The sequence below is a fragment of the Tetzosporium hominis genome (assembly GCF_002265435.1).
Lineage (GTDB): Bacteria > Bacillota > Bacilli > Bacillales_A > Planococcaceae > Chryseomicrobium > Chryseomicrobium hominis.
The window spans coordinates 1-325,073 of record NZ_NOKQ01000220.1; the positions used below are offsets into that span (position 1 = coordinate 1).

The 325,073-nt window shown below is 45.0% G+C and carries 309 protein-coding genes, 1 tRNA gene, 1 pseudogene and 4 riboswitches; of the genes and pseudogenes, 224 read left to right on the plus strand and 87 right to left on the minus strand.

All coding sequences use genetic code 11. The annotated features are described in order from the left end of the window. The 3 genes from CF394_RS09630 to CF394_RS09640 all read left to right on the plus strand — a co-directional run. A partial coding sequence (locus tag CF394_RS09630) for a transposase (protein ID WP_165767526.1) occupies nt 1-350 on the plus strand: 350 nt, incomplete at its 5' end. 107 nt (nt 351-457) lie between these two features. Continuing rightward, nucleotides 458-2,890, plus strand: coding sequence for a transcriptional repressor LexA (lexA, locus tag CF394_RS09635; protein WP_094943280.1), 2,433 nt, complete (start codon nt 458-460; stop codon nt 2,888-2,890). A 72-nt stretch (nt 2,891-2,962) separates the two neighbouring features. Continuing rightward, a complete protein-coding gene (locus tag CF394_RS09640) occupies nt 2,963-3,202 on the plus strand; it encodes a hypothetical protein (RefSeq protein ID WP_094943281.1) in 240 nt (79 codons plus the stop codon). A gap of 34 nt (nt 3,203-3,236) precedes the next feature. Here CF394_RS09640 and CF394_RS09645 read toward each other — a convergent pair whose 3' ends face one another. Then, entirely contained in the window at nt 3,237-3,428 is a 192-nt protein-coding gene (locus CF394_RS09645) for a hypothetical protein (RefSeq protein ID WP_094943283.1), read from the minus strand. Between the two features lie 239 nt (nt 3,429-3,667). Between CF394_RS09645 and CF394_RS09650 the strand changes: the two genes are divergently transcribed. From CF394_RS09650 to CF394_RS09685, 8 genes are all read left to right on the plus strand, one after another. Then, on the plus strand, nt 3,668-4,228 hold the full coding sequence (locus CF394_RS09650; protein ID WP_094943284.1) for a DNA-3-methyladenine glycosylase I: 561 nt from the start codon (nt 3,668-3,670) through the stop codon (nt 4,226-4,228). A 9-nt stretch (nt 4,229-4,237) separates the two neighbouring features. Continuing rightward, nucleotides 4,238-4,696 (plus strand): SRPBCC family protein, encoded by a 459-nt coding sequence (locus CF394_RS09655; protein WP_094943286.1) that lies wholly within the window; start codon nt 4,238-4,240, stop codon nt 4,694-4,696. Nucleotides 4,697-4,783: 87 nt separating this feature from the next. Further along, nucleotides 4,784-5,890 (plus strand): DUF3221 domain-containing protein, encoded by a 1,107-nt coding sequence (locus CF394_RS09660; protein ID WP_094943288.1) that lies wholly within the window; start codon nt 4,784-4,786, stop codon nt 5,888-5,890. A gap of 354 nt (nt 5,891-6,244) precedes the next feature. Then, nucleotides 6,245-6,577: an SAM-dependent methyltransferase gene (locus CF394_RS09665; protein ID WP_094943289.1), complete on the plus strand. Its 333-nt coding sequence runs from the start codon at nt 6,245-6,247 to the stop codon at nt 6,575-6,577. A 106-nt stretch (nt 6,578-6,683) separates the two neighbouring features. After that, on the plus strand, nt 6,684-7,049 hold the full coding sequence (locus CF394_RS09670) for a hypothetical protein (RefSeq protein ID WP_094943291.1): 366 nt from the start codon (nt 6,684-6,686) through the stop codon (nt 7,047-7,049). Nucleotides 7,050-7,228: 179 nt separating this feature from the next. Next, entirely contained in the window at nt 7,229-8,281 is a 1,053-nt protein-coding gene (locus CF394_RS09675) for an NHL repeat-containing protein (protein ID WP_094943292.1), read from the plus strand. Nucleotides 8,282-8,598: 317 nt separating this feature from the next. After that, nucleotides 8,599-8,853: an AbrB/MazE/SpoVT family DNA-binding domain-containing protein gene (locus tag CF394_RS09680; RefSeq protein WP_094943294.1), complete on the plus strand. Its 255-nt coding sequence runs from the start codon at nt 8,599-8,601 to the stop codon at nt 8,851-8,853. Next, entirely contained in the window at nt 8,850-9,239 is a 390-nt protein-coding gene (locus CF394_RS09685; protein WP_094943295.1) for a type II toxin-antitoxin system death-on-curing family toxin, read from the plus strand. The genes CF394_RS09680 and CF394_RS09685 overlap by 4 nt, the downstream gene beginning before the upstream one ends. Before the next feature lie 45 nt (nt 9,240-9,284). Here the strand turns inward: CF394_RS09685 and CF394_RS09690 are convergent, their stop codons facing one another. Genes CF394_RS09690 through CF394_RS09700 form a run of 3 tightly spaced genes read right to left on the minus strand, consistent with a single transcriptional unit; the run spans nt 9,285 to nt 11,526 of the window. After that, nucleotides 9,285-10,109: a MetQ/NlpA family ABC transporter substrate-binding protein gene (locus tag CF394_RS09690; RefSeq protein WP_094943297.1), complete on the minus strand. Its 825-nt coding sequence runs from the start codon at nt 10,107-10,109 to the stop codon at nt 9,285-9,287. An 18-nt stretch (nt 10,110-10,127) separates the two neighbouring features. Beyond that, the gene (locus CF394_RS09695) at nt 10,128-10,790 is read right to left on the minus strand and encodes a methionine ABC transporter permease (protein ID WP_094943298.1); all 663 of its coding nucleotides are present in this window, start codon (nt 10,788-10,790) and stop codon (nt 10,128-10,130) included. After that, nucleotides 10,783-11,526, minus strand: coding sequence for a methionine ABC transporter ATP-binding protein (locus CF394_RS09700; RefSeq protein WP_094943300.1), 744 nt, complete (start codon nt 11,524-11,526; stop codon nt 10,783-10,785). The genes CF394_RS09695 and CF394_RS09700 overlap by 8 nt, the downstream gene beginning before the upstream one ends. A 181-nt stretch (nt 11,527-11,707) precedes the next feature. Here CF394_RS09700 and CF394_RS09705 point away from each other — a divergent pair, with 181 nt between their 5' ends. The 4 genes from CF394_RS09705 (at nt 11,708) to CF394_RS15795 (ending at nt 15,890) form a co-directional block, all read left to right on the plus strand. Beyond that, entirely contained in the window at nt 11,708-12,493 is a 786-nt protein-coding gene (locus CF394_RS09705) for an SDR family NAD(P)-dependent oxidoreductase (RefSeq protein ID WP_094943301.1), read from the plus strand. Next, the gene (locus tag CF394_RS09710; protein ID WP_094943303.1) at nt 12,490-14,013 is read left to right on the plus strand and encodes a class I adenylate-forming enzyme family protein; all 1,524 of its coding nucleotides are present in this window, start codon (nt 12,490-12,492) and stop codon (nt 14,011-14,013) included. Before CF394_RS09705 ends, CF394_RS09710 begins: the two co-directional genes overlap by 4 nt. 66 nt (nt 14,014-14,079) lie before the next feature. Next, nucleotides 14,080-15,699, plus strand: coding sequence for an FAD-dependent monooxygenase (locus CF394_RS09715; RefSeq protein ID WP_094943304.1), 1,620 nt, complete (start codon nt 14,080-14,082; stop codon nt 15,697-15,699). A gap of 14 nt (nt 15,700-15,713) precedes the next feature. Continuing rightward, a complete protein-coding gene (locus CF394_RS15795; RefSeq protein ID WP_165767527.1) occupies nt 15,714-15,890 on the plus strand; it encodes a hypothetical protein in 177 nt (58 codons plus the stop codon). A 35-nt stretch (nt 15,891-15,925) separates the two neighbouring features. On the opposite strand, the gene CF394_RS15800 is transcribed toward CF394_RS15795, so the two are convergent. After that, on the minus strand, nt 15,926-16,093 hold the full coding sequence (locus CF394_RS15800; protein WP_165767528.1) for a hypothetical protein: 168 nt from the start codon (nt 16,091-16,093) through the stop codon (nt 15,926-15,928). A 215-nt stretch (nt 16,094-16,308) separates the two neighbouring features. Here CF394_RS15800 and CF394_RS09720 point away from each other — a divergent pair, with 215 nt between their 5' ends. Together CF394_RS09720 and CF394_RS09725 are read left to right on the plus strand one after the other, a co-directional pair. Then, entirely contained in the window at nt 16,309-18,129 is a 1,821-nt protein-coding gene (locus tag CF394_RS09720) for a SpoIIE family protein phosphatase (protein ID WP_094943306.1), read from the plus strand. Nucleotides 18,130-18,137: 8 nt separating this feature from the next. Next, complete coding sequence (locus CF394_RS09725) at nt 18,138-19,391, plus strand: ATP-binding protein (RefSeq protein WP_094943307.1); 1,254 nt, start codon at nt 18,138-18,140, stop codon at nt 19,389-19,391. Between the two features lie 47 nt (nt 19,392-19,438). On the opposite strand, the gene katG is transcribed toward CF394_RS09725, so the two are convergent. Next, nucleotides 19,439-21,667: a catalase/peroxidase HPI gene (katG, locus tag CF394_RS09730; RefSeq protein WP_094943309.1), complete on the minus strand. Its 2,229-nt coding sequence runs from the start codon at nt 21,665-21,667 to the stop codon at nt 19,439-19,441. 214 nt (nt 21,668-21,881) lie between these two features. Here katG and CF394_RS09735 point away from each other — a divergent pair, with 214 nt between their 5' ends. Continuing rightward, complete coding sequence (locus CF394_RS09735) at nt 21,882-22,370, plus strand: GNAT family N-acetyltransferase (RefSeq protein WP_094943310.1); 489 nt, start codon at nt 21,882-21,884, stop codon at nt 22,368-22,370. A gap of 77 nt (nt 22,371-22,447) precedes the next feature. Here the strand turns inward: CF394_RS09735 and CF394_RS09740 are convergent, their stop codons facing one another. The 5 genes from CF394_RS09740 to CF394_RS15635 all read right to left on the minus strand — a co-directional run bounded on the left by CF394_RS09740 (nt 22,448) and on the right by CF394_RS15635 (nt 28,108). After that, on the minus strand, nt 22,448-24,559 hold the full coding sequence (locus CF394_RS09740; RefSeq protein ID WP_094943311.1) for a heavy metal translocating P-type ATPase: 2,112 nt from the start codon (nt 24,557-24,559) through the stop codon (nt 22,448-22,450). A 133-nt stretch (nt 24,560-24,692) separates the two neighbouring features. Continuing rightward, the gene (locus tag CF394_RS09745; RefSeq protein ID WP_094943313.1) at nt 24,693-25,058 is read right to left on the minus strand and encodes an ArsR/SmtB family transcription factor; all 366 of its coding nucleotides are present in this window, start codon (nt 25,056-25,058) and stop codon (nt 24,693-24,695) included. An 88-nt stretch (nt 25,059-25,146) separates the two neighbouring features. Then, nucleotides 25,147-26,475, minus strand: coding sequence for a hemolysin family protein (locus tag CF394_RS09750; RefSeq protein WP_243370781.1), 1,329 nt, complete (start codon nt 26,473-26,475; stop codon nt 25,147-25,149). 42 nt (nt 26,476-26,517) lie between these two features. Then, complete coding sequence (locus tag CF394_RS09755) at nt 26,518-27,831, minus strand: hemolysin family protein (protein WP_439332868.1); 1,314 nt, start codon at nt 27,829-27,831, stop codon at nt 26,518-26,520. 82 nt (nt 27,832-27,913) lie between these two features. After that, on the minus strand, nt 27,914-28,108 hold the full coding sequence (locus tag CF394_RS15635; protein ID WP_133079822.1) for a hypothetical protein: 195 nt from the start codon (nt 28,106-28,108) through the stop codon (nt 27,914-27,916). Nucleotides 28,109-28,186: 78 nt separating this feature from the next. Between CF394_RS15635 and CF394_RS09760 the strand changes: the two genes are divergently transcribed. The 3 genes from CF394_RS09760 (at nt 28,187) to CF394_RS09770 (ending at nt 29,780) form a co-directional block, all read left to right on the plus strand. Next, the gene (locus CF394_RS09760; protein WP_094943317.1) at nt 28,187-28,477 is read left to right on the plus strand and encodes a hypothetical protein; all 291 of its coding nucleotides are present in this window, start codon (nt 28,187-28,189) and stop codon (nt 28,475-28,477) included. Nucleotides 28,478-28,600: 123 nt separating this feature from the next. Further along, a complete protein-coding gene (gene mscL, locus CF394_RS09765; RefSeq protein WP_094943319.1) occupies nt 28,601-28,987 on the plus strand; it encodes a large conductance mechanosensitive channel protein MscL in 387 nt (128 codons plus the stop codon). An 85-nt stretch (nt 28,988-29,072) separates the two neighbouring features. Further along, nucleotides 29,073-29,780, plus strand: a complete 708-nt coding sequence (locus CF394_RS09770) for a DUF1287 domain-containing protein (RefSeq protein WP_094943320.1) — start codon at nt 29,073-29,075, stop codon at nt 29,778-29,780. On the opposite strand, the gene CF394_RS09775 is transcribed toward CF394_RS09770, so the two are convergent. After that, nucleotides 29,770-30,171, minus strand: a complete 402-nt coding sequence (locus CF394_RS09775; protein WP_094943322.1) for a hypothetical protein — start codon at nt 30,169-30,171, stop codon at nt 29,770-29,772. The genes CF394_RS09770 and CF394_RS09775 overlap by 11 nt on opposite strands. Before the next feature lie 84 nt (nt 30,172-30,255). Continuing rightward, nucleotides 30,256-31,710, minus strand: a complete 1,455-nt coding sequence (locus CF394_RS09780; RefSeq protein ID WP_207761706.1) for an MFS transporter — start codon at nt 31,708-31,710, stop codon at nt 30,256-30,258. Nucleotides 31,711-31,881: 171 nt separating this feature from the next. On the opposite strand from CF394_RS09780, the gene CF394_RS09785 reads away from it, so the two are divergent. The 8 genes from CF394_RS09785 (at nt 31,882) to CF394_RS09820 (ending at nt 38,435) form a co-directional block, all read left to right on the plus strand. Next, entirely contained in the window at nt 31,882-32,484 is a 603-nt protein-coding gene (locus CF394_RS09785; RefSeq protein WP_094943325.1) for a trimeric intracellular cation channel family protein, read from the plus strand. A 90-nt stretch (nt 32,485-32,574) separates the two neighbouring features. Further along, nucleotides 32,575-33,048 (plus strand): effector binding domain-containing protein, encoded by a 474-nt coding sequence (locus tag CF394_RS09790; RefSeq protein ID WP_094943326.1) that lies wholly within the window; start codon nt 32,575-32,577, stop codon nt 33,046-33,048. A gap of 110 nt (nt 33,049-33,158) precedes the next feature. Then, nucleotides 33,159-33,815: a potassium channel family protein gene (locus CF394_RS09795; protein WP_094943328.1), complete on the plus strand. Its 657-nt coding sequence runs from the start codon at nt 33,159-33,161 to the stop codon at nt 33,813-33,815. Between the two features lie 23 nt (nt 33,816-33,838). Further along, nucleotides 33,839-35,173 (plus strand): TrkH family potassium uptake protein, encoded by a 1,335-nt coding sequence (locus CF394_RS09800; protein ID WP_094943329.1) that lies wholly within the window; start codon nt 33,839-33,841, stop codon nt 35,171-35,173. 258 nt (nt 35,174-35,431) lie between these two features. Next, complete coding sequence (locus CF394_RS09805) at nt 35,432-36,583, plus strand: GGDEF domain-containing protein (RefSeq protein ID WP_094943331.1); 1,152 nt, start codon at nt 35,432-35,434, stop codon at nt 36,581-36,583. Between the two features lie 114 nt (nt 36,584-36,697). Continuing rightward, a complete protein-coding gene (locus tag CF394_RS09810; protein ID WP_094943332.1) occupies nt 36,698-37,036 on the plus strand; it encodes a PadR family transcriptional regulator in 339 nt (112 codons plus the stop codon). Further along, nucleotides 37,033-38,022: an HAAS signaling domain-containing protein gene (locus CF394_RS09815; protein ID WP_094943334.1), complete on the plus strand. Its 990-nt coding sequence runs from the start codon at nt 37,033-37,035 to the stop codon at nt 38,020-38,022. Before CF394_RS09810 ends, CF394_RS09815 begins: the two co-directional genes overlap by 4 nt. 62 nt (nt 38,023-38,084) lie before the next feature. Further along, nucleotides 38,085-38,435, plus strand: coding sequence for a YolD-like family protein (locus CF394_RS09820; RefSeq protein ID WP_165767529.1), 351 nt, complete (start codon nt 38,085-38,087; stop codon nt 38,433-38,435). Between the two features lie 379 nt (nt 38,436-38,814). On the opposite strand, the gene CF394_RS09830 is transcribed toward CF394_RS09820, so the two are convergent. Further along, nucleotides 38,815-39,366, minus strand: coding sequence for a GNAT family N-acetyltransferase (locus CF394_RS09830; RefSeq protein WP_243370783.1), 552 nt, complete (start codon nt 39,364-39,366; stop codon nt 38,815-38,817). 686 nt (nt 39,367-40,052) lie between these two features. Here CF394_RS09830 and CF394_RS09835 point away from each other — a divergent pair. Both CF394_RS09835 and CF394_RS09840 read left to right on the plus strand, forming a co-directional pair. After that, a complete protein-coding gene (locus CF394_RS09835) occupies nt 40,053-41,252 on the plus strand; it encodes an iron-containing alcohol dehydrogenase (RefSeq protein ID WP_094943338.1) in 1,200 nt (399 codons plus the stop codon). An 89-nt stretch (nt 41,253-41,341) separates the two neighbouring features. After that, nucleotides 41,342-41,854 (plus strand): SRPBCC family protein, encoded by a 513-nt coding sequence (locus CF394_RS09840; RefSeq protein WP_094943340.1) that lies wholly within the window; start codon nt 41,342-41,344, stop codon nt 41,852-41,854. Nucleotides 41,855-41,898: 44 nt separating this feature from the next. On the opposite strand, the gene CF394_RS09845 is transcribed toward CF394_RS09840, so the two are convergent. Then, complete coding sequence (locus CF394_RS09845) at nt 41,899-42,081, minus strand: hypothetical protein (RefSeq protein ID WP_094943341.1); 183 nt, start codon at nt 42,079-42,081, stop codon at nt 41,899-41,901. An 80-nt stretch (nt 42,082-42,161) separates the two neighbouring features. On the opposite strand from CF394_RS09845, the gene CF394_RS09850 reads away from it, so the two are divergent. Beyond that, nucleotides 42,162-43,010, plus strand: a complete 849-nt coding sequence (locus CF394_RS09850; RefSeq protein ID WP_133079823.1) for a hypothetical protein — start codon at nt 42,162-42,164, stop codon at nt 43,008-43,010. Nucleotides 43,011-43,115: 105 nt separating this feature from the next. Then, entirely contained in the window at nt 43,116-44,177 is a 1,062-nt protein-coding gene (locus CF394_RS09855; protein ID WP_094943344.1) for an LLM class flavin-dependent oxidoreductase, read from the plus strand. A gap of 36 nt (nt 44,178-44,213) precedes the next feature. Here CF394_RS09855 and CF394_RS09860 read toward each other — a convergent pair whose 3' ends face one another. The 3 genes from CF394_RS09860 to CF394_RS09870 all read right to left on the minus strand — a co-directional run bounded on the left by CF394_RS09860 (nt 44,214) and on the right by CF394_RS09870 (nt 47,098). Beyond that, nucleotides 44,214-45,407, minus strand: a complete 1,194-nt coding sequence (locus CF394_RS09860) for an acyl-CoA dehydrogenase family protein (RefSeq protein WP_094943346.1) — start codon at nt 45,405-45,407, stop codon at nt 44,214-44,216. Beyond that, nucleotides 45,404-46,543 carry a CaiB/BaiF CoA transferase family protein gene (locus tag CF394_RS09865; RefSeq protein ID WP_094943348.1) on the minus strand — a complete coding sequence of 380 codons (1,140 nt, stop codon included), beginning with the start codon at nt 46,541-46,543 and terminating at the stop codon, nt 45,404-45,406. Before CF394_RS09865 ends, CF394_RS09860 begins: the two co-directional genes overlap by 4 nt. A 234-nt stretch (nt 46,544-46,777) precedes the next feature. Next, the gene (locus CF394_RS09870; RefSeq protein WP_094943349.1) at nt 46,778-47,098 is read right to left on the minus strand and encodes a DUF3870 domain-containing protein; all 321 of its coding nucleotides are present in this window, start codon (nt 47,096-47,098) and stop codon (nt 46,778-46,780) included. Between the two features lie 133 nt (nt 47,099-47,231). On the opposite strand from CF394_RS09870, the gene CF394_RS09875 reads away from it, so the two are divergent. The 7 genes from CF394_RS09875 to CF394_RS09905 all read left to right on the plus strand — a co-directional run bounded on the left by CF394_RS09875 (nt 47,232) and on the right by CF394_RS09905 (nt 53,578). Then, on the plus strand, nt 47,232-47,870 hold the full coding sequence (locus CF394_RS09875) for an FMN-dependent NADH-azoreductase (RefSeq protein WP_094943351.1): 639 nt from the start codon (nt 47,232-47,234) through the stop codon (nt 47,868-47,870). Nucleotides 47,871-48,015: 145 nt separating this feature from the next. Continuing rightward, on the plus strand, nt 48,016-48,828 hold the full coding sequence (speD, locus tag CF394_RS09880; protein WP_094943352.1) for an adenosylmethionine decarboxylase: 813 nt from the start codon (nt 48,016-48,018) through the stop codon (nt 48,826-48,828). A 182-nt stretch (nt 48,829-49,010) separates the two neighbouring features. Beyond that, complete coding sequence (locus tag CF394_RS09885; protein ID WP_094943354.1) at nt 49,011-49,967, plus strand: 2-hydroxyacid dehydrogenase; 957 nt, start codon at nt 49,011-49,013, stop codon at nt 49,965-49,967. A gap of 128 nt (nt 49,968-50,095) precedes the next feature. Beyond that, nucleotides 50,096-51,256, plus strand: coding sequence for a M20 family metallopeptidase (locus tag CF394_RS09890; RefSeq protein WP_094943355.1), 1,161 nt, complete (start codon nt 50,096-50,098; stop codon nt 51,254-51,256). Between the two features lie 160 nt (nt 51,257-51,416). Further along, on the plus strand, nt 51,417-52,190 hold the full coding sequence (locus CF394_RS09895; protein WP_094943357.1) for a basic amino acid ABC transporter substrate-binding protein: 774 nt from the start codon (nt 51,417-51,419) through the stop codon (nt 52,188-52,190). Nucleotides 52,191-52,206: 16 nt separating this feature from the next. After that, on the plus strand, nt 52,207-52,866 hold the full coding sequence (locus CF394_RS09900; protein ID WP_094943358.1) for an amino acid ABC transporter permease: 660 nt from the start codon (nt 52,207-52,209) through the stop codon (nt 52,864-52,866). Then, the gene (locus CF394_RS09905; protein WP_094943360.1) at nt 52,859-53,578 is read left to right on the plus strand and encodes an amino acid ABC transporter ATP-binding protein; all 720 of its coding nucleotides are present in this window, start codon (nt 52,859-52,861) and stop codon (nt 53,576-53,578) included. Before CF394_RS09900 ends, CF394_RS09905 begins: the two co-directional genes overlap by 8 nt. A 74-nt stretch (nt 53,579-53,652) precedes the next feature. On the opposite strand, the gene CF394_RS09910 is transcribed toward CF394_RS09905, so the two are convergent. Next, nucleotides 53,653-54,588: a carbohydrate kinase family protein gene (locus CF394_RS09910; protein WP_094943361.1), complete on the minus strand. Its 936-nt coding sequence runs from the start codon at nt 54,586-54,588 to the stop codon at nt 53,653-53,655. A gap of 206 nt (nt 54,589-54,794) precedes the next feature. Between CF394_RS09910 and CF394_RS09915 the strand changes: the two genes are divergently transcribed. Next, the gene (locus tag CF394_RS09915; RefSeq protein ID WP_094943363.1) at nt 54,795-56,258 is read left to right on the plus strand and encodes a carbon starvation CstA family protein; all 1,464 of its coding nucleotides are present in this window, start codon (nt 54,795-54,797) and stop codon (nt 56,256-56,258) included. 48 nt (nt 56,259-56,306) lie between these two features. Here the strand turns inward: CF394_RS09915 and CF394_RS09920 are convergent, their stop codons facing one another. Continuing rightward, nucleotides 56,307-57,068 carry an NRDE family protein gene (locus tag CF394_RS09920; RefSeq protein WP_094943364.1) on the minus strand — a complete coding sequence of 254 codons (762 nt, stop codon included), beginning with the start codon at nt 57,066-57,068 and terminating at the stop codon, nt 56,307-56,309. A 156-nt stretch (nt 57,069-57,224) separates the two neighbouring features. Here CF394_RS09920 and CF394_RS09925 point away from each other — a divergent pair, with 156 nt between their 5' ends. Beyond that, complete coding sequence (locus CF394_RS09925) at nt 57,225-57,356, plus strand: ATP-binding cassette domain-containing protein (protein ID WP_243370819.1); 132 nt, start codon at nt 57,225-57,227, stop codon at nt 57,354-57,356. A 112-nt stretch (nt 57,357-57,468) separates the two neighbouring features. Further along, nucleotides 57,469-58,329, plus strand: a complete 861-nt coding sequence (locus CF394_RS09935) for a methyltransferase domain-containing protein (RefSeq protein WP_094943368.1) — start codon at nt 57,469-57,471, stop codon at nt 58,327-58,329. A 99-nt stretch (nt 58,330-58,428) separates the two neighbouring features. On the opposite strand, the gene CF394_RS09940 is transcribed toward CF394_RS09935, so the two are convergent. After that, nucleotides 58,429-59,115, minus strand: coding sequence for a DUF1129 family protein (locus CF394_RS09940; RefSeq protein WP_094943369.1), 687 nt, complete (start codon nt 59,113-59,115; stop codon nt 58,429-58,431). Then, entirely contained in the window at nt 59,112-59,441 is a 330-nt protein-coding gene (locus CF394_RS09945; protein ID WP_094943371.1) for a PadR family transcriptional regulator, read from the minus strand. Before CF394_RS09945 ends, CF394_RS09940 begins: the two co-directional genes overlap by 4 nt. 201 nt (nt 59,442-59,642) lie before the next feature. Continuing rightward, nucleotides 59,643-59,748, plus strand: a riboswitch (SAM riboswitch). 80 nt (nt 59,749-59,828) lie between these two features. Between CF394_RS09945 and CF394_RS09950 the strand changes: the two genes are divergently transcribed. Genes CF394_RS09950 through metH form a run of 3 tightly spaced genes read left to right on the plus strand, consistent with a single transcriptional unit; the run spans nt 59,829 to nt 66,200 of the window. Continuing rightward, on the plus strand, nt 59,829-60,941 hold the full coding sequence (locus CF394_RS09950; RefSeq protein WP_094943372.1) for a methionine biosynthesis PLP-dependent protein: 1,113 nt from the start codon (nt 59,829-59,831) through the stop codon (nt 60,939-60,941). Next, nucleotides 60,938-62,782 (plus strand): bifunctional homocysteine S-methyltransferase/methylenetetrahydrofolate reductase, encoded by a 1,845-nt coding sequence (locus tag CF394_RS09955; RefSeq protein WP_094943374.1) that lies wholly within the window; start codon nt 60,938-60,940, stop codon nt 62,780-62,782. Before CF394_RS09950 ends, CF394_RS09955 begins: the two co-directional genes overlap by 4 nt. After that, complete coding sequence (metH, locus tag CF394_RS09960) at nt 62,763-66,200, plus strand: methionine synthase (RefSeq protein ID WP_094943375.1); 3,438 nt, start codon at nt 62,763-62,765, stop codon at nt 66,198-66,200. Before CF394_RS09955 ends, metH begins: the two co-directional genes overlap by 20 nt. Nucleotides 66,201-66,213: 13 nt before the next feature. Here metH and CF394_RS09965 read toward each other — a convergent pair whose 3' ends face one another. Continuing rightward, nucleotides 66,214-66,594: a DUF2500 domain-containing protein gene (locus CF394_RS09965; protein WP_243370787.1), complete on the minus strand. Its 381-nt coding sequence runs from the start codon at nt 66,592-66,594 to the stop codon at nt 66,214-66,216. Nucleotides 66,595-66,735: 141 nt separating this feature from the next. Between CF394_RS09965 and CF394_RS09970 the strand changes: the two genes are divergently transcribed. Next, nucleotides 66,736-68,214: a glycine betaine uptake BCCT transporter gene (locus CF394_RS09970; protein WP_094943377.1), complete on the plus strand. Its 1,479-nt coding sequence runs from the start codon at nt 66,736-66,738 to the stop codon at nt 68,212-68,214. A gap of 49 nt (nt 68,215-68,263) precedes the next feature. On the opposite strand, the gene CF394_RS09975 is transcribed toward CF394_RS09970, so the two are convergent. Continuing rightward, nucleotides 68,264-68,707, minus strand: coding sequence for a GNAT family N-acetyltransferase (locus CF394_RS09975; RefSeq protein ID WP_094943378.1), 444 nt, complete (start codon nt 68,705-68,707; stop codon nt 68,264-68,266). A 196-nt stretch (nt 68,708-68,903) separates the two neighbouring features. On the opposite strand from CF394_RS09975, the gene CF394_RS09980 reads away from it, so the two are divergent. Together CF394_RS09980 and CF394_RS09985 are read left to right on the plus strand one after the other, a co-directional pair. Further along, complete coding sequence (locus tag CF394_RS09980) at nt 68,904-69,551, plus strand: EAL and HDOD domain-containing protein (RefSeq protein ID WP_094943380.1); 648 nt, start codon at nt 68,904-68,906, stop codon at nt 69,549-69,551. 88 nt (nt 69,552-69,639) lie between these two features. Continuing rightward, the gene (locus CF394_RS09985; protein ID WP_094943381.1) at nt 69,640-70,113 is read left to right on the plus strand and encodes a DinB family protein; all 474 of its coding nucleotides are present in this window, start codon (nt 69,640-69,642) and stop codon (nt 70,111-70,113) included. Between the two features lie 160 nt (nt 70,114-70,273). Here CF394_RS09985 and CF394_RS09990 read toward each other — a convergent pair whose 3' ends face one another. Next, nucleotides 70,274-70,936, minus strand: coding sequence for a type 1 glutamine amidotransferase domain-containing protein (locus tag CF394_RS09990; protein ID WP_094943383.1), 663 nt, complete (start codon nt 70,934-70,936; stop codon nt 70,274-70,276). A gap of 54 nt (nt 70,937-70,990) precedes the next feature. After that, nucleotides 70,991-71,908: a cysteine synthase A gene (gene cysK / locus CF394_RS09995; protein WP_094943384.1), complete on the minus strand. Its 918-nt coding sequence runs from the start codon at nt 71,906-71,908 to the stop codon at nt 70,991-70,993. Nucleotides 71,909-72,079: 171 nt separating this feature from the next. Here cysK and CF394_RS10000 point away from each other — a divergent pair, with 171 nt between their 5' ends. Continuing rightward, entirely contained in the window at nt 72,080-72,952 is an 873-nt protein-coding gene (locus CF394_RS10000; protein ID WP_279327654.1) for a patatin-like phospholipase family protein, read from the plus strand. Nucleotides 72,953-73,125: 173 nt separating this feature from the next. On the opposite strand, the gene CF394_RS10005 is transcribed toward CF394_RS10000, so the two are convergent. Then, nucleotides 73,126-73,671 carry an NADPH-dependent FMN reductase gene (locus tag CF394_RS10005; RefSeq protein ID WP_094943386.1) on the minus strand — a complete coding sequence of 182 codons (546 nt, stop codon included), beginning with the start codon at nt 73,669-73,671 and terminating at the stop codon, nt 73,126-73,128. A 12-nt stretch (nt 73,672-73,683) separates the two neighbouring features. Continuing rightward, nucleotides 73,684-74,052, minus strand: coding sequence for a DUF2188 domain-containing protein (locus CF394_RS10010; protein WP_094943387.1), 369 nt, complete (start codon nt 74,050-74,052; stop codon nt 73,684-73,686). A gap of 164 nt (nt 74,053-74,216) precedes the next feature. Between CF394_RS10010 and CF394_RS10015 the strand changes: the two genes are divergently transcribed. From CF394_RS10015 to CF394_RS10030, 4 genes are all read left to right on the plus strand, one after another. Continuing rightward, entirely contained in the window at nt 74,217-74,594 is a 378-nt protein-coding gene (locus CF394_RS10015) for a general stress protein (protein ID WP_165767530.1), read from the plus strand. A gap of 70 nt (nt 74,595-74,664) precedes the next feature. Then, entirely contained in the window at nt 74,665-74,850 is a 186-nt protein-coding gene (locus tag CF394_RS10020; RefSeq protein ID WP_094943391.1) for a hypothetical protein, read from the plus strand. A gap of 56 nt (nt 74,851-74,906) precedes the next feature. Then, nucleotides 74,907-75,008: riboswitch (SAM riboswitch) on the plus strand. A gap of 80 nt (nt 75,009-75,088) precedes the next feature. Further along, nucleotides 75,089-75,370: a hypothetical protein gene (locus CF394_RS10025; protein ID WP_094943392.1), complete on the plus strand. Its 282-nt coding sequence runs from the start codon at nt 75,089-75,091 to the stop codon at nt 75,368-75,370. Between the two features lie 12 nt (nt 75,371-75,382). Beyond that, on the plus strand, nt 75,383-76,519 hold the full coding sequence (locus tag CF394_RS10030; protein WP_094943394.1) for a glycerate kinase: 1,137 nt from the start codon (nt 75,383-75,385) through the stop codon (nt 76,517-76,519). Nucleotides 76,520-76,827: 308 nt separating this feature from the next. On the opposite strand, the gene CF394_RS10035 is transcribed toward CF394_RS10030, so the two are convergent. After that, nucleotides 76,828-77,886 (minus strand): CdaR family transcriptional regulator, encoded by a 1,059-nt coding sequence (locus CF394_RS10035; RefSeq protein ID WP_094943395.1) that lies wholly within the window; start codon nt 77,884-77,886, stop codon nt 76,828-76,830. Between the two features lie 117 nt (nt 77,887-78,003). Here CF394_RS10035 and CF394_RS10040 point away from each other — a divergent pair, with 117 nt between their 5' ends. Then, entirely contained in the window at nt 78,004-79,125 is a 1,122-nt protein-coding gene (locus tag CF394_RS10040; protein ID WP_165767531.1) for a glycerate kinase, read from the plus strand. A gap of 18 nt (nt 79,126-79,143) precedes the next feature. After that, nucleotides 79,144-80,484, plus strand: a complete 1,341-nt coding sequence (locus tag CF394_RS10045) for a GntP family permease (protein ID WP_094943398.1) — start codon at nt 79,144-79,146, stop codon at nt 80,482-80,484. A 40-nt stretch (nt 80,485-80,524) separates the two neighbouring features. On the opposite strand, the gene CF394_RS10050 is transcribed toward CF394_RS10045, so the two are convergent. Beyond that, the gene (locus tag CF394_RS10050) at nt 80,525-81,754 is read right to left on the minus strand and encodes an MFS transporter (RefSeq protein WP_243370791.1); all 1,230 of its coding nucleotides are present in this window, start codon (nt 81,752-81,754) and stop codon (nt 80,525-80,527) included. A gap of 234 nt (nt 81,755-81,988) precedes the next feature. After that, complete coding sequence (locus CF394_RS10055; RefSeq protein ID WP_243370794.1) at nt 81,989-83,155, minus strand: YbfB/YjiJ family MFS transporter; 1,167 nt, start codon at nt 83,153-83,155, stop codon at nt 81,989-81,991. 88 nt (nt 83,156-83,243) lie between these two features. Here CF394_RS10055 and CF394_RS10060 point away from each other — a divergent pair, with 88 nt between their 5' ends. The 4 genes from CF394_RS10060 to CF394_RS10075 are packed head-to-tail and all read left to right on the plus strand — an operon-like array spanning nt 83,244 to nt 85,012. Beyond that, on the plus strand, nt 83,244-83,666 hold the full coding sequence (locus tag CF394_RS10060; protein WP_094943399.1) for a DUF1801 domain-containing protein: 423 nt from the start codon (nt 83,244-83,246) through the stop codon (nt 83,664-83,666). Beyond that, nucleotides 83,663-84,133 carry an SRPBCC family protein gene (locus CF394_RS10065; RefSeq protein WP_094943401.1) on the plus strand — a complete coding sequence of 157 codons (471 nt, stop codon included), beginning with the start codon at nt 83,663-83,665 and terminating at the stop codon, nt 84,131-84,133. The genes CF394_RS10060 and CF394_RS10065 overlap by 4 nt, the downstream gene beginning before the upstream one ends. Then, nucleotides 84,134-84,328 carry a hypothetical protein gene (locus CF394_RS10070; protein ID WP_094943402.1) on the plus strand — a complete coding sequence of 65 codons (195 nt, stop codon included), beginning with the start codon at nt 84,134-84,136 and terminating at the stop codon, nt 84,326-84,328. 24 nt (nt 84,329-84,352) lie between these two features. After that, nucleotides 84,353-85,012: an RNase H family protein gene (locus CF394_RS10075; RefSeq protein WP_094943404.1), complete on the plus strand. Its 660-nt coding sequence runs from the start codon at nt 84,353-84,355 to the stop codon at nt 85,010-85,012. 39 nt (nt 85,013-85,051) lie between these two features. Here the strand turns inward: CF394_RS10075 and CF394_RS10080 are convergent, their stop codons facing one another. From CF394_RS10080 to CF394_RS16220, 6 genes are read right to left on the minus strand one after another with little or no spacing between them, the layout of a single operon-like run. After that, the gene (locus CF394_RS10080) at nt 85,052-85,315 is read right to left on the minus strand and encodes a hypothetical protein (protein ID WP_094943405.1); all 264 of its coding nucleotides are present in this window, start codon (nt 85,313-85,315) and stop codon (nt 85,052-85,054) included. Nucleotides 85,316-85,366: 51 nt separating this feature from the next. Beyond that, nucleotides 85,367-85,768: a hypothetical protein gene (locus tag CF394_RS10085; protein WP_094943407.1), complete on the minus strand. Its 402-nt coding sequence runs from the start codon at nt 85,766-85,768 to the stop codon at nt 85,367-85,369. 14 nt (nt 85,769-85,782) lie between these two features. Next, nucleotides 85,783-87,159: a sensor histidine kinase gene (locus CF394_RS10090; RefSeq protein WP_094943408.1), complete on the minus strand. Its 1,377-nt coding sequence runs from the start codon at nt 87,157-87,159 to the stop codon at nt 85,783-85,785. Beyond that, nucleotides 87,156-87,827, minus strand: a complete 672-nt coding sequence (locus CF394_RS10095) for a response regulator transcription factor (RefSeq protein WP_094943410.1) — start codon at nt 87,825-87,827, stop codon at nt 87,156-87,158. Before CF394_RS10095 ends, CF394_RS10090 begins: the two co-directional genes overlap by 4 nt. Nucleotides 87,828-87,841: 14 nt before the next feature. After that, on the minus strand, nt 87,842-89,620 hold the full coding sequence (locus tag CF394_RS10100; RefSeq protein ID WP_341476735.1) for an MMPL family transporter: 1,779 nt from the start codon (nt 89,618-89,620) through the stop codon (nt 87,842-87,844). Nucleotides 89,621-89,658: 38 nt separating this feature from the next. Then, nucleotides 89,659-89,937: a hypothetical protein gene (locus tag CF394_RS16220; RefSeq protein ID WP_341476736.1), complete on the minus strand. Its 279-nt coding sequence runs from the start codon at nt 89,935-89,937 to the stop codon at nt 89,659-89,661. A gap of 121 nt (nt 89,938-90,058) precedes the next feature. On the opposite strand from CF394_RS16220, the gene CF394_RS10105 reads away from it, so the two are divergent. From CF394_RS10105 to CF394_RS10120, 4 genes are all read left to right on the plus strand, one after another. Next, complete coding sequence (locus CF394_RS10105; RefSeq protein ID WP_094943411.1) at nt 90,059-92,071, plus strand: penicillin-binding transpeptidase domain-containing protein; 2,013 nt, start codon at nt 90,059-90,061, stop codon at nt 92,069-92,071. Nucleotides 92,072-92,127: 56 nt separating this feature from the next. Beyond that, entirely contained in the window at nt 92,128-93,039 is a 912-nt protein-coding gene (locus tag CF394_RS10110) for a 1,4-dihydroxy-2-naphthoate polyprenyltransferase (RefSeq protein WP_439332870.1), read from the plus strand. Nucleotides 93,040-93,140: 101 nt separating this feature from the next. Continuing rightward, a complete protein-coding gene (locus CF394_RS10115) occupies nt 93,141-93,362 on the plus strand; it encodes a hypothetical protein (RefSeq protein ID WP_094943413.1) in 222 nt (73 codons plus the stop codon). 93 nt (nt 93,363-93,455) lie between these two features. Next, the gene (locus tag CF394_RS10120) at nt 93,456-94,181 is read left to right on the plus strand and encodes a ZIP family transporter (RefSeq protein ID WP_094943415.1); all 726 of its coding nucleotides are present in this window, start codon (nt 93,456-93,458) and stop codon (nt 94,179-94,181) included. A gap of 94 nt (nt 94,182-94,275) precedes the next feature. Here CF394_RS10120 and CF394_RS10125 read toward each other — a convergent pair. Next, a tRNA-Val gene (locus tag CF394_RS10125) sits at nt 94,276-94,348 on the minus strand. Between the two features lie 75 nt (nt 94,349-94,423). On the opposite strand from CF394_RS10125, the gene CF394_RS10130 reads away from it, so the two are divergent. Both CF394_RS10130 and glsA read left to right on the plus strand, forming a co-directional pair. Further along, a complete protein-coding gene (locus CF394_RS10130) occupies nt 94,424-94,633 on the plus strand; it encodes a helix-hairpin-helix domain-containing protein (RefSeq protein ID WP_094943416.1) in 210 nt (69 codons plus the stop codon). A gap of 56 nt (nt 94,634-94,689) precedes the next feature. Further along, a complete protein-coding gene (gene glsA / locus CF394_RS10135; RefSeq protein ID WP_094943418.1) occupies nt 94,690-95,622 on the plus strand; it encodes a glutaminase A in 933 nt (310 codons plus the stop codon). Here the strand turns inward: glsA and CF394_RS10140 are convergent. Beyond that, the gene (locus CF394_RS10140; protein WP_094943419.1) at nt 95,619-96,407 is read right to left on the minus strand and encodes an alpha/beta fold hydrolase; all 789 of its coding nucleotides are present in this window, start codon (nt 96,405-96,407) and stop codon (nt 95,619-95,621) included. The two genes, glsA and CF394_RS10140, sit on opposite strands and share 4 nt — an antisense overlap. Before the next feature lie 114 nt (nt 96,408-96,521). On the opposite strand from CF394_RS10140, the gene CF394_RS10145 reads away from it, so the two are divergent. The 5 genes from CF394_RS10145 to CF394_RS10165 all read left to right on the plus strand — a co-directional run bounded on the left by CF394_RS10145 (nt 96,522) and on the right by CF394_RS10165 (nt 101,283). After that, nucleotides 96,522-97,388: an SDR family oxidoreductase gene (locus CF394_RS10145; protein WP_094943421.1), complete on the plus strand. Its 867-nt coding sequence runs from the start codon at nt 96,522-96,524 to the stop codon at nt 97,386-97,388. Between the two features lie 87 nt (nt 97,389-97,475). After that, nucleotides 97,476-98,588: a radical SAM/CxCxxxxC motif protein YfkAB gene (gene yfkAB, locus CF394_RS10150; protein ID WP_094943422.1), complete on the plus strand. Its 1,113-nt coding sequence runs from the start codon at nt 97,476-97,478 to the stop codon at nt 98,586-98,588. A 362-nt stretch (nt 98,589-98,950) separates the two neighbouring features. Next, entirely contained in the window at nt 98,951-99,751 is an 801-nt protein-coding gene (locus CF394_RS10155) for a DUF4397 domain-containing protein (RefSeq protein ID WP_094943424.1), read from the plus strand. Between the two features lie 58 nt (nt 99,752-99,809). After that, nucleotides 99,810-100,364 (plus strand): class F sortase, encoded by a 555-nt coding sequence (locus tag CF394_RS10160; RefSeq protein WP_243370797.1) that lies wholly within the window; start codon nt 99,810-99,812, stop codon nt 100,362-100,364. A gap of 109 nt (nt 100,365-100,473) precedes the next feature. Then, nucleotides 100,474-101,283 (plus strand): DUF368 domain-containing protein, encoded by an 810-nt coding sequence (locus CF394_RS10165; protein ID WP_094943426.1) that lies wholly within the window; start codon nt 100,474-100,476, stop codon nt 101,281-101,283. 26 nt (nt 101,284-101,309) lie between these two features. Here CF394_RS10165 and CF394_RS10170 read toward each other — a convergent pair whose 3' ends face one another. Genes CF394_RS10170 through CF394_RS10180 form a run of 3 tightly spaced genes read right to left on the minus strand, consistent with a single transcriptional unit; the run spans nt 101,310 to nt 104,764 of the window. After that, on the minus strand, nt 101,310-101,783 hold the full coding sequence (locus CF394_RS10170) for a DinB family protein (protein WP_094943428.1): 474 nt from the start codon (nt 101,781-101,783) through the stop codon (nt 101,310-101,312). Between the two features lie 43 nt (nt 101,784-101,826). Continuing rightward, nucleotides 101,827-103,578 (minus strand): helix-turn-helix domain-containing protein, encoded by a 1,752-nt coding sequence (locus tag CF394_RS10175; protein ID WP_094943429.1) that lies wholly within the window; start codon nt 103,576-103,578, stop codon nt 101,827-101,829. A gap of 4 nt (nt 103,579-103,582) precedes the next feature. Further along, nucleotides 103,583-104,764, minus strand: coding sequence for a M20 family metallopeptidase (locus CF394_RS10180; protein WP_094943431.1), 1,182 nt, complete (start codon nt 104,762-104,764; stop codon nt 103,583-103,585). Between the two features lie 204 nt (nt 104,765-104,968). Here CF394_RS10180 and CF394_RS10185 point away from each other — a divergent pair, with 204 nt between their 5' ends. Next, nucleotides 104,969-106,492: an AbgT family transporter gene (locus CF394_RS10185; RefSeq protein WP_094943432.1), complete on the plus strand. Its 1,524-nt coding sequence runs from the start codon at nt 104,969-104,971 to the stop codon at nt 106,490-106,492. A gap of 2 nt (nt 106,493-106,494) precedes the next feature. Continuing rightward, nucleotides 106,495-107,778 carry a Zn-dependent hydrolase gene (locus CF394_RS10190; RefSeq protein ID WP_094943434.1) on the plus strand — a complete coding sequence of 428 codons (1,284 nt, stop codon included), beginning with the start codon at nt 106,495-106,497 and terminating at the stop codon, nt 107,776-107,778. A gap of 46 nt (nt 107,779-107,824) precedes the next feature. Here CF394_RS10190 and CF394_RS10195 read toward each other — a convergent pair whose 3' ends face one another. Continuing rightward, the gene (locus CF394_RS10195; RefSeq protein WP_094943435.1) at nt 107,825-108,997 is read right to left on the minus strand and encodes an MFS transporter; all 1,173 of its coding nucleotides are present in this window, start codon (nt 108,995-108,997) and stop codon (nt 107,825-107,827) included. Between the two features lie 146 nt (nt 108,998-109,143). Here CF394_RS10195 and CF394_RS10200 point away from each other — a divergent pair, with 146 nt between their 5' ends. The 9 genes from CF394_RS10200 to CF394_RS10240 all read left to right on the plus strand — a co-directional run bounded on the left by CF394_RS10200 (nt 109,144) and on the right by CF394_RS10240 (nt 116,995). Next, the gene (locus CF394_RS10200; RefSeq protein ID WP_094943437.1) at nt 109,144-110,073 is read left to right on the plus strand and encodes an AEC family transporter; all 930 of its coding nucleotides are present in this window, start codon (nt 109,144-109,146) and stop codon (nt 110,071-110,073) included. 13 nt (nt 110,074-110,086) lie between these two features. After that, complete coding sequence (locus CF394_RS10205; RefSeq protein ID WP_243370799.1) at nt 110,087-110,983, plus strand: DMT family transporter; 897 nt, start codon at nt 110,087-110,089, stop codon at nt 110,981-110,983. A gap of 52 nt (nt 110,984-111,035) precedes the next feature. Further along, the gene (locus CF394_RS10210) at nt 111,036-112,028 is read left to right on the plus strand and encodes a LacI family DNA-binding transcriptional regulator (protein WP_094943438.1); all 993 of its coding nucleotides are present in this window, start codon (nt 111,036-111,038) and stop codon (nt 112,026-112,028) included. A gap of 134 nt (nt 112,029-112,162) precedes the next feature. Further along, a complete protein-coding gene (gene ahlS, locus CF394_RS10215) occupies nt 112,163-113,011 on the plus strand; it encodes an AhlS family quorum-quenching N-acyl homoserine lactonase (RefSeq protein WP_094943440.1) in 849 nt (282 codons plus the stop codon). Between the two features lie 11 nt (nt 113,012-113,022). After that, nucleotides 113,023-114,204, plus strand: coding sequence for an iron-containing alcohol dehydrogenase (locus CF394_RS10220; RefSeq protein WP_094943441.1), 1,182 nt, complete (start codon nt 113,023-113,025; stop codon nt 114,202-114,204). Between the two features lie 16 nt (nt 114,205-114,220). Further along, nucleotides 114,221-115,642 (plus strand): NAD-dependent succinate-semialdehyde dehydrogenase, encoded by a 1,422-nt coding sequence (locus CF394_RS10225; protein WP_094943443.1) that lies wholly within the window; start codon nt 114,221-114,223, stop codon nt 115,640-115,642. 61 nt (nt 115,643-115,703) lie between these two features. After that, nucleotides 115,704-115,883, plus strand: coding sequence for a hypothetical protein (locus CF394_RS10230; RefSeq protein WP_094943444.1), 180 nt, complete (start codon nt 115,704-115,706; stop codon nt 115,881-115,883). A gap of 95 nt (nt 115,884-115,978) precedes the next feature. Continuing rightward, entirely contained in the window at nt 115,979-116,425 is a 447-nt protein-coding gene (locus CF394_RS10235) for a DUF4385 domain-containing protein (protein WP_094943446.1), read from the plus strand. A 12-nt stretch (nt 116,426-116,437) separates the two neighbouring features. Continuing rightward, nucleotides 116,438-116,995, plus strand: coding sequence for a DUF4126 domain-containing protein (locus CF394_RS10240; RefSeq protein ID WP_094943447.1), 558 nt, complete (start codon nt 116,438-116,440; stop codon nt 116,993-116,995). Here the strand turns inward: CF394_RS10240 and CF394_RS10245 are convergent, their stop codons facing one another. Then, nucleotides 116,996-118,036, minus strand: coding sequence for an NAD(P)/FAD-dependent oxidoreductase (locus CF394_RS10245; protein WP_094943449.1), 1,041 nt, complete (start codon nt 118,034-118,036; stop codon nt 116,996-116,998). Between the two features lie 118 nt (nt 118,037-118,154). Here CF394_RS10245 and CF394_RS10250 point away from each other — a divergent pair, with 118 nt between their 5' ends. The 5 genes from CF394_RS10250 (at nt 118,155) to CF394_RS10270 (ending at nt 123,295) form a co-directional block, all read left to right on the plus strand. Further along, a complete protein-coding gene (locus tag CF394_RS10250) occupies nt 118,155-118,949 on the plus strand; it encodes an ABC transporter ATP-binding protein (protein ID WP_094943450.1) in 795 nt (264 codons plus the stop codon). Nucleotide 118,950: 1 nt separating this feature from the next. After that, nucleotides 118,951-119,880, plus strand: a complete 930-nt coding sequence (locus tag CF394_RS10255; RefSeq protein WP_094943452.1) for an iron-hydroxamate ABC transporter substrate-binding protein — start codon at nt 118,951-118,953, stop codon at nt 119,878-119,880. Between the two features lies 1 nt (nt 119,881). Continuing rightward, on the plus strand, nt 119,882-120,892 hold the full coding sequence (locus CF394_RS10260; RefSeq protein WP_094943453.1) for a FecCD family ABC transporter permease: 1,011 nt from the start codon (nt 119,882-119,884) through the stop codon (nt 120,890-120,892). Continuing rightward, the gene (locus tag CF394_RS10265; RefSeq protein ID WP_094943455.1) at nt 120,889-121,899 is read left to right on the plus strand and encodes a FecCD family ABC transporter permease; all 1,011 of its coding nucleotides are present in this window, start codon (nt 120,889-120,891) and stop codon (nt 121,897-121,899) included. Before CF394_RS10260 ends, CF394_RS10265 begins: the two co-directional genes overlap by 4 nt. 181 nt (nt 121,900-122,080) lie before the next feature. After that, nucleotides 122,081-123,295, plus strand: a complete 1,215-nt coding sequence (locus CF394_RS10270; protein WP_094943723.1) for a NupC/NupG family nucleoside CNT transporter — start codon at nt 122,081-122,083, stop codon at nt 123,293-123,295. Between the two features lie 320 nt (nt 123,296-123,615). On the opposite strand, the gene CF394_RS10275 is transcribed toward CF394_RS10270, so the two are convergent. The 3 genes from CF394_RS10275 to CF394_RS10285 are packed head-to-tail and all read right to left on the minus strand — an operon-like array spanning nt 123,616 to nt 126,168. Next, nucleotides 123,616-124,539 carry a glycine betaine ABC transporter substrate-binding protein gene (locus tag CF394_RS10275; RefSeq protein WP_243370802.1) on the minus strand — a complete coding sequence of 308 codons (924 nt, stop codon included), beginning with the start codon at nt 124,537-124,539 and terminating at the stop codon, nt 123,616-123,618. A gap of 16 nt (nt 124,540-124,555) precedes the next feature. Beyond that, nucleotides 124,556-125,191, minus strand: coding sequence for an ABC transporter permease (locus CF394_RS10280; protein ID WP_094943726.1), 636 nt, complete (start codon nt 125,189-125,191; stop codon nt 124,556-124,558). Between the two features lie 8 nt (nt 125,192-125,199). Further along, on the minus strand, nt 125,200-126,168 hold the full coding sequence (locus CF394_RS10285; protein ID WP_094943456.1) for an ABC transporter ATP-binding protein: 969 nt from the start codon (nt 126,166-126,168) through the stop codon (nt 125,200-125,202). An 87-nt stretch (nt 126,169-126,255) separates the two neighbouring features. Here CF394_RS10285 and CF394_RS10290 point away from each other — a divergent pair, with 87 nt between their 5' ends. After that, nucleotides 126,256-126,819, plus strand: a complete 564-nt coding sequence (locus tag CF394_RS10290) for a hypothetical protein (protein WP_094943458.1) — start codon at nt 126,256-126,258, stop codon at nt 126,817-126,819. 21 nt (nt 126,820-126,840) lie between these two features. Continuing rightward, nucleotides 126,841-127,740, plus strand: a complete 900-nt coding sequence (locus CF394_RS10295; protein WP_094943460.1) for an acetamidase/formamidase family protein — start codon at nt 126,841-126,843, stop codon at nt 127,738-127,740. 36 nt (nt 127,741-127,776) lie between these two features. Here the strand turns inward: CF394_RS10295 and CF394_RS10300 are convergent, their stop codons facing one another. Together CF394_RS10300 and pepF are read right to left on the minus strand one after the other, a co-directional pair. Next, the gene (locus tag CF394_RS10300; RefSeq protein WP_094943461.1) at nt 127,777-128,751 is read right to left on the minus strand and encodes a class I SAM-dependent methyltransferase; all 975 of its coding nucleotides are present in this window, start codon (nt 128,749-128,751) and stop codon (nt 127,777-127,779) included. 75 nt (nt 128,752-128,826) lie between these two features. Then, complete coding sequence (pepF, locus tag CF394_RS10305; RefSeq protein ID WP_207761707.1) at nt 128,827-130,635, minus strand: oligoendopeptidase F; 1,809 nt, start codon at nt 130,633-130,635, stop codon at nt 128,827-128,829. 136 nt (nt 130,636-130,771) lie between these two features. Here pepF and CF394_RS10310 point away from each other — a divergent pair, with 136 nt between their 5' ends. Further along, complete coding sequence (locus CF394_RS10310; protein WP_243370807.1) at nt 130,772-132,253, plus strand: phytoene desaturase family protein; 1,482 nt, start codon at nt 130,772-130,774, stop codon at nt 132,251-132,253. 17 nt (nt 132,254-132,270) lie between these two features. Here the strand turns inward: CF394_RS10310 and CF394_RS10315 are convergent, their stop codons facing one another. Both CF394_RS10315 and CF394_RS10320 read right to left on the minus strand, forming a co-directional pair. Next, on the minus strand, nt 132,271-133,080 hold the full coding sequence (locus CF394_RS10315) for an amidase (protein ID WP_133079824.1): 810 nt from the start codon (nt 133,078-133,080) through the stop codon (nt 132,271-132,273). A gap of 106 nt (nt 133,081-133,186) precedes the next feature. Next, a riboswitch (cyclic di-GMP riboswitch) is annotated at nt 133,187-133,276 on the minus strand. 161 nt (nt 133,277-133,437) lie between these two features. Then, nucleotides 133,438-133,659: a hypothetical protein gene (locus CF394_RS10320; RefSeq protein WP_094943468.1), complete on the minus strand. Its 222-nt coding sequence runs from the start codon at nt 133,657-133,659 to the stop codon at nt 133,438-133,440. A 225-nt stretch (nt 133,660-133,884) separates the two neighbouring features. On the opposite strand from CF394_RS10320, the gene CF394_RS10325 reads away from it, so the two are divergent. Then, nucleotides 133,885-135,075: a CynX/NimT family MFS transporter gene (locus tag CF394_RS10325; protein WP_094943469.1), complete on the plus strand. Its 1,191-nt coding sequence runs from the start codon at nt 133,885-133,887 to the stop codon at nt 135,073-135,075. A 52-nt stretch (nt 135,076-135,127) separates the two neighbouring features. On the opposite strand, the gene CF394_RS10330 is transcribed toward CF394_RS10325, so the two are convergent. Beyond that, on the minus strand, nt 135,128-136,735 hold the full coding sequence (locus tag CF394_RS10330; protein WP_094943471.1) for an ABC1 kinase family protein: 1,608 nt from the start codon (nt 136,733-136,735) through the stop codon (nt 135,128-135,130). Nucleotides 136,736-136,850: 115 nt separating this feature from the next. Further along, on the minus strand, nt 136,851-138,572 hold the full coding sequence (locus tag CF394_RS10335) for a mechanosensitive ion channel (protein WP_094943472.1): 1,722 nt from the start codon (nt 138,570-138,572) through the stop codon (nt 136,851-136,853). Nucleotides 138,573-138,776: 204 nt separating this feature from the next. On the opposite strand from CF394_RS10335, the gene CF394_RS10340 reads away from it, so the two are divergent. Further along, nucleotides 138,777-139,082, plus strand: a complete 306-nt coding sequence (locus CF394_RS10340) for a DUF3243 domain-containing protein (RefSeq protein ID WP_094943727.1) — start codon at nt 138,777-138,779, stop codon at nt 139,080-139,082. Nucleotides 139,083-139,096: 14 nt separating this feature from the next. Further along, nucleotides 139,097-139,330, plus strand: a complete 234-nt coding sequence (locus CF394_RS10345) for a YczO family protein (protein WP_094943474.1) — start codon at nt 139,097-139,099, stop codon at nt 139,328-139,330. Between the two features lie 45 nt (nt 139,331-139,375). Here the strand turns inward: CF394_RS10345 and CF394_RS10350 are convergent, their stop codons facing one another. Continuing rightward, nucleotides 139,376-140,200 (minus strand): STAS domain-containing protein, encoded by an 825-nt coding sequence (locus tag CF394_RS10350; RefSeq protein ID WP_094943475.1) that lies wholly within the window; start codon nt 140,198-140,200, stop codon nt 139,376-139,378. Between the two features lie 13 nt (nt 140,201-140,213). Next, nucleotides 140,214-140,543, minus strand: a complete 330-nt coding sequence (gene ytxJ / locus CF394_RS10355; RefSeq protein ID WP_243370822.1) for a bacillithiol system redox-active protein YtxJ — start codon at nt 140,541-140,543, stop codon at nt 140,214-140,216. A 107-nt stretch (nt 140,544-140,650) separates the two neighbouring features. On the opposite strand from ytxJ, the gene CF394_RS10360 reads away from it, so the two are divergent. Beyond that, nucleotides 140,651-141,115 (plus strand): YusW family protein, encoded by a 465-nt coding sequence (locus CF394_RS10360; protein ID WP_094943478.1) that lies wholly within the window; start codon nt 140,651-140,653, stop codon nt 141,113-141,115. Nucleotides 141,116-141,148: 33 nt separating this feature from the next. Here the strand turns inward: CF394_RS10360 and CF394_RS10365 are convergent, their stop codons facing one another. Next, nucleotides 141,149-141,382, minus strand: a complete 234-nt coding sequence (locus tag CF394_RS10365; protein WP_094943480.1) for a hypothetical protein — start codon at nt 141,380-141,382, stop codon at nt 141,149-141,151. A gap of 185 nt (nt 141,383-141,567) precedes the next feature. Between CF394_RS10365 and CF394_RS10370 the strand changes: the two genes are divergently transcribed. From CF394_RS10370 to CF394_RS10395, 6 genes are all read left to right on the plus strand, one after another. Further along, complete coding sequence (locus CF394_RS10370; RefSeq protein WP_094943481.1) at nt 141,568-142,524, plus strand: YflT domain-containing protein; 957 nt, start codon at nt 141,568-141,570, stop codon at nt 142,522-142,524. A 256-nt stretch (nt 142,525-142,780) separates the two neighbouring features. Beyond that, nucleotides 142,781-143,611 carry a response regulator gene (locus CF394_RS10375; protein WP_094943483.1) on the plus strand — a complete coding sequence of 277 codons (831 nt, stop codon included), beginning with the start codon at nt 142,781-142,783 and terminating at the stop codon, nt 143,609-143,611. Next, a complete protein-coding gene (locus CF394_RS10380; protein WP_094943484.1) occupies nt 143,608-144,663 on the plus strand; it encodes a HEAT repeat domain-containing protein in 1,056 nt (351 codons plus the stop codon). The genes CF394_RS10375 and CF394_RS10380 overlap by 4 nt, the downstream gene beginning before the upstream one ends. Continuing rightward, entirely contained in the window at nt 144,660-146,081 is a 1,422-nt protein-coding gene (locus CF394_RS10385; protein WP_094943485.1) for a glycosyltransferase family 2 protein, read from the plus strand. The genes CF394_RS10380 and CF394_RS10385 overlap by 4 nt, the downstream gene beginning before the upstream one ends. Then, a complete protein-coding gene (locus CF394_RS10390) occupies nt 146,078-148,978 on the plus strand; it encodes a glycoside hydrolase family 113 protein (protein WP_094943486.1) in 2,901 nt (966 codons plus the stop codon). Before CF394_RS10385 ends, CF394_RS10390 begins: the two co-directional genes overlap by 4 nt. A 92-nt stretch (nt 148,979-149,070) precedes the next feature. Further along, the gene (locus tag CF394_RS10395; RefSeq protein WP_207761708.1) at nt 149,071-149,439 is read left to right on the plus strand and encodes a rhodanese-like domain-containing protein; all 369 of its coding nucleotides are present in this window, start codon (nt 149,071-149,073) and stop codon (nt 149,437-149,439) included. Nucleotides 149,440-149,457: 18 nt separating this feature from the next. Here the strand turns inward: CF394_RS10395 and CF394_RS10400 are convergent, their stop codons facing one another. Together CF394_RS10400 and CF394_RS10405 are read right to left on the minus strand one after the other, a co-directional pair. Continuing rightward, nucleotides 149,458-151,554 (minus strand): type IA DNA topoisomerase, encoded by a 2,097-nt coding sequence (locus CF394_RS10400; RefSeq protein WP_094943487.1) that lies wholly within the window; start codon nt 151,552-151,554, stop codon nt 149,458-149,460. Between the two features lie 140 nt (nt 151,555-151,694). Beyond that, entirely contained in the window at nt 151,695-152,015 is a 321-nt protein-coding gene (locus CF394_RS10405; RefSeq protein ID WP_094943488.1) for a YflT domain-containing protein, read from the minus strand. A gap of 135 nt (nt 152,016-152,150) precedes the next feature. Here CF394_RS10405 and CF394_RS10410 point away from each other — a divergent pair, with 135 nt between their 5' ends. From CF394_RS10410 to CF394_RS10455, 10 genes are all read left to right on the plus strand, one after another. Continuing rightward, complete coding sequence (locus CF394_RS10410; protein WP_094943489.1) at nt 152,151-153,017, plus strand: DUF1028 domain-containing protein; 867 nt, start codon at nt 152,151-152,153, stop codon at nt 153,015-153,017. A gap of 37 nt (nt 153,018-153,054) precedes the next feature. Beyond that, on the plus strand, nt 153,055-153,804 hold the full coding sequence (locus CF394_RS10415; protein WP_094943490.1) for a gamma-glutamyl-gamma-aminobutyrate hydrolase family protein: 750 nt from the start codon (nt 153,055-153,057) through the stop codon (nt 153,802-153,804). 220 nt (nt 153,805-154,024) lie between these two features. Continuing rightward, nucleotides 154,025-156,190 (plus strand): NAD-dependent epimerase/dehydratase family protein, encoded by a 2,166-nt coding sequence (locus CF394_RS10420; protein WP_094943491.1) that lies wholly within the window; start codon nt 154,025-154,027, stop codon nt 156,188-156,190. A gap of 4 nt (nt 156,191-156,194) precedes the next feature. Beyond that, the gene (locus CF394_RS10425) at nt 156,195-157,061 is read left to right on the plus strand and encodes a hypothetical protein (RefSeq protein WP_094943492.1); all 867 of its coding nucleotides are present in this window, start codon (nt 156,195-156,197) and stop codon (nt 157,059-157,061) included. Nucleotides 157,062-157,076: 15 nt separating this feature from the next. After that, nucleotides 157,077-158,594, plus strand: coding sequence for a DUF2194 domain-containing protein (locus CF394_RS10430; protein WP_094943493.1), 1,518 nt, complete (start codon nt 157,077-157,079; stop codon nt 158,592-158,594). Between the two features lie 5 nt (nt 158,595-158,599). Next, nucleotides 158,600-160,045, plus strand: coding sequence for a GT4 family glycosyltransferase PelF (pelF, locus tag CF394_RS10435; RefSeq protein ID WP_094943494.1), 1,446 nt, complete (start codon nt 158,600-158,602; stop codon nt 160,043-160,045). Then, a complete protein-coding gene (pelG, locus tag CF394_RS10440) occupies nt 160,008-161,435 on the plus strand; it encodes an exopolysaccharide Pel transporter PelG (protein WP_094943495.1) in 1,428 nt (475 codons plus the stop codon). The genes pelF and pelG overlap by 38 nt, the downstream gene beginning before the upstream one ends. Before the next feature lie 20 nt (nt 161,436-161,455). Then, entirely contained in the window at nt 161,456-163,174 is a 1,719-nt protein-coding gene (locus CF394_RS10445; RefSeq protein ID WP_094943496.1) for a CotH kinase family protein, read from the plus strand. A 14-nt stretch (nt 163,175-163,188) separates the two neighbouring features. After that, the gene (locus CF394_RS10450) at nt 163,189-163,887 is read left to right on the plus strand and encodes a polyphosphate polymerase domain-containing protein (protein ID WP_094943497.1); all 699 of its coding nucleotides are present in this window, start codon (nt 163,189-163,191) and stop codon (nt 163,885-163,887) included. Nucleotides 163,888-163,898: 11 nt separating this feature from the next. Then, on the plus strand, nt 163,899-164,603 hold the full coding sequence (locus CF394_RS10455; RefSeq protein ID WP_094943498.1) for a DUF4956 domain-containing protein: 705 nt from the start codon (nt 163,899-163,901) through the stop codon (nt 164,601-164,603). 480 nt (nt 164,604-165,083) lie between these two features. Here the strand turns inward: CF394_RS10455 and CF394_RS10465 are convergent, their stop codons facing one another. Continuing rightward, the gene (locus tag CF394_RS10465; RefSeq protein WP_094943501.1) at nt 165,084-165,878 is read right to left on the minus strand and encodes an endo alpha-1,4 polygalactosaminidase; all 795 of its coding nucleotides are present in this window, start codon (nt 165,876-165,878) and stop codon (nt 165,084-165,086) included. Nucleotides 165,879-165,984: 106 nt separating this feature from the next. On the opposite strand from CF394_RS10465, the gene CF394_RS10470 reads away from it, so the two are divergent. Then, entirely contained in the window at nt 165,985-166,476 is a 492-nt protein-coding gene (locus tag CF394_RS10470) for a flavin reductase family protein (protein WP_094943503.1), read from the plus strand. Nucleotides 166,477-166,509: 33 nt separating this feature from the next. On the opposite strand, the gene CF394_RS10475 is transcribed toward CF394_RS10470, so the two are convergent. Continuing rightward, nucleotides 166,510-167,163 carry a TVP38/TMEM64 family protein gene (locus tag CF394_RS10475; protein WP_094943504.1) on the minus strand — a complete coding sequence of 218 codons (654 nt, stop codon included), beginning with the start codon at nt 167,161-167,163 and terminating at the stop codon, nt 166,510-166,512. 173 nt (nt 167,164-167,336) lie between these two features. Between CF394_RS10475 and CF394_RS10480 the strand changes: the two genes are divergently transcribed. The 5 genes from CF394_RS10480 (at nt 167,337) to CF394_RS10500 (ending at nt 173,692) form a co-directional block, all read left to right on the plus strand. Further along, nucleotides 167,337-168,809 carry an aldehyde dehydrogenase family protein gene (locus CF394_RS10480; RefSeq protein WP_094943506.1) on the plus strand — a complete coding sequence of 491 codons (1,473 nt, stop codon included), beginning with the start codon at nt 167,337-167,339 and terminating at the stop codon, nt 168,807-168,809. A 321-nt stretch (nt 168,810-169,130) separates the two neighbouring features. Further along, complete coding sequence (locus tag CF394_RS10485) at nt 169,131-170,291, plus strand: saccharopine dehydrogenase family protein (RefSeq protein WP_094943507.1); 1,161 nt, start codon at nt 169,131-169,133, stop codon at nt 170,289-170,291. A 147-nt stretch (nt 170,292-170,438) separates the two neighbouring features. Next, the gene (locus tag CF394_RS10490; protein ID WP_094943509.1) at nt 170,439-172,343 is read left to right on the plus strand and encodes a beta-propeller domain-containing protein; all 1,905 of its coding nucleotides are present in this window, start codon (nt 170,439-170,441) and stop codon (nt 172,341-172,343) included. A gap of 107 nt (nt 172,344-172,450) precedes the next feature. Continuing rightward, nucleotides 172,451-173,191, plus strand: coding sequence for a threonine/serine exporter family protein (locus tag CF394_RS10495; RefSeq protein WP_094943511.1), 741 nt, complete (start codon nt 172,451-172,453; stop codon nt 173,189-173,191). A 9-nt stretch (nt 173,192-173,200) separates the two neighbouring features. Continuing rightward, on the plus strand, nt 173,201-173,692 hold the full coding sequence (locus CF394_RS10500) for a threonine/serine exporter family protein (protein WP_094943512.1): 492 nt from the start codon (nt 173,201-173,203) through the stop codon (nt 173,690-173,692). Between the two features lie 40 nt (nt 173,693-173,732). On the opposite strand, the gene CF394_RS10505 is transcribed toward CF394_RS10500, so the two are convergent. Beyond that, the gene (locus CF394_RS10505; protein ID WP_165767534.1) at nt 173,733-175,430 is read right to left on the minus strand and encodes an EAL domain-containing protein; all 1,698 of its coding nucleotides are present in this window, start codon (nt 175,428-175,430) and stop codon (nt 173,733-173,735) included. A 138-nt stretch (nt 175,431-175,568) separates the two neighbouring features. Between CF394_RS10505 and CF394_RS10510 the strand changes: the two genes are divergently transcribed. From CF394_RS10510 to CF394_RS10530, 5 genes are all read left to right on the plus strand, one after another. Then, on the plus strand, nt 175,569-176,477 hold the full coding sequence (locus CF394_RS10510; RefSeq protein WP_094943515.1) for a DMT family transporter: 909 nt from the start codon (nt 175,569-175,571) through the stop codon (nt 176,475-176,477). A 76-nt stretch (nt 176,478-176,553) separates the two neighbouring features. Continuing rightward, nucleotides 176,554-178,290 carry an ABC transporter ATP-binding protein gene (locus CF394_RS10515; RefSeq protein ID WP_094943517.1) on the plus strand — a complete coding sequence of 579 codons (1,737 nt, stop codon included), beginning with the start codon at nt 176,554-176,556 and terminating at the stop codon, nt 178,288-178,290. Continuing rightward, the gene (locus CF394_RS10520; RefSeq protein ID WP_094943518.1) at nt 178,274-180,103 is read left to right on the plus strand and encodes an ABC transporter ATP-binding protein; all 1,830 of its coding nucleotides are present in this window, start codon (nt 178,274-178,276) and stop codon (nt 180,101-180,103) included. The genes CF394_RS10515 and CF394_RS10520 overlap by 17 nt, the downstream gene beginning before the upstream one ends. Continuing rightward, entirely contained in the window at nt 180,100-180,969 is an 870-nt protein-coding gene (locus CF394_RS10525; protein ID WP_094943520.1) for a GNAT family N-acetyltransferase, read from the plus strand. The genes CF394_RS10520 and CF394_RS10525 overlap by 4 nt, the downstream gene beginning before the upstream one ends. A 160-nt stretch (nt 180,970-181,129) precedes the next feature. After that, entirely contained in the window at nt 181,130-181,840 is a 711-nt protein-coding gene (locus tag CF394_RS10530; RefSeq protein WP_094943521.1) for a glycerophosphodiester phosphodiesterase, read from the plus strand. 612 nt (nt 181,841-182,452) lie between these two features. Here CF394_RS10530 and CF394_RS10540 read toward each other — a convergent pair. The 3 genes from CF394_RS10540 to CF394_RS10550 form a co-directional block, all read right to left on the minus strand. After that, nucleotides 182,453-183,484: a DUF2804 domain-containing protein gene (locus CF394_RS10540; RefSeq protein ID WP_094943524.1), complete on the minus strand. Its 1,032-nt coding sequence runs from the start codon at nt 183,482-183,484 to the stop codon at nt 182,453-182,455. 70 nt (nt 183,485-183,554) lie between these two features. Continuing rightward, nucleotides 183,555-184,400, minus strand: coding sequence for a DegV family protein (locus CF394_RS10545; protein WP_094943526.1), 846 nt, complete (start codon nt 184,398-184,400; stop codon nt 183,555-183,557). Nucleotides 184,401-184,482: 82 nt separating this feature from the next. Further along, nucleotides 184,483-185,058: a glycerol-3-phosphate acyltransferase gene (locus CF394_RS10550; protein WP_094943527.1), complete on the minus strand. Its 576-nt coding sequence runs from the start codon at nt 185,056-185,058 to the stop codon at nt 184,483-184,485. A 95-nt stretch (nt 185,059-185,153) separates the two neighbouring features. Here CF394_RS10550 and CF394_RS10555 point away from each other — a divergent pair, with 95 nt between their 5' ends. Then, a complete protein-coding gene (locus CF394_RS10555) occupies nt 185,154-185,708 on the plus strand; it encodes a nitroreductase family protein (protein WP_094943529.1) in 555 nt (184 codons plus the stop codon). Nucleotides 185,709-186,140: 432 nt separating this feature from the next. Here the strand turns inward: CF394_RS10555 and CF394_RS10560 are convergent, their stop codons facing one another. Next, on the minus strand, nt 186,141-187,535 hold the full coding sequence (locus CF394_RS10560) for a dipeptidase (protein ID WP_094943530.1): 1,395 nt from the start codon (nt 187,533-187,535) through the stop codon (nt 186,141-186,143). Between the two features lie 149 nt (nt 187,536-187,684). Between CF394_RS10560 and CF394_RS10565 the strand changes: the two genes are divergently transcribed. Together CF394_RS10565 and CF394_RS10570 are read left to right on the plus strand one after the other, a co-directional pair. Beyond that, on the plus strand, nt 187,685-188,953 hold the full coding sequence (locus CF394_RS10565) for a hemolysin family protein (protein WP_094943532.1): 1,269 nt from the start codon (nt 187,685-187,687) through the stop codon (nt 188,951-188,953). A gap of 266 nt (nt 188,954-189,219) precedes the next feature. Next, on the plus strand, nt 189,220-189,762 hold the full coding sequence (locus CF394_RS10570) for an RNA polymerase sigma factor (RefSeq protein WP_094943533.1): 543 nt from the start codon (nt 189,220-189,222) through the stop codon (nt 189,760-189,762). A gap of 43 nt (nt 189,763-189,805) precedes the next feature. Here CF394_RS10570 and abc-f read toward each other — a convergent pair whose 3' ends face one another. The 3 genes from abc-f to CF394_RS10585 form a co-directional block, all read right to left on the minus strand. Then, nucleotides 189,806-191,386: a ribosomal protection-like ABC-F family protein gene (abc-f, locus tag CF394_RS10575; RefSeq protein ID WP_094943535.1), complete on the minus strand. Its 1,581-nt coding sequence runs from the start codon at nt 191,384-191,386 to the stop codon at nt 189,806-189,808. A 356-nt stretch (nt 191,387-191,742) separates the two neighbouring features. Next, entirely contained in the window at nt 191,743-191,925 is a 183-nt protein-coding gene (locus CF394_RS10580) for an SE1832 family protein (protein WP_094943536.1), read from the minus strand. 167 nt (nt 191,926-192,092) lie between these two features. Further along, nucleotides 192,093-192,398, minus strand: coding sequence for a hypothetical protein (locus CF394_RS10585; protein ID WP_094943538.1), 306 nt, complete (start codon nt 192,396-192,398; stop codon nt 192,093-192,095). 114 nt (nt 192,399-192,512) lie between these two features. Between CF394_RS10585 and CF394_RS10590 the strand changes: the two genes are divergently transcribed. Then, entirely contained in the window at nt 192,513-194,348 is a 1,836-nt protein-coding gene (locus CF394_RS10590) for a cation:proton antiporter (protein WP_341476737.1), read from the plus strand. Nucleotides 194,349-194,395: 47 nt separating this feature from the next. On the opposite strand, the gene CF394_RS10595 is transcribed toward CF394_RS10590, so the two are convergent. Then, entirely contained in the window at nt 194,396-196,573 is a 2,178-nt protein-coding gene (locus CF394_RS10595) for a DNA topoisomerase III (RefSeq protein WP_094943541.1), read from the minus strand. A gap of 96 nt (nt 196,574-196,669) precedes the next feature. On the opposite strand from CF394_RS10595, the gene CF394_RS10600 reads away from it, so the two are divergent. From CF394_RS10600 to CF394_RS10610, 3 genes are all read left to right on the plus strand, one after another. Beyond that, nucleotides 196,670-197,314, plus strand: coding sequence for a YczE/YyaS/YitT family protein (locus CF394_RS10600; RefSeq protein ID WP_094943542.1), 645 nt, complete (start codon nt 196,670-196,672; stop codon nt 197,312-197,314). Nucleotides 197,315-197,361: 47 nt separating this feature from the next. Then, nucleotides 197,362-198,552 carry a glycine C-acetyltransferase gene (locus tag CF394_RS10605; RefSeq protein ID WP_094943544.1) on the plus strand — a complete coding sequence of 397 codons (1,191 nt, stop codon included), beginning with the start codon at nt 197,362-197,364 and terminating at the stop codon, nt 198,550-198,552. 570 nt (nt 198,553-199,122) lie between these two features. Then, nucleotides 199,123-200,076, plus strand: a complete 954-nt coding sequence (locus CF394_RS10610; protein WP_094943545.1) for an L-threonine 3-dehydrogenase — start codon at nt 199,123-199,125, stop codon at nt 200,074-200,076. Nucleotides 200,077-200,117: 41 nt separating this feature from the next. Here the strand turns inward: CF394_RS10610 and CF394_RS10615 are convergent, their stop codons facing one another. The 5 genes from CF394_RS10615 to CF394_RS10635 form a co-directional block, all read right to left on the minus strand. Beyond that, complete coding sequence (locus tag CF394_RS10615; RefSeq protein ID WP_094943547.1) at nt 200,118-201,464, minus strand: YjiH family protein; 1,347 nt, start codon at nt 201,462-201,464, stop codon at nt 200,118-200,120. 329 nt (nt 201,465-201,793) lie between these two features. Then, entirely contained in the window at nt 201,794-202,483 is a 690-nt protein-coding gene (bshB2, locus tag CF394_RS10620; protein ID WP_094943548.1) for a bacillithiol biosynthesis deacetylase BshB2, read from the minus strand. Between the two features lie 13 nt (nt 202,484-202,496). Next, on the minus strand, nt 202,497-202,847 hold the full coding sequence (locus CF394_RS10625; protein WP_094943550.1) for a YojF family protein: 351 nt from the start codon (nt 202,845-202,847) through the stop codon (nt 202,497-202,499). A gap of 57 nt (nt 202,848-202,904) precedes the next feature. Beyond that, nucleotides 202,905-203,738: a bifunctional hydroxymethylpyrimidine kinase/phosphomethylpyrimidine kinase gene (gene thiD / locus CF394_RS10630; protein WP_094943551.1), complete on the minus strand. Its 834-nt coding sequence runs from the start codon at nt 203,736-203,738 to the stop codon at nt 202,905-202,907. Nucleotides 203,739-203,801: 63 nt separating this feature from the next. Next, a complete protein-coding gene (locus CF394_RS10635; RefSeq protein ID WP_094943553.1) occupies nt 203,802-204,062 on the minus strand; it encodes a hypothetical protein in 261 nt (86 codons plus the stop codon). A 97-nt stretch (nt 204,063-204,159) separates the two neighbouring features. Here CF394_RS10635 and CF394_RS10640 point away from each other — a divergent pair, with 97 nt between their 5' ends. From CF394_RS10640 to CF394_RS10655, 4 genes are read left to right on the plus strand one after another with little or no spacing between them, the layout of a single operon-like run. Continuing rightward, entirely contained in the window at nt 204,160-204,876 is a 717-nt protein-coding gene (locus CF394_RS10640) for a DUF4230 domain-containing protein (protein WP_094943554.1), read from the plus strand. A 4-nt stretch (nt 204,877-204,880) separates the two neighbouring features. Further along, entirely contained in the window at nt 204,881-205,531 is a 651-nt protein-coding gene (locus tag CF394_RS10645; RefSeq protein ID WP_094943556.1) for a uracil-DNA glycosylase, read from the plus strand. Nucleotides 205,532-205,569: 38 nt separating this feature from the next. Next, entirely contained in the window at nt 205,570-205,851 is a 282-nt protein-coding gene (locus CF394_RS10650; RefSeq protein ID WP_094943557.1) for a YwdI family protein, read from the plus strand. 18 nt (nt 205,852-205,869) lie between these two features. Further along, nucleotides 205,870-206,250 (plus strand): DUF423 domain-containing protein, encoded by a 381-nt coding sequence (locus CF394_RS10655; protein ID WP_094943559.1) that lies wholly within the window; start codon nt 205,870-205,872, stop codon nt 206,248-206,250. Nucleotides 206,251-206,466: 216 nt separating this feature from the next. On the opposite strand, the gene hemQ is transcribed toward CF394_RS10655, so the two are convergent. Then, nucleotides 206,467-207,216: a hydrogen peroxide-dependent heme synthase gene (gene hemQ / locus CF394_RS10660; protein ID WP_094943560.1), complete on the minus strand. Its 750-nt coding sequence runs from the start codon at nt 207,214-207,216 to the stop codon at nt 206,467-206,469. A gap of 142 nt (nt 207,217-207,358) precedes the next feature. Between hemQ and pta the strand changes: the two genes are divergently transcribed. After that, nucleotides 207,359-208,306, plus strand: coding sequence for a phosphate acetyltransferase (pta, locus tag CF394_RS10665; protein WP_094943562.1), 948 nt, complete (start codon nt 207,359-207,361; stop codon nt 208,304-208,306). A gap of 29 nt (nt 208,307-208,335) precedes the next feature. Beyond that, a complete protein-coding gene (lipL, locus tag CF394_RS10670) occupies nt 208,336-209,169 on the plus strand; it encodes an octanoyl-[GcvH]:protein N-octanoyltransferase (protein WP_094943563.1) in 834 nt (277 codons plus the stop codon). A 7-nt stretch (nt 209,170-209,176) separates the two neighbouring features. On the opposite strand, the pseudogene CF394_RS10675 reads toward lipL, so the two are convergent. Beyond that, nucleotides 209,177-209,416: pseudogene (locus tag CF394_RS10675) on the minus strand (RsfA family transcriptional regulator); the annotation flags it as partial. A gap of 146 nt (nt 209,417-209,562) precedes the next feature. On the opposite strand from CF394_RS10675, the gene CF394_RS10680 reads away from it, so the two are divergent. The 3 genes from CF394_RS10680 to CF394_RS10690 all read left to right on the plus strand — a co-directional run bounded on the left by CF394_RS10680 (nt 209,563) and on the right by CF394_RS10690 (nt 211,780). After that, entirely contained in the window at nt 209,563-209,811 is a 249-nt protein-coding gene (locus CF394_RS10680; RefSeq protein ID WP_094943566.1) for a YuzB family protein, read from the plus strand. 161 nt (nt 209,812-209,972) lie between these two features. Continuing rightward, a complete protein-coding gene (locus CF394_RS10685) occupies nt 209,973-211,274 on the plus strand; it encodes an HD domain-containing protein (RefSeq protein WP_094943568.1) in 1,302 nt (433 codons plus the stop codon). A 2-nt stretch (nt 211,275-211,276) separates the two neighbouring features. Continuing rightward, a complete protein-coding gene (locus tag CF394_RS10690) occupies nt 211,277-211,780 on the plus strand; it encodes a YwgA family protein (RefSeq protein WP_094943569.1) in 504 nt (167 codons plus the stop codon). Between the two features lie 61 nt (nt 211,781-211,841). Here CF394_RS10690 and thmT read toward each other — a convergent pair whose 3' ends face one another. Then, nucleotides 211,842-212,027 (minus strand): 2-hydroxymuconate tautomerase, encoded by a 186-nt coding sequence (gene thmT, locus CF394_RS10695; protein WP_094943571.1) that lies wholly within the window; start codon nt 212,025-212,027, stop codon nt 211,842-211,844. Between the two features lie 72 nt (nt 212,028-212,099). Here thmT and CF394_RS10700 point away from each other — a divergent pair, with 72 nt between their 5' ends. From CF394_RS10700 to pyrG, 19 genes are all read left to right on the plus strand, one after another. Further along, on the plus strand, nt 212,100-212,621 hold the full coding sequence (locus CF394_RS10700; protein ID WP_094943572.1) for a YwhD family protein: 522 nt from the start codon (nt 212,100-212,102) through the stop codon (nt 212,619-212,621). A gap of 397 nt (nt 212,622-213,018) precedes the next feature. Continuing rightward, entirely contained in the window at nt 213,019-213,852 is an 834-nt protein-coding gene (speE, locus tag CF394_RS10705) for a polyamine aminopropyltransferase (protein ID WP_094943574.1), read from the plus strand. Between the two features lies 1 nt (nt 213,853). Then, nucleotides 213,854-214,726 (plus strand): agmatinase, encoded by an 873-nt coding sequence (gene speB, locus CF394_RS10710; protein ID WP_094943575.1) that lies wholly within the window; start codon nt 213,854-213,856, stop codon nt 214,724-214,726. A 260-nt stretch (nt 214,727-214,986) separates the two neighbouring features. Further along, entirely contained in the window at nt 214,987-215,403 is a 417-nt protein-coding gene (locus CF394_RS10715; protein ID WP_094943577.1) for a YwiB family protein, read from the plus strand. Next, nucleotides 215,404-217,068, plus strand: a complete 1,665-nt coding sequence (gene argS, locus CF394_RS10720) for an arginine--tRNA ligase (protein ID WP_094943578.1) — start codon at nt 215,404-215,406, stop codon at nt 217,066-217,068. 4 nt (nt 217,069-217,072) lie between these two features. After that, a riboswitch (cobalamin riboswitch) is annotated at nt 217,073-217,210 on the plus strand. A 128-nt stretch (nt 217,211-217,338) separates the two neighbouring features. Beyond that, nucleotides 217,339-218,292: an ABC transporter substrate-binding protein gene (locus CF394_RS10725; RefSeq protein WP_094943580.1), complete on the plus strand. Its 954-nt coding sequence runs from the start codon at nt 217,339-217,341 to the stop codon at nt 218,290-218,292. Beyond that, nucleotides 218,285-219,280 carry a FecCD family ABC transporter permease gene (locus tag CF394_RS10730; protein ID WP_094943581.1) on the plus strand — a complete coding sequence of 332 codons (996 nt, stop codon included), beginning with the start codon at nt 218,285-218,287 and terminating at the stop codon, nt 219,278-219,280. The genes CF394_RS10725 and CF394_RS10730 overlap by 8 nt, the downstream gene beginning before the upstream one ends. Beyond that, nucleotides 219,281-220,744 (plus strand): adenosylcobinamide amidohydrolase, encoded by a 1,464-nt coding sequence (locus CF394_RS10735; protein ID WP_094943583.1) that lies wholly within the window; start codon nt 219,281-219,283, stop codon nt 220,742-220,744. It abuts the gene before it with no gap. A 3-nt stretch (nt 220,745-220,747) separates the two neighbouring features. Further along, nucleotides 220,748-221,320, plus strand: coding sequence for a cob(I)yrinic acid a,c-diamide adenosyltransferase (locus tag CF394_RS10740; protein WP_094943584.1), 573 nt, complete (start codon nt 220,748-220,750; stop codon nt 221,318-221,320). Between the two features lie 333 nt (nt 221,321-221,653). Continuing rightward, complete coding sequence (locus tag CF394_RS10745) at nt 221,654-223,813, plus strand: (Fe-S)-binding protein (RefSeq protein WP_094943586.1); 2,160 nt, start codon at nt 221,654-221,656, stop codon at nt 223,811-223,813. A gap of 169 nt (nt 223,814-223,982) precedes the next feature. Further along, complete coding sequence (locus tag CF394_RS10750) at nt 223,983-225,176, plus strand: acetyl-CoA C-acetyltransferase (RefSeq protein ID WP_094943587.1); 1,194 nt, start codon at nt 223,983-223,985, stop codon at nt 225,174-225,176. 37 nt (nt 225,177-225,213) lie between these two features. Continuing rightward, nucleotides 225,214-226,065 (plus strand): 3-hydroxybutyryl-CoA dehydrogenase, encoded by an 852-nt coding sequence (locus CF394_RS10755; protein WP_094943589.1) that lies wholly within the window; start codon nt 225,214-225,216, stop codon nt 226,063-226,065. A 12-nt stretch (nt 226,066-226,077) separates the two neighbouring features. After that, nucleotides 226,078-227,214 (plus strand): acyl-CoA dehydrogenase, encoded by a 1,137-nt coding sequence (locus CF394_RS10760; RefSeq protein ID WP_094943591.1) that lies wholly within the window; start codon nt 226,078-226,080, stop codon nt 227,212-227,214. 20 nt (nt 227,215-227,234) lie between these two features. Then, nucleotides 227,235-228,374: an acyl-CoA dehydrogenase gene (locus CF394_RS10765; protein ID WP_094943592.1), complete on the plus strand. Its 1,140-nt coding sequence runs from the start codon at nt 227,235-227,237 to the stop codon at nt 228,372-228,374. After that, entirely contained in the window at nt 228,375-229,016 is a 642-nt protein-coding gene (locus CF394_RS10770; protein WP_094943594.1) for a TetR/AcrR family transcriptional regulator, read from the plus strand. After that, on the plus strand, nt 229,017-232,283 hold the full coding sequence (icmF, locus tag CF394_RS10775; RefSeq protein ID WP_094943595.1) for a fused isobutyryl-CoA mutase/GTPase IcmF: 3,267 nt from the start codon (nt 229,017-229,019) through the stop codon (nt 232,281-232,283). 650 nt (nt 232,284-232,933) lie between these two features. Beyond that, the gene (locus CF394_RS15810; RefSeq protein WP_165767535.1) at nt 232,934-233,095 is read left to right on the plus strand and encodes a hypothetical protein; all 162 of its coding nucleotides are present in this window, start codon (nt 232,934-232,936) and stop codon (nt 233,093-233,095) included. A gap of 68 nt (nt 233,096-233,163) precedes the next feature. After that, complete coding sequence (gene rpoE, locus CF394_RS10785; protein WP_094943598.1) at nt 233,164-233,712, plus strand: DNA-directed RNA polymerase subunit delta; 549 nt, start codon at nt 233,164-233,166, stop codon at nt 233,710-233,712. A 171-nt stretch (nt 233,713-233,883) separates the two neighbouring features. Then, on the plus strand, nt 233,884-235,491 hold the full coding sequence (gene pyrG, locus CF394_RS10790; protein WP_094943599.1) for a CTP synthase: 1,608 nt from the start codon (nt 233,884-233,886) through the stop codon (nt 235,489-235,491). Between the two features lie 42 nt (nt 235,492-235,533). On the opposite strand, the gene CF394_RS10795 is transcribed toward pyrG, so the two are convergent. Next, on the minus strand, nt 235,534-236,052 hold the full coding sequence (locus tag CF394_RS10795) for a DUF2529 family protein (protein ID WP_094943600.1): 519 nt from the start codon (nt 236,050-236,052) through the stop codon (nt 235,534-235,536). A gap of 158 nt (nt 236,053-236,210) precedes the next feature. Here CF394_RS10795 and CF394_RS10800 point away from each other — a divergent pair, with 158 nt between their 5' ends. The 37 genes from CF394_RS10800 to fabZ all read left to right on the plus strand — a co-directional run bounded on the left by CF394_RS10800 (nt 236,211) and on the right by fabZ (nt 268,307). Beyond that, nucleotides 236,211-236,573 carry a response regulator gene (locus tag CF394_RS10800; RefSeq protein WP_439332869.1) on the plus strand — a complete coding sequence of 121 codons (363 nt, stop codon included), beginning with the start codon at nt 236,211-236,213 and terminating at the stop codon, nt 236,571-236,573. Between the two features lie 111 nt (nt 236,574-236,684). After that, complete coding sequence (locus CF394_RS10805; protein ID WP_094943602.1) at nt 236,685-237,542, plus strand: class II fructose-bisphosphate aldolase; 858 nt, start codon at nt 236,685-236,687, stop codon at nt 237,540-237,542. Between the two features lie 63 nt (nt 237,543-237,605). Further along, entirely contained in the window at nt 237,606-238,253 is a 648-nt protein-coding gene (gene fsa, locus CF394_RS10810) for a fructose-6-phosphate aldolase (protein ID WP_094943603.1), read from the plus strand. A gap of 8 nt (nt 238,254-238,261) precedes the next feature. After that, nucleotides 238,262-239,551, plus strand: a complete 1,290-nt coding sequence (gene murA, locus CF394_RS10815; protein ID WP_094943605.1) for a UDP-N-acetylglucosamine 1-carboxyvinyltransferase — start codon at nt 238,262-238,264, stop codon at nt 239,549-239,551. 47 nt (nt 239,552-239,598) lie between these two features. After that, nucleotides 239,599-240,561, plus strand: a complete 963-nt coding sequence (gene glpX / locus CF394_RS10820; protein ID WP_094943606.1) for a class II fructose-bisphosphatase — start codon at nt 239,599-239,601, stop codon at nt 240,559-240,561. A 157-nt stretch (nt 240,562-240,718) separates the two neighbouring features. After that, nucleotides 240,719-242,002, plus strand: coding sequence for a transcription termination factor Rho (gene rho, locus CF394_RS10825; protein ID WP_094943607.1), 1,284 nt, complete (start codon nt 240,719-240,721; stop codon nt 242,000-242,002). Nucleotides 242,003-242,177: 175 nt separating this feature from the next. Further along, the gene (rpmE, locus tag CF394_RS10830) at nt 242,178-242,393 is read left to right on the plus strand and encodes a 50S ribosomal protein L31 (protein WP_094943609.1); all 216 of its coding nucleotides are present in this window, start codon (nt 242,178-242,180) and stop codon (nt 242,391-242,393) included. Nucleotides 242,394-242,638: 245 nt separating this feature from the next. Further along, nucleotides 242,639-243,211 carry a thymidine kinase gene (locus tag CF394_RS10835; RefSeq protein WP_094943610.1) on the plus strand — a complete coding sequence of 191 codons (573 nt, stop codon included), beginning with the start codon at nt 242,639-242,641 and terminating at the stop codon, nt 243,209-243,211. A gap of 291 nt (nt 243,212-243,502) precedes the next feature. After that, nucleotides 243,503-244,582: a peptide chain release factor 1 gene (gene prfA, locus CF394_RS10840; RefSeq protein ID WP_094943612.1), complete on the plus strand. Its 1,080-nt coding sequence runs from the start codon at nt 243,503-243,505 to the stop codon at nt 244,580-244,582. Then, on the plus strand, nt 244,566-245,423 hold the full coding sequence (gene prmC, locus CF394_RS10845; RefSeq protein ID WP_094943613.1) for a peptide chain release factor N(5)-glutamine methyltransferase: 858 nt from the start codon (nt 244,566-244,568) through the stop codon (nt 245,421-245,423). The genes prfA and prmC overlap by 17 nt, the downstream gene beginning before the upstream one ends. 49 nt (nt 245,424-245,472) lie before the next feature. Then, nucleotides 245,473-245,949, plus strand: a complete 477-nt coding sequence (locus CF394_RS10850; protein WP_165767536.1) for a stage II sporulation protein R — start codon at nt 245,473-245,475, stop codon at nt 245,947-245,949. A gap of 6 nt (nt 245,950-245,955) precedes the next feature. Continuing rightward, nucleotides 245,956-246,975 carry an L-threonylcarbamoyladenylate synthase gene (locus tag CF394_RS10855; protein ID WP_094943616.1) on the plus strand — a complete coding sequence of 340 codons (1,020 nt, stop codon included), beginning with the start codon at nt 245,956-245,958 and terminating at the stop codon, nt 246,973-246,975. Between the two features lie 766 nt (nt 246,976-247,741). After that, the gene (locus CF394_RS10860; protein ID WP_094943618.1) at nt 247,742-248,173 is read left to right on the plus strand and encodes a low molecular weight protein arginine phosphatase; all 432 of its coding nucleotides are present in this window, start codon (nt 247,742-247,744) and stop codon (nt 248,171-248,173) included. A gap of 43 nt (nt 248,174-248,216) precedes the next feature. Next, a complete protein-coding gene (rpiB, locus tag CF394_RS10865) occupies nt 248,217-248,660 on the plus strand; it encodes a ribose 5-phosphate isomerase B (RefSeq protein WP_094943619.1) in 444 nt (147 codons plus the stop codon). Between the two features lie 31 nt (nt 248,661-248,691). Continuing rightward, on the plus strand, nt 248,692-249,240 hold the full coding sequence (locus tag CF394_RS10870) for a TIGR01440 family protein (RefSeq protein ID WP_094943621.1): 549 nt from the start codon (nt 248,692-248,694) through the stop codon (nt 249,238-249,240). 12 nt (nt 249,241-249,252) lie between these two features. Continuing rightward, entirely contained in the window at nt 249,253-250,488 is a 1,236-nt protein-coding gene (gene glyA, locus CF394_RS10875; RefSeq protein WP_094943622.1) for a serine hydroxymethyltransferase, read from the plus strand. A 115-nt stretch (nt 250,489-250,603) separates the two neighbouring features. Continuing rightward, nucleotides 250,604-252,793 (plus strand): bifunctional diguanylate cyclase/phosphodiesterase, encoded by a 2,190-nt coding sequence (locus CF394_RS10880; protein ID WP_094943624.1) that lies wholly within the window; start codon nt 250,604-250,606, stop codon nt 252,791-252,793. A gap of 59 nt (nt 252,794-252,852) precedes the next feature. After that, the gene (upp, locus tag CF394_RS10885; RefSeq protein WP_094943626.1) at nt 252,853-253,482 is read left to right on the plus strand and encodes a uracil phosphoribosyltransferase; all 630 of its coding nucleotides are present in this window, start codon (nt 252,853-252,855) and stop codon (nt 253,480-253,482) included. Nucleotides 253,483-253,867: 385 nt separating this feature from the next. Next, nucleotides 253,868-254,977, plus strand: coding sequence for a non-hydrolyzing UDP-N-acetylglucosamine 2-epimerase (wecB, locus tag CF394_RS10890; RefSeq protein ID WP_094943627.1), 1,110 nt, complete (start codon nt 253,868-253,870; stop codon nt 254,975-254,977). Between the two features lie 392 nt (nt 254,978-255,369). Then, nucleotides 255,370-255,762 (plus strand): ATP synthase subunit I, encoded by a 393-nt coding sequence (locus CF394_RS10895; RefSeq protein ID WP_094943629.1) that lies wholly within the window; start codon nt 255,370-255,372, stop codon nt 255,760-255,762. Next, entirely contained in the window at nt 255,746-256,480 is a 735-nt protein-coding gene (gene atpB / locus CF394_RS10900) for a F0F1 ATP synthase subunit A (protein WP_207761709.1), read from the plus strand. The genes CF394_RS10895 and atpB overlap by 17 nt, the downstream gene beginning before the upstream one ends. A 63-nt stretch (nt 256,481-256,543) precedes the next feature. Further along, complete coding sequence (gene atpE / locus CF394_RS10905; protein ID WP_094943632.1) at nt 256,544-256,768, plus strand: F0F1 ATP synthase subunit C; 225 nt, start codon at nt 256,544-256,546, stop codon at nt 256,766-256,768. A 150-nt stretch (nt 256,769-256,918) separates the two neighbouring features. Beyond that, nucleotides 256,919-257,440: a F0F1 ATP synthase subunit B gene (atpF, locus tag CF394_RS10910; RefSeq protein WP_094943633.1), complete on the plus strand. Its 522-nt coding sequence runs from the start codon at nt 256,919-256,921 to the stop codon at nt 257,438-257,440. Next, nucleotides 257,437-257,973: a F0F1 ATP synthase subunit delta gene (locus tag CF394_RS10915; RefSeq protein ID WP_094943635.1), complete on the plus strand. Its 537-nt coding sequence runs from the start codon at nt 257,437-257,439 to the stop codon at nt 257,971-257,973. The genes atpF and CF394_RS10915 overlap by 4 nt, the downstream gene beginning before the upstream one ends. Nucleotides 257,974-258,001: 28 nt before the next feature. After that, the gene (gene atpA, locus CF394_RS10920; RefSeq protein WP_094943636.1) at nt 258,002-259,510 is read left to right on the plus strand and encodes a F0F1 ATP synthase subunit alpha; all 1,509 of its coding nucleotides are present in this window, start codon (nt 258,002-258,004) and stop codon (nt 259,508-259,510) included. 36 nt (nt 259,511-259,546) lie between these two features. Further along, nucleotides 259,547-260,404 (plus strand): ATP synthase F1 subunit gamma, encoded by an 858-nt coding sequence (atpG, locus tag CF394_RS10925; RefSeq protein WP_094943638.1) that lies wholly within the window; start codon nt 259,547-259,549, stop codon nt 260,402-260,404. Nucleotides 260,405-260,426: 22 nt separating this feature from the next. Continuing rightward, nucleotides 260,427-261,842, plus strand: coding sequence for a F0F1 ATP synthase subunit beta (gene atpD / locus CF394_RS10930; RefSeq protein WP_094943640.1), 1,416 nt, complete (start codon nt 260,427-260,429; stop codon nt 261,840-261,842). Nucleotides 261,843-261,866: 24 nt separating this feature from the next. Then, nucleotides 261,867-262,271 carry a F0F1 ATP synthase subunit epsilon gene (locus CF394_RS10935; protein WP_094943641.1) on the plus strand — a complete coding sequence of 135 codons (405 nt, stop codon included), beginning with the start codon at nt 261,867-261,869 and terminating at the stop codon, nt 262,269-262,271. Nucleotides 262,272-262,693: 422 nt separating this feature from the next. Continuing rightward, complete coding sequence (locus tag CF394_RS10940; RefSeq protein WP_094943643.1) at nt 262,694-263,671, plus strand: nuclease-related domain-containing protein; 978 nt, start codon at nt 262,694-262,696, stop codon at nt 263,669-263,671. 166 nt (nt 263,672-263,837) lie between these two features. Beyond that, nucleotides 263,838-264,074: a DUF1146 family protein gene (locus CF394_RS10945; RefSeq protein WP_094943644.1), complete on the plus strand. Its 237-nt coding sequence runs from the start codon at nt 263,838-263,840 to the stop codon at nt 264,072-264,074. A 289-nt stretch (nt 264,075-264,363) separates the two neighbouring features. Then, nucleotides 264,364-265,659, plus strand: a complete 1,296-nt coding sequence (gene murA / locus CF394_RS10950) for a UDP-N-acetylglucosamine 1-carboxyvinyltransferase (RefSeq protein WP_094943646.1) — start codon at nt 264,364-264,366, stop codon at nt 265,657-265,659. Between the two features lie 76 nt (nt 265,660-265,735). Then, nucleotides 265,736-265,990: a hypothetical protein gene (locus CF394_RS10955; protein ID WP_094943647.1), complete on the plus strand. Its 255-nt coding sequence runs from the start codon at nt 265,736-265,738 to the stop codon at nt 265,988-265,990. A gap of 16 nt (nt 265,991-266,006) precedes the next feature. Further along, nucleotides 266,007-266,141: a hypothetical protein gene (locus tag CF394_RS16175; RefSeq protein WP_279327658.1), complete on the plus strand. Its 135-nt coding sequence runs from the start codon at nt 266,007-266,009 to the stop codon at nt 266,139-266,141. Next, complete coding sequence (locus tag CF394_RS10960) at nt 266,138-266,395, plus strand: M23 family metallopeptidase (protein ID WP_207761710.1); 258 nt, start codon at nt 266,138-266,140, stop codon at nt 266,393-266,395. Before CF394_RS16175 ends, CF394_RS10960 begins: the two co-directional genes overlap by 4 nt. Nucleotides 266,396-266,538: 143 nt before the next feature. Beyond that, the gene (locus tag CF394_RS10965) at nt 266,539-267,531 is read left to right on the plus strand and encodes a rod shape-determining protein (RefSeq protein ID WP_094943650.1); all 993 of its coding nucleotides are present in this window, start codon (nt 266,539-266,541) and stop codon (nt 267,529-267,531) included. Nucleotides 267,532-267,554: 23 nt separating this feature from the next. Next, a complete protein-coding gene (locus CF394_RS10970) occupies nt 267,555-267,848 on the plus strand; it encodes a DNA-directed RNA polymerase subunit beta (protein ID WP_094943652.1) in 294 nt (97 codons plus the stop codon). 12 nt (nt 267,849-267,860) lie between these two features. Next, the gene (gene fabZ, locus CF394_RS10975) at nt 267,861-268,307 is read left to right on the plus strand and encodes a 3-hydroxyacyl-ACP dehydratase FabZ (RefSeq protein ID WP_094943653.1); all 447 of its coding nucleotides are present in this window, start codon (nt 267,861-267,863) and stop codon (nt 268,305-268,307) included. 483 nt (nt 268,308-268,790) lie between these two features. On the opposite strand, the gene CF394_RS10985 is transcribed toward fabZ, so the two are convergent. After that, nucleotides 268,791-269,228 (minus strand): YwpF family protein, encoded by a 438-nt coding sequence (locus CF394_RS10985; protein ID WP_094943656.1) that lies wholly within the window; start codon nt 269,226-269,228, stop codon nt 268,791-268,793. A 208-nt stretch (nt 269,229-269,436) separates the two neighbouring features. Here CF394_RS10985 and CF394_RS10990 point away from each other — a divergent pair, with 208 nt between their 5' ends. Continuing rightward, nucleotides 269,437-269,829, plus strand: coding sequence for a single-stranded DNA-binding protein (locus tag CF394_RS10990; RefSeq protein WP_094943658.1), 393 nt, complete (start codon nt 269,437-269,439; stop codon nt 269,827-269,829). An 81-nt stretch (nt 269,830-269,910) separates the two neighbouring features. Here the strand turns inward: CF394_RS10990 and CF394_RS10995 are convergent, their stop codons facing one another. The 3 genes from CF394_RS10995 to CF394_RS11005 form a co-directional block, all read right to left on the minus strand. Continuing rightward, nucleotides 269,911-272,565, minus strand: coding sequence for a DEAD/DEAH box helicase (locus CF394_RS10995; RefSeq protein WP_094943730.1), 2,655 nt, complete (start codon nt 272,563-272,565; stop codon nt 269,911-269,913). 11 nt (nt 272,566-272,576) lie between these two features. Then, nucleotides 272,577-274,145, minus strand: a complete 1,569-nt coding sequence (locus tag CF394_RS11000; RefSeq protein WP_094943659.1) for a hypothetical protein — start codon at nt 274,143-274,145, stop codon at nt 272,577-272,579. A gap of 93 nt (nt 274,146-274,238) precedes the next feature. Beyond that, entirely contained in the window at nt 274,239-274,649 is a 411-nt protein-coding gene (locus tag CF394_RS11005; protein ID WP_165767537.1) for a helix-turn-helix domain-containing protein, read from the minus strand. Nucleotides 274,650-275,402: 753 nt separating this feature from the next. Here CF394_RS11005 and CF394_RS11010 point away from each other — a divergent pair. The 15 genes from CF394_RS11010 (at nt 275,403) to CF394_RS11085 (ending at nt 291,253) form a co-directional block, all read left to right on the plus strand. Beyond that, nucleotides 275,403-275,846, plus strand: coding sequence for a transcriptional regulator (locus CF394_RS11010; RefSeq protein ID WP_094943662.1), 444 nt, complete (start codon nt 275,403-275,405; stop codon nt 275,844-275,846). Between the two features lie 306 nt (nt 275,847-276,152). Beyond that, the gene (locus tag CF394_RS11015; RefSeq protein WP_094943664.1) at nt 276,153-276,833 is read left to right on the plus strand and encodes a hypothetical protein; all 681 of its coding nucleotides are present in this window, start codon (nt 276,153-276,155) and stop codon (nt 276,831-276,833) included. Beyond that, entirely contained in the window at nt 276,830-278,143 is a 1,314-nt protein-coding gene (locus CF394_RS11020; protein WP_094943665.1) for an efflux RND transporter periplasmic adaptor subunit, read from the plus strand. The genes CF394_RS11015 and CF394_RS11020 overlap by 4 nt, the downstream gene beginning before the upstream one ends. A gap of 116 nt (nt 278,144-278,259) precedes the next feature. Then, nucleotides 278,260-278,523, plus strand: coding sequence for a YhdT family protein (locus CF394_RS11025; RefSeq protein WP_094943667.1), 264 nt, complete (start codon nt 278,260-278,262; stop codon nt 278,521-278,523). Further along, nucleotides 278,520-279,962, plus strand: coding sequence for a sodium/pantothenate symporter (gene panF / locus CF394_RS11030; protein ID WP_094943668.1), 1,443 nt, complete (start codon nt 278,520-278,522; stop codon nt 279,960-279,962). The genes CF394_RS11025 and panF overlap by 4 nt, the downstream gene beginning before the upstream one ends. A 16-nt stretch (nt 279,963-279,978) precedes the next feature. Continuing rightward, on the plus strand, nt 279,979-280,899 hold the full coding sequence (locus CF394_RS11035) for a DMT family transporter (RefSeq protein ID WP_094943670.1): 921 nt from the start codon (nt 279,979-279,981) through the stop codon (nt 280,897-280,899). Nucleotides 280,900-281,240: 341 nt separating this feature from the next. Then, a complete protein-coding gene (locus CF394_RS15960; RefSeq protein WP_207761711.1) occupies nt 281,241-282,245 on the plus strand; it encodes a hypothetical protein in 1,005 nt (334 codons plus the stop codon). A gap of 267 nt (nt 282,246-282,512) precedes the next feature. Then, complete coding sequence (sigI, locus tag CF394_RS11045) at nt 282,513-283,223, plus strand: RNA polymerase sigma-I factor (protein ID WP_094943671.1); 711 nt, start codon at nt 282,513-282,515, stop codon at nt 283,221-283,223. Then, the gene (locus CF394_RS11050) at nt 283,220-284,143 is read left to right on the plus strand and encodes an anti-sigma factor domain-containing protein (protein WP_094943673.1); all 924 of its coding nucleotides are present in this window, start codon (nt 283,220-283,222) and stop codon (nt 284,141-284,143) included. The genes sigI and CF394_RS11050 overlap by 4 nt, the downstream gene beginning before the upstream one ends. Before the next feature lie 399 nt (nt 284,144-284,542). Continuing rightward, nucleotides 284,543-285,577, plus strand: coding sequence for an N-acetyl-gamma-glutamyl-phosphate reductase (gene argC / locus CF394_RS11055; protein ID WP_094943674.1), 1,035 nt, complete (start codon nt 284,543-284,545; stop codon nt 285,575-285,577). A gap of 27 nt (nt 285,578-285,604) precedes the next feature. Then, on the plus strand, nt 285,605-286,828 hold the full coding sequence (gene argJ, locus CF394_RS11060; RefSeq protein WP_094943732.1) for a bifunctional glutamate N-acetyltransferase/amino-acid acetyltransferase ArgJ: 1,224 nt from the start codon (nt 285,605-285,607) through the stop codon (nt 286,826-286,828). Continuing rightward, nucleotides 286,791-287,600 carry an acetylglutamate kinase gene (gene argB, locus CF394_RS11065; protein ID WP_094943676.1) on the plus strand — a complete coding sequence of 270 codons (810 nt, stop codon included), beginning with the start codon at nt 286,791-286,793 and terminating at the stop codon, nt 287,598-287,600. The genes argJ and argB overlap by 38 nt, the downstream gene beginning before the upstream one ends. Further along, nucleotides 287,593-288,717, plus strand: coding sequence for an acetylornithine transaminase (gene argD, locus CF394_RS11070; RefSeq protein WP_094943677.1), 1,125 nt, complete (start codon nt 287,593-287,595; stop codon nt 288,715-288,717). Before argB ends, argD begins: the two co-directional genes overlap by 8 nt. A 166-nt stretch (nt 288,718-288,883) precedes the next feature. Further along, nucleotides 288,884-290,008: an NADH-dependent flavin oxidoreductase gene (locus CF394_RS11075; protein WP_094943679.1), complete on the plus strand. Its 1,125-nt coding sequence runs from the start codon at nt 288,884-288,886 to the stop codon at nt 290,006-290,008. 486 nt (nt 290,009-290,494) lie between these two features. Beyond that, nucleotides 290,495-291,253, plus strand: a complete 759-nt coding sequence (locus tag CF394_RS11085; RefSeq protein ID WP_094943682.1) for a LysM peptidoglycan-binding and 3D domain-containing protein — start codon at nt 290,495-290,497, stop codon at nt 291,251-291,253. A gap of 398 nt (nt 291,254-291,651) precedes the next feature. Here CF394_RS11085 and CF394_RS11090 read toward each other — a convergent pair whose 3' ends face one another. Further along, nucleotides 291,652-292,209 (minus strand): helix-turn-helix domain-containing protein, encoded by a 558-nt coding sequence (locus CF394_RS11090; protein ID WP_094943683.1) that lies wholly within the window; start codon nt 292,207-292,209, stop codon nt 291,652-291,654. A 315-nt stretch (nt 292,210-292,524) separates the two neighbouring features. On the opposite strand from CF394_RS11090, the gene CF394_RS11095 reads away from it, so the two are divergent. Further along, entirely contained in the window at nt 292,525-293,580 is a 1,056-nt protein-coding gene (locus CF394_RS11095; RefSeq protein ID WP_243370813.1) for a C40 family peptidase, read from the plus strand. Nucleotides 293,581-293,648: 68 nt separating this feature from the next. Here CF394_RS11095 and CF394_RS11100 read toward each other — a convergent pair whose 3' ends face one another. Continuing rightward, nucleotides 293,649-295,319: a S8 family peptidase gene (locus CF394_RS11100; RefSeq protein WP_165767538.1), complete on the minus strand. Its 1,671-nt coding sequence runs from the start codon at nt 295,317-295,319 to the stop codon at nt 293,649-293,651. Between the two features lie 125 nt (nt 295,320-295,444). Then, the gene (locus CF394_RS11105) at nt 295,445-296,836 is read right to left on the minus strand and encodes an N-acetylmuramoyl-L-alanine amidase (RefSeq protein ID WP_165767539.1); all 1,392 of its coding nucleotides are present in this window, start codon (nt 296,834-296,836) and stop codon (nt 295,445-295,447) included. A 307-nt stretch (nt 296,837-297,143) separates the two neighbouring features. Here CF394_RS11105 and CF394_RS11110 point away from each other — a divergent pair, with 307 nt between their 5' ends. The 5 genes from CF394_RS11110 (at nt 297,144) to csaB (ending at nt 304,688) form a co-directional block, all read left to right on the plus strand. Continuing rightward, nucleotides 297,144-299,108 (plus strand): S-layer homology domain-containing protein, encoded by a 1,965-nt coding sequence (locus CF394_RS11110; protein ID WP_243370816.1) that lies wholly within the window; start codon nt 297,144-297,146, stop codon nt 299,106-299,108. 297 nt (nt 299,109-299,405) lie between these two features. Then, nucleotides 299,406-300,143 (plus strand): WecB/TagA/CpsF family glycosyltransferase, encoded by a 738-nt coding sequence (locus CF394_RS11115; RefSeq protein WP_094943688.1) that lies wholly within the window; start codon nt 299,406-299,408, stop codon nt 300,141-300,143. Beyond that, nucleotides 300,140-301,702 carry a putative polysaccharide biosynthesis protein gene (locus CF394_RS11120; RefSeq protein WP_094943689.1) on the plus strand — a complete coding sequence of 521 codons (1,563 nt, stop codon included), beginning with the start codon at nt 300,140-300,142 and terminating at the stop codon, nt 301,700-301,702. The genes CF394_RS11115 and CF394_RS11120 overlap by 4 nt, the downstream gene beginning before the upstream one ends. A 14-nt stretch (nt 301,703-301,716) precedes the next feature. After that, nucleotides 301,717-303,612, plus strand: a complete 1,896-nt coding sequence (locus CF394_RS11125) for a DUF5693 family protein (protein ID WP_094943691.1) — start codon at nt 301,717-301,719, stop codon at nt 303,610-303,612. A 5-nt stretch (nt 303,613-303,617) separates the two neighbouring features. Next, entirely contained in the window at nt 303,618-304,688 is a 1,071-nt protein-coding gene (gene csaB, locus CF394_RS11130) for a polysaccharide pyruvyl transferase CsaB (RefSeq protein ID WP_243370828.1), read from the plus strand. 428 nt (nt 304,689-305,116) lie between these two features. Here the strand turns inward: csaB and CF394_RS11135 are convergent, their stop codons facing one another. Further along, nucleotides 305,117-306,253, minus strand: coding sequence for an acyltransferase (locus tag CF394_RS11135; RefSeq protein WP_094943694.1), 1,137 nt, complete (start codon nt 306,251-306,253; stop codon nt 305,117-305,119). Between the two features lie 263 nt (nt 306,254-306,516). Between CF394_RS11135 and CF394_RS11140 the strand changes: the two genes are divergently transcribed. The 9 genes from CF394_RS11140 (at nt 306,517) to CF394_RS11180 (ending at nt 324,464) form a co-directional block, all read left to right on the plus strand. Beyond that, nucleotides 306,517-308,724 (plus strand): 5'-nucleotidase C-terminal domain-containing protein, encoded by a 2,208-nt coding sequence (locus CF394_RS11140; RefSeq protein WP_094943695.1) that lies wholly within the window; start codon nt 306,517-306,519, stop codon nt 308,722-308,724. A 343-nt stretch (nt 308,725-309,067) separates the two neighbouring features. Next, entirely contained in the window at nt 309,068-310,375 is a 1,308-nt protein-coding gene (locus tag CF394_RS11145) for a S1C family serine protease (protein ID WP_165767540.1), read from the plus strand. Between the two features lie 694 nt (nt 310,376-311,069). After that, on the plus strand, nt 311,070-312,362 hold the full coding sequence (locus CF394_RS11150; RefSeq protein WP_094943698.1) for a C40 family peptidase: 1,293 nt from the start codon (nt 311,070-311,072) through the stop codon (nt 312,360-312,362). A 156-nt stretch (nt 312,363-312,518) separates the two neighbouring features. Further along, the gene (locus CF394_RS11155; RefSeq protein WP_094943700.1) at nt 312,519-313,520 is read left to right on the plus strand and encodes an S-layer homology domain-containing protein; all 1,002 of its coding nucleotides are present in this window, start codon (nt 312,519-312,521) and stop codon (nt 313,518-313,520) included. Nucleotides 313,521-313,699: 179 nt separating this feature from the next. Then, on the plus strand, nt 313,700-314,719 hold the full coding sequence (locus CF394_RS11160) for an S-layer homology domain-containing protein (protein ID WP_094943701.1): 1,020 nt from the start codon (nt 313,700-313,702) through the stop codon (nt 314,717-314,719). A gap of 696 nt (nt 314,720-315,415) precedes the next feature. After that, nucleotides 315,416-316,426: an S-layer homology domain-containing protein gene (locus CF394_RS11165; RefSeq protein ID WP_094943703.1), complete on the plus strand. Its 1,011-nt coding sequence runs from the start codon at nt 315,416-315,418 to the stop codon at nt 316,424-316,426. A gap of 270 nt (nt 316,427-316,696) precedes the next feature. Next, nucleotides 316,697-317,704, plus strand: a complete 1,008-nt coding sequence (locus tag CF394_RS11170; protein WP_094943705.1) for an S-layer homology domain-containing protein — start codon at nt 316,697-316,699, stop codon at nt 317,702-317,704. Between the two features lie 150 nt (nt 317,705-317,854). Then, the gene (locus tag CF394_RS15965; RefSeq protein WP_106408207.1) at nt 317,855-318,712 is read left to right on the plus strand and encodes a hypothetical protein; all 858 of its coding nucleotides are present in this window, start codon (nt 317,855-317,857) and stop codon (nt 318,710-318,712) included. A 922-nt stretch (nt 318,713-319,634) separates the two neighbouring features. After that, nucleotides 319,635-324,464, plus strand: coding sequence for a S8 family serine peptidase (locus CF394_RS11180; protein WP_094943706.1), 4,830 nt, complete (start codon nt 319,635-319,637; stop codon nt 324,462-324,464). A 398-nt stretch (nt 324,465-324,862) separates the two neighbouring features. Here CF394_RS11180 and CF394_RS15970 read toward each other — a convergent pair. Beyond that, nucleotides 324,863-325,073 (minus strand): hypothetical protein (locus CF394_RS15970; RefSeq protein WP_207761713.1); only part of this gene is annotated, 211 nt, incomplete at its 5' end.

Genomic DNA, 325,073 nt, shown 5'->3' on the forward strand with positions numbered 1-325,073 from the left:
AGGTCGCACGGGCATGCCTCCGTGAAGACGAGTTCATAAAGGACATCTATTACGGATTACAACATATGCGATTTGTACTGAAGTCGACTACATCTGGACAAGCCTCTCGTCGTCTGAAAGAGTGGATCGACCGTTTCATGTTTCATCCCTGTGGGCCGCTGGCCAAGATTGCAAAAGCTGTGATAGTGCGTCAACGTGAGATGGAAAACACAATACTCTCGCCTCTCTCTAACGGGAAAATAGAAGGTACAAACAATAAGATCAAACTGATCAAACGAAGAGCTTTCGGGTATCGTAATCTGAATAACTTCTTCACGAGGTTAAAACTTGAACTAGGAAGCTCAAAATAGCAACCACGAGTTATGGTGATGAACCATGTATTTCCTACATTCCCTTGCTAATCCTGTCAAATATTCATAAAATTAAGGAAAATGCAGGAACGATCGGGGATGAAGGAATGAAGTTAAATGTAGAACAAAGGAGAATCGTGGAACTGGAGCCGTCCGGGCAAATGCTCGTGAAGGGTGTGGCGGGATCAGGAAAGACGACGGTTGCGATTCGCCGTATCAATTTTCTGAAGACGCATTACTGTCATGAAGCAGATGATCAGATTCTGCTCGTCACTTACAACAAAACGCTCTTAAACTATATCAAGTTTCAATATGAACGACTGGCGGATTCGCTAGATGAAGACTTCCAAGAGTTTTTCGCGAACAATGCCAATGTGGTTATTTCAACAATCGACGGTCTGATGTACAAGGCTTTCCGTGATTATACGAAACGAAAACGTTTGAATCTCGAGCTCGCTACTAAGCCACTAGAGCACCAAACGATTCTAGAAGCGATTCATGAAGTGGCAAAATCGTATCCGAACGTAAAGCTGTTGTCGCCAAAGAATAGTAGCTTTCTGCTTGATGAAGTCGAGTGGATGGCGTCATGTCTAGTAGAAGATGTAGAAGCTTACCAGCAACTAGACCGGATCGGACGAGCTTCTGGGGACAGTGGCACGCCTCAAAAACTGTTGAAAAACTCAGAGTTGCGGGAAGCTATCTATGAAGTGTCTCTCGTGTTCGGGCGAAAGATGGCAGAGAAGGGTTTTGTTACGTTCAAGCAGATGAATGTGCTGGCGCTCCGTCAAGTGCATGAAGTGAACTCGCATAAGTTCACGCATGTCATCATCGATGAAAGCCAGGACCTGACTCGAGTGCAGTTGGAGTTTTTAAAAGCGCTCTATAAAGAGAAGCCGCATTCTTCGCTTCTGTTTGTAGCAGATAACACGCAGAGTATCTATACGCACTCGTGGCTCGGGAAAGGGCGTCCTTATACGACTATTGGTTATGACATGAGCGGGAAGGCACGCGCACTGAGTAAGAACTACCGTACAACAACCGAGATTTCGACGGCAGCCTTCGACTTGATTGAAGCAGACGAGACGATTCGCTCGAATGTGGATTTTGTGAAGCCGGCACTGATTGACCGGCACGGGCATCCACCGATCTACCGGTTCTTCACGAATCCAGTGAAGCAGCTCGAGTTCTTGGTGAATGAAATCAGTGAATTGCAGAACGACTATGATCTACGCGAAATCTGCCTCGTGGCACGTAACAATCAGATACTTCAGGGACTATCAGTAGCGCTTGAACAAGCTGGTATTCCAACAGAGGTATTACAGGGGCAAGAACCAAACTTTGAATCGGACCGTGTGAAACTAGTGACGATGCATTCGATCAAAGGCTTAGAGTTCAAAGTAATCTTCCTCGTGGATTTGAATCAAGGCGTCATCCCGAATGACCGGTACACAGATTTAGAAGATCAGAAAGCACTGGACTCTGACGAACGAAAACTGCTGTATGTCGGTATGACGCGAGCGAATGAACTGCTCTACATGTCTTCTGTAAAGAAACCGTCCAAGTTCATCAAGGAGATCCAGCGCACCCATCTTCGCATGAAAAAAGACTGTTCTTTGCATCCGTTTGAGTCGATGAGCATGACAGAGTACCAGTTTACAGATCAACTGAGTGATCTCCATTCGCGTGAAGAAGTGGTTCGTCAGTGGTTGCTGCGAGAATTGCATGACACATACCAGTATCCCTATGACCTGATGGAGCTCGAGTTCCCGGTGCAGAAGTTTTCACAGAAGGGCTACTGTGATATCGCAGTGATGGTCTATTCGCAAGGAGAGGCACGTCCAATGATCTTTGCGGAAGTGAAGCAGTTTGGAAGCGGGATTGAAGAAGGTTTGAAGCAGTTGAAGAGTTATTTAGAGGCGGACCCACGAGTTCATTACGGGATTGTGACGGATGGTTTAGAAGTAAAGATTATCGACCGGAATGGTGAGGAAGTGCAGGACCTGCCGAAGTGCCGTCCGCAGTTCTTACCTGAGACAAAGAACTCAAAACGTTATATGAACCTGAAGAGTGGCAAGACGTATAGTTATGCGACTTCTTTAGATGATGAAGAAGAGATTGAAGTACGTGACGAGGAGATGGATGTCTATGTGCAGATCCATGAGAAGCACGCCGTCCCTCTCATCGGGAACGTGGCAGCAGGTCTTCCAACACTAGCGACAGAAGAATATGAGGCGAAGCTCGTGCTCCCGAAAGACTGGGTCTATTCAGTGAAAGATACATTCGCTTTAACAGTAACAGGGGACAGTATGATCAACGCTGGTATCGATAAGGGAGACGTGGTCATCGTCCACCAACAGAACAGCGCGCAAGCCAATGACATCGTGATTGCTGTGATTGATGACGAGGCGACGATGAAGAAATATGTGCCAATGGGCAACAATGTCTTGCTGATGCCTGAGAACAACGACTACGAACCAATCATGATGCGAAGCGAGGATGTGCGCATTAATGGGAAAGTGATTGGTGTCATGAAGAAATAGGAGCGAATGGTTTCCTCAGTGAAACCTTTTCCTCCCACCACCGTAGAACTTACTACAAGGGAGTGACGCGTAATGAACAAAAAACTACTACAGATTCTGCTACCTGGAATCGTGGCGATCGGCGTATCGATCGCTCTATACAATATAGGGAATGCTTATGAAATCTCGTGGATGCGTTTCTATTATGAACAAGAGGTTTCGACTGGAAATGGATTTGAACTAGAGACAGGCGGCTCGATGATTCCGCTCTTGATTGGGATTGCAGCGGGGTTTGTGACGGAGCGGATTTTGAAAAAAAGAGTGGCTGCATAAAACAATGACCATGGGATGGCCCCATGGTCACTTTTTATAATTTAAAGATTTGTGCCATTGTATCGTCGCTTCCAGGTAAGAACATATATAAAGAAAACCCAATTAGAATGGTACCGATCATCAGAACCGACAGCTTCCGAAATGGTGTTTTATAAGAGGATTGCATGATGCCGTAAAGTAAAAGGCCGATTCCGATAAAGAGGCCTAGAAAGTACCAAAATCCCATAATCATTCACTCCTTCTCTAGACATAACGCCCAAGAATTGAAGGAGGTTGCATGGATCAATCAAAAATGATACGGATGAGTTGAGCGATGGCACGAGGTAGGGCAAGTACAATATCTACAAGGTTTACCCAAAGAGATTTCTTATCCTCTTTACGAATTGGTGAGTGTGACACAGTAGCACCTCCCATTTTCTTTCATTTTACCAAATACTGTACATAAAATCGACTGGAGGACAACTCATGCCACAATGCACATGGCCAGGAACAAGCGAAATGATGCAGGTCTATCACGACGAAGAATGGGGCAAGGTCTCAAAAGGAGACGACCGCTATCTGTTTGAGATGTTGTCGCTAGAGGGAGCACAAGCGGGGCTTTCTTGGCACACTATATTATCTAAAAGAGCCGCATACAAAGAAGCTTTTCGAGACTTTGATATTTCGACGTGTGCTCGCCTAACAGATGAGGAGCTAGAAGCGATTCGCACCGACTATGCTATCGTACGCAACAAGGCGAAAATCAAATCCGTGCGCACCAATGCGCAAGCGGTTGAGAAGATCCAAGAGGAGTTTGGCTCGTTCTCGGCTTTCATCTGGTCGTATGTGGACGACACACCTATCGTTCATATGCCGGAGCAGAACTCGGACATCCCGACTGAAAACGACTTATCTCGTCAGATGAGCAAAGACTTGAAGAAACGGGGCTTCACATTCGTGGGACCGGTCATTCTGTACACCTATATGCAGGCGATTGGGATGGTGGATGATCATCTGGTGGGATGTAAGGCGAAGACGAACGGATAGGAGACTAAAATGCCAATCATCGTATACGAAATTTATATCGAATCACCCATCGAAGTCTGTTTTGATCTTGCAAGAGATATTGGCGTTCATATGAAAACTACTAGTAAGACAAAGGAGCGAGCTATTGCGGGAAGAACTACAGGGCTTATAGAAAAAGGGGAGTTTGTGACCTGGGAAGCTGTGCATCTTGGAGTAAAGCAGAGATTGACCGCAAAAATAACCGAGATGGAGAGACCTTACTCCTTCACAGATAAAATGGTAAAAGGCGCGTTTCACTCATTTACACATACACACGAATTTCGTACAAGTGGCACGGGCACGTTGATGAAAGACACCTTTTCTTACAAATCTCCTTTGGGTATTCTCGGAGTAGTGGCGGACAAACTGTTTTTAGAAAGCTACATGTGGAATTTTATTGTGAATCGCGCTAACGAGTTGAAAAACATAGCGGAGTCTCAGAGGATGTAAACACCTAAACGTAAAACCAATCCTCCTGAAACACTTGTAACTTTTTTACATGAAAAGTCGACTACTAGAGTAGACGGGGGTGTCCGAATGAAAAAGATAGTTGTAGCACTGGTAAGCCTCTTACTTTTAGTAGGTTGTGGCACGGGAGATCAAACCGCATCTCAAAATCCACCAAAAGTGCAGGTGACGGAAGTGGAGTTTCCACAACTAGAACAGACCGTAAGTGAAGATTTGCGCAATGAGCGCGTGAATCTCATAGAGGAAATGCCAGATGCCTCATTAGAGATCCAAGAAATCCAAGCTCACGAAATTATGATTGTGCAGGAAACGATGGTTGAAGTGTGGGGAAGCTATGAAGAGATAGAGAAAGATTCCATCGTCTATTTCCAAAGCAATCCAGAAGAAGAAAAGCCGCTCGGATTTTACATTGGTCTGAAAGAACAGAATGAAAAATTCGAGGAGCTATTTGCGACTCTTCAGAAAAAGGTAGATGACGGAGAGATTTTAGCGAAGTATATTCATTTCTATCCCATCACTTATTCGCAATCAGAATTGAATGCATTTCAAGAAAAGATCTATACCGAATTGGAGCAGTCGGGCATTGGACGACAAAGAGGTACTTTTAGTTTAAGTATTAACCCGATTACTTCAACTGTTCATATTGACCACAATATGTTCACTGAAGAAGACCAGGAAAAAATCAAAGAGCTTTATCAAAAATGGCCAATAGAATTCATATTGACGGGACCTCTAGTTCCGGGTCCTGGTGAACCTGTTGTCATCTTACCTGATGAAGAGTTTACTACTGAACCACGGACGGAAGGTGAAATATTGATGTTTGTGGGTGACGAGCAGATCCATACTCAAAACACGCATTATTACTTTACAGAAGCATCGAAACTGAAAGCAGGGATGCGTGTTCATATCGAAGTCAACGGTCCAGTTCTCGAATCCTTCCCAGCTCAGGGTGAAGCAGCGTTTGTAAACGTATATCCAAACTACAAGCCTGAAGGCGCGACATTGTCAGAGTTCGAAGTGAATGCAAAAGCTATCGAGCAATTGACGGAAGAGCAGAAACAGATGAATCCACTTCTGATTTCAACGGTTTACAGCGAAACGACCAATCAGTGGACGGTAGAGATGGAAGTAGGGGATGAGGGAGAACCTTTAGTGTTTGAAATCGAAGATAACTAAAATGCAGGGATCCGATAACGGATTCCTGCATTTTTGACTTTCAATCCATAAAGTAATGGCGATATGAGAAAAAACACGTGCCGATTAAGAGTTCCGCTGCTAGTTGGTCTGTACATTGTGAGTTCATGTGGCGCCTCCTAGCTATATAACGATTGAGACATGTTTAGGTAAACAGGTGCTTTTGAAATTTTTATTTTCGTTCTAACAATGCTAGGTGGCAGCATTCGACCTCTCTAAGTTTAAAAGAATCTACCGACTATGGATAGACTTGTAAAATTAACTGGCTGTGGGTATGGGGGCATAGTAAACTTTAGGGACTAAGTGATTTAGGGGACAAGGGGATGGGGTAAACACATGCAGGCAAAAGTAGAAGCATTTTGTGAGAAGTATCGGTTATTTAACGAGGATGAGATTCAAAAAGTACAATTAAGGCATCGCTTTCAGTTGGCGCAGTCTTTTGGTATTGAAGAAGGCATGACTGTACTCGAGATTGGCTGCGGGCAGGGAGATATGACGGTTGTTTTAGCGGATAAAGTAGGAGCTTCTGGACACGTCACGGCAATTGATATTGCTAGTGAGGATTACGGAGCACCGCTGACGCTTGGTCAGTCTCATCAGAAGATCAAGCAGACAGTACTTGGAGAGCGGATCTCGTTTCATTTGGACACAGACTTTCTGAGCTTTTGAGGACCAGCCGCACTACGATTGTATCGTCTTCGCACATTCTAGCTGGTATTTTCATTCACCCGAAAGGTTAGCCGAGTATCTAAAAAAGATTCGAACAAAAACGTCTATGTTGTTCTTTGCCGAGTGGGATCTGGCTTTCACCGAGGTTTCCCAACGAGGGCATTTCTGTGCGGCTACGCTGCTCGCGCTACATTCAACAATTACTGAGAACGATGGCAACATCCAGCACTTGTTTAGTCGAGACACGATTCACCAGATGCTGGAAGATGCCGGATTCTCCATTGTGAGAGAAGAGACCGTACATTCTAGATACCTCCAAGACGGCCAGTGGGAGATTGGCTATGCGAAAAGCTTGCAAGACGCATTTTTAGAATCTTCAACACAATTTCAGATATTGGCAACTTCGCTGATCGATACAATGAAGCGGTCAGGCACAGATTCATTGGATACTTTTGTGTTGGTTGGAAAGTAAGGTTTTTATATAAACGAATTTACTAACGTCACTGTACCTTCTTCAAGATTAAATGATTCAAGTCTTCCTATTGGTCGCCTTCTTTAAATCACTAGCGCAAACAGATAGGGACGAGTATAGTGAAACTGAAATATACATAAATAATTGTTTGTATTAAACAATAAATGAGGAGATAGTTCATGTCTAAATTACTAATAAATTTTCCGGAAAATGTAATGATTTTAGATTCCACGGAGTTTGACGTAGTGAATGAGTTCTCAATGCCTTTTAGCTATGTAACGAAACTGCCAAAAGAGGGTCTTCTTTTTAATGAACGAGACCAAGGTATTATTCATCAATTAATGCTAAATAGAGAATCTCTGGAGATCGAGACGCATAGTGAAGGAAGTCATCTTCCGTCTCATGTGATAGCAAACGCTGGACGGCTTGCCGTTTTTAACGATGGTGACGGACGAATCACCGTTTTTACTTCTCCTAAAGCCAATCAACCGACAAAGTTACTTTTTCAAGTTCAAGTTCCGGCGCATCATGGAGTAGCGATTCCTCTACAAGATGGAACTATTCTCGTATCAACAAAAGAAGCGGGCTCAGAAGCTGCCCTTGGGGATCGATTCGTTCGTCTAGATGAAGTGGGCCAAGTGGTGAAGAAGTATGAAGCAGCACCGGCTATCCATGGTGAGACAGTTGTAGAATACAATGGCAATCTATTTGCAGTCATGGGAGCAGAAGCCGCTTTAAATGTGTATGAAGAAGCTACGGATACAGTGAAGGTTTGTGCATTACCAGATGACACTACTCGCTCTGGCATGCTAGTTAGTGAAAATGGAAATCCATGGGTAATGGCTAATTATTCGACCATAGCTGATCCGATGAGCAATATTGGTTTAATTCTATACAACATTGAAAATCATACTGTTTATTTCGTTGAAGTGCCATCCGACTATTATTTCTCATACCTTGTCCACCAATCCAAAGGGTACCTAATTGGCAAAGACGGGTATTTATACGAAGTGGATTTAGAGACTCAACAAGTTGGGCGTTCGCAACAGTTATGGGATTCTTCTTCTCATGATGCGGATAATGAACCTCGAATAGCCATTGATGTATCAAACCAGCGATTGTTTATTACCAATCCATTTGCGAATGAGGTACTGATGGTGTTACTAAAAGAATGGAGCGTATCAAAGGTCCTCAAATTAGAAGATTGCCCTAATGAAATCTATTATTTTTAACTTAAAACTAAAAAAAAAGCACCCAATCCAAAACCGGATCTGGGTGCTTTGTCATTCTATTCAAATGCAGGGATGACCGTCTAGTTGTAGAAATGCTCCTAAGGAAGATTTCGATAAAGAGTGTGCTTTGATAATGGAACAATCCCTGGGGTTATATTATAAATAAGTTACCTTTTTTTATGAAATCTTTCCTGGGAACTCTATTACAAAGTAGCTTTAAAAAATTTTGAGTACATCTGAAACATCTTTGAAAAAAGACATAAACTATAAAAAACGATATAATGTATATACAGTTATAACGAAAGGAGGAGTTGTAAATGACTTCAATTGAAAGGCGTATTACGCAGTTTGGTAATTCCTTGGGAGTTACACTTCCCTACAAAATGCTAGAAGATCTTGGAGTATCAAAGGGTGATGATGTACAGATTGTCAAAGAAGGAAATCAATTGATTGTTAAAAAAGCTCCTAAGCGAGTAGATTTGCCTGAAGGTATTACAGAAGATTTCTTCCAATTTTTAGATGAGGAAATGACTGCTCATGAAAAAGCTTTAAAAGGTTTAGTGAATCGATGACAACAAAATTGACTATTCAAATGGCTATTTTATTAAATAAAAGGTTAATTGACGAACATTCACCTGGCGAATTGATTGGTATTAAAGAGCATCAATTACTTGACTCTGCTTTGAATAGACCTTATCAAAGTGCATTTGGAGAAGATGCATACCCATCTATACATGAAAAAGCAGCTGCACTTTTGGAATCACTCGCTCAAAATCACTGCTTTCATAACGCAAATAAAAGAACGGCTATTTTAGCGACAGCTGTATTTTATCGATTAAATGGGTATCAACTTCGATTTCCTGACCCCCAATTTGAGGAAGATTTTGTGGTCGATGTCGTATTACACAAATATGAATTTCAACAAATCGTTCAAACACTAGAACAACATACAAATTAAAAGCACCCAATCCATTTAACTGGATCTGGGTGCTTCGTCATTCTATTAAAATGCAGGGATAGCCGTCTCGTCGTAGTTCTCTTCTAAGAACTCACGAACCGCATCGCTTGTCATGACTTCCGCAAGCTTCTGGATCGCTGCGTCGTCTTTGTTGTCTTCGCGAGCTACAAGAGTGATAGCAAAGTCGTTTTCTGTACCTTCTGTAAGAAGGGCATCTGATTTTGGAGTCAATCCTAGTGGAGCTGCGTAAGCAGGAGTCATCACTACTGCATCTGCATCGTCATACGTACGAGCTAGCATCAATAGGTCGACTTCTTCGAACACCAAGTTTTTCGGGTTTTCTGTGATGTCAGCTTGTGTGTAGTAGTTGTCTTGCTTTTCGCCAAGTGTGATCACACCGTGTTGTGCCAGTAGAGACAATGAACGGTCGATGTTCGAGATGTCGTTTGCGATGGTGGCTGTAGCGCCGTCCGGAAGTTCATCGATTGAACCGAACTCTTTTGAATAGACACCGTAGTTTGCGAAATAGATTGGTGTGATAGGAACCAAGTTCGCATCATTAGAGCGGTTAAACTCTTCCATGTACGGCACGTGTTGGAAGAAGTTGGCGTCCACTTCTTCAGCAGCAAGAGCAGCATTCGGTTGAACGTTGTCGCCAAGGACCACGACTTCCAGTTCGATTCCTTCTTCCGCAAGTGTTGGTTTCACAAGTTCTAAGATTTCCGTCATTGGTGGGATTAAAGAAGCGACTTTTAGTGTCGTCGTTTCGTTCGCTTCTGGCGTTTCTTCAGTTGTAGCTGCGTCTTCTGAGTTGCCGCAAGCAGCAAGCATCAGGACAAGAGCAACGAGAATAGCAAGTAGTTTCTTCATAGTGGTTCCTCCTAATAATTAGCGTTTGTCGAGCCATCTGGCGAGTGACATTCCAAAGAACTGGATGCTCTGCACCAAGATGACCATGATAATGATCATGTAAGTCATGAGGTCGGTCTTGAACTGTTGGTAGCCGTAGCGAATCGCAAAGTCACCGATACCGCCGCCTCCGACGACTCCCATAATCGTAGAATACGAGATGAAGCTGATGATTGAAGTCGTCAAACCCATGATGAGGCTCGAGCGCGCTTCGACATATAAAAACTTTGTGATGATTTCACGGACGGATGCTCCCATAGAAACAGCAGCTTCCAAAACGCCGCGTGGGACATCAAGTAAAGACTGCTCCACAAGACGCGAGTAGTGAGCGATAGCGATGATAGCAAGCGGCACTGTGGCGGCTGTTGTCCCGATCGCCGTACCAATAATCAGTCGTGTGAACGGAATTAAAAAAACAACTAGTAACAAAAACGGGAACGAACGCGTCACATTCACTAAGAGGTTCAAAGTCGAGAAGACGAGCTGGTTTTCCAGGAGTTGTCCTTTCCGGCACAAGAACAGGAAAGTGCCCACGGGTAAGCCGATCAATACAGCAAACAGGATGGAGACGCCAACCATATAAAAGGTCTCACCGATCGACTGAATGATTTCTCCTTGATACTGAACGAGAACATTAGGCATCGGCAGTTCCCTCCTTCAACTGTTCAACGAAATAAGCAGAAGAGGTACCAGGTGACTGGATGCCTTGCGGTGTATGCGTAAGGGTATCATAGACACGACCTTGTTCAAGAACGGTGACGTGCGTACAGATACTTTTGATGACCGCCATCTCGTGACTCACAATGACAATCGTGATGCCGAACCGCTCGTTGATATCTTGTAAGACGTGAAGTACTTCAGACGTCGTCTGCGGATCTAGAGAAGAGGTTGGTTCGTCGCATAGCAAGACACTTGGATTTGTCGCTAAAGCACGAGCAATCGCTACGCGTTGCTTCTGACCGCCACTGAGTTCGGCCGGGTACTTGAGAGCCATGTCTTCGAGGCCAACAAATCGTAAGCATTCTTCGACACGTTCAAATTGCTGTGCTTTTGGATAGCTTGCAAGTTCAAGTGCCACTCGCACATTGTCCCGTACCGTCTTATTCGCAACGAGATGAAAATGCTGAAAGATCATCCCTATGGATTTACGCGCTTTTCTCAAGTCGCGACCAGATAACTTAGTCAGGTCTCTATCGGCAATAAGGACAGTACCGCTATCTGGTCGCTCAAGCAGGTTCATCATACGAAGCAGAGTTGATTTTCCAGCACCGCTTGCTCCGATGATACCGTAGATAGCACCAGAAGGAATGGATAGGGATACGTCATCTATTGCTATAAAGGCACCGTAGCGCTTATGTAAGTGGTGAACATCAATCATCTCACTAGCTCCTATTCATCCGTAGTTCAAGTGTACACAACGCCCCTAATTATAGACTACGGCTTAATCCGTGTAAAACAGTTGGATTATTGTCTGTCTATTTAGTGAATTCGCAACAAAGACTGGTCGAGAGCGACAAAATAGCGTATCATGGGAATAATAACCAGAAAAGGGCGATGCTATGAATGGTTTACATCTTTTAGAGCGTCTGCTCTATCCTAACCGTATGAGTGACAGCAATAAAGTCTTAAAAGCTACACGGGAACGTGTCATCGTCATTACCGGGGCAACTTCTGGTATTGGAAATCAACTTGCCTTTGAACTCTCTGACTATCCTGTGACCTTGATTCTGACAGGGCGCAATGCAGAGGAACTTCTTTCGTTTAAAGCGAAAAATGAGTGCGAAGATACAAGGATACATATACATGTTGCCGATCTACGTGATCCGGAGCAGCTCGAAGGATTTATAAGATTTCTCTCTGAGTTCACAGACGGCATCGATTATTTCATAAACAATGCCGGTCTTTCGATACATCGTCCTGTCTTAAGCTCATTAGACCGGGCCCACGACTTTGAACGGACTATGGCTATCAATTACTTTGCTCCAGTTAAGATTTTATTGCGAATCATACCGCTACTCATCAAACGGCAGGGGCATATCATCAATGTGTCGACAATCAATGTCTTATTGTCACCTATGAAACACTGGGCAGCGTACCAAGCCTCAAAAGCCGCATTTGACACATGGCTGCGTTCTGCGACTCCAGAATTGAAAGAGCAAGGAGTTAGCGTTTCAACCATTTACTTATCGCTGGTCCGGACACCTATGATCAAGCCGACAAAGGCGTATGCGAAGATGCCTGCTATGTCCACTGAGCAAGCAGCACGAGAAATTTTACGGTTGATGTATACACGTAAACGACTGGTCACTCCGTGGTGGTTGTTTTGGAAAGGAGGAATTCGATGACAGGTTGGACATTACTCCGCGTATTGAAGTCTTTAAAGTTGTTTAGTCCTGTACATCTGTTCCATTTGTTTTGTTCTTGGGTTCAACACGGCTCAAATTTGATGATGTTGCTGTCTTTTACGGCGTCTAGAAACCCGGAATCGAAGATGCTAGAAGTGGACGGAGAAGTGCGCACGTATCAGCAGATGTCGAGAGAAGTAATGACCTTGGCCAAACAGCTATCGGAACACTATCAAATCTCAAATCAGTCACGCGTTGCACTTGTTAGTGCGACAGATATCCGAGGAATTCAGTCTTTGTTTGCTCTATCACGACTCGGAGCCACGGTTCATTTGATCAATCCGGAACTTAGTATCTCACAATTAGAAGAGGCGCTTCAAAACGGTTCATTTGATCTGGTGATTTGGGGACGGGAGCATGATCTGCCTCAAGGTGTCGCGTGTTTAGAACTAGACGATATCTATGAACTGATTCAAGAAACCGAGCAGTTACCAGATATGTCGCTTCGCCGGATGAGTTCCGGGCCGTTTGTTCTTGCTACAGGAGGGACAACAGGACCTTCAAAACTTGCTCCTCATCAACCAGCTGTTGGCCCCTATTTAAAGCCTTTACAGACAGTCATTACTTCTTTTCAGTTGCTTGATAAACGAGTGGCATTTATCGCTACACCTCTCTATCATGGATACGGATTGTCCTTGTTATTTGCCTTTCTAGCTATAGGGACACCAATGATCTTTACGAAAAAGTTCGAAGTGAAAAAAGCTGCGAAACTTATCGAAGAGCATCAAGTCGATTTTATGAATGCAGTACCTCTTATGGTCGACCGTTTAGTGAAGAACCATCCTGAGAAATTGAAATCATTGAAATGCATCGCATGCGGTGGTGCCGAGCTGCCTGCCCCTCTCATTCGACAGGTACAGAAAAAGCTTGGTTTACTGTTATACAACTTATACGGTACGACGGAAACTGGTCTGAATGCTATTGCCACGCCCGAACAACTCGCGTGTCATCCTGCAACCATTGGAACTCCACTCGACGGCATGGTGTTAAAGGTACTCGATGATTCTGGTAAAGAAGTGAAGAGCGGGGAGCTAGGAGAGTTTCATATAAGTGCGCAATGGTCGATGCAACAGAATGAAGCAGGGCTCATTCCAACGGGAGATGTCGGTTATCAAGATGACAAAGGCCTGTTCTACTTAACGGGTCGCGTCGATGACCGTATCGTTTCTGGTGGGGAAAACGTGTATCCCAATGATTTGGAGCGCTTGTTGATGGACCATTCTGAAGTAGAAGATGTCCTTGTTGTTCCTGTAGATGATTCTGAATTTGGCAAACGGCTCAACGTGTATGTGGAAACAGGAAATACAGAAATTCGACCGCAAGATTTGTCCGACTGGTTAGCCGCTCGCGCAGCTCGCTTTCAAATGCCAAAGGAGATTCATTTTGTAGACACCATTCCTTATACAATGCTCGGTAAAAAAGACCGCAAGCAATTTCTCTCTACTCAAAGCACTACCTGAGTTAACCCTGCAACTTTCGGGTACAATAAAGGTAATGAAAGTGATTGTGAGAGAGGAGCGGCGCACATGACGGAAGTGATAAAAACAGACGTGCTCATCATTGGAGCGGGGCCGGCTGGACTAATGGCAGCGAACGAGTTCCAAAAGAGAGGCGTCAATTATATCTGCTTAGAGAAACGTCCGGGTCCTACTCCACTTGCCAAAGCGCTCGGTATTCAAGCACGATCTGTCGAGCTATTGGAGTTTCTAGGGATCCATGAATTGTTTTTAAAGCGAGGCTATCCAGGGCCAGGAATGAAGATGCACCTGGCAGGAAGAGAGCCTTCCTATGTTGAGTTGCACCATATTAAAAGTAGGTATCCATACTTGTTTATCTTGCCTCAAAACGAGATCGAAGAACTGTTCATCGCAAACTTGGCGGCTCAAGATGCGGAAGTGTATATGGAGCATGAAGTGGTCGACGTCAAACAGACAGACAACGGTGTACTCGTGACGGCATTGCATCACGGAGTCGAGAAGCATTACTCAGCTAAGTATGCACTTGCTTGTGACGGAGCAAAGAGTCGCGTCCGGCAATTTTTAGATGTTCCGTTCGTCGGAGAAGATGAGGGCTACACGTTTTTCACGGCTGATGTGAAGATTCCGGGACTTAATGAAATCTTCATCAACATGCATTTGAACGACCGCGGAGCTGTCGCACTGTTTCCATATAAAGACGGAACATATCGAGTGGTCGGCATGGACCGAGCACGGCAAGGAAAAGACGCGCCGAAAGAAATGCCGCTAGAAGCGCTTCAAGAGAGCCTCGACCGCATTTTAGAAGTACCGTACCGCGTCGAGTTGCCGAAATGGATCAAGACATTCCAGACCGAACATCGCCAAGTGCCAGATTACCGAGTAGGAAATGTGTTCTTCTTAGGGGATGCAGCCCATGTCAACAATCCACTCGGCGGGCAAGGGATGAACTTGGGTCTGGAAGATGCATCGAACCTTTGTTGGAAAATAGATTTGGTATTAAAAGGCTATGCAAAAGATTCTTTCCTCGCAAGTTATCATGAAGAACGGTATCCGATCGCACAAGAGGTCATCCGAGATACCACTTTAGAGCTGAAAGGGATTGAACAGACCGGATTTGTCGGGAAGTTACGAAACTGGTCAGGGAAAGCAGTGCTCAGTCAAGGTTGGGTCCAACCATTTGTGGCGAACTACTATTCGCATATCCACCATGAATACCATAAAGTAAAACGCAACAAAGCGTTTAAAGATAAACGTCTGTATCGGAAGGCCATTCAGTCTGGTCAACGTGTGCCGGATCAGAAGCTGTTCTTTGAAGGAAAGTCGACGGCACGTCTCTATCCATTCGTCCAGAAGCACGAATTTGTCTGCTTGATCTATATTGATTGTTACGAACGAGAACTTATCGACTATGCGCATACTTTTAATAAGTTAGTAGAAGATGTCTACCCAGGTATGATGAAAGTATTTGTCGTGGCACGTGGCGGAACACTTGATTTAGAAGAAGAGGCGTTGCCGATCATCTATGACGTGCATCGTCACTTAGATATTGGTATCGGAATGGAAAAGGGAAGTACATTGATCCTTCGTCCAGACGGGCATGTGTTGTTCCATGATCTATCGATGGATGCCCAAACGATGATTGATAAGATTGGTGCTTATTTTCAGTGAGTGAGGGATTTTGAATGAAGGATAAACAAGAGAAGCCGTTCAACGATGCAATGGAACATTTAAATAAAATGGAAGGATACCCAGTAAGCCGTGGCGGAAAGCTTCCGCTGCCAAACAAGGTGATTGGGTACTTCCTGCTTGCAGGAGTTCTTTTTCTAGTAGCAGCAATGCTCTTCAATCTAATCAACTAAATGTAAAAAGGGAAGCTCACTGGAGCCTCCCTTTTTTAATACCCTCGTTTTTCTAAGAAGTTGAATGACAGCATCGCAATAACCAAGACAATCGGAACTCCGACGAAAAAGTAGAGCCAAAAATTTTCTTTGAGTGGATCTGAATAATACGAAAATGCAATCATTAATACGAACAATACGACATATTTTATCGATTTTTTCATTAGGAATCTCCAAAAAAGTATGATATTTAGTGTATCAAAATTATCTGATAAAAGGAAGTTTAGATTGTAGTTGTACAATCTTTGTCAAATCTGTGATAATAGAATTAGACAATTCTTGGATTTTGGAGGGATGACCTATTCGATCTACGATTCGACATATAAGAGGGGCCTTCCTTTTTGGAGTTTTATTTATACTAATAGTAATTGGAAAGAGTTTGCTAGGCTATGAAGAAACCGATAGCCCGGCCTATATGCTTATTTATATGCTGATGACGATACTTAGTTCGTTCCTGGCATTGATGATTGCCGTACAGGCCTGGTTATATACAAGGATTGGAGACGCCTACAACAATTTGATTTTGGCTGGAATCTTCCTGGCTATCGGTGTGTTTGATGTCCTTCATTTGATGACGATGCCGGGAATGCCTGCCTCTGCCTTTACATCTCTCGACATGTCACGAGAATACTGGTTCATTGCGCGTTTAACAGAACTACTCATGTTAGTGGTCTTGATCTTGCAAAAACGACAAACTATTCAACTCAGTCACTTTAAAGGGGCCAGTATTACCCTATCTATTTTTTATATCATTTCTATAGTGATGCTAACCATCGTTCTAAATGAAGTTCGTCCCGAAGGCTTAAATATTCAAGCGATTATCAGGTCTGGAGTGGTAGTTTTGGCTCTATGTCATATTGGATTAGTTGCTTGGTTAAAGTTTGGCAAGAAGGGGCTACGTCTTTCCAACTTTGAGAATTCGTTCATCTTACCAATCGCTCTTTACTACATGTTCTTTTACTTGATTCTTCTAGCAGGGGAGCCGGGTCATATCACTTATATCACCGCCCATCTCATCAAGTTTGGAGCGCTTGGTTATTTGTTCGTCTTACTCTATATCCAGTTTGGGGAGAAACCGTACCGAGAAATTGAAAGACTTTCTGCTACATATGAACGCTTCTTAAATACCGTGGGCGAAGGGATTTTCGGAGTAGATCTACAAGGGAGATTGACATTCATCAATGACGCCGCTTCAAAGATGCTTGGATTCCGCAGAGATGAGTTAGTAGGGCGTCTTCTTCATCCAATCATTCATCACACGAAACGAAACGGCAAACCCCATTATATAGAAGACAGTCCCATTTATTTATCACTTGAAACGGCAGAGTTCTCATTCATCGCTGAAGATCAGTTTTGGCGTAAAGATGGCACTGCTTTTCCTATCGAGTATTTTGTTCAGCCGGTTCTTGAGCAAGGGAAGATTCAAGGGGTCTTGGTGACGTTCAAAGACATCACAGAGCCTCTGAAACTGAAAGAGCTGGAGCAGGTGCACCAAGCGGTCCAAGTAGAGATTGGACTGGCTGCGAAAGTTCAACAAGATCTTTTTGATGCAATGGAGCGTACGAACTTGCCGCTCGATATGGGAGTCGTCAGTCAGGCATACAAAGAGCTGAACGGAGACTTCTACACCGTTATTCCACACGAAGGTGAACTCATTTTCAGTGTTGCAGACGTCTCCGGTAAAGGGCTTCCGGCGGCCATCCAAATGACAATGATGCAATTTGCAATGGAACTACGTGAGTCCCCGGCAGCCGTGTTGGGTCAAATCAATACATTTTCTTATACGTATATGGAGTCGAGTCGCTTTATTACGATGTTTAACGGGCGGTACAACCAGCAAACACGAACCCTTTGCTATTCATCTGCAGGACATGAACCAGGTATTTTATACAATCGTTTGACAGGTAAGTTCAAAGAGCTGATGCCGACAGGTCCTATTCTGGGTATTATCGAGCAAGCGAGTTTTGCAGAACAGCACATACAATTAGAAGAGGGAGACATTCTTGTCCTCTTCACCGATGGATTGACAGAACGCAAAAAAAATAAAACAGATGATGGAGAAATCCTGCGTCAAGCTCTTGAACAAGTGGACAAGTCCCTACCAGCTGCTGAGCTCGCTCAAACACTGTTTGACCGAATCAATGCACTCGAGCCACTTCCTGTAGAAGATGACCAGACTCTCCTGATCTTGAAAGCATAGGAGGGCATATGGATTTTCTGGTTGCTGATTTACTATTAAACTTTCTGTTGATTTTGACCCCTCTCTATTTCTTCCAATTTATTATATCGAATTATAATTCTATTGGAGCCCGTGTGTTTCTCGGACTGTTGCTGGGGCTAGCTGCTATTTTGTGTATGCTGTTTCCTATGGTTTCAGGAGAAGGTTTTCTGTGGGATTTACGATGGGTGGCGCTCTCGATTTCCATTGTGTACGGGGGAATGCTGAGTGGTGGTATCACAGCTACAATGATTATCTTGTTCCGCTTTTCACTTGGAGGTTTTCAAGGAGCGCTAATTGTCGTTGCAGTAGCAATTGCTTTGATTTTGATCTTTACATTTATACGAAGAGGCTTTTTAAAGCTTCCATTCAAGCGTCGTATTTTGGCAAGTAGCGGTCTTGGAGTGATTGCGTGGGGACTTGCGATAGTGGGAATCACCGTTCACTTTGTACTGAATGGACAGCTCGCGGACTTAGAGGAAATTGCGTTTCCTGTTTTCTTTAGTATGCTCTTCCTATATGTTATTGCCAGTATGACGTTTATCTACTTTTCAGAGAATATGCGCCATTACACAACACTTAAAAATGAAGCATTGACTACGGAAAAGGTGAATTACATCACAGAGGTGGGCGAGTTGCTCGGCACACAGCTGACCACTCATATTGATCAAGCGGAATTCCACCTTCGAGATTTGAAGCAGCAAGCCCGTTCGAGTGATTTGGCTGCAATCGAAGCGATAGAGTTAGAGCTCGAACAATTGACTAAATCACTAAGCAAATATACAACGGAACAAGATGCTTTCTTGACAGCAGATGAAAGTTCGTTCGTTCAAATCGCTCAAGAAGTAACAGAAAGCCTGCGCCTCTATAGCGATCAAAAAGGGGTACGAGTAACACTGGATTTTGAAGTGCCTGAATCTATAGAGCTGCAGTACTTCCCGATGAAGCAGATCTTAATTAATTTGGTGAAAAATGCGCTTGATGCCACGCCTATGGGTGGGCAAGTGACTTTATCTGCATTAATTAAACGAAACTGGCTCTATGTCTACGTGGATGATAACGGGATTGGGATTGCACCAGAACAATTGGTGGGTCTGATGGAGTTGACTTACGGGTCAGGAAGTTCCATTGCGGGGCAAGGGCTACGTGTGACTCAAAAATTGGTACGTGAAATGGAAGGGACGTTCTCGATAACGAGTGAGATCCAAAAAGGAACGACAGTTACACTCAAATTTCCAATTTAAAAAGCACGTGCACTCTCGAACTGAGAGGCACGTGCTTTTCGTTTACATTAGTTTTTCAAATCGAAGCGGTCTGCATCCATTACTTTAACCCATGCTTTAGCGAAGTCGTTAACAAATTTCTCTTTGTTGTCGTCTTGCGCATATACTTCTGCAAGTGCACGTAGGATCGAGTTCGAACCGAATACTAGGTCGAAGCGAGTGGCTGTGCGTTTCACTTCACCTGACTTGCGGTCGCGGCCTTCGTATTGGTTGAATCCAGCTGGTTTCCACTCGATGTTCATATCTAACAAGTTCACGAAGAAATCGTTCGTCAATTTGCCAGTTTCTTCACCGAATACACCGTGCTTAGAATCTCCGTGGTTGGCACCTAGGGCACGCAATCCACCAAGAAGAACCGTCATTTCTGGAGCTGTCAGACCAAGTAGGTGTGCTTTGTCGACAAGCATTTCTTCTGGGCTTGTCTCGTATTCAGCCTTCTGATAGTTACGGAAACCATCAGAGATTGGCTCAAGTACTTCAAAGCTTTCTGCATCTGTTTGCTCTTCTGTAGCATCTCCGCGTCCTGGAGAGAATGGCACGACGATGTTAAAGCCAGCATCACGTGCTGCTTTTTCAACTGCCGCTGTACCACCAAGAACGATAAGGTCTGCTAGGCTCACTTTCTTTTCAAGACCCGCTTGAAGCTCTTCATAGATTTTTAGAGCTTTTTCAAGAAGTTGTGGCTCATTAGCTTCCCAGCTGCGTTGTGGAGCAAAACGGATACGTGCACCGTTCGCGCCTCCGCGCATGTCTGTGTGACGGAATGTGCTTGCAGAAGCCCATGCCACTTTGACAAGCTCGCTCACAGTTAGGTCAGTAGCCAAGATTTTTTCTTTCAAGTCTGCGATTTCATCGTTTGATAATGTATAGTCCACTTTTGGAATTGGATCTTGCCAGATCAACTCTTCTTGCGGCACTTCAGGACCCCAATAGCGGTCTTTTGGACCCATATCGCGGTGAAGCAATTTGAACCAAGCGCGAGCGAATGCATCTTCGAATGCTGCATGGTCTTCATAGAAGCGACGAGAGATTTTCTCGTAATCTGGATCCATCTTAAGCGCCATATCGGCAGTAGACATCATCGTTGGTACTTTGATGCTTGCGTCTTCAGCGTCTGGAGCCATATCTTCTTCTTTCAAATCTTTTGCGATCCACTGATACGCACCAGCTGGGCTCTTCGTTAATTCCCAATCGTATTCAAACAACTGTACCCAAAAACCGTTGTCCCACTGCGTTGGGTTCGCTGTCCAAGCACCTTCAAGGCCAGAAGAGATCGTGTCGCGCCCTTTTCCAGACTTGTGGCTGCTCAACCAACCAAGGCCTTGAGTCTCGATATCTGCAGCTTCTGGATCGTCTCCAACTTGTGAGGGATCTCCAGCACCGTGCGTTTTACCGAATGTGTGTCCACCGGCGATAAGTGCAACAGTTTCTTCGTCGTTCATTCCCATACGAGCGAATGTATCGCGAATATCTTTTGCAGAAGCAAGTGGATCTGGCTTGCCGTTTGGTCCTTCTGGGTTCACATAGATTAGACCCATTTGAACTGCAGCAAGTGGATTTTCTAGTTCACGGTCGCCTGAGTAACGGTTGTCCGCTAACCACTCTTTTTCATTTCCCCAGTAGACGTCTTCTTCTGGGTGCCACACGTCTTCGCGTCCTGCTGCGAATCCGAATGTTTTGAAGCCCATAGACTCAAGAGCTACGTTTCCTGTTAACACAAGAAGGTCAGCCCAAGAAATCTTGTTTCCGTACTTTTGCTTGATCGGCCAAAGTAGACGACGTGCTTTGTCTAAGTTGACGTTATCCGGCCAGCTGTTTAGTGGAGCGAAACGCTGGTTTCCAGTGTTCCCGCCGCCGCGGCCGTCGAAGGTACGGTATGTACCTGCTGCGTGCCATGACATACGGATGAAAAGACCGCCGTAATGACCATAATCTGCTGGCCACCAGTCTTGACTGTCTGTCATGAGTTTGCGAAGGTCTTCTTTCAAAGCATCATAATCAAGCTTTGAAAACTCTTCTTTATAGTCAAAGTCTGTTCCAAACGGGTTGGCTTTTGTATCATGCTGGCGCAAGATGTTCAAGTTGAGCATATTTGGCCACCAGTCTTTATTGCTTGTACCTCCAGGCTTCTTAGAAGTCGTGATGGCGCTGTCTTTATGACCTGCACCAAGACCTGTTACTGGGCATTGACCGTCCCCAGCTGCTGTGTGTCCTGGATTTTGATTGTTGTGTTCCATTCTCAATTCTCCTCCTTTTATTCAGATCGTGAAAAGTGGGTGCATTCGAATGACCCTGAGAGAATCATTCTCACTTTATAATTATACTAAATAAGCACTTGGAAATGAAGCGAGAAGGTCGGAATTCGAGAGTTTATTTTCGAGTTTAGCTAGGGTTCTAGAAATGGTATAATTAAACAACTATAAGCTACCACAAGCGGGAAGGCAGATGCACATGACTATCCACATCCGGCACATGAAAGAAGACGACATCGGAGCTGTCCAAGAAGTTGCGAAGACTTCATGGAACAGTACCTATGAGGACATCATTCCCTTAGACGTCCAAGCGAACTTTTTGAAGATGGCCTACAATCCGGAGCAGTTGAAGCGCCGACTGGATCACTCGTTATTTCTTGTGGCAGAAGCAGAGGGACGGATTGTTGGATTTGCTAACTACTCGAACTTGAAAGAAGATGGGTCTGCAGAACTTGCAGCCATTTACCTGCATCCCCAATACCAAGGAAAAGGGATCGGTTCTGCACTGTTACGTCGGGGAATCGAAGAGTTGCAGGGGATTCAATCCGTGTTTATCAATGTCGAGAAAGAGAACTGGTCTGGGTTGTCGTTCTATGCGGCGAAGGGATTTGGAGTCGTCGAAGAGTTTGAAGAAGATTTTGACGGGCACCCACTGAAGACCGTACGGATGGAATTGAAGGTAAGCTAAAAGAAGAGCCGACCCCTGGGGTTGGCTCTTCTCTAGTTAACTTGGGTTATGAAAAGTTCCCTGGGAGCAAAATCCTACTATTCTTTCACACGCAACAACCGCATCGAGTTCAAAACGACGAGAACAGTCGAGCCAACATCAGCTAGCACGGCCATCCATAGCGTCAGCCAACCGGGAACAATCAGCAATAACGCGATGAGTTTAATAGCAAAGGCGAATCCGATGTTCTGTTTGATGATTTGAAGCGTTTTGCTGCTCAGTTCCATAGTATAAGGAAGCTTCGACAAATCATCAGCAAGTAACGCGACGTCTGCCGTTTCGAGAGCCGTGTCCGTTCCCGCGCCTCCCATCGCAATGCCTACTGTAGCGCTAGCTAAAGCAGGGGCATCGTTGACACCGTCTCCAACCATGGCGACAGAACCAACTTGCTGCTGAAGGGAGCGGATTTTCTCCAGTTTATGCTCAGGTAACAAATTCGCTTCGACTGTATCAAGGCCCAGCTTGCGGTTCAAAGCATTAGCAGTAATCGCGTTGTCTCCAGTGAGCATGACCAGTTTCGAGATGCCGATCTCTTTCAAACGTGCAATCGTCGACACGCTGGCTTCACGAATCGGGTCCGCTACGGCAAATAAGGCTACGATCAATGTATCGGTTCCAAGAGCCATGACGGTCTTACCGTCCTGTTGCAAAGCTTCGACTTTAGTGACGAGTTCTTCGTTCCAGTCTGGGTGGTCGTAGAATAGTGCAGGACTTCCAATGGTGTAGCGCTCGTCACCGACTTTTGCATAAGCACCTTTTCCGGTAACCGAACGGAAATCAGTGGCTTCTAATGTCGGTGCATGCTGCTCTTTCGCTTGACGTAAGATAGCAGAAGCGAGTGGATGCTGCGAGAATTGCTCGATAGCAGCGGCTTTAGCCAAAGCGTCTGAAGGTGACTCGTCATGAAAGGCTACTACATCGGTCACCACAGGACGCCCTTCCGAAAGAGTTCCGGTCTTATCAAATGCAATGGCTCGAATGCGACCGAGCTCCTCTAAATAGACGCCACCCTTGATTAACACGCCATTCTTCGCAGCGTTTCCGATAGCCGTGACAATGGCTACCGGGGTCGAGACGACTAAAGCACATGGACAGCCGACTACAAGTACAGCAAGACCACGGTAGATCCATTCCGACCAGTCTCCTGAGAAGGCGAGAGGCGGAAGGACAGCAATCAGCAAAGCAATCACTAAAATGGCAGGTGTGTAATATGCTGCGAAGCGGTCGACGAACTGTTGAGATGGTGCCTTTTCAGCCTGTGCTTCTTCCACTAAATGAATGATTTTGGCAATCGTCGTGTCTTCTACACGTTTTGTCACGGTCACTTCTAAGTAGCCTTCTTCGTTCAAAGATCCTGCATAGACTTCATCCCCAACTTGTTTGTGTTTGGGCATCGATTCACCTGTGATTGCAGCTTCATTAATGGAAGACTCCCCAAGTAAGACGGTTCCGTCCATAGCAATCTTTTGGCCGGGTTTGACTAGCATTACATCCCCAATTTGAATGTCGTTTACGTCTAAAGTGATTAGTTCATTATGACGTCGAATGACGGCTTCATTCGGTGCGATGTCCATCAGACTGCGGATGGAGTGGCGGGCTCGGTCCATCGAATAAGACTCGAGCGCTTCACTGAGCGCGAACAATAAGACGACAACGGCGCCTTCCTGCCACTCTCCGATGATAGCCGCTCCGATGATCGCAATTGTCATCAACGTCTTCATATCAAACTCAAAGCGTAAGAGGTTCGCAAAACCTTCTTTGAAGAGTGTCCACCCGCCCACTACAATGGCAGCGAGGTACAGGCCAATGACAACTGGCTCAGGAGCGGAAAATCCGTACTCTGCAACGAGTGCAAACAGAAGAAGTGCAAACGAAGCCACCGTGCTGCGGTTCTCGCGTGACTCCCAGAACGAGCGTTTTTCTCGATGATTCGGTCGGTACGATTCTTCATAGACTCGGATGCCATCGAAAGCTCCAGCTTGTTCTAGCTGTTCGATCGTGACGTCTCCTGTAACGGTCAGTTTGGAGGCGCCAAAATTCAGTTGGAGCTCTTTTACCGTCTCAATCTGTTGAATGTTCTTTTCGAATTTAGCAGCGCAGTTGGTACATGACAATCCTTCTAGTCGGTATACATGGGGTTCGGTTTTCATGTTGTACACGTCCTTTATGTTCAAATGAATGTTTGATTGTCTTTAGTATATGCTCGTCCGTCACTTATGTCAATGTCATTCAAATGACCGTTTGAATGAAAAACCCTTCATCCGCAAGGGGTGAAGGGTAGGATCATTCGTTATGATGTTCAATAGCGATTTTGACAAGGTCCGTGATGTGGTGATCCTTGACGGAGTAATACACCAGCTTCCCTTGCTTGCGGTTTTTTGCGATTCCCATAGTGCGCAAGAGGCGTAAATGATGAGAAGCAGTGGCTGTTGAAATTCCAATGATGGCAGCGACGTCACAGACGCACAGTTCATCTTCTTGGGTCAGCGCATAGATAATTTTCATACGAGTGGCATCAGATAGGGCTTTGAAAATTGTCTCGACACCTTCTACTTGTGAGATGAGCGGAGTGACGCGTTCCACGACTTCCGGATGGGTACATTCCACTTCGCAGCTATCTGCTGAGACTTTATTTACTTGTGATGGCATACGGTATCGCATCCTTTGATTGATAGTAGGTTCAGTATACCCTATTATTCAAAAAGCCAGCAAACCAGTTTGGCTTGCTGACTTCTCATTATTCTTCTTCTTCAAGAGGAAGCTGTGGTTTTTCTTTTAATGTGAGTAAGACACGCTCGATGTGGTTCTGTTCGAATTCAATGACTCGAAGCTCAAAACCATCTTCTTCAAACACATCGTCATGCTTTACTTCTAATGAGCGCGCTTGAATCCAACCAGCTAAAGTCTCGATGTCTTCGGAGTCCTCGAAATGTAGTGAGAAGCGTTCCTCTAAATCAAGCAGTAAAACACGTCCATCCACTTCGTACTGAGAAGGTCCGACTTCTTGAATATCATCTACTTCATCGGCATCAAATTCATCGCGGATTTCTCCGACGATTTCTTCAAGGACGTCTTCAAGTGTCAACATTCCCGCAGTGCCGCCATACTCATCGACGACCAGTACCATATGTGCACGGTTTGCTTTCATTGTAGCGAACGTCTTATCAAGCGGTGTATTTTCTGATACAACCGGAAGCGGCTTCACATAAGATGCAAAGTCTTGAAGCGTCCCGGCGGCAATCTCAAGCAAGATCTCTTTCGCATTGACATATCCGATAATTTTGTCTTTATCGTAGTCTTCTGTGATCGCGTACCGAGTGAACTGGTGTTCTTCAAACACGTTCAGCATCTCTTGATGTGTCGTCGTGATATCGATGGTTTCCATTTTCGTGCGAGGAACCATCAAGTCACGGGCGATATGCTCATCAAATGCAAAGATGTTCTGCATGAACGCAAGCTCTGTCTGATTGAGTTCACCGCTCTTGAAGCTCTGCGCCATCAGGATCTTTAACTCTTCTTCTGAGTGGGCAACGTCATGACCCGCTTGCTTCACACCGAACAAGCTGAGAAGAAGACGACCGGATCCATTCAACAACCAAATGAGAGGGAACATCACCTTACCAAACCAGTAGAGTGGACGAGATAACAGAAGCGTCATGCGCTCGGCAAACTGGATAGCGAGTGTCTTTGGCGCAAGTTCCCCAACAACTACGTGCAAAAACGTGACTAAGGAGAAGGCCAACACAAACGAGAAGATCGAAATAAACGATTGTGGCAAATCGAATTCTTGAAGTACCGGGTACAACAAAAGCTCCACTGTCGGTTTTCCTAAAAATCCAAGACCTAAGGCTGTAACTGTTATTCCTAATTGACAGGCAGATAAATAATAATCTAAGTCTGAAGTTACTTTTTTAGCAAGAACTGCACTTTTGTTGCCTTCTGCAATCAATTGATCAAGTCGAGAAGATCGAACTTTTACTACGGCGAACTCCGACCCTACAAAAAAGGCGGTGGCTGCAATCAAAAATGCAATCATAAATAAATTAAACGCTATTTCTATGTCCAAATGGTCCCCTTTCGGGTGACACCTCCATTAAATTGGTATCTATTACAAGTCTTCCGTTATCAAATCGCTCATCGGATGGATCTCAAGTTTCACAGATTCTACGTGATGTTGCTCGGCTTCGAGCACTTCCAGAGTGAAGTCCTCTCGAGTCACAATATCACCAGGCTCTAAATCTAGCTTTTGCGCCTGCATCCATCCAGCGAGTGTATCGATGTTTTCAGAATCATCGAAGTGTAATTGGAAACGCTCATTCAACTCAGCTAGCAAGACACGTCCTTGAACGATATAGTGGTTTTCCCCAACTTCTTGAATGTCGTCGATTTCATCTTCGTCAAATTCATCACGAATTTCCCCGACGATTTCTTCAAGTAAATCTTCCAATGTCACGATACCGGCAGTCCCACCAAATTCGTCTACAACTAAAGCAATGTGAGACTGTTTTGTCTTCATTAAGTTGAAGATCTCGACCAGTGGCGTCGTTTCCACGATAATTGGGATTTCTTTTAAGAAATTTTGGATCTTGCCTTCTTTTTTCGTGGCGAGGGCAGTCAGCATCTCTTTGACGTTGATGTAGCCAACAATATGGTCTTTATCATGGTTTTCTGTAACCGGATAACGAGTAAACTGATGTTCACCGAAAAACTCAATGAGCTCCTGTCGAGTCGACTCTAAGGATACAGTCTCCACTTTAGTACGAGGAATCATCAAATCTTTTGCGACGCGGTTATCAAATGAAAAGACATTTTGCATGAACGCTAGCTCGGTTTGATTGATTTCCCCGCTTTGGTAGCTGTGAGTCATGATGATTTTTAATTCTTCTTGCGAGTGCGCAGCTTCTTCCGGAGCTGGTTTGATTCCAAAGATACGTAATAAAATCCGAGCAGAACCGTTTAATGTCCAAATGAACGGGAACATGATTTTCCCGAATAAGTAAAGCGGTTGGGCAAATAATAAAGTCATACGCTCGGCGAATTGAATCGCGAGTGTTTTTGGTGCAAGTTCTCCAATGACAACGTGTAAAAAAGTCACGGAAGCGAAAGCGATTCCGAAAGATAGTACGGAAATTAGGGGTTCACCTAGACCCAAACTTTCAAATAGAGGATGAAGTAGCTTCTCTACAGTTGGCTCTCCTAGCCAACCTAAACCTAAGGCGGTAACTGTTATTCCTAACTGACAAGCTGATAAGTAGTAGTCAAGATTGTTTGTAATCCGCTTAGCTAGAACCGCTGTTTGATTCCCTTCTGCAATCAGTTGATCAAGTCGAGACATCCGAACTTTGACCACAGCAAATTCTGAACCGACGAAAAATGCAGTTAATGCAATAAGTAAAGCAACTAACCCTAAATTAAGTATCAATATACTGTCCAATGAGTCCCCGAAATGGGTGACACCTCCAAAAAAATTGTAATTTCATAAAATTGTTCTTCTCTTGCTAAAACTATTTAGTAGTTCGATTCGTTTGAGGCCCGACAAGTAGAAGAGACGCTGCTGTATTCATATGAAGTGTATAGCTATAGAAGTTATTTAATTTCTCCACTTCACCAATACGGAGTAAATCCTTCCCAATGTCGTTCCTCCTCTCTAAGTTCAATACTCCCATGATAGCATATTTTTTAATTGAGCGTAAATTCATAGGGCACTTTGACGGGAAGTGAAACCTTTTTGCGATAGAGACGTACAATCTAGTATAATTCTAATTGAGGTGAATGAAATGGTAACTCTAATCCATGTTGCCAGTGTCCTTTCTGTAGTCACGCTTTCTATAATTAAAGGTGTTACAGATAAAGACGTTCAAAAAAATATCCAAGCTTTACGTCAAAAGATTTGGTTCCAGATGTATTGGAATGACGAGAGCTACCGAGCGTTGATCGAGTCCGATGAGCAGCTTCAGAAAATGATTGGCTGTATCAACCGGGACAAGTTGAAAAAAGCGCGCTATGAAGCATGGCAACGTAAAAAGCTTGTTACATTGTTAGAAAAGAAGATGGCGGAAGCCTGTTAAATAGGAAGTTTTCCGGGGAGTGCATCCAGTTCAACGGGTTGCGCTCTTTTTATTTCTCGACCCTATTAAAAATGGATACCTTAACGTATAATTAAAAGAAACGATATAAAGGGAGGGCGTTATATGTGGCAAGACTTTAAAGCTTTTGCGTTTAAAGGGAATGTACTGGAACTCGCAATTGCAGTTGTTATTGGAGCGGCTTTTGGAAAAATTGTTGCATCTTTAGTAGAAAACATCATCACACCATTGATTGGTCTTGTGATGGGTGGAGTCGATTTCTCAGGCCTAGCTGTGACTGTAGGAGAAGCAAATGTGAAATATGGTGCTTTCATTCAATCGATTATTGATTTCTTGATCATTGCGTTTGTCATCTTCTTATTTATCCGTCTGCTAGGCAAGTTGAAACGAAAAGAAGACATCAAGCCAGAAGAAGGCCCGACAATCGATTCGAAAGAAGAGTTGTTGATTGAGATTCGGGATCTGTTAAAACAACAAAATACACTCCGTTAAGACCGGCCGCCTGGAACTTTGTTTCTAGGCGGTTTTTGCTATCCTTGAGGCCTGTCACGCGTTCTAATACTTAAGAGGTGAACCGATGAAGAAACGTATTCTTGTTGGAGTGATGACACTAGTCGTAATGGGGTTTGTTTTGTTTTTTAGAGAAGGGCTTCTTCTGCAGATGATTGGGGTGTCCTGGGAAGTTCCGTGGACGGAACGAGTAGAAGTAGAAGACAAGACGGAGTTTGTAGATACTAACGGCAATGGCATTACCGACCAGTTAGATATCGTAGCAGCTGCTAGGGAAGAGGTAGAGAATCGCACGACCTATCAGAGCGCTTATTATGCAGGTGGCTACCCACCTGAAGATGAAGGGGTCTGCACGGACGTAATTTGGCGTGGTCTAATGGGAGCGGACATTGATTTGAAGACCGCAATGGATACAGATATTGCAGCAAATGTGGACGCCTATCCTAGAACCGCTGGAAAACCAGATCCCAATATTGATTTTCGACGTGTTCCGAATCAATTCGCTTTTTTAGAAAGACATGCAGAATCGCTAACGACCGAATTGAGACCAGGTGACCCTGACAATCTAGCGGAGTGGCAGCCAGGCGATATCGTTATTTTCCTTGAAGGTACGGATCACGCAGGAATCATCTCTGATAGAAGAGCTAAAGATGGAACACCCTACATGATTCACAATACACCACCTTTTGCAGTGGAAACCAAATTGACGTCCACTCGACAACAGATTGCAGGTCATTACCGCTGGAATTATGAAGGAAAAGGGGTCACCCCCTGATAAGCATGTGCAGTCCCTCGAGTTTTAATTGAGGACGATCCACTAGAAACAAGCGGTTTGAATAGGCCAGACGAGATGGAACGTGGCGTTCTTCAGGAGCAGACCAATATTCGACAGATTGACCGGCTTGTAAGCAAAATGTCGTATCTTCGATATAGAGGAGCCCATCCGAGCGACGTATCACTTCACCCGCATAGAGGACAGGGTCGGTTCCATAGCGAATCAATGTAGAAAGTTCTCTCGTCTTTTCACTAAGTAGTTGATGGAATTCAGAAGATGTAAAGTGCGCTTCTTCGTAGGCGTAGCCTTCAAATAGATTTGCGAGCTGATGCAGTTCTTGGGCGATGGGTTTTAAAGCGGGATGGTGGTGGCGTTCATTTGAATACAACATGCACATCACTCCTAATAAGAACATTTGTTCTATTTTATCATGCAATATCCTATTCAACAAGAGTCAAAATGAAAAGGGCTTTCTCTATTTTAGAGAAACCCCTTTTTTGCCGCATAGAAAGCTGGCGAAAGCGCCTGCAATCAGTACAAAACATGTCACCATGAATAAAACAGATACATCTGGATGAATAAAGGCTAGTCCTGAAGATCCTAACACGACACCGAGTGAGAAGAACGCATAAAAGTACCCGTAGGCTTTTCCTCTATTTTGCTTGGTCGTCCCTCTATAAAGAAAAACGTTGATACTCGGAAACGTAAAAGCAAATCCAATTCCATAGAAAAACAGAATGATATAAAACACTACAATCGAATCGCTGATTCCTAGACTGAACTGAGCAAGAGCAATCACCAAAACACCAATTTGGAAGTTGAGAAGTGGCGACCACCGATCAAATAAACGACGAATAGGAGAGACGAAGACTAGCACCGCGGTTAAACCGAATACGCTAAGGAGCGTCCCACTTACACGTGAACTAAAGCCTAGCTCTTCCACACGAAGTGGCAATAAATAAGCGAGCGCACCTTGAGAGAACATCATCAAAAAAGCGCCCATAAACGAAATCAGTAATGCGGGATTTCTAGTCAGCGCTTCAGGTCGTTCTGTCGTTCGCTTAAACAGCTGCCCTCTTAGTAAAAGAAAGGCACCAATCAGTAAAAGCACTCCGAATAGACCGACGATTCGTAATACAAAAGGCGCTGAAGTCTGCGCAGCCAAGATGCCACTGAATGCGGGGCCGATAATAGCAGCAGCTCCCACAAAAGCACCCGTGAGTGCATTCTCACTCCCTGCTGAGTTCTCTTTACTTTGATTCGCTACAAAAGTGAAGGCGGCGGGAACGATAAAGCCACCGATGAAGCCATGGAAGAAACGAACTACTAGGAGAGCTTCAGGTGACTCGACAGCCGAATACAGAAAGAGCATTGCGGCTGTTCCCGCCAAACCAATCACTAGCAGTCGGTAAGGACCGAAGCGGTCAGTCAACAAACCCGCCAGTAAGTTTCCACCGGTGTTGGATAGGGAGTACATCCCCACCGCGATCCCTGCGATGAACGTCGTAGCTCCTAAACTGGTGGCAAAGGTGCTGATGATAGGTAGCTGTGCAAATAAGTCCATAAATGAAAAGAAAATGATGGCATAGACAAGCCAGACTATCGGAAAGGCCCTGGTCTGAAACTCAGACTCGCGCTTTTTAACAGCACGATCTAAAACAAAGTTCGCAAACGGGATGAAAGCTGCTCCTATAGCTAACAAGCTCCAATACAGCTTCCAACCCACTGTTAACTGAACGATGACGATGCTGACTACATATCCAATGAAGATGGCGCCGTGGATAGATCCTGCATAGGTCACGGCCACAGGTAAATCAGCGAGATATTTTAAAGGTACAGCAATTCCAAGCAAGACTAAGAGAGAAATGCCATCTGCAATTCCAAAGAATCGAAACAATCGTATAGGTAGATACCGTCTTTCTGTGTGCACCAAAAACCCTTCTTTCTTCAACTCTCTTCAGTATTTCATAGAAAAAATAAACGGGCAAGTAGGGCACTGGAAACTTCCTTATTTTCGGAATATCAACAGTGTGATATGATAGCAAAAGTGAATTTTAAGGTCTGACCTTTTCACAAGTGACACATAGAGGAGTTATGCCCCGTGGTTTGGGATGTATTGAATGTAATCGGCACACTAGCGTTTTGTATCAGTGGAGCCCTTGTCGCCATGGAAGTCAAATATGACATTATGGGAATTTATATATTAGGTTTGATTACGGCTTTTGGGGGAGGAGCAGTCCGCAACCTGATGATCGGATTGCCGATTGTGGAAGTCTGGCAGCAGACGACGTTGTTTGTCATTGCACTCATCGCGATGACGTTATTCATCTTGTTGCCGAAAAGTTTTATTTTTCATCTAAAGGAATGGTCCGTGTTTGATGCTATCGGATTGTCTGCATTTGCCGTTCAAGGGGCCATGTATGCGCAATCTATGGACATGCCTTTGCTTGCGGTCATGTTTTCGGCTTCCATCACCGGAGCGGGTGGGGGAATTATTCGAGACGTACTCGCTCAGAAACGGCCAAGCGTCTTCACCAGAGAAGTCTATTTGCTCTGGGCTATCATGGCAGGCTTTATCATCGGAATGGATTGGATCACAACAGATGTTCAACATTATGCCTTGTTTGGAATCATCCTGTTACTTCGTCTTGTATCTCAGCGCTATAACTGGGATTTGCCAATTCGTACGTTTACTGAAGAATGACGAAGCAGTCACTTTACTGAAAAAAAACGACTTTCCTATGGTACACTTGTAGAGAACATTGTCGAAAGATGGTGTCGAAGGAGTGATACGATGCAAGCCCGTTTAGTAAAGCGCGAACGCAGCTATATGGTGGGAATAGCAGTATCGATTCCTTCCGACCAACAACAGAATATTAAATTAAATAAGACGGTAATGAAACGATTGGTCTCGTTGCAACGCTATTTGACGTTGCAGGGAACAGAAGAGATCATCGCCATCCGTTCTTCTAAACAACATACAGAAGGTCATTTTGATTGGGTCATTGGTTACGATGTGCCGAGGCGTTTTCTTGTCCACCGAGATTTTACTCTATGTGAAGTACCTAGTGGAACGTACTTTGTCGGTACAAAGGGAGCCCGGGTAGAGTCTGTTTATAATTCCATGAAAAGTCATTGGGTCATGGCAGAAATGTATGATGAGAATAAAACTTTATTTGAGCGGTACACCATTTCGGGTGAAGACAAACGTGTAGAAGTCTTCAGCCGTGTGAAAGCAAAAGTAAACCCATTACAGAACTATGCCTAAACGAGCATCTTTCCTTTCTAGGAGGGATGCTTTTTTGTGTTGACAACTAGATGCCGGAGGAGTACTGTATCTCTATTCAATGCGCATGCGCAGAGGAAGGACGAAACAACATGGATCAAACGTTTGCAGTATTCGGGCTCGGCCGATTTGGAGGAAGCCTTGTCAAAGAGCTGTCCCAAATGAATCAAGAAATTTTAGCAGTCGACCTGGATCCAGAACGCGTCGATTATTACACACAATTTGCTACTCACGCTGTAGTCGCTAGTGGGTATGATGAAAAAGCACTTCGCGCACTAGGAGTTCGCAACATTGACCACGCCTTCGTATCGTTTGGAGAAAACATTCAGGCTAGTGTTTTAACGACGATGGTATTGAAAGAGCTCGGGATTCCCAAAGTGTGGGCAAAAGCACATGACGAGAACCACGGGAAAATTTTAGAGAAAATCGGGGCAGACCGCGTCATACACCCAGAACGGGATATGGCCAAACGAATCACGCACAATCTGCATTCTTCTAAAATTATTGACTTCATCGAGTTGTCCGATACGTATAGTATTGCTGAAATTAAAGTGACAGAGCGATTAATCGGAAAACGATTAGCAGACCTTGATCTTCAGAGGAATTATAATGTGAATTTTGTAGCGTTGCAGCGAGGAAATCGAACGATTCTTAGTTTCTCGGACGAGGAGCAAGTGCAGGCTGGCGACTTGATCATCATTATTGGAAACAATGAAGATATCGAAAAGTTTGATACTCAAGGTTCTTAACTTATTAAAAAGAAGGCGAAACTATGAATCAGATCTGGCGCTATTTTCGAGTAACCGACTATTCACCGGCAGCAGTCATTGCTCTTAGTTTTTTACTCACTATTTTTATTGGGACTATTTTATTGAGCTTACCAATTGCACATGTGGGGGACTTAAGATTTATAGATGCCTTGTTTTTTGCGACTTCTGCGACTACAGTAACAGGTTTGGGAGTGGCAGATACGGCTTCTACGTTCACCCTCTTTGGGGAGATTGTCTTAATGTTCCTCATGCAGTTTGGCGGCATTGGGTTGATGACGTTCTCAGTGGCTATCTTAGTCATCTTGAAAAAGAAAATTTCGTTGAAGCAGCGTTTGTTTATCAGAGATTCGTATAATCAACCAGCTGTTGGTGGTATGGTGCGGTTGACTAGAAGTATTCTAATCTTTGTTTTTACAGTGCAGGCTATTGCATTTGTGCTGTTAACCTTTCATTGGAGTCAACGTTTTTCTTTAGGGGAAGCGAGCTATTTAGCCGCGTTTCACGTGATCTCCGCTTTCAACAATGCGGGCTTCTCCTTGTTCCCAGATAATTTAATTGGCTTTCAACAAGACCCATTTACCTTACTGTTGATTAGTAGCTTGTTTATCATTGGGGGAATCGGCTTTATTGTCGTACTTGAAGTGTTTCAGAAGAAGCGGTTCCGTGACTGGAGCTTGCATACCAAGTTGATGATTTATGGTACGTTGATTTTAAATGGTGTCGCGATGATTCTGTTCTTCTTATTAGAGTTCCGCAATCCGCAGACACTTGCGTCATTATCTGCTGTTGACCAATGGGCTAATGCCTATTTTGCAGCGGTAACACCACGTACTGCAGGTTTTAACACACTAGATTATTCCCAGATCACAGATTCTTCTTTGATGCTGACCTTGCTTCTCATGTTTATCGGAGGAGGAACGGCTTCAACAGCTTCTGGTATTAAACTGACTACGTTTATCGTGCTATTTCTAGCGACTCTTGCGTTCTTCCGAAACGATGAAGAACCTTTTATCTTCGGACGAACTATAAAAAAAGAAGTGGTCATGCGGTCTTTTGCTATTACCGTAATCAGTATGTTTACGATAGGTCTGTTGTTTTTCTTTGTCACCATCTCCGAGAAATTGGATTTCGACCCGTTGTTATTTGAAGTGGTTTCTGCATTTGGCACGGTTGGCCTTTCTATGGGAGTTACCGCTGGCCTTTCTGATGCGGGTAAATTGCTTATATGTATCGGTATGTTTATTGGGCGAATCGGACCTTTAACTTTATTCTTCTTATTGGCGCGACCTAAGGATCGACATTTCCGATATGCATATGATCAAGTTTATACAGGGTAGCTGGGACTTAATAACCAATTATTTTTAAATTTAATATGACAAAATTCTTCATTTAGATAAAATGCTCTAGCAACTCTTTATTTTTCTAACTTTTCAGTTAATTTCACTTCTTTAGGACGACTTTTCTCTTTTTTCATGTAATGAAGTTAGTTCTAATAAGGACTTTGCAAAAGAAAGGAAGTTAGACGACTGTCGTCTTTTGTCGTCTTACAGTACGATGTAAAGTAGAAGGACTAATTTCTGAATGGAGAGATTCGTATGAGAGGGAAGCTATCCAGACTTCAAATTTATCTTCTTGTAGCCTTGTGTGCTTTACTCTTTACGAGTGTTTGGAGTTATCTGTCCTTTGTCAGTATTGAACAACAAACGACAAAGGTGGCAGAACAAGATATTCCACTCTCCAATACAGCCAGTCAGCTCTACCCACTGATGTTAGATCAAGAACTGTCTATTCGAAATTATGTCTACCTCCAAGACAAATTGTCTTTACAGCAATTTGAGATTGCCAATGCGCGTATGCACGATGTCCTCCGAGATATTGAAGAGCTGGATCAAGCTCATCCGATAATGAACCAGTTGATTAATGAAGAAGCGGTCCCTGTTATTGTGGAAATGGAAGCTTTTCACTTTGATCAAATCAAACGTATTCAAGACGGTGACATCGAGTTAGCCAATGAACTAAGAAACTTGCAACGGTCCAATTTAAATGTTTTACGTTTTGTCGATTCGAAGATTCAAGAAGACAGTGATGCTATTATCGCACGAGCCTTTGAGGAAAGTAGAGAAGCTTCCAACTCGGCTCGCTGGATGATCTTATTCGTGTCAGCGTTAACTTTCTTGATCTTTGTAGCATTTGTTCACAGTTTCCGTGTGGAACAAAGTCAAAAAGCGCTGGTTTATAAATCTCTTCATGATGCACTCACGGGAATTCCAAATCGACGCTCTTTTGATGAACGCTTAGAAGAAGCATGGCGCGATGCACGGCAGCTAAATAAACCCTTGTCACTGATTCTGATTGATATTGATGCTTTTAAACTTTACAACGACACGTACGGTCACTTGGAAGGAGATGCTTGCCTCCGAAAAGTGGCACAAGTATTACGTCGAGTCGTGAAGGACCCTGCAACACCTGCAAGGTATGGTGGCGAAGAGTTTGCTGTAATCCTACCTGTAGAAACAGCCTCGGAGGCACGTGAACTTGCTGAGACGATTCGCCAAGAGATTCTCGACTTGAATGTGGCTCATACAGGCTATCATCCTCTTTGCAAACTAACCGTTAGCTTAGGAGTAAGCACAATGGTGCCAGGCCTCTATGAAAGTGAGAAAGAATTAATTGCTCGAGCCGATGCAGCCCTGTATCAATCAAAAGATAAAGGACGCAATCGCGTAACCGTGAATAATATTAAATAGCATGAACTTTCCAGCCTGATTACCGGGCTGGTTTTTTGTTTGACTATTTATTGACAAATGATGTATATCAAACTATAGTGTATGATATACAGTATAAATAAAGGAGGTAGAAATATGACGGATCGAGTCAGTCCACTGCTTACGGAACTTCGTCGTGGAACGCTCACCTTAGCTGTTCTCAGCCAACTGAAACAACCGCAATATGGCTATTCGCTCGTGCAAGCACTCGAACAATCCGCCGTCTCTATTGATCAAAGTACATTGTATCCGCTTTTGCGACGCCTTGAAAAACAGCAATTAGTTAGTAGTACATGGGATACTACCGAAAGTCGGCCTCGGAAGTATTATGTTCTGACAGATGAAGGGCAACTAGTGCTAGATGAATTGTATGGTGAGTGGAAGCAATTGTCTGTGAATCTTCAAAATTTACTTGAAGGAGGAACAAGCCAATGATGTACCGAGATGCGTATATTGCGGAAGTGACAAAACGTTTGCCTCAGAACATGCGAGAAGATGTTGCACTTGAACTTGAATCGACGATAGCAGATATGACTTCAGATAACCCGTCTCAGGAAGAGTTGTTCGGAGCTTTGCGCCAGTTAGGGGATCCTGTAATTCTGGCTTCACGTTATTTGGAGCGCCCGCTACATGTGATCGGACCTGCGCTCTATCCAACGTTTATCTCTATACTTAAAATTGTGTTGCCCATAGCGCTCGCTGTTAGTGGAATTACGGCCGCGCTAGGCGTTATTGTGGGCTATTCGGATGAAGCCTCATGGGGCCAGGCGATCATTCAAGGAATCATCCAAATAGTTGGGGCGATGGTTCAAGTAGGGATCCAATCCGTATTCTGGGTAGGGCTGGTCTTTGCTCTAATCGAACGGTACAGCTCTTCTCGTGATACGATGCCACTTACGAAGTGGGATCCGACACAATTGAAACCAGTGACGATGCCTAAGAGACAGATTTCTCGTGCTTCGGTCATCGGTGGATTTATCTGGACAGCGATTTGGATTGGGATCTACTTGAATGCCTCCAATCTGATTCGGCTTTACTGGGAAGATCAATCGATGCCTCTGTTGAATGAGGAAGCTCTTCGATTTTTCTTGCCTGCCGTCGTTGCACTCGCTGCTTTAGAGGTCGGATTCGGCATCTACAAGTGGGTAAAAGGTTTTTGGACGATTCCTATGGCCATCTGGAATTTGGTGTTCAATCTCTTCTGGATCATCGGGACTTTGTTGTTCTTGACGCATCCAGAGCTGTTCTCAGCCGAAGCTTTGATACAGTTTGGAGACCTACTTGGACTGTCAGGGGAAGAGACGGAAAATATGAAGAACTGGGCCGTGTGGTCCTTGTTTGTCCTCTTCCTAGTGATAGCGGTCATCGACACAGTAGATGGCTTCCTTCGAACACGGACGAGCGGAAACAGGAAAAAATAAACATTGCATAAAATCGAACATTTGTTCTATACTGATGGTGAATGATGGAGGAGGTGACGAGGATGGAAAAACCCGACCCTTCCCGGATTCGCGATCGGGGAAAGATCAAGTGGACGGCCATGATGTTGCCGGAGCATGTGGCCATCATCCGAGAGTACATTTCCAATGACGGGAAAGTGAAACGCCCTGTACTGGATGAATGGGACTTGCGTCAACTAGAAGAGTCCATCGGTCTGGCCATGGCTCAAAATGCCGAAATCAAGTTGAAGTATTGGAAGGACGGAGAATTTCATGTGCGCGGAGGCAAGATTCAACGTGTAGACATCGCACGCCGCCTCTTATACGTACAAGACCCTTTTGATACCACGGCCTATGCTCTTCAGGATGTGGTAGATGTGACGCTCCTTGATTGATTGCGCCGCCCGAAAAGCCCTTTTCCATATGGTGAAGGGCTTTTTTGTATGGGGATTGGTGAGTGCGCGGCGCCGATTCGCATATGAACGAACCGGGTCTCGACGAAAAAACAGCAACTGCCGCCGTAAAAGTGTCATCTGCCAACGTAAATCATGCAACTGCCGACGATACTCAAATGGTAAGGATTAGTTACGACGATTCGGGGCAATCTGCCGCTGTAAAAGTGCCAACTGCCGCCGTAAATCACCCATCTGCCGACGATACTCGCAAAAACCAAAATTGCAAGCCTCATTTTTCCAATCTTAAAAGCTGGAAACGCTGCTCATCAAGCACCATTTCCAGCTATAGTTTGTTAATATGTCTTATTTAGTAAGTGAATTACACTTTTCTAACCATGTAGGAGTAATTTGCCCCTGAGAGGGTGCGGATGGAGTGTTCTTGGAAGCCGAGACGCTCGTAAAGACGGCGAGCCGCAGTATTGGAAAGCTCGACGTTGAGAGTGAGGGCTTCTACTTGAAGATCTTCCGCTAGCTGCATCGCATGCTGTAGAAGAGTGGTTCCAATCCCTCGGCCCCCGTACTCCTTGCGAACTGAAACGGTATCTATGTAAAGGACATTGCCTTCTGTTTCGGAATCAAAGTCGGCAAACGGATTGAGTTTCCGGACAGCTTCTTTTAGTGGGGCATCCAACTCTTCTGCTTTCAGACCTGTATAGACAATGATGAGTCCGGCGATTTGTCCGTCTTGCTCGTCTACCCAAATGGTCTCGTAACTCAACCGGTTGGCTGGCTGACTTGCCCAGTAAGTTAATTTTTCAAGGACTTCGTCGTGAGTGGTCGCTCCAGTAAGGGTGTACGCGATTTCGTGAATGGCATCGTACATAAGAGGGGCGAGGTGAGGGGCATCTTTTGAGGTTGCTTTTCGAATCATAGGGATCTTCCTTTCTGGTTTTCTGGTCGAGCCGGTTTTCACAAGATTTCTAGAGTGGCGTTCTTCACATTTCATGGTGTCCAGTTGCGAACGCCAGAAATCCCCGCAAAAACCGGTCGCATCCATAGAGGCAAAGAGCGCCTCTACGGACACGCCCAGTTTTTACAAGATTTCTAGAGTGGCGTTCTTCACATTTCATGGTGTCCAGTTGCGAACGCCAGAAATCCCCGCAAAAACCGGTCGCATCCATAGAGGCAAAGAGAGCCTCTAGGACACGCCCGGTTTTTACAAGATTTCTAGAGTGGCGTTCTTCACATTTCATGGTGTCCAGTTGCACCGGCTAGAAACCCACTCCAAAATCAGCCATACCCGATGAGGCAAAGAGCGCCTCACCGGGCACGTCTGATTCCGGAGGAGTTTCTGGGCAAGCCGGTTCCACTTTTCTAAATAAAAAACCCCTTTCCAAAAGGAAAGGGGCGGACTAGCCTCATGCTAGTCTCTCATCTGCGGCGATCCAGACCACGCTCCACAACGTGTTCCCGAAGGAATGTCTGTCCGACTTACGCAGAGCAGCTCATCGCAAGATTCATCATACGCTATTTTGTCTGGGAAGTCAAAAGCAGGAGTTTGTTGGCTGGGGCTCGAACTAGTAAACTAGAGACATCAGATGAAGAGAGGTTTTCTAAATGAATTCACTTTATGCACGTACGTATCAGGCTGCTTATCGTGGCATTTCCAAATTCTTGCCTTGGCGTACGCCACTTCTTGTAGCAGGAGAAGGCAGTGTCATTGAGAGCGTGAATGAGTTGAAGCACCGCCAAGTGACGCGCTTCTTACTCGTGACAGACCAAGCGATGACAGACCTTGGCTTGTACCAGCCGTTCGTGGAACGCGCAGCGGAAGTACATATTGAAGCGGTACCTTATGATCAAACGGTCCCTAACCCGACCATTACCAATATTGAACAAGCCTACGCTCTATATAAGGAGCAGAACTGCCAAGCGATTGTAGCGTTTGGTGGAGGTTCGGTTATTGACTGTGCGAAAGGGGTGGCGGCTAGAGTAGCTCAGCCGAACAAGTTGATCCCGGATATGAAAGGGCAGTTGAAAGTTCGGAAAGCGACGCCATTTTTGATGGCGATTCCGACTACTGCTGGAACAGGAAGTGAAGGAACGGTGGCTGCAGTCATTTCGAATCCGGAATCGAAAGAAAAGTATGCGGTCAATGATACGGTGCTAATTCCAGATGTGGCTGTGTTAGATCCAGAGCTGACAGTCGGATTACCCGCTGCGTTGACGGCAACTACAGGAATGGATGCTTTGACTCATGCCGTCGAAGCCTTTATCGGCCATAGCAATACACCAGAAACGGAAGCATACAGTAAAGAAGCGGTCGAACTGATCTTTAAGTGGTTGCCGGTCGCATATCAAGACGGAACGAACATTGAAGCGCGCCGTGCGATGCAAAAAGCGTCGTACTTAGCAGGGCTTGCTTTTACACGTGCTTATGTAGGAAATGTGCATGCCGTAGCGCACACACTGGGAGGTTACTACAATGTACCTCACGGCCTGGCGAATGCAGTGTTACTCCCAGTCCTGCTTCGTTTTTACGGTGAGGCGGTCACTCCTCGACTTGCAAAACTTGCTGAGTATGCAGGGGTTTCAGAGACTGGAAAACCGGCTCTAGAAAATGCAGAGGCATTTATTAGGAAGATTGAAGAAATGAACAAAGAAATGAACATCCCTACGAAGATTGAAGGAATCGAAGAAAAAGATATAAAAGAGATGGCGAAAAAGGCTTATAAAGAGGCGAATCCTTTGTATCCCGTTCCTGTCATCATGAGCAAAAAAGACTTTGAATCGATCTATCATAGGGTCCGTAGTTAAATTTAGACAAACTCCCTCATTTTTCCTGTTGTGGAAGATTGATATATTGGTATATACTAGGAAATAACCAATTGTGAGGAGGGAGAGTCATGACACGTATTGTACATCATCAACTAAGTATATCTGCGCCACTAGCAGAAGTGTGGACGTTGTGGACAGATGCCAAAGAAGTCATAAAATGGTTTGCACCTGTCGCAAACGTGGAACCAGTGATAGGTGGCAAATATGAATTGTTCTTCATGCCAAGTAATTTGCCAAACAAGAATACGTCGGGCTGTCATATCGTGCACATGATTCCTGAGCAAGAGTTGACGTTTACTTGGAAAGGCCCGAACCAATTCACAGAGTTGATGAATACGCCAACGCCTCAGACCCTTGTCACAGTTCGCTTTAAACAGAATCCAAATGGGTCTACTTGTGTCAAACTGTTCCATAGAGGGTTCCAAGAAGATAACTCTTGGGACTACGCTTACGACTGGCACGAGCTGGTGTGGGCAGGCGTTCTAAACCAACTAAAGACACATGTGGAGAAATCCACTGACTATTTACTGGGCTACACACCAAATGCCGAGACAAAACTAACTGTTTCCTGCGCAGGATGACCTGCGAGGAAGCAGTTTTTATTTTTGTGATGACGAATAAGGTTTTATGCACCGGGCAAGCGTTTGAAGAACTGTTGGATGCCATAAACTAGAAAAATGAGTGCAGGAATTCCGATGACAAAATAGAGAACAGACCAGACGGGACCTTCACGGGGCATAATCTGAGCGTATACATATAAAAACAAAGTGCCGGCAACGAACATAGCCAGGTACTGAAAAAGTTTCATGGGTAAGCCTCCTTTTCCGTTTTAGTGTAGCAGATAAGGGAACAAGGAGAGAAGTGAAACTCGTTAAAGGGAGTGATAGGTTGGTTACATATAAAGAACCTAAAACAGATTGGTTTTGGAGAGGGGCCTTGTATTTTTCACTTCTTTTCTTTTTGGTACTCGGTTCTTCAATGATTGTCTTTTCACTTTGGTTATGGAAGGAAGTTACTACGGGATGGGCGCTGGGTCTTAGTTGGCTCGTTCCATTAGGAATTTTCGTTTTATGGACTGGGTGGAAAATATGGCGGCAGTTTGAATGGAAAGAGAAGCATCTCTCTTTTTATGAAATGAATGACCAAGTCGTCCGAGGAGTGACGCGTCGACCTGAGTGGGATTATGGTGTAACACAAGAATTCGCATTAAAGGATATTGTGGAAGTCACCATTGCTCCCTATTACATACGTAGGATGGTAAACGCTATGGGGCCAGAATCTATAAGACGCCATGGAGTTATCATTGAAGAACTTGGCCCGATGCTGATCTTCCGTACGGAAAAAGAACGGATGGAAATCTTATTTGATTCACTGACGAATCCAAAAGTAGACGAGTGGCTGCGGTTTGTACAAGAACAGGGGCTTCCTCTGACATATACACCTTACAGGATGTACTGGCTCGGGAATAAAGCGATTTCGCCGGAGGACCGAGACGACTATTTTAAGCAGCCATCGGATCGAATTCCCTATGAAGTGAAAGGTGGATGGTTGAAAGACGAGCCGGCACTCTACGACGAATGGAGCCGAGTCAATGCTGGGGGACTCCGTACATCGATGTCACTTAAAGAATTTGAAGTGGAGGAAAAGAAAAAGCGCAAATGGGGTCGATGGATTGTGATTCCCCTCGGTGTGATTTTCTTTATTCTCTTAGGATTATATATGTTAGGCTCCGTCTAGTTCGGCCAAAAGACTGAAAATCTCGAATTCGAAGGGTTTCTTCTTTCTGCTGACTGGCAAACTCCGTATACTGAAAGCAGAAAAGGAAGAGAAGGAGACAACTTCATGGAAAACTATCGGATTAATAAAGCAAACGGTCTAGAATTCGGACTGTACACATTAGGCGACCACATGCCGAATCCTCATACAGGAGACCGCATTTCAGCGAAGCAACGGATTGATGAAATCATTCGACTGGCACAGCTTGCTGAGCAGGCGGGCCTTGATTTCTTCAGTGTGGGGGAAAGTCATCAAGAGTATTTTGCGACACAGGCCCATGCCGTCGTACTCGCAGCGATTGCGCAGGCAACAGAGCGTATCAAGATCGGCAGTTCCTCTACTATTGTCAGTACCTCGGACCCAGTTCGTGTCTATGAGAACTTTGCGACTATCGATTTAATCTCAGGGGGACGAGCGGAGATTGTAGCAGGTCGTGCTTCTAGAATCGGCTTGTTTGAACTGCTTGGGTACGACATTCGTTATTACGAAGAGTTATATGAAGAGAAGTTTGATTTGTTGCTGCAGATCAATGAGCAGGAAAAGGTAACGTGGGAAGGGCGATTTAGAGCGCCACTGCGAGATGCTGAGGTGTTGCCGCGTCCAGTTGAAGGGAAACTCCCGATTTGGAGAGCCGTAGGAGGCCCACCTGCTAGTGCTATCAAAGCAGGAGCTGCTGGGGTCCCGATGATGCTTGCTATGTTAGGTGGGCAAGCAGAAAACTTCCAGTACTCAGTGGAGGCGTACCGAGAGTCGGCTCGTCAGGCAGGGCATGATCCTAGGGAACTGCCAATTGCTACAGCAGGTATGTTCTTTGCTGCTGAGACTTCTCAAGAAGCTATCGACACGTACCATACGTATGTGGATAAAGGAATGATGAAGAGCAACGGACGTGGCTATCCAAAGTTTGCATTTGAACAAAGTGCGCGAGATCCCCGTGATGTGCTGAATGTCGGCAGCCCGCAACAAATCATCGAGAAGATCCTGTATCAACACGAATTGTTTGGCCATCAACGCTACATTGCCCAGATGGACTTTGGTGGCGTGCCGTTCGAAGCACTCGAACGTAATATCGAACTGATCGGGTCGGAGATTCTGCCGGCAATCCGTAAATATACGAGACAAGATTAAATGGCCCGCCTTCCCTATGGGAAGGCGGGTTTTTGGTCATTCGCTTTCCCAAGCAGGAAGCATTTGGGATAATGTTTTGTCTTCACGGTAGCCAAGCACATAATCTGCTTGCATCAGTGTGTGGATCTCGCGTGTACCTTCGTAGATAACAGGAGCTTTTGAGTTCCGCAGGAAACGCTCGACTGGATACTCGTCGGAATAGCCATTCGCTCCAAAGATTTGAACCGCGTCATCCGCTGCTTTATTAGCGAAATCACAGGCTTGCCACTTCGCTAGAGAGGTCTCGCGCGTGTTGCGCTTGCCTTCGTTTTTCAACTGGCCTGCACGGTATACTAGTAAACGACTTATCTGATAGCCGGCTTCCATATTCGCAAGCATTTGCTGAACAAGTTGGTGACGCCCAATCGGTTTTCCGAACGTTTCGCGCGTATGACAGTAGTCGACGCTTGCTTCAAGACATGCTTGGATCAGTCCAACGGCACCTGCAGCTACTGTGAAACGGCCGTTATCGAGAGCAGCCATGGCAATCTTAAATCCTTCGCCTTCTTTCCCTAACAAGTTCTCTTTCGGTACTTTTACGTCTTCGAAGAACAGTTCTCCAGTATTCCCCGCACGAATTCCCAGTTTACCTTTCACGGCTTGGGAGGAGAAGCCTTCCCACGTACGCTCGACTATGAACGCAGAAATCGCCTTGTGCTTGTCTTCCTTATTCCCAGTATAAGCGAAGATTAGGAAATGGTCGGCGATGTCACAAAGGGAAATCCATGCTTTTTGACCGTTCAGGATGTAATGGTCGCCATCTAATTTGGCAGTTGTCTGGAGAGCAGCTACGTCAGAACCAGCAGCCGGCTCTGTGAGTCCGAATGCGCCGATCTTCTCGCCTTTTGCTTGAGGAACCAGGTATTTCTCTTTCTGTTCTTCAGAACCCCATTGCAACAAAGTCATGCTGTTTAGACCTGTGTGCACAGAAACCGCCGTACGAAATGCTGTGTCTCCGCGCTCCAGTTCCTCACAGATGATCGCTAAAGAATTGTAATCCATGCCGCTGCCGCCGTATTTCTCTGGAATACAGACGCCCATCAAGCCAAGCTCAGCGAGACGTTTGTAGATATTTTGGTCAAATTTCCCTTGGCGGTCCCAGTCGCGGATATGTGGAATAATCTCTTTGTCGACAAAGTCCCGTACGGTCTTGCGAAGCATCTTTTGTTCTTCTGAGAAATGAAAGTTCATGAATGTTCTCTCCTTTTAATCCATTTGGTTTGGTGTTGTCCCGGTTCTGGTGGTGCTAGACGGTATGTCACTGGGGTCCTCGACAAGTGTAAGGGACTACCGATAAGACGAATAGATCCGGCGACCGGGTGGCTTTGAGTCACCCACATGTTGCGGTGGACGAGTTGTGGATCGTTTGTCAGCTGCTCAAACGTCTGGACTGGGCCACAGGGTATACCGACTGCTCGCATCTGTTCGACCCACGTTGAGACGGTCTGTTCCTGCAAATAAAGTTGAAGTATAGATGTTAACGTCTCTCTATTTTCGACACGTCCGGCATTTGTAGAAAAGCACTCGGGAGGCTTCCAGCCAACAAGGTCGCAGAGTGCTTGGAACTGCGTATTCGTTCCAACTGCTACAATCAGCAGTCCATCCTTGGCATTGAATGTCTGGTACGGCGCAATCTGGGCATGCGTGTTCCCTCTTCGTAGCGGTTCTTTGCCTGTCATCAGGTAGTTGCTTCCGATATTGACCAGGCTGCTGACGGCACAGTCGTAAAGCGACAGATCGATTTTTTGACCTTTACCAGACATGTTTCGTTCAAGAAGTGCTGCTTGAATGCCGATGCAGGCGTAAAGACCGGTCAGAATATCGACGATGGCGACGCCCATCTTTTGGGGACCCGACTCGGGAGTCCCAGTGATCTGCATCAGCCCGCTCATCCCTTGTAAGATGAAGTCGTAACCAGGGAGATCTTTAAGAGGTCCTGTCTCGCCGAAACCTGTGATGCTGCAGAATACGAGCTTTGGGTTTAGTTCGGCAAGTGATTCATAGCCGAGTCCGAACTTTTCCATCGTTCCGGTCTTGAAGTTATGCAACACGACATCGCTCGTCTTGACGAGTTCTCTGAACTGCTCTTGCCCTTCTAAAGTACGCAAATCGAGGGTAATACTTTCCTTGTTGCGATTCGCGCTTAAATAATAGGCGCTCACTCCTTCTTGGAAAGGGGGTCCCCAGTGACGTGTCTCATCCGAACCTCCAGGTGCTTCAACTTTAATAACTTCTGCGCCTAAATCTCCGAAAATCATCGAACAGTAAGGGCCGGCAAGCACACGGCTGAGGTCTAAAATTCGAAATCCTGCCAAGGCACCTGTCATACGCGCTCCTTTCTTGCCATGAAAAAAGCCAATCCAAACAGCCTTATATAAAAGGTCGTTTTGGACTGGCGGTATGTCTGAGAAAGCATTCGGTGAAGAATGGTCGTCAGATTCGGCAGTTTTTATAAGTAAAGTAGATTGCGGGTAGAGGCGTGGATGGACACGGCAGGTGTCTTGGCGCTTCTTACTTCTACTGTATCGAATTTTAAGTGAAATGTAAATCGAATTTACATATTAGTCAGATAATTTGTCGAGTTGCAGTTCGTATTGCTTATAAAGGTCACGAAGAGCGGATTGCAGCGCATTTCCCGCTTTACCGAGATAATGCGTTTGAATCGCTGTAAGGGGCTGATCAATCCCGTCTCGCAAGCTATGTCCACGGAGTAAATGATGGACGAAATCCTGCCCATGTTGGGTGGCGAGTGTACAAGATGCTGTTAAAATGACGTGGTACTTGCGGTCGATCTCGGCTGTGATTGTGAGCGTCTCATACAGATTTTGAGCGGCCATTCCAGCAGGTAACCGTGCATGCCCCGCGATAAATGCAGTGTTCATAAGTCCTCTCCTTGTACCGTTTTTTTCAGTATAGCAGATAGCCTTTCGGGGTGAGCACATGTCTTGAATTCGAATTAATAGCGTGGTAGGATAGCCTTTGTGATTACTTTTTGTAACCTAGGAGGAACGCAACATGACAAACGTATTAGTAGTAAAAGCAAACAATCGCCCGGATGGGATTTCAACTAAAATGTACGACACATTTATGGAGACAGTAAAAGACAGCAACGACTTGAACGTTCGCGTCTATGATGTATTTAAAGAAGATATGCCGTACTTCGGACAAGATCTGTTCAACGCATTTGGTAAAATGCAGAACGAAGAAGAACTGACAGACGTAGAAAAACGCATCTTGGCAGCGAAACAAAATGCTATGGACGCTGTATCTGAAGCAGACGTGCTCGTATTCGCTTTCCCACTTTGGAACCTAACAATTCCAGCAGCGCTTCAAACATTCATTGACTACGTATACTCAGCTGGTTTCACTTTCAAATACGATGCTGAAGGAAATCTCGTTCAGTTGATGCCAGAGAAGAAAGTGATTCTTCTAAATGCGCGTGGAGGCTTGTACTCTGCACCTGAAATGGCACCAATGGAGATGTCTTATAACTACATGCAGAATGTATTCGGTGGCGTGTTCGGCATGGAAATCATCGAAAACGTGATCATCGAAGGTCACAATGCCAACCCACAACAAGCAGAAGCGATTGTGGCAGCTGGTATGGAACGTGTTCGTGAAGTTGCACAAAAACTTGTAGCTCAATACGCGTAAGATGAATCGTTTAGGAGAGAGGACGTGTTCCTCTCTTTTTTTTTGTGAGAAAAGGCCTGTCCATTCTTCGTTTGCTTGTCAAATATAAGGGGTAAAGGTATAGTTGAAACCGAAGTTTATTTTTTACGCGAAGGGATGAGGAAACGTGTCGTTAACTCCCGAGCAGCGCATTGAGCTGCATGAATTCAACAACTTAACAAAATCACTAAGTTTTAATATGTACGATATCTGTTATACGGGCACAAAGGAAGAACGTGAACGCTACATTCAGTATATCGATGAACAATACAATGCAGACCGCCTAACGGCTATTTTGACTAAGGTAACGGAAATAATCGGTGCCCACGTCTTAAATGTAGCGAAGCAAGATTACATTCCACAAGGTGCCAGTGTGACCATGCTTGTATCAGAAGGCCCTGTAGAATCCGCTCCAAAAGAGCAGTTCGAAGAATCACCAGGTCCAATACCGGAAACTGTTGTCATGCACTTGGACAAATCCCACGTGACAGTTCATACGTATCCGGAATACCATCCGAACGAAGGAATTAGTACGTTCCGCGCAGACATCGATGTGTCAACATGTGGAGAAATCTCTCCATTAAAAGCGCTGAACTATTTGATTCACTCGTTCGATACAGACATCATGACGATCGACTACCGTGTTCGCGGGTTCACTCGTGACAAGACGGGACACAAACTGTTCATCGATCACGACATCAACTCGATCCAGAATTATATTCCAGATGACGTGCAAGAACAGTTCAACATGATTGACGTCAACATCTTCCAAGAAAACATCTTCCATACAAAAGCGAAGCTAAAAGATTTCGACTTGAACAACTACTTGTTCGGGACGAAAAAAGAAGATCTGACTGCTGAAGAGCAGCAAAAGATCGAAGCTCAGCTGAAGATGGAGATGGATGAAATCTTCTACGGAAAAAACATCGTTAAGAAATAATCAGATGGCCGGCACTCTTTGGAGTGCCGGTTTTTTCTGTTTTGGAGAGGTCTAGGGAGGAATCGTGCCACGAAGAAGCCGAATTGTGCCAACTAACCTCTAACGAAATAGGGTTTCGTTATCTCTAGTTCAAGAAGTTTGGTATGCTAAATATATAGACTGACGAGAAAGGATGGAGAAAGATGAACGTATTCGCAACACGAAAACTACCTGAAGAAGTGGTCGACAAACTTAAGCAACAAGTAACCTATAGTGAATGGCATTCCGCAGAACAGCCGATGACGAAAGCAGAATTGCTTGAAGCAGTAAAAGATGCAGACGGGATAATCAGCGTGCTTTCTGATCCGCTAGATGCCGAAGTGCTAGCGGCGGCACCAAACTTAAAAGTCATCAGCCAACTCGCAGTAGGCTTTAACAATATCGATGTAGGAGAAGCGATAAAACGAGGAATCCGTGTGACGAACACACCGGACGTCTTGACCAACGCAACTGCCGATCTGACATTTGCCCTACTTCTTGCGGCTGCTCGGAAACTTAGCGCTGCGAGTGCAGAAGTCCGAGAAGGGAAATGGCAGTCTTGGTCCTTGCTGCAGCTTGCTGGAAAGGAACTGAGTGGTGCCACAATCGGTATTTTAGGATTTGGCCGTATCGGACAAGCGGTAGCACGTCGTGCGAAAGGGTTCGATATGAATGTGATTTACTGGAATCGCTCGAAGAAACCTGAAGCGGAACAAGCAATCGGAGCCACCTATCATGAACTGGAAGATGTATTAAAACAGGCAGATTTCTTAGTCATTATGCTTCCATTTGCACCAGAATTAAAGTATTTAATTGGAGCAGAAGAGCTAGCTTTAATGAAATCAGATGCGATTTTGGTGAATACAGCGCGAGGCGGTTTAGTGGATGAGCAAGCTCTTTATGAAGCTCTAAAAAATGGAAGATTAGGAGCGGCTGGACTCGATGTGTTTGAGCAAGAACCGGTTCCTACTGACCATCCTCTACTGACTTTGCCGAACGTAGAAGTAGCTCCACACATCGGCAGTTCGACCGTGGCAACTCGCATGGAGATGGCTGACCTGACCGTTCGCAACCTATTAGCCGTCCTACAAAATAAAGAGCCTGAGACCCCTGTGAATTAAGGGGCTTCAGGTTTTTCTGATTTTCGCAATCCTCATTTACCTTGACTGCACTCGAAATAGCCATTGCGATTTATTTCGAATTCCGTTATAGTAGGCGGCAAGAACCAATCAAAGAGAGGGCGTTTTTAATGAAGGAACAGTTGCAACGACATCTAGAAGAAATTCAACAAGAGTTATGGTCGATGAGTGATCATCTTTATCACAATCCGGAACTCGGAGATCAAGAATTTGAATCGATGGCACTTCTGACGGAGTACTTGGCTCGTCACGATTTTCAGGTAGAGAAAGGAATTGTTGACCGAGCAACGGCTTTCCGAGCTACTTATGATAGCGGCTTGCCAGGACCAACAATTGCATTTTTAGCAGAGTATGATGCCTTACCGGGAGTCGGACACGGATGCGGTCACAATATGATCGGGACGATGGGGATTGGAGCAGGGATCCTGTTATCAAAAGTTGTTGGAGATACAGGTGGAAAAGTTGTGGTTCTCGGAACGCCGGCTGAAGAAACGAACGGTGCGAAAGTGCCAATGGCCGAACAAGGCATCTTCGAAGGAATCGATGCTGCTCTAATGTTACACCCAGCTGACGAGTCGTATGAAAGTGGGGACTCCTTGGCAATGGACGCAATCCAATTTGATTACACAGGACGCCCTAGTCACGCAGCTGCTTCGCCTGAGAAAGGAATCAATGCTCTAGATGGAGTGTTGCAACTGTTCAACGGAATCAATGCTCTTCGACAACATGTTCGCTCTGACGTCCGCATTCACGGTATCATCACAGAAGGTGGAAAGGCAGCAAACGTAGTGCCGGACTTTGCTTCTGCCCAGTTCTATGTACGTGCAGCAGACCGAACGTATTTGAACGAAGTCGTCGAGAAGGTCAAAGCGATTGCGCATGGTGCCGCGCAGATGACTGGTGCAACACTAAGTATGCATAATTATGAATTAAGCTACGATGATATGCAGACCAATCAGACGCTTTCGAAGCGCTTCACAGACAATTTGCTTGCGACTGGTGTTGAAAAAGTACATCCTGCTAAAAAATCTTATGGCTCACTTGATATGGGGAATGTCAGTCAAGTCTGTCCTTCTATCCACCCGTACATTGGTTTAGATTCACCTGGTCTTGTGTTCCATACAAAAGAACTTGCCGACCTCACGATTACAGACAACTCGCACCAAGTCTTGAGCCGTGGCGCTCTAGCAATGGCCCTGACAGGATTTGATTTGCTTGCAGATCAAGAATTGATGCAGCAAGTGAAAGAAGAATTCCAACAAATGAAGTAATGAGATTTCCCCTAAAGTGAACTTGACTTTAGGGGTTTTAAAATGGTTAAATAGTCTGAATAATAAAACTTTAGTGTGACTGTATACAAATGCATAATACCGTGTTATTATTCATTTACTTAAAACTTATATAGTCCATAAGATGAAGGAGAGAATTGACATGAAAAAAGGGTTATTAGCATTACTGGCATTACTCGTACTATTAGTGTTAGCAGCATGTGGATCAAGCGAAGAAGGCGGCTCGTCTTCAGAAGGTGGAGAAGACTCAAAGAAATTAGTGATGGGAACATCAGCAGACTTCCCACCATTTGAATCTGTAGATTCTTCAGGAGAAATCGTTGGATTTGATATCGACCTTGCAAAAGCAATTGGGGAAGAGTTAGGTTATGAAATCGAAGTCCGTGATATGAAGTTTGATGGATTGATCGGTGCACTACAATCTGACCGTATCGACTTCGTCATGTCAGGAATGTCAGCAACAGACGAGCGTAAAGAGAACGTGGACTTCTCAACGGAATACCACCGTTCAGGCGAAATGTTCTTATCTTTGAAAGATGCAGGAATCTCAAGCATTGAAGACCTAGATGGCAAAACACTTGGCGTGCAGCTTGGAACAATCCAAGAGCAAGGGGCACGCAAGATTCAAGAAGAATACGGCTTTGAAATCAAGCCGATCGACAGTTCTTCAATCATGGTGCAAGAGCTTCTTTCAAATCGTGTAGATGCGATCTACATCGATAAAGCAGTTGGCCTTGGCTATCAAGCAGAGCAAGACTTAGCTGGATTCGACGATCCAACTTCTGCTTCTCCAGGTATGGCAGCAGCGTTCCCGAAAGGTAGCGAGCTAGTTGAGGAAGTCAACAAAGCACTTGCAGCACTTGAAGAGAGCGGGAAAATCCAAGAATTAAAAGACAAGTGGTTGTCAGAAGAATAGAAAGGAGTGGTAAGGCATGAATTTGGACTTTAGCCAAATCGTGCCTTATATTCCTTTTATGCTAAAAGGGATATGGGTCACGCTGCAACTCGTTTTCGTTGCACTTATTTTAGGATTTGTTTTAGGAACACTTATTGCTATCGTAAAAATCATGAACAACAAGGTTCTGCGCTTTTTGGCAGATGCTTATACATCGGTTTTCCGTGGAACTCCGTTGATTCTCCAATTGATGATCATCTACTTTGCCGTTCCGCAGCTTACAGGCTATGATATTCCGACGTTCCTAGCAGGGGTTCTAGCATTTGGACTGAACTCGGCCGCCTATATCTCGGAAATCATACGAGCAGGAATTCAAGCAGTAGACAAAGGGCAGATGGAAGCCGCGATGGCTCTAGGTATCCCTTATAAGCCAGCGATGAAAGATTTGATCTTGCCGCAAGCGATGAAAAATATCTTACCTGCACTTATGAATGAATTTATTACTCTTACAAAAGAATCGGCCATCGTATCGACCATCAGTTATATGGACTTGATGCGTCGAGCACAAGTAGTAGGGTCAGATATCTACCGAAACTTTGAGCCGCTCTTATTCGTGGGTCTGATTTATTACCTACTCGTTATGGGACTCACTGTAATTGGTAGAAAGATAGAAAAGAGGTTGAGACAAGGTGATTAATATTCAATCCGTTTCCAAGACGTTTGGAACCAACCAAGTATTGACGAATATTTCTACGACCATCCAGCCGGGAGAGGTAGTTGCGGTCATCGGGCCTTCAGGGTCGGGAAAGTCGACACTACTGCGCTGCATCAATCTACTCGAGACACCTACTGAAGGGGAAATCACCTACAAAGGGGAGTCTCTTGCGAAGACCAAGAACTTGTCAGCTGTCCGTGCGAAGATCGGAATGGTGTTCCAGCATTTTCACTTGTTCCCTCACATGACGGTTCTCGAGAACTTGACCTATGCACCGATTCAAGTGAAAAAGATGTCAAAAGCAGCTGCTGAAGAAAAAGGCCGCGCACTTCTGGCACAGGTCGGCCTCAGCGAAAAAGAGAAAGAATACCCGTCTAAATTATCGGGTGGTCAAAAGCAACGTGTGGCGATTGCACGTGCACTTGCCATGGAACCGGAAGTGATGCTCTTTGACGAACCGACGTCTGCATTAGACCCAGAGATGGTAAAAGAAGTACTGATGGTTATGAAAGATTTGGCGCATACAGGGATGACGATGGTCATTGTAACCCACGAGATGGGCTTTGCTCGTGAAGTAGCAGATCGCATCATTTTCCTTGACCACGGTCAGCTTGTAGAAGAAGGCGCGCCAAGTGAATTCTTCTCCGCACCGAAATCTTCGCGTGCCCGTGATTTCCTAGAGAAAGTGTTGTAATAAAATTTTGACCCCAGGGGTTGTTTCATCAACTAAGTGTACTTAGTGGAGAGCCAACCCCTGGGGTCTTTTCATTACAACTCTTCGATTTCCTCAAGGCGAGGCATTGCTGTTAAAGCCCCTTGCTTCGTGGCACATAAAGCCCCTAGTTTATTTCCAAACGAAGCACATTCTAATACATCTGCATGCGTTTCAGGAAAGCCATTATGGAACACATGATACAACACACCAGCTATGAACGCATCACCTGCACCCGTGGTATCGACAGGAACGACAGGTGTTACTGGTGCATGGATCTGTTGTCCATCCACTAAACAGATTGTTCCGTTTTCACCATCTGTTAAGAAAACAAGAGGGATATCAAATTGCTGAAGGCGTTCGATTCCTAACTCGAACTCTTCCGTCTCCATCAAAAAGTACATCTCTTCTCGAGTCATTTTCACCATGTGGGAAAGGCTCATGAATTCTAGGATAGTCTCTCGGCATCGATCTTCTGTTTCCCAACGAAGGGGACGGACGTTGACGTCAAATGACAACAAGGCACCTTTTTCTCGAGCTAACTGAACAGCACGTCGAGTCGTTTCGAGAGCCGTTGGATGAAACATCGTCCCAGAACAAAAGTGAAACGTTACGGCTTGTTCAAAGGCCTCTACTTCTAGTTCTTCTGGAAGCACTTGAATTTCAGGTGTTGGATCGATGTAGTTGGCGAAGATGCGGTCCGATTCTTCTGTTAAGTGAACGTATACAGATGTGCAGCGCTTATTTGGGGAAAATACAGCGTGTTGCAAATCGACACCTTCTTCGGCCATTTGGGCACGAACAAAATCAGAGGCCTCGTCATCGCCTGTAATCGTAATAAATCGAGAAGGAAGTCCTAGACGACTTGCTCCTGCAGCTACATTGACAGTGGCTCCACCTAAGTACAAATCAAACTCTTTATTTTCATGGGTTCTGGCGATGTAATCTACAAAGGCATCGCCATAGCTCAAAACATAACGGGAAGTTGACAAACTTTAACGCTCCTTGAAAAATCATTTTCCAATTAGTATAGCAGAAAACTGTCGATTTTTCTGAGATTCCGTTTCTTCTGACTGTTCCGACACCAGAACTTACTAAGTCTTAGTGAATAAAGAGGAATTTGTAAACGTGTCTTGAGTTACTAGGAGACGAGTGGTAAAATTCTAATTGTTCAAACAATTTAATGAGGAGGCAGTCCATGATTACGTTTTTTGTTTCGATTCTTCTTTTAATTGTGGGGTATTTTACATACGGAAAGTATGTCGAAAAGGTTTTTGGTGAGAAAGAAGAACGCCCAACCCCAGCTTATGTCAATGCAGATGGGGTCGATTATGTGCCGATGTCCACACCACGAAACTCATTGATTCAATTATTAAATATTGCGGGTGTAGGTCCTGTATTTGGACCGATTGCAGGCGCGCTTTATGGGCCGGTAGCCTTCATCTGGATTGTAGTGGGCTGTATTTTTGCAGGGGCTGTACACGACTATCTAACAGGCATGATCAGCATCCGAAACCGTGGAGCTCATTTACCGGAGCTGGCAAGCCGTTTCTTAGGAAAACATATGCGTCATATTGTGAATGTCTTTGCTTTGTTACTTCTTGTTCTAGTGGGAACAGTTTTTGTAACTTCCCCGGCGATGCTTCTTTATAACTTAATGGATGCAAAGTTCAGTATTGCTATCATCACATTCATTATCTTTGCTTACTACATACTAGCTACATTGTTGCCGGTCGATAAAATCATTGGTCGTTTTTATCCGTTCTTCGGAGCTTTACTTGTTATCTCGGCATTAGGTGTAGGTGTTGGTATGGTCGTTACAGGTGCATCAATTCCGGAACTCACGCTTCAGAACATGCACCCAGGCAACTTACCAATCTTCCCACTACTGTTCTTCACGATCACATGTGGGGCATTGTCTGGCTTCCACGCAACCCAATCACCGATCATTTCTCGTACAACACAAAATGAGAAGCAGGGACGTAAGATTTTTTACGGCATGATGATTGCTGAAGGAATCATTGCGATGATTTGGGCAGCGGCAGCTATGGCCTTGTTCGATGGTTATGGTGGACTTTCTCAGATGCTTGCTGAAGGGGGACCTGCTGGAGTCGTAAGTAGTGTTTCTTTAATGATGATGGGCTCTATTGGTGGAACACTAGCTATACTAGGCGTGATCATCTTACCAATTACGTCTGGTGACACAGCGTTCCGTGCAGCTCGTATGATTATTGCAGATTACTTTAAAATTGCACAAGCTAAAATTTCTAAACGTCTATGGATTGCTATTCCACTATTTGTGATTTCATATGCATTGACTCAAATTGACTTTAACTTGTTATGGCGTTATTTCTCTTGGGCGAACCAAGTGACGGCTGTGATTGCATTGTGGGTAGGGGCGATGTACTTGTTCCTACAGTTTAAAAACCACTGGATTGCGACAATACCGGCTATCTTTATGACAGCGATGGTATTTGTTTATATCGTCTATGAGCCAACGATGGGTCTCGGCCAGTCCTTGACGGTGTCATACATCGTAGGTGCGATTGCTGCGATTCTCATCACACTCGCGTTCTTTTATTACGGGAATAAGAAACGAGGTACCGAATTTATATTAGAAGAAGATGTATCAGGCTTTAAGCAGCCTCTTCCGCAGAATTAAAATAAGCCGTCCTACTGGAGTGTGACTCTCTAGTTAGGACGGCTTTTTCTATAGCTGGAAGTGAAATTCAGATCTTCCTATCTGCTGCCGTTCATGATAGGTCCGTTCATGAAATTCTACAACACCACTGTGAGTCACTGTGATGATCGTCGTGCAGCGAGTTCCGTAATTGGGCATATCGATGAACATGGAAGACAGCTTACGCTCAAGGTCTGGGCCGACACCTGTATCCGGCAGCAGGTGGGGAGCGGCTTGGTCAGTCCGTTGCATCATAGTGAACAAAACATCGTGAGATACTTGTTCTGATGTTGCCACATAGTCACTCAACAGCTCTCGGGCTTGTTCTACTTTTGGCCAAGGAGTATTTAGAAACTTGTTGCTAAGAGCATGGGTCCCTTCTTGAATGGGATGACCGGAAGTCGTCATATTACTGTAGTAATGAAGGTCTGAGAATGTTCCTACTAGGAGATTGAATCCGTTGTAGCAAGTCTTTTGTTGTTCAAGTTTAGAAATGAACTCTGTTGCTGAAGTATCTGTCGTTAAAAATTCTTTAACAATCTCCCCACGAGAAATCAGATCCTGTTGGACGCTAAGTGGGTCGCGATAGTTGGTCAGTGCTGCAATACGGCCAGACTTTGTCACGCCTAACCAAGTCCCACCGGCATGCAGGTCTTTGCCAGCGAGCAATTCGGGATGCTCCGGCCAAAAATGGGCGGGTTCGGTAGGACGGTCATAGAACTCGTCACGATTGGCAGCCATGATGAAGGCATACTTGGGATGCTGCTGAAGATGAAAGGCAATCAAACACATCCGAAATCCCCCTTAGAAAGTCTAATTTTTTCTTACTATACCATGAAGGGTTCCCACAGTAGCATAATTTCGTCTGAAGCTCTAGACTAATGCTATATGAATCAAAAGGAAGGGATGACTATGCAAGAAGCGGCGATTAGTTTTCAAGATGTCTCCATGAAACGAGGAGAACAACAAGTGCTACAACGAATTTCTGGGCAGATACCGAAAGGGAAAATCACGACTCTTGTAGGACCTTCTGGTGCTGGAAAGTCGACACTTCTCAAGCTGTGCAGTTTCAATTGTTGATTGTGTTCTTAATTTTGACTACGGCAGCAGTGACGAGTATCGCTCTTGGCTTCTTGTCCTATCCAACACTTTTTAATAAACAGTATCAGTTAGTTCAGGAAGGGCGAGACGCATGATTACGAAAAAACAACGTGCAATGGAGCGGTTAAGTCACCAAATTGATGCTCTTCAATGTCCTATCTGTAAGCAAGAGCTACAATTGACCGAGTCAGGCGTTACCTGCACAAACCGTCATACAGTAGATGTTGCCAAGCAAGGCTATCTGCATTTGGCAGGAACTGTAGCGAAAAGTCGCTACACAAAAGAGTTGTTTACGGCACGCCAGACATTGCTACAGGAAACAGCTTTTTTTGAACCATTGATTGAAGAAATTGGTGAATGGATTGCGAAAGAAGCGAAAGATTCGCCTCGAATCGTAGACATGGGGTGCGGGGAAGGGACGCATCTTGCAGGTATTGTGAATCGGTTATCAGGAAGCCAAGGGATTGGAATCGATTTATCGAAAGAGGGCATTCAACTGGCAACGAATCATGCAGCAGAAGTCGTTTGGTTAGTAGCGGATCTTGCGAAATCGCCTCTTCAGGAAGCCTCAGTTGATGTGGTCCTTAATATTTTGTCACCAGCGAACCATCAAGAGTTTAGACGTATACTGAAACCAGGTGGTTTCGTTGTAAAAGTAATTCCAAATGCTGCTTACCTACACGAACTGCGTAGCTTCTTTTATGCGGGGACAGATAAAGAGACGTTTGAAAATGAAGAAGCTCAGAATCGGTTTACCAATGAACTCGAGTTCGTCGGAAGTTCTTCAGTGAGCTACCAAAAAGAATTGGATGACAAGCAGTGGCGTGACTTAATTGGTATGACACCGTTGACTTGGAATGCAGAGGAAATGAAAGTTGAAAAGTTTCTAGCCCAAGAAGTAACCGCGGTCACCGTGGATCTGTCAATTTTAGTTGGACGGCTAAAAGAATAAAATGAGACAGGGTTCGCTCGAGGAGCGAACCCTGTTTTTGCTGTTAAAGTAGTAAGTGGATTCCATAGAAACACCGTCGGATCTACAAATGCGTTCGCCTTACGAACTCCACTCTGTCCGTTTTAACACCCATGAAACTAAAAGCAAGACAGCACCAATCCCAATAGAGGAAGCTGGTGGGAAGTCCATTGAGGGACCAAAGTACGGTAGGACCCAATTGACAACTGCGATGATGGCAAATCCAAGTCCACCTACGGCACCAGCACCAGCAAACTCTTTCCAACGGCTTGTTTTCGTTTCTTCGTTGAAAGCCGACTTATTCAACTGGCGCATTAGCAAACGAACAGCTACCCATACGACACCAATCATAACAGCCAATTGGATGAGCGACGGAAGTAAATAGATCTGGGTATCTGGAGACTCACTAAAATAATCAAGCGCAAATAAAATAACGCCACGTGCAATGAAATAGTAGGCAATCAACTGAAACGCCATGCGTCCCCAGAACTTAACCATATCTCGCTTTTCTTCATCTGGAATTTGTTCAATGACGTCATCTGCATACGCTTTTGGATCGTCGCCAAACACATCCGTTGCAGACTTCCCGTCAGCTTGCGCTTCAAGCAAGTGATCGAGCATATCCATCAACACTTCTTCTGTCTTCTGCTCCGACAAAGATAGCTTTGTTCGGATGTAAACTAGCAGCTGTTCATAGTACACTTTGTTCGGGACATGCAGTAGTTCGCGTTTTTCATTGTTTTCTTTAATCAAGTCTTGTACGTTCATGAGGGTTCCTCCTTTAGTAATCGTTCCAGTGGGACGGATAACAATGCCCACTCGTTTCGAATCAGCGCCAGTGCCTGCCCGCCCTGTGGAGTGATTGAGTAATATTTTCGATTGGGTCCTGATTCGGAAGGACGCATCTCACTGACGATCCAGCCTTGCTTTTGAAGCCGTAGCAGGACGGGATAGATGGTACCTTCCGGAACGTCAGGTAATCCCGACTCTTGGAGTTTCCGAGATAATTCGTACCCATAAACAGTCTGCTTCTCGATAACGGCAAGCACACAGCCATCCAAAAACCCTTTTAATAATTGACTGCGAACGGTCATAGCTGATCCTCCTTGCTAGTTTGTATTGCAAGATAGTGAGTTGAAAAAATAGCTACTTGGTAATACAAAGTAGTTAATCCCAGTTTACGTAAACAACACAAACTTGTCAACGCTTTCGTCAGAAAATTGTGTTGACAGTCCTTCCTTCAGTGAGTTAAAGTGGTAAAAAGCTTTGACGAGCGAATTAATTTCATATGCAACATCTTATCGCGAGAGATAGAGGGACTGGCCCGATGACATCTCAGCAACCAGCTGCATGACAGTATGGTGCTAATTCCAGCAGAGTTTAGACTCTGACAGATAAGAGGGATAGATCCAACACACGCCTTCTTATTTTTATATAAGAGGGCGTTTTTCTATACCCTCCACTACAAGGAGGAACTACCTATGACCTATCAATTGGAAACGCAACTAGCGCAAGCAGGAAACCGAAGTGACGCCGCAACAGGAGCAGTCAGTCTGCCTATCCATCTATCGACAGCTTATATTCACCCTGGGATCGGGCAATCCACAGGATATGACTATTCGAGAACGGCCAATCCGACTCGAACAGCACTTGAACAGGCACTAGCAACACTGGAACACGGAGACCACGGGTTTGCGTTCAGTTCAGGTATGGCTGCCGTTCATGCCGTGTTGCAATTGTTCCGAACAGGAGACGAGCTGATCGTCTCAGAGGATTTGTACGGAGGGAGTTACCGGTTGTTCCATCAGCTTGAGGAGCGGACAGGCCTTCGCTTTCGATACGTAGACACCACCGAGCTCTCCGCTATCTCAGACGCTGTGACAGATGCGACAAAAGCCATCTTCATCGAATCGCCCACAAATCCACTCATGAAAGAGACGGACATCCAAGCCGTTTCGGAAATTGCGAAGAAAAGAGACTTGTTGTTGATTGTCGACAATACGTTCTATACGCCAATCCTTCAGCAGCCCATCACATTAGGTGCCGACATCGTGCTGCACAGTGCAACGAAATATTTGGGAGGGCATAATGATGTCTTGGCGGGTGCAGTTATCACAAAAGGCGAGAAGCTTGGTGAACAGCTCCTGGTCATCCAAAACTCAATCGGAGCCGTACCAAGTCCATTAGACTGTTGGCTCTTGGTTCGCAGTTTAAAGACACTGGCTCTTCGAGTGGAGAAGCAGCAAGAGAATGCCCGCTTGCTTGTGGCATTTTTGACAGAACATCCAGCCATCGATTCGGTATTGTATCCAGGTAAAGGTGGAATGCTGTCGTTTCGCTTGAAAGAATCGGAGTGGGTTCCTGCATTTTTAGAGCGCTTGACGCTGATTGCTTTTGCCGAAAGTCTAGGGGGAGTAGAAAGTTTTATCACGTACCCGACAACACAGACTCACGCGGATATTCCGAAAGCGGAGCGCGAGCGCGTCGGAATCTGTTCTCGACTCCTGCGTTTCTCTGTAGGGATTGAACATAGCGACGACTTGAAGCACGAACTGAAAACGATTTTAGATGCGTGGGTAGGTGTTCCACGATGAAGCGCCCCTTCCTTGAACAACTTAGAGAACGCGTGTTAGTTGCAGACGGTGCCATGGGAACGCTGTTATATTCCTACGGAGTCGATCATTGTAATGAAGAGCTAAACCTTTCGCACCCTGAGGATGTCCTGCGTGTCCACGAGCAGTACATTGAAGCAGGAGCAGAAGTTATCCAGACGAACACGTATGCGGCCAATTATGTAAAGCTCGCGCGCTACGGTCTACAGGAACAGGTAAAGGCTATCAATACGGCAGCGGTCCGTCTAGCTAAACAAGCGGCGGGAGAAGACGTCTATGTCTTGGGAACTATCGGTGGTCTGCGTGGAATTAAACAAGACATCCCACTCGATGAGATCAAACGTAGCTTTCGAGAACAGCTTTACATCTTCTTAATGGAAGGGGTAGATGCCCTGTTACTTGAAACGTATTACGACTTTGAGGAGCTCGAGACCGTCGTTCAGATTGCGAAGCAGGAATGCGAGTTGCCGATCATTGCGGAACTATCGATGCATGAGGTAGGGGTCCTTCAAAATGGCTGGTCACTTGCGGAGGGACTCGCAAGACTTGAAGAACTCGGTGCAGATGTAGTCGGAATCAATTGTCGTATGGGTCCTTTCCATATGCTCACGGCTCTCCAACAGGTTCCTATCCCGCAGAAGGCTCTGCTTTCTGTCTATCCGAACGCCAGTCTCCCGCAGTTAGAAGAAGGACGTTATACGTATGCGGAAGAGTTTGCCTACTTTGGCGATATCGCGCAAGAGCTAAGACAGCAAGGTGTCCACTTGATTGGAGGCTGTTGTGGAACGACTCCTGGACATATTCAAGCTGTGGCCAAGAGGTTGACGGACCGGACGCCGATTACTGAGAAACAGGCGATTCCACATAAAGCAGTTCGAAAAGTTATGGAACCATCTGGAGAATCACCTCTCCTTCAAAAAGTCCGTAATGAGACGACAATTCTAGTAGAGCTAGATCCACCGAAGCATTTAAACACGGATCGATTTTATGAAGGAATCGAAGCCCTCCATAAAGCGGGAGCTGACGCTCTGACGCTAGCAGATAATCCACTTGCTTCTCCACGCGTCGGAAACGATGCGGTGGCTGCCATCATCAAACAGCGTTACGGGGCAAACCCGCTTGTTCATTTGACCTGTCGAGATCGCAATCTTATTGGGTTACAGTCTCATTTGATGGGACTACATGAACTAGGTGTTCAAGACCTGCTCGCCATCACAGGGGATCCTGCTAAAATTGGCGATTTTCCAGGTGCGGCATCGGTTTATGACTTATCAAGTTTAGAACTAATCGAACTGATTAAACAAAACAACAAAGGTTTCTCATTCTCTGGGAAATCACTAGAGCGTCCTACTCGATTCTCCGTTGGGGCTGCATTCAATCCGAACTACCGCCATATGGACGCCTCTATTAAGAGACTGGAGAAAAAGGTTGCAGCGGGAGCCGACTACTTCATAACGCAGCCAGTCTTTGGAATCGAACAGCTTCATGCATTAGCAGAAGCGTCCAAACAAGTGGACCGTCCCTTCTTTGTGGGGATTATGCCACTCCTCAGTTCTCGCAATGCGGAATTTTTGCATCATGAAGTCCCAGGCATTCGGTTACCTGATGACACGAGAGAACGGATGCGTCAAGCGGGCGAAGATCCGAAACGCGCACTTGAAGAAGGAATGGCTATCACGAAAGAACTGGTGGCGGAGGCCGTCAAACTATTCAATGGTATCTACCTCATCACACCATTTTTACGTTATGAATTGTCACTTGAACTGATTCATTACATCACGTCACGGAAGCAGGAGGAATCACATGACCAGCTCTACATTTGAAACACAACTTCAGAAGAAAATCCTCGTTCTTGACGGAGCGATGGGGACGATGATTCAGCAGGCTGACCTCACAGCAGAAGATTTTGGAGGAGAAGAATACGAAGGATGTAACGAGTACTTGGTTCAGACCCGTCCAGAGCTGATTGAATCGATTCATGCGGCCTATTACGAAGCAGGGGCAGATGTCGTTGAGACGAATACCTTTGGTGCTACGCCAGTGGTACTGGATGAGTACGGACTTGGGCACCTCGCTTACGAGCTCAACAAGCAAGCGGCAGAACTCGCTCGCCGTGCAGCTAAAGACTATTCAACACCCGACCATCCACGCTTTGTAGCTGGTGCGATGGGTCCGACTACCAAAACACTCTCAGTAACAGGCGGCATTAGCTTTGACCAGCTTGCTGAGGATTACCAAGTCCAAGCAGAAGGTCTACTAGATGGTGGAGTGGATGTGTTGCTCGTCGAGACGAGTCAGGATGCATTAAACGTCAAAGCCGCAAACTTAGGTATTAAACGCGCGTTTACTGCTAAACAAAAAGAAGTACCTATTTTAGTTTCGGGGACGATCGAACCGATGGGTACGACGCTTGCTGGCCAATCAATTGAAGCATTTTATATTTCGCTGGAACATATGAACCCACTCGCAGTAGGTCTCAACTGTGCAACGGGACCAGAATTCATGCGTGATCACGTGCGCTCTTTGTCTGCTCTAGCTTCGAATTATGTCAGCTGTTACCCGAACGCAGGTCTTCCAGACGAAGAAGGGAACTACAATGAGACGCCGGAATCGCTAGCAGCGAAGATGGAAGGCTTTTTAGAAAAAGGCTGGCTTAACATAGTGGGAGGCTGTTGTGGAACAACTCCAGCCCATATCCGAGCACTGGCTAACGTGGCAAAAGCTTACTCGCCTCGACCTCTCACAGCACATGAAGAACACAAAGTGTCGGGTATCGAGCCTTTTATTTATGACGACCCAACAACTCGCCCTATATTAGTCGGAGAGCGCACGAACGTGATTGGATCTAGGAAATTTAAACGGCTTATCCAGGAAGACAAGCTAGAAGAAGCATCGGAGATTGCCCGTTCTCAGGTGAAGAACGGTGCGCAGATCATCGATATTTGTCTCGCAGACCCAGACCGCGAAGAAGTGGAAGACATGGACCGTTTCATCCAACAAGTCGTAAAAAAAGTGAAAGTGCCTCTGATGATTGACTCCACCGACGAGAAGGTACTCGAAGTAGCCCTTCGGTACTCTCAAGGGAAAGTCATCATCAACTCCATCAATCTAGAGGACGGGGAAGAGCGGTTTGAAGCGATTGCACCTCTGTTGCATCAGTTTGGGGGTGCCGTAGTGGTGGGGACGATTGATGAAAAAGGAATGGGAGTCTCTGCCGAACGAAAAGTCGAGATTGCTACACGATCCTATCAGTTACTTACAGAAAAATACGGAATCGCACCGTCTGACATCATTTTTGATGCACTAGTGTTCCCAGTGGGTACCGGAGATGAACAATACATCGGATCAGCAAAAGCTACTGTTGACGGTATCCGTGCTATTAAAGAGAAGTTTCCACTATGCCCGCAGATTTTAGGGGTTAGCAATGTATCCTTTGGGTTGCCTCCAGTTGGTCGTGAAGTCTTAAATGCAGTGTTCTTGTATCACTGTGTACAGGCAGGACTAGATTACGCCATCGTCAATACAGAGAAACTAGAGCGCTTCGCTTCTATTCCCGAAGAAGAAGTGCGTCTGGCGGAAGAATTGTTGTTTGATACGACAGACGAGACGCTCGCTCGCTTTACAGAGTTTTACCGAGGTATGAAAAAAGAAGAAAAGGTGCAGGAGCTTCCTGAAACCGTTGAAGAGCGATTAGCTTATTACATTGTCGAAGGAACGAAAGAAGGACTCATTTCGGATTTGGATGCAGCACTTGAGAGCTATGAGGCACCACTTGATATTATCAACGGTCCTTTAATGGCAGGAATGGCAGAGGTCGGGCGCCTGTTCAACGACAATCAGTTGATAGTCGCAGAAGTTCTACAAAGTGCCGAGGTGATGAAGGCAGCTGTAGCTTATTTAGAACCTCACATGGAGCAGTCCGATGTATCTTCTACAAAAGGGAAAGTCATCCTAGCCACTGTTAAAGGAGACGTTCATGACATCGGAAAAAATCTAGTGGACATCATCTTGAGCAACAATGGCTATGACGTGACGGATCTTGGTATCAAAGTGACTCCTCAAGAGTTGATTGAACAGGTGCGTGTCCATAAACCGGACATTATCGGACTATCTGGTTTACTTGTAAAGTCAGCACAGCAAATGGTGGTCACTGCACAAGATTTAAAGGCTGTGGGAATCGATACTCCAGTAGTCGTCGGCGGTGCTGCATTGACTCGTAAGTTTACAGCCAATAAGATTGCGAAGGAATATGATGGGGTCGTTCTCTATGCAAAAGATGCGATGGATGGACTGCAACTGTTCAATGATTTACAGCATCCTGAGCGACGTCTGGAAATTGAACAACACCATGAAGAAGACCAAAAAAAGCGAACAGAAACACCAGAACCTGAGATTCCTAGAAAACCTCAGACCACAGGGGAGTCAACAGTTAGCAAAGATGTTCAGGTCTATACACCAACAGATTTGGATGTTCATATTTTGCGAGAGTTCTCCCTCCAGCAAGTCTATCCCTATATCAATCAGCAGATGCTGTTAGGGCATCATTTAGGAATCAAAGGGAAGATTTCTCGTCTTCTTGCTGAAAAAGATGAACGGACAGTGAATTTAAAAGAACTGACAGACAGTTTGTTTGAACAAGCAGTGGCTTCTGGGATTTTACAAGCTTCTGCCATCTATCAGTTCTTTCCGGCCCAGTCAGATGGAGACGATGTCGTCATCTACGATTCAAAAGACACCACCCGAGAAATCGAACGATTCCATTTCCCGAGACAGCAAAAAGCAGATCATCTGTGTTTAGCAGACTATTTGAAGCCAGTCGGTGGGGAGATGGATTATGTCGGATTTTTCACAGTGACAGCTGGTAAAGATATTCGTGCTTGGTCCCAGCAATTGAAAGAACAAGGTAAGTTTTTGGAGAGTCATGCGATTCAGGCACTGGCACTGGAAACGGCAGAAGGGTTAGCGGAACGCGTCCATGAGATGATGCGGACACGTTGGGGATTCCCAGACCCTGTGGAGTTGAGTATCCAAGACTTGTTCCGTACGAAGTATCAAGGACAGCGTTTTTCATTCGGATATCCGGCTTGTCCAGAACTTGAAGATCAGAAGAAGTTATGGAAACTCCTGCAGCCAGAGCGTATTGGAGTGGAGCTCACAGATGGTTGTATGATGGAACCGGAAGCTTCCGTATCAGCCATGGTATTTGCGCATCCAGAAGCTCGTTATTTTAATGTGTACTAGTAAACCACGCACCTTATGTGCGTGGTTCTATTTTTCTTTCGAAGTTGATAAATCGAGTTCCTTGGAATGTGAGAAGACCTAAATCACCTTCTGCGAGTTGCCCGAATTCATGTCCTCGGACGGGAAGTTCCATCCGGTCTCCGCTTTGAACTTCAAAGGTCACATAATACCATGTGCTTGCTGCTGAATCACCATGGCCGCCACTAGTTTCTGTACGTTTAGTTTTAACCGTAGCGGGTATGGTAAGTTGAGGCGAATTGTTATTTTTTGACCACGTTTTAATGAAACCCCCAATTCCGAAAATGAATACCGAAATAACTGCTACAAATACTACTACAATAAACACCGTTCCAAACGTATCCATAAAGCCAAACATAGGATCTGAAAAACCCATAAATTCTCCCCCTTTTTATACGTAGTTTACGGATAAAGAGGAGGAGAAGTTTCATGTGGGCAAAATGTACATGGCTTGACCCTTACAAAAAATTAAGGTAGGGTAGGGAATTGTGTAAAGTAAACGAAAGAAGGGAAGAAAATGAAAAACGTTACTAAAGTGTTTTGGATTACGCTTGCACTTGTACTAGTTACAGTTGCCTTTGGCGCAATAGTACCGGAGAGCTTTGAAACGATTACAGCAAATATGCAAGCTTTCATTACCTCCACTTTTGGTTGGTACTACTTAATTATCGTAAGTCTGATGGTTGTTTTTACTTTGTTTTTAATTGTCAGTCCATACGGCAAAATTCGATTAGGAAAAGATTCAGATCGTCCTGCTTATTCCAAAACCACATGGTTTGCGATGCTCTTTTCAGCTGGAATGGGAATCGGACTTGTATTTTGGGGAGCTGCAGAACCACTTTCTCACTTTGCTGTTTCGTCACCAACTGGAGAGACAGGAACTGATCAAGCATTCAGAGATTCTATGCGCTATACCTTTTTCCACTGGGGCTTACATGCCTGGGCCATTTATGCGATTGTTGCCTTAGCACTCGCTTACTTCCAGTTCCGCAAAGGCGAACCTGGATTAATTTCAGCAACACTTAAGCCAATCTTCGGAGATAAAATGTTAGGACCTTGGGGTGTCGTCGTCGACGTATTTGCCGTCTTTGCAACGGCGATCGGGGTAGCTACAACTCTTGGCTTCGGTGCTGTTCAAATTAGTGGCGGCTTGAGTTACTTGTTTGGAATTGAAGCATCTTACGGATTGCAAGTCATTATTATTGCTGTAGTTACAGTGTTGTTCCTTGCTTCTGCTTGGTCAGGACTCAGCAAAGGAATCAAATATTTATCGAACACCAATATGGTTCTTGCTATATTACTTTTAGTAGGTGTCGTCATTATCGGGCCTACACTATTGATTTTCAACATGTTTACAGAAACACTTGGCTCGTATCTACAAAACATCGTCCGCATGAGTTTCCGTGCAGCCCCTCTCGATGGGACTTCACGTGACTGGATCAATGGCTGGACAATCTTCTACTGGGCTTGGTGGATCTCTTGGGCACCATTTGTCGGAATCTTTATTGCACGAGTTTCTAAAGGCCGAACAATTCGTGAATTTGTAGCAGGAGTCCTGTTACTTCCATCACTTGTCAGCTTTTTCTGGTTCTCTGCATTTGGTTCAACAGCAATTGAAATTCAGGATAAAGTGACAGACATTTCAGGACTAGCAACAGAAGAAGTCTTGTTTGCTACTTTCAATGAGCTACCGTTTGCAACAATCCTTTCCATCATTGCGATTGTTCTAATTGGGACTTTCTTTATTACAAGTGCCGATTCAGCAACCTTCGTATTAGGGATGCAAACAACTGGAGGTTCGTTGAATCCTGACAACTCTGTAAAAATCGTTTGGGGACTTGCACAGTCTTCGATCGCAGTCATCTTATTATCTGCAAATGGATTGACGGCTCTTCAAAATGCATTGATTATAGCCGCATTGCCGTTCTCCTTTATTATGATTTTGATGATGATTTCTACATTGAAAGCCTTACAGCTTGAAAGAAAACGTTTATAAAATACAAAAGACCTTTCTGAGGATAAATCGGAAAGGTCTTTTTCGTTTTTTAAAAAGTGATACGGTGAGTGGTGTCTGGTGAATGGTGGACAGCCACAAACCCATTTTGACGGTAGAAAGCATCGGCCTTTGCAGAGTCTGTTCTGCATGTAACGCTCTTAAAAGATTCTTTGGCTTTGTTTAAACAAGCCTCAAGTAACAGTGTACCCACTCCATGACGACGTTCTTCAGCTAGTACATAAAATCTGCGAAGACGACCTGATGAAGGGTCATCTGAATAAGAATTTTGGAGGATGCCTCCTATGCCCACAAGTTCATCTTCCTTCCAAACTCCAAATAATGCTTCACCAGGCTTTTGGAAAAGCTCTGATCCATCAGCGTATTGCTTCACAAGTCGAGTCAAAAATCGATAGCCTTCCTGTTCACTTTCTTCTACTAAATGAGTAACAGATACAGCATTCAAATCTGTAATTTCTTTAATTTCGTACGTCATGATGTAGCCTCCCCTTTTCTTGTCTATTCGACATAACCTAATTTTATTCCTCTCTACCATTGGTCTGAATTAAAATAATTTAAAACCGAGACTATTTTACTTTTGAATTGGAAGCAATAAGGTATTAATGTTTGATTATTCTGTAAATAAATGGTAGAATACGACTAACAACTTTAAATGGACGGAGGTGAATAAAATGAACCACTATCTTGCCAGGCAACCTATAGTGGACCGTCAAGGCAATGTCGTTGCTTATGAATTATTGTACCGAAATAGTGAGGAAAACGTCTACACTGCACAAGACCCAAATGAAGCTACTAGGCAAGTGTTAGATACGGCCTATCACGTCATGGGATTGGATATTGTGAGTCAAAATCTTCCGGTGTTTGTAAACTTTACTCGAGATCTGTTAACGCAACCGCATCAATGGAATGTGGCTCCGGGAAATCTTATTATCGAAGTCCTAGAGACCATTGAATTTGATGAAGAGCTTTTAAAGTCTTTGCGACAGTTAAAAAAAGCAGGTTATCAGATTGCACTCGACGATTTTAACTGCAATGCCTCTATTCATGGGATACCAGAAATAGTTCGAGTGGCCGATTATATCAAGATTGATTTTCAAGCCCCTATGAACCGGCAGCAGTGCACAGAAAAATTGGCAACACGTTCTGGAAAAAAACGTATTGCTGAGAAAATTGAAACGTTAGAAGAATACAGGCGAGCCTTAGATTCTGGTTACACGTACTTTCAAGGGTACTTTTTTGGAAAGCCAGAAATTCTTTACAAGAAATCAACACCTCTAGTTATTGACGGTCAAATCGTTGTTCATGTTCCCCACGCCTAATTTTGTTTCGCTTGCACAGGCTAGTGCGGGCGTTTTTTTTCGTTCACAGGGTATACTGAGGATAGACTGACTGAAGGGGGATTACGAAGTGAACAAGGCTGAGATTTTAGCGCATTTTCGCGCATCAATGGATTGGATTGAAGGGATGAAGGAATGGGAAGAGGCCAACTGGCGCTCTCCGATTGCGGAAGGGAAATGGACGGTTGCTGAAGTGGTAGGGCACTTGGGTCCATGGGATCGTTTCTTCCTGACAGATCGCCTGCATCCAATTTTAAATGGGGAAGCTTTGCAGCCCTATCCAGGATTTGAGCAATTCAATGCACAATCTGCAGAACTAGCGCGAAATCAGATAAAAGACCAAACGATTCAAGAGTTTTTATTGACTCGAAAAAAATTAGTGGATGAGTTGTCTGCAGTTCCAGAAGCTAAGTGGACAGAACCTTTTACAATTGGGTCGAACACAACCACACTGGAGTCTTATTTTACAGGCTTGGTAGAGCACGATGAACATCATTTTGAACAGATCCGCCGAGCACTTGATTTAGAAGGTCGCTGGACGTAACCAGGTTGTGGCAGTAAAAGTTATAAAGATGGATACTTTTAAAAAGAGTGCAGGGGTGACTCCAGCGGGATCTAAGCGGAAGCTGAGACCTTGGCTCAGACCGCGCCCGCGGAACGCTTCCCCTGCACGCGACATAGAGCTAAAAAGAGTAGGCGGCTGCCTACTCTTTTAATGTATCTATAAACGCATGTGCTACTGCTTCTGTAGATTGTGGATTCTGACCAGTGATTAATAGGCCATCGCGGACCACTTTTTCACTCCAATTTGCAGCAGCTTCATGATGAGCACCTAATTCTTCGAGCTTAGAAGCTAGAAGGAACGGCATGTCATCTTGTAAGCCGGTGTCTTGTTCTTCTGCGTCTGTAAATGCACTTACTTTTTTGCCTTTTACAAGAGGGTCTCCGTTTGAAAGCTTGACTCCCACAAGTCCAGCAGGTCCGTGACATACGGCTGCGACTGGTTTGTCTGCTTCGTAGATAGAGCGAATCAGTTCTTGTAACTTCGTGTTATCCGGTAAGTCAAACATCGTCCCGTGACCACCTGGTAAGAAAATGCCATCAAAATCTTCGGGATTTTGATCATTAATATGTTCTGTGTTTTGAAGGTGTTCTTTTGTAGCCAACATCTCTTCAGGCACGTCGCCTTCTAGACTCGTTGGGTCAATTGGGATTTCGCCACCTTGAGGACTAGCTACTGTCACGTCATAACCTTCTTTTTGGAAAGCAAGGAATGCTTCGCCGAACTCAGAAAGCCAGACTCCTGTTTTTTTGCCGTTTGGTAGTTCGGAATGATTGGTTAGCACCATTAAAATGCGTTTTGACATGGTTGTTGTCTCCTTTCAAAATGAACGTACCGTATTTTATACCCGGATTGTACCTTATTCAATCAAGCCCATGCTCAAGTAGCGTTCGCCCGTATCAGGAGCAATACAAAGAACTTTTTTGCCAGTACCTAAGCGTTTCGCGATTTCAATAGCTGCGTACACGGCGGCACCGGCAGAAGGACCAACAAAAATACCTTCTTCTCGAGCAAGTCGACGGAACAGGTCCACAGCTTGATCATCTTCAATCTGGAAAATCTCGTCATAAATCTTTGTGTTGAGAATCGGAGGAATAAACCCTGGGCTAGTTCCGACTAGTTTATGACGTCCTGGTTTTCCACCTGAGAGAACAGGAGAACCTTTTGGTTCTACTACGCCGATATAAAGGTCAGGAAGATGCTGTTTCAACGTTTCCCCTGTACCGGTAATCGTTCCACCTGTTCCAGCTGTTGCGACGAAAGCATCCAACTTGCCATCCATCTGCTCTAAGATTTCAAGTGCCGTTGTACCTCGGTGTGCATCCGCATTTGCTGTGTTTTCAAATTGTTGCGGAATAAAGGCATTAGGAATGGATTCTTTCAGTTCTAGTGCCTTTTTAATTGCCCCTGGCATTTTTTCATCTTGCGGTGTGAGGACCACTTCGGCGCCAAATGCTTTTAATAAATTGATCCGTTCTTGCGTACTGTTATCAGGGAGCACCAAAATAGCGCGGTATCCGCGTGCTGCCGCAACCATTGCAAGACCAATTCCAGTATTTCCACTAGTCGGCTCGATGATAGTATCTCCCGGTCGGATATGACCTTGTTCTTCGGCCATTTTGATCATATTATTAGCTGCTCGGTCTTTGACGCTTTTAGTGGGGTTGTACATCTCGAGTTTCACGTAGACATCCGCAGCGCCTTCCGGTACAACGCGATTCAATTTGACGGCAGGTGTGTTGCCTATCAACTCAGTTATACTTTGATATATCGTCATAGCTGTCCCTACTTTCTTAATACTAGTAGTGTAAGTATACCAAGTCAGGTATTTAAATTCCAATTCAAAGTGTTTTAATAGGAATTAAATGATTATTAGATTCCATTTGCTTCCTAGTTGCTTTTGCGGAATACTAATAAGTAGAAAAACTACTGAGAAGGAGTGGTCAATTTGACAGCAGCAGGCTTGATATTAGAAGGGGGCGGCATGCGCGGTGTGTTCACGGGTGGTGTACTGGAGGCGTTCATGGAGCAAGACTACTATTTCCCGTATGTCATCGGTGTCTCCGCTGGAGCATGTCATGGATCTTCTTACGCAGCTAGACAGCGAGATAGGAACCGTAAAGTTTCTATTGATTATGTGACGCATCCAGACTACATCTCTCTCAAGAACTTAGTAACGAAACGAGAGTTATTCGGGATGGATCTGCTATTTGATAAATTGCCTAATGAACTTGTCCCTTTTGATTATGAAACCTTCTCCGCAGCACCAGAGCGCTTTATTATTGGAACAACAGATTGTTATAGTGGGAAACCAATTTATTTTGAAAAGGGAGCTCCTAAAGACGAGATTTTAAAAGTGATCCGAGCTTCCAGTTCCTTGCCTTTCATGGCGGCTCCAGTAGACTATCAAGGGAAGACTTTGATGGACGGAGGAATAGCGGATCCGATTCCGCTTAAGAAAGCATTGGAGGATGGCATTGAGAAGCCTGTGGTGATCTTGACACGTCCGAAAGGATACCGAAAAGCACCTTCTCGTTTTACTGGGATTAGTAAGTTTATGTATAAACAATATCCCGGTCTTGTTCATCAGATGGAGACAAGATGGAAGCATTACAACGACACGTTGGAATGGGTAGAAGCTTTGGAAGATCAAGGTAAGGCCTTCGTGATACGACCAGAGGATTCTTTTAAAATCAGTCGTGCGGAGAGAAACCCAGAACGTTTGACATCGCTTTATGAATTTGGGGTAGAGACTGGAAGGTCACAATTTGAAGAAATGATGAAATTTTTAGGGGAACCTACTAAGGTCATGACAAAATAAGGAAAGTCAATTCTTGGTTAGTGAAATATGGCGTGTAGGGGAAGCGTTCCACGGGCGCGGGCTGAGCCTCGGTCTCAGCTTCCGCTTTTAATCCCGCTGGAGTCACCCCTACACACTCTAAAAACGTAAATTTTTACAATGAATGTTCAATTAAAATTAGCATGCCCACTGTTTTACTTTGTACGTAGTGGTTTCAGTGCACCGCCCCATGCAATCACTTGATCCAACATATCTTTTATATTTTTATCATGAAGGTCACGAGGTTTGAAGGTTTCCCCTTTTTCGAAATCTAAAAACAACGATAAGACGGGATGAACACGAACATCTGCTATCAGTAATTCTGCACAGACTTGTCGAACATGTTCTGCAGCTCTTGTACCACCAGCTGAACCGTAGCTTACGATACCAGCGGACTTGTTGTGCCAAGGTTCTCTAGCGCTATCCAATGCATTTTTAAGAGCGCCCGTCATACTATGGTTGTATTCCGCTACAACAAACACAAAAGCATCTAGTGAGTCGAGTTTGTCATTCCATCGTTTAACCCCTTCAGATTCTTCGGTTCCTAGGAAGGGAAGGTCGAAGTCCTTGATGTCGACCAGTTCATAATGGGCATCTTGCCGTTCGTTTGCTTTTTCTAAGAGCCATTTTCCAACCTGCGGGCTAACTCGACCTTCACGAGTGCTTCCTAAAATGATGCCTACTTTTAATTTTTCCGTCATTTGATCCGCTCCTTAGTCATATAAAGTATCCGCTACACTTCCGTCTTCCTTATACACCGTCAAAATCCCATCCTGTTCATTTACATATGGTTTTGCCTCTTCAAGCAGCGCCTCTTTTGTAGAAGCTTTCTTAATGGCGCGTTCTCCTGCTTTTTTCATCAATACCCATTCGTCTTCTTTCCACTTCACTATATAGTGAGGTCTGGATGAATCATCTGTCCCGTTTACATAGTCTCGCGCTCTTGCTGTAGCAATTGAGATAGCTCGACCTTCTTCCATGCCATCCTCAATCATAGCGTTCGCCATCTCAATGGCTTTATTCCGTATTTCAGCGTCTAAGTTTTTCATGGAATCGGGATAATCCGTTTTTGTCCATGGCATTTCCTATCGCCTCCTTGATTTCTACTTTCCCTGTAGTTCTAAATTTAAACGAAGCTCATGTCGGTCTTAATTCCTATTTTTGTAAGATTGAGTTTGTCGCGACTTGAATGAGGGAAACTTTAAAGAACAAAATCGCTGTTCACTTAAAGAGGAGTAGATGCATCATGGTATCAAAAACTGCAACCTATTGGATTGAAACTACTGCGGAGTCGCTAAAACAACGACTGATTTGGTTACAAGAAGACTATTTTGAACAAGATGAGATCATTATCCTTGCTAGAAATGATCGTCAGGTCGAGTGGCTCAAAGAACATACATCTTTGCAAATTCAAACCGATCCGTCGAGCTTTTTAGATGCTGCAGCTGCGTTTTTTAAGGGTGAAGATACAACACAAGATGTCTTATTGCGATTAGGTTTTGAAAAGCATGAGAGTGACCAAGTAGTAGAGGAAATCGGGAAGGGTCATTATTTTGTTTACGCAGATCGCGTCCACGGAGCAAATATTGGAGCAACAGACGATGCCAAACGCCACATTCGGTAAGTAGTCGTTTTTAAAATTTTGAATCAGGGAATACTAAATAAAAACTACAATCTTTCAGGAGGCGTTTTCTATGTTCAAAGAGGAAAAAGAAAATAGCGGAAAAATTCCTATGCCAAGCGATGAAAAGTCATTAACAGAAGAAGAAAAAATTGATAGTGACCCTTTCTTCTATCGCGAAGATCCAGCGGATAAAGATGGTGACAACGAACTGTACAATCATAAAAATGCAGATGAAGATGACATTCGCTCGAAATGATACTGGGAAATCTCCCCTTTTTCTGCTATACTAGAATCAACTGAACAGTAACTCTTTTCTTATCAAGAGAGACGGAGGGAATTGGCCCTACGAAGTCTCAGCAACCTGCCTATCAGGTAAGGTGCTCCATCCAACAGGTCTAACCTGAACGATGAGGAGAAATTGTGCGTATGCAACTCTTCTCTCTCGTAGGGAAGAGTTTTTTGTTTGGCACAATTTACAGGAGAGGATGTTTGCAATGGGAAGAGAAACGCTTGAAAGACAACTGACAGAATTAAAACAAAAAGAAGTGAAAAGCTACGCCGGAGCGATGCAGCGTCATCAACAAGTGAAAGCGTTAGAGGCAAAGCTTCATTACTTGGAGCTCGGAGAAGAGATTTCTCGGGAACGGGTGGATAAGGCAATTGAAGAAATTACAGCACTCGAGCAGGAGATTGCAAGGTTGTCACGAAGTATAGAAGAAAAGAAGCAAGATTTGCATTTTTATCTATTCGGTCCATCTGTAAAACGACTATTCTAGGGGGAACCAACTATGAAATTCATCGTCAGCTCAGATGCTTGGAAGACCACGCTCACATCTCAAGAAGCTACGCGCGCTATTGCGCAAGGCCTGCAATCTGTCGACCCAAAATTAGAAGTCATTGAATTCCCGATAGCAGATGGTGGGGAAGGGACATTGGATGCTCTAATGAGCGCTACAAAAGGGACATATAAGACCGCTACGGTTCACGATCCACTTGGTCGTAAGGTTGAAGCGAAATACGGCGTGACCGGCCTGTCTCGTCATACCTGTGTAATTGAGATGGCACAAGCTTCTGGATTCTCTTATGTGAAAAAACATGAACAAAATCCTCGACTTGCCTCGACATACGGAACAGGAGAATTGATTCGAGCGGCTTTAGACGAAGGGCATAGAAACTTCATTCTTGCGATTGGGAGCAGTGCCACAAACGATGGTGGTGCAGGTATGCTACGAGCGCTCGGCTTAAAATTTTTAGACAGTGATGGAAACGAAATGTCTGGAGACTTGTTGCAATTGCAGCAACTCGAAAGCCTTGATGACCAAGAATTTGATTCGCGTCTTCAAGAATGTACCTTTGCAGTAGTTAGCGACGTGCAGATCCCGTATATCGGGCCTCAAGGGGCTACTCACCTTTACGGCGAGACAAAAGGCGTCAGGCAAGAAGACACGACAGTAGTGGAAGCAGCATTAAGCCGTCTAGCCGACGTCATCGAAAAACATACGGGTGTCCGACTTCACGAAAGAGCAGGAGCGGGTTCTGGAGGAGGACTTGGAGGTGCCGTTCAGGCTTTCTTCCCGACAAAATGGTACCACGGTATTGATTTTGTGTTGAAACGCTCTGGCTGGGAAAACGCGCTGTCTGGTGTCACTCATGTCATTACAGGAGAAGGACGCCTCGATCAGCACACGTTCTTAGAGGGCAAAGGGCCGCACGGAGTCTCGAAGTTTGCGGCGGAAAGAGGCTTACCGGTTACGTTGTTTGCGGGCAGTGCGGCGCATGATGCTGTGGAAGACGCAACGGATCTGTTCCAAGAGGTCGTCCTCCTTGCTCAGACTGAAAGCGAAATTAATCATGCCCTTGACCATCCGGAAGAGGCACTTAAGCAAGCTGCGGCTCGTTGGTATTCGGAGAAGTTTGGAGAATGACTTACTAGATGTGAAGAACGCCGTTCTAGAAATTTCATCAAAACCAGGCGCACCAATTGAGGCGCTCTTTGCCTCGGTTGGGGTGAATGGTTTTGATGGGGATTTCTGGCGTTCGCAACTCGATTTCGATTAGATGTGAAGAACGCCGAACCCCAAACCGAAAAGGTTTGGGGTTCTTTGTTAGAAAGAAAGGTGAGCGATTGTTCAACGACAAATTTGAAGTTCTTTTCCACAAATCTTAGGTTCTTTTCTGCAAATTTGAAGTTCCATTCCGCAAATCTGAAATTCTTTTAAACAAATCCGAGAATTCATACATCCCGCCACTTGAGAGCCAGCCATAAGCTCGCGGCATCTTCAAATCGCAGCGGGTGCAATCCTGTGAGCTCCTCGATTTGTTGAATCCGGTAGCTTAACGTGTGGCGATGAACCCCAAGTCTTTCAGCTGCACCACGAATGGACAAGTCAGAAGCAAACAAGGCTCCGAGCGTCTCAAGAGCTTTGGCATCAAGAGACGCAAGTAAAGTTCTACTGTATTGCGATCGGCCTAATTCCGGTACTTGATGCAGCAAATAAGTGAGTTCGAACTCAGAAAAGCTAGCAAGGGGAGTCGTTTGATTGGCTTGAGTAACCTGAGATGCATGCAGGCTTTCTCCGAGAACCTCTAAAGAATCTACACACTTCCCAACAGAAATTTGCAGAGTGGGAAGAAGTCCTAAGAGTCGCTTAAACTTCTCTTTCAACCGTTCCTCGCTTAAACCACTCGTCAAAACGACTACTTCGCCGTTAACACCTACTCCTATTACTTTGTCTGGCCAATCGAAAAAGTCTTCTAATTTTCTTCGAAGTGTATTCGTATTTCCTAAAGTATCGCGGAATAGACTGCAACATAAAGGACCTGCAACCGAAATATGAGATAACGCAATACGCTCCCTAGTCGCATGAGATAGCTCGCCAGTAATCCATAGCTCTGTAATCGCGTCGTCTTTCCATTTGCGGTTCCACTCAGATTCGGCAGTCACGATCGATTGGTGTAACATCAGTTCACATGTTAACTGAACAAGAGGGGCGACAGACTCAAGGTCTCCAGGGTTCCCTGTAATGCCAATGACAGCAACCAACTTATCTTTATAAAATAGCGGTAAATTGATTCCAGCTTTACTTCCTGGCCAGTCACCAGCTACCTCTTCCGAGATGACCAGTGTCTCCCCGGTACGTCCTACGTACGCAGCTCCCTCGTGGAGTTGTTGAAGACGTATTGGTTCCCCAGAAGCCACAATTAGACCAGTTGGATCCATCACATTGATATTCCGACTCAGTCGAATCATGGTCTGTTCGACCATCTGATTCGCTACTTCTTTCGTTAACATCGACAACACTCCTAAAAAATCATCTGAAATTCTATTCTTATTTGTACATTTAGTATAATGCACTATCAGAAAATACACACTACACTAATTTGTAAGCGTTTACTTGAGGGGGAGCCTATGCACATTATCATCAGTCCAGATTCATTCAAAGGAACATTGACAGCTAAAGAAGCGGCACAAACGATGAAAGACGGACTCTTGAGAGTGTTCCCACGTGCGCAGTATACACTGATTCCAATCGCAGATGGAGGGGAAGGGACGCTTGAGGTTCTCGTGGAGCTAACGGAGGGTCAGATGCAACAAGTAGTCGTAGAAGATCCACTGGGAAGGCCGGTTGATGCACGGTTCGGTATCTTAGGCGATGGCAAGACGGCCGTGATTGAGATGGCGGAAGCGTCAGGGATCATGCGCGTTACGAAGTCGGAGCGTAATCCTTTTCGTGCTAGTACTTACGGGACAGGAGAACTTATTCGTCATGCACTCGATGCAGGATGTCGGCACTTCATCTTAGCGATTGGAGGAAGTGCTACAAATGACGGAGGCATTGGTGCCATGCGCGCACTTGGGGCACGATTTTTAGATGGGTCAGGCAAGGTTTTGGAGACGGATTTGCCTTCTTATCAAGAACTCGCAACGATTGATCTGGCAGGACTTGATTCCCGACTTCCGAAATGCCGCTTCGACATTGCTTGTGATGTGGACAATCCACTCCTAGGAGAACGCGGTGCCACAGCGATTTTCGGCCCTCAAAAAGGAGTCGATAGACGCCATCACGATGTACTGGAAAGTATTCTCGCACGCTATGCACAGGTCGTGGAAGAAACTACAGGGAAGTCCGTGCACGAGTTGCCCGGTGCTGGTGCAGCTGGAGGACTTGGAACAGCGTTTCTTGCATTCCTGCCATCTACTTTGCGTCCTGGAATTGAAATCATCTTAGATGAGATCGATTTTGATTCGAAGTTAGACGGAGCAAGTTGGGTCGTTACGGGCGAAGGGAAATCGGATGTGCAAACGTTGTCTGGAAAAGCCCCGCTTGGAATTGCGTTTCGCGCAAAGAAGGCAGGGGTGCCTGTAGCTTTACTGTCGGGAATGGTACGAGAAGAGGACCGTGTTCTATTGGCGCCGCATTTTGATCTGATCGAAAGTATCGTGTCACCTTCTTGTCACCTAGAAGAAGCATTATCACAGCCGGTACCTGCTTTACTAGCAGCTGCTGAACGTTTGGGGAAATCATTTTAAATTTAAGGGGGAGTTTGTATGTTATTTGCGATTATTTTGCTAGGGGTCGTGTTGATTGTCTTTGCGACAGCTGTATTAAAAGTACATCCGTTTATTTCATTGATCGTCGCAGCATTTTTTGTTGGAATCGCAGCGGGTCTACCGCTTGTAGACGTCGTTCGTTTTGTGAATGAAGGATTTGGTGGCTTGATGACGAGTATCGGTCTGGTAATCGTGGCCGGAACTATCATTGGTGTCATTCTAGAGAAATCTGGAGCAGCGTACCGAATGGCAGAAGTCGTGCTTCGTGTCATCGGAGAAAAACGTCCGCAGCTCGCGATGTCTGTGATTGGGTACATTGTTTCGATTCCAGTATTTTGTGATTCTGGGTACGTCATCTTATCGAGTTTAAAAAAGGCGCTAGCTAAGCGAGCACAAGTAGCTGTAGCTTCTATGGCCGTTGCGCTTGCGACTGGATTGTTTGCAACACACACACTAGTACCACCGACACCAGGACCGATTGCGGCCGCTGGAAACATCGGTGCATCTGACTACTTAGGAACTATCATTCTGGTCGGTCTGATCATTGCGATTCCAGCAGTTCTGGTCGGGTATATCTGGGCAGTGAAAGTCGGTTCGAAGATTCATGTAGAAGAAGATGCAGAAGCGCTTGACTACGACGAAATCATTGCTTCATTTGGCAAGATGCCATCGGCTTTCAAATCGTTCTTACCCCTTGTAGTGCCGATTGCTTTAATTGCTATGGGGTCGATTGCGACGGCTCTTGGCGGAGAAGGTGGCGTTACGTCCTTCTTCCAATTCCTTGGTTCGCCGACAGTAGCTTTGTTCTTAGGTGTATTCGCGGCGTTACCGCTACTACCTGCTTACGATGAGAAGACATTGACCGGATGGGTTGGCGAAGGATTGAAAGAAGCAGCACCGATCTTGTTGATTACAGGTGCCGGTGGTGCATTTGGGACAGTGATTCGAAATACAGGTGTAGCAGACCAACTGCAAGCCATGGATCTTTCCGCGTTTGGAACGGGGGCGTTGTTCTTGATTGTGCCGTTCTTAATTGCAGCGGCGCTCAAAACTGCACAAGGTTCCTCAACGACAGCTCTGGTTATTACATCGACTTTAGTGGCACCATTAGTAGTGGAGCTTGGAATTACTGGTGGCGTGGCTCTTGCTTTAGTAGTTATGGCAATTGGTGCCGGTGCTATGACGGTGAGCCACGTAAACGACAGTTTCTTCTGGGTTGTAACGGAGTTCAGTGGAATGAAAGTAACAGATGCCTATAAAGCGATGACGATGTCGACGTTACTGATGGGACTTACGACGATTGTAGTCACTATGGTGGCATGGATGATTTTTGTATAGATGAAAGAAAGAGGCTTCCTTTGCGGAAAGCCTCTTTTTATTATGCCGCAGCCGCTTCCGGTCGCTTTTTATGTCGCGAATAGAACCAAAACATCGCGAAGAATACTAGACTGCTAGACAAACGTAGAGCTGCGTTGATATGCATCGCTTCGACAATGCCGAACAGTTCCAAGAAGATGATTCCGATCTGTGGTGCGATGAACGCCATCAAGGACAGTAATACATTGTAAGTTGTGATGCAGTACGTCCGCTTTTCAGTAGGACTGTGCTCAAGGAGCATATTGAATAGCACCAAGATGACTCCGGACAGGAAGAAACCTGAGGTCGTCTGCACTAAGAACAGCAGGAAGAAGTTTGTCGTTAGCACAGTGAAGAACGGAGCAGATGCCATTCCGATTGCTAGGACAATGAATACGAGTGTATTGGAATACTTCTCCGACCATTTTTTCCACAACGGATAAGTAAAGAACTGCATCAACATGTTTCCTGCAGAGAACATACTGAACCAAAAGATGGTCGCTTCTGCAATGCGCACGTGATAGATGTTGAACAAACCCCACGCCATCTGCCAGGTGAAGTTGAAGAACAGGGCAGCGACTAAGAACCAGCGGTAGCCGCGGTCTTTGAAAATCGACCAGTCCATTAGTTTCGGTTTGGTTTCCGAGACGACTGGATCGTTTTCTTTATGACGCATGATCAAAAACCCTTCGAGCAAACCGAAGCACAGTGCGACGGCGAACAAGACTTGGTACGACATCACACTTTCCGTCGCATCACGAAGTACGATTCCAACAAATAAAGTCGTGAACAAACCGACAATGGTCAGCATCCGGTTGCGGTCACTGAAAAATTGCGCTCTACGGTTTTCATCAACCAAGCCACTGATCAACGTCTGCCAACCGATTGTCGCCAAGGCTGTCGGCACATGCATCATACCGATGATGACTAGGAAAGCCCACGCTCGCCATTCCGGAGGTAGGTAGACCACAAAGACGATGGCAAGAAAAAACAGCCGAGCGGTGATGATGGCTGTACCGACGATTCGTTTATGAGTGACGCTTTTATTGAGTAAAATAGCTGCCGGGATCGTCATAAGTAAAGCGATGAGAGGCGGCAGAGAGCTAAGTAGCCCAACTTGGTAGTTGGTTGCTCCCAAGATGGTGATCATAAAGAGCGGGAAAAAGGTGTTGGTAATATTCATGGCCATAGTAGATGCCATACCATTATAGATACTGATTCGTTCATTATAGGGGCGGTCCATTTTTAACATACATGTTCTCCATCCATCATTCGTTACCTGAATTATACTCCGGAAACCGAAATTTACAAGAGACTAATGAAATGTTTTTCGATTGACGAAGAAAAAGATAGGTTCGCTAGGACCTACCTTTTAGTTTGTCTATGAAATGTCATGATGAAATTACGGATGTCGAATGAAATCCGATAGAGACCTAATCAAACAAAATAGTGTATCAATCATTCAAATTACTGTCCTAATGAAAAATCAAGAAACAGTCTTGTTCTTTTCAATCCATAAAATCGGGAGGGTACAGATGGCGCCGAGTGCAATCACAACAGAAGCTCCAATCAGAGCAGAACCGAACGATCCGGTCTGAGAAGCGAGCCAAGAAGCGATGATAGGACCGATCATTTGGCCGAGCGCATAGGTTACAGTGAGTACAGATAAAATACGCGCGCTTGCATGTGGGAATTTTTCACGAGCGTAAGAGGCGACCAGCACCGTCACACCCATAAACGTTGCACCGAAAAGTACAGCACTTGCGTAGAAGCTCGTTGGACTTTCTGAGAAAGCGGGAAGCGCAACTCCTATAGCTTGGATAACAAGTAAAGCTGTAAACGACTTCATCCATCCGAAGCGACTACCGACAAATGCCCAAATCATCGTTGAAGGGACCGCGGCAAGTCCAACGATTGCCCAGACCTGTGTCCCGCTACCCATAAAGACGTCAGAAGTTTCCGCGATAGCTACGATGAACGTACCTGTAATGATGTAACCAAGGCCCTCAAGACCATAAGCGATGAGAAGCCAGACGAGCCAAGGCTCGAACCGTTTCTTTGCAGTGGCAACAGGAGCTGCTTGAGTACTTTCAGTTTTTGGTTCTTTAACGACCGTAATGACGTATAGCGCTAGAAGCAGTGCGATGACTCCTAGACCAATCCAAGCTCCATCACTTGTGTAGCGTGTGATTAAAGGCTGAACGACAAGTCCCGAGACAAAGATGCCGAGACCAACGCCTGCATACATCACGCCGGATAATCCGATGCGTCCAATAGAAGCCAGACGGTCCAGAATGATGCTACTCGTCAAGACGAATACAAAAGCGCTCGTCACACCTGAAATGAAGCGGAAGACGATCCACAACACGTGTGAGTCCACGAGGCCCATGGCGAAGGTCAGCGTAATACTAGTCGCAAGACTGGCGTATAACAATTTCGATCTGTAACGGCCGATTGGGAAGATGCTCCCAGCCAAAGCGCCTACTAAATAACCGGCATAGTTGGCCGATGCAAGTGTGCCGGCAAAAACTGTAGAAAATCCCTTTTCTAGCTGCATAAATGGTAAAATGGGTGTATAGGCAAAGCGGCCGATGCTCATCGCTATGAAGAGCGCAAAGACGCCGCCGAGTACTAAATAGAGTGGATGCTTCATGATGGTCACCTCAACTAGTTCAATTCGTTACATCTAAGTATACGTGAACCATTCGCTTTGCGAAATAGTAGTAGAAAGGATGATGGATATGGCCTACGAGTTAAAAACCAAGCCGACGGATCAGAGCGTCATTGAATTCATTGAAGCAATCGATAAACCAGCTAAAAAAGAAGATGCATACCGCTTACTCGATATTTTTCATGAAGAAACAGGTTTAGAGCCTGTTTTGTGGGGACCGAGCATTATTGGCTACGGTTCGTACCACTACAAATACGATTCCGGTCATGAAGGAGATGCCGCCCTTACAGGATTTTCGCCGCGCAAAGCAGCACATTCCTTGTATTTAGACCCAGGTGATTCGGAACGTGAAGTATTATTAGCACGTCTAGGGAAGCACAAGTCCGGGAAGAGCTGTGTCTATATCAACAAATTAGCCGATATCGACGAATTGGTTCTTCGGAACATGATTCGCCGGACGGTGACACAGGTTAAAGCGAGGTATCCACAATGAAGTGGGAAAAAGAAATTGAAATCGACGCACCGATTGAGACGGTGTGGGGTTTATTTGATGAAGCGCACCCGCAGCGCATCATGCCGAAAGTGGAATCCAACGAATGGATCGTTCAGAATGAGCCGCTCACGGGTTCTTCTTATAAACAGACGTACCGAGAAGGCACTCGAACAGAAAGTTATTTAGTGACCATCACTGAGTTTAAAGATGAACCAGATGAGAAAGTCAAAGCCATTCAGTTCGTCTTGGCCAATCTGTTCGAGACCACGTTAACATTTGATCTTCAAAAGCTCTCCGAAAACACAACGCGCTTCCGCTACTTGGGATCCAACGTCGGCATCAATTTAGTTGGCAAAACGATGTTAAAGCTTGGAAAGAAGCAGGAGAACGGAGGACCGGTTGTCGAAGAGTTCATACAACGGGTGAAACGAGAAGCAGAGAAAGATGCAAGAGAGGAGAGAGAATAGATGAAATACTTACAAGCACAGATGAGTCAGCTCGTAAAATCAGACCGCGACTTGCAAAAGAAGCTAAAAGAGCTGATGAAAGAACATGATTTAGGAAAAGCGCATGCATTAAAAGCTCTGTATCACGCAGAAGTAGCCGATAGCGGCAAATACATGAATGCGTATAAAGAGTTAGACGGGCACCACTCGAACTAATCCTAGCCATGGGGGGTCTTCACTATGAACGTTTCGATTCGCTGGCTTTATAAAACACCTAGAAACCAAGAAACACGTTTTGAATCAGGGGAGATGCCACTTGAACGAGCTTTACTGTTTATTGAAGACATGGAGCGTACGGGTCGCGTCAAACAAGTAGACATCATTGACGCCCGCGGTACGTTCTGGACAGTGAAAGAAGCTAAGCGTTACTTGAAGGAAGTTGAAGTAGAACCGCACAACATTCGTGTCTATTTTGACGGTGGCTATAAGCGCGAGACCGCAGAAGCTGGGCTTGGTTGCGTCATTTATTATGAGCAGAACGGCAAATCTTATCGGCTACGTCAAAATGCCTTTGTAGAAGGGTTTACTTCAAACAATGAAGCCGAGTTTGCGGCGCTGCACCTGGCTTTACAAGAACTTGAATTTCTAGGAGCGAAAGGTGTACCTGTCGAGATTCGAGGCGATTCACAAGTCGTGCTGCAACATATGATTGAAGACTGGGAGATCATGGACCCGACGCTCGCGTCATGGGGAAGACGGGTCGATCAAAAAATCGATAAGATAAAACTGCAACCGGAATATCATCAGATTCCAAGGCACAAGAACAATGAAGCCAATCGATTGGCGACACAGGCTTTAAAGGGCATTCCTGTTGCCGCTGAGATTGAATTGGTGCAATAAGAATAAAAAAAGGCGTGGAGCAAAACTGCTCCGCGCCTTTTATTCTTCATATCGGTCTACTGCCTGTTTGGCTTCAAGTAGCGTCCAGCCGTGTTCTTCTCGAACGCGCTTGACGGCTTGTACTTTTTTCCCTTGTCTTACTAATGCAGCTAGCTCTTGATCCAATTCCGGACTGAATTCTTGTGGAGAAGGATGATTCGTCTTCTCCAGTCGACGCAAGCGCATCCGAAGGTCACGAACTTCTGCGTACAAATAAAACGTGAACCCAATAACCGAGATAAGTAGCCAAGTCTGCCATTCCATAGTGATCAGCTCCTCTACCTGCTTTATACGATTGGAGAGGAAAAAAGTTCCTTACTTTCTATCTTTGGCTGGCACGGTAAAGAATGTGATGACCGCAAACAAGAAGAACGCAATCAATAAAATCGTTCCACCGACAATAAAGAACACCAAGATAAACGTATCATTCAAGTTGAACGGATTCAGATTGTACATCCACATGCCGACCGTCAATCCGATGGCTCCGATAATGGCTGTAACCCCATGAACAGCTACTAACTTTTTGTATTTGATTTCAAAGATCTGATAGAAGATCCCCCAAGCAAACACAGACAACCAGCCGACTAGCAAGATATGCGCGTGAATCGGACGTAGTGCATAATCCATAGCACCCGCCATATGTGACCCTAAATACGTTCCAATAAATCCAAAAATCGCGGCTACTTGAATGAGCCGAATACTCCATTTCTTTTCCATGAGTTCAATTCCTCCTATAAAATGGGCAGCGTCACTTCGACGCATGTCCCTTGTTCTAAAGTACTTTCTATTTGTAGTGTGCCTTTGTGCAACGTGACAATTTCACTCACAATAGCTAGTCCAAGGCCCGTTCCTTCGGTATGACGAGACAGGTCTGCTCGGTAAAAGCGTTCCGTGACATGGGGAAGGTCCTGCTCAGCAATGCCTTCTCCAGAATCTTCAACACGAATCGTCACAACCGAAGCGTCCGCTTTCATTATAACGGCTATACGGCCGCCTTCTTGTGTATATTTCGTGGCGTTTGACAGCAAATTGTCCCAGACAACTTCTAAAAGCTCGGCATCGGCTTGAATTGTCACCGGTTCTAGCTTCAACGTCACTTCCAATTGTTTCTCTTCAAAACGATAGCGATAACTAGAAACAATCTGTTTCAATTGTTTGTCCACTTCAACTAGGCCTTGGGTCAACTGATACGTTGGCTGATCCAAGGTACTTAAAAGAAGCAACTGCTTCGCGAGGCCGGAAAGTCGAGTGGCTTCTTGCTGGATGACTTTTGCGTGTTGATGAGAAGGAGCATCCACATCCGCTTCGTTCTCAATCAGTTCCGCGTAGCCCCGGATGTTGACAAGTGGAGATTGTAAGTCGTGAGAGACATTTGTGATGAACGTTTTCCGAGCGGCATCATTCTCTCGAAGTCGTTCTATCATCTTGTTGAAACTGTCTGCAAGCTCTCCTATCTCATCTTGTCGTTCAATGCCTAACGAATGGCTGTAATTGTCGTTGGCTACTTCTTGAGTGGCTTGGCGGAGCAGGCCAATCGGTTTCGTCAATTGTTTGGCCATCCACAGCATCCCGAGCAAGTTTACAAGAGCAATAGATAGTAGGAACGCGAGAAGCAATGTATGGATATCTGAAGACAACAGGCTTAGGTCTGGTCGTAAGAAAAGTCCATAAGCCTCGCCGTCTACTTCAAAAGGAACCCCGACAGTGTTGGTGATACGGTTCGCAAAGTGACTCGTCATAAAGAAGCTGAGTGCTCCGTCTTCACCTGTATAGGTGGTACCGTCCGACACAACGCGCTGTGCTTCTTGGGATAAGGCGATTTCTTCAAACGGTTTTCCGAATGATTGAAGTGAGCCTTCTGAGTCCGTTAACACAATCTGATAACCGAGATTCGCCACAGAATCGAGAAACGGAGTTAGCGCTTCTGCATCGCCGTGCATCGTTTCTAAAATAGACGTCACTTCTTGAGCTCGCGTCAAGTTTTGCTCGATCGTCTGTTGCTTTGTGAACGCGAGATAAAAGACATTTGTGATCATCAGGCCGATAATCACGCTCAAAATTAAAAACCAGCCACTGGTCTGTACAAATTGTCGGTACAAACTTTTCACCGGAGCACCTCCAAGCGGTAACCTACGCCTCGAATGGTTTGGATTTCAACGGTCGCGCCGTGCTTTTTCAAACGGTCTCGCAGCCGGTTCATGTGAGTGTTGAGAGACAACTCATGTTTTTCGTCGTCTTCTCCCCACACTTCTTCGAGCATCCGAATACGAGAAATGGTCTGTCCAGGAGTCGCGCCAAGGAGTGCCAGCAGTTCAAACTCTTTAAGAGGGATGATCAACGTTTCGTCTCCAATGACGACATCGTAAGAAGAGCGGTCTAGTTGCATATTGCCGACAGAGAGATGATGACGCGTTGCTTTTCCATAACGTCTCAATATCGCCTGCAAGCGAAATAGCAGTTCCTGCGGTTCGAACGGTTTTACTAAATAGTCTTCCGAGCCGGACTCAAATCCCTTGGCTTTGTCTGCGAGTTGTCCTTTCGCAGTGACCAAGATTACTGGAATATCCAAATCGTCGGTCAAGGTCTGGGTCAGCTCATAGCCGTCCATCCCTGGCATCATCACATCGACAATGGCAGCTGCCACGTCTTCTGTCTCAAGCAAAGTGAGAGCTTGCTGCGCATCTTGTGCGAGTAATGCTTCGTAACCACCTTGTTGAAGTTGTAGAGCAATTAATTGACGGATATGCACATCGTCATCAACGACAAGAATACGCATAGCAAACCTCCTTTTTACGCCTTCTTCGGCGTGTCTTTTTCGAATACTAGAATAAGGGCTGGAATCAAGATCCCTCGAACGATGAACGTATCAATCAAGATTCCGATTGCCACGATGAATCCAAATACGAACAAGTCAGCAATCGGCATGGTCATCAGTGCAGCAAACGTAGCGGCCAAGATGACTCCTGCAGAAGAAATGACGCCTCCTGTGACCGTGATGGATCTCTGTAGGGCCTCTTTCACAGAATGGTGGTCTCTTTCTTCCATGTAGCGAGAGACCAAAATAATCGTATAGTCAATTCCTAGTGCTACTAGGAAGATGAAAGCATAGAGTGGGACACGTGTACTGATGGCTTCATAACCAAAAAGCCAGTCCACTGCGAATATACCAATTCCAAGCGCTGCGGTAAAGGAAAGTAATAATGTGGCCATCATATTGAGAGCCATTTTCCACGAACGCGTCATGACAAGGAGCAGAGCTGTGATGAGTAACGTCTCCAAGACGATAACGATTAAGATATCACGGTTGTTGACCTGCTGTTCATCCACGAGTTTTGGTGTGATCCCGGACCAGTAGACTTCTGTCGCGTCGTCTAGAGACTCTGTCGTCTGACGCAAGTCATCTACTACGTCCATAGCTTCTGTGGAATACGGGTTCAAGTCGAGTGCTACAGAGTAGCGAGTCGCGGTTGCATCGTCAGTTGTTTCCACTTCTCGAATAGAGGCAATACCATTTGCGTCTTCGACTGTCTGTAAGAAGGCTTCTTTTGTTGAGTCATCCAACGGGTCATCCGATTTCAAAAGCACGGTCATCGGAGCTAGTTGACCTTTATCGTAGTTGGCTTCTACAATTTCATATCCCACTCTAGACGGTAGGTTCTCAGGAAACGACTTTACCATATCGAATTCGAATTTGAGATTGAACAGGTTCAATGAAGCAAGGATCAGAACGATTAGGACGAGTCCACCAGACACAAGAGGTTTCTTCGTCACGATTTTCGCCATACGTCCCCATAGTCCCGCAGAACGTTCGGGTTGCTGACCATATTTTGGTGACCGTGGCCAAAATGCTTTGCGTCCGAACAGCGTGAACAGTGCAGGTACAAGAGTGATGGACGCTAGAATGATCACAACGAACGCAGTGCTGAAAACCGGTGCGAAGTTTTGATAATCTCGGAAGTCTGCAAAGAACAACACGAGCATGGCAGCAAGTACAGTAGCTCCTGCAAATACGACGGGAGTGGCTGTTGACCGCATGGCAACCTTCATCGCTGTAAATTTGTCTTCATATACATACAGCTCTTCTTTGAAACGCGAAAATACGAATAGAGAATAATCTGTTACAGCTGCAAACAGCAAAATGCTCATGATAGAAGTGGTCGCATTGTTGATTTCTAAACCTCCTGCTCCGAGTAACCCAATCAGCTGGTTTGTCACTTGGTAGACAAGAGCTGTAGCAAGAAGCGGGATGATCGCTAGAAGTGGCGAACGGTAAATGACGATCAACAATACTAAAATAATTCCAATTGTGGCAAGCAACAAGACAAAGTCCGCTTCTTCAAACAATTTCAACGTATCGCCTGCAATTCCTACGGGACCCGTTACATAAAAATCAAACGTTCCAAATTCTTCTCCTCGCTGTTCGCCGATAGTGAGCAGTTCATCAGTAATCTCTTTGTAGCGGTCACTGCCGATACCTGATTCGAGTTCCAGAGGGAAGATGAACGTCTTTTGGTCTTCTGAATAGAAGCCTTCTAAAGCTTGAGGAGGGAGTGCGGCAAGGTCCATCATCGGCTTGATAGCGTCGATGTCTGCTTCCTTAATATCTTCTAAGACAGTAAAATTTCAGTCGTCTCAAGTGGCGCATCACCAGAGAATACTAGAATTCCCGGAGTTGCTTGTGCATCCGGAAACGCTGCTTTCAATTCTTTTTCAGCTTGGATGCTTGGGGCATCGTCTGGGAGCGATTGAAAATTTGCGCTCCGATAATCTGCCGCTTTGGGGCCGGCACTCAATAATACGGCGAGCAGCACCCAGATGGTCAATGTGATCCACATACCTTTTTTAGTGGTCACAAAATCCGTTATACGGTGAATCGCTTTTTTCACAAGTTGTCACTTCCTTTTGTAGTTTCTCCCATAGTGTAAACCGCGTATATAAACCGAATATCAACTGAGGGCGTCTTTGGAAAAAATATGGTACGCTAAACGAAAGATAGGGGTGGACGACATGAAGAAATGGGGATGGGGAGTCCTAGCTGTGCCACTATTGGTTCTAGCAGGATGTAACGATGAGGTAACACCACAGGAGCGACAAGAAGCCTACGTGGCCGCATGGAATGAAGGAGATTATGAAACACTCTATAACGAGTTTGTATCCGACGAGACGAAGGAACAAGTGGATGAGGCTGCGTTTGTGGAACGCCAAGTGGCCCTCGATGAGGCATTGGGTGTGACAGAGCGGGAAGTCACGTTTACAAAAGCTCCGGAAGACGCGCAATGGGAAGCGGCTGAACCCGCTACATTTCCTGTTCAGATAAAAGTAGAGACGGTCGCTGGTCCAGTCGAGTGGGAGAAAGAGATGACATGGCAATCTGTCGAGACAGACGAGGAACTAACGTGGATGGCCGATTGGGATACTGGATTTATCTTGCCAGACTTAGCAGAAGGTGATGAAGTGCGCGTCTCGACACTACCATTTGCACGTGGAGAAATTTACGACCGCAACGGCAATGCACTCGCTATTAACGGGACCGGGTTTGAAGTAGGAATCGTTCCTGGGAAGTTTACGGATGACGCTCAGAAGCCAAGGCTTGCCGAGCTGTTGGGAACGACTGTTGAGTATATCGATAAGCAACTTGCCCAGAGCTGGGTAAAAGACGACCAATTCGTACCGATCGATAAGATCGCACAGACTGATGATGTCAGAGCTGCGCTCCTTGAGATTCCGGGAGTCCTCCTTCAAGAGACGGCTATGCGAGAATATCCGTACGGAGAAGCGGCAGCGCATCTGGTCGGTTACATCGGACCGATAACAGCGGAGCAGTTGGCTGAGCGTGAAGACGAAGGCTATACCGAGTTTGACCAAATAGGCCGTCAAGGACTTGAGAGCTTCTTGGAAGAGCGACTCCGAGGACAAGATGGCAAGCGTGTGTTCATTGATAAGGCAGAAGAAGGCTTGGAAAATGTCATGCTTGCTGAGAAAGAGCCTGTGGCAGGAGAACGCATTGACCTGACGATTGACGCCGAGCTCCAAAGAATCACGTTTGCATCAATGGACGGGGAGCCGGGAGCAGCCGCAGTCGTAGATCCAAAGACGGGAGAAGTGTTGACGCTTCTCAGTTCGCCAAGCTTTGACCCATCTGCATTTATGCTCGGGATGACACAAGCACAGTATGATGAGCTTGCCAACGATCCACTCAACCCGTTACTCAACCGTTTTGCAGCTTCCTACGCACCAGGATCGACGTTAAAGCCGATCACAGCAGCGATTGGAATGGAAGCAGGGACGCTTGATCCAACTGAGGGAATTGTAATTGAAGGGGCTACTTGGCAAAAGGACGATTCTTGGGGCGACTACCGTGTTACGCGTTTGCATCCAGAAGCGCCGAATCCGATCGATTTAGAAAAATCACTTGTCTATTCCGATAACATCTACTATGCGCAACAAGCATTGAAGATGGGCAGAGAGACGTTCGTAGAAGGGCTAGAGTCCTTTGGCTTTGGTGAAGACATTCCGTTCTTTTTAAACCTGCAGGCTTCACAAGTCTCGAATGATGGCGGTATAGGCTCAGAAGGACAACTCGCTGATACGTCGTTCGGTCAAGGACAGATGCTCGCAAATATTTTACATTTAGCCAGTTCCTATCAGCCTTTCCTGACAAACGGAACGATGTGGCAACCGACTCTTCTACTTGAAGAAGACGACCAGGTCGTATGGAAAGAGGGGCTCGTAAGCGAGCAGAATGCAGCCATCTTGCAAGAAGGGATGCGCAGTATGGTAGTGGACGGTTTTGCACAAGCAGCCAACATTCCAAATATTCCTCTTGCCGGTAAGACAGGGACCGCTGAACTGAAAGCGACAATTGATGCGGAGGGACAAGAGAACGGCTTCTTCGTCAGCTATCCAGTGGATACAGAAGAGATGATTATGGCCATGATGATTGAAGATGTAGGTGACAATAACGGAAGCGGCTACGTAGCAGAGAAGGCAGCGGCTATCTACAAACTTTTGTATGAATGATGCTATAATAAAGTGCTATGTAGTTTAGATAAGAAGGGGTTTTCACCATGAAAGCAATTGATTCTACCCTGCCGATTTCCCGAGGCAAATTGATGTGGCAGATGACGCGTCCTCATACGCTGACAGCGACATTCGTGCCTGTCGTCTTGGGAACTGTAATGGCATTGTTTGATACCTCGATTCACTGGGGACTTTTCATTGCCATGATGGCAGCAGGTCTGTGTCTACAGATCGCAACGAATTTATTTAATGAGTACTATGATTTTAAAAAAGGACTAGATACCGCGGATTCAGTGGGAATCGGTGGTGGTATCGTTCGTCACGGTCTGAAGCCGGGTATGGTACTCGCTGTGGCTTTGATCCTTTATCTGTTAGCCGGCTTTATTGGACTTTATATCGCAGCTTCTACAAGTTACTGGTTGATTGCTATAGGTGTCGTGGGGATGGCAGTAGGTTATCTGTATACGGGAGGCCCACTTCCAATCGCCTACACGCCGTTTGGTGAAGTGTTCGCTGGCGTATTCATGGGTATCGGGTTCATCTTGATCGCGTACTATCTTCAAACGCTTGAAGTGACGACTTGGGCACTGTTGTTGTCGATTCCTTTTGGGATTTTAGTCGGTGCTATCAACATGTCAAACAACATTCGAGATATAAAAGAAGATACTATTGGTGGACGCAAGACGCTGCCTATCTTACTTGGGCGCGAGAAAGCCATCACGGGACTTGCTGTGGCATTCGTCATTTCTTACGCATGGATTGTCGGTCTGGTCGTCTTGCAAATCGTGACACCATGGGCACTTTTAGTGTTGCTTGCTGTGCCGAAATCCATCACGGCTATCAAAAGTTTCCGTCTTGGCAAGACGATGCCTCAAATGATGGGACCAGCGATGAAATCGACAGCTTTGACGAATACATTCGTTGGGGTGCTTTTAACAATTGGCCTCTTCATTGAGTGGCTGTTATAAGAAATTAGAGAGAGAATCCAGCCTTTATGAGGCTGGTTCTTTTTAGTTGTAAAAAGAACGTGTGTTCGATATAATGAGAACATAAAAGGAGGTCGGTATTGATGAAAGAACAGCTCACTAAAGCCATGAAACTCAATTATCTTTTAGAAGTCGTGTATATGGATCAGTCAGGGAAACTCACAAAACGTCGAATCAAAGTTTTGAAGATGCACGGCGAAAAAATCTGGGTATGGGACACAGGGAAACGTGCAAAGCGGACATTCCTGATTGATCGTGTTCTAGCATGTCAACCGGTCCTCCGCAAAGAACGGGAAATTATTTAGTGGTTGAAAGAACGATTTCAATTATAAGTAGGTCTGTTTAATTCAACAAGAGCTGGGTAACGTGAGAGTATGGTCTATGGAAGGGGCGATACAATGAGCACGGAACTCAGCTTTCTTTTTGTGGTGGGATTTATGGCGATTCACTTATTTTCTCGTCATGTACATAGTTTGCGTAGGAATCCCCGTAGCCAATTTCTATCCATTGCAGGTGGAATCTCTGTTGCTTATGTGTTTCTCCACTTGTTACCAGAACTCGGGGACTTTCAACGAGAGCTTGAAGGAGAAGGGGTCCTTTCTTATTTGGAACACCATATCTATCTGATTGCATTGATAGGTCTCGTACTTTTTTATGGTCTAGAGCAGTTCGTGAAGAAATCTCATAAACATCGTGAACATCAGTCATCGATTTCGCATCATGCAGGTGTCTTTTGGGTTCATATCGGCACATTCGCTTTATATAATTTTAGTATTGGATATCTTTTAGTTCGTGAAGAGTTCACAGACTCTCTTGGACCTTGGGCATTCTTTATCGCCTTAGGTGTCCATTTTATAACCAATGACATCAGTCTGGATGAACAACATGATCGTGATTATGCCAAATACGGAAGATGGCTACTAACAGCCTCTATTTTTATCGGATGGATTACGGGAGTTCTGACAGAGCTGCATCCCTTCATTGTTTCCTATTTGGTTGCTTTGCTCGCAGGAGGAATTATATTGAATGTGATGAAAGAAGAACTACCTGAGGAACGAGAGAGCAGCTTTCCTGCGTTTTTAGGTGGCGTAGTTGCCTACACCGTCATCCTGCTGCTGATTTAAGACATAAAAAAAGAGCCCCTAGACATACGGTCTACTAGGACTCTTTCGTGTGAAAGCCGTGTTCCGACAGCTTCCACAAGGGTTTGGCACCCAATGATCCCGACTGGGTTCGAACCAGCGACCTCCACCCTGTCAAGGTGGCGCTCTCCCGACTGAGCTACAGGATCTAAATTTTACTGACAAAGATTATTATACCCCTTTTGACCAGGAGTGCAAGAAAAACTTTAAGGAGTGTGAGAGCGATGAAAGATAATCATACAAGCACGCCACTTCCTCCAGGAGTTAGTAAACCTGCAGTGCGAGCGTTACATCATCATGGCATTTTCACGTTAGAAGAGCTAGCAACAAAATCGTTTAAAGAAGTACAAGCTTACCACGGAATAGGACCAAAAGTACTTCGCATCCTTGAAGAGGCCCTCAAAGTAAACGGGCTGTCGTTTTTAACCGATTAACCTGAAGGGATTCGGGTAAACAAATACCAGAAACTTTTAGGAAATGAGGGAATGACATGTCGCTTAAAGAATATGAAAAACAATTAGAGGAACTTTTCATAGACTGCGAAAAGAACTGTGAGCAGAACGGCAAAGTGGCTTCTTATATACCAGCACTTGAACGAGTAGATCCGGATTTATTTGCAGTTAGTATCATGGATACACAGGGGCGTTCGATCTCTACTGGAGACGTCGATGTCAAATTCACGATGCAAAGTATTTCAAAAGTCGTCATCTTTTTATATGCACTTGAAAACTTTGGAGAGGAAGCTGTATTTGAGCGGATTACTTTAGATCCTACAGGAGATCCCTTTAATACCATCATGGGGATTCAGAGCACCACGGAAGGGAACGTCCACAATCCGATGATCAACTCAGGAGCTATTGTCCTCAGTTCAATGATTGCAGAAAAAGATGGTCCGGAAGCTCTTCAAAACATGTTAGAGTTTACACGGACTTTGACAGGTGACGACGGCATCTATGTCGACGTGGAAGTATTCGATTCTGAAAAATCTACAGCTCTTCGTAACAAAGCGATTGCGTATTTCCTTCAGGCTTCGGGATCTATCCACGATACGGAGGATTCGTTAGACTTGTATTTCCAGATGTGTTCGATTGCCATCACGGTTGAAGACATTGCGAGGATGGGAGCCCTACTTGCAAACAAAGGTGTCGATCCTTTTTCAGGGGAACGAATCTTGCAAGACTCCAATGTGAAAACAGCGAATGCCTACATGCTGCTAAGTGGCATGTACGACGCTTCGTCACGCTTTACGATTAAAGTGGGTTTCCCTGCGAAGAGTGGAGTTTCCGGAAGTATCTTAGCAGTAGTCAGTGACCGCATGGGAATCGGAATTTTATCGCCACCCCTCGACTCTAGAGGAAATAGTGTAAAGGGAATCCAGTTGTTGAAAAAGCTATCGGAGCGATGGGACCTCTCTGTATTTTAAAGGGTCCGTTCAACACCTAAAAACTCAAGAACAAAATCAAGATAGAGAAGTCGTTGTTCTACATTCGGTGCATGACCCGACTGATTAAACTCAGCAAAGGTTGCGTGTGGGATGAGGCGTGCTGTTTCTCTTGCCTTCTCTGGTGGGTTTAATTGATCGTGATCGCCGCTAATGACAAGTGTCTTAGCGGTGATTTTAGACAACTCCCCAGTGAAATCGAATCCCGTCAGAGCCTGATTGGCTGCTTCAATTTGTTCGGCAGTCATCGGCTCTGCTTTTTTTGCAGCTTCTTTACTCCATTGACCTACAGCTTGCAAGTCATGATACATGTATTTAGAAGCTTTCAAAATCTTCGCATTGTGAGTTAATCCTTCTAACTCCTCTTTATGTTCTTCAAATAAGGCCTGCATGGCTGATGTCTTGCCTGTAGATTTTGTGGCTACCAAGACCAAACGCTTCACGCGCTCTCCTAAACGAATGGCCACCCCTTGCGCCACATAGCTTCCCATAGATACGCCAATGATATGTAATGAAGGAAGTCCCAATTCTTCTACTAACGCAACCATATCGTCAATTAAGTCCTCAAGAGTATACGTTTCGGGACGCTCTGAATCTCCGTGACCGCGGAAGTCGGGTGTAATCACACGCAAATACTTCTGCAATACGCGGGTCTCCTCGTCAAACATATGTCGGTTCCCCGTGAGCCCGTGTAAAAGCAGGACTGCAGGTCCGGTGCCTTTCTCAGAAAATGCTAGTTGAATGCCGTTGACTGATGTTATCAGCATAATGATGCCTCCTCGCTCTTTATTTTCTTATGCCCATTTTCTCTACTATTAAACGTTTTAATTAAGAAATGGAGGGAAAACAAATAACGATGAAAAATGTGAGGAGGAAATTCAATGAATATTCATGAACGTCAACAAGATGGTCAGCCACCTCAGACACAAAAACACCAACCTGGAGTAGAATCCAAGATGGAACCTGCACCGGTGCATCCGACAGAATATAAAGGTGCGGACAAATTAAAAGATAAAGTCGCTTTGATTACAGGTGGAGACAGCGGAATCGGAAAAGCGGTTGCTATTGCATTCGCTGCGGAAGGCGCCTCTGTCGTCATCAATTATTTAGATGAAGACGAAGACGCAAAAGAGACAAAACGACTCATTGAAGACCGAGGTGGAAAAGTCAAGCTTGTTAAAGGGAATATTACAAGTGAAGACTTTTGTGGAAAGTTGATTGATCAAACGGTCGAAGCGTTTGGTGGACTCGATATTCTGGTAAACAATGCAGCCAAACAATTCCCTCAAACATCTATTGAAGATATTACATCTGAGCAATGGGATTTGACATACAAGACAAACATTTATCCAATATTCTACCTGTCTAAGTTAGCTATGCCACATTTAGGGCAGGGGAGTGCCATTATCAATACTACTTCCGTTACTACTTATATGGGCAATGAAGAACTGATTGATTATGCCTCAACAAAAGGAGCCATTGTCGGCTTCACTCGAAGTCTCGCTCAAAACGTAGCTAAAAAAGGAATTCGTGTGAACATGGTGGCTCCCGGACCGATTTGGACTCCACTGATTCCATCGACATTTGATAAAGAACATGTAGAGGAGTTTGGAGTTGACACGCCACTTGGTCGTCCAGGACAGCCTCGTGATTTAGTTGGAGCTTATGTCCTGCTAGCTTCTGAAGACGGAGCTTATATGACAGGGCAATGCATCCATGTAAATGGCGGCATGTTGATGTCCTCTTAAAGAGTAGCTGCGGCTGCTCTTTTTTCTTTTGCCATGAACGTGTACAATAGAGCATGGAAATTCAACAGAGAGAAGGCTTTACAACTCATGGTAACTATTCAACCGCAACGCCAAACGCCGACCCAGGATGACTGGGAAGCGTATTTAGATATTCACAAGCACGGCCGTTTGACGCTTTCTAGTGTCGAACTCACGACCACTTATTTATGCAATATGCGCTGCGAGCATTGTGCTGTCGGCGATATTTTAGCTCTGAAAGATCCGGAACCGATTGCAATGGAGCGCATTTTAGCGCGTTTAGATGAAATTCCTCATCTGCGTACATTGAGTCTGACAGGTGGAGAGCCTTTGTTCTCGAAGAAGTCATTAGAGAATGTGATCTTACCACTGCTAAAATATGCGAAATCACGTGGCGTGAAGACGCAGATCAATTCCAATTTGACGATGCCTTTCGAGCGCTATGAGGCAATTGCTCCATTTTTAGATGTCTTACATATCTCTCACAACTGGGGAACTCCTGAAGACTTCATTGAAGGTGGGTTTGCCAATATGCCGACACCTCCACCAATTGCTGTTCGCCGAAAACAATACGATGTGATGATTGAAAACAGTCGGCGTCTAGCTGAAATGGGTGTATTCATTTCTGCCGAGACGATGTTAAACAAACGGACGCTACCTTATATAGAAGAAATCCATCGCCAAGTCGTGGAAGAGATGAAGTGCAGCCGTCATGAAGTCCATCCGATGTACCCGGTCAGCTTTGCCTCGAACTTAGACGTGCTCACTTTAGAAGAGACACGTCAAGCTATCTCTCGACTTCTGGAGGTCCGTGACCCGGATGTATGGATGTTGTTTGGGACACTTCCGTTCTATGCATGTAGTGATGCTAGCGAGGATCTGCAACTGCTTCAGAAATTGAGAGGGCAGAAAAATGTCACTATGCGAAATGATCCGGACGGGCGCTCGCGTCTGAACATCAATATCTTCACAGGTGAAGTGGCAGTGACGGACTTTGGAGAAGCTGCCAAGGTCGGGAATCTACTGGAAACGTCCCTTCCTGAGATTTACGAGAGCTGGTTAGATACCACTACTGCAAAGTCGATGAACTGTCATTGTCCAGCGGTATCATGTCTCGGACCAAACTTGCTTGTCAAAGATGCGTACTACCCAGACATTGATTTTACAAAACGAAAAGCATAAGAATATACCTGTCTCGACTGAGACAGGTCTTATTTTTTAGAATATGTAGCGGGCCACTTGCTCATCGCTGATCAATAGACCATCCACTTCTACAAATCCTACTCTTTCATAGAACTTTTTAGCGCCTAGGTTTGCTGGTTCAAAAGAAGCTTTGACAAAGAAAAGTTGTCAATAGTTTGTAGAAGTTGTATTATTGAATAATAAAAAAATGATTATTTACATAAATAAATAGTCGAATTAACTCATTTTCGATAGATTCAGTCTATTTCTCCTTGTTATCGCTTGTATAATCTTTGTCCATAGGTTATAACTAAATTATACAAAGGATGTACAAACATTAAACAAGCAGAGGAGAGAAGAAGATGAAGAAAATCTTGGTAACACTTGCTGTCGTTTTGTCCATGGTATTCTCACTAGGAGCAACAGCCTTAGCCGATGATCATGCAGGCGCAAAAGTACGAGTGGTTCACGCATCCCCGGATGCTCCAGCTGTTGATGTTTATGTAAACGGTGAATTGACATTAGAAGATGTGCCATTTAAAGCGGACTCTGGGTATCTAGATGTTCCTGCTGGTACTCACAATGTCGAAGTATTCGCTGCTGGTAGCGAGTACATGGAAGGCGAAGCGGTTCTACAAGCAGATCTAACTGTTGAAGCTGGTAAAGCTTATACAGTAGCAGCTGCTAACCTTTTAGAGTCAATTGAGTTTGTTGTAGCTGAAGATTCAATGGAAGTAACAGAAGGCAAAACAAAAATTCGCGTAGGTCACTTATCACCAGATGCGCCAACAGTTGATGTTGGATTAATCGGTGGAGATGCAGTATTCTCTGGCGCTACATTCCCTGGAATCACAGATTACATGGAATTAGATGCTGGGACATATGACCTTGAAATTCGTACACCGGATGGTACTCAAGTTCTTCCTCTAGAAGGAACTGAGCTTGCTGCCAACACAGTATACAGTGTATTTGCGATCAATACTGCAGATTCATTAGAAGTTCTTGCTCTAGTGGATTACCAAGGTGCTGGTGCACCTGGTGAAATGCCATCAACTGGTCTAGGTACTCCTGAACAAAACACAATGATGTACCTATTAGTTGCTGGTGGACTGGTACTAGTAATGGGTGGAGCGTTTGCGTTCCGTCGTCGTTTTCAAAACTAGTGTCTTCCTTCTCTCACTGCTCCTCTTTGCAGGCTGCGCGCCTGTAGATGAGGTAGCAGTGAAAACAGAGAATGTGGGATTTGAAGTGGATGTTCCTAAAGAACGTGTGGAGCCTGTCGTCAAGGCGGCTACTCAACCTACTGAAAACCCAATAAATGCTGTACTTCAAAAAGGAACTGTCCCATTAACTCTTCGCATTCCCTCCATTGATGTGGAAGCACCCGTCCAGCATCTTGGAGTGACTGAAGAAGGCGAGATGGCCGTACCTGATGAAATTAATGAAGTCAGTTGGTTTAAACCTGGCTATAAGCCGGGACAAAATGGCCGTGCTGTTATTGCGGGTCACGTTGATGGTCTGGATGGTCCAGCTATCTTCTGGGACCTTGCAAAAGTACAGGCCGGTGACACCATCGAAGTGGTAGGAGAGAACGAGACTCTTACATTTGAGATTTATAAGCTAGAGTCCATACCCCTTGCCCTAGCAGATGTCTCAGAAGTATTTGGGTATACGTCTTCTCCTGAACTCGTGCTGATCACTTGCTCCGGAACCTACAACCGTGAGTGGGGAACACGCGAGGAACGATTGGTAGTCTACGCAAAATTAGTCAATTAGTCTAGAAGGAAGCAGTGTCCATGCGGATGCTGCTTTTTTCATTGTGCAAGGAACTAGTTTTTCCGCTATACTAGAACAATGTGAATTGGGATAAAGGAGCGTTTTTAGTATGGAATGGAAAAATATTTTACGTGGTTTTGCCATGGGTGTTGCCGACTTGATCCCGGGAGTAAGTGGTGGGACGATTGCCGTAATTTTAGGGATTTATGACCGCTTAATCGCCGCTATCAGTGGATTTTTTAGTCGTGAATGGAAGAGACATGCGCTTTTCTTAATTCCGCTTGGTGTCGGAATGGTAGCGACGATTTTGTCTCTGAGTCGAGTGATTGACTTTTTATTGGAGAATTATTATGCACCTACACAGTTTTTCTTCTTAGGTCTGATCATAGGGATTATTCCGATGTTGTTTGGTGAATTGCATGCACGTGCTGGCTTCAAATCTTCGTATTGGATAGCTATAGCGATAGGGACAGTGTTAGTTGCCAGTATGGCATTTATTCGTCCTGCAGAAGCGGATATTATTACGAATCTGTCGCCAGCGACAACTGCCTTATTGTTCTTCTCAGGTTGGTTGGCGAGTATGGCCATGTTGTTACCTGGAATCAGTGGTTCGTTCATCTTGCTTTTAATTGGGGTATACCCAACAGCTATCAAAGCATTATCTGATTTAAACATTCCGTTGATTTTAATCATCGGAGCAGGTGTAGGAGTTGGCTTTATTGTCAGCAGTAAGGTCATTCGCTACTTACTTAGCCATAAACCGGGTATCACATTCGCTGTAATCATTGGCTTGGTTTTAGGCTCTTTAGCGGTTGTCTTCCCAGGACTACCTGAAAACGGCATGCAGTGGGGACTTAGTGTGTTAACATTTGCTGCAGGTTGGATTATCGTACATTTATTAAATAAAGTATCCGCATAAAAAAGCATGGGCCGCGGCCCATGCTTTTACTTTTGTTTCAGTTGGCGCAAATAGTGGCGAATGGTATTCAAGTGAAGTGCTTCATGGAAGAAACTGAACAGCAAGCAACCTCCGACCGTATCAAATGTGATTCCAGATTTATTTGTGAACGGATGTGGTAGAGATACGTTCAAGTCTCCTTGATGACTTTCTTTGATGCGAGCGGTCTGAGCCACTAACTGTGCACGAATTTCTGCTAGAGTCGGTGGTTCTTCTTGCCAGTCGGCTGGCTTAGTTCCTGCAGCGAACAGACGTGCATAAACCTCTGGCAAATGAATTGGTTTTCCTGCGACTTCGTAAGCTAAGCGCTCTTGAATGTAGACGATGTGTCCAAGGTTCCAGCGGATTGAGTTCGAGTATCCTTGTGGAATAACATCCAATAAATCCTCAGGTGTTGCGTCTAAGACCTTCAGTGTTAGTGCACGAGTAGTATCCAAATGGGATGCCAAATACGGTTCCATCAAAACAACTCCTTTTTGTTTCCTCTAAGCATAACAAAATCACTTACATTTCGTCTTGAAGGAAGTGCAAAGCGGTGTGCAAGGAGAGTAAATCGTCTAAGTTTGTCAGCGTTTTTCCTGTGATTTCTTCTATGCGCCTTAACCTATAAATTAATGTGTTTGCATGAATATGAAGAGCTTCGGCAGTGGGCTTCATCTGTTGTTGATGTGAAAAGTATGTGCGCAATGTGAGAATCAAATCACTATTTTTCTCTTGATCGTAATGTAGTAAGGTCCCCATCGTTTCTTGAATATAGTTTTGAATATCTTCTTTCGGGGATTGTAAGAGCAATCGATGAAGACCTAATTCATCAAAACTCAGAACGGCTTGGGTAGAATGCATTTTTTCGAGATGACGAAGCGTCTGATAGGCTTCTTGTGATGAGTAATAGGCGCGGCGAAGGTGGGAGTGCTTCTTCCCGATCCCCACAGTAGCTTTGCAATGAGTCAGCGCTTCTAACTCAGTAATCCAGCCCTTCCAAATAGCTGTTACTTGATGAACTTCTTTATTTGGAGGTAAATGGACTATAACTTTTAGTTCACGTGAATCTAATGAAGCAAAATGAACAAATTGCTGAAAATGTTTTGTTGCTTGTTGTACAACGCGCGGATACATAACGACTTTCTCGATTGGCGCATCAAACCGAGCGATGGCTACCACAAAGTCTCCATCAACAGGGAGGTGGAGACGCTTTGCTAAAAGCGGTAAATCTTCTTTTAATACTCCAGAGAAAAGCTGTTCTGCAAATTCTCCTCGCATCTGGAGTTGCGCGTCTTCTATTGCCCTAGTTTTGATAAGTTCCATAGCTAGGATACTGCTAGCATGTTCAAGTGTATTGGTATCAATTGCATCGAAAGGCTCTGTTTTAGAACAAAGTAACCAACCGATCGGTTCTTGCCTAGATCCTAATCGAAAAGCTACAAAATGTAGGTGCCGATCTTTAAGTTCCAGCACTTCCGTTTGTAAGGGAAAGTTAGAAGTAGAAGGGTAATGTGTCTCTATAAGTTCCTCAAGTTGAGGGGAAGAGGCGGAGACCGAAAAGTCTCTCTCTTCGTTTAGTACCGCATAGTCTACTTGTAATCGATTTCCGATGTAAGAGGTGATCTCATTCAAAGATTTACCGTTTAACACGAGTTCGGTTAACTCACGGTGAATCGTAGAAGAACGTTGAAGAGCATAGTTGACTCGCTTTACATCGTTCATGGCACGCTCTTGAGTTTGATAAAGTCGTGCGTTTTCTAATGTGACGGCTGCTTGTTGAGAAATCGCTTTGACTAGTTTTAAGTCCTCATCTGAAATCTCCACAGGTTTAAATGCATCTAAAGTGATGACACCTAGACATTGCCCCTTTATTAGTAAAGGGGCGCAAATTGTGGAGTAGGGCATAGTTGGCACAGAAAGATGTAGGTACCGTTTATTTTCTGGAGACAAGGTGTCTGTGAGTGAGGTCACGGATTCTCTCCCTTGAAACAGAACAATCTCTTTTCGGATAAAGCATTGTCCTGTCATAGATTCTCCTGGTTTTAAAGCGACTTTATCGATAATGGTCTTATCGAGGACAGTTGTCTTTTTTGCAATCAGCCGTTGTCTCTCTTCATCGAACAGAAATAAAACTCCTCCGTCAATTGCCTGGACTTGTGAAACACACACTTGCAAAAGAGACTCGATGATTGTTTCAAAGTCAAGAGAGCTATTCATGACATTGGTAGCATACAGTAAAGATTCTAATTGACGCTTTGATAAAGATTCGTTCATAGGCTTATGCTTCCAAATAATCGAGTGTCACTTGAATCAACACTTTGGCAGCATCCTTCATAGCACGTTCATCAAAATCAAATTTAGGATGATGATGTGGATACTCGGCACCCACTTCTGGGTTTCCTGCTCCTGTAAAGAAGAAAGCGCCTGGCCGCTCTAATAAGAAGTACGAAAAATCTTCTCCTCCCATAATAGGGGGCATTTGAACGACTTGTTCGTTACCGACTACTTTTCTTGCTGCTGCAGCAACTAAGTGGGCATCTTTTTCATGATTGATGACAGCAGGGTAGCCTTTAAAGAAGTCGAATTCATAAGTAGCACCACTACCTTCGCAAACTCCTTTTATAATTCGGTCCATTTCTTCAATGATTTGATCTTGTACGCCGGTATCGAAAGTACGGACAGTTCCGCCGATTTCTGCACTATCTGGGATGACGTTGAAAGCTGAGCCGGATTTAAATGTGGCTACAGTCAAAACTGCAGGCTGAAGTGGATCGATACGACGACTCACAATTGATTGAAATTGACTTACTACCTGTGTAGCTAAATATAAGCTATCGATCGTTTCATGAGGAGACGCACCATGACCACCACGGCCATTAATTTTAATCGCAAATCGGTCAGCTGCAGCCATAGAAGGACCAGGTGCCCAGCCGATAGTGCCATAAGGGGTCATAGACCATAGGTGTGTTCCGAATACAGCGTCTACGCCTTCTAGGCATCCTGCTTCAATCATCGGTTTGGCGCCACCTGGTGCAAGTTCTTCAGCGAATTGATGGATCAATACGACATTTCCTTTTAAGTCAGCACGATGTTCTTGTAGAACTTTTGCAACAGCCAGGAGAGTTGCTGTGTGTCCGTCATGTCCACAAGCATGCATTTTTCCAGCTGCCTTCGAACGATACGGCACATCTTTTTCATCTTGAATAGCCAGAGCATCAAAATCTGCGCGCAAAGCTACGGTTTTACCTGGATGACCACCATAAATCCGGCCGATTACACCTCGACCTCCTACTCCTGTCTCAACCTCGATACCTAGTTCCGTTAAATAATTTGCTATGAATTTTGGAGTTTCGACTTCTTCAAATGAGAGTTCAGGATTTTCGTGAAAATGGCGGCGGATGGTGACCATCTCTTCGTATAAGCTATCGATTTGATTAAATAATGTTTCAGTAGTAGACATCATAGAACCTCCAGTGAATTGTAATACTATTCATTATACACTGATAAAATGCTATATCTATGGATAGTTACACAAAGTAAGTGTTTATTAGTTGTGTAGATACACAAAAAAGAATTCTATGATTTGGTTAAACGTACATAGCTTTATTTGGATAAAGCGTTATAATGAAAACTATTAATTTTCAGAAAAGTTAGGGGAGATTTGATGGAAGCTGTGAAAAAGAGAGGTTTATTTTCAAGGTTTTTAGATGTTGTGGAAAAGGTAGGGAACAAATTACCGGATCCCGTGACGCTCTTCATTTTATTTGCTTTAGCTATTTTAGTAGTCTCCCATTTTGCTGCGATGGCGGGCCTATCCGTAATAAATCCTGGAACGAATGAAGAAGTAAAGGCTATCAGTTTGTTAACAAAGACCGGTTTTCAAGAAATCATGACCAAGATGGTGACGAACTTTGCGAACTTCCCACCATTAGGACTCGTACTTGTGACGATGATCGGGGTTGGGCTTGCAGAGGGAGTAGGATTGATTTCCGCTCTACTTCGTAAAGTCGTTCAGGCGGCTCCGAAGAAAATGATTACTTTTGCTATTGTATTTGCTGGTGTGTTAGCGAACATGGCAGGGGATGCAGGTTTTATCGTCCTTCCTCCAATTGCGGCTCTTGTTTTCATGAGTGTTGGTCGCCATCCGATCGCAGGTATGGCTGCTGCTTATGCTGCAGTAGCAGGCGGATTTAGTGCAAACTTGATTGTTAACATGCTAGATGCACTTTTAGCAGGTTTTACACAGACCGCAGCTGAAATCGTAAATCCAGATATCGTTGTGAATCCAGCTATGAACTTCTATTTCTTGTTAGGTTCTTGTTTCATCATTGTACCTCTTGCTATTTGGGTGACAGAAAAAATTGTTGAACCACGATTACCCGAGTACACAGGTCCTACATTTTCTATGGAACCTCTTAAATCAGAAGAACTCAAAGGCTTGAAACTTGCTGGTTTAGCGGCAGTCCTTTTCTTAGCTCTTGTTGCAGTGACAATCGTACCTGAGAGCGGCTGGTTACGTGGAGAAGATGGTGGCATTGTCATTTCTCCGTTCATGAGTTCTCTTGTGCCTGTAATTATGGGGTTGTTCCTATTCCCAGCACTCGCTTACGGATTTACGACTAAGTCGCTACGCAATGACAAAGATGTGGCGAATGAAATGGGGAAAGCGATGAGCTCAATGGGGCTCTATATCATTATTGCTTTCTTTGCCGCTCAGTTTATTGCTTATTTCAACTGGAGCAATCTAGGAATCATCATGGCAGTGAATGGTGCTGAACTTTTACAAGGGATTGGATTCAAAGGGCTTCCACTGTTAATTGGTTTTATCCTGTTCTCAGCCTTCTTAAATTTATTTATAGCTTCGGCTTCTGCAAAGTGGGCAATTGTAGGACCGGTCTTTGTACCAATGTTCATGTTACTCGGGTACAGTCCAGCATTTACCCAGCTTGCATACCGAATTGGGGATTCGATCACAAACCCGATAACTCCGATGTTTGCTTACTTCGCTATCTTACTGGCACTTGCAAAACGTTACGATAAGAATCTGGGACTCGGTTCTCTAATTTCTATTATGCTTCCTTATACTATTGTGTTTGGAATTGCATGGATCGCATTCTTTGCGATTTGGTACTTCTTAGGACTACCATTAGGACCAGGAGCTGTTATTGAATATCCACTAGGAGGCTAAAAATGTTTACATATGAACGATTAACTCAGGCTATAGACCAGGTTCCTGCGTATCCGGGAATTGACCCTCAAGAAGTCGCTGATAAGTTAAATGAATTGATGCAGATCGGTTTGACTTCAGAAGGTGGAATGCACCGCTTTCCGTACACGACGACAGAAAAACAAGCAAAAGACGTGTTTGTTCGCTGGATGGAAGAAGCAGGTCTTGCGGTAAGCGAAGATGCTATTGGGAACCTCTATGGTCGCCTAGAAGGTGAAGATCCCTCCTTGCCAGTTGTAATGACGGGATCTCACCTAGACAGCGTTCCGAATGGCGGCGCATTTGATGGACCTCTTGGCTGTATCAGCAGCTTGCTCGCAGTTAAGGCTATCAAAGCTAGAGGCATTCAGCCAAAACGTGGGATTGAAGTTGTGGTGTTTGTTGATGAGGAAGGAGCGCGTTTTCGAAATGGGATTTTCGGAAGCCGTGTCTTGATGGGAGAAGTCAGCTACGAGGATCTTCTGCGCTTTCAGGATGATGCGGGGATTGGGCTTGTAGATGCCATGCGCGAAATGGGCTTCACTCCTGAAGATGTACAAGTGCATACTCGTCAAGCGGATGAGATTCATGCATTTTTAGAGCTTCACATCGAACAAGGCGTGAAACTAGAAGAGACGGGAACGAACATCGGAGTAGTCGAAGGAATTGCAGGTCCAGCGTGGTTGACGGCTACCTATAAAGGAAACACAGACCATGCAGGGAATACGCCGATGGACGCCAGAAAAGATACAGTTCCTGCTGCGGCAGAACTAATTTTAGAAGTTGAGAAATTGCCGCGACAGATCAATGGAACAGCAGTCGCAACTGTAGGGAAATTACACGTCTTTCCGAATGGTTCCAATGTGATTGCGGGAGAAACGCAAGTGACTGTGGATGTGCGAGATATTTACGAAGACACACGGGCGGATTTACTTGAACGAATCTATGACGCTGCCGAACGAATTGCAAAGGCAAGAGGTCTAGAAGTGACGATTGAGCAAGACGTCCAGATACCGCCTGTCTTGGTTCCAGAAGAGATTCAACAAATCATCCGAGATGCAGCTGGGGCTTGTGGCTTGTCGACAATGCCACTTGTTAGCGGAGCAGGTCATGACGCTATGATCATGGGCAAATATGTTCCATCAGGAATGGTTTTTGTACCTAGCCATAACGGCAAAAGCCATTCTCCAGATGAATGGACGGGGCTTGCGGACTGCGTAAACGGCGTAGCCGTCATGACAGAAGCGCTTGTTGCTCTTTCAAAATAAATCAAAAAACATCCTCTCAGCTAATTGCCGAGAGGATGTTTTCAGTTTACATAGTAGCTTTTGCTTTTAGTCTCCAGTTAATTGAAAGGAAAAGCGTAGCAATCAGGACAACTAGGCCAAGCATGAACGGATACTTCATATCGACATCATAAATCGCACCAGCCAGCAAAGGCCCTAAGATATTCCCGATACTCATGTAAGAGTTGTTAAGTCCCATCGCAAGCCCTTGTTCTTTGCCAGCCATTTTCGAAATCATGGTCGTCAGTACAGGACGAAGCAGGGAAGTCGCTAAGAATACTAATAGTGTGATGCCGAAGAACATCGCGTAACTAGTCGCAATTAGCGATAAGAAGAAGCCGAGTGCTGCCACACCTAAGAACACAATCAAGAGGGCAGGTTCTCCGAAGCGGCGAACCAAGTAATCTACTACGAATAACTGAATGACGACACTGACAGTTCCAGTTGCTGTAATCATCCAAGCAATCTCTTGTGCTGTCGCACCAAAAGCAGCATCGACATAAAGGCCAAGCACGGTTTCATATGCAATCAATCCAAAGCTCATGACCATGATGATGATCAAGGGAATGAAGTACGGTTTTTTCGGGGACTGCATGACATCATCAAGGAGTGAAGACTGAGGACGCGTCATGACATCTCCTTCAGGTTGACTCTCTTGCAATGTGAAATAGGAAATGACTACAGCTAGTAATCCGACGATAGCCGAAACAAGTAGCGGGGTCTTCGTTCCGTATTCTGCTAAGAATCCTCCGATTCCAGGTCCTACGACAATACCTAGTGACATAGAAGCAGAGATGAAACTGTTCCCTTTCGCACGTTGATCCATCGTTGTGATATCGGCAACATACGCAAAGATGGCCGGGATACAGAATGCGGCACCGACGCCTCCGATGAAGCGCGAGATGTACACGAAGAAGATGTTAGGTGCCAGGTAAAACAGTAACATAGAAAATCCGAGGCCAAAGAGTCCGAGGATGATCATCTTGCGGCGGCCGTATTGGTCTGTCCAGCGTCCACCAATAGGAGAGAAGATGAGTTGTGCTCCAGCAAATAAGGCGATGATCATCCCGGCTGCTGTCCCGCCTTGTCCGAGTTCTCGTAGATATTCAGGTAAAATCGGAAGGATCAAACCGAAGCTTCCGACAGCAATGAACATGTTCAACATTAAGATAGCTAATTTTTTTCGTTGGTCTTTTGTCATTTGGGGTCTCACTTTCTATTTCAGTACTAAACTATTATATGGACAGATAGAAGAAATAGCGACCTCTAACACTTCGTTTCACGAAAAAAGAATGTTGGCAGAATTCAAAAAGAGGTCTAGACTAAAGGCGAGGGGGGATGCGGTTCGTGACTTATTTTTCGTTGTTATTCTTTCAAATTATCGTTCCAATACTAGTCTTACTAGGACTTGGAGCCGTTCTTCAAAAGAAATTCGCATTTCGGGTCAAAGCTCTATCCCAGCTCGTCACCTTTTGTTTTATGCCGGCGGCGGTCTTTATCAATCTTTATGAAACTGTGATTTCCTTACCTGTATTGACCCAAGTCATGGGGTTTATTGTTCTATTTATTCTATCGCAAATGTTACTTGGCACACTCGGTGCGAAATGGTTAGGCCTGCCTCGAGCAGAAGCGGCGGTGTTTAAAAACAGTATCGTGTTGATCAACTCAGGAAACTACGGCTTACCGGTTGCGCAACTATTGTATGCAGCCAATCCGATAGGGGTCGCTATTCAAGTCATCATGGTCATCTTTCAAAATATCACGACGTATACATATGGTTTGTTCAATTTAATTTCTACTACAAAATCCGGTTGGGCTATCGTCAAAGAAGTTATTCGTATGCCTATCGTCGTCGCGCTTGTTTTAGGTGCACTGCTCAATCTGTTGCATGTTCCGATACCAGCTCCGATTCGCATTCCAATTGACTATGTGGCGGATGGATTTGTCGCGGTGGCATTAATTACGTTAGGAGCACAGCTTTCTACCATCAAAGTCAAGTCGGTGCTCAATAAAACGGTGTTCCTCAGCAGTTTTTTTCGTTTAGTAATGGGACCTGCTGTAGCGTTTGGCTTGATCTTGCTACTAGGGTTAGAGGGCATCATCGCCCAGTCACTACTTATTGCTAGTGCGTTTCCAACATCTCGCAACAGTGCAAGTCTCGCGCTTGAATACGATGTGGATGCGGATACAGCAGCTCAGACAGTGTTATTTTCAACCGTAGTCAGTGCCTTGACGGTTACGTGTGTTATCTATATCTCAACTATTTTATTCAGTTAGGACGTGTCTTACAGTGGCTCAAGAATCCTCACCTAAGATTATTTTCCCTTTATTTATTTCCATCGTGGCCATCTCGTTTGCAGCGATTTTTGTGAAGTGGTCGGATGCTCCGGCTACGGTACTTAGTATGTACCGGATGTTGCTAGCGACTTTATTTTTATTGCCGATTGTTTGGGTGCGTCGAGAAGAGTTCAAACATGTCACTTCGCGTGAGTGGCGACTTCTTGCTTTCTCCGGTGTCTTTTTAGCACTTCACTTTGCTCTGTGGTTTGGTTCTTTGAAACTAACGACTGTGGCTAGTTCTACTATTATCTTGGCGCTTCAACCGATTGTTTCGCTCATCGGAGGCTTCCTTGTCTTTCGCGAACGAACGACGCGTGCAGCTCTTGTCACCATGGGAGTGGCGGTCTTAGGTGCTGTCATGATCGGATGGGGTGATTTTGGTCTGAGCGCAGCAGCCATCTTAGGAGACGTCTTGTCTTTCTTAAGTGTTATTGCCGTAGTTGGATACTTGCTGATTGGACAGAGCGCGGTGAAAAAGGTCTCACACTGGATTTATAGCTTTTCTGTATTTGGCTTTGCTGGAATCGCACTAGTTCTCTATAACTTGATTGCTGGCGTTTCGTTTACTGGGTATAGTGGACAAGATTGGGGAATCTTCGTTCTTCTCGCGGTGGTCCCAACGATTTCGCACATGATCAACAACTGGTTATTGAAGTATGTCAATGCAACGACCATCTCTATGAGTATTCTTGGTGAACCGGTCGGGGCGACACTCCTTGCCGTATGGCTACTAGGCGAGCGCTTGACTGGGTGGCAGTTAGTCGGGGGCGTCCTCGTCTTAGCTGGCGTATTCTTATTCTTGTTGCAACAAATGAGACGGAAACCTAAAGTGTCAGACTATTCTTGACATTTAGTCTTTCTATCATTTATGATGACAGTACTTACTGGAGGAGAAACTCATGGTCTCATCAAAAGACGTAGCAAAATTTGCAGGTGTCTCTCAAACTACCGTGTCTCGAGTGTTAAATGCGCCGGAGACTGTAAAAGAGAAGACGCGTCAACGTGTGTTGGACGCCATCGAGACCTTGAATTATCATCCAAATGCAATTGCTCGGTCATTAGTCAGCAACTCTACTCGGTCTATCGCTCTAGTGTCCGGACCTTTACATAATCCATTTTTTGCGGACTCTGTCACAGCTATCATTCAATTTGCGCGGTTGCAAGGCTATCAAGTCACCGTACATTTTGAAGATTTAGGTAGCAATGAAAGTGTTTTTGAAAGTTTAGCTAAGTCTAAAGTAGATGGCATGATTTTATCCTCTATTTATTTGGAGGACCCCATCTTTTCAAAGTTGTCTCGATTCGGAATACCATTTGTTTTCTTTAACCGGAAACCTGTGGAGCCGAGCCATTTCGTTGAAATTGATAATCTACAGGCAGGAAGACTTGGAGCTCGGCATTTACTAGATCTTGGTCACCGCCATATTGCTTGGGTCGGAGGGCCTCAAACAATGAGTACATTTGCTGGCCGGTATGCCGGGTTTCGAGAAGTAATGAATGAAAATGGATACGTAACCAAACCATCTTGGACCGTCGTGACAGATACAAGTCCACAACATATTCACAAACAGATGATTCGATTGCTCAAAGAGAAGGAAAAACCTACAGCTATTTTTGCTGCAACCGATTCCATTGCTATTTATGTGTTAGATGTCCTGAAATCTATGGGATACCGAGTACCTGAAGATATCAGTGTATTAGGGATTGATAATGTCACATGGAGTAGCCATTCTTCATTTAATTTAACGACGATTGGCGCTACCTACCCAAAAAATTTAGGGCAAATTGGGGTGGAGACGTTATTTTCTATCATGGAATCTCCAAGTGAAAAGTGGATTCAAAAAACACTACCCGTTCACTTGATTCCAAGAGGTACGACTGCCTCGATCTAGTTTGGCGATGGCTGAAAATGAAATCGCTTTCGAAAAAATGAATACGTAACCATTCAAAGGGGGTGAGGCTTTAGGCAAAAACGATTAAGGAGACGGCGTTGCTTCTTTCACGGGATAAAAAGGAGGAAATTAGAGTGACTCATATTATTCAACCGCAGAAAAAGTTGTATGTAATGGATAACGGACGGATGCGTATGGACAAGAACTGGATGATTGCCATGCACAATCCGGCTACACTAACCAATCCAAATGCTCCAACAGAATTTGTTGAATTTCCTGTTTACACGGTACTAATTGATCACCCAGAAGGAAAAATCCTTTTTGATACAGCGTGCAATCCCAATTCAATGGGTCCAGAAGGCCGTTGGGGTCAAGCAACGCAACAAATGTTTCCGATTGATATGCCTGAAGCCTGTTACTTACACAACCGCCTGGGAGAACTCGGCGTCCATCCGAAAGATATCAAGTATGTTGTCGCTTCCCACTTGCATCTTGACCATGCGGGATGTCTTGAACTCTTCACAAATGCACAAATCATTGTTCACGAAGACGAATTTAATGGCACACTTCAAACTTACGCTCGCAATCAAAAAGAAGGCGCTTATGTGTGGGGCGATATTGATGCTTGGATCAAGAATAATTTGCAATGGAATACGATTAAACGGAATGAAGACCGATTACAGCTGCTCCCTGGCGTAGAAGTTCTGAATTTTGGTAGTGGACATGCTTGGGGAATGCTCGGTCTACGAATTGATATGCCGGAGACAGGTGGTATCATCTTGGCATCTGACGCCATTTATACAGCAGAGAGTTTTGGTCCCCCGGTAAAACCACCTGGAATTCTATATGACTCAGTAGGATATAACGCTACCGTTGAACGTATCCGAAAACTGGCAAAAGAAACAAATTCTCAAGTCTGGTTTGGACATGATGCCAATCAGTTTGCTAATTTTAGAAAATCGACAGAAGGCTACTATGAGTAAGGAGAGATAGGATGAGTTATTCTCAATTGGTATTTGCTCCTCTCAGTTTCACAGGATGGGGAGCTCTGAAAGAGTTAATTCCACAAGTTGAAACGTTTTCGCCAAAAAAGATTTTAGTTCTTACAGACCCCATGTTGGACAAACTGGGATTAACGAAGCAGGTCACGGACCCACTTCATGAGAACGGGTTTGAAGTCGTTGTCTCGACCGATGTAGAGCCAGAACCGCCTCTAGAATTGGGAGAGCGATTGGTAGCCTTTACACGTGAAGGAGATTTTGATTTAGTGATCGGGTTTGGAGGGGGAAGTGCTTTAGACCTTGCGAAGTTAGCCGCGGTTCTAGCTAAGAATGAAGGAAACGTGTCAGAGTATATGAACTTAACGGCAACACGGACAATTCAACAGAAGGGCCTTCCTAAAATCCTAATTCCTACTACTGCAGGAACAGGTTCTGAAGTAACCAATATTTCTGTATTGTCTTTAGAATCTTCAAAAGATGTAGTGGCGCATCCCGCGCTAATTGCAGATGTGGCCATAGTAGATCCCGCTCTAACCGTGACGGTGCCACCTCGAGTAACAGCAGCAACAGGAGTAGATGCCTTGACGCATGCAATCGAAGCCTACGTTTCAGTCAATGCCTCTCCGACTTCGGATGCATTAGCTCTTCATGCCATCCGCATGATGAGTCGTGCGATTCGGACAGCAGTTCATGACGGGGAAGACCGAGAAGCTAGAACTGCAATGAGCCATGGCAGTTACATCGCTGGACTGGCGTTCTTTAATGCGGGAGTAGCTGGCGTTCATGCGCTCGCCTATCCACTCGGCGGACAGTTTCATATCCCGCATGGAGAATCGAATGCGGTGCTTCTTCCTTATGTGATGAACTATATTCGCAAATCTACCGTGACACGTATGAGAGATATATACGAAGCGCTTGGTGGCAATGCATCCCTAATGAGTGATGAGGAAGCCTCTTATGCCTGTGTAGACGAACTTGTTCGACTGGTTAAAGATGTAGGAATTCCTCATACATTGAAAGAGTTTGATATTCCAGAGTCTGCAATTGAATCTTTGACGCAAGACGGTGTGAAACAGAAGCGTATTTTGGCTCGCAGCCCTCTTCCACTCCTTGAAGAGGACATCCGAAAAGTTTATACAGCTGCTTACAGTGGTAAACTTACAGAACCAGCATAAATGAAGGAGTGGAAACATGAACTATTCATTGATCATAAACGGACAAGAAACAGGAAAAGATTTGGAGCAAACAGAGGTAACGAATCCTGCAACAGGTGAAGTTGTAGGGACGGTTCCTAAAGGCGGCCAAAAAGAAGCTCGTCTGGCAACGGATGCCGCTTTTGAAGCGTTTAAAACTTGGTCTAAACTATCTGCATATGAGCGCACAGAAAAGCTTGCTACTTGGGCTAAATTAATGGATGAGCATACAGACGAAATTGCTGAATTGATGACTCGAGAACAAGGAAAACCGTTTGAAGAAGCAAAAGGTGAAGTCAAGTACGCAAACGGCTTCTTTAAGTGGTACGCAGAGGAAGGAAAGCGTGTTTACGGAGAGACGATTCCTGCAACGACAGCAAACAAACGAATCTTTGTACACAAACAACCAGTTGGTGTAGTAGCAGTCATCACTCCTTGGAACTTCCCAGCAGCAATGATTACTCGCAAAGTAGGTCCAGCTATCGCTAGTGGTTGTACAGTAGTCATCAAGCCTGCGAACTTAACACCACTCACAGCAATTCGCATGGTCCAACTTGCTAAAGAAGCAGGTATTCCAGACGGAGTCGTCAACATTGTAACAGGGGACTCGAAAGCGATTGGGCAAGAGTGGATGCAAGATATGCGCGTCCGCAAATTGACGTTCACGGGCTCTACAGAAGTCGGGAAAGAACTGATGAAAGGGTCCGCGGACACAGTGAAGAAGATCTCTCTAGAGCTTGGTGGGCATGCACCGTCAATCGTAATGGATGACGCCAACTTCGATAAAGCTGTAGAACACGTGATGAGCGCTAAATACCGAAATGCCGGTCAAACGTGCGTCTGTATCAACCGTGTCTATGTTCATGAGAAGATTGCGGACAAGTTTGCGGAAGCTCTTGCTGAAAAGTCGAAACAGCTGAAGGTCGGGAACGGTCTTGAGAAAGATGTAAACATCGGGCCACTGATCAATGAAGACGCTGTAGAAAAAGTAGAAAAACACGTCCAAGATGCAAAGGATAAAGGTGCGAAAGTACTTACAGGTGGCGAGAAGAAAGAAGGTCTCTTCTACGAGCCAACTGTCTTATCTGGAGCGACGGATGACATGTTGTGTATGAACGAAGAGACATTCGGTCCGCTTTTACCTATCACAACATTTAAAACTGTGGATGAAGCCATTGAACGTGCGAACGACACAGACTTCGGTTTAGCTGCTTATGTTTATACATCTTCGATTAACACGGGGATCTATATCGCTGAGAACTTGGAGTACGGGATTGTCGGTTTGAACGATGGTCTTCCATCATCACCACAAGCGCCATTCGGAGGTTTCAAACAAAGTGGGATCGGCCGAGAAGGTGGCCACCACGGGATGGATGAGTTCTTAGAAATCAAATATATTTCTTTAGATCTTGCGGAATAACTTTGACAGAGACCGTCGCCCGTGATACGTTCAGACTACAGGAACGGAAGGGGATGACACAATGTCAGAACAACCAAAGAAAATGTCACTAAAAGAAGCTGTCGCTGCACAGCTTGAAGCAAAGAAAAACAAACAACAGCAAGGTCAAGCGAGTCATGCTGGAGATGCGGGCGGTAAGAAGCTTCAGTCTCAGCAGTCTGGTAAGAAAGTGAATACGACTCGTCGCAAGATGGGGAGCTAATTGTTTGGAGCCACAACCTGGTAGCAGGTTGTGGTTTTTTTGTGGATACATTTAGGGTAGATAACAAGAAAGATGCTTTGTGAGGAGTGAGATAAATGCCCTTTGATTACGACTTGGATTTTGAGAAAATCGACTTTCGAAAGCAGCCTGAGCTTTACCGCGTCGGTAGAGGGGAGCAAGGCGTATTACTAGTAGAACCTTATAAATCCGAAATCTTGCCATACTGGCGTTTTAAGACACCAGATATCGCAAAAGAATCGGCTGAAAAGATCATGGAGCTATTTGAAGAGTACCGGGAAAAGGATGACTTTGTTGGGATGGATATGGCGAGGAAATTCATACAGATGGGATACACTCGTGCGCGCCGCTACGCAAACTATAAAGGCGGGCGTAAATACAACGAAGACGGTTCTATCAAAGAGCGTCAAATCAATGACGAGAAAGCAGAATCTGCAGCTATTTTTAAAGAATACTGGGATCAGCTCCGGGCGGATAAAGATTATATTAAGCGAAAAAAACAATTTCAAAAAGAGTATGGATGAGGAGGTAGGATTATGGAATGGTTCATGGCTGGATTGATTGGAATAGGACTTAGTGCAGCGGCGGGATTTCGTGTTTTCACACCACTCTTCATAGCAAGTCTCGCGTCGTATCTCGATTGGGTCGAGCTGTCATCGACCTTTGACTGGATGGGCACAGTGCCTGCGCTCATTGCATTTGGAGTCGCTACACTAGTCGAGGTAGGGGCGTACTACCTTCCAGTCATAGATAACTTCTTATCTGTGCTGGCAGCGCCTGCCGCCGCGATTGCAGGAGTACTACTTACAGCTTCATTTTTAACGGATGGAAGTCCTCTTCTAACTTGGGCAATCGCCATTATCGCAGGGGGCGGAGCGGCCACCCTGACGAATGCGGCCAGTGGGACTGCACGTGTTGCAAGTACGGCGACGACCGCTGGAATCGCAAATCCTGCGCTATCAGTTGCAGAAGATGTGACGGCAGTCACCGTATCGGTTCTTTCTATATTTGTTCCGATACTAGCTCTGATTCTCGTGATCGTTGTGGTCTTTTTCATTTGGCGTATTCGCAGAAAAAGACGCGTCGCCGTTTGATTAGAGCGAATGCTGGAGTTCTTTGTTGCGTTCTTTAAAGACGTCATTATGTGAAGAGACCATAGCCACTTTTTCAGCAGTCGGTTCGATGTAAAGCTTTGCACGGTTCACGGCGTTGGCGGCATCATGGAAGCAGCCTGCAATTAGATTCACTTTGCTGCTGTGGATAAGGATGTCGCCTGCTGCATAAATTCCCGGCACCGATGTTTCGCTTGAATCCGAACCAATCACACGTGAATACTCATCCAGTTCAAAGTCAAACGAGCTATTCTGCAGGAGTTCTGCATCAATCTCGTAGCCGTGATTGATGATGACTTCATCGACGTTCAGTTCGGACACAGTCCCTGTTACTTCATCTTTAACTTCCACGCGATCAATGGCTTCACCATTCTCATCTGCAAGCAGCTTACAAATCGTCGTATTAAACAAACAACTTGCACCACTTGTCATCAACTGTTCGATTTGAGCTTCATGTGCACCAGTGAACGCTTCTTTACGGTAGACCACCGTAACCGATGCGGCTAATGGTGCCAGTTCGTTGGCCCAGTCGATGGCGGCATTTCCTCCACCTGAAATTACCACATGGCGGTCTTTGAATTGTCTTAAGGATTTCACCACATAATGCAGATTGGATACTTCAAAGCGGTCCGCTCCTTCAATAGCTAGCTTCTGCGGCTTCAAAATTCCACTTCCTAAAGCAAGAATCACCGTTTTTGAGTAATGAATCTCACCACTATCCGTATGAATCGCAAACGAATTATCTTCCAGTCGCTCAAGTCGGGTCACTTTAGTGCCAAGACAGATCGTTGGATCAAACGTCTTTGCTTGCGTGATCAATTGCTCAATCAGCTTGGCAGCTGGAAGAGGCGGTTGTCCTCCAACATCCCATACCATCTTCTCCATATACACATTCAGTTTGCCTCCTAGTACATCTTGGGCATCTAGTAATTTCGTTTTCATTCCCCGCAAACCGCTATAGAACGCAGAATAAAGGCCTGCAGGTCCTGCTCCAATGATTGTTATATCAAATACATCTCTCATAGCATTCGCTCCATTCAAATGAGAAAAGTTATCATTTATTAGTTGACATGTCGATTGTAGCGTATTAAAGTAAGTTTGTAAATGAAATTGAGAATCTTTATCATCAGGAGTGTGAATCGTGGTCCGACTGCATGCACAAGATCTTCAAATTAAATATGGAGACCGTACCATCGTAGACAAATTATCGGTGGAGATTCCGGATGAGAAAGTGACTGTTATCATTGGCTCGAACGGATGTGGGAAGTCTACGCTACTAAAAGCGATGACACGCATTATTCCTCATCAGCAAGGAAGTGTCGTTTTAGATGGTGAATTGATTGCGAAGGAAGACACGAAGTCACTCGCACGCAAAATTGCTGTGTTGCCTCAGACACCAGACAGTGCCGGCGCATTGACAGTGAAAGAATTAGTCTCTTACGGCAGGTTCCCTCACCAGTCTCGATTCGGCAAACTATCAAAGCGTGACTTCGAAATCATCGATTGGGCACTGGAAGTAACGGGAACCAAGTTCTTTGAATCCCATCCGGTGGACTCCTTATCAGGTGGGCAACGCCAACGCGTCTGGATTGCTATGGCACTTGCTCAAGAGACCGATATGATTTTTCTCGATGAGCCGACGACATACCTCGATATGGCGCACCAGCTCGAGATTTTGGAGCTCTTGCAAAAACTCAATGAAGAAGAAAAACGCACCATTGTCATGGTGCTTCATGATTTGAATCATGCCGCCCGGTTTGCAGATTACATCATCGGCATGAAGTTTGGTCAAATCAAAACGGCAGGAACAGCAGAAGAAGTCATTCAGAAGCCGGTCCTCCGAGAACTGTTCAACATCGATGCGGAGATAGGGACCGATCCTCGTACTCAAAAACCAATTTGCATCACCTACAACTTGATCAGAGGAGACAACTAACATGAAAAAGATTTATGCATTTTTACTTGTACTAGCTACAGTTCTATTTTTAGCGGCTTGTGGTTCAGATAACGAAGCAGCGGAAGGTTCTGGAGAAGAAGCAGATACAGAAGAATCAGGAACGATTACATACGAATCGGAAAACGGTCCAATTGAAGTGCCTGCTAATCCTGAGCGTGTAGTCGTGCTAGCTACATTTGCAGGAAATGTACTATCCTTAGACGTTCCACTAGTCGGAGTTGACGCTTGGGCGAAAGACAACCCGAACTTCCAAGAAGAGCTTGCTGATGTGGAAGTCGTAACAGACGAAGATCTTGAGAAAATCATTGAATTAGATCCAGACTTGATTATTGGTCTGTCGGACATGAAGAACGTAGACAAGTTAAGTGAAATCGCTCCTGTTGTCACATATACGTATGGGAAAGTGGACTACTTAACGCAACACATTGAAATTGGTAAGCTTTTAAACAAAGAAGAAGAAGCGCAAGCTTGGGTCGATGACTTCAATGCACGTGCCGAACAAATTGGACAAGATATCAAAGCGGAGCACGGAGAAGATGTAACCGTTTCTGTAATTGAAAGCTTTGACAAACAATTGTATGTCTTTGGCGACAACTGGGGACGTGGAACAGAAATCTTGTATCAAGCAATGGGTATAGGCATGACAGACAAAGTAAAAGAAATGGCTTTGAAAGATGGGTACTATGCCTTGTCTTCAGAAGTACTGCCTGAATATGCAGCAGACTTCATCGTTTGGAGCCGTCACGGGGATGCAGACAATTCATTCGCAGAAACAGAAACATTTAAAAACATTCCAGCTGTAAAAGACGGGAAATTGCTAACAGTAGATGCAGCAGCTTTCTACTTCAATGACCCAATTACATTAGATTTCCAATTAGATACATTTAAAGACGGATTTTTAGGAGAGTAATATGTGGAAGTGGAAGCTACAAAACTACCCGTTTCGATATAAATTGATAATCAGCTTAGTGGCCCTTATGGGAGCGTTTTTGCTGGCAGTCGTGGTAGGGGCAGCGAACACTTCAATCCAAGACGTATTGGCGGCGTTTGGCATCGGGGAAGCAACTAGTGCCTCCGTCATCTTACAAGAAATTCGAATACCACGTGAAGTAGCCGCTGCCCTTGTTGGCGCGGCTCTTGGTGTTTCTGGCGCTATCATTCAAGGGATGACCAGAAATCCTCTCGCAGATCCTGGTCTTCTCGGATTGACCGCCGGAGCCAATGCAGCGCTAGCTATTGGTCTGGCTGCATTTCCATCGCTTCCGTACATTGGCGTGATGGTGGCTTGCTTTATCGGAGCTGCTGTAGGTGCTGCTCTCGTCTTTGGATTGAGTTCGTTTCACCCAGAAGGATTCTCTACCATTCGAATCGTGCTTGCAGGTGCAGCGATTTCAGCTTTTTTATACGCGATAGCTGAAGGTGTCGGCATTTATTTCAAGTTGTCGCAACAGGTGTCTATGTGGACAGCAGGAGGAATGATTGGAACGACTTGGACTCAGGTCGGAATCATGGTTCCGTTTGTTGTCGTTGGAGGGATAGTGGCTATCCTGTACGCGCGTCATTTAACGATTTTAAGTCTTAGTGAAGAAGTAGCCGTAGGACTCGGTCAGAAGACGCTACAAGTGAAGATCATCATGTTCGTATTGGTTGTCATGCTGACAGGTGCCTCTGTGGCTTTAGTCGGAAACTTGGCATTCTTTGGATTGATGGTTCCACATTTAGTGCGTCCTCTTGTGGGGACCGATTACCGTTTCGTACTGCCGATGTCTTTAATAGTGGGTGCCATGTTTATGCTGTTCGCCGACACGGTAGCGCGTACAATCAATGCTCCTTATGAGACACCCGTAGCCTCTGTTGTAGCAATACTAGGACTTCCATTCTTCTTGTTCTTAGTTCGAAGAAGCGGAGGTGCTTTTAGATGATGGATAGTAAAGCACGCAAGCGTCAGAAATGGTTGCTTGCAGGATTTTCACTAGCGATTTTGACTACTATTTTTGTGAGTCTCGGTCTTGGGGATGCAGCAGTTTCTTATAACCGAATCGGAGCTGTTCTATTGAGAGACGGAACTTTCAAAGAGCAGTTTGTATTCTTCGATATTCGTCTACCTCGTATTTTAGTCACTTTGCTAGCAGGGATGGCTTTAGCATTGTCTGGAGCTTTGTTACAAGGAATTACGCGTAACGATTTAGCGGACCCAGGGATAATTGGGATCAACTCAGGAGCAGGAGTAGCAGTTGCTATTTACTTCTTGTACATGCCACTTGAAGCTGGTGCGTTTGTTTACGCTTTACCTGTGATTGCGTTCTTAGGAGCATTTTTGACGGCCGCTGCGATCTACTTTTTCTCATATGATCGCATTTTAGGTGTACAACCCGTTCGCCTCGTACTTGTCGGTGTAGGATTTTCGATGGCTCTCTCGGGCCTGATGGTGTTGTTGATCTCGTCAGCTGATCGTGAGAAGGTCGACTTCATTGCTCGGTGGTTGGCAGGGGACATCTGGGGGACGGACTGGCCATTTATTTTAGCTCTATTACCTTGGATAGTATTATTGGTACCGATTGCTCTCATGAAAGCATACCGATTGAACATACTAGGACTGGGCGAACAAGTGGCAATCGGTCTTGGATTACCAATTGAGCGTGAGCGGATGACATTGAGTGTCATAGCAGTTGCTTTAGCGGCTTCAGCCGTTTCTGTGACTGGCGGTATCTCATTTGTAGGTCTGATGGCGCCTCATATTGCACGACAACTTGTAGGTCCACGTCATCAGTTGTTCTTACCAATCAGCCTATTGATTGGAGGACTCTTTTTACTAATTGCCGATACGATCGGTCGAACAGTACTGGATAGTGGAAATGTTCCGGCAGGTGTAATCGTTGCCCTCATTGGAGCGCCATACTTCGTGTACTTATTAATGGCAAAAAGATAGGGAACATGTGAAAATAAGACAATAGATAGAATTCGGTTATTGAGAGCGTTTTTCATTTACTTTTGATGAAAAATTTGATAAGATGCCGATAGTTGTCTGTCGTCAGACATCTTCAAGGGGTGAATCATGTAAGAAAGCGTTTTCGCGATCTTGCACACTAAACGAAAAGAAGGTGCACATGTTGAATATTCTCTGGGGTCTTGCAGGTATCGTTGTCGTCCTTGGAATTGCATTTTTACTGTCTTCGGCAAAGAAATCTATTAAACCACGAACCATTCTGGGTGGTTTAGCTATTCAAGTTCTTTTTGCTTTTATCGTTTTAAAATGGGAAGTGGGGCGTGAAGCTCTATTAGGATTAACCAATTTGGTTCAAAGTATGATCAGCTATGCAAATGAAGGGATTGCCTTTGTCTTCGGTCCTCTTGGAGATGCGGAAAATGGAGTCGGGTTTGTCTTCGCATTCCAAGTACTTGTGATCATTATTTTCTTCTCTTCTCTAATCTCTGTTCTTTACTACCTTGGCATCATGCAAATCATCATTAAATTTATTGGTGGTGGGCTATCTAAGTTACTAGGTACAAGTAAAGCGGAATCTGTTTCAGCTGCAGCGAACATCTTCGTAGGACAAACGGAAGCGCCTCTGGTGGTTCGTCCCTTCATCTCTAAAATGACGCAGTCAGAATTGTTTGCGGTCATGACAGGAGGACTTGCTTCTGTAGCAGGTTCTGTTCTAGTCGGATATGCGCTACTCGGTGTACCACTTGAGTATTTGTTGGCTGCAAGTTTCATGGCAGCACCAGCGGGTCTGATTATGGCAAAAATGATGATGCCCGAAACAGAAGAAGTGGATGATACGAACTTTGAGATGGAAAAAGATACAAATTCGGTCAACGTGATTGATGCAGCAGCAAACGGTGCAAGTGACGGTCTTCGTCTCGCGTTGAACGTGGGTGCGATGTTGATTGCATTTATTGCCTTGATTGCTTTGATCAACGGTATTCTAGGATTCTTCGGAGGCCTTGTAGGGGCACCGAACCTCTCTCTTGAATTGATTCTTGGATACATCTTCTCACCTCTTGCTTTTGCGATTGGTGTCCCATGGGTAGAAGCAGTTCAAGCAGGATCATTCATTGGGCAAAAGCTTGTATTAAATGAGTTTGTAGCGTACTCTTCATTCGCACCAGAAATTGCAAACTTGTCTCCTAAAACAGTAATTGTTGTCAGCTTTGCACTTTGTGGATTTGCAAACTTGAGCTCGATGGCAATCTTACTTGGTGGTCTTGGAGCACTTGCACCAAACCGTCGTCCGGACATCGCACGTTTAGGTATTCGTGCAGTAGCAGCAGGTACACTAGCTTCGCTACTAAGTGCAGCTATTGCGGGGATGTTCTTTTAACTCTTAGATGTGGAACAGGCTTGCCCAGAAGCTCCTCGGGAATCGGGCGTGCCCTGTGAGGCGTTTTGTGCCTCATAGGGTGCGTTCGATTTTTGAGTGTGCTTCTAGCCTGTGCAACTCGATTTCACCTAGATGTGGAAGGCGTTCGCTCAGAAATGCTTCGGAAACCAGGCGCACCAATTGAGGCGCTCTTTGCCTCGGTTGGGGTGAATGGTTTTTGAATGTATTTCTAACGCCTGCAACTCGATTACGCTTAGATGTGTAGAACGCCGCTCTAAAATACAAAAAACTCGATTCCATCGCTGGAATCGAGTTTTTTTCTACTCTTCGATTAATCCTTTTTCAATCAAGAAGTCACGCGCTACATCTTCAGCTTTGTCTCCGTCGATGTCCACACGAGCATTCATCGCAATCATTTCTTCTTCAGAAATCATTCCTGCTAAACCGTTGATTAGTTCTTCTAAATCCGGGAACTGCTCAAGTGTTTCCATACGAACGATTGGGGCTGCGTCGTATTTCGGGAAGAAGCCTTTGTCGTCTTCTGTCATCTGCAAGTTGAAGCGTTCAATACGACCATCTGTTGTGAAGGCCGGAATCACGTCTACATCGCCATTTTTCAGTGCTTCGTACATGATGTTAGGATCTAAGCTCTCTGTAGACGAGAATTCAAAACCATACGTTTCGCTTAAATCATCATAGCCATCACCTTGACGCTCGTAGAACGAGTGAGGAGCACCGAAAATCATATCTTGTGATTTTGATAGTTCTGCTAAGTCGCTATACGTTTCTGCAGAGATTCCGCTGTCTTCTGTATAAGCAAGTGTATAGGTGTTCTCAAAACCAAGTGGTTCTAACCAAGTCACTTCGAATTCCTCTTCATAACCTTCTTTTACTCGATTGAAGACGTCTTCTGAACTTTCTCCCACTTCAGACTCAAGTTTCAACACGTCTTTCAGTCCGGTACCAGTGTACTCGACATAGATGTCAATATCGCCCTTTTCAATTGCTGGAGTTAAAATCGCCACTTCGCCAAGTCCTTCTTGGTACTTGATGTCGTAATCCGAATTGGCTTCTAAATATTGCCCGATGATCTGTGGCAGAATAAATTGCTCTGTCCAAGGCTTTCCTCCGATGACGATTTCGTTGTCGCCACCTTCGCCTCCAGTTGAATCATTTCCACACGCTGCGAGAATTAGTGCAGAGGCACTCATCGTCACAAACATTCCCTTTTTCCATGTCTTCATTGTCATTTCCTCCTTGTTATCGGTTCATCCCTTTTGGGGTACTTCGCTTTTCGACCCACTTGAGTGTGAAATCAAAGAATAATGCTATAAATGCAACAGGAAGAGCTCCTGCCAGTACCAATGAGTTGTTGTAAGATTGAAGACCTCGGTAAATCACGTCTCCAAGACCACCTGCTCCTACGAATGTTCCTAACGTAGCAATACCAACCGTTAATACAGTAGCCGTACGAATACCTGCCATGATGAATGGCAGAGCGAGTGGCATTTGTATGCGCCACAGAATATCTCCTTTGGTCATTCCCATACCGGTCCCGGCTTCAATAATGGAAGAATCGATTCCCGTGATTCCGGTGTATGTATTGCGTACTATCGGTAGTAGGGCATAGATCGTTAAAGCGATTAAAGCCGTTGTAGAACCAATCCCGATAAGAGGGACGAGGAATCCAAATAGAGCCAGACTCGGTATCGTTTGAAAGACTGCAGTTACCCCGATGACAGGTTCCGCAAATCGTTGGTAACGAGCCACAAGAATACCTAGAGGTAATGCAATCAGTAAGCCTATAAATAACGCTACAAAAGACAGGTACATGTGTTGAACAAATGACTCCCAAATCAAGTCACTTCGAGACTGTACGGTATCCCAAAACTCCATCCATGCACTCATGCGCCCACCTCCTGATTTGTTGCGCTTTGTAACAGTGTAAAGTGATCGATGAAACCGACCAATTCATTTCCGTTTGCGACCATCAAATGACTCACTTGATGTTTCTCAAATTGTTGAATCGCTTCTCGAACAGTTGCCGTATTGCTGATCCGGAAAGAACGAATTGCAGGGTCAAGCTCTTTTTTGTAATCGAGTGGTAGGGTATGCAAAGGTTGGTCCAGCCAAGAACGATTTTTTTGAAGTCTTTCGGCACCAATGAACTGCGTCACGAATTCGTTGGCGGGTTTTTGAATGATTTCATCAGGCGTGCCCATCTGTTCAATTTTCCCATTGCGCATCAAGATGATGCAATCTGCAACTTTCAGTGCTTCATCCATATCGTGCGTAACGAACACGATTGTTTTTTTGATTTTCTGTTGCAAGGAAATCAATTCATCTTGGAGTTGTTCACGACTGATTGGGTCCAGTGCGCTGAATGGTTCATCCATCAATAGAATAGAGGGATCGGCTGCAAGAGCTCGAACAAATCCGATCCGCTGTTGCTGGCCGCCAGACAGTTCAAGAGGGTAACGCTTTAGATACGTATCGGGGTTCAGGCCAACTAAGGACATAAGTTCTCTGACACGGGCATGTGTCTTTTCTTTTGGCCACTTTTTAAGCTGAGGAACGAGACTAGCATTTTTTTCAATTGTCATGTGTGGGAACAAGCCGATGCGCTGGATTACATATCCGATATCGCGCCTGAGCTCAACCTCGGGTATACTAGAAATAGGTTTGTTATGTATAGAAATGGTACCAGATGTTGGTTTTTCCAATTGATTGATGCACTTCATTAGTGTCGTCTTCCCGCAGCCGCTGGGTCCGATGACAACCGTTAAACTGCCTTCCGGAATCGTCACGTTGATGGAATCTAAAGCTTTCGTGCCGTCCGGAAAAATTTTCGTGACATCTTGTAGCTCAATCATATGCAGTCTCCTTTCAAAACAAAGTTGGAAATAGTACTTTTTATACCCATCTATGCAGCCGAGTAAACGACAACAGGAGAGATTTTCATGAGAAATTATGGTCCACGACATGTCTTTATGGCAATTGCTATCTGCTTGCTGTTATTTTCACCTATTATTTGGTTATTGGCTCCCGTTATTGTTACAGAGACCGCTTATTATGTTCGAGACGGTTTATTTACATATGTCTACCCGAAAAGCTATTGGATCTATGGAATCGCAGTTGGAGCACTGGTGGCTGCACCTTTATTATTATGGATTTTAAATGTGAAGAAATGGACGGTTGGTGTTTCTTTAGTATTGCTTGGAGTAGCGGGCGTTTGTTTTTATGGTGCTGCTTTAGGGTATTTTCAAATCACAGAGGAGAGCATTGTATACCGCTATCCTTTTGAGACGGAAACACGACAGTACGAGTGGAACGATGTAGAAGAAGTCATTTACCACGTTCGTCCTCCGGAAGCGGAAGACCCTTCGTGGTACACATTCCGATTTAAAGATGGAGACTCGACTGAAGTCAATGAGACTCGTTTTGTCACTCAAGCGCAAGGGAAATTGAACTCTTTGATACGAGGACAAAAAATTCCTTTGACGTATGATGAGCTTGAAAATTAGTGCTGGAGGCGATGGATTGTTATGAAAGTCATAGAAAAGACTGAAGGGAAAATTTATTCATTTTCACCAAATCACGAGCCGATCTATCGTGCGAAGTCTGGTGAAAGTCTAGTTATTCAGACATATGATTGCTTTACGGATCAAATTAAATCAGAGAAACAACCACTTAGTGAGCTCGATTGGGATCAGATCAATCCAGCCACTGGTCCCATTTATGTAGAAGGTGCAGAGCCTGGCGATGCACTTAAAGTCACCATCTTGGCTATTGAGACTGATGTTAAGGGTGTCATGATGGTGGGGCCTGGACTGGGAACATTGGGAGACCAAGTGGAAGAGATGAAAGTGAAAGTGATGCATGTTCGCTACGGTCGTGTGTTATTTAATCAGCTGAGTTTACCAGTTAGAAAAATGATTGGCGTTATCGGTGTCGCTCCAAAAGAAGGAGAGATTAACTGCGGAACTCCAGGTGCGCACGGTGGCAATATGGATAACCGAATGGTGACAGAAGGCGCAACCCTGTATTTCCCAGTCAACGTGTCAGGGGCGTTATTCGCGCTAGGAGATCTTCATGCAGCGATGGGAGACGGTGAAGTTTCAGTTTCTGGTGTGGAAGTAGCAGGGACAGTGACCGTGAAGCTGGAAGTGGTCAAAGGCTTGAAAGTGGAACATCCTATCCTTGAGAATGCGAGAAACTTTACACAGATTGCTTCAGCAGAGACGTTAGATGAGGCATCTAAGCTCGCGACAGACCTTCTAGTGAAGCGCCTTGTTGCGTATACGAATTTATCGTTTGAAGACGCGTTAATGTTGATGAGTGCTGTCGGTCATGTGGAAATTTGCCAGATTGTAGACCCACTCATGACGGTCCGGGCCGTCTTCCCGAAATCTATATTGGATCAATTAGAAATTACACTACTATAAAAAAACGAGCCAATCCGTTATGGATGGCTCGTTTTTTCACTTAATGACTATAGAATACCAGCCGCCCTCTTTGACGATTGGCTTCAGGCTCGTCACCTTACGACCAATTGCAGCCGCTAATACTTCTACGTCTTCCGCAGTCGGGAGACGGTGAAGGTTCTCGTGGACAGATAGGAAGTTATTGAAGGCTGCTGAAAACTCTTGACCGTGCTCAGACAAGTAAAGAGGAGTAATCAATGAGATGCCCCCGTCTTTGTCGAGCAGACCTTCAATGTTTTTCATTAGTTCCATGCGCTCTACAGGTGAGAAGTAATGAAGAAGGTTGTGCATCATAATACATTTGAAGGTCTTGCCTTCATTGTCCCATTCTCTTAAGTCCTGCTGCTCAATACGAACGTTGCTCAAGTCTTTCGTATTCCGTTTTGCATCTTCAACGACTGCCTTATTGAGGTCGATTCCCACGAACTCTTTATGAGGAAACTCTTCTGCTAGTCGGCGGATGTAGCCCGCATTCCCGCAACCAATATCAAGGATGGTCTCACAACCGATTTCTGAAACGACTTTTTTTACGGCACGGTAGCTGATCTGTTCGATGAAAGAAGAAGTAGTGGCGACAGCCGTTCCGTGTTCATCTCCATCAAATGTTCTGCGAGGCGTCTCGCCTTTTAGGACAGGTGCATAGTCCATCAGCGACGGAATATGTAGTTCCATAAGTTCAACAAGCAAGTCACCGATGGCAACGTCACTAGATTTTGAAAAATACTGTTTCATTTGGGAGCTTGGATAGACTTTATCGCCCTTTTTCTTAAGGTGTCCGAGAATTAGACCGGTTTGTACCCAGTTCTCCAAAAGCTCACGGTCTTTCACATGGGCGCCAACCGTCCCGTTCTGTTGCAGTTCATCAAAGAAGTTCAAACGGTATCCAAGATAAGCATGCCATGTCGGTAAAAACCCTTCATTTTGTTTCATCCATTTTCTTGCTTCCCAAACGCGTTTCCATTGTCTAACCATACCGTCCACTCCTCACTTTATTAGAAAACGACCTAGAATCTAGGTCGTTTCAGAAAGACAGAAGCGGACAGAGGATTAGTTCTGAGCTTCTATCTCGTTTGTTAATTTTTCAAGTTCATCAATCAGTTCACCAATGTAAGAGATGGTATCGCGTAATGGCTTTTCAGTCGTGATATCCACGCCTGCCATCTTCGCAAGCTCTGCAGGTTTTTTCGTGCCACCTGCTTGTAGAACTTGTAACCATTCATCTACAGCTGGTTGACCTTCTTCTAGAATACGCTTAGATACTTGAGTTGAAATTGTCAGACCAGCACTATACGTGTATGGGTAAAGGCCCATGTAATAGTGAGGTTGACGCATCCAAGTCAGTTCAGCGCCTTCTGTAATTTCTACAGTATCGCCCCAGAACTGCTCAAGAGTTTCACGTTTTAGTTTGTTTAATGTTCCTGCATTTACATTGTTCCCTGAATCAACTAGTTCATAAACCTTTCTTTGGTAATCTGCTTCTAATAAATGTGTGACAAAGTTGTGATAATATGTGCGCGCCACAATCGATGAGATCACCCAGCGTTTGAATTGAGGATCATTTGACGTGCTCAATAAGTGATTCGCCATCAACATTTCATTCATAGTAGACGGAGCTTCGATGAAATAAAGCGATGGACGTGAGTTAAAGATATTTTGGTGTTTGTGAGCATTGTAGAAGTGACCTGCATGCCCTAGTTCGTGAGCAAGTACAAATACTTCATTCATCTTGCTAGACCAAGAGATCAAGATATACGGATGGTGACCGTAAGGACTTGAACAGAAGGCGCCTGTAGATTTTCCTTTGTTGTTTGCAAAGTCTGTCCAGCGCTCATCAAAGGAACGATTGACCATATCGATATAGTCTTCGCCCATGATGCCTAGTGCGTCTTGCATATATTTACGAGATTCTTCAATCGTTACTTCTGGCTCGTAGCTTGGGTCTAAAGAAATTTTAAGGTCCGCAAACGTCATCTTCTCTAAACCGTGAACACGCTGGAGAAGCTTCGCGTACTTGCGCATATGTGGTGCTAGTTCGTTCATGATCAAATCGATTTGACGGTCGTATAAGGAACGGTCTACTTCTTGGTTGAACAACAAGTAGTCAAAGACACTCTTATAACCGCGAAGGTCTGCCACTGTCTTTTCACGCTGAATGTGCATGTCGTAAGTTTTAGCCGTTGTATGTTGGTATTGACGCAATTTCTCAGAGAATGCATCGAATGCGGCACGGCGAACTTCTGCATCATTCTCCGTCTCTAATTCGTTTTCAAACGCTACATAGCTGAGACCGTGTTTTGTTCCATTCACTTCGAAATCTGGGAAGTTCATGTCGACCATTTTCGTTGTATTGTACAGCTCGTAAGGGCCGTCAAATACAGTAGAAAGAGCAGCTAGTGTCTTTTCTACTTCAGGGTGCAGCTGATAAGGTTTTGCACGAAGCAATTCCTCTAAATAATGGCTATAGTCATCCGATTGATTTTTAGCTTCTGTTAACACGTCTTCTGAAAGGTTTAGCAGGTCACTCTCTAAGAAAGCCATCTGGCTCCCTAGTTGAGCCGAGACAGAACCAAATTTGCTTGCACGCATCTGTGCTTCTTCGTTCGTCTGATCGACGCTAAGTGCAAGGCTTGCATATGTGCCGATAGGAATGATTTGTTTGTAGATGTCTTCGTAGGCTGCTACAGCTTTCACTACATCCTCAGCAGTTGTAATGTTTCCTTGGTACGTCTTTTCAAACGAATCCACGCTTTCTTTCACTTTGGCGATGGCAGCGTTGTAATCTTCTTCTGTTGCAAATAGGTGTGTTAAATCCCAAGTTTCTTGTGTTGGGATCTCGTTACGATTTGGTAAACTCATGATTTCTCTCCTAACTATTACGGTTTTCGAATCAATAGTAAGTATACCGATTAATCAGAAAAATAGAAAGTGTCAGGCAAGGAAATTGCGTTTTATGCACGAGTTTTTTACTGTAAGAAGAAAAGGGGGAAGTGTGATGAAGCGAGTCGTTGTAGTAGGTTCCGGAATCGGCGGATTGACAGCTGCCGCTCTAGTGGCGAAAGAAGGATACGAAGTTACAGTTCTTGAAGCTATGACAGAGCTTGCAGGGTGTGCAGGAAAGTACCAGCGCCACCCATATGTCTTTGCTGCTGGAGCGACGCTAGGGATGGCTTTAGAACCAGGAGGTATCCACAATCGAGTGTTTCGCAAGTTAGGCATCGAGACGGAAGCGGACCGGTTGGATCCGGTTATGGAGCTCCATCATCCTGAAGTCTCTATTCCATATTACGCAGACCGGGAGAAGCACGTAGAGACATTATGTACGGCATTTCCGAATCATGCTTCATCTATCGGAACATTTTATAAAGAAGTGTTTCAACTCGCTACTACAATTCGAACTTTAATGGATCCGCTACCTGTCATGCCTCCTAAGCGGCTGGAAGATCTAACACAGGTTGTCAAATCCCTGAGACCTGTACATATGCGTCTTGTACCTATCTTACTTCAACCACTTGAGGCACTTCTAAGGAAACACGGACTGGATCAGGCCGAATCGTTTCGTCATGTACTCGATGGAATTTTGATTGATAGCATGCAAACGACTTCTCGGGAAGCATCTGCTTTGTTCTCGTGTATAGCTCTAGATATTTACCATGAAGGAGCCTACTATGTGCCAGGAGGTCTCTACAAGTTTGGAGAGTGGTTGGCAGCTTCAGTGAAGCAGTCAGGAGGGACCATCAAGAAACCACGTCGTGTGAGGAAGCTGACTCGAAACGGAGGGGGCTGGGTAGTAGAAGATCACCGTGGTAAAACTTATGAGACGGATTACGTCGTATTCAATGGAGATCCTCGGCAACTGGAGGTCCTTTTAGAATCTCATCAATGGGAGCAGTTAGCTAAACCGTTGCAAGCGATGCCTGACAAAACTACTTGGGGAACTTATTCGTTATACATCGCGATTGACTGTACTAAGCTACAAAAGCCTTTGCGACCGTTTCAGCAAATTTCCCATGGCGCGAACGGTGAGATGGATGAAGGATGGCATTTCTTTGTTTCAGCATCCAAACCAGAAGATGTTTTGCGCGCTCCAGAAGGGTATCAGACAGTCACTATTTCAACGCATACCGATTTACAGAAATGGAAGACGAAAGAACAGTATGACAGCTACCGAGAGCTTATGAAAAATCGGATTTTAGAAGCAGTAGAGCTTTATTATCCAGGCTTTCGTGACGCGATTGATGTGTTAGAAGATGGGGCACCGAGAGGCTGGGAAAACTATACGCTACGGACTGAGGGGTACGTAGGAGGGTTCGCGCAGACGCCTTGGCATGCATTGTTCGGCGCTGCATCACACAGATCAGGCTTGCCGGGACTCTATCTGTGCGGAGACCACATTTTTCCCGGAGGCGGAACGATAGGAGTAACCACAAGTGGCTTGCATGTGGCACGTTCTATCACAAAAAAGAGGCTGATATGAGTCAGCCTCTTTGCTAGTTAAGGTTGTAAAGTCATCCAGCTACCAACATGGTGAACAGAAATCCCTGCAAATGAAGAGTACCCCCAAAACGCAGTTTGTACATCTACAAGTGCGCGCTCCATTGCCGCTTCTCCTTCTTCATGGAAGCTGATGAATGGATAGTCTACCGATTGCATCGTCTCTACCCCTACTCGAACTTTCTTTCCGTACTGTTGTCCCCAAGCCATTTCTTTAGTAGAAATTTCGATAATCGCTTGAGCCGTATCGCGATAGGACATTAGGGCGACCCCATCAGTAGATTTGATGGACCATTCTGCTAAATTTCCTTTCCCATAAGCTGCGTTATTGTAGAGAATCTCATCAAACCAAAATGGGATGTCTGCTTCAAAACGAAGATTTTTTGATTTAGAAAAATTGGCCAATTCAACAATGACATCTTGGAAGCTGCGTACCGTAGCGCCTCGTTTGGTTTCCCATTCTGCCAACGCATAAGGCTCAATATCTACATGAATTCCATCAAATTTAGCTGTAGCTGGAGCATATGTCTGGTAGTTGCTAAGCCAGTTCTTGAAATTATTTTTAGCTTTAGCACCCGTCTTATTGATCCAATTTGGAGCCCCATCTAAAGCCAAGACTTTCATATTCAACTTGTGTGCCCCTTGAATAAAAGCATGGTACTTCGCTTTTGGAATGTCGCGATCAATTTGTACAAAGACGGTATTGATATCTTTTGCAGCTAAAAAATCTAAAGTCGTTTGAGGTTGCTCATAAAACATCCACGGATTCCATAACCAAGTTGCGCGATCTGGAGTTTGTGCTTGAGCCATAGTAGGTGTGCCTCCAAGGAGAAAAATAAAAAGGAAGAAGAGTGTAGTAAATTTTTTCATAAAGAATCCCTCCGAGTGATTAAATGCACCAGTCATCCTGAGGGATGGTGGCAACCTGACGACCGTACATTGTTTCCAATGGGTAGGCTCATGGCTTTGCGTCCTTGTCTTTCGAGCAAGTTTGCCTTTTTCATTATCTTTATGAATAGTATAGAACGGAAATTCAACTTTTCTAGATGCTAAACTTCATAATTGCGATGAAAATTTCCACAAATTTTATGAGAAACTAGGAGCATAGAAATACCCAGTAAAAAAACCCACAACAGAAACGTGTGGGCTTTAGTAAAAAAGGTAAGATTACTCTGAATCCTCTTCATCATTCATATCATCTTCTGCTTCATCGACTTCTTGTTCAACTTCTTCTCCAGCGTCATTCACATCTTCTTCAACTTCTTGCTCTGTTCCATCATCGACATTGTCTTGATCGACGCCGTCGCCACAACCTGCTAATAGTCCAAGAGATAAGAATGCGGCCGCGCCGACTTTCCACCATTTTTGACCTGCTGCTAATTTTTCCATTGTAATTCCTCCTAAAGGGTAGTTTGAATTCGTTTGTATTTCCTGTGATGTAAGTGCTTGATTAGAAAATACCCAGGTCACGAAATAGACAAACCTTTGTGCATGAAAATAGGGCGAATCACATAGAAAAAATCAGAGGTCTGACATCTGGAGATGAAATAGTGTATACTAAATAAGGTTTGAAAAAAATTATTAGTATTAGCGTATATAGAAAGTAGGATAGCTATGACAAAATCAACGAAGCAACAGGGTCTCTTGTTGTTTATTCTCGGTATTATCTTTTTGTCACTGACACTTCGGTCGCCATTAACAGCAGTGGGACCAGTAACAGAATTTATTCAAAATGGATTGTCGATGTCTACGACATTGGTGGGCCTTCTAACAACAATCCCGCTCTTGGCATTTGCAGTTGTTTCTCCTTTTGCTCCTAAAGTGGCGAAGCAAATCGGCACAGAAGCCACTCTTTTATGGTCAATCGTCTTATTGATTGCAGGTATTGCTTTGCGCTCGGGTGGATCGGTCACTTTATTGATTTTTGGTACGGCAATTATCGGTGTTGCGATTGCATTTGGGAATGTCTTGCTTCCATCGATCATTAAAGACCGTTTCCCGCTTCACGTTGGACTATTAACTGCAGTGTTTTCTGTAGTAATGAACTTGTCTGCAGCGCTTGGAGCAGGTATTGCCTATCCAGTTGCCGCAGATACATCATTCGGCTGGCAAGGAGCTCTAGGTGTATGGGCGTTACTAGGTATCGTAGCAGTGGTTGTATGGTTGCCTCAGTTGAAGCATCGCAAGTCAGAGCCTGTTGATGCAGCAGCAGAAGTAGTGGAGAATCCGTCGATTCTAAAATCTTCTGTAACCTGGGCGGTTACTTTAATGATGGCGCTTCAATCTTTGATTTTCTATACAACAGCAGCTTGGTTACCGGCTATGTTGATTGAAAAAGGCATGAATCCAGACTCAGCCGGTTACATGTTGTCGTTCATGCAGTTCGCACAGCTTCCGATGACGTTCATTGCTCCAATTTTGGCATCTAAAATGGCAAATCAGCGACCACTAGTTTGGTTCTTCAGTGTTCTGTACATTGTCGGATTTACTGGATTATTACTTGATCCGAACGGTACATTAACGATTTTATGGATGATTTTGATTGGATTTGCTGGAGGAACGTCGTTTGCACTTACGATGATGATGTTCTCGTTGCGTACAAAAACAGCTATGGATGCTGCCGAACTATCTGGAGTGGCGCAGTCCATCGGATATCTTCTTGCGGCAGCTGGACCTGTGTTGTTTGCGTTTGTGAATGAAACAACAGGTAGTTGGTATGTGCCGACGATCTTATTCATTGTGACTTGTGTGCTTTTATTAGTAGTAGCACTTCATGCAGCAGGCAATCGATTTGTAAGAGAATAGAAAAAACAAAACTCGCTTCATCCACCTTTTAAATGTGGAAAAGCGAGTTTTTTTATCTCTTCTTGTAAAAACTTCGCAAAAAGACGATTCCAAAAACAGCTGAAGTGGTTGCGAGCCACACATGTTGGAAGAAGATGCCGGCAAAAAAAGCGATTAAAGAGATTGCTCCCATCACGGCATGTACCGCTCGATCCAAGAAGACATGCTGTACGCGTACTTTTTCTATAGTTGTCGCCTCAATTAATTTTCTAAGCCTCGCAGGTTCATCTAATAAAGAGTAAGCTTTTTGAAGTGGAATCGCTCCTTTTTGAAGCCAAGAAAAGAATCGCTCTTGTGAATCTGTTGAGTCCTGTCCAGTGGCTCGTTCTCGTGCCCAAGCTAGAATACGAGGCTTTCCTAATTCTAGTAGGTCTACATTAGGATCTAATGCGTGTAAAACACCGACGAAAGTTGTCAGAGCTCGACCGAAAAAGGCAAATTCAGCAGGTAGCTGAACAGGCTGGGTTCTGACAATGTAGCGGATATCTGTTAAAAGACGCTCCACTACATAACTATCCATCTTAGAAAGTTCGTTTGTTTCATAAGCATGAATCATTCGTCGAATGGTATCAGCAAGAAGCGGGCGATCCGCATTTGGTAATAAAAAGTTCAACTCTTCAAGCGCATCTAAAATCTGATCATCATTGTCTAGCAAAATCCCTTGGATGGCCTTAATAATGGAACGAGTTTGTGCGGGAGTGATAGAGCCGACCATGCCAAAATCTAAAAGTACAATCGTGCCGTCTGGTTGAATCATCATGTTACCGGCATGTGGATCTGCATGAAACTCTCCGCTACGTAGGACTTGTTCCATAAAGAGTAGAAACAATCTTTCAGTAACCTCTGTTGGATCGATTCCGTGTTGTTCCATAAATGAAATATTAGTAATCCGCGTTCCTTCAATCCATTCCATCACCAGCACACGACGTGTGGAGTATTCTTCAAAATAGATAGGGAAGCAAATTCCTTCTAAATCATTGAAGCGTTGATGGAATGACCGGCCGTGCTGCAACTCTTGAAGGAAGTCGAGTTCAGGTAGAAGAGTACTTTCCATTTCTCGATACAGCAAGTCAAAGTCAATCTGTTTAGTAAAGGTCGTGAAGCGTTTTGCTAACCAAATGACAACACGCATAGCCTTAAAATCATAACGAATGATGCGTTCAATACCGGGACGTTGGATTTTAATAGCGACATCTCTACCATCTAGTAATGTAGCTTTATACACTTCACCAATAGATGCTGAAGCGATAGACTCGTCAGAAATCTTAGTTACATATTTGGAGACGGGCCCGCCCCATTCCTCTTCGATGACTTTCATAGCGAGGTCACGCTCTACGGGAGGGACACGGTCCGTTAAACCTTCTAGTTCCTCAATAAATGCTTGTGGAAGAACATCGGCTCGTGCGGATAAAAACTGGCCGACCTTAATCATCAATCCACCTAAGTACAGGGCAGTTTCTTTGTATTCCGTTGCTTGTCTGACAATGAGACGCTCCCATTTCGCTTGGACGACAGGCGTAAAACGTCCTCGATACTTTCTTTGAAAGAAATAGACTTGTAGAAAAAATTTGATAGACATCCAGACTATACGATACATACGGTACCAGGCTACATTTTTCACTAGACATCGCTCCTTGTAGCTCTCATTATAGAGTGCTTGCCGCGAAGAGTCCAAGAACTCACTTAGCAAAAAAAAGACGAGCTGACTAGCAGCCCGTCTTTAAAACTCTTAATTGTTATTCGTTGCGATTTTCATCACGACGGTGATCTTCTGGTGAATCGTGATACGGATGAAGATCATTCGTTTCTGGTAAATTAAAGCCGGTATCTTGAGGTACATCTTGAGCTAAAGTGTCATCCGCATGAGCAGAAGTCCCGTGCATGAAACGCTCTTCTTCTTGAGCAGATTTCATATCGTCTTTAGCGTTTTCTTTCAATTCTTCTTTTTTTTGTTCGTAGTTTTCTTTGTCAACTTCTGCTTCATCAATTGATTTTTCCATACGATCCAAATAACGAGAAGCATGTTCGCGACCACCAAGACCGAAGGCTAAACCGAAGGCAAGAGCAACGCCGCCTAAGATTAAAATAAACGCAGACTGGATGATTCCAGGTGCAATTCCTAATTGACTAAGAGCCATGAAGAATGCAAATCCTAGAATCGCATATTTTGCTACTAATCGTAAGAAGTGTGGAGATCCTGAAGCATCTTTCATCAAGCTTCCTACAAGTTTTTCTGCAAGGTTTGCTAACCAGAAGCCGACTGCCAAGATCACTAGAGCTGCTACGACCATTGGAAGGTAAGCAAATACTGCACTACCTAGAGAGACCATAAATTCTAGGTTTACTAATTGAAGAGCTTCCATAACAAACAGTAAAACGATTAATACTTGAACAATTGTTCCGATGATAGAAGCTAAATCAAAGTTCTTAGCATTGCTAGAGTTTAGTCCCATCTTCGTTGCTAGATTGTTAATGCCAAAACCATTCAATAGATTTACTACGAAATCTTTCACGAATTTAGCTACATAAACACCTACGATGACTAAGATGATAGCCACAATAATTTGTGGAATCATAGACATGATATCGTTCAGCATTTCAATAGCTGGACCAGAGATTCCGTCTAAATCAAGGATTTCAAGTGCAGTGATTGTAATTGGAATCAAGATTAATACAAATGCAATCAAACCTGCGATTTTAGAAAGACTTGTATTTGAAGTTGTTGAATCATTTTTTAAATTCATCTTCTCTGTAAAGCGATCAATGCCTACAGAGTGTAAGAATTTCTCAACAAGATTACGAACAAGCTTCGCGATGAAATAGCCAATTGCGAATACGATAGCTGCCGAAACCAATTTAGGAATGAAGTTGATGAAGCTAGACAGCATATCCTCAAATGGACCACTCAATCCATCGATTCCTAAGGCATTAAGAATGGCTGGTAAGAACAATAAGAAAATCAGATAGTACGCTACATTAGCGACTGTGTCTGTCCACTTTGTTTTTTGTTCACCAGTTGTAGTCATCCCAGTCTTTTCACCAAGCTTATTGAAATCGACTTTGTTGCCAAGCATCTGGATACCTTTTTTAACTAAAGTAGCCAGTGCCCATGCGACTAGTAAGATTAAACCAGCTTTTAGAATATTTAAGAATGCACCAGTTAATGTATCATACATGTTCGCAAATGGAGCGGCGAATGTATGTAGGTTCAAAATATTGAAGAATAGAACAAATGCAAGTAGTAATAAGATAAAGAATACTACTTTACTAATAATCTTCTCGACTGACCATTTTGATTTTGTGTTACCTAGGCGTTCATTGAGATTCAGTTTACGCAACCCTTTGTAAACAAGCTTTTCAACAAATTTTGCTACAAAGTAACCAATTAGTAGTACGAGTAACGCTAGAAGTAAATCAGGTAAAAATGAAAGCATGTCACGAATGTAAAACTCATTCATCAATAAAATCTCCTCCTTTAATTCTTATGATTGTGGCTTTGCCAAGCTAGTAAACTATACCCAATATGATTTGACATAAACCCACTAACACGAAGGAATCAAATTTATGGAAATAGGTTTAAAGGAGAGAGTTATAGGAAAAACTGAAGATGTAAACCAGAAACACACTACTACATTAAAAACGAAGGGAGCTGGAACTTTATGATGGACAACATTCAAAACAAAGTACAAAACGAAATGGAAAACGTATCACCAGAAAAAAAGGAGCGTATCCTTCAAGATTTTGAACAGTTCAAATCGTATTTAGGGGATAAAGTGGCATTAGGCGAAAAAATGGGCCTAGGTGAAGAACAACTTGCTAAAACTGCTGAAGTGGTAGCTGGTTATTTATCTAAAAAAGAAGAACCACGTAATGCTGAAGAGAACCTTCTTCAAGAATTATGGCGTTCTGGAGACAAAGAACAGCAACACGCATTGGCACACATGCTAGTGAACATGGTACGTAAATAAGGAGGGAATCCTCAATGAAACACGAACCAAAAAAAGATCAAACTCAAGAAAAGCAAGACATCAAGGGCAGAATCATGGATAATCCTGAGGTCATGGAAACGGATCAGGAAAGTATTTATGATATGCACGATGACATGAAAACAGTGGATGCTATTCCAGTAGAGGAATTGAATCAAAAAGTGAAAGATGAAGAAAATCATCGTCACACTAAAGATTCGTCTTCTAGCGAAGAACGCTATCCAGAATAACTAAAAGAGTCTCCAGCCATTAGTGACTGGAGACTCTATTTATGTTTACTTTTTCTTTTCAATAGCTGCGAGAGCTTGTAAAACGGACCCAAATGTATGGAAATCTGAGAAATCAATGTTTCCTTGAACGATTGCCATAGTGATATTTGGTCGCATCCCTGTAAAATACAAATCAATACCGAGTAATTGCAAAACATTGTGCAATGTGAAGATATGCTGTGCGATCTCAGTATCAATGGTAAGGATACCAGAGAAATCGATGATTAAGTGATCAATCTCCATCTTCGGAATTTTAGGAATGACATAGTTTAAGATATAAGTCATTCGGTCGTAATCCACAATACCAATCAGTGGGAGTATGGCTACGCCTTCTTGTACAGGAACGATAGGAGCAGACAATTCATTGATTAACTTCTGACGCTCTTTTAGTTTTTCATTTTGATGTTTTTCGAAAGACTTGATAGACTGAACCATTGCAACATCTAATAAGTAGTTGAACCGGTTCATAATACGAACAATCTGAACGGGCCCTACTTCTAAATCAAGAGCCACTTGAGCAATATGTTTAGAATAGACAAGGCGATTTTGAGCAAAAGGCTCAATCGATTTCGAGAACTCCTCCATGTTTTGAGAGTTTGACTCACCTTGTTGTTCTGCCCATTTCAAAAGCTCATCTCCGGCTTCTTCATCCGTAGCAGGGAAAGAGCGAGCCATCATACGAAGGAACTCAGCGTTTTGTTGCCGTGCTATCTCAAATTGCTCTGGAGAAATTTCGAAAGTTACATTTTTTAATGCATCTTCAACAATTTTATCGACAAGTGACTCGGCGTTTTCTTGTAAGTAGTCACTAACGCGAACAATTTGATCCATAAGTGCCTCCTGATTAAACGAGAAAATCGACAGCGGATGCTAACGTTTCTTGTGTAATATCATAATGTGATTGGTCCCACTTTGCTAAACGGTGCATAACTAAGATAGCTTGGGGAGACTGGTGTTGAACATTTAAATCATCAGCCATTTCTAATGAAATGGGTCTGTTCTCAATGACCTTCACATAATAAACAGGCAAATCAGTTTCGAAATTTGAAACTTGTTTGTGAGCAAAGGCTGAAATCGGGCAAGTCGTACTGTGTTTAAAAATGAAGAATGGTTGATCTTCTGATTGTTCAAGAAGTTCTTTCCATTGTTCATGAGAAGTGATTTCTTGTAACATAGCCACTTTCTTCATTCCTTTCTGTATACATGTCTGACTTCAGTTTAACATAAAAAGATTAAGGGCAAACTATATTTAATCTGGACTATAGAAGGGATGATTGACACATGACAAAAAATTTTAAATGGATAACAGTAGTTACTAGCGTAAGCCTTCTTTTGTTAACAGCTTGTGGAGAAGCAACGGACAATACAGTAGAGACAGATCCAGCTGATTCTTCTCCAGTTGAATCAAATGAATCGGTAACACCAACGAATTATGGTTTTACAAGCTTTGACTTATCTATAGATACTCCGGATGACAATGATGCCATTGATGTGGATTATGAGACTGGGAGATCCGGAACTGAAATTGATTACCAAAATAAGTTGGAAGATACTAGCTTAGGTGGAGATGAAGCAGGCACAGCTCTAGATCCCATTTTCTCAAACCTAGAGATGACACCTGAGATGTCACAGGAGGAGATTATCTCAAAAATAACGGAAGCCTTTGGAGTGACAGACTATCAAGATTTTGAATTAGAAGTGGAGTTTGAGGATGGAACAGAAGTAAAGTGGGAAGATACTAAGTAAATATCAAAATAAAAAAAGGCCCAGGGCCTTTTTTTATTTTCCGAACAAGTCATCTAGAATGCCTTTCCCAGGCTGACCTTGGTGGCGCATCGATTCTGGAGTTTCCTGACCTACAGTGTCAGCGTCATTTTTTTGGCCTCTCATCGGCGTATTCGAGAAACTCTCAAATTGTTTAGCTAGCTTATCTCGAGACTGTTTGTTTCTCATTAAATATGCTGCTCCAAGTCCTAGTGCTGCTAATAATGCTTTATTGTTACGAGTTGCCATAAAAAATCTCTCCTTTTAACTTCAATAGTATTTGTTAGTTGTATTTTTCCCTCATCGACAACTAGTAAACATCACAGTTACATGACAAACATGACATTTTCTAGGAAAGGTTTAACAGAATGAAAAGTAAGGAATAGCATTCATAACACAAAAAAATTACCAAACATTACGAGGAGGAAAACGAAATGGACAATCAGCGTCACGTAGAAGTAGCTTGGTCACAGGAAGAACTAAATCAAAAAATCGAAACTTTAAAAGCCCAGGGATATAATGAATCAGATATTCACGTGGTCACGAAAGACCCAGACCGTTTCCAGGTACATACAACTGAAACTCATGTAGACACGCATGAAGCTGGTTCGTTTTGGGACCGTTTTAAATCGTTCTTTACTGGTGAAGATGCAACTTCAGAAAGTTTACATCGTTTGAACTTGGAACAAACGGAAAGAGATCATTATGCAACAGATTTGGCGAATGGAGGCGCCATTCTCTATGTAGATCATGCACTCCGTTCAGATGACTACAATACATTTGGTGAAACTGGCAATTCTTATGAGTCTTATCATGGAGATACCACAGGCACAGTGGGAACTGAATTCGTCAACAATCGCTTCACGGATAATGAACCCGCTTTAGGCGAGCACACTCCTGAGGAAAACCGTCAGTTATTTAAAAATGAAGGGCAAGCTTACTCAGGTGAAGGTCATGTTGAAAACGATGCATACAACATCGAGCCTCGAATGACAGAAGAACAGAAAACGGAACATGCAACATTTGAGCAAGCGCAACCGCGTTTTGAAACAACAGAATCAACGTTTGAAACAACAGAATCATCAACTTTTGAAACACCGAATCCTACATTTGAAACGACTGAATCCACTTTCGACAACAAAGAAGTAACGTTTGAGTCTACCGAACCTAGTGCCTATGATCAGTCGCGTGCTTATGGTGCTGAATCGCCAGGCGCAGATCCGAATTTAGGACCAGCTGCGTTTGGTGATTTAGAACCTGCGATGGAAGATGAAGGGCGCGAACCTGCAGCTATTGAAGACAGCTTGGGGAATCACGAGCATGAGGAACGTGTTGAGGAGATTGAAAATCGTCGTTCTGAAAACAATATGCAAGACCGTAGTAACTACTAATTCTATTCAAGAAAGCCATAATCGAAAGTGCGCTTATGGCTTTTTTTACTTTTAAACAACTAGGAAGACTCCTAATTTTTATTGAGTATATAAAATTATATTACATAAGAAGAAAAGACAAATTACCTATTTACAGTAGAGTGGTTTTAAAATGCATATTAAATGATTTGAGAATAGAGGTAAAAGGACTATCTAATAGATGGATATAGTGCTAATGTGAGAGTATAAAATTCTCCTAAAAGAAGGCGATTGCAATATGACTAATAAAATTTTTTGGATTGATGAAGCGGAATCTATTTTTTATATTCTTCAAGGTGCTTTAGCTAGAACTAAGGCTCCCATCTCAATTGTACACATAGTTCCAAAAACTAAGGAAGCGCAATTCTCAGACGAGCAAGTGCTCGGATTTATAAGAAAGGCTGACGTTGTATTCCATGATACGGATCAAGCTGGATGGTGGGGGATTCTTCCCAACAGTGGCAAAAAAGAAGTGGCAGCTTTCTTAAAACGTATGAAACACCACTTTGGTATTGAAGGCCCATCTCCTTATCATGTTTTTTTTACAGAGGTGCGTGACCCTCAGACGTCTTTAATTGAAATAGTAAAAATGATTAAAACGATGCCGAAAACAGAAGAGACATCTACTGTAAATTATGTAGATGGGCCTTGGGATAAGGGGGAGAAGAGCACTATTAAAGTTAGTCTAGTTGTGGGTGAACCAATCATTCGGGATGTCTTAAAACGGTCGATTTCTACCATGCGATTGGATCATTTTGATATTGAATTGCAACAATTTGAAGATGGACTCGCTTTTGAATCCTCGGAGTGGCATAAAAGTGCACATACCCACATTGTTGTTCTTGATGATGTTTTACCTAAAAAGAATGGTATGGAAGTTGTTCATTTTTTAAGAAACCAAGCAAGCAATCAGAAGTTTCATATCTTTATGTTAACAGACCGTGTTTCTGAAGAAAATTTGATTACTGCCTATCAGATGGGTATTGATGAGATGATTCATAAACCATTTAATTTAAGATTGTTTGAATCACTTCTAAGAAGGTCTATAGATAGGTTGTGGTTTGAATGAGGATCTCAACTACGGTATTGTTGTGGATCATACTGATTCTCCTTACCTTGCTAGTGATTTTTAGTATCTATTTGACCATTTTGAGATTGCTAGAAAAACGCCGTTTGCGTCACGAGGAAAATTATGTAGAACGTTCAAAAGCATATTGGATGAATTACTTATTCTATAATCAAGAGTGGAATGAAGAAATGGTTCCTAAGACGCTTGATGAAAAGCGAGCGGCAGAACGCTTACTTGTGAAATTTCTAAACAGCGTCTATGTAGAAGGGACTCGTGAAAAGATCTATTTGTTCGCAGAAAGATACATGACCTCTTATTACAGCAAGATGCTAGCGAGTACTGAGTGGAGTCATCGTATGAATGGGCTTTATCGAGTGATTGATTTTCGTCTCGTGGAACTTGCAGAGAAGCATCTAGATAAGTGGAGTAACCGAAAAGTCCGAAATGCAGAAGAAAAGTATTATTTGTCTTTACTAAAGATTACTGTAGGAAGAACTACCGCAATTGATCTTATAAAACAAGACGAAGTTGAGTTTTCAGAGCATCAAAATCGTGCCCTTCTGTTAAAGTTGAAGCAAATAGATTTGGATGCATTGATTTCTAATTACGACTACTTGCCACACAATTCCAAATTAGCTTTGATTGATGTGGTAGGAGAGAAAAACTATATTCACTACCAAGAATTTTTTGTTGAACAGCTCGAGAAAGAAGAGCTTTCCGAAGTACGAATTCGTATATTAAAGTCACTAGAACTAATGGGCTTTATCCGCGACTTTCAGCCGTTCATTCCGTTTCTATCCTCGTCATTTTGGCAAGAGCGGATGTTGGCATCAAGGATTGTCGGCATGTTTCCTTTAAGTGAAAGTCAGCACTATCTGCTGCCTCTGTTAGAAGACGAGAGCTGGTGGGTGCGCTCCACAGCTGCTAAAGCCATTGCCAAGCAAAAAGGTGGTATTTCGATTCTGACAAATTATCAATTGCTTACTGAAGATCGCTTTGCTAAAGAAATCATAGACGAGCAATTGTTGAAAGAGGAGACGGTCACATTATGAGTATATGGGAAGCTATCCTAGTATTCTTCGGAAGATTTTTAATTCTTTATATGATCGGTGTCATCATCATTTATACTTTGATGTTAATCATGTCCTTGCTCAAATTGCGAAAAGAATACCAGCTAGATAAAGAAGAACTGGATGATGATTTCTTAACAAGTTATTATTCGAAGCCTGTTTCCATACTAGTCCCGGCATTTAACGAAGAAAAAGGTGTAGTGGATAGTGTTCGCTCTCTGCTCAGCCTTCGATATCCTCAGTTTGAAATTATTGTGATTAACGATGGATCAACAGACGCCACAAAAGACATTATGGTCCAGTACTTTGCAATGAAAAAAATCAACCGAGTCATTCGGAGACAATTAGACACAGAAGAAATCCAAGAAATCTACCAGTCTAGTATCCATCCAAACCTAGTCCTAGTGAATAAACTGAATGGTGGAAAAGCAGATGCTCTGAATGCAGGAATCAATGTTTCTAGATTCCCTTACGTCTGTTCGATTGATGGAGATTCCATTCTAGAAGAACGTTCGCTTCTTCGTATTATGAAGCCAATTGTTGCCTCTAATGGAGAAGTGATTGCAGCTGGAGGAAATGTCCGAATTGCAAATGGGTTGTATGTAGAGCATGGAGCGATTTCAAGTCCGGCACTTCCAAACAATCTTATTGTAGTGATGCAGGCAGTAGAATATTTACGTGCCTTTTTAATGGGACGTATTGCACTTAGCCGATTCAACTTAGTATTGATTATCTCAGGAGCGTTTTCTGTGTTCTCGAAGTCATGGGTCGTGCAAGCTGGCGGATATGACAAGAATACAATAGGTGAGGATATGGAATTAGTCGTACGGTTGCATAGGGTTTTAGCAGAAAGTAAGGAGAAGAAACGAATTGAATTTGTTCCAGATCCAGTTTGCTGGACGGAAGTGCCCTCTAAACTCTCTGTGTTGAGAAGACAGCGGAGACGTTGGCATCAAGGATTGACAGAGAGCTTGTGGCGTCACAAGAGAATGACCTTAAACCCGCGCTATGGTGCCGTTGGGATGATTTCCATGCCTTACTTCTGGTTGATTGAATTTTTAGGACCTATTATTGAAATTGGAGGCTACATCTATTTGGTCTTCGCTCTTTTTGCAGGAGATGTATACATTGAAATAGCTATTCTACTGGCGCTGTTGTTAATTTTGTACGGAAGCGTATTCTCGATGGGCTCCGTTCTTATGGAAGCGTGGAGTGTGAATCGTTATCCGCGCATTCGTGATATTTACCGCTTGCTGATTATGGCATTAACTGAAATCTTTTGGTACCGCCCGTTAACATTATTATGGCGACTAGAAGGACTGATTCGAACTATTTTCCGTCGTAAAGAATGGGGGAAAATGGAGCGTACCGGTTTTCAGAAGAAGGAGAGTATATCATGAACCGATTTGTACTTCTAATTCTACTAGTGGCAGGCATCTTTGGCCTGCCCTATTTGTTTTGGTTGTTCCAAGGGAACTCAGGTGTCTCGGCGTCTGAACAGACTCGAGAAGACTTGCAGCAGTACCAAGGAATGGACTGGTATTTCAAGCATGTGAAGTGGGAAGGTGATTCTGCACCTCTTGAACTTTCGATACTTCCTGAAGACGTGACTCAAGAAAAGTGGGATGCGGCTATTGATGCTGAACAGAAACAGAAACTTGTTCTGTTGCAGCCTATCAATTGGTTAGGAGTACAAGATGAGCTTCTAAAAAGAGAAATCGAAGACTTTACAGGCGCTCGTTCAACAGGCTGGGTTTTCCGTTATTTCGATGATCTATCGAGCTCGAATTCGGATATTCCTGAATCCACTTTGGCACTTCAGGAGAATTGGGATTATAGTGGAGCTGGTTACATATTTACAAATGACCGATTAGAGCAAGTGGTTGTTGTGCCGAGTGATGAGCCTCTAGAGCAAGGGACCGAGGAGCAGTGGGTGACAAGTGACTTCCAAGGATGGATTGAAGTGATGGATGCATCGATTGATGAAGAGGTTTCGTTTTGGTTCCGTCTACCCGATGAAGTTACGAATCAACTTGAAGGCATAGTGGATGGGCAGCAGGTTCCGGGAATCATTGAGCGTTCGCATCCGAAAGTACACACAGCTTATATGGCTGGGAACTTTCAAGAATTAGAATCACCGCCAGGACTTTATCAGATCTATGCGTTATCTGATGTCTATGGATTTTTCTATAAAAACAGAAGTGATGGATTTTATTGGTCTACATTCACGGATGAATTAGATCGAATAATAGCAAATGCAAAAGAACTGCCAGGTGATGTTGAAAAAAGAAATGAAGAACTTACTTACCATTCCCGTATAGGGCAAGATGAATTTGAAGTCAAAGTAGATGGTGAGTGGCAATCGTTTACAGCCAAAGGAGTCAATATTGGTATGGGAGCACCAGGCTATTTCCCAGGTGAAGCTGGCATTTCTGAAGAACAATACTACCGGTGGTTCCAACAGATTGGTGAAATGAATGCCAATTCGATCCGTGTTTACACTGTACATCCGCCAGGATTTTATCGAGCACTAAAACGATACAACGAAGAACATGACACGCCACTCTACGTCTTCCACGGAGTGTGGGCAGAGGAAGAGTTGTTAGAGGAAACGAAAAATGCATTTAATGAGGAGACGCAGAAACGATTCCAAAAAGAGTACCAGGACATCGTAAATATTCTTCACGGAAATGCACGTGTGTTACCTCAAGTCGGGCATGCATCTGGTACCTATGATGCTGACATCTCAGATTACGTGATTGGTTGGATCATTGGGATTGAGTGGTACCCTGAAATGGTCATCGGAACCAATGAAGCGAATAAAGATATTGGCGACTATGAAGGCGAGTACGTCTATACAGAAGGGGCATCACCTTTTGAACATTGGCTCGCAGAACATATGGATGATATCATCAAATACGAGATGGATACTTACAATGAAATTCGTCCAATTAGTTTTACGAACTGGGTAACAACGGACTTATTAGATCATCCATCCGAACCACTTGAAAACGAAGACATGGTTAGTGTGAATCCAAATGTGGTTTCTGTAAAAGGAGAGCTTGAAAAGGTCGGACAGTTTGCCTCGTACCACATCTATCCGTATTATCCAGACTTCCTGAATGTGGATAAAACTTACAGGGAGTACGTGGATCAAGATGGCATGAAAAATAGTTATGCAGGCTATCTGAACGATTTGAAAAAAGCTCATAAGATGCCAGTCTTAGTAGCGGAATTTGGAATTCCCGCTTCTCGTGGTGGAACCCATGTTAACCCATACGGGTGGAATCAAGGGAATGTGACAGAGGAGCAGCAAGGGGAAATCGTTGCGAAACTTTACCGAACCATTTTAGCGGAAGACTATTTAGGAGGACTTGTATTCAGTTGGCAGGATGAGTGGTTCAAGAGAACTTGGAATACGATGGACTATGACAATCCGGAAAGACGTCCTTACTGGTCGAACCAGCAGACAAATGAACAGCATTTTGGATTACTCAGTTTTGATTCGATGAAGGTGAAAGTAGATGGAGACTTTGAAGATTGGGCAGAGGAAGAGGCACATACAAAAAAATCTTCTGTTGAGTTGAAGGTCAGTCATGATGAAACCTATCTTTATTTAAATCTACTTGGAATCAAAGAAACGGACCTGGCTCAGATCCTGCTGGATACCATTCCGGATCAAGGAAATAAAACCGTGCGTGATGTGAAGTTCCAGGAAGGAATAGACTTCCAAGTATCGCTTGACGGAGATGAGTCTCGACTACTGATTGACTCCTATTATGACTTCTACCATTACTTGTATGGCAACGATCAAAAAATGATTGAACCAGTGTCGACGGGACGTAAGAATTCTGGAAAGTTTACACCGATTTATTACGTGTTAAATAAGCAATTGTACTATCCGGAGTTAAAGAAAGTAGAACCGTTTCAATTTTATGAGACAGGTAAGCTGACTCGAGGAAATGGAAATCCGTCTTCTCCAGACTATAATTCTTTAGCAGATTACGAGTTTGGTGAGGAAGGAGTGGAAATTCGAATTCCTTGGTTGCTGCTTCAGTTCCGTGATCCAAGTCGTCTAGAAGTCATCGGTGATGTCTTCCAAGATGGGGTCGAAGCGAGTGAAGTGATTGAATCTATCGGAATTGGAGCTATTGTCGAAACGGAAGATGGCGAAGTAGTTGTCTTGCCTGGAGAAAGCCAGGAACTGCCTCGCTACACTTGGGAGACATGGAATATTCCTACGTTCCAAGAGAGGTTGAAACCTTCCTATTATATTTTGCAAGATGCCTTTAAATAACGAAAAACTCTGACTCCTACACAGTGAGGAGCAGAGTTTTTTACTAGACAACATTATACCTTATTGGGTATTTTAAAATAGAGGTGAATGAAGTGAAAAAACTATTAGTAGTGGTGACCATTCTAATGATGTTGTTAGTCGCATGTTCTAATGATGAATCATCCTATGAAACGATTGCACTGAATGACGTGGTTAGTCAACAAGAACAAGGAGCACTAGTCGTCGATGTGCGAGAAGCGGATGAATATGCAGCAGGTCATATTCCAGGTGCAATGAACAAGCCTTTATCTGAAATTAGTGCTGGTAACTACGAAGGATTAGATCCTGAACAAAGTTATGTCATTGTTTGTCAATCGGGGAATCGATCTAAGCAAGCAAGTGATATCTTAGCTGAAGAGGGCTACCAAGTAACGAATGTAGAGCAAGGTATGTCAAGCTGGACAGGCGCAGTAGAGAAGTAACTCTACTACGCCTGTTTTTTAAAAATCAAATGTGATCTTTCCATCTGTAAGCTTTAAATGTGCAGAAAACGATTTCCCTTGCTTAGAAGTGAAGCCTTTCAACTTCCCGGTACGTCCTTTCGTACACAATATCTCAATCACAGCGGGAGATAATTTCTTGCTGGCTACACGTAATGGGAATGTCTGAGTACAGCCCTCTTTATAACGAGAACAGCCATAAAAGCTCTTCTTCAAAACGATTTTCCCTTCTTTGCAGGCAGGACAGACGATGGCTTGACTTGCTGCTTCTTCTTCTTCTTCTGGGAGGGCGGCGAACTGTTTCGTCTCTAAATGACTTGGGACAGTTTCAAGTGTCTGTTTTATAAACGCCTCTATTTGTGACAAGAATTGTGTCTCGCTTCCTTCTCCACGACCAATCTTTTGTAAGTAACTTTCCCACTTTGCGGTCATGGTAGGACTCGCTAAAAGTGTGCCTTCTAAAGACTGACAAAGGATCCGTCCTTTTTCAGTGATCTGTACTTCATTTTTCGTGACTTCAATATAGGCCTGCTTTTTTAAAGTTTCAATTATCCCGCTTCGAGTAGCCTCAGTTCCTAATCCTTCAACTTCTTTTAAAAGAGCAGCTGCTTCTTCGTCTTCCACAAACTTTCCACAAGTTTTCATAACTTGAATGAGCTGCCCCTCCGTATAAGGTTTCGGAGGTTTTGTTACGCCTTCTGTTATAGCCACTGACCCTTCTACAGATTGCTCTTTTTGAACAGCAGGCAGCCAGTCTTCTTTCTCTTTCTGCGGAAAGAGCTGTTTCCACCCGAGGTCTAAGGGGACCGTTCCTTTTGTATAGAACAATAAGTCGTTTACGCTAGTTGTGACGGTAGTTTCTTTATAAATATAAGACGAATGAAACATGCCTAGAGTCGTTCGGACGACTTCCTCATAAATATTTTTTTCTAATCCGCTTAGATTTGTATTTTTAGGGATTTTTCGTGTTGGCACAATCGCATAGTGTTCTTGAACTTTGCTGGCATCTACAAACCGTTTGGACGGAAAAGTATTCAGTGGAAATGAACAGCCGGTAAAGGTTTGTAGGTCTGGCGCTATCTCTTTTAAATACTGAAACTCAGACGGTGTGATATGTCGCGTGTCTGTCCGTGGATAGGTGATTAGCTTTTTCTCATATAAATTTTGTGCAGCTTTTAATACAGCGGAAGGGCTCGCTTTCCATTTCTTATTAGCAGCAAGTTGCAAGCTCGATAAAGAATGGAGTTGCGGAGGTGCTAGTCGCTTTTCTTTCTCTTGAACATCCAGTACTTGCGCGGGCACCTTCGTGTGTTCGGATATCCCGTGCTCGGATAAAATGGCTGCAGCAAGGTGATGTTCTTTTTCTTTAACTTTTGCTTTCCCTTTGTATGTCTCTGTTCCTGTATCAAATAAGCCTTCTATTTCGAAGAAAGGCTCCGGCTTGAAGTTCTCAATTTCTAGAGCACGCTGATAAATTAAAAATAGAGTAGGGGATTGGACACGACCAATCGAAAAGACAGTTGCTACTCCTTTTTTCTTTAGAAGTATAGTATAGATCCGAGAGGCATTCATCCCTACTAACCAGTCACTTTTTTGGCGAGTTCGTGCTTCCGCGTAGAGATGTAAATCTCTCTCGTTGGAGTGAAGACTTGCGAATCCTTTTCGCACTTCCGTCGTTTCCAACGAATTGATCCATAACCGTTTAACCGGTTTGTTCCGAACACCACTTAGAGTAAGGATGGAATAAAAAATATTGGATCCTTCCCGGTCAATATCACAGGCATTGATTAACAAAGAAGCTTCTTTCATAAGCTTCCGAACGATACTATACTGTTCATACTTTCCTCTTGCTACTTTATATTCAAAGGCATCTGGCAAGATAGGAAGAGAACCTAATGTCCAGCGTGTCCATTTTGAGTCATACTCTTTTGGTTCGCGAAGCTCCACTAAATGGCCGATTGCCCAGGTTAAATAGGCGCCTTGAGGGAATAAAGGATCTGGCAAGATCTCATAATAACCTTTTTGTTTCTTTGTTTTAAATGCATCCGCATAAGCTTTTGCTTGGCTGGGTTTTTCTGCAACGATTACTGGTTTCATTAGGAGGTTTCCTTTCAGAAGATAAGAGTTAGGGGGACTTTAGGGGAACGTATGTTCATAAGTATACGTGTTCAAATCGAAATTAGCAAAAGAAAACTGCCCGCAGTTGCAGGCAGTTTAGATGGTGGGCAGATGCCCCTCTATTTATTTACGATGAGAACAAGCTTCCCTTCATCTAGCTCTCGCTCTGCGGCTTCCGCTTCTGCCTCTGTCAATCCGGCAGCGTGCATATCGCTACGAAGCTGATCTCCTCGTTTACTGAACGCATTTTTCATGGATTTAAAGAATCCTTGCTCGCTAACTCCAACTTTTTCTGTATCCAGAACGTCTGAGATATGACCTTCTCGATCTTTTGAATGTGCGAACAAGTAAATATCGTCTCGTGAATAACCTTGTGCTTCTAGTTCTTCAACCTTCTGCTTTGCTTGTACTGAATTTTCTACTGTGTACTTCATAGCCATTAGTGAATCCCTCCAAAGTTAATCTGTCATCTACTCTATTTTTACCCGATTACAAAACGGATAAACCATTTAACTTTTAAAAACAGAGTGTTCAGATTACACTGAAAAAAAGAAGATGGGAGAGTGTTTATACATATGACGTTTTCAATTGTAGGATTTGATGAAGAAACTAAAGAACTTGGAATAGCAGTAGCATCCAAGTTTTTAGGAGTGGGAGCCGTTGTTCCTTTTGCTAAAGCAGGAGTGGGTGCAGTGGCTACGCAATCTCTTGCCAATCTTTCTTACGGTGTAGAAGGATTAGAGCTTCTAGAAAAGGGTCATTCTCCGCGCGAAGTGGTGGAAGAACTCACAAAGAAAGATGACAATGCCGTTTGGAGGCAGGTTGGAATCGTAGACGCGACGGGTCAAAGTGCTACATTTACCGGAGAAGACTGTTATGACTGGGCTGGAGGTAAAGCCGGAAAGAACTTTGCGATTCAAGGGAATATATTAGTGAGCCAGCAAGTAGTTGAGCAAATGGAAGCAACATTTGAGCAGACTGAAGGACCTTTGCCTGAGCGGTTACTTGCAGCACTTTTAGCTGGAGATGCAGCTGGTGGAGATAGCAGGGGGCGCCAATCGGCTGCTTTGTTGGTGGTCAAAGAAAATGGCAGTTACGGTGGCTATACAGATCGCTATATTGATTTACGTGTGGATGATCACCCAGACCCAGTGCAAGAATTATCGCGCTTATTGAAGTTACGTCATCTGTATTTTGAGAAGACTCGAGAAGAGGATGTAGTGGAACTGACTGATGCGCAATATGAGAGTCTGACAAAGGATTTAGAGAAACTTTCCTATATACAAGCTGGTCAGTCGTCAAAAGAAGAAGTCGATCGAGCTTTAGACCGATACCATCATACAGAAAACTTCGAAGAGCGCCAACAAGAGACTGGTAAAATCGACCGGCGAGTACTCGACTACCTTGAAAGTCAGGCGGCAGGTTTCACATCGAACAAATAGCGGGTATACAGACAGTGCTAAGAAAGGATGAATTTATATGAAACCTTTAATCGGAATTTCAGCTGAGATGTCGAAAGATCAAGATCATTTCTGGCTGCCGTTTGTATACGTCGAAACTGTTTTAAAGTATGGAGGTCTTCCACTCATGATTCCGGTCATGGGAGATGAAAACCTAGATGAGTTATCATTACGTCTTGATGGTTTATTTATTACTGGTGGGGAAGACATTGATCCATCCTACTATGGAGAAAATCCCCATTTGAAACTAGGCAAAATTGCTCCTGAAATCGATCAAATGGAGTCGGAGCTAGGAAAACGCATGCTTGAATTAGATAAACCTTACATCGGTGTTTGTCGTGGACTCCATATGCTTAACATTGTCCAAGGTGGAAGCATGTATCAAGATATGCATGATCAAAGAGAAGAGTATTCTTATTTACATCTACAAAAAGGACCGAGAACCTATCGCTCCCATGAAGTAGAGCTGGACCTCGATTCAAAAATCGGGAAAATTCTTGGAGAAGAGAAGTTCCGAGTCAATTCGTTCCATCATCAGTCTTGTAAAGATGTGGGGCGAGATTTGAAAGTAGTAGCACGTGCAACAGATGGCAACATTGAAGCAATGGAAAGTAAAACGCACTCGTTTGCTTTTGGTTTCCAGTGGCACCCTGAAGAATTTGCTATGGCGGGTGATGAGACTTCAGGAAAGATTTTTGAAGCCTTTATTAAACAAGCTGTAAAAAGACGTAAAGAAATTGATGATTCCAAAAAGAGAGATAGACAGTAATTGAAAACCACTTTATCCGTTTTTTGGGATAAAGTGGTTTTTTGTAAATATGATAGTTAAAAATACATATATATTTTTTAAAAAAATTCATGAAATTCAACAAAATAAGATAAAATAATTCCATTTTCCTATTTTAATGTATAGTAAAAATGACAGAAAAGTGCTACTATTCCATTAACAATATAGTAATCGTTCTAAGAAGAAGAGAGGAGCAAAAGAAATGAAAATTTTAGTAACAGGAGGGTATGGATTCATCGGGTCACACTTGGCGGAAAGGTTCTATAAAGAAGGTCATTCTGTGGTTATTTTAGATAACCTTTCGAATGGTGACAAAGAACGCGTAACGTTCAAGCATAAGTCGATCTTGGCCGATTGTTCGGATGAAGCATGTGATGCTTACTATAAGTCCCATAGGTTTGACATGGTCATTCATTGTGCAGCTCAGACTAGTGTTCCCGTATCCATTCAATCGCCCACTAAAGACACGGAATCGAATGTAGTTGGCCTAGTGAATATGTTAGAGCTTAGCCGAAAATACCGAGTCAAAAAATTTGTCTTCTTTTCATCAGCCGCCGTTTATGGTGAACCTACCTCATTGCCTATTAAAGAAACTGCTCCACTTAATCCTTCGACTCCCTATGGTATCAACAAAATGCTAGGAGAAACTTATTGCGAAAAATGGAACCAGCTGCATGGTCTCGATGCGTTAGTGTTCCGTCTCTCCAATGTCTATGGCCCTCATCAAGAATCATCAAATGAAAGTGGAGTAATTTCAAGATTTGTGACATCTAGCTTAACTAATGAGCCTATCACCATATATGGTGATGGGGAGCAGACACGGGATTTTATCTATGTTGGAGATGTCGTTGAAGCTGTTTATCGATCTGTAATCAGCAATCTTTCTGGAACTTACAACATTTCTACGAATCATCAAACTAGCGTACGAACTGTAATGGAGCATGTATCAGCCATTCAACCTTTTGTTTCTTTAAACACAGCACCGGCAGTCAAAGGGGATATTCGCGACTCTTTGCTCGACAATACAAAATTGAAAAAAGAAATCGACTGGGCACCGAAATATTCCTTGAAAGAAGGCTTGGACTTAACTTGGCATAAGGAATATGAAAGTCGTAGTGAAGAAAAGAAACAATCGACTAAAACGTCTGAAGTTGTTGCGAAAATTGGAAAATCGAATCGATTTAGTATGCGTTTGATTGAGAACGGTGTCCTTTTTGCAATCTTTTTAGCATTAGCTGTACTAGTTCCAACAAATCTCGTGCCAGTAGATATGTGGCTCGTATATATCCTGTTCGCAGGGCTGCTATTCGGGAAGTATCAAGCAATGATTGCCTCTGTACTAGCAGTCTCTGTCATTGCATTTACACAAGTGCAAAATGGTAGAGGGTTCACGTCGTTGATTGCAGATAACTCTTTACTCGTCACTTTCTCCCTTTATTTAATCATCGGGTTTATGGTCGGCTATATCGTAGACCGACGGAAGATTGAACTAGCATATGCTGAAGAAGAGAAAGTGATTGCTGAAGGAAAACTAGATTTCATGACAGGCATTTACGAAGATACTCGGGAGATTAAAGATGAACTGCAAACTCAAATCCTCTACGCGGAGGATAGCATCGGAAAAGTCTACCAAGCTGTAAAAGATCTGGATTATTTAGAGCCGGAAGATGTTTTCTCGAATGCGATTGATACTTTGGAGAAACTACTTCATCACAACCGATTTGCTATTTATCAAGTAAGTCAAGACGGGATGTACCTGCGTCTTATGGCAAGATCTACAAGCAATGTGTTTACTTTACCCCATAATTTGCAGACCGTGAATACACTTTTTGGAAAAGTGATTCGTGATCAAACTGTTACGTTCAACAAGGACTTGCAATCAGACACACCTACCTTTGCAGCACCGATTGAAGTGGGGGGCAAAGTGATAGGAGTTGTTGCGGCGTACGATATTCCTTTTGAGCGTCTTTCACTCTACTATAAGAATACAATTGAGATTACGCTACGTTTAATCAGCTCTGCTCTGATTCGTGCGTACCAACACATCGAAGAAGTTCAGGCGGAGCGCTATGTAGAAGATACGCACGTGTTGAAGCCGTTCTATTATGAAAAAATTATAGGCACAAAAGAAAAGGCGAGACAGTCTCACCAGTTGCCTTACGTTCGGTTAGAACTGCCTGACACGGTATCTACTGCTCAATTGAAATTGATTGAGCCTCTATTACGCTCTAACGACTATCTTGGTCAAAGGGACAATGGGCGCTACGAATGTCTGTTATCCAATACGACTGTAGATCAGGCTGAAATTGTACAAAAAAGACTGCGTCATTTTAATATCGACTCGTCGCCAGTCCTAGTAGGAGGCTGATCGTATGATATGGTTTGTTGTTTACTATATAGCGGTAATCATCTATACCATTGTTTTGATTGTTTTAAAAAGGCCCTCTGCCTTCTTGCAATTCCTAATTTTGGTGAGCGTTCCTTTCGCAGGGATTTTACTTGTAGCTGCATTAGTTTGGAAAGGAAGAGATGCTACAGCACTTCCGGAATGGTTGATTCGAAGAGAACAAGTTCCAGAAACAGATTGGCTTGTTCCTGATAAAGAGAAAGAAAAGAATATTGTTCCGTTTACGGATGCCCTTTATTTGAACTCTAGTGTTCTGCGGAGACAATTATTGATTGATATGTTAAAAAAGCAGCAACACGTCCGACAAGATGTGCTCAAGCAAGCATTGCAAAATGATGATTCTGAAACTGCTCACTATGCCGCAGTAGCAATTCAAAAAAGTAAAAGTGATACGATGCGAGCAATCCAAAAACTTGAGGAGCAAGTAAAACAAACTCCAGAGGATATCGTTCTGTTATACGAACTGAAAAATGAGTTGATGTCTGCGATTGAACTAGAATTTATTGACGAAGTGACACAGCATCAACTTCGTCAGCGGTATTTACAAGTTCTGTGGGAAATTGTCACACTAGCCCCTACAAGAGACTTTAAGATTTATCAGGAAATTGTAGTTCAAAAAGAACTTCTCGGTGAAGTGGATGAGGAATTAGATCAGCTTAGTGAAGATGTGCACACGTATTTTCCTGGTACAGAAGAAGCTTATCTGTTGTCAATGAAAATTGCGTACCTCCGGAAAAATCAAATGATGTTACAAAGCGTGTTATCAAATTTACGAGCCTCTTCCATTCAACTGTCGCCTGCCGGTCTAGAGAAGCTGAGGTTCTGGATGTAAGGATGATGAGAGACTATGAAACCAACGTTTGACCTGGGTAAAGGCCTCTATGTAATCAGCGCCGTTTTAATCTTAATTGCCACATTCTTAATCTTTTTAAAGTCGCCGTTGTTTTTTCAGGTGGCTGGTTTTCAACAAACAGAGTCGCCTGTTGAAGAATTTGAGTTGGAAAAGCAACAATTTATCGACACGTTAGTGTTGTATGACTCTCAAGATGACATGGAAGTGGATTTGTATATAGAGAGCAGACTTAAGGAAATGGCAGTCGGTTATCATCTACAGGACTATCAGAACCTATTAAATCTAGAAGGTATTACAACAGTGATTGTCGCAACGGAGGACTGGACTGGACTAGATACTACAGGACTCATAGAATTTGTAGAAACGGGGGGAGACCTGGTCATCGCTGTAAGACCAGCACCACAGTCTACCTTCCAACGCGTCTACCAGCAACTTGGAATAATTGAGTATGGAGGATTCATAGAAACTTCAGATGTAACACTCAATCCCCCTTTCTTTTCCTTGGAGGAAAAGTTAGAACTCTCGGGAGACGCTTTTAAACAATCCTTACTGTCTGCAAGACTTCACTCAGATGCAACTGTAGTTGCTGAAACTCGTTCCGGACATCCTGTACTTTGGACGTACCGTCTTGGTGAAGGAGAAGTCTACTTCTTTAATGGTGTCGTTTTAGAAGACAGCTATTACGCCCCTCTAATCACTTGGGCTTTGGCAGAAACAGCAGCGCCTATTTATCCGATTGTATATGCAGGCGCTGCCTTACTTGACGGGTTTCCTTTTCCTACTCAAACAACGCGTTTAGTTGATGGGAAATCTGAAAAAAATTATTATCGCCAAGACTGGTGGCTCCAAATGCAGAGCCTTGAAGCAAAGTTTGACTTGAATTACACAGCAGCAGCTATCTATCCAGCAGATCTTGGGGAAGTGAACAGCTATGATCAAGAGCTCGAGTTGTATACTCGAGAGCTCGTGCTACTTGGAGGGGAATTGGGAGCTAGGGAATATGAGGATTTAAGTGTTGAGTTGCCGAGGCTGAAACAGGCAGTGGGAAATTACCCTATTGTCAGCGTTCTTGATGAAGAGGAAATAAGAACTGCGCTACCTGTGTCACCGACTAATCAAACACTTTGGGAATCACTGAGTGAAGCTTTTCTATATGGGACTCAAGTCACCTCATTTTCTCCCTACGCCATTTATGGAGATGAGCGAGATGTCCAAATGTGGAGGGACGTGACAGACTTTCTCGATTCTATACAAGAGACCTATGATGTCCCGTATGTGCCGTATAGTGAGATGTCAAAAAGGAAGCAGCAATGGGAGCAGAATGAGTACGTTATTGACAAGCAAGGGAATGAGCTGAACGTTACTCTACGGTATTTCACAGATCATACCTATTTCCACTTTGTAACTGCAGATAAAATCACTGCAACTAGTAATTGTGAAATTACAAAGATAGGTGAACAGTTTTATCTAGTGCGTGCCTTGGGTCCCCAGTTTTCAATTGAAACGGAGTGATGACCATGAGAATCTGTGTATTTGTTGAAGGAGCCTACCCTCGAACAACTGGAGGGGTCTCGAGTTGGCTACAGTATATGATGGAACAGATGCCACACCATCAATTCATCGTCTATTCGATTGCACCAAAACAGCGAGAAGAGTTAACCGTGAAGTATCCGCCTCCGCCGAACCTAGTAGAGCTAAGAGAGATCTATCTAGAAGGTTATTTAGACACGGAGCCTACCCATAACAAACGCTACAAATTAACACATGACGAAAAGCAGGCTATTTATCAACTGATTGCAGGAGAGCCGACAGATTGGACGGCGTTGTTTGATCTTTTCAGAAAAGACCGAATCGATTCGATTCCAGATTTTCTTGTCAGTAAGGATTTTTACGATATTGTTTATGAACTTTGCTCAGAACGTTTTCCTTATGTTCCATTCACGGATATGTTTTGGTCTTTGCGGTCTATGTTGCTCCCGTTGTTCGTGGCGTTAGATCAAGATATCCCAGAAGCCGATATCTACCATGCTGTATCTACTGGGTATGCAGGTGTCTTAGGAAGTGCTGCCAAGCACCGTTATCAAAAACCTTTGATTTTGACAGAACACGGCATCTATACACGAGAACGTGAGGAAGAAATCATCAAAGCGCGATGGATTCAAGGGTACTTTAAAGATATTTGGATTCACTATTTTTACAATTTATCTTCTTGCACGTATACGTATGCCGATACCGTGACTTCTCTATTTGAGAAGAATCGAAGAATACAAATGGATCTAGGTTGTCCTCCAGAAAAAACGAAGGTCATTGAAAATGGGGTGGACATTGCTAGATACGGTAGTGTCACACGAAAACGAAAACCAGGATTCCATGTAGGTGCAGTGGTACGAATTGTTCCAATCAAGGACATTAAAACCATGTTACAAAGTTTTGCTCGAGTACAACAGATGCTTCCAGAAAGTCATTTTTACTTGATTGGCCCTAATGATGAGGATAAAGAGTACTACGAAGAGTGTTTGCTGTTAGGGGAAGCGCTCTCCATTAAAAACCTTCACTACACAGGTAATGCTGATGTGCGCACCTATTTTGAGTTTATAGATGTGCTCGTTCTCTCAAGTATTAGCGAAGGGCAGCCATTAGTTATTTTAGAGGCGTTTGCTGCAGGAATTCCAGTTGTAGCAACAGATGTAGGAGCTTGCAGAGAGTTGATCGAGGGAGCTCACGACGAGTTTGGTCATGCTGGGGCTGTTGTGCCTTTAATGCATTATCAACAGATGGCACATCAAATCACACGAATCCTACAATCTTCAGAGCTTCAAATCACCTATGGATTGGCAGGGAAAGAACGAGTGCGTGCACGTTATCGTATCGATCAAATGATTGAAAACTATGACAAGCTGTATTTGTCACAGGAGGTGAAGACGGATGGCCGGAATAGGATTTCAGCTGAAGGAGCTCTATGACCAATCGAACTTTTTAGGTCAGATTCGCGCCATGAGCTTTTCAGCAATTGTCGCAACGGGACCTATGTTTTTGACGATTCTCCTAATCACTGTTGTTCGTGAATGGCTTTTAGCTTTAGGCACTCCACAAGGTGAAGTCTTGTTATTTATGTCCACAACTCAATATGCTTTCATTTTTTCTCAGCTCTTAACTGGTGGTTTTTTATTTATCATTTCTAGATATGTAGCCGATCAGACGTTTTTAGAGCAAGAAACTAAGGTGCTGTCTTCTTTATATGGCCTATTAGCCGTTACCTTTGCTATAGGCTTTGTGGTGACGCTGCTATTTTACTGGAACTCGCCTCTGCCTTTTGCGTTTAAGTTCGTGTCTTACTTGTTCTTTGTTGAACTGATTGGGATTTGGATTTTATCTATGTATGTATCCGCTCTGAAAGATTACAAGAGGATCATCATCAGTTACGCAACAGGAATTGTAACGAGCTTTGTACTAAGTTGGATTTTCATACAACTGTTTTCCTGGAATACGGCTTTTGTGATGCTCGTGTCTTTGGCAGTTGGTTTCGGGATTGTCTATCTGATGCTGTTCCGTTATGTAAAACAGTACTTTATGGTGGATGACAAAAATTACTTTGATTTTTTACGCTACTTGGAAAAGTATCCTTTACTTTTTGGTATCGGCTTCTTCTATTATCTAGGGCTTTATGGACATAGCTTTATTTTGTGGATGAGTGACTACCAATTAGTTATCGCCGAAACTTTCGCGATTGCACCGTTTTATGATGTTCCTATTTTCTACGCCTACTTAAGCATTTTGCCGGCGCTTGTGTTATTTATGGTCACCATAGAAACAAAGTTTTATGTCACCTATAAAAAATACTACAGCCGAATTTTGAACGGATCTTCGCTCTCTGAAATTGAAAATGCAAAGCGTGAAATGTTCCGTGTATTGCGTCTAGAGTTATTGTTCTTAGCACAAATTCAGTTACTTGTAGTCCTAGTCGCGATTTTCTTGGGCTTAACCCTGCTGCCATCTATTGGACTCACTCAAGGCCAACTGGACATTTTTGTCTATGCAGTGATAGGAAGTTGGTTTATCGGACTGCTGATTAACTTGTTTATGCTCATGCTGTATTTCGATGAACGTCAAAGCGCCTTCATAGCAATGCTGACATTTAGCGGGGTAACTATTGCAATGACCATCATTTCTATCTATACATGGTTACCACTTGGCACTAACTTGTTCATTGGAGGAGCAGTTGCTCTATTAGCGGCATTAGTAATTATGACCAAGAATTTAAACAATATTGACTATGCAACATTCTGTACGCAACCCATTGTTACAAAGCCGAAACATACGAGGATTGAAAAATATGTAGTTCGTCATGACTGAATAAGAGGGAGGCAGCGACGATGAGATGGATTCGAGTAGTGATGGGGGTTGTAACATTTTTATTTGTAGTAATTGGTTTAGTAGTTGCGCAAAGTTATGTAACGATGCAGCAGCTTCCTGTTCAAGAAATCCCTTCTGACGTCCTGCCGGCCTCCGCAGAAACAGAGGAAAATACACGACTTGTAGAAAATAAGTCGTTATACAAACAACTTCAAGTAGATCGCGTCGAGCATGTATACATTACCATTTACAATCAACAAGAAGTCGCACAGAATGATTTGACGTTCCAAGAGCTAGACGAATCGTACAAAGAGTACACAAATCTAGAAGGAGGTCCTGATCTTGAAATTCTATTTCAAACGGGCACACCTGAAGGTCCGGTAGATAACGGATTCTCTAAAGGTATTGATAAAACCAATGCCAGTATTGAGCTAAGAGGGCGCTCAAGTCGGTTAGAATCTCAAAAGTCTTACAAGATTCGTCTTAAAGATACTGCAGGTCTTTGGTATGGACAGAGTGTTCTCAACTTGAACAAACATAAAGATGACCGGACCCGTGTTCGTAACAAACTGGCATTTGATTACTTTACCAAGCTTTCGGATATCATCAGTCTCCGGACGACATTCGTTGAACTACACGTTAAGGATCAGACAGAAGATCCACAGAATGATAGCTATGAAAGCTACGGTTTGTATACTCACGTGGAGCAATTGAATGAAGAAGCTCTTGCTGCGAGGGGATTGAATACAGGCGGGCAACTCTATAAAGTAGAAAACTTTGAGTTTCTTCGGTACCCAGATGCGTTGAAACTAGCAGATGATCCAACGTATGACAAAGACGCATTTGAACGAATTTTGCGGATCAACGGTAGTGAAGATCACACACCGTTACTTGAAATGCTAGATGCTGTGAATGATCCGAATGCGAATTTTGATGAAGTGTTTGAGACCTATTTTGACCGTGATAACTATCTAACATTTTTAGCAATCAACTTGTTATTTGGGAATTATGACACGATGTCAACGAATTATTATCTGTATCACCCACTAAATCAAACCAAGTGGTTTTTGATTCCTTGGGACTTTGATAAAGCGCTTGGTCGAGATTTAGAACGAGTGGACAAGATGCCGATGTGGCAAGAAGGAATTGCACGCTATTGGGGGACCTCTCTACATCGGCGTTTCTTAAGAAATGAACAGAATGTCAACGATTTGCGTGCCAAAATGGAAGAACTCGAGAAAATCATCACGACAGAACAAACAGCAACATTACTCGATGCCTACTATCCGATTGCCAAGAAATATGTAGAACAACGTCCTGATGTTCGTCATTTGGATATGGAGGTCGAACAGTTCGATGATTACTATCAGAATCTTTATAGCGTGATTGATATCTATAAAGAGCGCTCCATTAAATCGTTCGACTACCCAATGCCAGTCTTTTTACATTATGAAAGAGAAGGTAAAGAAGAGGTCTTCAAATGGGACGCCTCTTTTGATCTCCAGAACGAGCAATTGACGTATCGGGTGCAACTAAGCAAGACTCCAAATATGACGGAGCTACTTCATGATGAGGTGAATAATGAATTTGAACTCCGACTTCCACAACTAGAAGGGGGACGTTATTATCTACGAGTCTTGATTGAAGATGAAAGTGGCCATCAGCAAATTCCGTTTGATTACACGGTTGATCAACAAGGGATACGTCATTGGGGAGTTAAAGAAGTCATTGTGCAGTGAATGGGGGGACGTGTATGAAAACCTTTCGACATGAAAACAAATATTATATTCACAGTCGAGAGTATGATGTATTGCGTCATCGTTTACAAACAGTTCTGCCAAGCGACGAGCACAGTATCAATGACGAGGGGTACTTAATCCGGAGTCTATACTTTGATAATTTGTTTGACGCTGATCTTTTTCAAAAGCACTACGGCATTTTTAGACGGAAAAAATTTAGAATTCGAATTTATAATCACTCGGATGCGGTTATCAAGCTCGAGCGGAAGAGTCGACAAGGTGAGTACATTTTGAAGACTTCCATTCCAATCACACGATCTGAATATGAGATGATCTTGAATCAAGACTATGACTTTCTGAAAGAGCGAGAAGACGAGCTGGCTCGAGAGTTTTATGTGTTCTTACAGGGAGAGTTCATGAGGCCTCGAGTCATCGTGGATTACATCCGAGAGGCCTACAAATCCAACATCAGTAATGTGCGCATTACATTTGATAAGGAACTGAGCTTCGTGACGAACACTATGGATATCTTCGATGCAAACGCCATTACAGAAGAAGTCATTTCCTATCCGAAAATGGTGTTGGAAGTAAAGTACGACCATTTCTTACCGGATCATATTCGGCAGATGATTCAAGTAGATGCCCATCAACGGTCCGCCATTTCTAAATATGTATTATGTAGAATGGCCTCGATCCAATATCATGGGTTTTAGGGGGAATCTTTATGTATGCAGTGGCGGCAACCGGAACAGACCAACAAACCAACTTTACAGATATTCTGAGAAATAGTTTTATTGAAGATTTTGCTATGGATTCGTTATCTATCATCGATATCATTTTGAGTTTGACGATGGCTTTTGGAGTTGGATTGTTTATTTATTTTGTCTATCGCATTACTTATCGAGGTGTTTTATACAGTCCGACGTTCAATGGTACGTTATTGATGATGACCATGATAACCTGTTTGATCATTATGACCATCAGTACCAATATTGTTCTCTCACTTGGGATGGTTGGAGCCCTGAGTATTGTCCGTTTCCGGACAGCTATCAAAGATCCGCTTGATATTGTTTTTATGTTTTGGGCAATTGCCTCCGGAATTTCAAGTGGAGCGGGATTATACTTACTTACGATTATTGGAGCAGTTGTCATTGGAGCCATCATTTTTGTTTTATCTCGTAAAAAGCATACGGATACGATGTATTTATTGGTGATTCACTACACCGAAGAAGCAAATGATGAAGTGAAGCGAGCGCTGCAGAAACTCAATTATGAGTTAAAGTCGAAGATTGTTAGAAAAGGCGCTGTCGAACTGACAGCTGAGATTCGGCTGAAAATTGACAATACCAGCTTTTTGAACGAACTGGTGGAGACAGAAGGCGTTCGTGACGCCTCTTTAGTTAAATACAATGGCGATTATGCTGTATAAAAAAGACAGTAGGACAGAATCCAGAGCAAAGGCAGTTTCTCAAAAGAGAAACTGCCTTTAGTATTTTGTATAGAGTGCAGGAGAAATGTTCCATATCTAGAGTAATCGAGCTCCAAACTTCATCTGAGAAGCCTTTTTGCTGAGAGCGCTTGGAAAAGACACGCTTATCTGTGGGAGCGGCCATCAGAATCCTCGCGGCATACCAAAGCTTGCGCTTTGGCCTCCGCTGCGGGTTCTTCAAACCACTCTGATACCACGGAACGCGTATCTTTTCCTTCACCCTCTCGCATATTGACAGCTGCAAAGAATGTTGCGAAAAAGCGTGCTGTAGATCTTGGGGCTGTTTCCTGAAGGATCAGGTCGATGCCGGATATCACCCGTGTCGCTTCCTTGTGAAGCGATTGGGAAGATTCGGCGCGGCCCTTTTGGAAACAGCCCCAAGTCAGGCACGATTTTAGCATTAAAGCAGCATTTCCAAATCTAATACTTTCTAAAGGTAGGGAAGCCTAGGTTTCGACTAAGTGCTTCCGACTCGTCCGTTCGTACTTCCGCTAACAGTCTAACAGTCTTCTGATGATGAGCTTTTAAAAGTGTATAAAACCAGTTTTGAGCCCATTTGCTCTCTGCAAGTGTCTGGTCATCGAAATTCTCCCACAGAATGGCATCGATATATGGCTTGCCCCGTGCTTCATAGGATTCAAAGCCTCTGTTTTGGACAATACCGAGCTGTAGTTCGTCTACTTGTTTTAAGATAGATTCATAGGCCTGTAAGAAGCTGTCATGATCAGGAGTATCGGAGAAGTAGTGGAAAAGGTCATCTGCTGTATCGAAAAACACACCGTCGATTCCTTTTGATTGCTGCTCGTCTTTTATTTTCGTGAGAAGAATTTGTTGATAATGTGCTTCCCGAACATCCATGACATAAGTATCCCATTCTTCTACATAGATTTTTTGTTCATTTTGCGTGGCATAATCACTATCTTGAACTTTGGTTGTGATGGCAGTGTTCCAGTTTTCAAGCTGCATCAGACTGGTATATCCGTAGACTAGAGTGCCGCTCGCTTGAATTTCTTGTATCTGGTCTTTGGAAAATGCATGAACCGCTACTATGGCTAGATCTACAGATTTCAACTCGTTCATGACAGAATCATTAGGGTGGTCATAATAAAACATGAAGCTACGTACTGGTGTCAAAGGGCTTTTAAACGAAGGGAGCAGCCAAGACATCAACCAACCCGTCAAGATGAGAAAAAGGATAGGTAGCGTTCGTTTCATGCGTTCACCTCACAAATTCAGTCTTTTGGATGAGAGTATATGGAAAGCAATTCACTTCTCAATCTAGTATGATAATAGTGACACTAGAAAGAAGGAAGTGATCCTCATGGACGCTGTATCACAATTTAAACAAGCGATGGGCAACTATCCGACAGGAGTGACGGTTGTAACAGCACAGGATGCAGACGGCAATCCAATCGGTATGACCGTGAACTCGTTTGCTTCGGTATCCATCGACCCATTATTGATTTTATGGTCTATCGATAAAAAGGCATTCCATTATGACGCTTTTACAAAAGCGACGACATTTAATGTCAATATCTTAGCTGCAGACCAAGGCGAGCTATGTATGTTGTTTGCAAGTCGTGTGGATGATCGCTTCTCAAAATGCGAGTGGCAACCAGGCAGTAATGGAGTGGCTGTGTTGAAAGATGTAGCTTCTCAGCTTGAGTGCACATTACACAACTCTGTTGATGCTGGCGATCATGTGATATTGATTGGAGAAGTAACAGAAATTCGCAATGAAGAAAAAGGACCGTTGTTGTATCATAAGCGCTTGTTTGGGAAGATTCCTGAAGCGTTTTATCAACAAGGATGAGTACCACCTGTCACGTTTTCGTGGCAGGTTTTTCTATACCTTCAACTTGTTTTTCTTCCAGCGGCGCTTCCGCCACATAACCACAAAGTAGATGAGAAGTGCGGCAATGGCGATTCCAAATAGAGAGAATTGCTCCGTAGTCGCCTCTAAAATTCCTTCAGAGACAAGTGCCAGCAAAAAGAAAAATATCATATTGCCGAGTGTTGTAGCGAGAATGAAGGGAAGAAAGCGAATATGGCTGATTCCTGCTGCTAAATTCACTAAGCTAGTTGGGATGAAAGGAATAATTCGTGCTTGGAATACATACAGAAAACTGTTGGCCTCGATAGATTCCATGATGTGCTTAGGAATTTTTCGAGCAATTAAATCGTCTATGGTGTAACGGACGGCATAAAACACTATGGCTGAAGATAGGATGCTAGCTACCCAGCTCCACAGGAATCCTAGCGGAAGTCCGTAAATCAAAACGTTCATCGAGATGACGAGTAGAAGAGGGAAGATGGTAAAGGAATGTTGGATCAACATAATGAGAAAAGTGAGAAATAAGGTAGTCACCCAGTTACGTTCTAGATAAGCTTGTGCACTGTCTATATCGCCAACGTATAAATGGCGGAATAAATCAAAATGTATGTAAATTAGGACAGCAAAGAGCAGTCCAATCGGTATACCCACCATCCATTTTTTCATAAGATTCTCACCTCTCTAGTCCCTTTATCATAGCATTATCTCCAGTAATTGAACATTTTAGAAACAGCAATTTGAAAATAATAGAAGGAATGCAACTAGTTTTGTCGAATACAACATGTAAGCGCTTTCAAATAAGGGCTTGGGAGATATGACAACTAGAAAAGAGGGATGAAATGAAGTTAACACATTTCGTGAACGGAGAGTGGCTTGAAGATGGCTCACACCAAGATGTACTGAATCCGGCAACAGGTGAGGTTCTTGCCGAAGTACCTATGGGTGACGCAGATCTTGTAGCTAAAGCAGTAGAAGGTGCCAAAGTTGCACAAAAACAATGGGCAAAAGTGCCTGCACCAAAGCGTGCACAGTATCTCTATGCTATTGGACGTGTAATGGAAGAGCGTAAAGAGCATTTGGCACAAGTGCTGACAAAAGAGATGGGAAAAGTCATTGAAGAAGGACGTGGCGAAGTCCAAGAAGGCATCGACATGGCCTATTATATGGCAGGTGAAGGAAGACGTTTGTTTGGGGAAACAACACCTTCAGAGCTTGCTGATAAATTTGCAATGAGTGTTCGGGCGCCAATTGGTGTCGTTGGTCTGATCACACCTTGGAACTTCCCGGTCGCTATTGCGACGTGGAAATCGTTCCCGGCCATCGTAGCAGGGAATACATTCCTATGGAAACCAGCAACTGAAACTCCGATGATGGCTTATGAAATGGCGAAAATCTTTGAAGAAGTCGGCTTACCTAAAGGTGTGGCGAACATCGTCTTCGGCTCTGGTGGTACAGTAGGGACCGCTATGATTGAACATCCAGACGTCAAAGTCATCTCATTCACAGGCTCTACCGATACAGGAAGCAAGGTAGCAGAGCTTGGTGGCAAACATCTGAAAAAAGTATCGCTTGAGATGGGTGGGAAAAATGCAGTAATCGTCATGGACGATGCGAACCTAGACCTAGCTGTAGATGGTATTCTCTGGAGTGCTTTCGGAACTGCTGGACAGCGTTGTACAGCATGTAGCCGTGTCATTGTTCATAAAGATGTAAAGAAAGAACTGGAGCAAAAGCTTCTTGAGAAGATGAAGCATTTAACAATTGGCGATGGAACAGACGAATCAGTGAAAATTGGTCCTGTCATCAATGCGGCTGCTCTTAAAAAGATTCATGGCTATGTGGAGATTGGGAAAGAAGACGGGGCGACGTTACTCGAAGGTGGTCATGTTCTTGACGAAGGAGACCTTTCAAAAGGTCATTTCTATGCACCAACGCTGTTTACAGACGTGCCATGGGATTCTCGCATCGCACAAGAAGAAATCTTTGGACCTGTTGTTTCTATCATTCAAGTGTCTTCATTAGATGAGGCTATCGAAGTGAACAACAGCGTGAAGTTTGGCTTGTCGAGCTCGATCTTCTCACAAGATGTCAACACAATCTTTAAAGCGCAACGTGATTTAGATACAGGGATCGTCTATGTAAATGCAGGGACAACAGGTGCTGAGATCCACTTACCATTTGGGGGGACAAAAGGGACTGGAAATGGACATCGTGACTCAGGAGTGGCTGCACTAGACGTCTATACAGAATGGAAGAGCGTCTATGTAGATTTCAGTGGGAAATTGCAGAGAGCTCAAATCGATACTAACTAGATGTGAAGAACGCCGCTCTAGAAATTTCATCAAAACCAGGCGCCCCAATTGAGGCGCACTTTGCCTCTGTTGGGGTGAATGGTTTTGATGTGGATTTCTGGCGTTCGCAACTCGATATCAACTAGATGTGGAAGGCGTTTGGGCAGAAATGCTTCGGAAATTGGGCGTGCCCGTAGAGGCGCTCTCTGCCTCTATGGGGGCGAACGATTTTTGAATGTATTTCTAACGCCTGCAACTCGATACTAACTAGATGTGGAAGGCGTTTGCAACTCGATACAGAGTAAGTTTCAAAGGGGAATACAAACAAAGGGGGAACTAGAAATGATCGTAGGTGTATTAGGTGCTGGTTTGATGGGGAAAGAAGCAGCAACAGACTTAGTGAAGAGTCCACAAGTAGAGAAAGTGATCATTGGGGACTTAGATGTCGGCCAAACAGAGATGTTTGCACAAAAGCTGCAAAATCCAAAGCTTGAGGTCCGTCATCTTGATGCAAATGACGATGAGTCGATTCGTTCTTTAATAAAAGAGTGTGATGTAGTCGTCAATGCTCTATTCTATACATTCAACCAACGAGTTGCTGAGCTTGCCATTGAACTTGGCGTCAATGCAGTAGATTTAGGAGGCCACATCGGTGGTGCGACAGATTACATCTTAAATCTTGATGAAAAAGCAAAAGCTGCTGGTGTTACGCTCATTCCTGATTTAGGCGTTGCTCCAGGGATGATCAACATCTTAGCTGGGCATGGTGCTAAGAAGCTCGATAAAGTATCGAGCATCAAGTTGTATGTAGGTGGGATTCCGGTAGAGCCAGAAGGAATTTTCAAATACAACCTCGTATTCTCGTTAGACGGAGTGTTTGATCATTACACAGATAAGTCTCATGTCATTCGAAATGGTGAAATGCACGAAGTGGACTCGTTGTCAGAGATTGAACCGATTCACTTTGATGGATTTGATGAGTTAGAGGCGTTCCATACGGCTGGAGGGACATCGACTTTGGGTCATACATTTGCAGGCATTGATACTTTAGAATACAAAACGATTCGTTATAAAGGCCATGCAGAGAAGTTCAAATTGCTTGTCGACCTCGGTCTGACAAACAAAGAGACCATGGTGAATGCAGGCGGAAACGTTGTATCAGCTCGTGAGGTGCTGCGAGAAGTATTAACGCCTCAGCTTCGATTGGGTGACAAGAAAGATGCTGTCTTGCTTCGCGTTATCGTAGAAGGGTTCGAAGGGGAGACAGAAAAGAGCTACATGTATGAGCTAGTGACAACAAAAGACGAGCTATCAGGAACTACTGCAATGGCACGCGCTACAGCGAATACAATTTCTGTGGTTGCTCAAATGGTGGGCAATGGTACGATCACGTCTCACGGCGTCTATCCTCCAGAATTGGTTGTGCCAGGCGACCTGTATATGAGAGAAATGGCGAATCGTGGAGTAGAAATCAAAGAATACGTAAAGTCAGAACAAATGTAATAGGTAAGAGACCTGTAATCGACAACGGTTGCAGGTCTTGTTTATTTCCCGGGAAATATGTCGAAAAGAAATTTAGAACGTACTGTAACTTTCTTCCTCTACCTAAGTCTAATGGTATAGAAACCTACAAGGAATGAGGGGAAGGCAATGAAAAAGTGGATGATGCCAGTGATTGCAACGGTGTTTGTAGGCCTATTGATAGGTGGATTTTATGGTGTTGCTTCTTTAAGTGGTGCCACTGTAAAAGGGTATCCAGAAATGGTGGTCACAACTAAGCAGGAACAGCTCCGTGATTATTTCGAGCGAGTGAAAAAAGCGAACGGTGTTCAGTATGGAATGATGGCGGAAGGTGAGGCAGAGGAGAGCAGCGACATGGCAGGTGCGGCAGAGGGATCGTCTGCTAAAAGTTCCGATGTCTCGACAACCAACAACCAAGTCGAAGGAGTCGACGAAGCGGATACAGTGAAACTAAACGAAGACTATATTTATATGGTATCGGAGCAGACGGTCAGTATCTTTGATATCCGCGACCCAGACAATATGGTTCAAGCTGGTAGCATCACATTCGGTGGAGAGCGCTATCCTATGCAACTGTTCTTAACTGAAGACTACCTAGTAGTATTGAATCAAAACTACTCGCATCAAGCACAACCTGTACTACGAAGTGACGAAGGATACAAATGGGCGCCTTATGATGGCCTTTCTGTTGCTAGTATTTATTCACTGGAAGATCCAACAAATCCTATACTTGTTCGAGAAGTTGGGGCGGAAGGTCACTTAGCGCAAGCTCGTCTGACAGATAACACCATCTACTTCATTTCGAGTCTTTACAGCAGAATGTGGGCTTTTGAAGAAAATGAGGAAGTAGAGCTTCGTCCATTCAATTACGATTCAGAAAAAGGGGACGATCCAGAAGCTATTGATTACGATAAAATCACAATCCTTCCAGACACATTAGCTGGTGGCTATACATTGATCTCTGCTATTTCATTAGACGATTTGAATGAATCGCAGCTTTCTACTGAAGGCTATCTGGGAAGCAGCGAGCAATTCTACATGTCTACTGAATCGCTTTATTTAACGACAACGGTGTATTCTCAAGAAGATACTGATTCCAATGGGGCGACTGACAGTATGTTCTGGAATCCAGGAATTCGAGATACGGATGTCTATAAATTTGATTTTGAAGGAACGGATGTAGAACTAGTTGGCTCGCATCGTCTTGAAGGGCATTTGTTGAATCAGTTCTCGATGGATGAATACGATAACCACTTCCGAGTTGTAACAACAGAAGGCGATTCGTGGGATGAATCTAAACCATCAGAAAATCACTTATTTATCTTAGATGATGACATGAAACGGGTAGGAGAGCTTAAAGGGTTGGCAAAGACAGAGCGCATCTATTCTGCTCGTTTTATGGGAGACAAAGCGTACATGGTAACGTTCAAAGAAACGGATCCATTGTTCGTATTTGATCTATCAGACCCAACAAATCCTGCAGTTCTTGGAGAACTCAAAATCCCAGGATTCAGTAACTACTTGCATCCGATTGATGAGACACATCTATTAGGTATTGGATACGAAACAGAAATGGTGACGTTCCCAGGGTCCAAAGAGCCAAGTCTCGTTACAGGTGCTATGAAAATGTCGCTGTTTGATGTCAGTGATCTCTCTAATCCTAAAGAGCAAGATGTTGAGATTATTGGAGGGTACGGAAGTTATTCTCCTGCTCAATACGATCACAAGGCGCTAATGATTCATGAAGAAAAAGGCTATTACGGACTCCCTGTAACGCTCTATTCAGGAAAACCAGGTAGTGAAGTGAAGTTTGAAGGCGATGGTGCCAACGTCTACCGAGTCACTCCTGAAGAAGGCATCACACAAGTGGCGTCTTTGATGAATGACAAAGTAGAAGGACAACAGTACGAAGAGTGGAACCATACGATTCAGCGTCTAGTTTATGTGGATGACACCTTATTCACACTAGCCAATCGCCGAATCTCAAGCTATGACTTCAACACATTCGAGCGCAAGCAAGTCTTGGATTACTGATACAAAAAACCAGCTTCGGCTGGTTTTTTGCTGTCTAGGCACAATAAGCATTGTCAGAATCCATCCCAGTTCGTTAGACTGAAGAGAGAACCGAAAGGAGGCAGGACATGTCCAACTACGAAATAACAGTCGAGTGCTGTCTACTTGCGGGCCGCCTCATGATCGAAGGAGGCGCCGAGACTTACCGTGCGGAAGATACGATGGAGCGCATGGCCAAATCCCAACACCTCATCGGCTCTCAAAGCTTTGTCATGCCGACTGGAATTATGTTCAGTGGCAACAACAATGCTCCCACCCGTCTGATGCGAGTCAATTCGCGTGTGACCGACCTTGAGAAAGTGGCTATGGTCAACTCGATCTCGCGGCGCTTGGTCAATCAAGAGCTCACTATAGAAGCAGCTTACGAAGAATTGAGGAAAATTGAGACAGAACACAAAACGTTTCCGTTCTGGCTCCAAATTATTGCGGCAGGAATTACTTCAGGCGCATTTTTGTTGCTCCTCGGTCATGACCTGTGGAACGTGCCGGCTGCAATGGTCATTGGCGCACTGGGGTACGTGATTGCGACTATGCTTGAGTTAAAAACACGCGTGAAATTTTTTGCTGAATTCTTCGCGGCTTTGGTCATTGGGATTGCCGCTTATTCTGCTGTATATATTGGGTTTGGAAACAATTTAGACAGTCTGATCATTGGATCCGTCATCCCGCTCGTACCGGGGCTTCTCATCACTAACGCGGTGCGAGATTTGATGGCAGGTCACTTTGTATCTGGATTATCAAAAGGAGCCGAGGCGTTTCTCACGGCCTTTGCCATTGGAGCAGGCGTGGCACTCGTCTTGTCATTCTAAGGAGGAGCTATGGATTATTTACTACAAGCAGGACTCAGCTTTTTAGCAGCCGTAGCGTTCGGTATTCTATTCAATGCCCCTCGTCGCATGCTCATCCACTGCGGTCTGGTAGGAACGGTTGGATGGCTTGTCTTTTCTATCACTCAGACACTGGCCGATGATCAAGTAGTGGCTACATTTCTCGGTGCTTTCACCATTGCGTTGATGTCCCATATCTTTGCAAGAAGACGAAAAATGCCCATGATTTTATTCAGTGTCTCGGGAATCATTGTTTTAGTTCCGGGAGCTACTGCTTACAATGCGATGCGAAATGTGGTGGAACAGGATTACTTGATGGCGATTGAGTTAGCTACTCGGGCTCTTCTTATTTCAGGAGCTATAGCTATGGGGCTCGTATTTGCAGAAATCATTATGCAGATCTATTCACGCCTCTATAGACGTGTTGTGAAAAAGGAAAAGACAGATGCGCTAGTAGATATCGAAGAGACGCGTCAATTATAAAAAACCAAGTGCCACAGCGGGCACTTGGTTTTCTGTAGAATTAGGACTGGAAATACGTTTCGAGTTCCGTGCTCTTTAATGGTTTGGAGAAATAGAAGCCTTGAAGGCCGTCACATCCCATAGACTGTAGCTGCTTGGCTTGCTGCTCGGTCTCGATACCTTCTGCAAGCACTCGGATTTGAAGCGAATGACCAAGAGATACCATCCCTTTAATCAAACGCATCACTTTATCATTTTGAGTCATCGACTGGATGAAGGTGCGGTCAATCTTCAAACTCTCAATCGGCAAGATCTGCAAATAACGAAGAGACGCGTACCCTGTTCCAAAATCATCTAGGACGAATCGGATACCCTCTCGGTTCAAAGCGTGCATCTGCTCGATGATTGCCTTCTCAGATTCTGCTTCGAGCGCAAACTTTTCTGTAATCTCGATTTGCAGACGATTGGCAGGACAGCCAGTTTGTTGAAGAATCTGTGTAATAATTCTTGGCATGTTCTTGTCGTGGAACTCACGAACGGATAGGTTGACATTTACTTTGATGTCATAGCCTTTTTGATGCCATTCAGCAGCTTGCTTACAACTTTTTTCTAAGACGAAAGTTCCTAAGTCATTAATCAGACCTGTTTGCTCTGCGATCGGAATCAGCTCTTCTGGTGGAACTTGGCCTAAGACATCACTTTCCCATCGAACTAGCGCTTCGAAGCTCGTGACCTTCTTGCTTGCTGTATCTAGGATAGGCAAGTAGACGACCTCGAGGTTCTGTTGATCAAGCGCTACTAACAATTCTTTTTCAATCTCAACGCGACGAGACAGCTTAGAATGCGCATCTTTTGGTAGTGTTGTGATTAAGTTTCCACCTTGTTGTTTCACACGTTGTAAAGAGTTGTGCGCTGCCTCGACGATATGATGCAACGTCTTTTGGTCATCCGGGTAACGAGTCATGCTTCCACTCACTGTAAGGGCTACCGCTTTGCCATCAATATAAACAGGGTTGGATTTTAAGAAATCACCAAATCCTTGGATGTACCAGTCGCTTAGCGGGGTAATCAAGGCAAACTCATTGCGCCCCATGCGGCCGATTTCGGAATCTGGGAAGTACTTTTTCAAAAGCTGCGTAAATTCATGAAGAAGAGCTTCTTCATGCTGTTCATTCATCAGTTCTTTTAATGTATAGAACTTATCAATCGACAGTAATACATAGGTAAACTCCATTTTTTTAGCAAGCTGCTCTTTCATGATTTCTTCCATTTTGTAACGACTGAGTAAGCCTGTCTCTAAGTCCACATAGGCAGCTTCTTCAAGTTTTGTTTGCATCGTTTTCTTATCGGTTATTTCCTCTTCAATAATATAGCTGTGTTGGACGACGTCATCTTCATCCATCACGGGAATGGCTAACATTTGTACCCAATACGGTTGACCGGATTTTGTACATTTTTCAACAGATCCTTGCCAGACAGAGCCGCGCTCTAGTTGCTGCAAGATTTGATGTGCTTTATGGCGAGACGATTCTTCGTCAGGGAGCAATTGCCAAATCGATTTTCCAATCACGCGTTTCGGCGTCCATTCACTGCGTTCAAGAAAATGGGCGTTTGTAGAGAGGATAATACCACTAGCATCAACAACATAGAACATAAAGCCTTGTTTTAAACCAGCTTTTACCTGTTCCCATTCGGTTGGGATTGATTTCATCTCAAAGGGCTGGTGTAAATTATCAAGTGTATAGTTAGTTTGAGCCATATACAGTACTCCTTTACAATCCGTTTTCATCAGTATAATTCATTATTACCAATACGTCATTACAATTTTCCTCTGACTATTCCAAAAGTTCTAGGAATTGTAAAGTGACGATATGGAGAAAAGGCAGGGGGATTCACCATGAACTCACAGCGATATAAAGGCATTGGACTCATTCTTGCTGGAGCAATGCTCTGGGGAGCAAGCGGTCCGATGATGGAGTGGCTACTGGAGCACTATGCCATCAGCGTTCCGTTCTTTTTGACCATTCGATTGATTGTGGCGGGACTGCTCGTGTTGGTGGTAGTGCGTCTACAAAAGGTCCAAGTACTAGCGATTTGGAGAGAAGCTGCGTGGCGTATGAGATTAGTGATATTTGGAATCTTCGGAATGCTCGCTGTGCAGTTCACATTTGTTGCGGCCATCGATGCCAGTAATGCGACTGTTGCGACACTGCTTCAATTTATAGGGCCAGTCTATATCATTTTGTTCGTTTCATGGAGATTGAAAAAGCGACCACCTGCTTATCAAGTGATTGGTATGGTGGGAACGCTAGGTGGTCTCGTCTTGCTTTTAACAAACGGAAACTTTGCCCAGCTGGCGATTTCAGGAGAGGCGCTGTTCTGGGGAATCGCAGTAGGGATTGCTTTTGCTTTTTATACGGTGTATCCAGCGCGTTTGATGCAGGAATGGGGAGTATTGATTGTCGTCGGTTGGGGAATGGTGATCGGCGGAGTGGTCCTTGGACTTGTATCTCGTGTGTGGGCGAGTGACGAATGGAGTCAACTAGTGCAACCTGTCGTGATCGGAATGACTGCAGCCATTATTGTAGTAGGAACGGTAGCCTTCATCTTGTTCTTGTCGAGTATGAAGTACATTACGGCTGTCGAGACAAGTATTTTATCCAGCATGGAGCCTCTAACAGCTATGGTCATCTCTTTCTTTTGGTTCAGCCAGTTATTTGGCCCATTACAATATGTAGGTATGGCCATCATGCTCGTTTTCATCACGTGGTTAACGATTGCCGGGGAAAAACAATCAGAACATTGAGACTTGTTTTTCACCTCTCCTGTGTCATAATAAGAGAAGTGATTAATTCGTATTACGAAGAATTTTGAGGTGTGTAATGAAAACAGTCTTTTCCTATTTAAAACCGTATCAAGGACTCGTCATTTTGGCCTTGTTCTTGATGTTCCTTGAGCTTGCCGTAGAGCTTATTCAACCTTTGCTCATTGCGAAGATCATTGATGACGGGATCTTAGCCAACAATCCACAAGTGATTCTGGAACTCGGAATCTTCATGGTTGTGATTTCATTTGTGGCATTTTTTGGAGCCATCACCAACACAGTCATTGCATCGCACATCGTCCAAAGTTATGGCTACGATATCCGAATGGCCTTGTTCCGAAAAGTGCAAGACTTTACGATGACAGCGTTCTTGCGTTTTCCAAATGCTAGTCTGATCACGCGTCTGACAACGGATGTTGTGATGACACAGAACGTAATCTTCATGGGACTTCGTATCATGTTACGTGCTCCTTTGGTCGTCATCGGGAGTATCATCATGGCATTCTTCGTGAATCCTTCACTTGCCGTGTACTTAGTTATCGGATTCCCGTTCTTACTCGTCTTCATGTACTGGATGAGTCGCAAAGGGATGCATATGTTTACACGAGTCCAAAAAGCACTCGATCGGTTAAACCGACAGATCCAAGAAAATTTACAAGCAGTGCGTCTCATCAAAGCGTACTTGCGTGGCCGCTATGAAGCGGAGCGGTTTAACGGAGTAGCAGATGAGCTGCGCTCAGTCAATGTCACCGCTTTCCGCATCATGGAGTTTATTCTTCCGGTGCTCCTTCTTGTAATGAACATCAGTTTGCTTGCGGTCCTTTGGTTCGGAGCAGACCTGGTGAACACAGGGGAAGCGCCGCTTGGAGACTTAGTCGCCATCGTCAACTACGTGATGCGTATGACAGGGGCATTCTCGATGTTTGCCTTCATCATTATCTTCTTCTCTCGTGCGAAGGCTTCGAGTGAGCGTATGGAGGAAGTGCTCCTTGTCGATGAAGAACTTGAAAAGGGTCTAGATAGCGGCAAGTCACCTCGCCGTTCTTATGGCGAGATTGAATTTGATCACGTTTCATTCCGTTATCCAAATGCGAAGGAATGGGTGTTAGAAGACGTCTCCTTCCGCTTGCAGTCTGGTCAAAAGCTTGCCGTGATGGGAGCGACCGGTGCTGGAAAGTCCACATTATTCAATTTGATTCCGCGTTTCTTTGAAGTGACACGCGGGACGATTCGCATTGATGGGCTTGCTATCGAGCAATGGCCGCTTCGTGAGTTGCGTGAAACGATTGGTTATGTGCCGCAACAATCGATCCTGTTCACAGGTAGTATTGAAGAGAACTTAGGCTGGGGAGACACGGAAGCGGAGCAAGAGTGGCTAGTAAATGCTGCTCGCAAAGCGCAGATCCACTCTTCTATTGAAGAGTTCCCGAATCAGTATCAAACGCGAGTGGGGCAAAAAGGAGTTAACTTGTCCGGTGGTCAGAAGCAGCGCTTGTCTATTGCACGCGCCATTGTGCGACGCCCTGAAATCTTGTTATTAGATGACAGTACGAGTGCGCTTGACGTCAACACGGAAAACGCTCTATGGGAAGCGCTTGATGAAGAATCCGCAACGATGCTTGTCATCACTCAAAAGATTCGTACAGCAAAAGGGGCAGACGCAATTCTTCTACTGAACGAAGGTCGTGTAGCTGCTTTTGGTTCTCATGATGAACTGATGAAGTCATCTGATTTGTACCGCGCAATTGCGCAGTCGCAACAAGAAGGAGGCGGTGAACATGAGCTTCTTTCGTAAGCCGTTTGGGTATGAACCGATTTTAACTAAAGAAGATATCAATGGAACATCTGAGAAAAAAGTCGATAAAGCATCTGACTGGAAGTCTGTGTTGTACCGCATCTGGCAATTTGTCGATGAACAACGCGCTTTATTGATCGTCGTGCTGGCACTTGTTTTGGTGTCATCTGTTCTCGCACTAGCAGGTCCTTACCTAGTTGGGCGAATCATTGATGACTACATCACAAACCGGGATCTATCCGGACTTTCCACAATTATTATCTGGCTCGCTGTCATTTACGTTGGTTGGTCCGTTAGTCTATACCTACAGAACTACTGGATGATCGGTATCGCACAACAGACCATTTACCGTTTGCGTACGACACTGATCAGCCACTTGCAACGCCTGTCTGTATCGTTCTTTGATCGTCGTCAACATGGGGAATTGATGTCTCGTGTGACGAATGACATTGAAAACGTCAGTCAGACTTTGAATACATCCTTCATCCAAGTGTTCTCGAGTATTTTGACTCTAATCGGAACGACGGTCGTCATGCTACTTTTAAGCCCACTGATGACCGTGATTACACTCACCATTGTGCCCGTGATGTTTGTGGCCATTCGCTGGATCACAAAACGTACATCCAAGCTCTTCAAAGAACAGCAAAAAGCTGTTGGAGAACTGAACGGGATGATTGAAGAGACCATTTCTGGGCAACGAATTGTTAAGGCTTTCTCTCAAGAAGAGCGCATGATGCAAGAGTTCTCAGCAAAGAGTACTCGTCTCCGTACGGCGGGCTTCTGGGCACTGACGTACTCAGGGTTCATCCCAAAAGTAATGAACTTACTGAACAACTTGAGCTTTACGATGGTAGCAGCTATTGGCGGAGTGCTTGCGTTCTATGATCAGATTTCCATCGGGGAAATCGTTATCTTTACCGAGTATGCACGTCAGTTTACGCGACCACTAAATGATCTTTCGAACCAGTTCAACACGGTCCTGTCTGCGATTGCAGGGGCGGAGCGTGTGTTTAAAATTATCGACGAAGAGCCGGAAGCAGATACCGGTCTCGCTGAAAATGATGTCACACTAAAAGGCCACGTCGAATTCAAAGACGTCGTATTCCGCTACAACAAAGAAGAGTCCCAGCCGATTATCGACCATGTATCGTTTGAAGTACGCCCAGGGCAGACGGCCGCTCTAGTAGGTGCTACAGGTGCCGGGAAGACGACGATTATGCAACTGCTCGCTCGTTTCTATGAGACGGACGAAGGGGCGATTCGCATTGACGGGATCGACATTAAGGATATTCCGCGTAAGACACTACGCAGCCAGATGGCATTTGTACTTCAAGATTCCTTCTTGTTCGAGATGACGGTCATGGAGAACATTCGCTACGGCAAGCTCGATGCAACGGACGAGGAAGTTATGGAAGCGGCAAAACAGGCCAATGCGCATGACTTCATCATGAAGTTGCCGAATGGCTACCAGACCGTGCTGAATGCAGACGGAGGCGAGATTTCGCAAGGACAGAAGCAACTCTTATCTATTGCGCGTGCTTTAGTTGCGGATCCAGCTGTATTGTTACTGGATGAGGCGACGTCGAGTATCGATACCGTGACCGAAATGAAAATTCAAGAAGCGTTGGAGCGTTTGATGGAAGGGCGGACAAGCTTTGTCATTGCCCACCGATTGAATACCGTGCGCCAAGCTGATATGATTTTCGTAATGGAGCATGGACGTCTCGTCGAGGGAGGTCCGCAACAGCAGCTGCTTGAACAGAAGGGGCGCTATTACCAAATGCTCATGTCTGGAAAGGAAGAAAACGAATGACAGAAGATTTAGTAGTCGTGTCGACACCTGTTGACCAGGAAACATGGCAAGAAATCAGTGAACTCGTTACCGCCGCATCATCCAAGGACAGTATCAGCTACGCACCGATTTTCGGTGTGGAAAATTTAAAAGATCCTCACTTCTATGGCTTTTGTTTGCTAGCTTATAGCCAGGAGACAGATGAGTTACTCGGGTTTGCTTCGGCAATCGATCCGATCAATACACGCGATTACGAATGGAGCATCATGGTGCATCCGGAACGCCGCAGTAAAGAGCTTGGCGTTCGGATTTACAAACGATTGGTTGAAGAGTTTGAAAAACGCGATTTCAACTCGCAGACTGCGATGAACCCATCCAATAGCCCGCACTCTGCTGCATTTTTAAAGAAACTTGGCTATCAATACGCTTATTCAGAACGGACGATGAAAGCACTGGCCAAACCTGTAGAGCTTGATGCCGATTTGACGGTACGTCCTTTTGACCAAGAGAGCGATCTTGAGAGCCTAAAGGGAATCATCGAAAATGCATTTGGCGACTCTTCAGAAGAAGTGGATGCGTTGATTGAATTTACGACTCACGCGCCGAACCGTCAATTCTTTTTAGCACATGCAGACGGTGAAGCCATCGGTGCGATGACTATCATTCGCGAGAGCGAGCGCATTTGGGTAACAGCACTAGCTGTACATTCTATGGCGCGCGGCCAAGGAGTAGCGAGCAGTCTGCTCCGTTACGCGCAACAATATGCCTACAACGAAGGCTTGAAAGTAGTCTATCTAGACGTAGAGACAGACAATGAGACGGCGTTGTCGATTTACGAGCGCGTCGGATTTCAGACTGTGAATCATACGAAGTACTGGCGGAATTAGTTTAAGATGTGGAGAACGCTGCTCGCTGAGGCGTTGAGCGGGCGTTCTTCTGCATCAGAGTTTTTCATTAACCAAAGCAGCTCCCAGGGAAGATTCTATAAAGCAAGTACACTCGCTTTAGAAATCTTCCCTGGGAGCTTTTTAAAAAGGAGCGAATACAGTGAAGATTTTTGCACATAGAGGGTGCTCAGGCACTTACCCGGAGAACACTTTGGCGGCTTTCCGCGCAGCACGCGATCTTGAGATTGAAGGCATTGAGCTTGATGTTCACTTATCAAAAGACGGGGAACTGGTCGTCATCCATGATGAACTCGTGGACCGAACGACGGATGGAAAAGGCTTTGTGAAAGATATGACGATTGATCAGTTACGGACTTTAGATGCAGGAAGTTGGATGGGTGAGGAGTTTGCAGGGGAGCGAATTCCGTTTCTCTCTGAAGTGCTCGAGCTGTTTGTAGGCACGCATCACGTACTCAACATTGAATTGAAATCCGACATCTTTCCGTACCCTGGGATGGCGGATCAAGTGATGACATTAATCCGCTTTATGGGTCTTGAAGACCGTGTCATCCTGTCTTCGTTTGATCATGAAGTGCTGCGCTATGTGGCTGTAGAGTATCCAGATATCGAAACGGCGTGTTTGACGATGGAGGTCATGATTGATTTCCCGAACTACTTAAAACAAATTCCGTCGCCTGCCGCTCACGTATTCTTCCCAACAGCGCTTCGTCAGATGGGGCATGAGTTGAAAGCAGCAGGCATTCCGGTTCGGGCGTTTACGGTCAATGATGAAACCTATGCCCGGATGCTTGAAGAGGTCGGAGTAGATGCCATCTTTACTGACTTTCCTGAAAAATTTTTAGATGTGTAAAACGCCATTCTAAGACTTAAATCGTGCCTGACTTGGGGCTGTTTCCAAAAGGGCCGTGCCGAATCTTCCCAATCGCTTCACAAGGAAGCGACACGGGTGATATCCGGCATCGACCTGATTCTTCAGGAAACAGCCCCAAGATCTACGGCACACTTTATTACAACATTTTTTGCAGTTACCAATATGGGAGAGGGTGAAGGAAATGATACGCGTTCCGTGGTATCAGAGTGGTTTGAAGAACCCGCAGTCGGAGGCCAAAGCGCTATGAAAAGTGGAACCGGCTTGGTCAGAAACTTCTCGGGAATCGGACGGACCCGGTGAGGCGTTCTTTGCCTCATTGGGTGTGGCCGATTTTCGAGTGGGTTTCTAGCCGGTGTAACTAGATCAGCTTTGGTATGCCGCGAGGATTCTGATGGCCGCTCCCACAGATAAGCGTGTCTTTTCCAAGCGCTCTCAGAAAAAAGGATTTTCAGATGAAATTCGCAACTCGATTTCTAGAGAGATGCAAATAAGTGCACACATAAAGGGAGTTTCTGATAAATAGAAACTCCCTTTGCTGGGTTTTGTCCCAGCCGCTTTTGTCGTTCTGTACGGGCCTATTTTCGAGTTTGCTCACCATTTCGCAACATGCTCTTCCACACAACCGAGCATATGCGAAATCACGACTTTGCCATGACCTTCTAAATGAATCGTACCTTTGAAGTAACCAAACATTTGATGCACCTCTGAGTAAACGAGTTTTACATCCGTCCTAGCTACACGTTCATAGAACGGAATGAAAGTCAGAGAAACATCAGATGAAAATTTCGTCTTAAGAGTCCAAGGTTTCATAAAGTCATCTGAATCGTAAGTAAACAAAACATCTTCACTGATTTTATACAGTTTGCCATCGATGAGGATCGCATTTTCCGTCATACCGGTACCATCTGTCCATTTGCCGCCAAAATTCAGGCCAATTTTTCGGTTGCCGATGCGCTGGGAGGCAAAGCCCCAGTTCCAAGTGGCAGAACGAGGCCAAATACCTCTTCCGTAATCAAGGACAGCAAAACTTTCGTCTGTCTCGAACGTGTAGACATGATCTCCGTGCGAGACAGTGCCTTCAGCAGGAAGTGTATGATGCTTCGCAGTAAACTGAAAGTGGTTGCGGTCCCAAGGAATGACGACGTTCAAAGATTCTTGACCCGGAGGATGCTCGATCAGCAGTTGGGCACTCAACGGCTCCCCATCAAAATCTTCCATTGTCACGTCCAGAAGCGTCTTGTCTCCATCCTTTGGAAGGAACCGGAGCTGCATCTCGTTGGAAGAAGCTGTTGCCGGACCTAAGACATGAGGAGACATGGAGACGCCACGTCCTAAAGGAATCGTGACGGTCTTTTCAATCATGCGCTGAGATTCGTAATGGAACAAGTAGATAAAGCAGACTGCTGCATAGTCCATGTGACTGATCGTTGCAGAGAATAAAATCTCTTCACCGAAGACGCACCAGTAGTTCCACTTTTTCTTGCGCATGTAATGACCACTCAAATTGCTCTCGATGAGAGGTGTTTTCGCATAGCCGATTGCTAGCGGATTGAGCTGTCCTTTTGCGTCACAAAGTGATACAGGTTGCTCCAAGAGAGATTCTTTATGTTGTTTGGTTACCATGGCCGTCACCTCGAATCGTTTCTACGATTACTGTAACATAGTTCCATCTTTCCCATGTGTGTTGAAATGATTAATTGTTGTACCAAAGCGTAGCAAGGGTACCTTGTCCTGCATGTACAGCAAGAACTGTACTGATATCCCCGATGATAATTTCGCTGTCAGGAGCCACTTCTTGCAGGGAACTTGCAAAATCACTTGCCTCATCTTCACAATTCCCGTGCATCAAGTAAATCTTGCGAATCGGTTGCTTCTTGTAAGAGGCAGCTACTTTATCAAGTAGAGCTTGCTTAGCTTTTTTCATCGAACGAACTTTTTCGCCTTCGTTCAATTTTCCATTCGGTGCTATGTGGATAATCGGTTTGATTTTGAGAAGGTTACCTAAATGAAATTGCGCACTGCTTAGACGACCGCCGCGGTACAACTGGTCTAGACTTCCGATTAAAATATAGTTTTCGAAATCTTTGACGCGGTTGCGAAGTGTTTCAGCGATTTCTTCTGGTGGTTGACCTTGAGATTGAAGTTCTAATCCAAACTCGATCAGGTCCGTGATTCCAGCTGAAAGGGAGTGAGAGTCTACTAAATGGATATCCACCTCAGCAATCTCAGCACCACTTTTCGAAGAAGCAATCGTGCCGCTCAACTCGTTCGAAAGATGAACCGCGATGATAGCGTCATAGCTCTCTTTTAACTCTTCATAAAGCTTGGCGAATTCGCCTGCAGGAGGCTGGGACGTTTTTGCTTTTTCTTTGTCATTAGCTAAGCGGTCATAGACTTCGGTCTTTGTGATAGAGACCTCATCAAGATAGGTCTCGTTATCAAAGTGAATAGCTAGAGGTACGATATGAACATCTGGATGCTGTTTCAATTTCTCTGAAGGATAGACACTGCTATCCGTGACCCATGCAATTTTCGTCATCGTGTATGTACACTTCCTTTAATAGTATTCTTTGAATAATAAGTATAGCAAGATATAGAGTTAAATTAAGTAAAAATTGAAATTATTGAGAGCGCCACCAACGTGCGTCCCAGGACTCTTTCGTGTCGAATCGATGCCTCCATAAAATCAAGACGACAAGGATCAAAAATAGATAGCTGAAAATATCATTTTTCAAGAAAAATAATGCAAGTGCGTATGCGGGATAGGCACCATTCATAGCCAAAGTCGCACTTCTCAAAATGGCGAATAGTACAAGGAAGACGACAACTACTGCGAGAAAAGCCAGTGGGTGAAAGGCTAGTGTCACGCCAATGAATGTCGCAATACCTTTGCCACCGCGGCCCTTCAACCAGATCGGGAACAGGTGCCCGATGACAGCCAGGATTCCGCCAATTGCAATTTCTATGAGCGAAAGGTTCAGCCAATGGCCGAGTCCGATGATGAGTGCCCCTTTACCAGCATCTCCAAGGAACGTGACCAGAAAGGCATCCTTACCGAGTACCGTTCCTGCATTCCTTGCGCCGAGATTGCCACTTTCATGCTGTCTCAGATCCACGCCTTTCCACTTTCCAACAAACCAAGCAGTCAAAATAGTTCCAACCAAATAACTGACCACCCAGTACCCCAACTGAATCATACACACTGCTCCCTTAGCCCGTTTTTATTCAGTGTACCATGTGGCGAAAGCGCTTTGGTATTTGATAGAATAGGAAAGAGAAGGAGAGATGCAAGATGAATGTACGAGAAGCCATTGAGACAAGACGTTCGATTAAAAAGTTTAACGGGAAACCTGTTAGTAAAGAGCAATTGAACCAAATCGTGGAGGCAGGAACTTGGGCTCCAAACCACGGTACACGTGAACCTTGGCGTTTAGTAGGAGCTGTTGGGGAAGCGATGGACCGCATGGTAGACGCTATTAAAGAAGTGGCTGTTCCAAAGTGGCGCGATATGTCAGAAGAAGAACTGCAAGCGGCGTTAGCTAAGTTTATGCAACCGGGTGCTGTTTTATTTGTGATCGTTCCTGAAGATGCGCGTCAAAAAGAGCGCCTAGAAGATTTCAGCGCTGTCAGTGCCATGATCCAAAATATGCAGCTTGCTGCTTGGGAGATGGAGATCGGTTCTTGCTGGAAGACACCTCCGTTTATCGACCATCCAAAATTCCGTCAGACTTTAGGCGTCAAACCAGGCGAACGCATCATCAGCATGCTACAGTTCGGCCACTTTGATGATATGCCGAAAGCGAAGCCACGGAAACCAGTGGCAGATATTCTTGAATACTTTGAGTGAGTGGGAAACCGGCCTTCAATAGGGTCGGTTTTTTTGTTTGGGGGAGACCTTGCTAGGAAGGGGTTGGGTAGCTTGGGTGTGTGGTGGTGGCGGATTAGTTTCCATAAAACGAGGAATGTAAGAGTGGGAGTCGCTAATGTAAGAGTGGAGCGAGTTACTGTCATAATAAAGTCCGCTACTGTCATAATGAGAGAACTTAATGTAATAATCACCTAACTAAAGTATTTCCACACGGGTTTTGATGAGATTTCCAGAGTGGAGTTCTCCACATCTAGAAGTAATCGAGTTGCGCCTCCTAGAAACACACACCAAATGACATCGCAACCGATGAGGCAGAGAGCGCCTCCCCGGTCACGCTGACATTTAGCGGAGTTTCTGGACAGTCGGCTCCACATCTTAATATAAAAATCCGGCCACAAGGGCCGGACCACTTTATTTCTTAAGTTGTTCAGGAGTATACTGCGCCATCTGTTCATAGTAATTACCGATAACACGTAATCCTTTATCAAAGTTCTCCAAATGGAAGTGCTCATTTGGTGCGTGGAAGTTTTCCGTCGCTAAACCAAAGCCCATCAATACGACAGGAAGTCCTAGGATCTCGTCGAATGACGCCACGATTGGAATCGACCCTCCGCCACGAACGTAAGCAGTTGGGACATTATATACTGCTTCGTAACTCGCTCCTGCAGTTTGGATGGCAGGGTGGTCATAAGGAGTGATGAACGGCTTTCCTTTATCGAATTCAGAGACCGTCACTTCCACACCTTCAGGCTTGTTCGCTTCAACGTGTGCTTTAAGTTTCGCCACGATTTCATCTGGATCTTGGTCTGGTACAAGGCGGCAAGTGATCTTCGCACCAGCTTCGTTTGGAAGCACGGTCTTGATTCCTTCGCCTGAGAAACCACCGAAGACGCCGTTAATTTCAAGAGTTGGACGAGCCCACACACGTTCTAAGTGTGTATAACCAGGTTCGCCGAATAGAGCAGGAACTTCAAGTTCATTCTTCAGCGCCTCTTCATCAAAGTTGAGTGCAGCATAAGCTTCGCGCTCCTCATCAGCAAGAGGACGGACGTTGTCGTAGAACCCGTCGACTTGAATCGTGCCTTCTTTGTCTCGGAACGATGCGAGCAGCTCTACAATTGCGTGTAGCGCATTTTGGACGCCGCCTCCGTAAAGACCTGAGTGCAAGTCGCCTTTTGCACCTTTTACATCGATTTGAATGCCGGCAAGACCACGAAGGCCGTAACACACTGCTGGCTGTCCAGGACCTTGCATACCTGTATCGGAGATGACGATGACATCAGCTGCAAGAGCTTCTTTATTTTCTTCAACATAAGCATCTAAGTTCGGGCTTCCGATTTCTTCTTCGCCTTCGATTAAGAACTTGATGTTGACCGGAAGTTCGCCTGTTTCTTTAAGTAACGCTTCTACTGCTTTGACGTGCATGAACACTTGACCTTTGTCGTCACTTGCGCCTCGTGCAAAGATCTTTTCATCTCGAATTGTGGCTTCAAACGGAGCTGTTTCCCATAGGTGAAGCGGATCTACTGGTTGCACATCGTAATGGCCGTACATTAAAATAGTTGGTTTTCCTGGAGCGTGTAACCAGTCCGCATAGACAACTGGATGACCTGCAGTTGGATCAATCTTAACGTTTTCAAGACCGGCTTTTTTCAAAGCCTCTGCCAACCAGTCGGCTCCTTTTTTCATATCTTCTTTGTGTTCAGATAACGAAGAAATACTTGGAATCGCTAAAAATTCTTTGAGCTCCGCTAAGTGTGCCTCGCGGTGGTCTGCGAAATAACGATCTAGCTGTGGTGAATGCATCGAATCCCTCTTTCTTGTAGTTAGAATCTCTGTTTAAGTATAGCAAACTTTCAGAATAGCAGAGCTTCAAATGCAAGTTTGCGGGGAAATATGATATAGTAGTTCTATTATAATTTTGAGCGTTAGTACATAGGGGGAATAACAAACCAATGGAATTTGTCTATTTAGGCATCTGTTTAGCACTGTCGTTTTTCTTTTCAGGCAGTGAAACTGCATTAACTGCAGTCAATAGGATGAAGGTCCAGCTTAGAGCGGAGCAAGGAGACCGTGCGTCTCAGAAACTACTTGTGCTTCTTTCTAAGCCGGACCGAATGATTACAACAATCTTGATCGGGAACAACATCGTAAATATCGCGATGCCGACCTTGTTGACAATCATCGCGTTACAATATGGCTGGGATATTGCTGTTGCAACGGCTGTCTTGACCATCTTAATTATTATCTTTGGTGAAGTGTTGCCAAAAACGATTTCTGTAACCTTCTCAGATCGTATTGCGTATCTAGTGGCTCCCGTCATTGGGCTGCTGGTTCAAATTTTACGTCCCATCACGTTCATACTTGCCCAGATGACGAACATCTTCATTCGGATCTTGTCAAAAGGGGCAGTGAAAGAAGCGACACTGACAAAAGAAGAGCTTCGTTCTATGGTAGATATTGCGTCTACAGAGGGGACGTTTGAAGAAGACGAATCAGAGCGTTTGAAAGGAGTTCTCGATTTCCCACATAAAGACGTGGAAGATGTACTCGAGACACACCGTACAGAGATTGTTGGGATTCCGACGACGGCAACGTTTGAAGAGGTCCGCAGCATTATCTTAGAAAATAAATACACGCGTTTTCCTGTCTATGAAGACAGCATGGACCAAATCATTGGCATGTTCTACATCAAGCGTTTTATCGAGTGGACGATGAACCCGGAGCGTCAGCTAGAAGAGTTCGTCGATTTGGAGCCGTTATTCGTTGTCAAATCCTTGAGCGTCGAGAAAGTCTACAAACAGATGCTTGCAAAGAAAAAGCACATGGCTATTGTTTTGGATGAGTACGGTGGAACACTTGGAATTGTGACGCACGAAGACATCATCGAAGAGATGATCGGACAAGAAATTGAAGACGAGACGGATGAAGACGACGAGCCGCTGGTGTATGAACATACAGCAGACCGCTTGATCTGTGCTGCTCGTTTTGAAATCGAAGACTTCAATCATTTGATGGAGATGGAGATCCAGACGGAGAATGAAACCATCGGTGGCTTCATCATGGAGCTTCTTGGTCATGTTCCGGACGAAGGCGAAAAGGTCAAATTCGAGAACTTAGAATTTGAAGTCAATGAGATGGACCGCAACCGCATCGTCAAGCTTACAGTCACGAAACTTCACGATACAACAGAACAAGATGAAAACGAACTAGCTCGTGCATAGAAATGTGGAACCGGCTTGGTCAGAAACTTCTCGGGAATCAGACGGACCTAGTGAGGCGTACTTTGCCTCATTAGGTCCGTTTGATTTTTGAGTGGGTTTCTAGCCGGTGTAACTGGACACTGTGAGATATGGAAAAGGCTTATCAGGTGAAAGTCATATTTCATAGATTACACAAGTGTAATGAACATGAAAGAACACTCGATGGTTCGTAAGGTAACTATTTGAGAAGATAGCCTTACAAAGAAATGAACCGGAGGGGAACAATCATGTCTAAGATTGAAACCGTATATGAACAACACAATCGCTCGATCTACTACTTATGTCTAAAACTTACGAAAAACCAAGCAGAAGCGGAAGACCTCATGCAAGACGTCTGGATGAAAGTCGTTCGTTATGAATCCTATCTAGAAAACGTAGACCACGAGAAGGCATGGTTGACGACCATCACGATGAATACGTTCCGCGATAAATACCGCAAAGACGTTCGTCGCAGCAAACACATGGTCGTGCAGCCAGATCAATTAGATGTATCCATCCTGGATTTAATTGCAGCTGACACATTGCCAATCGAAGATCAGCTAGCGAAAGCGGATGTCAGTGAGTTGATACAAAAGAAACTTGGTGAACTGGATTCTATCTACAGCAAAACAGTCTTTTACTTCTATGTAAAACAATTGTCTTTAGTCGAAATCGCTGAAATGATGAAAGTTTCGATTGGAACTGTAAAGTCTCGTCTGTTCCGTGCGAAGCAGCGATTACGGGAGCTTATCTTAAATGACGCAGAAACAGCAGAAATGTTGCTGGTTTAATAAAAATAATCCCAAGACCACATCGTCTTGGGATTTTTTATGCTTATTTTTCTGTGCGTTCTTCAACAAATTCTTCGCCTGTCGAGAACCATTCCTCTACATTCCACACCTTCGTAACAAGGCCTTCGTAAAAATCAGGTTCGTGAGAGACAAGTACAATCGTGCCTTTGTATTCTTGCATCGCACGTTTGAGTTCTGCTTTTGCTTGAACGTCCAAGTGATTCGTCGGCTCATCGAATAGCATCCAGTTACTTTCATCCAGCATCAACTTACACAGACGAACTTTTGCTTGTTCTCCTCCACTTAAACTTGAAAGAGGGCGTGAGATATGGTCGTTTTTCAAACCTGTACGAGCTAGAGCTGCACGCACTTGGTGTTGATCCATGCTTGGGAATGTTCCCCAGACGTCGTCGATTGGAGTAACATTTCCGGCTTTCACTTCTTGTTCAAAGTAAGCAGGAACTAAGAAGTCTCCGCGAGCGACTTTCCCGTCAAGGGCAGGAATCTTACCGAGCATTGTCTTCAGAAGCGTCGATTTCCCGACACCGTTCATTCCAACTAAGGCAATCTTCTCGCCGCGTTCAACTGTGAAAGTTAGTGGAGGAAGAAGAGGCTTGTCATATCCGATGACCAAGTGATCTGCTTCTACTACATAACGGCTAGAACCGCGAGCTTCTTTGAAGCTGAATTGCGCGTCTTGTGCCGTCTCTGGACGGTCGATTCGTTCCATACGGTCGAGTTGTTTCTGACGAGATTTTGCACGACCTGTCGTCGAGTAACGCGCTTTATTCTTCGCGATGAACTGCTCTTGCTTCTTGATGAAATCTTGTTGTTTCTCATAAGCATCGATGTGCTGGCGTTTGTGAAGCTCCGCAAGCTCGATGAATTTTTCATAAGTCGCTGTGTAGCGTGTCAACTTCGAGAATTCCAGGTGGAAGATGACGTCCGTCACGCTGTTCATGAACTCGGTATCGTGGGAGATCAGCATGAACGCATGCGGATAGTTCTTTAAATAGTTCGCAAGCCAGTTGATGTGCTCTTCGTCTAAATAGTTGGTAGGTTCATCGAGCAAGAGAACTTTTGGTTTTTCTAAAAGCAATTTAGCGAGCAATACTTTTGTGCGTTGTCCACCTGACAAGGCATCTACTCGTTTATCAAGACCAATTGCATCTAGACCTAGACCTCGTGCAACCTCTTCGATTTTCATATCAAGTGTGTAGAAGTCTCCAGCGTCTAGAGCATCTTGAATCTCTGCCATTTCATCGAGCAACTGCTCCAGCTCTTCTGGCGAAGCTTCCGCCATCTGCATCCCGATGTCATTCATCTTCGCTTCTTTTTCATAAAGTGGCAAATACGCATCACGCAATGTGTCCATCATCGAACGGCCTGGTTGCAAGCGCGTATGCTGATCTAAGTAGCCGTAATGCGTACCTGGCAGCCATTCTACGCGTCCTGTATCGTGGACGAGCTCTCCTGTAATGATTGACATCATCGTGGATTTTCCGACGCCGTTTGCGCCGACTAAACCGACATGTTCGCCTTCGACCAAACGAAATGATACATCTTTAAATAGGGTACGGTCTCCAAAGGAGTGTCCTAAATTATCTACTGTTAATAAACTCATGGTTGGTTCCTCGATCCTTACAATATAGTTTCCATGACTTGCTGTACAAGTGTAGCGTGATTTCTAGAGCGGCGTTCTCCACATCTAACGATATCGAGTTGCAGGCGTTAGAAATACATTCAAAAATCGTTCGCACCTATAGAGGCAAAAAGCACCTCAACGGGCACGCCTGATTTCCGAAGCATTTCTGACCAAACGCCTTACACATCTAAAACGATATCGAGTTGCGAACGCCAGAAATCCCCGCAAAAATCAGTCGCACCAACCGAGGCAAAAAGCACCTCAACGGGCACGCCTGATTTTTACAAAATTTCTAGAGCGGCGTTCTCCACATCTAAAATAAAAAAACTCGCTAATTAGATCTTAGCGAGCGCTTCGTTCAATTCCTGTAACTGGGCTTCCATTGCGGCGAGTCGTTGCTCCGCTTTTTCGAGCATCGCGGGATGACCCGTCGATTCAAGCTTTTCCATGTCCCCTTGGAGGCGCACATAGTCCATCTTCAGTTCAGCGATTTGTTGTTCAAGCTCATGCTTCGTCATCTAATTACTTCCTTTTCGTGACAATCTACCCTCTAGTTTACCACACTACCCACTAGGATGTGAATTCCCGAAGTTCGGCAAGTGTCTGGAATTCAAGGAGAAGGTCTTCAGGACGTAAGGTGCCGGCAAACTTTTCGAGTTGCTCTTTTTTGCGACTGAGCAGCGCATCATATAGGACGACTTCCATCAATGTAGAGGGTCTGCAACTGAAGGTCGGCATACATGGCGCCGTCACCAGAGTCATCTATAACAGCTACCCGGCTACCAAGCAATTGGAGAAATTGAATCTCTTCACGAGTGGAACGTCCCGCATCTCGAGTGACCAGTGTGGGTTCGTAATCGGATAGGAGGCGGTGAAGCTCAGGCTGCGTCGAGTACGTAGTGAAAGCAGCATGGAAGGCAAGTGGTGCTTTAACAAAAAATGGATGGCTTGAGTAAAGTGGCGCTGGAAAATTCCGCACGCTGGATTGCATAGCCAGTCATTTCTATGGCCAGATCGAAAAGATAGGCAATTTTTATAGCATTCATCCTCCTTTTTCCTCTATAATTCACTCTATGAACGAATTAAGAAACTATGCGAAAGGAGAGTGGAAATTCTGGATTCATTATTAGTTGTGTTAATGGTCATTATTTTTCTGGGAATCTTTTCTCAGTGGCTCGCTTGGAGATTTCGTATGCCTGCCATCGTCATCATGTCGATTGTCGGCTTGCTCGTCGGACCGGTATTTGGTCTGATTAACCCAGAAGCAAGTCTCGGAGAGCTGTTCAATCCATTAATTTCCCTCGCTGTCGCCATCATTTTGTTTGAAGGCAGTTTGAATTTGGATTTTCGAGAAGTGAAGACGTTTAGTAAGCCGCTGACGCGTGTCGTGACACTCGGAGCGTTTATTGCGTGGATAGGAGGTTCCCTTGCGGCACATTTCTTGGCTGGCTTGTCATTAGAAGTGGCTTTCATTATTGGGGGCTTGTTCATCGTGACGGGACCAACAGTAATTTTGCCGCTTCTTAGACAGGCAAAGCTCAAGGCACGTCCTGCCGCAATTCTAAAGTGGGAAGGAATTGTTGTAGACCCATTTGGTGCCTTACTAGCCGTCTTTGCTTACGAGTTTATTAAATTTGCTGGCGGTACCATTACTCTTGAAGAATTTCTACTGTTCTTTGGAGCGTCTATTTTTGCGACACTACTTGGTATTGGAGTCGGCTGGGGACAAGGGAAGATGCTGGAGCGCGGGATGATTCCGGAGTATTTGAAAGCCCCTGTCCTATTTGCTGTAGTGCTGCTTGTCTTCGTCGTTTCAGATTTGGTGATGCATGAGACTGGCTTACTAGCCGTCACAGCTATGGGGATTATGATGGCAAACATGCATATCGCATCCATCAACGATATTCGCCACTTTAAAGAAAATATCTCCGTATTATTGATTTCCTCGATTTTTGTTATGCTGACGGCGTCGTTGCAAGCGGAGACGTTACTAGCCATCTTTGACTGGGGTATCATCGTATTTGTTGCAGCGATGTTGTTCGTCGTGCGGCCCTTATCGATTTGGGTCGCTACTATTGGAACGGACCTTCACTGGAAGGAAAAGGCGCTACTTGGTTGGATTGCCCCTCGTGGAATTGTGGCGCTAACTGTATCTGGGTACTTTGCAGGCGTGTTAACGGAGAATGGCTATCAAGATGCAGATATTTTGACGGCTCTCACATTTGCGCTTGTATTCTCTACTGTTGTGTTCCATGGATTTTCAATTGGTTGGCTCGCAAAGAAGCTCGATCTTGCTGCTTCCGATCGACCTGGAGTTCTGATTGTGGGGGGGACCGAATTTTCAGCGAAGCTTGGGGAATCTTTGAAAAAAGATGGAGTCGAGACATTGATCGTCGACAGTTCATGGGAACACCTGCGATTTGCTAGAAAGTTAGGAATTCCTACGTACCGTGGCGATATCCTTTCGGAACAAACAGAGTACACTCTGGATTTTGCACCGTATCCAATAATGATAGCGGCGACGGAGACGGACGCTTACAACGCCTTGATTTCATCAAACTTTATCCCTGAAATCGGTCGGGAGATGTTGTTCCAAACGGCGCCCTATCGAGCGGATAAAGAAGAGTACCATCCGTCGCTAGGTGGCATTGTCCTGTTTGACGAGCAAGCAGACATTTATACGCTGAATTCACGAATTGTCCGCGGACATGTGATCCGGAAGACAACATTGACGGACAAATTCACAGAAGATGATTATTTCAAGACGCGTCCACAGGACAGCTTGTTACTATACATTAAGCGTGAAGACGGGACGGTCAAGTTCTGGGCAACGAAACGAAAGTTGACATTGAAAGCGGGAGACACACTCGTGTCGCTGGCGCCTCCAGTGAAAGAGATGGAGAAAGCGCAGGAACGGATCTCCTCCATGAAGAATCAATAATACGAAAAAGCCAGGAGGCCGATTGCTCTCCTGGCTTTTCTATATCATTAATCAAACTTCAAGCCCTTCAATGCCTCTGCAAGCGCATTGTTCACCGGCTCGTCTTTTTGCTGTTCTTTCATGTACTTCTGCACACTTCGTTTATCCGCTTTTCCGGTACCTTGCTGCTTGCGGCGTGCTTCAAACGCGGATAACTTCTCACGGTGACCACACTTACATACGAAGATCTGGCCATCGCCTTCACCACGTAATTCAAGTTTCTTTTTACATTGAGGGCAGCGAGCGTTCGTGACGCGCGATACATTCTTGCGGTGGCCACATTCGCGGTCCTGACAGACAAGCATTTTGCCTTTTTTGCCGTTCACTTCAAGCATTGGCTTGCCGCAGTCTGGACACGATTTGGACGAGATATTATCGTGCTTGAACTTTGCGTCGCTCGATTTGATCTCTTGTACGATTTTCTGAGTGTACTGCTTCATCTCTTGGATGAATGCCTCTTTTTTCTTCTTCCCAGTAGCGATGGCCTCAAGTTGCATTTCCCACTCTGCTGTCATCTCAGGAGAACGCAAATCTTGCGGGACAAGGTCGAGAAGCTGCTTTCCTTTAGACGTCACATGCAAATCTTTTCCTCGTTTTTCAATCAAGAACGAATTGAACAGTTTCTCGATAATATCGGCGCGTGTCGCCACGGTTCCGAGACCGCCAGTCTTTTTGAGTGTATCGGCGAGCTGCTTGTTCGAGTCTTCTAAATAACCACTTGGGTTTTCCATCGCAGACAGAAGTGTCGCTTCCGTAAAACGAGCAGGGGGCTTAGTTTGCCCAGATGTCTCACGTACATAATCGATAGTGAGCTTCTGCCCTTTTTCGAGCTTCGGCAAAGTCTGTTCTGCAACTTCATCTTCTTCGTCTTCGTGATTATTCATTACTTCATGCCAGCCTTGTTGAAGAACCGTTTTTCCTTTCGCTACAAATTCTTCTTTGCCAACTTGAGTCACGACCGTAAGCTGTTCGAATTCGTGAGCAGGCATGAGGATGGCTAGGAACCGCTTGACTACGAGGTCATAGATCTTGCGTTCCTTGTCATTCATCGCACTTAAGTTCACAGGCTCTTCCGTTGGGATGATGGCGTGGTGATCGGATACTTTAGCATCGTTTACAAACGAACTAGATGCTTTAATCGGTTTCGTCAAAATCTTGTTCGCAATCGAACGGTAATCGCTGACTGCACAAGCCTTCAAACGTTCCGCAAGTGTCGGCACGATATCGCTTGATAGGTAACGTGAATCTGTCCGCGGATACGTCAGCACTTTATGTTGTTCATAGAGCTTCTGCATCGTGCTGAGCGTCTCTTTAGCAGAGAAGCCGAATCGTTTGTTGGCGTCGCGCTGCAGTTCTGTCAGGTCATAGAGAGCAGGAGAGTAGGTCTTTTTCTTTTTCACATCGAGCGCTGTAATGACGGCTTGTTGGTTATCGACCGCTGCCACTAACTCTTTAATTTTCGCTGCATCAAAGGAACGGCTCGCACCAGACTTCGCGTCGCGCCACGTCAGCGTCAACCCTTCTTTCGTGATGGCTTGAATACCGTAATACGTCTTCGGAGTGAAATTTTTGATTTCTTCTTCACGAGCAGCAATGATGGCGACTGTTGGTGTCTGTACGCGTCCAGCTGAGAGCTGTGCGTTAAAGCGAGTCGTAAGTGCACGTGTCGCATTAAGTCCGACATACCAGTCCGCTTCTGAGCGAGCTACTGCTGCGTGATAGAGGTTCTCGTATTTTTGACCCGGTTGCAGTTTCGCGAAGCCGTCTTTGATGGCTTTGTCTGTAACAGACGAGATCCAAAGTCGCTGAATCGGTTTCTTGGCTTTCACTTTTGCAAAGATCCAACGAGCGACCAGTTCGCCTTCACGGCCAGCATCTGTTGCTATGATCCAACCGTCCACGTCATTTCGCTCGAGCTGGGCTTTCACAGCATGGAACTGCTTGCTCGACTGGCGAATGACCGTCAGTTTGAGTTTATCCGGCATCATAGGTAAGTCTTCTAAATTCCACGACTTGTATTTGTTGTCGTATGTTTCAGGGTCTGCAAGGGTCACTAGGTGGCCGAGTGCCCACGTTACAATATACTTGTCGCCTTCTAAAAAGCCGTTCCCTTTTTTCGTGCATTTCAGGACACGGGCGATGTCGCGGGCGACAGATGGTTTTTCTGCTAAAACTACTTTTTTCATACTAGTATCTCTCCTTCATGTGTCCCTATCTTACCATATCCGGGGCTTGACCTCATGTCGTATACTTAGAGGAGTGTGTGAGAAAGAAGGGTTACTGTGAGAAAGAATTACATCGTGCGCTGGAGTGTCTATTTGATTGGACTTCTGTTGATGGCGCTCGGCATAACGTTGACGATTAAAGGAGACTATTTAGGAATTGGGCCATGGGACGTCCTCCATGTGGCACTGTTTCAGCTATTTGGCTTAACGATTGGAACGTGGTCTATCTTAATGGGCTTCGCACTAATTGCAATTGTGGTAGTGTTTGAAAAACGCATCCCGCTCCTTGGGACTTGGCTCAATATTTTACTGATTGGTGCGTTCATCGATTTTTATAACTGGGTGCTACCCGACCCAGAGACGGTCGTTGCGAAGACTGTGCTCTTCGTGTTAGGCGTCATCGTCATGGGAATTGGTGCAGGAACCTACGTAGCAGCTCGCGTAGGTGCGGGACCTCGAGATTCAATCATGATTCTCCTTGTGGAAAAGACAGGGGCGAAGGTCAAGACGATTCGGACGTCGATGGAGATGGGCGTCGCTTTGATTGGGTGGCTGCTCGGTGGACCTCTTGGTGTCGGAACCTTCCTGATTGCGTTTGGACTCGGTCAATTGGTGCACTACACGCTACCAGCTGTTGAGAAGCTGATTGAAAAGCTTTCACAAGAACCGTTTGATGTGAAGGCAAAACCGGGCCATAAATGATACACTACTACTGAACGTTTTATTCCAGCTAGGAAAGGAAGAAGAACATGTCTAAATCACTTGATTCATTTTTAGAACTAAACTTAAACGAATTGAAGGACCAAGGTCTCTACAACGAAATCGATCCGGTAGAAGGTCCAAATGGTCCAATCATCAAGGTCGGCGGTAAAGACCTGATCAACTTATCTTCAAACAACTACTTAGGCCTTGCGACAAACGACGAGTTGAAGCGCATCGCTAAAGAAGCAACAGACAAATACGGAGTCGGTGCTGGTGCTGTGCGTACAATCAACGGAACGCTTGACCTTCACGTAAAGCTTGAAGAAAAACTTGCTGAGTTCAAAGGAACAGAAGCCGCGATTTCGTATCAGTCTGGTTTCAATTGCAACATGGCCGCTATTTCTGCAGTTATGGACAAGAACGATGCAATCTTATCAGATCAGTTGAACCATGCGTCGATCATCGATGGCTGCCGCTTGTCTCGTGCGAAAATCATCGCATACAAGCATAACGACATGGATGACCTTCGCGCGAAAGCAAAAGAAGCGAAAGAATCTGGCCAATACAACAAGATCATGGTCATCACGGATGGCGTGTTCTCTATGGACGGCGATCTTGCAAAGCTTCCTGAAATCGTGGAGATTGCTCGCGAGTTCGACTTGATCACTTACGTCGATGACGCGCACGGTTCTGGCGTTATGGGTAAAGGGAAAGGGACTGTAAAACACTTCGGTCTCGAAAAAGAAATCGACTTCCAAATCGGTACGCTTTCAAAAGCTATTGGAGTTGTCGGCGGATATGTAGCAGGTTCGAAACAACTGATTGACTGGTTGAAAGTTCGCTCACGTCCATTCTTGTTCTCGACGGCTCTTCCACCAGGCGACGTAGCTGCTATCACAGCAGCTGTACAGATGCTTCTGGATTCTACAGAGCTTCACGACAAGCTTTGGGACAACGGCAACTACTTCAAAGCCGGTCTTGAGAAATTGGGCTTTGACATCGGGCACTCGGAGACACCGATCACACCAACCATCATTGGTGATGAGAAGCTGACGCAACAGTTCTCGAAACGTTTAGCAGAAGAAGGCGTCTACGCAAAATCGATCGTCTTCCCAACTGTCCCTAAAGGAACAGGTCGTGTGCGCAACATGCCAACAGCTGCCCACACGAAAGAAATGCTTGACGACGCACTTGCGATTTACGAGAAAGTCGGAAAAGAGCTTGGCGTTATTAGCTAAATAGATTTGAACCCCTGCGACTGGAGAGGAATCTCCCGGCGCGGGGGTTTTTTGTTTGGGGTTGGGGGGAGGTGAGCGCTCGTTCTTCGACAAATTGTGGGTTCTTTTCGACAAATTTGGAATTCTATTCGGCAAATTCAAAAGTCTTTTACGCAAATTTGAGGTTCCTTTCGACTGATGCGATTTTCGTTTAAAGGATTCAGCTCCTTGCAGAAGAAATCCTGCTTCTTGTAGAAGAAGAAATCCTTCATGCAGAAGAAAGCCTCTCTAATGCTCCAGAACGACCGCTCAACCCATCAAAAGGAGAGGCGTTTTCCACATCTTATCGAATCGAGCTGCAAACGCCAGAAATCCCCGCAAAAATCGGTCGCATCCATAGAGGCAAAGAGCGCCTCTACAGACACGCCCGATTTTTACAAGATTTCTAGAACGGCGTTTTCCACATCTTAGTGTTGTTTCTGTGGAAAGAACATACTATAATACGTTATGTAAAAACATACTCATATCAATGTTCTATACTACTATAATGTCCTGTCCAAAAATACAACTGTAAATAAGGAGCGAAATGAAATGAAGAAAATCATGATCACCGGCGCCCTTGGCCAAATCGGTTCAGAGCTCATCACAAAGCTTCGCAAAGAATATGGCAACGACAATGTACTAGCTACAGACATTCGCCGCACGGACAGCCCGATTGTTGAGCAAGGTCCTTTCGAAATCCTCGATGTGACGAATGCAGAAGAAATGCACCGCATCGCCAAAGACTTCGGGGCAGACACGATGATGCACATGGCAGCACTACTTTCCGCAACTGCAGAAGCAAAGCCATTACTTGCATGGAACATCAACATGGGCGGTCTTGTGAACGCGCTAGAAGTGGCTCGTGAAGAGAACATGCAGTTCTTCACACCGAGCTCGATTGGGGCATTCGGTCCTTCGACTCCAAAAGTGAACACACCACAAGACACTTTACAGCGTCCTACGACGATGTACGGAGTCAACAAAGTATCTGGTGAACTGCTATGTGACTACTACTACCAAAAGTTCGGCGTTGATACTCGCGGTGTTCGTTTTCCAGGCCTGATCTCATATGAGACATTGCCAGGTGGCGGAACGACGGACTATGCAGTCGACATTTATTACAAAGCGCTAGAAGACGGAGCTTACACATCTTACATCGACAAAGGCACATTCATGGACATGATGTACATGTCAGATGCGCTGCAAGCAATCGTTGACTTGATGGAAGCGGATCCTACGAAACTAATCCACCGCAACGCATTCAACGTGACAGCAATGAGCTTTGACCCGGAAATGCTTGCGGCTTCGATTCGCAAAGAGATTCCAGAATTCAAGCTTTCTTATGACGTGGATCCTGTGCGCCAAGCGATTGCCAACAGCTGGCCAGATTCAATTGACGCAACGGCAGCTCGTGATGAATGGGGCTTCCAAGCGAAGTATGACTTAGATGCGATGACTCGCGATATGTTCAAGCAACTACGTGCGAAACAACAGTTAGTGTAATAAAAATGAGGCCCCGACGAGGGCCTCATTTTTGTTAGCTATTAAAATAAAATGTGCGCAACAACCGCAATGATTGGGAACGCGATGATTGTACGAAGTAAGAAGATGATCAGTAAGTCTTTGAAATTTACAGGAATCTTCGAACCAAGTAACAAGCCACCGACTTCTGACATGTAGATCAACTGAGTGACAGACATTGTCGCGATGAAGAAACGAGTCATTTCCGATTCGATACCTGCACCTAAAATCGCTGGTAAGAACATATCTGCGAAACCGACGACCATCGTCGCTGCTGCTTCAGATGCTTCAGGCATACCTGTTAGCATAAGAAGTGGCTCAAACGGTTTTCCTAAAATCGTAAAAAATGGTGTAAACTCAGCTAGCATCAATGCCGTCGTACCGAAGGCAAGGACGACAGGTGCCACACCAATGTACATATCAATGACCGTACGAATTCCGTCTTTAAAGAATTTAGAGATAGAACGGTTGGCATCTGCTTTCTTTAAAGCATTTTCAAGACCATAAGAAACTACAGAGTGATGGTCTGGTAATTCTTCACGGCTTAAATCAAGTGGTTGCCCATCTACATATTCTTCTGGTTTTCCACGAAGAGGGTAGATACGAGGCATGATCAAAGCAAGAACGACTCCAGCGAAGATTACAGTCGCATAGAATGGCAAGAAGTAGCTGCCAAGACCGATTTCTTCGATGACGACGATACTAAATGTAATAGACACGACAGAAAACGTAGTTCCGATGATAGCGGCTTCTTTCTTCGTATAGAAACCTTCTTCGTATTGACGAGCTGTTAATAATACTCCGATTGTGCCGTCACCGACCCAAGAAGTCACGGCATCAACTGCTGAGCGACCAGGTAAGCGGAACAATGGACGCATAACGTTTACAAGCAGCGCACCGAAGAATTCAAGTAAACCGAAGTTTAAAAGCAATGGTAAGAAAAGACCTGCGAACAAGAAAATCGTGAACAAGAAGGATACAAGACCTTCAGTTGGCTCAAGTAAGAAACCACCCGTGATATCGCTCCAAACCACTTCTGGTCCCACTTGGAAGATAATCATAATAGCGTAAACAAGAGCTACTAAGCGGACTACAAGCCAAAATGGTGTCACTTTAAATAGACTTGCACCAAAAGAATCGTCTTTTGGTCGCGCGATGTAAAGCAACGAACCGATTGCTGCGATGGCAACGGTGATCAAAGCAATCCACTGAATGACAGGCGCCAAGAAACCAGCCAGGATGTTAGCAAGTGACGCGATCGGCACGCGCATGACGTCTCCGTCAGGAAGGGGAATCATAAATAGTACTACACCCACGATGGAAGGGATTAAAAATAACAACCATGTGGAAAGAGAAAATTTCTTTTTCATGGGAAGTCTCCTTTATGTACAAAAATACGGCGAAACCGTGAACTTATCATACGAAAAGCGCTTACAAATGTCTATGTAAGATACTGGAACGAAGCCGGAAAACTACTGATTTTATAGGAAAAATGGCGAAAAATTTACTTTATGTTAGTAAAATAGAACTATTTTGTCTATTCGAACTATTCAATTTATATACATACTTTATAGCGCTAAAGTGCATAATATTGAATGAATATACAGAATTTTTGAATATAGTTCAGACGCCGAATGAAATCGAAAAAAATCTCAAAAAAATAAAAGATGCCTGCCAGTGGCAAGCATCTGATCAGGTCTTACTGATACTTACTAGTTTCAACATCGTAAATGTAAAAACGCTCGAAGTGGAGCCAATTCTCTGCTTCTGGTTCCCCGTCAGCCAAGCGCTTTTCCATTTCTTCTAACATCCAAGCCGTTTGTGAGATGTGCGCACGCATAGCGCCCATCTTTTGTTCGCGAGCTTCTGTGATGTCGTGGATGACGTGTGGCTCGCCCAAATCGTCTTTCGTTGCGTTTGAAAATGCTACTGCGTAGATTTTCGGACGCTGTTCTTGTGGCATGCGGTACACAGCACGTGACACGGCACGAGCTGTCGCTTCGTGGTCCGGGTGAACCGAATAGTCCGGATAGAACGTGATGATCAAAGAAGGCTTCACATCGTCAATCAAATCTTGAACGAGCTGTACCATCTTATTGTCATCTTCGAATTCAATCGTCTTGTCGCGCAGACCCATCATACGAAGGTCTTTCAAGCCCATAGCGTCTGCTGAAGCTTGAAGTTCCTTTTTGCGAATCTGAGGCAAGGACTCACGAGTTGCAAAAGGGGGATTCCCCAGATTGCGGCCCATCTCGCCTAGAGTCAAGCAAGCGTAAGTTACGGGTGTACCTTGTTTAATATACGTTGAAATGGTGCCTGAGACACCAAATGCTTCGTCATCTGGGTGTGGGAAGATGACGAGGACAGCTTCTTCGTGTGGAATAGTCATTTCATCTTCCTCCTTAATAAGCGAATGGCGTGCGGCTGATCTGCAATGCGACCGCAAGCTTTCCACTAAAATCATGACCTGCCATTAACAGACGGTCATGTTCATCGATTTCAAAATGGGTGATTCCTTGTGCGTAGACCCAGCCGTTTGGCAGCTTGAGGCCGACACGGTGAGGAGAGTCGCCCACCACTTTCGCTAGTTCGTAGCGGAGCTGGACGTTCCGAATAAAGGCGCCGGCATTGAAGACTTCTTCGTTAAAATGGTTCGCATAAGCGCCATTTGTTGTTTCTAGATGGATAAAGACATCTTCTCCGGCAAAGCGGTCGAGATGCTGTTGTAAGATTGTGGGTTGTACAGTTTCCATGGGAGACCTCCTTATGCATTCGATAGAAAAAGCCTGCTGCTGCAGGCTCTAGTGTAATTAAACTTGAGTTGTTGTTACTTCTGGTGCACCGTGAATGCTTTTCGCACCGTGAAGAACTGGCCCTACGTACTCGTTCAGTTTCCAACCATTTTTAATAGCAGCTGAGACGAACTCTTTTGCTTCAAATACGGCATCTTCTACAGACATGCCATTTGCCAAGTTCGCTGTAATAGAAGCAGCGAATGTACATCCAGCACCGTGGTTGTAAGTCGTTGGTGTTTTTTCTGTTTCAAGAAGAGTGAAAGTCTCGCCGTTAAAGAACAAGTCAACAGCCTTCTCGTGTTTCAACTGTTTACCGCCTTTAATGATGACGTTCTTCGCGCCTAACTCATGAATCTTTTGAGCAGCAGCTTTCATGTCTTCGATTGTCTTCAAAGCGCCAAGGCCAGAAAGTTGACCAGCTTCGAACAAGTTCGGTGTCACGACTTTAGCGTGTGGTAACAAGTACTCGATCATCGCGCCGACAGTACCTGGGTTCAATACTTCGTCTTCACCTTTACATACCATTACCGGGTCGATGACGACGTTCTCAACGCCAGCTTGTTGAATCGCATTCCCTGCGATTTCAATGATTTCTTCTGTGCTCAACATTCCCGTCTTGATCGCGTCTACTCCTGTAGAAAGAGCCGTCTTGATCTGAGACTTCAACACATCAGTTGGAAGTGAGTATACGCCGTGGCTCCAGCCGTTGTCTGGGTCCATTGTAACGACTACAGTAAGAGCCGTCATACCGTACGTGCCATGTTCTTGGAATGCTTTCAAGTCCGCTTGGATTCCTGCACCACCTGAAGTATCGGATCCTGCAATTGTAAGAGTTTTCTTGATAGCCATGCTAGTTCCCCCAATTTCCTAAATTTCTATGTTTCATTGTATCAGACTCTCACCGAATTTCCATTAAGGAAGCTTCGGCGCCCGGTAGACATTCCAGACGATAAAAGCTAGCCCTATACCGATAACGGTGAGGAAGATAGCCGTTCCGTAACTAGAACCGATGGCGGCAAGTACAGCAAGCGTTAGCAACCCTACAATCAATAGAAGGGCAAATGCGAAGACTATTAAAACGCCAACTCGCTTGGCTTTCTCAGGCACTTGATCACTAGTAGTCGCAGCCTTTTCTACTTGACGAAGTTTCTCTCGAAATCGTAAATCTGACATAATTTCACCTCTCTTGCCATCCTATCACGCCAATAATAGATGTACCAGTTAGGAAAATTTGTTAAAGTAAAAGAAAAATGTGGAAAGAGATGAGATTATGTCGAAAGAGAAAGAAAACTCTAAAGGACGCTTAACTAGAAGTAAAAAAGATGAGACTGCCGCTACATATGCAGAACCAACTCGTCACAGGAGTTTTACACTCCCAGGGAATGCTTTGAAATGGCTTGCTTTTGCTCTAGTTTTGGTATCAATTGCTTTTATTTTAAGTAAGACTAACGAGCTGATGAACTTTTCATTAGGAAGCAAAAGCTTTGAACAAAAGGCTGCTTTCGTGGAACGCCTACAGGAAAAAGAAGATTTGGTCACTGCTGAGGCTTATTTAAAGTCTGTTATTGAAAAAGAAGATTATAAAACTTTATTTTCAGATATAAAGATACCAGGTACAAGTCGTCAAATTCTCATCATTTTCCCTGGAAAAGTACAAGCTGGTATTGATTTCTCGGATATCTCAGAAAATGATATAGAAATAAATGAAGAAGAGAAAACTGCCAATCTTAAGGTTCCTAAACCAAAAGTTTTGGGAGAACCAACTTTGTTTATGGAACAAGTTCAAGCCTTATCCTATGAAGGGCTATTAAGTGACAAACTTGATTTATCCGAAGCGTATGATTTAGCTGCTGAAGCGCAAGAGTTAATGTTAGAGGAAGCTAAAACTCAAGGATTACTTGAATTAGCCGAAACCAACGCCGAGAAAGTCTTGCAAGATATGTTCCAACTAGTAGAGTACGAGGTCACAATCGAATTCGAGGAGTGAGTGGATGCCGAAATGGAAAGAAGTACTCGCAGATGAATGGGAAGCTCCGTATTTTCTGTTCTTAAAAGAGCGATTAGAGGAAGAATATAAACAGAAGACCATTTTTCCGAAGTGGGATGATGTATTAAATGCCTTGAAATACACTCCATTCGATGATGTTCGCGTAGTTATTCTCGGGCAAGATCCGTATCACGGTCCCGGTCAAGCACACGGTCTGAGCTTTTCCGTTCAACCCGGTACGCCGCTGCCACCATCCCTTCGCAACATGTATAAGGAGTTACAAGCGGATCTTGGTTGCAAACGAAATACAGGAGATCTTCGCAGTTGGGCGGCTCAAGGTGTGTTACTTCTCAACACGGTACTGACGGTCGAACAGGGCAATGCCCATTCGCATAAAGGCTGGGGCTGGGAAGAGTTCACGGACGCCGTAATACGTGCCGTCTCCGATAAAGACGAACCTGTCATCTTCGTGTTATGGGGACGACCTGCCCAAACAAAGAAGGCGCTAATTGACACCGACAAGCACGTGATTATCGAATCGGTGCACCCAAGTCCATTGAGTGCTTCTCGAGGCTTCTTTGGAAGCAAACCGTATTCGAAAATCAATCAGCAACTAGAAGGATGGGGACAGTCCCCAATTGATTTTTGCCGGTAACTGCGCTAGCATGAAACGGTGAAAAGGAGTCGACAGACATGATCAGTTATCAACAAGTAGCAGCACAAATTCAAACGTATACACAGCGACTCCAAGTGGCGACAAGTGACGCAGAGCGACGCGAGTGTTTTGCGGCTATTAAAGCGCTTTGTGATGTAGGATTGGCGACTGGGCCGACACCTTCGCAGAGTGTAGCGACGTCACAACCTGTCCAAGCAGTTCCTGCGCAAGTGAACGCACCAGTCACACCAAGTGTCCCGTTAAGCGGCAAACGCTTTGAAGAAGACGACGCCAACGGAGATTCGTTGTTTGATTTTTAATAGAAAGAAGGAATTGTAGTGAAGTTGTTTTTAATCGCAGGAGCCATTAATGGCTTTTTATCAGTAGCATTAGGAGCCTTTGGGGCGCATGCACTGAAAGAACGTCTATCCGAGAAGTATCTCGCTATTTGGGAAACGGCGGTTCAGTATCAGATGTTCCACGCGGTCGCATTGATTGCGATTGCTATCTTGATGCACCCGAACTTGCTGGGAACAAGCGGTGCCTTATCGACGGCAGGCTATGCCATTTTAGTTGGAATTATTATTTTCTCAGGCAGTCTTTTCGCGCTCGCGCTTAGCGGCGTTGGGATCTTGGGTGCCATCACACCAATCGGTGGCGTAGCGTTTTTAGTAGGCTGGGTAATGCTAATCGTAGCAGTTGCCAAATCTTCTTTATAAAACCATGAGAAGTTGGGTAGTAATTGAATTTAGGAACAAAAAGTAGTTGGATCAACATAATTAAAAAAAGTGTAGGGGTGACTCCAGCGGGATTAAAAGCGGAAGCTGAGACCGAGGCTCAGCCCGCGCCCGCGGAACGCTTCCCCTACACTTCATAGAACATAAAGATAGGGAGTTCCTCAATTAGTATGAGAAACTCCCTTTTAGTATATCTAATTAAACTTGAAAGAATTCTTTGCGTTTGTCGCTGTCTAGGTATGTTCCTACGAAGAACGAACCGAACTCGCCATAACGTGCACTTACTTCATCAAAACGCATTTCATATACTAGCTTCTTGAACTGAAGGACGTCGTCCGAGAACAATGTTACACCCCACTCGAAATCGTCAAAACCGATTGAGCCAGAGATGATTTGTTTCACCTTACCAGCATAACCGCGGCCGATCATTCCGTGGCTGCGCATCATTGTTTTGCGATCGTCCATAGAAAGCATGTACCAGTTGTCGTCTCCTTGACGGCGCTTGTCCATCGGGTAGAAGCAGACATACTGCGTGCGTGGTAACTCTGGGTATAGACGTGCACGAACATGTGGGTTTTGGTATGGATCTTCGTTTGATTCGCCTGCTAGGTAGTTCGATAATTCTACTACAGAAACGTACGAATAAGCAGGAATCGTGAATTCTGCAATCGTCAATTTGTTGAAGCGGTTTTCGATTGCGTTCAACTCATCCATAGTAGGACGTAGCGTCATAAGCATGAAGTCTGCTTTTTGACCCACAACTGTATAGAAAGCATGTGCGCCTTCTTTTGCATCGTCCACTTGTTGCATCTCGTCTAAGAACGCTAAAAACTCTTCTGTAGCCGCTTGGCGCTCTTCAGCCGGTAGTTGTTTCCATGAGGACCAGTCCATTGTGCGGAAATCATGCAATACGTACCAGCCATCTAATGTAATTGCTGCTTCGTTCATATCTAAACACTCCTTTAGTACTTCTCAACATTCTCAGTTTACCATATGTCTTGCCGCCCTTTCTATCCTAGCGATGACAAGGCATGACAAACTGTGGCAAAATCATGTATTCTTGCAGTAGTAGAGCGGAGGAGGAAACCCTATGACGCATTTTATTGATCAAATTAAAGACACCTTAAAATCATATAATCAGACCATCGTACTACCTGAAGGTGACGACCCTCGTATTCAAGAAGCAGCCATTCGTCTTCACGAAGAAGGCATCATCACGCCAATAGTCATTGGCGATGCACCAGAACTTGCTGCACGTGGAATTCAAGTCATCCATCCAGAAACGTACGAACAGTTAGATGAACTGGTCGAAGCGTTCGTGGAACGTCGAAAAGGGAAGACGACAGAAGAGCAGGCCCGCGAGTTATTGAAGCAAGTCAATTACTTTGGTACGCTACTTGTCTATACAGGAAAAGCACATGGCCTTGTAAGTGGTGCCGCCCACACGACAGCAGATACCGTTCGTCCAGCTTTACAGATCATCAAGACGAAGCCAGGCATCAATAAGACAAGCGGAGCGTTCATCATGGTAAAAGATGACGTGCGTTACGTGTTCGCAGATTGTGCTATCACGATTGCACCGACAAGCGAAGATTTAGCAGAGATTGCAGTCGAAGGAGCTAAGACGGCGAAGGCTTTTGGAATCGATCCGAAAGTTGCGTTGTTGTCGTTCTCCACAAAAGGTTCTGCGGTATCCCCAGAAACAGAGAAAGTATCAGCAGCCTTAGCTTTAGTGAAAGAAAAAGCACCTGACTTGTCAGTAGACGGCGAGCTCCAGTTCGATGCGAGTCTTGTTCCTGCGATTGCGGCCAAGAAAGCACCAGGTTCGGAAGTTGCCGGTCAAGCGAACGTCTTCGTGTTCCCTTCACTTGAAGCAGGAAACATCGGCTACAAGATTGCCGAGCGCCTTGGTGGATTCGAAGCCATCGGGCCAATCCTACAAGGGTTGAACCAACCGGTGAACGACCTGTCCCGCGGCTGTTCTGCAGAAGACGTCTATAAATTAAGTTATTTAACCGCTGCACAAAGTCTGCAGTAGAATCGATATGGAAAGAAAGTAGTTGCCCCATGAAACTTTTACAACGCCCATTGTGGCGCTTTTGGGACGAGTCGCTCAGTGCGCAGTCCCGTTCAGCTTTAGAATCGTTTGCCGCTGATGATACGTTGTGTCACGCCGTTGGCCAGCAGTTGTCCCCGCCGACGCTTCGGACATGGGTACATCGCCAGACCGTTGTGCTCGGTATTCAAGACCACCGTCTCCCGTACTTAGAAGACGGTATGGAGTATTTGCGAACACAAGGCTTCACACCCATCGTGCGAAACTCAGGAGGCCTTGCGGTTGTGCTTGATGATGGCGTGCTGAATCTGTCACTCGTTTTTTCAGAGAATGAAGAGTCTATTGATATTCCAGCCGGCTACGAAGCGATGGTCGATTTTGTACGTTTGATTTTACCAGAAGTTGCGGATCAAATCGAAGCCTATGAAATTGTCGGTTCGTATTGTCCAGGAGATTACGACCTCAGTATCGACGGCAAAAAGTTCGCTGGCATCTCGCAGCGTCGCATCCGTCAAGGAATCGCCGTCCAGATCTATTTGTGCGTCGAAGGGAGCGGTCCAGCGAGAGCAGAACTTGTGCGCGAGTTCTACGAGCGAGGCTTGCAGGGCGAGCCAACGAAGTTCACCTATCCGGCCATACGTCCGGAAGTGATGGCGTCTTTAGTTGAGCTGACCGGCTTACCACTTACCGTCCAAGACCTCGTTGTGCGAAGCTATCAAGCCATTCAAGCGCTCGCTGACGATGTTCGGATCCAATCTCTTGCGCAAGATGAGATGGAGCTGTATACGTCGTATCTGACGCGAGTACTCGAGCGCAATCAGAAAATGCTATCTAAACCGCAATAGAGACTTTGCCGAGCAGTTTCAGTTTTTCTTTCCGGGCTTCTTTCGCTTCAGCGACTTGCTCATCGAACTCATGACGGACGACCGCGTTCCAGCGGAAACCGCAAGCAGCTGCCGTGCGCTTCATTTTGTTACCGGCTTCTTCGAAAGCGTTCAATTGGGTGCTGCCTTCTCGGATGTGGCGGAGTACGATGTCGGCAAGTAACAGGTCCGCTTCTTGTTGCCAAGCATCTTGACGTGGTTTACTCATTCAAATCCCTCTTTTCTCTTGTGTTCTAGTATCTAGCATAGGCAGATTTGAAGACTTTTATTCACAGAAATTTCGCTTGCTAGAAAACAAGGGCGTGCGCTACAATGACAACGAGTTCCACACTATCAAAGAAGGTTGTGAAGAGTATGGCAAACCATTTCCGCGTTTGTACTGAATGCGATGCCGTCCATCTCAAAACATTGCTTCCTAAATTAAAAGCCCTCGATCCGGAGGCTGAAATAGAAGTAAAAGAATGCCAATCCTACTGCGGACCTGGTCGGAAGAAGACGTTCACATTCGTCAACAATCGTCCCGTAGCCGCTTTGTCGGAAGAAGAACTGATGGAAAAAATCGTGGCCAAGCTAGAGTCCCAAGGGATGCTGCCGAACACTTAACAGTCTGACGGAGATTTTTTGTCAGGCTGTTTCTATTTTTTAAAGGGAAATGAGGCCTTGTTCACGAACAAATAGGGTATAGAAGAGCAGTGCGGAAGACCCTTTTTTTCAAAAAGAAACTTCCTTATACTGAGAGAACAGCATAGAAAGACGGTGAAAGCATGCTTCCGTATGCACAGCAAAAACTAGCAGAAGAAAAAGTGTTCAAAGATCCCGTACACCGTTACATACATATTCGTGACCAAGTCATCTGGGACGTTATTGGAGCGAAGGAATTTCAGCGTCTTCGTCGGATTCGTCAGCTCGGGACGACGTATCTCGTGTTCCACGGAGCCGAACATAGTCGCTTCAGCCACTCACTTGGAGTCTATGAAATCGTTCGCCGCATTATCGACAACAGCTTTGAAGGACGTCCGGAATGGGACCAATCGGAGCGTCTTGTCGTATTGTGTGCCGCGCTTCTTCATGACCTCGGGCACGGACCGTTCTCGCATGCATTTGAAAACGTCTTTCAGCTAGATCACGAGAATTTCACGCAAGCGATCTTGCTTGGTAATACCGAAGTACACGAGATTTTGAGCCGTGTCAGTGAGGACTTCCCTCAAAAAGTTGCAGACGTCATCGCCAAGACCTACCCAAACAAACAAGTCGTCAGCTTGATTTCAAGCCAGATCGATGCAGACCGCATGGATTATCTCCAGCGAGATGCTTATTTCACAGGGGTGAGCTATGGTCACTTCGACATGGAGCGGATCCTGCGCGTCATGCGACCACGAGAAGACCAAGTCGTCATCAAGTCAAGCGGGATGCACGCTGTAGAAGACTACATCATGAGTCGCTACCAGATGTACTGGCAAGTCTATTTTCACCCCGTCTCTCGCAGTGCAGAAGTAATTTTGACGAAAGCCCTGCACCGTGCGAAAAAGCTGAGTGAAGAAGGCTACGAGTTCGCACATGAACCGACGCATTTTAAGAGCTTTTTCGATGGCACGTTCACGCTCGAAGATTATGTATCGCTAGATGAAAGTGTCTTGCTCACGTATTTCCAGCTATGGACAAAAGAAGAGGATACGATTTTAGCAGACCTCTGTTCTCGGTTCATGTACCGCAAGTTGTTCCAGTACATTGAATTCGATCCAGCGAAAGATTTCATGAAGATGCGCGAACTGGAGCAGCTGTTCCGTGAAGCGGGAATCGACCCAGACTACTATCTCGTCTTCGATTCGTCGTCTGACTTACCCTATGACTTTTACCGTCCAGGAGAAGAAGGCGAACGGATTCCAATCCATTTGTTGATGCCTTCAGGCGAAATCAAAGAACTGTCACGCCAATCTGAAATCGTCGAAGCTGTCTCAGGTAAACGACGATCTGACCATAAGCTGTATTTTCCGGAAGAGCGCCTGCGCGGGAACACACCTGCTGAGCGCCGCATCCGAGACGTATTAGGACTGAAGGAGGTGTAACCATGCTACGTGACCATGCAAGTATCGTGCGCTTTGTCGCACAGGCACAAGGCATCACTGGACGTAAAAAACTTCAGAAGATGATGTACATCGCCAAAAAACTGGGCTATCCGGTTCATGAAAAATATGAGTTCCATATGTACGGCCCGTATTCCGAGGAACTGACGGCTCGCATTGAAGAACTGTGTACCATGGGCTTTTTATCAGAGCAAAAAGAAGATAAAGGGGCATACACACAGTACACCTATCAGACGACGCCTGAAAGCAGCGCCTTCATGGAGCTCGTTCCGCCACTTACTGACTCATTTTCCACATGCATTGAAGAGATGAAGCATAAATCATCTCGATTCTTAGAATTAGTGGCGACACTGTTTTACTTTGATGATTTGGAGCGAGACGCTCAGATTGACAAGGTACATATCGTGAAAGGGAAATTGAATTTCACGGACGAGGAATTTGAGGAAGCATTCGGTTTTATTGAAAGTCTTAAACAGAATAATTGCTAAAAAAACGTACCGGGTTCGGCCACAAGATGTGACGGAGCTCGGTACGTTTTGTGTTTAAAGATTATTGATCTGAAAGACGCTTTCCAGCTACCGCGTAGTGGTTTTTCGGCATCTCTTCGATGAACACGACCACTTTCTCAGCAGGGGCATCGACTGTTTCTGTAACGGCAGCTGTCACACGCTCAACAAGCGCGCGTTTCTGTTCGTCTGTGCGACCTTCTAACATTTTCACTGTCACGTATGGCATTTTTCTTCCTCCTTCCATCAGATGTTCGGTATACTAATAGCTATCGTACCATAGAGGAAGGAGCGAGGCGATATGTCAGAAGAACAGAAACCAAAACAAAAAATCGGCTTTACCATCATAAAAAATGATCCGACAGACGGCCACAAAGGCTACGGCATCGGATCGCTCTCATTAGAAAATGTTTCTCCCGTCATCATCGATGTGGAAGAAGGGGTAGCTCGCATCGAAGTCGGAGCTATGCACGCGCGAAGCGACACGGAGCGTGGGATCAAATTCACGACCAATCGTGAGGATTCGGAAGGTGGCAAACCCTACTGGCTAGTTTGGGTGACCATCGATCAGATGCCACAAGGCCCGTATTATGCAGGAATGGCTTCGTGCGAAATGGTCATTAACCGTGAAAAGCGCCGTGGCTACAAACTGTTAGCCGACCACGTCAACCGTATGGACAAGTCCATGAAGCGGAAATTCTTACTCGAAAACTTAGACGAGCGCTCGAAAACGATTTTGCGCGACTTCTTGATTTCTCATGACGAAGCGATGTGGGAAAGAAGTCCAGAAGAACTCAAACAAGCACTCACAAGTTCTGACTAAACTGTGACAATTTCAAATCCGGTTGAATTTCGGGCTTAAAGAAAGTAAAATGAAATTAAAGCTTACGTAACTGTAATGCTAGGACACGACGCTCTTTTACTAGTTTGCATACCCGTACACGCTCGTAAAAGCAGGCGTCACGACCCCAAATGGCCGGAAACCATTTGGGGTTTTTTATATTTTAGATGCGAAACAGGCTCGCTAGAACCAGTCTGCGAAACCGGGACTTTTGTTTCTTTCTACGGCGAAACTGCTCACGATTCATAGACGATTCCCTCCCTTTCCTCTAGTATGGAAAGGGAACAGGCAGATTAAACGAAAAACAGTTGCACTTTTTGAAAAAACCTGTATAGTTTGTCTGTATTTTAATTTTTTGAGGTTGAAAGGAGATAGATAAATGAGCGGAAACTGGTATACAGAAAAGCAAACCGAAAACTTCGGCATTACGATGAAGATAAATAAAACATTACACGTTGAACAGACAGAGTGGCAGTTCTTAGAGATGGCGGAAACAGCTGAGTGGGGCAACATGTTGTTCCTTGATGGCATGGTCATGACGTCTCAAAAAGACGAGTTTGTCTATCACGAGATGGTGGCGCACGTGCCATTATTCACACACCCGAACCCAGAAAACGTATTAGTCGTTGGTGGAGGAGACGGTGGGGTTATTCGTGAAGTGATGAAGCACCCAAAAGTCAAAAAAGCGACGTTAGTTGATATAGATGGAAAAGTAATCGAATACTCGAAAAAATACCTTCCTGAGATTGCTGGGGAACTCGACAACCCACGTGTAGAAGTCATCGTTGGTGACGGCTTCATGCACATCGCAAAATCAGAAAACGAATACGACGTCATCATGGTCGATTCTACAGAACCAATGGGCCCAGCTGTTGACCTGTTCACAAAAGGTTTCTATGCAGGGATCCACAAAGCACTTAAAGAAGACGGCTTGTTCGTAGCACAATCTGACAACCCGTGGTTCAAAGCGGACTTGATCAAGCAAGTACAGAGCGACGTGAAGGAAATCTTCCCGATCACAAAGCTATACACAGCGAACATCCCAACATATCCATCAGGTCTATGGTGCTTCACAATCGGTTCGAAGAAACACGATCCGCTTGCTGTGCCAGAAGAGCAGTTCCATGAAGTCGATACGAAGTACTACACGAAAGAGCTTCACAAAGCAGCTTTTGTACTACCGAAATTCGTGAAAGATCTTGCAGGTGAGTAACATGAGATTTGATGAAGCTTACAGCGGCAACGTCTTTATTAAAAGCAAACAAGATTACGAAAATGCACAAGCTGTGATCTACGGCATGCCGATGGACTGGACAGTAAGTTACCGTCCGGGTTCTCGTTTTGGCCCGCAGCGTATTCGCGAAGTGTCGATCGGTCTTGAAGAGTACAGCCCGTACCTGGACCGTGAGCTAGACGACGTGAACTACTTTGATGCAGGGGATATCCCACTTCCTTTTGGGAATGCGGAGAAGAGCCTGGAACTCATCGGTGGGTTCATCCGTCAACTGCTTCAAGACGGCAAAGTACCTGTCGGCATGGGCGGCGAGCATTTAGTATCTTGGCCGGTTATGAAAGAAGTAGCAGCGGTTCATAAGGACCTTGCTATCATTCACATGGATGCGCACACGGATCTTCGCGTGGAGTACGAAGGAGAGCCGTTATCTCACTCGACACCAATCCGAAAGATTGCCGAGCACATCGGACCGCACAACGTCTACTCATTCGGAATTCGTTCTGGAATGAAAGAAGAGTTCGAGTGGGCGAAAGAAAACGGCATGGAAATCGCGAAATTCGAAGTGTTGGAGCCACTGAAAAAGGTGCTACCGAAACTCGAAGGCCGTCCGGTTTACGTGACAATTGACATCGACGTTTTAGACCCAGCGCACGCGCCTGGAACAGGAACAGTAGACTGCGGCGGTATCACAAGCCGTGAGCTACTTGCTTCCATCCATGCGATTGCGAACTCTGGCGTCAACGTTGTCGGCTTCGACTTAGTGGAAGTCGCACCAATTTACGATTCATCAGAACAAACTGCCAACACCGCATCGAAACTAATTCGTGAGATGTTGTTGGGTTGGGTTAAGTAGTTTTAGATGTGAAAGACGTTCGCTCAGAAATGCTTCAAAAACCAGGCGCACCAATTGAGGCGTACTTTGCCTCGGTTGGGGTGAATGGTTTTTGAATGTATTTCTAACGCCTGCAACTCGATATAGTTTTAGATATGAGAGGAGCCCGTCCATGCGACAGGCTCTTTTTTCACAAACCACTATATCTTCACATTCCACACAATTTCTCGTATACTAAAAAGGTTATAGAAAAATTCAACCAAACGAAATGAGGGCTTGAGATGACCGAACAGGCAGGGATTCCGATTCAGCTGAAGATTGTGTCAACCTTCAAGCATCCCGGCACGAAAATGACGCAGGAATACCACCGTGCAACCGGCACGATGCACTATAGAGATGAAAAACGCTATCTTCGCTTTGAAGAAGTGACGGAAGAAGTCACGCAGACACTAGTGAAATTTGAGGGTTCGGGTGGGTTCATCCGGCGGCGCGGCGTCGCCGACATGCGCCTTGAATTTGAACTAGGAAAGCAAACCAAGGGACATTACAAAATGCATGGCCACACGATGCCACTAGAGGTTTACACGAACCGAATCATTCATTCGGTAGGCCATGACCGCATCGAATATGCCTTGTTTCAAGACAAACAAAAAATGGGCGATTATACCATCGACTATTACTATACGGAGGGCAACTAAATGAACGCTGTAGAACAACTGCAACAATCAATTAAAGACGCGCTGCAACAAGCGGTAGACGCAACAGGTCTTGCGGGAGATCAGACGGTCTCGATCCACCTTGAAGCACCACGTGACAAAGCGAACGGGGACTATGCAACAAACGTAGCGATGCAGCTAACAAAGATTGCGAAGCAGAACCCAAGAATGATCGCAGAAAAGATTCTTGAAAACTTGAAAACGGAAGGCACGCCAATCGAGTCGATTGAAATCGCGGGTCCTGGTTTCTTGAACATTCGCACGAGAAAAGATTACCTGCAACAAGTCGTCAACATGGCATTCACAGCGGGCTCTGCTTATGGACGTTCTGATGCGGGCGAAGGAGAAAAAGTTCAAGTCGAGTTCGTATCAGCCAACCCAACTGGAGACTTGCACCTAGGTCACGCACGTGGAGCCTCTGTAGGAGATTCTCTTTGCAACGTCCTTGATTTTGCAGGCTACGACGTGAGCCGTGAGTACTACATCAACGATGCAGGAAATCAGATCCACAACTTGGCCCTGTCACTCGAAGCGCGCTATTTCCAAGCACTAGGTCAAGAGCGCGACATGCCAGAAGACGGCTATCATGGTCAAGACATCAAAGACATCGCAGGTGAGCTTGCAGCAAACGATGGCGACAAATATGCATTGCTTTCAGACGAAGAGCGCTATGAATTCTTCCGCAGCTATGGCCTTCAAAAAGAACTAGAAAAACTACAGAACGACTTAGCAGACTTCCGAGTGAACTTTGACGTATGGTTCTCAGAGTCTTCGCTTTATAAGAACGGTAAGATTGATGTGGCACTCGACAAACTTCGTGCAAACGGCCATATTTACGAAGAAGAAGGCGCGACATGGTTCCGTTCGACAACATTTGGAGACGACAAAGACCGCGTCCTAATCAAACAAGATGGCAGCTACACGTACTTGACTCCAGACCTTGCGTACCACGAAGACAAGATAAACCGTGGCTTTGAAAAGCTGATTAATATCTGGGGAGCCGACCACCACGGGTATATCCCGCGTATGAAAGCAGCGATTCAAGCACTTGGCTATGACCGTGACACATTAGAAGTCAGCATCATTCAAATGGTTCAGCTATACAAAGACGGCGAAAAGATGAAGATGAGCAAACGTACGGGTAAAGCTGTGACGATGCGTGAGCTAGTAGAAGAAGTGGGGCTTGATGCTGTTCGTTACTTCTTCGGAATGCGTTCAGGCGATTCACATATGGACTTTGACCTAGACCTTGCCGTCTCGCAGTCAAACGAGAACCCAGTCTATTACGCACAATATGCACACGCACGTATTTGTTCAATCTTACGCGCTGCAGAAGAGCAGTCACTAGCTGCGTCTGTTGAGAACTTGCAGCTGTTGAACGATGAAAAAGAAGAAGACTTGATGAAAAAAATCGGAGACTTCCCACAAGTTGTGGCGGATGCAGCGAAGCTTCGCGCACCACACCGCGTGGCGACGTATATTCAAGAGCTTGCAGCGAACTTCCACAGCTTCTATAACGCTAACAAAGTGTTAGATCCAGAAGCACCGGAACTTTCAAGCGCTCGTCTTGCCCTCATTTCAGCAACGCGTCAGACGATTGAGAACGCACTGAAATTATTAGGGGTTTCCGCTCCAGAAAAAATGTAGTACGCTATACCTAATACAACAAGGTGCTCAAGTAACGGATTGCTTGAGGTAAAAGGGAAGCTGGTGAAAGTCCAGCGCGGTCCCGCCACTGTAAGCGACAACTGTCGTAAGCCAGGAAACCTGCCTTGTTGAATGCGCCGTGAACCTACGAGGATGGGGTGGTGTAAGTCGACTCTTTGTGTACGTTAGCCGATTTATACCTATTTCTACCCGTCTTTCCGTAGTGGAGAGGCGGGTTTTTTACATACACAGAAAAGAGGGACGGACACCATGAAAAAATGGCTAGGCAGTTTATTGATTGCACTACTCGTGCTTGCAGGTTGTAACGAACAAGAGGCAACACCTTCTGAGGAATCATCCCCTGAGACAGAACAAGGAACAGAATCTGGATTCCCCCTAACGGTTACGGACGCTGTCGGGAACGAAGTGACGATCGAAAAAGCACCGGATGCCATCGTTTCGATGATTCCAAGCAATACAGAAATCCTTTTCGCATTAGGTCTTGATGAAGAAGTGGTAGGAGTCAGCGATTACGACAATTACCCAGAAGCCGCTGCAACAAAAGAAAAAATTGGCGGGTTTGAATTTAACGTCGAAACGATTACAGCACTTCAACCGGATTTGATTTTGGCGCATGAATCTGCTTGGTCAACGGCAGAAGCAGGGCTTCAGCCATTAAAAGACGCTGGAGTTCCCATCTTTGTAGTAGACAATGCCATGAGTTTTGATGAGACATACGAAACGATTGAAGCCATCGGCGAAGTGACAGGTAAAGCTGAAGAAGCCGAAACACTTGTTGCAGATATGCAAAAACAAGTAGAAGAGATCGAAGCAAAATTAGCAGAGGTTGAAGACAAAAAGACGGTATTTATCGAGTCTTCAGGTGACCCAGAAATCTATACAGCTGGTCAAGGCACTTTGATGCAAGAGTTCTTAGACCGTATCAATGCTGAAAATGCAGTTGCCGACCAAGAGGGATGGTTGATGATGAACTCGGAAGAAATCGTCTCGCGCAATCCAGACGTCATCGTGTTGACATATAACTATATCGAAAATGCTGTAGACGCAGTGAAGGCTCGTCCAGGCTTTGATCAAGTGACAGCGGTTCAGCAAGACGCTGTCGTGCAAGTGAACGAAGACATCGTGACACGTCCAGGTCCACGCTTACCGCTTGCTCTTGAAGAGCTCGCAAAGGCAGTATATCCGGACTTGATGAATGATTAAACGGAAAGTGGGCTGGGTTGCATCGATTTTGCTGCTGCTCGCCTCTATCTGGCTCGGCATCTCTGTAGGTGCCGTCCAGATCCCGCTCAGTACGATATGGGGAGGGAGTGAGGATGCAACCGCCACGACGATTGTTTGGAACATTCGGATGCCGCGCGTGTTCCTCGCTGCCCTTGTCGGAGCCGCCCTCGCTGTTGCAGGAGCGGCTTTTCAAGCCCTACTGAAAAATCCGTTGGCAGACCCGTATACACTTGGAGTCTCTTCAGGAGCTTCAGTCGGTGCAGTCGCCACAATATTCTTTGGTATCTCATTACCAGTCATCGGTATGTACACATTGCCTCTACTGAGCATGATTGGTGCGATTGCAACACTGTTAATTGTTGTGTCTTTTGCACGAATGATCGATCGCTCACTTCGCATGGAAACAATCATTTTAACGGGAATCATCACGAGCTCCTTTTTCGGAGCGATGATTTCCTTGATGATTGCTTTAACTGGAGAGGAACTGCGTCAAATCATCGGTTGGTTACTAGGAAGCGTGGCGCTCCGAACATGGACACACGTCCAGATGATTGCCCCGTTTGTGGTGATTGCAGGGGCTTGGCTACTCGTTCGCGTTCGAGACTTGAATGCCCTGCAACTCGGTGAAGACCGCGCGCATCATTTAGGTGTAAACGTGTCTCGCGTGAAGAACGAAGTGCTTATTGCAGGCTCGATGTTGACGGGAGCAGCTGTTGCAGTCTCCGGAACGATCGGGTTTGTCGGTCTTGTCGTGCCGCATATGGTACGTCAATTGTTCGGTGCAGACAACCGGCACGTGCTGCCACTCAGTATGATCAACGGAGCTTCGCTACTCATTCTATGTGACCTTGTCGCGCGAACCATTATTGAACCGACCGAATTGCCTATCGGTGTCATGACGGCATTCATTGGGGCACCAGTATTTGCTTGGATTTTCTTCCGTCAACGCAGAAAGGGTGTGAAGTAGATGCTGAAAGTGAAAAACCTCACAGGAGGCTATCAGCACCCGGTTGTAAAAGACGTGTCGTTCGAAGTGAAGCCGGGTCAGATACTTGGCATCCTTGGGCCGAACGGAAGCGGAAAGTCGACGCTGCTCAAGATGGTCAGCGGGTTGCTTTCTTCGAGTCAAGGAACAGTCGAAATCGATGGCAAATCCATCACCGACTACCGACCAAAAGAGCTCGCTCGCAAGATGGCGGTGTTGCCACAGTTGCCTCCGCAAAGCTTTGGGATGACCGTAAAAGAAGCTGTGTCACTCGGTCGCTACCCGCACCAACAAGGGTTGTTCTCGAGCTGGAAGACAGCGGATGAAGAAGCGGTTATGGAAGCGATGCAGATCACGCAGGTCGTTCCGTATGCATTTCAAGAAATTACCACGCTTTCAGGTGGGGAACAACAGCGTGTGTTTGTCGCGCAGGCCCTCGCGCAACAAGCAGAACTGCTACTTCTCGACGAACCGACGAACCACTTAGATATTGCGCACCAGAAACAATTGTTAGACACCTTAAAGAATCATGTCCAGAAGCACCAGACCGCTGTGGTCACCGTGTTCCATGACATCAACTTGGCGTCGCTCTATTGTGACCACTTGTTGCTGCTGGAAAAAGGCCGAGTGTCCGCTTACGGAGAACCACATCAAGTGGTGGATAAAGCGATACTTGAAGATGTCTATGCGACGCGTCTAGATGTAGCGCCACACCCGGTGGAGCCGAAGCCTCAGATGACGCTGTTACCAGAAGATAGTGAAGAGGATGGGACCATCGTGCGAGCTACAGATATCCAAGTACTCGATGACGTCGTCTTGCTTCATACAGAACGCCCGATGCGAGTCGTATCATCAGCTGTGTTAAATCCAGGTTTTGGCTGGTATAGAACTCTCGTCAATCGCCAAGTCGAACCAACGTATAACGTCAACGATGTCACAACTGAAGTGAAACAATTTGCAGTGTCACGCGGCTGGATTCCTACAGAGACGGTCATGCAACTCACAGCCGTTGCTACAAAAGGAGCCGTCATCCGCGAATACGACGCACCTTTTGGATCGGTCGTCATCTTGGTCACTGCGGGAGTCGGGAATGCTCTAGACGTGTCCCGCGCACATGAAGTGCAGTCTTTGCCAGCGATTGGTACAATCAACACATGGATCCTCGTCAACGGTCACATGTCAGATGAGGCGTTCATCGAAGCCATGATGACCGCGACTGAAGCGAAGACGAAAGCACTGGCTGAAGAGCAGGTACTTGACCGCCGGACGCAGACTCTTGCAACAGGAACACCAACTGACAGTTTGGTTGTTGCTGCGACTCAGTCAGGAGAAGCGTTACCCTATGGGGGACCAATCACAGAGCTCGGAAAGGTTATCGGCAAAGGTGTTGTCGACTGTACACGCCAAGCCATTCGCCATTACCGCGATGCACAAAGGGAGGAATAACACATGAAAATCTACACGAAAACAGGGGATAAAGGACAGACCAGCTTGATCGGAGCTCGTGCGGATAAAGACGATCTACGAATCGAGACGTACGGTACGATCGACGAAGCGAACTCGTTCATTGGGAAGGCGGTCACGGAGCTAGACGCTGCAACGTTTGCAGACATCTTAGATGATTTGGAAGCGATTCAACACGAACTGTTTGATTGCGGAGGCGACTTAGCTGTTGTCACTAAAACACGTCACTACAAGATGACGGATGAGCCGATCGCCGTTCTTGAGAAACGCATCGATGAACTAATGGAAGAAGGTCCAGCTCTTGAGCGCTTTATCTTGCCAGGGGGCACACCTGCAGCTGCGACGCTTCACATCGCGCGCACTGTCGCACGCCGTGCGGAACGCCAAATGGTGAGCTTGATGAAAGAGCAGGAAGATGTTCCGGTTATCGTACAAAAATATTTGAATCGTTTATCGGATTACTTGTTCGCAGCAGCTCGCGTGGTCAATGCTCGTGCTGGCGTTCGTGATGTAGAGTATATTCGCGGTGCGAAAGTGTTCCATACGGATAAAGAATAGAAGTGTCGAGTCCCCTGATCAGCTGGTGCTGGTTGGGGGATTTTTTTGTTGGATTGGTTTCCATAAAACGAGTTGTGCCTTAACCGGCAGACACAATTACCAAACAGAATCAAATAGGGCTCGAACCTTCCAAAACAAGTACTGAATCGCCCGACACAATCACCGAATATACCCCACCAATCACCAATCTTCCACACGCACCAAACCTTTTTATTTTTCAGACTTGACTGAATGCTCATTCATTTTTATACTAAAACTAATACTTTCTTTCTTCGAAGTGCGTTGTTATGCTTACAAGTAAGATCGAATTTCATCCTAGAGGGGGAGAAGAAATTGAGTCCGTTACTAATTGCTAACTGGGTCTTATTCATTGCTGTAACTGGCTATGCCATTTACTTATTCGCATACTTGCTCAAAACGCGTTACCAGTTCATCAAGCTTGGTAAAAAAGTAGAGTTTGAAGACAACGTGAAAGAGCGTCTGCGCAAAATTGGGGTTTATGTATTTGGACAGAAAAAACTATTGAAGGATAAGAAAAGTGGAGCCATCCACGTCATGTTCTTCTACGGCTTTTTACTTGTTCAACTAGGGGCGATTGATTTCATTTGGAAAGGTTTGAAACCGGATTCACACTTGCCACTTGGGCCTTTGTATCCTGCGTTCACTTTCTTCACAGAAATCGTTACACTCGTTATTTTAATCGCTGTTGTATGGGCGTTCTATCGCCGATACGTTGAAAAATTAACTCGTTTGAAACGCGGATGGAAAAGTGGACTTGTTCTGATCTTCATCGGCGGACTCATGGTTTCTGTATTAATCGGAAACGGAATGAATATGATCTGGCACGACCATGCGGGAACGTGGACAGAGCCAGTCGCATCGTCAATCGCAACAGTATTCGGATTTATCGGACCAACAGCTGCAGCGGTCATTTTCTTCATCATGTGGTGGGCACACTTACTGTTCTTACTCACATTCTTAGTGTACGTACCACAATCGAAGCACTTCCACTTGATCACAGGACCAGCAAACGTCTATTTCCATCGCTTAGATAATGTCGGTCGCCTTCGTCCAATCAACTTCGACATCGAAGAAGACGAAGACAATCCGGAAGCAGAAGAAGAGATGCCATCCTTTGGGGTCGGTCGCATTGAAGACTTCACGCAAGCACAGATGATCGATTTCTACGCTTGTGTAGAATGTGGCCGCTGTACAAATATGTGTCCAGCTTCTGGTACTGGGAAGATGCTGTCTCCGATGGACTTGATCACGAAGCTTCGTGATCACCTGACGTTTACAGGAGCAGTCGAGACGAAACAAAAACCTTGGGTGCCTGCACTGGCATTCAGCGGCACAAAAGGAAACCAGTTAGCTATGGCTGCTGGAGCTGAAGGTGCTGTCATCGAAGATATCTACAGCCCGTCTCTAATTGGAGACGTCATCACAGAAGAAGAAATCTGGGCGTGTACAACATGCCGTAACTGTGAAGACCAATGTCCGGTTATGAACGAACACGTTGATAAAATCATCGACCTTCGTCGTTACTTAGTTATGACAGAAGGCCGCATGGACAAAGATGCTCAACGCGCGATGACGAACATCGAAAAGCAAGGGAATCCATGGGGACTTAACCGTAAAGAGAAAGAAAACTGGCGTGACGCACGTCCAGAGATCTCGATTCCAACTGTTAAAGAAGCAGAAAAATCAGGCGAAGGATTCGAGTATTTATTCTGGGTCGGTGCAATGGGTTCATTTGATAGCCGTTCGCAAAAAATCGCTCTAGCTTTCGCTCACTTGATGAACGAAGCAGGCGTCAAGTTCGCTATCTTAGGAAACAAAGAGAAAAACTCTGGAGACACACCACGTCGTCTCGGAAATGAGTTCTTGTTCCAAGAGCTTGCGCAAGCGAACATCAAAGAATTCGAAAAAGCAGGCGTTACGAAAATCGTTACGATTGATCCGCACGCTTATAACATCTTTAAAAATGAATACAGCGACTTCGGTTGGTCAGGTGAAGTTCTTCACCATACAGAAATGCTGTATGACTTAGTGAACCAAGGACGCTTAAAACCGCAACATGCGGTCAATGAGACGATCACGTTCCATGATTCTTGTTATTTAGGTCGTTACAACGATGTCTATGATCCACCACGCGAAATCTTAAAAGCCATCCCAGGCGTCAAGCTTGTTGAGATGGAGCGTAACCGTGAAACAGGAATGTGCTGTGGAGCCGGTGGAGGTATGATGTGGATGGAAGAGCACGTAGGAAACCGTGTCAACGTGGCTCGTACAGAGCAGGCGCTAGCTGTGAATCCATCTGTGATCTCTTCTGGTTGTCCGTACTGCTTGACGATGCTGTCTGACGGCACGAAAGCGAAAGAAGTAGAAGATACAGTCGGTACGTACGATGTGGCAGAACTTCTGGAGCTTGCGGTGTTTGGTGAAATGCAGCCTCCTACAACTGAAGAAGAAGTAGAGCCAGTCCTGCAGTAACTATTGCAATTTTATAGACAATTCGGTAAACTGGACGTAAGTGAAGGGAGTGTTTTGTGCACTCCCTTTCTTTACGGAACTAAACTGAGCGAGCGCTCGATAGCCTATATTTTTTTACGCATCATGAAAGCGATTACAACAAAACTTTTCTATAAAGGAGCTACCACTTATGACGAAAACAGCGATTCTTTCCGGCGCACGTACAGCCTTTGGAAAATTCAGCGGTGCACTTAGCCCACTTTCTGCATCAGATCTTGGAGGTCACGCGATTAAAGCGGCATTAGAACGCGCAGGTGTTCAACCAGATCAAGTCGACGAAGTCATCATGGGTACGGTGCTACAAGCAGGACAAGGTCAAATTCCGTCTCGCCAAGCAGCTCACAAAGCAGGAATCCCTTGGAACGTCAAAACAGAGACGATCAACAAAGTGTGTGCATCAGGTATGCGCAGTATCTCACTAGGTGACCAAATCATTCGCCTTGGAGAAGAGCACATCATCGTAGCGGGCGGAATGGAATCGATGTCCAATGCGCCTTACTATTTGCCAAAAGCTCGTGAAGGCTTCCGCATGGGGAATTCGCAAGTCATCGACGGCATGGTATACGATGGTCTTTCTTGTTCGTTTCATCCGAAGAACGTTCACATGGGAACGTACGGAAATTCTACAGCGGATGCATTCGAAATCTCGCGCGAAGAACAAGACAAATGGGCAGCTCGTTCGCATGAACGTGCACTTGTGGCAATTGAATCAGGCCGTTTTGAAGAAGAAATCACACCGATCGAAATTCCTCAGCGTAAAGGAGATCCAGTCGTCGTCAAAACAGACGAAGCTCCACGTCAAGGAACGACTACAGAGGTCTTGGCAAACTTGAAGCCTGTATTCGGTAAAGAAGGAACGATTACTGCTGGAAATGCACCTGGGGTCAACGACGGAGCGTGTGCGGTAGTCCTTGCTTCTGAACAAAAAGCACAAGAGCTTGGTGTGACACCACTAGGCTACATCGTTGGTCACGCAGAAGTAGGAGTAGCACCAGAAGAATTCCCACAAACACCGGGCCTTGTTATCAACATACTACTTGAAAAATACAACAAAACTATCGAAGACATCGATTTAATTGAAATCAACGAAGCTTTTGCAGCGGTCGCTCTAGTGAGCAATCAAATTGCAGGTCTAGATGCTGAAAAAGTAAACGTCAACGGCGGTGCAGTAGCACTAGGTCACCCAATCGGAGCGTCTGGCGCTCGTATCGTTTATACACTAGCAATCGAACTACAGAAGCGCGGAGGCGGACTTGGAATTGCAGCTATCTGTTCAGGTGGCGGCCAAGGAGATGCGGTATTAGTTGAAGTACCAAAACACTAATCTACAACGAATTTGAAAGAAAAGAGGGAAATCATTCATGGCTATTCAAAAAGTTCTCGTTATCGGGGCAGGGCAAATGGGTTCAGGAATCGCGCAGGTGTGCGCACAAGCAGGATTTGATGTAAAGCTTAACGACCGAGCAGAAGAGTTCTACGCACGTGGTCTTGCAACGATCACTAAAAACTTGTCTCGTGATGTCGAAAAAGGACGCAAGACAGAAGACGAGAAAAACGAGATTCTTGGACGCATCACAAAGTCACTAGATTTAAGTGATGCAAGTGACGTGGACATCGTCATCGAAGCGGCTGTTGAAAACATGGAAATCAAACAGCAGATCTTCAAGCAGCTGGATGAGATCACACCAAAACATGCAATCTTAGCTACAAACACATCGTCACTTCCAATCACAGAAATCGCAGCGGTCACAAACCGCCCTGAGCAAGTCATCGGGATGCACTTCATGAACCCTGTACCGGTCATGAAACTTGTCGAAATCATTCGCGGTCTAGCGACTTCAGACGAGGTCTACACAGAAATCGAAGAGATGACGAAGAAGCTCAGCAAAGTACCTGTAGAAGTGAACGACTTCCCGGGATTCGTCTCGAACCGCATTTTAATGCCGATGATCAACGAAGCGATCTATACGCTTTATGAAGGCGTGGCGACAAAAGAAGCGATTGACGACGTTATGAAGCTTGGAATGAACCATCCGATGGGACCACTTCAACTGGCAGACTTCATTGGTCTCGATACGTGTCTCTACATCATGGAAATCTTGCACGACGGCTTCGGTGACAGCAAATACCGTCCATGCCCACTGCTTCGTAAATACGTGAAGGCTGGCTGGCTCGGGAAGAAATCTGGTCGCGGATTCTACGTCTACGAATAAGGAGCGGTCCACATGGAATTACGATTTACTGAAGAACAAAATATGATGCGCAACATGGTGCGTGAATTCGCCAAAGAAAAGATCGCTCCGTTCATCGAACACATGGAAGCAGGAGAGTTTCCTCGCGAGATTATTAAAGAGATGGGCGAGCTTGGCTTGATGGGAATCACGATTCCTGAACAGTACGGCGGCGCAGAGATGGACTTCATGAGTTACATTATCGCTATCCACGAGCTGTCTAAAGTCTCCGCAACAGTGGGGGTTATTCTCTCTGTGCATACATCGGTCGGAACAAATCCGATCCTGTATTTCGGGACAGAAGAACAGAAGCAAAAATACGTACCGAAGCTTGCGAGTGGCGAGTATCTTGGTGCGTTCTGCTTAACAGAACCTTCAGCGGGTAGTGACGCAGGTTCTTTGAAGACACGCGCTGTGAAAGACGGGGACCACTACAAGTTGAACGGCTCGAAAGTGTTCATCACAAATGGGGGAGAAGCGGACGTCTACATCGTCTTCGCCAATACAGATCCTGAAAAAGGTTCACGTGGAATCTCCGCATTCATCGTAGAAAAAGACACGCCAGGCTTTATCGTCGGAAAAGACGAGCACAAAATGGGCTTGCACGGCTCTCGCACAGTGGAATTGACGTTTGAAGACATGCGTGTTCCGGCAGAGAACTTACTTGGCCAAGAAGGCGAAGGGTTCAAGATCGCGATGGCGAACTTAGATGTCGGCCGTATCGGAATCGCAGCTCAGGCCCTAGGTATCGCGGAAGCGGCTCTAGACGAAGCGGTTGCATACTCGAAAGAGCGCAAGCAGTTTGGCAAGCCAATCTCCTTCAACCAAGGAATCGGGTTCAAATTAGCGGACATGGCAACAGCAGTCGAAGCATCTCGTTTACTTGTATATAATGCAGCAAACTTGCGTCAACTAGGAAAACCATGTGGACAAGAAGCGTCTATGGCGAAACTGTTCGCATCGAAAACCGCAGTGGACGTGGCAATTGAGGCGGTCCAAGTATTCGGCGGTTACGGCTATACAGAAGAATATCCAGTGGAGCGCTTGTTCCGCGATGCAAAAATTACAGAAATTTACGAAGGTACGTCTGAAATTCAGCGCCTCGTAATCGGCAAACATCTAACTAACTAAACCAAAAGGCGGGAAATGAAATGAACTTTCAATTATCAGAAGAACATGAAATGATTCGTAAAATGGTACGCGACTTCGCAGAAAAAGAAGTGGCTCCAACAGCTGCAGAACGTGACGAAAATGAAAGCTTTGACCGTAAAATCTTTGACCAAATGGCGGAACTGGGTCTTGCAGGTATTCCTTGGCCGGAAGAGTACGGCGGAGCAGGAATGGACTACTTGGCATACGTAATCGCAGTAGAAGAATTATCACGCGTCTGTGCATCTACGGGAGTAACGCTTTCAGCGCACACATCTCTAGCGGGTTGGCCGGTATTCAAGTTCGGTACAGAAGAGCAAAAACAACAGTTCCTTCGCCCAATGGCAGAAGGCTCGAAAATCGGCGCTTACTGCTTAACGGAGCCAAACTCAGGATCTGATGCTGGTGGTATGAAAACGACTGCGAAGCTAGATGGCGACGACTACGTGATCAATGGTTCTAAGATCTTCATCACAAATGGTGGGATTGCGGACATCTATATCGTATTCGCAGTAACAGATCCAGAATCGAAGCACAAAGGAACGTCTGCATTCATTGTAGAAGCAAGCACACCAGGATTCTCAGTAGGGAAAAAAGAGAAGAAGCTCGGCATTCGTTCATCACCAACGACAGAAGTTATCTTTGACAACTGCCGCGTGCCAAAAGAGAACTTGCTTGGCGAAGAAGGCCAAGGCTTCATCATCGCGATGAAAACTTTGGACGGCGGTCGTAACGGAATCGCTGCACAAGCGGTCGGTATCGCGCAAGGCGCACTTGACGCTGCTGTCGGTTATGCAAAAGAGCGCGTTCAGTTTGGCAAGCCAATCACAGCGAACCAAGGGATCTCCTTCAAACTTGCAGACATGGCAACAGCAACAGAAGCATCTCGTCTGTTGACGTATCAAGCAGCATGGCTTGAGTCAAACAACTTACCATATGGTCAAGCATCTGCAATGGCGAAACTCATGGCAGGAGACACAGCAATGAAAGTCTCTACAGAAGCAGTTCAAGTCTTCGGTGGTTACGGCTACACGAAAGACTATCCGGTAGAACGCTTCATGCGCGATGCGAAAATTACACAAATCTATGAAGGTACGCAAGAGATCCAACGTCTCGTGATCTCGCGTAATCTGACAAAATAAATGACTGAGGGCAAGCACCTTGTCAAAACGTCCGTCAAAGACGAACAGCTGATTGCCAAGCGCCGTCAGCAAATGATCGGAGCGGGGGTCAGGCTCTTCAAAGAGAAGGGCTTCCACCGCACCACTACTCGGGAGATTGCCAAGCAAGCCGGATTCAGCATAGGCACGCTCTATGAATACATCCGTACGAAGGAAGACGTGCTCTACCTCGTCTGTGACAGCATCTATGATGAAGTATTTGAACGCATCGAATCTGTCGGTGCGAAAAACGGCACACTCGAAGAACTAGTATCCGCGATCCGCTATTACTATAGCGTCATCAACGATATGCAAGACGAGTTCGTCGTAATGTATCAAGAAACCAAGTCGCTTCCGAAAGAGGCGTTGTCTTACGTTCTTCAAAAAGAACAAGAGATGACGGAAATCTTCCGGGATATTCTATACAGCTGTGTCCAATCTGGGGCGCTCTCTTTGAGCGAACGAGAGATTGACCTTTATGCGCACTCAATATTTACACAGGGGCAGATGTGGGCGTATCGTCGCTGGGCACTTCATAAAAACTATTCAATCGATGAATTTACGGACCTGCAGGTGGCATTCATCTTGCGCGGTCTAGGGGCAACAACAAAGGGGGAACTGTAAGTGGTACAAGCGACACAAGTAGAAGTTTACCGTCCGACGAACCCGGTGCGTTTTGTGACAGCATCGAGTCTTTTTGACGGCCACGACGCATCAATCAACATCATGCGCCGAATACTACAAGCAAGCGGAGTCGAGGTTATTCACCTCGGTCACAACCGCTCGGTCGAAGAAGTCGTCAATGCGGCCATCCAAGAGGATGCGCAAGGTATTGCCATTTCGTCTTACCAGGGAGGACACGTTGAATACTTTAAATACATGAAAGATCTACTTGAAGAAAAAGGCGCTCCTCATATTCGCATCTACGGCGGGGGTGGAGGAGTTATCCTACCTAAAGAAATTAAAGACCTGCATGCATATGGAATCAGTGGCATCTTTTCTCCGGAAGACGGGCGTAAGCTCGGGCTTCAAGGCATGATCAACCGCATGATCGAAGAATGTGACGTGCCGACTCCTACAGAAGGAGCTCTTGCAAAGCTAGAGACAACTTCTGTAGAAACTCCTGAAACACTTGCTCGCCTGATCACAGTGGCGGAAGAAGCGACGCTGACAGGTTCTGAAGAAGCGAAGCAGCTAATCGAAGCGGCAAAAGGCAAATCAAAAGGCACGCCAGTCCTTGGTATCACAGGTACAGGGGGAGCTGGGAAAAGCTCGCTAACAGACGAATTGATTCGTCGTTTCTTGTCTGAATTTCCGGACAAGCGCGTGGCAATCTTATCAATCGATCCGACGAAACAAAAGACAGGCGGGGCACTTCTAGGTGACCGCATCCGCATGAACGCCATTTTCAACAAGCGTGTCTTCATGCGCTCTTTGGCTACACGTGGGTCTCGCACGGAACTTTCTGGCGCAATCAAAGACGTCCTTGATGTCGTGAAAGCGGCTGGGTACGACTTGATCATCGTCGAGACGAGCGGAATCGGACAAGGGGATGCGGAAATCACAACGATTTCAGACCTTTCGATGTATGTCATGACAAGTGAGTTCGGAGCACCTTCTCAGCTTGAGAAAATTGACATGATTGACTTCGCAGATTTGATCGTCATCAATAAGTTTGAGCGCAAAGGCTCTGAAGACGCCCTTCGCCAAGTGCAGAAGCAGTACCAGCGCAGCCGTGAGCTGTGGAACGACGATCTAGACAAAATGCCAGTGTACGGAACGATTGCAAGCCAGTTCAACGACAAAGGGACGAATTCTTTGTTCGCGGCACTCATTGCGAAAATCAATGAAGTGACAGGTTCTGAGTGGCTGACATCATACGAAGAATTCGCAAAAACGCAAAAACAGAACGTGATTATCCCGAATGACCGCCGTTACTATCTGCGTGAGTTGACGGACACAGTTCGTGGCTACCACGCGAAGACGGAGCAACAAGTGAACTTTGCCCGTCGCTTGTTCCAATTAGAAGGCGCACTTGCAGCTGTGAAAGAAGCAGGCAGCGAAGAAGCGCTAGTAAACTCGTTAGAGTCTCTAATTGAGGGCGTAAAAAATGAATTGAATGCCGAATCAAAACGTATTTTAGAGAACTGGGAAGCGTTGAAAGAAGCGTATTCTGGTGACGAGTTCGTTACAAAAGTTCGCGACAAAGAGATCCGCACGATTCTGCGTACGGAAAGCTTGTCAGGACTTAAGATTCCTAAAGTCGCATTACCAAAATTTAAAGACTACGGCGAGATCCTTCGCTGGGCTTATAAAGAAAACGTACCGGGCTCGTTCCCTTACACAGCTGGGGTATTCCCTTTCAAACGCGAAGGGGAAGATCCGAAGCGTCAATTCGCTGGAGAAGGAACACCGGAACGCACAAACCGTCGTTTCCACTACTTGTCAAAAGACGATACGGCAAAACGCCTATCGACTGCTTTTGACTCGGTAACACTTTATGGAGAAGATCCAGACCACCGTCCGGATATCTATGGGAAAGTAGGAGAGTCAGGTGTTAGCATCTGTACTCTAGAAGACATGAAGAAGCTGTATGACGGCTTTGACTTATGTGCACCATCGACTTCAGTCTCGATGACAATCAACGGTCCGGCACCGATTATTTTGGCGATGTTCATGAACACGGCAATCGACCAGCAAGTGAAGAAGCGCGAAGAAGAGCTTGGCCGCACATTGACGGTAGAAGAGTTCACTGAAGTACGCGAAGCAACTCTACAAGTGGTTCGTGGAACGGTACAGGCAGATATTTTGAAAGAAGACCAAGGTCAAAACACGTGTATTTTCTCAACAGAGTTTGCACTTCGTATGATGGGCGATATTCAGCAGTACTTCATCGACCACAAAGTGCGCAACTACTACTCGGTATCGATTTCTGGTTACCATATCGCAGAAGCGGGAGCGAACCCGATTTCTCAGCTCGCGTTCACGTTATCGAACGGTTTCACATATGTCGAGTACTACTTGAGCCGCGGCATGAACATCGACGACTTCGCACCGAACTTGTCGTTCTTCTTCTCGAACGGTCTGGATCCAGAATACACGGTCATCGGCCGCGTAGCACGTCGCATCTGGGCAGTTGCAATGCGCGAGAAATACGGCGCAAACGAGCGTTCACAGAAGCTGAAGTACCACGTTCAGACATCTGGTCGCAGCCTGCATGCTCAGGAAATCGACTTCAACGATATCCGCACGACGCTACAAGCCTTGATGGCACTGCAAGACAACTGTAACTCGCTTCACACGAATGCCTATGACGAAGCAATCACGACACCGACAGAAGAATCCGTTCGTCGCGCGATGGCGATTCAAATGATCATCACGAAAGAGCACGGCCTGTCAAAAAACGAGAACCCGCTTCAAGGAGCGTTCATCGTGGAAGAGTTGACAGACCTAGTCGAAGAAATGGTGCTTCAAGAGTTCGACCGCATGAACGATCGCGGCGGCGTCCTAGGTGCAATGGAAACTCAGTACCAACGCGGTAAGATTCAAGAAGAATCCATGCACTACGAAATGAAGAAACACACTGGCGAACTTCCGATCATTGGTGTGAACACGTATTTGAACCCGAACCCGGCTTCAGAAGAAGACATTGACAACATGGAAATCGCACGTGCTTCAAAAGAAGAAAAAGAAACACAGATTACCAACCTACGCAGCTTCCAACAGTCGCATGCAGACGCTTCTGAAGCGGCACTTGCTCGCTTGAAAGACGTCGCAAAAACTGGTGGCAACATTTTCGAAGAGTTAATGGAAACGGTTAAAGTCGCAAGTCTTGGCCAAATAACGAACGCTCTTTATGAAGTGGGCGGGCAGTATCGTAGAAACATGTAATCTTTAGATGTGGAGAACGCTGTTCTATAAATGCTAAAATCGTGCCTGACTTGGAGCTGTTTCCAAAAGGGCCGCGCCGAATCTTCCCAATCGCTTCACGGGTGAAGCGACACGGGTGATATCCGGCATCAACCTGATCCTTCAGGAAACAGCCCCAAGATCTACGGCACGCTTTTTCGCAACATGCTTTGCAGCTATTAGTATGGAGAGGGTGAAGGAAAAGATACGCGTTCCGTGGCTTCAGAGTGGTTTGAAGAACCCACAGCGGAGGCCAAAGCGCAAGCTTTGGTATGCCGCGAGGATTCTGATGGCCACTCCCACAGATAAGCGTGTCTTTTCCGAGCGCTCTCAGCAGAAATTCATGTGGATTTCTGGCGTTCGCAACTCGATAGTTATTAGATGTGGGGCGCCTGGTGACAGGCGCCTTTTCTCTTTGCCAGTTTCTGAGCAAGGCTGCTCACTTTTCTGATTGTCCAGTTGCAGGCGTTAGAAATACACGCAAAAACCATTCACCCCAACCGAGGCAAAGAGCGCCTCAATTGGCGCGCCTGATTTTTACGAGATTTCTGAGCGAACGCCTTCCACTTTTCTGATTGCACTCCCGTTATCAAAATAGTACGATAACTTTAATAGCCAAAGGAGGCCCACCCATGAAACAATTCATCGTCTGGCTTATCGTACTAATTCTTCTCTTCATCACAGCGTTCGTTTATAACGATCAAATCGGAGCGATTCCGCTGCTGATTTTGGCTTTCTTTTTATTCGCCGTGTGGTTCTACATTATCAAATCCAAAAAAAGAACGAAGAGATAGTGGAAATATTTTTGTAGAATGGGTACAATGAAAGGTATGCAAACGGACATAGAAAGGACGTTGACCGAATGAATTTTCGTGATATGACGAAAGAACAGCTGCAAGAAGAATCCTTAATCAACTTAGCATTCGCTATTTTAACAGACCGCCGCGAGGCTTTGGAGCTCCAAGATCTATTCCAAGCCATCCAAGACGTATCGGGCTATACAGATGAAGAAATGGAAAAAAAGAAATTACAATTCTACACAGACATGAACATCGATGGGCGCTTCTTGGCTACTTCAGAATACCAATGGGGTCTACGCGAGTGGTACCCAGTAGACACAATTGAAGAAGAGTCTGCACCAACGGTCAAAGTCCGTAAAAAGAAAGCCAAAGTTGTCGACGAAGATGAAGAGATCCTAGAAGACGAAGATGAGCTTCTTTATGATGAAGATGAAGAGCTTGAAGAATTGATCGAAGATGACGACGACGATGAGGACGAAGATGAAGTGCTTCTTCCTGTGGACGAAGACCTAATCGAAGACGAAGACGACGAAGAATTTGACCTGGTTGACGCTGAAGTGGAAGACGACGAAGACGAAGAAGATTTAGAGGACGAAGAAGAAGACCGCTAATTTCATTCTTGACTTCCCTGGCGAATCGCTATAAGATTTAACTGGGCTCTCAAAAAAGAGACGACATCCAATGTGCATAATGCGCTCCCCTGCACCGCAGCAGGAGGGCGCTTTTTTGTTTTTTTATTTTCAGCCACGGTACGGGCAATTTATAAATCAGGAGGACTTCACATGACAAAATATATTTTCGTAACAGGTGGCGTAGTTTCATCACTTGGTAAAGGGATCACGGCAGCATCACTGGGCCGTCTACTTAAAAACCGCGGACTCAACATCACGATCCAAAAGTTTGACCCATACATCAACATCGATCCAGGGACAATGAGCCCTTACCAGCACGGGGAAGTATTCGTTACAGATGACGGCGCAGAGACAGATCTAGATCTTGGTCACTACGAGCGTTTCATCGATATCAACTTAAACAAATACTCAAACATTACTACAGGGAAAGTCTACTCTTCGGTTCTTCGCAAAGAACGTCGCGGCGACTACAACGGCGGTACTGTACAAGTCATCCCGCACATTACAAACGAAATCAAAGAGCGCTTGTACCTCGCGGCTCGTGAAACACACGCAGATATCGTCATTACAGAAATCGGGGGAACAGTAGGGGATATCGAATCTCTTCCATTCCTAGAATCCATTCGTCAAATGAAGCGTGACGTTGGTAGCGAAAACGTGATGTATATCCACGTAACATTGCTACCATTCATCAGTGCTGCAGGCGAAATGAAAACAAAACCGACGCAACACTCTGTAAAAGAATTACGCTCACTTGGTATTCAACCAAACGTTATCGTGGTGCGTTCAGAAGCGCCAGTTCCACAAGACATGAAAGACAAGATTGCATTGTTCTGTGACATCAAACCTGAAGAAGTCATCGAAGCTTTAGATGCAGAATCTCTATACGAAATTCCACTTCACCTTCAAGAACAGCATCTAGATCAGATCGTTCTAGACCACTTCAAACTAGAAAACAAAGAAGCGGACATGAGCGACTGGAAAGAGCTTGTCTCTCTTGTAAAAGGCTTGTCTGGCAAAGTGAAAATTGGTCTAGTTGGTAAATATGTAGAGCTACCTGATGCATACATCTCAGTTGTAGAAGCATTGAAACACGCTGGCTACACATTCGATTCAGATATCGAAATCAAATGGATCAATGCAGAGCACCTCAATGACAGCAACGTACACGAATTGCTTTCTGACGTCGATGGAATCTTAGTTCCTGGTGGATTCGGAGACCGTGGAGTCGAAGGGAAAATCTTGGCTACTCAGTTCGCTCGTGAAAACCAAGTACCATTCTTAGGTATTTGTCTAGGGATGCAGCTTGCAACAGTCGAGTTCGCTCGTTCTATCCTGAAATTAGAAGGCGCGCACTCTACTGAGTTGAACCCGGAAACAAATCACGCGATCATCGATTTGTTACCAGAACAAAAAGACGTGGAGGACCTTGGTGGTACATTACGCCTTGGATTGTATCCATGTAAGTTGAAGCCAGGTACTAAAGCTCGTGAAGCTTATGGCGAAGATTTAGTATACGAGCGTCACCGTCACCGTTACGAGTTCAATAACGAGTTCCGTGAAGATTTCGAGAACCAAGGATTTGTGTTCTCTGGAACAAGCCCAGATGGTCGTCTAGTAGAGATCATCGAGCTTCCGGATCACCCGTTCTTCTTAGCTTCTCAGTTCCACCCAGAGTTTGTTTCACGTCCAACGCGTCCACAGCCGTTGTTCCGTGAATTCATTAAAGCTTCGGTGGAAGCACGCGACGCGAAGTAATACAAAAAAGGTCGGCGAGTTCACTACTCGTCGACCTTTTCTTTATTCTTCGTCCTCGTCCGTCATCTCACGAACGGCCATAAGGATGGCTTCATATACAAAGAGAGCAGCGAGAGCGTAAGGTAAGACGATCCGTTCGCCCGTATCTGTTGGAAGCAGCCCTTTATTGAAACCTAGCGCCACATACGTATACGCAAGCTCTGCAAGTGCATTGTCTTCCGTGTGTTTCTCTGGTGCTACAGCACTGAACGGGATGAAGGCGTCGCTTAGTTCTTTCGCAAGTTGGAGAGCCTCTTCATTAGCAGCAGATGGAGTGAGAATCAACACGCGGTCTGCAGAAGTTACCTCCGTTTCTTTCGTCCAGCGAGCCAGTCGTGGGAACAGTCCGGATGCTTCTGCGTTCGCATAAACGGCTTCCATTTCGCCAAAAGCAGCAAAATAGATCTTACCTTCGCCTACAGCAGCTTGAGCGACTAAACGTGCCGTTTCTTCAATGGCCTCTTCTTGAGAAGTCGCAATTCGTTGCAAGAGACCCACTAATTGAGTCGTTAACATTTTCATATGGTCGTTCACCTCAAGACACAGTATACAAACAGTCGTTTGGTCACGCAACTTTGTCGAAATGTTTTATAGGAAAAAGATTGAAATAAACTACCAAGAGATGGATAATGAGGAAATGAGAGATTCGAATATTTCGGGAACAAGAGGAGATGGGACGGGTGACGCATTTACTGATCGTCGATGATCAAATGGGGATTCGCATGTTGTTGCAGGAAGTTTTCGAGCAATCAGGATATACGGTTTCTATTGCTGCAAATGGGGAAGAGGCGCTCGAGATGTTTCGTGCGCAGAAGGTAGATGGGGTCCTATTGGACATGAAGATTCCTGGCATGAATGGCATCGAGATTTTGAAACATATGAAACGCGAGCAACCCGAGGTTCCCATCATGATGATGACAGCTTATGGCGAACTCAATCTGATTGAGGAGGCAAAGGGACTTGGGGCGTCTCTTTATTTCACAAAGCCATTCGATATTTTTGAGGTCCGTAGTGCGGTCATCGAACAGCTTCAAGCATCTTAAGATTTGAGAGAAAGGGCGGGTGTGGAAAACCCCGTCCTTTTTTGGTACACTGAAGGATAGATAGCAGGTCACCCTAAATTACAGCTATCACCATTTAGAGGAGGTCCATTCATGGCATTAGAATCAATGAAAGATATGCTTGAAAAAGGCAAACGTGAGGGCTATGCAGTTGGGCAATTTAACATTAACAACCTTGAATATACACAAGCAATCCTGCAAGCTGCTGAAGAAGAAAAATCACCAGTCATCCTAGGTGTATCTGAAGGTGCAGCACGCTATATGGGCGGCTTTAACACTGTGGTACATATGGTGAAAGGATTAATGATGGACTTCGGTACAACAGTACCAGTCGCAATTCACCTAGACCATGGATCAAGCTTTGACAAATGTAAAGAAGCGATTGACGCTGGTTTTACATCAGTTATGATCGATGCGTCTCACCATCCATTTGAAGAAAACGTAGAAACAACAAAACAAGTCGTTGACTATGCACATTCTAAAGGTGTTTCAGTTGAAGCGGAGCTTGGCACAGTTGGCGGTCAAGAAGACGACGTAGTAGCTGACGGCGTCATCTACGCAGACCCTAAAGAGTGTGAAGAGCTTGTGAAGCGCACAAACATTGACTTCCTAGCACCTGCACTTGGTTCTGTTCACGGTCCGTATAAAGGCGAACCAAACCTTGGCTTCGCAGAGATGGAAGAAATCTCAAAACTTGCGGACCTTCCACTAGTACTTCACGGCGGTACAGGGATTCCAACAAAAGATATCAAACGTGCGATTTCATTAGGTACTTCGAAAATCAACGTTAACACTGAAAACCAAATTGCCGGGACAAAAGCAGTTCGCGACTTCTTAAACAAAGACGCAGAAGAGTATGACCCACGTAAATACTTGACGCCAATGCGCGATGCGATCCGTGAAACGGTGAAAGCAAAAATGCGTGAATTCGGCAGCTCAGGCCAAGCGTAATAAACTATCTACGGGAGAAGCCTTTAGTGCTTCTCCCATTTCACTAATTGGAGGAACTTTATCATGAAATTTTTTATCGACACAGCAAACTTTGAAGAAATCAAAGAAACCCACTCTTGGGGCATCATTGACGGCGTTACAACAAACCCGTCTTTAGTAGCAAAAGAAAACATCTCGTTCCATGATCGCCTGCGTGAAATCACAGCGCTTGTTGACGGTTCAGTTTCTGCAGAAGTTATTTCATTAGATGCAGAAGGCATGATCAAAGAAGGTCGCGAACTAGCAGCTATCGCACCAAATATCACTGTAAAACTTCCAATGACTCCGGAAGGCTTAAAAGCATGTTCTGTTTTCCGTGCAGAAGGCATCAAAACGAACGTGACATTGATCTTCAGTGCGAACCAAGCACTACTAGCAGCTCGTGCAGGTGCTACATATGTATCGCCATTCTTAGGTCGTCTTGACGATATCGGTCATGACGGAATGGAATTGATTGCGAAGATTGCAGACATTTTCACAATCCATGACATCGATACAGAAATCATCGCAGCGTCAATCCGTCATCCACAACACATCACGGATGCGGCATTAAACGGTGCGCACATTTCAACAACACCATTTAAAGTGTTGCAACAGCTCTTCAACCACCCACTGACTGACAAAGGGATTGAAGCATTCTTGAGCGACTGGAACAATCGCCAAGCGAAGTAGGTGCCCCTATGGATGTATATAAAATCAAAGGCGGCAATCGGTTAAAAGGGACCATCAAAGTCAGTGGTGCAAAGAACAGCGCGGTAGCACTTATCCCCGCAACCCTTTTAGCAGATTCACCTGTTACTATCGAAGGTCTCCCGGAAATTGCAGACGTGTATATCTTAAAAGAAATTTTGGAAGAAGTCGGAGCTAAAGTGACATTTGAAAATGGCACGATGACAGTTGATCCGACACACGTCGAAGACATGGCATTACCAAACGGTAACATTAAAAAACTACGTGCTTCGTACTACTTGATGGGCGCTATGCTCGGAAAGTTTGGTCACGCGGCTATCGGTCTCCCAGGAGGCTGTCATTTAGGTCCCCGTCCAATCGATCAGCATATCAAAGGCTTCGAAGCTTTAGGTGCTAAAGTATCGAATGAACACGGAGCCATCTATTTGCGCGCTGAACAGCTCGAAGGAACGAAAGTTTACTTAGACGTCGTCAGCGTTGGTGCAACAATCAATATCATGCTAGCAGCCGTACGTGCCAAAGGCCGTACGATTATTGAGAATGCAGCAAAAGAACCAGAAATCATTGATGTGGCTACACTCCTTTCGAACATGGGAGCTAACATCAAAGGTGCTGGTACCAATATTATTCGTATTGAAGGTGTCGATGCTTTGCACGGGACCAACCATACGATCATCCCCGACCGCATTGAAGCCGGTACATTCATGATCATGGCTGCTTTAATCGGAGACGGTGTTCAAATCGATAATGTTATCCCACTTCACTTAGAAGCGCTTATTGCGAAGCTTCAAGAAATGGGCGTTGTCATAGAAGAACGTGAAGATTCACTGTTCATTCCACGTGTTGAGCATCTGAAAAGTGTCGATGTGAAGACCCTCGTGTATCCAGGATTCGCAACGGATCTTCAACAGCCGTTCACGGTCCTTATGACGCAAGCTGATGGTACATCGGTCATTACGGACACGATCTATTCGGCTCGCTTCAAACAGATCGACGAGCTTCGTCGTATGAATGGGGACGGTCGCGTAGAAGGTAGCACAGCTATCATCAAAGGGCCGACTCCACTAGAAGCAGCCAGTGTGCGTGCTAGTGACTTGCGTGCAGGGGCAGCATTAGTACTTGCGGGACTGATTGCAGACGGTGAAACTGAAATTCATGATATTTACCATATCGAACGTGGCTATGGAAAGTTGATCAAAAAACTCACAGCCCTGGGCGCGGATATTCGACGTGTGACTCTAGAACCTGTCGAAATTTCCAATGCAGACAACGCTCTGTAATGGTACAATAAGACAGGTTTAGAAATCGCGTGGCAGGAGGAGAAACGATGGAACGAAGTTTATCAATGGAATTAGTACGTGTAACAGAGGCGGCAGCAATTGCATCTGCACGCTGGATGGGACGCGGCTTGAAAATCGAGGCAGACGATGCCGCAACGACGGCAATGCGCTCCGTGTTCGATACAATTCCTATGGAAGGTGTCGTCGTTATCGGTGAAGGTGAGATGGACGAAGCACCGATGCTGTATATCGGTGAAAAATTGGGCCTCGGTATCGGGGGACCACAAGTAGATGTGGCCGTTGATCCACTAGAAGGAACGAACATCGTCGCTTCAGGTGGTTGGAACGCGTTAGCGGTTCTTGCAATCGCAGACCGTGGCAACTTACTTCATGCACCGGACATGTACATGGACAAACTAGCAGTAGGTCCAGAAGCTGTCGGAATGGTCGATATTGATGCACCCGTCATCGATAACCTTAAGGCCGTTGCTCGTGCCAAAAACAAAGATATTCAAGACGTAGTGGCAACAATCTTGAATCGCCCTCGTCACCAACAGATCATTGACGAGATCCGTGCTTCAGGTGCTCGCATCAAGTTAATCAACGACGGAGACGTAGCTGGTGCCATCAATACGGCATTTGACGAAACCGGTGTCGATATCCTCTTCGGAATGGGCGGCGCACCAGAAGGTGTTATCGCTGCTGTCGGTCTGAAGTGTCTTGGCGGAGAAATCCAAGGACGCTTAGTGCCACACGAAGAAGGCGAGCTTGAGCGCTGCATCAAAATGGGCCTCGATGTCAATAAAGTCTTGCGTATGGAAGACCTTGTTCGTGGAGATGACGCTATCTTCACAGCAACAGGTGTTACAGACGGAGAATTGATGCGCGGCGTCCAGTTCAAAGCAGGTTATGCAGAGACGCATTCAATTGTTATGCGTGCAAAATCAGGGACGGTACGCTTCATTGAAGGCCGTCACAGCTTGAAGAAAAAGCCGAATCTTGTATTATAATTTGTAGACTTCTTACATGAAAAACGGGCTTAGCCCGTTTTTCGCTAAGAAGGTTCAGACTCCTAGTAGACACACTACCAAGACCTCTTCTCAACCTACCAACTTCCAAAACAAACGCAATCCCAATACTAAAAATAAATAAGAGTGTGGTGCCCAAATGACCCAGCATACAATGAACGAACTGGAAAATATGACATTAAAAGAACTCTATGAGCTCGCTAAAAAATACAAAATTTCTTCGTACAGCAAACTGACGAAAAAAGAACTCATCATCTCTATCTTGAAATCCCGTGCGGAACAAGAAGGTTTCTTCTTCATGGAAGGTGTTCTGGAAATCATCTCGTCTGAAGGCTTCGGTTTCTTACGTCCGATCAACTATTCGCCGAGCTCAGAAGATATCTACATTTCGGCGTCTCAAATCCGTCGGTTCGACCTTCGTAACGGAGACAAAGTAACAGGGAAAGTTCGTCCTCCTAAAGAAAGCGAACGCTACTACGGTCTCCTCCACGTAGAACTAGTGAACGGAGAAGATCCAGAGACAGCTAAAGAACGTGTCCACTTCCCAGCGTTGACACCACTATATCCGGATCGTCAGTTAAAGCTGGAGACGACACCTGAGCGTTTATCGACACGCATCATGGACCTTGTCGCACCAGTCGGTTTCGGTCAGCGTGGTTTAATCGTGGCTCCTCCAAAAGCCGGGAAGACGATGCTTTTAAAAGAAGTGGCAAATGCGATCACAACGAATCACCCTGACGCAGAGCTAATTGTTCTATTGATCGACGAGCGTCCAGAGGAAGTAACGGACATCGAGCGCTCTGTAAAAGCAGATGTGGTCAGCTCGACGTTCGATGAAGTCCCTGAAAACCACGTGAAAGTGACGGAGCTTGTTCTGGAACGTGCGATGCGTCTAGTTGAACACAAGCGCGACGTGATTATCTTAATGGACTCGATCTCACGTCTTGCACGTGCTTACAACTTGGTTATTCCACCAAGCGGCCGTACGTTATCTGGTGGTATCGACCCAGCAGCGTTCCACCGTCCAAAGCGTTTCTTCGGAGCTGCTCGGAACATCGAAGAAGGCGGTAGCTTGACGATTCTAGCTACTGCTTTAGTCGAAACGGGTTCTCGTATGGATGAAGTCATCTATGAGGAATTCAAAGGAACAGGAAACTTAGAGCTTCACTTGGATCGTCAGCTGGCAGAGCGTCGTATCTTCCCAGCACTCGATATCCGCCGTTCAGGGACTCGAAAAGAAGAGCTTCTTATTCCGAAAGAGCAACTCGACAAGTTATGGGCGATTCGCAAGACATTCTCGGATTCTCCAGACTTCACAGAGCGTTTCATGCGCAAGCTGAAACAGACGAAAGACAACGATGCATTCTTCCAGCAATTAGCGGAAGAAATGAAGGCACACAAGTCCAAAAAAGCATCGTTGTAAGCTGATTTTTTTCAAACGAACTACTTGAATTTAGGTCCAATACATGGTATTCTATACGTTGTAAGTTTTACTATTTCTGTTACATATGTGGCTGACACAACCGGGCCATGTAAGGTATCAGTTTTTCATAACCAACTCTGTTCCAGATGGTTCAGGGCGAGAGGAGAGAAATTAGATGAAATCAGGAATTCATCCAGACTACAAAGAAGCAACAGTAACTTGTTCATGTGGAAACTCATTCAAAACGGGTTCTGTAAAAGAAAACATCAACGTCGAGTTCTGCAGCGAGTGTCACCCATTCTACACAGGACGTCAGAAATTCGCAGCAGCGGATGGTCGTGTTGATCGCTTCAACAAAAAATACGGTCTTAAAGAAGAGCAACAAAACTAAGAACCTAAATACCTGTGGGGCACTTGCCTTACAGGTGTTTTTTTTAGACCTTAGATGCGGAGAACGCCGCTCTAGAAATCTTGTAAAAATCAGGCGTGACCATAGAGGCTCTTTTCGCCTCTATGGTTGCGACTGATTTTTGCGGGGATTTCTGGCGTTCGTAGCTCGATTCCACCTAGATGCAAAACACACTCACCTAAAACTCACTAATTCGATATATGACACTATGTAAAAGGGGTAACTACATGGCACAGCTATTTTTCAAACACGGTGCAATGAACAGCGGGAAGTCTATAGAAATCCTTAAAGTTGCACACAACTATGAAGAACAAAACAAACCGGTCATCATCTTCACACCAGCTATCGACACACGTGACGAAGTTGGAACGGTCGCAAGCCGTATTGGACTCAAACGCCAAGCGATTCCGGTGTATGACGATACCAATCTGTTCGATTATGTCAAAAATCAAAACGAGCGGATCTACTGTGTGTTGATCGACGAAGTGCAGTTCATCAGCAAAGAACACGTGCTTCAATTGACGCAAATCGTCGATGAGCTTAACATTCCGGTCATGGGCTTTGGGCTGAAGAATGACTTCATGAACGAGCTGTTTGAAGGAAGCCGCTACATGTTGACCTACGCCGATAAAATAGAAGAAATGAAGACTATCTGCTGGTTCTGTCACCGCAAAGCGACGATGAACCTTCGTGTAGATGAAAATAAGAAACCCGTTCGCACGGGTGCTCAAATTGTCATCGGTGGCAACGACAGCTACTACCCAGTCTGCCGCAAATGTCACGCTAATCCGCCACTTTAGTTTTAGATGTGGAGAACGCCGCTCAAGAAATTTCATAAAAATCAGGCGCCCCAATTGAGGCGCTCTTTGCCTCGGTTGGGGTGAATGATTTTTGTGGGGATTTCTGGCGTTCGCAACTCGATTACTCTAGATGTGAAGCCGACTGTTTAGAAATTCCGCTAAATGTCAGCGTGACCGGGGAGGCGCCCTTTGCCTCATCGGTTGCGATGTCATTTGGTGTGTATTTCTAGGAGGCGCAACTCGATTACTTTTATAACTATTACTATAAAATCACACCCAGGAGGTGCCCCTATGTTTGATCGCTTACAAGCCGTTGAAGACCGCTACGACAAGCTGAATGAAATGCTGTCTGATCCGGATATCGTCAACGATACTAACAAACTTCGCCAGTACTCAAAAGAACAGTCCGACCTGCAAGAAACGGTCGATGCTTACCGTGAGTACAAAGCAGCGAAAGAACAACTTGCAGAAGCTAAAGAAATGCTAGAAGACAAGTTGGACGCAGAAATGAAAGAAATGGTCAAAGAAGAAGTCAATGACCTAGAAAAACAAATCGAAGCGTTAGAAGAACGTCTACACATCTTACTGATTCCGAAAGATCCGAACGATGACAAAAACGTCATCATGGAGATCCGAGGAGCAGCAGGTGGAGACGAGGCTGCACTATTTGCGGGCAGTCTATTCCGTATGTACAGCCGCTATGCAGAGACAAATGGCTGGAAAATCGACGTCATGGACTCGTCACCAACAGGTCTTGGCGGCTACAAAGAAGTCGTCTTCATGATTGCAGGGAACGGTGCTTATTCGAAGTTGAAATATGAAAACGGTGCACACCGCGTGCAACGTGTCCCTGAGACAGAGTCTGGTGGACGTATTCATACGTCTACGGCAACAGTCGCGTGTCTTCCTGAAGTTGAAGAAGTCGACGTCGAAATTCATGACAAAGACATTCGCTTTGATGCATATGCTTCTTCAGGTGCCGGCGGACAGTCCGTTAACACGACGATGTCAGCAGTTCGTTTGACACACATTCCTACAAACACTGTAGTTACGTGTCAAGATGAGAAATCCCAGATCAAGAACAAAGAAAAAGCGATGAAAGTTCTTCGCGCGCGTGTTGCAGACAAATACCGCCAAGAAGCGCAAGCGGAGTATGATGCCGTTCGTAAATCAGCTGTTGGGACAGGAGACCGTTCGGAGCGAATCCGTACGTACAACTTCCCGCAGAACCGCGTGACGGACCACCGCATCGGGTTGACGATCCAAAAGCTCGACCAGATCATGGAAGGCAAGTTGGATGAAGTCATCGAAGCGCTTATTATCGAAGACCAAGCAGAAAAGATGGACAAGATGAATGAAAGCACAATTTAAGCACGTACAAGAGGCCCTTTCATGGGCTTCTTCGTATTTACAGGATAATGCGCGAGAACCGATGGCTGCGAAATTTTATCTGCAGGACCTTCTCGGTTGGTCGTCTTCAGACTTGATGATGAAGCAGTTCGACCCGCTTACTGAAGAATTCATGGAACGCTTTGTCGCGGGGGTTCACAAAATCGCAGAGGGGACACCGTATCAATACGTCAGTGGGTTCGCTGAATTTTACGGACGCCCGTTCCAAGTGACTCCTGATGTGTTGATTCCAAGACCAGAGACAGAGGAACTAATTGAACAGATCCTTCGCCGGAAAGAAGAGATATTTGGCGCTAAGTCAGTTCGAATCGTTGATATAGGAACAGGCTCAGGCTGCATCGCGATTACACTGAAATGTGAGCTTCCGGAAGCAGACGTCACGACAGTGGATATCTCGCGGGAAGCAATTCAAGTGGCCAAGCAAAACGCTACGAATCTTCAAGCAGACGTTACGTTTTTAGAAGGTGATATGACGGCTCCTATCAAAGGAAAGAAATGGGACATTTTTGTCTCGAATCCTCCGTATATTGCCGACGTGGAAAAGCAACAAATGAACGACGTCGTGCTCGATCACGAGCCGCATCTTGCGTTATTTGCTGAAGAGGACGGTCTGTATTTCTATAAAAAGATGATAGAGAAGTTACCAGAGCTTCTTGCTGAACGTGCTCTTGTCGCATTTGAGATTGGCTATTTGCAAGGCCCAGCAGTCAAAGGTTTTCTGGAGGCAGCGTTACCAAAGGCAACGGTCGAAGTGGTACAAGACTTAAATGGACGCGACCGAATGGTTTTTGCAACTTTATGAATAGAGTACTAGAGAATGGGTCATGCTGATTTCGAAGGGAGGAATCGGGATGACTCATTTTCAAAAACGTTTAAAACAATTGGATGCAGTGGAGCAACTACTGTGGCTCGTATTAGCTTTAATGGTGGTAATGTTAGTAGCAGGTGGCGAGCACGAAGGCGAAGAACGCATGCGAGTGAAGGCGGCCAACAATTCAGAACAGGCGCAGCTTGAAAAAATGCAGTTCACACAACAACTGCAGGTACAGGAAATTACGCTGAATCAGACAGAAGATGCGTTGTATCCTCCGAAACGAATCGGGTTTTCTGTAGCTCCACAAGGAATGTATCCAAGTAAAGACTGGCAACTTGAAGATGGACGAGGAGATAACTTTTGGTGTATTCTCGTGAAAAATAGCTGTTACAAAGAGCAAGATGTCGAACAGCCGAAATCATTTTTTGTCATGTTGTGGAACAAGTGGTTTTCCACAGACGATGACGACACTCATCCACAGGATGGAGATAAATTGACTTTACAAGAAGGATGACGCGAAATGACGAACTGTGTGCATGTGGATAGAAATGGGGATAACACGAAAAGTTATCAACAAATTGTGGATAATTGGCTTCAGGGCGAAGTAGCTGCCTTTCCTACGGAGACTGTTTATGGCCTTGGAGCAGATGCTCGAAACGCACAAGCTATTGCGAAAATCTACGAAGCTAAGGGACGCCCTTCAGACAATCCATTAATCGTCCACATTGGACAAATCGAGCAATTACAAGGGTTTATAGACCATGTTCCTGAAAAAGCGAAGCTTGCGATTGAAGCATTTTGGCCAGGACCTCTCACGGCGATTCTGCCACTCAAATCAGGAGCACTTGCAGAAAATGTTTCCGCTGGGTTATCCACAGTCGGAGTTCGCATGCCATCGCATCCGGTAGCAAGAGAACTGTTAACGCTAGCCAACATGCCGATTGCGGCACCGAGTGCGAACCGTAGCGGAAAACCGAGTCCGACGGCTGCTTCGCACGTATTAGAAGATTTAGAGGGACGAATCCCTTACATAGTGGATGGGGGCCCAGCAACAGCAGGGCTAGAATCGACGATTGTTGACTTCACCGTGGAACCACCGGCTCTACTAAGACCGGGTTCCATTACTGAAGAGATGTTGATCTCGGTTATAGGAGAACTACAAGGGGCAGGGCGACTACGTGATCAAGATGCCCCGAAAGCACCTGGAATGAAATATACTCACTACGCACCGGAAGCCCCGGTGCTACTCGCGTTTCTAGATGACGAAGACGTAACTGATAAAATCGAGCAACTGCGAAGCCAGGGCAAACGCGTCGCACTCGTTGCAACGGATAGCTACCGCGGGTTACCACATGACGCCTTTGTATCACTTGGTGAATCGAATGAAATCGAAGCGGTGAGTAGCCGCTTGTTTGCCGCTCTTCGGGAGTGCAACCAACTGCCGATTGACGTCATCGTAGCCGCAGCTTACCCAGCAGAAGGCATCGGAAAAGCACTAATGAACCGTCTAGAAAAGGCTGCAGGTGGAAATTGGCTATAACTTCTAGATGTGTAGAACGCCGCTCAAGAAATCTTGTGAAAATTGGGCGTGTCCGTAGAGGCTCTTTTTGCCTCTATGGATGCGAACGATTTTTACGGGGATTTCTGGCGTTCGCAACTCGATTACTTTAAATGTGAAGAGCGTTGCTCTAATGCTCAAATCGTGCCTGACTTTTGTGTAATGCTGATTTCACCTGAGAAACCTTTTTCCAAGGGGAGAACCTCGAAGTCTCCTCGCTGCACCTCGGTGAAAGTGAGTTGAAATCCATACGAGCTTTTTGAAAGTCACCATATGGATTACGGGCGACTGCGGGGTCTCCGAGAACCTCTTGATACCCTGGGAAAAAGGCATCTCAGGTTCAAATAACTAAAATTTTTTATACTAGAAATACTAATGCCACGGAACGCGCATCTTTTCCTTCACCCTCTTTCATAATAATAACTGCAAAGAATGTTGCGGAAAGCGTGCCGTAGATCTTGGGGCTGTTTCCTGAAGGATCAGGTTGATGCCGGATATCACCCGTGTCGCTTCACCGGTGAAGCGATTGGGAAGATTCGGCGCGGCCCTTTTGGAAACAGCCTCAAGTCAGGCACGATTAAAGCGGAACGCTTTCCCTAAACAAAAAAGGGCTTCTCAGGTGAAACCTAGCTACACAATGAGAAATCTTGATAGACTCTCTCATAGATAAGCGTTTCTTTCCAAGCGTTCTCAGAGAAAAGGTTTCTCAGATGAAGTTCGCATCTAGATAAAGAAAGGAGCATGCCGAATGAAAATCCTATTTGTATGTACAGGCAACACATGTCGCAGTCCTATGGCCGCAGCCATTTGGAAGCAGGTCGAAGGAGTCGAGATTCAATCAGCTGGAGTCTACGCAAGCTTCGGTTCTGAAATGTCGCTTCACGCGCAGCGAGCACTCTCGGAAAAAGGCATCGATGCCGATCACGTCTCGCAACCGGTCACTAGAGAATTACTAGAGTGGGCAGACCTAGTTTTGACAATGACGACGAGCCACAAACAGGCGCTGCTTCAGGCGTTTCCCGACCACGCAACTAAGGTCTACACTTACGCGGAATATGCACAACCGGAGCAGCCGTTTGAGATTGCAGACCCGTTTGGTGGCACATTACAAGACTATCAATTTACTCTTTATCAACTAGAACAACTGAAGGACAATCTACTCAATCGACTCAACAAATGATATGATAAAGAAGAATACAAGATATAGAAATGAGGGAATACACGTGAACATAGCCATTTCATCTGACCATGGCGGCAACACCTTACGAAAAGAGATCGGTTCACTTCTTGAAGAACTTGGCCATCAAGTGACGGACTTCGGACCACAGACAAAAGACTCTGTTGACTACCCAGACTACGCAAAACCGGTCTGTGAAGGAGTCGCAGGTGGAGAATTTGAAGCGGGTATCTTGATTTGTGGAACAGGGATCGGCATGTCGATTGCTGCCAACAAATACAAAGGCATTCGTTGTGCGCTAGTGCATGACGTATTCTCTGCAAAAATGACAAAATGCCACAACAACTCGAACATTATCGCGATGGGCGAACGTGTCATCGGAGCGGGCCTTGCTCGTGAAATTGTGACTACGTGGTTAGCAAGCGAGTTCGAAGGCGGCCGTCATGAGAACCGTATCAAAAAAATCGCTGAAATCGAAGCTTCAAACTAAACAAGACTTCACACTCTGAGGAGGCGTTTTGATGGAACCAACGAAACAGTGGCAAGCCGAATTAGAACAGCTGCTAAGTGAGCTGGAACAAGTCATCGAGATCAAACCCGCTACACTCTTTGTTGTCGGGTGCTCTACCTCCGAAGTCATAGGGAAGAAAATTGGAACAGCCGGGGCACGAGAAGTGGCAGAGGCCCTTTTTGAGCCCCTCGAAGAGTTCGCAAGACGAAAAGGTGTTTATCTTGCATTTCAAGGCTGTGAACATATCAATCGCGCACTCACCATGTGTCGCGAGACTGCTGAAAAATTTCAGCTCGAAGAAGTCTCTGTCATACCAGTCCCATCTGCAGGTGGTTCTATGTCAGCCTACGCATACGAAAAGTTTCATGAACCCGTCGTTGTAGAGCACATCCGAGCTCATGCCGGAATCGACATTGGCCAAACGCTGATCGGGATGCATTTGAAAGAAGTCGCTGTACCTGTTCGAACATCCGTGAAGATGATTGGGGACGCCATCGTCACCACGGCAACCACACGTCCAAAGCTCATTGGTGGCAGACGTGCATTTTATGGAAATTAGGAGGAACGTGTAGTGAAAAACATTCAAGCGCAAGATCAGGCAGTATTTGAAGCAATGGAAAACGAGAAAAAACGTCAGCAGGCAAACATCGAGTTGATTGCCTCAGAAAACTTCGTATCACAAGCCGTAATGGAAGCTCAAGGGTCCGTTCTGACAAACAAATATGCAGAAGGGTATCCAGCAAAACGCTACTACGGTGGTTGTGAGCACGTGGACGTTGTGGAAAATATCGCACGCGATCGCTTGAAAGAGCTATTCGGTGCAGAGCACGCCAATGTACAGCCTCACTCAGGTTCACAGGCCAACATGGCAGTCTATATGACAGCTCTTGAGCAAGGAGACACAATTCTTGGGATGAACTTGTCTCATGGGGGACATTTAACACACGGTTCCCCTGTTAACTTCAGTGGAATTCAATACAATTTCGTCGAATACGGCGTAGATAAAGAAAATGAACTTATCGATTACGAAGATGTTCGTCAGAAAGCTCTTGAGCACAAACCGAAGATGATCGTGGCAGGTGCGAGCGCGTACTCTCGTACAATCGATTTCGCGAAATTCCGTGAGATCGCGGACGAAGTTGGCGCGTACTTGATGGTCGATATGGCTCACATCGCAGGCCTTGTAGCAGCTGGCTTGCATCCGAACCCAGTGCCACACGCACACTTCGTTACATCGACTACTCACAAGACTCTTCGTGGTCCACGTGGCGGTCTGATTTTGACGACTGAAGACTGGGCGAAGAAAATCGACAAGACGATCTTCCCTGGAATTCAAGGAGGTCCTTTGATGCACGTCATCGCTGCAAAAGCAGTGGCATTCGGCGAAGCATTACAAGACGATTTCAAGACGTATCAACAACAAGTTATCGATAACGCACAAGCTCTTGCTGCAACACTTTCGGAAGAAGGCGTTCGTATCGTATCAGGCGGTACAGACAACCACGTCTTCTTGATTGATGTAAAAGGTCTTGGCTTGACGGGTAAAGTGGCAGAACACGTTCTTGATGAAGTCGGAATCACGGTCAACAAAAACACGATTCCATACGACCAGGAAAGTCCATTCGTCACTTCTGGTATTCGTATCGGGACGCCAGCTGTCACGTCTCGTGGATTCAAAGAACAAGAGATGAAAGAAATCGGCAAGATTATCGCAGACCTTCTGAAGAACCATGAAGATGAAGCGACTCTTACTTCGGCTAAAGAGCGCGTAAAGGCGCTGACTGACAACTATCCTTTATACGCATAATTTTATAGGAACAACGAGCCACTTCTGTTAAATAGAAGTGGCTTTTTGTCGCAATTTTCCGTAAACTAAGACTAACTATACATAAACTGTTCAGATTTAACAGAGGAGGGCGGGTATGAGCCAACAAACAGAATCTAAGTTGCGTAGTGAGTTATTGCACTGGATCAAAAAGATTGGTAGTCATTTTGACACTAGCTATATTGTTCGTGACCCTAACCTCCCAGGTAAGCCCATCGTCTATGTTAATGATGCGTTCACCAGGAAGACAGGTTTCAGTTTGCAAGATGTGGTAGGGGAAAGTGTGACCATTTTACATGGCAACCAACAGTTCATTGAAAAAGAAGTGCTAATCGACTCGGATCTGAATCAAATTGGCTCAGTGAGACGAGAAGTTCTGAACTTCTGTAAAGACGGAACTCCGATTTGGTTTGATATTATCGGGCAAACTTTCAGGGATCCACTGGGCAATCCATTATTCGAAGTAGCGTTTCAATCGGACATCACGGTACAGAAACAACAAGAAGCGATTATCGAGATGCAGGCTGAGATCTATGAAGGAATCGAGAAAGGGTATGCCATCAGTGCGCTCCTTCAAGAAATCTGCTATAAAGTGGAACAGTTTTTCAGAGAAGGCTCCATGTGCAGCATCATGCATGCCAGAGATGGACAACTCTACGCGCTTGCTTCGAATTCGTTGCCTAAAGAATATGTCCACTTGATGGAAGGTCTTGAGATTGGTCCGAACGTGGGATCATGTGGAGCGGCGGCCTATCACCAACAAGTCATCATTACTGAAGATGTGGAGACGTCTCCAAACTGGATACCGTATATAGGAGAAGGGACCAATCCATATGGTTTCAAAGCTTGCTGGAGTTTCCCCATCGTCAATCACCAAAGAGAGACGATTGCTACTTTTGGTGTGTACTTTAAAGAAAATACTAGTCCAACGAAACTTGAGATGGCGTTCATTCAAAAGATTGTGCCTCTTGTTTTGCTTGCGTTTCGGAATGCAGCAGACCAAGAAAAGATTCTCCATCTAGCCTATCAAGACCAGGAGACAGGTTTGTCGAATATGAACTATTTTTTGACGGAAGTCAAAGAGCTGGATGAAGATGCAGAAAATGGCTTTGTTGCGGTCATCTCGCCGTTTAACTACTCTGAAATTGTCGATATGTTCGGCAGGGAGATTGCTTCTCTCGTATTAAAAGAGCTAGGACGCCGCTTAGATGGAATATTAGATGACTATTCGTATGTATTAAGCCGCTTCACAAGCACCACCCTCATTCTTGCAGGGAATACCAAGCGAGAAGATTTCCGTGATATTTTAGAAATTCTGCTTCGTGCGGGGCATTCGCAAATCAAGATTGATCAAATGGAAATCTTTATCCCTCTTCAGATTGGAGTCGTTCCTTATGAAAAAGGAGATGAGATCCATCAGCTGATTCGTCGTGCAGACCTTGCTCTTTCAGAAGCACGGAAGCGGACCGGAGAGCAAGTTTGCTACTACTCGCCGGAAATGGATGAATCGATCAAGAGCAATATGGAGCTCCAGAGTGCCATTGAAATCGGCTTACGAGAAGAAGAATTTGACGTCTACTTGCAACCAAAAGTCGATATGGAAAGTGGCCGTATCATCAGCTTTGAAGCACTGGCTCGCTGGAATTCAAGTAAGCTCGGTTGGGTACCGCCGATTGATTTCATTGATGCAACAGAAAAGGTAGGGAAGATTGATCTTTTGGAGACTTTGATTATTCACAAAGTGCTCAGTTGGCAAGCGAGTTATCAAAAAGCAGGAAACAAGCCGTACCAAGTGGCAGTTAATATTTCGCCAAACCATTTCTATAAGTCGAATTTTGTAGAATCTATTTTAGCTTTGCTGCATCACTATGAGTTGCCTGCAGAATCTATCATGATTGAGTTGACTGAGAGTATCAGCTTGGAGGATTTAGAGAAAGCTAAAGAGATTTTGAAAAACCTTGCCGATGCTGGAATCATGTGTTCGATTGATGATTTTGGAATTGGGTATTCGTCGCTTAGCTATCTTCACGAACTACCCATATCGGAGATCAAGCTCGACCGGAGCTTCATTTCACAAATCCATAAGAGTGGCACGAGAGCAGTAGTCCAGACGATTATTGATCTGGCAGATAAGCTCGACATTCGAGCGGTGGCAGAAGGTATTGAGACCTATGAACAGATGATTTTACTGCGAGGAATGAGCTGTTCTGTCGGTCAAGGGTACTACTTTAACCGACCGTTGCCCCTAGAAGAAATAGACGAAATAATCAAAACAGAGGAGACCTAGAAAGTCTTCTCTTTTTTTTGCTATAATAGGTCAGAATGAAACGAAGAGGAGTGAAGAGGATGTCAAAAGTATTCGTATTTGATCACCCACTGATTCAACATAAATTAACGTATATCCGTAGCGTAGAGACGGGAACAAAAGAATTTCGCGAGCTAGTCGATGAGGTGGCTACGCTGATGGCGTTTGAAATCACGCGCGACATGCCACTAGTAGAAACAGAAGTAGAAACACCGGTAACGAAAACAAAATCAAAAATACTTGCAGGGAAAAAGATGGGCATCGTGCCGATATTACGTGCAGGTATCGGCATGGTAGACGGCATCTTGAAGCTGATCCCAGCTGCTAAAGTAGGGCATATCGGTCTTTACCGTGACCCTCAAACATTGCAACCAGTCGAATACTACGTAAAATTGCCAGCAGACGTGGAAGAGCGTGACTTCATCGTCGTTGATCCGATGCTAGCTACTGGTGGTTCTGCAATCGAAGCTATCAACTCTTTGAAAAAGCGTGGAGCTACAAGCATCAAGTTTATGTGTTTGATTGCCGCTCCAGAGGGCGTCGAGCTGTTGCAACAAGCGCACCCAGATGTAGATGTCTACATTGCTGCGCTTGATGAGAAGTTGAACGACCACGGCTACATCGTGCCAGGACTTGGCGATGCTGGCGACCGACTTTTCGGAACAAAGTAATCTTTAGATGTGGAAGGCGTTCGATCAGAAATCTCGTAAAAACCAGGCGCACCAAGTGAGGCGCTCTTTGTCTCGGTTGGGGTGAATGGTTTTTGCGTGTATTTCTAACGCCTGCAACTCGATTACTCTTAGATGTGGAGCCGACTCGCCTCTCTAGTAAGATTTTAAGACTGTAAGGGGTTTTTCAATGGTGAGCGGTCGTTCTTCGACAAATTCGAAGTTCTTTAAGACAAAATTGAAGTTCCTTTAAACAAATTCGAAGTTCTATTAGACAAATTGCACTTTCTAATCGACCGAAGCTGTTTTAGTGAAACTCAGCACCACCAATCCAATCAATCACAAGAGGCCTGGTAAAACAGGTCTCTTTCTTAAAAAGGAGAAACACATGAAAAAGTGGAAAGTTATGACCATCTTCGGTACACGTCCGGAAGCCATCAAAATGGCCCCGCTCGTACTGGAGCTTCAAAAACAAGATGACATGGAATCCATCGTCGCGGTCTCTGCTCAACACCGACAGATGCTCGATCAGGTGTTGACGACGTTCGGCATTACGCCAGACTATGACCTCAACGTCATGAAGGACCGCCAGACATTGTTTGATATCACTACGAACGTTTTGCACGGACTGAACGACGTCATGCAAGACGCGAAGCCGGATATCGTGCTCGTTCACGGAGATACATCGACGACATTCGTTGGAAGCCTTGCTGCGTTCTATAACCAGATCGCTATCGGACACGTCGAAGCCGGCCTTCGTACAGGCAACAAATATTCTCCGTACCCTGAAGAGATGAACCGTCAGTTGACAGGCGTCCTTGCTGACATCCATTTCGCACCGACCGAAAAATCCGCAGCGAACCTGCGCGCAGAAAACAAGCCAGAAGAGTGGATCGTCATCACAGGCAACACGGCAATCGATGCTCTGAAGACGACAGTACGCGACGAGTACACGCATCCGATTCTTGATACGATTGGTGATGACCGAATGATTTTGCTGACAGCACACCGTCGTGAGAACCTAGGGGAGCCGATGCGCAACTTCTTCCGCGCCATCAACCGCTTGCTTGAAGCACACGCGGATGTCCAAGTCGTCTACCCAGTGCATATGAACCCAGTGGTCCGTGAGATTGCAAACGAGGTCCTTGGAAACAACCCACGAGTGCACTTGATCGAACCACTCGAGGTCATTGACTTCCATAACCTTGCGGCTCGCTCGCACATCATTCTGACCGATTCAGGTGGCGTGCAAGAAGAGGCACCTTCGCTTGGGAAGCCAGTCATCGTACTTCGCGATACGACGGAGCGCCCGGAAGGGATTGATGCGGGAACGTTGAAGCTTGCGGGACTTGATGAAGACCGTATCTTCGAACTAACGAACGAACTGCTGACAGATCCAGCAGCCTACGAGGCGATGTCAAAAGCGTCAAACCCATATGGTGACGGAACAGCTTCTGCTCAAATCGTTGAAGCCCTACGCCGTTTCCTAAATAAATAATAGTAGAAACTCCAGCAACGCTATCATTGCTGGGGTTTTTGTTATGAGGTCCGCGGATCGCTTCCCCGAAACGGAACATCACTTTTATTCAGAAAAACGAGTAAACTCTCTGATTCTACCCGAGAAATTACTGGTTTTTATAACCCCCAAACATAACAAAAAAATTATGTCCGTAATTTGTCGAACCCCTTCGTCTTGTGATGTTTTTCACAGGATGGAATTGACATGAAATAGGCGCTATTGTATGCTTACAAAGGATAATCATGATAGGGGTTTCATAATGAAATTCGACTGTCTATTCCACTTTCTGCAAGCTAGCGTCTTCATTTGAGAAGCACCCCAGAACCAGCGAAAATTCGCTTCCATTCGAATCTAAATTCAGGAGAATTCCAATGCTCAATTTGTTTCATATCTACAAGCGGCAGAAAAAGTACATACTCTTTTTGCTCGCAGCCTGTGTCCTCGGAGCAGCGTTCACGCCGTATCCGACCATTTTTGCGGGCATCGGACTCGGAGCAGTATTTGGACTCTACAATTTCTGGATTTTGCAGCGTCGGATGCTGAAGTTTGACCGTGCTTTTGATCAAGGAAAAAAGCGCGTCAGTCTCGGTACTGGATTACGCTTTGCTTCAGGAATTGCGGCAGTGGCGATTGCCCTATCGCTACCTGAATATTTCCATTTGATCAGTACGGTAATTGGCTTAATGATACCGTATGTTCTACTGGTCATAGAACAGCTAGTATTTGCGATACGCAAACAAAATGAAGATGCGAAAGAGAGGTGAACTACTAGTGGAACATTTAAGTCCTGAATATCACTTGTTCGGTCTGACTGGAAACTTATCAACCTTGATGATGCTTGCCGTCACGACATTGATCGTTTTCTTGATTGCGTTCTTCTCGACACGTAATTTAAAACTCAAACCAACAGGTATGCAAAACTTTATGGAGTGGATCATGGACTTCGTAAAAGGCATCATCAAGAGCAACATGGACTGGAAAACAGGAGGAAGCTTCCACATTCTTGGAATTACGCTTCTACTCTTTATTTTCGTAGCCAACGTACTCGGGTTGCCATTTGCAATCATTTACAACGACTACTTATGGTGGAAATCACCAACAGCTGACCCTACTGTAACAATGACACTGGCTGCGATGATTATCATAATGACAAACTATTATGGAATCAAAGCGAAAGGGTTCAAAGGGTACATCAGTGATTTTGCAAAGCCGCTTCCATTCTTAGCGCCGCTGAAAGTCATTGAAGAATTCGCAAATACGTTGACACTCGGTCTTCGTCTTTACGGAAACATCTATGCAGGTGAGGTACTACTTGCATTGATCGCAGGTTTAGCAACATCAAGCATTTTCGGATTCGTGGGAGCCATCATCCCAGCACTTGCATGGCAAGGGTTCTCGATCTTCATCGGGGGTATCCAATCGTTCATTTTCGTTATGTTAACGATGGTGTATATGGCACACAAAGTGTCGGATGACCATTAATATAAACTGAAGGGGACTTCAGTATAAAAAACTAAAACCAACATATTAGGAGGAAAATACACAATGGTAGGTTCAGTAGGTTTATTAGCAGCAGCTATCGCAATCGGTTTAGGAGCACTTGGTGCAGGTATCGGTAACGGTCTTATCGTTTCAAAAACAGTTGAAGGGATCGCTCGCCAGCCAGAAGCTCGTGGCGCACTTCAAACAGTTATGTTCATCGGGGTTGCATTAGTTGAGGCCCTTCCAATCATCGCAGCAGTTATCGCGTTCATCGTTTTAAACCGATAATCGATAATCGTTCATTTGACTTTAACGCAAATGGCGGAGTGAATCCGCCATTTCCTTTATGAAACACAACCACAGAAAACAACAAAGTTTTTGTTTACTCGATAGAAGCAAGAAAACGACGGAATAGCGTTTGAAAGGAGTGAAACAATCGTGTCTTTTGATTACCTTGCACTTGGGGCTGGTGGCTCTGGGTTTAACACACTGGATATCTTCGCGACATTATTCTTCTTCATCGTATTGATGGTATTACTGAAGAAATTCGCATGGGGTCCACTTATGGGTATCATGAACGAACGTGAGCAGTTAGTAGCGAGCGAGATCGAAGCAGCTGAAAACAGCCGTTTAGAATCTCAGAAACTACTTGACGAGCAGCGTGAATTATTGAAACAAGCACGCACGGAAGCATTGGCAATCGTGGAAAACGCGAAGAAGCAAGGCGATGTTTCTCGTGAAGAGATTATGACGACTGCACGTGAAGAAGCAACTCGCTTAAAAGAGTCTGCTATCCGTGAAATCGAAACTGAAAAAGCACGCGCGATTGCTGCAGTACGTGAGGAAGTTGTTTCCTTGTCAGTACTTGCTGCATCTAAGGTGCTTGAGAAAGAAGTTACGGAAGAAGATAATCGTGCATTGATCGAGGCTACGATTGCGAAGGCAGGCGAAGCGAAGTGAGCAAATCTGCAGTAGCAAAGCGTTACGCCATCGCTTTATTCGAACTAGCACGAGAAAACGATACATTGACGACAACGCGCGATGACCTAACGGAAATCAAAGCAGCTTGGAAACAAGATGCAGACGTTCAAGCCTTGTTCGCTTCTCCTAAACTTTCTCTTGATAAAAAGAAAGAATTGATTCGTACAGTATTCGGTTCTGCAAGCCCAGCAGTCGTTAACACGATTCAGCTACTTGTAGAAAAGAAACGTCTACACGAATTACCTGCCATTGTGGATGAGTTCAGTGCTTTGTCTAACAACGCACAAGGAATTGCAGAAGCAACGGTTTACTCAACACGCGCATTGACAGACGAAGAGCGTGCACACATCTCTTCTGCATTCGCACAAGAAGTGGGCAAAGGCTCTCTTAACATTCACAACGAAGTAGATCCATCTCTTATCGGTGGACTACGCATTCAAATCGGAAACCGCATTTACGACAACACATTGAGTTCTAAACTTGATCGCTTGAAGCGTAACTTGATCGGTTAATACTACAGAAATATGAGAGGTGACATACATGAGCATCAAAGCTGAAGAAATCAGTGTCTTGATTAAGCAGCAGATTCAAAACTACGAATCTGAAATGAAAGTAAGCGATGTGGGTACAGTTATCCAAGTCGGTGACGGTATCGCTCGTGCTCATGGTCTCGACAACGTCATGGCTGGAGAGCTTCTTGAGTTCTCAACAGGTGTACTTGGTATGGCGCAAAACCTTGAGGAAAACAACGTAGGTATCGTTATCCTTGGACCATACACAGACATCAAAGAAGGCGATGAAGTACGTCGTACAGGCCGTATTATGGAAGTACCAGTAGGAGACGCTCTAATTGGACGCGTTGTAAACCCACTTGGTATGCCACTTGATGGGCAAGGTCCTATCGAAACAACAAAAACTCGTCCGATTGAAAGCCCAGCACAAGGTGTTATGGCTCGTAAATCGGTTCACGAACCACTACAAACAGGAATCAAAGCAATCGATGCTCTAGTGCCAATCGGCCGTGGACAGCGTGAGCTTATCATCGGTGACCGTCAGACTGGTAAAACATCTGTAGCAATCGATACGATTCTTAACCAAGCTGACCAAAACATGATCTGTATCTATGTAGCTATTGGACAAAAAGAATCTACTGTACGTAACGTAGTAGAAACTTTACGTAAAAAAGGCGCATTAGACTACACAATCGTTGTTACAGCTTCTGCATCTCAACCATCTCCATTATTATTCCTAGCTCCTTATGCGGGTGTAACAATGGCGGAAGAATTCATGTTCCAAGGCAAGCACGTTCTTGTCGTGTATGATGATCTTTCTAAACAAGCTGCGGCTTACCGTGAGCTTTCACTTCTATTAAAACGTCCTCCAGGTCGTGAAGCATATCCAGGGGATGTATTCTACTTGCACAGCCGTCTTCTTGAGCGCGCTGCAAAGTTGAATGAAACTCTAGGTGCAGGTTCAATCACTGCATTACCGTTCGTTGAAACACAAGCAGGGGATATCTCAGCTTACATTCCAACAAACGTAATCTCAATCACAGATGGTCAGATCTTCTTACAATCTGATCTATTCTTCTCTGGCGTACGTCCAGCAATCAACGCGGGTCTTTCTGTATCACGTGTTGGTGGATCTGCACAGATTAAAGCAATGAAAAAGGTAGCAGGTACACTTCGTCTTGACTTAGCGGCTTTCCGTGAACTTGAAGCTTTCGCTCAGTTCGGTTCTGACCTAGATGCTTCTACACAAGCTAAACTAAACCGTGGTCAACGTACGGTTGAAGTATTGAAGCAAGACTTGAACTCTCCACTAAAAGTAGAGAAGCAAGTTGTAATTCTTTACGCTCTAACACGTGGACTTCTAGACGATGTAGCATTAACAGATGTTCGTCGTTTCGAAAGCGAACTTCTTAGCTGGTTAGATTCAAACCACACAAACGTTTTAGATCACATTCGCACTACTAAAGACCTTCCTGCAGACGAAGATATGACGAACGCAATCAACGAGTTCAAAAAGACATTTGCAGCAAGCGTTTAAGTTCGAATAAAAAAACGATAAGGTGGTGAAATACCAGTGGCATCATTACGCGATGTAAAAAATCGAATTACGTCAACAAAGAAAACAAGTCAGATCACACGAGCTATGCAAATGGTTTCGGCTTCTAAATTGAACCGTGCAGAAATGAACGCGAAAGCGTACGTTCCTTACATGGGCAAAATTCAAGAAGTTGTAGCAGCTATCGCATCCGGTTCAGCTGACGCTTCTCACCCAATGCTAACGTCTCGTCCTGTTCAAAAAACTGCTTACCTAGTCATCACATCTGACCGTGGACTAGCAGGTGCTTACAATGCGAACGTTCTACGTGCGGTAACTACTGCAATCAATACTCGTCATGCTTCAGCAGATGAGTACGTCATCTTTGCAATCGGACGTATGGGTCGTGATTTCTTTGCAAAACGCGGAGCGAACGTGATTGAGTCGGAAGTTGGACTTCCTGACCAACCGTCCTTCTCAGACATTAAAGAGATTGCACGCAAAGCTGTTGGTATGTTCACAGACGGTACGTATGATGAACTTTATATGTACTACAACCACTTTGTCAGTGCCATTTCTCAAGAAGTAACAGAGAAAAAGGTACTGCCATTAACGGATATCACACCGGAAGCAGGAACGGCATCGTATGAATTCGAGCCGTCTCCTGAAGCCATCTTAGAAGTATTGCTTCCGCAATACGCTGAGAGCTTAATCTTCGGTGCGTTACTCGACGGAAAAGCAAGTGAACATGCTGCACGTATGACAGCAATGAAGAGTGCAACAGACAATGCATCCGATTTAATCAATAGTTTGACATTAGTATATAACCGTGCGCGTCAAGCTGCGATCACTCAAGAAATTACAGAGATCGTCGGCGGAGCGGCAGCATTAGAATAGAGTAAGACAGGAGGGAACAGTAGTGAACAAAGGACATGTTCTACAGGTAATGGGACCGGTTGTTGACGTAAAGTTCAGCAACGGCCAACTACCAGAAATCTACAATGCATTAACTGTAGCGATCGAACGTCCGAATGAAGCGCCTACTACTCTAACTTTAGAAGTAGCGTTACATTTAGGTGACGATTCAGTTCGTACAATCGCAATGGCTTCTACCGATGGTTTGAAGCGTGGCGAGGAAGTAACAGACTTGGGTGCAGCTATCTCTGTTCCAGTTGGAAACGCAACTTTAGGTCGCGTATTCAACGTATTAGGAGAAGTAATTGACTTAGGTGAAGAAATCCCGACTTCAGAACGTCGTGACCCGATCCACCGTCTAGCACCAACTTTCGAGAACCTTTCAACTGAAGTTGAAATCCTTGAAACAGGTATCAAAGTAGTTGACCTTTTAGCTCCTTACATTAAAGGTGGTAAAATCGGTCTCTTCGGTGGTGCCGGTGTAGGTAAAACGGTTCTTATCCAAGAACTTATCAACAACATCGCTCAAGAGCACGCGGGTATTTCTGTATTCGCAGGTGTTGGTGAGCGTACGCGTGAAGGAAATGACTTATTCCACGAGATGAGCGATTCTGGCGTAATTAAACAAACAGCTATGGTATTCGGTCAAATGAACGAGCCACCTGGAGCACGTATGCGCGTAGCTCTATCTGGTTTGACAATGGCTGAGTATTTCCGTGATGAGCAGGGTGCAGACGTACTTCTATTCATCGACAACATCTTCCGTTTCACACAAGCAGGTTCTGAGGTATCGGCACTTCTAGGTCGTATGCCATCTGCCGTTGGTTACCAGCCAACACTTGCTACTGAAATGGGTCAATTGCAAGAGCGTATCACGTCTACGTCTACAGGTTCTGTAACATCGATCCAAGCGATCTATGTACCAGCCGATGACTATACGGATCCAGCTCCAGCAACAACTTTCGCTCACTTAGATGCAACAACAAACTTAGAGCGTAAACTTTCTGAAATGGGTATCTACCCTGCGGTAGATCCACTTGCGTCTACATCACGCGCCCTTTCTCCTGAAATCGTTGGAGAAGAGCACTACTCTGTAGCTCGTCAAGTTCAGTCTACATTACAGCGTTACCGTGAGTTACAAGATATCATCGCCATCCTTGGTATGGACGAGTTATCTGATGACGATAAATTAACGGTTAACCGTGCTCGTCGTATCCAGTTCTACCTGTCTCAGAACTTCCACGTAGCGGAGCAGTTCACAGGGCAACAAGGATCTTACGTACCGGTTAAAGAAACTGTTCAAGGATTCAAACAAATCCTTGAAGGTAAATACGACCACCTTCCTGAAGATGCATTCCGTCTAGTTGGACGCATTGAAGAAGTAGTGGAAAAAGCAAAAGCTATGGGTGTAGAAGCCTAATACGAGGGACCAGGAGGAAAACAAATGCCGACATTAACAGTCAATATTGTCACTCCAGACGGCCCAGTATACGATGCTCAAGTAGATATGGTTATCGCAAAAACGGTAACTGGTGAAGTCGGAATCCTGCCAGGACACATTCCGATGGTAGCTCCTCTTGAAATTGGTGCAGTAAAGCTTAAACGTGATGGCAAAGTCGAGTACGTTGCAATCACTGGCGGCTTTGTTGAAGTGCGCCCTCAGCAGGTTTCAATTTTGACACCTTCTGCAGAGCTAGCTGAATCTATTGACACTGCTCGTGCTAAAGAAGCACTTCGTCGTGCCGAAGAGCGCTTGCAGTCTAAACAAGATAACGTCGATTTCAAGCGTGCGGAACTTGCGTTACAGCGTGCCATGAATCGTATCAACGTTAAAGAGGGTAATATGTAAGTCGAAGTTGGAAACCCCGGTCACCGTCTGGTGACCGGGGTTTTTTGTATCTCTAGATGTGTAAGGGCTTGGAATGGTAAAGGTCTTACTAGGAAGGTCTTAGGAATTTGAGTGATCAATATTTGGTGAACTGCAGCAGCAAAAAAGCAAACTGCGGCAGATACTCAAACAACTGCGGCAGATATTGCTCTAAGTGATCAATATTTAGCGAACTGCAGCAGAAAAAAAGCAAACTGCGGCAGATATGCAAACAACTGCGGCAGATACCTCTTTAATACAGGCTAATCGATAAATTGTAGTGACTACAATATGTGCTACTAATCATCAATTTCAAATAGAAGCCCGATAACGAAGTGGAGTATGAAAATTTTCTATCTAAAAACAATAGCCTAATGTAAACTAATGTAAAAAGGAGGAATGGTATGTCACTTTATCAAAAAACAAAAACGATTAAAAGAAACAAATTAAACGAACTTCTCGCATTGAGAGAATTAGCTATTAGAACTCCCGTATCCAATGAAAAGCAAAAACAGTTTTTTAATAAACAGTTTGCAATGGCGAAAGCCGGTCATGATGGAGAAGTGAAAGTAGATCGGGTATTGGAAAGAATTCCTTTTCCCATGCTTCATACAATCATCCCAGATTTTCATACACAATCGAAGTTTGGCACATTCTTTCAAATGGATACTCTAATCATCACCAATCGTTATATTCTACTTCTAGAAATAAAAAATATTAGGGGTCAGATTGAATTCTATGAAAATCCTGCTCAAATCATACGCACTTATGAAGGAGTTACAGAAAAATTAGATTGTCCCATTCATCAACTTAATAGAAATATAAAGGCTCTCGAAAAAATAGTATTTACTGTTTCTCAAAAACTCCCCATTTATTCTGCAATTGTATTTTGTCATTCATCAGCGCATATCTCCAATTATCCTAAGACAACAAAGATATTGTACAAAAACCAAGTAGACTTCTATATTGAACAACTAAACTCTTTGCCCGAAAAGTGCAATAAAGATGAATACCTTCATTTAGTAAAAACGGTCAATACTATTAATAGAAATTTTAAAAGGATTCCCTTGGCAGTGAGATATTCGATTGATGTTTTAACGCTTCGACAAGGTATTTTCTGTCATAGCTGTGAGCAGATAATGGTTCCAGCAGAAAAATCAACAGCGTATCATTGTAAGAGTTGTGATCATATAGATAAAGAGGTACTATCTAAAACTATTACTAGTCTATTCTATATTCTCCATAATGATTTAAAGAGATCGGATATTGAACGCTATTTAGATATACGAACAAAACATAGAGTCACCAAAGCCCTCGCCCAGCTCCGCTGTTCCAAAAAAGGAAAAGCAAGAGCAACTCGTTATTCCCTCCCCAAAACCTAACCGCATCTCACTTAATTTCCATTCAACCCCCTCAAAACAACCGACCCAAGCGAATCACACCACATACCGACAGATTGTGATGAAAATTCACAAGTTAGTCAATAGCGCTCATCCATTTCTCTAGTTCAGCCGATATAATAGTAAGTATGTGAAAGGAGAGAGCGCGATGTTTTTAGCAGACTTGGCCATCCAATCGGTTATTGCGATTGCAGTCCATCTATTCTTTATTGCCATTGCCTTTTACGCATTGCAGAGTGTGAGATTAGAAGTTGTGTTCAAAAAAGGGCATGTCTTTCAAATACAAGTCATGATGATTTTACTTAGTCTTGTACTAGGATCCATTGCTGGCAGCTTCTTTGTGGAGCTGATGAATTGGTCTTCGCAGCTGCAGTATTTATTCTAGGTAAACCAATAGTTCGACACGATACGGAAATAAGTATTTCCCGGGAAATATCTTGTCAAACAATGTTTATTTCAAACGTGCTAGGGTATCTAGAAAATAGCTGAACATTAGAGAGAGAAAACACATACTATAGTTGCAATTAGACTTGTGAAATTAGGGGATTAAGTTACTTGTCAGACTTCTCGTTTCATTGTATGATGTAAATTGTGTTTTAATACCCTAATTTCAACAATTACCAGAATGTGAACCTATATATGAATGCCATGTCAATTTTTCGGAGGTAGCTAAAGTGGATAAAATTATCGTCAAGGGCGGACGCGCTTTAACAGGAAACGTACGAGTAGAAGGTGCTAAAAATGCAGTGCTACCAGTACTTGCAGCAGCGCTTCTAGCTTCAAAAGGAATCAATACAATCAATGAAGTACCATCTCTAGCAGATGTTAAAACTATTAATGAGGTTCTTCGTAGTCTGAATACAAAAATCGACTACAAACCTGAAAATAAGCAAGTCATCATCGATTCGACAGCAACACTTAACAGTGAAGCGCAGTTCGAGTATGTTCGCAAAATGCGTGCATCGATTCTCGTCATGGGGCCTATCTTAGCTCGTAACGGATTTGCACGAGTAGCATTGCCAGGTGGATGTGCAATTGGAAGTCGTCCGATTGATCAACACTTAAAAGGGTTCGAAGCGATGGGAGCAACTATCACTTTCGGACAAGGTTTTGTAGAAGCTCGCACAGAAGGTCGTCTACAAGGGGCTAAAATTTACCTCGACTTCCCAAGTGTTGGTGCTACAGAAAACATCATGACTGCCGCTGCATTAGCAGAAGGAACGACAGTCATTGAGAACGCAGCAAAAGAGCCAGAGATCGTGGATCTTGCAAACTTTATCAACAACATGGGCGGTAAAGTAAAAGGTGCCGGTACAGACGTTATCAAAATCGAAGGGGTTGTGGAACTGACAGGTGCTGAGCACTCAATCATTCCTGACCGTATCGAAGCTGGTACATTCATGGTAGCTGCAGCGATCACTCGTGGTGATGTAACTATCGAGAACGCAGTACCTGAGCATATGACAGCACTTATCTCTAAAATGCAGGAAATGGGCGTTGACATCTCGGAAACAGAACAAGGTCTTCGCATCAAAGCAGAAGGCGAACTGAAATCCGTAGATATTAAGACAATGCCACACCCAGGGTTCCCTACAGACATGCAGTCACAAATGATGTCACTCATGATGACAGCACACGGTACAGGAATCATCACAGAAACTGTATTTGAAAACCGCTTTATGCATGTCGAAGAATTCCGCCGCATGAACGGTAACTTGAAAATCGAAGGTCGCTCTGTAATCATGGAGAACCCATCAGATCTTCAAGGTGCTGAAGTTGCAGCAACCGACTTACGTGCAGCTGCTGCATTGATCCTTGCAGGACTTGTAGCTGATGGCGTAACGCGTGTTACAGAATTAAAACACTTAGATCGTGGATATGTGAATTTTGACAAGAAGTTAGCAGCTTTAGGTGCAGACATTGAACGAGTTGGTACAGAGACAGTAGAACGCGAAGTACAACCGGTCTAATTCCATTCCTAACATTATAACTATTCAAGCAGTTGTCCTGATGCTTAGGGCAGCTGCTTTTTTCATACACTGAACTATGAAAACACGACAAAAAATCCTCACACAGATAGAGTTCGCTGTGACACTCGGTGTCCCGAAAGATCTCGTGACAGCAGGCTACGGTCATGGAGTAGGGATGAGCCAGTACGGAGCAAAAGGGATGGCAGAACAAGGTGCTACAGGAGAAGACATCATTGCGCATTACTACCCCGGAACCATACTCGAGCCACTAGCTGGCTGTGAAAAAATAATGGAGTCTTGGTTTAAAACGATGGGGGACGGTTCACACTGACAATGAGGTGATGAACATGAAGCCATCAATGAAAAATTCTTCCTTCATTGAAGCAACGAAAAAGAAATGGTTTTACCCGGTCCTCTACGGAGCGCAGCCATTATCACATTATCCAAAAACAACGAGCCGTTTGAAGTACGCGCTGCTATGAGCGGGACGGTCACGAATATCATTGAAGACGAATTCATTGGCGACGCTGTCGTGTTGTCGCATGAAAATGGAATGGAGACCTATTACCGATCTGTTACGAAAATCAAAGTAGCTATCGGGGACGAAGTGGCTCAAGGAGACGCGATGGCGACTTCAAGCACGAACCACTGGAACACGACAGCCGGCAATCACTTACTATTCGAAGTGAAAGAAAACGGTCAGTACATCAATCCAGCCAAATACATCGCATTTTAAAAGAGAGCGGCCATTCGGTCGCTCTTTTTGCGTGTCCTTTATCAAAATAATTTGTACGTTTCGACAAAAACTGTGATAAAATTAAAAGTTGAGAAACCCAAAATAGACCAGAGAGAAAGTTTGGGAAGGGAGAACCTACGAGAATGTTTTCAAAAGATATAGGCATTGATTTGGGTACAGCCAATGTGCTGATCCACGTCAAAGGAAAAGGAATCGTATTAAACGAACCATCCGTGGTGGCACTTGACCGCCAAACGCGCCGAGTCCTGGCTGTGGGGACTGAAGCGCGCCAAATGCTAGGGCGTACTCCTGGAAATATTGTGGCGATCCGTCCACTAAAAGACGGCGTCATTGCTGATTTTGATGTAACAGAAGCAATGCTCAAGCATTTCATCAATAAACTGAACGTCAAAGGCATGTTCAGCAAGCCTCGTATATTAATTTGTTGCCCGACAAATATTACTAGTGTCGAACAAAAAGCGATTCGTGAAGCAGCCGAAAAAGCTGGAGGCAAAAAAGTCTTCTTAGAGGAAGAACCAAAAGTCGCAGCAATCGGTGCTGGAATGGATATCTTCCAACCTAGTGGGAACATGGTCGTCGATATCGGTGGCGGTACAACAGATGTAGCCGTCTTATCGATGGGAGATATCGTTACTTCCGAATCAATCAAAGTCGCAGGAGACGTGTTCGACCAAGACATCCTGCAGTATATCAAGCGTGAATACAAATTGCTGATCGGAGAACGAACAGCTGAAAATATCAAATTTGAAATTGGTACGGTCTATCCAGAAGGCCGCAGCGAGTCGATGGATATACGTGGACGTGACATGGTGACTGGCCTTCCACGAGTGGTAACGATTACTTCGCAAGAAATTGAGCAAGCTCTTTGTGAGTCCGTTTCCGTCATCGTTCAAGCTTGTAAAAACGTATTAGAAAAAACACCACCGGAACTATCAGCAGACATCATCGACCGCGGTGTAATCATCACAGGCGGCGGAGCACTTCTTCACGGTATGGATCATCTATTAACGGAAGAACTGAAAGTGCCTGTATTCTTAGCAGAAAGCCCAATGGACTGTGTGGCTGTCGGTACTGGTATAATGTTAGACAATATGCCAAAATCGTATAAACGGTAAGGTTCAATAAAGGAGTTCACAGAATGACAGAAGAAAAAGTAGTAACCCGCAAACAGGTGAAAGCCGTGCGTGCGAAAAATGATGAGGGACAAGAGAATACGGAGACTGCCAAACCGCAAAAACCAACACGCTGGGTCCAAATTCGCTTACTCCCAATTTGGCTTCGTGTACTTCTCGTTCTTCTGCTAGTCGCAGGTGCGGTTGCAGGTGGCTTAACAGTCGGCTATGCGATTTTAGGTGGCGGCGATGCATCAGACGCACTTAAATGGGAAACCTATCAACATATTTTAGATATCATGAACGGCACGAGCAAATAGGGGGAAATTGATATGTTAACAACAGAACAGATTCAAGCTATTTTGCCACACCGCTATCCATTCTTACTTGTGGATCGCATTTTAGAAATCGAAGAAGGCAAGCGTGCAGTCGGCTTAAAAAATGTTTCAATCAATGAAGAGTATTTCAATGGCCATTTTCCTGGTTATCCAGTAATGCCTGGTGTCTTAATTGTAGAAGCGTTGGCACAAGTCGGAGCAACTGCAGTTCTTCAAATGCCAGAATACAAAGGACGTCTTGCGTTCTTCACAGGCATCGACAACTGCCGCTTCAAGCGCCAAGTAAAACCAGGTGACCAACTTCGACTTGAAGTGGAACTAACGCGTCTACGCGGCCAAATTGGCAAAGGTCATGCGATTGCGACGGTTGATGGGGAAATTGCTTGTGAAGCAGATATCCTTTTTGCAATTGGGCCAAAAGTCGAGGATTCGACAAACTAATTTTGTAAACGAATAATGCCTCCTTTCCGTAACAGACTATCAGCAGTCACTTGTGTAGTGATCAGTCTATGACAGAAAGGAGGTTTTTTAATGCGCAAGCCACTAGTTGCAGCGATTGCCAGCTCCGTCATTGTTCTTGGTGCCAGACGTCACGCCTCCAGAAACGAATGGAGATCGGATGAACGGGAATGACGGATACAATAACGGCAATGATGGGAACGGCAACGACACTGACATGATGCCTGACAATCGCAACGATGTCTCCCCGACCGATCGCGACAACCAAGACGAGTAGAATGAAAAACAGGACCGGCGTATGTGCCGGTCCTGTTTTTTAGCTTGTGATTGGTTTCCATAAAATAACTTGGGGTGCTAACGGGAGTTTCAGAGTCGTTAAACAAAGTACTCAAGGCGTTAATCGGTGCGTTAAGGTACTCAATTGAGCAGTCGAGGTCGCTAAATCTCGCCCAAACAATAGAATTCCTATTCCTCGCCCTCACTCTTCTTCAGCGTCGGACGCTCTTTCATCGCTTTCTCGAAACGAACAAGCAGGTCGTCTCCTTCAAAACCGTCCTCAATCAATTCAGCAAGCAAGCCTTCCGCGTATTTACGACGTGCACGCTTCAATGTACCACGGAGCAGAACTGAGATGGAATCACCCACAGCTTTCACCGAGTAGGCCATCATCTCGAATGGAGCAGGTTCATTCTCTGGGTAGGAAATGACGACGCGTGCTTCCACTAGTTCTTGAGAAGCGACCAGATCATCAAAGTACTCTTTCAACTCTTTCGTCGTGAACAACTCGATAGCCCATGAGCGAGCCTCGTTTTCTTGGTTGATAATGATGCCATCTTCAAGTGGAATCAGCTTGGATTCATGCTCACTCAAGATGGACGCTTCGATTACTTTGAATGTTTTCATAGACTGTCCCAACCTTTCTAGAAAAAAGTTTCAAAAAACGGTCAATCAGGTCATCTTTAAATTGTGTGGGCGGTTTTGGCTTCAAAATGAAATTTTCACGCCCATTTGACAAATTATCTTAGCGAAACACGTCAGATAATTTCATTTTACCGATTTGCCACACAGAATCCACTTGCCGTATGCTGTGTGCAGAAGGGAGGTGAGACATGTGAACAAAGTTGCATTAATCGGCCGACTGACGAAGGATCCCGTACTCCGTACCTTATCGGAAGGGAAAAGCGTGACATCGTTCAGCATGGCAGTTCCCAATGGCTACAAAAAAGATGAAGCCGATTTCATCAATTGTACCATTTACGGGAAGCTGGCAGAGCTGACTGTCAAATATTGCGGGAAAGGCTCCTTAGTCGGTGTGACCGGGCGGCTACATACGCGCTTCTATGAAAAAGAAGGCACGCGCATCTACGTCACCGAAGTCATTGTAGAAGAAATACGATTCTTAGCAACGAAACGCAAGGAAGAACAGCCCGCTGACCGAGTCGAAGTAGCTGAAGACCGTTTTGAGATTCCTGCTGATTTTATACCAAATACAACTCCAGTTTGATGAAAAAATACGTCGCCATGTGTTGCTCATCTCGTATGTGACGCGGCTTGGTATGGGGATAACAAGTCGCGCCATTTTTTATCAAGAAAGTGTCAACAGGTCTGTCAGTTCATCGTCACTCAGTTTCGTGATCCACTGACTTGAATGGATCAATTCATCCGATAACGATTGTTTCTGTTCAAGGAGCGTGTCAATTTTTTCTTCAATTGTTCCAATCGTCAAGAACTTGTGCACATGCACAAATTGCTGTTGGCCGATGCGATACGCACGGTCCGTCGCTTGATTCTCGACTGCTGGGTTCCACCAACGGTCAGCATGAAGCACATGAGTTGCAGCCGTCAGATTGAGTCCCGTTCCGCCAGCCTTGAGCGATAATAAGAAAATCGGAAACTCTCCCGCTTGGAACGATGCGACCAAATGATCGCGCTGTCCTTTTGGCATACTGCCCGTAAGAAACGGGCTATCAATGTCATAGAGTTCACTAAAACAGTGTTGCAGTAGATGTCCCATGCCGATGTACTGCGTAAAGATTAGACACTGTTCGCCTCTTGCAGCGATTTCACCCGCAAGCGTCACAATGCCCGCAAGCTTCGCGGATCGCTCTAGCATGGTCTCCGCATCATCAAATGGTTCTTTCAAGTAAAGCGCTGGGTGGTTACATAACTGCTTCAACTTGCTCAGCATCTTGAGGACCAACCCCTTCCGCTGAAACCCGCTCAGATTGCCGAGCTGGCTTACGGACTCTTGGATCAATGATTCATAGAGTGCCGCCTGCTCGGTTGTCAGAGCGCAATACTCTTTCTGTTCAAGCTTCTCAGGCAAGTTGAGCTGCAGGTCTGGATCTCGTTTCGTTCGGCGCAACAAGAACGGCTGGATCTTCATCCGCAAGCGGTGCTTCGCCTGCTCGTCCTCATCTCGTTCAATCGGGGCCATATACGTCTCTTGGAACGACTTATACGAACCCAGATATCCTTTATGAATGAAATCAAAGATCGCCCATAGCTCAGACAAGCGGTTCTCGACCGGTGTACCCGTCAAAGCGATATGGTGCACGCCGCGCAACTTACGAATAGCGCGCGACTGTTTCGTCTGCATATTTTTAATATTTTGCGCTTCATCAAGCGTCACTGAGCTCCAAGCAATCTGCTGGAGCGTTTCGGCGTCTTGAGTGGTAATCCCGTAAGTCGTCAATACGACGTCAGCGTCTGTCGTGATGTCACCGCGGTTGGACCCGTAATGAGTCGAGACGCGAAGAGAAGGCGCAAACTTTTGAAGTTCTTTCTGCCAGTTTCCGAGTACCGACGTCGGACAGATGATGAGCGAAGGCTTGCCACCAGGTTGTTGTTCATGGACATGTAATAAGTAAGCAATCAACTGAACCGTCTTCCCAAGTCCCATGTCATCCGCTAAGATAGCACCGAACGATTCGCTTCGCATGAAAGCGAGCCAGTTCAGACCGAGTTGTTGATACGGACGAAGCTCTGTCAACAGACGAGGAGAAGGGGCGACTTCCGGGAATGCCTTCTTCTCTTGGAGCTGCGACAAGTAGCTCTCTAATGACTGATGCAACTGGAACTGAATGAGGGGATCATCTTCATCCTCATCATCAGCAGGTAGGGTCAGTTCTTCCGGTAGCTCTTGGAACAACAGGTCCCGAACCGTCCATTCTTCTTCTTCGGACCGGTCGAGTAACTTGCGGATTTCTTGAATCCACTGCGCATCAATTTGGAACCACTGATCGCCCGAGCGAATGAACGAACGGTTCTCTTCGACCATTTGACGGAACTGTTCTTCGCTAATTTCCTGATCACCAAGGGAGAAGTTCCAGTTGAACTGGATGATCTGCTCGAGGCCCGCTGCTGATTTATAGCGACCAGTGCTTGCTGAAGCACGAACCTGCATCTTCGTCTCTTTGATTTCTTTGAGCCACGCAGGTAGTACGATGTCGTAACCAAATGCTTGAAGCTTCGCTAAGTCATGTCGCAAGAAGTCTCGCACTTGCTGGTCATCAAGAGGAACGTAATAAAATGATTCCGTTTCTTCATCGACAACCGAAACGAATGGAATGACGCCACGCTGGAAGTTCCGGATGACGTCACCGAGTTCTGCCCACTTCGGTGGTAAGGCTTCTTCAATAGAGAGGAAGCGCTTTTTCGTAGCAGGTGTCCAGTAACTAGAACTTCGTACACCACGTACGACAGTTTCGAGAATCCAGTCGTCTGAAGGGTCTTCAGGTTCCATGAGGCGAAGAGCGACATGGATGTCAGGATGCTGTTTCACTTTATGGATCGGCCAGCCGCCATTTTTGAAATAGTCCTGTAAGCTCACCAAGTCATCGTAGGAGAACGCAGCTTGGCGGGCCTTCTGTAATAGGGCGGTCTCGACGATTGAAGTCACGGCTTCATCTTTACTTGCTGTGACAAACAGGCTGTTTACATCAAACTCGACGTGTTCCCATAGGTCTGTCCGGTTCCAAATGGAAGCCGCTTCCGTGATGGCCGCTAGCTGCTCAGAAGATGCGGCATCATGACCATAAAATTCAAAGACATCGGAAGGGTTCGGTAACAAGTCGATAGCATCGAGGCACGACAGGACAAACTTCCCTTTTTGATCTTCTACAGGGAGGCCAAAATAGCTGTCGCGGTGTTTTCCATATAATAAGGTTTTCAAGCGGTCAGGTCGTTCAGGGCTCGACACAGCGAAGCCCCCATCTAATTTTTCCACATAGAGTGGCATCGAAAAAAGTTTCACAGTGCCAGATTTCCTTTCTCCATTTCTTGCTGGAAGGCCCGCAAGCGACGGAATTTTTCACGGATCTCTTGTACGTACTGATTCCAGTAGACAGTCTCGTTCGCAGCTTTCGCAAGCTGTTTCATCTTCTTCAGATGGCGCACGGCCTGCTTGTAACTATCGCGTTTCTTTTCATTGATCTCTCGAACTACGTTTAGATGGTAAAGAGGCATGACAACAAAAGGGGCGTGTTCTTTCACAAGGTCAAGGCCGCATGTCTCTGCATAAGTGATCCCGCTTTGGCAGTACAGATGCAGGTCGGCCCATTCTTCATAGCGCTCGTTGTCGATCAGATAGCCTGAATACGGCTCGAGAGTGAACGGAATCAACATGCGATAAAACTGAAGCTTCGCCTCGTCTGAAAGGTCGAGCTGTCGTTCAATCGTCCGCAACGTGTAAATCAATCGAGATGCCCGAACTTCCGTATCTAAGAAGGTTTCAATAGCAGGGAGCAACCGCTCAAATAACTGCGTGGCCATCTGGATCTCATACTGTTCAATAGCGAATTGAATGAGAGACAAGTAACTGCTGACTTCTTCAGCGGGAACATCTTTCATCGTTGCAAGTAAACGCTCCGTTTGGCCGAGTTGGAAATAAAACAACTGACGAAGTTGCAAGAGCGAGTGGCCATCTTTTGTCTCGCTATGTTTCTCTAAGAAGTCGAGCTCTTTAACGCGAGCTTGTTTTTGGGTACCGAGCTCTGTCCAGTAATGTGTATACAGCTCACTGCGCTGTGCGAAATAGCCTTCTGCATCCGTCAGCAAATACTTTACGTAGCGTACGATGCGCTCATAAAATGGGTCAGCTGCAAAGAAGCGAGGCTGTCCGTGCAGTTGCTTGAACTGGTGTTTCAAGTCTTGGATGGTCTCATCTAAATAATAGCGAACACGTCCTCGCTCGTTTTCGCGGCTAAAGCTATTAAACGTCGGCCACAATTTAATCAAAGTCATGAGTGTCACGCTCGTATCAAAAAGCACATGCCACTCACGTTCTAATGGGCGGATGCGTTGCATCTGACGTTTGTAATCGCCGAGCGCAAACTCCATCAAGAAAAAGCTTGATGCATGGTCTTGAATGACGAGCTGGTTGAGAAGGGTATTTGCATACTGTTCCCAAGCAAGTGGGGTCCGGTTGTTTTGAATCTCACTGATGGACTGACGGTCTGCTTTAGAGCGCCAAGCTTTCACCCATTCACTGAGAGAATCGATATGTTGATACAAATAGAAAAGTACAGCAGCTTGGTGGCGGCACATCTTTCGCCCGCTACAAGAGCAGGAAAGATGTTCATAGAACGATATATGGACGTATGCATCCTGCACATCTCGCACGACAAAGTCTGCTTCATGACGAACTGGTGCATAATCTACCAATTGGACGGCACCATTGCGTACAAAAGATTGGGCGCTTCTCACGAGAGAATCGTCTTGAGCTACACCCGCAAGCAAGTCCTGATCCAGTTGCTTCATAAAATCTTGAACAGGTTCTTCATAGAACGTCAAAAGACGCTGAACTGTCATCCCTTTCACAGGGGTTCACCACACATTTCTAAAAGACTATCCTTCCATTATAACGTCTTTTAGGCAAAGAAAAAACATGGATGTGTAATTTCACATCCATGTTTACGTTTCTTCTATTTGTTCAATCAACTGAGCCAGAAGCTCTTTGCGTTCTTTTTCTGAAAGGTCTCGCAAATAGAGAAGCAGCAAGCGGAAGCTCTTTTCATCCATAAGTTCAGTAAGCAATTCGGAAAATTGACCGTAATATCGGTTCTGAGTCTCATGTGCTTGTTCAAGAAAGGTCTCCATAGGTCTTCTCACGGTCGTGTCTTCTGTAAGCAGATCTAGGAACTGCTCGTCCGTCATCTTGTATTTAGTTCGAATACGGTGCAGGAACTCTAAACTAGGCTGCCGTTCAGCCGTCTCGTATCGAGAGAGATTGACGTTAGAGACTTCTAGGAGAAGCGCCGCTTCTTTTTGAGAAATATTCAGCTGTTCATCGCGAAACGCACGTAACTTGTCATGAAACTTCATTAACATCACCCCTACTCTACTATGGGTAGAATAGCGAGTGGCATCTTGTGAAAGTTGTTAATTACCAAAATGGTAAAAAGTAAAATCATCCATTTTAGATAGTATATAACCAAATTGCAGGAAAAAATTTCTAAGAAGTGAGAGATTCTATATGACACGGTATTCTACTTTTTTCAAACTACATCCCATCCACCACGAACACACCAACGTACAAATTCTTATTGAACGCTGCAACAAGGCGGAGGCACAGGAGTGTCTTTATAAAAGTGATCTTCAGTTCACACTGGAAACACCAACGTTCATCCTCGAAACGAGCCGACTATTATCGAAAGAAGAAATCGACAACCTTCCTTATAAAAAAGTATCGATTCGACATGACAAGGGAATCGGGTTCTTTTCAACTCGACCCCAAAGAGCAAAGCCTAGTAAATAAATAAGTAGTTGGGACATAACTCATTTAATTCCACAAATGAAGTTAAAGATAACAAAATGAAAAGTGTGTAGGGGTGACTCCAGCGGGATTACAAGCGGAAGCTGAGACCTTGGCTCAGCCCGCGCCCGCGGAACGCTTCCCCTACACACAATAGAACCTACAAAAGGGAGTTTCTCATGACGAGAAACTCCCTTAGCTGGGTTTTGTCCCAGCCTCGTTTTATTATAATTTTGTGAACAAAGATGTTTTTATGCACAAAAATAAGGGAATATGATACACTAATAAAAACAGAATATTCTAAATAAAAGGAGGGGGAGAACATGCTACATGTTGAGATGATGAAACCGTTCCACACAGAAGTCAAGGACAACAAGATTCGACTCGTATTTGCCTATCAGTACTTCTCACTGCGCAAAGACGATGAAGTATTCAGCTTCATTCCAGTCGAAGGTAAAGAGATCGTCCTAAATCGTGACACGCTTCAAGTGGAAAACTTGTCAGAAGTGTTTGTGTTCCAAAAAGGCAACCGCTTCATTCGTTTGCCGCTCTATCAACTTCTCTTAGTCTCGGACGTGCACGATCATCTAAAGACATTGATTGAACCAGTAGCAGAACAAGAAAACAGTGAAGAAGTCATGGAATTGATCCATGCACTCGAACGTGAGAACTTCGAACGTTTAATGGACGACGCCTTGTCACACCGAGACCTCGACTTGTTCTACCAATTATTAGCCACACAACATCACGGAGGTAGCTATGTGTAATTTAACTCAATAAAAAGCATCTATCTGGACGAACCGCCGCTAGATAGATGCTTTTACTGTTTTATGAGAACAACTGATAGAGAATCACCGAAACCGTGGAGCCCACCACTCCAAATACGATATCCCCCCAACTGAACGACAAGTCGAGCCATTGCCGCATAGTAATCCGCCCCTTTCTGTTATTAAAGTAGTCGTCCCGCTCTGAAAAAAGTTTCACGAAAATTAATTTCATTTTTGAACCCTTTTACATACGTCCCTTGAATCAAAAATATGCTAGAATTATCCTTATGGATGAGGAGGTCTATCATGTTTTTAGAATTTCATTTTTGGCGGTATTTTTTCACCAGAGGCTACTTGTTAGAGAACCTCGCTGAAACTGAAACCATTCGAGGATTTAGAAAACGCGTGGGCGTTGTGCTGGTGTGTACTATATTGTTATACATACTCATGGACGTGTGGGGGATGACAACCACATCACTTACATCCATTTACGTGCTTGGTTTCTTAGATACATACGCGATTGCGCGCTGGGTCTCGCTGTTTGCGATCGTCCTTTGGGCACTCGTCTATTTCAGTTTTCATTTCTTTGGAGTCAGTTATTTGTTGCATCTTCTCACGAAAATTCCAGTTCGGATCGCAGCCGTCATGCAGCTATACGTGATTGCCACTCTATTAATCGAGAAGACCTTGCTGTTTTTCGTGTTCGCTTTGGTCGGATACACGACACATCTCTCGTTCTTATCCTTTGGCCCATTAGCTGCCCAATTTTTAGATCATAGTTATTTTCACTATTTCTTTAATCAATTCTCAGTATTTACTGGCGTTGTTATCGCCATCCAATTACAATTTTTACGCCGTTTCACAACGGTCTCAACTAAAGTCTTGTTAGTCATTCTAATCGGAATGACCATCCTGTTCGCAGCAGTCGTCGCACTCATCAGTGTGCTGCCGATTGACCGCTTGCTGCCGGGAGGTGCGCTAGGATGAAGACACGATTGTACATTATAGGTCTTTCCATTGCCATCACGGCTTTTGTCGCAGCGAATGCGATTCTTGTGTTTAAAGAAGATAGTATCGTGGCCCGCAACTACTACATAGAAGATCATGTACGAGTAGCAGAAGGGGACTACAAACGCGAACTTGAGAAAGAAGCGGTAGCCGTACCGACGACTTCATTTTCGCTGGCTGTCAATCGAGAAGATTTAAAAGACGTCCTCGTGGAACAAGGTGACGCTGTCACAAACGGACAACCTATCGCTACTCTAGATACAACGGATATCGATCAGCAACGTGCTGAGTGGGATGCTCGCTCGGGAGCTTATGAGACTGAGCTTCGTGAATTGAATTCCGTTCTTTCCACACTTCGAACTGCTAAAAGCCGTTCGAATTCAACAACTTCAGCTCGTGGGACTTCGACAGGCCGTGGAAGTTCTACTGATGAAGTAGTAGATGTAACGGTTACTTCCAATGTAGACGTCGAGATTTCTGAAGATGCTACTTACGACAGTGCAATGGCGGCAATCGAAGAAAAAATTGCAGAAGTCGAGCGTGAACTGGCTGTCGTGGATGCCCAACTCACAAGCACATCGGAAGCTCCAGAATTCGTCAGCCCGATTGACGGTGTCGTCGAAAAGATTGAAGAGTACGAAACGCAAGTCATCGTTCACGTAACTCCAAACGAAGCGACACTCGTGACATTCGTCGAAGAGAAGAACTGGCATGAGATTGAACCCACTCAACCGGTTCAAGCCTATTCTACCCATCTGGCAAAATTCTATTCAGCTGAAACGTCTGGTAAAGGAACCGTTCCGGTCACAGATAACCGCTGGAAAGAAATCCACGGTCAATTTGAAGAACAACCGGATTTGCCACTTTACGAAGTGCAGATTACTCCTAGTGAAACCATCACGGAGTTGCCATTCGGTGCGAATGTAAACGTGACAATCACAATCGATGAGGCAACTGGTGCTATGCGCCTTCGAGACGACTGGACGATTGTGCGCGATCTCGAGTACGCAGAAATTTATTCAATCTCGCAACAAGGCACGATCGGTCGCATCCCAGTGACGATTGCGTTCGATATGCCAGAGACTCAATCGATCATTGTGAGCGGCGGTTTGGTGAACGGACAACTTGTGCTCGACGACAAATTCCGTCGCAACAATGCACCTGCTTTCTTGCCACACCCATTCGAGCTACCAAGCTGGGATAGCGTGAAAGCCCTGGGCTGGCGTGACTACTTGGCATTCCTGCTTCACCAATACAAAGATGCTCCGGTTGAAGAACCGGTTGAATAAATGGATGGCCACCTTCTCTGAAGGTGGTTTTTGTTGAAATAGAACTAAGGGTATTCTTTTCGAAGTAAGCATGACACTAGTACATACAAATTTAGACAAACGAAAGAAGGGACGTCATGGATCCGCGTTTCAAAATTGCGCACCGGGAAGCAAAGATCGGTGTCGGTATCGCCATCGCTCACTTCTTGTGGTGGTTCGGTTTCGCATATGGTCTCGGAAGCCGACCGGTCGAAGAGTACAACTACATCTGGGGCTTTCCAGATTGGTTCTTCTATAGCGCCATCGTAGGATTTATTTTAATTTCTATCACGATTGTTTTCGTCACGAAGTTTGTGCTGAAAGAAGTGTCGTTTGAAGAAGACGGGGAGGCAGATCGATGAATTGGCAAGTGATTGCACCACTCGTTTTCTTTTTAGTGGCTATCTTTGCGACAGGCTGGATTGCCAGCCGGCAACGTGACAAGTCATCAGGTTTTTTAAATGATTATTTCCTTGGGGGGCGTGAACTTGGTGGCTTCGTCCTGGCGATGACCATGGTCGCTACATATGGTAGTGCTTCGAGTTTCTTAGGAGGACCTGGAACGGCTTACACGATGGGCTTTGGTTGGGTACTGCTTGCGATGACGCAAGTGGTCACCGGGTATTTCGTTCTGCTGATTTTAGGGAAAAAGTTCGCCATTCTAGCGAGACGATACCAAGCCTTGACGCTCATTGATTTCTTGAAAGCTCGCTACAACAGTCCAGTCGTGGCCATTCTTTCCGCATTCGCCATCGTGATTTTCTTGTTCTCCGCTATGACAGCGCAATGGGTCGGAGGAGCACGTCTGATTGAGACAGTCACTGGACTGAGCTATACATCGGCCTTATTTATTTTTGTCATTTCTGTTCTTGTGTATGTGACGACAGGTGGTTTCCGAGCTGTCGCGCTAACGGATGCCGTGCAAGGAACCATTATGGTCATCGGGACTACGATTTTGCTCATTGCGGTCATCATCGCAGGGGGCGGAGTACCGAACATCATGCAAGACTTGCTGACTGAAAATCCAAATCTCGTCACGCCATATGGAAGCAACGGCAACTTATCAGCTGCTTATGTATCCTCTTTTTGGATCTTAGTTGGTGTCGGGGTAGTCGGACTACCGCAAATTGCGGTTCGAGCGATGTCGTATAAGACTTCTCGCGGAATGCACCGAGCGCTTGTCATCGGAACCATCGTGACCGGTTTCATCATGCTGAACATGCACTTGATCGGTGTGTTCGCACGTGCCGTGAAGCCAGGAATTGAAGTCGCAGATACGGTTATTCCAGTCATCGCACTTGACATCCTACCACCGTGGCTTGCTGGGATTGTGCTTGCCGCACCACTTGCTGCAATTATGTCTACAGTCGATTCGCTCCTGCTTCTAGTCAGTTCGTCCGTAGTGAAAGACGTCTATCTTGGCTACATTCAACCGAACGCTTCGATGAAGACGGTGAAGCGCATGAGTTTTGGAGTTACTGCAGTGCTTGGAACGATTGTCTTCCTGCTAGCTGTGAACCCTCCAGAGCTACTCATCTTCTTGAACCTGTTCGCATTCGGAGGTCTAGAAGCAGCGTTCATATGGCCAATCGTTCTTGGTCTCTACTGGAAATACGGCAACAAGTACGGAGCTATCGCTTCAATGGTTACCGGTATTGGAACCTATATCGCACTGCACTTTTACAATACAGCGAACGGGAATTTGCTCGACATTCACACTGTGGTCATTCCGGTCGTGCTGTCGCTCATTGCTTACATCGTGTTCAGTCTAGCGATTAAGCGCGAAGTCTATCGCTACTAAAGAAAGGAGGCGGACCATGAGCAGAGCGAAAATTTACTGGATGCTCGTCGGTGTCATGTTCGCTTGGGGCGCAAATGTCCCGATGCTAAAGTTCATCGGAACCCATGTGCCGCCAGTCACCGTAACAGGAATTCGAATCTTGATGGCGAGCCTAGCCGTGTTCTTGATTCTCAAATTCTTAAAAATATTACGCCTTCCTACGAAGCGCGAATGGAAATACATCTTGGTGGGCTCATTGACGAACGTCTTGCTGCACCACCTGTTCTTAAACCTGGGGTTAGCAGTGACCTCTGCAACTTCTGGAGGGTTGATCCTTGGAATGGGCCCGATTTTAACAGCGATCTCGGCAGCCATCTTTTTAAAATACTTCCCATCGAAGCTGCAGTGGCTCGGCTTGCTGCTAGGGATTTCAGGAGTCACGATTGCGGTTCTAGTCGGATCGACAGGGCTAGATACCAATATCGGGGACCTCTACATTTTCATCTCGATTTTGTCGCAAGTACTGAGCTACATGGTCGTCGTGAAAGCCGCACGAACTCTTGACCCACGCGTGATGACAGCCTACATGATGGGAGTCGGATCGATTGGGCTCATCATTACGAGTCTGATTCTGGAACCAGGCGGTATGGTCGAATTTCTCGATGCACCACCTATGTTCTGGCTTATATTCTTAGCGTCCGGTTTGATTTCCACAGCGCTCGGTCACATGATCTACAACTATGCGATCGGTCAGGCGGGAGCTACCCAGTCTGCCATCTTCATGAACTTGAATCCGTTGTTTGCGATGATTCTTTCTAGTATTTTCCTAGGCGAAATCTTGACGATTCGTCACATAGTAGGCTTCTTGTTCATCGTAGCGGGCGTCATGCTCGGCTCCGGAGCTGCCGAAGACCTCTACAAAAAGCACAAAGCGAAACGAACCACTTCTGTCGTCTGACGGGGGTGGTTATTTAGTTTTAGATGTGGAAGGCGTTCGTAACTCGATTACTCTAGATGTGGAGACTCAACTAGACATGAAATGATGTCTCAAGGTCTTACTAGTAAGATCTTTAAGACTTAAAGGACTTTCTAGAAAGTGCTTAAAAGATTAAAGAGATTTTTTTCCACAAAACGGTAAATTAAACCCATTATCATAGGTCGCTACCCGTAGATCATACAAACCGGATGAGTCGAATTACCTGAAAATTCAATATTACCCCCAAAAACTTTCTAGGTCCTCACGAATAGATACGCGTACACCGTTCAAGCGGTGAAATTCTCTCTATGAGGTGATGAAAGATGAAAAATCGTAAGTGGAAACGCATGACAGCTGCAGCTATGATCGCGACTATGACAGTAACGGGCGCATCTTATGCATGGGCAGACGAATTTAAATCTGTATCAATGACTGACGTAGAAGACGTAACAGAGGCTCCAGTTGTGGATCCAACAGACGTTGAAAACGACAACCTATACGAAGAGACAGCGCCAACTTCTGAAGAACTCATCGCAGTTTACGAAGAGCGCATCGCCAAATTGAACGAATTGATTGCGATGATCGATGACGAAGAAATTGCTGCGTTGTTAACACAAGCCGTTGAACGTTTCGAAACGAAGATTGAAGAGCTTGGAACAGATGAAGACGAAACAGAAGAAGAGCCAACTGAAGGCGACGACGATACTGAAGTCGAAGAGCCAGGTGACGACGAAGAAACTCCAGTCGAAGAACCAATCGAAGAAGAGCCTGTTGACGAAGATACAGAGCTTGAAATGAAGAAAGAACAACTGGCATTCAAGATTGCCATCATGACAAAAGTATATGATCAAGTAGGAAGCGACCAAGCACGTGCCGCTATCCAGAAAAACATCGACAAATTCCAAGCGCAATTGGATGCATTAAACGAAGAAGCTCCAGTTGAAGAAGAACCAGTCGTTGAAGAACCTGTAATCGAAGAGCCTGTAGTGGAAGAGCCAGTTGCTGAAGAATCAACTGAAGAAGCTACACCAGTAGTTGCTCCAAAAGCTGAAAAAGGCAAAGCGAAAGCTGAAGAAAAAGCAGCAAAAGCTCAAGCAAAAGCAGAAGAAAAAGTAGCGAAAGCTCAAGCTAAGGCAGAAGAAGCAAAAGCAAAAGCTGAAGAAAAAGCAGTAGAAGCTCAAGCAAAAGCAGAAGAAAAGAAAGCTGCAGCACAAGCTAAAGCTGATGAAGCAAAAGCTAAAGCTGAAGAAAAAGTAGCGGAAGCTCAAGCGAAAGCTGAAGAAAAGAAAGCTAAAGCAGAAGAGAAAAAAGGTAAAGGCAACAACTAAATTTCGCTACTCACTCCTACTCCAAGAGGCGCCTCGGCGCCTCTTTTTCGTTTGTTAGGAACAAAAAAATTCCACTTTTCTTTCTAACGACCCCCAAAAATCCTACAACCTAATCGAATAGTACTATGTAGATCCATTCAAATATCATATTGAAGGTGCGGTCTATCCAATGACTCAATTTGGCAACCAACACAGTTCTGTTCTTTTCACTACAAGCTTCTATGCTAAAATAGAAGAGACGTGATTTAAACAGAACGGAGGGGTGCTATGCGTTTCGCCTTGTTTCCTAACCATGAAAAACACGAGCTGCACCTCGTGCAACAAGCAAAAGCAGGGGACGAGCAGGCTCTGCACGACTTGCTCGTTGCCCACACCCCTTTTATTAAAAAGACCGCTTCGTTCGTATGCAAACGAACCATCGATGAGCAAGACGAAGAATTCAGCATCGCTTTCCTAGCTTTCCATGAGGCCGTCGAAAAGTACGAGCCGGGAGCTTCAGCGAAACTGACGACGTTTGCCCATCTGATTATCAAGCGGCGCATCATTGATTTCATTCGCAAAGAAGTACGCGTGGCCCAAGCTGTATCGGGAGAAGCTGCGGATATCGAGCTCACCCACAAGGCAATGGACGCCTACAGCGAACATCAACTGAAAACGCAACGACAAGAAGATATCGCAAGCTACCAGCTGGCGCTCTTCCCATATAACTTAACCTTTGAAGAGCTTACCCGCATCGCACCGAAGCATGAGGACTCCAGGAGGACGATGATTGCCGTAGCGCGAATCATCGCAGATACTCCGGAATTCGTCGAGCATTTAGAGGCGAAGCGGACGTTGCCTTTAAAAGAAATCGAGCAGCTAGTCGATGTCTCTAGAAAGACACTCGAACGCCATAGAAAATATATTATCGCACTGGTCGTCCTATTGACAGGCGACTTTACAACGATTCAGCATATCGTGAAAGGAGGGACAGAATGATGACGCACTATGGAATTGTAATGGACGTGAAGGAAGACTATGCAATTTTCTTAACAGAAGACGGTGAATTCATGAAAGGTATTCCGGCTTCAGACGCTGAAGTGGGAGAATACGCGCATTTCACAGAATACAAACCGCCTTTCAAATTGACAAAATCTCCTGCGCTTGCTCCAATTCTAGCGATTGCGGCTACCATGGTTCTCATTTTTGGTGCATCATTCAGTAACGTTCCGGAAGCGTATGCCTTTGTAGAACTCGAGAACGGTGAACGCATCGAGCTCGGAATCGATGAAGAAGGCACGGTCATCTACGTCGAAGGAGTGGAAGATCATTTTTGGGAAGATAAAGCCCTTTCAAAAGTTCTAGTTGAAATCGTCGAAGAAAAGCCTCAAGCTAAGATCACTTACGACAAACCACGTGATGGTGCCATCGAACGCCGTATCACTACAGCCATCGAAGAAGCAGAAGAAGCTGTCGTGACGAACGAAGAACCTGTTGATGAAATCGAACCGGTCACTTCAGAACCTGTAGAGCTAGAAGAGCCAGTCGAATCAGACGAAGATCAAACAACCGAGCCTGAGGACGAAGACAAACCGGGCAACTCCGAAAAAGCGCCTGGCCAAACTGGCGAGACCCCAGGACAATCGGGGACAGCACCTGGTAAATCTGGACAGACTCCAGCTAATGGCGCGCAGCCTCCAGGAAAATCTGGTGAAGCTCCAGGAAAATCTGGCAACACACCAGGCAAGTCTGGTGACAACCCGGGACAATCGAAAGACAAGCCTGGAAAGTCCCAAGATAAAGCCTCAAAGAACGATGACAAGTCTCATAAAAAAGATGACAAGTCTAACAAGAAAGACGACAAACCAGGAAAGTCCGAATCGGCTCCAGGGCAACAAAAGAAAAACGATCACAAGTAAGAAGCGCCTCGGCGCTTCTTTTTTTTGTACAATCTACTTTTGATGGTGCCTGTCCCAAGTACAATTCAGATATTCACGACTATTTGCAGTATATACAATTTGGACCCGCATTCTTATGTCGCTCGTTAAATAAATATGAATTGTGTCTGTATAGTTTGGGGGACAGGCACCATTTGGAAACGCCTTCCACATCTAGAGTAATCGAGTTGCGCCTCCTAGAAATCCCCGTAAAATACCAACGCGTCTCATGAAGCCAAGAGCGCTTCACAAGCCACGTCGGCATTTTACAAAATTTCTGGACAGTCGGCTCTACATCTAAGGATTAAAATACAATTGACTTTATAATTATGCAGTCGTATACTAGAAAATAACTTGTTTGACAACGGAGCTGATCTCGCTATGAAAATTGGAATTATAGGGGCTACAGGATACGGAGGGCTAGAGCTTATTCGCCTTCTCACTAACCATCCTCGTGTCGATGAAATCCACGTGTTTTCCTCCTCGGAAGAAAATATACAAATTTCGCATAAATATGCACACTTAACGAATATTCTCGAACAACCACTTCAAGCAATCGAAACCGGAGCACTCAGCAATCTGGATGTTGTCTTCACGGGCACCCCAGCTGGAGTCGCTTCGACCATTCTCCCGCAACTTCTCGGAACAGGACCCAAACTGATTGATCTCTCCGGAGATTTCCGGATTCAAGATCCGACCATTTATGAACACTGGTACGGTAAACCGGCAGCACCAAAAGAAGCCGTAAAGCAAGCAATCTACGGACTTCCCGAGTGGAACCGGCGAGAAATCGCAAATTCTGAACTCATCGCAAATCCCGGGTGCTATCCGACGGCTACGCTTCTCAGTCTATTGCCGCTAATCAAAGAAAATTTGATTGATGCCTCGCAACTTTACACCGACGCAAAAAGTGGCGTATCCGGAGCGGGCAACAAGCCGTCCCAGCTGACCCATTACAGTGAACTTAACGAGAACTTTTCGATCTATAAAATCAACCAGCACCAGCACATCCCGGAAATCGAGCAGACCATTCGCACGATTGCAGGAAGCGAACCGCTCCTCACGTTCAACACTCATCTCGTCCCGATGACACGGGGGATCATGGCGACTAGTTACGCACCCCTCACGGATGGAACGACAGAGAAGCATCTGAAGGAAGCCTTGCATGAAGCTTACGACAGCGAACCTTTCGTCCGGGTATTCGAAGACAAACCGGTCTTCAATACGAAGCAAGTGTACGGCTCAAACTATTGTGACATTCAAATCGCCGTCGACCCGAGGACGAACCGGGCAACAATCATTGGTGTCATTGATAACTTGATGAAAGGCGCGGCCGGACAAGCCGTTCAAAATATGAATCTCATGTGTGGACTAGACGAGAAGGCAGGACTTACTGTCGTGCCGCTCATGATCTAGCTACAAAAAGGAGCACTTACTATGGAATTGACGATCACCCCAACACTCAAAAAAATCGAACGCAAATCGCTTGTTTCGCCGAAAGGCTTCACGGCAACGGGCATACACTGTGGTATCAAGCATAAGAAAAAGGATTTAGCCGTCGTCATCAGTGACGTCCCAGCATCGGTAGCAGGGGTTTTCACTACGAACGCCATCCAAGCAGCGCCACTAAAAGTTACAAAAGATGTTGTCTACAACACGAAAAAGATGCAAGCCATCCTCGTCAACTCTGGAAACGCTAACGCATGTACAGGAAAACAAGGTCACCTAGATGCACTAGCCATGCAGCAACTCGCTGCAGACCAGTTCGACATCCCAGCAAACCTAATCGGAGTCGCGTCTACTGGAGTTATCGGCGAACCGCTTCCAATGGCACCGATCATCCACGGCGTTTCGAAGTTGAAAGCAAACGATGAACTGACAGGAGCGCTTGATTTCGCGCAAGCCATCATGACGACGGACACGGTCATGAAGAGTACGTCTTATGCAACAACTATAGACGGTAAAGAAATCGTCATCGCAGGTGTCGCGAAAGGCTCCGGTATGATCGAGCCAAACATGGCGACGATGCTCGGCTTCATCACAACAGACGCTGCAATCGAATCGGAAGATCTGCAAGCGGCGCTATCTAGCGTTACAGAAAAAACATTCAACTCCATCACAGTTGACGGGGATACTTCGACGAACGACATGGTCCTGGTACTCGCGAACGGTTTAGCTGGGAACGACACACTCACACCAGCTCACCCAGAGTGGTCAACTTTTGTAGATGCGCTTGAAATGGTATCGCAAGACCTCGCCAAACTCATTGCGAAAGACGGGGAAGGCGCGACGAAACTTATTGAAGTGAACGTGACAGGAGCGGTTTCAGACGAAGAAGCACGCAAGATTGCGAAGACAGTCGTAGGCTCGCCACTCGTGAAGACTGCGGTCTTTGGTTGCGACGCAAACTGGGGCCGCATCATCGCTGCAGTCGGGTATAGTGGCACGCAGATCAATCCGGATACGATAACAATCAAACTCGGAGATATCTTGGTCGTCGAAGACAGCGAACCAGTGAAATTCTCAGAAGACCAAGCGATGAACTACTTGAAGCAGCACGAGATCTCGATTTCCGTCGACTTGCATCATGGGTCAGGTGAAGGACGCGCATGGGGGTGTGATTTAACGTATGACTACGTCCAAATCAACGCAAGCTATCGTTCCTAATTGCCACGTCATCAAAATTGGCGGCAGCACGCTCGCTAATTTGTCGCAAGCCTTTATCAAAAGCTTGAAACGCCGCGTGGAAGCCGGACAAAACCTCATCATCGTTCACGGGGGCGGTCCGGATATCAATAACGCGCTTGCTGAGCAAGGCATTGTTTCGGAAACGGTGAACGGGATTCGCGTGACGACTCCGGAGATGATTCACACCATTCGCAACATCTTGATTGGGGACGTCAATGCACGTCTAGTCGGTAAGATGAATGCTTCAGGAATTTCGTCGGCGGGTCTAAGTGGTTTCGATGGGGTGTTTGCTTCGAACTACCTCGACCAAGAGACATATGGCGAAGTAGGTGTCGTCACAGAAGTCAATGCGAAGAAGTTTCAGTTACTGTTGAAAGCAGGCATCATTCCGGTCGTTGCGTGTGTGGGTACTACAATAGAAGGAACTCCACTCAACATTAACGCAGATACTCTGGCATCGGGCATCGCAGCAGGTGTTCAGGCCGAGTCGTTATTACTCGTAACAGACACGCCAGGAATCAAAAAAGACGGGGAAACTGTTCGCTCTGTGAGTGAGCAGGATATTCGAAAGTGGATAGCGAATGGTATTATTTATGGGGGGATGATCCCGAAAGTGCAAGCTGCACTCGATTGCCTAGAAGCAGGAGTTCGTGCGGTGCAGATCACCGACGACACGCTCATGGGCACCACTGTCAAGGCCGTCAACCCACTACTCACGCGACCTATCAAGGAGGTTCACACGAATGCCTGAAACGACAACAACCAAAAGCCGCCTGTTCCAAAACTACTCGCGCCGTCCGATTGAATTAGTCAAAGGACAGGGCACGAAAGTCTGGGATGCAGATGGCAACGAATACTTAGATTTTATCGCCGGAATCGCCGTGCTCGCACTGGGTCACGCGAATCCAAAGATCAACGCCACACTTCGCGAACAGTCTGAAAAGCTCTGGCACGTCTCGAACCTGTTCGAAAGCAGTGGGCAAGAACGACTAGCCGAGCTTCTAACAGAAGGGACGCACTTCGAACACGCCTTCTTCTGTAACAGTGGAGCGGAAGCGAACGAAGCAGCGATCAAACTGGCACGCCGCCATACGGGCAAGCACCACATCATCACATTCAACAACTCGTTCCACGGCCGCACATTCGGTGCAATGTCCGCAACTGGGCAAGATAAAATTCAAAATGGCTTCGGACCGCTTGTTTCGAAGTTCACGCATGTGCCTTTCAACGACTCAGAAGCATTGAAATCAGCAGTCACAGAAGATACAGCAGCCATCATGCTTGAAATCGTTCAAGGTGAAGGGGGCGTCAACCCGGCGACTCCAGAATTCGCAGCTACCATCCAACAACTCTGTGACGACAACGGCATCTTGCTCATCATCGATGAAGTGCAGACAGGAATCGGCCGCACAGGCACGCGTTACGCTTACGAGCAAACCGTGTTGAAACCGGACATTGTGTCCCTTGCGAAAGGTCTAGGTGGCGGCTTCCCAATCGGAGGCATTCTGGGGACAGCTGAAGTCGGCGTCTCTTTGACACCTGGTTCCCATGGAACGACCTACGGAGGGAACGCATTGGGAGTGGCTGTCTCGCACACGGTCGTGTCCACAGTGTTTGAACCAGCATTCTTGCAAGAAGTGAAAGAAAAAGCAGCATACTTGGCAGAGAAACTTTCGGTGAAATACGAAGTGCGTGGTATGGGCCTTCTCATGGGACTCGTCGTGGGCGACAGCGCAGCGTTCGCAGCTGATATGCAGACGAAGGGATTGCTAGTCGTGCCAGCAGGGCCATCTGTAGTTCGCTTATTGCCGCCACTGAACGTTTCGTACGAAGAGTTAGATCAAGCAGCAGCTATTTTGTTAGCTTAATCATATTTGGATTAAAGCGCTCTGTGAACCGCTATCCACCTTGAGGTGCCTTTGGGGCACCTTTTTCAATTCCTTCGAAAGTCGAATAATTCGAGTCGCCTCACTTGAACTCCGTCCCTCACTTCAGTACGCTAAACTCAATGACAACCATGAAGGAGAGACGCACATGACAACCAACTGGCAACAACCACTCACATTACCAAACGGAGCAACCCTGAAGAACCGCATCATGATGGCTCCGATGACGACCTATTCTTCTGAAACCAACGGAGACGTCTCTGATCAAGAACTAGCTTATTATGCTCGCCGTGCGAAAAGTGGCATCGGCGCTGTGATCACAGCATGTGCATATGTGCAGCCACAAGGAGCGGGCTTCATCTATTCAATCGGTGCAGAATCCGACGACCGTCTTCCGAGCTTGAAGCGACTCGCTTCTGCCATCAAAGACAACGGAAGCACAGCTATCCTGCAGATCTTCCATGCAGGTCGCCAGTCAAACAGCAAAGTTTTAAACGGTGGCACTCCTGTATCAGCAAGTGCGGTCGCATATCCTCGGGATGGGGCAGAAACACCACGCGAACTAACAGCAGACGAAGTCGAAGAAACGATTCGTGCGTTTGGTAAAGCCACTCGGCGTGCAATCGAAGCGGGATTTGATGGAGTCGAAATTCATGGTGCCAACACCTACTTGATCCATCAGTTCTTCTCGCCTCATTCGAACCGTCGCAATGACAAATGGGGAGAGGACCGTTCTGCATTCCCACTAGCGGTCGTTGCAGAAGTGAAACGTGTTGCAAAAGAGTTCGCACCAAGTAACTTCATTATTGGTTATCGCTTCTCGCCAGAAGAGAACACAGACCCGGGCTTTACAATAGAAGAAAAGCTCTCGCTGATCGACAAATTAGCTGACCAAAACTTAGATTATCTTCATATTTCGCTTGGAGAGTTTTTCGATCAATCCTATACGGACGAAACGGGCACACCTCGCATCGCACGATTTGCTGAAGTGATTGATGGACGAACTCCACTAGTAGGCGTCGGTTCTCTCAATACGAATAGCGATATCGATCGAGCAGCTGCTTCCGGATACGCAGACCTGTTCGCCATCGGACGTCCTATCGTGACGGATCCAGAATGGTATCCAAAACTAGTCGAAGGCAAAGAAGACTTGCTATTGACAGAAATCGACCCGACAAACCAAGATGCACTCGATATTCCGGATGCTTTATGGGAGAAAATCTTAAACGTAACAGGCTGGTTCCCAGTCAAACAACCAACTGAAAAGCACTAATTGGAGGAGACAAGCCTACGCGCTTGTCTTTTTTCTATGAATCTAGTTGTCGCAGTACGTAAAATCATGTTCTTCGAACGTTGTCTCGTTGTCCTCGGACTCCAAGAGTTTGCAGACCACAGAGAGCGCTCCGCGGACCTCACGGAATATTACAAGGACATAAAACCTAATTCCAAAGACTTCAGCCTCAATCAACTACTATTTCAAACACGACACAACCAAACCACATCAACTTCTCAAACTAGCAAACCAAACATCCTATCCCGCTCAAAAGAATTCCTTTACCCCACTTTTGTATTACAAAACATTAAATGGAGTCTATTAAACTCGTTTTCTGTAACACTCTTGTAACATTAGTTAACTGTGTGACCTATTTCACATAAAATAGCATGAGAATTGAAAGTTTACTGCAATGATTCTGTTATTCTCCTGAAATAGTAACGTGGTACGATAGTACTCGTTAGTGAAAAGGAGGAAATTCATACTATGAAAAAACAAATCGTTGCACTAACCGCTTTCGCAGGTTTACTATTTGGAGCCGCGACATCAGCATCAGCAGCAGAAGAAACATACACAATCAAAAGCGGAGACACATTATGGTCTATTTCTCAAAAATACAATGTAACAGTTCAAAACTTACAAGACTGGAACAACCTTTCGTCTGATCTAATCTTTCCTAACCAAAAGTTAGCGATTGAAGCATCAGCAGCGAAAGCTCCAGCGCAACCAGCTCAGAAGCCATCAAAATCAGATGCTTCTTCGTACACAGTGAAAAGTGGAGATACGCTATACCGCATATCTGTTAACCACGGTGTATCAGTAGCTGACTTAAAAGGATGGAACGGTCTGTCATCAGACTTGATCTTCCCTGGACAAGTATTAGCAGTTCAAGGTGGTAGCTACACGAAACCTGTCAGCAACCCGACACCACCAAAACAAACGTCTCCTGAAGCAGTGAAAGAATTCAAAGTGGAAGCAACAGCTTACACGGCGTATTGCTCAGGTTGTTCAGGTGTAACAGCTACAGGAATTGATTTACGTGCCAATCCACATCTAAAAGTCATCGCAGTAGATCCAAAAGTGATCCCGCTAGGTTCACGTGTATGGGTTGAAGGTTATGGCGAAGCGATCGCTGGAGACACTGGCGGCGCTATTAAAGGTAACAAAATCGATGTCTTTATCCCGAACCAACAAGATGCTCTAAACTGGGGTCGTAAGACAGTAACAGTTAAAATCTTAAAATAAATGAGTGCTCCCACAGCCAATAAAGGGCTATGGGAGCATTTTTGTATATTTTTTTATTGGTGCCTGTCCCCCAAAATATACAGACACAATTTATCTTTACTCACCGAATAGCACAGAAATGCACCTTCAATTTGCATATCTATTGAATAGTCACGAATGTTCGAATAGTTTTTGGGACAGGCACCAAATGGAACACGCTTCCAATTAAGTAGCTCCACAGCCAGGCCTGATTTTCACAAGATTTCTAGAGTGGCGTTCTCTACATTTCTCTATGTCCAGTTGCATCGGCGAGAAACCCATTCAAAAACCGGACACACTCTATGAGGCACAGTACGCCTCACAGAGTATGCCCGGTTCCCGAGAAGTTTCTGAGCCCGCCGATTCCACATTTCTATGTACTACCGCCAATTAGCCGTCATAGCCCAAATCGCAATGGCGGGTTTGGTGCCAGGATTGAAGAAGCGGTGAGGGAGCTCGCTGTCGAAGAAGATAGCATCGCCTTCAACCAGCTCAAAACGATCACTGCCGACCTCCACAATCAGAGTACCTTCTAAAACATAGCCACACTCCTCGCCTTTGTGCTGGATGACTTGGTCTTCGACCGTATCACCTGGATCGACTACGAGTTTGAAGAAGCCGATGTCTTTTCCTATGCTAGGAGAAAGCAAGTGGTATTCGCTATTCGGTCGAATCCGTTTGACGACAAGTTCATCATCTTTCTTATAGACATTGACACGCTCGCCGTCTGTCTGATCGAAGAAGGCGAAAATCTGGACGTTCAAACTGTTGGCCAGATTCCATAATGTTTCAAGGGAGGGGGAGACAAGACCTCTCTCAATCTGAGAGACCATACTTTGACTGACGCCTGCACGCTTGGCAAGTTCTTCTGATGTGATACCCAGTTCGCGGCGCATCATACGAATGCGGCGACCGATTTCGACCTTTGGAAATTCCAACTACTTCACCTCTCGAATTAAATCGTTCTCCTTCTATTGTCTTATAAAGTCTAAAAATATACAATATTCAAATTTAATAAATAGTTACAATTTAAAAGTTGTCCTAATAAAGAATGAAAGCTACTATATTTAACCGATTTTTATAGAACTAAACATGAATTCGGCATTTGTAACGTAACTGTAATATAACTGTAACTATAAAAATGTACTGTATCTGCTAATATTGAGCTTGTAGAAAAAATTCAAAAAACAACTTTTCGATTCAATGCCTGATCAGCATCTAGAATCCACAAAAACTTATGAGGTGACAACGACTTGAAGAAGCGAATTGTATGGATGATTATTGCTGTACTACTTTTTACAGCTACACCATTTATGTCTAACGAAGCACAAGCCAGTGGAACAGCAACTCAAGATGAGATTGTAAACTATGCGAAACAATTTATCGGAGTACCTTATAAGTGGGGCGGCACATCGCCTTCTGGATTCGATTGCTCAGGATACACTACATATGTATTCAACCAAAAATTCGGATTTAACTTACCACGTACATCAGGTTCACAAGCTGGGGTCGGATCAGCGGTCTCAAAATCAAACCTTCAAAAAGGTGACTTAGTATTTTTCAGCTTCACAGCTGGTAGCTCTAGCGTAGGTCACGTTGGGATTTACATCGGAAACGGTGATTTCATCTCTGCGACTAGCTCAAAAGGAATCGCAATTGAAGACTTAAACACAAACTCTTACTGGGCACCACGTTATATTACTGCACGTCGTGTACCGGGCGTAACTTCTGGTACAACTCAAGTTTCGAACCCAGCTCCAGCTCCTAAGCCAGCACCACGTCCTGACCTACCAAAAGGTGAGTACTATGACGTGTCTGACAAGCACTGGGCTAATAAAGCCATCACAGAATTAAGCTTAGATAACATCATCTCTGGTTACGATGGTTCTGAATTCCTTCCACAGAAAGATGTTTCTCGTGCAGAAGCAGCAGTTATGATTGCTAAAGCTCTAGGATTAAAACCAGTTTCAGGTTCACAGTTCAAAGATGTTCCAACATCTCACTGGGCTTCAGGTTACATCAATGCTCTAGCACAAAAAGGAATCGTTAGCGGACGTCCTGAAGGTTTCGTACCAAAAGGTGACATCTCTCGCGGCGAGATCACAGTGATCTTGACTCGTGCGTTCACAATGTCAGCAACGACTTCAAACGTAAGCTTCTCAGATGTTAACAACCACTGGGCTAAATCAAGTATCTTGAAAGTAGCTTCTGCTGAAGTAGCAAGTGGATACGAAGATGGCACATTCAAGCCAAACGCAAGCGCAACACGTGCTGAATTTGCTCAATTCGTTTACAACTCAATCAAATAAGACAATTCAAAAGGACTGGCAGATGCCAGTCCTTTTTTTGTACCTATATAATAGGAAGAAACTCCAAATTAATCTGCTTGTACCGAATAAAATGCGTTGTACAGCATCAAAGCAAATTCTGCTCTTGTAACAGCTTGCTCCGGTCGAAACGTCTGATCTTCTGGATACCCCACCATGATTCCGTACTCGGCGATCGAGTCAATCGCTAGGCTGTAATACTTCTCGGGGGACACATCTGGAAACATCGATTGGGTCGTCGCTGGAGGAAGCTCTAGTGTGTTCGAAAGAATCAATGCTAAATCGCCACGCTTGATACCCGATTGAGGGGCAAAACGTGTCGCACTCACTCCTTTTACGATCTGCTGCTCAAAAGCATAAGAGATAGGAGAAAAGGCGAAAGAACCTCTCGAGACATCTTGAAAATACGATTGTGTAGTAGCTGGCCAGTTTAAGGCTCGTCCTAATATCGAGACAGCTTGTGCTCGAGTCAAAGGATCGTTCGGTCGAAACAGTCCATCTGGAAAGCCGGCGATGATGCCTTCATCGTACACTTTTTGCAGCGCTTGTGAATACCAAGCGGAAGCTTTGGTGTCAGGAAACAAGCCGGGAGGTTCTTTTACAGATTGGATCAAGCCAAATCCGTAAGTCGAATCACGACCTCGTGGACCATAATCTTTTGCGTTCTGTTGCATCAGTTTTCGAATCTGATCATTTGTCAGCGTCGGGTACTCTTGCATATACTGAGCCGCTATCCCCGCCACAAAAGGCGCTGCCATGGAAGTGCCGGTCTTTAGGGCATAGTCTTCCTGAGTCGTAGTACCTGTCAAGACGGCGGTTGAATAGATGTCTTCTCCAGGCGCTACGAATTCTTGGGAAGGGCCTCGGAAAGATGAGTAATAAATGGAATTGTCTTTGGCAAGCGAACCGACTGCGATGACACTCGGGTATTGCGCAGGAAATTGGACATCATAGTTTCGAATATTCCAGCCATTCCCCGAAGCCGCTACTAACAGAATCCCTTCATCATAAGCCTTTTTCATCATGTCACGAACCCCTAAACCATCTGGACCAGCTAAGCTCATATTAAGAATATCCATATCATTATTTATGGCCCATTGAATGGCTTTTAACAAGTTTTCACTTGGACTAGAAGTACCTTCCCCAAATATCCGAATCGAATACAAGTCTACTTTCGGGGCGACACCTCGAACGCCGATTGAATTCGCTTGTGCGGCTAAGATACCTGCTACGTGGGTGCCATGTCCTGTGGAGTCTCGTAGATGAGAGCCTGTTACAAAACTGACCCCACCGACTACGCGAAGGTCCGGATGCTGCGCATTGATTCCGGAATCGATGACGCCTACTTTAATTCCGTCTCCCCGGTATCCTAGAGCGTACGCTTTGTCGGCTAAGACAGGCTTGTAGCCCCAATTGGTCGTTTCAGCTGTCTGGTAGAACAGATCATCTTCAGGGTAAGGCGTGATGGCGATGTCTTCCTCGGCAAGTTGGAAAGTAGCGTAGGAATCAGTGGGAGGGAGAGTTGCAACGACGGACGAGATAGCAGGGAGGTCGGCAGTGATCGTCGCTCCAATGGCTTTCAAGTAGTCATAATCAATCGCTTCGTCAAACTGAATAAATACTTTTTCTGGGTCGGAAGTTTCGGCAGGGGAGGCATAAGCGGTCGCGGAAAGACCTGTAAGGGTGACGAGTAGGGTGAGAGTGAGAGTGGTACGTTTCATAGGCGCTGACCTCCTGCATGCAGTTTCTTTCATTATATAGCAATACCCTAAGAAATAGCTGTGGTAACACGAAAAAAGAAATAATTTGTCGCAAAAAAACACCCCCGTCTCCGGAGGTGTAAAAGTTACTGTTTGTCGCGCCAATTGTAGTAATCTACGATACCATCAGCAATGGCTTGAGCCGCTGCGTCTTGATAAGTAGCGTTTCCTAACTTATAAGCATCTGACGAATTCGTCAAGAAGCCAAGTTCGACTAGAGCTGCTGATAGTGGGTTCTTGTCGATGACACGGTAGTCCGCATCTTTCACTCCACGGTTATTGTGTTCCATCGCTTTATACAAACGGTTTTGAATGAATGTAGCCAATTGCTTGCTGTGTTCAGCGCGTGGATCAAGTGCTGAGGAATAGAACGTTTCAGAACCACTTACGCTTGAATTGTTAATGGCATTCGCATGGATTGACACGAAAGCGTCTGCACCATTTTGAGCGCCGTATGCTGCACGGTAGTCTAAGCTGTGAAACACATCTGTGCGACGAGTCATCAATACAGTGATGCCGCGAGCTTTCAACTTCGATTCAACGCGAAGGCCGACGTTCAAGTTGACGTTCTTCTCTTGAAGACCGTTGTACACAGAACCAGGATCCGAACCGCCGTGACCTGGGTCAATTACCATGATTCTTGTATCGCTTGCAGCAGGTACTTTAGATAAGTAAGACGTGCTTACATAACCAGTTACAGAGCCGAATGCTCCGTGTGCCCAGCCGTTTGCGATCCCATAAACTTTGAACTGATCACCTTTGTTCATCTTGCCGACAATCGTGTAGCTCGTTCCAGGACCTTTGCGAATATTTAGAGCATCCACAGTAGATTGATACGTATCGATGACAGGCATTTCGAAAGAGACTTTAAATTCTGGATTGATGGCACGAGCAATGAACATCGCGAACTGACGGCGGTTTAGTTCCGCGTTCGGGCTGAAGTAGCCGTTTCCAGTTCCTGCAGCCACACCATTTGTAGCGATCTTATTAACTGCTAGGTAAAGGCTGTTTGTGTCTGTGCTATAAGGAACATCTTTGAATGAAATCGCTGATGTTGCTGAATATTTAAATGCGCGGCTCAGCATGTGAGCCATTTCGCCACGTGTCATAATTTCTTTTGGCTTAAATGTGCCGTCTGGATAACCTGAGATGAACCCAGCTTTGTAGGCACTGTCGATATAACCTGATGCATAACTGCTTTTTGTAACGTCCGGGAATGAAGTGTTGCGTTGAGTTCCGTCTAATTTCAAAGCACGACCGATCATAGTGGCCGCTTGTTCTCGTGATACGGCCATGTCAGGGCTATATGTAGTAGAAGAAGTTCCCGCAATATAACCGCGTTCGTATAAATAGATAATTTCATGATCCGTCGAATTGATATCACGGAAAGGAGTTGCTGCCGAGGCAGGAGAAGTAGTTGATAAAAAGGCCGTGAATGCAAGGAGCAGTGACATCATTAGTAGTACAAATTTCTTCATAGTAAGCATTCTTTTAAAAGAAGCTCCTTTCATTTGGTATAAACACTACCATGATAGTAACATGAAATTCAGATAATTGAGCAGATTACTTGCAAAATAAGAAAATTGTAGGTGTTTAATATAAATATCTTTCGAAAATGTAAGAAACGCAGGTGTACTTTGACCCATCTTCAAGACTATACTAGAAGAGAGATAAATATAATATAAATTTGATACCATCGCATTATAGAAATAGATACATAATTAGGATAAAGTAATAGGTAAGAAAGAGGATTGTAAACCAATCGTAAGAGAGGATGGCTTAAAAATGTTTAGAAAGAGTGCTATGTTCCTAATTCTTATCGTCCTATCGCTCCTTGTCGGAACTTTCAATGTTTCAGCTGCAGACGATCTGACTGGGTACAAATACGAGCATCAGATGAGGGAATTGATTGATTTAGGTATTATGGCGGGGTATCCGGACGGCACTTACAAGCCGGAACGGACAGTAACACGAGCTGAATTTGCGAAATTTGTGGTTGCTTCTTTCGAGCTGCAAAGCGAACATGAAGTGCCTACTATGCAAACAGCTGCAGCTCAGGAGTTGACGTTTAAAGACGTGCCACAGGATAAATGGTACGCTGCGTGGATCGCAGATGCGGTCAACGCTGGAGTGGTTGCCGGCTACACAGATGGAACTTTCAAACCGGATGCTTTAATTACACGCGAGCAGATGGCAGCAATGGTCGCACGTGCCTTACACGCAAAAGGAGTTTTATCTGAAGGCTTTGATATCCCTGAGCTAGAATTTAAAGATGCAGACAAAATCCATCCTTCTTATATAGAAGACGTTAAATTTGTATCCTTCCACGGAGTTATCAATGGAGACGGACTTGGCTACTTTAACCCGAAAGATTCTTCAACTCGTTGGATGGTGGCTCTTGTTATGTTGAATGGACGTGAAATTGTGTTCCCTACAGAACCGAAAGCTTACCAAGTAGCAGCGATTCGTAATGGAGTGCCTGAAGTCGTGCGCCAATTTGATACGTTCACACAAGCAAAAGACTACGCAAAAGCAGGAACAGCGCTTGTAGTTCAGCGAGAAGGCATCATTGCCTGGATCAAGAACGGAATTGCAGTTTCCAACAAATTCGTCAACTTGTTCCCAGGAACAAACTTGGCATGGAAATCAGGTACGCAACGCGAGCGCCAATTCCGTCCTTATGTGACGCAACATACGGAACTACAGTACCGGGATGCAACAGAAGACTATGTAAAAGTGGAACTGGCAGACCGAGTAGGCTATGCGGATCCAGGAAGCATCAACTTGATTCCTACAGAAATGATGACGGTACAGTCTTACTTCACTCGTTCAGGGACTAACATGCTTCATTATATTTATAACTACGGTCTCGGCCGTTATGAAATTGCTGGTATTATTGGAGTGGCTCCGGCAGCTTTCGTCGAAGGTCAGAAATACTATAGCTGGGATGGCTTCACATTTACAGACGCTAACGGAAAGTTTGTAACGGAAGCGCACCAGTACTTCAATAAACTCAACCTTCGTTCGAAGTCGAACTATACAGCAGCGGAACTCGATAAGTTCTTACTCGACAAGTTCCCTCATTATAATAAGACGGTCGCTGGAAAGCTTTGGACGACTAGCCCGCTTGTCGGAATCGGCCAAGCATTAAAAGAACTGGAAGCACAGTACAATTTGAATGCCCTCTATTTGATGGCACACGCAATCCACGAGAGCGGTTGGGGAACTAGTAAAATCGCACAAGATAAGAAGAACCTCTTCGGTTACGGGGCAGTCGACTCGGACCCTTACAACGGAGCTTATACTTATGCGACATTCAAAGATTCCATCGAAGATGCAGCAAAACGCGTCACTGCGAACTACCAGACAGTGAACGGCAGTTTCTATAACGGTTCTTTCCTTGGCAATAAAGGGCAGGGCATGAACGTCCGTTATGCTTCAGACCCTTACTGGGGCGAGAAGATTGCTGGTCACATGTACCGAGCAGACATTCACTTGGGCAAAAAAGATATCTTTAAAGAAACACTCTACATGACGAATGCCGGCAGCCCGGTCAACTTCCGTCGTGATGCTTCAACCAATTACGCAGCACTATACGCACTTCCAGAGAACGGGTTAACGGTCAGCGTCAAAGAAACGATCGACATTCCGAACGCTATCGACTGGTTCCGTGTGGTTCCAGAAGAACGTGCTTATACAAATGCATACGTGCGCTCAGACTTACTGAAGCTGATCCCATTAGCTAAATAACTCAACTACTAGCCTGTCTTCGGACGGGCTTTTTATTTGTTTAAAGTCTTACTGATAAGGGACTCCAGGTTTCTAGGACTTTAATGGGTTTTGCGCGGACTTCAAAATGACTTCATCGGACTTCACGATGGGTTCTTCGGACTTTACAACAAATTTCTCGGACTTCAAAACAACATCCTCGGACTTCAAAACAACATCCCCGGACAACGCAATAGCCCTAATGACCTCAACACAACCCCCTAATTTTATGGTATAGTAGATTAGAATTTTTCAGCACCAAAAAGGAGAAAACCCCATATGAATCACAACATCGTGCGCATCCTCGATGTGCCTTTTATAAATACAACGCACCGCGCCTTCATCGACACACTCGTTGATCGAGCGCTTACCAATCAAAAGACATTCGTCGTCACAGCGAATCCAGAAATCGTCATGCACGCTCAGGAAGATAAGAACTACAAAGACCTTCTTGAGCGAGTCGACTTCATCACAGCTGACGGGATTGGAATCGTCAAAGCGGCGCAACTGATTGGCCAACCGCTTCCAGAACGTGTTAGTGGTTACGACATCATGATGGATCTACTTAAAGAAGCAGATGCTCGCAACCTCAAAGTATTCTTGCTTGGAGCTTCTGAAACAACAAACGAACAAGCAGCAGACCGCGTCCGCAAAGACTTCCCAGGTATCGACTTGGTTGGCAACCAACACGGGTTCTTCGACTGGAACGACCCTTCACTTGCAGAGCGCATCAAAGAAGCGCAACCGGATTTCGTCTTCGTTGCACTAGGTTTCCCAAGACAAGAACTGTGGATCGACCAACATTTCAACCAGTTCAATAAAGGCATCTTCATCGGAGTCGGAGGCAGCTTAGATGTGCTATCTGGTAACGTCCAACGCGCACCGGAAATCTGGCAGAAGATGAACCTCGAGTGGTTCTACCGTCTCGTGAAGCAGCCGTCACGCTGGAAACGGATGCTCGTCTTGCCACAATTTGCGCTCGTCATGCTCCAGAAACGGGGCCAGCATAAAAAATGAAAAGTACCTTATTCAAGAGTGCCGTCATTCTTTCGGTGGCCGCACTCGTTTCGAAAATACTCGGCAGTCTGTTCCGCGTCCCGCTGCAAAACATAGCGGGAGATGAAGTCCTCGGGATTTTCACGCTCGTCTATCCGGTCTACATGGTGGCTCTGATTTTATCTGTTGCCGGTATTCCAATCGCTATCTCGAAACTCATCGCAGAAGCGAGAGCGCAACAAGACACAGCCGCTGTGCGTCACATTTATAGCACCGCGCGAATCTTAGGAATCGTCTTCGGAATCATCAGTTTCAGCCTGATCTGGCTGTTCTCGACGCCACTTGCTGAACAGCTTGGTGGACAGGAAACACGTCTGGCACTTGTCACGGTTGCTACAACCCTATTAGTAGCTCCGTATATGGCCGTCTACCGAGGTTATTTCCAAGGGCATCAATCGATGAATCCAACGGCCATCTCGCAAGTCATCGAGCAGTTCGTTCGAGTCGGCTTAATCCTAGCCATCGCCGTGTACCTCGTGAATGCCAACTACTCCGCAGAAAACATCGCAGGAGGCATCATGATCGGTTCGGTGTTCGGAGCCATCGCATCGCTCATCTATTTACTGAGCTTGTATGCGAAATCCGATGCTCGAGTCAAAACTGAAACGCGCCTAACATCGAAAGAGTTCAAAACTCGTGCGAAGCAGATCTTAACATTGTCACTACCCATCGCGTTTGGAGCCATCACTATGGCGCTTCTGAACATGGTGGATTCATTCACGATACCGAATGCACTCGGAAACTATCTCGGCTCAACAGAAGACATCACGTATCAATACGGTATTTACGGACGAGGCCTGACAATAGTACAAATCGTGACGGTTTTTGCGAGTTCGGTCATCTTGCCGCTCATCCCGACGATCTCTGCAAAGCTCGTCAAAGGTGAGAAGGCAGAAGCAACAAAACTCGTGAACCAAACGTTTTTCTTAACCTTATTACTCTCAGTTCCAGCAGCAGTGGGGTTAGTCGTTCTCACGACACCAATCAACCTCGGCTTGTTCACTGATACAGCAGGCAACTCGGTCCTGGCCATCATCTCGTTCAGTTCCTTGTTCACGTCACTGACGATACTCGGAACGGGCGTCTTACAAGGTATGGATAAAGCGAAGCTAGCTGCATGGATCATCGTCGCAGGTGTGATCATTAAAGTCATCTTGAACATCGTCCTTGTGAATGTATACGGTCTTGATGGAGCAGCGTACTCGACACTCGCAATTTACGTCTTACTATTTGTTGCGAACGGAATCGCTATTCGCAAAGTAGTTGCCATTCCATGGTTCACACGACCTGATGTCATGGTCCTGATCGCATCACTTGTCATGGGAGCCATCATCTACGCACCCATGCTTGTCGTCGACATCGAAGCAGCAGGCCGTATAGCAGCACTAGGTTATGTAGCACTAGCAGCAGCCATTGGAGGCGCAATCTACTTCGCATTATTACTCGTCACCAAAGCCTTAAGTCCAGAACTACTACAGTCCTTGCCGGTAATCGGCAAACGATTTACTAAAACGAAATAGGGGTGTTTTCCCACGTGAAGAAGATATTACTCGGAATTTGTATCGCGGCCATGTTGCTCACGATTCCTTCTATTTATAGCCGTGTTATGACGGAAGAACCGAATAAGACGGTGGAGACGGTTATGCCTTATGTTCAAGTATTAGACTGGCTCATTGACCATCCTGAATTAACAACTGATGAAGTACACACTCGCTTAAAAGAGAATGGAATTGATACGTTAGCTGTTGAAGCTGACACGTTAAGTACCTTACAAAAACGTGGAATCCTCACAGTGATCAGCGTTTCTCGAATGAAAGAATTGTTGATTTTCAATCAATTACCAGAGCTCGAGCACCCTTATGATAAAGATGGAATCTTTATTTATTTAGGACCGAACTCTTCATTTAATGACCTAACTCGAAATGTATTTAGTGAAGCCACTCCAATAGAAGTGAACGGGAATTTTTATACATTCGTTCCTGGTGAACCAAATGAATTGTTGTCAATGCCATTAGGTTATGACCAACAAATGATAGACGATATTTTAGCAGCTGGCTTTAATGTGATTCCACGCATCGGAGATTATCCAAAACCTGAGATAACAGACCGCATGGTCGAAGAGTTGATGGCGATTAAACAAGACGGAATCGATACCGTCATTTTCAATGGTTCTTCAGTTCCTTATAGTACAAAGCCAATAGAGCGAAAAGCGTTTGGAAAACAGCTCCAAGAAGCAGGCTATACGATGGGGTGGATTGAGTTCCTTCAAAAACCGCAAACTGGCTTTAATTCACTTGCTTATTCTAATGATATGAATGTGGTGCGTTTGCATAGCCGACAAGTTACAGCACCTTCACTTGTAGATGATGTAGAGATTTATATTCGCGCTTTCAAAGAACGCAATATTCGAATCGCATTTGTAAACTTAACGGAACAAGATTATGAACAGGCGATGACGACTTTAGAGAGATTCAACAATCGATTGGAAGCAAAACTTCCTGATTTCTTTACTCGTGGTCAAGCTGAGACCTTTGAAAAAGCAGAACAACCGCTTTGGCAGAAGCTTGTAGGACTCATTGGTATGATTGCGTTCTTAGGTTTTGCCGCTGAAGTCGTATTTAAGCGTCGTATGCTGACATATATCGGTATAGCAGGAATTAGTTTAATTGTAATTGCTCATTTAATAACTCTTGGGCTATATCCAGATATTGCTGCTATATTGCTCAAAGCTCTCGTACTCGGTCTGGCAGTGACAGCTCCAGTTGTCGCGGTTCTGCTACCGAGAGACCCGATGAAAAAAGGCTACTTGATCCGTTCTTATCTAGCTACAATCGGAATGATCATGTTGGGTGTCTGGTTTGTAGTTGTTCTATTGTTCGGTAACGATTTCTTCTTAGGTATGAACCAGTTTAAAGGTGTCAATTTAGTTTATGTGCTACCAATCGCATTCTTAGTGCTGTATACTCTATGGGAGAATATGGCGAAAATCTTGAAAGCTGCGATTACTTATTGGCATGTAGTAGTTTTAGGAATTCTTGCATTGGTAGGATTGTTCTATCTTGGACGTGGAGGAAACGAAGGTATGGTCATTCCGTTTGAACTTCAGTTCCGTATGTGGTTAGAGCAAGTCCTCTACATCCGTCCACGAACTAAAGAATTCTTAATTGGCTTGCCACTTCTCGTACTTGCCTTACATGTCGGCAAGACGCACGTGAAGACAAGTTATTATCTATTAATCCCAGCTGTAATCGGCGTTCTATCAATCATGAACACATTCACACATTTCCATATTCCGTTGTCGGTGTCGCTGCTACGCACAAGCTACAGTGTCGTCCTCGGCTTCTTGATTGGTCTTGTGTTCATCGCTATTTATGAGTATTTGAAAAAAATCATTCTTCGCGAATGGGATCGAAAGAGGTGGGTACGTTGAAACTAGTGTTATCCGGATATTACGGATTCGATAACGTCGGCGATGAGGCTATCCTTTACGCCATCATTCACGCACTGCGAAAAGAGCAGCCGGATGTCGACATCACCGTGCTCTCCAACCAACCAGCAAAGACGGCAAAGACCTATAAAGTCAACGCCGTCAACCGCTGGAAGCTACAAGAAGTACATGAAGTGATTAAAAATGCTGATGGGTTGATTAGTGGTGGGGGAAGCCTGCTTCAGGATCAAACTGGTTGGAAGACGATTCCGTATTACTTGGCCGTGATGGGAATGGCGAAGGCTTCAGGCACTCCATTCTTCGTTTACGCACAAGGAATGGGGCCGGTCAGACAGATTCAGAACAAGCTGATGATGAAGTTTGTTCTAAAGCATGCATCTGTGTTATCTGTTCGTGACCAAGATTCTAAGAACTTGCTGACGAAACTTGGCATCAAAAAAGACATCTCGATCGTTCCAGACCCAGTGCTTGGAATCGACCCATCTGGCTTCACGAATCTTTTCAAAGTGAAGAAAGTGAAAAAGGTAGTCGCAGTTTCCGTCCGTGACTGGGCGAACAGCAAAGCCTTCATGCCGAAGCTTGCTGAAGCTCTCGACCGTTTGGCTGCTGAGAACAACACGATAGTGTTGGTTCCGATGCATGGCAAGCATGACGACGAGACGTCCCAAGAGCTTCGTAGCATGATGAAGAACCAAAACTTTGTACACATTTCGCCTTATGATGCGACCATCGAAAACAAGATGGCCGTCATCCGTGACGCAGATTTACTGATCGGTATGCGTCTGCATGCACTGATTTTCGCAGCAGCTGGCAATACACCGTTCATCGCACTTTCGTACGATCCGAAAATCGATGCGTTCGCACACCTTGCGGACCAGCCAGTCATCGGTCACGTCGAACAGAACGATTGGACAGCGGACGACCTATACCGCGAAGCGAACGAGCAGCTTGAGTCTATCAAAGACCGAACTGCTCATCTACAAACGACTGTGGCACCGCATGTCGAGCGTGCGAACGATACAGCCCGCCAAGTCATCGACTATATCAAGAAACACTAAAAGCAAGTGCCGCGGCCCTTGCTTTTGTTTTGTGGAAAAAACACGTCTCGACGCAAATGAGGCATCTGCCGACGTAAAACGGACAACTGCCTCCGTAAATGAAGCATCTGCCGATGATACTAAAAGATGGCATAAACGTCTCGACGCAAATCAAGCATCTGCCGACGTAAAACGGGCAACTGCCCCCGTAAAAGAAGCATCTGCCGACGTTTCACCACTATGAAGCTATCAATGCCCGCGATTTTTCTAATCTTCAAACTCTATCTCTACCCAAACTAACTGAATGCCTCAAAACCGCCCTTTCTAGCAAAGCCCTTGAGACACTAAAGCTCTTTCTAGTAAGCCCCTAACACACCAAAGTCCTTAAGACACAAAAAACCGATCCGCCCCAAGGCGAATCGGCCATCATTTCTCTTCAATTAACTAACTCAGGCCTTCTTCACACGGCCCTTCCAGCCCCACACTTTGTTCCCCTTACCAAAGATGATCCAACTCGCCGGCACAAAATCATACACGAGACGAACAATCAGCCAGCTACCGAAGAACACGACGAAGAACGTCAGCACTTGCCAGCCATGGAACACAAGTGGCGCTCCACCTGGCAACCATTCGCGCATCCAGTACAGCAAGTAAGGGTGAATCAAGTAGATTCCGAATGACACGGCACCGATTTCTACAAGAGTCGCTTTAAATCGAGGCACATTAAAGCGCTTGATCGCATGCGCCACAATAAAGATCAAGAATCCAGCAGTCAAAGCCATCGTACTCCACGTCAGCTCATGGACCCACGAAGGATAAAACTTCATGCCTGTCCGCGCCATCACCGTCACATAATAGTAGGAGACCGTCATCACGAGATACAAAGCCACAACGCTGATCAACACACCACGGCTGCGTCGCGCATCTTTCAACCAAGCCACAAACGACTCATAATACACTCCGAGGAACGCCCCCATAAAGTAGAACATGAAGTACGAAAGAGACACCGAGCCCTTCTCATCCACCTGGAAATAATGAGTGTTTGCCAGTACCCACACCCACTGAATCACAATCCCAAGAGGCAGCGCCCACTTGCGAAGCCATTCAAATCGTTTGAACAGATACAAGAAAATCGGGAACATCAGATAGAACTGCACACTGACATATACAAAATACAAATGCGTGTAAGCATTCCCCGACAACAACTCATCAGTGAACTTCGCAATGATTTCCGGCCATGTTAGTTGAAATCCATTGATGTCATAGCGAAGTGCAAAGTAGAAAATAGAGAACACAATGTACGGAACTAAGATGTACAACAAGCGGTTCTTATAAAAGCTTGTGAACAGCTTCGTCGTAAACTCCCGAGGATAGTACGTATAGAATAAGATGAAACTGCTCAGAAAGATGAACGTTGACGTCCCAATCTTTCCAGCTATATTTAAAATACTATAACCTGTATAAGGAAGCGAGAAGGGAGCGGAAGCACCCATACCTGTAGACGTCGAATGCACAAACAACACAGCAAACAGTGCGAGTGCTCGAGCCCACTGGACCTCGCTTAAAAAAGGTCGTTTCAATTGCATACCAAGTCACCAGTCTTTCTTAGAATAGCTCTAGTTTAGCAGATTCCACGCACCCTTCGCAAAGACCGCCAAAATCCCTAGAAAAGTGTAAAGCTCTCATAAATTTTATAAAGGATTTGTTAAGTTGGTAATTTTCTGAATAGAATGTTGTCGACAGATTAAAAGATTGCTATACTTATTTGTGCATGATTGCGCTTACATCCCAGTTCTTTTCTCATACATAATTCAAGCGCAGTCAAAAAAACTCACAAGGATGGTGTCGAATGAAAAGCTACAAAATGATCAAGGCAAGTGTTGCCACAGCATTAGCTGTTGGTGTCATCGGTGTCAACGCTCCATTTGCAACTGAAGCAGCTGTCGGCGATTTCTCACTGACAATTCTTCACACGAACGACACGCACGCAGCTCTTAAAGATGCACCAAAACGTGCTACTCTCGTTCAAGAATTACGTGCTGAAGCAGGGAACGAAAACAGCCTACTTCTAGATGCTGGAGACGTGTTCTCAGGATCCCTTTACTTCAACGAGTTCGGTGGTCAAGCGGACTTAGAGCTTATGAACTACATGGGCTACGATGCAATGACTTTCGGGAACCACGAATTTGATCTAGGTTTATCTGAAGACGGGCACCAAGCACTTGCTGATTTCGTGGCAGGCGCTGACTTCCCATTCGTTTCTGCGAACGTAGACTTCTCTGGAGATGCGAAGTTTGACGGTCTTCAAAACGACACATACACAGATATGGCAGAAGACGGCCAGATCTACAACGGGATGATCAAAGAAATCAACGGCGAAAAAGTCGGGATCTTCGGTCTAACAACTGAAGAGACAATCAACATCTCAAGCACAGAAGCTGTTGACATCACAGATTACATCGCAGCTGCAGAAGAAGCAGTAGCAGCGTTTGAAACTGCTGGCGTTAACAAAATCGTTGCCGTAACACACCTTGGTTACAATGACTCTGCTGTTTGGGACAACGATATCTTACTTGCTCAGTCTGTAGCGGGAATTGACGTAGTCGTTGGCGGTCACAGTCACACAGCTTTAATGCCACCAACTATGCTGACAAATGAAGAATCTGGTGACCCAGTAGTCATCGTTCAAGCAGGTTCGAACGGTTCATTACTTGGTGAATTAGACGTAACATTTGATGACATGGGTGTCATCACATCTCATGTTGGCGAACACCACAAAGTTGCAGATGCAGTAGCAGACCCAGCAGCTGTTGAAATCCTTGCTCCTTACAAAGAAATCGTTGATGCTAAAGGTGCTGAGTCAATCGGTGCTTACGCAGAAGTCTTCTTAAACGGTACTCGTGATATGGGTGGCGTACGTACATCTGAAACAAACCTTGGTAACTTAATTGTTGACGGAATGCTTTCAAAAGCTCAAGAAATCGATCCAGAAACAGTGATCGCTGTACAAAACGGCGGAGGTATCCGTAGCTCTATCGACGTTGGCGACATCACTTATGGTGAAGTTCTTTCTGTAATGCCTTTCGGAAACTCATTAGCAATCATGGACTTAACGGGTGCTGAACTACTTGCAGCTCTTGAAGTGTCTGTAAGCAGCTACCCATCTGAATTAGGTTCATTCCTACATGTATCAGGTCTTGAGTTCGTATTCGATCCTTCAAAACCAGTAGGCGAGCGCGTTGTCGATGCGAACGTTGTAACTGAAGACGGACGTCTACCAATCTCTGAAGACGAAAACTACAAAGTAGCAACGAACACATACATCGCAACTGGTAAAGATGGATTCACATCTTTCGGTGAGGCGTATGCAGATGGTCGCGTTTCTGAGCCAGGATTCGTAGATTACGAAATGTTCATTGACTATGTAACATCACTTGATATGGTTTGGCCATTAATGGAAGGCCGCATCACAACTGTTCTTCCATACGGTGACGTGAACCTTCTTGACTGGGAATACCCATACGTGAACGACTTGTTCTCACGTAACGTCATGACAGGTACGACTACAAACACATTCTCACCAGACAACACATTGCCACGTTGGCAGTTAGCGTCTATGATGGTTCGTCTACTTGACCTTCCAACAGAAGAAATCGCTGAAGAAGATAAAGCACCATTCACAGATATCGCAGACCTTCCAGTAGCTCGTCAAAACGAGATCCATGCACTATATGCAGCTGGTCTGATCAACGGTACTACTGAAACAACGTTCAGCCCACGTGCATTCATCAAGCGTTCTCACTTCGCATTGATGGTGAACAACGTATTTACAACGGGTTACTTTGCTCCTGCGGATGACCATGTTGAGTATCCATTCTCTGACGTGAGCCACTTACCAGAAGTAGAGCTTGACGCTATCTGGAACATGTATGAAAACGGAATCATCTCTGGATATCCGAACGGTACATTCAAACCAGGTGCTACAACAACTCGTGCGGAAGCAGCTCGCATCATCTCGATGTTTGCTCCTTACGTAAAATACTACGAAGCAAAATAATCTCTGATTCGTGAGAAGAACCCCTTTGCCCACCTGCGGCGAAGGGGTTTTCTGTTGGAGGTGGAGTAAGGGCGAGCGGGCGTTCATGTGCAAGGTGAGGGTGTTTGTTCTGCAAGGAAGGACTTTTCTTGTGCATCAAACTCTGTTTCATCTGCATTAGGCTCGTTTTCTTCTCCATCACCCCAGAAAAATCCTACTACCAACTATAGACTCACCCAACAATTGCCTCCCTTCGCGCCTCATAAATTAGGGTCTCCTATGCTATAATGAGTGTCATACTGAAACATTTTACGTCCACGTGACGTCCAATAAACTAATGACACCAGATAAAGGAGACCGTCCCATGACCCGACGCCGCACCCAGCGAAAGAAACGCTTCGCAAAACGTTTCATTCCGTTACTGATCTTGCCACTCGTCCTCGTCATCGGCTACTTACTCGTGCAGTCGTTCTTGCTGCCCGACCAACAAGTCGAAAACGAAATCGTCGCCCCGACACCTGAACAACCAATTGAAGAAACCGACGATACCGAAGTCGAGGAGCCTGAGCAGACCGAGGAAGAATCCTCGGAACCTGTAGCGCAGGAGCCTGCGGAGGAAGAAGAGACGGAGTATGAGTCGGTCACAGAAGTAGAAGTCGTCGTCGACACCGAAAAAGCAAACGAGACAGAAAAAGAGAACGAAGCCTCTCTAGTTCTTGCAAATGCAACAGCCGCTGTCTACACGCTCTACTCAGCAGAAGCCCAAGGGTCTGCTTTCCTGTACAACACAAAAGGTGACCTTGTGACGAATGCACACGTCGTCCAAGACTCCAAAGAAATCAGCGTCGTCAACTCAAACGGACAAACCTTCACAGGCTACGTCATCGGCAAATCGCAATCCGTCGACTTCGCCGTAGTTCGAGTCCCGCAACTAGCTGGAAAAGAACCACTCAAAATGGCATCTGCCATGGCTGCTGTAGGAGACGCTGTCACAGCTATCGGAAGTCCCCGCAACAAGCCGAACGTCGCAACGACCGGTGAAATCACAGCGACCAACGTCACCATCGACAACGGCTATCTGTACGACCAGCTCTACGAAATGAACGCTCAAATCGAACCGGGCTCAAGTGGAGGCCCGCTGTTTTCTAATAAGACAGGAGCCGTCATTGGCATCAACTCGATTGTGCAAACAGAGAACCCAGCCATCGGCTATGCAATGCCGATCCATCTCGTAATGGGTCTGGCTGCACAGTATATCTCAGAAGCAGACGCTAAAGGCGAGGATGCCTTCAAGCCAGAAGAGCCAGTCGTCGAACCGATTCCGTTCACTGAAGAGTACTTGACGCAGTATGTCTACGATTTCAACCAATCGTTGTTTTACTATTTAACAGACGAAACGTTGACGTATTACAACTACTTCTTCCAGTCACAAGAAGTAGCGGACTCGATCGTCCCAGCATACCGTGCGGACATCATGAGCAAAGTGACTACACTCGACTACCGCTCACCAGTCATTCAGTCGATCGATATCGGAGACACGAGCAGCACAGTGGTCTTTGACATCATCGTAGCGGACACATCCACAGAAGAACCAACACTTTATCAGCGGACATTCACGATGGAAGTCGTCATCGACGAGTTCGGCGATTACCGTATCAGCACACTACAATAATCTCAACATTTTGGAGCCCGCACCTGCGGGTTCTTTTTCTTTGCTCTTTTATGAGTTCCTAGGGACTCAAGCTAACCCTGGTACCTTACATTTGAATCCTGCCTGACTTGGTGCTGTTTCCAGAAGGGCCGTGCCGAATCTTCCCAATCGCTTCACGGGTGAAGCGACACGGGTGATATCCGGCATCGACCTGATCCTTCGGGAAACAGCACCAAGATCTACGGCACGCTTCTTCGTAATCTAGTAAGGTGAAATCTTAAATTTTCAGTAGATTATGAAGCCAATAGCTAAGTGATTTTAAAAGGCCAAATCTATTCTTCTCTCATTTGTAAACGTAATTGAATTTATTAGAACGAAAGAGGGTGAAGGAAAAGATACGCGTTCCGTGGTATCAGAGTGGTTTGAAGAACCCGCAGCGGAGGCCAAAGCGCAAGCTTTGGTATGCCGCGAGGATTCTGATGGCCGCTCCCACAGATAAGCGTGTCTTTTCCAAGCGCTCTCAGAATGCCATTTCCAAGAGGGCATATAATTAAGTCAGGCACGATTCAAGCATTGAAGATGCTAAGAAATACAGTAAATTCGACACCAAATCCCAAGAAAATACATAACTGGTTGGCGCCAAAAAATCTTATTGCGTCTCCATTGTCAGAAATCTATAATGAAACCATCGATGTTACGAAAGTGAGGGAATTGAGTGAGAAAAAGCAGGTACGCAGTCCTGGGCAGCGCAGCCCTAGCCATGATGCTCTACGCACAAGAAGCAGAAGCTAGCACCTACCAGGTCCAACCCGGTGACTCACTGTGGAAAGTAGCCAATGCCCACAAAGTCACAGTCGATCAAATCGTTCAGTGGAACAACTTAACGAGCACTGTGATCTATCCGCAGCAAACGCTAAAAGTCGCAAACACGACTACAACAACGCCAAAACCAGCAACTAAACCTTCGACACCGGCACCGATCACGTCAGCAACGACTTACACAGTCCAGTCAGGTGACTCCCTTTCTAAAATTGGAGCAAAGCATAAAGTATCTGTGGCCGATTTGAAAAAGTGGAACAACTTAAAATCGGATTTGATCTTTGTTGGACAAAAACTGACCATCAACGGAACTGCTGCAACACCTGCACAACCGACGCAACCGGCTCAGCCAACACAACCAACACAGCCAGCTCCAGCGACAACAACAACATATACAGTAGTGTCAGGAGACTCGCTCTCAAAGATTGGTAGTAAGTTCAAAGTGTCTGTGGCGGACATCAAAAAGTGGAACAACTTGAAGTCTGACTTGATTTTTGTCGGTCAAAAGCTTAAGATCAACGGGACACAAGCGACACCAAGCCAGCCATCGCAACCAACACAACCGACGCAACCAACCCAGCCAGCTCCCGCAACAACGACTACATATACAGTAGTTTCCGGAGACTCGCTGTCGAAGATTGCCGTGAAGTTCAAGACCACTGTTGCGAAAATCAAAGAGTGGAACAAGCTCACTTCTGACGTCATCTTTATCGGACAGAAACTTACAATAGGTGGTGCATCGGCAGCACCAACTCAACCAGTCGCAAACCCGTCACCGACAAAACCACCAGAGCCAGCCAAACCACCAGTGGACGCAGCACAAGCTGAAAAAGTAGTGGCCATCGCAACATCTATGCTTGGTGTTCCTTATCTTTGGGGCGGTTCGACGCCTGCAGGATTTGATTGTTCAGGATTTATCTATTATGTGTATCAGCAGGCAGGCATTCCAATCCTTCGGACCAATTCGAAAGGGATGGATGCACGGTCATATTATTTGGACGCACCACAAGTCGGAGATCTCGTGTTCTTTGCGAATACATACACTTCAGGCATCTCACATTTGGGGATCTATATTGGTAACAACCAGTTCATCCACGCGGGAAGCAAAGGCATCACGATCACTAGTTTGAATGACTCGTACTGGAAAAAACATTTTGACAGCTACAAGCGTTTCTACGCAGCAGATTAATACACTCACTCAAGCATCGGCTCATCAGCCGATGCTTTCTTTCATATCCTGGAACTTCTTCTAAAAACCATTCGTCAAATAGACGATTGGTAGCTATGTAAAAAAATAGTAAGATGATATGCTCAACTAAATACGATTTATAAAGGGGACGCACACATGAAAAAACTACTCACAGCAACAATAGCAACAGCTTTGATTGCAAGCTCATTCGGCGGAACGGCATTGGCAGACATCAGAAACTTCCCAGATGTACCGGAGACAAACGTCCATTATGACAACATCTACAACCTAGCGGAGCGCTCCATTCTTACTGGCTATCCAGATGGTAGTTTTAAACCGTCTCGTTATGTAACACGTGCGGAAGCAGCAAGCATTTTATACAATGCGCTCGGCCTCCAGAACTGGGAACCGCAAGATCAAGGCTTCTCAGATGTGAAGCCGGGGGATTGGTTCTATGAAGAAGTCAATGTATTGATAGAGAACAATGTCATCAGCGGGCACGAAGGTCTTTATTTTGGACCACACGAAAAATTGACACGTGCACAATTGGCAAAGCTATTAGCTGCTGCTTATGGTCTCTATACATTTGATGAAAAACCGTCTCCATTCGTGGATCTTGTGGATGGTGCTTGGTACAAAGAATATGTAGAATCGCTTTACTTCTTCGGAGTGACTTCAGGTGTCTCCGCAACTAAGTTTGCGCCTAAGCAGTATGTCACTCGTGATACGATGGCGTCTTTCATCGTCAACTCAGAGAAAGTATCTCAAGAAAAGAAAGAGGAAGAGTGGATTCCTTACCATGTAGAAGGGTTTAATCAAAAAGAGTTCAATCCGATGCAGGCCACTGTGAACTTAGAAACGAATGTGGTCACGGTCATGGTTGGACAGACGGATGATACGATGCGCAGCAATTTAGCACGGTACTTGTTCCATATGATTTTACCTATTTACGATGTCGAAGAGGCCTACATCAAGGGCTATGACGTGCCTCTCGGTGGATTAGAATCAGAAAAATTTGAGGCCATGATGCTTGAAACACTTGGTGCCACATATGATACGGATCTAAATGAGTTGAATGGAAAGAGCATTACATTCGTATTCGAAGGACTCTACGGCGAGGTATTTAAGTATACTGTAGAGTTCAAAAGTAAGAAATAAGTCATTAATGTAACAATTATTACAAATATTACAGTTTTCAGTTTACACGCACAATTCTGTATGCTAAGATTCAGAAGTAAGGAAATTATGGTCCATTTTCCATAATGAGTAATTAAGAGTAAGCGGTAACATCGGGGAGAAAAGCATCACCAAATAAACAGTAAGGGGAATCAGTTTACATGAAAGTTTCAATGAAGAAAGCAACAAAGGTAGCTTTAGCTACAGCACTACTATCAAGTGCATTCGCTACAACAGCATCAGCTCAAGGTGTCGTATTTACAGACGTTCCAGAAACGAACGTTCACTACGACAACATCTACAACCTCGTAAATCGTGAAGTTGTTTCTGGATATCCAGATGGTACCTACCAACCAGCGCGCCACTTAACTCGTGCGGAAGCAGCAGTCATCTTAACTAACGCACTAGGCTTAGACACAACAGAAGTAACAGATCCAGGATTCCCTGACGTGAAAAAGGGTGCTTATTATTTCGATGAAGTCGCTGCATTAGTAGATTACGGTGTAATCAGCGGATACGATAACGGCAGCTTCGGTCCAAACGATAAATTAACACGTGCGCAGATGGCTGTTTTGCTTTCAATGGCATATGACCTGTACACATTAGAAGAAAAAGTAACGCCATTTAAAGATGTAAAACCAGGTGCTTGGTATGATGCATATGTACAGAACCTGTATTTCTTCGAAGTCACTGCTGGAATCTCAGCAACGAAATACGGTCCAAATGATTTCGTTCGTCGTGATGCGATGGCTTCATTTGTCGTTAATGCAGAAGAAGTATCTGATGAAGCGAAATACGAAGAATGGATGCCTCTTTATTTAGAAGTGTTCAATAACCATGATGATAGCCCACTTCAAGCTGGATGGGACAAGGACACGAACACGATCATGGTAGGCATTGCGCCAACATCACTCACTGCAGATTATCTGAACGGAGCTGAAACATTCTTTAGCTTGATCCCGTTTTACGATTTCTACTCTGCTACAGTGAAAGGTTCAGATTTAGATTTGACAACAAGCGATCGTGAACTGGCGAAGGAAGAGATCTTCAACGCTCTAGGTGTCGATAAAACGGCTGACCTAAATGAAGTCGAAGGCAAACAAGTTACTTTCGTACTTGAAGGCTATAACGGCGAAACGTTCGAATACACGATCACATTCAGCAACCAAGCTCCTCGATAACAACTACCAGCACCGGCCGAGGCCGGTGTTTTCTTTTTGGATGTGAAGGCCGCCGATTTAATGCTTGAATCGTGTCTGATTTGATTGACTGTTAGTTTTTGCTGAGAGCGCTTGGAAAAGAAACGCTTATCTGTGGGAGCGGCCATCAGAATCCTCGCGGCATACCAAAGCTTGCGCTTTGGCCTCCGCTGCGGGTTCTTCAAACCACTCTGATACCACGGAACGCGCATCTTTTCCTTCACACTCTTTTATATAAGCTTCAGCTATATCTTAAGATGGGAGAAGAATAAATCTTGCCCGTTAAAATCACTTGAGGATAAAGTACATGGGTTCGTCGAAGCGAAAAAGCGTGCCGTAGATCTTGGGGCTGTTTCCTGAAGGATCGGTCGATGCCGGATATCACCCGTGTCGCTTCGCCGGTGAAGCGATTGGGAAGATTCGGCGCGGCCCTTTTGGAAACAGCCCCAAGTCAGGCACGATTCAAGCGGAACGCTTCTCTTAAAAATTAGAGCTTTCACATCAATAGGTAGAAGAGATGGGAAGCCTAGCAAAATCTTACTAAATTATCAGTTTTTAATGTTGTGACGGTAGTTTTTTTAATAAAAACATAGGTATTTCACATCTATAGGAAACTTTAGCACTATGCTACAATAATTTTTGTTTGAACCATCACATCTTAAGGGAGAATCCACACACATGAAAGCGACAATGAAAAAAGCTACAAACGTTGCACTTGCGGCAGCACTACTTTCAGGCGCATGGGCAACAACTGCCTCTGCAAAAGGCATCGAATTCACAGATGTTCCATCAACAAACGTCCACTACGACAACATCTACAACTTGGCTGACCGCGCAGTGATCACAGGTTACCCAGATGGCACGTACCAACCAGCTCGTCTTTTGACTCGTGCAGAAGCAGCCGTCATCTTAACAAATGCACTGGAACTAGACACAGCTGGCGTTTCGGATCCAGGATTCCCTGATGTGAAAAAAGGTTCTTGGTACTATGAAGAAGTCGCAGCTCTTACAGAGTGGGGCATCATCAGTGGCTACAACACAGGTAAATTTGGACCGAACGACAAATTGACTCGTGCTCAAATGGCATCGATTTTAACATCTGCTTATAGCCTTTACACAGCTGACTATGTAGACACACCGTTCACAGACGTAGTCGCAGGTTCTTGGTATGACGACTATGTACAAGCACTTTACTACTTTAACGTGACTTCTGGAGTTTCAAAAACGAAATATGCGCCAAACGACTTCGTTCGTCGTGATGCAATGGCATCATTCGTAGTGAACTCAGAAATGGTATCGGAAGAAGCGAAAGCTGAAGAGCTGATGCCTTTCTGGTCAGAAATGTACAATGATGACAGCACAAACCCAGCAAAAACTTCACTAAACCTAGATACAAACACAATGACTGTTAACATCGCAGCTACTCGTAAAATGGTAGACAAGCTCTATGAGACAGACTTGTTCTTCTTCATCTTGCCAGGATACCAAGTACAATCTTCGTATATCAAAGGTACGGACTTTGACTTGACTGCTGCAGATTACAACGACGCATATGATTACATCATTGACTACCTAGGTGTGACTTATGAGTCAGATCTAAATGACTTAGGTGGAAAGCCTATCACTTTCGTATACGAAGGTCGCAATGGCGAAACATTTGAATACACAGTAAACTTCCAAAACAAATAATTTCTAAGATGTGGAGAACGGCATTCTAGAAATCTTGTGAAAACCGGGCGCATCTATAGAGGCGCTTTTTGCCTATAAGGATGGGACCGGTTTTTGCGGGGATTTTTGACGTTCGCAAGTCGATTCAATTTGAAAAGCTTAGCTCGTTACTCCCGTCGTAGCGGGCTTTTGTAAAGCTTACGAAAATTATTTCACAATTCCCTACAATTCCCTAAAATGTTATGGTACGATGAAAGATGTATAAATATAGACTAAAGGAGGAACTACCTAGTGAAATTTTCAGCGAAAAAAGTAACACAAGCAACACTTGCTGCGGCTCTATTAGCAGGAACATTCGCAACTTCTACCTCAGCCAACGGAACAACTTTCAGTGACGTACCAGAAACAAACGTTCACTACGACAACATTTACAACCTTGCAGGTCGCGACATCGTGACTGGCTATCCGGATGGTACTTACCGCCCAGCTGGCCACTTAACACGTGCAGAGGCTTCAGTAATCCTTGCTAAAGCTCTACAATTGGATACTTCTGAGTATGCAGATCCAGAATTCACAGACCTTAAAAAAGGTGCATGGTACTATGATGAAGTAGCGGTGCTTACTGAACTTGGAATTCTAAATGGGTATGGCAACGGCAAATTTGGTCCAAACGACAAATTGACTCGTTCTCAAATGGCTTCTATCTTAACATTTGCATATAACCTATATGCACCTGAAACAACTCAGATTCCATTCGTAGACGTAGCTCAAACTAGCTGGTACTATTCATTCGTACAAAGCCTGTACTACTATGATGTAACTGCCGGTACAACAAAAACAACCTATTCTCCAAACGCATTCGTTCGTCGTGATGCAATGGCGTCATTCGTTGTAAACGCTGAAGAGGCAGATACAGAATTGAAAGTGGATACTTCACTTCAATTGGGTGTTGAAGACTTCAACGATCAAACAAGACTTCCACTAAAAACTACATTTGATGCAGATTTGAATGAAGTTAACGTAACGGTTTACAACACAGATCTACAAGTAAAAGACATCATGGACACAAACTTATTCATGATGATTCCTTACTACGATCTATATTCTGCATACGTTTCAGGTTCAAGTGTTGATCTTTCAACTGCATCTCCTGGTGAAGCTCGTGCAGCAGTCCTTGAAGCTCTTGGTCTTACTGAAGAGTCGGATCTAAACGAATTAGCTGGTAAAACAGTTACTTTCACTCTTGAAGATTACTGGGGCGATGTATTCCAATACACGTTCACTTTCAACGGATTCTAATATAGACTTCTACCAACCCTGGCCTTTATGGCTAGGGTTTTTTCGTCTTTTTACAAAATTCGCCATAAACAAGTACTTTTGGAACATGAATCGAAAATCCCACTATGTTATACTACAAAAAGCAATCTTTGTATTATAAAGGAGACGATTATGAAAAAGATATTGAAAATTGCAGCAATCGTCATCGGGAGTTTAGCGCTTCTTATTGGGGGATACTTGCTGTACATCACGAAATTTAAAGAATACGATGTAGCTGACACGCAAGTCGACGAAATCGTTAGAGAGCCATATGTTATTGAAATGCCAGAAGGTGGCACACTTGAAATCGACGAAGAAGGTAACGTTGTCGAAAAAGACGCAGAAGGCAATATTATTAGCGAATTCAAAGCTCCAGAAAATGCAGAAGACTCTAGTACAGTTGTAGCTTCTAGCGGCGGCACGTCTTCAAGCGAAGAAGAGGAAGACGGAGAAGACAGCACATCTGGTTCTTCACAAGGCTCTTCTTCGAATTCAGATAGCAACAACAGTTCATCGGGTTCTACTGGTGGCTCTAGCTCAAACTCTGGATCTGGCAACGGATCATCTTCTGGTTCGGGTTCATCTGGTAGTTCAGGTGGATCTGGTTCAGGGTCTTCGGGTGGAGGCGAAACGTCTACTATGACTGTAGCTGACATCAAAGCGAAGTACGATCCAGTATTTGCAGGGCTTGAAGCACAAGCTGAAGGACGTCTAGCTTCTCTTGTTTCACGTGCGAAAGCAGAATACACGGAAAAACAAGCAAACGGTGAGAGTATTGATTACGGCTACTTCTACCGTAAGTATTCTGCAGCGGCTGCGAACTTAGAAGCGGCAACAGATGCAGCATTCTACTCGACTCTAGCAGTCGTACAGAACACGCTTGTTGCGAATGGTTTCAATAAATCGTACGCAGCCGACTACGAGTCTCAGTACAAAGCTCGCAAAGCGGAGCGCCGCTCTGAATTAATGAGCCAGGTTACTGGTGGCTAGTTAGAAAAGTGGAGAACGCCGCTCTAGATATTTCATCAAAACCAGGCGCACCAATTGAGGCGTACTTTGCCTCGGTTGGGGTTAATGGTTTTGATGGGGATTTCTGGCGTTTGCAACTAGACAATTAGAATAGTCTATGACTTACCAAGCATCGGACCCACGTCCGGTGCTTTTTTGTTTTATAAAATTTTGTAAGGGTATGCTGAGTGCGCTTGAAAAAGAAACGCTTATCTGTGGGAGCGGCCATCAGAATCCTTGCGGCATACCAAAGCTTGCGCTTTGGCCTCCGACTGCGGGTTCTTCAAACCACTCTGATACCACGGAACGCGTATCTTTTCCTTCACCCTCTCCAAATCTAAAACTAGGAATAAATTTATGAAAGAGAAGAGTAGATCCTGCCTATAGAAATCATTTGCCATCTAAATCATTATCTACATAAATATATCTTTTCACCGAACTAAATTGCGAAGGAGCGTGCCGTAGATCTTGGTGCTGTTTCCCGAAGAATCAGGTCGATGCCGGATATCACCCGTGTCGCTTCACCGGTGAAGCGATTGAGAAGATTCGGCGCGGCCCTTCTGGAAACAGCACCAAGTCAGGCACGATTTAAGTTTAGTTTACTTTCTTTCACTAGACTGTTTGACTCACACCTTCGGTGCCCGGATATTTAAAATCCTCACGCATCTTTAGTATTTAAAATCTTACAAATTCCTTACGAGATTTTCTCAAACTCTTTACATCCACCTGCTACAATTTTAAATAAGCAGTGTCTTTCGACTTAAAATTCGAAAAATACAGACCTATTTTGTTTAATTTAATTAACTTTATATTGCAATCTAGCGTCATTATGGTAAATTATGAATTGTTGGACTATTTTGAAACCTGAAATAGCGGAACAAAAATTTGACTAGGGGGAACATGAGTGAGTAAAAAGAAAAAAGCCTTGCTAATGACCATGGCCTCAACATTAGCAGCTTCGACAGCTTTAACTGGCCTACCAGTTGCACAAGCAGAAACTGTCGACAGTAAACTACCTAACACCAAGTCCGTCGCGCCATTGGCAACTCCGCAAAAAGTACTACCTAAAATTCCTGCAAAATTCGAGCAACCGGCTGACGTAAAAGAAATCGTCCGCGTGATTGTCGAATTAGACAAGGCACCAGCGATTTCTGAAGCAACAGCACAGGGGCTCAGCTATAAAGATCTTTCCACATCTTCAAAAGCTTCTGCTGAGGCAGCTGTTGAAAAACAACAAGCTTCTGTTCAAGCAGCTATGAAGTTAGCAATTGGCAGTTTCGACGTGAAACAATCGTTCACGACTGTATTCAACGGGTTCTCTCTTGAAGTCAAAGCTGGCGACGTTAAGAAAATCGCGAAACTACAAGGCGTTAAAGCTGTATACGAATCACAAGAATACAAGCGTCCTGAAGTAGAGCCAGAAATGATCACTTCTAAAGAACTGGTTCAAGCGCAACTTGCTTGGGACAAATACTCATACCGTGGTGAAGGCGCAGTCGTAGCTGTTATTGACAGCGGGATCGATCCAAACCACAAAGACTTCCAATTAACTGATGACTCTACAGGTGAAATCACATCTGCAGAAGTATCACAACACGTGGAAGCTGGAGATGTATCTGAAGGGAAATACTTCTCTGCGAAGATTCCATTCGGTTACAACTACATGGATGACAACCAAGAAGTAAAAGATATCGCTCCTGGCGCTTCTATGCACGGGCAGCACGTATCGGGTACTGTCGGAGCAAACGGTGACGAGCTGAACGGTGGAATCCAAGGGGTAGCACCAGAAGCTCAGATCCTAGCAATGAAAGTATTCGGAAACGACCAGAACTTCGGTTCTACATTCGGTGACGTCTATGTAAAAGCAATCGATGATTCAATCAAACTAGGTGCTGACGTTATCAACATGTCACTTGGAGCTACAGCTGGATTCGTTGACAACGCATCTCCTGAGCAACAAGCAGTTGCACGTGCGAAAGAGAACGGTCTTATCGTTTCGATTTCTGCAGGTAACTCAGACATGTACGGTTCTGGCTATGACTACAACGATGTAAAAGATCAAGACTACGGTCTTACAGGTTCACCATCGGTATCTGAAGGATCACTTGGCGTTGCGTCATTTGAAAACACAGATATCTCAGCAATTGCGTTCAACTATTCAGCTGACGGATCTGAAGCTGGCCAAGCGATGTTCTTACTTGCTAACGATGTAGATCCAGTTCAAGGTACGGACTACCCAGTGGAATTTGCTGGCTTTGGTACAGTAGCTGACTTCGAAGGAAAAGACCTGACAGGGAAATACGCATTAGTTTCTCGTGGTTCTATCTCATTCGTTGAAAAAGGACTGAATGCTCAAGCAGCAGGCGCTGAAGGAATCATCGTTTACAACAACGTGGATGGCACGATCAACATGGCATCAGACCCAGCTATCCAGATTCCTTACATGTCTGCACTTCAAGCTGACGGTTTAGCGATGAAAGCGCTAATCGACGGTGGACAAGATGTATCTGTTCGTTTTGACGGCGACGTCATCACAACTGCTAACCCAGAAGCAGGCTTGATGTCTTCCTTCACGTCTTGGGGGCCAACTCCAAACCTAGACTTCAAACCAGAGATCACAGCTCCAGGTGGAAACATCTACTCGACAATGAACGATGACAAGTACGGTCTGATGAGCGGTACGTCGATGGCAGCGCCTCACGTAGCGGGTGGATCTGCACTGATCTTCGAACGTGTTGACAACGACTTCGACCTTTCAGGTTATGACCGTGCACAACGCGCGAAAAACTTATTGATGAACACTTCAAAACCAGTCGTATTTGCTGAGTATGATGGTATTACAGAATTCGTATCACCTCGTCGTCAAGGTGCAGGTATCATGCAACTTGCGGACGCTCTTGAAACAGACGTAATCGTCTATGAAAAGAATACAGGTGAAGGGAAAGTCGCTCTCAAAGAAATCGCAGACGGTCAGTTCCAGTTCACATTGACTGCTGAGAACTTCTCAGATACGGAAAAGATGTATGATTTGAGCCTACAGCTGCAGACGGACTACCCATACGATCTTTCAGGTCGTGTCATTACAGCTCCTAACGAAATCGGATCTCTAGTACTAGAAGAAGGAACTGACTACACGTCTGACGCTCCTGAAACAGTAACAGTAGCTCCAAACAGCACGCAAGAGTTTACAGTGAATGTAAACTTGACAGGTGCTCAAGAGTTGATGGATATCTTCTCAAACGGGTTCTTCGTAGATGGATTCTTACAACTGACGGATTCAACTCCTGAAGAAGGCGAAACAGAAAACCTACCAACGCTTACAGTACCGTTCTTCGGCTTCAACGGTTCTTGGGACGATGCACCGATCTTCGATGACAACTTCTGGGAAGATACAACTTACTATGGCATCCAAGGTCTGATTGCTACTAAACAAGGGGCAACGGTTGCTGGTAAGACATTTGAAGATGCAAATGCATATGACTTCGAGTCAGTAGCCTTCTCTCCAAATGGAGACGGCGTCTACGATACAGCACTTCCAGTCTTCTCGTTAAAACGTAACGTGAAGAACTTTGAAGTCAACATCTTAGACAAAGATGGCAAGAAGCTTCGTACAATCGGTACAAGCAAAAACTTACGTAAGCACTATGATCCAACATCAAGCTACTACACGTTCAACCCGCTCTATGCATGGGACGGAAAAATCAACGGGAAAGCTCCTGTTGAAGGCGAATACCAGATCGAAATCAAAGCGAAAATCGACTTTGAAGGCGCTGAGTGGCAGTCTAAGACGTACCCAATCAAATTGGACGTAACGAAACCGACATTAAACGTAGCTGTAGATACTACAGAACAATTGATGTCATTCCAAGCTAGCGACAACTTGTCTGGTGTAGACGTGATCGATGTGTATGTAGAAGACGAATTAGTCGATACATTGATCGCTGATGAGACAGGTGCTGTAGCAGCATTTGATTTCACTGAAGTAACACCTGGCGATGACGTGACATTCGTAGCGTACGACGTTGCAGGAAACGCAACAGAAGTGACGAAACGCGTAGCGTCTACTCCTTATGAAACAAACGTACCGAACATCATCTGGGAAACTCCAGACTACCTGGCGTTCTTCGATTCTTCTGAAGTCGAGTTCACTGGTCAAGTTACGGATGATTCTGGCGTTGTGGCAGTAACGGTTGGTGGCGAACAAGCTGACGAGTTCGACGGCACGAACTATGCGCACACATTGACTCTTGCTGATGGCGTGCACAAAGTGAAAGTCGCTGCAACAGACGAGCACGGCAACGTATTTGATATCCAACGTCAAGTGGGTGTCGATACAACTGCACCGACTCTAGATGTATCAGATGTTCCAGAAGAAGCACCACTTGATGCGACTTCAGTTACTGCTGACCTAGTAGTAGGAGACAACTTCGACGAAGTTCGCGTTTATGTGAACGACAATGAAGTATTCTACAACGAACTAAGCGAGCCGTATCAGTTGAACGACTACTCTGAGACAGTTGAAGTCGAGCTTCCACTAGAAGCAGGCGTCAATGAGTTCGAAGTAAAAGTTGTCGACGTAGTTGGAAATACAACGATTGAAAACGTAACGGTTGATGTGACGGACGAGTACGGGAAAACTGTAATCGACGTTGAAGACCTACAAGATCAACTTGAAGACGGTTCTGGCTATGCAACATTTGATCTTTCGGATCTTGCTGATGGGGCAACAGAAGTTGTTGAGTTGACTCGTGAAGCAGTAGAAGCACTTGTTGAAAACGGCTACTCTCTAGAATTGATGTACGGTGAAGGCGCAACATTCTTCTACTCGTATGAAGTATTAGAGTCTTGGTTAGCAGTAGATGCAGACCGCTACGTCATCACATTGACGAAGAACGGCTTCATCGACCAAACTGACGCTGTAGCTACAAAACTTTCTGCTGACTACACACTTGAAGTAGCAGTGAAAAATGGAGACGAATTGACTCCTGTTACAGACCTTACTGGTGGCGTCTATGTCATCCTTGGTCTAGACAAAGAAGTAAACGATGAGCGTAAAGCAGCTGCATACCTAATTGCAGACAACTTGGCTCAAACGTATGTTGGTGGTTTCGTAATGGGAGAATCTTTGATCTTCTTAGCTAAGAAGACAGGTACGTACACTGCGTACGAAAAAGATGTAACATTCCCAGACATCGAAGAGCACTGGAGCCGTGACTATGTAGAAGTTCTTGCATCACGTTCTATCATCTTCGGTAAATCAGAGACGAAGTTTGCTCCTAACGACCAAGTGACACGCGCAGAGTTTGCAGTATTGATCTCTCGTGCGATGAACTTGCCGTTAAATGAGTATTCTGGTGTCTTCAAAGACGTAACAGAAGCTCAAGCTTGGAGCTACCAGCACATTGAAGCAGCATTTGAAGCAGGTATCGTAAGCGGTCGTACTCCAGACACGTTTGCACCAACTGCTCAGATCACACGTCAAGAAATGGCGTCAATGATCATGCGTGCTGCAGAGTATATGTTACCTGGTATCACTGAAGAATTAGATGGTCGTCACAAGTTTGCAGATGATGCAAAAATTGCTGACTGGGCTAAAGAAGATGTGAAGGCTGCTTATGAAGCTGGTATCATCAGTGGACGTCCAAACAACACGTTCGACCCACGTGCAAATGCTACACGCGGTGAGTCTGCAACTATGTTGTATATGCTTTTAACTACTCTTGGTGAATTCTAAACAATTCTACCTATTGAAAGAGGCGGCTTCTCATTTGAGGAGCTGCCTCTTTCTGTTTTGAGTGTATCTTGTTTAAAGCTTGAATCGTGCCTGACTTGGTGCTTTTTCCAGAAGGGCCGCGCCGAATCTTCCCAATCGCTTCACGGGTGAAGCGACACGGGTGATATCCGGCATCGACCTGATCCTTCGGGAAACAGCACCAAGATCTACGGCACGCTTTTTCGCAACTTAGTTCTGTGGAACAGGTATATTTGTGTAGATAATGATCTAGAGGGCAAATGATTTTTATAGGCAAGATCAATTCTTCTCTCTCATAAACTTATTCCTCATTTTAGATTTGGAGAGGGTGAAGGAAAAGATGCGCGTTCTTTCGTATTAGTATTTATTGTGTAGATAACTTAAGTTTTTGAACCTGAGATGCCTTTTTCCCAGGGTATCAAGAGGTTCTCGGAGACCCCGCAGTCGCCCGTAATCCAAGCTGTGTCTTTCAAAATAACTCGTCTGAAAATCTTCATTCCTTCACCGAGGTGCAGCGAGGAGCATTCCTGTCTTGAACGCAAAGACATCTTGAAAAGAAAAAAGTCCTCTTGTATGATGCAGGTATCAACG

Excerpts from the sequence above, each read along its gene's own strand:
- lexA (WP_094943280.1), top strand. The coding sequence starts at position 458 with ATGAAGTTAAATGTAGAACAAAGGAGAATCGTGGAACTGGAGCCGTCC.
- CF394_RS09640 (WP_094943281.1), top strand. The coding sequence starts at position 2,963 with ATGAACAAAAAACTACTACAGATTCTGCTACCTGGAATCGTGGCGATC.
- CF394_RS09645 (WP_094943283.1), bottom strand. The coding sequence starts at position 3,428 with ATGGGATTTTGGTACTTTCTAGGCCTCTTTATCGGAATCGGCCTTTTA.
- CF394_RS09650 (WP_094943284.1), top strand. The coding sequence starts at position 3,668 with ATGCCACAATGCACATGGCCAGGAACAAGCGAAATGATGCAGGTCTAT.
- CF394_RS09655 (WP_094943286.1), top strand. The coding sequence starts at position 4,238 with ATGCCAATCATCGTATACGAAATTTATATCGAATCACCCATCGAAGTC.
- CF394_RS09660 (WP_094943288.1), top strand. The coding sequence starts at position 4,784 with ATGAAAAAGATAGTTGTAGCACTGGTAAGCCTCTTACTTTTAGTAGGT.
- CF394_RS09665 (WP_094943289.1), top strand. The coding sequence starts at position 6,245 with ATGCAGGCAAAAGTAGAAGCATTTTGTGAGAAGTATCGGTTATTTAAC.
- CF394_RS09670 (WP_094943291.1), top strand. The coding sequence starts at position 6,684 with ATGTTGTTCTTTGCCGAGTGGGATCTGGCTTTCACCGAGGTTTCCCAA.
- CF394_RS09675 (WP_094943292.1), top strand. The coding sequence starts at position 7,229 with ATGTCTAAATTACTAATAAATTTTCCGGAAAATGTAATGATTTTAGAT.
- CF394_RS09680 (WP_094943294.1), top strand. The coding sequence starts at position 8,599 with ATGACTTCAATTGAAAGGCGTATTACGCAGTTTGGTAATTCCTTGGGA.
- CF394_RS09685 (WP_094943295.1), top strand. The coding sequence starts at position 8,850 with ATGACAACAAAATTGACTATTCAAATGGCTATTTTATTAAATAAAAGG.
- CF394_RS09690 (WP_094943297.1), bottom strand. The coding sequence starts at position 10,109 with ATGAAGAAACTACTTGCTATTCTCGTTGCTCTTGTCCTGATGCTTGCT.
- CF394_RS09695 (WP_094943298.1), bottom strand. The coding sequence starts at position 10,790 with ATGCCTAATGTTCTCGTTCAGTATCAAGGAGAAATCATTCAGTCGATC.
- CF394_RS09700 (WP_094943300.1), bottom strand. The coding sequence starts at position 11,526 with ATGATTGATGTTCACCACTTACATAAGCGCTACGGTGCCTTTATAGCA.
- CF394_RS09705 (WP_094943301.1), top strand. The coding sequence starts at position 11,708 with ATGAATGGTTTACATCTTTTAGAGCGTCTGCTCTATCCTAACCGTATG.
- CF394_RS09710 (WP_094943303.1), top strand. The coding sequence starts at position 12,490 with ATGACAGGTTGGACATTACTCCGCGTATTGAAGTCTTTAAAGTTGTTT.
- CF394_RS09715 (WP_094943304.1), top strand. The coding sequence starts at position 14,080 with ATGACGGAAGTGATAAAAACAGACGTGCTCATCATTGGAGCGGGGCCG.
- CF394_RS15795 (WP_165767527.1), top strand. The coding sequence starts at position 15,714 with ATGAAGGATAAACAAGAGAAGCCGTTCAACGATGCAATGGAACATTTA.
- CF394_RS15800 (WP_165767528.1), bottom strand. The coding sequence starts at position 16,093 with ATGAAAAAATCGATAAAATATGTCGTATTGTTCGTATTAATGATTGCA.
- CF394_RS09725 (WP_094943307.1), top strand. The coding sequence starts at position 18,138 with ATGGATTTTCTGGTTGCTGATTTACTATTAAACTTTCTGTTGATTTTG.
- katG (WP_094943309.1), bottom strand. The coding sequence starts at position 21,667 with ATGGAACACAACAATCAAAATCCAGGACACACAGCAGCTGGGGACGGT.
- CF394_RS09735 (WP_094943310.1), top strand. The coding sequence starts at position 21,882 with ATGACTATCCACATCCGGCACATGAAAGAAGACGACATCGGAGCTGTC.
- CF394_RS09740 (WP_094943311.1), bottom strand. The coding sequence starts at position 24,559 with ATGAAAACCGAACCCCATGTATACCGACTAGAAGGATTGTCATGTACC.
- CF394_RS09745 (WP_094943313.1), bottom strand. The coding sequence starts at position 25,058 with ATGCCATCACAAGTAAATAAAGTCTCAGCAGATAGCTGCGAAGTGGAA.
- CF394_RS15635 (WP_133079822.1), bottom strand. The coding sequence starts at position 28,108 with ATGAATTTACGCTCAATTAAAAAATATGCTATCATGGGAGTATTGAAC.
- CF394_RS09760 (WP_094943317.1), top strand. The coding sequence starts at position 28,187 with ATGGTAACTCTAATCCATGTTGCCAGTGTCCTTTCTGTAGTCACGCTT.
- mscL (WP_094943319.1), top strand. The coding sequence starts at position 28,601 with ATGTGGCAAGACTTTAAAGCTTTTGCGTTTAAAGGGAATGTACTGGAA.
- CF394_RS09770 (WP_094943320.1), top strand. The coding sequence starts at position 29,073 with ATGAAGAAACGTATTCTTGTTGGAGTGATGACACTAGTCGTAATGGGG.
- CF394_RS09775 (WP_094943322.1), bottom strand. The coding sequence starts at position 30,171 with ATGTTGTATTCAAATGAACGCCACCACCATCCCGCTTTAAAACCCATC.
- CF394_RS09790 (WP_094943326.1), top strand. The coding sequence starts at position 32,575 with ATGCAAGCCCGTTTAGTAAAGCGCGAACGCAGCTATATGGTGGGAATA.
- CF394_RS09795 (WP_094943328.1), top strand. The coding sequence starts at position 33,159 with ATGGATCAAACGTTTGCAGTATTCGGGCTCGGCCGATTTGGAGGAAGC.
- CF394_RS09800 (WP_094943329.1), top strand. The coding sequence starts at position 33,839 with ATGAATCAGATCTGGCGCTATTTTCGAGTAACCGACTATTCACCGGCA.
- CF394_RS09805 (WP_094943331.1), top strand. The coding sequence starts at position 35,432 with ATGAGAGGGAAGCTATCCAGACTTCAAATTTATCTTCTTGTAGCCTTG.
- CF394_RS09810 (WP_094943332.1), top strand. The coding sequence starts at position 36,698 with ATGACGGATCGAGTCAGTCCACTGCTTACGGAACTTCGTCGTGGAACG.
- CF394_RS09815 (WP_094943334.1), top strand. The coding sequence starts at position 37,033 with ATGATGTACCGAGATGCGTATATTGCGGAAGTGACAAAACGTTTGCCT.
- CF394_RS09820 (WP_165767529.1), top strand. The coding sequence starts at position 38,085 with ATGGAAAAACCCGACCCTTCCCGGATTCGCGATCGGGGAAAGATCAAG.
- CF394_RS09830 (WP_243370783.1), bottom strand. The coding sequence starts at position 39,366 with ATGATTCGAAAAGCAACCTCAAAAGATGCCCCTCACCTCGCCCCTCTT.
- CF394_RS09835 (WP_094943338.1), top strand. The coding sequence starts at position 40,053 with ATGAATTCACTTTATGCACGTACGTATCAGGCTGCTTATCGTGGCATT.
- CF394_RS09840 (WP_094943340.1), top strand. The coding sequence starts at position 41,342 with ATGACACGTATTGTACATCATCAACTAAGTATATCTGCGCCACTAGCA.
- CF394_RS09845 (WP_094943341.1), bottom strand. The coding sequence starts at position 42,081 with ATGAAACTTTTTCAGTACCTGGCTATGTTCGTTGCCGGCACTTTGTTT.
- CF394_RS09855 (WP_094943344.1), top strand. The coding sequence starts at position 43,116 with ATGGAAAACTATCGGATTAATAAAGCAAACGGTCTAGAATTCGGACTG.
- CF394_RS09860 (WP_094943346.1), bottom strand. The coding sequence starts at position 45,407 with ATGAACTTTCATTTCTCAGAAGAACAAAAGATGCTTCGCAAGACCGTA.
- CF394_RS09865 (WP_094943348.1), bottom strand. The coding sequence starts at position 46,543 with ATGACAGGTGCCTTGGCAGGATTTCGAATTTTAGACCTCAGCCGTGTG.
- CF394_RS09870 (WP_094943349.1), bottom strand. The coding sequence starts at position 47,098 with ATGAACACTGCATTTATCGCGGGGCATGCACGGTTACCTGCTGGAATG.
- CF394_RS09875 (WP_094943351.1), top strand. The coding sequence starts at position 47,232 with ATGACAAACGTATTAGTAGTAAAAGCAAACAATCGCCCGGATGGGATT.
- CF394_RS09885 (WP_094943354.1), top strand. The coding sequence starts at position 49,011 with ATGAACGTATTCGCAACACGAAAACTACCTGAAGAAGTGGTCGACAAA.
- CF394_RS09890 (WP_094943355.1), top strand. The coding sequence starts at position 50,096 with ATGAAGGAACAGTTGCAACGACATCTAGAAGAAATTCAACAAGAGTTA.
- CF394_RS09895 (WP_094943357.1), top strand. The coding sequence starts at position 51,417 with ATGAAAAAAGGGTTATTAGCATTACTGGCATTACTCGTACTATTAGTG.
- CF394_RS09900 (WP_094943358.1), top strand. The coding sequence starts at position 52,207 with ATGAATTTGGACTTTAGCCAAATCGTGCCTTATATTCCTTTTATGCTA.
- CF394_RS09915 (WP_094943363.1), top strand. The coding sequence starts at position 54,795 with ATGATTACGTTTTTTGTTTCGATTCTTCTTTTAATTGTGGGGTATTTT.
- CF394_RS09920 (WP_094943364.1), bottom strand. The coding sequence starts at position 57,068 with ATGTGTTTGATTGCCTTTCATCTTCAGCAGCATCCCAAGTATGCCTTC.
- CF394_RS09925 (WP_243370819.1), top strand. The coding sequence starts at position 57,225 with ATGAAACGAGGAGAACAACAAGTGCTACAACGAATTTCTGGGCAGATA.
- CF394_RS09935 (WP_094943368.1), top strand. The coding sequence starts at position 57,469 with ATGATTACGAAAAAACAACGTGCAATGGAGCGGTTAAGTCACCAAATT.
- CF394_RS09940 (WP_094943369.1), bottom strand. The coding sequence starts at position 59,115 with ATGAACGTACAAGACTTGATTAAAGAAAACAATGAAAAACGCGAACTA.
- CF394_RS09945 (WP_094943371.1), bottom strand. The coding sequence starts at position 59,441 with ATGACCGTTCGCAGTCAATTATTAAAAGGGTTTTTGGATGGCTGTGTG.
- CF394_RS09950 (WP_094943372.1), top strand. The coding sequence starts at position 59,829 with ATGACCTATCAATTGGAAACGCAACTAGCGCAAGCAGGAAACCGAAGT.
- CF394_RS09955 (WP_094943374.1), top strand. The coding sequence starts at position 60,938 with ATGAAGCGCCCCTTCCTTGAACAACTTAGAGAACGCGTGTTAGTTGCA.
- metH (WP_094943375.1), top strand. The coding sequence starts at position 62,763 with ATGACCAGCTCTACATTTGAAACACAACTTCAGAAGAAAATCCTCGTT.
- CF394_RS09965 (WP_243370787.1), bottom strand. The coding sequence starts at position 66,594 with ATGGGTTTTTCAGATCCTATGTTTGGCTTTATGGATACGTTTGGAACG.
- CF394_RS09970 (WP_094943377.1), top strand. The coding sequence starts at position 66,736 with ATGAAAAACGTTACTAAAGTGTTTTGGATTACGCTTGCACTTGTACTA.
- CF394_RS09975 (WP_094943378.1), bottom strand. The coding sequence starts at position 68,707 with ATGACGTACGAAATTAAAGAAATTACAGATTTGAATGCTGTATCTGTT.
- CF394_RS09980 (WP_094943380.1), top strand. The coding sequence starts at position 68,904 with ATGAACCACTATCTTGCCAGGCAACCTATAGTGGACCGTCAAGGCAAT.
- CF394_RS09990 (WP_094943383.1), bottom strand. The coding sequence starts at position 70,936 with ATGTCAAAACGCATTTTAATGGTGCTAACCAATCATTCCGAACTACCA.
- cysK (WP_094943384.1), bottom strand. The coding sequence starts at position 71,908 with ATGACGATATATCAAAGTATAACTGAGTTGATAGGCAACACACCTGCC.
- CF394_RS10005 (WP_094943386.1), bottom strand. The coding sequence starts at position 73,671 with ATGACGGAAAAATTAAAAGTAGGCATCATTTTAGGAAGCACTCGTGAA.
- CF394_RS10010 (WP_094943387.1), bottom strand. The coding sequence starts at position 74,052 with ATGCCATGGACAAAAACGGATTATCCCGATTCCATGAAAAACTTAGAC.
- CF394_RS10015 (WP_165767530.1), top strand. The coding sequence starts at position 74,217 with ATGGTATCAAAAACTGCAACCTATTGGATTGAAACTACTGCGGAGTCG.
- CF394_RS10020 (WP_094943391.1), top strand. The coding sequence starts at position 74,665 with ATGTTCAAAGAGGAAAAAGAAAATAGCGGAAAAATTCCTATGCCAAGC.
- CF394_RS10025 (WP_094943392.1), top strand. The coding sequence starts at position 75,089 with ATGGGAAGAGAAACGCTTGAAAGACAACTGACAGAATTAAAACAAAAA.
- CF394_RS10030 (WP_094943394.1), top strand. The coding sequence starts at position 75,383 with ATGAAATTCATCGTCAGCTCAGATGCTTGGAAGACCACGCTCACATCT.
- CF394_RS10035 (WP_094943395.1), bottom strand. The coding sequence starts at position 77,886 with ATGTTAACGAAAGAAGTAGCGAATCAGATGGTCGAACAGACCATGATT.
- CF394_RS10040 (WP_165767531.1), top strand. The coding sequence starts at position 78,004 with ATGCACATTATCATCAGTCCAGATTCATTCAAAGGAACATTGACAGCT.
- CF394_RS10045 (WP_094943398.1), top strand. The coding sequence starts at position 79,144 with ATGTTATTTGCGATTATTTTGCTAGGGGTCGTGTTGATTGTCTTTGCG.
- CF394_RS10050 (WP_243370791.1), bottom strand. The coding sequence starts at position 81,754 with ATGTTAAAAATGGACCGCCCCTATAATGAACGAATCAGTATCTATAAT.
- CF394_RS10055 (WP_243370794.1), bottom strand. The coding sequence starts at position 83,155 with ATGAAGCATCCACTCTATTTAGTACTCGGCGGCGTCTTTGCGCTCTTC.
- CF394_RS10060 (WP_094943399.1), top strand. The coding sequence starts at position 83,244 with ATGGCCTACGAGTTAAAAACCAAGCCGACGGATCAGAGCGTCATTGAA.
- CF394_RS10065 (WP_094943401.1), top strand. The coding sequence starts at position 83,663 with ATGAAGTGGGAAAAAGAAATTGAAATCGACGCACCGATTGAGACGGTG.
- CF394_RS10070 (WP_094943402.1), top strand. The coding sequence starts at position 84,134 with ATGAAATACTTACAAGCACAGATGAGTCAGCTCGTAAAATCAGACCGC.
- CF394_RS10075 (WP_094943404.1), top strand. The coding sequence starts at position 84,353 with ATGAACGTTTCGATTCGCTGGCTTTATAAAACACCTAGAAACCAAGAA.
- CF394_RS10080 (WP_094943405.1), bottom strand. The coding sequence starts at position 85,315 with ATGGAATGGCAGACTTGGCTACTTATCTCGGTTATTGGGTTCACGTTT.
- CF394_RS10085 (WP_094943407.1), bottom strand. The coding sequence starts at position 85,768 with ATGGAAAAGAAATGGAGTATTCGGCTCATTCAAGTAGCCGCGATTTTT.
- CF394_RS10095 (WP_094943410.1), bottom strand. The coding sequence starts at position 87,827 with ATGCGTATTCTTGTCGTTGATGACGATGTGCATATCCGTCAATTAATT.
- CF394_RS10100 (WP_341476735.1), bottom strand. The coding sequence starts at position 89,620 with ATGATGGACCTTGCCGCACTCCCTCCTCAAGCTTTAGAAGGCTTCTAT.
- CF394_RS10105 (WP_094943411.1), top strand. The coding sequence starts at position 90,059 with ATGAAGAAATGGGGATGGGGAGTCCTAGCTGTGCCACTATTGGTTCTA.
- CF394_RS10115 (WP_094943413.1), top strand. The coding sequence starts at position 93,141 with ATGAAAGAACAGCTCACTAAAGCCATGAAACTCAATTATCTTTTAGAA.
- CF394_RS10120 (WP_094943415.1), top strand. The coding sequence starts at position 93,456 with ATGAGCACGGAACTCAGCTTTCTTTTTGTGGTGGGATTTATGGCGATT.
- CF394_RS10130 (WP_094943416.1), top strand. The coding sequence starts at position 94,424 with ATGAAAGATAATCATACAAGCACGCCACTTCCTCCAGGAGTTAGTAAA.
- glsA (WP_094943418.1), top strand. The coding sequence starts at position 94,690 with ATGTCGCTTAAAGAATATGAAAAACAATTAGAGGAACTTTTCATAGAC.
- CF394_RS10140 (WP_094943419.1), bottom strand. The coding sequence starts at position 96,407 with ATGCTGATAACATCAGTCAACGGCATTCAACTAGCATTTTCTGAGAAA.
- CF394_RS10145 (WP_094943421.1), top strand. The coding sequence starts at position 96,522 with ATGAATATTCATGAACGTCAACAAGATGGTCAGCCACCTCAGACACAA.
- yfkAB (WP_094943422.1), top strand. The coding sequence starts at position 97,476 with ATGGTAACTATTCAACCGCAACGCCAAACGCCGACCCAGGATGACTGG.
- CF394_RS10155 (WP_094943424.1), top strand. The coding sequence starts at position 98,951 with ATGAAGAAAATCTTGGTAACACTTGCTGTCGTTTTGTCCATGGTATTC.
- CF394_RS10165 (WP_094943426.1), top strand. The coding sequence starts at position 100,474 with ATGGAATGGAAAAATATTTTACGTGGTTTTGCCATGGGTGTTGCCGAC.
- CF394_RS10170 (WP_094943428.1), bottom strand. The coding sequence starts at position 101,783 with ATGGAACCGTATTTGGCATCCCATTTGGATACTACTCGTGCACTAACA.
- CF394_RS10175 (WP_094943429.1), bottom strand. The coding sequence starts at position 103,578 with ATGAACGAATCTTTATCAAAGCGTCAATTAGAATCTTTACTGTATGCT.
- CF394_RS10180 (WP_094943431.1), bottom strand. The coding sequence starts at position 104,764 with ATGTCTACTACTGAAACATTATTTAATCAAATCGATAGCTTATACGAA.
- CF394_RS10185 (WP_094943432.1), top strand. The coding sequence starts at position 104,969 with ATGGAAGCTGTGAAAAAGAGAGGTTTATTTTCAAGGTTTTTAGATGTT.
- CF394_RS10190 (WP_094943434.1), top strand. The coding sequence starts at position 106,495 with ATGTTTACATATGAACGATTAACTCAGGCTATAGACCAGGTTCCTGCG.
- CF394_RS10195 (WP_094943435.1), bottom strand. The coding sequence starts at position 108,997 with ATGACAAAAGACCAACGAAAAAAATTAGCTATCTTAATGTTGAACATG.
- CF394_RS10210 (WP_094943438.1), top strand. The coding sequence starts at position 111,036 with ATGGTCTCATCAAAAGACGTAGCAAAATTTGCAGGTGTCTCTCAAACT.
- CF394_RS10220 (WP_094943441.1), top strand. The coding sequence starts at position 113,023 with ATGAGTTATTCTCAATTGGTATTTGCTCCTCTCAGTTTCACAGGATGG.
- CF394_RS10225 (WP_094943443.1), top strand. The coding sequence starts at position 114,221 with ATGAACTATTCATTGATCATAAACGGACAAGAAACAGGAAAAGATTTG.
- CF394_RS10230 (WP_094943444.1), top strand. The coding sequence starts at position 115,704 with ATGTCAGAACAACCAAAGAAAATGTCACTAAAAGAAGCTGTCGCTGCA.
- CF394_RS10235 (WP_094943446.1), top strand. The coding sequence starts at position 115,979 with ATGCCCTTTGATTACGACTTGGATTTTGAGAAAATCGACTTTCGAAAG.
- CF394_RS10240 (WP_094943447.1), top strand. The coding sequence starts at position 116,438 with ATGGAATGGTTCATGGCTGGATTGATTGGAATAGGACTTAGTGCAGCG.
- CF394_RS10245 (WP_094943449.1), bottom strand. The coding sequence starts at position 118,036 with ATGAGAGATGTATTTGATATAACAATCATTGGAGCAGGACCTGCAGGC.
- CF394_RS10255 (WP_094943452.1), top strand. The coding sequence starts at position 118,951 with ATGAAAAAGATTTATGCATTTTTACTTGTACTAGCTACAGTTCTATTT.
- CF394_RS10260 (WP_094943453.1), top strand. The coding sequence starts at position 119,882 with ATGTGGAAGTGGAAGCTACAAAACTACCCGTTTCGATATAAATTGATA.
- CF394_RS10265 (WP_094943455.1), top strand. The coding sequence starts at position 120,889 with ATGATGGATAGTAAAGCACGCAAGCGTCAGAAATGGTTGCTTGCAGGA.
- CF394_RS10275 (WP_243370802.1), bottom strand. The coding sequence starts at position 124,539 with ATGAAGACATGGAAAAAGGGAATGTTTGTGACGATGAGTGCCTCTGCA.
- CF394_RS10280 (WP_094943726.1), bottom strand. The coding sequence starts at position 125,191 with ATGGAGTTTTGGGATACCGTACAGTCTCGAAGTGACTTGATTTGGGAG.
- CF394_RS10285 (WP_094943456.1), bottom strand. The coding sequence starts at position 126,168 with ATGATTGAGCTACAAGATGTCACGAAAATTTTTCCGGACGGCACGAAA.
- CF394_RS10290 (WP_094943458.1), top strand. The coding sequence starts at position 126,256 with ATGAGAAATTATGGTCCACGACATGTCTTTATGGCAATTGCTATCTGC.
- CF394_RS10295 (WP_094943460.1), top strand. The coding sequence starts at position 126,841 with ATGAAAGTCATAGAAAAGACTGAAGGGAAAATTTATTCATTTTCACCA.
- CF394_RS10300 (WP_094943461.1), bottom strand. The coding sequence starts at position 128,751 with ATGGTTAGACAATGGAAACGCGTTTGGGAAGCAAGAAAATGGATGAAA.
- pepF (WP_207761707.1), bottom strand. The coding sequence starts at position 130,635 with ATGAGTTTACCAAATCGTAACGAGATCCCAACACAAGAAACTTGGGAT.
- CF394_RS10310 (WP_243370807.1), top strand. The coding sequence starts at position 130,772 with ATGAAGCGAGTCGTTGTAGTAGGTTCCGGAATCGGCGGATTGACAGCT.
- CF394_RS10315 (WP_133079824.1), bottom strand. The coding sequence starts at position 133,080 with ATGGCTCAAGCACAAACTCCAGATCGCGCAACTTGGTTATGGAATCCG.
- CF394_RS10320 (WP_094943468.1), bottom strand. The coding sequence starts at position 133,659 with ATGGAAAAATTAGCAGCAGGTCAAAAATGGTGGAAAGTCGGCGCGGCC.
- CF394_RS10325 (WP_094943469.1), top strand. The coding sequence starts at position 133,885 with ATGACAAAATCAACGAAGCAACAGGGTCTCTTGTTGTTTATTCTCGGT.
- CF394_RS10335 (WP_094943472.1), bottom strand. The coding sequence starts at position 138,572 with ATGAATGAGTTTTACATTCGTGACATGCTTTCATTTTTACCTGATTTA.
- CF394_RS10340 (WP_094943727.1), top strand. The coding sequence starts at position 138,777 with ATGGACAACATTCAAAACAAAGTACAAAACGAAATGGAAAACGTATCA.
- CF394_RS10345 (WP_094943474.1), top strand. The coding sequence starts at position 139,097 with ATGAAACACGAACCAAAAAAAGATCAAACTCAAGAAAAGCAAGACATC.
- CF394_RS10350 (WP_094943475.1), bottom strand. The coding sequence starts at position 140,200 with ATGGATCAAATTGTTCGCGTTAGTGACTACTTACAAGAAAACGCCGAG.
- ytxJ (WP_243370822.1), bottom strand. The coding sequence starts at position 140,543 with ATGTTACAAGAAATCACTTCTCATGAACAATGGAAAGAACTTCTTGAA.
- CF394_RS10360 (WP_094943478.1), top strand. The coding sequence starts at position 140,651 with ATGACAAAAAATTTTAAATGGATAACAGTAGTTACTAGCGTAAGCCTT.
- CF394_RS10365 (WP_094943480.1), bottom strand. The coding sequence starts at position 141,382 with ATGGCAACTCGTAACAATAAAGCATTATTAGCAGCACTAGGACTTGGA.
- CF394_RS10370 (WP_094943481.1), top strand. The coding sequence starts at position 141,568 with ATGGACAATCAGCGTCACGTAGAAGTAGCTTGGTCACAGGAAGAACTA.
- CF394_RS10375 (WP_094943483.1), top strand. The coding sequence starts at position 142,781 with ATGACTAATAAAATTTTTTGGATTGATGAAGCGGAATCTATTTTTTAT.
- CF394_RS10380 (WP_094943484.1), top strand. The coding sequence starts at position 143,608 with ATGAGGATCTCAACTACGGTATTGTTGTGGATCATACTGATTCTCCTT.
- CF394_RS10385 (WP_094943485.1), top strand. The coding sequence starts at position 144,660 with ATGAGTATATGGGAAGCTATCCTAGTATTCTTCGGAAGATTTTTAATT.
- CF394_RS10390 (WP_094943486.1), top strand. The coding sequence starts at position 146,078 with ATGAACCGATTTGTACTTCTAATTCTACTAGTGGCAGGCATCTTTGGC.
- CF394_RS10400 (WP_094943487.1), bottom strand. The coding sequence starts at position 151,554 with ATGAAACCAGTAATCGTTGCAGAAAAACCCAGCCAAGCAAAAGCTTAT.
- CF394_RS10405 (WP_094943488.1), bottom strand. The coding sequence starts at position 152,015 with ATGGCTATGAAGTACACAGTAGAAAATTCAGTACAAGCAAAGCAGAAG.
- CF394_RS10410 (WP_094943489.1), top strand. The coding sequence starts at position 152,151 with ATGACGTTTTCAATTGTAGGATTTGATGAAGAAACTAAAGAACTTGGA.
- CF394_RS10415 (WP_094943490.1), top strand. The coding sequence starts at position 153,055 with ATGAAACCTTTAATCGGAATTTCAGCTGAGATGTCGAAAGATCAAGAT.
- CF394_RS10420 (WP_094943491.1), top strand. The coding sequence starts at position 154,025 with ATGAAAATTTTAGTAACAGGAGGGTATGGATTCATCGGGTCACACTTG.
- CF394_RS10425 (WP_094943492.1), top strand. The coding sequence starts at position 156,195 with ATGATATGGTTTGTTGTTTACTATATAGCGGTAATCATCTATACCATT.
- CF394_RS10430 (WP_094943493.1), top strand. The coding sequence starts at position 157,077 with ATGAAACCAACGTTTGACCTGGGTAAAGGCCTCTATGTAATCAGCGCC.
- pelF (WP_094943494.1), top strand. The coding sequence starts at position 158,600 with ATGAGAATCTGTGTATTTGTTGAAGGAGCCTACCCTCGAACAACTGGA.
- pelG (WP_094943495.1), top strand. The coding sequence starts at position 160,008 with ATGGCCGGAATAGGATTTCAGCTGAAGGAGCTCTATGACCAATCGAAC.
- CF394_RS10445 (WP_094943496.1), top strand. The coding sequence starts at position 161,456 with ATGAGATGGATTCGAGTAGTGATGGGGGTTGTAACATTTTTATTTGTA.
- CF394_RS10450 (WP_094943497.1), top strand. The coding sequence starts at position 163,189 with ATGAAAACCTTTCGACATGAAAACAAATATTATATTCACAGTCGAGAG.
- CF394_RS10455 (WP_094943498.1), top strand. The coding sequence starts at position 163,899 with ATGTATGCAGTGGCGGCAACCGGAACAGACCAACAAACCAACTTTACA.
- CF394_RS10465 (WP_094943501.1), bottom strand. The coding sequence starts at position 165,878 with ATGAAACGAACGCTACCTATCCTTTTTCTCATCTTGACGGGTTGGTTG.
- CF394_RS10470 (WP_094943503.1), top strand. The coding sequence starts at position 165,985 with ATGGACGCTGTATCACAATTTAAACAAGCGATGGGCAACTATCCGACA.
- CF394_RS10475 (WP_094943504.1), bottom strand. The coding sequence starts at position 167,163 with ATGAAAAAATGGATGGTGGGTATACCGATTGGACTGCTCTTTGCTGTC.
- CF394_RS10480 (WP_094943506.1), top strand. The coding sequence starts at position 167,337 with ATGAAGTTAACACATTTCGTGAACGGAGAGTGGCTTGAAGATGGCTCA.
- CF394_RS10485 (WP_094943507.1), top strand. The coding sequence starts at position 169,131 with ATGATCGTAGGTGTATTAGGTGCTGGTTTGATGGGGAAAGAAGCAGCA.
- CF394_RS10490 (WP_094943509.1), top strand. The coding sequence starts at position 170,439 with ATGAAAAAGTGGATGATGCCAGTGATTGCAACGGTGTTTGTAGGCCTA.
- CF394_RS10495 (WP_094943511.1), top strand. The coding sequence starts at position 172,451 with ATGTCCAACTACGAAATAACAGTCGAGTGCTGTCTACTTGCGGGCCGC.
- CF394_RS10500 (WP_094943512.1), top strand. The coding sequence starts at position 173,201 with ATGGATTATTTACTACAAGCAGGACTCAGCTTTTTAGCAGCCGTAGCG.
- CF394_RS10505 (WP_165767534.1), bottom strand. The coding sequence starts at position 175,430 with ATGGCTCAAACTAACTATACACTTGATAATTTACACCAGCCCTTTGAG.
- CF394_RS10510 (WP_094943515.1), top strand. The coding sequence starts at position 175,569 with ATGAACTCACAGCGATATAAAGGCATTGGACTCATTCTTGCTGGAGCA.
- CF394_RS10515 (WP_094943517.1), top strand. The coding sequence starts at position 176,554 with ATGAAAACAGTCTTTTCCTATTTAAAACCGTATCAAGGACTCGTCATT.
- CF394_RS10520 (WP_094943518.1), top strand. The coding sequence starts at position 178,274 with ATGAGCTTCTTTCGTAAGCCGTTTGGGTATGAACCGATTTTAACTAAA.
- CF394_RS10525 (WP_094943520.1), top strand. The coding sequence starts at position 180,100 with ATGACAGAAGATTTAGTAGTCGTGTCGACACCTGTTGACCAGGAAACA.
- CF394_RS10540 (WP_094943524.1), bottom strand. The coding sequence starts at position 183,484 with ATGGTAACCAAACAACATAAAGAATCTCTCTTGGAGCAACCTGTATCA.
- CF394_RS10545 (WP_094943526.1), bottom strand. The coding sequence starts at position 184,400 with ATGACGAAAATTGCATGGGTCACGGATAGCAGTGTCTATCCTTCAGAG.
- CF394_RS10550 (WP_094943527.1), bottom strand. The coding sequence starts at position 185,058 with ATGATTCAGTTGGGGTACTGGGTGGTCAGTTATTTGGTTGGAACTATT.
- CF394_RS10555 (WP_094943529.1), top strand. The coding sequence starts at position 185,154 with ATGAATGTACGAGAAGCCATTGAGACAAGACGTTCGATTAAAAAGTTT.
- CF394_RS10560 (WP_094943530.1), bottom strand. The coding sequence starts at position 187,535 with ATGCATTCACCACAGCTAGATCGTTATTTCGCAGACCACCGCGAGGCA.
- CF394_RS10565 (WP_094943532.1), top strand. The coding sequence starts at position 187,685 with ATGGAATTTGTCTATTTAGGCATCTGTTTAGCACTGTCGTTTTTCTTT.
- CF394_RS10570 (WP_094943533.1), top strand. The coding sequence starts at position 189,220 with ATGTCTAAGATTGAAACCGTATATGAACAACACAATCGCTCGATCTAC.
- abc-f (WP_094943535.1), bottom strand. The coding sequence starts at position 191,386 with ATGAGTTTATTAACAGTAGATAATTTAGGACACTCCTTTGGAGACCGT.
- CF394_RS10580 (WP_094943536.1), bottom strand. The coding sequence starts at position 191,925 with ATGACGAAGCATGAGCTTGAACAACAAATCGCTGAACTGAAGATGGAC.
- CF394_RS10585 (WP_094943538.1), bottom strand. The coding sequence starts at position 192,398 with ATGCAATCCAGCGTGCGGAATTTTCCAGCGCCACTTTACTCAAGCCAT.
- CF394_RS10595 (WP_094943541.1), bottom strand. The coding sequence starts at position 196,573 with ATGAAAAAAGTAGTTTTAGCAGAAAAACCATCTGTCGCCCGCGACATC.
- CF394_RS10605 (WP_094943544.1), top strand. The coding sequence starts at position 197,362 with ATGTCTAAATCACTTGATTCATTTTTAGAACTAAACTTAAACGAATTG.
- CF394_RS10610 (WP_094943545.1), top strand. The coding sequence starts at position 199,123 with ATGAAGAAAATCATGATCACCGGCGCCCTTGGCCAAATCGGTTCAGAG.
- CF394_RS10615 (WP_094943547.1), bottom strand. The coding sequence starts at position 201,464 with ATGAAAAAGAAATTTTCTCTTTCCACATGGTTGTTATTTTTAATCCCT.
- bshB2 (WP_094943548.1), bottom strand. The coding sequence starts at position 202,483 with ATGACTATTCCACACGAAGAAGCTGTCCTCGTCATCTTCCCACACCCA.
- CF394_RS10625 (WP_094943550.1), bottom strand. The coding sequence starts at position 202,847 with ATGGAAACTGTACAACCCACAATCTTACAACAGCATCTCGACCGCTTT.
- thiD (WP_094943551.1), bottom strand. The coding sequence starts at position 203,738 with ATGGCTATCAAGAAAACTCTTACAATTGCAGGATCCGATACTTCAGGT.
- CF394_RS10635 (WP_094943553.1), bottom strand. The coding sequence starts at position 204,062 with ATGTCAGATTTACGATTTCGAGAGAAACTTCGTCAAGTAGAAAAGGCT.
- CF394_RS10640 (WP_094943554.1), top strand. The coding sequence starts at position 204,160 with ATGTCGAAAGAGAAAGAAAACTCTAAAGGACGCTTAACTAGAAGTAAA.
- CF394_RS10645 (WP_094943556.1), top strand. The coding sequence starts at position 204,881 with ATGCCGAAATGGAAAGAAGTACTCGCAGATGAATGGGAAGCTCCGTAT.
- CF394_RS10650 (WP_094943557.1), top strand. The coding sequence starts at position 205,570 with ATGATCAGTTATCAACAAGTAGCAGCACAAATTCAAACGTATACACAG.
- hemQ (WP_094943560.1), bottom strand. The coding sequence starts at position 207,216 with ATGAACGAAGCAGCAATTACATTAGATGGCTGGTACGTATTGCATGAT.
- pta (WP_094943562.1), top strand. The coding sequence starts at position 207,359 with ATGACGCATTTTATTGATCAAATTAAAGACACCTTAAAATCATATAAT.
- lipL (WP_094943563.1), top strand. The coding sequence starts at position 208,336 with ATGAAACTTTTACAACGCCCATTGTGGCGCTTTTGGGACGAGTCGCTC.
- CF394_RS10680 (WP_094943566.1), top strand. The coding sequence starts at position 209,563 with ATGGCAAACCATTTCCGCGTTTGTACTGAATGCGATGCCGTCCATCTC.
- CF394_RS10685 (WP_094943568.1), top strand. The coding sequence starts at position 209,973 with ATGCTTCCGTATGCACAGCAAAAACTAGCAGAAGAAAAAGTGTTCAAA.
- CF394_RS10690 (WP_094943569.1), top strand. The coding sequence starts at position 211,277 with ATGCTACGTGACCATGCAAGTATCGTGCGCTTTGTCGCACAGGCACAA.
- thmT (WP_094943571.1), bottom strand. The coding sequence starts at position 212,027 with ATGCCATACGTGACAGTGAAAATGTTAGAAGGTCGCACAGACGAACAG.
- CF394_RS10700 (WP_094943572.1), top strand. The coding sequence starts at position 212,100 with ATGTCAGAAGAACAGAAACCAAAACAAAAAATCGGCTTTACCATCATA.
- speE (WP_094943574.1), top strand. The coding sequence starts at position 213,019 with ATGAGCGGAAACTGGTATACAGAAAAGCAAACCGAAAACTTCGGCATT.
- speB (WP_094943575.1), top strand. The coding sequence starts at position 213,854 with ATGAGATTTGATGAAGCTTACAGCGGCAACGTCTTTATTAAAAGCAAA.
- CF394_RS10715 (WP_094943577.1), top strand. The coding sequence starts at position 214,987 with ATGACCGAACAGGCAGGGATTCCGATTCAGCTGAAGATTGTGTCAACC.
- argS (WP_094943578.1), top strand. The coding sequence starts at position 215,404 with ATGAACGCTGTAGAACAACTGCAACAATCAATTAAAGACGCGCTGCAA.
- CF394_RS10725 (WP_094943580.1), top strand. The coding sequence starts at position 217,339 with ATGAAAAAATGGCTAGGCAGTTTATTGATTGCACTACTCGTGCTTGCA.
- CF394_RS10730 (WP_094943581.1), top strand. The coding sequence starts at position 218,285 with ATGATTAAACGGAAAGTGGGCTGGGTTGCATCGATTTTGCTGCTGCTC.
- CF394_RS10735 (WP_094943583.1), top strand. The coding sequence starts at position 219,281 with ATGCTGAAAGTGAAAAACCTCACAGGAGGCTATCAGCACCCGGTTGTA.
- CF394_RS10740 (WP_094943584.1), top strand. The coding sequence starts at position 220,748 with ATGAAAATCTACACGAAAACAGGGGATAAAGGACAGACCAGCTTGATC.
- CF394_RS10750 (WP_094943587.1), top strand. The coding sequence starts at position 223,983 with ATGACGAAAACAGCGATTCTTTCCGGCGCACGTACAGCCTTTGGAAAA.
- CF394_RS10755 (WP_094943589.1), top strand. The coding sequence starts at position 225,214 with ATGGCTATTCAAAAAGTTCTCGTTATCGGGGCAGGGCAAATGGGTTCA.
- CF394_RS10760 (WP_094943591.1), top strand. The coding sequence starts at position 226,078 with ATGGAATTACGATTTACTGAAGAACAAAATATGATGCGCAACATGGTG.
- CF394_RS10765 (WP_094943592.1), top strand. The coding sequence starts at position 227,235 with ATGAACTTTCAATTATCAGAAGAACATGAAATGATTCGTAAAATGGTA.
- CF394_RS10770 (WP_094943594.1), top strand. The coding sequence starts at position 228,375 with ATGACTGAGGGCAAGCACCTTGTCAAAACGTCCGTCAAAGACGAACAG.
- CF394_RS15810 (WP_165767535.1), top strand. The coding sequence starts at position 232,934 with ATGAAACAATTCATCGTCTGGCTTATCGTACTAATTCTTCTCTTCATC.
- rpoE (WP_094943598.1), top strand. The coding sequence starts at position 233,164 with ATGAATTTTCGTGATATGACGAAAGAACAGCTGCAAGAAGAATCCTTA.
- pyrG (WP_094943599.1), top strand. The coding sequence starts at position 233,884 with ATGACAAAATATATTTTCGTAACAGGTGGCGTAGTTTCATCACTTGGT.
- CF394_RS10795 (WP_094943600.1), bottom strand. The coding sequence starts at position 236,052 with ATGAAAATGTTAACGACTCAATTAGTGGGTCTCTTGCAACGAATTGCG.
- CF394_RS10805 (WP_094943602.1), top strand. The coding sequence starts at position 236,685 with ATGGCATTAGAATCAATGAAAGATATGCTTGAAAAAGGCAAACGTGAG.
- fsa (WP_094943603.1), top strand. The coding sequence starts at position 237,606 with ATGAAATTTTTTATCGACACAGCAAACTTTGAAGAAATCAAAGAAACC.
- murA (WP_094943605.1), top strand. The coding sequence starts at position 238,262 with ATGGATGTATATAAAATCAAAGGCGGCAATCGGTTAAAAGGGACCATC.
- glpX (WP_094943606.1), top strand. The coding sequence starts at position 239,599 with ATGGAACGAAGTTTATCAATGGAATTAGTACGTGTAACAGAGGCGGCA.
- rho (WP_094943607.1), top strand. The coding sequence starts at position 240,719 with ATGACCCAGCATACAATGAACGAACTGGAAAATATGACATTAAAAGAA.
- rpmE (WP_094943609.1), top strand. The coding sequence starts at position 242,178 with ATGAAATCAGGAATTCATCCAGACTACAAAGAAGCAACAGTAACTTGT.
- CF394_RS10835 (WP_094943610.1), top strand. The coding sequence starts at position 242,639 with ATGGCACAGCTATTTTTCAAACACGGTGCAATGAACAGCGGGAAGTCT.
- prfA (WP_094943612.1), top strand. The coding sequence starts at position 243,503 with ATGTTTGATCGCTTACAAGCCGTTGAAGACCGCTACGACAAGCTGAAT.
- prmC (WP_094943613.1), top strand. The coding sequence starts at position 244,566 with ATGAAAGCACAATTTAAGCACGTACAAGAGGCCCTTTCATGGGCTTCT.
- CF394_RS10850 (WP_165767536.1), top strand. The coding sequence starts at position 245,473 with ATGACTCATTTTCAAAAACGTTTAAAACAATTGGATGCAGTGGAGCAA.
- CF394_RS10855 (WP_094943616.1), top strand. The coding sequence starts at position 245,956 with ATGACGAACTGTGTGCATGTGGATAGAAATGGGGATAACACGAAAAGT.
- CF394_RS10860 (WP_094943618.1), top strand. The coding sequence starts at position 247,742 with ATGAAAATCCTATTTGTATGTACAGGCAACACATGTCGCAGTCCTATG.
- CF394_RS10870 (WP_094943621.1), top strand. The coding sequence starts at position 248,692 with ATGGAACCAACGAAACAGTGGCAAGCCGAATTAGAACAGCTGCTAAGT.
- CF394_RS10880 (WP_094943624.1), top strand. The coding sequence starts at position 250,604 with ATGAGCCAACAAACAGAATCTAAGTTGCGTAGTGAGTTATTGCACTGG.
- upp (WP_094943626.1), top strand. The coding sequence starts at position 252,853 with ATGTCAAAAGTATTCGTATTTGATCACCCACTGATTCAACATAAATTA.
- wecB (WP_094943627.1), top strand. The coding sequence starts at position 253,868 with ATGAAAAAGTGGAAAGTTATGACCATCTTCGGTACACGTCCGGAAGCC.
- CF394_RS10895 (WP_094943629.1), top strand. The coding sequence starts at position 255,370 with ATGCTCAATTTGTTTCATATCTACAAGCGGCAGAAAAAGTACATACTC.
- atpB (WP_207761709.1), top strand. The coding sequence starts at position 255,746 with ATGCGAAAGAGAGGTGAACTACTAGTGGAACATTTAAGTCCTGAATAT.
- atpE (WP_094943632.1), top strand. The coding sequence starts at position 256,544 with ATGGTAGGTTCAGTAGGTTTATTAGCAGCAGCTATCGCAATCGGTTTA.
- atpA (WP_094943636.1), top strand. The coding sequence starts at position 258,002 with ATGAGCATCAAAGCTGAAGAAATCAGTGTCTTGATTAAGCAGCAGATT.
- CF394_RS10935 (WP_094943641.1), top strand. The coding sequence starts at position 261,867 with ATGCCGACATTAACAGTCAATATTGTCACTCCAGACGGCCCAGTATAC.
- CF394_RS10940 (WP_094943643.1), top strand. The coding sequence starts at position 262,694 with ATGTCACTTTATCAAAAAACAAAAACGATTAAAAGAAACAAATTAAAC.
- CF394_RS10945 (WP_094943644.1), top strand. The coding sequence starts at position 263,838 with ATGTTTTTAGCAGACTTGGCCATCCAATCGGTTATTGCGATTGCAGTC.
- CF394_RS10955 (WP_094943647.1), top strand. The coding sequence starts at position 265,736 with ATGAAAACACGACAAAAAATCCTCACACAGATAGAGTTCGCTGTGACA.
- CF394_RS16175 (WP_279327658.1), top strand. The coding sequence starts at position 266,007 with ATGAAGCCATCAATGAAAAATTCTTCCTTCATTGAAGCAACGAAAAAG.
- CF394_RS10960 (WP_207761710.1), top strand. The coding sequence starts at position 266,138 with ATGAGCGGGACGGTCACGAATATCATTGAAGACGAATTCATTGGCGAC.
- CF394_RS10965 (WP_094943650.1), top strand. The coding sequence starts at position 266,539 with ATGTTTTCAAAAGATATAGGCATTGATTTGGGTACAGCCAATGTGCTG.
- CF394_RS10970 (WP_094943652.1), top strand. The coding sequence starts at position 267,555 with ATGACAGAAGAAAAAGTAGTAACCCGCAAACAGGTGAAAGCCGTGCGT.
- fabZ (WP_094943653.1), top strand. The coding sequence starts at position 267,861 with ATGTTAACAACAGAACAGATTCAAGCTATTTTGCCACACCGCTATCCA.
- CF394_RS10985 (WP_094943656.1), bottom strand. The coding sequence starts at position 269,228 with ATGAAAACATTCAAAGTAATCGAAGCGTCCATCTTGAGTGAGCATGAA.
- CF394_RS10995 (WP_094943730.1), bottom strand. The coding sequence starts at position 272,565 with ATGCCACTCTATGTGGAAAAATTAGATGGGGGCTTCGCTGTGTCGAGC.
- CF394_RS11005 (WP_165767537.1), bottom strand. The coding sequence starts at position 274,649 with ATGAAGTTTCATGACAAGTTACGTGCGTTTCGCGATGAACAGCTGAAT.
- CF394_RS11010 (WP_094943662.1), top strand. The coding sequence starts at position 275,403 with ATGCTACATGTTGAGATGATGAAACCGTTCCACACAGAAGTCAAGGAC.
- CF394_RS11015 (WP_094943664.1), top strand. The coding sequence starts at position 276,153 with ATGTTTTTAGAATTTCATTTTTGGCGGTATTTTTTCACCAGAGGCTAC.
- CF394_RS11020 (WP_094943665.1), top strand. The coding sequence starts at position 276,830 with ATGAAGACACGATTGTACATTATAGGTCTTTCCATTGCCATCACGGCT.
- CF394_RS11025 (WP_094943667.1), top strand. The coding sequence starts at position 278,260 with ATGGATCCGCGTTTCAAAATTGCGCACCGGGAAGCAAAGATCGGTGTC.
- panF (WP_094943668.1), top strand. The coding sequence starts at position 278,520 with ATGAATTGGCAAGTGATTGCACCACTCGTTTTCTTTTTAGTGGCTATC.
- CF394_RS11035 (WP_094943670.1), top strand. The coding sequence starts at position 279,979 with ATGAGCAGAGCGAAAATTTACTGGATGCTCGTCGGTGTCATGTTCGCT.
- CF394_RS15960 (WP_207761711.1), top strand. The coding sequence starts at position 281,241 with ATGAAAAATCGTAAGTGGAAACGCATGACAGCTGCAGCTATGATCGCG.
- sigI (WP_094943671.1), top strand. The coding sequence starts at position 282,513 with ATGCGTTTCGCCTTGTTTCCTAACCATGAAAAACACGAGCTGCACCTC.
- CF394_RS11050 (WP_094943673.1), top strand. The coding sequence starts at position 283,220 with ATGATGACGCACTATGGAATTGTAATGGACGTGAAGGAAGACTATGCA.
- argC (WP_094943674.1), top strand. The coding sequence starts at position 284,543 with ATGAAAATTGGAATTATAGGGGCTACAGGATACGGAGGGCTAGAGCTT.
- argB (WP_094943676.1), top strand. The coding sequence starts at position 286,791 with ATGACTACGTCCAAATCAACGCAAGCTATCGTTCCTAATTGCCACGTC.
- argD (WP_094943677.1), top strand. The coding sequence starts at position 287,593 with ATGCCTGAAACGACAACAACCAAAAGCCGCCTGTTCCAAAACTACTCG.
- CF394_RS11075 (WP_094943679.1), top strand. The coding sequence starts at position 288,884 with ATGACAACCAACTGGCAACAACCACTCACATTACCAAACGGAGCAACC.
- CF394_RS11085 (WP_094943682.1), top strand. The coding sequence starts at position 290,495 with ATGAAAAAACAAATCGTTGCACTAACCGCTTTCGCAGGTTTACTATTT.
- CF394_RS11100 (WP_165767538.1), bottom strand. The coding sequence starts at position 295,319 with ATGAAACGTACCACTCTCACTCTCACCCTACTCGTCACCCTTACAGGT.
- CF394_RS11105 (WP_165767539.1), bottom strand. The coding sequence starts at position 296,836 with ATGAAGAAATTTGTACTACTAATGATGTCACTGCTCCTTGCATTCACG.
- CF394_RS11110 (WP_243370816.1), top strand. The coding sequence starts at position 297,144 with ATGTTTAGAAAGAGTGCTATGTTCCTAATTCTTATCGTCCTATCGCTC.
- CF394_RS11115 (WP_094943688.1), top strand. The coding sequence starts at position 299,406 with ATGAATCACAACATCGTGCGCATCCTCGATGTGCCTTTTATAAATACA.
- CF394_RS11120 (WP_094943689.1), top strand. The coding sequence starts at position 300,140 with ATGAAAAGTACCTTATTCAAGAGTGCCGTCATTCTTTCGGTGGCCGCA.
- CF394_RS11135 (WP_094943694.1), bottom strand. The coding sequence starts at position 306,253 with ATGCAATTGAAACGACCTTTTTTAAGCGAGGTCCAGTGGGCTCGAGCA.
- CF394_RS11140 (WP_094943695.1), top strand. The coding sequence starts at position 306,517 with ATGAAAAGCTACAAAATGATCAAGGCAAGTGTTGCCACAGCATTAGCT.
- CF394_RS11145 (WP_165767540.1), top strand. The coding sequence starts at position 309,068 with ATGACCCGACGCCGCACCCAGCGAAAGAAACGCTTCGCAAAACGTTTC.
- CF394_RS11155 (WP_094943700.1), top strand. The coding sequence starts at position 312,519 with ATGAAAAAACTACTCACAGCAACAATAGCAACAGCTTTGATTGCAAGC.
- CF394_RS11160 (WP_094943701.1), top strand. The coding sequence starts at position 313,700 with ATGAAAGTTTCAATGAAGAAAGCAACAAAGGTAGCTTTAGCTACAGCA.
- CF394_RS11165 (WP_094943703.1), top strand. The coding sequence starts at position 315,416 with ATGAAAGCGACAATGAAAAAAGCTACAAACGTTGCACTTGCGGCAGCA.
- CF394_RS15965 (WP_106408207.1), top strand. The coding sequence starts at position 317,855 with ATGAAAAAGATATTGAAAATTGCAGCAATCGTCATCGGGAGTTTAGCG.